The organism is Pseudomonas sp. B329, from assembly GCF_023127835.1.
Taxonomy (GTDB): Bacteria; Pseudomonadota; Gammaproteobacteria; order Pseudomonadales; family Pseudomonadaceae; genus Aquipseudomonas; species Aquipseudomonas synxantha_A.
In genome coordinates, this window is sequence record NZ_SPKP01000022.1 from 57,672 (window position 1) to 398,204 (window position 340,533).

Here is a 340,533-nt window from a genome sequence, read left to right on the forward strand (position 1 = left end):
CTCCTCCGAAATCGTGGGGGGGTTTGGGGGGGCTCTGGCCCTTGACTGTTGGTTAAACATGGAGAGATCGGGATGGTTTTCTCGTCCAATGTGTTCCTGTTTCTGTTCTTGCCGATCTTTCTCGGCTTGTACTACTTGAGCGGGCAACGCTATCGCAACCTGCTGCTGCTGATTGCCAGCTACGTGTTCTACGCCTGGTGGCGAGTGGACTTCCTGGCGCTGTTCGCCGCCGTCACGCTGTGGAATTACTGGATCGGCCTCAAGGTCGGTGCCGCCGGCGTGCGCACCAAGCCGGCGCAGCGCTGGCTGCTGCTCGGCGTGGCGGTCGACCTGTGCATCCTCGGCTACTTCAAGTACGCCAACTTCGGCGTCGACAGCATCAATGTAATGATGAAGTCAGCGGGCCTGGAGCCGTTCATTCTCACCCACGTGCTGTTGCCGATCGGGATCTCGTTCTACATCTTCGAGTCCATCAGCTACATCATCGACGTGTACCGTGGCGATACCCCGGCGACCCGCAACCTGATCGACTTCGCGGCGTTCGTGGCAATCTTCCCGCACCTGATCGCCGGCCCCGTGCTGCGTTTTCGCGACCTGGCCGACCAGTTCAACAACCGCACCCACACCCTCGACAAGTTCTCCGAGGGTTGCACGCGGTTCATGCAGGGTTTCATCAAGAAGGTATTTATTGCCGACACCCTGGCGGTGGTGGCCGACCATTGCTTCGCCCTGCAAAATCCCACCACCGGTGACGCCTGGCTCGGCGCGCTGGCCTACACCGCGCAGCTGTACTTCGATTTCTCCGGCTACAGCGACATGGCCATCGGCCTGGGCTTGATGATGGGTTTCCGCTTCATGGAAAACTTCAAGCAGCCATACATCAGCCAGTCGATCACCGAGTTCTGGCGGCGCTGGCACATCAGCCTCTCTACCTGGCTGCGTGATTACCTGTACATCACCCTGGGCGGCAACCGCAAAGGCACGCTGACCACCTACCGCAATCTGTTCCTGACCATGCTGCTCGGTGGCCTGTGGCACGGCGCCAACATCACCTACATCGTGTGGGGCGCCTGGCACGGCATGTGGCTGGCGATTGAAAAAGCCATCGGCCTCAATACTGCGCCGCGCAGCTTCAACGTGTTGCGCTGGGCCTTCACCTTCCTGCTGGTGGTGATGGGCTGGGTGATCTTCCGCGCCGAAAACCTGCACATCGCAGGCCGCATGTACGGTGCGATGTTCAGCTTCAGCGAATGGTCGCTGTCGGAACTCAACCGCGCCAACCTTACCGGCCTGCAAGTGGCAACGTTGGTCGTGGCCTACGCAACCCTGGCGTTCTTCGGCCTGCGCGATTTCTACACCAACCGCCCAGCCGACAAGACCAAGCCGGCCGATCCGAGCCTGATCAAGGCGGTACCGGGCGACAACCCAGGCAGCATTCACGAGCCCGGTTTCAGCGTGGGCCGTGACGCCGCTGTGCAACCGGCCTACTGGACCGCTGACTGGCCACGCTACGCCATGCGCGCTGCGGTGCTGCTGCTGTTCGTGGCGTCGATCCTGAAACTGTCGGCGCAGAGTTTCTCGCCGTTCCTTTACTTCCAATTCTGAGGGAGCCGACCATGACCCGTTCATTACGCGTCCTCTATATCGGCCTGTTCCTGGTGCTGCTGCTGGCACTGGGGGCGTGGTCACTGCGCAGCTTCTTTGGCTTCAGCACCAACGCTGATGCCACGGTGCTTAACGGTCGCTGGACCAAAGCCGTCGAGACTCACTATGACGAGGAGTTCCCGATCAAGCGCCTGGGCACCAACCTGTGGGCTGCGCTGGACTACAAGCTGTTCAATGAAGGTCGCCCTGGCGTAGTGCTGGGCCGCGACCACTGGCTGTACAGCGACGAGGAGTTCAATCCCGCCGTCAACGAAGACCAGAACCTTGAAGGCAATTACGCACTGGTCGAAGGCGTGCGCCAGAAACTCAAGGCCCAAGGCATCCAACTGGTGATGGCGATTGTGCCGGCCAAGGTGCGCCTGTACCCGGAACACCTGGGTGAGGTGAAGCCGGCGAGCATCCACGCCAACTTGTACCAGGACTTCCACGCCCGGGTCGCCGCCGACAACATCCCGGCTCCCGACCTGCTTGGGCCGCTGCAACAGGCCAAGCTGGGTGGCAAGCAGGTGTTCCTGCGTACCGACACTCACTGGACCCCGGACGGTGCGGAAATCGCCGCCAAGCAACTGGCCAAGGCGATTGCCGACAAGACCCCGCTGAGTGGCGAGCCGCAGCGTTTTGTCACCGAGGCCAAGAAAACCGAGCCGCATAAAGGCGACCTGCGTCTGTTCCTGCCCCTGGACCCGCTGTTCGAAAACCTGATGCCGCCTAAAGAGCCGCTGGAAAAACGCGTCACGCACCTGGCCGAAGAAAAAGGTGATGACGCGCTGTTCAGCGACAGCGAAACCCCGGTGGCCCTGGTCGGCACCAGCTACAGCGCCAACCCCAACTGGAACTTCGTGGGCGCGCTCAAGCAAGCCTTGCACAGCGACGTGGTCAGCTACGCCGAAGACGGCCACGGCCCGATCCTGCCGATGCTCAGCTACCTCAAAAGTGACGATTTCAAGAACAACCCGCCCCAGCTGCTGATCTGGGAATTCCCCGAACGCTATCTGCCCGTGAATAACGAAATCGGTGACGCCGACCCAGCGTGGGTTGCGCAGCTTAAACAAGCCGGTTCGCGCCAACAGAACATGGCAATCAATACATCTAAATCCGAGACGCCCGACCGGGCGCAAAACTGAAAGAGAGGTAACTCACATGACTTTCACTACTACTCCTCGTCGTCTCGCCAAGACCCTGGCTATCGCTGCCGGCTTGAGCTTCGTATCGATGTCCGCCTTCGCCGGTGGTGACGCCGCCCTCTACGGCCCAACCGCGCCGAAGGGCTCCAGCTTCGTGCGCATCTACAACGCCAGCAACCAGGAAGTCAGCGCCACCGTCGGCGCCACCAACCTCAGCGACGTTGCACCGTTGGCCAGCAGCGACTTCAGCTTCATGCCGGGCGGTGACTACAGCGCCAAGGTCGGCAGCCAGACCGTACCGGTCAAACTCGCCGCCGACCACTACTACACCCTGGTCAACAGCGGCAGCGGCCAACCGCAGTTGATCGAAGAACCGCCGTTCAAGAACAAGCAGAAATCCCTGGTACGCGTGCAGAACCTCAGCGACAAGGCCCTGACCCTGAAAACTGCTGACGGCAAGACCGACGTGGTCAAGTCGGTGGCCGCCAAGGGCCGTGGTGAGCGCGAGATCAACCCGGTGAAGGTGAGTCTGGCGTTGTATGACGGCGACAAGAAGGTCGGCGATGTGAAGCCGGTAGCGCTGGAGCGTGGTGAGGCAGCGGTGCTGTATGTCACCGGTTCCGGCTCGAGCCTGTCGCCAGTCTGGGTGAAACGCCCGGTGTCGACCCGCTGATTATTTCCCTGAGTTGACACGTCCCCTTGTGGGAGCTGGCTTTCCTGCGATGGCGGTCTTGTAGGCGCCATCGCGGGCAAGCCAGCTCCCACACTGACCGGTTTTCAACTCAGGACCGAGACAAAAACAAGAGTGAAACGACAAACCTTCGTAGCTCTGACCCAAACTGATTCAAGGAGAAACACCCATGATCCCAGTAATCCTTTCCGGTGGTAGCGGCTCACGTCTTTGGCCGCTTTCGCGTAAACAGTTCCCCAAGCAGTTCCTGGCCCTGACCTCCGAGCACACGCTGTTCCAGCAAACCCTGGAACGCCTGGTGTTCGAAGGCATGGACTCCCCTATCGTGGTCTGCAACAAGGACCACCGCTTCATCGTCAACGAGCAACTGAGCGCACGTAAGCTTGAATGCCAACGCATCCTGATGGAGCCCTTTGGCCGCAACACCGCACCGGCCGTGGCCCTGACCGCGATGATGCTGGTCAACGAAGGCCGTGACGAGCTGATGCTGGTGCTGCCCGCCGACCACGTGATCGACGACCAGAAAGCCCTGCAACGTGCGCTGGCACTGGCCACCGTGGCGGCCGAGCGTGGCGAGATGGTGCTGTTCGGCGTACCGGCAACCCGTCCGGAAACCGGCTATGGCTACATCAAGTCCACCAACGACTCGCTGTTGCCCGAAGGCGTGAGCCGCGTGCAGCAGTTCGTGGAAAAGCCCGATGAAAAGCGCGCCATCGAGTTCGTCAAAAGCGGTGGTTACTTCTGGAACAGCGGTATGTTCCTGTTCCGCGCCAGCCGCTTCCTCGAAGAGCTGAAAAAGCACGATCCGGACATCTACGACACCTGCGTGCTGACCCTGGAACGCAGTGAGCAGACCCATGACACCGTGACCTTCGACGATGCCACCTTCGCCTGCTGCCCGGACAATTCCATCGACTACGCCGTGATGGAAAAGACCCAACGCGCCTGCGTGGTGCCATTGAGCGCCGGCTGGAGCGACGTGGGTTGCTGGGCCTCGCTGTGGGCGGTCAATGATAAAGACGCCAACGGCAACGTGAGCAAAGGCGACGTGGTGATCCAGGACAGCCGCAACTGCATGGTGCATGGCAACGGCAAACTGGTATCGGTGATCGGCCTGGACAACATCGTGGTGGTGGAAACCAAGGACGCGATGATGATTGCCCACAAGGACAAGGTCCAGGGCGTCAAGCAGATGGTCAACACGCTCAACGAGCAAGGCCGCAGCGAAACCCAGAACCACTGCGAAGTCTACCGTCCGTGGGGCTCCTACGACTCGGTGGACATGGGCGGCCGCTTCCAGGTCAAGCATATCTCGGTCAAGCCGGGCGCGTGCCTGTCGCTGCAAATGCACCACCACCGCGCCGAACACTGGATTGTGGTCAGCGGCACCGCGGAAGTCACCTGTGACGACAACGTGTTCCTGCTCTGCGAGAACCAGTCCACCTACATCCCGATCGCCTCGGTGCACCGCCTGCGCAATCCGGGCAAGATCCCGTTGGAGATCATCGAAGTGCAATCGGGCAGCTACCTGGGCGAAGACGATATCGAGCGGTTCGAAGATATCTACGGGCGCTCGACACCGGTTGAACGAGGTGTTTCGGTGAAAACTATCGCGCAATAAAACAGTCGTACAAGAAGCCCTCGCCCAGCCCATTGCGTCCCCTATCCGCAGTGGGTTGGGAGGGGGCTTTTTGTTGGGGGCTTTGTAGTAAATAGGCCGAAAGCACAACAGCCATCATGGCCCTTACCCAATACCGGCCGACCCCATGGGCATATATTTAAATCGGCGTTTTCCCATGAGAAATAACGCGATCGACTAATTCACCGTTAGGCCCACCCCGGTACTTCAAAGGAATGGCAAACGGCACATCCACATAGAAAATATGCGGATTATCAGGGCTTTGGATAACATTTAACCCCGACGTATTGACTTCGTAGTAGCGCGACATTTTATCCATCGCATTGCCATATTTACGCTTCCCAAAGATGGTTTCGGAAATCTGTCGGGTAGGCATATTCCCTGGCGCCAAGTCCGTAAAGTAATGCCGGCCTCGCTTTCCGGGCAGAGGTCGACCGCTCAAATCTGAACTTGAAGGTGAAAGGCTCCTATCGGCCATGATTGCGGCATGCGGTTTATCCCCGGTGTAGTGATAAAAAACATTCTTACCTTTTACCGGTGGCTCCATCAGCGCTTTTTCTCCCGGAAAGCTTTCCGGCACCCTCGGTCGCTTATTGGCCGGTTGAGCACTTGTCGCGTTATTCGTGTCGACGTTGCCTGAAGAGCTACCTTGGTCCAACGGACGCTTGCTCGGCCGGGATGTCCCCAGAACATTGGGAGCCCCGCCCGGCAATCGGTTCAAACGCCACTCACCGTTACCGGCGGCCCCCAAAAATGCTTGAACTCTATAGAGTTTTGGCATCGTCAATGACGCCTGAGGATCGACGATGGCGACCCGTCCGTCACGTGCGTGGAAGGCCGAATCAATCTGATACACCTTGTTGACCCCGGTACTGTCGGTATAGCGCACGTAAAAATTATCGCCCACGTTATAGGTACCGTCCGGCCTCAAAATGCGGCCTTTGATGACATCTTCCGACACGGAGAAGGCGCTCAGATCAAGGTTTGGACTCGTGCCGGCCGTTGGTGCTCTGGCGATGACTGGAGGGGCTGGCGGCACCACCGGGCTTTTGAACACCGGCCGCAACGGCACGGCATTCACATTGGGAATACCAGAGGCGGCCATCGTGAAATCCGAGTAGACCGCACGCATCGCGCCCGGACTTTTGAGCAGCCGCGGCAAGATTCGAGCATTGGCGCGCAAGGCCGTCACGCCAGCCTTTCCTAAGCGAACCCCCATGGAGATGCCTTTTCCGAGCACTGGCAACAAGTCGAGGAAGATGGAGGCCACCTCAATGCCGAACTGAACCTTGTTGATTCTCGATTGATACGCAACCTCTGCGCTGCTGACGCTTTGGTGGTCCGCGTGATCGATGAGCAACTTCACTTTCTGCTTGTACAGCTCATCCTGAAAGTTGCCATCGAAGGGCTTGAGTGTCACGGGAGCGCTCGTCAATTTGAACGCAGCGATGAACACATCCAGCGTGCGCATTGGATCCTTCGTCACATCTAATGCCCGTGCCTTGCCTGCCTCGAAAGCTTTAGCCACGTCATTTTTATCGACCGGTGACGTTCTGCTCGCGGTGTAGAGCCTCCACTCCTTTTTTTCCATCAGCGCGTTCAGGGCATTCACATCCGCCAATTCGCGAAAACACACGCCGTCGGGCGCATTCGGCGTGCACAGTACAAGCGAGGCGTCTGTGTCATTGCCAATCACCATCGCGCCCTGAACCGGCAACCCACGCTGAATAAGGGCACTGGTGACAATTTTTTTCCCATCCACCAGAGGCCGGTCAGCCGGGTCCGGGTAGTCAAGAACCGCCGCGACCCACTGCGCCCCTCGTTTGGTACTGGTGTCTTGGGTAGCGTCTATGTTGTAGGTATTGGGGTTGAGTGCTGCGAGAAAAGCCTCGTTATCCAGCATGTCGCTCAGGTGGGTTTTCCACGCTTTGCGGACGTCGCCGGCAGCACCCGACTCGGCATCCGTGGCCAACTCCTTTTTAAGCAGCTCGGTATAGGCGCCTCCCACATCGGCAGTGTTGACCAACGCTTTGAGCTGCTCGGTATCCAGGACGACCTGCTTGCCATCGTCGCCCAGCAGAGGGTTGCCGTGAGTATCGGTCAGCGGCAGTTCGAAGGTGGACCGGCTGAAGTGGCCGTGCTGGACGGCTGGAAACTCACTGGGGTTTTTCAGCGCCAGATCAGTCAGCGATACGCGGTGGTGCTTGACGGTGAGCGTATGACTGCTGCTTTGCCCGCCAGTGTGAGGATTGGACCTGGTTTTCACCCGCACCATCAGCTTGTCCGCATCGACCTGCGCAGCGGGGAACTGCCGTTTGATCGCTTCGTTCATCCGATCGCGGGAAAAGCTACCCAGAGAAGGAAGGGTTGCCAGCGATGACGCCAGCGCATTTGCACTGCGGTCCTCGGAGTGTTCCAGGTAATCAAACAACGCTTCCTGGGCCGGGCTCAGGTTTTTCAGCCACTCGGGGGCCAGCTTGTCAGCCAGTTGTTCATCTCGCGCCGCCATGGCGTTTTCGCCACTGAGCAGGTACGACCAGTCAGCGGCATCATCCATGCGCTTGAGTGCTCCCGGCTCTGTCGATACCCGGGCGAGATTCGCAACGACTTCCTCCTGCTGACGCTTGAGCATCCAGGGGATGCCTTCGGCCAGCACATCCCCCGTCAAGGGTTCGGCGCTCAACATCACATCGTCGCCAGAAGGCGGTTCCGACTTGTTTTGTAACGACAACGGCAGTGTTTGCAACAGTAGGTCCGCGTCGGCGCCCCCCTCATCAAGGCGCGCTGCAATCGCGTGGCGCGCCAGGGCTGGCGTCGCAAACTGCTCGAACCCCTCACCCGGGGTGTACAGCACGACCGGCCCATTAGTCTCATCGAGTGCCAAGGTCCGGCCTTTGGTCCAGACGGGGGGCGTGGCCCCGGAACCGTCGGTGCTGGTGATTAGGAAGCAGCCCGCCATCAAGGCTCCCCGCTCGCTACCGTCATCAACGGTAAGCGGGTAGACACCAGGGCGTGCGCCATTGGGGAAGACAGCTTCCCGTTCAGCCAGCGTGGGGTATTGCAGTGCTGCGTCGATCAACCGCTTGCTCGCCGCGCTCAGTGTTCCATCGCTCACGCGCAATGCCGCCAGCGTCGACAGTTGTTGCTTGTGCAAGGTCAACAACTGGTCTTGAGGGGCCTGCAGAACCTGAGGGTCTTTCAACGTCGGGCGGGGGGTTGCCCAGAAGGTTTGAAGGGCCATCGGAAACTGCGTGACCATGCGCTGGGCAATCGTATCCAGTGTCAACTGTGGCGTGACGAGGGTGCCCGGGCTAGTGTCCGTGTCCGGGGTAAAAATGCCGGACTGTTCAACATCGTCAACGACGGGCTGCTGGCCAGGATTGGCCAGCAAGGTCGCAACCTTCCTGTTCAAGGCGTCCAGCACCGGCTCGGACGACAGTGTTTTGATAGAGCTATCGTCCTGCTCGACCCAGCGCTTGAAGACCAGGTCTTGTGGCTTCAGGGTCGACATGTACGGAAACATTTGGTCCACTTGCTGGCGCAGGAAGTCCTGGAAGCTCGGTTGCTCACCGTGCAAACGCTGCATGTCGCGGGACTGAAGGGCGTGTTGGGTGACAAACGCCTCCTGATTGGTAACCTTGAATTGCTGCATGAGCCGTGGGTATTCCACCCCGACCGGGGGTATGCCGGCCGAGGTGGGAAGAGGAATACCGTCCGGCGCGTAGGTCAATACCGGTGGCAGGTGAACAGGGGGTTGCGCAGATGTTTCAACGGCAATATCGGTTTGGGTGGCCAATGCGTTTGGGGCAACAACGCTTTGTGGGGGGGAAAGGTGGGTCGAGTTTTCGGTCGCTGCAAACATGAAATAAACCTTACATAGAAGAGTTGAACGTCGCCGCTACCTCCCTGTAGGTCGTCAGATAAGTGGACGTTCAATGCGCTCCGGTTCCTGTCCCGAATGTAAGCTCAAGTAGCAGAACGCTGTGAGCTCTGCTGAAAATGCAAGACCAAGTACCAGGGCACTGTACGGTCCTATTGATTGAAGTGAAAAACACCTGCCTGGCGTACAGCCCCCTCCCACATTTGAATGTGTTCACAAATCAAAGGTGGGAGGGGGCTTGCTCCCGATGAGGCCCGCACGGCCACCACAGCACTCAAGTTAACCAATCCCACCTACGCTTAAGTTAGGATGCTCGTTCCCCATTCGAGGTGGTCTCCATGTTCTTCGGCGTTCTCCTGATCATTACCTGGCTGATCCTGCTGCTGCGTTACCCGGCCAAGGCGCTGCCGGTTTCGCTGGCGGCTGCCGTCGGCCTGGGTTTCGTCGCCGTCTGGGTGGTGTGGCTGGACAACCGCGAAGCCGCGCAACTGGCACGCCTTGAGTTGCGCATCAGCTATGCCCCGCAGGACTGCCCGGCCGACCGCCCACTGAAATTGACCCTGAACAACGGCAACGACGTGCCGTTGACCGAACTGCGCTGGCGCGTGGCCGCCTACGCGCCGGGCGACACGGTCAACCTGGCCGACAATGTCTACGCCGCCCCACGCTATCGCGGCCCCGGCGAGTTGCAGGCCGGGGCCACCTGGGATGATTGCCTGCCCACACCGCCACTGCGCCCCGGCTATCGCCCGCAAACCCTGGAATTTCGCGCCGAGCACCTGCAAGGCAGTTTCTCGGACTGACAAAGGAATGATGCATGCCCAACGTACTGATCACCGGTTGCTCCAGCGGCATCGGCCGCGCCCTCGCCGACGCGTTCAAAGCCGCAGGCTTCAACGTGTGGGCCAGCGCCCGCCAGCCAGATGACGTCGCCGCCCTCGCTACCGCTGGCTTCAATGCCGTGCAGTTGGACGTCAATGACAGCGCCGCCTTGCAACGCTTGGCCGAACAAATGGGCGAACTGAATGTGCTGGTCAACAACGCGGGCTACGGCGCCATGGGCCCGTTGCTCGATGGCGGCACCGAGGCGATGCGACGCCAATTCGAAACCAATGTGTTTTCCATCGTTGGCGTCACCCAGGCACTGTTTCCCGCGTTGCGCCGCAGCAAAGGACTGGTGGTGAATATCGGCAGCGTTTCCGGGGTATTGGTGACGCCGTTCGCCGGCGCCTACTGCGCATCCAAAGCCGCTGTCCATGCCTTGAGCGATGCCCTGCGCATGGAACTGGCACCGTTTGGCGTGCGGGTGATGGAAGTGCAGCCCGGTGCGATCAATACCCATTTTGCGAAGAATGCCGGGGCCCAGGCCGAATTATTGATCAACGAAACATCGCCCTGGTGGCCGTTGCGCGAAGGCATTCGGGCGCGCAGCCAGGCCTCCCAGGACAAGCCAACCCCAGCCACTGAATTTGCGGCGGATGTGCTCAAGGCCGTGCAGCAAGCGCAGCCACCGCGTCTGCTAAGGTCGGGCAATGGCAGCCGGGCGTTGCCATTGATGGCGGCGCTGTTGCCCAAGGGGTTGCTGGAGAAGGTGTTGAAGAAGCGCTTTGGGTTGGGCGGTAAACTCTAACACTTCATAAAATCAATAAACGCCCGCACCTTAAGCGGTAAATGCCGGGTATCCGGATACATCGCGTAGACCCCTTGGGGCGCGAAGCGATAGTCCGCCAATACACGCACCAGCCGTCCCGCCTCCAAATCCTCCTGCACAAGCCACTGTGGCAAGATCGCCACACCGTGGCCACGCACCGCAAACGCCTGGAGCACCGCCGCACTGTCGGCCACCAAGGCGGCCGGACCTGCGCGGTATTGATGCCCATCGCCGGCAGGGTCGGTCACGCTCAACTCCGTCAAACGGCCATGGCCCAGCCTGGGCACCTGCTCCAACTCCTCCAGGGTCTGAACGCCCGCAAACGCTGGCGCCGCGACGGCGAACACTTCAAACGTCGACAACTGCACCGCCCGATGATTGGAGTCCAGCAAGCGCCCCAGGCGAATAGCCACGTCAAAACGCTCGGAGATCAAATCGGCGTGGGTGGAGGATGTGGATAAGTGGATATTCAGGTCCGGGTGCAGGCGGCGAAAGGTTTCCACCGCCGGGGCGACCACGGCCAGGGCATACTCGACGGTGGTGGTGATGCGCAGCGTGCCTTTGAGCTGCGCATGTTCGGAACGGGCCTCTTCCACCGCCAGGCGCGCCTCTTCGAGCATTCGTGTGCAGCGCAGGTAGAAACGTTCGCCGGCATCGGTGAGCGCCAGCTGGCGAGTGTTGCGGGTCAGCAGGGTGACGCCCAGCTCCGCCTCCAAGCGCTTGAGGTTGAAGCTGACCACGGCGCGGGTCTGGCCGAGCAGATCCGCGGCGGCCGTGAGCGAGCCGGCCTCGACCACGGCCTTGAAGGTGTCGAATCGATCCAGGCTGACCATGGCCACGCCCTCCGTTTGTCAAAATATTTTTGACAAACTAACAGGCAAACCGACGTATCCCAAACCCTGCTTGCCGCCTACCCTGCGCGCTTCATTCGCAGGATCGCGTTCATGACCTACCGCTCGAAAATTGCCTGGATCTTTCTACTGGGTTTTGCCCTGGACCTGGTGAACATGTTTGTCGCCACCGTCGCCTACCCGGACATCGCCCGCGAACTGCACGCCTCGGTCACGCAACTGGCGTGGATCAGCAATGCCTACATGCTCGGGCTGACGGTGATCATTCCCTTGAGTGTGTGGCTGGCGGCGCTCATGGGCGAGCGCACCCTGATCGCCACCAGCCTGCTGCTGTTTGCCGGGGCATCGGTGATGGTCGGCCAGGCCGGCTCCATCGACGCGTTGATTGGCTGGCGCGCTGTGCAGGGGCTCGGCGGCGGCTTGTTGATTCCGGTGGGGCAAGCCATGGCTTACCGACACTTTCCCGCAGCCGAGCGCAGCCAGTTGACGGCGCGGGTCATGTCGGTGGCATTGCTGGTACCGGCATTGTCTCCGGCGCTGGGTGGGGTAATTGTCGACAGCCTGTCCTGGCGCTGGATTTTCTACGCCAACCTGCCTCTGGCGCTGGTGACCCTGCTGCTGGCGCTGCTGTGGATAAAACCCGATGTGCCTTCCACCGTACGCCCGCCCCTGGACCTGGGCAGTATGTTCAAACAAGCCGCCAGCCCGATGCTGCGTGTGGCAATGCTGGTTTACCTGTGTATTCCGGGGATATTTATCGGCACCAGCCTGATCGCCATCCTCTACGTGCGTGACCTGGGGTATGACGCCACCCAGACCGGCGCACTCATGTTGCCGTGGGCACTGGCCTCGGCCGTGGCGATCTACCTGAGCAAGCGACTCTTCAACCGCTGCGGCCCCAAACCCTTGTTACTGGCCGGCATGGCGCTGCAATGCGGCGGCATCCTATTGCTCAACGAGCCGGCGCTGATCATTGCGGCCTACGTCTTGATGGGCCTGGGCGGCAGCTTGTGCAGCAGCACCGCGCAAACCCTGGCCTTTCTGGATATTCCCGCCGAGCGCATGGGCCACGCCAGCGCGTTGTGGAACATGAACCGGCAAGTGAGCTTCTGCGTCGGCGCCGCCTTGCTCAGTGCAGTACTGTCGACCTTGGATTCCTTCGCCATAACCTTCACGATAGCGGCAGCTCTGACCCTGTTGCCGCTTTTCGCAGTGTTGCGCCTGGATGCCTCCAGGATACGCACGCTGCTTCACCCTTGCAGCGAGCCCAAGCATGATTGACTACAGCGATTTTTTTGAGGAAGTGATCCAGACTCACGTCGAGATCGAACAATGGTTTGCCGGGGTTGCACCTGAGGGCACGCTGGAAAACCTGCTGGCACGCTTCTCACCGGAGTTCAGCATGGTCGCGCCGGCCACCGGTACGCGGGTCAACAGGGCCGGGGTCAATGCGTTGTTCACGCGCCTGGGTGGGATGCGGCCGGGGTTGAAAATCACCTTGAGCGAAATGACCGGGATTGATCGTCATGCGCGGGGAGCCACGGTGACGTATCGCGAGCATCAGGTGGATGACAGCGGTACGCAAACGGATCGCCGCGCCACGGTTGTGTTCGAGAAGCAGGCCAGTGGTGCGCTGTTGTGGCGTCACTTGCATGAAACTTATGTAGCACCATGAAATAACCATTCGGCCAGATCCTACAGAAAACAGCGAACGGCCTGACATCATTACGAGGAAGCTATCCTCAGGCTCTCTCACCTCTGTCCAATCACAGGTGAAAGGATGCCGAGCGCTTTCCTGCGAAGCGGGGTGCCGGATGTGCACACCACGACTCGCCAGCGGCTAATCAGTCTGCTGGACCTGCCCAAACTCTATAGAACCATTGACGCTGACCCGGCCATCGTTGGGGCCGGCGTAGTGCATATCGGCAGTGATTATCAGGTGACGGTGCTGCGTGAGTTTGTGCCGTTGTGCAGTATCAGGCCCAAGCGGGTGATTCTGCGAGAAGTGACAGGCCCAATGATGACTGCTGATGAGTACGCGCATTGGGTGGCAAACTCACCACGCGAGTCGCAGATATGGCGCGAAGCCGCGGGAATGGCCGTAGCATGCGGTGGGGCGGTGATTGGGATTATTGTTGCCAAGGCAGGCATCGCGTCAGCGCCCCTCAGCGCAGGTTCCAGCCTTGCAGTTACTTACATTGCTTATACAGCTGCAGCCTCCAGTGCTTTGCAATGTGGCAACGGCCTATGGCGAACCTACAAAGAACTAACCAATCCGTCTGACAACGATTATTACGACAGCCACAGTTGGTATCAGGCAATGACCGTAGCCTTGGACGGCATTTCGCTGGTGGGTGCGGGCAGCACGACGTTTGTTACGGTAAAGACCGTCATGACGATCAAAAATACGACAGGCCGCAACCTGACCGACATCTTGAGGCGCATGAGCCGCCAGGAACGTGCAAAGCTGACAAACGAAGTACTGCGCCTGCAGAACCCTCGTCATCCTCGCGAAATGATTCGGTTAAAGCAGCTGGCCGGAGCACTCCCCAAACGCTTCAGCAATACCCGGATACGCCAAGACCTTCTCACTCAACTCTCCGATCAGGTAGGTGCCGCTCTGGCGATTACTGGCAGCGGCCTGTCCGGGAATATCAACCCTATCCTTATCGGCATTTATGAAGAGTTCAACAGCCATGAACAATGACATCGATACCCTGCAGGCCCCCCGAGCGTTAAGTCGTTACACCCAACGTTTTGCATTCACGGTGGGTATGGGGGTATCAATGAACTTAGTCAGCATTTCAGGCAACCTGTCACATAGCCTGTCGTATTACGCCCGAATAAATTATCTCCCTGGCGAATATGCGGTCGTGGCGGGCATGGCTCTGCTACTGGCAATGTGTATTTGCCTGGCCTTAGTGGCGGCAGGGTTTCGTTCGGGGCCTCCATTGCTTGTAGGCGTCGCGGCCCTGAACGCCTTGCTTTCGGCAGACTACTTGGGAAACAACCCAGTGACTATGTTTGCAGTATTTCCATTGTTTCAATCGCTGTTCTGCCTGCTGATCCTCAATACAAGAAACCACCGCCGCTTCGTCGGCATGCTGCGGGTCAAGCGTCGACGGAAAATCAGAGCCAACACACAAACCTGAGCCGGTGCCCAATCCGCCCCTCCCACATTTCAGTTTTGTGTTGGGTTGACGATCACAGTGCAGGTAATCCCGGCCGCCAACAGCACGCCCTCCGGCACTTCATCAATGTGAATCCGCACCGGCACACGCTGCGCCAACCTCACCCAGTTGAACGTCGGGTTCACATCGGCAATCAGCTCACGGCTCTCGGGGTTGTCGCGGTCGTAGATGCCACGGGAGATGCTTTCCACGTGACCCTTGAGTGTCTCGCCACTCATCAATTGCATATCGGCTTTATCCCCGACGTTGACGTGGGGCAGCTTGGTTTCTTCAAAGAAGCCATAGACCCAGAACGAATTCATATCCACCACAGCCATCTTCGCTTCACCGATACGCGCATAGTCGCCGCGATGCACGTTGAGGTTGGTGACGTAGCCATCCACTGCCGCCAGCACACGGGTACGTTTCAAGTTGAGTTCAGCGGCCTCCAGTTGCGCCAGGGCGTGCTGATAATCGGCCAGGGCCGAGTCGGCGATATTACTGGCGTCGTCGCGGTTTTCCCTGGAGATCACCAGGGCGTCGAGGTCAGCGCGGCGGTGGGCGTTGAGCTTGCGCATCTCCCAGGTAGCCTTGCGTGAAGCCACCAGCGATTGCGCCTGCTTGACCGCGATGCGGTAGTGCTCGGGGTCGATCTGCATCAGCAGGTCGCCTTTTTTTACCAACTGGTTATCGCGTACCGGCACGTCCACCACCTCGCCGGTAACGTCCGCCGCGACGTTGATGATGTCGGCGCGCACGCGGCCGTCGCGGGTCCATGGCGTTTGCATGTAGTGCACCCACAACGTGCGGCCAATCCAGATCGCCAGGGCCAGCACCAGCAAGGTCGCGAGCAGGCTGAAAAACTTTTTCATCGGGGCATTCTCAACGGTAGACGCTCAGCGCCAGGGCGCCGAACAGGCAAGCGAACAGGCTCAGGCGCAGCAACGCCGGGTGCCAGAAAAACCGGTACAGGTCGAACCCGGCCAGGAAGCGATCAATCGCCCAGGCCAACACCGCGGCGATCAGGAACATCAGGGTCATGGTCGGCATATAGATGCCATGAAATGCGATTTCACGAGGCATTCGAGGCTCCTTTTAGGGCCGCCAGTGGGGATTGCGGGTCGAGCAGCGAAGTGCGGATAAAGTGCAGGTAGCTCTTCACCCGGCGCAGGGCTGAGGTATCGAAGTGCGGGGCGAAAGGTTCGTCGGTGGCCTGCACGCGGCTGATCGCATGGTCGACGGCGATCAAGCCGCGCTCCAGGTTGCTGGCGCTGGGTTGCAGGAACAAGCGCACCAGCGAACGGCCCATCACGCGGATTGCCTGGCGCCACGGCTGGGACTCGGCATAGGCCGGATGCACCGGCAGGATCGCCTGCTCCTTGCGCAACTCGATGATTGCGTGGCCGACCTCCAGCACCACGAACATCCAGCGCAGCAGGTCGCGTTGCACCTGCGGCTGGCCGGCCGCGAGGCCATAAGCCTGGTGCAGCAGGTCGCGGGTACGGCTTTCAAAACTCGACGCCAGGCCCTTGAGCTTGCCGCTGATCGCATACACCACTTGCTCACGCAGGTCCTGCTCCAGGCGGCGCCACAGCCAGCGGCTGTTGGGTGGCAGGATGATCGCCCCCGCCGCCGCGCACACCAACATGCCGATGACCATGGCGATGTAGTCGTTGATAAAGGTGTAGGGGTTGTAGACCGTGAGGTTGTCCGGCACCGAGCCGGTGCTGAAGAAAATCAACAGGCCCACGCCGACACCGGCGTACTGCGGGCGGGAGGAGAGGAAAGCACCGAAGATGATCACCGGTGCGAGCATCACGCACAGCAGCGGGAAGCCGTCGATCCAGGGGAACACGAAGAACATTTCGACAAAGCCGACCAAGGCGCCGATCAAGGTGCCGCAGGCCATCTGGAACGCCATGCGCTTGGGGTTGGGTGTGGCAGCGGAGAGGCCCACCGTGGCCGCCGCGATCAAGGTCATGGTCGCGCCGCTGGGCCAGGCGGTGGCTACCCAGTAACTGCCCAGCACGATCAGGATAAACGAGGCCCGCACCCCGGCGGCGGCGCAGGCCAGCCAGTTGGTTTTTGGCGTATAGGCTTCGTGCCAGTCTTCCCGCGCATGGCGGTGGTCAGCCAGGGACGCGTGGGTTTGCGCGTAGTTGTGCAGGTCGTCGACGAAGCGGTACAGCAGCTCGTAGGCGGTATGAAAGTCCAACTGCTCGGCTTCGGTCGGGTTACCGTCCTGGAAGCTCGCCCGCAGGCTGCGCACCTTGGCGGGCAGGTCGTCCTTGTAGGCGCTCAGTTGATTAACCAGGCGCGCGGCATCCGGACTGGTGAGGGCGCGGCCCGAGAAGCTGTCGAGCACTTCGGCCAGGTCTTGCAGGCCGGGTTTGATCGCTGCGACCACATGATCGGCCTCATCGGCACGCAAGCGTTCAAGCAACTGGTGCAAGGCGTTGAAGCGCGTGGTGATGCTCATGAATTCGCTGTTGAGTCGACTGAGCCGCCCGTTGCGTCGGCGCATGTGCGGGTCTTCGAACACGGTGACGCTGCGCAGCCCTTCCAGGCCCACGGCTTCGGCGATAAAGCGCACGTTACTGGCCTCGAACCCTTCGCGTTGGCTGCGCCCGCGCAGGCCGTCGGTGACGAACAGCGCGAACACGCCAAAGCGCTGGTACAGCGCGTTGCGCATGGCGGCGCTGGAGGTCTGCGGCAGGATGGCGGCGCTGACCACTGTCGAGCACAGAATCCCCAGAGAGATTTCCAGCACCCGCCACACCGCTGCCATAAAGGCGCCGTCCGGGTGAGCCAGCGCCGGCAGGCCGACCATCGCGGCGGTGTAGCCGGCAAGCACAAACCCATAGGCGCGGAAGTTGCGGTTGCGCGTAGCGCCAGCGGTACAAATGCCCACCCAGATCGCCAGCGCGCCGAGGAACGGTTCGGTGTTCTGCGCAAACAAGGCGATCAACAGCACCATCACCGCCGAGCCCGCCAAGGTACCGAGGAAACGGTAGAAACTCTTGGCGAACACCTGGCCGCTCTGGGGCTGCATCACGATAAACACGGTGATCATCGCGGTGCGCGGTTGCGGCAGTTCCAGGCGCATCGCCAGCCACAGCGTGAGGAACGCGGCGACCAGTACCTTGAAGATATACACCCAGGTCACGCCGTCGCTGCGTGCCCAGTCGAAAAAGCCACGGCGCCACTCAAGGGAATGCAACCAGCGCAGCGGTGCAGGCAAGGAAGTCATCGAATCCTACTCAGTGGTCGAACACGGCAAGTGCCGCCTGGGTCTTGCTTGGAAGGGTCTTGGCATCCTGGGGCACATCGTTGCCGGCACCAAGGCCGCCGCCCAATGCCGTTACCAGTTCGGCATGGGCACTCAGGCGCGCCGCCTGCACCTGTTGCTCGACCTGTTGCTGACGGAACAGCAGGGTCTGGGCGTTGAGCACATTGAGGTAGTCGGTGAGGCCACGCTGGTAGGCGATCATGGCGATGTCGTAGGTCTTCTGCGCCGAGGCCACCGACTGCGCGGCGAAAGCCGACTGCTTGTCCATGGACTCGCGGCGGATCAACTGGTCGCTGATGCCCTTGAGCGCATTGACCAGCGTCTGGTTGTACTGGGCGACCGCGATGTCATAGCCGGCACTGGCTTCGCCCAATTGAGCACGCAGGCGGCCGCCATCAAAGATCGGCAAGGTGATCGCCGGACCGACGTTGTAGTTGAATTTCTTGCCAGCCAGGAACTCCAGCATACCGCCGCCCGTGGCCATGTAGCCGAGGCTGCCGACCAGGTCGACGTTGGGGTAGAAACCGGCGTGGGCCACATCGATGCCACGGGCCTGGGCCGCCACCTGCCAGCGGCTGGCGACCACATCCGGGCGTTGGCCGAGCAGTTGCGCAGGCAGGCTTGAGGGCAACTTCAATGGCGCGGCGAGGGCCAGGGTCGGGCGTTGCAACTGCGCACCCTCGCCCGGGCCTTTACCGGCCAGCGCCGCCAACTGGTTGCGGCTCAGGGCGATTTCCTCGTCCAGGGCATCCAGTTGGCGATGGGTTTCCGGCAGCGGGGTTTCGGCCTGGCTGACGTCGAAGTGGGTGCCGATCCCGGCGTTAAGGCGTTTGTTGGCCAGGTCGAGAATCTGCTGTTGCTGGGCCAGGGTGGCCGCGGCGATATCGCGGTCGGCGTAATGCAACGACAACTGGATATAGGCGCGCACCACGTTGTTCTGCAGTTCGAGCTGGGCCTGACGTGCTTCGGCAGCGCTCATGTGCGCCAGGTCGACCGCACGTTCGGTGCTGTTGCTTTCCCGCCCCCACAGGTCGAGGGCATAACTCAAACCCAGGGACGAGTTGTTATCCCAGGTGTTGGCGCCGCTCAATTCGCCGGGGCCGTAGAACTGATCTTTCGGCCAGTTGTGGCGCTTGAGGGTGGTATCGCTATTGATCTGCAACGACTCGGCCGACTCCGCAATCCCGGCCAGCGCCCGCGCTTGCCGCACGCGTGCGGCGGCCACGGCCAGGCTGGGACTGTTCTGGGTGGCGAGTTCGACCCAACCGTTGAGCTGCGGGTCGCCGTAGGCTTGCCACCATTGGGCGGTGGGCCAATGGGCGTCCTGGGAGGCGTCTTGAATGGCTTCATCGGTGGCCAGGGTATTGGCGTTGAGGGCCTGGCCTTGGGGAGCAATTCCTCCGGTTCCGATGCAACCGCTGATGGCTAACGATAAGGCCCAAACACTGAGAGTCTTCAGCTCTCTGCTGATGCGACGCGGCACGGCAAGCGAATTCCTGAGAGGTGTTGCGCAAGAGGTGGCGCAATTCTAGGCGGCGGCATGGAGGACGATAAGCTGGCATTCCTGTGAATCTTTGTTACCGTTCAGGCGATAATCCGTTGGTAGGGATCACTGGTCGGCGTAACTTTCTGTCACAATTTGTCATCTCCCTTGAGAACACTCCATGGACACTTTGCAAAACATGCGCGCTTTCAGTTGCGTGGCCGAAGCCGGCAGCTTCACCGCCGCCGCCGTGCAACTGGACACCACCACGGCCAATGTCTCGCGCGCGGTCTCCAACCTTGAGGCCCACCTGCAAACCCGCTTGCTCAACCGCACCACCCGGCGTATCGCGCTGACCGAGGCCGGTAAACGTTATTTGCTGCGTTGCGAGCAGATCCTCGCCTACGTCGAAGAAGCCGAGGCCGAGGCCAGCGACGCCCACGCCCGCCCTGCCGGGCAGTTGAAAGTGCACACCATGACCGGGATCGGCCAGCATTTCGTCATCGACGCGATTGCCCGTTACCGCCGTACCCACCCCGACGTGACCTTCGACCTGACCCTGGCCAACCGCGTACCGGACCTGCTCGACGAGGGCTACGACGTGTCCATCGTGCTGGCCAGTGAACTGCCGGACTCGGGTTTCGTGTCCCAGCGCCTGGGCATCACCTACAGCATTGCCTGTGCTTCCCCGGAATACGTCAAGGCCAAGGGCTGTGCACAGCGGCCGCAGGATTTGCTCAACCATGCGTGCCTGCGCCTGGTCAGCCCGGTGATCCAACTGGACAAATGGACCTTCAACGGGCCTGAAGGTCAGGAAAGCGTGGCGATCAACAGCTCGCCGTTCCTGGTCAACTCGGCCGACGCGATGAAAACCGCAATTACCAGCGGCATGGGCGTAGGCCTGCTGCCGGTGTATGCCGCCATCGAAGGGCTGCGCAACGGCACACTGGTGCGGGTGATGCCGACCTACCGCTCCCAGGAACTGAACCTGTACGCCATCTACCCTTCGCGCCAATACCTGGATGCGAAGATCAAGACCTGGGTGGAGTACCTGCGTGGTTCGTTGCCGGAAATTCTGGCGGCGCACCAGGCGGAGCTGGTGGCGTATGAATTGAGCGGTGGTTTAGGTGGTGCTCGCTTGAGTAATTGAGCCAGGCATGCGGTGACTGGTTTTGAACAGGTCACCGTATGCCTTGATAGGACGCATCATCTGACGGTGAAGGTCGTCCACTCAGAGGTTTCTTTGCCATCGATGAAGTAAAGACAAAGACCAAGCTCGTTTTTATGCAACTTTTCAATCTTTTCCTTGGGCACGGTAACAACGTAAGGTTTCACCTCTATCACTGTAACGGCCTCGTTATAGTCGCCATCCGAAGGCGTATTGCTGAACAAAGATAAAACGAACTCCTGACCCTCCAGCATAGTGTCGTAATCCACCCCAACCTTCAGCCCCGTCCCAGGTACATGGTCGACGAACAACTCGCCATTGACGATCAATTCGATTGTGGGAGCCTGCGGCAAAGCCTCGTCAGGCTCGTTGCGTGTTTTACCAGCGGCTAAAAAATCCCTGATTCGCTTTATCTCATCGTCGATATTCATAAGAGTGATCTCCTGTTTAACAAAGGCATCAACCCAGCCTTGAAAAACGAGAATAGGCGCTCACGTATTGGCCGAACAGCTCGTAGTTTTCACAGTTGACAGGTATTAAAACCAATGGAAGAGAAGCAGGACCGATCAAAACCCTGCAAAATTCTTATCGGGAATGTTAGCGTGCTTGGCATTCTTCCGTAGTCGACGAGCCCGCCTGCCATGAAAAAGACTGTCCTGGCCTTCAGCCGCATCACCCCACCGATGATCGAACGCCTGCAACAGGATTTCGAGGTGATCGTGCCCAACCCCAAACTGGGTGATATCAACGCGCAGTTCAACGACGCCCTGCCCCATGCCCACGGCTTGATCGGCGTGAGCCGCAAGCTGGGCCGTGAACAGCTTGAAGGCGCGAGCAAGCTTGAAGTGGTGTCCAGTGTATCGGTGGGCTACGACAACTACGACGTGCCGTACTTCAACGAGCGCGGCATCATGCTGACCAACACCCCTGATGTACTCACCGAAAGCACTGCCGACCTGGCCTTTGCGTTGCTGATGAGCAGCGCACGCCGGGTGGCCGAGCTGGACGCCTGGACCAAGGCCGGTCAGTGGAAAGCCAGCGTCGGCGCGCCGTTGTTTGGCTGCGATGTACACGGCAAGACCCTGGGCATCGTCGGCCTGGGCAATATCGGCGCGGCCGTGGCCCGGCGTGGGCGCCTGGGTTTCAACATGCCGATCCTGTACAGCGGCAACAGCCGCAAGACCGCGCTGGAGCAAGAACTGGGCGCGCAGTTCCGTAGCCTGGACCAGTTGCTGGCCGAGGCGGATTTTGTCTGCCTGGTGGTGCCATTGAGCGACAAGACCCGTCACCTGATCAGCACGCGCGAATTAGGCCTGATGAAGTCCAGCGCGATCCTGATCAATATTTCCCGTGGGCCGGTGGTGGATGAACCGGCGCTGGTCGAAGCCCTGCAAACCCAGAAAATTCGCGGTGCCGGGCTGGATGTGTATGAAAAGGAACCGCTGGCCGAATCGCCGCTGTTCCAGTTGAGCAATGCCGTGACCCTGCCGCACGTCGGTTCGGCCACCGGTGAAACCCGCGAAGCCATGGCCAATCGTGCTTTGGATAACCTGCGCAGCGCACTGCTGGGCCAGCGCCCGCAGGACCTGGTGAATCCCCAGGCCTGGAAAGGCTGATACATAACCCAATGTGGGAGGGGGCTTGCTCCCGATGGCGGTGGATCAGTTGTACATCTGCTGACTGACACGCCGATATCGGGAGCAAGCCCCCTCCCACATTAGCAGTGCCCGACACAAAATCCGGTTAAAGCCCAGGCCAGCCGAGTCGATAACCTTCCATAGATGATCGTCATCCCTGATCCACAGAAGGTTTTTATGTCCACCACCAAAGCCCGCGCAGACTCACTTTCGCTTCTGCTCTTTACCCTGCGCAGCGGCAAGCTGATGGCCATCAACCTGTTGAAAGTCAGTGAAATCATTCCCTGCCCGCCGCTGACCAAGCTGCCGGAGTCCCACCCGCACGTCAAAGGCATTGCCACCTTGCGCGGCACCTCGCTGTCGGTGATCGACTTGAGCCGCGCCCTCGGTGAAATGCCCTTGCAAGACCCGGACGGCGGCTGCCTGATCGTCACCGACGTCAGCCGTTCCAAGCAGGGTTTGCATGTGCAGGCAGTGAGCAAGATCGTGCATTGCCTGACCACCGACATCCGCCCGCCACCCTACGGCTCCGGGGGCAACCGTGCATTTATCACTGGGGTAACCCAAGTGGAAGGTGGCCTGGTACAGGTGCTGGATATCGAGAAAGTCATCCACGGCATCGCCCCGGCACCGATTGAAACGGCGCCGACCGACCTGACCATGGAAGAAGCCGAAGTGCTCGGCAACGCCCGCATCCTGGTGGTGGACGACAGCCAAGTGGCCTTGCAGCAGTCGGTACACACCCTGCGTAACCTTGGCCTGACCTGCCACACCGCGCGCAGCGCCAAGGAAGCCATCGATGTGTTGCTGGAACTGCAAGGCACGGGCGAGCAGATCAATGTGGTGGTGTCGGATATCGAGATGTCCGAGATGGACGGCTACGCCCTTACCCGCACCCTGCGCGAAACCCCGGATTTCAAGGACCTATATGTGCTGTTGCACACTTCCCTGGACAGCGCGATGAACAGCGAGAAAGCCCGCCTGGCCGGTGCCGATGCGGTGCTCACCAAGTTCTCCTCCCCGGAGCTGACCAAGTACCTGGTCATCGCCGCGCAAACCGTGGCACAAAAGGGCCTGTAAGCAGTGGCCGAGTATTTCCAGCTGCTGCGTCGCGACCTCACGGGCAGCCTGCCCGCCCCGCAGTGGCCAGCGAATACGCGGCTGGATCATTACCGGGATGAATTGGCCCCGGCGATCCATGCCGTGTTGCGCATGACTCAAGACCAGGGCGGAGGCCGTGTCGCCAGCCTGGATGAATGGCGCCGACAGTTCGTGACCGATGCCGAGTGCGACCCGACGTTGTGCCTGGTCGCCATTAACGCCGACGGCATTCTCGGTGTCGCCCAGTGCTGGACCAGCGCCTTCATCAAGAACCTTGCGATACATCCTTGCGCCCAGGGCCAGGGGCTGGGGCGCGCCTTGTTGCTGCACAGCTTTCAGGTGTTCAAGCAACGCGGCGAACCTTATGTCGACCTCAAGGTGCTGGAAAGCAACCTGCGTGCCCGGCAACTGTATGAAAGTGCCGGCATGAGATTTGTCCTGCGCGACACTGTGCCCAAGGGCTGACAACCCCTGGCGCATAACTTGCTTCCAGAGTGCCGAGCGGTCGATAGAGGTAAAAAACCCGTCACCCCTCAAGCGTGCCCTCTGACCTAGCCTGGTGACAGATCCGCCATGAACACTCAGTTTTCTTGCGTAGGTTGCGGCAAATGCTGCAGCGACCATCACGTCCCCCTGACCCTCGCAGAAGCCCGTAGCTGGGCGGCGGACGGCGGTAACGTCATCGTCCTGGCCGAGGGTTTCCTCGGCAACGGCCTGGGCCTGCCCCTGCAACAACGTGAACACGCCGAGCGCCGATCGGTGATGGTGCCCAGCGGCACTACCGAGGCGTTTGTGGCAATCACCTTTGCCGCCTATAACGCCGGACGCTGCCGGAATCTTGACGAAGACAACCTTTGCCGCATCTATGAACGACGCCCACTGGTGTGCCGGATCTACCCGATGGAGATCAACCCGCATATCCCGCTGAACCCGAGTGCCAAGGATTGCCCGCCAGAATCCTGGGAACAGGGCCCGGCTTTGATCGTCGGTGGCGAGTTAATGGACAAGGAACTGGCTGAACTGATCGGCCGCTCGCGCCAGGCCGACCGTGATGATGTACAAACCAAGGAAGCGGTGTGTGCGTTGCTCGGCATTCGTACCACAGCGCTCAAGGGCGACGGCTTTACCGCCTACCTGCCGGATATGCAGGCGTTTGCCCAAGCTGTCGAGCAGGCAGTGGTCCAGCCGAGCATGGCCAATGAATGGGTGTTCCATGTATCCGGTATGGACATCGCCGAACAACTGCTGGACGCCGGGGCGCAGATTGCCACCGAAGTGCCGGCCAACTATGCGTTTATCTCGTTGCGGGCTGCCTGACCGCCGACGGGGATTTGACTGAGTCTGCTCCCGCATTGAGATCTATCTCGATCATGGAGTGGCAGGCGCTACATCCAGACCATAGGGCTGGAGGATGCGTTGGTATTCGCCGTTTTGCATCAGCTGTTCAAGCGCATGGTTCAGCTCATTGCGCAGCGCGGTATCAGGTTTGCGTACCGCGATAGCCACGCTGTTGCCCAACAGGCCCGATGACACCACAGGCCCCAGGAAACCGAAGTCCAGGCCGTCGGCGGTGTCGAGCAGCGCCTCACGGATCTCCACGGCACCTTGCAAGGTCGCATCGATATCACCCGACACCAGGCTCTGAATCAGTTGATCGTTGAGCCAGAAACTTCTGATGATCACCCCCGCCGGTGCCCACTGCGAGAGCGCAAAGGCTTCACGATTACTCCTGACCAACACCCCCACGCGCTTGCCCTTGAGCGAGCGCCGGCCAGGGATCAAGCCTGAGCCTTTACGACCCACCAGGCGGGTGGTGATCGGGTAGAGGTCATCGGTAAAACTCACCCGTTGTCGGCGCCGACATGTCGGCGCCATACCCATGATCGCGTCGAACTGCCGGGCTTCGAGGGCCGGGAAATTTTCCATGACGACTTGGTCAACCCAGATACAGCGCACGTTGAGTTGTTCGCACAAGGCATTGCCCAGTTCGATGTTCAGCCCCACCAATTGCCCTTGCGGGTTGCGGCTCTGAAAGGGGGGAAAATGAGCGGCCACGGCGAAACGAATCTCGCGCCGCGGTTGAACGTCGCCCGCAACGGCAGTCGTCGAGAGCAAGAAGGCAAGCACTGCACAGAGGTGTATCAGGGCCACGGGAACGTCCTTTTCCGGAAAGCTTACTCACTTCGTCCCGATGGAGCGTCATCGGGACGAAGCAAACGCTGTGCAAGCTTTCAAGAATCGACCGCGGACCTACAAGTAGAAATATCGACAGGCGACGTAGGCAACAGCCTATAACGCGAGCTTCGATTTAGCCTTAACGTTTACCCATCGAACGGCGCGTGCCTGGAGGTGCCATGCCTGGGGTCTTGGTATGGCCGTTCTTGGCGCCGCCTTTGTACCAGGGCTGGCTGGCGTTTTTGGCGCCTGCCAGCTCACCCGGCTTGAAGGGGAACTTGAACGCCGGGATCTCGGCTTTTTCAGCACTGTCGGCGGTGGCCGAATCAACGAGGTCGGCCGCTTCAACAGGGGGTTGGGTGGGGGAAGTCATAGGGGCTCCGGCACAGCTATAGGTGTAAAAACGCGAGTATACGGGGCCGAGGCTGCCAGCAGTAACTTCAAGCGACAGGCTCACACAGCCTAACTGTCACGGCTGTCAGTTTGCCGTCACCGTGCTGACGGTGAAACAGCGCTATAAAGCAGCTTTCCAAACTCCAACGTGCAGTTTGCGCCGGCGCCCTCCTATGCAGATCAAACGAAACATGGCCCTGATAGTGGTAGCCCTCCTGATACTGGCTGTCGCAGCCTGGGCATTGACCCGGCCGGTCAAAGCACGGCTGGCGGCGCCTACCGCCATTCCCGTGCGGGTGGTGAGCGTGACGCAACAGGATGTTCCGCGGTTTGTCAGCGGCATCGGCTCGGTGCTGTCGTTGCACAATGTGGTGATTCGTCCGCAGATCGACGGCATCCTCACCCGATTGCTGGTCAAAGAAGGTCAGTCGGTGAAGGCCGGTGACCTGCTGGCGACCCTCGATGACCGCTCGATCCGCGCCAGCCTCGACCAGGCCAAGGCGCAACTGGGTGAAAGCCAGGCGCAGTTGCAAGTGGCACTGGTCAACCTCAAGCGCTACAAGGCACTGAGCATTGACGACGGCGTATCAAAGCAGACCTATGACCAGCAGCAGGCATTGGTGAACCAGCTCAGGGCCACCGTGCAAGGCAATCAGGCTGCGATTGATGCTGCTCAGGTACAACTTTCCTACACCCAGATTCGCTCCCCCGTCAGTGGTCGCGTGGGCATTCGCAGTGTGGATGAAGGTAATTTCCTGCGCATGAGCGACACCCAGGGGTTGTTCTCCGTCACCCAGCTCGACCCGATCGCCGTTGAGTTCTCCCTGGCGCAGCAGATGCTGCCGACCCTGCAGGGTCTGATCGCGGCGCCAACCCCGGCCAGCGTCGACGCCTACCTGGGCGCCGATACCGACGGCGACACCGGCCACCTGCTCGGCGAAGGCCACCTGAGCCTGATCGACAACCAGATCAGCTCCACCACTGGCACCCTGCGGGCCAAGGCCGAGTTCAACAACCCTGCGCAAAAGCTGTGGCCGGGGCAACTGGTGACCATCAAGATCCAGACGGCCCTCGACAAGCATGTTCTAGTGGTACCACCGACCGTAGTACAGCGTGGGCTGGACTCGCACTTCGTGTACCGGGTCAACGGTGATAAAGCAGAAGTGGTGCCGGTACAGGTTGCCTATCAGGACAGCGAGATCAACATCATCACCGGCGTGCAGGCCGGGGACGTGCTGGTCAGCGACGGTCAGTCGCGGCTCAAGGCCGGCGCCCAGGTGGAAGTACTCAAGGAGCCACCACAGGTGATCCAGACCGCTGACGCCACGGTGCAACCATGAGCGGCAGCCGTTCGCCCTCGGCCTGGTGCGTTGATCACCCGGTCGCCACCCTTTTGTTGACGTTTGCCTTGGTACTGCTGGGGGTCATCGCCTTCCCACGCCTGTCCATCGCCCCGTTGCCGGAAGCGGAATTTCCGACGATCCAGGTCACCGCGCAACTGCCCGGTGCCAGCCCGGACACCATGGCCTCATCAGTGGCCACGCCCCTGGAAGTGCAATTCAGTGCCATCCCCGGCGTGACCCAGATGACCTCCAGCAGCGCCTTGGGCTCAAGCCTTTTGACGTTGCAGTTCACTCTGGAAAAAAGCATCGACACCGCCGCCCAGGAAGTCCAGGCCGCGATCAACACCGCCTCCGGCAAGCTGCCCAGCGATATGCCGAACTTGCCGACCTGGAGAAAGGTCAACCCGGCGGACAGCCCGGTACTGATCCTCAGCGTCAGTTCAGTCAGCATGCCCAGCACCGAGCTGAGTGATTATGTGGAAACCCTGCTGGCGCGCCAGATCAGCCAGATCGACGGCGTCGGCCAGATCAACATCACCGGCCAGCAACGCCCGGCGATTCGCGTGCAGGCCTCCCCCGACAAACTCGCGGCCATCGGGCTGACCCTCGCCGACATACGCCTGGCCATTCAGCAGTCGAGCCTCAACTTGGCCAAGGGCGCGATCTATGGCGAGAACAGCGTCTCGACTCTGTCGACCAACGACCAGCTGTTTCACCCCGAAGACTACGGCCAGTTGATCGTTTCCTACAAAGACGGCGCACCGGTTCAACTGCGCGATATCGCCAACGTCATCAATGGTTCGGAAAACGCCTACGTGCAAGCCTGGTCCGGCGATACGCCAGGGGTCAACCTGGTGATTTCGCGTCAGCCCGGCGCCAACATCGTCGAAACCGTCGACCGCATCCAGGCCGAACTGCCGCGCCTGCAAGGCATGTTGCCGGCCTCGGTGCAGGTCAGCGTATTGACCGACCGCACCAAGACCATCCGCGCCTCCCTGCATGAAGTGGAAATGACCCTGCTGATCGCCATCCTGCTAGTGGTGGCGGTGATGGCGCTGTTTTTGCGCCAGCTCTCGGCGACACTGATTGTGTCGGCCGTGCTGGGTGTATCGCTGGTGGCCAGTTTTGCCCTGATGTACGTGATGGGGTTCAGCCTGAACAACCTGACCCTGGTCGCTATCGTGATCGCCGTGGGCTTCGTGGTGGACGATGCGATTGTGGTGGTGGAGAACATCCATCGGCACCTGGAGGCCGGCCTGGGCCAGCGCGAAGCGGCGATCAAGGGGGCCGGCGAAATCGGCTTTACCGTGGTGTCCATCAGCTTCTCGCTGGTGGCGGCGTTTATTCCGCTGCTGTTCATGGGCGGCGTGGTCGGGCGGTTGTTCAAGGAATTCGCGCTGACGGCCACCTCCACCATCCTGATTTCGGTGGTGGTTTCGCTGACATTGGCGCCGACCCTGGCCGCGTTGTTCATGCGCGCACCGAGCCATCCTGCCCACGCCAAACCCACCTTCAGCGAGCGCCTGCTGGCCGGCTACGCGCGCAACCTGCGCCGGGCACTGGCGCACCAACGCAGCATGGCGGCGATCTTCGTGGTGACCCTGGCCCTGGCCGTGGTCGGTTATGTGTTTATCCCCAAGGGTTTCTTCCCGGTGCAGGACACCGGTTTCGTGCTCGGCACCAGCGAGGCGGCGGCCGATGTGTCCTACAAAGACATGGTCGCCAAGCACAAGGCCCTGGCGGACATCGTCAAGGCCGACCCGGCGGTGCAGGCGTTTTCCCACTCGGTGGGCGTCACCGGCAGCAACCAGACCATCGCCAACGGGCGCTTCTGGATTGCCTTGAAAGATCGCGGTGATCGCGACGTGCCCGCCAGCCAGTTCATCGACCGCCTGCGCCCGCAACTGGCGAAGGTGCCCGGTATCGTGCTGTACCTGCGCGCCGGCCAGGACATCAACTTGAGCTCCGGCCCCAGCCGCGCCCAGTACCAATACGTGCTCAAGAGCAACGACGGCCCGACGCTCAACACCTGGACCCAACGCCTCACCGAGAAACTGCGCAGCAACCCGGCGTTTCGTGACCTGTCCAACGACCTGCAACTGGGCGGCAGCATTACCCACATCAACATCGACCGCCAGGCCGCGGCCCGCTTCGGCCTGACCGCCACCGATGTCGACCAGGCGCTGTACGACGCCTTCGGCCAGCGCCAGATCAACGAGTTTCAGACCGAGATCAACCAGTACCAGGTGATACTCGAACTGGACAGCCAGCAACGCGGCAAGGCCGAAAGCCTCAACTACTTTTACCTGCGCTCGCCGCTGACCAACGAAATGGTGCCGCTGTCGGCACTGGCCAGGGTCGAGCCGCCCAGCGTGGGGCCGTTGTCCATCAGCCATGACGGCATGTTCCCCGCCGCCAACCTGTCGTTCAACCTGGCGCCCGGCGTGGCCCTGGGCGACGCGGTGATCATGCTCGACCAGGCCAAGAGCGACATCGGTATGCCGAGCACCCTCATCGGCAACTTCCAGGGCGCGGCCCAGGCGTTCCAGAGTTCGCTGGCCAGCCAACCGTGGCTGATCCTCGCGGCGCTGGTGGCGGTGTACATCATCCTGGGTGTGCTGTACGAGAGTTTCGTGCACCCACTGACGATCATTTCCACCTTGCCCTCGGCGGGCCTGGGGGCACTGATCATGCTGTGGCTGCTGGGCCAGGACTTTTCGATCATGGCCTTGATCGGCCTGGTGTTGCTGATCGGCATCGTCAAGAAAAACGGCATTTTGATGATCGACTTTGCACTGGAGGCCCAGCGCACGCGCGGGCTGACGCCGGAGGATGCAATTTATGAAGCCTGCGTCACGCGGTTCCGACCGATCATCATGACCACCCTCGCCGCCCTGCTCGGCGCGGTGCCCTTGATGCTGGGCTCGGGCCCGGGGGCGGAACTGCGTCAACCGCTGGGCATTGCGGTGGTGGGAGGCTTGCTGGTGAGCCAGGCGCTGACGCTGTTCACGACTCCGGTCATATACTTGTACCTTGAACGGACTTTCCACAGGCCCAAACCAGCGCTGGCGCTGGCGACCACACACTGAGGCGGTCATGCGCGTCCTGATTATTGAAGATGAAGAGAAAACCGCAGACTACCTGCACCGTGGCCTGACAGAGCAAGGCTACACCGTCGATGTGGCACGCGAAGGCGTCGAGGGCCTGCACCTGGCGCTGGAGAATGAGTACGCGGTGATCGTGCTCGACGTGATGCTCCCCGGCCTGGACGGCTTTGGCGTATTGCGGGCGTTGCGCGCCCGCAAGCAGACGCCGGTGATCATGCTCACCGCCCGCGAGCGCGTGGAGGACCGCATTCGCGGCCTGCGTGAGGGCGCCGATGATTACCTGGGCAAGCCGTTTTCGTTTCTTGAGCTGGTGGCGCGCCTGCAAGCCCTGACCCGCCGCAGCGGCGGCCATGAGCCGGTGCAGGTAACCGTCGCCGACCTGTGGATCGACTTGATCAGCCGCAAGGCCAGTCGCAACGGTGTACGCCTGGACCTGACCGCCAAGGAGTTCTCGCTGCTCAGCGTGTTGGCGCGTCGCCAGGGAGAAATCCTGTCCAAGACCGCGATTGCCGAGATGGTCTGGGACATCAATTTCGACAGCGATGCCAACGTGGTGGAAGTGGCGATCAAGCGCCTGCGCGCCAAGCTCGACGGGCCGTTCGAACACAAGCTGCTGCACACCATTCGCGGCATGGGCTATGTGCTGGAGAACCGCAGTGTCGGCTAACTCCATCGCCCTGCGCCTGAGCGGCATGTTCACCCTGGTGGCGCTGCTGATCTTCGTGTTGATCGGCGGCGCGCTGTACCAGCAGGTGGATCGCGGCCTGGGGTTGTTGCCGGGCGCCGAACTGGATGCGCGCTACAGCGTGCTGGAATCGTCGGTGAACCGCTTCGGCACGCCGGAGCATTGGGTCAAGATAAAGTCCAAGCTCAAGCTGCTGGGGGAAGAGGACAAGCGCATTCGATTCTGGGTGGTCAGCAACGACCCGAGCTATGAATATGGCGAGCCGGACGCGCAAATCCGCGCCTTTGCACAGGGCCCGACGGGCAAGCGCGACCTGCGCCTGCCCGGCCACGCTTATCCGTTCAAGGTGCTGGTCAGCCAGTTTGCGGCCAAGGACCAGCGCCCGGCGTTGCGCTTTATGATCGCCATCGACACCGAAAACTTCCGCGCCACCCAGCATCATTTGCTGGTGGCGTTGATCAGCCTGGCAATGGTGGGTGTGGTCATGGCCGCGCTGCTGGGTTTCTGGGTTGCGCGCATCGGCTTGAAGCCACTGGAAAAGCTCTCCGACGAAGCGCGCAAACTCGCCCCGCCCAAACTCTCGGGGCGCTTGAAATTGTCACCGCTGCCGCCGGAGTTGAGCCTGTTCGTCAATTCGTTCAATGCCACTCTCGACCGCGTGGAACAAGCCTACTCGCGCCTGGAATCGTTCAACGCCGACGTGGCCCATGAACTGCGCTCGCCGCTGACCAACCTGATCGGCCAGACCCAAGTCGCACTGACACGCGGGCGTTCGGCCGAGCACTATTTCGAGGTGTTGCAATCGAACCTGGAAGAGCTGGAACGGCTGCGCTCGATCATCAACGACATGCTGTTCCTCGCCAGCGCCGACCAGGGCAGCAAAGCCACCAAGCTGATCGAATGCTCACTGGCCGATGAAGTGGCCACCACCCTCGACTATCTGGACTTCATCCTCGAAGACGCTCAGGTGCGGGTGCGGGTGCACGGCGACGCCCGGGTGCATATCGAAAAGGCCCACCTGCGGCGTGCGCTGATCAACCTGCTGAGCAATGCCGTGCAACATACCGCGCCCGGACAGGTTATCAACGTGCACATCCAGGTGCAGGGGCAACAGGTAGCGATTGGCGTGACCAACCCGGGCGAGGCGATCGCCAGCGAACACTTGCCACGCCTGTTCGAACGTTTCTACCGGGTGGATGCATCACGCAGCAACAGCGGGGCCAATCACGGGCTGGGGCTGGCAATCGTCAAGGCGATTGCGTTGATGCATGGCGGGGATGTGTTTGTGCGCAGCGAAGGCGGTGGCAATACCTTTGGTATCACCCTTCCGGTCTAAACAACTCGGTCAAAAATGTGGGAGCTGGCTTGCCTGCGATAGCATCACCCCGGTGCGCCTGGCATACCGAGGTGTCTGCATCGCAGGCAAGCCAGCTCCCACAGAAGATCCTATCGCCCACACTGTTGCGATTTGGGCAATAGTTATTATCTTGTTACACTCTGTATCGCACCGCTCGCCTGCGTTACTTTGACGCATCGATGAGCGCGACGGCAAAGGCAGCTGACCCGCTTACCCGAATTTCCCTCGACTTATTTCCAGGGCTCTACACTGGGAATCTGTCTTAAAGCCGCTGATTTTCAGCGGCTTTTTTTTGCCGTGAAAAAAGGCCGGGCACACCCCACGACACTGGCCGTTCATGATTGACCAAAGGAGCTCCACCGGTGAAGAACTCGCTGACGTTCACCCCGTTATTCCTCGCAATCGCAGCAACGATCATCCCCCTTGCCCACGCGGCGGACGCCCCGCCCGACGAAGGCTTCGTCGAGGGTTCGCACCTCACGGTCAACACCCGCAACTACTACATGAACCGCGACCGTCGCGACATCCATACCGATGACAGCAAGGAATGGGGCCAGGGCTTTATCGGCACTTTCGAGTCCGGCTACACCCAGGGCACCGTCGGCTTTGGCCTGGACGTCAACGCCATGCTCGGCCTGAAGCTCGACGGCGGCGGCGGCACTGATGGCTCCAGCATCCTTCCCTACGGCAGCGGCAACGGCAAGGCACCGGGTTCGTTTTCCACCGCCGGCGGCACCTTGAAAATGCGTGCCTTCGATACCGAACTGAAAGCCGGCGACCTGTTCCTCAACAACCCGGTGATCGCCGGCGGCATGACGCGCATGTTGCCGCAGACGTTCCGGGGTGTAAGCCTGACCAACCACAGCTTTGACGGCTGGATGATCGAAGGCGGCCAGGCCAGCTTTACCAAGCTCTACAACCAGAGCGGCCATCGGCGCATCGGCACCAGCTACGGTGCATTGCCGGCCAATGCCGACAGCCAGCACCTGGACTGGGCCGGCGTGTCGTTCAGCGGCATTGCCGGGTTGACCAGCAACCTGTACGCCTCCGAACTCAAGGACGTATGGCACCAGTACTACTACGACCTCGAATATACCTACGCCCTCAATGATCTGGTCAGCCTGACCCCCGGCCTGCACTACTACCACACCCAGGACACCGGCCAATCGCTGCTGGGTGATATCGACAACAACACCTACAGCCTGCATTTCACTGTAGGCGTGGGCAACCACAGCGTCACGGCCACCTATCAGCGGGTCAACGGCAACACGCCGTTCGACTACATCACCCAGGGCGACAGCGTGTACCTGGACAACTCCCAGCAGTACTCGGACTTCAACGGCCCCAACGAGCGCTCCTGGAAGCTCAAGTACGCCTACGACTTCGCCGGCCTCGGCGTGCCGGGGCTGACGTCTGCCGTGTCCTACATCAGCGGCAAGACCGACCTGACCAAGGTCGACCCCAACAGTCGTGGCTACAGCAGTTGGTACAGCGCCGACGGCAAGGACGCCAAGCATTGGGAACGGGATATCGACCTCAAATATGTGGTGCAAGGCGGTAAAGCCAAGGACCTCGCGGTGCGCCTGCAATGGGCGACCAATCGCGGTGGCAATGGCTACTCGGCAGTGGATCGGGACGTGGATGAGTACCGCGTGATTGTGGATTACCCCATCAACGTCTTCTGACAGCGTTCCTAATGTGGGAGGGGGCTTGCTCCCGATGGCGTTGGGTCAGTCAACCTATTATTGACTGACACTCAGCTATCGGGAGCAAGCCCCCTCCCACATTTGGTTCTGCGACCTATTCCAGAGTTGCTACTAAGCTATTGGCATCCTCAAAGCAGAAGTGCGTCCGATGAGCCCAAGCCTTACCCGCCCTGAGCGCCTGCTTATTCTGGGCAGCACGCTGACAGTGTTGCTGATCGTGGGAGTCGTCACGGCGCTGCTGATTCGTGAACACGCCAATACCTTGCAGACGGCCAAGCGCACCGCCAATACCATCACCCAATTGATCGACGCCGACGTGTTGCGCAATGTCGAACTCTACGATGTGGGCCTCAAGGGTTTGATCACCGCTACCGAACGTACTGACCTGCAGGATGTATCCGCGAGTATCCGTCAGTTGGTGCTGTTCGACCGCTCCGCCGCCGCGCCATACAAGGGCGATGTCCTGTTGCTGGATCCCACCGGCGAGGTGATTGCCGACTCGTCACTGCTCACGATCAAGCCCGGCAACTTCGCTGATCGGGACTATTTTCAGGTTCACCGCCAGAATCCGGACGTGGGGTTGTACATCAGCCGTCCGTTCATGGCCCGCTGTGTGTGCGATGACCAATGGCGCATTGCTTTCAGCCGCCGCGTTTCGTCACCGGACGGGCGCTTCCTGGGAGTGGCCGTGGCTTCCATGCGCCTGTCGTACTTCCACCAGCTGTTCACCAGCCTGAATATCGGCAGCAACAGCACGATCAACCTGCTCAACCACCAAGGCATCCTGCTGGCGCAAGAGCCTTTGCTGGAAGCGGATATCATCAATAAGGACCTGAGCCAACGCCCCAACGTCGCACGTATGCTGCGTGAACGGGACGGCAGTTTCCAAAGCATCTCCAGTGTCGACCATCAGGCACGCCTTTACAGTTTCTCCAATGTGGGCAATTTGCCATTGATCGTTGCGGTGGCCCTTTCCAGTGATGAAGTGTTCGCGCCCTGGCGGCGTGCGGCGTGGCTGGTAAGTCTTGCGACGGGGGTGTTATGCGTGGGTCTGTTGTGGCTGACCTGGGCGCTGTGCATGGAATTGCGCCGTCGCCATCGTGCTGAGCAAGTGCTGTCAGAACTGGCAGCCACCGACGCCCTCACCGGCCTGGCCAACCGTCGTACTCTGGACGAGCGCTTGCGTATGGAATGGGACCGTGCGCAGCGCTCAACCGAGCCGCTGACTGTGCTGATGATCGACGTGGACCACTTCAAGGCCTTCAACGACCGCCACGGCCATCAGGGTGGGGATGATGCGTTGCGGGCAGTCGCGCAGGTAATCAACAGCACTATCCGTCGCCCGGCCGACCTGGCCGCGCGTTATGGCGGTGAAGAGTTCGCCGCGGGGCTGCCCCATACCGACGCCAAGGGCGCCTGGGTGATCGCCGAGCGTATCCGCCAGAGCGTTCAGCATTTGCCGCAGGTGGCCGGGGATGATCAGCCGATCACGGTGAGCATCGGCATGAGTACCTGGCACAAGCACAGCCGTATCACCCTTGAGGACTTGCTGCTCAAGGCTGACCAAGCGTTGTATGAGGCCAAGCACAGTGGGCGTAACCGCATTGTGGATGCGGCAACCCTTCCCATATAAAACGCCATAAAAAAGGCCACCCGAAGGCAGCCTTTAAAAACTAAAGAAAGAGAGTTGTTACTTACACCGCCGCAACGGGACGCATGTAAGAGATCGGTGCGGTGCTGGCATCTTCGAAGGTCACGACTTCCCAAGCGTCTGTCTGCTCAATCAACTTGCGCAGCAGCTGGTTGTTAAGGGCGTGGCCCGACTTGAAGCCTTTGAACTCGCCTATCAGGCTATTGCCCAGCAGGTAGAGGTCACCGATTGCATCGAGGATCTTGTGCTTCACGAATTCGTCTTCGTAGCGAAGGCCGTCTTCGTTCAGTACACCATCCGCGTCGACCACAATGGCGTTTTCAACGCTGCCGCCGAGTGCGAGGTTGTGCTTGCGCAGGTACTCGATGTCACTCATGAAACCAAAGGTACGGGCGCGGCTGACTTCTTTTACGAACGAAGTGCTGGAAAAATCCACGCTTGCACTTTGGGTGCGGTCACGGAATACCGGGTGATCGAAATCGATCTCAAAGCTCACTTTAAAGCCTTCGAACGGGACGAAGGTGGCGCGCTTGTCGCCGTCTTCTACTGTCACTTCCCGCAGAATGCGAATGAACTTCTTGGCTGCGTCCTGTTCTTCCAGGCCGGCAGATTGAATCAAGAATACGAAGGGTCCAGCGCTGCCATCCATGATCGGGACTTCGGACGCGGAGAGCTCGACGTAGGCGTTATCGATGCCCAGGCCAGCCATGGCCGAGAGCAAGTGCTCCACCGTGTCCACTTTGACGTCACCGTTGACCAGAGTGGTCGACATCGTGGTTTCGCCAACGTTTTCCGCGCGAGCAGGAATCTGCACCACAGGGTCCAGGTCGGCACGAACAAACACGATGCCGGTGTCGACAGGTGCGGGCTTGAGGGTCAGGTATACCTTCTCCCCGGAGTGCAGACCTACACCTGTGGCACGGATAATATTCTTCAGGGTGCGTTGTTTAATCATGGCTTGGACCGCTTCAGCGCAAATTGCGAACTGGTATCAACAAAGGCTGGCGATAATAACAGACCAGACCTTTGCTGAACACCAATCACCTTCATAGCCCTGATACATTCCATTAATCGGCCTGACGACGCAGGAATGCCGGGATGTCCAGGTAGTCCAGATCATCTTGCGGATTCAGGCTACGGGATGCAGCAGCACCGGCCTGGGCCTGGTTGCGCATCACGGTCGGACGGTCCAGATCACGGTAGTTCACCGACGGCAGTTCCTGGCGAGCAGGTGCTGCAGCGGCCGCTGCCTGATTAGCCTGGCTGACCTGGCTGTTGTGCAGGGTGTTGTCGATGACCTTTACAGGCTTCTCGATTTTCGCACCCAGGCCGGTCGCAACCACGGTTACATGCAGTTCATCACGCATGTCCGGATCGATAACGGTACCCACCTTGACCATGGCGTGCTCGGACGCGAAGGCTTCGATGATGCTACCCACGTCGGAGTACTCACCCAGGGACAGGTCGGGACCTGCGGTGATGTTCACCAGGATGCCGCGTGCACCTTGCAGGTTCACGTCTTCGAGCAACGGGTTGCGGATGGCCGCTTCGGTCGCTTCGCGTGCACGGTTAGGACCGCTGGCGCAGCCAGTGCCCATCATCGCCATGCCCATTTCGCTCATGACGGTACGAACGTCGGCAAAGTCGACGTTGATCATGCCCGGACGCTTGATGATGTCGGAGATACCGCGAACGGCACCGGCCAGTACATCGTCAGCCTTGGCGAACGCAGACAGCAGGCTTGCGTCCTTGCCCAGGATGGTCAGCAGTTTCTCGTTGGGGATGGTGATCAACGAGTCGACGCTTTCAGACAGCAGACGGATACCTTCGTCGGCGATCTGCATGCGCTTGCGGCCTTCGAACGGGAACGGACGCGTCACGACCGCAACGGTCAGAATCCCCATTTCCTTGGCTACTTCGGCAATGATCGGAGCAGCACCGGTACCGGTACCGCCGCCCATGCCGGTGGTGATGAACACCATGTTGGTGCCTTGCAGCACTTCGGCAATACGCTCGCGGTCTTCCAGAGCGGCTTGACGGCCGACTTCCGGATTGGCGCCAGCGCCGAGGCCCTTGGTCACCGCTGTGCCCAATTGCAGGATGGTCCGCGCGCCGATGCTTTTCAGCGCCTGGGCATCAGTGTTGGCGCAGATGAATTCAACGCCTTCAATGTTGCTCTTGACCATGTGGTTGACAGCGTTGCCGCCGCCACCGCCGACACCGATTACTTTGATAACCGGGCTAGCGGGGATGTTGTCTACGAGTTCAAACATGTTCCCTCTCCTTTCGTTTTCTCTAGTTTTTTCGCCTACTGCTTACTGCGGGTGCTGCGGTGTCGCGGTAAATCTTTAGAAATTGCCTTTGACCCAAGCCTGCAACCGCTCGAACAACGGCGCTTTGGCTTCGTCGTCACTGCGGTAGCTGTCGCGGATGCTCGGGCCCGACAAGGAAATGCCATCGGTCTGCTTTTGCAGCCCGTACAACAGCAAGCCCACACCGGTGGAATAAATCGGGTTGCGCACGACGTCGCCCAGGCCTTTCACGCCATGGGGCACGCCCAGGCGCACAGGCATGTGGAAGATCTCTTCGGCCAGTTCGACCGCGCCTTCCATTTTCGAGGTGCCACCGGTCAGCACGATGCCGGCCGGGATCAAATCTTCGTAGCCGCTGCGACGCAGTTCGGCCTGGATCAGGGTGAACAGTTCGTCGTAGCGCGGCTCGACCACTTCGGCCAGAGCCTGGCGCGACAGTTCGCGCGGTGGACGGTCGCCCACGCTTGGCACCTTGATGGTCTCGCCGGCACCGGCCAGTTTGGCCAGGGCGCAGGCGTAGCGGATCTTGATTTCTTCGGCGTACTGGGTCGGTGTGCGCAACGCCATGGCGATGTCGTTGGTGACCTGGTCGCCGGCAATCGGGATCACCGCGGTGTGACGGATCGCACCCTCGGTGAAGATCGCGATGTCGGTGGTGCCGCCGCCAATGTCCACCAGGCACACGCCCAGCTCTTTTTCGTCGTCGGTGAGTACCGAGTAGGCCGAAGCCAACTGCTCGAGAATGATGTCGTCGATTTCCAGGCCGCAACGGCGCACGCATTTTTCAATGTTCTGTGCGGCGTTGACGGCGCAGGTCACCACGTGGACCTTGGCTTCCAGACGTACGCCCGACATGCCCAGGGGCTCGCGCACGCCTTCCTGGTTATCGATCACGTAGTCCTGCGGCAGGGTGTGCAGCACGCGCTGGTCAGCCGGGATCGCCACAGCCTGGGCGGCGTCGAGGACGCGCTCAAGGTCGGCCGAGCTGACTTCACGGTCGCGGATCGCCACGATGCCATGGGAATTCAGGCTGCGGATATGGTTGCCGGCCACGCCGACGAACGCCGAGTGAATCCGGCAACCGGCCATCAGCTGCGCTTCTTCGATGGCGCGCTGGATCGATTGCACGGTGGACTCGATGTTCACCACCACGCCCTTCTTCAGGCCCCGGGACGGATGCGTGCCAATACCGACGATTTCGATCGCGCCGTCTTCCCCAACCTCGCCCACCAGCGCCACCACCTTGGAGGTGCCGATATCGAGACCGACGATCATTTTGCCGCTTTGCACGTTTGCCATGGGTCCTGCCTCTTCTTAATTCTTCGCGACAGCGGGTTGTGCTGCCGTGGGCGCGGCCGGTGCACGCCAGCCGACGGCCAGGCCGTTGGCGTAACGCAGGTCGACGCTCGCAATGTTCGTAATCTGTTCTTTCAAGGTTTTTTCATAGATGGCAATAAAGCGGCGCATCTTTTCCACCAAGCGGTCGCGTCCCAGCAACAACTCGATGCCCGGGCCGGAACTGCCTGCCCCGGTCGTCAAAAACCAGCTGCCCCGTTCACGCAGTTCCAGGCGTGCAATGGAGAAGCCCAGTGGCCGCAGCATCTGGCTCAAGGCCTGGTACTGCTGCATCACTTGCTGCTGCGCCCGCTGCGGCCCGAACAGCTGCGGCAGGTGCTCATAGTTGGCCAGCTCACGCGGGGTGAACGCCTGGCCCTGGTTGTTCAACAGCGCTTCATCACCCCAACGGGCCACGGGCAGTTGTTCTTCCAGGCGGATCGTCACCTGGTCGGGCCATACGCGGCGCACTTCGGCGTGTGCGATCCACGGCATCTGTTCCAGCTCCGAGCGCATACCGGCCAGGTCGATAGTAAAGAAGCTCGCGGCCAGGTACGGGCCGATGCGCTGCTGTACCGCCTGCTGGCTGATGTAGCTCAAGTCGCCCTGCACGCTGATCTTGGTGATCGGCCGGTCGGCATACGGCAGCAGGCGTTGCGCGCCTTCGTAGGTACCGAACCCCAGCACCACCAGCAATACCGGCCAGAACAGCGCCTTGATAAAACCAAAGTTGGCTTTGGGCAGGCGCGCCGACATCGGCTCTTTGGCCACCATGCGGCTGGCACCCCGTGGCACCGGCTTGCGGCTCGGTGCTTGTGGGGGCTGATGACGAAGCGATGCGCCTTTCATGTCTTAGCCTCGTGACTCGATACTTGCCGCCAGGATCGCCAGCACCAACTGCTGAAAATCCAGGCCAGCTGCGCGAGCGGCCATCGGCACCAGGCTGTGGTCGGTCATCCCCGGTGCGGTGTTGACTTCAAGGAACCAGAAATCCCCTTGGTCATCCTGCATCACGTCTGCCCGCGCCCAACCGGCGATACCCAACGCCTCACAGGCTTTCGCCGTGAGGTCCATCAATTGCTGTTCCTTGGTTGCTTCGAGGCCACATGGGATCCGGTACTGGGTATCGGAAGCCAGGTACTTGGCGTCGTAGTCATAAAAGGTGTGGGGCGTGCCCAAAGCGATGGGCGGCAATACCTGGCCACGCAGGGTGGCGATGGTGTACTCGGGACCGGAAATCCACTGTTCCACCAACACTTGCGAATCGTAGGTACTTGCCGCTTTCCATGCGTCGATCAATTCGGCGGCCGAGTTCACTTTAGCCATGCCGATACTGGAGCCTTCATGGGCTGGTTTGACGATCAAAGGCAGGCCCAGTTCCTTGGCCGCAGAAATACAATCGTCTTCGCTGCACAGCACGGCGTGACGCGGGGTCGGAATACCCAGGCTGTGCCACACCTGCTTGGTGCGCAATTTGTCCATCGCCAGCGCGGAAGCGAGGATACCGCTACCGGTGTAGGGGATGCCGGCACATTCGAGCAGGCCTTGCATGCTGCCGTCTTCACCGCCACGACCATGGAGGATGATGAAGGCGCGGTCGATCTTCTCGGCTTGCAGACGGGCGAGGAAGTCATCGCCGACGTCGATGCCAAAGGCGTTCACACCGGCACTTTGCAGCGCCTGGAGCACGGCATTGCCGGACTTGAGCGACACTTCGCGCTCAGCGCTCTTGCCGCCGAACAGCACAGCGACGCGACCGAAATCGGCAGGCGCGACAGTGGAAAACAGGGAGCCGTAGTCAGTGATCATTTCGACGCCCCCTTTGCCACGGCTGCAAACAGCGGGCTCGCCAGCAACTTGGGCGCAAGGCCACCGATATCACCGGCACCCTGGCACAGCAGGATGTCGCCGGCGCGCAGCAACGGCTTGACGATAGGGGCCAGGTCGACGCCACGCTCGATGTAGATCGGGTCCAGTTGGCCACGCTGGCGGATGCTGTTGCACAGCTTGCGGCTGTCAGCGCCCGGGATCGGTTCTTCACCGGCCGGGTAAACCTCCATCAGCAGCAGCACGTTGGCATCGGCCAGTACATTGACGAAATCGTCGTACAGGTCGCGGGTACGGCTGTAGCGGTGCGGCTGGTAAACCATCACCAGGCGGCGCTCCGGCCAGCCGCCGCGCACGGCCTTGATCACAGCGGCAACTTCGGTCGGGTGGTGACCGTAGTCGTCCACCAGCATCACGTCACCGCCTTCAACCGGCAACTGGCCGTAGACCTGGAAGCGACGGCCGACACCGGCAAAGCGCGACAGCCCTTCGACGATGGCTTCATCGCTGACGCCCTCATCGGTGGCGATGCAGATGGTCGCCAGGGAGTTCAGCACGTTGTGGTTGCCCGGCATGTTCACCGAGACATCCAGCGGTTCGCGGTCGGGACGCAGCACGGTGAAGAAGGTTTGCATGCCTTCCTGGCGTACATTGATTGCGCGCACATCGGCGTCTTCGCTGAAGCCGTAGGTCACGGTCGGACGCTTGACCTGCGGCAGGATTTCACGCACCACCGGATCGTCCAGGCACACCACCGCCAGACCGTAGAACGGCAGGTTGTGCAGGAAGTCGACAAAGGTTTTCTTCAGTTTGTTGAAGTCACCGTCGTAGGTCGCCATGTGGTCTTCGTCGATGTTGGTGACGACGGCGACCAGCGGTTGCAGGTGCAGGAAGCTCGCATCGCTCTCATCGGCTTCGGCGATCAGATAGCGGCTGGTGCCGAGCTGGGCATTGGTGCCGGCTGCATTCAGGCGGCCACCGATGACGAACGTCGGGTCCAGGCCACCGGCAGCGAATACCGAAGCGATCAGGCTGGTGGTGGTGGTCTTGCCATGGGTACCGGCGACGGCGATGCCGTGACGATAGCGCATCAGTTCGGCGAGCATCTCGGCACGCGGCACCACTGGGATACGGCGTTCAAGGGCAGTGGCCACTTCCGGGTTGGAGGTGTTCACGGCACTGGACACCACCAGCACGTCGGCCTCGGCAGCGTTCTCGGCACGGTGGCCGATAAAGATCTGCGCACCGAAGGACTTCAGGCGCTCGGTGACCGGCGACTCTTTCAAGTCCGAGCCGGACACCTGGTAGCCCAGGTTCAGCAGTACTTCGGCGATGCCGCACATGCCCACACCACCGATACCGACGAAGTGAATGCGACGGATGCGGCGCATCTCGGGTTGCGGCATGGCTTTCTGATTCTCAACCATGGGCCACCTCCAGGCAGATATCGACCACGGTGCGGGTTGCTTCAGGTTTGGCCAGGCGGCTTGCGGTGCTCGCCATGCTGTTGAGTCGTTCCGGTTGCATCAAAACCTCGGTCAGGCGTGCGGCCAAATCGGCGGCGCCAGTCGTTCTTTGCGGCAGCAGGAAGGCAGCGCCCTCCCCGGCCAAATATTCGGCGTTGCGGGTCTGGTGATCGTCGATCGCATGGGGCAAAGGCACCAGCAACGACGGCAGACCGGCAGCGGCCAGTTCACTGACGGTCAGCGCACCAGCGCGGCAGACCACCAGGTCGGCCCAGCCATAGGCTTGGGCCATGTCTTTGATGAAGGGCTGTACATTGGCCTCCACACCGGCCTCGCGATAACGCGTGGCGGTGACTTCATCATGGTTCTTGCCGGCCTGGTGGAAGATCTCCGGGCGCAGAGTCTCAGGAAGTTGCGCAACGGCTTCAGGCAGCAATTTGTTCAGTGGCTCGGCGCCCAGGCTTCCGCCCAGGATCAGCAGGTGCGCCTTGCGCCCGGCCAGAGCGTCACGCGCAATGGCCATGAACAGTTCGGTACGCACTGGGTTACCGGTGGTACGAAGCTTGTCCGAGGCAGCGAAGGTTTTCGGGAAGGCTTCACACACCCGCGATGCCAACGGCACCAGCAGACGGTTGGCAGTCCCGGCGACGGCGTTCTGTTCGTGCACGATCACCGGTACGCCAGCGAGCTTCGCCGCAACGCCACCAGGGCCGGTCACATAACCACCGAAACCGAGCACGCACACCGGCTTCAGTTCGCGGATGATCCTGCGTGCCTGCATGACCGCCTTGAGCAACACGAACGGCGCCTTGAGCAGGGACAACTTGCTCTTGCCACGCAGGCCGGTGACGTTGATCAAATGCAGGGGCAAACCGGCATTGGGCACCAATTCGTTTTCAATGCCACGGGGCGTACCCAACCAGTGCACGGTATAGCCCCGGTTCTGGAATTCACGGGCGCAAGCCAGGGCCGGGAACACATGCCCCCCGGTGCCGCCGGCCATGATCAGCACGTTAGCGCCCATGGGTCGGCTCCTCGGCGAAGTCGCTTTCGCTGAACTCCATCTCTTCGCTGCCCAAGTGGGTTCGACTCTCCCACTCGATACGCAGCAACAAGCCAAGACAGGCGCAGCAGATCACCAACGAACTGCCACCGTAACTGAGGAACGGCAAGGTCAGGCCCTTGGTCGGCAGCAGGCCGACGTTCACACCGATGTTGATCAGGAACTGGCCAATCCACAGGAACGCCAGCCCGTAGGCAACATAGGCGGCAAAGAACTGCTTGGCCTTCTCGGCCCACAGACCGATGTACATGGCGCGTACACATACGAATACGAACAGGCCGACAGTGCACAGCGAACCCACGACACCCAGCTCTTCGGCCAGTACCGAGAACACGAAGTCGGTGTGGGCTTCGGGCAGGTAGAACTGCTTCTGCACGCTGTTGCCCAGGCCCACGCCCAGCCACTCGCCGCGACCGAAGGCAATCAGCGCCTGGGTCAACTGGTAGCCGGAACCGAACTGATCGGACCAGGGGTCGGTAAAGGTAATCAGACGCGCCATCCGGTAAGGCTGCGCCTGTACCAGAATGGTCACCGCCGCGACTGCCAATACCACCATCAAGGTGAAGCGGAACAGGCCGACGCCGCCGAGGAACAGCATGGCCGCCGCAGCACCCATCATGACCACGGTGGCACCGAAGTCGGGTTCCATCAGCAATAGCCCGGCCATGGGCAGCAGCACGATGAAGGGCTTGAAGAAGCCCATCCAGCTTTCGCGCACTTCTTTCTGACGGCGTACCAGGTAACCGGCCAGGTAGATCACCACGAACACTTTGGCGATCTCCGAGGGCTGCACGTTGAATGCGCCGAAGCCGATCCAGCGCATCGAACCGTTCACCTCGCGGCCGATGCCGGGCACGATCACCATCACCAGCAAGCCGAACGCGCCGATCAGCATCAGCCAGCCCAGACGCTGCCAGGTGGCGATAGGAATCATCATGGTGACGATGCACGCGCCGAGGCCGATCACCAGGTACACCAGGTGACGGATCATCATGTAAAGGGTATTGCCCGACTGCACGGCAGCCACTTCGGAGGAAGCCGAAGTGATCATCACCAGGCCCAGGCCGAGCAGCGCCAGGCACCCGGCGAGCATCGGGAAATCGAGGTCGATGCCGCGCCCGGTAATGATCGGCGACGGGTACGGCTTGATGATGTTTTTCAGGTTGAGGCTCATGCCAAGGCCTCCACGGCGCGGGCGAACAGCTGACCGCGCTCTTCGTAATTCTTGAACATGTCGAAACTGGCGCAGGCCGGCGACAGCAGCACCGCGTCACCCGGCTGGGCCAGGGCTTTGCAGTGGGCAATGGCGTCATCCAGCGAAGTCGCGCGTACTTGCGGTACAGCGTCGCCGAGGGCGGCGGCGATCAGGTCCGAATCGCGGCCCATCAGCACCACGGCGCGGCAATGGGCGGCAACCGGATTTGCAAGGTCCTTGAAGTCGGCGCCCTTGCCATCACCACCCGCGATCAGCACCAGCTTGCCGTCGATATCGGCACCCAGGCCCTCGATGGCAGCCAGGGCGGCACCGACGTTGGTGGCCTTGGAGTCGTTGTAGTAGCTCACGCCATTGAGGTCGCGTACCCACTGGCAGCGATGCTCAAGGCCAGCGAACGTACGCAGGCTGGCGAGCATCGCGTCGAATGGCAGGCCAACCGCGTGACCGAGCGCCAGTGCAGCCAGGGCATTGGATTGGTTATGTGCGCCACGGATCTTCAGCTCGCGTACCGGCATCAGGTTCTGGAATTCGAAGGCCAGGTACTTCTCGCCGTTCTCTTCGCGAATGCCGAAGCCTTTGAAATCGGGTTTGCCCAGGCCGAAAGTCCAGCAAGGCATGCCCTCGCCCATCAGCGGACGGCTCAGGGCATCCTGGCGATTGACTACAAATTGCCTGGCGCCACGGAAGATCCGGTGCTTGGCCAGGTGATAAGCCGGCAGGCCGCTGTAGCGGTCCATATGGTCTTCGCTGACGTTCAGCACGGTGGCCACTTCAGCGCCGAGATCGTGGGTGGTTTCCAGCTGGAAGCTCGACAACTCCATCACGTACAACTCGACGTCGTCGCTGAGCAGGTCCAACGCCGGCACACCGAGATTGCCGCCCACAGCCACCCGCTTGCCGGCCGCAGCCGCCATTTCGCCGACCAGGGTGGTCACGGTGCTCTTCGCATTGGAACCGCTGATGGCCACGATCGGCGCCTTGGCGTTACGCGCAAACAGATCGATATCACCGGACAGCTTGACGCCACGCGCTGCAGCAGCTTGCAGGGCGGGTGTAGCCAGGGCCAGGCCGGGGCTCACGTAGAGCTCATCGGCACGGCACAGAAACTCGACATCCAACTCGCCACAACGCACTTCCACGTGCGGGTAGTCACGGCGCAGCGTGACCAGCTCCGGTGGATTTTCCCGCGTGTCGGCCACGGCAAACGACGTGCCCCGGTTCGCCAGGAAGCGAACCAGGGACATGCCGCTCTTGCCGAGGCCGACAACGATGCGGAAGTGGTCTGAAGCGATCAGGGACACTCGTTTCTACCTCAGTTTCAGGGTGGCAAGGCCGACCAGTACCAGAATCACGGTGATGATCCAGAAACGGACAATCACACGTGGCTCGGGCCAGCCCTTGAGTTCAAAGTGGTGGTGGATCGGCGCCATGCGGAACACACGACGCCCGGTCAATTTGAAGGAAGCCACCTGGATGACCACCGACAGGGTTTCCATCACGAATACACCGCCCATGATGAACAGCACGATTTCCTGGCGAACGATCACCGCTATGGTGCCAAGGGCAGCGCCCAGCGCCAGCGCGCCGACGTCGCCCATGAAGACTTGTGCCGGGTAGGTGTTGAACCACAGGAACCCCAGGCCGGCACCGATCAGCGCGCCGCAGAACACGATCAGCTCACCGGCGCCCGGTACGTAAGGGATCAGCAGGTATTCTGCGAATTTCACGTTGCCCGACAGGTAGCAGAAGATGCCGAGTGCACCGCCAACCATCACCGTCGGCATGATCGCCAGGCCATCAAGGCCGTCGGTCAGGTTCACCGCGTTGCTGGAGCCGACGATCACGAAATAGGTCAGCACCACGAAGCCGACACCCAGTGGAATGCTTACATCCTTGAGCATCGGGATGATCAAGGTGGTTTCCACGGCGCTTGGCGCAGTGGTGTACAGGAAGACTGCCGCAGCGAGGCCGAACACCGACTGCCAGAAATACTTCCAGCGGCTTGGCAGCCCCTTGGAGTTTTTCTCGATCACTTTGCGGTAGTCATCCACCCAGCCGATGGCACCGAACAGCAGGGTCACCAGCAGCACCACCCACACGTAGCGGTTATGCAGGTCGGCCCAGAGCAAGGTGCTGACGCCGATGGACGACAGGATCAGCGCACCGCCCATGGTCGGCGTGCCGGACTTGGACAGGTGCGACTGCGGGCCGTCATTGCGAACCGATTGACCAATTTGCAGGTTCTGCAGGGTGCGGATCATCCACGGCCCCAGAAACAGTGACAAAGACAGCGCGGTCAGCACACCCAGGATCCCGCGCAGGGTCAGGTACTGAAAGACCGCGAAGCCTTTGTGGAACTGTTGCAGATACTCAGCCAGCAGCAGCAGCATTAATGTTTCTCCGTACTTGAGCCACACAAGGCTGCGACGACGTTTTCCATCACCGCGCTGCGCGATCCCTTGATCAAAATGGTTGTGTGTTTGTCGTGTTCAGTCGCCGTCAGCGCCTGGATCAATTCAGCTTGCGTCGCAAAATGCCGCGCACCGGGACCGAAGGCGCTCACGGCGTGAGTCATGTTCGGGCCGACCGCGTAGAGCGCGTCGACCTTGCCGCTGGCGTAGGCACCCACTTCGCGATGGGACTGCTCGGCCCAGTCGCCCAGCTCGGCGATATCGCCCAGCACCAGTACTTTGCGTCCATCGAAACCCTTGAGCAGATCTATGGCGGCGCAGACCGAGGACTGGTTGGCGTTGTAGGTGTCATCAATCACGCGCATCCCGTTGGCAGCCAATTGCGCCACAGTGCGGCCCTTGACCGGCTGCACCGCGCCCAGGCCCGTAGCGATACCGAACAGCGACACGCCCAGGGCATGGGCGGCGGCGGCGGCGGCCAGGGCGTTGGCAACGTTATGGTTGCCCAGCAGGTTCAGTTGCACGTGTTCGCTGCCTTGCGGGGTATGCAAGGTGAAGGACGGGCAACCGCGGGCGTCGACGGTGATATTTGAAGCATGGAAGTCGGCCGCGGCATTGAGCACCGCAAACGTCATCACCTTGCGGCCGGCGGCGCGTACACGCCAGGTCGCGAAAGCCTTGTCGTCCAGGTTCAGCACAGCGGTGCCCGAGGCGTCGAGCCCTTCAAGGATTTCACCCTTGGCTTCGACGATTTTTTCCGGGCCGCCGAACTCGCCGACATGGGCGGTACCGGCATTGTTGATGATCGCCACGTGAGGCTTGGTCAGCGCCACGGTGTAGGCGATTTCGCCGATACGCGAAGCCCCCAGCTCGATCACGGCTGCCGTGTGCTCCGGGGCCAGTTCGAGCAGGGTCAGCGGTGCGCCGAAATCATTGTTGAGGTTGCCCCGGGTCGCAAGCACCGGCCCGCGCGTACGCAGGACACCGGCAAGCAGTTCCTTGACCGTGGTCTTGCCGCTGGAGCCGGTAATGGCCGCCACCGGCTTGTCAAAAGCAGCGCGGTTGAGCGCACCCAATTGACCCAAGGCCAAGCGAGTATCGGGCACCAGCAATTGCGGCAAGGTGGAGTCGGGCACTTCACGCTGTACCAAGGCACCGACGGCACCTTTGGCGGCGACTTCGTTCAGGTAGTCGTGACCATCGAAGCGCGGGCCTGCCAGGGCGACAAACAACTGCCCAGGCTGAATGTTGCGGCTGTCGATACTCACGCCGTTGAAGGTGCAATCGCTCGACACTACGCGGGCCGACAGGGCCTGGGTGAGTTGGCTGAACTGCATGACTTTAAGCATGGGCGACCTCCCAGGCAGCCAAGGCGTGATCAGCCTCGACCAGATCGGAGAAGGCATGGCGCTCGCCGTTGATTTCCTGGTAGTCCTCGTGCCCCTTGCCCGCCAGCACCACCACATCGTCAGCGCTGGCGCTGGCAATCAGTTGGGCAATGGCGGCACCACGACCAGCAACGAAGGTGGCCTTGGAGGCATCTTTGAAGCCGACACGGATGTCATCGAAAATCTGGCTTGGGTCTTCACTGCGCGGGTTGTCGTCGGTGACGAGTACGCCGTCGGCCAAACGCTCGACAATCTCAGCCATCAACGGACGCTTGCCGCGATCGCGATCACCGCCGCAGCCGAACAGGCAGAGCAATTTGCCCTTGGCATGTGGGCGCAGGGCTTCGAGAACTTTTTCCAGGGCATCCGGGGTATGGGCGTAATCGACCACCACCAGCGGCTGTTTGCCGCCACCCAGGCGCTGCATACGGCCAGCCGGGCCCTCAAGCTTGGGCAGTACGCGCAGGATTTCATCCAGGGCGTAATCCAGACCCAGCAGCGCGCCGATGGCAGCGAGTACGTTGCTCAGGTTGAAGCGGCCGAGCAAGGTACTGCGCAAGTGGTGTTCGCCCTGGGGCGTGACCAACGTGGCGCGTACGCCCTCGTCATTGAACTGGGCTTCGCGGCAATACAGGTAGGCACTGGAATCTTTCAGGCTATAACTGATCAGGCGTGCTTCGCTTTCTTCGCCAGCCAGTTGACGGCCAAATGCGTCGTCCAGGTTGATCACCCGGCACTTCAGGTCATTCCAGGCAAACAGCTTGGCCTTGGCGGCGGCGTACGCCTCCATGGTGCCGTGGTAGTCGAGGTGATCACGGGACAGGTTGGTCATCACCGCAACGTCAAAGGCCAGGGCAGCCACTCGCCCCTGATCCAGACCATGTGAGGAAACTTCCATGGCAACCGCCTTGGCGCCGGCCTTTTTCAGGTCGGCCAGGGTCGCTTGCACGGCAATCGGGTTCGGCGTGGTGTGCAGGCCGCTTTGCAGCGCACCATAAAAGCCAGTGCCCAGGGTGCCGACGATGCCGCAGTGCTGGCCCAACAGGTCAAGAGCCTGGGCGACCAACTGGGTCACGCTGGTCTTGCCATTGGTGCCGGTCACGCCGATCAGGTTGAGCTGGCGGCTCGGGTCGCCGTAAAAACGCCCGGCGATGTCAGAGAGCTGCGCAGCCAGGCCCTTGACTGGAATCAACGGCACGTCGGTGATCGGCAGCACAGTGGCGCCTTCCACTTCATAGGCCACAGCCGCCGCGCCGCGCTGCAGGGCGTCTGCGATATGCGCACGACCATCGAACTTGCCGCCAGGCACCGCCAGGAACAGGTCACCGGCGCGTACGTTGCGGCTGTCCAGGCTCAATTCGCGAATCAGCAGATCGCGGCCGGCATGGGCAAAAATCTTGTTGAGGCTCAGAGACATCAGCCGCGCCCTCCATTGGCTTTGACAGCGGCGGCCGGTGGTCCGGCGTTGGCTTGTTGGGTCGGCGGCAGATTGTCCGGCGTGATGTTCATCAGGCGCAGGGTGCCGGACATTACTTTGCTGAACACCGGCGCCGAGACCAGGCCACCGAAGTAGCCGGCTTTACTCGGTTCGTCGATGACCACGACGATGGCGTAGCGCGGGTCGCTCATCGGGCCGAAGCCAGCGAACAGCGAGCGGTAGGAATTTTCGGCGTAGCCTTTGGTGCCCACGGACGTCTTACGCGCAGTACCGGACTTACCTGCCACGTGATAAGCCGGCACCTGAGCCCGGAATACACCGCGTGGAGCTTCGATCACTTGTTGCAGCATGCCCTGGATGGTCTTGGCGACTTTTTCCGGAATGACCTGGTTGGCTTTCGGCGGTTCGTCCACATGGATCAGGCTCAGCGGCACCATGCGGCCGTTATTGGCCAACACCGAAAACGCGTGGGCCAGCTGGATCGCAGTGACCGACAGGCCGTAGCCGTAGGACAGCGTGGCAGTCTCGGCCTTTCTCCACTCGCGGTAGTTCGGCAGGTTGCCCACGCGCTCACCCGGAAAATCGAGACCGGTGGGTTGCCCCAGACCGATTTTCTGCGCCAGGTGATAGATCGTTTCGCCGCCAATGTCGAAGGCGACCTTACTCATGCCCACGTTACTGGAGTTGATCAGGATGCCTGTCAGATCCAGCACCGGACCTTCGCTGCGGGATACGTCACGAATGGTGTATTTGCCAAGTTGCAAGGTGCCTGGGTAAACCTCGACCTTGTCGGTAGGTTTCCAGCGCCCGGTTTCCAGGGCAGCGCTCATGGAGATGGCTTTCATGGTCGAACCGGGCTCGAACACGTCGATCATTGCGCGGTTACGCATCATCGCCGGCTGCAGGTTGCGACGGTTGTTGGGGTTGTAGGTCGGCTGGTTGACCATGGCGAGGATCTCGCCGGTCTTCACGTCCATGATCACCAGGCTACCGGCCTTGGCGCCGTTCTCGATGATCGCGTTACGCAGTTCGCGGTTGGCCAGGTATTGCAGGCGCAGGTCGATCGACAACGCCAGAGGCTTGCCGGCCTTGGCGTTTTTGGTGACCTGGACATCCTTGATCAGCCTGCCGCGCCGATCCTTGATGACCTGCCGCTTGCCCGGAACTCCGGCCAGCCATTCGTCGTAGGCCAGCTCAACGCCTTCGCGACCATGATCATCGATATCGGTAAAGCCGACCATGTGCGCAGTGGTTTCACCGGCCGGATAGAAACGACGAAACTCCTCGATGCCGTAGACACCGGGGATTTTAAGGTCGAGCACCTGCTGGCCTTGCTCGGGTGTGAGCCCGCGAACCAGATAGATGAATTCCTTGTTGGCCTGGGCTTCGAGGCGATCGGTCAGGGCCTTGCGGTCCTGGCCAAGGGCGGCGGCCAGCTCGGGCCACTTGTCCTTGGCAACTTGCAGCTCTTTAGCGTTGGCCCACAGCGTCGTCACCGGGGTACTGACGGCCAGGGGCTCGCCATTACGGTCGGTGATCAGGCCGCGGTGCGCAGGAATTGGAATATGCCGCAGGCTGCGGGCGTCACCCTGGCCGATCAGGAAGTCGCGGTCGACCACCTGCAGGTCGAAGATGCGCCAGACGATCGCACCCACCATCAATGCCAGCAAGCCGAGCATCAGGCGGAAACGCCACGGGTAGAGTGCGCCTTCGAGCTTCATCATGGCGCCACCATGCGAACTTCGGCCGCGCCCGGGATGTGCATCTTCAACTGCTCGGTGGCCAGCACTTCGATACGGCTGTGGGCTGTCCAGGTACTTTGTTCGAGGATCAACCGGCCCCACTCCGCCTGCGCCTTGTCACGCACGCTCAACTCCCCATACAAGGTATTGAGCAACTGACGGTTCCAGTGGGCGCTGTAGGACACCGCAATCGCGGACACCAGCACGCCGACAAACAGCAGCAACATAAAGAAGCTGCCGCCCGGCAGGGGTTTGGCGAAAAGCTTGCTCACCGCAGCTTCTCCGCGACGCGCATGACGGCGCTACGGGAACGTGGGTTGGCCTTGAGTTCAGCTTCGGAAGCGAACTGCGCTTTGCCATGGATTTTGATTTTCGGCACAAAGGCTTCGAAACGTACCGGCAGGTTGCGCGGCAGGTTGTCGGACTCGCCCTTGACCAGACGACGCATGAACAGTTTGACGATGCGGTCTTCCAGGGAGTGGAAACTGATCACCACCAGGCGGCCGCCCACTTCCAGAGCGTCCAGAGCGGCTTCAAGGCCGGCTTCCAGATCGCCCAATTCGTTGTTGACGTGAATGCGCAGGCCCTGGAACGCGCGAGTTGCCGGGTTCTTGCCCTTTTCCCACGCCGGGTTGGCGACCTTCAACACTTCGGCCAGGTCGGCGGTACGCTCGAAAGGCTGGATTTCCCGACGCTCGACCACGGCACGCGCCATCCGGCCGGCGAAGCGTTCTTCGCCGTATTCCTTGAATACGCGGGCGATTTCTTCCACCGGTGCGGTGGCGATGAACTGGGCAGCGCTGACCCCACGGGTGGGGTCCATGCGCATATCCAGGGGGCCGTCGTTCATGAAGCTGAAGCCGCGCTCAGGGTCGTCGAGCTGCGGCGAAGACACGCCCAGGTCGAGCAAAACCCCGGCCACCTTGCCTGCCATGCCGCGCTCGGCGACTTCGGCACCCAGCTCGGCAAAGCTGCGCTGCACAACGACAAAGCGGCCGTCTTCGGCCGCTAGCGCTTGCCCGGTGGCAATCGCTTGAGGGTCCTTGTCGAACCCGAGGAGCTTACCGTCGGGCCCGAGCTGGCTGAGTATCAAACGGCTGTGCCCGCCCCTGCCGAAGGTGCCATCCAAATAGCAGCCATCCGCGCGTACGGCGAGAGCCTCAACGGCTTCGTCAAGCAGTACGGTGATGTGGTTAAAGCCGCTATCAATAGTCACAGGATCAAATCACGCAGTTCATCAGGCATGGCGCCCGGTTGTTGAATAGCAGCCAGGTCAGCTGCAGACACAGCATCCCAGGCATCTTCGTCCCACAATTGGAACTTGTTCAGCTGACCCACCAGCATTGCGCGCTTGTCGAGCTTGGCGTACTCGCGCAGACGCGGAGGCACCAGGAAACGACCGCTGCCATCGAGTTCAAGGTCAACGGCATTGCCGATCAGCAAACGCTGGAGGCGGCGGTTTTCTTCACGCAATGAAGGCAGCGCGCGCAACTTGGTTTCAATCAACTCCCACTCATCGAGGGGGTAAACACACAAACAAGGGTCAACGGCGTCAATCGTGATGATTAACTGCCCTGAACTTCGCGAAATGAGCTCGTCACGATACCGGCTCGGCATGGCGAGACGGCCTTTTGCATCGAGACTGATAGCGTTAGCTCCGCGAAACACAGATGCGTTTCTCCAAATTTTAGCGTTTTACGTTCAAAAAACCCACTTTGTGCCACTTTCCGCCACTTGCGCACACTATAGGAATGCGCCTACCACACCGTCAAGGCGCGGATTCAAGGAAAAGCCTTACAGAACGGAGATTTAGGAGGGTAAGAGGAGGAGAAACCAGAGTTTGACGATGTTTTTGACTCAACAACGGCAAATAGCTCATGGAGCTACGACTTAAAGTTAAAGTAATTTATTAAGAGTAAGATTTTTTTGGTATTACGAAGACGCATCTGCCAATGATTTGGCAGGGAGGGATTCTTGCGTTACTACCGGGTTTGCGCACGAGATTCGAACGCAAGGAAAAAAGGTGGAGAGTCGATCTGTAAGCCGGGTTCTGTCTTGAACAGTCATTCGTCTACGATGGCCATCACTGGACATCTTTAGCAACCTACCCGGTCCCAGCGCGGGCCACGCCTTGGGACCCTATTTGGTCTTGCTCCAAGTGGGGTTTACCTAGCCACGAACTGTTGCCAGTCGTGCGGTGCGCTCTTACCGCACCTTTTCACCCTTACCGGCACCGAAGCGCTTAGGCGGTTATTTTCTGTGGCACTTTCCGTAGGCTCACGCCTCCCAGGCATTACCTGGCACTTCGCCCTATGGAGCCCGGACTTTCCTCCCCCCCCTAATTTTCATAGAGGGCAGCGACTGTCCAATCGACTCTCCGCCGCGCAGGTTAACGGCACGAAGGTCTGAGGACAAGTATTAAAGTGCAGCAGTGCCATCATGTTCAGACGAAATACAGATTCGACCCCGGAACTATTCAGCTTTCTGTTTATCGAGCGCCACTTGATACAACACGTTTTTACGCACCCCGGTAATTTCTGCGGCAAGGGCAGCGGCACGCTTGAGCGGCATCTCCTTGAGCAACAAGTCGAGGATGCGCATGGCTTCGCTGCCCACGGCGTCTTCATTCTCCGGCGCACTCCAGCCCGCCACCAGCACCACACATTCGCCTCGCTGCTGATTGCTGTCGCCCTCGACAAACGCCCGCAACGCCTCCAGCGGCAGCCCCTTGAGGGTTTCGAAGGTCTTGGTCAACTCCCGGGCCAGCAATGCCAGGCGCTCGCCGCCGAACACCAGTTCCATATCCTGCAGGCATTCAAGGATGCGGTGCGGAGCTTCGTAGAAGATCAGGGTGCGCGGCTCTTCCTTCAGGGCCTGAAGGCGCGCGCGACGGCCGACTGCCTTGGCCGGCAGGAAACCTTCGAAAATAAACCGATCCGACGGCAAGCCTGCGGCAGATAATGCGGCAATCAGCGCGCACGCTCCCGGAACAGGCACTACATTGATACCAGCGGCGCGTGCCTGGCGGACCAGGTGGTATCCCGGATCGGAAATCAACGGCGTACCCGCATCGGAGATCAATGCCACGTCATCACCGGCCAGCAAGCGGGTGATGAAACGGCTGCCTTCTTCACGCTCATTGTGCTCATGGCACGCCGCCAGTGGCGTGCTGATTCCAAAATGCTGCATCAACCGTTGGGAGTGTCGCGTGTCTTCCGCCGCGATCAATTTAACCTCGCGCAACACCTTCAGCGCCCGGGCACTGATGTCGTCCAGGTTGCCAATCGGCGTCGCCACCACAAAAAGCGAGCCAGCAGTGGAATTCAATGGACCTGGAGCAGTCAAAACGCACACCTCGATGGTTGGCAAAAGCCACATTGTAGCGCGTAGACGCCTTGAAAATATGCCATCACGGTGGATGCCGTTTCAGCCAGCCTTTGCCAATCGCAACATTTACACGACCTAAATCCACGGTTTCACGCCACTAACATCGCGCCTGGGCCAGTGCTTGGGTACACTTCCACGCTAATTTGATCGGTATCAGGAACACTTACATGATCGCTTGCCTGCGGCTGCTCTCCGCCCTCTGCCTCGCTGCCTTGCTGGCCGCGTGTGCCAGCTCGCCCTCGTCCAGCCTTGGCGACCTGCCACGGACTCCGGATGCCAGTATCGAGCAACTGCTCGAACAGGCAACGAACGCCAACACGCCAGAAAAGGCCGCCATGCTGCGCCTGAGTGCGGCAGACCTGGCCTATCAGCAGAACAATGCCGGCCGCTCGTCGCAGATCCTTGCGCAGGTGCCCCTGGACGTCCTCAAACCCGCCGCGCAGATATTTGCCAGCACCCTGGCCGCCGAACTGGCGATGACTCGCAACCAGCCCAAGGCGGCATTGGCGGCGCTGAACCATCCCAGCCTGCAAAGCCTGAAGGAGCTGCCGGCAGACCAGCAGATCCGCACCGGTACCGTGCACGCCCGCGCTTACGAAGCCGACGGCCAGACCCTGGCCGCCGCTCGCGAGCGGGTCGCCATGGCGCCGCTGCTGACCGGCGATGCCGCTGCAAGCAACCACGAAGCCATCTGGGTGCTGATTGCCGCGCTGCCGGCCGAACAGTTGCAAGCCACCGGCAACCCGACACTCGATGGCTGGGTGACCCTGGCCCAGGCGGTCAAGGGCGCCGGCACCCTGGAGCAACAACAGGCTGCTATCGATACCTGGCGCGCACAGAACCCGGGCCACCCGGCAGCGGTGCAACTGCCCACGCCGCTGACCAGGCTCAAGGAACTGGCCAGCCAGCCCCTGAACAAGATCGCCGTGCTGCTCCCGCAGGAAGGCCCATTGGCTTCGGTCGGCAAGGCATTGCGAGAGGGTTTCATGGCGGCTCACTACCAGGCCGAACAGGCCGGGCAGAAGGCGCCGGTCATCGAGTTCTACGACAGCTCGCGCCTGAGCTCCCTCGATGACTTCTACGCCAAGGCCCAGGCCGCCGGCGTGCAACTGGTGGTCGGCCCGCTGGAAAAACCACTGGTGAAACAACTCAGTGCACGCCCGCAATTGCCGATCACCACCCTGGCACTCAATTACAGCGAGACCGACCAAGGCCCGGCGCAACTGTTCCAGTTCGGCCTGGCCGCTGAAGACGAAGCCCGTGAAGTGTCGCGCCGCGCCCGTGCCGATGGCCTGCATCGCGCTGCAGCCATGGTGCCGCGTGGCGAATGGGGCGAGCGTGTCTACAAAGCCTTCCGCCAGGATTGGGAAGCCAATGGCGGCACTGTGATGGGCGTCGAGTATGTCGATCAGCCAGTGGCACTGGCCCAGCAGATCGCCGACCTGTTCCAGTTGCGTAAAAGTGAAGGTCGCGCCAAGAGCCTGCAAAGCACGGTCGGCACCGACGTTGCCGCCCAGCCTTCGCGTCGCCAGGACATCGAGTTCATCTTCCTGGCGGTCACCCCGCAACTGGCCCAGCAGATCAAGCCGACCCTGAACTTCCAGTACGCCGGCGATGTGCCGGTCTACGCCACGTCCCATGTCTTCAGTGCCAGCGGCGACCGCAACCAGTACCTGGACATGACCAACGTGATGTTCTGCGAAACCCCTTGGCTGCTTGACACCACCGACCCGCTGCGCAACCAGGTCGCCGCGCAATGGCCGCAAGCCAATGGCAGCCTGGGCCGCCTGTACGCGATGGGCGTCGACGCCTACCGCCTGGCACCGCGCCTTGGCCAACTCAAGGCGTTGCCGGACACCCGTGTCGACGGTCTCTCGGGCAACCTGGGCATCAGCGCCAACCAGCGCGTTGACCGCCAGATGCCATGGGCGAAGTTCGTCGGCGGCGCCATTCAGCGCCTGCCCGATACCCCACGCTGATGCCTGAGCGGTCCAACGCACAAAGCGGCAAGGATGCCGAACTTCAAGCGCTGAAATATCTGCAACAACAGGGTCTGCGCCTTCTGGCGCAGAACTGGTTATGTAAACGCGGCGAGCTTGATCTGGTCATGCTTGACGGCGATACAGTAGTATTCGTCGAAGTCCGCTACAGAAAACACGCACAATGGGGTGGCGCGCTCGCCAGTATCGACGGGCGCAAGCGTCAGAAACTGATACTCGCCGCGCAGTTTTTTCTGCTAAAAGAGCATCGCTGGGCTGACAGCCCCTGCCGTTTCGATGTGGTCGCCATAGAAAGCACACCGTCGGGTCCTGCTGATCTGAACTGGCTCAAAGATGCCTTCGACAGCTGACGCACCCGGCACCTTCACCACACACTTTTGCTCTTTGCATTGCGGGCTGCACATTACCTGTGCCAAACAGCCGCGCTACTTAAGGTCACACAGATGGACATGCAATCCCGAATTCGCCAGCTTTTCCAGGCCAGCATCGACACCAAGCAACAGGCGATGGACGTACTTGCACCGCACATCGAGCAAGCCAGTCAGGTCATGGTCAACGCCTTGCTCAACGAAGGCAAAATGCTTTCGTGCGGCAACGGTGGTTCGGCTGGCGATGCCCAGCATTTCTCTTCCGAGCTGCTCAACCGCTTCGAGCGCGAGCGCCCGAGCCTGCCGGCCATTGCCTTGACCACCGACTCGTCGACAATCACTTCGATTGCCAACGACTACAGCTACAACGAAATCTTCTCCAAGCAGATCCGCGCCCTCGGCCAGCCGGGCGATGTGTTGCTGGCGATTTCCACCAGCGGCAACTCGGCGAATATTATTCAAGCGATCCAGGCCGCACATGATCGTGAAATGATTGTCGTAGCCTTGACCGGTCGGGATGGTGGCGGCATGGCTTCGCTGCTGCTGCCTGAGGACGTGGAGATTCGCGTCCCGGCCAATGTCACTGCACGCATTCAGGAAGTCCACCTGCTGGCGATCCACTGCCTGTGCGATCTGATCGACAGCCAACTGTTCGGGAGTGAAGAATGACCGTTAACCGCCTCAGCCTTTTGGCCATTACGCTGTGCCTCGCCATCAGCGGCTGCAGCTCGGCAATCACCGCTACACGGGACACCCCCATCCAGGACGACCGTGGCACACGTACTTTCGGCAGCACCATCGATGATTCGCTGATCGAAACCAAGGTCAAGGTCAATGTCGCCAAGGCCGCCACAGACCTGGGCAACGGCGCCTCGCGCATCGTGGTGACCAGCTTCAACGGCGTCGTCCTGCTGGCAGGGCAAACCCCGCGCGCCGACCTCAAGGCCCAGGCTGAACAAGCCGCTGCGGGCGTGCAACGAGTCAAGAAGGTCCACAACGAATTGCAGGTCATGGACCCGATCACCCTGCTGGCCATCAGCAACGATGCGCTGCTGACCACCAAGATCAAGGCGCAGATGCTCACCGACAGCGCGGTGCCGGGCTCGCGCATCAAGATCGTTACCGATAATGGCATCGTCTACATGATGGGCCTGCTGACCCAGGCCGAAGCGACCCGCGCGGCGAACCTGGTGCAGGGCGTGTCGGGCGTACAGAAGATCGTGAAGGTGTTCGAATACATCGACTGATGTAGACACACAGCCACAAAAAAGGGCGCCGTGCATTGACTGCACGGCGCCCTTTTTAGTGCCTAGCGTTTACTGGTATTGCTGGTACGGATTGCCTTGGAACTGGTTGTTCTGCTGTGGCGCCTGCTGCTGACCAGGCTGGCCGTATTGCTGGCCAGGGATCGGGCCGAGGTTGACCTCGACACGACGGTTCTGGGCGCGGCCATTTACGTCGGCGTTGCTGGCAATCGGGTTATCCGGGCCGGCACCGCGTGCGCTCAGGTTGGCACCGTTGACACCTTGGGAGGTCAGGTAGTTGGCCACGCTCTGCGCACGGCGCTGGGACAGGTCCATGTTCAACTGGCGGCTGCCGGTGCTGTCGGTGTAGCCGACGATCTGAATGGTGTTCTGGTTGAACTGCTTGAGGGAGTTGGCCAGGTTGTTCAGCGGCTGGTAGAAGCTGCTGGAGATCGCATCGGAGTTGGTGGCGAAGGTGATGTTGCCCGGCATGATCAGCTTGATCTGGTCACCCTGGCGCTGCACTTCCACACCGGTGTTGGCCATGCTTTCACGCAGTTTTTTCTCCTGCTGGTCGGCGTAGTAGCCATAGCCGGCAGCACCGGCACCTGCAACGACGGCGCCAATCAGCGCGCCCTTGCCACGGTTGTTATGGTCGATGGCAGCACCGGCCAATGCACCGGCCAGCGCGCCGAGGCCGCCGTACTTGGCGGTCTTGCTCATACCGCTTTCAGAACCATTGCCGGCCTGTCCCTGGCTGCCGTCATAAGGATTAGGCGAGGCACAGCCAGACAACAGGGCTACGGCGGTAGCGACAACAAGCAGACGACGCGGAGTAAACATGAAGGGAGCTCCTACTTTTGCATTCTGTGATGCAGAGGACATTGGCAATGGACCTGTGCCGAGTTTGGAACGCGACAAGCGGCAAAAATTCCGTGGGTACGCAAAGCATAGCTGTCTTTGGCTCGAGCCTGTGCCTGCGTGTCTGTACCGACTTGTATCAGAGCCGACAACCCATCACGCACGCACGAAAGGGTTCTCTCGCATCTCATCGCCCAGCAACGTATCCGGCCCATGCCCTGTCACCACTGTCGCGCGCTCATCCAGCGTGTATAAGCGCTGCTTGATCGACCGCACGATCGTCGCCTGGTCGCCGCCCCACAAATCCGTGCGCCCAACGCCGCGCCGGAACAAGGTGTCACCGGCAATCAGCAGCTTGGCATCGGCAAACCAGAAGCTCATCGAACCCGGCGTATGCCCAGGGGTGTGCAAGGCAACACCGCATCCACAGGCCAATTCTTCATCGTGTTCCAGCCAGCGATCCGGCGACGGCACTGGCACATAGGGCACGCGAAACATCTGGCATTGCATTTCCAGGTTGTCCCATAGAAATTGATCATCTTTGTGCAGGTGCAGCGTGGCTCCGGTTTTTTCTTTCAATTGACCAGAGGCCAGGAAGTGATCCAGGTGAGCATGGGTGTGGATAATGCTCACCACCTTCAGACCCAACGCATCAAGACGCGCCAGGATCAATTCGTGATTGCCGCCGGGGTCGACTACGATGGCTTTTTTAGTGATCGGGTCGCCAATGATGGTGCAGTTGCACTGCAACGGGCCGACGGGGAAGGTTTCGCGAATCAGTGGTGGTTTTTCGGTAGTCATGAGTGTCCTGCAAGCTCTCTGGCGCGTTCCAAGTGCAGTATGGTGGAGGTTGCCCCCACTCTGGAAGGGATCGATTCGGCGGTGTATCCGCTGCTAAGCTACACAAGCGCCATCCCCCGCTGCAGTCAGTCGCATTTGGAGCAACACCCATGGCGAATCAACAGATCATCTGCGAGCACTGCGACTGCGTGTACGAAAAGGTCACGCTCGCCAAACATCAAAAAGCCCTGTGTGTGCGGTGCTCGGGTGTGCTGCAGCGCTATAACGGCCTGTCGGTGCAACAACGCCTCGCGCTGACGGTGACCGCAGCAGTGCTGTGGACCTTTGCCAACTTTTATCCGGTGATGAGCATCAGCCTGCAGGGCTTGAAAAACGGTGCGACGCTGTGGGATTCGGTGGTGGCGCTGAGCCTGGGGCCGATCACGTTCATTGCGTTGGTGGCGGCGATCTCCATCATCATCGCGCCGGTGTTTCAGCTGGTCTTGCTGATCTGGGTTTTGAGTTTTGCCTTGGCCGGCCAGCGTTCGCCGGCGTTCAAACTGTGCATGCGCTGGCTGGAAGCGCTCAGGCCCTGGAGTATGCTGGAAGTCTGCCTGCTGGGCGCCATGGTTGCCGTGTTCAAACTGGCGGGGATGCTGGATGTGATCCCCGGTACCGGCCTGTTTGCCCTGGCCGCCCTTAGCCTGTTGCTGATCCGCATTGCCGGGCGCGATGTCCGCGACCTGTGGGACACCGTATGAATTCACCGCCCACCGCCCGCGAGCTCAACCTGTGCCTGTGCCATACCTGCGGCCAGGCCTGCGACATGCGCCTGGAGCCCACTGAATGCGAGCGCTGCGGCGCGCCCTTGCACCGGCGCAAAACTCAATCGCTGACACGCACCTGGGCCTACATGCTCACCGCCCTCGCCTTTTACATACCGGCCAATTTGCTGCCGGTGATGAACACCACCATGCTCGGCTCCGGCGCAGACAGCACCATCATGAGCGGCGTGCTGGAGTTCTGGCAGCATGGCGCCTGGGACATTGCCCTGATCATTTTCATCGCCAGCATTGCCGTGCCGGGCATCAAGTTCTTGTCACTGGGGTTGCTGCTGATCACCGTGCAGCGCAACAGCCAGTGGGCGCGCAAGGAACGCTCAAAGCTGTTTCGGTTTATCGAGCTGATCGGCTATTGGTCGATGCTGGACGTCATCGTGGTCGCACTGGTGGCCGCGCTGGTTAAGTTTCAAGCCCTGGGCACGATCGAACCGCGCCTGGGCATTCTGTTTTTTGGCTTGGTGGTGGTATTTACCATGCTCGCGGCCATGAGTTTTGATCCCCGGCTAATCTGGGAAAACCCACATAACGAGGAGACCTCGGATGAGCGCATCCAAGGCTGACACCCCTGCGGGGCAACCCGCGATCAAGACGCGTCGCTTCAGTGTCTCGCTGGTCTGGATCGTGCCGATTGTCGCCGTGCTGGTGGGGATCTCGCTGGTGATTCACAGCGTCATGCAACAAGGGCCGACCATCGTCCTCAACTTCAAGACCGGCAGCGGGCTGGTCGCCAACAAGACCGAGGTCAAATACCGCAACGTGGTGATCGGCCAAGTGACCGCCGTGGCCTTGAGTGGTGACCAGAAAAGTGTCAACGCCACCATCGAGCTATCCAAACAGGCCGAAAGCTTCACCCGCGAGGACTCTAAATTCTGGGTGGTGCGCCCACGTATCGGCGCAGGCGGCGTATCCGGTATCGACACACTGCTGTCCGGCGACTACATCGGCGCGGATATCGGCCAGTCCGAAACCCGCGCCAAACATTTCACCGGCCTGGAAAACCCGCCCCCCATCACCTATGGCGAGCCTGGCAAGCGTTTCACCCTGCACACGCAGACGCTGGGCTCCCTGGACATCGGCTCGCCGGTCTATTACCGCAAAATCCCGGTAGGCCAGGTGGTGGCTTATGAGTTGGACAGCGAAGGCAAGGGCGTGGACGTCGAAGTCTTCATACACGCGCCCAATGATGGGTATGTCACCGAGAACACGCGGTTCTGGAATGCCAGCGGTGTCGATCTGAGCGTCGGTGCCAATGGCTTTGCGCTGAAGACCGAATCGGTGTCGTCCATGCTGATGGGCGGGATCTCCTTCCAGGCCCCACCCTACAACCCCAACGACAAGCCGGCCGAGGAAAATCGCGGCTTTGAATTGTTCGAAGACCAGCAAAGCGCCCTCGCCCCGCCCAATGGCAAGGGGCAATACATGGTCCTGCGCTTTGATCAGGCCCTGCGTGGGCTGAAAGTCGACGCACCGGTGGAGTTCCTCGGCGTCGAGTTCGGCAAGGTGGTGTCGATCAATCTGGATTTCGATGCGAAGAAACGCAGCTTCCCGGTCAATGTCGGCATCGTGATCTACCCGCAACTGCTCGGCGCGGCCCATACCAAGCTGCTCAAGGCCATGAACAACAACCCTGACGATGAAGCGGCCGGCGTGCGCCTGATCGGCAGCTTCATTGAAAACGGCCTGCGCGCCCAGGCCCGCAGCGGTAACCTGCTGACCGGCCAGTTGTACATCGCCCTGGACTTCTACCCCAAGGCCGAGAAAGTGGCGTTCGATCCGAACCAGCGCCCCGTGGGCATTCCCACCATCCCGGGCAACCTGGAACAACTGCAGGAGAAGTTCGAAGGTATCGTCAACAAGCTCAGCCAACTGCCGGTCGAGCGGATTGCCGGCAACCTCGACGCCAGCCTGGTCGAACTGCGCAAGGGCCTGGCGCAATTCAACGCCAAGACACTGCCGGGTGTGCAGACGACACTGGCCGACGTGAGCAAGACCCTGCAATCGGCCAGCTCAACCCTGGCAGAAGACTCACCCCAGCGTGAACAACTGACCCAGACCCTGGATGAACTGGCACGCATGTCGCGCTCCTTGCGCGAGCTGTCCGATTACCTGGGCCGGCATCCGGAGTCGCTGATTCGCGGTCGTCCTGATAACGCCGCGCCGAACGACCTGCAAGGGCCACCCCGCAAATGACCATTGGAGCCGCCATGACGTCGCCGTTGAAGATCACACTGCTGACCACGATGCTGTTGCTCGCGGCCTGTCGCAGTGACCCCATCGCCTTCCACACCCTGACCCCGGCACATGCGAGCAACAGCTCACGCGCAGATGCCGGTGGTGTACGGATTGAAAGCCTCAGCGTGCCGCCCCAGGTCGACCGCGCGCAGATAGTGGTGCGCCAGGGTGACAGTGGGTTGGCGATTCTTGAAACCCAGTGGTGGGCCGCCAGCCTCGCTGACGAACTCAGGAGCGCGTTGGTGGATCAATTGGCCAATAGCGATCCACGCCACGCTGTGGCCCTGCGCCTTGAAGTGCAACGCTTTGACTCGGTCCCCGGGCAGTACGCGCTGCTCGACGTGCGCTGGCGCCTGCGCCAGATCAATGGCGACCGCCCAGCCCTGACTTGTCGCAGCACCTTGCAGTCACCCGCGGGGCCAGGCATCGACGATCTGGTGGTGGCGCATCAGAACAACCTCAAGCGGTTCGCGGCACTGATCAATCAAACCATCGGCACGTCACTCAAAGGCTGCCCTGCCACGCCATAAACTGCGCTGGGCTCAGACCAGCAAGCCCATGGCCTTGGCTCGCGCCACTGCCTGGGTTCGGCGCTCCACGCCGAGCTTGCTGTTGATATGGCTGGCGTGGGTCTTGACGGTGTGCAAGGAAATAAACAGCTGGTTGCTGATTTCCTGGTTTGAACAGCCTTGGGCAATCAGTCGCAGCACCGCCAGCTCTCGCGTACTCAGGGTTTCTTGACGAGCTGGGGCCTGGACCACGCTGACTTGGGGCAGCAGCGCCAGCAAGCTCTGGTTCAGCAGACCATGGGGATCTTTGCCCAACTGCTCACGCATCCAGTCCGGGTAGCCCTCCAGCAACCGCTGGAACGGCTGCAACGCGCCGCCCGAGCCGGCTTCAAGTGCACGGGCCAATACCTGTCCGGCCTTGGCCTCCTGGCCGCCCGCCAACAGAAGCTGCACCTGCTGGGTCAGCGCCATCAAGGCAATCATCTGTCGCCCACTGTTCTGGGACTGTTGCGCCAATGCTTCCAGACATTGCAACGCGGTGTCGGGCTGATGGCGTATGGCATCGAGCGCGGCTTGTTGCAGTTCGATATGTTGTGGCAGGTGTGGGTGGAACTCCGGCGCGGCAGCGGCGTGCTCGCCGTTGTAGGTCTGCCCCAGCCTGGTCAGCCAGGCGTCCGCCAGCTCGGTACGACCCTGGGCCAGCCATAGCTCGCATTTGATCAACGTAATCATCGCCAGGTAATAGATCGGCGGTACGTCCCAGATGTGCATCAAGCGCTCGGCCTCGGCCAGCTCGGCAAAGGCATTGGAAAACTGGCCGCGCCGCCCTTCAAAGTTGGCGATCACGCAATGCCCGATCAGCACACTGATATCCCGGCAGGCACGGGCTTCGGCCAGGCCGGCGCGCAAACGCACAAGGCCGGCTTCGGGCTGGTAACGCGCCAGCAGCAGGTAACCTTCGTAGAGCGACAACCGCGCACGCACCGCATACAGGCGCTGGGGCGCCAGGCCGTGCAAGCGTTCCAGGCCCTGGCGCACTTCGTCCAGGGAGCGCAGGATTTCGCCGCGTGACTGCAACACCCGCGCCCGGTCGTAATGGGCCAAGGCTTCAAACAACGGATTACCGACGCGCTGCGCCAGCTCCAGGGATTCGCGGTTCAAACCGCGGGCGCGCCACAGGTCGGCATCGACAATTGCCAGGTTGGACAGGGTCGACAGGCACATCAGGCGCTGGCCGTAGCGCTTTTGCGGCAGGCTCTCCAGTGCCTCGTTGCAATAGCGCAGGGTCAATTCGCGATCCCCGCGCCCACGGGCGATGATCCCGCTCAACGCCAGCCATTGGGCCAACATGGACCTTTGCGCGGTCGCCGAGGGTGCCGGCAGGAAGCGACTGAGGTAGCTGGAAAGCTCCTGGGCCGCGTCCAATTGGCACGCCAGGCCCAATGCCCAGCTGTAGAGCACGATCAAGCGCGGCGTGCTGATCAGCAGGCTGTCGGGCAAGTCCATCTTCCAGCGCAACAACATGCCAACATTCTGCTCTGCCAACAGTTGCTCTTCGGACAGGTTCTGGACCAGGTTCGCCGCCACGTCCAGATGGCCGGCCCGCAGCGCCTGCTCTACTGCCTCGTCGATCAAACCCTGGGCGTTGAACCAGCGGCAGGCGCGCAAGTGCAAGCTGGCCGGCGGCAATGTGGTGCTCTTCTCGCGGCGGGGACGCAGCAGGTCGGAAAACAAATGGTGATAGCGGTACCAGTGGCCCTGTTCATCCAGCGGCACCAGGAAAACCTGATGGGCCTGCAAATAATTCAGGATTTCGGCGCTGTCATGGGCTTCGCGGACCGCGTCGCACAACTCGCTGCAAAAACGCTCCTGGGGAGCAGTGTCGTACAGGAACGCTTGCACGTCGACAGGCAGGCAGTCGATGACTTCTTCAAGCAGGTAATCACGAATCAGCCCTTCGCCACCGTGAAGGCTTTGGGGTAAGGCCCCCTCATTGCCACCGGCTTCGGACGCCGCCAACAGCCAGAAGCGCAGGCCGGCGACCCATCCCTCGCTGCGGCGGATCAGGTTTTCCAACGCTTCGCCGCCTAACGCGCCGCTGTGCCCATCCAGCACGGCCAGGGATTCGTCGTGAGTCAGGCGCAGGTCTTGTTCATGCAGCTCCAGCAGATGCCGCGACAAACGCAGGCGCGCCAGGTGCCAGTCCGGACGCTGCCGGCTGGTGACCAGTACCAACAGACCGTCGGGCAAATGATTGAGGAAAAATTGCAGGCAACGATCCAGCACCGGGCCCTGGGCCAGGTGGTAGTCATCCAGCACCAGCAATAGCGGCGAGCGCGTGGACAGATGCTCCGCCAGCTCATCGAGCAGGCCGTCCAGCCATTCTTCAAAGGCAAAGGGTTGATGACGCTGACGCATTTTCAGCAAACCCAGGGATTGGGCGCCCAACTGCGGAAAATAGTGCTGCAAGCCGTCGAGCAATCGCTCCAGGAAGCGGCCGGGGTCATTGTCCCGTGGGCTCAGGCCCAGCCACAGACTTTGCCAGTGGGCCGGCAGGCCCTGGCAGAACTCCACCGCCAACGAACTCTTGCCGAACCCCGCCGGTGCGCAGACCAGCAACAATCGCCCGTCCAGGCCCGCGTTCAACCGTTGGCACAGGCGCGGGCGCAGCACGTAGCCGTCAGGCAATGGGGGCCTGTAGAAGCGGCCTTCCAGGGTTGGCATCACCACACTGGCAGGCCCTTGGATTCGGGACAGATCAGTCATCGCCGGGCTCTTGTAGAAGGCTGTTGTCGGCATTGCAGATGTCCGCAGACTAGCGGTAAAAGCGGCGGGATTGTAGATCTTTGCAACAATTGGCTGAAAAAGAACTGCGACAAGAAATATCCCTACAAACAGCACACACAAAAAGTGGGAGGGGGCTTGCTCCCGATGGCAGTGGATCAGTCAGAATTTTAATCGACTGTCAGACCGCCATCGGGGCAAGCCCCCTCCCACAGGGGTGCATTAGTGTGGGTTAGCGAACACCGTCCTGGCGCAGGGCCGCTGGGGTGAAGTCGCTGGTGGTGGCGGTGAAGCCGAAGTCATAAGCCTGTTTCTCTTCGTTCTTCATGCCCAGGGCGAGGTAGCGGCCGGACTGCAGGTCGTACAGGGTTTCCAGGGCGTACCACGGCACTTGCTTGTCGTAGTAGTTCTCGGCATGGGCTTCGGCAACGCGCCACAGTTGGCCACGGCCGTCGTAGTGGTCGATCACCGCCGCTTGCCAGGTGTCTTCGTCGATGAAGAAGTCACGCTTGGCGTAGATGTGGCGCTGGCCTTCCTTCAAGGTGGCGACCACGTGCCAGACGCGGCGCAGCTCGTAGCGCGCCAGGTCCTGGTTGATGTGGCCGGCCTTGATGATGTCGGCGTACTTGAGCTTCGGATCGTCGATCTTGTAGCTGTTGGAGGCGATGTAGATTTCTTTCTTGCCTTCCAGCTTCCAGTCGTAGCGATCCGGCGCACCGTTGTACATGTCGAGGTTGTCGGAGGTGCGCAGGCCATCGGCAGCAGTACCCGGCCCGTCATAGGACACTTGCGGGGCCCGGCGCACACGGCGCTGGCCGGCGTTGTAGACCCACGCCGAACGCGGTTCCTTCACCTGGTCCAGGGTTTCGTGCACCAGCAGTACACCACCGGCCAGACGCGCTGGCGCGGTGACTTGCTGCTTGAAGTAGAACAGGATGTTGCCCGGGTTTTTCGGATCGAAATCCTTCATCTTGTCGCGGAACACAAACTGATCGCGGAAGTACACCAGGCTGTAGGAACCGTTGGTTTGCGGCGTGGCCTGGGTGACCAGACGGGTTACGCTGCCGCCGCGATAACGGGTGATGTGGTTCCAGATGACTTCAACGCCGGTTTTGGGAATCGGGAACGGCACGGCGGTCTCGAAGTTTTCCAGACCGTTGCCGCCGGACACCAGGTTGGTAGTGGTGGCGTTTTTCTTGATGGCAGCGAACACGTCAGCCGGCACCGTGGCACCGCGATGAGTCGGGTAGACCGGCATCTTGAAGCTGTCCGGGTAACGCTTGAACATCGCGTACTGCCCTGGAGCCAGTTTGTCTTTGTACTGCTCGACGTTCTGCGCGGTGATGGTGAATTGCGGTTGTTCGCTGGCATATGGGTTGGCCAGGAAGCCACGGGAATCCACGGCGCCGGCGTTGGTTGGCAAGGGTGACCATTTGGGGATGGTGCCGGCCGCGTTGCCCGCCATCTCGGCGCCCATCGGGGTCAGGGTAGTACCGAGCTTGGCAGCTTCATCCGCCGAGACCGCCGCCATGACGTTGCTCGCCAGGATCGACAGCCCAAGCACACCGACGTGCAACAGACTTTTAGTTATTTTCATACTCTGGTCTTCCTGAATACATGCCACTTGAAAAGAGTGTGCTTAGAAGTTGGCGCCGAAGCTCAAGGCGACAAAGTCGCGATCATCCACGGTGCTGAACTTGCCACCAAAGAAGTTGGTGTACGCCAGGCTCGCGGTGTAGGTGTTCTGGTATTCGGCATCCAGGCCAAGGCTGACCGCCTTGCGACCCTCTTCAAAGTTGCCGCCGGGACCTGGCGAGTAACCTTTGACGTCATGGGACCAGGCCACGTTGGGCTTGAGGTTCACGCCAGCGAACACGTCCGGGTATTCCCAGATGGCACGGGCACGGTAGCCCCAGGACGTTGCAGTGGTGTAGCCGTCGTTGTTGCAGTTGGTGTTCAGGCCGGCAGCGTTGGGCAGCCCGGCGCCGTTGGCGGTGGAGTTGTTCAGCGCGTTGCAGAACCCACCTGGCAGCGTGCCTGGGCCGAACACCGGATCGCGACCATAGCGAGCCTGGGACTTGCTTTCCAGGCCACCCACATGGGTCACACCGATTTCACCGACCGTGGTCAGGCGACTGGCGCCCATCACCTGGTCGAAGAAGTGTGTAAAGGTGGTCTGGAACTGGGTGACTTCCTTGCGGTTGTAGCCATGCAGGTCTTGGCCCGGCGAGCCCTTGAGCACCGAAGCATTGCCAAAGCCAGGGATCGGCGTGACACCGGCAAACAGAATGTCGGTGGTACTCAACTGCACCGGCGCATTCGGCCGATAGCTCAATTCACCACTCCAGGCGGTGCCGGTAGGCAGCGTGGTGGAGAAGCTCAAGCCGTAGAGACGAATATCCTCCGGGTACTCGACGAAGTAGTTCGAACTGCCCGCCACGATCAGTGGACGCAGTGCCCCCAGCGGGCCCAGTGGACGGGTGTAGGCCGCAGACGGTGCACCCTGCGCACTAAAGATCGGCGCACGGCTGTGGTAGTTCATGAAGTAGGCGCCGAACTCGGTGTCCAGCGGTTCGAAGTTGTAATGCATGGCCACACCGAACTGGCCGCTGTCACGCGCATCACGGTCCGGCCCACGGCGCACCAGCACGCCTTCGCTGTTCACGTCCACGCCCAGGGCACCCAGGGTCGGCAGTGCCGCAGCGGGAATGGTCGAGCGCTTGTTCAACACCCGCAGGTTATTGCTGCAACCATCGGAGATCACGTCTGGCTGGGAGAAGAAAGTGCCGCAGTTATCAGTGACAGTCTGGTCCCATTCCAGTTGATAGAACGCTTCGGCCGACAGATTGTCGGTGAGCGTCTGGGACACGTAGAACATGTTGACCGGAATCAGGCCTTCCTTGATCTCGGCCCCCGGGCGACGAAACGCCGACACGTCGATCGGGTTGATGGAGTTGATGCCGCCGCCGATGAAGGTACTTTCGCCCCAGCTCACGACCTGCTTACCAAAACGCACGGAACCCGGCGCATCGGCAATCGAGTAGTTGTGGTAGACGAACGCATCGAGAATCTGACCGCCAGAAGACTTGGCGCCTTCCTTGCGGTTGTTGTCGCTGATGTCCTTGAACTGACGGCTCTCGTCCTTGAGTTCAAAGTCGTACCAGTACTTGCCGCGCACAAAGACGCCGGTGTCGCCGTACTTCAGTTCCAGGTCATGAATACCCTTGAAGATCTTCGAGAACGTCTCGCCGCGCTTGAAGTTCAGGTGACCGTCATCGGAAGTCTGGGACAGGCCCTTGCCGCCATTGTTGGCGCCGATCAGATCACGATTGGGCTTGGCCGTAGACCAGCTCGCACCCACCGAAAGCGAGGAGTCAAAGCTCCCTTCGATTTCACCGATGTTGAAACTGACGCCGAATGCAGGCCCGGCGAGCGTAGAAGCGAGACTGACGGCCAGGGGCAGTCTTGCCCGGCGCCAGAACTGGTTTACTTGGGTCATCGACGCTACTCCATGTGCATATTTTATTGTTATGGCAGTGAGCCCTTTCTTCAGATGTAACGGCCGGGATACAACGATTCCAATGCCGAACCGCAACCGAGCCTCCCTGGCTCGACGCGCAACATCCGCGAAAAACTCTGAAAGGGACTATAGCCAGAGGGGGGGTAGTGCTTGATCCCTCTAAAGTGTGATTTGCATCACCAACCTGTCTGCCACAACCCTTTCGCCACGCCGACGAAGGTCGACGCGGGAAGGATGGCTGAAATTCGGCAAATCACAAGTAGAGGCTTGAGATAGAGCAGCGCCGCGCCCAAAAGGGCGCGGCGAGGGGCGTCAAAGCGTAGACAGGAAGGTGCTGTTGTTGGCCTGCCATTCGATGATGTCGATACGGATACGTTTTTTGTCGAGCTTACCTACGCTGGTCTTGGGAATTTCAGTAACAACGGCGATCTGGCTCGGAATCGCCCACTTGCTCAAATGCCCCAGTTCAACGTAAGGCTTGAGGTGCTCCTTGAGCTCCCGCGCCCCAATCACTTGGCCCTCATGCACCACCAGCAAGGCAAAGGGGCGCTCGCCCCATTGCGGATCGGCGATGCCCACCACCGCTACCTCGCGTACCGCCGGGTGGCGGCTGACCAGGTCTTCGAGGGCCAGGGACGAGATCCATTCCCCACCGGTCTTGATCACATCCTTGATGCGATCACGGATATCGATCACACCAAACGCGTCCAGTGTGGCAACGTCGCCGGTGTGCATCCAGCCGCCGGCCCACAGCTCGGCGCCCTTTTGCGGTTCGTTGTAATAACCCTCGGTCAGCCAGGGCGCGCGCAGCACCAGTTCGCCCTGGGTTTCGCCGTCGGCGGGGAGAAAATTGCCGTCGGTGTCCATGATTGCCGCCTCCACCAGCGGCCCAGGCACACCGGCCTTGATGCGATAGGTGGTGCGTTCGTCTTCGCTGCCGGCCATCAGCTCTTCATTGAGGTGCGCGCACGACACCAGCGGCCCGGTCTCGGACATGCCATACGCGGCGGTCAATTGAATGCCGCGGGCCTTGGCGGCTTCGTACAGCGAGCGGTTGAGCGCGCTGCCGCCAATGACGATTTTCCACCCACCAAAATCCACGCCCTGGGCAGCCTTGGCGTTGAGCACCATTTGCAGGATGGTCGGCACGCAATGGGAGAACGTGACCTTCTCCTTGCGCCACAGCTGCACCAGGTATTCGGGGTCATAACGCCCGGGGTAGACCTGCTTCAAGCCGAGCATGGTCGCCACATAGGGCAGGCCCCAGGCGTGTACGTGGAACATCGGAGTGATCGGCATGTACACATCGTTGGTGCCCAACAGACGCACGCTGTCGACGCTGCCCATGATGGTCGCCACGCCAATGGTGTGCAGCACCAATTGGCGATGGGTGAAATACACCCCTTTGGGGTTACCGGTGGTGCCGGTGGTGTAGAAGGTGGTGGCGACGGAGTTTTCGTCGAAGTCCTGGAAGTCGTACTGGGGGCTGGCGGCGGCCAGCAGGGTTTCGTACTCACCGACCAGGTTGGGTAGTTCGGCGGTGTGGGTGTCACCATCGGTAATCAACAGGGTCTTGTCGACGGTGGTGAGCTGCCCGGCAATCGCCTGATAGAGACTTACGAACTCACTGTTGACCAGCACGAAGCGGTCTTCGGCGTGGTTCATGGTGTAGAGAATCTGTTCCGGCGACAGGCGCACGTTGATGGTGTGGATCACCGCGCCGATCATAGGGATAGCAAACATGCACTCCAGGTAACGGTGGCTGTCCCAGTCCATTACGGCCACGGTGTCACCGGCCTTGACCCCGGCTTCGGTCAGCACATTGGCCAGGCGCGCAACGCGCTCGATCAGCGTCGGGTAGGTGTAGCGCAGCTTGTCGCGGTAGATGATTTCCCGGGTCTTCTCGTAGCGAGTCCCGGACATCAACAGGCGCTTGATCAGCAGCGGGTATTGGTACGCACCTTCGGCGGGCGGGATAACACGGGTCTGCAACATACGAATCCCTTTAATGACTGCACGGTCTTGACTTGAAGACCTGCACTGTAGAGGGCTTATGTTTCAACCAAATCAGCCAAAGGAATGATTTGCGGAACTCAGCAAATGCTAGCTTTGCGCCAGTATCTGCGGCTTATGGAAGACCAATGTGGGAGGGGGCTTGCTCCCGATAGCAGGGTGTCAGTCAGCTTATGTAGGGCTGACACACCGCTATCGGGAGCAAGCCCCCTCCCACATTTGAGCTGTGTACCCTTGAGAAAATTGATTACTTCATGCTGGTAAACGCCAACTTCACCCCAATGGCGATCAACACCGCGCCCATGGTCCGATCAAACCAATGCCCCATGCGCGCAAAGCCGGCGCGTACACGCTGCTGGCTGAACAACATGGCCACCAGACAAAACCACAAGGCAGTCGCCACCGCCAGGTACACGCCATAACCCGCTTGTACCGCCAGTGGCGTATGCGGGTTGATCACCACGGTGAACAGCGAGAGGAAGAACAGCGTCGCCTTGGGGTTCAGGCCATTGGTCACAAAGCCTGCGGTAAACGCACCGCGTGGAGTGCGCTCGCCCGCTTCGCGGTGCAACTCGCCCTCGGCGGCGGGCTTGGCCGGCTGCGCACGCAGGGCCTTGAAACCGATATACAGCAGGTACGCCGCTGCGGCCCATTTGAGCGCATTGAACAACACGATGGACTGGGACACGATCAAACCGATCCCCAGCAACGAGTAACCCACATGCACGAAAATCGCCGTGCCAACGCCCAGGGCCGTCCAGGTGCCGGCGCGGCGACCGTGGGTCACGCTCTCACGGACCACCACGGCGAAATCCGGGCCGGGGCTGGCCACCGCCAACAAGTGAATCAAGGCTACGGTCAAAAACTCGGCGACGTACATGCTCACTCCATTAAGTAACTGATTATTTCATCTGATAGGCTCGGAAGATTACGCCTTCGAACCTCGTCGCAAAAGGTACAGTTGATCATGAACAATCGCCGCGCCGTCTTCCTCGACCACCCTTCACTGGACTTGGGCGACCTCGACCTCAGCGGTTTGCGCGACTGCTTCAGCCAGTTGCAGCTGTTTGAGCAGACCACGCCACAGAATGTGGTGGAACGCTTGCAGGGCGCTCAAGTCGCGATCAGCAACAAAATCCCGCTCACGGCGCAAACCCTGGCGGCGTGCCCCGAGCTCAAGCTGATCCTGGTTTCAGCCACCGGCACCAACAATATCGACCTCGAAGCCGCCCGCGCCCACGGCATCACCGTGAGCAACTGCCAGGGTTACGGCACGCCGTCGGTGGCCCAGCACACGATCATGCTGCTGCTCAACCTCGCCACGCGCTTGAAGGACTACCAACAGGATGTGGCCGCCGGCAAATGGCAGCAGGCCAGGCAGTTCTGTCTGCTGGACCATCCAATTGTCGAGCTGGAAGGCAAAACCCTCGGCCTGCTCGGCCATGGCGAACTGGGCAGCGCGGTGGCGCGCCTGGCCGAAGCCTTCGGCATGCGCGTGGTACTCGGCGCGATTCCCGGGCGCCCTGCCCGCTCCGACCGCGTGCCACTGGATCAACTGCTGGCCCAGGTCGATGCGCTGACCTTGCATTGCCCGCTCAATGAACACACCCGCGACTTTATCGGCGCCCGTGAACTGGCGCTGCTCAAGCCCGGCGCGTTTATCGTCAACACCGCCCGTGGTGGCTTGATCAACGAACAGGCCTTGGCGGACGCGCTGCGCAGTGGTCATCTGGGCGGCGCGGCGACCGACGTGTTGAGTGTGGAGCCGCCGATCAATGGCAGCCCGCTGCTGGCCGGCGATATTCCTCGGTTGATTGTCACGCCCCACAATGCCTGGGGCAGTCGCGAAGCGCGGCAACGCATCGTCGGCCAATTGACGGAAAACGCCCGAGGCTTTTTCAGCGGTGCCCCGCTGCGCGTCGTCAGTTGATAAACTGCGCCCCTTTTCAAGGAGCAGACCATGGATCCGCGCAGTGAAGTACTGCTTCGCCAGGCCGAACTTTTTCAAGGCAACCTGCTGCTGGTAGGTTTGCCTGCCGACGACTTGCTCGGGCGCTTGCCCAACGCCCATGGCTGGTGCTGGCACGCCGGCGACCAGGCCGCGCTTGATGCACGGTTTCCCGAGCGCAGCCAGTTCGGGGTGAATGTGCCCGAGCGTGCCTTCGATGCCGCAGTGATCTTCCTGCCCAAGTCCAAGGACCTCACCGACTACCTGCTCAACGCCGTGGCCGCTCGCCTGCCTGGCGCCGAGCTGTTTCTGGTGGGTGAGAAAAAAGGCGGTATCGAAAGCGCTGCCAAGCAGATGACCCCCTTCGGCAAGCCGCGCAAGCTGGATAACGCGCGGCATTGCCAGCTATGGCAAGTCACCGTCGCCAACGCCCCGCAAGCGGTCGAACTGGAGAGCCTGGCACAGGTCTTCGATGTACTACTGGCCGAAGGCCCGCTGAAGGTGGTGAGCTTGCCGGGAGTGTTCAGCCATGGCCGCCTGGACCGCGGCACCGAGTTGCTGCTGGAGCACCTGGACAAGCTGCCCAGCGGGCATCTGCTCGATTTCGGTTGCGGCGCCGGGGTACTGGGGGCTGCGGTCAAGCGTCGCTACCCGCATAACACCGTGACAATGCTGGATGTGGATGCCTTCGCAGCTGCCAGCAGTCGGCTGACGTTGGCGGCGAACGGCCTGGAAGCCGAGGTACTGACCGGGGATGGAATCGATGCCGCGCCAATGGGGCTAAGCGCGATTTTGAGCAACCCGCCGTTCCATGTCGGGGTGCATACCGATTACTTCGCCACGGAAAACCTGCTGCGAAAAGCAGCCAAACATCTGGCAAAAGGTGGCGAACTGCGCTTGGTTGCCAACAGCTTCCTGAAGTATCAGCCGCTGATCGAAGAGCATCTGGGTATCTGCGCAATCAAGGCCGAAGGCAATGGTTTTCGCATCTACCGCGCCAAGCGCCCCTGACGGCCGTTTGAAAAAGAACGCTTGCCGAATGGATTTTGCCTAGGCAGAATCCGCAGCGTCCTAGGGGAGTAGTCTCCCACGAGCCCATGCTCGTCCGGCATACGTCAACATACTTGGTCAGCAGACCATGGCGTATGCGACCCAGGAGTCCGCACAGACGGGCCGGGGTTTGACAAGACCTATGACACGCACACCTTACCCGGGGCGGGAAGGCTGTACGTGTCATAGCCGTGTCGACCCGCCCCTGGAAACTACCTGATGCTGGATTCACTACTCGTTCCTACCGCAATCGTTGCCTTGGCCGAAATCGGCGACAAGACGCAGTTACTCGCGCTCATTCTTGCTGCCCGCTTTCGCAAACCCTGGCCGATCATTGCCGGCATTGTCGCCGCAACCCTGGCCAACCATGCGGCCGCCGGTGCCGTGGGCGCCTGGTTCGGGAGTTTCTTCTCGGATGCGGTGCTGCACTGGATCCTCGCGGCGAGCTTCTGTGCCACGGCACTCTGGACCCTGGTGCCAGACAAACTCGATGATGACGAAGCCAGTACCACCCGCAAGTTCGGGCCATTTCTGACCACGCTGATTGCGTTCTTCCTTGCGGAAATCGGTGACAAGACCCAGATCGCCACGGTGATGCTGGCAGCGCAGTATCCGGAGTTGTGGCTGGTGATTATCGGCACCACGCTGGGCATGTTGATTGCCAACGTACCGGTGGTTCTGGCGGGGAATTTCGCGGCGGAGAAACTGCCGCTGACCTTGATTCGTCGATTGGCGGCCACAGCGTTCTTTGTACTGGCGATTGTGGCGGTCTACAAAGCCATGCAAAGCAGCGGCTGGATCTAAGACTGCAACCCGATCTATTGTGGGAGGGGCGGTGCGCCCCTCCCACATTTGGATCGTCATCAAGCCTCAGGATTTCTTGGCCTGCTGGTACAGCGGCATTACCTTCGGAATCGCTGCCTGCAACGAAGCAATCCGGCTGTCGGAAGCTGGGTGAGTACTCATGAATTCCGGCGGCGCGCCTTCGGAAGCCTTGGCCATTTTGTTCCACAAGGTGATCGCGGCGTTCGGGTTGTAGCCGGCACGCGCCGAAAGCTCCAGGCCGATCAGGTCGGCTTCGTTTTCGTTGCTGCGGCTGTTGGGCAAGGTCATGCCATAGTTGGCCACGGTATCGGCCAGTGCCAGGCTGTCCTGGCCAAGACCGAATATTGCACCAGCGCCCTGCTTGGCCATTTCAATACCGTACGCCTTGGACATCGCTTCACGACCGTGCTCACGCAGGGCGTGGGCGATTTCATGGCCCATCACCGCAGCCAACTCGTCATCGGTGAGCTTGAGGTTGTCGATCAGCGCGCTGTACACCAGGATCTTGCCGCCAGGCCCGCAGTTGGCGTTCATCTCGTCGCTTTTGATCAGGTTCACTTCCCAGTTCCACTGGGCGGCATCTGCGCGAAAGGTCGGCGCCTGGGCGATCAGGCGCTTGGCGATGGCCTGCACACGCTTGGCGTTGGCGCTGGTCTTGTCCAGAACGCCTTTGCCACTGGCTTCACCCAGGGTCTGCTGGTAAGACTGGGCGTACATCTGGTCGACTTCCTGGCTCGACAACATGCTGAACATGTATTGCTTGCGCTCAACCCCAACAGCACCGCCGCTGGTCGTGTTGACCGACTGGCAACCCGCCAGCAACATCGCTGTAACCAAACCGCTTACCGCCAATGACTTCTTCATGAACACGCTCCCTGAAAACATGGCGCGTATCGTAGGCGGTCGTTTGTATTGGCGCCAGATACATCAGACATTTAACCGCTGAATTTCGGACACATCCCACAGTGCAGGCTCAAGCCGGGGTCAGACACTCCGGCCCATTGAGCTTGGGATCATTGACCATATTGGCCAACACGCGCTCACGTAAAGCGCTGGGCTCACCGGCCAGCAACCCTTGCAACACGTGCAGCGGCGTCTCGGGGTCGAGCCAGGCGGCTTGCCCCGCCGCATCAAGAATCAACGGCCGACGTTGGCTTTGCGCTGCCTGGGTGACCACGGCGGTGCTCAGCCACACCTGCTCCTGCACGGGATACGCTTCCCAGATCGCAGCAAAAAACAGGGTGGAGCCCTCCCCCGGCGTCAACCAATACGGGCGCTTGCGCTGGGTACCGCGCCATTCGTAGAAACCGTTGGCTGGCAACAGGCAGCGGCGCTGGCGGAATGCCTCGCGGAACATCGGTTGCTCGGCGAGCGTTTCGGCGCGGGCATGGGCCGGAGTACGGGAAAGATCCGTCAACCAAGGCGGCGTCAGCCCCCAACGGGCACGCGCCAGGGTGAGCTGGCCTTCGCTCAGGCGCTGGATCAGCACCGAATCATTGGGGGAAATGTTCCACTGGGCCTGCTGATCGGCGGGGAAGCCGGGCAAGGCAGCAAAGGCAGGGTTCCAGCGAAACAGGGCATAACGTCCACACATGGGGCAACACGACTCTTGGGGTAAACCGACCGACAGCCTAACAGACCAATACGTCGGGGAAGCTGTCGGGTTCGTCGCCGGGCAAGGGTTGCGCGCCGATATAGGCCGTGATCAGCTCGCGGGCGTACGCCGCCTGATCATTATCGACCTCCAGCCCCAGCAAACCGAAGATCGGCAACTCGCCGGTACCACCGAGCAAGTGGCGGCCCATCAAGTGCGCTTCGATGCCCTCACTGGCCAGCATCTGTTGCAACAGCTCGCCTTCCATCAGGTTTTCCGGCTCGTAGATTCGCTGCATGGGCGTACCTGTTATTCGTTTTCGCTACGCATCATTCATTTTCGCTGCGGGTTTCGAGCATCCACTCGTCACCATGCACTTGCAGGTTGAACGTGATCGGCCGGCAACACACCTGGCAGTCTTCTATATAGGTCTGGTCCCCGCCAGACAAATCCACTGTTGTCTCGACCACTTCGCCACAATAAGGACAATCGTACATCGCAGTTTCCAGCATCGCAGTCTCCAAGGTGACTTGTGCGTATAATCGCCGGTCTATTTACAGGGCTATTTCCGGCAGAGCCAGTTTACTCACGCCGCCCCTGCTATTTCCTTTACTTACCCTAGCCGTTTCTAACAAGAGAGCATGATGGGCGAATTCGATACCATCCGACCTTACAACGACAGCGAAGTCCCGGCAGTGCTGGCGCGTCTGTTCAGTGACAAGGCCTTTCTGGACATCCTGACCCACTTTCGCTTCCCGCGCTTTGCCGGCGCCCTGGGCTGGTTGCTCAAGCCGATGATCGCGCGCAAATTGCGCCGTGAGTTTGCCGGCGTCACCACCGTGGCGACGCTGCAAGACAAAGTCGAATACTACGTTGACCACACGATTGACCGGGCGACCGACGGCGTAACCTACACTGGCGTCGAGCAGCTCAAATCCGGCACCGCCTATCTGTTTCTGGCCAACCACCGCGACATCGTGATGGACCCGGCCTTCGTCAACTATGCCGTGTATCACGCCGGCCTGCCGACGCCACGCATCGCCATTGGTGACAACCTGCTGCAAAAGCCGTTTGTCAGCGACCTGATGCGCCTGAACAAGAGCTTCATCGTGCACCGTTCGATCACCGGGCGAAAGGAGAAGATGGCGGCCTACAACCTGCTGTCGGCCTATATCAACCATTCGATCCGCAACGACTGCCAGTCAATCTGGATCGCCCAGGCTGAAGGCCGGGCCAAGGATGGCGATGACCGTACCGAATCGGCGATTCTCAAGATGTTCCACGTCAGCCGCAAGGACGAGCCGTTTGCCGAGGTTATCCAGTCGTTGAACCTGACGCCGGTATCCATCAGCTACGAGTACGACCCTTGCGATGCCGCCAAGGCCCGCGAGCTGTATATCCGCGCCACCACCGGCACCTACACCAAGGCACCGGGCGAGGACGACGTGAGCATCGCCCTGGGTATCACCGGCTACAAGGGCCGCGTACATGTGAACTTTGCGCCGCCGATTACCGAGCGTTTCGAAGATACCAAGCTGCTGGCAGTGGAAATGGACCGGCAGATCCTCGGTGGCTACCGCTTGTTTCCGGTGCATTACCTGGCGTACGCACAGTGGGATGATGCCGATCCGCAGTTGCAAGTGCCTAAAGCGGCGGATGTATTCCCCGCCGATGAGCTGGCCAAGGCCAAGGCAGAATGGGAGCGACGCTTGAACGAATGCCCGGCCGAACACCGGCCTTATCTGGTGGTGCAGTATGCGACGCCGGTACGCAATCAATACCGAGTCAAGGCCGGGATCCCCCTGTAATATGTGACCCTACAGGGGATATGTGGCAGGCGCTGATTCTACGGGCAGTACATGGCCAGTGTGGGAGCTGGCTCGCCTGCGATAGCGGTGGTTCAGTTAAAGATTCAGTGGCTGATACACCGCCTTCGCGGGCAAGCCCGCTCCCACATTTGGTTTTGCAGTGGAATTAGAAATGGGTGCTGAGCCAGGAGGCGGCCAGAGCCAGGCTAAGGCAGCCGAACCCCACACGGTAAGCCTGACGATGCGCCCGTTCAGTGTGCGTTTCCAGAAAAAGCATCGGCTGATCAATCGCGCGCTCTTCGCTACGCATGGCGAGTTCGGCCATCGCACGTTGCGCGTGCAGGCGGGTGATGAACAGCACCAAGGCGCCCGAGCAGGCAACCAACAGGGCAACAGCATTGATGAGCAGCGCCATCGCAAACCTCGGCGAATCAGTATTCGGATATCAGTCCAGATACCAACCTGAACGATAGTCGCCTCCTGCGCCTTTAATGCTCCTTCTCCGTTGACGGCTAATGTATCCAGTAATTTACAGCGTCACCTGAACGTCACCTTAACAAGTCACTCTGTTGCCCTTCGATGCTTGAGGAGCTAGTCATGTTGCACGCGCAAAACCAGGATCGGCTGTATCTGATCGCCCCAAACGATGAGCAAGAGGCGCTGGTCGGCAGCCTTGCGTTCAACGTCCAGGATCGCCACTGGCTGGTGTATTGCGCCCTCGGCGGCCACCAACATGCGGACTTGCCGGAACTGGATTTGCTCACCGGCGTGAGTGTGCTGGACTTCTATGTCGATACGGCGGCATGACCAAACCACGGGCATAAAAAAACCGGGCTCATCACTGAGCCCGGTTTTTTGGGCACGGTTTATTGCGAACTGAGCAACTGGCCGATGCTTGGGTCCTTGAACAGGCGGGTCAGGGCATCGCTGAGCACATCGCTGACCAGCTTGGTGTTGGTTTCCTGGTTGGGCGACATGCCGAAGCGCTGGTTCAGCGATGCGGCGTAGCGGCCACTGTAGCGACGGGTACCGGCGCTGACATCAGACTTGAAGGTCGCACCGATGGAGGCTTCGGTCACATACAGCCCCTCTTTGGGCGACTGGTACTTCAGCTCGGCCAGGGTCACGGTCAGTTGCGGCACACCTGGCGAGTTGGTCGGTGTAAAGCCCAGCAAGCGCACAGCGGCTTCAGCCTGGGCCTGCAGCTTGGGCAGCACATCCTGGCCGGTCACCGAAATCAGCGCAGTCTCCGGATACAGGCCGCCACGCGAGCCCAGGGTTGGCGACGGACGACCGTCGACCACACGTACCGACACCGGCTGGCCATGACCTACCGCAGCCAACGGCGCGGTGACTTTAGGTTGCGGGCTGAGTTGTTGCGGGCTGTTGGCGCAGCCAACCAGGGTCAAACTGGTCACAGTGATCAAACCGAACAACAGGCGTTGCAACATACTCATTTCTCCAGGACTAGGTGCAGACAGGTCGCCAGTATAACGGTGCACGCACGCCACTCACCAGCAATCCTGAACGGTGGCTGAAGCCATGGGTAAATTACAAATTCGCATAAATTGGTCACCGCAGTGTCATGCCACACTGGCAATCTTCAAGCATGTAACACACCAGGTACACAGCCATGCGCCTTCTCAAGACACTGTTCATGTCACACGCCCGTCACCGCCACTTCGCCCTGCTCGACGCCCAGGGCCATTGCCAGGCATTCAAACAATGCAGCCTGCCGCCCGTCGGTGAAGGTTGGGTGGAAGTGACCGAGACTCATCTGGGCTGGATGCACCGCCCTCTGCCGGCCAGCGCCCGGGTCAAGCCGCAGGTTTTTCGCGCACAACACCGGCAAGCGTTGGCCTCCTGACCGGGACCCGAATAAAAGTCATAAAACACGCCCATTTCCCTGGCGTTCTTCGCTACAATCTCCCCCCGATTATAAGGACGTCTCCTGATCGGGCCCCGCAGCATCGTTAATGCCCAGGCATTAGCCCCAAAATCGCCCACAGAGAGCCGCCCACACAGATCAAGTGAAGCTGGCGTGCTTGCTGTTTCCTTTGCAAACCACCCCGCCTTTATCGGATCTGCCAGAGCTGCCATTGCGCTCGGCCACTTGTGTTGTTTGCCCGTTTTGCCGCATGTCGGCAGAGGTTTACGGGCCAGGTGCCAGGCTGGGGCAGCCCTTTTTTGAGGTTCACGTCTTCAAAAGAGCGTGAAAAAACGGGTTTTCACAACTTCACAAGAGTGTGGCGAGCAAATGAATAGTTTGGCGTTTGTACAAGCACCATCAGCGTCTGGGGCAGCCCAATTACACAGGATCGAGCCTTCCTCAAAAACCGGAGCTTGAGCCTGTCCGCTACGGATTGGTTGCACGAATCGCACGCTTTGACCATAAGTCGAATTGCCACAGGCGCCCATGAATGCGTTCATAGGCAGATTAGCCCGGCAGGAAGCGTGTGCTGAAGTTGCAAAGAATTGCGAAACGGACATGGCGATCCTGGCCATGGGTAACCTGGGGCAACACGTGAACCGCCCCGTCACTCCTGGCAGCCATGCCGTCAATTTGGTGCTGCAGATTTTGGAGACGCGTTAAATGGCGCATAACGAAGCAGTCGACGTAGTTCTGGTAGGGGCCGGCATCATGAGTGCCACCCTGGCCGTACTGCTCAAGGAGCTCGACCCCGGCCTCAAGCTGGAAGTCGTTGAGCTGATGGATTCGGGTGCCGCGGAGAGTTCCAACCCGTGGAACAACGCCGGTACCGGCCACGCCGGGCTGTGTGAGCTGAACTACACGCCACAGGCCGCCGATGGCTCCATCGACATCAAGAAAGCCGTGCACATCAACACCCAGTTCGAGGTGTCGAAACAGTTCTGGGCGTACCTGACCAAGAAGGGCACCTTCGGCTCGTCCAAGTCGTTCATCAGCCCGGTCCCGCACCTGAGCTTCGTGCAGGGCGACAAAGGCGTGTCCTTCCTCAAGAAACGCTTTGAGACCCTCAGCCAGCATCACGCGTTTTCGGACATGCACTACACCGAAGACCGCAGCGAAATGGCCGAGTGGATGCCGCTGATGATGCCGGGCCGCCCGCTTGACGAAAAAATCGCCGCGACCCGCGTGATGAACGGCACCGACGTCAACTTCGGCGCCCTGACCAATCAGTTGCTCAGCCACCTGACCAGTTCGCCTGATGCACAGGTCAAATACTGCAAGCGCGTCACCGGCCTCAAGCGTAACGGCGCCGGCTGGACCGTGAGCATCAAGGACGTCAACAGCGGCAACAGCCGCGAAGTGGACGCCAAGTTCGTGTTCCTCGGCGCCGGTGGTGCGGCCCTGCCGCTGCTGCAAGCCTCGGGCATCGAAGAAAGCAAAGGCTTCGGCGGTTTCCCGGTCAGTGGCCAGTGGCTGCGTTGCGACAACCCGGAAGTGGTCAAACAGCACCAGGCCAAGGTCTACAGCCAGGCTGCCGTGGGTTCACCGCCCATGTCCGTGCCGCACTTGGACACCCGCGTGGTGGATGGCAAGAAGTCCCTGTTGTTCGGGCCATACGCAGGCTTTACCACCAAGTTCCTCAAGCACGGCTCGTTCCTTGACCTGCCGATGTCGATTCGCGCCGGCAATATTGGCCCGATGCTGGCCGTGGCCCGTGACAACATGGACCTGACCAAGTACCTGGTCAGCGAAGTGCGCCAATCCATGGAGCAGCGCCTGGAATCCCTGCGTCGCTTCTACCCCGAGGCGAAAGCCGAAGACTGGCGCCTGGAAGTGGCCGGCCAGCGGGTGCAGATCATCAAGAAAGACCCGAAGAAAGGCGGCGTGCTGCAATTCGGCACCGAGCTGGTGGCGGCCAAGGACGGTTCGCTCGCGGCGCTGCTGGGCGCATCTCCGGGTGCCTCGGTGACCGTATCGATCATGCTGGAGCTGATTGAACGCTGCTTCCCGCAGAAGGCTGCCGGTGAATGGGCGAGCAAGCTGCACGAGATCTTCCCGGCGCGGGAAAAGGTCCTGGAGACGGATGCCGAGCTGTATCGCAAGATCAACACGCAGAACAACATCAGCCTTGAGCTGGTGGAGCCAAGCAACGAAGCCCAAAGCTACGCTTAAGGTTTGAATGCAAAAAAAAACGCCCCTCGGGGCGTTTTTTTGTGGCTCGGATAATCAGCCGCGGGCTTTTTCGATCAGCTCGATGTACTCGGCGGCGTTGCGCTGGTCCTTGATCAGGTCAACGAAGGTCTGGCCATGCTCGTCCTGGCCATCCAGGTCCAGGCCTGCTTCTTGGAAAAAGCCCAGGAAACGCTCGAAGTCGTCGATACGCAGGCCGCGATAGGCCTTGATCAGTTTGTGCAGGGACGGCGAAGTCGCATCAACCGGCTCGAAGTCCAGGAACAACTTGATTTGGTCGTCACCGATCTCGTCGCCAATCACCTGTTTCTTATCTTTACGCATTACCGACTCCAGCCTGCAGACATTTACACGGGGTTTGAAGTCTACCTGCGCGACGCAGGATGTGGGAGGGGCTCAATCGAACTGGGCAAGCATCCAGCGTTGGTAGTCAGCCACACCGGCATCACCTTCTCGCGGCGCCCAATCAGCCAGCTCCCCCTCACCCACCGGTCGATAAGGCCCGGCCTTGCATTCGAACATCACAGTGTCAGGCTCCAGCACCACCAGGCCATGGAATACGCCCGGCGGCAAGTCGACACCGGCGCACTTACCACCCGCCTGCATCACGCGCTTGGCAATCACTTCACCCGTTTCGGTGAATATCAGCAGACCCAGGGCCCCCTGAAGCACCAGCAAGGTCTCCGCCTTGTCGGCACTCAGGTGACGATGGGGCGGTACATATGTGCTCGGTTGCAGGGCCACAGCCAAGCGATGGCAAGGTTCTTCCATCTGATGGAAATTATGGTGATATCGGCCACGGGGGCTGGCGGCCGCTTTCTCGGCCAATTCGGCAAACAGGGTCTGATCAAGAAAGCGGGCCATCGATTACATTCCTTTAACGGCAAAGATGCCATTGGCGTTACGCCAGTAGCCTTTGTAGTCCATGCCATACCCGAAGATATAGCGGTCGACGCAAGGCAGCCCAACAAAATCGGCTTTCAATTCAGGGCGGGCCTTGCGGTCGTGGTCTTTATCGATCAACACAGCGGTATGCACTTTGCGCGCGCCGGCATGTTTGCAGAAATCGATGATCGCGCCCAGGGTATGACCTTCATCGAGGATGTCATCGATGATCAGCACATCGCGGTCAATGAACGAAACTTCCGGCTTGGCCTTCCAGAACAGATCGCCGCCGCTGGTTTCGTTGCGATAACGGGTGGCGTGCAGGTAAGAGGCTTCCAGTGGGAATTGCAGGTGGGTGAGCAATTTACCGGCGAAGATCAGGCCACCGTTCATCACACAAAAGACCACCGGGTTGGTGTCGGCCATTTCGCGGGTGATGTGCTCGCCGACCTTGGCGATTGCTGCTTCGACCTGCGCTTCGGTGTACAGGCAGTCAGCCTCGTGCATGATTTGACGGATATGCTCGAGATCAGCAGACATGGCGCTCTCCAAGGGGGTGCTGTGGCAAGAAAAGCGGGCGAAGGTACGCTTCTCGTGCGCTCCAATCAAGCCTTTATGGACTAACGTACTTGATGTCTATAGGACAACACTCTCGGATAGATTAATCTAGGCCGGTTTTTTTGCCCGCCGCCGGAGCCTTTCCCATGCCCACTCGCGAGATCCGCCACCCGCTGATCCGACACAAACTCGGCCTTATGCGCCGTGCCGACATTAGCACGAAGAATTTCCGTGAGCTTGCTCAGGAAGTCGGAGCGCTGCTGACTTACGAAGCCACCAAGGATTTACCCCTGGAAACCTACGAGATCCCCGGTTGGGCCGGTCCCGTACAAGTGGAAAAAATCGCCGGTAAGAAAATTACCGTCGTCCCTATCCTGCGCGCCGGTATCGGCATGCTCGAAGGTGTACTCAGCCTGATCCCGGGCGCCAAGGTCAGCGCCGTGGGCGTTGCCCGCAATGAAGAAACACTGCAGGCCCACACCTACCTGGAGAAGCTCGTTCCGGAAATCAACGAGCGCCTGGCCATGATCATCGACCCGATGCTCGCCACCGGTAGCTCCATGGTCGCGACCATCGACCTGCTGAAAAAAGCCGGCTGCCGGGACATCCGTGCCATGGTGCTGGTGGCCGCGCCCGAAGGCATCGCCGCCGTCGAGAAAGCCCATCCGGATGTGCAGATCTACACCGCATCCATTGATGAGCGCCTGAATGAACACGGCTACATCATCCCAGGCCTTGGCGATGCCGGTGACAAGATCTTCGGCACCAAGCAGAAGGACGCGTGAACATGCAGGATGAATTCAACGACCCGCTTTGGCGCCAGATCCTGTCTGGCGCACAGATGCTCTTCGTAGCATTTGGCGCGCTGGTGTTGATGCCGCTGATCACAGGTCTTGATCCAAACGTCGCACTGTTCACCGCCGGCCTGGGCACATTGCTGTTCCAGGTGGTGACAGGGCGGCAGGTGCCGGTATTTTTGGCATCGAGCTTCGCGTTTATCACCCCGATCATCCTCGCCAAAGGCCAATTCGGCCTGGCGGCGACCATGGGCGGGGTGATGGCGGCCGGTTTCGTCTATACGTTCCTGGGCCTGGCCGTGAAGGTCAAGGGCACCGGCTTTATCGATCGGCTGCTGCCACCGGTGGTCATCGGCCCGGTGATCATCTCGATCGGCCTGGCCATGGCGCCGATTGCCGCCAATATGGCCATGGGCAAGTCCGGCGACGGAGCCGAGTTGATCCATTACCAGACGGCGATGCTGATCTCGATGCCCGCGCTGCTGACCACCTTGATCGTGGCCGTGTTCGGCAAAGGTATTTTCCGCCTGGTGCCGATCATCTCCGGCGTGCTGGTGGGCTTTGCCATGTCGTTCTATTTTGGCGTGGTCGACACCGCAAAGATCGCGGCTGCGCCGTGGTTCGCCCTGCCCCACTTTACCGCGCCGGAGTTCAACTGGCAGGCGATCCTGTTTATCGTCCCGGTGGCCCTGGCCCCGGCGATCGAACATATCGGCGGTGTGATTGCGGTGGGCAGCGTGACCGGTCGCGACTACCTGAAAAAGCCCGGCCTGCACCGCACCTTGCTGGGTGACGGTATCGCCACTACGGCTGCCGGCATGTTTGGCGGCCCGCCGAACACCACCTACGCCGAGGTGACCGGCGCAGTGATGCTGACCAAGAACTACAACCCGAAAATCATGACCTGGGCGGCAGTGTTTGCCATCAGCCTGGCGTTTATCGGAAAGTTCGGCGCACTGCTGCAGAGCATCCCCGTGCCAGTGATGGGCGGGATTCTGTGCCTGCTGTTCGGCTCGATTGCCGCGGTGGGGATGAACACGCTGATTCGCCACAGGATCGACCTGGGTGAAGCACGCAACCTGGTGATTGTGTCGGTAACCCTGGTATTCGGGATTGGCGGTGTGCTGGTCGGCACCGGCACCGGCCCGGACGATTTCGGCCTCAAGGGCATCGCCCTGTGTGCCGTGGTGGCGATTGGTTTGAACCTGTTGCTGCCGGGCAATGATGGCTGGAAGAACAAGAAGCCGGATGAGCCGCTGATCTAACCATCGACACAAAACCAATGTGGGAGGGGGCTTGCTCCCGATGGCAGTGTCTCAGTCAATACAACTGTTGACTGACACTCCGCTATCGGGAGCAAGCCCCCTCCCACATTTTTTTGATTTTCAGTGTGGCTTAGAGCTCGCCGAGCCCATCAATCAGCGCCTGGTTCTGCTCAGGCGTACCGATACTGATCCGCAGGAACTGGGCAATCCGCTCCTGCTTGAAGTGCCGCACGATAACCCCCTGCTCACGCAACTTGGCTGCCAATCCAGCAGCGTCATGCCGTGGGTGGCGCGCAAAGATGAAGTTCGCCGCCGAGGGCAACACTTCAAACCCTTTGCCTTCCAGTTGCGCGACCACCTTGTTGCGGCTGTCGATCACCATCTGGCAGGTCTGCTCGAAGTATTCACGGTCTTCGAACGCCGCCGCCGCGCCAACAATCGCCAGGCGATCCAGCGGGTAGGAGTTGAAGCTGTTCTTGACCCGCTCCAGCGCCTCGATCAGGTCCGGATGACCCACGGCCAGGCCCACACGCAAACCGGCCAGTGAGCGCGATTTGGACAGGGTCTGGGTCACCAGCAGGTTCGGGTAACGGTCCACCAGGCTGATGGCGGTTTCGCCACCGAAGTCGATGTAGGCTTCGTCGACCACCACCACCGAATCCGGGCTGGCCTTGAGGATCTGCTCCACCGCATCCAGCGCCAGTACGCAGCCGGTGGGTGCGTTAGGGTTGGGGAAGATGATCCCGCCGTTGGGCCTGGCATAGTCAGATGCGCGAATCTGGAACTGCTCGTCCAACGCCAGCGCGTCGTACTTGATGCCGTAGAGGCCGCAATAGACGGGGTAAAAGCTGTAGCTGATATCCGGGAACAGCAGTGGCAGATCGTGCTGGAACAGGCCATGAAAGATGTGCGCCAGGACTTCATCGGAACCGTTGCCCAGGAATACCTTCCCGGCGTCGATTCCGTAATACCTGGCCACTGCCTGTTTAAGCAGGTCGCTGTTGGGGTCCGGGTACAGGCGCAAGTTGTCGTTCAACTCGGCCTGCATCGCTGCCAATGCCTTGGGCGATGGGCCGTATGGGTTTTCGTTGGTGTTGAGCTTGACCAGCTTGGTCAGCTTCGGTTGCTCACCGGGTACGTAAGGCACAAGGTCCTTGACGAAAGGGCTCCAGAATTTGCTCATGCCTTACTCTCCCTTGACGATGCGGTATTCAGCGCTGCGTGCGTGAGCGCTGAGGGATTCACCACGGGCCAGCACCGAGGCAGTCTTGCCCAGCTCGGAAGCACCTTGTGGCGAGCAGAAGATAATCGACGAACGCTTCTGGAAGTCGTACACCCCCAGCGGCGATGAAAAACGCGCAGTGCCGGAGGTCGGCAACACGTGGTTAGGCCCGGCGCAGTAGTCGCCCAGGGCTTCGCTGGTGTGACGCCCCATGAAGATCGCACCGGCGTGACGAATCGACGGCAACCAGGCTTGCGGGTCCGCTACGGACAGCTCCAGGTGTTCCGGCGCGATGCGGTTGGCCACTTCGATGGCTTGCTCCATATCACGCACCAGAATCAGTGCGCCGCGGCCATTGATCGACTTCTCGATGATTTCGGCACGCTCCATGGTCGGCAGCAGCTTATTGATGCTGGCGGCGACCTTGTCGAGGAACTCGGCATCGGGGCTGACCAGGATCGCCTGGGCATCTTCGTCGTGCTCAGCCTGGGAGAACAGGTCCATGGCGATCCAGTCCGGATCGGTCTGGCCGTCACACACCACCAGAATTTCCGAAGGGCCGGCGATCATGTCGATGCCGACCTGGCCGAACACATGGCGCTTGGCGGTGGCGACGTAGATGTTGCCTGGGCCAACAACCTTGTCGACCTTCGGCACGCTTTCGGTGCCATAGGCCAAGGCCGCGACGGCCTGGGCGCCACCGATGGTGAACACGCGGTCGACACCCGCGATGCAGGCGGCAGCCAGCACCAGCTCGTTGATTTCACCACGAGGGGTCGGCACCACCATGACCACTTCAGTGACGCCCGCCACTTTGGCCGGAATCGCGTTCATTAACACGGACGACGGATAAGAGGCTTTACCGCCCGGCACGTAAAGGCCGGCACGGTCCAACGGCGTGACCTTCTGGCCCAGTACGGTGCCATCGGCTTCGGTGTAGCTCCAGGAGTCCTGCTTCTGCTTTTCGTGGTAGCTGCGTACCCGCGCCGCTGCGACTTCCAGGGCTTCGCGCTGGGGCGCGGTGATACGCGTCAGGGCCAGCTCAAGGCGCTCGCGGGGCAGGATCAGGTCCGCCATCGACTTGACGTCCAGGCCGTCGAACTGACGGGTGAAGTCCACCAGCGCCGCATCACCGCGCTCGCGCACGGCCTTGATAATGTCGAGCACCCGCTGGTTGACCGAATCGTCGGACACGCTTTCCCAGCTCAGCAGATGATCCAGATGATGGGCGAAATCCGGGTCGGCAGCGTTGAGTCGGGCAATTGCAGTGGACGTGGTCATAGCGAGGGCCTCAATAGAATTGGCAAAAACTCAGGCGCCCTAAACTAGCAGTCGTTTCCGCTTGGGCACCTGAGAATTCTGGCTATGAGGCGGATAGACGGGCGCAGCCTTTGGGCTACGCGGGTGAGTCAACCGCGGTGTCGAGACTCCACTGCCTTGCGCAGGGTGTCGATCAACGCCTGGATACGGGCGTGTTGCATCTTCATCGAAGCTTTGTTGACGATCAGGCGAGAGCTGATGTCGGCGATGAAATCCTGTGGCTCCAAACCGTTGGCGCGCAGGGTGTTGCCGGTGTCGACCACGTCGATGATCTTGTCGGCCAGGCCGATCAGCGGTGCCAGCTCCATCGAGCCGTAGAGCTTGATGATATCGACCTGGCGGCCCTGTTCGGCGTAGTAGCGCTTGGCGACGTTGACGAACTTGGTCGCCACTCGCAGACGGCCCTTGGGCTCGACATCACCGACACGGCCAGCGGTCATCAACTTGCACAGCGCGATACGCAGGTCCAGTGGCTCATATAAGCCCTGGCCACCGTATTCCATCAGCACATCCTTACCCGCGACACCGAGGTCGGCGGCACCATGTTCAACGTAGGTCGGCACGTCGGTAGCCCGCACGATCAGCAGGCGAACATCGTCCTGGGTCGTGGGGATGATCAGCTTGCGGCTCTTGTCCGGATTCTCGGTCGGCACGATGCCCGCTTCAGCCAGAAGCGGCAACGTGTCGTCAAGGATGCGGCCCTTGGACAGTGCGATGGTCAACATGGGAACGTCAGTCCTTCATCAGGCTATTGCTGTCCGGTCACAAACAGTGCCAGACACAGATCAAGGCCATGACAGCCTCGATTTGAAACAAACCAGTGTGTAGGAGCGAGCTTGCTCACCCCTACAGGGCAGTGGGGGGGTTAGCCCGGTACGCGGCGGATTTTAGCGCCGAGCATCTGCAGTTTTTCTTCGATGCACTCGTAGCCACGGTCTATGTGGTAGATGCGGTCGATCAGGGTGTCGCCTTCGGCGCACAGTGCCGAGATTACCAGGCTGGCGGAAGCACGCAGGTCGGTAGCCATTACTGGCGCGCCCTTGAGCTTGTCGATGCCGGTGACGATGGCCGTGTTGCCTTCGACCTGGATCTTGGCGCCCATGCGGTGCAGTTCGTACACGTGCATGAAGCGGTTTTCGAAGATGGTCTCGATCACGGCACCGGTGCCTTCGGCAATGGCGTTCAGGGAGATGAACTGCGCTTGCATGTCGGTCGGGAACGCCGGGTATGGAGCGGTACGCACGTTGACGGCTTTTGGCCGCTTGCCGTGCATGTTCAGCTCGATCCAGTCTTCGCCGGTGGTGATCTCTGCGCCGGCTTCCTTGAGTTTTTCCAGGACGGCTTCAAGGATGGTCGGATCGGTGTCCTTGACCTTCACGCGGCCACCGGTCACGGCAGCGGCAACCAGGTAGGTACCGGTCTCGATGCGGTCAGGCATGACTTTGTAGGTGGCGGTGTGCAGACGCTTTACACCATCAATAGTGATGGTGTCAGTGCCAGCACCGGAAACCTTCGCGCCCATGGCGTTCAGGAAATTGGCCAGGTCGACCACTTCCGGCTCACGCGCAGCGTTTTGCAGCACGCTGCGGCCGTTGGCCAAAGCAGCGGCCATCATGATGTTTTCGGTACCGGTCACACTGACGGTATCAAAGAAGAAGTTCGCGCCACGCAGGCCGCCTTCCGGCGCCTTGGCCTTGATGTAGCCGCCTTCGACGTCGATGACTGCGCCCATGGCCTCAAGGCCACGGATGTGCAGGTCGACCGGACGCGAACCAATGGCGCAACCGCCAGGCAAGGCCACCTCGGCTTCGCCGAAACGAGCAACCATCGGGCCCAGCACCAGGATCGACGCGCGCATGGTTTTCACCAGTTCGTACGGGGCGATCAGGGTCTTGATGGTGCGCGGGTCGATTTCGACGGCCAGCTTCTCGTCGATCACCGGCTCAATGCCCATGCGGCCGAACAGCTCGATCATGGTGGTAATGTCGTGCAGGTGCGGCAGGTTGGCTACAGTCACCGGGCCATCGCACAGCAGGGTCGCTGCCAGGATCGGCAAGGCGGAGTTTTTCGCACCGGAAATGCGGATCTCGCCATCGAGGCGGGCACCGCCGGTAATAATCAATTTATCCATAAGAATCTCGACGCCTTGGGGGCTCAGGTGCGCTCGGCCCAGGCCGCGCGGCTGAAAAATTTCATAGTGACCGCATGGATGCTGCCATCGGTGATCCATGGGTTCAAATGGGCATAGATCTGCTGCTGACGCTTGACCGGGCTCAATGCCGCCAGTTCATCGCTAATCACGTTCAGCTGGAAATTGCAGCCTTCGCCTTCAACTTCAACAGTCGTTTCCGGCAGCTTTCCTTCAAGGAAGCTCTTAACTTCTAGGGCCTGCATGCTCAACCTCTATCGGCGCCCAGTGCGCACGGGTCGCACATCATACAAAAAAGCCCCGCGCCTGCGAACCCCGCATAGCAGGACTCTGACGGGGGGCTTTTCTGATAAATGTGTATTAAGGGTGTGCCAACAGCTCGGTCAGGCCGGAAACCTCGGCAATCTCGCGCATGTCCTCAGGCAAGGCACGGATACTGAGCGGCTTTTTTGCCGCTTCGGCATCGCGCATGAAGCACAGCAGCAACGACAGGCCGACACTGCTGGACTTGGTCACCGCCGAGCAATCGAGTACCACTTCGGGCGCCTTGCTGGCCTTGATCAGCGCCTGGCCCTGCTTGCGCAGGTCAGGCCCGGTACGGTAATCGAGCACGCCGCTGAGCAACAGCTCGCCGGCGTCGCCGATACGAACAGCCGCCTCGGTCATTGCGCAGGCTTCCCGGCAGCTTTGTCGGTCTCTTCCTTGGCCTTGGCCACTTCACCGGCCCAACCATTGATGGTCTTGTCCAGGTTATTGCCATTGCGCTGCATCGCATCGGCGAACTGGTCACGGAACAGCTTGCCGATGTTGATGCCGTTGATGACCACGTTGCGCAGCTTCCATTCACCGTTGATTTTCGTCAGGGTGTAGGACACCGGATAGATCGCGCCATTGCTGCCCGAGACTTTCATCCCGACCTCGGCACGGTCGCCCGACTCCTCCCTGGCAGGGTCAACGACGATACCCTGGTTGTTGTATTCCAGCAGCGCGTTGCCGTAAAACTGGAACAGACCACGCTTGAAGTTTTCCTGGAACGTCTGCATCTGCGCCGGGGTTGCCTTGCGCGAATACTTGACCGTCATGATGCTTTTGGAAATACCTTCGGCATCGACCACCGGGCCAACAATCGTGTTGAGTGCTTCGTAGAACCTGGAAGGGTCTTGCTTGTACTGCTCTTTGTTGGCCTTCAGGTCGGCCAGCATCCTGCTGGTCGTGTCCTGCACCAAATCGTGCGCAGAACCTGCCGCGTTGGCCATCAGCGGCAACGCTGCAAGCAGTACCAGCAGGCCACGTCGCAAGGTAGAGATCATGAACAGATTCCTCATTTAGCGTCTTTATTGACCGTATTGAGCAGGAATTTACCGATCAGGTCTTCAAGTACCAACGACGACTGTGTGTCGTGGATTGTAGAGCCATCCTTGAGCAAGGCTGTTTCCCCGCCCACGCTGACACCGATGTATTTCTCGCCCAGTAGCCCCGCAGTGAGGATAGATGCCGTGGAGTCGGTCGGCAGGTTATCTACCTTCTTGTCCACCTGCATGGTCACTCGCCCGGTGAAGCTGTCGCGGTCCAGATCGATTGCCGTGACCTTGCCGATGGTAACGCCGGCCATGGTCACTTTGGCTCTGACCGTCAAACCGGCGATATTGTCGAAATACGCGTAAAGTTTATAGGTATCGGCGGTGGGGCTGGCCGACAGGCCGCTGACTCGCAGGGCCAACAACAGTAAAGCCAGGATGCCAGCCAGCAAGAAAAGGCCGACACCGATCTCCACAGTGCGGTTTTGCATCAGAAATCTCCAAACATCAAGGCGGTCAAAATGAAGTCAAGGCCCAGTACCGCCAGCGAGGCGTACACAACGGTCTTGGTAGTGGCACGACTGATCCCTTCTGAGGTGGGCTCGCAGTCATAGCCTTGGAATACGGCAATCCACGTCACCACAAAGGCAAAGACAATGCTCTTTATGATGCCGTTGAGCACGTCACCGGTGAAGGTCACGCTGTTTTGCATGTTGGCCCAGTAGGAACCGTCATAGACGCCCAACCAGTCAACCGCCACCCACGAACCGCCCCAGATACCCACCACGCTGAAAATCATCGCCAGCAATGGCAGGGAAATAAAGCCGGCCCACAGGCGCGGGGCAACAATGTACTTGAGCGGGTCCACACCGATCATTTCCAGGCTGGACAGTTGCTCGGTGGACTTCATGTTGCCGATTTCGGCGGTCAGCGCCGAACCTGCACGCCCCGCGAACAGCAAGGCAGTGACCACCGGGCCGAGCTCACGCAGCAGGGTCAAGGCCACCATCTGGCCTACCGCCTGCTCCGAGCCGTAGCTGGACAGGATGTTGAAGCCCTGCAGCGCCAGCACCATGCCGATGAACACCCCGGAGACCACAATGATCACCAGGGACATCACACCCACTGCGTGCAGCTGCTTGAGCAGCAGGCCGAAGCCCCCGCCGATGCCACCGCGGCCCAGCAAGGCGTGGAACAGGAAAATGGTCGAACGCCCCAGGACTTCGATGATGTCGATGCCCGAGCGACCGAAAAGGCGAACCTTTTCGATAAGAGATGTCTTGCGCATCAGCGCTTCCCCAGAAGATCTGAGCGGTAGTCCGCTGCCGGAAAGTGAAAAGGCACCGGGCCATCGGGATCGCCGGTCATGAATTGGCGGATACGCGGGTTATCGGCGTTCATCAGCTCTTCAGGCGTACCCTGCCCCAGCACCTGGCCATCACCCACTACGTACAGGTAGTCGGCGATGCTCGCGGTTTCGGCCAGATCGTGGGAGACCACAATGCTGGTGATACCCAATGCATCATTGAGCAGGCGGATCAGACGCACCAGCACACCCATGGCGATCGGGTCCTGCCCCACGAATGGCTCGTCGTACATAAGGATCTGCGGGTCGAGGGCAATGGCCCGCGCCAGGGCGACACGGCGCTTCATACCGCCGGACAATTCGTCCGGCATCAGGTCGATGGCACCGCGAAGGCCAACGGCCTGCAGCTTCAGCAACACAATGTCACGAATCATTTCATCGGACAGCTGGGTATGCACCCGCAGCGGGAAGGCTACGTTTTCGAAAACATCGAGGTCGGTAAACAGCGCACCGCTCTGGAACAGCACGCCCATATGCTTGCGCGCATCGAACAGATCGCTGCGCGACAGCGTCGGCAGGTTCTGGCCGTTGACCCACACTTCGCCGGCACTGGGGCGCAATTGCATGCCCATCAGGCGTAACAGGGTGGTCTTGCCGCAACCGGAAGGCCCCATGATGCCCGTGACCTTGCCGCGAGGAATGCGAATATCGACGTTATTGAAGATGCTGCGCGAACCGCGCTTGAAGGTAAGGCCCTTCAGCTCGACCGCGTAGGCGTTATCGGCACTCATCTAATCTCCTTGGGATGCAGCCTTTCACTCAGACACCATGTGTGCGACTTTGGTTTGCAACGGATGCGCAATAATTAGGCACATGGGTTAGGCGGACCGAACTGGCGGCGAACTATATCACCGCTGGTGCGGCGCCCCCAAGGCCGGAACAGCGCTCGTTCAGATTTAGGACAGGGAATAACCGTTACCGAAGGTGATTGGCTGGAACTTCGCGCACAAAGCCTGACGAACTTACGTGAGGGAATTGATCATTACCGCTATAATCGCCGCCTTTTCGTCAGGCTATACGATTTCAGACATGAGCCAATCCAGCGAACTTGTTCAATCCGCACAACGCACCATCCGCCTAGAGCTTGAAGCCGTAGAAGGCTTGCTGGCCCATATCAACGCGGATTTCGTGCGCGCCTGCGAGATGATCCTGGCCAGCAAGGGCCGCGTTGTCGTGGTCGGCATGGGTAAATCCGGACACATCGGCAACAAGATCGCCGCCACCCTGGCAAGCACCGGGACCACCGCTTTTTTCGTGCATCCGGCCGAAGCCAGCCACGGCGACATGGGCATGATCACCAAGGATGACGTGATTCTGGCGCTGTCCAATTCCGGCACTACCAACGAAATCGTGACCCTGTTGCCGTTGATCAAGCGCCTGGGTATCCAGATGATCAGCCTCACGGGCAACCCGGAATCGACCCTGGCCAAGGCCGCCGACGTCAACCTCAACGTGCACGTGGCCCATGAGGCCTGCCCGTTGAACCTGGCACCGACTTCCTCCACCACCGCCGCACTGGTCATGGGCGATGCCCTGGCGGTGGCGCTGCTGGAGGCCCGCGGGTTTACCGCAGAAGACTTCGCATTTTCCCATCCAGGCGGTGCCCTCGGGCGTCGCTTGCTGCTGAAAGTGGAAAATGTCATGCATTCGGGCGCCGAACTGCCAAGCGTTCCACGCGGTACCCTGCTCAGGGATGCGCTGATGGAAATGACCCGCAAGGGCCTGGGCATGACGGCAATCCTGGAGACCGACGGACGCTTGGCCGGGATATTCACCGACGGTGATCTGCGCCGCACCCTGGACCGCACCATTGATATTCACACCGCCACCATCGACGCGGTGATGACCCCCCACGGCAAGACCGCCCGCGCTGAAATGCTCGCGGCTGAAGCGCTGAAAATCATGGAAGACCACCGGATCGGCGCGCTGATCGTCGTCGATAACGATGATCGACCGATCGGAGCCCTTAACCTTGGCGACTTGCTGCGCGCAGGAGTGATGTAAATGACCAGCGATCTTTTGCAACGCGGTAAAAACATCAAGCTGGCGATTTTCGACGTTGACGGCGTGCTGACCGACGGCCGCCTGTACTTTCTCGAAGACGGCAGCGAATTCAAGACATTCAATACGCTCGATGGCCAGGGCATCAAGATGTTGATGGCGGCGGGTGTGCAAACGGCGATTATCAGTGGTCGAAAGACGCCGGTTGTGGAACGCCGCGCACAAAACCTCGGAATTGCTCACCTGTATCAGGGCCGCGAGGATAAACTGGTGGTGCTGGACGAGCTTCTTGGCCAACTCAACCTAAGCTATGAACAAGTCGCCTATCTGGGTGACGACCTGCCCGACCTGCCGGTGATTCGCCGGGTGGGCCTGGGCATGGCGGTCGCGAATGCCGCGGCGTTTGTGCGCGAACACGCCCATGGCATCACCACCGCCCGTGGCGGCGAAGGTGCTGCCCGCGAGTTCTGCGAGTTGATCCTGCGTGCCCAGGGCAGCCTTGAAGCGGCCCACGCCGCCTACCTATAGAGCGTTATATGCTGAGCAAAAAGATTCGCAACTTCCTGCTATTCGGGGTCATTGCCGCGCTGTTCCTGGCGGTGGGCTACTGGAATATCAGCCCGGAGCGCTTTCTCGACAAGCCTGTTGCGCAGGTTGACGAAGGTGTTATCGACTATTACGCCACCAACGCCTACAGCATTCAGTTCCTGCCAGACGGCAAGGTGCAGTATGAAATGACGTCGGACAAGGTCGAGCACTTGAAGGCCTCTGAAGTCAGCCTGCTGACCAATCCGGACCTGAACCTGTATCGCGGCACCGAATTCCCGTGGCATGTCACCAGCAAGCGCGGCGAGGTCAACCCGGACGGCACCGAAGTTGAACTGATCGACTCGGTCCGCGTCGCACGTACAGACGCGCAGAACCGCGACACCATCATTACCAGCAGTCGCATGACGGTATTCCCACAGAAGCAATATGCGCAGACCGAGCAAGACGTTAGAATCGACGGCGCTGGCGGTGTATCGACTGGCAAGGGAATGAAAGCGTATTTGAAAGAAAGCAGGATACACCTGCTATCGAACGTAAGAGGACAGTATGAGGCTCGTTAAAACCCTCCCTATTTTGCTCGGTCTGGGCGCAGCACTGGGAAGCGTGAGCGCCTGGGCTCTGCCGAACGATAGCCAGCAACCGATCCACATCTCGGCTGACGATGCGCAGCTCGATGACAAGCAAGGTGTTGCCACCTACACCGGCGGCGTCATCATCACCCAGGGTTCGATGAAGATCACCGGTAATACGGTGACCTTGACGCGTACCCAGGCCGGCGATATCGATGTCGTGACCTCGGTGGGCAACCTGGCTTACTTCGAACAGAAGCAAAAGGCAGAAGACCCAGGCCCGATGAAAGGCTACGGCAAGACCATTCAATACCATGCCCAGCAAAATCGCATCGTACTGATCGATCAGGCCAAAGTGCTCAGCGCCGACGGTAACTCGACCGAAGGCGAGAAAATCGTCTACAACACCAAGACCCAGGTCGCTCAGGCCGGTCGCGCCAATGGCAACAAGGTCACCGCACCTCGTCCACGTATCGACATGGTTATCCAGCCGAAGAAGAAGGCCGAGTAATGGCAACCCTGAAAGCCCAGCATCTGGCCAAGGCCTATAAAAGCCGCCAGGTGGTACGTGATGTCAGCCTGTCGATCGACAGCGGCCAGATCGTCGGCTTGCTCGGCCCCAACGGTGCCGGCAAGACCACCTGCTTCTATATGATCGTCGGGCTGGTCCAGGCGGATCAGGGTCGCGTATTGATCGACGACCTGGACGTCAGCCACCAGCCCATGCACGGTCGTGCACGCGCCGGCATTGGTTATCTGCCCCAGGAAGCGTCGATCTTCCGCAAACTGTCGGTAGCCGACAACATCATGGCGATCCTCGAGACCCGCAAGGAACTCGACCGCGACGGCCGCCGCAAAGAGCTGGAAAGCCTGTTGCAGGAGTTCCACATCAACCATATTCGCGACAACCTCGGCATGAGCCTGTCCGGTGGTGAGCGCCGCCGCGTGGAAATCGCCCGCGCCCTGGCCACCGCACCGAAGTTCATCCTGCTGGATGAGCCGTTTGCCGGCGTTGACCCGATTTCGGTCGGCGATATCAAGCAGATCATTCACCACCTCAAGGCCAAGGGTATTGGCGTGCTGATCACCGACCACAACGTCCGTGAGACGCTGGATATCTGTGAAACCGCCTATATCGTCAACGATGGTCAGTTGATTGCTGAAGGCGACGCCGAGACCATCCTGGCCAATGAACTGGTCAAGGAAGTTTATCTGGGTCACGAGTTCCGCCTGTAGACGGAGTGGTATCGCGCCTTTCGCCGGAGCGCGCAGGAGTCAATAGAAACCTTGGTTTTTTTATTGTTACCGCGCTCTAGGCAAAGGCCCTGATATCAGGCATATAATTTGCTTATGTTGGCGCTCACGCGCCCTGTCGTGGATGGCGCATTGCGCCGGCGAATAAGGTGTTAAGCCCCTGCCATGAAACCATCGCTAGTCCTGAGAATGGGCCAGCAGCTGACGATGACACCGCAGCTGCAACAGGCCATCCGCCTGCTCCAATTGTCGACCCTGGACCTGCAGCAGGAAATCCAGGAGGCCCTGGAGTCCAATCCGATGCTCGAACGCCAGGAAGAAGGCGACGACTTCGACAATGCCGACCCACTGGCCGACAACATCGAGCAAAAACCCAATCCCGACGTGCAGGAACCCTCCTACCAGGAAACCGCCCCTACGGTGGACAACCTGGAAGAAGGCGAATGGAACGAACGCATTCCCAACGAGCTTCCCGTGGATACCGCATGGGAAGACGTTTACCAGACCAGCGCCAGCAGCCTGCCGAGCAATGATGATGACGAGTGGGACTTCACCACCCGCACCTCGGCCGGCGAGAGCCTGCAGAGCCACTTGCTGTGGCAACTCAACCTGGCGCCGATGTCGGACACTGATCGCCTGATCGCGGTTACGCTCATCGATTGCATCAATAACCAGGGTTACCTGGACGAAACCCTCGACGAGATCCTCGAAGCCTTCGACCCGGAACTGGACATCGAGCTGGACGAAATCGAAGCCGTCCTGCACCGCATCCAGCAATTCGAGCCCGCCGGCATCGGCGCCCGCACGCTCAGCGAGTGCCTGTTGCTGCAACTGCGCCAGTTGCCTGCCAAGACGCCATGGCTCGCCGAGGCCCAGCGCCTGGTCAGCGACTACATCGATCTGCTGGGTAGCCGCGACTATAGCCAGTTGATGCGCCGCATGAAGCTCAAGGAAGACGACTTGCGCCAGGTCATCGAGTTGGTGCAAAGCCTCAACCCGCGCCCCGGTTCGCAGATTGAATCCAGCGAAGCCGAATACGTGGTTCCCGACGTGATCGTGCGCAAGGACAACGAGCGCTGGCTGGTGGAGTTGAACCAGGAATCGGTGCCACGGCTGCGGGTCAACCCGCAATACGCAGGTTTTGTGCGCCGCGCCGATACCAGCGCCGACAATACCTTCATGCGCAACCAGTTGCAGGAAGCGCGATGGTTCATCAAGAGCCTGCAAAGCCGCAACGAAACCCTGATGAAAGTCGCCACCCAGATCGTCGAGCACCAGCGCGGGTTCCTGGAATACGGGGACGAAGCCATGAAGCCTCTGGTGCTGCACGATATCGCCGAAGCGGTAGGCATGCATGAATCGACAATTTCCCGGGTAACCACGCAAAAATTCATGCATACCCCGCGCGGTATTTATGAGCTGAAATACTTTTTCTCCAGCCACGTCAGCACCTCCGAAGGCGGCGAATGCTCGTCCACGGCGATCCGCGCGATCATCAAAAAACTGGTTGCCGCGGAAAATCAGAAAAAGCCGTTGAGTGACAGCAAGATCGCTGGTTTACTGGAGGCACAAGGTATTCAGGTCGCCCGTCGAACCGTCGCCAAGTACCGTGAGTCCCTTGGGATCGCGCCTTCCAGCGAGCGTAAGCGGTTGATGTGACGGGCGGGCCACAGCGTTCCAGTGGTGGGTATTCCTGCCCACCGCTTTATGCACTGGCAACGAAGGAGAAGCTGTATGCAAGTCAACATCAGTGGACACCAGCTGGAAGTCACCAAGCCCCTGCGTGAATACACCGAGAGCAAGCTGAACAAGCTTGCAGGGCATTTTGACAAGATCACCAACGTGCAGGTCATCATGGAGGTCGATAAGCTCAAGCAGAAAATCGAGGCCACCCTGCACGTACCGAATGCCAAGCTCGTCGCCAATGCGGAACACGAAGACATGTACGCGGCGATTGACTCGCTCTACGACAAGCTCGACCGCCAACTCATAAAGCATAAGGAAAAGAATCTGCACCTGATGCAAGGTACAGGTCGTTAACCCTCCCCCATGATCCAACTTCAAACCATCCTGACCCCCGGCCGTTCCCTTGTGAACGTGCCGGGCGGCAGTAAAAAGCGCGCCCTGGAACAAATTGCCAACCTGATCAGCAGCCAAGTGCCTGAGCTGGAGATGCAAGATGTTTTCGAGGCTCTGATTGCCCGTGAAAAACTCGGCTCCACCGGTTTTGGCAACGGCATCGCTATTCCTCACTGCCGCCTCGAAGGCTGCCAGACCCCGGTCAGCGCCTTGCTGCACCTGGAAAAACCCATCGACTTCGACGCCATCGACGGTGCTCCGGTTGACCTGCTGTTCGTGCTGCTGGTCCCGCAAGCCGCCACCGATGCGCACCTGGAACTGCTCCGGCAGATAGCCAGTATGCTCGACCGTAAGGAAGTACGTGACAAGTTGCGCAGTGCCAGCAGCAACGAGGCGCTGTATCAGGTCGTCCTGGATGAACAAAACGGGCAGTAATCATGCGTTTGATCATCGTCAGCGGCCGCTCCGGCTCAGGTAAAAGCACCGCCCTCAATGTGCTTGAGGACAACGGCTTCTATTGCATCGACAACCTGCCGGCCGGCCTGCTGCCGGAGTTGGCGGAGCGCGCCCTTATCCACACCGAGCTGGCGCAGCCGCTGGTCGCTGTGTCGATCGACGCCCGCAACCTGCCCAGCCACCTCTCGCGGTTCCCGGAACTGCTCGAAGAAGTGCGCGCCAAGCACATTCATTGCGATGTGCTGTACCTGGATGCCGATGAAGAAACCCTGCTCAAGCGCTTCTCCGAAACCCGTCGACGCCACCCGCTCAGCAGCGCCAACCGCTCCCTGGCCGAAGCCATTGAAGACGAGACCAAACTGCTGGGGCCGATCATTGATCTGGCCGACCTGAAGATCAACACCACCAGCCTGAACCTGTACCAGTTGCGTGACGCGATCAAGTTGCGCCTGCTGAATCAGCCCGAGCCGGGCACGGCGTTCCTGGTCGAGTCGTTTGGCTTCAAGCGTGGCATGCCGGTCGATGCCGACCTGGTGTTCGATGTGCGCTGCCTGCCCAACCCTTACTGGAAGCCGGAATTGCGCGATCAGTCGGGGCTGGATCAGCCCGTCGCCGACTACCTTGCCGCGCAGCCGGATGTGGAAGAGATGTTCCAGGACATCTCCAGCTACCTGCTTAAATGGTTGCCGCGTTTTGCCGCGAGCAATCGGGCGTATGTCACCATTGCCATTGGCTGCACGGGTGGCCATCACCGCTCGGTTTACCTGACTGAGCGGCTGGGCCAGGCGCTGCAACAAACCCTCAAGAATGTCCAGGTTCGCCACCGCGACCTAAGCTGAAAGGAACACCTGCGCGATGCCCGCTCTGGAAATTGAAATCATCAACAAGCTGGGCCTGCACGCCCGGGCTTCGGCAAAGTTCGTCGGCGTGGCCGGAAAGTTTCCCTGCCAGATCCGCGCCGGGCGCACACCGGAGTCCATGGTCGATGGCAAGAGCATCATGGCGATGATGATGCTGGCAGCCGGCAAGGGCACCACGATTCATCTGCACACTGCAGGCGAGCAAGAGCAGGAAGCGATGAAGGCGTTGGTTGAGCTGATCAACAACAAATTCGATGAAGGCGAATAACCGCCGATACGAGAGCTGGCTTCAGCCCAACGCCGTATCCATCACCATCATCAGGCAAAACCCGATACACAACCCCAGGCTGGCGAGCTTTTCGTGACCGTTGCGACGCGATTCGGGGATGACTTCATGGGTCACTACCAACAACATCGCACCGGCGGCCAGCGCCAGCCCCAACGGCAGCAACACCTCAGCCAGGCTCACCAGCCAGGCGCAGAGCACCGCAAATACCGGTTCAACCAATCCTGATGCGGCGCCGATCAGGAACGCCTTGATCCGCGACATCCCCGCCCCAGCCAATACCAGCGCGATCACCAAGCCCTCGGGTACATCCTGCAAGGCAATGCCCATGGCGAGACTGTCAGCATCCGCCATCCCTCCTCCCGCGGAGACGCCCACTGCCATGCCTTCGGGAATGTTGTGCGCAATGATGGCGAATACAAACAGCCAGATGCGCGGCGGGATCACCGGCTTATCCGGCGTCCCCACCAGCATCTCCGGGCTGGCGCCGGAGACCTTGCGATCCACCAGATACAACCCGAATGCGCCCAGCATGATGCCGAAGCTGATCAGCCCACCCGCACCCCACGGCGAAAGGCCCAGGCCTTCAGCCGCGGCGATACCCGGCACGACCAGGGAAAAAGCGGTCGCTGCGAGCATCACACCTGCACCGAAGCCCAGCAAGGTGTCGCTCAACGCTACCGGCATCCGCCGTATCACCAGGACCGGCACCGCGCCCAGCGCCGTGCCGAGCGCGCAAATCGCGCCGCCCTGCAACGCGCGCAGGATACGCGGCTCAAGGTCCAACCAGGCCAGCCCATGGGCCACCAGCAACGCAGTCCCTGCCAATAACAGCAGTGAACCGAACGCATAACGGAACATTCGCACGCTGCTGATCGCCAGTGTTTCAGTGCCCATAGTCGCCCTTAGATCTTGTTTTAGAGTGAATGTCAGGCCAAGGCGGCCTGGTAGCGGGCAGCAACTTCCGGCCAGTTAATTACGCTGTAGAACGCATTGATGTATTCAGGGCGACGGTTCTGGTAACGCAAATAGTAGGCATGTTCCCAGACGTCCAGACCGAGGATTGGCGTGTTGCCGCTCATCAGCGGGCTGTCCTGGTTGCCGCTGCTTTCCACGACCAGCGTGTTTTGCGGGGTGACGCTCAACCAGGCCCAGCCACTGCCGAAGCGGGTCAGCGCAGCCTTGGTGAATGCCTCCTTGAAACTGTCAAAACCGCCCAATTGCTCATCGATAGCCTTGCCCAGCGTGCCTTCGGGCTTACCGCCCCCTGTAGGTGACATGACCGCCCAGAACAACGAATGGTTTGCATGGCCGCCTCCTTGATTGACCACGGCAACGCGTAATTTCTCCGGTAATTTCTGCACGCTGGACACCAGCTTCTCCACCGGCCAACCGGCGAATTCCGTGCCCTCCACGGCAGCATTCAGATTATTGATGTAAGTCTGGTGATGCTTGGTGTAGTGAATCTCCATGGTTTGCGCGTCGATATGCGGCTCAAGGGCGTCATAGGCGTAAGGCAGGGCCGGCAGGGTGTAAGTCATATCAATGTGCTCCATAGTGAGACGAGGTCGACTGCGGCGCAGCATCGCCCAGCAACCGGTGGGTGCGGGGGTACTCGCCGTGATCGCTGATGAAATTCAACAGCTCGACGTAGGTCTTGCTGCTCTGGCGCAACGCCGCCTCGCGCAACTGCGGGTTAAGGCGCGGGTCCTGCATGGTCTGCAACAATCGCTGGTGAATGGCGCAGAGGTATTCCGCGCTTTCCTCAGGTTGATTCAGGCGCAAGTGCAGGTCCGCCAGGTTGTGATGAGAAATGACGCAGGCCGCCACTGCTTCGTCGGCATCCGCCCAGCGTTCGAACAACACTTGGGCCAGGGCCAGGGCTTGCAGATAGGCCTCGCGGGCATCCACCAGCTCGCCCGCCATAAAGCAGCGATTGGCCCGTTCGATCGTACGTTTCCAGTGCTCCATGGTGAGCCTCCAAAGCAGGGTGGTTAATTACACGCCGCCAGCCGTGAGCTTTTCCGGGTCCAGCAGGACTTCCAGTTGGCTGCGCGGCAGGTCGGTGTGCTCAAGGGCGACATCGATGACCGGGCGGCCTTGCTGGTAAGCCTTCTTGGCAATTTCAGCGGCCTTTTGATAACCAATGATTGGGTTTAGGGCGGTGACCAGAATCGGGTTGCGCGACAGTGCTTCTTTGAGCTTGGCTTCGTTGACCTTGAAGCTGGCAATGGCCTTGTCCGCCAGCAAACGACTGGAGTTGGCCAGCAACTCAAGGCTGCTGAGCAGGTTTTGGGCGACGATCGGCAACATCACGTTCAGCTCGAAGTTGCCCGATTGACCCGCAACCGTGATGACGGTGTCATTGCCGATGACCTGCGCAGCGACCATCGCCGTGGCTTCCGGGATCACAGGGTTGACTTTGCCGGGCATGATCGACGAGCCCGGCTGCAAGCCCTCCAGCTCGATTTCACCGAGGCCGGCCAAGGGGCCGGAGTTCATCCAGCGCAGGTCGTTGGCAATCTTCATCAGTGATACAGCTGTGGCCTTCAACTGGCCTGAGACTGCGACGGCAGTGTCCTGGGAGCCAATCAATGCAAAAAGGTCCTTGCCGGGCGTGAACTTCACCCCGGTCAAATGGCTCAGTTGCTGGCTGAAACGCCCGGCAAATTCAGGATGCGCGTTGATCCCGGTGCCCACCGCTGTGCCGCCCTGGGCCAGTGCCTGCAAGGCCGGAAGCAGGTCCTGCAAGTGCCCGATATTGGCCTTGAGCTGCTGCGCCCAGCCATGGAGCACCTGGCTCATGCGCACCGGCATGGCGTCCATCAAGTGGGTACGGCCGGTCTTGATGAACGGATGCACCTCTTCAGCCTTCTGCTCGATCACCTGCACCAGGTGCAGCAGGGCTGGCAGCGTTTGCTCATGCAGTACCAAGGCGGCGCTGACGTGAATGGTGGTGGGGATAATGTCGTTGCTGCTTTGGCCGCAGTTGACGTGATCGTTAGGGTTGACCACCTCGCCAAGCAAACGACTGGCAAGGGTCGCAATCACTTCATTGGCGTTCATGTTGGAGCTGGTGCCGGAACCGGTCTGGAAGATATCCACCGGGAAGTGCTGCATGTAGTCACCTTCGAGCAAGCCTTGGGCGGCATCGACAATGGCCTTGCCCTGCCCTTCGCTGATCTGCTTGAGGTCGACGTTGACCTTGGCCGCGGCTGTCTTGGCCAGGATCAGGGCGCGGATGAATTGCGCCGGCATACGCTGATGGCTGATCGGGAAGTTGTTCACCGCTCGCTGGGTTTGCGCGCCATACAACGCGTCTTGCGGCACATGCAGTTCGCCCATACTGTCGCGTTCGATACGGGTGTTACTCATCATTAGATCCTTGCACCAAGTCAGAAACGGAAATCGAAGGCAGTAATTCACAGGTCGCCAACTGCCAGGCAAAGGTCTGCCAGCGCTTGAGGCGGCAGGCACACTGGGAGAGTTTTTCCACGTCGCGCAGCGGGCGCCACGCTTGGTCCAGGCACATCGAACGCCAATGCCAGGGCAGCGCGATATCGCTGGCGGTGTCGATCAGCAGGCGGAATGAAGTTTCGGCGATCGTCCACGGATGGGTCGCGGTGCAACAGGCCAGGTATCGACCTTCATTGAGGTAATGTTCGATCAGGCGAGGTTCATTGGGATCGAGGCCACAGCGAATCTGGCGGCTCATCCAGCGCCAGCTTTCCAGATACGGATCCTCATGCAGGACAGAACTCATGATCCACACTCATTCGGTAATGATATTTATTATTAAATGATATTGAGAATCAAAACAAGAGTGCCCGATTAATACCTCTGTGACATGGGCAATAAAAAAGGCGCGCCATCCTTGGGATGGCGCGCCTTTCCTTGAGTACCGGAGAGGTTAGCTACCGGCGACCGTCATCCGCTCGATCAGCACAGACCCCGTGCGGATATTGCTGCGCAACTCCAGATCATTACCCACAGCGACAATTTGCTTGAACATATCGCGCATGTTGCCGGCGATCGTCACTTCCTGGACGGCGAATTGAATTTCGCCATTTTCCACCCAGAAACCTGCCGCGCCCCGGGAGTAATCACCGGTGACCATATTCAGGCCCTGGCCCATCAACTCAGTCACCAGCAAGCCACGCCCCATGCGTCGCAGCAATGCAGCCTGGTCTTCGTCACCATGGGTCACGAACAGGTTATGCACGCCACCGGAGTTGGCGGTACTCGGCAGGCCAAGCTTGCGACCGGCATAGGTACCCAACACATACGAGACCAGCTCACCATTTTCGACAAACGGCTTGGCATAGGTCGCCAGGCCATCACCGTCGAACGACGAACTGCCCATCGCACGCATCAAATGCGGGCGCTCATCGATGGTCAACCACTCAGGAAACAGCTTTTGGCCGATTGCGCCTTCAAGGAATGACGATTTTCGATAGAGGTTGCCACCGGAAATCGCCCCCAGGAAGCTACCGAACAAACCACCGGCCAGTTCCGCAGAAAACAGCACCGGCACTTCGCACGTCGGCACCGGGCGCGCGCCCAGGCGACTGGCGGCACGCTGTGCAGCCCGTTGGCCAATGCTGACGGGGTCTGCCAACAAATCACCCTGGCGGTTCACGTCGTACCAGTAGTCACGCTGCATCTGGCCGTTGGCTTCGGCGATCATCACGCAACTGAGGCTGTGACGTGTGGACGCATAACCGCCGATAAAACCATGGCTGTTGCCGTACACACGGCAGCCCTGGTGAGTGCTCAGCGTGGTGCCATCAGCATTCTTGATCCGAGGGTCGGTATCGAAAGCCGCCGCTTCGCAGATCAGCGCTTGTTCAATGGCTTGCTCCGGGGTGATGTCCCAGGCGTGGAACAGGTCGAAATCCTGCACATCCCTGGCCATCAGCGCCTTGTCGGCCAGCCCCGAGCTTTCATCCTCGGAGGTGTGCTTGGCAATCGCCAACGCAGCGGCGACGGTCTCGCGAATCGCTTCCGGGCCGCTGGCCGAGGTGCTGGCCGAGCCTTTGCGCTGGCCTGCGTACAAGGTGATGCCGAACCCCTGGTCGCGGTTGAACTCGACCGTTTCCACTTCCCGCTGGCGCACCGAAGTCGACAGCCCCTGCTCCAGCGACACCGCCACTTCACAGGCGCTGGCCCCCTGGCGCTTGGCCTCGGCGAGGATCTGCTCGACTTGTTCCTGCAGTGCCGGTAACGCTTGCGGACCGACGCTTTGGGCTGCACTCATGGTTTTCTCCACTCAAATTCTGCTTTCGGTTAAGGCCATCGAGCGACCGGGCCGGACAAGCGGCCCCCGACTGGTTATCATGGCGGCGTTTCTTTGCGGACTGCCACCATGGTTGATTCTTACGACGACTCCCTCGATGGGGAGAAAAGCAAAACCCAGGTCAAACGCGAGCTGCATGCTCTGGTTGACCTCGGCGAGCGCCTTACAACGCTCAAAAAAGATTTGATTGCCAAACTGCCATTGACCGACGAAATGCGCCGGGCCCTGGCTGATGCGCCCAAGCACACCGCGAATATCGCGCGCAAACGGCACATCTCGTTTATCGGCAAACTGATGCGCGATCAGGACATTGACGCCATTCTGACCTTGCTTGATCAAACCGATGCCTCCACTCGCCAGTACAACGAACGCTTCCATAACCTGGAACGTTGGCGTGACCGCCTGATCGCGGGCGATGACGCCGTGCTGGAGAAATTCGTGATGGACTACCCGGATGCGGACCGCCAGCAATTGCGCTCCCTGATCCGTCAGGCCCAGCACGAGCAGGCGCACAACAAAGCGCCGGCCACCAGCCGTAAAATCTTCAAGTACATCCGTGAGCTGGACGAGACTCAACGCGGCCTGCGCTGATCCTCTTCCACGGGTGGCGGCCTTCGCCACCCGAAGCTCCGTCCTTACGACCCCGTGCCACCCACGGTGATCGCATCAATTTTCAGGGTTGGCTGCCCCACGCCTACCGGCACTGACTGCCCATCCTTCCCGCATGTGCCCACGCCGCTGTCCAGCGACAGGTCGTTACCGACCATCGACACCTTGCTCATGGCCTCCGGCCCGTTACCAATCAAGGTGGCCCCTTTGACCGGCGCGGTAATCTTGCCGTCTTCGATCAGGTACGCCTCGCTGGTGGAGAACACGAACTTGCCGCTGGTGATGTCGACCTGGCCACCGCCCAGATTGGCGCAATAGATACCGCGTTTCACCGAGGCGATGATTTCCGCCGGATCGCTTTCGCCACCGAGCATGTAGGTATTGGTCATGCGTGGCATCGGCAAATGCGCGTAGGACTCACGACGGCCGTTACCGGTGCGCGCCACGCCCATCAGGCGAGCGTTGAGCTTGTCTTGCATATAGCCCTTGAGCACGCCGTTTTCGATCAGGGTGGTGCATTCGGTCGGCGTGCCTTCGTCATCGACGCTCAGCGAACCACGGCGCCCGGCCAGCGTGCCGTCGTCCACGATGGTGCACAGCTTGGACGCAACCATCTCACCCATTCGCCCGCTGTAGGCCGAACTGCCCTTGCGGTTGAAGTCGCCTTCCAGCCCGTGGCCGACGGCTTCGTGGAGCAACACGCCAGACCAACCCGAGCCCAGCACCACCGGCAAGGTGCCGGCCGGTGCAGGGATGGCTTCGAGGTTGACCAGCGCCTGGCGCAGCGCTTCACGGGCATAACCCATGGCACGGTCATCGGTGAGGAAATAGCGGTAGTCGGTACGCCCGCCGCCGCCATGGCCACCGCGTTCGCGACGACCGTTCTGCTCGACGATCACACTCACGTTGAAACGCACCAGCGGCCGCACATCCGCCGCCAGCCCGCCATCGGTGGAGGCAACGAGGATGCGCTCCCACACACCGGCCATGCTTACGGTAACCTGCTGGATACGGGGATCCAAGGCACGGGTAGCGGCGTCGATACGTTTCAGCAGCTCGACTTTTTCCGCACGGCTGATCACTTCCAGGGGGTTATCCGGCGCATACAACTGAGCCACGTCCTGGGTGCTGAACGCCTGCACCGTGCCATTTTGTCCGGCGCGGGAGATCGAGCGCGCAGCACGTGCTGCCAGGCCCAGCGCCTCCAGGGTGATCGCATTGCTGTAGGCAAAACCCGTTTTTTCACCAGACTGGGCACGCACGCCCACTCCCTGGTCGAGGTTGAAACTGCCTTCCTTGACGATGCCGTCTTCCAGGGCCCAGGACTCGGAAATCTGCCCCTGGAAATACAGGTCAGCCGCGTCAATGCCTGGCCCGGCGAGATCGCCCAGCACGGTTTGCAAACTTTCGATGGTCACGCCACCGGGTGCCAGGAGGTGTTCACTGACTGAGGACAACAACTCGCTCATAGGTTTGGCCTTAAATTCATCGTTCTGAAGCAGGCCGCTGCGCGCCCTGCGAGAAAAAGCGCCGGTGGTTCGCCACCGGCATGCGCGTCCGTATCGACGCTTGTTCACCGCTATCGCGTTCGGCCAGTAGCACCGCTTCGCCTTGATCCTGTTGCGCCAGCACCCGCCCCCAAGGGTCGATGATTGCCGCGTGGCCAAAGGTTTCCCGTGGGCCTGGGTGCACACCGCCTTGAGCCGCTGCCAGCAGGTAGCACTGGGTTTCAATGGCCCGCGCCCGAATCAGCACATCCCAATGGGCGGCCCCAGTCACCGCCGTAAAGGCCGAGGGCGCGGTAATCAATTCAGCCCCCGCAGCGCGTAATTCGCTGTACAGCTCGGGAAAGCGCAAGTCATAGCACACCGTCAGCCCCACGCGGCCCACTGGCGTATCCGCCACCACTACATTGCTTCCAAAAGCATAGTCGTCGGATTCGCGGTAGCGACCGCGAGCATCCGCTACGTCCACATCAAACAAGTGGAGCTTGTCATAGCGAGCGACGATTTCACCCTGATCATTGATCAGCAGCGAGCAAGCGTTGGCCTTGGCGTGGGGATGGTCCCTGGGCGGCAGCGGCAACGTGCCGGCCACTATCCATAAGGTGAGGTCGCGGGCAGCCTGTTTCAACCATGGCAGGATCGGGCCTTCACCGAATGCTTCGGCGCGGCCAATGTCGGCCACGTCACGGCGTCCCATGGCGGCGAAGTTCTCCGGCAAAACCGCGAGTTTCGCGCCGTTTGCCGCCGCCTGCTCCAGCAGGCGGCGTGCCTGGGCGAGGTTGGCCAGCACGTCGCTCTGGCTGACCATTTGGATTACTGCAAAGGACATGGGCCGACACTCCAGACAGGGCATGGGGCCATGCTACTCCACAGGCTCTCAGTTTGGCTTTTCAAATGGCTTGTCGAAGGTGATTTTCGGATCCTTCCAAGGGCCTTGCACCTTGTACTGCACACTGGCAAAGCGCGAAACCCGATCACCGATCAGCTTGTCGATCAGGAACAACGCACCACCAATGGCAGGCGCACCGACAATCAGCGCCGCGATGGGCAGGTTGTTGGTCACCGGCAACGTGACCAGCAGCTTGGCGTCGACGCGATCGGCGACCAGATCCAGGGTGCCGTTAAGCTCAAGATTGGTCGAGGGCCCGGTCATGGTGATGGGCTCACGGGTCACGAACACACCATTACTGGCAGCCAGCAAGCCCTTGACTCGGTCATAGCTCAAGCCTTTGCCAAACAGGTCGGAAAAGTCCAAACGCAAACGCCGGCCAATGGAGTTGAAGTTAAGCAGGCCAAACACCCGCAATGCCTGGGCGCCCCCTTCCACTTCAACGAACTGACCTTTACGGAATGCGGCATCCAGGCTGCCGGAAAAGCGCTTGGGCCCAACCCAGGCCGGCGAGCCCGGCCAACGGCCATCCACGTCCAGATGGAAATCCTCACTGGTCACCGTAGGCGCAAAACCCCAGCCCTTGAGCACATCGGCGATATTTCTGCCATCGAGGCGGCCCTTGTACCAACTGCTGCTGGCGCCCGGCGCGCCTTCCCAGCCACCGGCGCCCTTGAGCAGCATCCCCTTGAGGCCCAGGTCCAGGTTATTGAAGGCCAGGCCCTTGGCGGTCGGACGAATCCGCAGCGACCATGCCCCTATCAGATCGGGGCCCTGGAACAGCTGGTCAATGGCGATGTCCAGTGCCGGGATGCTTTTGGGGTCGATATCGGCCAGCGGGTCCGGTGCGTTTTCGTCGGCCTGGGCTGTCGGGTCCACTGCGGGCAATTTGACGTACTTGAGGTTGATCGCAATCGGCGCGCCCTTGGCATCGGGCAGGTTCACCGTGCCGTTGGCTTGCTGGCTGTCGAGCTGCAGGCCCCAGGCAGCCGGCTTGCGATCAAGCTGCAACTTGACCTGGTCAAACTGGGTACCAAATCCGGTCAGCTTGCCTACCCTGAAGTCGGCGCCACTGAGCAGTTGCTTGGCATTGCCACCTGGGTCGTTACCCGCGTAGCGGTCCACGAGCTTTTTCCAGGGATCGATATCCAGTTCCGACAGCACGCCACGAATGCGCAAGCCCTTGGCCCCGGGCAACAGCGCGTCACCGTCACCCAGGAACAATTCGCCACGGCCGTTATTGAAGTTGTCCGGCGGTGCCGCAAAGGTGAAATTCGCCAGCTCGCCGTAATCAAACCAGTAACGTCGCTCAGCGCCCTGCAACGTCATGCGAAAGGTGCTGTCACGTCCCTGGCTGGCCGGCATGCCGAACGGCGCCGGTAGATCCACCGCAACACCCTTGAGGTTGGAGTTGACCATCAACTGACTGTCCGCACCGTCCAGAATAACCTGCAACTGGTAAGGAATATCGCCGGATACCGGCAACGGCTGACTGACGTTCAGCCAATCCGTCAGGCGCTTGACCGCCACCTGGCCCTTGGCAGTCACGCGAGTGCTGATATTGCCCGGCTTGCCCTCGGCGAAGATCTGCGCAGTGATAGGTTGCTCGAATGCCTGGGCCGAGATGTTCTGACCGCTCAGGCCCTTGGCGCTATCGAAGCGAAAATCACCCTTGAGCTGGGTGAGGTCCAAGGGCGGTTCAGCCAATTGCAGGCGTGCCTTGTCGGTCTTGAAGTCCACCACGATCTTGGGCTCGGTGCCCTTGGCCAGGGGAACGTCAAGGTCCAGGCTACCTTGCAGGTCGCCCTCGCCTTTCCAGCCGGCGAACGTGGACGCGGTACCGATGGGCGCTTCCTGAAGAATTTTCAGACCATCACCCAAGCCACCGGAAAACCCGCCGGTGAGCAACAGATGACTGTCCTTGCCGGCCGGTGCGTGAGGAATATTGACGTACACATCCTTGACCCGGGTGTCGAGCAACTGCCCCTTGCTCGCCAGGATGCGCACGCCGCTTTCCTCGACGAACACTTCACCATTAACCTTGTTCACATGGGGCCAACCCGGCTGGAAGGCCAGTTCGGCGTCATGCACCTTGAAGAACAGGCTGATATTGCGCGACGCCGGCAGGGCGTTGTGGCTCAGCGACCCCTGGTACTGGAAAAAGCCTTCATCCACTGCCCCTTTGAGAATCGCGGTACGCAGCCACTCATCCAGCGCCGGGCTCAACACGGCCGGCAAGTATTTGGGGGTAAAACGGCCATCGCCATCGACCATGCCGACCCGCAGGTCCATGTAGTCTTCCTGGCTATGATCGAAATGCAGGCGAATCAGGAAGTCCGCCGCGACCTTGCCCTCTTCGCCCAGCACCTTGATGTACGGAGCGATCAGGGTGAAACCCTGTTTGTCGAGTTTCCAGGTCAGGCGTGCATTGGCCTGGATGTACTGCCAGGGCTTGGCGAAGATGGGGAACAGATGCAGGGAAAAATCCTTGCTGTCCATGCGCAGTTCGCCATGGCCCAGGTCGCCACTGATGCTGCCGGACACATTACGCGCGGCCGGCGCACCAAAATACGCGTCGAAACCGACACGCTCAAGGTTCGCGGCAAAGCTGACTTTCTGGTCGGTGGCGTCCTGAGGGCGGAAATCCACCAGCACATTACGCAACAGGCCAGTGGCCTTGAGATGCTCGACGGTCTTGGCGAAACCTTCGGGCAACGGCGCCAAGGCATTGAGCAGCGGCGTGATCGGCGTCAGGTCAAGACGATCGGCCTGCAACTTCCACACTTCCTGTTCTTTATCGGTCGCCAGGTTTTGCTGCAATTGAATGCGCGACTCCCAGCGGGTGTCGCCAATGTTCATTGCCAGCGAATCGAACAGCACTTCAAGGCCACTATCACTGCGTTGCAGGTAGGCCGTCAGCGCCAGATTCTCCAGATGCACGGGCTTGCGGTCGGCGTAGCTGCCCTTCACTTGCGGCGAGTTGAGGCGAACAGCAGCGCTTTGCACGGTGCCTTTGGCCCAACTGAGCCAAAACTCACCGCCGGCTTTGAACCGCGTGAGTTTCCATTGCTGGGTTAGCCGGGCGGGAATCCATTTGGCCCAGTCGCTTTGCGGCAGGCTCAGGTAGGCGTCGATCTCTGCGTCCTTCCACTGGCTGGCGCGAATACGGCTACGCAGGCTGATAGCAAGCGGCTGGCCATCAGGCAAGGTCAGCCGTGCATCCAGACGCTGATGGCTCATGCCGGTATGCAGGCTCAGGCCTACATAGGTCACGGTCACCGGCGCCTGATCGAAGGGCTGCAAGGTAACCTGACTGTCCAGCACCAACACGCGCTTGACCATTTGCATGCGCGTCAGCAACTGTTGCGGGTCCAGCGGCTGGTCGTCCTGAACCGGCAAGCCTTGCAGCGTCCAGCGGCCGTCCTTGTCTTCCTTGACGCTCAATTGCAGGCCGCTGACTTGAAGGTGGGCGATGCGCACTTCACGGGCCAACAGGCTGGCCCACATATCCGGTACCACTTCCACCTGGTCCAGGCGCAAGGCACTGCTGCCCTCGCCGACCATCACATCGTGAGCCAGCAATACCGGAGCAAACCCGCTCCAGCGGCCTTCAAGGCTGCCGATATGCAGCGGTGTATCCACTGCAGCCTGGGCCTTGGCTTCGATTTCGGCGCGATATTCGGCGACCAATGGGGTCAATTCACGCCCCAGGCTTACGTACACCGCCGCCAATACCAGCAGCAACGCACACAGGCCCAAGCCCCAGCGGGTCAAAGCGGCAAAAAAGCGTATCAGACGCTCCATGTCAGGCGACCCTCAAAAAACAGTTGGCGGACGGCAGATCAAGGTCCGCCGGTCTCGAATAAGGCAAGCAATTGGGGATCAGAGCAGCACCACGTCGTATTGTTCCTGGGAATACATGGTTTCGACCTGGAAGCGAATCGTGCGACCGATAAAGCTCTCCAGCTCCGCGACGTTCCCCGACTCTTCGTCCAGCAGGCGATCGACCACTTTCTGGTTGGCAAGCACTCTATAACCCTCGGCCTGATAGGCACGTGCCTCACGCAGGATTTCGCGGAAAATTTCGTAGCAAACGGTTTCCGGGGTTTTCAATTTACCCCGCCCCTGGCAACTGCTGCACGGCTCGCACAGCACCTGCTCAAGGCTTTCGCGGGTGCGCTTGCGGGTCATCTGCACCAGGCCCAGCTCGGTGATGCCGATGATGTTGGTCTTGGCGTGATCGCGCTCCAGCTGCTTTTCGAGGGTGCGCAATACCTGGCGCTGGTGTTCCTCATCTTCCATGTCGATGAAGTCGATGATGATGATGCCACCGAGGTTGCGCAGGCGCAGTTGGCGAGCGATCGCCGTGGCGGCTTCCAGGTTGGTCTTGAAGATGGTCTCTTCGAGGTTGCGATGGCCCACGAATGCGCCAGTGTTAACGTCAATGGTGGTCATGGCTTCGGCCGGGTCCACCACCAGGTAGCCGCCGGATTTGAGCGGCACCTTGCGCTCCAGGGCTTTCTGGATTTCGTCTTCAACGCCATACAGGTCGAAGATCGGCCGCTCGCCGGGGTAGTGCTCCAGGCGGTCGGCAATTTCCGGCATCAGCTCGGCAACAAATTGCGTGGTGCGCTGGAAGGTTTCCCGCGAGTCGATACGGATTTTCTCAATTTTCGGGCTGACCAGGTCACGCAGCGTACGCAGCGCCAGGCCCAGGTCTTCATAGATGACGCTGGGCGCGCCAATGGTCTTGATCTGTGCGTCGATCTGATCCCACAGGCGCCGCAGGTAGCGGATATCCATAAGGATCTCATCAGCGCCTGCGCCTTCGGCGGCGGTACGCAGGATAAACCCGCCCGCTTCCTTGATGCCCTCGGCAGCCACGCAGTCGCTGACCACCTTTTTCAGGCGTTCACGCTCGGCTTCGTCTTCGATCTTCAGGGAAATGCCGACATGGGCAGTGCGCGGCATGTACACCAGGTAGCGCGAGGGAATCGACAACTGGGTGGTCAAGCGTGCGCCCTTGGAGCCGATAGGGTCCTTGGTGACTTGCACCACCAGACTCTGCCCTTCGTGCACCAGGGCGCTGATGCTTTCCACCGCAGGGCCTTCGCGCAGGGAAATTTCCGAAGCGTGGATAAACGCAGCACGGTCCAGGCCGATATCGACAAATGCTGCCTGCATACCTGGCAGTACGCGCACCACCTTGCCTTTGTAGATATTGCCGACGATCCCACGCTTTTGGGTACGCTCGACATGCACTTCTTGCAGAACACCGTTCTCTACCACCGCCACGCGCGATTCCATCGGCGTGATATTGATCAGAATCTCTTCACTCATGGCTGGGTCTCGTTCAGGCGTTTTCACAATAGTGACCGATCGCTCAAGGCTTGGCGCTGGAATACGGCGTTCAGCGCACGGTAATGTTTTGCCAACAGGGTATGCCGAATTGGACGAGCAGTTGCGCGGTTTCGCACACGGGCAGACCAACCACCGCAGAATAACTGCCATTGAGGCCGGCAACGAACACCGAACCCAGGCCTTGGATAGCATAGCCGCCGGCCTTGTCCTGGGGTTCGCCACTGTGCCAGTAGGTTGTAGCCTCTTCGACAGAAAGCTGGCGAAAACGTACAAGACTGCTTACATATCGAGTTTCGCAGCGCTGGCCGTCGGTGAGGGCAATCGCGGTGAGCACTTCATGCTCGCGGCCCGAAAGGGCCATCAGCATTGCCAGCGCGTCGGCCTGGTCCACGGGTTTGCCCAGGATCTGGCCGTCAATAATCACCGCCGTATCGGCGCCCAATACGCAGGTGCCCGAGGTTTGGCCAAGCGCAACAAAACCCGCCGTTGCCTTGCCGCGCGCAAGGCGCTCGACATAGGCAACGGCGGGTTCGTTGGCATGAGGGGTTTCATCAATAGCGGCGCTGACTACGGTGAAGGGCACACCGATCTGGGTCAGCAGCTCACGTCGCCGCGGGGAGCCCGAGGCCAGATAAAGCGAAATCATTGCAGCCTCTCCCTGTTGGGTTCGATAACCAGGCAGAGCCTCGCAACCATTCAATTGATTTTATAGCGGCGACGCAGCCCACGCAGGCCAAAACTGATCCAGGGCCACAGCAGTGCACTGACCAGGGCCGGCAAGACCAGCGCCAGGGTGGGCTGACGGTTGCCGGTCAATGCGCTCAGCCACAATTGCACCAACTGCGCCAGACCGAAAATCACCAGGATCACCAGGCACTGCTGCCACATAGGGAACATGCGCAGGCGCTGTTGCAACGACAGCACCAGGAAAGTGATCAGGGTCAGGATCAACGCATTCTGGCCCAGCAAGGTGCCATAGAGCACATCCTCCGCCAAACCCAGGCACATCGCAGTGACCATGCCCACCTTGTGCGGCAGGTTCAAAGACCAGAACGCCAGCAGCAAGGCCAGCCAGAGCGGGCGCAGGATTTCCATGAATTGCGGCAGCGGCGAAACGCTGAGCAGCAAGCCAATAGCGAAAGTCAGCCAGACGATCCAGCCATTGCGCGAATGAGTACCGGCCATTATTCCTCCCTCTGCCGTGTGGTGGCCGGAGCGGTTGTCGCAGGCCTCGCAGGCGCGGTGGTCGCCGCCGGTTTAGCCGGGCGAGCACTCTGTGCAGCAGGCTTGGCTGGTGTGGCGACAGGCGCTGCGGTTGCCGGAACGGCCGGCGCAGCCGCAGGCGCTGGTGGCCCGACGAAGGCCGGTTTGGGCACAATGGCGGGGACGACCGGCGCGGTGCCGTTCTGCTTGTCTTCCGCTTCCTGGGCCTGGGCGGCGTCGTTGGCGCGCTCCTCCGGGGTGCGGTTATCGCTGAACACCAGCAGCAGGTAACGGCTACGGTTAAGGGCAGCCGTCGGCACGGCCCGAACGATCGCGAATGGTTGGCCAGAATCGTGGATCACTTCCTTGACCGTCGCCACCGGGTAGCCGGCCGGGAAGCGCTGGCCCAGGCCGGAGCTGACCAGCAGGTCGCCTTCCTTGATATCCGCAGTGTCGGCAACATGGCGCAGTTCGAGGCGTTCGGGGTTGCCAGTACCGCTGGCAATCGCGCGCAAGCCGTTGCGGTTGACCTGAACCGGAATGCTGTGGGTCGTGTCCGTCAGCAGCAGGACGCGCGAGGTGTAGGGCATCAACTCCACCACCTGGCCCATCAGGCCACGGGCATCGAGCACCGGCTGGCCGAGGACCACACCGTCGCGCTCACCCTTATTGATGATGATGCGATGAGTGAACGGGTTCGGATCCATGCCGATCAGCTCGGCGACTTCAACCTTTTCATTGACCAACGCGGAAGAATTGAGCAACTCGCGCAGACGAACGTTCTGCTCGGTGAGGGCCGCCAGCTTTTGCATGCGCCCCTGCAACAGCAGGTTTTCAGTCTTGAGTTTTTCGTTCTCGGCGATCAGCTCGGTGCGGCTGCCAAATTGGCTGGCCACGCCCTGGTAGAGACGTTGTGGCAGGTCGGTGATCCAGTAGGTCTGCATCAACACCAGCGACATCTGGCTACGCACGGGCTTGAGCAGTGCAAAGCGGGCATCGACCACCATCAGCGCGACCGAAAGCACGGTCAGCACCAATAAGCGCACGCCCAATGAGGGGCCTTTGGCGAAAAGCGGTTTAATAAGCCGCTCCTCCCAGGCAAATGTTCTCTTTATTCATACGGCATCAAACCGGCCTGGATGCAGATTGAAGAAGATAAACGCCAACAGGCAGCACTGCAAAGTGCTGCCTGCCGACCAAGCATGAACCATCCAGGCAATCTTATTCGCTGGAGAGCAGGTCCATGGTGTGTTTATCCATCATTTCCAGCGCACGACCACCACCACGAGCAACGCAGGTCAGCGGGTCTTCGGCAACGATCACCGGCAGACCGGTTTCCTGGGCCAGCAGCTTGTCGAGGTCGCGCAGCAAGGCGCCACCACCGGTCAGCACCAGGCCACGCTCGGCGATATCGGAAGCCAGCTCCGGCGGCGACTGCTCCAGGGCACTCTTCACGGCCTGAACGATGGTGGCCAGGGACTCTTGCAGAGCTTCCAGCACTTCATTGGAGTTCAGGGTGAAGGCACGTGGAACGCCTTCGGCCAGGTTGCGACCGCGAACATCGACTTCGCGAACTTCGCCGCCCGGGTATGCGGTGCCGATTTCCTGCTTGATGCGCTCGGCGGTGGATTCGCCGATCAGGCTGCCGTAGTTGCGACGCACATACGTGATGATCGCTTCGTCGAAACGGTCGCCACCCACACGCACGGATTCGGCATACACCACACCGTTCAGGGAAATCAGGGCGATTTCGGTCGTACCGCCACCGATATCCACCACCATCGAGCCGCGGGCTTCTTCAACCGGCAGGCCGGCACCGATCGCAGCCGCCATCGGCTCTTCGATCAGGAACACTTCGCGGGCACCGGCGCCAAGGGCCGATTCACGGATGGCACGACGCTCAACCTGGGTGGACTTGCACGGAACGCAGATCAGCACACGAGGGCTGGGCTGCAGAAAACTGTTTTCGTGAACCTTGTTGATGAAGTACTGCAGCATCTTCTCGCAGACGCTGAAATCGGCGATCACGCCATCCTTCATCGGACGAATGGCAGCAATGTTGCCTGGTGTACGGCCGAGCATACGCTTGGCCTCGGTGCCAACGGCAACGACACTTTTCTGATTACCATGGGTCCGAATGGCCACAACCGATGGCTCATTCAGAACGATACCGCGCTCGCGCACGTAAATAAGGGTGTTGGCAGTGCCCAGGTCAATGGAAAGATCGCTGGAAAACATGCCACGCAGTTTCTTGAACATGGGAAAGGGACCCTAGGCAACGCGTGGGTAAAAAAGTGCGGCAAACTCTAACAACGACAGGGATTTTGGGCAAGGCGCCAATGTGCTAAATTGGCCGACTTTCTGTGCACCAACCCCCACAATCGCGGCCATATGACCGTAGAAATGCGGTAGTGTTCCGACAATCTAACACACGGACGCCTTCCGTTCTGTTTTCCACTGGAGAATCCCATGGCGCTTGAACGCTCCGACGTGGAAAAAATCGCGCATCTGGCCTCGCTTGGCCTCAATGACGCCGATCTTCCACAGACCACCGCAGCCCTGAACAGCATTCTCGGGCTGGTTGACCAAATGCAGGCCGTCGATACCGACGGCATCGAGCCCCTGGCTCACCCGCTGGAAGCCAGTCAGCGCCTGCGCGCAGACGTCGTGACCGAGCGCAATAACCGCGAGGCTTACCAGTCCATCGCGCCAGCGGTCGAAAACGGCCTGTACCTGGTTCCGAAAGTCATCGACTAAAGGGAAAGAGCCTTTCATGCATCACATGACTCTGGCCGAGATCGCCCGCGGTCTCGCCGACAAAACGTTTTCCAGCGAAGAGCTGACCAAGACCCTGCTTGCGCGCATCGCCGAGCACGATCCCAAGGTCAACAGCTTCATCAGCCTCACCCAAGAGCTGGCCCTGAGCCAGGCCAAGGCGGCCGACGCACGTCGCGCCAACGGTGAAAACAACCCTCTGCTGGGCGCCCCCATCGCCCACAAGGACCTGTTCTGCACCCAGGGCATTCGCACCAGCTGCGGCTCGAAGATGCTCGACAACTTCAAGGCGCCCTACGACGCCACCGTGGTCTCCAAGCTGGCCGCCGCCGGGGCTGTGACCCTGGGCAAGACCAACATGGACGAATTCGCCATGGGTTCGGCCAACGAGTCGAGCTACTACGGCGCGGTGAAAAACCCGTGGAACCTTGAGCACGTGCCCGGCGGCTCGTCCGGTGGCTCGGCTGCGGCCGTGGCCGCACGCTTCCTGCCCGCCGCTACGGCTACCGACACCGGCGGTTCGATCCGCCAGCCCGCCGCGTTCACCAACCTCACCGGCCTGAAACCGACCTACGGTCGCGTTTCCCGCTGGGGCATGATCGCCTACGCCTCAAGTCTCGATCAGGGCGGCCCTCTGGCACGCACCGCTGAAGACTGTGCAATATTGTTACAAGGCATGGCAGGCTTCGATAAACAGGACTCCACCAGCATCGATGAGCCCGTGCCGGACTACAGCGCCAGCCTGAATACCTCGCTCAAGGGCCTGCGCATCGGCGTGCCGAAAGAGTACTTCAGCGCCGGCCTCGACCCGCGTATCGCCGATCTGGTGCAAAACAGCATCAAAGAGCTGGAAAAGCTCGGCGCGGTGATCAAGGAAATCAGCCTGCCGAACAACCAGCACGCGATTCCCGCCTACTACGTGATCGCGCCGGCAGAGGCGTCTTCCAACCTGTCGCGCTTCGATGGCGTGCGCTTCGGCTATCGCTGCGAAAACCCGAAAGACCTCACCGACCTGTACAAACGCTCCCGTGGCGAAGGCTTCGGCAGTGAAGTCCAGCGCCGGATCATGGTCGGTGCCTATGCCCTGTCCGCCGGCTACTACGACGCGTACTACCTCAAGGCGCAGAAAATCCGTCGCCTGATCAAGAACGACTTCATGGCCGCCTTCGAAGAAGTCGACGTGATCCTCGGCCCAACCACGCCGAACCCGGCCTGGAAGATCGGCGCCAAGACCGGCGACCCGATCGCCGAGTACCTGGAAGACCTCTACACCATTACCGCCAACCTCGCGGGCCTGCCGGGCTTGTCCATGCCTGCCGGTTTCGTCGACGGCTTGCCGGTTGGCGTGCAATTGCTCGCCCCGTATTTCCAGGAAGGCCGCCTGCTCAATGTGGCGCACCAGTACCAGTTGCACACCGACTGGCACACCCGCACCCCTACCGGCTTCTGAGGAGAACACTATGCAATGGGAAGTTGTGATCGGGCTGGAGATTCATACCCAGCTCGCCACCCAATCGAAGATTTTCTCCGGTAGCGCCACCACGTTCGGCTCTGAGCCCAACACCCAGGCCAGCCTGGTCGACCTGGGCATGCCCGGTGTGCTGCCAGTGCTGAACCAGGAAGCGGTGCGCATGGCGGTGATGTTCGGCCTGGCGATTGACGCCGAAATCGGCCAGCACAACGTGTTTGCACGCAAGAACTACTTCTATCCGGACCTGCCCAAGGGCTACCAGATCAGCCAGATGGAACTGCCGATCGTCGGCAAGGGCCACCTGGACATCCCGCTGGAAGACGGCACCATCAAGCGTGTCGGCGTAACCCGTGCGCACCTGGAAGAAGACGCCGGCAAGAGCCTGCACGAAGAATTCCCCGGCGCCACCGGTATCGACCTGAACCGTGCCGGCACGCCGCTGCTGGAAATCGTCTCCGAACCGGACATGCGCAGTGCCAAGGAAGCCGTGGCCTACGTCAAGACCATCCACGCGCTGGTGCGCTACCTGGGCATCTGCGACGGCAACATGGCCGAAGGCTCGCTGCGTTGCGACTGCAACGTGTCGATCCGGCCAAAGGGCCAGGTTGAGTTCGGCACCCGCTGCGAGATCAAGAACGTCAACTCGTTCCGCTTCATCGAGAAGGCGATCAACAGCGAAGTGCGTCGCCAGATCGAATTGATCGAGGACGGCGGCAAGGTGATCCAGCAAACGCGCCTGTACGACCCGAACAAAGACGAAACCCGCGCCATGCGCAGCAAAGAGGAAGCCAACGACTACCGTTACTTCCCCGACCCGGACCTGTTGCCGGTGGTGCTGGAGGATTCGTTCCTCAACGACATCCGCGCCACCCTGCCGGAACTGCCGCAGCAAAAACGCGAGCGCTTCCAGGAGCAGTTCGGCCTGTCGGTCTACGATGCCAGCGTGCTGGCCTCCAGCCGTGAACAAGCCAACTACTTCGAAAAAGTCGTGAGCATTGCCGGCGACGCCAAGCTGGCGGCCAACTGGGTGATGGTCGAACTGGGCAGCCTGCTGAACAAACAGGGCCTGGAAATCGACGAAGCGCCTGTAACTGCCGAACAATTGGGCGGGATGCTGCTGCGCATCAAGGACAACACCATCTCCGGCAAAATCGCCAAGACGGTGTTCGAAGCGATGGCCGCGGGTGAAGGCAACGCCGACGAGATCATCGAGAAGCGTGGTCTCAAGCAAGTCACCGACAGCGGCGCGATTTCGGCCGTACTCGATGAAATGCTCGCGGCGAATGCCGAACAGGTCGAGCAATACCGCGCCGCAGACGAAGCCAAGCGCGGCAAGATGTTCGGCTTCTTTGTCGGCCAGGCCATGAAAGCTTCCAAGGGCAAAGCCAACCCGCAACAGGTGAACGAGCTGCTTAAAAGCAAGCTCGAAGGCTGATTGCGGTGAATGGTTGGAGCAGACCTCAAGGTCTGGCTCCAACCTGTGTGGGAGGGGGCTTGCTCCCTCTCCACATTTTTTATTGGGGATGTCCTGACAATGAAGCGTCTACTCGGCCTCCTGGCCTTGTCCTCCCTGCTGGCCGGTTGCGCCAGCGGTCTCATCGACCCCAACGGTTACGACGAAACCGGCACCGCCTCCTATTACGGCGCCAAACACCATGGCAAAAGAACCGCCAGTGGTGAACCCTTCAACCAGAACGCCTTGACCGCTGCGCATCGGCGCCTGCCCTTCGGTACGCGGGTCAAAGTGACCAATCTGAACAACGACCGATCGGTCGTGGTGCGCATCAATGACCGCGGCCCGCACACCCGTGGGCGCCTGATCGACGTTTCCCGCAAGGCTGCCGAGCAACTGCGTATGCTGGGCAGCGGCACCGCACGGGTTCGCGTGCAAGCCCTGAACAACTGATTGAGGCTGCCTTGAGTATTTTCGGATTGAACGCCCTTTCGCCCTGGAGCCTGCTCGAACTGGTCGGCGGCTTGCTGCTGTTGATCGTCGGCGCCGAGATCCTGGTACGCGCCGCCGTGCGCCTGGCGGCCAGCCTCAAAGTGCGACCGCTGATCATCGGCCTGAGCGTTGTCGCCTTCGGCAGCAGCGCGCCGCAGATGGCCGTCAGCCTCCAGGCCACGCTGGCCGGCAATACCGATATCGCCGTGGGTAGCGTTATTGGCAGCAGCATTTTCAATATCCTCGTCACCCTGGGCCTGTCGGCGCTGATCATTCCACTGCGGGTCTCACGGCAACTGGTGCGTGTGGATATCCCGGTGATGATCTTCGCCGGTCTGCTGGTGTTTATCCTGGCCGCCAATGAAGTGCTGACACCGCTCGATGGTGTTTTGCTGCTGGTGGCGCTGGTAGCTTACCTTGGCGTGCTGCACCACCAGACGCGTCATTCACGCCGCCCGCGCACCCTGGACACCGTAGCCAAGGCACCCTGGTTGAGCAGCGCGTTACTGATGTTCGCCGGGCTATTGGTGCTGGTACTGGCCGGGCATTTGTTGCTGGGCGCCGCGGTGGAAGTGGCGGGCGACCTGGGCTTGTCGGAGCGCGTCATCGGCCTGACGCTCATCGGCGTGGGCACCTCGCTGCCCTGCCTTGCCACATCGCTGATCGCCGCCTTGCGCGGCGAGCGGGAAATTGCGGTGGGCAACGTGATCGGCAGCAACCTGTTCAACCTGCTGGGAGTGCTGGGCTTTACCGCGCTGGTGGCGCCGTCGCCGCTGTCGGTATCACCCAATGCCCTGGACTTCGATTTGCCGGTGATGCTCGGTGCCATCGTCCTGTGCCTGCCGGTGTTTTATACCGGCTACCGCGTGACGCGTATCGAAGGGCTGGTGCTGCTGGGGTTGTACCTGGCGTACGGGCTGCACGTAATGGCGTTCACCACCGGTATGCCCCTGGCCAACAAGCTTGAACAATTGATGCTGTATTACGTCCTGCCGGCGTTGGTGGCTTTGCTGTTGTTCACCTCTGTGCGCGCCTGGCACCGCCAACACAAGAGGGAATCGAAATGACCGATCAGAAAAAACCCGGAGTTGAGGTACGACGCCAAGTCATGGGCGATGCATTCGTCGACCGCGCCCTGGGTAATGCCACGGCGTTCACCCAGCCGCTGCAGGACTTCGTCAATGAACATGCGTGGGGCGCTGTCTGGAACCGCGAAGGCTTGCCGCTCAAGACCCGCAGCCTGATCACCCTCGCCGCCCTGACAGCCCTCAAATGCCCGCAGGAACTCAAGGGCCACGTGCGCGGTGCACTTAATAATGGCTGCACGGTAGACGAGATTCGCGAAGCGCTGCTGCATTGCGCGGTGTATGCCGGTGTGCCGGCGGCGATTGATGCCTTTCGGGCGGCGCAGGAAGTGATCGAAAGCTACCAGAAAGACGCCTAGATCCAGCCACCCGCCTGCAATACGAAAATCCCGATATTGGTGGTCACCGCCGCCATCAGCGTAGTGATCACGATAATCGCCGCCGCCAGCTCATGATTGCCTTGCGCCGCCCTGGCCATCACGAAGCTGGCCGCGGCTGTCGGCGCGCCGAAGTACAGGAACAGAATCCCCAGCTCCGGCCCGCGAAAGCCCAGCAACCAAGCGCCCAAGGTTGCGATCACCGGCAACCAGATCATCTTCATCAGGCTCGCACTCAACGCCATGTTGCCGCTCTTGCGCAGCGCGGCCATGGACAAGGTGCCGCCGATGCAAATCAACGCCAACGGCAGCGTGGTATCCGACAGGTACTGCAAGGACTTTTCGAACCAGCCGGGCAAGCTGATCTGAAAGTACGCGAACGGCGCCGCAACGATCACGCTGATGATCAGTGGGTTAGCCACCACACTCTTGAAAATGCTCCACGGGTCGGACTTGATCACCGGGCTGTACACCGCCAGCACAATGGTCGACAGCGTGTTGTAAAACAGGATCACCAGCGCCGCGAGGATTGCGCCCAGGGAGATCCCGTAGTCACCGTACATACTGGCGGCGAGCGCCAGGCCGATCACCCCGTTATTGCCGCGAAACGCACCCTGGGTGTAAATGCCCCGGTCTTCACGCTTGCAGCGAAAAATCGCCCAGCCCCAGGCCAAAGCAAAGCTCGCCAGGGTGGCGACGGCAAAATAGATCAGCAAACCCGGCTTGAGTGCCGCGTGCAGATCGGCATGCAGGATGCCCAGGAACAGTAGCGCCGGCATGGTGACGTTGAACACCAGCGACGACGCGGTGTGGATAAAGTTGTCGTTGATCCAGTTGATGCGCTTGAGCAGCACACCCAGAAACAGCATGGCAAACACCGGCGCGGTGATGGTGAGGGTGGTAAGGAAGATTGCCAGCATGCCGGGGAGAACCTTGGTGGGCGTCGTTAGTTGGCTAATGATAAGCCATGCAGCCCGTGTCGTCTGGTCTACCGCTATCGGGAGCAAGCCCCCTCCCACATTTGAACGCATTCATTCTGTTGAAATGCGGACCAATGTGGGAGGGGGCTTGCTCCCGATGCAGGCGACTCGGTCTCAGGTAATCGGCGCCGGGTTGAACAGCGTGATGTCGTTATGCAACTTGTGATGCTCCGCCCACGTCTGCTTCCTGCCACTGGCCACGTCCAGGTAGAAGTGAAACAACTCCCAGCCCAGCTCCTCGATGCTCGCGCGCCCGGTGGCAATGCGCCCGGCGTCGATATCGATCAGGTCCGGCCAGCGCTGGGCCAGCTCGGTGCGGGTCGACACCTTGACCACCGGCGCCATCGCCAGCCCGTACGGCGTGCCACGCCCGGTGGTGAATACATGCAGGTTCATCCCTGCCGCCAGTTGCAAGGTGCCGCACACAAAATCACTGGCCGGGGTGGCGCAAAAAATCAGGCCCTTGCCCTTCAAGCGCTCGCCGGGGCCGAGCACGCCGTTGATCGCGCTGCTGCCGGACTTGACGATGGAGCCCAATGACTTCTCGACAATATTCGACAGCCCGCCCTTCTTGTTTCCCGGCGTGGTATTGGCACTGCGGTCTGCTTCACCCTTGGCCAGGTAACGGTCATACCAGTCCATTTCCCTGACCAGTTCCCGGGCAACCTCCTGGTTCTGTGCGCGGGAAGTCAGCAGGTAAATGGCATCGCGCACTTCAGTCACTTCGGAAAACATCACCGTCGCGCCGGCCCGCAGTAACAAGTCCGAGGCATACCCCAGCGCCGGGTTGGCGGTGATACCGGAAAACGCATCACTACCACCGCACTGCATACCCAGGATCAGCTCGCTGGCCGGCACGGTTTCCCGACGGCGCTGGTCGAGTTTCTTCAAGCGCACCTCGGCCAGCGCCATGATCTGCTCAATCATTTCGGTAAAGCCATGGCTGGAATCCTGCAGGCGATACAACCACGGCTCGCTCAAGTCCACCGAGCTGTCGTTATCGTGCATCACCTGGCCGGCCTGCAATTTCTCGCAGCCCAGGCTGATCACCAGGGCTTCACCGCCCAGGTTCGGGTTGCGCGCCAGATTGCGCACGGTGCGGATCGGGATATAGGCATCCGTCGCCGTAATCGCCACGCCGCAGCCGTAGCTGTGAGTCAGCGCCACCACATCATCGACGTGGGGATACTTGGGCAGCAACTCATCCTTGATGCGCTTGACTGCGTGGTCCAGCACGCCGGTAACGCACTGCACGGTGGTGGTGATGCCGAGGATATTGCGCGTGCCCACGGTACCGTCGGCATTGCGATAGCCCTCGAAGGTGAACCCCTCCAGCGGTGCCTGGGTTTCAGGCACCTCGGTGGACAGCGGCAAGCTGTCAAGCGGTGGCGCGGTGGGCATGCGCAGCTGATCTTCCTGCACCCAACTGCCACGCGGAATCGGAGCCAGGGCGTAACCGATGGTCTGACCGTAGCGGATAATCCGGCCGCCCTCGGGGATATCTTCCAGTGTGACCTTGTGGCTCTGGGGTATGAACTCCACGGTGACCAGGCCGTCGGGGAATTCGGTCCCCGCCGGCACACCCTGGTCGTTTACCACGATCACCACATTGTCGCGCTCGTGCAAACGGATCGAGCGCGGCGAGTCGGCATGTTCAATCAACTGCATCACACGAACCTCAGGAATGCGCTTGGGAAAGGTTGGTCAACTCAGGGCCTTTGGCGGGCGGCTCTTTGAGCACCACGCGCTTGATCGGGCCGACAATCACCAGGTAGCTGAACACTGCGACCAGCGCGTTGGCGCCGACGAACACCAGGGCCCATTTGAACGAGCCGGTAGTGCTGATGATGTAGCCAATGACAATCGGCGTGGTGATCGACGCCAGGTTACCGAAGGTGTTGAACAGGCCGCCACTGAGGCCGGCGATCTGCTTCGGCGAGGTGTCGGACACCACCGCCCAACCCAGTGCGCCAACGCCTTTGCCGAAGAACGCCAGGGCCATGAAGCCCACCACCATCCATTCGATGTCCACGTAATTGCAGGCCACGATACTGCTGGAGATCAGCAGGCCACCAATGATCGGCGCCTTGCGGGCAAAGGTCAGCGAGTGGCCTTTACGCAGCAGGTAGTCAGAGATCACCCCGCCGAGCACACCGCCGATAAAGCCGCAGATCGCCGGCAACGAGGCGATAAAACCAGCCTTGAGGATGGTCATGCCGCGATCCTGCACCAGATACACCGGGAACCAGGTCAGAAAGAAGTAGGTGATGCCGTTGATGCAGTACTGGCCCAGGTACACGCCGAGCATCATGCGGTTGGTCAATAACTGGCGTATGTAATCCCACTTCGGCCCATCAGTTTTCTTACCCTTGCCCTTGTCCTGATCCATGTCGACCATCGCGCCGTTGGCAGCGATGTGGTTGAACTCGGCCTCGTTGATCATCGGATGCTGGCGCGGGCTGTGGATAACTTTCAGCCAGATCAGCGAGAACACGATGCCGATCACGCCCATCACGATAAACACATGCTGCCAGCCGAAGCGGTAGACGATCCAGCCCATCAATGGCGCAAACAACACCGTGGCGAAGTACTGCGCCGAATTGAAGATTGCCGATGCGGTGCCGCGCTCAGCCGTAGGAAACCACGCCGCAACAATACGGGCATTGCCCGGAAACGACGGCGCCTCGGCCAGGCCCACCATAAAGCGCAACATGAACAGCGCCACTACGGCGGTGGAGACGCCGAACTCACCGACATAGCCTTGCAGCACGGTGAATAGCGACCAGGTGAAGATGCTCAAGGCGTATATTTTTTTCGAGCCGAAGCGGTCGAGCAGCCAGCCGCCAGGAATTTGCCCGGCCACGTAAGCCCAACCGAATGCGGAGAAGATGTAACCGAGGGTGACCGCGTCGATGCCGAGGTCTTTTTGCAGGCTGGAGCCGGCGATGGCGATAGTTGCGCGGTCGGCATAGTTGATCGTGGTCACCAGAAACAGCATGAGCAGGATCAAATAGCGGACATGGGTCGGCTTGGTCGCTTGCATGAAGAGGTACTCCCACTAATTATTTTTTTTGCGGGTAATGATTTTTTGTTTTTCCTGTGGGAGCCGGGCTTGTCCGCAATGCAGACACCTCGGTGTGTCAGCAAGACCGAGGTGATGCTATCGCAGGCAAGCCAGCTCCCACATAAAGCCAGTGCCACAGGATGCTGCGTATTACGAGCCGATATAGCTGGTCTTCACCACGGTGTAGAACTCTTGCGCATAGCGACCTTGCTCACGCGAACCGTAGGATGAGCCCTTACGGCCACCGAATGGAACGTGGTAGTCCACACCCGCCGTCGGCAGGTTGACCATCACCATCCCGGCCTGGGAGTGGCGTTTGAAGTGGTTGGCGTACTTCAGCGACGTAGTGGCGATACCCGCCGACAGGCCGAATTCGGTGTCATTGGCCATGGCCAGCGCCGCCTCGTAGTCAGCCACACGCACCACGTTGGCCACCGGGCCGAAGATTTCTTCACGGCTGATGCGCATCGCCGCTTCGCTGTCGGCAAACAAGGTCGGCGCCAGGTAATAGCCTTCGGTGTCGCAGGTCACCAGGCCGCCACCGCTCACCAGCCGCGCACCTTCGCTTTGGCCGATGTCGATGTATTTCATGTCCTGGTCCAACTGGGCCTGGGACACCACTGGCCCGATGTCGGTGCCGGTGTGCAACGCGTGGCCGACCTTGATCGACTTCATGCGCTCAGCCATTGCCGCAACAAACCGGTCGTGAATACCGGCGGTGACAATCAAACGGCTCGACGCGGTGCAACGCTGGCCGGTGGAATAGAACGCGCTCTGCACCGACAACTCCACCGCCTGCTTGAGGTCGGCGTCATCGAGGATGATCTGCGGGTTCTTGCCGCCCATTTCCAACTGCACTTTGGCCTGGCGCGACACACAATTGACGGCGATCTGACGACCCACGCCAACGGAGCCGGTGAAGCTGATGCCATCGACTTTCGGGCTGTTGACCAACACGTCGCCGACGACACGACCGCTGCCCATCACCAGGTTGAACACACCAGCAGGGAAACCAGCGCGAGAAATGATCTCCGTCAGGGCCCAGGCGCAACCCGGCACCAGCTCCGCAGGTTTGATCACCACGCAGTTGCCGTAGGCCAGGGCCGGGGCGATTTTCCACGCGGGAATGGCAATCGGGAAATTCCATGGAGTAATCAGCCCCACCACGCCAAGGGCTTCGCGAGTCACTTCAACGCTGACGCCCGGACGAACCGAGGGCACGTAATCACCTGAAAGGCGCAGGCATTCACCGGCGAAGAACTTGAAAATATTACCGGCGCGGGTCACTTCGCCGATGGCTTCGGGCAGGGTCTTGCCCTCTTCCCGGGCCAACAAGGTGCCGAGCTCTTCGCGACGGGCAAGGATTTCACTGCCGACTTTATCCAGCGCGTCGTGGCGCGCCTGGATACCGGACGTGGACCAGGCCGGGAAAGCGGCGCGGGCCGCGTCAATGGCCGCGTTGACTTGGGCCACGTCCGCTTTGGCGTATTCGCCGATGACATCGGACAAATCAGACGGGTTGATATTGGTGCAATAGTCGGCGCCGGTTACCCATTCACCGTTGATGTAGTTTTCGAAACGCTTTGCTTGGGACACAAATCTTCTCCTGACGCAAAAGGCCGCTGATTGCTCAGCGGCCTTGTGGATAATTTATTGCGCGCCTTGCTTGTCGATCAGCGCTGCCAGGGCTTCGTATTCTTCCGGCAACAGATCGGTCAGCGGCGTACGCACCGGGCCGGCGTCATACCCGACAATTTTCGCGCCGGCCTTGACGATGCTCACTGCGTACCCGGCTTTGCGATTACGGATGTCCAGGTAAGGCAGGAAGAAGTCATCAATGATCTTGTCGACGGTGACGTGATCTTCGCGGGCAATGGCGTGGTAGAAATCCATGGCGGTTTTCGGGATGAAGTTGAACACCGCCGAGGAGTACACCGGCACTCCAAGGGCTTTGTAGGCCGCGGCGTAAACCTCTGCAGTCGGCAGACCGCCGAGGTAGCTGAATCGGTCACCCAGGCGGCGACGGATCGACACCATCAGCTCGATATCACCCAGGCCATCCTTGTAGCCGATCAGGTTCGGGCAACGTTCGGCCAGACGCTCCAACAGCGGCGCGGTCAGGCGGCAGACATTGCGGTTGTAAACCACCACGCCGATCTTGACCGACTTGCACACCGCTTCAACGTGGGCAGCAACCCCGTCCTGGCTGGCTTCGGTAAGGTAGTGCGGCAGCAGCAGCAAGCCTTTGGCACCGAGGCGTTCCGCCTCCTGGGCGTACTCGATGGCCTGGCGGGTCGAACCGCCCACACCGGCAAGAATCGGCACGCTGGACGCGCAAGTGTCCACGGCGGTTTTTACCACTTGGGAATATTCGCTGGCAGCGAGGGAAAAAAACTCACCCGTCCCACCGGCTGCGAACAACGCGGTGGCGCCGTAAGGGGCTAGCCATTCGAGGCGCTTGATGTAGCCCGCCTGGTGGAAGTCACCCTGGGCGTTGAAATCGGTCACCGGGAAAGACAGCAGACCGTGGGAGAGGATGGACTTCAGTTCTTGTGGATTCATTATTCGAACACCCTGGGCGAAGACTTTCTGAGGAAAGCGTTGTTGTTGGTTTTGATGATGTCGTACGTCATCGTACAACTATAAAAAGATTCGTCAACTGCAATTCGTTGAGCCTCCGCTCGCACCTGACGTGTGGATTGCAACTCTTGACGTAGGAAATTTCTCACCTATAGTAACTTTAGCTGTATATACATACAGTTAAAAAGGAAGATTCCCACGACATAGCAAGGAGCTAACATGTCAGGTCTTGAACTCGCAGTACCCGAGAAACTCCCGCCAACCCTGCGTTTTGAAGGGGGTGAACACACCGCCATCGGCGATGAAACCCTGCTGCGCTTCGCCAAGGACGCTGCGGCGATTCCTGCACACCAGGTGCAATTGCATTTGCCCAACGGGCTCGCGCTGACCTACGGCCAAGTGATCGCTTTAGGTGGCGATTTCTATGGCATCCCCGGCCAAGCCATCAGCGATGGCGCCTCTGCGGCCGAGCGCGTGCAACGTTTCACTGCAGCCTTCAACTCTCTCGCCGTATTGCCCGCCTCACGGGAAGAGGCGCAGAAGATCCTGGCGGTGATGCAAAAGGAAATCAACGCCGTCAAGCAGGCGATCAAGGATGGCAAACAACCCCATGAAGCCTACGACGCACTGGGTGATACGTTGTCAGAGGAGTGGAACCGCATCACGGGTGGCGGCAGCGCTGTTTCGGCCCTGATTCCCTTGGGGCGCTACCTCAAGCTGGCAGCGGACAATGCCGATCACTTCGGTGAGTGGGCCTTGTCCGCGTACCTGGCCGGTCACACGGCGGCGCTGCAACAAGCCGTTGTGGCCCACCAGACGGGTACCGACCAGGCCCTGGAACTGGCCTATGCGATGAACAGCTTCGCTGATCACTTCTTGACCGACCTGTTTTCTGCCGGGCACCTGCGAGTGCCGCGCAAACAGTTGGCAGCCGTTGTGACGCCAGGTGAACTGGGCTCGCTGATCAGCCGCTTCATGCACGACGAAGACAGCAAGTTCGGGCTCAAGGTGCGTAATGCCATGGGTGATCAGTGGCATGCCTACGGCGACAAGCGCTACTTCGACAGCATCGACGCCGATAATCGCGTGCAGGTAAAACGTGCGGTGCAGGCTTCGGCAGACGAAATCTTCGAAACCTTCATCAGCGGCGTCACGCCCTCCCCGGCCAGCTTCAAGGCACCGCTGTATGTGCCCGACCTGAACGCCGCGCAAAACCCGGCGAATAACTTCTCGCCGTTGTTCAAGATGGAGGGGGACAAGGTGCTGCGGCGCAAGGACGTCAATGACCTGAACGACAAACACTGGACCAATGATTGGTGGGGGTGGAGTACGTATCTGTTGCTCAAAGACTACAAGCCCAATCAACCCGCCAGCTAAACAGGCCCGGTACTCCAGATAATGGAGATCAAATGTGGGAGCTGGCTTGCCTGCGAATGCACTGGTTCAGTAACAAACTCAATGACTGACACACCGCTATTGCAGGCAAGCCAGCTCCCACACGGGATATGGCAAACCTCAGCCGCGCTGCGCTTCTGCCTCTTCATGGGCATGGCGCAGCCGCTCACGGCTGTTGGTCAAATGCAGACGCATGGCCGCCCGCGCCGCATCCGAATCCTGACGGGCAATTGCCTCATAGATTTCTTCGTGTTCGCGACTCAGGCGGCTCATGTAATGCTGTTGGTCATCATGGGCCAGGCGCGCCGAATTCAAGCGGGTACGCGGAATGATGCTGGTACCCAGGTGGGTCATGATGTCGGTGAAGTAGCGGTTGCCGGTAGACAGTGCAATTTCCAGGTGGAAGGCAAAGTCTGACGCCACCGCATCGCCAGCGTGGGCCGCACTTTCATTCAGCGCATCAAGGGCCGCACGCATGGCGGCCAGTTGTGCATCACTGCGACGCAAGGCGGCAAGGCCCGCCGACTCTACTTCCAGGCTGATACGCAGCTCCAGAATCGCCAGCACATCACGCAAGGTCACCACGGTGGCCGGGTCAATGCGGAAACCGCTAGGGCTGGGCGTGTCCAACACAAAGGTGCCGATACCATGGCGGGTCTCGACCTGGCCCGCCGCCTGCAAGCGCGAGATGGCCTCGCGCACCACGGTGCGGCTGACGCCGTGGGCGTCCATGATCGCCGACTCGGTAGGCAGTTTATCGCCGCGTTTGAGCTGGCCATCGCGGATCTGCTCGGACAACACCGTGACCAATTCCTGGGCAAGGCTGCGGCGCTTGCGGGGCAGACGTGGAGCGGCGCTGGCGTTTTCCATGATGAACCATCTTTCTCGGCGAACTGAAGACCGCATCATAGCCCATGGTGGTTGTACGATCACCGTTGTGGCGCGACTTTCATCCATATCCTTTGCGCAAAAAAATGCCCCGACAAACGTCGAGGCATTTTTCAGAGGGGTCTGAAGGCAAAATCTGCCTACTTCACCACTTTCAAGCTCGGCCGACCGCTAGGACGCGGCGGCTCGCTGTCCGGTGGCGGTAGATCATCACCGCCTTCACCGTCGATCGTTTCGTCGTCCTCGAAAGGCGACTCCAGATCGAACACCATGCCTTGGCCATTCTCCCGGGCATAGATCCCGAGGATGGCACCAATCGGCACGAACAGCGTATGTGGTACGCCACCGAAACGCCCTTCAAAGCTCACCGCTTCGTTGTCCATGTGCAGATGGCGCACGGCACTGGGCGATACGTTCAGCACAATTTGTCCGTCGCTGGCGAAACCCTGTGGCACATCCACCTTGGGAAACTCGGAATTGACCAGCATGTGCGGTGTGCAATCGTTGTCCACAATCCACTCATAGAGCGCGCGGACCAAATAAGGTCGACTGGAGTTCATCAACGGCTCCTTAAGCCTTAGCGCATATCGCGTTCGACACCAGACAGACTCGCCTGGAAAGCCTCACGCGCAAATTGGCGCTCCATGTAATCAAGCAGCGGCTTGGCCGGCCGTGGCAGTTCAATGCCCAGGATCGGCAAGCGCCAGAGTATGGGTAATAGGCAGCAATCCACCAGGCTTTGTTCCTCACTGAGGAAAAAAGGTTTATCAGCGAACAGCGGCGAAACACCGGTCAGGCTTTCGCGCAATTCCTTGCGCGCCTGCACCCGAGCGGCTTCCTTAGAACGCGAATCCAAAATGACATCCACCAGCCCGCACCAGTCACGCTGGATCCGATGGATCAGCAGGCGGCTGTTGGCACGCGCTACCGGGTACACCGGCAGCAAAGGCGGATGCGGGTAACGCTCATCCAAGTATTCCATCACCACGGTTGACTCCCACAACGCCAGGTCACGATCGACCAGGGTGGGCAAGCTGCCGTAAGGGTTCACTTCGATCAGTTTCGGCGGATGACGGCCCGCCTCCACACTGATGATCTCGGCGCTGACACCCTTCTCTGCGAGCACGATGCGTACTCGGTGGGAATAGTGGTCGGCGGGGTCGGAGTAACAGGCCAACCGATTGGTCACGCCCATGGCGGTCCTCCTCGCTTGTTGAAATTATCGAAAGCTCAAAAACGAGCGCGCCCAGAGAGCATCTCTGTAACGTCCGGTCAAACCAGGCGTTACGTGTTCAGAGATGCCGCTGGGCGCGCAAGATTAACAGCAATTGCTTACGGTTGGATCAATGCACATCCTTCCAGTATTCGCGCTTGAGCAGATAAGCGAATACGAAGAAGAAAGCCAGGTACAGCAAGACGTACGTACCGATGCGCTGGTGCTGCAGTTTGACCGGGTTGGCCGAGTAGGCCAGGAAGGTCACCAGGTTCTTGACCTTCTCGTCGAACTGCTCTTCGTTCAGCGTACCGGTCTTGGGCACGATGGTCAGTTGATCGCATGCTTCATGGGTCAGAGGCGTACCGGTCAACGGATCATATTGCTTCTTGCCGTCTTCAACGACCTGAACCTGCTTGCATCCTACCACTTGACGACCCTGCAGGCCGACCAGAACGTTCGGCATGCCGACATTCGGGAAGACTTTGTTGTTCACGCCATAGGGACGCGCCGGGTCTTCATAGAAGGACTTGAGGTAGCCGTAGAGCCAATCGGTACCGCGTACGCGGGCCACCAGGGTCAAGTCGGGGGGGGCAGCGCCGAACCAGGTCTTGGCGTCAGCCGGTTGCATGCCGATGTTCATATGGTCGCCAATCTTGGCGCCAGTGAACACCGCGTGACTGAGCATCACCTCATGGGGAATGCCCAGGTCATCGGCCACACGCTCGTAACGTTGGAACTTGGCGCTGTGGCAGCCCATGCAGTAGTTGGTGAAGGTACGCAGCCCATCCTGCATGGCGGCCTTGTCAGACACATCGATATCGACTTTTTCCAGCTGCGCGCCATGCTCGGCGGCGAAGGACAGTAGCGGCAGAGCCGCAAGCACGAATGCAACGAATAATTTTTTCATCAGCCAGTCACCCTTTCCGGAACCGGTTTGGTCTTCTCGAGCCGGGTATAGAACGGCATCAGAATGAAGTAGGCGAAGTACAGGAAGGTGCAGACCTGCGACAGCAACGTACGCTCGGGGGTCGGCGCCAGCACGCCCAGCACGCCCAGGATCACGAACGAAATGCAGAACACCCACAGCCAGATCTTGCTCAGCCAGCCTTTGTAGCGCATCGACTTGACCGGGCTCCGATCGAGCCACGGCAGCACGAACAGCACCGCGATGGCTGCGCCCATGGCGATCACGCCCATGAGTTTGTCGGGGATCGCACGCAAGATCGCGTAGAACGGCGTGAAGTACCAGACCGGGGCAATATGCTCGGGCGTCTTGAAGGCGTTGGCCTGTTCGAAGTTAGGTTTCTCCAGGAAATAACCACCCATCTCCGGGAAAAAGAACACGATCGAGCAGAACACAAACAGGAACACCACTACGCCGACAATGTCTTTCACGGTGTAGTAAGGGTGGAATGGAATGCCGTCGAGCGGGATGCCGTTCTCGTCCTTGTGCTTCTTGATGTCCACACCATCAGGGTTGTTGGAACCCACTTCGTGCAGTGCCAGGATGTGCAGTACCACAAGGCCCAGGATCACGATCGGCAGGGCCACCACGTGCAAGGCGAAGAAGCGGTTCAGGGTGATGCCGGAGATCAGGTAGTCGCCACGAATCCACTGGGTCAGGTCGTTGCCGATCACCGGGATTGCACCGAACAGCGAGATGATCACCTGGGCGCCCCAGTACGACATCTGGCCCCATGGCAGCAGGTAGCCCATGAAGGCTTCGGCCATCAGCGCCAGGTAGATCAACATGCCAAACACCCACACCAGCTCACGCGGCTTCTGGTACGAACCGTAGAGCAGGCCACGGAACATGTGCATGTAGACGACGATGAAGAACGCTGACGCGCCTGTGGAGTGCAGCAGGCGCAGGATCGAGCCGTACTCGACGTCGCGCATGATGTATTCGACGGAAGCAAAGGCCTCTTCCGCCGACGGGGTGTAGCTCATCGTCAACCACACGCCGGTGACGATCTGGTTGACCAGCACCAACAAGGCCAGGGAGCCAAAGAAGTAGAAGAAGTTGAAGTTTTTTGGCGCGTAATATTTGCTGAGATGGTCTTCCCACATTTTGGTGGCGGGGAAGCGCGCATCCACCCAATCCATGAACTTGCTCATCACGCGTTCTCCTTGTCGAGGCCAATGACTATGAGGTCGTCAGTTTCGTAGGTATGCGGAGGCACGGGCAGGTTCAATGGAGCAGGCTGGGATTTGTAGACACGGCCAGCGAGGTCGTAGTGCGAGCCGTGGCAGGGGCAGAAATAACCACCGACCCAATCCTTGCCCAGATCGACAGGGGCCACTTCCGGGCGGAAGGTAGGCGAGCAACCCAAGTGGGTACACAGACCAACCAGCAAGAGGATCTCTGGCTTGATCGAACGCATTTCGTTCTTGGCGTAGGCGGGCTGATCGGAATTTTCGGATTTCGGGTCAGACAACTGGCCTTCGATCTTTTTCAGATTCCCCAGGATTTCCTCGGTACGGCGAACAATGAAAACCGGCTGGCCGCGCCATTCAGCAATCATCTGCTGACCTGGCTCGATCTTGCTGACATTCACCTTCACCGGTGCACCTGCGGCTTTCGCCTTGGCACTGGGAAACCATGACCCCACGAACGGGACCGCAGCCCCCACCGCTCCTGCAGCACCCACCACGGATGTGGCTGCTACCAAGAAGCGACGCCGGCCTGCATTCACGCCGTCATTGCTCATTCAGTCCTCTCCCATCAGCTTTTTGGCCTGTTAAATCAGGCGTCTACTAAGTGTTGAATCTTTACTTATAAAAATTTTGACGGATGGTAATGAAAAGCCCCACGTATGACAAGGGAATTGCCCGGGCCTCCGCCCTCAGGCCTTGTAGTATAGGGGGTCTACGGATGTGGCAAGTTGTCACGGCGAAAAATGTGCATAAATCGCAGGCAATAAAAAACGCCCAGCTCCGTGAGGAGGCTGGGCGTTTTCTGGAACGTAAAGCGAATTAACGCTTCGAGTACTGCGGACGCTTACGCGCTTTACGCAGACCGACTTTCTTACGTTCAACTTCACGAGCATCGCGAGTAACGAAGCCAGCTTTGCGCAGAGCGCCACGCAGGGTTTCGTCGTACTGCATCAGAGCGCGAGTGATACCGTGGCGGATTGCGCCAGCTTGACCACTTACACCGCCACCGATAACGGTGACGTAGATGTCGAACTTTTCAACGGTCTCGGTCAATTCCAGCGGCTGACGAACTACCATGCGGGCAGTTTCGCGACCGAAGAAGTTGTCCAGGGAGCGGTTGTTGATCGAGATGTTACCAGTGCCCGGACGCAGGAAAACGCGTGCGGTTGCGGTTTTGCGACGGCCAGTGCCGTAATTTTGAGTCGCCGACATAATGAACTATTCCGTTAAAACTTCAGTTCTTGGGGCTGCTGAGCAGCATGAGGGTGTACAGCGCCCGCATAGACTTTCAGCTTGCGAAACATATCGCGACCCAGTGGGCCCTTCGGCAGCATGCCTTTGACCGCGATTTCGATCGGGGCTTCAGGCTTCTTGGAGATCAGGCCTTCAAAGTTGGAAGACTTGATACCGCCTGGGAAACCGGAGTGACGGTAGTACATTTTGTCTTGCGCTTTGTTGCCGGTAACACGTACCTGCTCAGCGTTGATGATCACGATGTAGTCACCGGTATCAACGTGCGGGGTGTATTCAGGCTTGTGCTTGCCACGCAGACGGCTGGCGACTTCAGTGGCCAGACGACCCAGGGTCTGACCAGCGGCGTCGACGACAAACCAGTCGCGCTGAACTGTTTCCGGTTTTGCAGTAAAAGTTGTCATTCTTTAATAGCCTCAGGGGCCGCCCTGTAAATTAGACGGCGGATCTTACTGAATAGTGCGTACTTTGACAAGTCAAAGGCAGCCGGATACAGACGCTATCGGGGGCTCGGGTCGGCGCGTCCGTTCAACGGCAAGATTCTTCGGCAGGCGGCGCATCACTTCCACTGCAGAAAGAGGTGGGCAATTATGCAGATTGCGAAAAAAAATTCAACCTGCTTTTATGATTGTTTTCCCCCGAAGGAGTACCCGATGGATTACCGACAGCTGGGCCGCACCGATCTGAACGTCAGCGCCATCGCGTTGGGCACCATGACCTGGGGCGAGCAGAACAGCGAGGCAGAGGCTTTCGCGCAGATCGAACGGGCCAAGGCCGCGGGGATCAACTTCCTCGATACCGCAGAAATGTACCCGGTACCGCCCAAAGCCGACACCTACGCCACCACCGAACGCTACATCGGTAATTATTTCAAAAGCCGTGGCGACCGCGCCGACTGGATCCTCGCCAGCAAGATCGCCGGCCCCGGCAACACCATCGACTACATCCGCGATGGCTACCTGCGTCACAACCGCAAGCACATCACCCAGGCGCTCGACGCCAGCCTCAAGCGCCTGCAGACCGACTGGATCGACCTCTACCAACTGCACTGGCCGGAACGCAGCACCAATTTCTTCGGCCAACTGAGCTACAAGCACAAGGACGAAGACGACCTCACCCCGCTGGAAGAAACCCTCGAAGCCCTGGATGAACAGGTCAAGGCCGGCAAGATCCGCCACATCGGCCTGTCCAACGAAACCCCATGGGGCACCATGAAGTTCCTCGCCCTGGCCGAAGCCCGTGGCTGGCCGCGCGCGGTGTCGATCCAGAACCCGTACAACCTGCTCAACCGCAGCTTTGAAGTGGGCCTGGCGGAAATCGCCATCCGTGAGCAGTGCGGCTTGCTGGCCTACTCACCACTGGCGTTCGGCATGCTCAGCGGCAAGTACGAAGGCGGCGCACGGCCGGCCAAGGCACGCCTGACCGAGTACAGCCGGTTCAGCCGTTACTTCAACCCGCAGTCGGAGGCGGCGTGCAGCCGCTATGTGGCATTGGCGCGGGAACATGGCCTGGACCCGGCGCAGATGGCCCTGGCGTTTGTGACGCAGCAGCCGTTTGTGACCAGCAATATCATTGGGGCTACGTCGCTGGAACAGTTGGATAGCAACATTGCCAGTGCCGAGTTGAAACTGTCGAAAGAGGTGTTGGAAGGGATTGAGGCGATTCAAAAGGATCATCCAAACCCCGCGCCTTGATTGACCTTCAGACCGCCATCGCAGGCAAGCCAGCTCCCACATGTTGATCTGTGAATACCGTCAAATGTGGGAGCTGGCTTGCCTGCGATGAGGCCATCAAGAGCACCAGACAATCAAAGTGCCCGCGCAATAATCTCCTTCATGATCTCATTGGTTCCCGCATAAATGCGCTGCACCCGCGCATCCGCCCAGGCCCGGGCAATCGGGTATTCCCACATGAAGCCGTAGCCGCCGTGCAACTGCACGCACTCATCGAGCACCTTGCATTGCAGGTCCGTGGCCCAGTACTTGGCCATCGCCGCTGTCGGCACGTCCAGCTTGCCTTCTAGGTGCAACGCCATGCATTTGTCGACAAACACACGGCCGATCTGAATCTCGGTGGCCATCTCGGCCAGCTTGAATCGGGTGTTCTGGAAGTCGGCAATCGCCTTGCCGAACGCCTTGCGCTCGCGGGTGTAATCCAGGGTCCATTGCAATGCCGCTTCGGCTGAAGACAGTGCGCCTATCGCTACGGTCAAACGCTCTTGAGGCAGCTCCTGCATCAGATATGCGAAGCCCATACCGGCCTGGCCCAGCAGGTTTTCCTTGGGCACCCGCACGTCCTGGAAAAACAACTCCGAGGTGTCCTGGGCCTTCATGCCGACTTTCTCAAGGCGCTTGCCCTTGTCGAAACCGGGCGTGCCAGCCTCCACCAGAAACAGGCTGGTGCCCTTGGCGCCGGCCTTGGGATCGGTCTTGGCGACTACGATCACCAGATCGGCCAGGTAACCGTTGGTGATAAAGGTCTTGGAGCCGTTGATGACGTACTCATCGCCGTCCAGCACTGCCGTGGTCTTGACCCCTTGCAGGTCGGAACCGGCGCCCGGCTCGGTCATGGCAATTGCCGTGACCATCTCCCCGCAGATCAACTTGGGCAGGTATTTGTGCTTAAGCGCTTCACTGCCGTAATGCAGGATGTAGGGCGCGACGATATCCGAGTGCAGAGAAAAGCCGATGCCGGTCAACCCCAGGCGGCTGACTTCTTCGATCACCACCGCGCTGTAGAGGAAATCTGCGCCCAGGCCGCCATATTCCTCCGGCAGGTGGGAACACAACATGCCCGCCTCCCCCGCCTGGTTCCACAGGCTCCGGTCGATATAGCCCTGCTTTTCCCATTGCCCATGAAAGGGCGCGGCGTGTTTTTCGAGGAAGGTGCGCACGCTCTCGCGGAAGAGTTCGTGCTCCGAGCTGAACAAGGTTCTGGGGATCATGGGTCACCTGCGTGGATTGTCGGACAAGGACGAGCCCACAGAGCCTATGCCCCGATGGCGTCACGGGACACTGGACACATGCGACAAAAAATAAGACGATCCAGCCGTCTGGTGACCACTTTCCCCTATAAGAATAAATGAAATTATGTCTAACCAAATCTCCACGCCCCTGCGGCGCGTCAGCATTTTGGCCATTGATCGGGTATTCGCTTCCACCCTCATGCAAGCCAAGGATTTCTTCCATCTGGCCAGCCTGCGTTACGGTAAACAGCAGGGCCTGGGCTTGACCCCAGGGTTCGATACGCGCCTGGTCAGCCCCGACGGGCAGTCGGTGCGCAGCTTCAGCGATGTGATCATGCCGGTGGACGGCGGCCTGGAGGATGCCGATATCATCGTGCTGCCGGCCTTCTGGGACGACTTCGACGCCCTGTGCACCCGCTACCCGCAAGTGTTGCCGTGGCTGCGCGAACAACATGCCCGCGGCGCCGTGCTGTGCGGTGAAGCCACCGGGGTGTTCTGGCTGGCCGAAGCCGGGCTGCTCGATGGCAAGGAGGCGACCACCTACTGGCGGTTCTTCAATGCTTTCAGCGAGCGCTTCCCCAAGGTGCAGCTCAACCAGGACAAGCACCTGACCGATGCCGATAACCTGTATTGCGCCGGCGGCACCACCTCGGCCTGTGACCTCTACATCTACCTGATCGAACGCTTCTGCGGCGCCAACATCGCCCAGGCCGTGGCCCGCGACATCCTCTATGAGGTGCAGCGCAGCTATTCGCCGGGGCGTATCGGTTTTGGCGGCCAGAAGCTGCACCAGGACGTGATCATCCTGCAGATCCAGCACTGGCTCGAAGAACACTTCGCCGACAAGTTCCGCTTCGAAGACGTCGCCCGGGAACACGGTATGAGCATCCGCAACTTCATGCGGCGCTTCCAGACCGCCACCGGTGACAAGCCGCTGCATTACCTGCAACGGTTGCGCATCGAGACGGCAAAGGGCCTGCTCTCAGGCAGCCGCAAGAGCATCAAGACCATCAGTTATGAGGTGGGTTACGACGATGCGAGTTTCTTTGCGCGGTTGTTCAGGCAGCACACGGAGTTGTCGCCGAATCAGTACAGACAGCAATTCCAACAGGCTGCCTGACCTCAGACCAACACAAACCACTGTGGGAGCTGGCTTGCCTGCGATGGCGGTGTATCAGCCAGCCTATAGTTGACTGATACACCGCCATCGCGGGCAAGCCCGGCTCCCACATTGGATCTCCATTGAGCTGGAGATTGATTAAGGTTTGTGGCCGCGCGAGAGGAATTCGTGGGACTGCATTTCAAGCAGGCGACTCAAGGTGCGCTGGAATTCGAAGTTCAAGCGGCCGCCGGTGTACAGGTCCTTGAGCTCGACTTCCGCCGAGATGATCAACTTGACGTTACGGTCGTAGAACTCGTCGACCATGTTGATAAACCGCCGCGCAATATCGTCGGTGGTCACGCCCATCTGCTCGACGCCGCTCAAGATCACCGCGTGGAAGATCTTGCCCAGCTCAATGTAGTCGTTCTGGCTGCGCGGGCCGTCGCACAGCTGGCGGAACTCGAACCAGGCCACGTCATCGCAGGTGCGCAACGCGATGATTTCGCGGTTCTCGATCATCAGCTTGTCGTTTTCCACCGCCTGGGTGCATTCCGGCGTCAGGGCGCGGAAGCTTTTTTTCAGGCTGTCGTGCGCCGCCTGGTTCAGCGGGAAGTGGAACAGCTCGGCTTGCTCCAGGTGGCGCAGGCGGTAATCGACGCCGCTGTCGACGTTGACGATATCGGTGTTCTGCTTGATCAGCGCAATGGCCGGCAGGAAGCGCGCACGCTGCAGGCCGTCCTTATACAGGCCGTCAGGCACGATGTTCGACGTGGCAACCAGGGTCACACCGTTCTTGAACAGCTCTTCCATCAGCGTGCCAAGGATCATGGCGTCGGTGATGTCGGAGACGAAGAACTCATCGAAGCAGATCACCCGCGCTTCTTGGGAGAAGCGCTTGGCGATGATGGTCAGCGGGTTTTTCTCGCCCGGCAGGGTTTTCATCTCTTCGTGCACGCGCTTCATGAAGCGGTGGAAGTGAGTACGGACCTTTTCCTTGAATGGCAGCGCTTCAAAGAAGGTGTCTACCAGATAAGTCTTGCCCCGGCCGACGCCACCCCAGAAGTACAGGCCCTTGACCGGCGTGTGATCTTTCTTGCCAAACAGCTTGCTGAACATCCCTGGTTTGCTTTGCGAGGCCGCGACCAGATCGTCGTACAGGCGCTGCAAATGACGCACAGCATTTTCCTGGGCTGCGTCATGGAAGAATTCAGGGCGTTTCAGATCAGCTTGATATCGTTCTAGGGGCGTCATAATTTCGTTAGCAAGGCAACAAAAACGGGCCGACACTGTAACGACGGCCCTGGAGAATGGCAATCAACCCTTGGTCGGGTTAATCCTCGATTGGGGCCAACGCAGCGCGCAAGGCTTCGATGGCCGCGTCACGCGATGCTTGATCGGCGTACTCGGCACTGTCAGCCACGGCGGCGCCGTCCAGCCATACGCTGAAGCTCAGAGCCTGCGCACGCACGTCCAGCGCATCACCACTTTGCAATTGTTTGGTCACAGCGCCAGCTGCTTTGCCATCGGCAAAGTTGCGCGACAGCAACAGTTGCTCACCATCAGCGGCCAGCAGGCGGAAGCGGAAGCTGCCATCGTCTTCACGAAAACTCACAAAACGCGCAGCCTTCGCCGCTTTTTTCTTGGTTGCGACCGGCGCCGCAGCCTGGTTGACGAACGAACGCAGGCCCACCGCCTCACGCAACTCGGCGAGGAATGGCGCGGCCACGGCACGGGCTTTCTTGGCGCCGACCAGCAGCAGGTCTTCCATATCGGAGGGGCGCGACATCAGTTGGTGGTAACGCTCGCGCGCTTCACCGAGTTGGCCATCGAGCAGTTGGAACAGACGATTCTTCGCCTCGCCCCAGCCCAGGCCTTGCAGCAGCTCGCCACGGAATTCTTCTTCCTGCGCCTTGGTCGCGAACGCCTGGTACAGGGTGAACAGGTGCGAATTGTCCGGGTCCTTGGCTTCGCCCGGCGCACGCGAGTCGGTCACGATCCGCGAGATCGCGTCTTTCATGTCCTTGGCGCTGGTGAACAACGGGATGGTGTTGTCGTAGCTCTTGGACATCTTGCGGCCATCCAGGCCCGGCAAGGTGGCGACGCTTTCTTCGATCAGCGCCTCGGGCATGGTGAAGAATTCTTTACCGTTGCCGAACAAGTGGTTGAAACGCTGGCCGATGTCGCGGGCCATTTCCACGTGCTGGATCTGGTCGCGGCCGACCGGCACTTTGTGTGCGTTGAACATCAGGATGTCCGCCGCCATCAGCACCGGGTAGCTGTACAGGCCCATGCTGATGCCCGCATCCGGGTCTTCGCCGTTTTCCACGTTCTTGTCCACCGACGCCTTGTACGCATGGGCGCGGTTGAGCAGGCCCTTGGCGGCAACACAGGTCAGCAGCCAGGTCAGCTCGGGAATCTCCGGGATGTCCGACTGGCGATAGAAGGTCACACGGTTCACATCCAGGCCACCGGCCAGCCAGGTCGCAGCGATTTCCATGCGCGAGCGCTGGATGCGCTGCGGGTCGTCGCACTTGATCAGCGCGTGGTAGTCGGCCAGGAAGTAGAAGGAGTCGGCATTCGCGTCTTCGCTGGCGAGGATCGCCGGGCGAATCGCACCGGCGTAGTTGCCCAGGTGCGGCGTGCCGGTGGTGGTAATGCCGGTGAGGATTCGGGTACGGGTCGTCATGGGTGATCGCTTGTCATCAATTCGAAAGGCGTGGCAGCACCAGATCCTTGAGATCGGTCAGCTTGCCATGAAAAAAGTGTCCGCATTCTGCCACTTTCAGCAACTCATGGGGGCGTTTCAGGGCGGCGGACCAGTCGTAGACCAATTGCGGGTCGACCACTTCATCGCTTTCCGGTTGGATCAGGGTCAACGGGCAGCCTTGGGGCAACACATCTGCATCGCCAAGGCGCATCACGGCGGCAGCCACCATAAACAGGTGCGCAAGCTTTTCACCCTTGGCTTCCAAACGGCCGCCGAGACTGGCCGCGACATAGCCACCGAAGGAAAAACCCAACAAGGTGATCGGCAGTTCGGGATGTTTTGCCCGCAGCCAGGTGACGGCCGCTTCGGCATCGTCGACCTCACCACTGGCCATATCGTGTGTACCGGCGCTGGCACCGACGCCACGATAATTGAAACGCAAAGTAATCAAACCGGCATCGCGCGCAGTGCGTTGCAGGGTCGACACCACTTTATTGAGCATGGTCCCACCCTGCACCGGGTTAGGGTGGCAGATCAGCGCCAGGCCACGTGGTTCGGGGTGATCCAGGTACAAGGCTTCCAATTGGCCCACCGGGCCATCGATCAAAACGGGGGTTTCACGCATGAGCAAGGATGAACTCCGTGACCTCTCAAGGGGTCGACTCGTCTAGCTAAAAGTCTGTGCATGGCATCATTGCGAGCTTAATCGCGGTATACAGCGCAGGTTTGAGCCGTTAACGTAAAGCAAAGCCGTTTATAGAGGAAGGACTCGTGGAACACTCGCTCTTAGTTTGGTTGTTGCCGACTCTTGCCCTGGTTGCCGGTGTCGCCATTGGATTCCTGGTTGCCCGCCTGCTGCCGAATGCCGCGCCTAACCGCACGCAGCGTCAGCTGGATGACATTCAGGAACGTTTTGACAGTTATCAGAACGAGGTTGTTACCCACTTCAACAGCACCGCGACCCTGGTCAAGAAGCTCACCCAGAGCTACCAGGAAGTACAGGATCACCTCGCCGAAGGCGCTAATCGCCTGGCCCTCGACGACATCACCCGCCAGCGCCTGCTGGCTGCGCTGCATTCCGATGCACCGCAAACCCCACGGGAACGCCTGACCCCGCCTCGGGAAAACCAGGAGCCACCACGGGACTACGCGCCAAAGACGCCGAACGCCCCAGGAATGCTGGATGAGCATTACGGCTTGAAGAAGTAAGTCATCTTCGAGCATTAAAAAAGCCCGGCTGATCAATGATCAGCCGGGCTTTTTTGTCTCATTCTCCAAGACAAAGCAGAACCTAATGTGGGAGGGGGCTTGCTCCCGATAGCAGTCTGTCAGCCCCAAAGTAGGTGGCTGACACACCGCTATCGGGAGCAAGCCCCCTCCCACACTCACCGAGGATGAGCTCAAGTGAGTTGTTGCTCCTGCAACCGCCCACCCTCGATGCGCACATGCCGCCCATGGAAACGCTTGAGGCTGCTGCGGTGGCCGACGCTGACGATGCTCAATCCCGGCAATTGATCGATCAACGCCTGGTACAACGTTGCCTCATCCTCTTCATCCATCGCCGAAGTGGCTTCATCCATATACAGCCACTGCGGTGCGAACAACAACGCACGGGCAAAGGCCAGGCGCTGTTGCTCACCCGGCGAAAGCATGCGTTGCCAGTGGTTGGCTTCATCCAGACGATTGAGCAGGTGCGGCAGGCGGCAGGTTTGCAGGACCTGTGCATAACGTTCTGCCGGATAGACGCTGTCGTCTTGTGGATAACTCAGCACCGCCTTGAGCGTACCAATCGGCAGGTAAGGCTTCTGCGGCAGGAACAGGTAGCGCGTCGCCGGCAACCGAATGCTGCCATGACCTGCGGGCCAAAGATGGCCCATCGCCCGCAACAAGGTGCTCTTGCCGCTACCGGAACGCCCGCTGAGCATCACGCGCTGGCCAGGCTCCACGGTCATGTCGGCGTCGGTGAGCAGGTGACGGCCGTCGGCCAGGTCCATGCCCAGATCCGTGATCACCAGGCGCTCGCCGTCAGGGCGCACATCGATGGCCGGGGCTCGCTGCTCGTTGTCGCTCATGGCTTGCTGGAAACTCAGCAGGCGATCACTGGTGGCGCGCCATGTCGCCAGTTCCGAGTAGGCGTTGATAAACCAGCTGAAGTTTTCCTGCACGTTGCCAAACGCCGAGTTGATTTGCATCAGCTCGCCCAGCTCGATTTTGCCGGTGAAGTAGCGCGGCGCGGCCACGATAAACGGGAAGATGATCGCAATCTGGCTGTAGCCGGCGGTGAAAAAGGTCAGGCGCTTGGACACTTTCATGATGTCCCAGAAGTTGTGCCAGACCTTGCCGAAGCGCGTACTCAGGCGTTGTCTTTCATTGGGCTCGCCGTTGTACAGGGCAATGCTCTCGGCATTCTCACGCACCCGCACCATGGAAAAACGCAGGTCTGCCTCGAAGCGTTGCTGTTGGTTGCTCAGGCCGATCAAGCGTCGGCCGATCAGGTGCGTCAGCCAACTGCCCACGGTGGCGTACAGCAGCGCGCACCAGAACATATAGCCGGGGATGGTGATGCCAAACACTTCGATGCTGCCCGATACGCCCCACAGGATGATCGAGAACGACACCAGGCTGACCACATTACGCAGCAACCCAAGGCCGAGGCTCAAGGTGCCGGAGGTGAAGTTGTTGAGATCTTCGGAAATCCGCTGGTCTGGGTTGTCGGTATAACCACCCTGTTCCAGCTGGTAGTAATTCTTGTGGGCCAGCCACCGGGTGAAGTGTTTTTCGGTGAGCCAGGCGCGCCAGCGGATCGTCAGCATCTGGGTCAGATAGAGACGGTAGACCGCGCCGAGAATCGCCACCGCCGCAATGCCGCCGAAATAACCTATCAGTTGCCAGAAGGCGGCGGTGTCCTTCTTCTCCAGGGCGTTGTAGAAATCCTTGTACCAGTGATTGATCCACACGGAAATCGCCACGCTGAACAGCGACAGGCCAATCACTGCAGCCAGCAACAGCCAGGCCCTGCCCTTCTCTTCGCTGCGCCAATAAGGCGTGATCATGGCCCAGGTTCGGCGGAAGAATTGCCCACGCACCGCATCGTTGACCGCGCAATATTCAGCGTTCTGATTCATTGTTCAGGCTCGGCAGGGAAAACATCACAGGCGTTTGAACCGATCATAGGTGATCGGTTCGTGCATCCGTGCAGCCTGAAGCAGGTTGTTCAGTCGCCGTTCAGCGTCGTACCGGGCGCTTCTGCAACTTGCGCTGCAAGGTACGGCGGTGCATGCCTAAAGCACGGGCAGTGGCGGAGATATTGCCTTCGTGCTCGGTCAGCACGCGCTGGATATGCTCCCATTGCAGGCGGTCCACCGACATCGGGTTTTCCGGTACCAGGGTGTCGAGGTCGGCGTGCTCGGAAAGCAGAGCGGCCAGCACGTCGTCGGCGTCCGCCGGCTTGCACAGGTAGTTGCAGGCGCCGCGCTTGATCGCCTCTACAGCCGTGGCGATGCTGGAATAACCGGTGAGGATCACCACGCGCATTTCCGGGTCGAGCTCCAGCAGCTTGGGCAGCAGCACCAGGCCGGAGTCGCCGTCCATTTTCAGGTCGAGGGCGGCGTAGTCGGGCAGGTCGGCCTGGGCGATGGTCAGGCCTTCTTCGGCAGACCCTGCGGTGCTGACGCGAAAACCGCGACGGCTCATGGCGCGCGCCATCACGCGGGTAAAGGTGGCATCGTCATCTACCAGCAACAGGTGCGGCAGTTCTTCGCCTTCGACTTGGATCTCGTCACTCATCGATATCTCCTCGTGCGACACGGGGCAGGCGCAGCTCGGTGAGCGTGCCACCTTCCTCATGACTATAGAGCTTCACTGAGCCGCCCGCGCGGGTCACGCTGGCCTTGCTCAAAAACAGGCCCAGGCCGAAGCCTTTGCCCTTGGTGGTAAAGAAGGGTTTGCCGATCTGCTCGGCAATGGCCAGCGGCACGCCCGCGCCGTGGTCACGAATGCTGATGGTGATGTTTTCGGCGTCCCAGTCCAACTGTACACCGAGCCCTTCAGGGCAGGCGTCAGCGGCGTTGTTCAGCAAGTTGAGCAGCGCCTGGGTCAGGTCCGGCGGTGGCGCCAGGCGCGGCACGTTGCCTTGGCCCAGCAGATTAAAGCGGTAACTGGCTTCGGGACGCATCAGGTGCCAACGGTTCAGGGCTTCATCGAGCCATTGGGTCACATCCTGCATTTCAACCGCGAGGCGGCGATTGGCTTCGGCGGCGCGTACCAGTTGCTGCAGCGTCAGCTTGCATTGCTTGACCTGCTCCTGCAGCACACTCAAGTCGTCCTGCAGCGCCGGGTCGTGATGGTCCTGGGTCATTTCCTTGAGCAGCACGCTCATGGTCGCCAACGGCGTGCCCAACTCATGGGCGGCACCGGCAGCCTGGGTGGCAACGGCCAGCAATTGCTGGTCACGCAGGCCCTCTTCACGGCGAATGGCGCGCAGCTCTTCCTGGCGACGCAGCTCTTCGGCCATACGTGCGGCGAAAAAGGTAATGACGGCGGCAGACAGGGCAAAACTCAACCACATCCCGTAGATTTGCAGGTTTTCCCGGGCGATAGGGAAGGTCTGCAATGGGTAGAACTGAGCCAGCAACAGGGTGTACAGCGTCAGCGCGATCCCCGAAAGCACCACCGAGTAGCGCCATGGCAACGTCACCGCAGCGATGGTCAGTGGCACCAGGTAATACGAAACGAACGGGTTGGTGGACCCACCGGAGAAGTACAGCAACACGCTGTGGATAAACAGGTCGCAAGCCAGTTGCAGGGCATATTCCAACTCGGTCACCGGCCAGGTGGTGCGCAGCCGTATGGCGGTAAATGCACACAACACGGTGGAAAAACCCAGGGTCACAGCCAGTTGCAGCCAGGGCAGCGGCAGCAGGTCGAACCAATAGGCAAGCCCGACGGAACCGGCCTGTGCGGCCAATACCAGGGTGCGAATGAACGTCAGGCGCCAGAGGTTCTGGCGAGTGGCGGAAGTCAGTTTTACGGCGGCGAGCATGAGCTCTCCCGATGAGCGCTGCAGGCGGATCGGCACGAGTATAAACGAAGCGGACCTGCTGGCACGGCGCGTGTGGCTCTTTGACGCAGGCCGGCTAAATGACCGTTCGTCGGCGCCCGCATAACTTGTTGGTAATGTGTAAACCCGAAGAACCCTATGCCAGCGTCTACAGTCATACCGAGCACGACTACCTCAAGGAGCTTCCATGTCTCGTTTCATTCGCAGTGCAGCCATCATCACTCTCAGCGCCAGCGCCATTGCCAGCCTGCCGGCCATGGCCGCCGATGCACTGAACTACAACCAGATCTCCCTGCGCGCCGAAGTCAGCCAGGAAGTAGCCCGCGACAAGATGATCGTCACCCTCTATACCGAGTCGCAAAACGCCGACCCGGCCAAGCTTGCCGCTGAAATCACCACCACCATGAACACAGCCTTAGGCCAGGCCCGCGAAGTCAAAGGCGTGACCCTGCGCCAGGGCAGCCGTAACAGCTACCCGATCTACGACAACAAGAACCAGAAGATCACCGGCTGGCGTGAGCGCGCCGAACTGCGCCTGGAAAGCGCGGACTTCCCGGCGCTGTCCAAGCTCACCGGCGAGCTGTTGAACACGCTGAAAATGGAAAACATGGACTTCGCCATCGCCGATGCCACGCGCAAGGCCAGCGAAGATGCGTTGCTCAAGGACGCGGTTACTGCGTTCAAGGCCCGTGCGCAACTGGCTACCGATGCACTGGGCGGCAAGGGTTACAAGATCGTCAATCTGAACTTCAACACCAATGGTTACCCGATGCCTTATGCCCGTGGCGGCATGATGATGAAGGCGGCCATGGCAGATTCTGCACCGACGCCTGACGTTGAAGCGGGCACCAGCCAAGTGAGCATGAGCGCCGATGGAGTGATCGAAGTTTTACCGTAAGTCTTCGCGAGACCAACACGGCGTAACCTTCACCGGTTACGCTGTGGTGTTGCCGCCCACGGAACACTCAGACCGCTACCACACACCAAGTAACTTGATACTACAGCCTTACTCTAATCTATCTAAACCTCGCCCTCACGACACCACTCGTCAAACATTACGAATGCAGGCCTGGAACTTACGACACTCAACTTCCCACCCAGGGTTGCCATGCACATCATCTTGAATCAGAACATCGAACAGGTTATTTGCCACACACGGACGTACTGACAACAGAACATCACACATATCGATTTCTTTGTTTCTCGATGAACGGCAGTTATTTATCCAATAATTAATGTGAGTCGATAATGAATATAACACCGTCTCTCGCTCCCACACCCGTCGTTCCCTCTTTCCCTCCCACACACGATCGCCAGCGTCGAGCGCTTGATGATTTGCCCGCAACGCAAACCCGGCAGCAGGCAGAAGAAACCTCTTCAAAACATCCAAAAAAGTTGCTCGACCAACCCCCGTTCCCCTTGCCTACACCCGCCCATGAGCTCGATGCTTCCAAAAGCATCATCTATGGGTCAGTCAACGTTATTCCGCCAAACGCGGGTTATACACAGCAAGAGCGAATGCATCGTATCGATGCCTATGCCGGTCGAGTCGTCGCGCACATTCAACACATCGAAAATGGCAGCGACGCAGAACGCAATATCAAGTTCCAGCAAACTCGCCTGTTTCTTGAACCCGCAGGTTACTTCAGCGGCGGGTTGCTAGCAGCCGGCTACGATCCCCATGAAAAAATCTCGGTGACCTTCCACTCCTATGTAGGAATGGGCAAGCCCCAGGAGGAAACCAACAAGGAGGTACGCACCTATTTTGCATGGGAGATTGCAGCCGGCGCTCTTGCGCACGACAAGGTGTCAAGGGGCGGCCCGTTGAACTTCCAGGGCATGCACATCAACCCGCAAGATAAAAACAAGCTTCACGAACTGGAATCCTTGGGTAGCCAACTCCAAGGCCATTGGGAAAATGAAATAGCGGCGCCCATGCGCGACGCCTCGGGGCAACTGGCGAAGCGATCGGGCAAAGCGGATGCCTATGTGTTGCGAGGAATATTACAAAGTCTGCATGACGACAATTCCAGTAACAAACACCTAACCCCCGCTGCGCGGGCCGCCATTGTCCGCACACTTGAAGAAGACGGAAACGCGGTAATCCCCAACATATATGGCTATCCCTTAGAGGGTTATGCATTTATTCCTTATATCAATTATCACGGTGATTATGACCACCGCCCGAATAAGGGACTGATGATTGACTTAAAGAATGGCTCCGCCCGTGAAATACACGGTGATGACGACTTTGCCAGTTGGGCTAAAAACAATCAGGCTCAATTGGTTAGCCGCTTCAACGCTCGTGACAGGCAAGGCGGTCATGATGCTCACTGGGTAGGGGCCGGGTATATACTCAATGCATTGATTCAGGATAACCGTTCTACGTTTCCAGGAAGAAAAGGCCCGTTCACAGATCAGGCCGTACCGGTCCGGGAGACATTCAATTACACACAATCGCGAGACAGCGATTACTACTTGAAATTTGGCGACCTTAAAAACGGTATTGCCCCCCACTACCAGGCGATAAATGCCAAGAATGCACGCTGGACCGATCAAACCGAGGTCTTTGGCGCCTCCCAACAAAGTTGGAAAGCAGCCAAAGAGTTTTGGGGTAACACGTTTGGTTACTTACCGATCGTAGGCAATGTGGGCAACATTGTCTTCGGCGTACACGATGGCCTCTACGGCAAGACGGCTGATGATCGTGTCGCAGGTAACGCCGCGGCGGTAATTTCCAGCCTGCAACTGGCGCACGAGATTGCCCCCATTGGAGTGGAAGCCGGACTTGGGGAGGCGGTTTTGACACCTGGCGCTCCCAGCGCAAAACCCTACAGCTGGCGATTCAGTCAGGACACTAGCGATCTTGAACTCGTGCGCACGCCAAACGCGTTGAGCGAGAGTGATACCAACCCGGTTGCAAATCACTCGACGCCCCAGGTGAACCCGTTGCGGCCCAGTCACGCGGGGATGATCAGCGAATATGCCATCCCTGACGGCGAGCAGTTGATTGAAAAGGCCACGCACAACCAGAAGGGCATCTATCAGCTCAAGAACACCGCCACCGACGAAGATCGCTGGTTTATCCGCTACACCGATGGGACAGGCGTCCCTGGCGTATATGAAATAAAAAGCAACTTCAAACCTAGCAATGACTACGTGCAGATTATTGATCCCTCCGGAAAGATTGTATTGACCGTGCATTCAGCCGGTGACGGAAACTGGGTTCGCAATGCAGCCAATGGGGGGGTGAGGTGGCCGTGGCAGCGCTCACCATCGCCAACACCTAGTGAAAATCTGACCCCCCATTTTTCGGACCTGTTCGCCGATGTCGATCAACAGGCCGTGGCACGAGCCGACAGATTCGACCAATTCATGAAAGTGGATGAGACCAGACCTTACGCCGTATCGACCCGCGGCTATGAAGAAAACGGCGTTGTTAAAAGAAAGCTGAATATTGGCTGGGAGGCCCCCAAGGAGAAGTTCGAAGTATTGCCCTCGGAGCGAGCGGCTCCTACGCCTCTGAGCGAGACCAATTATTCAGAGCACTTTCTTCCTGACCTGAATCGTAACAACTACACGGTCATCAAAAGCTCGAAAGGCGGCGATATCGAGGTGCCGTTGGACGCCAGTGCAGACACACCCGAAGCGACAAGACTGAGCCGTCTAAAGAAATTCGAGAAAGAGATTCCCGATGCACAACTGCGATCCCGTATCTCCGAGGTTGCCCATCAAGGATCAGTATTTCCCGCCAATTGGGAGTTGCTCCAAAGCTTGAAAGAAGGCTACGGCGTCACAGCAAGCAATACTTCTTACTTTATTGATTACGACCCGATAAACAGTGAAGCCCGAGTCAAAGTCGTCACCACGTGGTTTGTAAGCGATGTCAGCGATCACGTTCCAAAAGTGATTCCGGATTTAGAAGCAACCTCCGTCAGAACCTTCACCATTCGCGAGAACAATGACGTGTCCGGCGACCTTTACACGATTGACGATTACGCTCCAACTCAACTGGAAGTCTCGATCCCCGATGATCTCCCTCAGTAATCAAGGCCCCCTTTGATGCAGATGTCCCTACCTGAGTAACCAGAACGGCGGTAACCTCGGTGACCGCCGTTTTCGTTTAGGCAGCTTTGGTCTGCCTGCCATTTCAGGGGTCTCCATGGAAAGAATCGCCGTCAAGCCACTGCTCCTCGCCGCAAGCCTACTGGCTTTTATGCCGATGGCCCAGGCCGCAACCACCCTGGTCTACTGCTCCGAAGCCAGCCCCGCCGGGTTCGATCCCAGCCAGTACACCAGCGGCACCGATTTTGACGCGTCCGCCGAAACCGTGTTCAACCGTCTGACTCAGTTCAAGCGCGGTGGCACCGAGGTAGAACCGGGTCTGGCCACGAACTGGGATGTATCCAAGGACGGCCTGACGTACACCTTCCACCTGCGCGATGGCGTCAAGTTCCACACCACCGACTTCTTCACCCCGACCCGTGATTTCAACGCCGATGATGTGTTGTTCACCTTCAATCGCTTGCTCGATGCCGACAGCCCGTTTCGCAAGGCCTACCCCTCCGAATCGCCCTACTTCACTGACATGGGCTTGAACGCCACGATCAAGAGCGTCGACAAACTCGACGAACACACCGTGCGTTTCAACCTGAACAATGTCGATGCTTCATTCGTACAGAACCTGGCGATGAGTTTCGCCTCGGTGCAATCGGCCGAATACGCCGCCCATCTGTTGAAAGAGGGCAAGGCCGAGCAGATCAATCAAAAGCCCGTCGGCACCGGGCCGTTTGTGTTCAAGCGTTACCAGAAAGATGCGCAGATCCGGTATGTGGCCAACACACAATACTGGAAGCCCGAGGACGTAAAGCTCGATAACCTGGTATTTGCGATCACCCCGGACGCCGCTGCGCGCCTGCAAAAACTAAAGGCCGGTGAATGCCAGGTCAGCGGTTACCCACGTCCTGCCGACATCGACGTGATGAAGCAAGATCCCAATCTGCGCGTGCTGCAACAAGCGGGTTTCAATCTGGGCTTCCTGGCCTACAACGTAACGCACCCGCCGCTGGACCAACTCAAGGTGCGCCAGGCGCTGGACATGGCGATCGACAAACCAGCAATCATCAAGGCCGTTTACCAGAGCGCCGGACAATTGGCGCAGAACGCATTGCCGCCGGCGCAGTGGTCTTATGACCCAGGCATCAAGGATGCCCCCTACGATCCGACCAAAGCCCGGTTGCTACTAAAAGAAGCAGGGGTTGCACCAGGTACCACCATCAATCTGTGGGCGATGACCGTGCAACGCGCCTCCAACCCCAATGCGCGGATGTCCGCACAAATGATCCAACAGGATTGGGCCAAGGTCGGCATCAAAGCCAACATCGTCAGCTATGAGTGGGGCGAGTACATCAAACGCGCTAAAAATGGCGAACACGACGCAATGATTTACGGCTGGACCGGCGATAACGGCGACCCGGATAACTGGCTCGGCGTGCTCTACAGTTGTGCCGCGGTCAAGGGCAGCAACTATGCCAAATGGTGTAACCCGGCCTACGACAAACTGGTGCAGCAAGCCAAGGTCAGCAATGATCGCGAGCAGCGTATCAAGTGGTATCAACAGGCGCAGAAAATCCTTAAGGAACAGGTACCTATAACGCCTATTGCGAACTCGACGGTTTTCCAGCCCCTGCGCAAGGAAGTGCGCGACTTCAAGATCAGCCCGTTTGGACTGACGCCCTTCTACGGCGTGAGTCTAGATAAGTAACATCAACGCCCCAACCGAGTGCGCTAGACGCCTCGGCTGGGCTTTTTTGGTGCGCACATTGCACCGAAAAAAACCATCAAATCGACGCATTTATGGCAAAACTTTCATAATTGCGACATTCCTGTACGTTCGTACCACTGTTTACCGCTCGTAACCGTTCAGCATCTTGCATTGGGTATGGCGCCTGCATAAGTATCCGCAGGCCGACTCACGAGGTCGCCCTCACCACCAAAAATGACAACAAATCATGAGGCCAACATGCTTAAACACGCAGTCCTTCCGTTATTAGTGAGCGCTGGCCTTATGGCCGCAGCCCCCGTAGCCCTGGCGGCAACTAACCTGGTGTTCTGCTCCGAAGGGAGCCCGGCCGGTTTCGACCCAGGCCAGTACACCACCGGAACAGACTTCGATGCCTCGGCCGAAACCATGTTCAACCGTCTGAGCCAGTTCGAGCGTGGCGGCACCGCCGTCGTTCCTGGCCTGGCCACCAGCTGGGATGTGTCGCCGGACGGCCTGACGTATACCTTCCACCTGCGCGAAGGCGTCAAGTTCCACACCACCCCGTACTTCAAGCCTACTCGTGAATTCTCGGCTGACGACGTACTGTTCACCTTCAACCGGATGATCAACAAAGACGATCCGTTCCGTAAGGCCTACCCCACCGAGTTCCCGTACTTCACGGACATGGGGATGGACACCAACATCAAGAACATCGAGAAAGTCGATGATCACACCGTCAAGTTCACCCTTGGCACTGTGGACGCGGCTTTCATCCAGAACCTGGCCATGAGCTTCGCTTCGATCCAGTCCGCTGAATATGCCGCGCAATTGTTGAAGGAAGGCAAACCCGCCGACATCAACCAGAAGCCGGTCGGTACTGGCCCGTTCGTGTTCAAGAGCTACCAGAAAGATTCGAACATTCGTTACACCGGCAACAAGGACTACTGGAAACCTGAAGACGTGAAGATCGACAACCTGATCTTCGCTATCACCACCGACCCGTCGGTGCGTATCCAGAAGCTCAAGAAAAACGAATGCCAGATCACTCTGTTCCCACGTCCGGCCGACCTCAAGGCGCTGGGCGAAGACAAGACCCTGAAGCTGCCGCACCAGGCCGGTTTCAACTTGGGCTACGTAGCCTACAACGTCATGGACAAGGTCAAGGGCAGCGACCAGCCTAACCCGCTGGCTGACCTGCGCGTACGCCAGGCGCTGGACATGGCGGTGAACAAGCAGCAGATCATTGACTCCGTGTACCTGGGCGCCGGCCAACTGGCCGTCAACGCCATGCCGCCGACCCAATGGTCCTACGACACCAGCATCAAGGACGCTAAGTACGACCCAGAGAAAGCCAAGGCGCTGCTCAAGGAAGCCGGCGTCAAGGAAGGTACCGAAATCGTCCTGTGGGCCATGCCGGTTCAGCGTCCGTACAACCCGAACGCCAAGCTGATGGCTGAGATGCTGCAGAACGACTGGTCCAAGATCGGCCTGAAGGTCAAGATCACCAGCTACGAATGGGGCGAGTACATCAAGCGTTCCAAAGGCGGCGAGAACCAGGCCATGATCATTGGCTGGAGCGGCGACAATGGTGACCCGGACAACTGGCTGAACGTGCTGTTCGGCTGCGACTCGCTGTCGGGCAACAACTTCTCCAAGTGGTGCGACAAGAAATTCGACGGCATCGTGAAAGAAGCCAAGGCCACATCGGATGTCGCCAAACGCACCGAGCTGTACAAGCAGGCGCAACATATCCTCAAAGATGCAGTCCCGATGACACCTATCGCGCACTCGACGGTGTATCAACCCATGCGTAATACCGTACAGGACTTCAAGATCAGCCCATTTGGCTTGAACTCCTTCTACGGCGTTAGCGTAAGCGGCAAGTAAGGATCAATAACGGCGACGTTTCACAACGTCGCCGTTATTCCATCCGCCAGGGCCATAGGAAACAGACCACATTTGTAAGCGTTGCCGTCCTACAGCAACGAACTGCGCCTTGTGTCTCCGTTACCTACAAGTCCAGTCAGAATTGGCGCATTTACTGCAAGGTCCGCGTCCCATAACGTCGTAGGACAGCAGAGGCATCACTCTGGGAAATGGCACTTGCTGTGCGTGGGATCAGTGATGTCTTCCTGGCCATGGCCAGCGGGAGGGTTGCTGTTGATAACTACAAACAAGGATCGGGATCGTCATGCGCCATACCACTGTTCTATCCGCGATGTTTGCCACCAGCCTGCTGGCCGTGGCCACGATGGGCCAGGCCGCCGAAAAGAAGAGCCTGGTGTTCTGCTCCGAAGGCAGCCCGGCAGGGTTTGACACTGCGCAATACACCACGGCCACCGACAACGATGCGGCAGAGCCTTTGTACAATCGCCTGGTTGAATTCGAAAAAGGCGCGACCGACGTAGTACCTGGGCTGGCGACCAAATGGGATATTTCGCCAGATGGCCTGACCTACACCTTCCACCTGCGTGAGGGGGTGAAGTTCCACAGCAACAAGGAATTCAAGCCGACGCGCGACTTCAACGCCGACGACGTGCTGTTCACCTTCAACCGCATGCTTGACCCCGAGCATCCATTCCGCAAGGCCTACCCTACCGAGTTTCCGTACTTCAACGGGATGAGCCTGAACAAGAATATCGCCAAGGTCGAAAAAACCGACCCGCACACGGTGGTGATGACCTTGAACACGGTCGATGCCGCGTTCGTACAGAACATCGCCATGAGTTTCGCTGCAATCCTGTCCGCCGAATACGCCGAGCAGTTGCTCAAGCAAGGCAAGCCCAGCGACATCAACCAGAAGCCGATCGGCACTGGCCCATTTGTGTTCCAGCGTTACCAGAAAGACTCGCAGATACGTTACGTGGGCAACAAACAGTACTGGGACCCGAGCCGCGTCAAGCTGGACCAACTGATCTTCGCCATCAACACCGACGCCTCGGTACGGGTGCAGAAGCTCAAGGCCGGCGAATGCCAGGTCACCCTGCATCCGCGCCCCGCCGATGTAGACGCGCTGAAGGCCGACCCGAACCTGCAACTGCTGACCAAGCCTGGCTTCAACCTCGGCTACATCGCCTACAACGTGCGCCACAAGCCGTTCGACCAGCTTGAAGTGCGCCAGGCGCTGGACATGGCGGTGAACAAGCAGAGCATCCTCAACGCTGTGTACCAGGGCGCAGGGCAACTGGCGGTCAACGCCATGCCGCCGACACAGTGGTCCTACGACGACAGCATCAAGGACGCCGCCTACAACCCGGAAAAAGCCAAGGAGCTGCTCAAGGCCGCCGGCGTCAAGGAAGGCACCGAGATCACCCTGTGGGCGATGCCGGTACAACGTCCGTACAACCCCAACGCCAAGCTGATGGCCGAGATGCTGCAGAACGATTGGGCCAAGATCGGCCTGAAAGTCAAAATCGTCAGCTACGAATGGGGCGAGTACATCAAGCGCACCAAGAACGGTGAGCATGATGTCAGCCTGATTGGCTGGACCGGCGACAACGGTGATCCGGACAACTGGTTGGGCACCCTCTACAGCTGCGACGCCATCGGCGGGAACAACTACTCCATGTGGTGTGACCCGGCGTACGACAAGCTGATCAAGCAAGCCAAGGTCGTGACCGACCGCGAACAAAGGACTGTTCTTTACAAACAGGCGCAGCAACTGCTCAAGCAGCAGGTGCCGATCACGCCAGTCGCCCACTCGACGGTCAACCAGCCGTTAAGCGCCAAAGTCGAAGGTTTCAAGGTGAGCCCCTTCGGCCGCAACGTGTTCTCGGGCGTCAGCATTACCCCATAAGAAAATAACCGGATTGCGGGGAGCGAAGTTCGCTTCCCGGCAAACGCGCAGGCTTTTGTTGGGAAATTTCCTACGCCAAACGTTTGCACAGGCTTGAACGAGTTCCACACCCAATAGCCGGTTCACCTAAAAAGACCGGCATTAAAAAAGAGAACCAAAGGAGCTTCACCCATGAAACTGAGCAGCAAAGCGCTTCTGGCCCTGGCCATCAGCAGCATCACGGCGACCGCGTACGCTGAAACGCAAAGCCAGGACTTCGTTCCTACCACCCTGGCCGGCACCAGCGCCCAAAGCGAGGCTAAAGGCTTTATCGATGGTCAAAGCCTGGGCGGGACTACTCGTAACTGGTATGCGAACGAAATGAGATTTCGCAACGACCGTTTCTCGTACCGCAAAAATGACGTGAAACACGACACAAGCTTGCCTAAAACGCCGACTTCACGTCGTATCAACTGGGCCCAAGGCACAATCATCAACTATACCTCGGGCTTCACCCAAGGTACGGTTGGCGTCAGCACTGAAGTCGCCGCCTACAACTTCATTGCCCTTGACCGCGATCGCAAGGATATCGCTGGCGGCTCCAACCGCACGCTGGCCGACTCCGGTGGTGACGCAGTTGGTCAATGGAGCAAACTGGGTCTGGCCAACGTCAAGTTCCGTGTCTCGAACACCACTCTGACTGCCGGTCGCCAGAATTTCAGTAGCGGCATTGTCGATACCATCGGCAACCGTGCGCTGCCTTCGAGCTTCCAAGGTGTGAGCTTCAACAGCGAAGAATTCAGCAACCTGTCATTCCAGGGCGGTATCTTCGATCGAGTTTCTCCGCGTACCGAACAAAGCCTGTCCAAATTCCGTTCCGAATACGGCAATGGCCAGGAAACCGACAAAGTCAAAACCCTGGGCTTTAACTACCAGCCGTTCAAAAGCCTTAAAACCAGCGTGTTCGCAGCTAACGTTGAAGACTTCTGGAACCAGTACTACTTCGGCGCGACCCACGAATTGGGTGATGCGCAGACCTTGGCACTGACCACCGGCCTGAATTACTACAAGACTACCGATACCGGCAGCAAGAAGATGGGCGAGATCGACAACGATACCTACTCGCTGTCCCTGGGACTGACCCACCAAGCCCACAGCCTGACCTTCGCGTACCAAGCTGTTAATGGCGACGAATACTTCGACTACCTGCACGAAACCAACGGCATCTACCTGGCCAACTCCCTGACGTCTGACTTCAACAGCCCGAACGAGAAGTCCTTCCAGATCGCCTACGGCATCAACATGGCCGAGTACGGCATACCAGGCCTGAAGTTCAACATCTACTCGGCTCGCGGTTGGGGCATCGACGGTACTCATTACAAAGGCACTGCCTATGGTGTGGCCGGCGAATCACGCAGCGACCTGCGCCTGATGGACGGTGAGAAACACCAGGAATACGGCGTTGGCTCGACCTATGCGATCCAGAGCGGCCCCCTCAAGGCCACGACCATCCGTGCCACCTACGTCACTCACCGCGCCAGCTCCGAACAGGCTGACGGCAACATCAAAGAGTTCCGTCTGGTCACCACCATTCCATTCAACATCCTTTAACTAGCGCCAGGCAGGCGGCGGACTCAGGACGAGTTCGCCGTCTACGCTTTTCTGGTTCCATCGATTGCAGAGGGCTCTGAATGAAAATGCTCCCGCTACAAGCCGCCATGGCTGCCGCGCTGTTGAGCGTGGCGATCGGCGTTTCGGCCAAACCGCTGGTGGTGTGCACCGAAGCCAGCCCGGAAGGTTTCGACCCGGTCCTGTACACCACCGCCGTGACCGCCGATGCCGCCGCTGAAACCATGTTCAACCGTCTGGTGGACTTCAAGCCCGGTACTACCGAGGTGGTCCCTGCGCTGGCTAAAGACCTGCCGGAAATCAGCGCCGATGGCCTGACCTACACCTTCCACCTGCGTGACGACATCAAGTTTCACACCACCGACTATTTCAAACCCACGCGCAACCTGAACGCCGACGACGTGCTTTGGAGCTTCCAGCGCCAGCTGGACCCGAATCATCCATGGCATAAAAAGTCCCTCGTGGGTTACCCGTACTTCGAAAGCATGGGGTTCAAGGAACTGCTCAAGAGCGTAGAGAAGATCGACGATCATACTGTCGTCTTTACCCTGACCCGTCCTGAAGCTCCGTTCCTGGCTGACCTGGGCATGGCGTTCTCTTCAATCCATTCGAAGGAATACGCCGACCAGTTGCTCAAATCCGGCAAGACCGAAGACCTCAATGCCAAGCCCATCGGCACTGGTCCGTTCATCTTCACCCGTTATCAGAAAGACGCCCAGGCACGCTTCAAGGCCAACCCCGACTACTTCCGCGGCAAGCCGGCGGTCGATCCGCTGATTCTGGCAATCACCGTCGATAACAACGTGCGCCTGCAGAAGCTCAAGGCCAACGAATGTCAGATCGCGTTATTCCCCAAGCCGGATGACATCCCAAGCATCAAGAAAGACCCGAACCTGAAAGTCGATGAACTGGCGGCGATGACCACCAGCTACACCGCATTGAACACCACCCGCAAATACATGAGCGATGCGCGGGTACGCCACGCTATCAACATCGCGTTCGACAAGGCCGGCTATACCGAAGCGCTGTTCGGAAAAGGCAATGCAGTCGTGGGCACCGGCCCTTATCCACCGACATTGCTGGGTTTCAGTGAAAAGCTGAAAAACCCAGCACGCGACCTGGACAAGGCCCGTGCCCTGCTCAAGGAAGCCGGCGTGCCGGAAGGCACCGAATTCACCCTGTTCACCCGTAACGGCGGCGGCCCGACCAACCCCAACCCGATGCTTGGCGCCCAGCGTATGCAAGCAGACCTGGCCCAGATTGGCTTGAAGATCAATATCAAGGTCATGGAATGGGGCGAGATGCTCAAGCGTGCCAAAAACGGCGAGCACGACATGGTTTCGGCGGGCTGGGTAGGTGATAACGGCGACCCGGATAACTTCCTGACGCCAAACCTGAGTTGCGATGCAGCCAAAAACGGCGAAAACTACGCCCGCTGGTGTAACAAAGAGTTTCAGGACTTGATCGACAAAGCCCGTGCAGTCGCGGAACCGGCCGAACGGGCCGCGCTCTATGAACAAGCACAGGATGTGTTCGAGAAAGACCAACCCTGGCTTCCCATGGCTTACCCGAAACTGTTCACCGCCCTGCGCAAGAACGTAGAAGGCTTCACCCAAAGCCCTCTGGGTACAAATAACTTCGCCACCACCCAGGTGAAGTAATAAGAAAAACGCTCGGCACCGTCGACATTGACGGTGCCGAACCTGCCTAACCGGCTGATTGAGGTACACACCAAGATGTTTAGTTTTATTGCCCGCCGATTGGGGTTATTGATCCCCACGTTCTTCGGCATCACGTTGCTGACTTTTGCGTTGATTCGCATGATTCCAGGCGACCCCGTAGAAGTCATGATGGGCGAGCGGCGGGTTGACCCCGAAATGCACGCCCAGGCAATGGAGCGCCTTGGCCTTAACAAGCCGCTGTACGCGCAATACCTGGATTACGTCGGCAAGCTCGCCCAGGGCGATCTTGGCGAATCACTGCGCACCCGCACCAGCGTGTGGACCGAGTTCACCGCCCTTTTCCCGGCGACCCTGGAACTGTCCATGGCCGCCCTGTTGTTCGCCGGTATCCTGGGCCTGTTGGCCGGGGTGATCGCGGCACTCAAACGAGGATCCCTGTTCGACCATGGGGTGATGGGCATCTCCCTGGCGGGCTATTCGATGCCGATCTTCTGGTGGGGCCTGATCCTGATCATGTTCTTCTCGGTGAGCCTGGGCTGGACCCCGGTTTCCGGGCGTATCGACCTGCTCTACGACATCGAGCCGCGCACCGGTTTCATGTTGATCGACACCCTGCTGGCCGACGAGCCGGACGCGTTCTGGGACGCCCTGCACCACCTGATCCTGCCGGCTATCGTGCTGGGTACTATCCCGCTGGCGGTGATCGCACGGATGACCCGCTCATCGATGCTTGAAGTACTGCGCGAGGACTACATCCGCACCGCCAAGGCCAAGGGCCTGTCGCCGGCGCGCGTGGTATTCGTGCACGGCCTGCGCAACGCGCTGATCCCGGTACTGACCGTGGTCGGCCTGCAAGTCGGCACGCTGCTGGCCGGTGCGGTACTGACCGAAACCATCTTCTCGTGGCCCGGCATCGGCAAATGGCTGATCGAAGCCATTGGCGCGCGGGACTACCCGGTGGTGCAAAACGGCATTCTGCTGATCGCCTGCCTGGTGATCCTGGTGAACTTCGTGGTGGATATCCTCTACGGCTTCGCCAACCCACGCATCCGTCACCAGCGCTGAGATCATGACCATGACTACCTCTACTCCAGTGTCAGCAGTCGATCAGAGCCTGCTGTACCCGTCCCCGTACAAAGAATTCTGGCAAGCCTTCTCCAAGAACAAGGGCGCGGTTGCCGGCCTGCTGTTCATGTTGCTGATCGTGTTCTGCGCGATCTTCGCCCCCTGGGTTGCGCCGCATAACCCCAGCGAGCAATACCGCGACTTCCTGCTGACCCCACCGGCGTGGCTGGAGGGCGGGCAGATGCAGTTCCTGCTCGGCACCGACGAACTGGGGCGTGACTTGCTCTCGCGCCTGATCCAGGGTTCGCGCCTGTCGTTGCTGATCGGCTTGTCGTCGGTGGTGATGTCGCTGATCCCGGGCATCCTGCTGGGCCTGTTCGCCGGTTTTTTCCCGCGTTTGCTCGGCCCGACCATCATGCGTCTGATGGACATCATGCTGGCCCTGCCGTCGCTGCTGCTGGCCGTGGCGATTGTCGCCATCCTCGGCCCTGGCCTGATCAACACCGTGATCGCCATCGCTATCGTGTCGCTGCCGTCCTACGTGCGCCTGACCCGCGCCGCGGTGATGGGCGAACTGAACCGCGACTACGTGACCGCCGCCCGCCTCGCGGGTGCCGGCCTGCCACGCCTGATGTTCATCACCGTGCTGCCTAACTGCATGGCGCCGCTGATCGTACAAGCGACCTTGAGCTTTTCCTCGGCGATTCTCGATGCCGCGGCCCTGGGCTTCCTCGGCCTTGGCGTACAACCGCCAACCCCCGAGTGGGGCACCATGCTGGCTTCGGCCCGTGACTACATCGAACGCGCCTGGTGGGTCGTGAGCCTGCCTGGCTTGACCATTTTGCTCAGCGTGCTGGCAATCAACTTGATGGGTGACGGCCTGCGCGATGCGCTGGACCCGAAACTCAAGAACGCCGCCTGAGGAGATTCCCATGTCACTGTTAGAAATCAAGAATCTCAACGTCCGCTTCGGCGACAAGACCGCCGTACCAGTGGTCGATGGCCTCGACCTGTCGGTCGACAAAGGCGAAGTACTGGCGATCGTTGGCGAGTCGGGCTCGGGTAAATCCGTGACCATGATGGCGCTGATGGGCCTGATCGAGCATCCCGGCATCGTTACCGCCGATGCGCTGAACTTCGACGGCAAGGACATGCTCAAGCTGAGCAACCGCCAGCGCCGCCAGATCGTCGGCAAAGACCTGGCGATGGTGTTCCAGGACCCGATGACCGCGCTGAACCCCAGCTACACCGTGGGTTTCCAGATCGAAGAAGTGCTGCGCCTGCATTTGAAAATGTCCGGCAGGCAAGCGCGCAAGCGGGCTATCGAACTGCTGGAAAAAGTCGAGATCCCAGGCGCTGCCAGCCGTATGGATGCCTACCCGCACCAATTGTCCGGCGGTATGAGCCAACGTGTTGCGATCGCCATGGCGATTGCCGGCGAGCCCAAGTTGCTGATCGCCGATGAACCGACCACTGCGTTGGACGTGACCATCCAGGCGCAGATCATGGAACTGCTGCTGGCCCTGCAAAAAGAGCAGAACATGGGCCTGGTGCTGATCACTCACGACCTCGCGGTAGTGGCTGAAACCGCCCAGCGCGTATGCGTGATGTACGCAGGCCAAGCGGTGGAAGTCGGCCAGGTGCCGCAACTGTTCGACATTCCGGCGCACCCGTACAGCGAAGCGCTGCTCAAGGCGATCCCGGAGCACAGCCTCGGCGCCACGCGCCTGGCCACGCTGCCGGGCATCGTTCCCGGCCGCTATGACCGTCCGCAGGGCTGCTTGCTGTCACCGCGCTGCCCGTATGTCCAGGACTCCTGCCGCGCCCAGCGTCCAAGCCTTGATCCGAAAAGCAACAGCCTCGCCCGCTGCTTCTACCCGCTGAACCAGGAGGTGGCGTAATGGCCGTCGTACTTACCGCCCGCGACCTCACCCGTCACTATGAAGTGTCCCGTGGCCTGTTCAAGGGCCACGCCACCGTGCGTGCTCTCAATGGCGTGTCCTTTGAGCTGGAAGCCGGCAAGACCCTCGCGGTTGTGGGCGAGTCGGGTTGCGGCAAATCCACCCTGGCCCGTGCCCTCACGCTGATTGAAGAGCCGTCTTCGGGCTCCTTGAAAATTGCCGGCCAGGAAGTGGCCGGTGCCGACAAGGCCCAGCGCAAGCAATTGCGTAAAGACGTGCAGATGGTTTTCCAAAGCCCGTATGCGTCGTTGAACCCACGCCAGAAAGTCGGTGATCAACTGGCGGAGCCGTTGCTGATCAACACCAACCTGTCCGCCGCCGAGCGCCGCGAAAAAGTCCAGGCGATGATGAAGCAAGTGGGCCTGCGCCCTGAGCATTATCAGCGCTACCCGCACATGTTCTCCGGTGGTCAGCGCCAACGTATCGCACTGGCTCGGGCGATGATGCTGCAACCCAAAGTGTTGGTGGCAGACGAACCGACCTCGGCGCTGGACGTGTCGATCCAGGCCCAGGTGCTCAACCTGTTCATGGATTTGCAGCAGGAATTCAATACCGCCTACGTGTTCATCTCCCACAACCTGGCGGTGGTGCAACACGTCGCCGACGACGTGATGGTGATGTACCTCGGCCGCCCGGTGGAAGTAGGCCCCAAGGAAGACATCTACGCCCGCCCGCTGCACCCGTACACGCAGGCGCTGCTGTCGGCCACACCGACCATTCACCCGGACCCGAACAAGCCGAAGATCAAAATCGTCGGCGAACTGCCTAACCCGCTGAACCCGCCACCTGGCTGCGCGTTCCACAAGCGCTGCCCGTATGCGACCGAGCGCTGCAGCAGCGAGGAGCCGCTGTTGCGACCATTGGATAATCGGCAGGTGGCTTGCCACTACGCAGAGCAATTCGTGGCCTGACGCCTCCCTTGTAGGAACTGCAGCTTCAATGAGTTCCATCGCCCTTCCCGCCAGATTGCGCATCAGTCTGGCCGGAGGGGCTTTTTTTTGCGCGTTTGTAGCAAAGAAAATACAGATGGACCTGCGCCTTTCAATGCCTCCGGCCTTGAAAACATTGCGCCAGAGCCCTCTGGAAAGTGTATAGATTGTAAATGAAATTTACTTTTGTTTGAGAATCAATACCATCACGACGCAAAGAGGGCGCTGGATACTGGCTGCCAAGCCACGGTTGGCTACGCGAAAAATTCAGACGCCTCTCGTTCAATCGCCCCTCGTAAAGGACTTTGTGGACATGTCGTCTCAATTCAGGCTCAGCCATCTATCGCTGGCGTTTATCGCTACCCTCTCGTCTCCCGCGCTGCTGGCGGAGAGTGTGGAAAAAGAGCGCGATAAAGTGCCGATCCAGGCAACGGACCTGCCTGTAGATGGCACCTCCCAAGCCTTGGTGTTGGGCGAGACGCGTGTTTTGGGGACCGCTGCCGAAGAACTCAAGCAAGCACCCGGCGTGTCGATCATCACCGCCGAAGACATCAAGAAGCGCCCACCCAGCAACGACCTGTCGGAGATCATCCGCCGCGAGCCAGGCGTCAACCTGACCGGCAATAGTTCCAGCGGCAGCCGCGGCAATAACCGTCAGATCGACCTGCGCGGCATGGGCCCGGAAAACACCCTGATCCTGATCGATGGCAAGCCCTCCACCTCACGCAACGCCGTGCGTTATGGCTGGAGCGGTGACCGTGATACCCGTGGCGAAACCAACTGGGTGCCGGCCGAAGAAGTCGAGCGCATTGAAATCCTGCGCGGCCCGGCCGCCGCTCGTTATGGCTCCGGGGCCATGGGCGGGGTGATCAACATCATCACCAAACGCCCGACCGATCAATTGCACGGTTCGCTGACCGCCTACACCGCCTTCCCCGAAAACGATGCCGAAGGCGCGAGCAAGCGCACCAACTTCAACCTCAGCGGCCCGTTGACCGACACTCTGGCATTCCGCGTCTATGGCGGCCTGAACAAGACCGACGCCGATGACGCCGACATCAACCGCGCAGCTCAAGCGACGCCTGATTCTTTGGTCGCTGGCCGCGAGGGCGTGCGCAATAAAGACGTCAATGGCTTGCTGAGCTGGCAATTCACCCCAGAGCAAACCCTCGACCTGGAAGCCAGCTACAGCCGCCAGGGTAATATTTTTGCCGGCGACACCATGCTCAACGGCGGTGGCGCATTCGTTGAAAGCCTGGTGGGCAAGGAAACCAGTGTGATTCAACGCAGCAGCTTCTCTGCAACCCACCGTGGTGAATTTGACTGGGGCTCGACCCTGGCCTCGCTGACCCACGACCTGACCCGCAATGAGCGTCTCAACGAAGGCCTGGCCGGATCCGGCGAGGGCGCGCCTTCGGCCAGCGCCGGGCGTTTCGAATCACGCCTGCGTAACACCCGGGCCACCGCCGAGGTCAACCTGCCCCTGAGCTTCGGTGCCGAACAAGTCCTGACCCTGGGCAGCGAATACCTCTACGAGTCGATGAACGACCCAGGCTCGTTGCGCCCGCAAAGCTATGACCCGGGCACCGGCGGCGTACCCGCCATCCCGGGCGTCAGCCGCAACAGCACCAAGACCACCGCCTCGAGCTACGCCTTGTTTGCCGAGAACAACATCGAGTTGGGCAGCAAAACCGTGATCACGCCTGGCTTGCGCTTCGACGATCATGAGGAATACGGCGGCAACTGGAGCCCCAGCTTCAATGCCTCGCACCAGTTGACCGACGAACTGAGCATCAAGGGCGGCATTGCCCGCGCCTACAAAACCCCCAACCTGTACCAGTCCAACCCGAACTATTTGCTCTACAGCCGTGGTAATGGCTGCAACGCCAGCGAAGCCAACATGGGCGGTTGCTACCTGGTGGGCAACCGGGACCTGAAGCCGGAAATCAGCGTCAACAAGGAAATCGGCCTGGCTTTCGACAAGGGCACCTGGCGCACCAGTGCGACGTACTTCCGTAATGACTACAAGAACAAGATCAACGCCAGTAACGAGGCGGCTTTCCGTCTGGGCAACGGCCGACGTGTATTGGAGTGGGAAAACAGCGGCCCAGCCTTGGTCCAGGGCGTTGAAGGCAACCTGTTCGTCAGCCTGCGCGATGACTTGGACTTGAACACCAACCTGACTTATATGATCGACTCCAAGGACAAAGACACCGGCGAGCCCTTGAGCATCATCCCCAAGTACACCGTCAACACCACGCTGGACTGGCAAGCCACTGACAAGCTGTCATTCCAGGTCAGCGGCACCTATTACGGCAAACAAGAAGCACCGACGCTCAACTCACGCAGCGCCAGCAGTTACGATCGCAGCGCCCAGCAGGACGTCGACCCGTACGGGTTGATGGGCTTGAGCAGCGGCTATGAGTTCAGCAAAAACCTTAGCGTGCGGGTGGGCATCAACAACCTGCTGGACAAGCGCCTGTCGCGCAAAGGCAACGCCGAGGATGCGGGTGCGCAGACTTACAATGAGCCGGGCCGGGCTTACTTCGCGTCGGTGACCACTTCGTTCTGATCGGGCCGTTGTAAGTTCATAACGTACTCCGCCCGGCTAGCCGGGCGGGTTTGTATCTGGCCGGGACTAGGTCTGGCTATCGCCTTCATCATCCGGATCGTCGCTAGTGGTGGCGTCATTATCGTCCTTGCTGCCGCCCTGATACTGGTCACCGGGCGGGACTTCAACTTGGTGGTAGGGCAGAAGCACAACATCACTGTAGGTGGTGATAGGGAGCAGAGAATTCTGGGTGTGCGGACAAGTGTGGCGGTAGTGGCCCAGAGTCGAGTTCCTCCTAAGACTTGGATAGGATCTGAGGACGTGAATGTATTGGAATACACTATGCGATTTGCTTGACTTAGTCGGCTTGATGAATTTCAAACTTGCCATCCATACGCATGGATCAACACGACTGCCGAGCAATGAGGTTTTTCTCGCCAGTTCTACCGTTTCGTCCGAATTCAAAAAAAACAAAGTCTATACGTTTTTGAGGTTCGATTGCGATAGCCACGTTCAAGGGCTCCTTAAGTCGCTCTATGTGACAAGGAGACTGAGCGACATTATAAGTAACTCATAACAAAAGTAATCTCCGTATTTGCGGTTCCGGCTTTGATTTCTCCATCTCCCCCTGTCTTCTTAAAGTATCGTGCAAACATAGGGATTTCGAAACTCCCCCCGCCACTTGAGTAATCGTTGAATACATGTGTCAGGTTGAGATTTATTGGCTGCTCGCTACTGTCCATTATTTGCAATGCAATGCCTTTGGCAGTTGAGGTGGAGTTTAGGCTAATAATTCCTGAGGTTGGATCTATGGCAGGAGCTGTTGATGTTGCAATCAATTTGTAATTTACTTTTTTGATGCCAACTGGACAGTCGTTGAGTTTTATGTTGAAGCGCTTCGATGCAGTGTATGGAGCATTGTAAAAAAACTGACTCAAGTCTTGGCTTCCCATGTCCACAATTACATCGGGTGTTTCGCATGAAGGTACTACTATAGACATTCCGCTGGTTTCGATTATAAACGGAAAAATTGTTCCAACTTCGAACGCACCGATTGCTCCGGCAGGTATTAGAGCATTGCTTTTTATTGCTCCTATTTTTACAAATCTTAACGCGACAGCTGTGTCTTTGAACGAGTATCGGCTAGGATGGCCACTATTATTGTTTGCCACTCCATAATGTGGGTATCCATTATAAAGCCATTGCCAACCAATTCCTGTATCCCCAATAGGCTGTATTGTCCCGGCCACGTCCTGGCCCAAGTAATTCTTGATCCCCTCCAAATGAAAATCGCTGCAATTGAAAACGCCCACCTCAGCATTTGTAACTTGCACGCTCTCATATATAACTGTGCCGTTAGCTGCATCTCTAGGTATCGATACACTTGTGGGCAGCACGATGTTTCGCGTAACAGCAGAGTCGCCTGTTTCGTACTCGCATACTGCTGCAACTGCATTGGCCGTCGTGCAAAAGATAAAAAATAGCAATAATAGCCTAATGACTTTCATAGTGCCTAGCTTCTTGAAGGAAGACTGAGTTTAATTGTGGAACCTGACTTTGAAGTCGCTTCTATATGTTTCGAAATCGGACGCGGGCAGGTTGAGCTACGTCTGCGGCATAGAGATAGGTGAACACCCAGCGAGCGCCATTAAACATAGGGAGTGCAAAATATTAAACGCGTGCCTTTTCATGTGCTAACTTCGCTTTGACAGTTGGACCCCAATATTAACAGAGGGGAGTGGAATGGAATGAATTATAATTATATTGTGTTTTTGGTGGAGGGCAAAATAAGACGATTCTTAATGTGTTTCACTAGATACTGTCAGTTGGAGGGGGCACGCATTATTTTTTTTTGTAACTCGCGCCCTTCAGTGCTAGGTCAACTGTCATCATCATGCTGTGCTCTCGACTTCAACCAGAAGCCCATCGTCATGATGCGTCCCAATACCAGCGTTGAAAAAGTGTACCTCTATCCAAAACCGGTCGACTGTCGAAAACCCATCGACGGCTTGGCAGCCCTTGTCGAACTGGATATCAAGGTGGCGGTGTCTGACCCCGTGCTTTTCGTGCTTTTCGTTTTTCTAAATCGCCACCGCAATCGGGTCAAGGTGTTGTATTGGGAGCGCAACAGTTTCTGTCTTTGGCTAAAGCGCCTGGAGTCCGAACGTTTCAAAACCTCGCCCGACATTACTGACGAAGCTATTGTCCTGAGCGTCCAGGAACTGAACTGGCTCCACGAGCCGGAAAGCGAGCCACTGTCGGCTGATCTGGCGCATATCGAAGTCATCCACGACTTGCCAGAGCACGATCTGACCTGCGCTTGTGGTTGCTGCGAACATGTCATTGGCGAAGAAACCAGCGAGCAGTTGAACATCTTGCCGATGCAGATCCACGTGATCAAACATGTGCGCAAGGTCTACGGCTGCCGCGGTTGTGAAAGAGCCCCGATCACCGCAGACAAGCCTGCGCAGTCAATCGAAAAGAGCATGGCCAGCCCAAGCGTACTGGCATGCTGCTGACCACCAAGTATGTCGATGGCTTGCCGCTGCATCGTTTTGAAACGGTGCAGAGCCGACACGGTATCGAGATCCCCCGGCAAACGTTGGCACGCTGGATTATCCAGTGCAGCGAACACTTCCAGCCGTTGCTGAACCTGATTGCGCTCACGCCCAACGGGCCATACCAGCCCCCCAATAAAAAGGGCGAAGCCATCACAGCTTCGCCCTTGGGTGTACCGCTCTAGCTTTAATGATGCTCACGGGTCGCACGGAATTTCACATCCGGCCAACGCTCTTCCATCAGCGCCAGGTTCACCCGGGTCGGTGCCAGGTAGGTCAGGTGACCACCGCCGTCGATTGCCAGGTTTTCCACGGCCTTGTTGGAGAACTCTTCCAACTTCTTCTTATCGCTGCAATCAATCCAGCGCGCCGAATACACAGTGATCGGCTCGTAGGAGCACTCCACCTTGTATTCCTCTTTCAAGCGGCTGGCGACCACATCGAACTGCAGCACACCGACGGCGCCGAGGATGATGTCGTTGCTGCGCTCGGGGAAGAACACCTGGGTGGCACCTTCTTCGGCCAATTGCTGCAAGCCTTGGCGCAGTTGCTTGGACTTGAGCGGGTCGCGCAGGCGCACGCGGCGGAACAGTTCCGGGGCGAAGTGCGGGATACCGGTAAAGCCCAGCGCTTCGCCTTCGGTGAAGGTGTCACCGATCTGGATGGTGCCGTGGTTGTGCAGGCCGATGATGTCGCCGGCGTAGGCTTCTTCGAGCTGTTCACGCTCGGAGGAGAAGAACGTCAGCGCGTCGCCGATGCGCACGTCCTTGCCGGTACGCACGTGGCGCATCTTCATGCCTTTTTCGTATTTGCCGGAGCAGATGCGCATGAAGGCAATACGGTCACGGTGTTTCGGGTCCATGTTCGCCTGGATCTTGAACACGAAGCCGGTGAATTTCTCTTCCACCGGTTCCACGGTGCGCTCGTTGGCGACGCGGGCCAGCGGGCGCGGGGCCCAGTCCACGACAGCGTCCAGTACGTGGTCGACGCCGAAGTTGCCCAGGGCGGTACCGAAGAACACCGGGGTCAACTGGCCGTCGAGGAACTCCTGCTGGTTGAACTCATGGCAGGCGCCCTGCACCAGTTCCAGCTGGTCGACGAAACGGTCGTACTCGTCACCCAGATGGGCGCGGGCTTCGTCGGAGTCGAGCTTTTCGATGATCTTGGTTTCGGTACGTTCGTGACCATGGCCGGCGGTGTAGACAATGATGTAGTCGTCGGCCAGGTGGTACACGCCCTTGAAGTCGCGATAGCAACCAATCGGCCAGGTAATCGGCGCGGCCTTGATCTTCAGGACGGCTTCGATTTCATCCAGCAACTCGATCGGGTCGCGGATATCACGGTCGAGTTTGTTGATGAAGCTGACGATCGGCGTGTCACGCAGGCGGCAAACGTCCATCAGCGCAATGGTACGTGGCTCAACGCCCTTACCGCCGTCGAGGACCATCAATGCCGAGTCCACTGCCGTCAGGGTGCGGTAGGTATCTTCGGAGAAGTCTTCGTGGCCCGGGGTGTCGAGCAGGTTGACCATGTGGTCGCGATACGGGAACTGCATGACCGACGTGGTAATGGAAATACCCCGTTGTTTTTCCATTTCCATCCAGTCGGAGGTGGCATGGCGGTCGGATTTGCGCGATTTCACCGTGCCGGCTACCGCGATCGCCTTGCCCATCAGCAACAGCTTTTCGGTGATGGTGGTTTTACCGGCATCGGGGTGGGAAATAATGGCGAAAGTGCGGCGTTTCGCGACTTCGGCGGCCTGGTGGGTCATGGGAAATCGCCTGGCAGGTGAGTCAAAAAAGGGCGGCGAGTATAGCGCAAACGCGAGGGTACAGACCACCGTTGAGCCCATTGGGGGTGGCTAAATGCGCCCAAGTGTGGAACCTTTTAAAAGGTCGAGACGTCCACTCCCCTGCTACCGCACTCGGAACAGGGGCTGAAATATCAGCAAGTTAGCCTGACGAGGCTGCGCTCATGGCTTGATCGCATACTGCATTGCCAGTATCGGCGAGCTGCTTTTCGCGAACCTATTCGCCGACAGCCAGGAATGGCATTGCCGCCGGAGAATGTGTTCGCCGACAAAAGAAAAAAAGGAGTCCGCCTGTGGCTATTCGCTATGGCAAAGGGCTGATAGGAGGCGCGGTTGTCGTCGCGCTCCTGGCCCTGCTGGTCCACTGGATCGGCATCAACACGATCGAACTGTACCGCGACGATTTGTTGTTTTACCTGCAAGCTCACCTGATTCTTGTCCTAGTCTCCATGCTGGCAGCCCTGATTGTGGGCATCCCCGCTGGTATCCTGCTCAGCCGACCCAACATGGTCGGGCGTGCAGAACGTTTCATGCAGATCTTCAACATCGGCAACACCGTCCCTCCCCTGGCCGTACTGGCCATCGCCCTCGGCGTCCTCGGCATCGGCAGCGGCCCGGCCATCTTCGCGCTGTTTCTCGCCTCCCTCCTGCCCATCGTGCGTAACACCTACGAAGGCTTGAAAAACGTCCAGGGTTCCCTCAAGGAAGCCGCCACCGGCATCGGCATGACGCCGCGCCAGGTGCTGTTTCGCGTGGAACTGCCCAACGCCGTGCCGATCATCATCGGCGGTGTACGTGTGGCCCTGGCGATCAACGTCGGCACCGCGCCACTGGCGTTCCTGATTGGTGCCAACAGCCTGGGCAGCCTGATCTTCCCCGGCATTGCCCTGAACAACCAGCCGCAACTGCTGCTCGGCGCTGCATGCACCGCGCTGCTGGCATTGCTGCTTGACGGCCTGGTGACCATGGCCAGCCGCCTCTGGCTGGAACGCGGGTTGCGCCCGTCTTAACGCCAGGAAAGGAATCGACATGAAAAAACTAAGCTTGATATTAGGCTGCGTCCTGCTGTTTGCAGGTATTGCGCAAGCCGCTGAAAAACCGGTGATTCGCATTGGCGCCCGGGTGTTCACCGAGCAGACCCTGCTCGCCGAAATCACCTCCCAGTACCTGCGCACCAAGGGTTACGACGCCCGTGTGACGGGTGGCCTGGGCAGCAACCTGGCACGCAGTGCCCAGGAAAGCGGGCAACTGGATCTGATCTGGGAATACACCGGCGTATCGCTGGTGGCCTATAACCACATCGACGAGAAGCTCGACAGCGATCAGTCCTACGCCCGGGTGAAAGAACTCGACGCGAAAAAAGGCTTGGTCTGGCTCTCGCCGTCGAAATTCAGCAACACCTACGCGCTGGCACTGCCGGAAAACGTGGCCAAGGAATTTCCGCAGATCAACAGCATCAGCGACCTGACCAAAGCCCTGGCCGAGGACACCAAGGAAAACCGCCTGGTGGCCCTCGACACCGAGTTCGCCAACCGTTCCGACGGCATGGGCGGCATGGTCAAGTTGTATGACATGAACCTCACGCGCAAAAACACCCGGCAGATGGACGCTGGCCTGGTCTACACCGCCCTGCGTAATAGCCAGGTGTTTGCCGGTCTGGTCTACACCACCGATGGCCGCCTGAACGCGTTCAAATTGAAGCTGCTGGCCGACGACAAGCATTACTTCCCGGACTACACCGCAGCTCCGGTGATCCGTCAGGAATATCTCGACCAGCATCCTCAATTGGCCGCAGAGCTCAAGCCCTTGGCCGAGCTGTTCGACGACGCAACCATGCGCGAGCTGAATGCGCGGGTCGACGTCGACCACGAAAGCCCGTCCGCTGTCGCCGCCGATTTCCTGCGCCAACATCCGATCAACTAAGAAGGAGAAGACATGGAATTTTTGAACGCCTTTTCCCATCTTGATTGGGCCCAAGTCCTGCACCTGACCTGGCAGCACATCACCCTGGTCGGCATCGCCGTGATCCTCGCGATCTTTATCGGCGTGCCCCTGGGTATTCTGATGACGCGCTTCCCAACCCTCGCAGGTCCCTTGCAAGCCAGCGCCACGGTGTTGCTGACCGTGCCATCCATTGCGCTGTTCGGGCTGCTGTTGCCGTTCTACTCCAAGTTCGGCCAGGGCCTGGGGCCGATGCCGGCGATCACCGCCGTGTTCCTGTACTCCCTGCTGCCAATCATGCGTAACACCTACCTGGCCCTCACCGGCGTTGAGCCAGGCATTCGCGAGGCCGCCAAAGGCATCGGCATGACCTTCGGCCAGCGCCTGCGCATGGTCGAACTGCCGATTGCTGTGCCGGTGATCCTCGCTGGCGTGCGCACCGCTGTCGTGATGAATATCGGTGTGATGACCATCGCCGCCACCATCGGTGCCGGTGGCCTGGGTGTACTTATTCTGGCTTCCATCAGCCGCAGCGATATGTCGATGCTGATTGTCGGCGCCGTGCTGGTCAGTCTCCTGGCCATCTTCGCCGACCTGCTTCTGCAATGGCTGCAACGCTCGCTGACTCCAAAAGGATTGCTCAAATGATCGAACTTCAAAACCTGTCCAAGACTTTTCAAAGCAACGGCAAGACTGTCACCGCCGTCAACGATGTAAGCCTGACCGTCAACGAAGGCGAAATTTGCGTATTCCTGGGGCCCTCGGGCTGCGGCAAGAGCACCACGCTGAAGATGATCAACCGCCTGATCAAGCCCTCCTCGGGCAAGATCCTGATCAACGGTGAAGACACCACTGACCTGGACGAAGTGACCCTGCGGCGCAACATCGGCTACGTGATCCAGCAGATCGGCCTGTTTCCCAACATGACCATCGAGGAAAACATCGTGGTCGTGCCCAAGCTGCTCGGTTGGGACAAGCAAAAATGCCACGACCGCGCCCGCGAACTGATGAGCATGATCAAGCTGGAACCCAAGCAGTACCTGCATCGCTACCCACGTGAGCTGTCCGGTGGCCAGCAACAGCGTATCGGCGTGATCCGTGCGCTGGCGGCCGATGCGCCGCTGTTGCTGATGGATGAGCCGTTCGGCGCGGTCGACCCGATCAACCGCGAGATGATCCAGAACGAGTTCTTCGAGATGCAGCGCGCGCTGAACAAGACCGTGATCATGGTCAGCCACGACATCGACGAAGCCATCAAGCTGGGTGACAAGATCGCCATCTTCCGTGCCGGCAAGCTGCTGCAGATCGACCACCCGGACACGCTGCTGGCGCACCCGGCCGATGAGTTCGTGAGCAACTTCGTGGGTCAGGACAGCACGCTCAAGCGCCTGCTGCTGGTAAAAGCCGAAGACGCAGCGGACAACGCTCCGTCGGTGAGCCCGGAAACACCGGTGGCCGATGCGCTGGAGCTGATGGATGAGCACGACCGCCGCTACGTGGTGGTCACCTGTGCCGAGAACAAGGCACTGGGGTATGTGCGCCGTCGCGACTTACACCGTCAGACCGGTACCTGCGGCCAGTACCTGCGCGAGTTCAACGCCACCGCTGCCTACGACGAGCATTTGCGCATCCTGCTGTCGCGCATGTATGAGTTCAACCGCTCGTGGTTGCCGGTGATGGATGCCGAGCGGGTGTTCCTGGGTGAAGTGACTCAGGAGTCGATTGCCGAGTACCTGAGCTCTGGCAAGTCCCGTGGGGGCAAGACCAATATTGTCTCGCCGGCCGAGACCGCCCTGGCCTGACCTGATACAACAGGGATAAAAATGTGGGAGGGGGCTTGCTCCCGATAGCGGTGAATCAGTGACTGAGAAGTGACTGACACACCGCTATCGGGAGCAAGCCCCCTCCCACATTCGCCCCTCGGTGAGTCAGGGAAATGTCCTCAATTCCCACTCAGCGGGGAACATCAATCCGTCACACCGGTCGGTTACATAAGTAGCTGGACTGGGTCCCGCGACGAACGCGTGCAAAAACGCGACATTTTTAGTTGATCCCACGCCCATCAAGCCCTAAAGTTCGCGCCGAACGTCCATGCTGGAAACGATCCATCCGGCTCAAGTACTGACGACGAGACAGCAAGGCCAAGGGAAGCTTATCCCGTGGCCTTTTTGCTTTCGGCGACATGCCTTGGGAAGTAGGCGAACCAAAGTGGGGATACGGAGGACGTTCATTTGCACCCATTGCTAATTTCAGTTTGCCCCTAGGAGTCCCCAGCATGTCGATCAACGTCGAAGATTATTTCGCGCGCGCCACCTTTGACAAAATGAAGGCGTTCGCCGACAAGCAAGAAACCCCATTCGTGGTGATCGACACCGCGATGATCAGCCAGGCCTACGATGACCTGCGCGCCGGTTTCGAATTCGCCAAAGTGTATTACGCCGTCAAGGCCAACCCGGCCGTGGAGATCATCGACCTGTTGAAAGACAAGGGTTCGAGCTTCGACATCGCCTCGATCTACGAGCTGGACAAGGTCATGGACCGCGGCGTCAGCGCCGACCGTATCAGCTACGGCAACACCATCAAGAAATCCAAGGACATCCGCTACTTCTATGAGAAGGGCGTGCGCCTGTTCTCCACCGACTCCGAAGCCGACCTGCGCAACATCGCCAAGGCCGCGCCGGGCTCGAAAGTGTATGTGCGCATCCTCACCGAAGGCTCGACCACGGCCGACTGGCCTTTGTCGCGCAAATTCGGCTGCCAGACCGACATGGCCATGGACCTGCTGATCCTCGCCCGCGACCTGGGCCTGGTGCCTTACGGCATCTCGTTCCACGTCGGCTCGCAACAGCGCGACATCAGCGTGTGGGACGCGGCCATCGCCAAGGTCAAGGTGATCTTCGAGCGTTTGAAAGAAGAAGACGGCATCGAACTGAAGCTGATCAACATGGGCGGCGGCTTCCCGGCCAACTACATCACCCGCACCAACAGCCTGGAAACCTACGCCGAAGAAATCATCCGCTTCCTCAAGGAAGACTTCGGCGACGACCTGCCGGAAATCATCCTGGAGCCAGGCCGTTCGCTGATCGCCAACGCCGGTATCCTGGTGAGCGAAGTGGTGCTGGTGGCCCGTAAGTCGCGTACCGCCGTCGAGCGTTGGGTGTACACGGATGTGGGCAAGTTCTCCGGCCTGATCGAAACCATGGACGAAGCCATCAAGTTTCCGATCTGGACCGAGAAGAAAGGCGAGATGGAAGAAGTGGTCATTGCCGGCCCAACCTGCGACAGCGCCGACATCATGTACGAGAACTACAAGTACGGCCTACCGCTGAACCTGGCGATTGGTGATCGTTTGTACTGGCTGTCGACCGGTGCGTACACCACCAGCTACAGCGCGATTGAGTTCAATGGGTTCCCACCGTTGAAATCGTTCTACGTGTAAGAACGCCGCATATAAAAAACCCATGACAAGTCATGGGTTTTTTTTGGCTTCAGGAAAAGGTCGCGGCACGCTGTTGATAGGCATTGGCCATCGCGCGAATCTGCGGCTCATTGGCCAGCGCCAGCGCCTTGTGCGCCGTTCGCAGGAATTTGAGATTCCCATGCGCCAACGCCTTGCGCAGCCACTCCAGCGCAGCGTCGATTTGGCCTCTGTGCGCCAGCACCGCCGCATAACTGAACTGCCCCCGAAAATCCCCGGCTTCGGCGGAGCGCCGGTACCATTCAACGGCTGCCTCAAGATCCTTGGGGCAATACTGCCCATCTTCCAGATAACGCCCCAACAGATTCATCGACTTGGCGTGGCCCTGCTCTGCCGCCTGGCGATAAAGCGTCAGCGCCTGGGCCTGGTCTTGCACAACGCCACGGCCGGTCGCCAGCAGGTTGGCGTAGTTGTACTGGCCCCAATCCAGGCCGGTCTCTGCTGCCAGCCGGTATTGCCGCGCAGCTGCCGCTTCATCGACGGCGCAACCCCAACCATGCTCCAGGCAACGCCCGGCCATATTGCGCGCCATCACGTGCCCGCCCTGCGCCGCAATCTGGAACCAGCGCAGCGCCAGCGCTTCATCGCGTGCAATACCGCGCCCTTCCAGCAGGATCTGCCCGAGCAACGCCTGGGCATCGACCACGCCTTCCTTGGCTGCGATCAGGATCGCCTGGGCGACGCGCACCGGGGAATCATCAAGCATGGACTGCAATTGCTCGACGTTGAGCACTTCCTGGCGACGCAATAAAAAGCCCATCTCAGACCTCGACCCAGCGGCGCAGGAGGTTGTGATAGGTGCCGGTGAGCTGGATCAGCGCCGGGTGCTCGGGCACGTCGCGGCTCAGTTGCTGGATGGCGTCGTCCATTTCGAACAGCAAGGTGCGCTGGCTGTCTTCGCGCACCAGGCTTTGGGTCCAGAAGAACGAGGCATAGCGAGCACCACGGGTCACGGCGTTGACTTTATGCAGGCTGGAGCCGGGGTACAGCACCAGATCGCCGGCGGGGAGCTTGACCCGTTGCAGGCCGAAGGTGTCCTGGATCTCCAGTTCGCCGCCGTCGTACTCGTTGGGATCGCTGAAGAACAGCGTGGACGACAGGTCGGTGCGCACGCGCTCGTGGCTGCCTTTGGGCTGGCGCACCGCATTGTCGATATGGAAGTCAAAACTGCCACCTGCGGTATAGCAGTTGATCAGCGGCGGGAAGACTTTGTGCGGCAGCGCCGCCGACATGAACAGCGGGTTGCTCCACAACCGCTCCAGCATGGCTGCGCCGATCTCCTTGGCCAATGGGTGGCCTTCGGGCAATTGCAGGTTGTGCTTGGCTTTGGCGGACTGATGCCCGGCAGTGATTTTGCCATCGGCCCATTCAGCCTCTTCCAGGGCTTGGCGAATGCGCAGCACCTCCTCGCGAGAGAACAGGCCGGGAATGTGCAGCAACATGAGGCAATACCTGCGATCAGAGAGGCGCCAATGGTATTGATTCTTATCCGCCCTGTAAAACCCGGGGACGAACGAGAACGCAAAATCCGTAACGAAAAAGTGTAAAGAATGTAAATTCGATGCGAATAGCAATATCTCTCAATTGATACAAAGTCTTGTTGGCCCTATATTCCGCGGCCTCACATCCTTGGGGAAGGGACACGTCATGTCGCGCACTACGCTAATAACAACCGCCAGTTCACCACGTATGCTGGCCTCGGCCATCGGCGTTGCCCTCAGCGCCAGCTCTGCCGCCCACCTGGCGCAGGCAGCAGAAAACACCGAGCAAAAAGGCGAGCGCAACCCTATCTCCCTCGGCGCCACCAACATTACCGGCCAGGACCAGGACAACACCTCCTATCAGGTGGAAAAAGCCTCGTCGCAGAAATACACCGCGCCGCTGGTGGACACACCGCGTTCGGTCACCGTGGTGCCGCAACAAGTACTCAAGGACACTGCCGCCACGTCGTTGCAGGACGCCTTGCGCACCGTACCGGGCATTACCTTCGGCGCCGGTGAAGGCGGCAACCCCCAAGGCGATCGCCCGTTCATTCGTGGTTTTGATGCCCAAGGCGACACTTACCTGGACGGCGTGCGCGACACCGGCGGCCAGAGCCGCGAGATCTTCGATATCGAGTCCATCGAAGTCAGCAAGGGCCCGAACTCCTCGTTCGGCGGCCGTGGTTCGGCCGGTGGTAGCCTCAACCTGGTGAGCAAAACCCCACAAGCACGTGACTTCACCAACGGCGGCTTTACCTACGGCTCCGACCAGACCCGCCGCTACGTGCTCGACGTGAACCGCCAGTTCCTCGACGACAGCGCCGCCTTCCGCCTGAACCTGATGAGCCACGAACAAAACGTGGCAGGCCGCGATGCGGTGAACTACGACCGCTGGGGTGTAGCCCCGTCGCTGACGTTCGGCCTGGGCACGCCGACCCGCGTCAACCTCAGCTATTACCATATGGAAAGCGATGACCTGCCGGATTCGGGGATTCCGTATGGTTATGGCTCCTCGACCGCCACCGCCCACGCGCACGACAAACCCAACGACGGCGGCGACAGCAACAATTTCTACGGTTTGAAAAGCCGCGACTTCCGCAAGACCCGCGCCGACATCAGCACGTTCTCCATCGAGCACGACCTGAACGACAACATGACGCTGAAAAATACCCTGCGCCATGGCAGCACCGGCCAGGACTATGTGCTGACACAACCGGACGACAGCAAACTCAACGTCAACAAGTTCGGCACCGTATGGCGTCGTGCCAATAGCCGTGTTTCCACGACCACCACAACCACCAACCAGACCGACCTGTTTGGCAGCTTCCAGGCGCTGGGCTTCAAGCACAGCTACTCCACCGGCCTGGAATTCACCGGTGAAGAAACGCGTGTCAGCGGCTATACCGTCAGCCCCAACGCCAACCCGGTGTGCAACCCGGCCAAGGGCAGCCTGGGCGGCCAGTGCACCTCACTGAGCAACCCGAACCCGGACGACGCCTGGAACGGCAGTGTTGCGCGCAACTACATGGGCACCAACACCAAGGCCACCAGCCGCGCCGCCTATGTGTTCGACACCATCGAGCTGGATCCGAAATGGCTGCTGAACGTGGGCCTGCGTTACGACACCTTCGATACCGAGGCCAACAGCAACGCCGTGGCCGGACGCTCCAAGATCAAGGACGACAGCCAGTTCTTCAACTGGCAGGCCGGCCTGGTGTGGAAGCCGCTGGAGAACGGCAGCATCTACGCTTCCTACGCGACCTCGGCCACGCCTGCCGGCGGCCTGATCGGCGAAGGCTCCGACGGCAACCCACTGTCAGCCGGTGCCGCCACCAGCGACTTGCAGCCCGAAGAAACCGTCAACTATGAACTGGGCACCAAGTGGGACCTGTTCCACGATCGCCTGTCTCTGACCGCAGCTATCTTCCGCACCGAGAAGAAAAACACCCGCATCCTGGTGGACGCTCTCACCTACCAGAACGCCGGTGAATCTCAGGTCGACGGCATCGAGTTGTCCGCCAGCGGCAAGATCACAGATAAATGGCAGTTGTTTGCGGGCTACAGCTACCTGGACAGCGAGCTGGTCAAATCCGGCCTGAACGGGCGTAACGGTGTAGTGAGTGCCGGCTCCAACAAAGGCAACCAGATGCCCAACACGCCGAAGAACTCCTTCAGCCTGTGGACCACCTACGACATCACGCCCAAGCTGACCATCGGCGGCGGCGCCTTTTATGTCGATCAGGTTTACGGCGATGTCGGCAACACCGTGTACGTACCCTCCTACACTCGCTACGACGCCATGGCCAGCTACAAGCTGACCAAGAACGTCGACCTGCAACTTAACGTGCAGAACCTGACCGACAAGACCTACTACGACAAGGCCTTCTCCACTCACTTCGCCAACCAGGCGGCCGGTCGTACCGCCCTGTTGACCACCAGCTTCCACTTCTAAACGCAGTCAATGCTCCGACCCAAGGCCCCACGCATCGGATGCGTGGGGCTTTTGTGTGTAAAACAGAATTTTTCTCGATAACCCACGGCATAATGCGCGCCGTGACATCGATATCCAGATCAGCGAGGCGCTCCAACGTGTTGAAGAAAACCCTGTTTCAGTTGCACTGGTTCTTCGGCATCACTGCCGGGCTGGTGCTGGCCTTGATGGGGATCACCGGGGCTGCGTACTCGTTCCAGGATGAAATCCTGCGGGCCCTCAACCCCACGGTATTGAACGTACAGAAACGCGAAGCCGGCGTACTGCCGCCTGCCGAGCTGGTGCGCAAGCTGGAGGCCACCGAAGGCAAGAGCGTCGCGATGCTGTGGGTGGAAAGCGACAGCGGCAATGCCGGCCGGGTGTCCTTCACCCCGCCACCGGGGGAGCGTCGTGGCCAGATGCGCTACTTCGACCCGTACACCGGCGACTACCTGGGCGACGCCGTCGGCCAGGATGTATTCGGCTTTATCCTGCAACTGCACCGCTTCCTCGCCATCGGCGACACTGGGCGCAATATCACGGGCGCCTGCACCCTGATCCTGGTGTTTTTCTGCCTCTCTGGTTTGTACCTGCGCTGGCCGCGCCAGGTAAAAAGCTGGCGCGTGTGGCTGACCCTGGACTGGCGCAAAAAGGGCCGCAGCTTCAACTGGGACCTGCACTCGGTGTTCGGCACCTGGTGCCTGCTGTTCTATCTGCTGGCGGCACTGACCGGGCTGTATTGGTCCTACGACTGGTACAACCAGGGCGTGACCAAACTGCTCTCCGATGCGCCGCAGAACGAGCGGATGCGTAAACGCGGCCCGCCGCCCCCGGGCCCTGCCCCGGTGGCCAACTACGAGGCGATCTGGAGCAGCATCTACAGCAACGCCGGCCCCGACCTGAGTGCCTACAATATCCGTATGCCGGCCGTCGCCGGGCAACCGGCCACCGTGTACTACCTGCTCAAGGATTCACCCCATGACCGTGCGCTGAACCAGATCAACCTGGACCCGGCCACCGGTGAGGTCAAATCCCATGACCGCTATGCCAGCAAGAGCCTCAAGGCTCAACTGCTGACCAGCGTCTATGCGTTGCACACTGGGAGTTATTTCGGCCTGATCGGGCGCATCGTGCTCACCGTCAGCTCGCTGCTCATGCCCCTGTTTTTCATCACTGGCTGGCTGTTGTACCTCGACCGTCGTCGCAAGAAACGCCAGGTACGCGAAGCCCGCAAAGGTTTGAGTGCCCCTCACAGCGATGCGCCGGCCTGGCTGATCGGGTTTGCCAGCCAAAGCGGCTTTGCCGAACAGTTGGCCTGGCAGACTGCCGGGCAATTGCAGGCCGCCGGCGTTGCGGTCAAGGTGCAGCCCCTGGGCAGCGTCAGCCGCGACGACCTCAGCCAATCACAACATGCGCTGTTTGTGGTCAGCACCTTCGGCGACGGCGAAGCCCCCGACAGCGCCCGTGGTTTCGAGCGCAGCGTGCTCGGCCAGGACCTGCCCCTCAAAGGCTTGAACTACTCGGTACTGGCCCTGGGTGATCGGCAGTATGAACACTTCTGTGGCTTCGCCCGGCGCCTGCATTTCTGGCTGACCAACCAGGGCGGCAACCCGCTGTTTGCCCCGGTGGAAGTCGACAGCGGCGACGCAGTGGCCTTGCACACCTGGCAACAGCAACTGGGCCAGCTCACCGGTCACGCATCCGCGGCGGCCTGGCAGGCAGACCCGTACGAAAACTGGACGTTGAGCCAACGCCGCCTGCTCAACCCCGGCAGCGTGGGGGCCGATGTCTACCTGCTAGGTCTCACTCCACCTTCGCCTCAGAGCTGGCTCGCCGGTGACTTGGTGGAGGTCTTGCCGCGCAATTGTCCGTGGGCCGTGGAGCATTTCCTCGACGGCCTCGGCCTGGCCGGCAGTGACGGCGTGTTGATCGACGGCTTGGCACAAACGCTCGATCAAGCCCTGGCCAACCGTCAACTGCCGGACAACCGTGCACACCTGGTCGGCTTGCATGCCCAAGCCCTGGTGGACGCACTGGTGCCCCTGGGTATGCGCGAATATTCCATCGCCTCGATTGCCGGCGACGGCGTGCTGGAACTGATCGTGCGCCAGGAACGCCACCCCGACGGCAGCCTGGGCCTGGGCTCCGGCTGGCTGACCGAACACGCCGCCATCGGTTCGGGTATCAGCCTGCGCCTGCGCCGCAACAGTGCCTTCCACCTGCCGGACGCTCCCGTGCCGTTGATCCTGCTGGGCAACGGCACCGGCCTTGCGGGCCTGCGCAGCCTGCTCAAGGCGCGTATTGCCGATGGCCAGCAGCGTAACTGGTTGCTGTTTGGCGAGCGCCATATCGCCCACGATTATCTGTGCCAGGACGAACTGCAAGGCTGGCTGGCCAGTGGCGACCTGGCGCTGCTGGACCTGGCGTTTTCGCGGGACCAGGAAGAGAAGATCTACGTACAGGATCGCCTGCGCGAATCGGCAGATGTGTTGCGCAAATGGCTGGCGGACGGCGCGGCGATTTATGTGTGCGGCAGTTTGCAAGGGATGGCGACGGGGGTGGATCAGGCGTTGGTGGATATCCTGGGCAGTGAGGCGGTGGAGCGCTTGATTGAACAGGGCCGCTATCGCCGGGATGTCTACTGACCCGTCAGGCAATGAAGATCAATTGTGGGAGGGGGCTTGCTCCCTCCCACAGTTTTAACTGCATTCCAATCAGGCAGGTTGCAGTTTTTGCTCAAACACCGAAACGCCATCGAGATCGCGCAAAATGACGGTCAACTCCCCCGTCTGCCCATCAATCTGCACTTCACCAAAAAACTGAAAGCCAGCAAACGGCGAGGTGTTTTGCGCAGGCGGCGCTTTCTCGAACACCACTTGCGGGCCAAAGGTTTTATCCAACGGATTCGGCCCGAAGCTGCCGGCATTCAGCGGCCCTGCCACAAACTCCCAAAACGGCTCGAAATCCTGGAACGCCGCCCGGTCCGGGTGGTAGTGGTGCGCCGCGCAGTAGTGCACATCGGCCGTCAGCCACACATGGTTGCGCACCTTCTGCGCACGCAGAAAGCCAAGCAGTTCGGCAATCTCCAGCTCACGCCCTTGCGCCGGGCCGGGGTCGCCATTGGCGATGGCTTCCCAACGCGCCACGCCGGGGCTGACTTCACCGTCGGGCACGCCCAGGCCAATCGGCATGTCGGCGGCGATCACCTTCCATTGCGCCTGCGACGCCTTGAGTTCGCGCTTGAGCCAGTCCAGTTGCTGGCGACCGAGGAAGGGTTTTTCGCCGCCCAGGTTGTCATCATTCGGCCCACGATAGCTGCGCATATCCAGCACAAACACGTCCAGCAGCGGCCCGTAACTGAGCTTGCGATAAATACGCCCGCCGCCGTCGGCACTCTGGCGGCGCATCGGTGAATATTCCAGCCAGGCCTGCCGCGCACGGCCGACCAGGGTATTGATGTCGCGGGTCTGGTAACGCTCATCCAGTTGCTTGCTGGAGGACCAGTTATTGATCACCTCATGATCGTCCCACTGCCAGATCTGCGGCACTTGGGCATTGAAGCGGCGCACGTTTTCATCCAGCAGGTTGTAGCGGTAATTGCCGCGATACTCATCGAGGGTTTCCGCCACTTTGCTCTTGGCCTCGGTGGTGATGTTGCGCCAGATACGTCCGCCTTCGGTGGTCAACTGCGCGGGCACCGGGCCGTCGGCGTAGATGGTGTCGCCGCTGTGGATAAAAAAGTCTGGCAGGCGCAGGCGCATGGCTTCGTAGATACGCATACCGCCAATCTCCGGGTTGATGCCGAAGCCTTGGCCAACGGTGTCGCCGCTCCATACAAAGCGGATATCGCGACGCTGTTGCGGCTCGCTGCGCAAGTGACCGAACCAGGGCTCGCTGGCGACACCGGTCTGGGCGTCTTCGAAGTGAACACGGTAGAAGATCGACTGATCGACCGGCAAACCGGTGAGCTCGACACGGGCAGTAAAGTCGCTGCGGCTGTCGGCCAGCGGGGAAACCAATCGGCGGGGGTTGCTGAACACACTGCGCGTATCCCACTCCACCACCATCTTCGCGGGGCGGTCGCTGCGGCTCCAGATCATCGCACGGTCGCCGAGCAGGTCGCCCGATTGCACGCCATCCGTGAGTTGCGGCCGGTCCTTCACCGAAGCGATCACCGCCGGGGCCAGGCCCGGCAACAACAGGCCGGCGCCCACGGCTTGCATCACGCGGCGGCGGCCGAGATCGAAGTGGCTCATGCAGGTGCCCTCTTGAGTATCAAAAGGGCCACTAAAGCATGATGGGATGAAACGAAGATGACACCGGCCTTACAAACAATGGAGATCCAAATGTGGGAGGGGGCTTGCTCCCTCCCACATTCTGAATCCCATCAGCCCCTGGCAGCAGTGACCGTCAGCTCCACGGCTTCCGGTCGCTTGAGCAGCGCATACACCAACCCCGTCAACACACTGCCCGCCACAATCGCCAGCAAGTACAACAACGCGTGGTTCATCGCATTCGGAATCACCAGCACAAACAACCCGCCATGGGGCGCGGCCAACTTGCAGCCGAAGTACATCGACAGCGCACCGGTCAGCGCGCCACCGGCGATGCTGGCCGGGATCACGCGCAGCGGGTCTTTGGCCGCGAACGGGATCGCGCCTTCGGAGATAAAGCACAGGCCCAGGATCATCGCGGCCTTGCCGGCTTCGCGTTCAGTCTGGGCGAACTTGCGCCGAGCCAATAACGTAGCGATGCCCATGCCAATCGGCGGCACCATGCCGGCAGCCATGGTCGCGGCCATCGGTGCGCCGCTCGACGCCGCCAGCAGGCCGACAGAAAACGCATACGCCGCCTTGTTGATCGGCCCGCCCAAATCCACGCACATCATGCCGCCGAGCAAAATGCCCAGCAGCACTGCGTTGGTAGTGCCCATGGTGCTGAGAAAATCGGTGAGACCCGTCAGCAAACGTGCGACCGGCGGGCCCACCAGGGAGATCATCACCAGGCCGGTGAACAGGCTGGCCAGCAACGGGATGATCAGGATCGGCTTGAGCGCCTCCAGGCTCTGGGGCAATTGCACCGCACGGCTGATCAGCTTGACGCAGTAACCCGCGACGAAACCGGCCAGGATGCCGCCGATAAACCCAGCCCCCAGCGTCCCCGCCAGCAAGCCGCCGATCATGCCCGGCGCCAGGCCAGGACGGTCGGCGATCGAGTAGGCGATGTAGCCCGCCAGCAGCGGTACCATCAGCAGGAATGCCTGGTCACCGACGCTTTTCAGCGCCGCTGCCAAGGTGCCTGGCTGTTCGAAAGCATGGATGCCGAACACAAATGACAAGGCGATCAACAAGCCCCCCGCCACCACCATCGGCAACATGTACGACACGCCAGTGAGCAGGTGCTTGTAGACCCCGGTTTTCTCCGACTTGGCCGGCGCGCCACTGCCGGCGTTTTCCACCGCGCCTTCAGCCAGGGCTTTGTTAAGGATGGCTTCGGATTGCTTGAGGGCGATGCCGGTGCCACAGCGGTAAATTTTCTTGCCGGCAAAACGCTCGGTGGCGACTTCAATATCCGCCGCCAGCAACACCACGTCGGCCTCGGCGATGGCTTGCGGGCTCAGCGGTGTGCGGGCGCCGACCGAGCCTTGGGTCTCGACCTGCAAGTCGTAGCCCAAGCGCTTGGCGGTCTGCTGCAAGGCTTCGGCGGCCATGAAGGTGTGGGCTACCCCGGTCGGGCACGCAGTAATCGCGACGATACGCGGCGCATTCTTCGCCGATACCGGGGCGTCACTGGCGACATACACCTGGGCCTCTTCAGCGCCCCTGCGCAATACGCCTTCGACATCCGCCAGCGCCTGGGCCGGTGTGGTCTGGAACACGCGTTTGCCGACAAAACGCTGCATATCCACCGGCGTACTGCTGACCAGCAGTACCCACTCGGCATCATCGATCGTGGCTTGGGACAACTGACGTTCCGGGCGCTGCACATCAACGACCTCGACACTGGTGTGCAAGCCCATGCGCTGGGCGGCGGCGTCCAACAAGCGGGCGCACAGCACACTGGTGACCATGCCGTTGGGGCAGGCGGTAACAATGGCTAACTTCATCACAAACCCTCTTATTGTTCTGTCAGCGCGCGTACATCGACGCCGCTTTCCAGGCGCGCCAACTGCGCGTCATCGCTGATGCCAAAACCGATCTGAGTGACGGCCATCGCGGCAATCGCAGTGGCGCGGCGCAAAGTGTGCTCAGGCGTATCGCCACTGAGCAAACCGTGAAGCATCCCGGCCAGTAGCGAGTCGCCAGCGCCCACGGTACTGGCCACCGTCACCTTGGGCGGCGTGGCGTGTAGAGCCGCGCCTGGGCGGTACCAGGTCACGCCTGCGGCGCCGTCGGAGACCACCACATGCTCGACGCCTTGCTGATGCAGTCGGCTGATCGCATCGGTGGCATTATCCAGGGCCTCTGCCAGCTCTTCGGTATTGGGTTTGACCAGCCACGGGCCAGCCTGCAAACCAGCGCGCAACGCTTCACCACTGGTGTCCAGGGCGACTTTCAAACCGAGGTCTTTCAACTGACCCAACAGTGCTTGAAACCACTGCGGGCTGACGCCGCGCGGCAAGCTACCGGCCACCACCACCGCATCGAATTGCGCACCCTTCTTCGCGATCATCTCAAGCAGCGCTGTTTGCGCCGCTTCACTCACCAGCGGCCCCGGCGCATTGATATCGGTGACACGTCCGTCCTGTTCGGCAATCTTGATATTGCTGCGGGTTTCGCCCGGCACGCGGACGAACGCATCGCCAAACCCGCGGCTGGCGATCAGCGCGTCGAAAGCCTGAGGGTTCGCGTCACCGAGAAACCCTCCAACGCTGACGTGGTGGCCCAGGTCGGCCAGCACCTGCGCCACATTCACGCCCTTGCCGGCCGCGTGGGTCAACATCGCCTCACTGCGATTGACTGCACCGGGCTCCAGGCGCGCCAGGCGCACCGTCAGGTCCAACGCCGGGTTCAGCGTCAGGGTCAGAATCTTCGCCATCTACACGGCCTCCACTAGGGCACGCACTTGCGCGGGCGAACCCACCGCCAGTGCTTGTTGCGCCAGGCCCTGGGCCTCGCTCAGACTGAATTCGCGCACCCGCGCCTTCACTTCAGCAATGCTGCGGGCCGACACGCTCAACTCATCCACCCCCAGGCCGACCAGCACCGGCACCGCCAGCGGGTCCGCCGCCAACTCGCCGCATACGCCGACCCATTTGCCATGGGCATGGGCGGCGCGCACGGTGATGTCGATCAGTTGCAAGACCGCTGGGTGCAAGCCATCGGCCTGGGCCGACAGGGTCGGGTGGCCGCGGTCGATGGCCAGGGTGTACTGGGTCAGGTCGTTGGTGCCGACGCTGAAGAAGTCGACTTCCTTGGCCAGTACCGGCGCCAGCAAGGCGGCTGACGGCACTTCGATCATGATGCCCAGTTGCAAATCAGCGACCGGGATTTCCAGGCGCAGGCGCTCGGTCATGTCGCGGGCGGCGCGCCATTCATCCACGCTGCCGACCATGGGGAACATGATGCGCAGCGGCCGGTTATCCGCCGAGCGCAGCAGTGCCCGCAATTGCGCTTCCATGATCTGCGGGCGTTGCAAGGTCAGGCGAATGCCGCGCACGCCAAGGAAGGGGTTTTCTTCCTGGGCGATGGGCCAATAGGGCAAGGGCTTGTCGCCGCCCACATCGAGGGTGCGCACCACCAGCGGGCGACCGCCGAGTCCATCGAGGACGCGGCGGTACTCGGCTTCCTGGGTAGCCTCGTCCGGCGCCTGAGGGTGGGCCATGAAAATCAGTTCGGTGCGCAGCAGGCCAATGCCTTCGGCGCCCTGCTCCACCGCACTCGCCACACCGGCGCTTTCACCGATATTGGCGAACACTTCCACGGCGTGACCGTCACGGGTCAGCGCCGGCTCGTGGCGTTGAGCCGAGGCAGCTTGCAAGCGTTGTTCGCGGGTGTCGCGCTCCACGGTGGCGCGTTGCAGGGTGGCGGCGTCCGGGTCGACATGCAGGCGACCGCGCTGGCCGTCGAGCAGCAGTGGAGTACCGGCGCTCAGCAGCAGCACCGCAGCACCAGCACCGACCAAGGCGGGAATCCCCAGGGCGCGCGCGACGATGGCGCTGTGAGCGGTGGCACCACCGCGGGCAGTCAGAATGCCGGCTACGCGGGCCGGGTCCAGGCGCGCAACGTCCGAGGGGCCGACTTCATCCATCACCAGAATGTAGGGCTCGCTGGGTTCCTGGACGGTTTCGACGCCGCACAACTGCGCCAGCACGCGACGGCCGATGTCACGCAGGTCAGCGGCGCGCTCGGCCAGCAAGGCGTCCTGCAAGGCTTCCTGCTGCTTGGCGGCGGCTTCGATCACGCTCATCCACGCAGCTTCCGCGCTTTCGCCTTGCTTGAGGCGGGGATCGACTTCGTCGGTCAGCTCCGGGTCGTCGAGCATCTCCTGATGGGTAATGAAAATCTCGCGGATGGCCTTGGCCTGGCTGCGCTCGATCAGGCCCTGGATATCCTTACGCACATCGCCCAGGGCGGTGTGCAGGCGCTGGCGTTCGATAGCGGCAGACTCACCGCGCAGGGGGTAATCGAACAGCTGTGGAATCTGGATATGCGCCGGGCCGATGGCGATGCCCGGCGCGGCGGCGATGGCCTGGATCTGGCTGCCGCTCGATGGCGCGCTGAGCACCGGCTCGATATCCACAGGAGCAGGCTGGGCGCTCAGGGCCGGCAATGGTTCGACCTCTTCGCCAAGGCCCTCTTCGACCGCGGCCAACAGTGCAGGCAGTGCATCGCCGGCAATCGTCGGCTCGGCGACAAACTCCAGCACCTGGCCACGACGCGCACCGAGGCTGAGCAACTTGCTCAAACTTTTGACCGATACCGCGCCCACCGGTCCATCAACGATGCGCACGCGGATATCGCCATCAAAACTTTTCGCCAGTTGCGCAAGGATCTTGGCTGGGCGTGCGTGCAGGCCGTGGGCGTTGGCCAGGCTGATGCGGGCGCTGGGCCAGTCTGGCGGCAATTCGCCGCCCAGCACTTCCAGCACCGCACGGCTGCTGGTGGCACGCCCCAATTCCTGGCCGCGCCCTTCAATCAACAGGGCACACAAGCGTTCAAGCAAGGTTTGGTGGGCTTCGCCCAGGCTCGCCAGGCAGAACAGGCCGTGCAGCGGCTGGCCGAGGTAGCGCATGGGTTTGTCCGGCGTGACAAACGCCAGGCCCGGGCGCTTGACCGTCTGTTCGCTGTGCAACCACCACAGGCCATCGCCCAGGGGCAACGCGTCGACCTGTTGCAACACCGCAGCAAAACCATTGCTCACGCAGTCGGCCTGGCGCAGCAGGCGCGCCCCCCTCCATACCAACTCTTCAAAATCATCGGCAGACACGCCCAGGCTGATCATCTGCGCATCCAGCGCCAGTTCCTGGGGCGCACCTTGCAACAGCTTCAACAACGCTTCGGCGCTGCCGGCACGGCGCAACGCCTGGCCGAGGTCGGTTTCACCGAGGGCACGGGTCAGCAGTTGCAGCAAGCGCAGGTGTTCGTCGGATTTGGCGGCGATGCCAATCGCCAGGTAGACGATCTGGCCATCGCCCCAGTCCACCCCTTCGGGGAACTGCAGCAGGCGCACACCCGTGGTGAACACCTGGTCGCGGGTCTCTGGCGTACCGTGGGGAATGGCAATGCCCTGGCCGAGAAAGGTCGAACCCTGGGCTTCACGGGCTTGCAGGCCGCTCAGATACCCCTCGGCAACCAGGCCATCGGCCACCAGTTTGTCAGCGAGCAGGTGCAAGGCAGCAGATTTATCCACAGCCACCTGGCCCATGGATATCTGCTCTACAGTGAGCTCAAGCATGCCGTTCTCCTAGTTAGTGCGATGTGCGCACTAGGTATTGTTTTGAATAAATCAGCGCGGGACGTTCAAAAATAACTGACTGAGTGGTCAATTGGCAGTAGCCACTCAGCGGCGAACATCGTAAAAATACGCTTGCTGAAACGTTTAATCTAGAATTTATGGCAGATTACGCGTTAATTGCGCAAGCTTGAAGCACCACTCGGCACCTGTCGCGGGACATTGGTCGTATGCTGGAATCGGTTACGATTGGACAAAATGTCGGGGCACGCTCTAAAAAACAAGGAAATCCCGGTTTGAAACTCAGTGATATTGCACGTCTGGCCGGTGTGTCCGTGACCACCGCCAGCTATGTCATCAATGGCAAGGCCGAACAGCAGCGCATCAGCAACGCAACCGTTGAGCGTGTGCGTGCCGTGGTCCAGGCCCATGGTTTTACTCCCAACCCTCAAGCCGCCGGGCTGCGCAGCCGGCATACGCGCACCCTGGGGTTCATCCTGCCAGACCTGGAAAACCCCAGCTACGCACGCATTGCCAAGCTGTTGGAGCAAGGCGCCCGGGCACGGGGCTATCAGTTGCTGATTGCCAGCTCCGATGACGAAGCCGACAGCGAACGCCAACTGCTGCAACTGTTCCGTGCGCGGCGTTGCGATGCGTTGTTCGTCGCCAGTTGCCTGCCGGCCAGCGATGACAGCTATCGCGACTTGCAAGCCAAGGGGTTGCCGGTGATTGCCATCGACCGGGTGATGGAGCCTGACCAGTTCTGCTCAGTGGTCAGCGATGATCACCAGGCCTGTCAGCAACTCACCAGCAGCCTGCTGCAACCGCTGCCCAAGCAAATCGCGCTGATCGGCGCACGTCCCGAGCTGAGCATCAGCCAGGAACGTACTGCGGGTTTTCGTGAAGCGCTGCAAGACTTCACCGGCGAAGTGATCATCGAACAGGGCGAAGCCTTCAGCCGTGACTGTGGCCGACAGCTGATGGAGCAACTGCTGCAGCGCCTGGGGCATTTGCCTGACGCGCTGGTGACTACCTCCTACGTGCTGCTGCAAGGCGTGTTCGATGCGCTGCATGACTTCCCGCTCCGGTCGCGGCCGCTACGCCTGGGCACCTTTGGCGACACCCAACTGTTGGACTTCCTGCCGCTGCCAGTCAACGCCATGGCCCAGCAACATCAACTGATCGCCGAGACAGCTCTGCGCCTGGCCCTGGCGGCCATTGAAGAAGAACAGTACCAACCGGGTGTGCATGCGATTGGCCGCACGTTCAAGCAGCGCATTCACGAGGTCTGAACGTGGAGCTGATCGACACCCACACCCACCTGGACTTTGCGGACTTCGATCACGACCGCCCGCAAGTCCTCGCCCATAGCCGTGAACTCGGGGTACGGCGTCTGGTGGTACTGGGGGTGTATCAGAAAAACTGGCAGCGGCTGTGGGATCTGGTGCAGCAGGACGACGGTTTGTTCGCTGCCTTTGGTTTGCACCCGGTGTATCTCGATGAGCATCGCCCTGCCGACCTGCTGGAGCTGGGTGACTGGTTGACGCGCTTGCACGGCCATCGGCAACTCTGCGCCGTGGGCGAAATCGGTCTGGATTACTTCCTTGAGCACCTGGATCGCGAGCGCCAGCAAAGCCTGTTCGAAGCCCAGCTGAAACTCGCGGCGGATTTCCAACTCCCCGCCTTGCTGCATGTACGCCGCAGCCACGCCGTCGTGATTGCCACGCTCAAGCGCATCCGTCTACCGAGGGGCGGGATCATTCATGCGTTCGCCGGCAGCATTGAAGAGGCCCGCGAGTACATCAAACTGGGTTTCAAACTCGGTCTGGGCGGCGCCGCCACTTGGCCCCAGGCCCTGCGCATGCACAAGGTACTGGCACAATTGCCCCTTGAAGCCGTGGTACTGGAAACCGATTCGCCGGACATGGCCCCGGCCATGTATCCCAACCAGCGCAATAGCCCGCAGCACCTGCCGGATATCTGCACCGCCCTGGCTGAGCGTATGGGCATCAGCCCTTTATTGCTGGGTGAGACGAGCACACGCAATGCGTGCGAGCTGTTCAACTGGTAGCGGGCTGATGACCTGCAAGTTCAAGGTCATCCTTTGCCGATAACGGGCATAGCGCACGACCAGCAGATGAATCAACACCGCGACCAGCGAAATGTTCAACTGCCCGATCACGCTGAGCAGCCCCAACCACTCTGCGAACAACGCCATCAGCAAGGTCGCGCACGTCAGCATGATCATGCCGGGCCGCACCAGCGCCCACTGGTCCAGGGCGCGAAACTGACGCAACTGCTTGTGGCAGCACAACTGCAGGCCCGAGTGGCAGTACGCACAGTCAAACGGTACTTCCATGGCGATGGCGTTCAGTTGCCAAGGCTTGAGTTCAAACGTCATGTTGCACTGAGCACAATGCCCTTTGATGCCGATTGCAGCGGCCATCGTCGTATCCCCTCGTGACCGTGACTGATGAAACAAATTCTCACCCATTCACGTCGCGATAAAACACAGCCCGGCAAATCAGGACAAATGCCACGTGATTCATGGCCCAGTCCCACAGAAAGTTCTTACACCCGAAACGCGCCAATCAATTGCTTCAACTCAATGACCTGCGCCGACAACTGCCGGCTGGCCGCTTCGGTCTGTTGGGCGCCTTGCGCTGCATGTTCACCGGCGCGGTTGATTTGGACAATATTCTGGTCGATGTCGTGAGCGACCGCCGTTTGCTGCTCCACGGCAGCGGCGATCTGCTGGTTCTGGTCAACAATCATGCCTACGGCACCGAGGATATTTTCCAGGGCGTGCTGGACCTTTTCCGACTGCCCTACCGTGCCACTCGCCATTTCATGGCTACTGCCCATCGCCTTTACCGCTGCGCCGACGCCGCTGTGCAAGCGGCTGATCATTTGTTCGATTTCTCCGGTGGAATGCTGAGTACGCCGGGCCAGAGTGCGCACCTCATCGGCCACTACGGCAAAACCGCGTCCTTGCTCACCGGCACGCGCAGCTTCGATGGCCGCGTTGAGCGCCAGCAAATTGGTTTGCTCGGCGATGCTCTTGATCACCTCCAATACGCTGCTGATGGACTGGCTATCGGCCGCCAACTGATTGATCACCCGCACCGACTCATCGATCTCTAAAGCCAGGCGTGCGATGCCGCTTTGTTGAGATTGCACCAGCGCCCGCCCGCTGACGGTTTCATCATTGACGCTCTGTGCACTGTTGACCGCCGCCGCCGCGCTGCGCGCTACCTCCTGCGCGGTGGCGGACATCTGGTTCATCGCCGTTGCCACTTGTTCGATCTGGCTGCGCTGGCCGGATACCGCCTGGTTACTCTGTGCCGAAACCGTCTGTACCTGGCTGGCCTGCAACTCGACCTGGCTGACCGTATGCCCGACGCGCTCAATCAGATCGTGGATCTTGGCCACGGTGCCATTGAATACTTGGCCCAGGTCTCCCAGCTCGTCGCGGCTGTGGGCGACGAAAGTGACCGTCATGTCACCGGCCGCGACTTTGTCCATCATCGCCCCCAGGCTGCGCAAGGTAGTGCGGGTGGAGGCAAAGAAACCTGCATACAAGTAGAAGATCAGCGCAAATACCGCCACCAGGGCCGCGACCAGCAACACCATGTGCAGGCGGTTTTGCGTCAGACGCTGCTCCAGTTGCTGGCCGATGAACGCTAAGGTGGCGTCATCGAGTTGATAGGTCTTGGCCATCAGTTGACTGACGTCGCCGTAAAAACCTTGCCAAGGTGTATCCAGGGTCTCGGCCATCACCACCTGTTCTTCGAACAACTCACTGCCTTGCTTGAGGCTGGCCTGGCTGGCTTGCGCCAAGCTATCGAGTGCTGCATGCGCGGCGTTGCTGGCGCCCAGCGCGTCCTGCAGCTTCAAGCCGTATTCGCCCTGGAGCTTTTCCACCTGCTGCAGTAACTCGTCAAAGCGCGTACTGGAGGAGGAATTGATAAAGCCCTGGCCCAGAGAATACGCGCCCATCGCGCGGCCCTCACCGAGTAGTTGGGTGACCTGTGGGGTGACCGCAGTGACCAGGTCGCTGAGTTGGCGCAGGTCACTCTGCGCATCACCGCTCAAGCCGGCTTGGCTGGCGATGATTTGGCTGAGCATCTGGGCCTGGTTGAGTAACTTGCCGATCAACGCCGCTTTGTTGAGCAACGAGGTTTCCTGTTGCTGCGCCTTGAACGCAGCGATCAGCTCGTCGCGCTTGTTTTCAAAAACCTCGACTTGCTCGGGCTGCGTCGCCATGGCGTGGAACCCCTGCAACCGCTCCAGCACACGTTGCTCCAGGGCAGTAATCTGCGCTTCAAGATCAGCCGCCTTGCCGGACTGTCCGAGGATGACGTTGATCTGCACCTGGTTGTTGAGCGTTTCCAACTCACGGCGCAATGCCAGGCTGCTGCCAAGCAGGTCGAGACTTTGCAGTTCGATACGGGTGCCCTGAAATTCGCGCCACGAGTCACGCACCAGGTAATAGTTGGTCGCCAGCATCGGCAGCAGGAACAGCACGCTGATCAGGCTGAACTTCATGCCGAAGCTCAGGCGGTTCATCAGCGCAACGGCAGGATAGAGCAAGCTCATCACAGGTGATCTCCCCTTCTTTTATTGTTATTGAGGCGCAGGGCGGCGGCAGATAGCCACTATTTGGCGCTCTGTCTGTATAGCTCAATTCGAAGGGAAGTTTTGTAACGTAAGGTTAACGGCAGATCCGGAGAGCACATGTAGGAGGGCTTGCCCCCGTAACCACGATGCGAAGCGAGCCGCTCTTGATCTTGATCTGCTTTTGATCTTGATCTTAAGCGCCCCGTCAAACCACGCTGGCCGGAATTCGACAGGGATTTGGGGGGTAAACCGGCAGGGATGCCGGTTTAGCCGCCACGCACACCCGTCAACCATGTGTCCGGTCCGTACAGGCTCTTTCCAAAGTGACCCGCTGTAAAAGCGGAACCAATAGCAGCCGTTACCCAAACAACGGATATGTACTCGGTCTGATCCAGCACCCTGGTCGGCCCGGAGGCCGCCATCGGGAGCAAGCCCCCTCCCACACGATGTGTAAATCCCGGTGGTCATCGGGGACAAGCCCACCTCCCACAGTATTCAGGGCAATACAGTCCAGATGGCAAACCCGGCATACCACAACACCGCCGCACGCAGCAGCAGCTCCCACAACCGATCCAGGCTGTTGATGCCGTCGGCCCCCACCACTGGAGGAGGGATTTCAGCCGCGGCCAGCCCGACCTTTTCCATCAACTGCGCCGCGCTGATGTCCCAGCTCAGCAGTTCGTGGAGCATCACCCGACTGACCCCGACAAAGTTGCCCACCAAAGCAAAGCTCGCCGCCAACAGGCGTACCGGCAACCAGTCAAACGCGTGACGCAACTGCGCGGCACGTTCGGCCACCAAGGGGTTCTGGCTATGTTCGCTGGCCAGCGCCAACAGCCGGTAGGCCAAAGCCGCCACCGGGCCCAGCAGGAAATACCAGAAAATCACCGCAAAAAAGCTCTGGTACGCCTGCCACAACAGATAGCCCTGGACCCGCTCCAGCAATTGCTCGCCACTGTCGGCGCCAAGCTTCAAGTCGCGCTCGGCCACATGCTCGGCGGCTTGCAGGTCACCACGCCGCCAGGCATCACGGAATGGCCCCAGCCCTGCCAATAAATCACCACGGCCCAGGCTATAGATCACCACCAGCATGTGCACAGGTAACGCCAACAGGCCATAGACCACCGGCTCCAGTACCAACAACAACAGCGCCAGCAACGCTACCGGCAGCAGCACCAGCAGCGTCAGGATCAGCCAGGGTCGCTTGCCCATACGCGGGCTCGACTCCAGCTTGGCCAGCTCACGCAGCCATCCACCGTCACGCTGCAACCGCAGGCGCAAGGCCGAGAACTTCTCGATCCACACCGCCAGCACCAACACCAGGAAACTCATTGTTCGTGTCCTCCATCCTGCAGGGCGCCGAGAAAGCGCGCCCAATCAAAAGCGGGGCCCGGGTCAGTCTTGCGCCCCGGGGCGATATCGCTGTGACCACAAATACGTTGGCGAGTGATCTTTGGGTAAGCCTTGAGCAACTGGCGCGTCAGCTCGGTCAGCACCGCGTACTGGGCATCGGTGAACGGCAGTTCGTCTGTGCCTTCCAGTTCGATCCCCAGCGAGAAATCATTGCACACCTCGCGCCCCTCGAAGCTGGAAATACCGGCGTGCCAGGCCCGGTCCCGGCACGAGACAAATTGCGTCACAGTGCCGTCACGTTCAATCAGAAAATGCGCAGACACGCGTAGGTGGTCGATACCGGCAAAGTAGGGATGCTCTGAAACATCCAGACGATTCTGAAAAAACTCTTGCACCTTGCCCGTGGCGAACTGCGCTGGAGGCAAGCTGATGTTATGCACCACCAACAGCGAGATTTCGCCTTCAGGGCGCTCGTTGAAATTGGGCGACGGGCAATGACGGATGCCCTGGCACCAACCGCTGGCGGGGTCCAACTGCATACAGGCTCCTGAAATGAGACGAGGTGTTACCAGTATGCCGCGTTCCACCCTGCGGTTGCGATCACTTGCCGCGTTTGAGTTGACGCAGGTCGCCCATCACCGCAGCCAGCGCACGCTCGAACAAAGGGGCATCATCCAGCGTGCGCAGCACACCACGCTTGAACGCATGGGCTAATTGGTCGGTAGTTTTTTCCAGAACCTTGAGCCCGGTGCGGCTGACGAAAATACAGGTATTGGTAGGCGGCATGATTGCCGTCAACTTGCAGCGCAGGGTGTTTTCCTGATCGTGCTGAAACGCTACCCAGGCGCCGATCTGCAACTGCCTGGCCTTGAGCAGGTCGGGGTCATCATCGGGCAGCGGCGCAACGACGGACGGCGCACCGGTGCCAAGCGTGAAGGACTCACGGACTTCGACCAGCACTTCGCCGCCGTCGCCCCCGCGACACTGAACATGCATGGTCTGCAACCGCCGGAAAAATTCACGGGTGCTGAAAGAGTCGAACGCCGCAGCGGCCAAACCGTCACGCAACGCCTTGAGCAACGCGGGTAGTTGCTCAAGCAAATGCCGGCCCGCTTCGGTGTCTTCCCGCAGGCCGACGCTCCAGATCAACTCATCCAGGGTGCGCAGCGCTGCCTGCCATTGCAGCGACTGTCCGCCATGCTTGAGCATGGCCAATAGCAACACCTGGCTCCAGGCTTGCTGGAGGAATTGCACCACAAACTGCGGCAGAACCTTGCCCGCCAGCCTTCGATCAAGCACCTGCGCCACACGTTGGCGGGCAGCCTCGGTATGCAGGCGCTCCTGCTCGGCCTCTCGGGTATGGCGCTCAAGCAACTCGCTGCGCCTGGATTCATCAGCGGTAAACGCGCTGAATTGGGTCAGTAGCTGGGAGAAAATCGCCGGGTCTTCAACAAATTCATTCAATAAACGCTGCACGACCTGCTCGACACACAGGTACAGAGTATCGCGGGAGGCGTCTTCGGGCGGGTTCCAGCCCATGACGGCGCCCGCGATGTCATTGAGCAAGCGTCGCGCCGGATGGCGCGTGCAACTGAACAGGCTCTTGTCCAGCACGGCGACTTTCAACAAGGGGATCTGCAAACGGGCGATCAGGCCCTTGAACGCGTCCGGCACGCTGCTATCACCGAGTATGAACGCGAACAGCATAGCGAACAGATTGATTACATCTTCGTCAGCATCTTCCAGGACCCGCGACTTGCCACTCTTGACGCTGACTCGGGTGAGCAGCTGTTCAAGCTGGTTACGCAGGTCGAAATCGTCTTCAGCCTCGGGCTCGGGGACGTACTGCTGCAAATGCGACAGCAGGCGTAGCAGATCACGGGTGGCAATGGGTTGCGGCTCGGCACTGGCTTCGAGGGTCGGCGCCACGCTGCCACGCACGGCTTGCAGTAACTTCTGCAATGCGCTGAACGCTTGCTGGCCGCTTTGATCGAGCGGCGGGTCGACGATCGGCTGGCTGGCGCGTTGGTGTTCCCGGCTGGCGCGCCCGCCGGGACGACGGGATGGCACGGCCTTGAGTTCAGGCAGTACACCAACGGCGACCAGCAGTTGATTGGCTTCGCCATACAACAGGTCCGCGTCACTGAGCACGTATTTTTCAAAGAGCTTGAGCATGATCAGTTTGACGCGGATTTCCACCCCCAGACTGCGCCCTGCCTGCAGGAAAAACTCACAGAGCAGTGCCGGACCCAGTGGGTTGGTATGGTCATCCAGTCGCCGGCCCAGCAATCGGCTCATGCGCGCGCTTAACTGTCCCAGGGCCAAGCCATCACGATGTCGCACCCGACCGAGCATCGCCTCAAGGGCTACGGCTTTTTCCATATCGTCGGCACTGGTACCGGATACCGCTTCGTAGGACACCACCGGCACCAGGTGCAGATCGCCGCTTCCGGCCTGGCCCAGATTGGCGAAGGCGACAAACAGCTGCTCCATGAACACGCGTTCGAAGTTCTTGCGCTTGAGGCGCAGGTCGCGCATTGCTTCGAAAAAAATATGATGGTCGACGGTGCTTCGGGCCTTGTCAGCCATTTCGAACAGGGTGTCGTCGGCGTTATCGAACAGTTCCTGCAAACCCTGCTGCAATTGTTGCACGGCCTTGTCACGCACCTGCAGCAACACCACCGGCAGGCGCGCGAGCGGCGATGGCGTGGCCTGTGCCCTGTTGATAGGCACCACCTTTCCGTCATTGTGCATCCTGGCCTCCTGAAACGGCGGTGTTGAGAGGGGCAAAGAACGGGGCAGGCACGGCAGTGCGCTGCAAATAAACCGGCTACCACCTCGACGTCAAAGCTATGACGCCAATTGAAAGGCGCGAGATTATCTTGCAAATGAGGGGGGTTGCGCCAGCAAACTCTGCCTTTACGCTGTAAATGAGCGGCGCGCTGGGTTCGAACGCACGCAGCCCCTATAATCCAGGCACTTTGTTTGTGGAGCCTGTTATGCCGAACCTCCGTCTTGCCGACCTCACCGCCGAAATCGAAGCCAACGTGCGCCGCGCACTGCTGGAAGACATCGGCAGTGGCGATATCACCGCGCAGTTGATCCCCGCCGAACGGCTGGCCAAGGCCACGATCATTACCCGCGAAGCGGCTGTTATCGCCGGTACGGCCTGGGTGGATGCGGTATTTCGCCAACAGGACCCACGGGTCGCCGTGCATTGGCAGGTGGCCGACGGTGAACGTGTGAGCCCCAACCAGGCGCTGTTCCACCTTGAAGGCCCGGCACGCTCGCTGCTCACAGGTGAACGCAGTGCGCTGAATTTTTTGCAGATGCTGTCAGGTGTAGCCACCCGAGCGCAGTTCCTCGCGGACTTTGTCGCCAGCACCCAGGTCAAGCTGCTGGACACCCGCAAGACATTACCGGGCCTGCGCCTGGCGCAAAAATACGCGGTCACCTGTGGCGGTTGCCACAATCACCGCATCGGGCTGTATGACGCGTTCCTGATCAAGGAAAACCATATTGCCGCCTGCGGTGGCATTGCCCAGGCGATTACGGCCGCCCACAAGATCGCCCCAGGCAAGCCGGTGGAAATCGAAGTGGAAAACCTGGATGAGTTGCGCGAAGCCCTGGCGGCGGGAGCCGACATCATCATGCTCGATGAACTGAGCCTGGTAGACATGCGCGAGGCCGTGCGCTTGAACGCCGGCAAGGCCAAGCTGGAAGCCAGCGGCGGGGTCAATGAAAGCACCCTGCTGCCTATCGCTGAAACCGGTGTGGACTTCATCTCCATCGGCGCGATGACCAAGGATGTGAAGGCAGTGGATCTGTCGATGCGCCTCAGTATCTGAGTAGTTGCCAGCTGCAAGCTGCAAGAAGGCTGCGAGACAACTTGCCGCTTGCAGCTTGAAACTCGCGGCTGCTTTTAAACTACAAGATTATTCATCTCGCAGTACTCTTCCCATTCGACGCCCAGCACCTCGGCCGCCTCTTTATGCAAGGCCAACCGCGCAGCTTCGAATTCTTCCGGTGTCGAGGTGTACTTGAGGGTCAACTCCCAAGGCTGGAGGCTCTGGCTCTCTGCCTCATCCTCGAATGCCCACTGAATCTGATCGCGCTGGTCGTCAGCGCTCAGGTCCTTGATCTCTTCTTTAAGCTGCGGCGTCGCCTCAAGGTATTTCTCGAGAGCTGCTTGGTGCCGAACTTCCTGGGTCATCTCAGTCGTGGTCATGTCGTTCTCTTGGATCGAGGAATGGGGATGCATCTGGGTCATCTAGGTTGCGCAGATACAAAAGAGCGAGCACGAATGCCGACTCGTCTGGCCTTCAGAACCATTCTGGGATCATCTGAAAACATTGCCTTTGAAGCAGTGGTGCGCTTTTGCCCGAGACAGGAATCGAACCTGCGACCTTCGCGTTACGAGTGCGCTGCTCTACCGGCTGAGCTACACGGGCGGTGGGCTAAAGCTAGCACTGCATTGGTCATGCAGCAACTGACTCGCTCACCGCCCGGCGCCATCACGCGCCGTTGGCAGAGCAGCCCTTGGCAACGTACTGCGGATCCGCTGTGGTAGCACAGGTCCATCCGCTGGTTGCGTTGCGGGTCAAGGTGATGGTCTTGCCGAGCACGGGCGCTGGCGCATCGAGGATTTCACAGCTGATGGAGCCGGCGCCCGAGGCTACATCTCCTGTCACGTCGATCTTGCAATTGGCAGTGGGGCTGTTGCCACCGATCAACGACACAGTGGGCACAGTGCCCTGGTTGATGACGTCTTCATAACCGGCCTTCAACGCGCTGATTTCAGCCAGCCCCGCCGTAAACTTGGCCTTGGCCTGGTGCTTGGTGTACATGGGCAAACCGATCGTGGCCAAAATGCCGATGATTGCCACAACGATCAACAACTCGATCAAGGTAAAGCCTTTTTGACGCATCTCTTTCACTCTCCAGAATAAAACCATGACAAGGCGCGTCCTGCGCCCCGAAGTGTGCAACGGCGCCAGTGTACCCACCACCACGAAGCCCATCGCCTGCAAGACGCACATTCTGACACTTTATCCCATAACACCAGCCGCCCCGAATCCGCCACCTGACTACGCTATAAATTCTTCACTGCCGGGTGCGCAAACCGATATGAACGACACGTCAACAATCTATGCCTGGGAAGGCATCAACCGCAAAGGACGCAGGGTGACCGGGCAAACCGCTGGCGACAGCCTTGCGCTGATCAAGGCACAACTGCGCCAGCAAGGGATCTGCCCCGAGCGTGTGCGCAAGAGGCCTCGATCACGTTCGGCTTTCACCCCGCGAATCCTGCCAGCCGATATCGCCCTGTTTACCCGACAGTTGGCGACCTTGCTCAAAGCCGGGATCCCGCTGCTGCAAGCCTTCGACATCATCAGTGAGGGTTTTGAAAACCAGCAGGTGCGTGAACTGGTCAAGGCGTTGAAACAACAGATCGCCAGCGGCAATAACCTGGCCGCAGCGCTACGCCTGCACCCGCGTTATTTCGATGACCTGTACTGCAACCTGGTAGCTGCCGGAGAACAGGCCGGGGCTCTGGAAACCCTGCTGGAGCGCGTGGCGATTCATCTGGAAAAAAGCCAACAGCTCAAAGCCAGGATCAAAAAAGCCATGACTTACCCTGTCGCAGTCCTGGTAGTCGCGACACTGGTCAGCACAGTGCTGTTGATACACGTCGTGCCTCAGTTCCAGCATCTGTTTGCCGGGGTCGACAGCCAACTGCCCGGGTTTACCCTGGGGGTCATTGCCCTGTCCGAGTTCTTACAACAAGCGTGGTGGATACTCGTGCTGGGCCTGGCCGTGGGGGTGGGCGGGCTGCGCCACGCCTACCGCCGTTACCCTGGCTTTCGCCATTGGCTGCAAGCGAGTTTGTTGAAAGCGCCTCTGGCAGGCAAACTGCTGCAAAAAACCGCCGTCGCCCGCTACGCCCGCACGCTTTCGACCACGTTTGCAGCGGGTGTCCCGCTGGTCCAGGCACTGGGCTCGGTAGCCGGAGCCGTCGGCAATGACCCCTTCAAACAGGCAATCGAACGTATGCGCCACGATGTATCCACAGGCATGCAGTTGAATCAATCCATGCACAGCTGCGGTTTGTTTCCCGGCATGGCGATCCAGATGACCGCCATTGGAGAGGAGTCCGGCACCCTGGACCGGATGCTGGAAAAAGTCGCGAACCACTACGAGTCGGACGTAGACACCCTGGTCGATAACCTCACCAGCCTGATGGAGCCGCTGATCATGGTTGTCCTGGGGGCCATTGTCGGCGCGCTGGTGATTGCAATGTACCTGCCGGTCTTTCAATTGGGTACGGCCTTTTGAGCCTGCTGCTGAGCGAGCAGCACTGGGCGTTTGCCTGCATGGCACTGGTGCTCGGCCTGATCATCGGCAGTTTCATCAACGTGCTGGTCTGGCGCCTGCCCAGAATGCTCGAACGCGAATGGCGTGCCCAGGCCCATGAGGTCCTCGGCCTGCCAACCGAGCCCGCCGGGCCGGTGTACAACCTGATGCGCCCGAACTCCTGCTGTCCGCGCTGCAACCAGCCGATTCGGCCCTGGGAAAATATCCCGCTGCTCAGCTTCCTGATGCTCCGGGGTCGTTGCGCCCATTGCCGTGACCCCATCAGCGTCCGCTATCCCCTGACCGAAGTGACGTGCGCGCTGATCACTGCCGCTGTTGCCTGGCATTTCGGCTTCGGCTGGCAAGCCGCTGCGGTGATGTTGCTGAGCTGGGGCTTGCTGGCAATGAGCCTGATTGACCTGGACCACCAATTGCTGCCGGACGTGCTGGTCTTGCCGCTGCTCTGGCTGGGGCTGGTTATCAACAGCGCTGACCTGTTGGCGACACTGCCCGACGCATTGTGGGGCGCGGTCATTGGCTACATGAGCCTATGGAGCGTGTTCTGGTTGTTCAAGCTGGTCACCGGCAAGGATGGCATGGGCCATGGCGATTTCAAGTTATTGGCATTGCTGGGGGCCTGGGGTGGCTGGCAGATCCTGCCGATGACGTTGCTGATGGCCTCACTGATGGGCGTGTTTGCAGGGCTGATCCTGCTGCGCTTGCGCAAGGCCCAAACGTCGACGCCGATGCCCTTTGGGCCGTGCCTGGCAATTGCCGGCTGGATTGCATTGCTCTGGGGTGGTCAAATAACCGACTTCTATTTGCAGTCTGTCGGTTTCAGATGACCACTTCTGTCGCAACACCCTGGATTCTTGGCCTCACAGGCGGCATTGGCAGCGGCAAAAGCGCTGCGGCCGAGCACTTTATCGACCTGGGCATCGACCTGGTGGACGCCGATCATGCTGCCCGCTGGGTCGTCGAACCCGGGAGGCCGGCTCTGGCGCGCATTGCCGAGCATTTCGGCGACGGCGTGCTGCTACCCGACGGCCAGCTGGATCGCGCCGCGCTGCGCAAACTGATCTTTGAGGTACCGCAAGAACGTTTGTGGCTGGAAGCCTTGCTGCACCCGCTGATTGCCGAGGAAATTCGCAGCCACCTGGCACGCGCCCAGTCGCCTTACGCGATCCTGGTGTCACCGCTGCTGATCGAGTCCGGCCAATACAGCATGACCCAGCGCATCCTGGTGATCGACGTGCCGCAATCGCTGCAGATTCAGCGTACCCTGCAGCGCGATGGCATCAGCGAACAACAGGTGCAGGCGATTCTCAAGGCTCAATCGAGCCGCGAAGACCGCCTGAACCATGCCGATGACGTGCTGGTCAACGATAAGGACCTTGCCTGGCTGCACGGCGAGGTCGAGCGACTGCACCACTTTTACCTTACTTTGCGTGGAGGCCGATCATGAGCCAACCCTTGACCGTCGACTGCCCAACCTGCGGTGCACCCGTGGAATGGAAAGCGACCAACCTCAACCGGCCGTTCTGCTCGGACCGTTGCAAGCTTATCGACCTGGGTGCCTGGGCCGCTGAAGAACACAAGATTCCGGTGGCCCCGGATGCCGAAGACGAACTGTTTTCCGAAGACCTGCCGCCGCGCCACTAAGGCCGCATAAAGGCATATTCCTGCTGGTCGTCGAGGTTTTCTGCAAGGTATTGCAACTCGTCGGCCAGGTCTTCAAAACTGCGTACACCCTTGCTTTGCTGCACCACCGCACTGAGCATGGCGCGCAAGGTCAAGCCGGGGTCAAAACCGATTTCCTGCGCTGCGTCCTGGCTTCTGCGCAACTCCTGCCGTGCCCACTCGTACACACTCATGATCGGTGCTCCAGAAAAAATTTTGCAGAGCATGGACCTGCGCCGGTGCCCGGCATTTGACCTGGATCAACGCCGTGAATCGTCGTCCTTCCAGGGGGCCGAGAGATAGCGAGTTCGGTTGAAGGTCTCCAGCCATTCCGGGCAAAACACCACCAACGCGCTGACGACCATGCCGTTGATAAAGGCTTCGGGGAAGATGATCAGCCACAGGTAACCTACAAAGTCCTCCAACCATTCCGGCATCGCAAAGCGGCCGTCCAACCACAACAGGCCCAGGCCGACCGACAGGCACAACAATGCCGACAGCGCCGCCGCAAAAAAACCGGAACAGAAGATATACACAAAGGGGTTTCGCGGTTGCGCCCGTTCGACCAACAGCGCGCAGCTTTCGGTGACCAGCACCGGCAGCCCGACCAGAAGCAGGCCGTTGACGCCAAGGGCGGCCAGATCCTGGCGCCCCAGCAGCATCAAGCCGAACTGTGCAGCAAACCCACCGACGATTGCCAGCGGCCAATCCAGCAGCAAGGTCACGGCGGTCATGCCGATAAAGTGGTACGAGACCCCGGTATCGAAATCCCGGCGCACCAGCCACAGCATAAACAACGCGAACACCGTACCGAACAGCAAATGCTGGCGCCGTCGGTCGGCGAACAATTCGACCCAAGGCGAACGCAACATCGCCCACATCACCACCGGCGCATATAACAGCCAGCCAATGCCGAGGGTCATGGGCGCCAGAACAGCTGCACTGATCACAGATGCACTACCTTAATAAAAAGCCTCACCACACACCTCATCCTTGGGCCTGCTGCCAAGTGACCAGTCTACACCCGCGTTTTAAAGCAGGACTTCCTGTGGTCATCATTTGAACGCTAAGCTGGGAATATGGATGACTCAGATTATTTGCGCCTGCTCACCGTAGCAGCCGAACAAGCCAATGCGTTCCTGTCCAATGCCCGCAAATGGGAGCGTGAGCGTTGGGTCTGCCAGCGCCTGCTGCAGGGCTTGAATGTGCCCTACCGCGTCGAAGAGTTTCACGCTGCGGGCCAGGAGCCGCCGGATGTGTTGTTTCGCGACGCCAGTTTCGAGGTGTTTTTCGTGCTGGACGAGGGGCGCCGCCTGAACGACGAATGGCGCGATGAATTGCTGCGCAGGCGTAGCGCGTTCTCTTTGAGCCAACTGGTGCGGCGCGAAGCCAAGCCACGACGCATTCCCGCCCATGAGTTTTTGTTGCGCCTGGCACCGACACTGCGCAAAAAAGCACATAACTACAAAGAACGCGGCATGGATCTGGGGGAGTTGGACCTTATCGCTTTCACCAGCCTCAAACGCGAAGTGCTGGACCTCAACAGCCACTTTCCGCCGCCAACCGAATACCTGCGCCAGGGCTGGCGCTCACTGTCACTGGTGGGGCCAACCTTCGCGCGCGTACTGTTCGCACACCCGGACGCGCCGGACTTCTTGCGCAACAACCTGGGCCGCAGCATAGTGTTCGATGTGGGCATCAGCCTTTGAACCCTTGGCTGTAACGTGGCGCCCTTTTGCAACGTCTACCTGACGAGGCCTTTATGACCAGCCGCCTGAACCCCGATGACCAACAGCATGTCCAAGAGTACCTGCAACTCTCCCAGCACAGAGTCGAGCGCAAGCCTTTCCGGCCATGGCTGCTCCTTTGTGTGGTGCTGGTAGTGGTGATCGGGCTCGGCGTGCTGAGCCGCCTATTGAGTTACCTGACGCTATGAGCTGCCTGGCGCTCGCGGGGGTAACTGCTCCGATTTCTTTTAGCCTTGCGAGATATCCCCATGACCCATCGTATTATTATCGTCGGCGGCGGCGCCGGCGGCCTGGAGTTGGCTACCCGCCTGGGTAAGACTCTGGGCAAGCGCGGCAAGGCCAGCATCACGCTGGTGGACGCCAACCTGACTCACATCTGGAAGCCTCTGCTGCACGAAGTGGCTGCCGGCTCGCTGAATTCTTCGGAAGACGAACTCAATTATGTCGCCCAGGCAAAATGGAACCACTTCGAGTTCCAGCTTGGGCGCATGAGTGGGCTTGACCGTGAACAGAAGAAAATCCAGCTGGCCGCCACCCTCGATGAAGAAGGCCGCGAGCTGGTGCCCGCGCGCGTACTGGGCTATGACAGCCTGGTCATTGCCGTAGGCAGCACCACCAACGACTTCGGCACCGAGGGTGCGGCGCAGCATTGCCTGTTCCTCGATACCCGCAAGCAAGCCGAGCGCTTCCACCAACAACTGCTCAACCACTACCTGCGCGCCCATGCCGGGCAAACCGATGCCGTTGAACAAATCAGCGTGGCCATCGTCGGTGCCGGCGCCACCGGGGTGGAGCTGGCCGCCGAGCTGCATAACGCAGCCCATGAACTGGCTGCCTATGGCCTGGACCGCATCAAACCGGAAAACATGCATATCACCCTGATCGAAGCCGGCCCGCGGGTATTGCCTGCCCTGCCAGAGCGGATCGGCGGCCCAGTGCATAAAACCCTGGAAAAACTCGGGGTGACCGTGCTGACCAACTCGGCGGTCAGCGAAGTAACCGCCGACGCACTGATTACCAGTAGCGGCCAAGTGATTCCCGCCAGCCTCAAGGTATGGGCGGCCGGGATCCGCGCACCGGGTTTTCTCAAAGACATCGATGGCCTGGAAACCAACCGCATCAATCAGCTTCAGGTGCTGCAAACACTGCAAACCACTCGCGATGAAAACATCTTCGCCTTTGGCGATTGTGCCGCCTGCCCGCAACCGGGCACCGACCGCAATGTGCCCCCACGAGCCCAGGCCGCGCATCAGCAGGCTTCGTTGTTGGCCAAGTCGCTGAGATTGCGCATTGAAGGCAAGGATCTGCCGACCTACAAGTACACCGACTACGGCTCGCTGATCTCGCTGTCGCGGTTCTCGGCGGTAGGTAACCTGATGGGTAACCTGACTGGCAGCGTGATGCTGGAGGGCTGGTTGGCGCGGATGTTCTATGTGTCGCTGTACCGTATGCACCAGATGGCGCTGTACGGCTTCTTCCGCACGGCGATGCTGATGCTGGGCAGCAAGATTGGGCGAGGCACAGAACCGCGCCTCAAACTCCACTAACAACGCATAACACCTGTGGGAGGGGGCTTGCTCCCGATAGCGGTGTATCAGTTAATGAATACTTAGCTGACCCACCGCTATCGGGAGCAAGCCCCCTCCCACATTTGTTTTGCGGAGAATTCAAGATTCGCGCGCGCAAAAAAAATCCCCGTATCTTTCGATACGAGGATTTTTAATATGGTCGGGGTAAGGGGATTCGAACTCCTGACATCCTGCTCCCAAAGCAGGCGCGCTACCGGACTGCGCTATACCCCGGTAAAAAAAAGGCGACCTTTCAGTCGCCTTCTTCGATCAGCGCTTTTGGCCTCTGATCTTAAGATTCGATTCCAGCCTGAACTGGTCTCAAAAATGGTGGGTCGTGTGGGATTCGAACCTACGACCAATTGGTTAAAAGCCAACTGCTCTACCAACTGAGCTAACGACCCAAATATGGTCGGGGTAGGGGGATTCGAACTCCCGACATCCTGCTCCCAAAGCAGGCGCGCTACCGGACTGCGCTATACCCCGATTTGAAATTGGCTCCGTGACCAGGACTCGAACCTGGGACCCAATGATTAACAGTCATTTGCTCTACCGACTGAGCTATCACGGAACTACATATTTCAAATTTACTGCTGTGTAACCTTCTCTTCGACCTTGTCCGTATCGCTACGTTAGCGTCTCTGAGGCGCGCTATTCTACAATCTTAAAAACCCCTGTCAACCCTTTAAATTGCTTTTAAGACAATGATTTGCGCTTCTTTCTGATTTCTTCTTGGGGAGAAGAAACCCGTGGGCTGACGTTGCTGCGGGGCGCACTTTACAAGCCTTTGCCTTACAGTTCAACGCCCTATCGAAAAAAAAGGCCTCGCAATGCGAGGCCTCTCGTTATTACACCGGGTGCTGGCCTCAGTGGAAGACGATTTCGTCGTCTTTCACCGTTGCCGTGACGCGAGTGCCCGGCATAAAGCTGCCCGACAGGATCAACTGTGCCAGCGGGTTCTCGATCCAGCGCTGGATCGCACGCTTCAACGGCCGTGCGCCATACACCGGGTCGTAGCCCACTGCGATCAGCTTGTCCAACGCCTCGCCGCTCAGCTCAAGGTCGAGCTCACGCTCAGCCAGGCGACTGCGCAGGCGGCCCAACTGGATTTCGGTGATACCCGCAATCTGATCCCGTGCCAGAGGCTCGAAGATCACCACTTCATCCACCCGGTTGATGAATTCCGGGCGGAAGTGGGTGGTCAAGGCGTCCATCACCGCTGCGCGCTGGGCCTCGCGATCCCCCACCAGTTCCTGGATCTGTGCCGAGCCCAGATTGGAGGTCATCACGATCACCGTATTGCGAAAGTCCACCGTACGCCCGTGGCTGTCCGTCAAGCGACCATCTTCCAGCACCTGCAGCAAAATGTTGAACACATCCGGGTGCGCCTTCTCGACCTCATCCAGCAGGATCACCGAGTAAGGCTTGCGTCGAACGGCCTCGGTCAGGTAACCGCCCTCCTCGTAGCCCACATAGCCTGGTGGTGCGCCGATCAGGCGAGCCACCGAGTGTTTCTCCATGAACTCGGACATATCAATGCGTACCATGGCCTCTTCAGTATCAAAGAGGAACTCGGCCAGGGCCTTGCACAGCTCAGTCTTACCTACGCCGGTCGGGCCGAGAAACATGAACGAGCCGCTTGGACGGTTCGGGTCGGACAAGCCGGCACGGGAACGCCGTACCGCATTGGATACCGCCACCACCGCCTCTTCCTGACCGATGACGCGCTGGTGCAACAAACTTTCCATTTTCAGCAGTTTGTCGCGCTCGCCTTCGAGCATTTTCGAGACTGGAATGCCGGTCCACTTGGAGACCACTTCGGCGATCTCCTCCTCGGTCACCTTGCTGCGCAGCAACTGGTTCTCAGGCTTGCCGTGCTGGTCGACCATCTGCAGGCTGCGTTCCAGGTCCGGAATCACACCATATTGCAACTCAGCCATGCGGCTCAGATCGCCTTTACGACGCGCGGCTTCCAGTTCCTGACGGGACTGCTCGATTTTCTGCTGGATCTGCGCCGAACCCTGTACTTCGGCTTTTTCCGAGGTCCAGATTTCTTCGAGGTCCGAATACTCACGCTCCAGACGGACGATTTCTTCCTGAAGTTTTTCCAGGCGTTTCTTCGCTGCCTCGTCCTCTTCTTTCTTCAACGCCTGGGATTCGACTTTCAGTTGAATCAGGCGCCGATCCAGGCGGTCGAGCACTTCCGGCTTGGAGTCAATCTCCATGCGAATGCGGCTGGCCGCTTCGTCGATCAAGTCGATGGCCTTGTCCGGCAACTGACGATCGGTGATGTAGCGATGGCTCAGCTTGGCCGCCGCAATGATTGCGCCATCCGTGATCGCCACCTTATGGTGGACCTCATAGCGTTCTTTCAGGCCCCGCAGGATCGCGATGGTGTCTTCTTCGCTTGGCTCTTCCACCAGCACTTTCTGGAAACGCCGCTCAAGGGCCGCATCCTTTTCAATGTACTGACGGTATTCGTTGAGCGTGGTCGCACCGACGCAATGCAACTCGCCCCGCGCCAAGGCCGGCTTGAGCATGTTGCCAGCATCCATCGAGCCTTCGCCTTTACCGGCGCCGACCATGGTGTGCAGTTCGTCGATAAACAGAATGATCTGGCCTTCCTGCTTCGACAATTCATTAAGCAGGGATTTCAGTCGTTCTTCGAACTCACCACGGAACTTGGCACCGGCGATCAGGGCCCCCATGTCCAGGGACAACAGGCGTTTGCCTTTTAAGCCGTCCGGCACTTCACCATTAATGATGCGCTGGGCCAGGCCTTCGGCAATCGCGGTTTTACCCACGCCAGGCTCACCGATCAGCACCGGGTTGTTCTTGGTGCGACGCTGCAGGACCTGGATGGTGCGACGAATCTCATCGTCACGACCAATCACCGGGTCGAGCTTGCCTTCTTCGGCACGCTTGGTCAGGTCGACGGTGTATTTGTCCAGGGCCTGTCGCGACTCCTCATGGTTGGGGTCGTTCACGGCCTCACCGCCACGCAGGTTGTTGATAGCGTTTTCCAGGGCTTTCTTGCTCACGCCCTGCCCCAGCAACAATTTGCCGAGCTTGCTGTTGTCGTCCATGGCGGCGAGCAGCACCAGTTCGCTGGAGATGAACTGGTCACCCTTCTGCTGGGCCAGGCGGTCCGCCTGATTGAGCAGGCGCGCCAGGTCCTGGGACATATTCACGTCGCCGGTAGGGTTTTGAATTTTCGGCAGTTGGTCGAGCTCTTTGCTCAACTCCTTGCGCAGGCTGTTGATGTCAAAGCCCACCTGCATCAACAAGGGTTTGATAGAGCCACCTTGTTGCTCCAGGAGCGCCTGCATCAAGTGCGCCGGCTCAATCGCCGGATGGTCGAGGCCGACCGCCAGGGATTGGGAGTCCGATAAGGCCAACTGCAATTTGCTGGTTAAACGATCAATACGCATTAGTCACCTTCCTTTTGAGCAGGCCGGAGCTATGAACAAACACATCCTGAATGAAGAAACCTGCCAGATACCCTTATAGATGGGGTGGATTCTGGGGGTTTCAAGCGGCGGACTGTTGATACAGGTCAGGACAGTCTAGCGTTCAAGCCAGATAAGGGAGGCGAATCGGCCCGTACGCGGGCTGCGGCGATAAGAAAAGAAGCGTGTATCGGTCACGGTGCAAAAACCACCACCATATACAGCGGTGACACCGTTTGCTGCCAGACGCAGGCGCGCCAGCTGGTAGATGTCGGCCATGAACTTGCCGGGGTTGTGGCTGGGAACAAAGGCTTCAGCGGTGGCCGGCAGTTGCTGCATGAACGCTTCACGTACCTCCGGGCCGACCTCAAAGGCTTGCGGGCCAATGGCTGGGCCGAGCCAGACCAGGACGTCTTCAGGAGCAGTATCCAGGCTTTCGAATGCGGCCTCCAGCACGCCAGCCGCCAAGCCACGCCAACCGGCATGGGCTGCGGCAACCCGGGTACCCGCACGATTACAGAACAGCGCAGGCAGGCAATCGGCGGTCATGGATGTGCAGGCGATGCCGGGGGTGCTGGTCCAACTGCCATCTGCCTCGACGGTAAGGCCTGGATCGGCCTCAACCACGTGAGTACCGTGGACTTGGCGCAACCAGGCAGGCTGGATATCGAAGGCGCTGCTCAGACGACGGCGATTTTCAAGGACGGCCTCAAGGCTGTCCTCGACGTGATCGCCCAGGTTGAGGCTGTCGAACGGCGCCAGACTGACACCGCCCGCACGAGTCGTGACGCAGGCTTTGACCTGAGACGGCGCGGGCCAGTCAGGAATCAGCCAGTCACTCATCCGATAAACGCCTCACGATCCTGCTTGAGCAGCGACAACAACCAGACCAGGTCGTCTGGAAGTGGCGATTCCCAACTCATGCGCTTACCGCTCGTCGGATGATCCAGTTCCAGGAAGCGTGCGTGCAGTGCCTGGCGCGGGAAGGACTTCAGCGACTCGACCATTGTCTGGCTTGCCGCCGGCGGAATACGGAAGCGCCCACCGTAGGCAGGATCGCCGACCAACGGGAAGTTGATATGCGCCATGTGCACACGAATCTGGTGGGTGCGCCCGGTTTCCAGCTTGACCCGCACATGGGTGTGGGAGCGGAAACGCTCCAGCACACGGTAGTGGCTGACGGCTTGCTTGCCGCCTTCCATCACCGCCATACGCTGGCGCTGCTGGCCGTGGCGACCAATCGGGGCGTTGATCTTGCCCCCGGCCACCACCACACCGATCACGATGCACTCGTAGATCCGGCTGACGCTGCGACTCTGCAACTGAGTAACCAGTTGCGTCTGCGCCTGAATGGTCTTGGCCACCACCATCAAACCGGTGGTGTCCTTGTCCAGACGGTGCACGATGCCGCAGCGCGGGACATTGATGATGTCCGGGACGTGGTGCAACAAGGCATTGAGCAAAGTGCCGTCAGCGTGCCCGGCAGCCGGGTGAACCACCAGGCCAGCGGGTTTGTTGATGACCAGGATGTCGTCGTCTTCATAGACGATATCCAGCTCGATGTCCTGAGCGACCCATTCTCCCTGGGCTTCCTGCTCGGCAGTCAGCTCAAGAATCGCACCGCCATGAACTATGTCTCGCGGGCGGATAACCGCTCCATCCACAGTCAGGCGGCCGTCTTTGATCCAGGCGGAAAGGCGCGAGCGCGAGTGCTCAGCGAATAATTGTGCGGCGACTTGATCGAGGCGTTGGCCGCCCAATTCGGACGGCACCTCTGCGCGAAGTTCAATTTTATCGGACATGCTCAGACTAGGCGTGGCACAGCCTTTGGTTTCGGCTGCGCGCTTGTGGTTAAATACGGCGTCTTTTGCCCCGAGGCTTTCAACGGGGCGCTCATCATAACAGGACGGCCCCGCCCAAGACAGCGGCCGTCATAGGGACGCAAGCCGCCATGCAAGTGAAACACCTGCTGCTGATCGCCATCCTCGCCATGACTGCTGCTTGCTCGTCAACAAAGGACGTCGTCGACGAAAACCTGAGCGAAGTCGAGCTGTACCAGCAAGCTCAGACAGACCTGGACAATAATAGCTACACCAGCGCCACAGCGAAGCTGAAGGCATTGGAGTCGCGCTACCCATTCGGCCGCTATGCCGACCAGGCCCAGTTGGAGCTGATCTACGCCAACTACAAGAACGCCGAGCCGGAAGCTGCCAAGTCCGCTGCCGAGCGTTTTATCCGCCTGCACCCACAGCACCCGAACGTGGACTACGCCTACTACATGAAGGGCCTGACCTCGTTCGACCAGGACGTTGGCCTGCTGGCGCGCTTCCTGCCGCTGGACATGACCAAGCGTGACCCGGGCGCTGCACGCGACTCCTACAACGAGTTCGCCCAGCTGACCAGCCGCTACCCCAACAGCCGCTACGCGCCGGACGCCAAGCAGCGCATGATCTACCTGCGCAACCTGCTGGCCTCCTACGAAATCCACGTGGCCCACTACTACCTGACCCGTCAGGCCTACGTAGCTGCCGCCAACCGTGGCCGCTATGTTGTGGAGAACTTCCAGGAAACCCCATCCGTGGGCGACGGCCTGGCGGTGATGACCGAGGCTTACCAGCGTCTGCACCTGGACACCCTGGCGACCACCAGCCTGGAAACCCTGAAGCTCAACTACCCAGATCACCCAAGCCTGAAAGATGGCCAGTTCGTGCCTCAGGTTGCCGAAGCCGACAACCGTTCGTGGCTGAGCAAGTACACTTTGGGCCTGATCGAGTCTCGTCCGCCACTGCCGCCGGGTGAAACCCGCGCCAACCAGGACGTGATCAAGCAGTACCAGGACGCCAAGGATGCCATCCCTTCGGACCTCAAGCCTCACGACGAGAACGGCGACGTTATCGAAGAAGAGGAGCCGCAGGCCCTTGGCAACAACGAAGACCGTTCGTGGTTCAGCTACATGACCTTCGGTGTGTTCGACTGATTGTTCGACGCAACGCAAAAGGGAGCTCTGAAGGAGCTCCCTTTTTTATGAGCGAGTATTTATTGCGCTGTGCGCCTGTGGCCAGCTTGGCTAAACTGGCGCATTCCTTGTCGAGAAACTGCCCATCATGCTTCGTCTACTGTTCTGGATTGCCGTCATTGCTGCCGCGGTATGGTTCTGGCGCAAATTCAAAAACCCTGCAGCCCGCCAGCAACGACCTGCCGAGCCGAACGCAGCGCTGATGGTGCGATGCGCCCACTGCGGCGTGCACCTGCCGCAGGATCGCGCACTGAGTTCGCGCCAGGAGTGGTACTGCACCCAGGCGCACCTGGAACAAGGGCCGAAGTCTATCCAGCGTTGAGGCGACCTGCCGGGGCATAAGGCGCCGGATCAATGATCGGAGCCCGCCCCAACAGCAAGTCGGCGAACAACTGGCAGGAGGCCGGTGCGAGTACCAGGCCATTGCGGTAATGCCCGCAATTGAGCCACAAGCCCTGAAAGCCGGGAACCTCTCCGATATAGGGGATACCTTCCGGCGAACCGGGCCGCAACCCCGCCCAATGCCCGACCACCTCGGCGTCCGCCAAGGCGGGGATCAGTTCCACCGCAGACGCCTTGAGGCTCGCCAACGCAGTTTCGGTCGGCGTCTTGTCGAACCCCTCATGTTCCAATGTGCTTCCAATCAGAATGTGCCCATCGCGGCGGGGGATTGCATAGCGCCCCTTGGCCAAGACCATGCTGGATAAAAAGTCGGACGCGCACTTGTACAGGATCATTTGGCCTTTGACCGGCTCCACGGGAAGGGTCATGCCCAGTGTGCTCAGCAACTGCCCGCTCCAGGCCCCGGCGGCGAGCACCACCTGATCGGCAAAAACCGGTCCCGTAGCAGTGTTCACCCCCACCACGCGATTGTTGTTCTGCACAAAACCCGACACTTCGCAGTGCTCGTGAATCGTCACATCCGGCAACGCCAGCAGCGCCGCCTTCAAGGATTTGACCAGGCGAGGGTTGCGCACATTGGCCACATCGGCCATGTAGATCGCCCGGGAGTAGCCGCCTCCCAGCGCCGGCACGGCATCATGAGCCTGGGACACGTCCACCTTGCTCAATGGCCGCCCTTCACGCGCAGCCCAGGCCAATGCGTCAGCCTCATCATCCAGGTCAAGCCAGTACAAACCCGTGGTATGAACCTCGGGATCGACACCGGTTGCGGCAAACAAGCGCTGTGCCAACTGCGGATAGAAATCCTGGGACCAATGGGCCAAGGCAGTCACGGCCGGGCTATAACGCCATGGATACAACGGTGAGACAATTCCGCCACCCGCCCAGGAAGACTCCTGCCCAAGCCCCGCACGCTCCAGCAGCATGACTGCACGCCCTTCTCTGGCAAGGTTGTACGCCGTCAACAGCCCGATTACTCCGCCGCCGACAATCACCACTTGCTGTTGCTTTGCCATCATCTGATCCCGCCGATAAACAGGGAAAGGCGCGCCCGGCGCCCACTCTTCAAGCACTCTCATCACTGCCCCCAGCAGACTTTGCGCGACATTTCAGGCGCCGCTCCCGGGTTGCTTCGCATACCGGTGCTGCTCAAGCTGAAAGCTGCACACGCGTCGTCCGCCATGACTGAGTCCACGGCAGGCGTAGCGAGCAAGTCGAAATCCTGGGGGTTTAAAATCACACTGATTCTATAGTGATCGTTACCCGCAATGGCGCCGCCCGCATCAATAAAAGTGCCGTTTCTGGTATATGCGCGCTCCAGGTGCTGGGCTTGCTCGCTCAGCAACGCGACTATTTGCGCGCGATACACCTTTTTTACCTGGCCGATGTACCCGGGATACGCAATGCCGGCCAACAACGCAACGATCGCCACGGCGATCAATAACTCCATCAGGGTAAAGCCCTGGCTATCCATGCCCATCCCATTGCTCCTTATTGAAGTTGCCGCCATGAAATCCGTCGAAACCTGACGTTGCCGCCCTCCTCCACCCGTGCATAAACCGACTCCAGCACCGTGCGCGATTGGCCTGTAAGGCCCACGGCAGTGATGCGAAAGAGCGCTGCCCGTGTATCGGGCGGCAAATGAGCCAGCCCTGCTCCTTCCCCCAGGGATTGAACGCCATAAAACCCACCCCTCAAGGCCAACCAGGTGACCGCTGAGACAGGGTTTGCCCCTGCGCCAGTCAAGGAAAATGCTTCATTAGGCGGTACACACGTAATAACCGAGTTGCACACAGGCATCGCAGGGCCGCCCCTCTGCACAACCGACTCCCCCAGCCGCAAACCGCTTTCAGCAGACTGAAAGGATTGATTACGCTGCCACAGGCTACTTGCGACTTTTTGCTGGGCGACCGCCCCCTGTATCGACGACAGCCCCAGCTGCGATAACAACAGCAGGAATACCAGACTGATCAGCAGCACCATCCCGTTCTGCCGTACCCGAATACCGCCAAGCATCGACATCGCCCCTAACCCAACCGATTTCGCAGCGCCGCAACGACACTGTAGGTCTGATCCTTAACCCGCCCAGCTGGGTCTTGCAGAGTCATGGATATACGCACACTACGTACCAAAGAGCTGTCAGCCGAATGGCTGTCGTAACGCACCACAACCGTTGATGCAGGTTCAGCCGCCAAGCCAAAACTGATGTCGAATGCACGCACGTTATCAATCAGTACCGCCTTTGCCGGCGCTGCCGGAGTACTGACCTTCAACTGGCCCGATTCATAGGTGTAGGTAAGCTGGCGTATGCCAAAGCGGATCAGGCCAGGGGCGGCAGCAGGTGCTGCCCCCTCATACGCCTGGGCCGCCTCCTTGCAGTCGGACAACACCGTCCAATCGGGCTTGCCAGCGCCGTTACCGAGGTGCGCGGTGACCAACGTCAGCGACCTTGAACTTCCCGACGCGTCCCAGCTTATCGGTCGATCGAAGGCAGCCGGGGCGTTGTCGATAACGGTCGCGGCCAAACATCCCAACATGCCTGCCTGACGAATGTCCTGTGTGATCTTGCCCAGGGCAAGCCGCGCATCATCCTGCAGCACCATGGCGGCCTGCTGGCTGTCGTGAGTCAATCGTGAACTTATGAGCACCTGACTCACCCCCAACACCAGCACCAGCCCGACGGCGAGTGCCAGCAACAACTCCACCAGGCTGAAACCTCGGGCATGACGATTCATTGCAAGGCTCCCTGCTCACTGGTGACTCGGCTGGTCAGCGTGAAGGTTTCCCGTGCTCCTGGGGTGCCTGCTGAGCGGCGATCCTCCCAACTGATGCTGATGGTGACCTCATGCCCGCTTACCGCCACGGATCCCTTGGCATCCTTGCCAGCAAAACCAATGATATTGGCCTCGAAATCGTGCAGGTCCAGGTCGCGCACACTGGCGGCCGAAGTGTTGGGCGGCCCCGACTCGTCCCTCCCCCACGTGTAATCCGCACCAGCATTGGCGCGAATTCGGTCGAGCATGTCGTAGGCGATAAAGCTGGCTTGGCTGATCATCCTGGCGCTGTCGGTGTACTTGAGCGCGTTGAGCTGAAGCATTGCAGCGCCCATCAGGCCGACAGCCAGGATCAACAGCGCTATCAGCACCTCGATCAGCGTCATGCCGGATTGGTGCCGATGCGCGAAGCGCAGAAAAAATCGATTCGGGCGGGCAGGCATTACCGTCGTCATCCATGTCGAAGGCCGGAAAAAAGCAGGCAAACCCTGCTGTGCGATCCAAGACTAGCGGCGGATTTCGAGCAGCGCTGCTGCCGGAACAAAGGGAAATACTTTGGACATAAAGGCCATCACCCAGCATTCGCGGCCAGGCGCTATACCTAGGTCTGCAACTCGAAGATTCACTCGCGTCCACGGAGGGAACGCACATGACACAACGAGGGTTCACCCTGATTGAAATGCTGCTGGGGCTGATCGTCACCAGCTTCCTCGCGCAATTGGCCGTACCCGGTTTCAAAGGTTTGCTTGAATCGCAGCAACGACAAAGCGTGGCCCAATCACTTGCCGCCGGACTGCGTTACGCACGCATGGAGGCCATCACGCGCAATCAGGCGGTGGTCATTCATGCAAACGACAGGGACTGGAGCCTGGGGTGGCGGGTGATACTGGATGTCAGTGGACGCGGCCATCAGGACGACGACAACCCGGTGCTGCTGGAGCGCCAGGGTGATGGTCGCGTGCCAGTGGCAGGCAATGGCCCGGTCACGGACCAGGTGCGTTTCAGCGGCTTGGGAGAACCGGTTTTCGCCGGCGGAGGCTTCCGTGCCGGCACCGTGCATGTGTGCGACACGAGCCAGGCACAGAGCCTGTATCAGATCGTGCTGGCCCCCAGCGGACGCATCAGCCTGCGCAGTGACAAGACCGAGCAGGCATTATGCCGAGCCGATGCCGGCATTGTTGGCGTCAGAGCAGCGAGCGGACCCGCAGTTCCTTCGGCATCGAGAACGTGATGTTCTCTTCACGACCTGCCAGCTCATCGGCGCCAGTAGCGCCCCAGGCCTGCAACTGCTGGATCACGCCGCGTACCAGCACTTCCGGTGCGGAGGCGCCTGCCGTGATGCCGATACGCTCGACACCATCGAACCAACTGCGCTGCATGTCTTCGGCACCGTCGATCAGGTACGCCGGCGTAGCCATGCGCTCGGCCAGCTCACGCAGGCGGTTGGAGTTGGAGCTGTTAGGGCTGCCGACCACCAGCACTACGTCACACTCATTTGCCAGTTGCTTGACCGCATCCTGGCGGTTTTGCGTGGCGTAGCAGATGTCATCCTTGCGCGGGCCGCCAATGGCCGGGAACCGCGTGCGCAGGGCATCGATTACGCGGCTGGTGTCGTCCATGGACAAGGTGGTCTGGGTCACGAAGGCCAGGCGTTCCGGATTGTGCACCTGCAAGTTGGCGACGTCTTTCTCGTCCTCAACCAGGTAGATAGCACCGCCGTTGCTGGCGTCGTATTGGCCCATGGTGCCTTCTACCTCCGGGTGACCGGCGTGGCCGATCAGGATGCACTCACGACCGTCGCGGCTGTAGCGCGCCACTTCGATATGCACCTTGGTCACCAGTGGGCAGGTGGCATCGAACACCTTGAGGCCACGGCCCGCCGCTTCGGTACGTACAGCCTGGGAAACACCGTGGGCACTGAAGATGACGATCACGTCGTCGGGCACCTGATCGAGTTCTTCGACAAAGATCGCCCCGCGCGCGCGCAAGTCTTCGACCACAAATTTGTTATGGACGACTTCATGGCGCACATAAATCGGCGGCCCGAAGACTTCCAGGGCGCGATTGACGATTTCGATCGCCCGGTCCACGCCGGCGCAGAAGCCACGGGGGTTGGCGAGTTTGATTTGCATGCTGTGCCTCGTGTATTGCAGCCACATTGAGTCAATTTGACACTGACTCAACCGACAATGGAGATCAAAGGTGGGAGGGGGCTTGCTCCCGATATAGGTATATCAGTCTGCACATTTAGCTGATACACCGCTATCGGGAGCAAGCCCCCTCCCACATTTTAGACCGCGTACGGTCGGTTACAGCGCTTTGACGTCGATAATCTCGACGTCAAAGGTCAACGTCTTGCCGGCCAACGGGTGATTGAAGTCGATGGTCACTTGCGCGTCATCAAATGCTTTCACCACGCCAGGCAATTCAGTGTTCGCCGCATCATTGAAGATCACCAGCAAGCCTTCCGACAGGTCCATGTTCTGGAACTGCGAACGGGGGATGATCTGCACGTTTTGCGGGTTGGGCTGGCCAAAGGCGTTTTCCGGCAGGATTTGCAGGGTGCGCTTGTCACCGGCCTTGAAACCGAACAGTGCCGCTTCGAAACCCGGCAGCAGGTTGCCGTCGCCGACCTTGAAGGTCGCGGGGGCCTTGTCGAACGTGCTGTCGACCGTGTCGCCATTCTCCAGGCGCAGTGCGAAATGCAAAGTGACTTCCGTGTTCTGGCCGATGCGTTGCTCAGCCAATACCTGATCAGTCATTGACGGTTTCTCCGGTTTTCTTGCTCTTGAACATATCCAGCGCCAGCATGATTGCGCCGACGGTGATAGCACTGTCGGCAAAGTTGAACGCCGGGAAGTAGTGGCGGTTCTGCCAATGCACCAGGATAAAGTCGATCACATGGCCCAGGGCGATGCGGTCATACAGGTTGCCCAGCGCGCCACCCAACACTAGGGCCAGCGCGATGGCCAGCCAGGTGTCGTCGCGGCCCAGGCGCTTGAGCCACACCACCAGTACGGCACTTACCACCACGGCGATCACAGCAAACAGCCAGCGCTGCCAGCCACCGCCGTCAGCGAGGAAGCTGAAGGCGGCGCCAGTGTTGTAGGCCAGGGTCCAGCTGAAATAATCCGGGATCACCACGATTTGCTGGAACATTTCCAGGGAGCCCTCGAAGTGAGCCTTGCTGACCTGGTCAATGACCAGGACCAGCAGGCTCAGTACGAGCCAGCCCAGACGTCCGAAACGACTGTCTGCATTAGGCATAGTGGCGAACCTCGCCTTCACCGCTGATGTTGTCGACACAACGACCGCAGATTTCCGGGTGCTCAGGGTTCACGCCGACGTCTTCACGGCAGTGCCAGCAACGAGCGCACTTGGGGAAGGCCGACTTGACCACTTTGAGCTTAAGGCCAGGCACTTCGGTAGCCACCGCATCTGCCGGAGCCTGGGTAAACGGCGCCAGGCTCGCAGTAGAGGTGATCAGCACGAAGCGCAGCTCGTTGCTCAGCTTGGCCAGGTCGGCGGTCAGGCCGTCTTCGGCAAACAGGGTGACTTCGGCTTGCAGGTTGCCACCCACGGCCTTGGCCGCACGCTGGACTTCCAGTTCCTTGTTCACCGCAACCTTGACGGCCATCACGCCTTCCCAGTACTCGCGGCCCAGTTCGAAGTCAGCCGGCAGTTCGGTCAGGCCTTCGTACCAGGTGTTGAGCATGACGGACTCGTTACGCTCGCCCGGCAGGTACTCCCACAGTTCGTCAGCGGTGAATGCCAGAATCGGTGCGATCCAGCGCACCAGCGCTTCGCTGATGTGGTACAGCGCGGTCTGCGCCGAACGGCGCGCCTTGCTGTTGGCGCCAGTGGTGTACTGGCGGTCCTTGATGATGTCGAGGTAGAAACCACCCAGCTCCTGCACGCAGAAGTTGTGGATCTTGGAGTAGACGTTCCAGAAGCGGTATTCGCCGTAGTGTTCCTGCAACTCGCGCTGCAGCAACAAGGTACGGTCCACAGCCCAACGGTCGAGGGCGAGCATGTCTTCGGCCGGCAGCAGGTCGCTGGCCGGGTTGAAGCCGGTCAGGTTCGACAGCATGAATCGCGCGGTATTGCGGATACGGCGGTAGGCGTCGGCGCTGCGGGCCAGGATCTGGTCCGAGACGGCGATTTCACCCGAGTAATCGGTGGAAGCCACCCACAGGCGCATGATGTCGGCGCCCAAGGTGTCGTTGATCTTTTTCGGCTCGATCACGTTCTTCAGCGATTTGGACATCTTGCGGCCCGTCTCGTCGACGGTGAAGCCGTGGGTCAGCAGCTCGCGGTACGGCGCATGGTTGTCGATGGCGCAACCGGTGAGCAACGACGAGTGGAACCAGCCACGGTGTTGGTCCGAACCTTCCAGGTACAGGTCGGCACGCGGGCCGGTCTCGTGGCCCATCGGGTGCGAACCACGCAGCACATGCCAGTGAGTGGTGCCCGAATCGAACCACACGTCGAGGGTGTCGGTGATCTTGTCGTACAGCGGCGCTTCGTCGCCCAGCAGCTCGGCAGCGTCCAGCTTGAACCAGGCTTCGATGCCTTGCTGCTCGACACGCTGGGCCACGACTTCCATCAGCTCGACGGTGCGCGGGTGCAGCTCACCGCTTTCCTTGTTCAGGAAGAACGGGATCGGCACGCCCCAGTTGCGCTGGCGGGAGATGCACCAGTCCGGACGGTTGGCGATCATCGAGTGCAGGCGCGCCTGACCCCAGGACGGGACGAACTTGGTGTCTTCGATGGCCTTGAGCGAGCGTACACGCAAGGTGTCGCCGCTGGTCGGCTCTTTGTCCATGCCGATAAACCACTGCGCCGTAGCGCGGTAGATCAGCGGGGTCTTGTGACGCCAGCAATGCATATAGCTGTGCTGGATGGCGGCGGTTTGCATCAACGCACCGACTTCACGCAGTTTTTCGATGATCGGCTGGTCAGCCTTGAAGATGAACTGGCCACCAAAGAACTCGAGCGAAGGCACGTATACGCCGTTGCTCTGCACCGGGTTGATGATGTCGTCGTTGACCATGCCGTACTTCTTGCAGATCACGAAGTCGTCCACGCCATAGGCAGGCGAGCAGTGGACAATGCCGGTACCCGAACCCAGCTCGACGTAGTCAGCCAGGTACACTGGCGACAGACGGTCATAGAACGGGTGACGGAAGTTGATCAGTTCCAGCGCGGAGCCGGTGGCGGTGGCGATCACCGAGCCTTGCAACTCGTAGCGGGCAAGGCACGACTCGACCATTTCTTCGGCCAGCACCAACAGGCGATCACCGACATCCACCAGAGCGTAGGTGAATTCCGGGTGCACGTTCAGCGCCTGGTTGGCCGGGATGGTCCACGGGGTGGTGGTCCAGATCACGATGGCAGCCGGCTTGGCCAGGCTTGCCAGGCCGAATGCCTCGGCCAGCTTGGCGTCATCGGCAATCGGGAAGGCCACGTCGATGGTCGACGACTTTTTGTCTTCGTATTCGACTTCCGCTTCGGCCAGGGCCGAACCGCAGTCAAAGCACCAGTTCACGGGCTTGAGACCCTTGAACACGAAGCCGCCCTTGACGATTTCAGCCAAGGCACGGATTTCACCGGCCTCGTTCTTGAAGTTCATGGTCTTGTAGGGATTGTCCCACTCGCCCAGCACGCCCAGGCGAATGAATTCGGACTTCTGCCCTTCGATCTGCTCGGTGGCGTAGGCACGGCAGAGTTCGCGGGTCTTGTCCGCGCCCAGGTTCTTGCCGTAGGTCACTTCGACTTTGTGCTCGATCGGCAGGCCATGGCAGTCCCAGCCCGGAACGTACGGCGCGTCAAAGCCCGACAGGGTTTTGGAGCGCAGGATCATGTCCTTGAGAATCTTGTTCAGCGCATGACCGATATGAATCGTGCCGTTGGCATAAGGAGGGCCGTCGTGCAGGACGAATTTCGGACGATCCTTGCCAATTTCGCGCAACTTTCCGTACAGGCCAATACTGTTCCAGCGCTGCAGGATCTGCGGTTCGCGCTGTGGCAGGCCGGCCTTCATTGGGAAGGCGGTGTCCGGAAGGTTTAGCGTGGCTTTATAGTCGGTCATTTAAGGCTCTTCGGTTAGCGATGGGCGCTAGGTGCGGCTAGTGCACGGGCGGCGGCGACATCCGCATTGATCGCCGTTTTCAACGCCTCCAGGGAGGCGAAACGCTGCTCTTCACGCAGCTTCTGGTGGAAAACCACCGTCAAACGCCGGTCGTATAAATCACCGGCAAAATCCAAAAGGTGAACTTCCAGGTGGGCCTTGCCATCACCTGCAACCGTGGGCCTGACGCCTATATTGGCGACTCCCGGCCACGATTGGCCGTCGATGTCGACGCTCACCAGGTAAACCCCAGTCAGCGGCACTCGGCGGCGCTTGAGTTGCACGTTGGCAGTTGGCGTGCCCAATTGGCGCGCCAGCTTCTGGCCGTGCAGTACCCGCCCGGCAATGCGGAACGGGCGACCGAGCAAACGCTCGGCCAGGTCGAAGTCGGCGGCAGCCAAGGCGTTACGCACCTGGGTGCTGCTCACACGCAGGCCGTCCAGTTCGACGGTTTGGGCGGCTTCAACGGTAAAGCCCTGGTTGACGCCGGCATGTTGCAGGAAATCGAAATCCCCGACCCGATCGCAACCGAAATGGAAGTCGTCACCAACCTCCAGGTGTTGTACACCCAGGCCATCGACCAGGATGCGGTCGACGAACTCGGCGGCGCTGAGGCTGCGCAAACGCTGGTTGAAAGCCAGGCAGAGGACGCGGTCCACGCCCTCCTCCGCCAGCAGTTGCAGCTTGTCGCGCAAGCGCGCCAAACGGGCCGGCGCTGTTTCCGGGGTAAAGAACTCCCGCGGTTGTGGCTCGAAAATCACCACACAGCTGGGCACACCCAACTCGACCGCACGCTCGCGCAGCCTTGCCAGGATAGCCTGGTGGCCACGGTGAACACCGTCAAAGTTGCCAATAGTGGCGACGCAGCCCCGATGCTCGGGGCGCAGGTTGTGGAGACCTCGAACCAGCTGCATAACGCGCTTCTTGCTCATAAAGTGGTCGATTATAACCACACCCGGCCCCGGACGACAGGCAACAGCGCAGGCCAAATGGGTCGAATCGATAAAACAATCGTTTTATCGCGGCGAAGTCTCTATCCCAGCGACTTGCGATTGAAATCCCGCAGGCGGAAACCCTGCAACAGCAACATCCCGAAGTACACCGCTACGCCCGCGACCACCAATACACCCAGGCGCATAAAGCGCTCAAGCATATCCCCATCGCCCCAGGCCGGCATCACGTGCATCAAGCCCACCAGCACGGCGGACATCGCAGCCACCGCCACGAGCAACTTGAGGGTAAACATTCCCCAACCCGGCTGTGGTTGATACATCTGCTGTTTGCGCAGTTGATAAAACAGCAGGCCTGCATTGATACAAGCTCCGGCACTGATCGCCAGCGCCAGCCCGGCATGGGCCAAAGGACCGATAAATACCAGGTTGAGCAGTTGCGTGACAATCAGCGTGAAAATCGCGATTTTCACCGGCGTACGGATGTTCTGCTGTGCGTAGAAGCCCGGTGCCAGCACCTTGATCACAATAATGCCGAGCAGACCGACAGAGTAGGCAACCAGTGCGTGCTGGGTCATCAACGCGTCGTGCGCATCGAATTGCCCGTATTGAAACAGCGAGACCGTCAGCGGCTCGGCCAGGATTCCCAGGGCCAGTGCGCATGGCAACACCAACAGAAAGCACAGACGCAGGCCCCAATCGAGAATGCGCGAATACTCCTGACGATCCTTGCTGGCATAGGTGCGTGCCAGGGTAGGCAGCAGGATCGTGCCCAATGCCACACCAAGCACACCGGATGGCAACTCCATCAAGCGGTCGGCGTAGTACATCCACGATACCGAGCCGGATACCAGCAACGAGGCGAACGCGGTGTTGATGATCAGGGAAATCTGACTGACCGATACCCCGAGTATCGCCGGCAGCATATTGCGCATCACGCGCCAGACGCCGGTGTCCTTGAGGTTCAGGCGTGGCAGTACGAGCATGCCGATTTTTTTCAGGTGCGGCAGTTGGTACAGCAACTGCGCCAGGCCGCCGGCCAGGACCGCCCAGCCCAGGGCCATGACGGGCGGATCGAAATACGGCGTAAGGAACAGCGCAAAAATAATCATGCTGACGTTCAGCAAGGTCGGCACAAAGGCCGGTACCGAGAAACGATTCCAGGTATTGAGGATCGCCCCGGCGAGCGAAGACAGGGAAATCAGCAATATATAAGGAAAGGTCACCCGCAGCAGATCAGTGGTGAGCGCAAACTTTTCCGGCGTATTGGCAAAACCGGGCGCCGTGGCCCAGATCACCCAGGGCGCGGCGAGCATCCCGACGATGGTTACCAGCATCAGTACCAGCGTCAGCAAACCCGAGACGTAGGCGATGAACGTACGAGTCGCCTCCTCGCCATGCTGGGTCTTGTATTCGGCCAGAATCGGCACGAACGCCTGGGAGAACGCGCCTTCGGCAAAGATCCGTCGCAGCAGGTTGGGGAGTTTGAAGGCAATAAAGAAGGCATCCGTGGCCATACTGGCGCCAAAGATGCGCGCCAGCAGAGTGTCACGCACAAACCCCAAAACCCGGGAGATCATCGTGATAGAGCTGACCGCAGCCAACGATTTGAGCAGATTCATTGAAAGAGTTTGCGCCTATAGATAAAGAGCAGGCGAACAAAGCGCCCACTTATGCGATACTGCGCGCCTGCAACAGCACAGAGCCAAAGCTCGCGAGTTTACAGGTCAAGCGCCGGAAATAAATCACCCGCCTCTTCAGATCGACCACTCAGCAGTTCGCATCAGCCGCCCTTGACAACCCATCAAGTCATCGGCATGATTCGCGGCCTATTTTGTTTGCTATTTCCTAAAAAGTCTTTCGAGGAGCTCGACGGTGGCCAACACACCTTCCGCCAAAAAACGTGCAAAACAGGCTGAGAAGCGTCGCAGCCACAACGCCAGCCTGCGTTCCATGGTTCGTACCTACATCAAGAATGTAGTTAAAGCCATCGACACCAAAGACGCTGAAAAAGCTCAAGCTGCTTACGTTCTGGCCGTGCCAGTTATCGACCGTATGGCCGATAAAGGCATCATCCACAAGAACAAGGCCGCTCGCCATAAGAGCCGCCTGAATGGCCACATCAAGGCTCTGAGCGTTCCTGCTGCAGCCTAAGTGGTAACAACTGCCACGCAGCCCAGGCTGCGTAACAGTTAAGAAATGCCCCGTACCGAAAGGTCCGGGGCATTTTTGTTTGCCCAAAGATTCATCACAACTTCCCTTGTGGGAGGGGGCTTGCTCCCGATGGCGGTGTGTCAGTCAGAATATCTGGTACTGATACACCGCTATCGGGAGCAAGCCCCCTCCCACATTAAAACGCAAAAAAAAACGCCCCGAACCAGTCGGGGCGTTTTTGCTACCGATTGATCAAACCACAATCAATGGTGGTGACCGCCTTCACCGTGGACGTGGCCGTGAGCCACTTCTTCCTGGGAAGCATCGCGGATGGCAACGATTTTCACTTGGAAGTTCAGGCGCTGGCCAGCCAGAGGGTGGTTGCCGTCGACAGTCACATCATCGCCGTCCAAGTCACGGATGGTGACGATCTGCATTTGGCCGTCCGGCGCGGAAGCGTGGAACTGCATGCCCACTTCCAGCTCGTCAACGCCTTCGAACATGCTGCGGCTCAAAGTGCTGACCAGCTCGGCGGAGTATTCGCCGTAGGCATCTTCAGGTTCTACGGCTACGGTCAGTTCGTCACCGACTGCCTTGCCTTCCAGGGCCTTTTCCAGGCCTGGGATGATGTTACCTGCGCCTTGCAGGTAGACCAGCGGCGCGCCGCCGGCTGAGCTGTCGATGACCTCACCAGCGTCGTTGGTCAGGGTATAGTCGATGGAGACAGCCTTGTTAGCGGCGATCGTCATGGGGCGAGACCTTTTGCATAAGAATGAAGAACGGACAAGTCTAAACAAGGATTTGCCCGAAAGCGAACAGAACCCGGACAGACGGGGCCGACCAACGGTCTCGACGATCACCGGATTCCACCAGGATGACGACCGGCACTGGGTTGCCGAGCTGTCCTGCGGCCACACCCAGCACCTGCGCCACCAGCCGCCGTGGCAGTCGCGCGCCTGGGTCGTCGACCCCGCGCAACGCCTTGAAAAAATAGGCCAACCCTTTGCGTGCGGCTGGTGTGCGCAAGTGCGCGAATAACGATAACCTTGACGCCTGATTCGCGGTAGGCGCCCATGCATAGGGCGCCACCCAAGCCATGCACCTCCAGAGAATTCGCATGCAGACTTTTTTTATCGCGCCCACCGATTTTGGTGTGGGTCTGACCTCCATCAGCCTTGGGCTGGTGCGCACCCTGGAACGGGCCGGCCTTAAAGTCGGCTTCTTCAAACCGATTGCCCAGCCACACCCGGGCGATACCGGTCCGGAGCGCTCCACTGAGCTGGTGGCACGTACCCACGGCCTGAAGCCACCACAACCCCTGGGCCTGGCCCATGTGGAGCGAATGCTCGGCGACGGCCAACTCGATGAGCTGCTTGAAGAAATCATCACCCTGTATCAGCAGGCCGCCGTAGGCAAAGACGTGCTGATCGTCGAAGGCATGGTGCCGACCCGCAGCGCCAGCTACGCCGCGCGGGTCAACCTGCACCTGGCCAAGAGCCTGGATGCGGAAGTGATCCTGGTCTCGGCGCCGGAGAACGAAGTGCTCACCGAGCTCTCTGGCCGGGTGGAATTGCAGGCCCAACTGTTCGGCGGCCCCAAAGACCCGAAAGTATTGGGCGTGATCCTCAACAAAGTGCGCACCGACGAAAGCATGGAGGCATTCTCGGCGCGCCTTAAAGAGCACTCGCCGTTGTTGCGCAGCGGCGATTTCCGCCTGCTTGGCTGCATCCCCTACCAGCCCGAACTCAATGCCCCGCGCACCCGCGATGTGGCCGACCTGATGGGTGCGCAGGTCCTCAACGCCGGTGACTATGAAACCCGGCGCATGACCAAGATCATCATTTGCGCCCGTACCATGCGCAACACCGTAGAGCTGCTCAAGCCCGGCGTCCTGGTGGTTACCCCCGGCGATCGCGACGACATCATCCTCGCCGTCAGCCTGGCCGCGATCAACGGCGTGCCGCTGGCCGGCCTGCTGCTGACCAGCGACACCCTGCCCGACCCGCGCATCATGGATCTGTGCCGCGGCGCCTTCCAGGGCGGGTTACCAGTGCTGTCGGTGAGCACCGGCTCCTACGACACCGCCAACCAGCTCAATAGCCTCAACAAGGAAATCCCCATCGATGACCGTGAGCGCGCGGAGATCATCACCGACTTCGTCGCCAGCCACCTCGACGCACGCTGGCTGCACCAACGGTGTGGCACGCCCAGGGAGATGCGCCTGTCGCCGGCGGTGTTCCGCTACCAGTTGATCCAACGGGCCCAGGCCGCCAACAAGCGCATCGTGTTGCCCGAGGGCAGCGAGCCGCTGACGGTGCAGGCCGCCGCCATCTGCCAGGCCCGAGGCATTGCCCGCTGCGTGCTGTTGGCCAAACCGGCGGATGTCGAAGCGGTCGCCCGTGCCCAGGGTATCGAGCTACCCGAGGGCCTGGAGATTCTTGACCCGGACCTGATTCGCCAGCGCTATGTCGAGCCGATGGTTGCCTTGCGCAAGACCAAGAGCCTCAACGCACCAATGGCCGAGCAACAGCTGGAAGACACAGTGGTGATCGCCACCATGATGCTCGCCCTGGACGAAGTGGACGGCCTGGTCTCCGGCGTCATCCACTCCACCGCCAATACCATTCGCCCGGCCCTGCAACTGATCAAGACCGCGCCGGGCTGCACCCTGGTGTCGTCGGTGTTCTTCATGCTGTTCCCCGAGCAGGTGCTGGTGTACGGCGACTGTGTGATGAACCCACACCCAAGCGCCGCGGAACTGGCGGAAATCGCCTTGCAAAGCGCCGATTCCGCCGCCGCGTTCGGCATCACGCCACGCGTGGCGATGATCAGCTACTCCAGCGGTGATTCGGCCAGCGGCGAAGAAGTTGAAAAAGTCCGCGAAGCCACCCTGCTCGCCCACGAACAGCAAGGCTCGCTGCTGATCGACGGACCGCTGCAATACGACGCCGCCGCCAATGAAAGCGTGGCCCGGCAATTGGCGCCCAATAGCCAGGTGGCGGGCAAGGCCACGGTGTTCGTGTTCCCCGACCTGAACACCGGCAACACCACTTACAAAGCCGTGCAACGCAGCGCCGATTGCGTGAGCCTGGGGCCGATGCTCCAGGGCCTGCGCAAACCGGTCAACGACCTGCCGCGCGGCGCCCAGGTAGACGACATCGTGTACACCATCGCGCTGACTGCGATCCAAGCCGCCAACCGACCTATGGATATCTAAATGCTGGATTTTCTACCTGCCGCCGTACGCGGGGTGATCGCTTCGCTGTTGCTGGCGCTGAACACGATCCTGCTGTGCTCGTTCCTGTTTATTGTCGCGCTGTTCAAGGCACTGCCCTTCGCCAAGCGCTTCAGCGAATGGCTGATGAACCACACCCACGAAGCCTGGGTGACCAACAACAAAGGCTGGATGAACCTGGTGCGCCGCACACGCTGGCACCTAAGCGGCCTTGAAGGCCTGGACTATCAGCATTCGTATCTGGTGACCAGCAACCACCAGAGCTGGGTCGATATCATGGTGCTGCAATACGTGCTCAATCGGCGCATTCGCCCGCTGAAGTTTTTCCTCAAGCAAGAGCTGATCTGGGTGCCGGTGATTGGTCTGGCGTGGTGGGCACTGGGCTTTCCGTTCATGAAGCGCTACACCAAGGCTTATCTTGAGAAGCACCCGGAAAAGAAAGGCAAGGACCTGGAAACCACCCGCAAGACCTGTGCGAAGTTTCGCGACAACCCCGTGGGGATTTTCAACTTTGCCGAAGGCACACGCTTTACGCCGGGCAAGCATGCGCAGCAACAGTCACCGTTTCGCTACCTGCTTAAACCCAAGGCGGGCGGCATTGCGTTTGTGCTGGATGCCATGGGCGAGCAGCTCAAATCATTGGTGAATGTGACCATCCATTACCCTGCCGGGCGCCCAGGCTATTGGGATTTGCTGTGCGGCAATGTGAAGGAGGTGGTGGTGCATTTTGAAGAGGTGCAGATCCCGGCTGAATTCATTGGCAAGAATTATGAGCAGGATGGGGAGTACCGGTTAGCGTTCCAGGGCTGGATCAACCGGTTGTGGGAAGACAAGGATGCGTTGCTGGAGCAGTTGCACAAAGACTTTCCAGCCAGCCGCTGATCAGCATGTGGATGCAATTCAATGTGGGAGCTGGCTTGCCTGCGATAGCGGTGGATCAGCTAAGGATAAATAAACTGACAGTCCGCCATCGCAGGCAAGCCAGCTCCCACATTGACCGAGTCCACATTTGAGAATGTGTAAAAAGCCCGCCACCGATCACTCGGTGGCGGGCTTTTTTGTGCGGCAATAAAGCCTAGATCGCGCCGCGCTGACGCAACAACTCCAGCACTTGCTTGACGCTGTCTTCCAGCGACAAGGCCTGGGTATCGATCACCAGGTCGGCATTCAACGGCACGTCGTACGGGAAGGACTCGCCAGGGATGTTATCCCCACCGGCCGCGTACAAACCTTGCGGATCACGCTCGGCACATACCAGCGGCGACGCCTGCACATAGACGGTCAGCAGGCGATCACTGCCAATCAGCGCCTTGGCCTGTTCACGGCCTTCGGCATCCGGCGCGACAAAAGCCGCAAGGGTCAGCAAACCGGCTTCGTTGAACTGACGCGCCACGTGAGCCGCACGGCGCCAGTTCTCGGTACGCCCGGCACGGTCCTGAGGCAAGCCTTTGTTCAGGTCATGCCGCAGGTTCTGGCCGTCCAGCACGAACACCGCACGCCCCATGTCGAACAGCTTGCGCTCAACCGCATAGGCCAACGTGCTCTTGCCGGCACCCGACAAGCCGCTGAACAACACGGTGGCCGGTTGCTGGCCGAAACGCAGGGCACGTTCTTCAGTGGCCACGTGTGCCAATTTGTCGTGCTGCGCTGCACCGCCCTGGCTGGCCGGTGGCGCGATGATCATGCCCGCGGCCACGGTGCCATTGGTCAGGCGGTCGATGACGATAAAGGCACCGGTGGTGCGATTGCTGTCATAGCCATCCAACGCAATGGCGGCATCAAGGCTGACCTTGACCCGGCCAATTTCGTTGAGCTGCAGCGAACTCGCCGGGCCTTCGGCCAGGGTGTTCACGTCCACGCGATGCACGATGCTGGTGATAGAGCCCGGCACGTAGCTGGTAGCGCGCTTGATGTCGTATTTCTTGCCCGGCAGCATCGGCTCTTCAGCCATCCACACGAGCATGGCGTCGAACGCATCGGTCACTTGCGGCACATTGTCGGCATGCACCAACAGGTCGCCACGGGAGATATCGATCTCGTCTTCCATGGTCAGGGTCACGGCCTGGCCTGGGCCGGCGTGCTCCAGCTCACCTTCGAAGGTGACGATGGATTTGACCCGGCTGCGTTTGCGTGACGGCAGCACCACGACTTCGTCGCCTTTGTGCACGATGCCGCTGGCAAGAGTGCCGGCAAAACCACGGAAGTTCAGGTTCGGGCGGTTGACGTACTGCACCGGGAAACGCAGGTCGGTGTAGTTGCGGTCGTTGGCGATCTCGACGGTCTCGAGGATCTCCATCAGCGACTGGCCGGTGTACCAGGGCGAACGCTCGCTCTTGTTCACCACGTTGTCGCCCTTGAGCGCCGACATCGGCACGAAGGCCAGGGTACTTGGCTTGAACGCGATGCCTTCCGCGAACTTCAGGTAATCGGCCTTGATCGACTCGAATACGCTTTGGTCAAAGCCGTTGATGTCCATCTTGTTGACGGCCACCACGATGTGCTTGATTCCCAGCAACGAGGCGATAAAGCTGTGGCGACGGGTCTGGGTCTGCACGCCATAGCGGGCGTCGATCAGGATAATCGCCAGGTCACAGGTGGACGCACCGGTGGCCATGTTGCGGGTGTACTGCTCATGGCCGGGGGTGTCGGCGATGATGAACTTGCGCTTGGCGGTGGAGAAGTAGCGGTAGGCAACATCGATGGTGATGCCCTGCTCACGCTCGGCCTGCAGGCCGTCGACCAGCAAGGCCAGGTCGATGTCATCGCCGGTGGTGCCGGACTTCTTCGAATCGCGGGTGATGGCTTCCAGGTGATCTTCGTAGATCATCTTGGAGTCGTGCAGCAGGCGCCCGATCAGGGTGCTCTTGCCGTCGTCGACGTTGCCGCAGGTCAGGAAGCGCAACATCTCTTTGCGCTCGTGCTGGCCCAGGTAGGCGAGGATGTCCTCGCTGATCAAATCAGATTGATGCGACATGACAGCCCCTTAGAAATAGCCTTGACGTTTTTTATCTTCCATGGAGCCTGCGCCATCGTGGTCGATGACCCGGCCCTGGCGCTCGGAAGTTCGCGTCAGGAGCATTTCCTGAATGATGTCCGTCAGCGTCTCGGCTTCGGACTCCACCGCGCCCGTCAACGGGTAGCAGCCAAGGGTACGGAAACGGACTTTCTTTTTGACGATGCGGGCTTTGTCTTCGTCGGACAGGTGTTCGAGGATGCGGTCGTCGTCGATCATGATCAACGTGCCGTTCTTCTCGATCACTTCGCGCTCGGCGGCGAAGTACAACGGCACGATCGGGATACCTTCCAGGTAGATGTACTGCCAGATATCCAACTCGGTCCAGTTGGACAACGGGAACACGCGGATCGACTCGCCCTTGTTGACGTTGCCGTTGTAAACGTTCCACAGCTCCGGACGTTGGTTCTTCGGGTCCCAGCGGTGCTTGCTGTCGCGGAACGAGTACACGCGCTCTTTGGCACGAGACTTCTCTTCATCGCGACGGGCGCCGCCGAACGCTGCATCGAAACCATGCTTGTCCAGGGCTTGCTTGAGGCCCTCGGTCTTCATGATATCGGTGTGCTTGGCGCTGCCGTGGGTGAAGGGGTTGATACCCTGCGCCACACCATCCGGGTTGACGTGAGTGATCAGGTCCAGACCAAGCTCTTCGACCATTTTGTCGCGGAACTTGTACATTTCCTGGAATTTCCAGCGCGTGTCGACGTGCATCACTGGGAACGGCAGCTTGCCCGGGAAGAAAGCCTTGCGTGCCAGGTGCAACATCACGGCGGAGTCTTTACCGATCGAGTAGAGCATCACCGGGTTGTCGAACTCGGCGGCGACCTCGCGGATGATGTGGATGCTTTCCGCCTCCAGCTGTTTCAGATGCGTCAGTTTGTCGACCATGGTTACTCACGGAAAAACGATCTTATGGACGGCCAGGCGGGCCGTGTTCGAGCGGGGCATGCTAGCACAGCACCTTCTTCTATTCAGGGCGCCATCTAGATCGAAACGGTATATGAATATACCGACCAGTTTGGCCGCAAATAGACTCAAGTGTGGGAGGGGGCTTGCTCCCGATAGCAGTGTGTCAGTTAGTACATATTTCAATGATCCATCGCCATCGGGAGCAAGCCCCCTCCCACATTCAGTCGCGCTCTAAGGCTCAGATCGGGTTCGGGCAGTCGATAAATAAATGCTCCAGGGCAAAGCGTCGCGCCAGGTAATCGCCCAACGCCTGCACCCCATAGCGCTCGGTGGCGTGATGACCGGCAGCAATGAAGCTGACGTCGTTTTCACGGGCGCTGTGGAAGGTCTGCTCGGATGCCTCGCCGCTCAGGTACAGGTCGACCCCGGCGGCAATCGCCTGGTCGATATAGCCCTGGCCACCTCCGGTGCACCAGCCGACGCGGCGGATCATCTGGCTGCCTTCGACCAACAGCGGTTCGCGCCCCATTGCATCCTGCACACGGCGGGCGAAATCACGCGGTGACAAAGGTTCGGCCAGCGACCCCACCAAGCCGACCACCTTGGGGTTGCTCGGGTCCAACGGGCCTTCGACGGTGATGTCCAGTTGCTTGGCCAGTTGCACGTTATTGCCCACCTCAGGGTGAAGGTCCAATGGCAGGTGATAGGCCAATAGGCTGATGTCGTGCTTGAGCAGGGTTCTCAGGCGGCGCTGCTTCATGCCGGTGATACACGGGCTCTCGCCCTTCCAGAAATAACCATGATGCACCAGCACCAGGTCGGCCCCGGCTTCGACGGCGGCGTCCAGCAGCGCCTGGCTTGCGGTCACACCGCTGACGATGCGCATCACCTGCGGGCGGCCCTCGACCTGCAAGCCATTGGGGCAATAATCGGCAATTTTGGCACTGCCAAGGTAGCGGTCGGCTTCCTCAACGAGGGTGGTAAGAGGGACGGCCATAAAAGACTCCTAAATATCCGGTTCGCAGGCATCGCAGCCTCGTATAATGCGCGACATTATGGGCGCTCGCCCGCCCCCTGCAACCTGTCAGGACTTACTTGATGCTCAAGGCACTGCGTTTTTTTGGATGGCCATTGTTGGCTGGCGTGCTGATCGCGATGCTGATTATTCAGCGTTATCCCCAATGGGTGGGCCTGCCTACCCTGGATGTGAACCTGCAACAAGCACCGCAAACCAACACGGTGGTGCAGGGCCCGGTCACCTATGCCGACGCGGTCACCATTGCGGCCCCTGCGGTGGTCAACCTGTACACCACCAAGGTCATCAACAAACCGGCGCACCCGCTGTTCGAGGACCCGCAGTTTCGCCGCTATTTCGGTGACAACGGCCCCAAGCAGCGCCGCATGGAGTCGAGCCTGGGTTCCGGGGTAATCATGAGCCCCGAAGGCTACATCCTCACCAATAATCACGTGACTACCGGCGCCGACCAGATCGTGGTCGCCCTGCGTGATGGCCGCGAAACCCTGGCCCGTGTGGTGGGCAGCGACCCGGAAACCGACCTCGCAGTACTGAAAATCGATTTGAAGAACCTGCCATCGATCACCCTCGGTCGCTCCGACGGGTTGCGCGTGGGTGACGTAGCACTGGCTATCGGCAACCCGTTCGGCGTGGGCCAGACAGTCACCATGGGCATCATCAGCGCCACCGGGCGCAACCAGTTGGGCCTTAATAGCTACGAAGATTTCATCCAGACCGACGCAGCCATCAACCCGGGCAATTCCGGCGGTGCGCTGGTGGATGCCAATGGCAACCTGACCGGCATCAACACGGCGATTTTCTCCAAGTCCGGCGGCTCCCAAGGCATCGGTTTTGCGATCCCGGTGAAGCTGGCGATGGAAGTGATGAAGTCGATCATCGAACACGGCCAGGTCATTCGCGGCTGGCTGGGCATCGAAGTGCAACCCTTGACCAAGGAACTGGCCGAGTCGTTTGGCCTGACCGGACGCCCAGGCATCGTGGTCGCCGGGATCTTCCGCGATGGCCCGGCACAGAAAGCCGGCCTGGAGTTGGGCGATGTAATCCTCAGCATCGACGGTGCACCGGCCGGTGATGGCCGCAAGTCGATGAACCAGGTAGCGCGAATCAAACCGACCGACAAGGTGGCGATCCTGGTCATGCGTAACGGCAAGGAGATCAAGCTCTCGGCGGAAATCGGCCTGCGTCCGCCACCGGCGACCGCACCGATAAAAGAAGAGCAGTAGCCGATACGCCCAAGTGCCCGTCCGCGGGCACATGCAAGGCCACTTTTGCGGCGACTCATTCTCATTGGGCATGTTATATTGTTTCAATATCGCTATTGGAACGCTCTATCATGCCGTCTCGAAAGTTTGTGCCCTTGGCCGGCCTGGCCTTGGGTTTGCTGCTCGACCCTGCCTACGCCGAAGAAAACACCCTGGAACTGGACACCATCAGCGTAACCTCCGAGGCGTATGAGTCCGCCACAGGCCCGGTCCAAGGCTATCGCGCCACCCGCTCTGCCAGTGCCACCAAAACGGATACCGCCCTTCGCGACATACCGCAATCGATCAGCGTGATCCCCGCCACGGTGCTCAAGGACCTGGGCAGTACCAGCGTGGAGCGCGCCCTGGAATTTGCCGGCGGCGTATCCAAGCAAAACAACTTCGGTGGCCTGACCCTCTACGAATACAGCGTGCGCGGCTTCACCACGTCTGAGTTCTACCAGGACGGTTTCAGCGCCAACCGCGGTTACCCCAGTACGCCGGACGCGGCAAATATCGAACGTATTGAAGTTCTCAAAGGCCCCGCCGCCAGCTTGTATGGGCGTGGCGATCCTGGCGGCACGGTGAACATCATCACCAAGAAACCCCAGCCCGAAGCGTTCACCACCTTGCAAACCAGTGCTGGTAGTTGGGACCGCTACCGCACTGCGCTGGATGTGAATACGCCGCTGGACAGCGAGGGGCGCGTCTTGTCACGGGTGAATCTGGCGGTTGAAGACAAGCACAGTTTCCGCGATCACGTGGACGCTAAACGAGTGTTCGTCGCGCCGTCGTTCAGTTGGCAGTTGACCCCGGACACTCAGTTGCTGGTCGAAAGCGAATTCGTGCGCCACAGCTCCACCTTCGACCGGGGCATCGTCGCCGATACTGGCATGTCCCATTCCACCTTTCTCGGCGAGCCCAACGACGGCAATATCCGCAACCACAACAACCGCATCCAGGCCGCGCTGGAACACCACCTCAACGACGCCTGGAAGCTGCGCCTGGCCAGCCACTACAAGCAGGGCAGCCTGTGGGGCGATGCGTCGGAAAGCCGTGCATTGAAAGGGGATGGCCACACCCTCAGCCGTCGCTACCGTGAACGCTCCACCGGTTGGCATGACAGCATCACCCAGTTGGAACTGCGCGGGCTGTTCGATATCGGCAGCTGGCAGCATGAACTGCTGATCGGCACCGAATACGAGGATTACCGTAAAAAGGAACGCGTGACGGCGATTGGCGGTGACTACCCTATCGACATCTATAAACCGGTCTACGGCCAGGCCAAACCCAATGGCGCACGCTCCGGCACCGACTTCTTCGAACAGACCAAAAGCCACGCGCTGAACCTGCAAGACCAGATCATCTTCACCGACCGCCTGCGAGGCATGATCGGTGCGCGCTTCGAGCACTTCGAACAGAGCACCGAGAACTTCGCCCGCAACCACGCCAAAAGCCGCCAGACCCACGACGCCCTGACCCAACGCGCCGGCCTGCTCTATCAGCTCACACCACAAGTCGGGGTATTTGCCAACGCATCCACCTCGTTCAAGCCAAACAGCGGCCTGGATGCCGGCGGCAAATCCTTCAAGCCAGAAGAAGGCGTGGGCTATGAGGTGGGTATCAAGAGCGAGCTGTTTGACGAGCGCCTCAGCGCGACGCTCGCGGCCTTCCATATCGAAAAGGAAAACGTCCTCACCCTGGACCCGGCAACCAACACCGACCGCGCCATTGGCAAGGCGCGCAGCCAGGGGTTTGACCTGCAGGTGACCGGGCAAGTGACCGACGCCATACGCGTGATTGGCGCACTGGCCTATATCGACGCCGAAGTGACCAAGGGCGACAAAGCCATCCCCACGGGCAGTCGCATTCTCGGGGTCGCCAAGCGCAGCGGCAGTCTGTTGGGCGTTTATGAATTCCAGGATGGGGCGTTGCGCGGTTCAGACCTGGGGGCGGCGTTTACTTATGTGGGTGACCGTTCCGGCGAGGCGGGCACAGGCTTCGAACTGCCGGCCTACCACACCGTGGATTTACTGGCCCACTACAAGGCCACGAAGAATGTCACCGTGGGGCTGAACCTGAATAACCTGTTCGATGAGAAGTACTACGAGCGGTCCTACAGCCGCTATTGGACCAACCCCGGTGAACCGCGCAACCTCACCGTCAGCCTGACCCTCAATCTCTGACGAGCATAAAACTGAATGTGGGAGGGGGCTTGCTCCCGATAGCAGAGTATCAGGCAGTATATCTGTCACTGATCCACCGCCATCGGGAGCAAGCCCCCTCCCACATTTGAGTCACCGCAAGGCTTGACTACAAGGCAACGGGCGCTCGTTCGCACAGGGTATTGAGCGCCGCCGCCCATTGCGGGTCATCATTCAAGCACGGCACCAACACCAACTCCTCGCCCCCCGCCTCGCGGAACTGCTCCCGCCCGCGATCACCAATTTCTTCCAGGGTCTCGATGCAGTCGGCGACAAACGCCGGGCACATCACCAGCAGCTTCTTCACGCCCTGCCGGGCCAGCGCCTCCAGGCGGGCCTCGGTGTAGGGCTCGATCCACTTGGCCCGGCCCAGGCGCGATTGAAACGCCACCGACCACTTGCCATCGGGCAAACCGGCACGCGCGGCAAAATCCCGGGCGACGCTGAAGCATTGGGCGCGATAGCAGGTGGCGAGCACCTCTGGCGATGCGTTCTTGCAGCAGTCGGCACCCTTGAAGCAATGCCCGCCGGTAGGGTCGAGCTTTTTCAGATGGCGCTCGGGCAGGCCATGGAAACTGAGCAGCAAGTGATCGAAATCCTGCTCCAGGTAAGTGCGTGCGCTGGTTACCAGAGCATCGAGGTACTCGGGTTGGTCGTAAAAAGGCTGCAGGATCGAAAACTGGATAGCGAGTTTCTTGTCGCGCACCACGCGTCTGGCTTCTTCTATCACCGTGGTCACGGTGCTGTCGGCAAATTGCGGATACAGCGGCGCCAGTGTCACCTTGCCGATACCCTGGGCGGCCAACCGTGTCAGGGTGATTTCCAGCGACGGCTCGCCATAACGCATTGCCAGTTCCACAGGGCCCTGGGTCCACTGCGCAGTCATCTGCTGTTGCAGACGACGGCTCAAGACCACCAACGGCGAGCCCTCATCCCACCAGATCGACGCATAAGCATGGGCAGACTGCTCAGGGCGCTTGATCAGGATCAGCGACACCAGCAAACGCCGCACCGGCCATGGCAGGTCGATCACATAAGGGTCCATCAGGAACTGATTGAGGTAGCTGCGCACATCAGCCACCGAAGTGGACTTTGGCGAACCCAGGTTGACCAGTAACAACGCGTGATCGGTCATGCAACATCCTATCTTTAGAGGCGGCTGGACAGGTCGTCCAGAGCCGCACGCAACTCAGTGAACTGGAAAGTGAAACCCGCCGCCAGCAGCCGTTCAGGCAAGGCCTTCTGCCCGCCCAGCAACAAACCAGACAATTCGCCCAACCCAACCTTTAGTGCAAACGCCGGCATCGGCATGAACGCCGGGCGGTGCAACACCTGGCCGAGGGTCTTGGCAAACTCGCGATTACGCACCGGGTGTGGCGCGCAAGCATTATAAGGACCGCTGGCGTCAGTCTTGTGCAGAAGAAAATCAATCAGGGCGATTTGATCCTTGATATGCACCCATGGCATCCACTGCCGACCGTTACCGATCGGCCCGCCCAGCGCCAGTTTGAAGGGCAGCAACAGGCGCGACAAAAAGCCGCCCTGCGCCGACAGCACCAGGCCGGTGCGCACCAGCACCACGCGAACGCCCAGGGCTTCGGCACGTTGGGCGGTTTCTTCCCAGGCAATACACAACTGGCTGGGGAAATCGTCCAGCACCGGCCCGCTGGCTTCGGTCAATTCGCGCTCGCCGCCGTCGCCATACCAGCCCACTGCGGAGCCGGAGATCAGTACCGCCGGTTTATGCTCCAGGCTGTCGATCCAGGCCAGCAGGGTTTCGGTGAGGTTGATGCGGCTGCTCCACAGCAATGCCTTGCGCTTGTGGGTCCAGGGCCGGTCAGCGATGGGTGCACCCGCAAGGTTGACCACCGCGTCCACCGCGCCAATCACCTCTTGCAGGCGAGCCACCCCAAGCACCTGTGCGCCGCAGACCCTGGCGACCGTTTCCGGTTGCCGGCTCCACACCGTCAGGCGATGACCCTGGGCGAGCCAGTGTTGGCAAAGTTGACGGCCAATCAGGCCGGTACCGCCGGTCAGCAAAATATGCATGGGACTCTCCTCATGTAACGTTCGCCGCCGCTCACTGGTCTATTTTATAAGCAGGGATCAATTTGATAATCGAGCGTGACGCGCGTTCAAGCCTGAGCTTAACCATAGGTCACGCCACACAATCAGGCACGCCAAAACTTATACCAAAAAACAATATTGTACAGCTATTGGTGTCGGCGTAGTCTGTACCCAACGGTAAAACGAGGCCTCCCATGACTGTCCCCATCGCGATCATCGGCACCGGCATAGCCGGTCTCTCCGCCGCCCGAGCGTTAAAAGACGCGGGCCACACCGTACAACTCTTCGATAAAAGCCGCGGCAGCGGTGGCCGCATGTCCAGCAAGCGCAGCGATGCCGGCGCGCTGGACATGGGCGCGCAATACTTCACCGCCCGCGACCGGCGCTTCGTCAACGAAGTGCAGCGCTGGCAAAGCAATGGCTGGGCCGAACAGTGGAAGCCCCAGCTGTACAACTTCAAGTCCGGCCAACTGACGCCCTCCCCCGATGAACAGATCCGCTGGGTCGGTACACCGCGCATGAGCGCGATCACCCGCGCACTGCTCGATGACCTGCCGGTGGAGTTCGGTTGCCGCATCACCGAGGTGTTCCAGGGCACACAGCACTGGAACCTGCTCGACGCCGACGGTGAGAGTCACGGCCCCTTCAGCCATGTGATCATCGCCACACCGGCCCCTCAGGCCACTGCCCTGCTGGCCGCTGCCCCCAAGCTGGCAAGTGCCGCCGCCGGGGTGAAAATGGACCCGACCTGGGCCATTGCGCTGGCCTTCGACAAGCCCCTGGATACACCGATGGAGGGCTGCTTCGTGCAAGACAGCCCCCTTGACTGGCTGGCGCGCAACCGCAGCAAACCCGGGCGCGACACCACCCTCGACACCTGGGTGCTGCACGCCACCAGCGCCTGGAGCAAGGCGCACCTGGACCTGCCCAAGGAAGCGGTAATCGAGCACTTGCACGGCGCCTTCGCCGAACTGCTGCACAGCGCCATGCCCGCGCCGTCATTCAGCCTGGCACACCGCTGGCTCTACGCTCGTCCGTCGGGCAGCCATGAGTTCGGCGTACTGGCCGATGCCGACCTGGGCCTGTTCGTCTGCGGCGACTGGTGCCTTTCGGGCCGGGTGGAAGGCGCCTGGCTCAGTGGCCAGGAAGCGGCACGACGCTTGATCGCACACCTGCAATGAACCGCCTCAACCCCAGCAAGCTGCTGCTGTCGAAATGGACGGCAGCACAGCCACGCAACAAGGAAAAACACTTTTTGGTCACCGAGTTGTTTCGTGATGACGAAGGCACGGTGCTGGAAATCGAGCTGCAAGCGGTGCTGACCCACCGTGCCGAACGCCTGCCATGGCAGACCCTGCAAAACGCCGAGTGCTGGAAAATCGGCTGGAAGTAACGCTGCAAAAAACCTATACAAACTATTTGACTTGTACAACATCGAATCTATGATGAGACGTAGTTGTACAAACTTTATAAGTTGTACAGGATTATTGCAGAGGTTTTGGGTATGTCGAGTAGTACAAAACCGAAGATCGCCATCAGCGCCTGCCTCCTTGGCGAAAACGTGCGCTTTAACGGTGGGCATAAACAGTCGCTGCTGTGCACCCAGACACTCAGCGACTACTTCGACTTCGTGCCGTTGTGCCCGGAAGTTGCCATCGGCATGGGCATCCCCCGCGAGCCAATCCGGCTGGTAGGCGACCCTGCGCAGCCGCAAGCCGTTGGCACGGTAAACCGTGAACTCAACGTCACGCAGCCACTGCACGACTACGGCCAGCAAATGGCCCAGGCACACACCGACCTGTGCGGTTATATCTTCATGCAGAAGTCGCCATCGTGCGGCCTGGAGCGGGTCAAGGTGTACCGCGCCAACGGCACGCCCGTTGACGGTGGCGGCCGCGGCATTTACGCCCAGGCGTTTTGTGCGCGCCACCCTAACCTGCCGGTAGAAGAAGACGGCCGGCTGAACGACCCTGTGTTGCGGGAAAACTTCCTGACCCGCGTATTCGTGTATGCCAGCTGGCAACAACTGCTGGCCGAGGGGCTCACCCGCCACGGCTTGCTGACGTTTCACTCGCGCTACAAATACCTGCTGATGGCCCACAGCCCGGCGCATTACAAAAGCCTGGGCCATTTGCTCGGCAGCATGGGCAAGGACGTCGATCTCCAGGCTCTGGCCCACGGCTACTTCGGCGAGCTGATGACGGGCCTGAAGAAGTGCGCCACCCGCGGCACACACAGCAATGTGCTGCAACACATCAGCGGCTACCTCAAGCAAGTCATCAGCGCCGATGACAAACAGGAAATGCAAACCGTGATCAGCCAGTACCGTCAAGGCATCGTGCCGCTGGTAGTGCCACTCACCCTGCTCAAGCATCACTTTCGCCAACATCCGGACCGTTACATCGCGCAGCAGGCCTACCTGCAACCGCACCCGGAAAACCTCAGCCTGCGTAATGCGATATAACCCATGAAAGCTGCCCTGCTTGACGAACCCGGCGAAGACATTGCCCTGGCCATTGAAAACGGCTGGTTGCCAATCCGCGAAGTGGCGCGCCAGACCGGCGTCAACGCCGTGACCCTGCGCGCCTGGGAGCGCCGCTACGGCCTAATCGTGCCCCAGCGCACGCCCAAGGGGCACCGGCTGTTCAGTGCCGAACATGTACAACGCATCCACGCCATCCTCACCTGGCTCAATCGAGGCGTGCCGGTCAGTCAGGTCAAAGGCTTGATCGACTCAGCCCAGGCCAGCCCCGCGCCCATGGAAAACGAGTGGCACGCCCTGCGCCAGCATTTGGTGGATGCCATCAGCGAACTGGCCGAACGCCGGGTCGATGACGCCTTCAACCAGGCCATGGCGCTCTACCCGCCACGCACCTTGTGCGAGCAATTGATGCTGCCGCTGCTCAAGGAGCTGGAACAACGGTGGCAGGGCCAGTTCGGCGCGCAGATGGAGCGGGCGTTTTTCCTGTCGTGGCTGCGCAGCAAGTTCGGCGCGCGGATTTATCACAACAATCGCCAACTCCACGGCGCGCCGCTGCTGCTGGTCAACCATTCCGACTTACCGCTGGAACCGCACCTGTGGCTCAGCGCCTGGCTGGCGAGCAGCGCCGACTGCCCGGTGGAAGTATTCGATTGGCCGCTGCCTGCCGGCGAACTGGCCCTGGCGGTGGAACACCTGCAACCACGCGCCGTGCTGTTGTATTCGAGCAAGACCCTCCATTTGTCGACACTGACAAAACTATTGGGCGACGTCAGTTGCCCAATAGTGATTGCCGGCCCGACGGTGCGCATTCACAACGCCGAGTTGTCCGTACTCACCCGCGACATCCCTGAGTTGTTCATGGCGCAAGACCCGTTGTCGGCCCACCAATTATTGATCCAGCGTGGAATCGTCTAAATGCATCTGATCTGGCTGCGCACCGACTTGCGCCTGCACGACAACACGGCCCTTGCTGCTGCGTGCCAGCGTGGCCCCGTCGCGGCCATTTACCTGATCACTCCCCAGCAGTGGCTGGCCCACGATGACGCGCCGTGCAAAATAGATTTCTGGCTGCGCAACCTGCAGCACTTGAGCCAGGCGCTGGGCGAACTGAACATCCCTTTATTGATCCGCTACGCCGCGACCTGGGACCAGGCGCCCGCTGCACTGAGCGAACTGTGCCGGGAACTGTCGGTGGAGTCTGTGCACGTCAACGAGGAATACGGCATCCACGAGAGCCAGCGTGATGCTGGCGTGGGAGAGACGCTGCAAACGCAGGGAATCACGTTTCACAGCTACCTGGACCAACTGTTTTTCCAACCCGGTAGCGTACTGACCAAGACCGGCACCTATTTCCAAGTGTTCAGCCAGTTTCGCAAGGTTTGCTACAACCGCCTGCACAGCGCCCTGCCGCGCCAGGTGGCAACGCCGAAAGCTCAGGCCAGGCTCGACGTGAGAAGCGATCCGGTGCCGACCACGGTCGACGGTTTCGAGTCGCCCAGCGAAACCTTGCGCGCCCTGTGGCCAGCCGGTGAAGACGAGGCGCGCCGCCGCCTCGACGCCTTCACCGACGAGCAGATCAGCTATTACAAGGACGAGCGCGACTTCCCAGCCAAACCCGGTACCAGCCAGCTTTCGGCCTACCTCGCCGCCGGTGTGGTTTCGCCGCGCCAGTGCCTGCACGCTGCGCTGCAAACCAATCAGGGCGAGTTCGAAAGCGGCGACATCGGCGCCATCACCTGGATCAACGAGCTGCTATGGCGCGAGTTCTATAAACACATTCTGGTCGGCTACCCACGGGTGTCCCGCCACCGCGCCTTTCGCCCGGAAACCGAAGCGCTGGCCTGGCGCAATGCCCCCGAAGACCTCGCGGCCTGGCAACAGGCGCGCACGGGCTTGCCGATCATCGACGCGGCCATGCGCCAATTGCTGGAAACCGGCTGGATGCACAACCGCCTGCGCATGGTGGTGGCGATGTTCCTGACCAAGAACCTGCTGATCGACTGGCGCGAAGGCGAGCGCTTTTTTATGCGCCACCTGATCGACGGCGACCTGGCGGCCAATAATGGCGGTTGGCAGTGGAGCTCATCGACCGGTACCGACTCGGCACCGTATTTCCGGATTTTCAGCCCGTTGAGCCAATCGGAGAAATTCGACGGCGACGGCATTTTCATCAAGCGCTGGCTGCCGGAACTGGCCACGCTGAATAAAAAAGAAGTGCATAACCCGGCAGCGGCTGGCGGTTTGTTTGGCGTGGCGGATTACCCCTGCGCCATCGTCGACCTCAAAGCCTCTCGGGAACGCGCATTGGCTGCCTTTCGCCGCCTGCCTTCACGTCAGGAGATGGCCGATCATGAGTGACTTCCTGCGCCGCTTCGCCGAAGCCTTCACTACGCTGGACAAGCACAACCTGCACCTGCTTGGCAGTTTGTACAGTGATGACATTGTATTTGCCGACCCGCTGCATGAAGTCCATGGGCTGCCCGAACTGCAGCGTTATTTCGCTCAGCTATACAGCAACGTCAGCCAACTGGATTTCGAGTTTCAGGGTTTCGACCAGACGGCCGAAGGCGAAGGCTACCTGCGCTGGATCATGAGTTTTCGTCATCCGCGCCTGGCCGCAGGCAAGATGATCCGGGTAGAGGGCTGTTCCCACTTGATGTGGCGCGACAAGGTCTACCGGCATCGTGATTACTTCGATGCGGGCGCACTGCTTTATGAACATGTGCCGATTCTCGGCCGCGTCATCAGTTGGCTGAAAAGGAGAATGGGATGAGCCTTGCATCGCCCCGCCGTTATTGGCTGACCGGCGCCAGCAGTGGCATCGGCGCCGCATTGGCCGTAGAACTGCTCAACAGTGGCGCCCATGTGGCCCTCAGTTCCCGCACCAAAGGCCCGCTGGAAGCACTCGCCCATCGTTATCCAGGGCAAGTGCTGGTGGTGGCCGGCGACCTGACCGACAGCCAGACCGTGCGCGAGATCGGTGAACACATCGCCCATGTCTGGGGTGAGTTGGACACGGTGATCCTCAATGCCGGCACCTGTGAATATGTCGACGCCCGGCAATTTGACGCTTCGATCATCGAACATGTGGTGCGTACCAATCTGTTGGCCAGCAGTTATTGCATCGAGGCCGCGCTGCCGCTGTTGCGCGCGGGGCGTACCCCGCATCTGGTGGGCGTGGCCAGCGCGGTGACTTACCTGCCGATGCCACGCGCCGAAGCCTATGGCGCATCCAAGGCCGGCCTGCGTTACCTGTTCGAGTCCCTGCGCATCAGCCTGTCACCGGAAAACATCGACGTCACCGTGATCAGCCCAGGCTTTGTTGACACACCGCTGACCGAACGCAATGACTTCCCGATGCCCCTGAGCTGGTCCGCCGACAAGGCGGCGCGGCACATCTTTGCGAAACTGGAGAAACGCCCGCTGGAAATTGCCTTCCCGGCCATGTTCATTGCCACCCTGTGGCCGCTGTCGAAGTTGCCTAACCGCGCGCAATTGATCATCGGCAAGCGCATGTTGCGCAGCCCGCCACCGAAAAAGGACATTCCGTGAAGATCGCCATTGTCGGCAGCGGTATCGCCGGGCTGACCAGCGCCTACCTGCTCAGCCGCCGCCACGACATCACGGTGTTCGAAGCGGGCGACCGCATCGGCGGGCACACGCACACAGTCCACGTTACCGTAGAGGGCGAACGCTATGCCGTGGACACCGGCTTTATTGTGTTCAACGACTGGACCTACCCCAACTTCATCCAGTTGCTGGGCCAGATCGGCGTGACGTTCAAACCCACCGAAATGAGCTTTTCGGTGTGTGACCAAAGCAGCGGGTTCGAGTACAACGGCAACAACCTCAACAGCTTGTTTGCCCAACGCCGCAATATTCTGTCGCCCGGGTTCTGGGGCATGTTGCGCGATATCCTGCGCTTCAACCGCCAAGCGCCTTTGGACCTGCAAGAGCAGCGTATCAGTGCCGAGATGACCCTCGGTGACTACCTCGCAGCCGGCGGTTACGGCCAAAGGTTTATCCGCCACTACATCGTGCCAATGGGGGCTGCGATATGGTCAATGTCCCTTTCGGACATGCTCGGTTTCCCACTGCAATTCTTCGTGCGCTTCTTCAAGAACCACGGCTTGTTGTCGGTCAACAACCGGCCGCAATGGTGCGTGATCGAAGGCGGTTCAAGCAGCTACATCGAACCGCTGACCCGCAGTTTTCGCGAGCGTGTGCGCCTCGGTTGCCCTGTGCATAAAGTGCAACGCACCGACAATGGCGTGGTTATCCACAGCCCGTACGGCAGCGAAACCTTCGACCGGGTGGTATTGGCCTGCCACAGTGATCAGGCCCTGGCATTGCTTGACGACCCGAGCCAGGCCGAACAAGAGATCCTCGGCGCCCTACCCTACGCCGACAACGACGTAGTGCTGCACACCGACACGCGCTTGCTGCCTGACCGCGAGCTGGCCTGGGCCAGTTGGAATTACCGGCTGACCGGCCACTCGCAGAATCAGGCCGCCGTCACCTACGACATGAACATCCTGCAGGGCATCGACAGCGACACCACGTTTTGTGTCAGCCTCAACCAGACGCAAGTGATCAACCCGTTGAAGATCCTCGCGCGCTACACCTACGCCCATCCGCAGTACAGCCTGGCCGCCGTGGCCGCTCAAGCACGCTGGGAAGAATTGCACGGCACCCGCAACACCTTCTACTGCGGCGCGTACTGGGCCAACGGCTTCCACGAAGACGGCGTGGTCAGTGCCCTGCGCGTGGCCCAGGCGTTCGGGGAAAGCCTGTGAACAGCGCCCTGTACAGCGGCTGGATCGCCCATCGCCGGTTTACGCCCAGGGCCCACGCTTTTCGCTACCGCATCGGCCTGCTGTATCTGGACCTCAGCGAACAGGATGCAGTACTCGGGCTTTCACCCCTGGCCGGCACTGGTCGCCTGGCGCCTTTCGGCTTTCGCCAGCAGGATTACCTGCGTGAACTCACGCGCCACGGCATGAGTTTGAGCGATGCCGTGCGCCACGAAGTCGGCAAAGCTCTGGGGCGAACACCCCAGGGCGCTATCTGCCTGCTGACCCAGGCCCGCAGTTGGGGCCTGGCGTTTAACCCGGTGAGTTTCTTCTACTGCTTCGAGGCCGACGGGCAGTTGGCCGCGATTCTGTGTGAAGTGACCAACACGCCATGGCGCGAGCGCTATCACTACGTGCTGCCGGCCCAGCCCCTCGACGCCGATGAGCATCAGCACTTCGCCGTGGCCAAGGGGTTCCATGTGTCGCCCTTCTTACCGCGCGACCTGGAATATCGCATGAGTTTCAGCCCTCCATCTGCCCGGCTCGGCGTGCACATGGCCGACTGGCAGGGCACGCAAAAGGTTTTCGACGCCACCTTGAGCCTGGAAAAACACTCACTCAGCCGCGCAAGCCTGCATCAATATTTGTGGCGTTTCCCCTGGATGACCGCCAAGACCTGCCTGGCAATCTACTGGCAAGCCTTGCGCCTGCTGCTCAAGCGCACACCGATTTTTTCCCACCGGGCCGCCGATGGCGCCTCTCGCACCGCAGTCGGGTACACCAAGGATCGCCGCCATGAAACACCCTAGTTTATCGGTCAAGGCTAACCGCCTGAACGTCAATGGCATGACCGCTGCGCTGTTGCGCAAGGCGGTGCTGCGCCAGCTCAGCCAACTGCGTCACGGCCAGTTGGTGGTGATCGAAGACGGCGAGCGACAAGTGTTCGGCGCGCGGGAAGCGCACCTGTTAGGCGAAATTCAGATTCTCGACTCGGCGGTATGGGGCCTGGTGGCCGCCAATGGTTCGATCGGCGCCGGCGAGGCGTTTATCCATGGTTACTGGACCAGTCCCGACCTCACCGCCGTGGTCCGGGTGATGGTCAGCAACCTGGAAGTGCTCGACGCCATGGAAGGTGGCCTGGCACGCATGGCCCGCCCGTTCACCCAAGGCCTGCACTGGCTCAACCGCAACACACGCAAGGGCTCGCAGAAAAACATCGCCGCCCATTACGACCTGGGCAACGACCTGTTCGAAGAGTTTCTCGACCCGACCATGATGTACTCGGCGGGGCAGTTTTTGACACCCGATGACAGCCTGGAACAAGCGCAACTGAACAAGCTGGAGCGCATCTGCCAGAAACTGGCGCTCAAGCCCAGCGACCATCTGCTGGAAATCGGCACCGGCTGGGGCAGCATGGCGTTGTATGCGGCGCAGCATTACGGCTGCAAGGTCACCACCACGACCCTGTCCAAGGAGCAATTCGCCTACACCGAAAAACGCATCCAGACGCAGGGCCTGCAAGATCAAGTGACCTTGCTGCTCAGCGATTACCGCGACCTCACCGGCGAGTATGACAAGCTGGTGTCGATCGAGATGATCGAAGCGGTGGGCCATCGGTTCCTGCCGACCTATTTCAAACAATGTGCGCACTTGCTCAAGCCCAACGGCCTGATGCTGCTGCAAGCCATCACCATTCGCGAACAGCGCTTTGAGCAGGCCAAGCGCAGCGTCGACTTCATCCAGCGCTACATTTTCCCCGGTGGCGCCCTGCCCTGTGTCCAGAACATGCTGCACATCGTCAGCCGCGACACCGACATGAACCTGCTGCACATGGAGGACTTCGGCCTGCACTACGCCCGTACCCTGCGCCTGTGGCATGAAAACTTCCGCCGCGCCCATGGCCGTCTCATGGAATTGGGCTACGACGAATATTTCCTGCGTTTGTGGGAGTTCTACCTGTGCTATTGCGAAGGCGGGTTTATGGAACGCACCATTGGTACCGCACAACTGCTGCTGGCCAAACCCGCGGCGATCAACCCGCCATTGCTTGGGCGCTTCAGTGCTTAAAACCCTGGCCAATGCCGCGCTGTTCCAATGCGGCTGGTTTGCCTGCGTACTCGGCGGCGACAGCCCATGGCTGCTGGTGGGTTTGGCGGCACTGGGCGTGCATCTGCTGTGGATAAGTTCGCCGGCGGATGACGGCATGCTCGTGCTCAACGTGACACTGGCGGGCACACTGCTGGACACGCTGTTGCGCACCCTGGGCGTTTTCCACTTCAGCGAGCCTGGGCCGTTGATTCCATTCTGGTTGATCGTACTGTGGGCGCTGCTGGCCACGACCCTGCGCCATTGCCTGGCCTGGAGTGCACGGCCCTGGTGGCTGGCCGGCCTGTTGGGCGCAGTGGGTGGGCCTTTGTCTTATTACGCCGGCAGCCAATTGGCCGGTGTGGGTTTTGGCTACGGCACGGCAGCCACTCTGACCGGTCTGGCGTTGTTATGGGCCATGCTGTTCCCCTTGCTGCACGGGCTCGCGCGCAAGCTAGAACACTGACGCTTGTCCGAGCATTCATACACGTTTAACGCACTTGCCTTACACTGCGCGGCTATGACCAACATCCCCCATATCCAAATCACTGAACCGGCCGTCACCTGCTCGACGTGCGCGGCCTGCTGCTGTCAGCTGGAAGTCATGCTGATCACCGACACCGGCGTGCCGCAGCGCTTTATCGATACCGATGAGTGGGGCGGCGAAGTGATGCTGCGCCTGGACGACGGCTGGTGCGCGGCACTGGATCGAGACACGATGATGTGCACGATCTATGCGCTTCGACCGCTGATTTGCCGGGAGTTCGAGATGGGAGCGCCGGAGTGTCTTGAAGAGCGAGAAGGCATCGCGACGGTCTACCGCTGATCCTGCAATGAGCAAAGATCTAAATGTGGAAGCGGGCTTGCTCGCGAAGGCGGTGGGTCAGTCTATGCATGTGCTAGCTGATACACCGCTTTCGCGAGCAAGCCCGCTCCCACAGGGGGGGCTTCGTTGTTGTTGAATTACAACGGCATGGTGTAGTGCAACGAGTAGCTCTCTACCCCATCGTTATTGCTGCTGATGCCGGCGTTGGAATAGTGCGTGGCGCGAATACCCACTTCATGCCCACCGGTAAACCGCAGGCCGAAACCCAGGCGGTCTTCGAACTGAAAGGCTTGGCCGATGTTGTTGTCTTCCAGCCGAGTGCGGGAGAACACCGCCACGCCGATACCGGCTTCGATGTAGGGCTTGACTGACTGGCCGGCAAACTCATACACAAACACCGGCGAGAACGACAGGCTGCTGGCACCTGCACGGTCATCACCTTCCCAATACGTGTAGGCGCCGCTCCAGTAGCCGGTCAGACGGCCAACATCGCTTTGCATCCAGCTTTTATCCCAATCCGAAGTCAGGCCCAGTCGATAGGTCAACGTCGAATCACTGGTACTCCCCAACCCGAACTCCAGGCCGGCGGCCTGGGCTGAAACAGAGTGTCCCAACACAGCGGCCGCAATCGCAGCCAAACAGAACAAGCGCTTCATAAGAAACATCCTTCCAAACGAAGTTATATAGTTTTAAACAGGCTAACTGGCTATAGAAGCTGACGTAGAGCCGGAAGTTCAGCTTTTATCAGCACCATTTCACGAAATTTTCACGAGCCAAAGCTTCGCACAACTCCGGGATGTTTCCAAAGTGTCGGTAGGATATTTCTTAGGTGGGTCAGATCGCCGCTGGTCCAGAACTGTGCAGTGTCGGGATTGCCAGCTGCCAGCAGGTCGCGCCCATCCAGCAAGCGCTTGAGCTGGCGCGCCACGGCGGCGCCGGTGTCGATCAGGATAATGCTGGGGGGCAGCATCTGCGCCAGGAGCGGCTTGAGGAAGGGATAGTGGGTGCAACCCAGGATGATGGTGTCGCAACCGGCGCTGAGCAGTGGCTCGATATAGCCCTGCAACAGTATGTGCAAAGCCGGGCTGTTCAGGTCGCCGGCTTCAATCAGCTCCACCAGGCCCGGACAGGGTTGGGTCACCACTCGTACATCAGTGGCGAAGCGGTCGAGCAAGGCCGCGAATTTGGCGCTTTGCAGCGTGCCGGTGGTGGCGAGCACACCCACCACGCCGCTGCGGGTAGCGGCAGCAGCGGGCTTGACCGCAGGCTCCATGCCGACCAAGAGCCAATCTGGGTAGTCCTGGCGCAAATCGGCAACGGCGGCGACCGTTGCGGTGTTACACGCGATCACAAATGCCTTGGCACCGCGCTCGCGGAAAAACTCGGCGACGGTTCGAGAACGCTCAAGGATGAAAGTGGGCGTTTTCTCTCCATAGGGGATATGCCCGCAGTCGGCCACATACAGCAGCGATTCATGGGGCAATAACTGCTGGATTTCCTCCAGCACCGTCAGGCCGCCGACGCCGGAGTCGAACACACCGATGGGCGCGCCCTTAACCATGCCGGGTTCCACACACGCTGCAACCCGGGTCGCGCTTGACGCGCAATTCGCGAAAACGCGTGGTCAAGGCGTCGATCAGCAACAGGCGACCCACCAGCGGCTCACCGAAACCTGCCAGCAGCTTCAAGGCTTCCAGCGCTTGCAGGCTACCGACCAGCCCCACCAACGGCCCGACCACACCGGCTTCGCTGCAGGTCAGTTCGGTGTCGCTGCCGTGCCCGTATAAACAGTGGTAGCACGGGCTGTCGGCGCGACGCGGGTCGAACACCGACAATTGCCCCTCAAGGCGAATGGCCGCGCCACTGATCAATGGCTTGCCCACCACGACGCAGGCCGCATTCACCGCTTCGCGGGTAGAGAAGTTGTCGCTGCAATCGAGCACCACATCCACCGCGCCGATTGCAGAGACCAGCGAGTCAGCATCCAGCGCCACGCGATGGGCGGTCAGGGTGATTTCAGGGTTGAGCGCGTTCAGGCGACGCATGGCCGAATCAACCTTGGTCTGCCCTACGCTGTGGGTGTCATGGATGATCTGGCGTTGCAGGTTGGTCAAATCGACCGTGTCAAAATCCGCCAGGTGCAGCTCACCTACACCGGCAGCGGCGAGGTAGAGTGCAACCGGAGCGCCCAGGCCACCGAGGCCGACGATCAACGCGCGGCTCTGTTTCAGGCGCAACTGCCCTTCGATGTCGACATGCTGCAACAGAATCTGCCGGCTATAACGCAACAGCTCCTGATCGGTCAGCACGGTCGGTGCCCCAGGGTGATACGTTCGTGACCGCCAAGATCGATACGACTGTGTACGCCTTCAAAACCCTGGCTCAACAACAAGTCACGCACAGCCAAGGCCTGGTCGTAGCCGTGCTCAAGCAACAGCCAGCCGCCAGCATTCAGATAGGCAGGTGATTCATTGATGATCAGGCGCAAATCGTCCAGGCCATCAGGCCCGGCCACCAGGGCGCTCGCCGGCTCAAACCGTACATCCCCCGCCACCAGATGCGGATCGTTGTCGGCAATGTAGGGCGGGTTGCTGATGATCAAGTCAAAGCGATCGCCTTGCAGGGCGCTGAACCAATGGCTGTTCAGCACCGTCGCGTTATTGAGGTGCAGACGCTGGCGGTTGCGCTCGGCCAGGGCCACCGCTTCGAGCACGCGATCAACGGCGGTGACTTGCCAGGCCGGGCGTTCGCTGGCCAACGCCAAGGCAATGGCGCCACTGCCGGTGCCCAGGTCCAGGACTTTGGCCGGGGTAGCAGGCAGCAGTTCCAGAGCGGCTTCCACCAGCAATTCGGTTTCCGGGCGCGGAATCAGCGTGTGCGGCGCGACTTCCAGATCCAGCTTCCAGAAGCCTTGCTGGCCGAGGATATAGGCCACCGGCTCGCCGCTGCGGCGGCGCTGCAGGTAGTCGCCAAAGGTCAGGGCGTCTTCGCTGCTGACGATCTTTTCCGGCCAGGTGTGCAGGTAGCTGCGGGACTTGCCCAGGGCGGCGGCCAGCAGCAGTTCCACATCCAGGCGCGCGGTGGGCGAATCGGGCAAGTCGGCCGCGCGCAGCAGGCTGGCTATGATGGTCATTTATTCACCTATCGCGGCCAGTTGATCCGCCTGATATTCGGCGAGCAACGGCTCGATCACCGCATCCACGCCGCCCGCGAGAATCTCGTCCAGGGAATAAAGGGTGAGATTGACACGATGGTCGGTCACCCGGCCTTGGGCAAAGTTGTAGGTTCGGATGCGCTCGGAGCGATCGCCCGAGCCCACCAGCAGCTTACGCTCGCTGGCAATCGCGTTGGCGGCGGCGCTGGTTTGCTGGTCGTTCAACTTGGCCGACAGCCAGGACATGGCCCGCGCCCGGTTCTTGTGCTGGGAACGCTCTTCCTGGCATTCCACCACGATGCCCGACGGCAAGTGGGTAATCCGAATCGCCGAGTCGGTCTTGTTGACGTGCTGGCCACCGGCGCCCGACGAGCGGTAGGTGTCGACACGCAAGTCCGCGGGGTTGATCTCGATGGCTTCCTGCTCGTCCGGCTCAGGCAACACCGCCACGGTGCACGCCGAGGTATGGATACGGCCCTGGGACTCAGTCGCAGGGACACGCTGCACACGGTGGGCGCCGGATTCGAACTTCAGCTTGCCGTAGACGTTGTCACCTTCGACCCGAGCAATGACTTCTTTATAGCCACCGTGTTCACCTTCGTTCTCGGACAGGATCTCGACCCGCCAGCCGCGTCGTTCGGCGTAGCGCGAATACATGCGGAACAGGTCGCCGGAGAAAATCGCCGCCTCGTCGCCACCGGTACCGGCGCGGATTTCGAGGAACACGTTGCGCCCGTCGTTAGGGTCCTTGGGCAGCAACATGCGTTGCAGGTCGCCTTCCAGTTCGGCGAGTTTTTCCTTGGCCTCGCGGACTTCTTCCACGGCCATTTCACGCATGTCCGGGTCATTGTCCTTGAGCAGCGCCTGGGCGCCTTCGAGGTCAGCCTGCACTTTGGTGAGATGTTTGTAGGTGGCTACAATCGGCTCAACTTCGGCGTACTCCTTGGAATAAGCGCGAAACTTGGCCTGATCAGAAATGACCTCGCCGTCGCCGAGCAAGGCGGTCAGTTCTTCGAAACGGTCCTGGAGCACGTCCAGTTTATTGAGCAGTGACGCTTTCATTGCGGTTTTTTATCCGAAGAGCTGTCTGACGCGCCCTCACCGAGGGCAAAGAGTTCCTGAGCCATGGCCAGCGCATCGAGGCGGCCTTCGGCGGTAAGCTTTTTCAACTGAACGCTGGGTGCATGGAGCAGTTTGTTGGTCAGGCCACGGGCCAATTGCATCAGCACCTCTTCGGCGCTGCTGCCGTTGGCGAGCAGACGCTGGGCCTTGAGCAACTCTTCATCACGCAGGCGCTCGCCCTGCTGACGATACGCCTTGAGCACATCCACCGCCGCCAATTCACGCAGGCGCACCATGAAATCTTCAGCACCGGTGCTGACCATCTCCTCAGCGGCTTGGGCGGCACCCTGGCGGCTTTTGAGGTTCTCGGCGACCACTTCATGCAGATCGTCGACGCTATAGAGGTAAACGTCGTCCAACTCGCCGACTTCGGGTTCGATATCCCGGGGAACGGCGATATCCACCATGAAGATCGGCTTGTGCTTGCGCAGTTTCAACGCGCTCTCGACCGCACCTTTGCCGAGGATCGGCAACTGACTGGCGGTGGAGCTGATAACGATATCACTGCGTACCAGTTCAGCCGGAATGTCTGACAACAGCACGGCATGGGCACCGAACTGTTCGGCGAGGATACTCGCCCGTTCGAGCGTGCGGTTGGCGACAACGATGCGCTTCACGCCTAAATCGTGCAGGTGCCGGGCTACCAGGGTAATGGTTTCACCGGCACCTATCAGCAGCGCCTGGCTGCGCTGCAAGTCGCTGAAAATCTGCTTGGCCAGGCTGACAGCGGCAAAGGCCACCGACACCGGGTTTTCGCCGATCGCCGTGTCGGTACGCACCTGCTTGGCCGAATTGAAGGTGGCCTGGAACAGGCGCCCCAGCAGCGGGCCGACCGTGCCGGCCTCACGCGCTACGGCATAGGCAGACTTCATCTGGCCAAGAATTTGCGGTTCGCCCAACACCAGCGAGTCGAGACCGGCCGCCACACGCATCATGTGACGAACTGCCGCATCCTCTTCATGCACATAGGCACTGGCGCGCAGGTCATCGAGGCTCAAATGGTGATAATCGGCCAGCCAGCGCAGTACCACATCCGCTGAAAGATGTTCCTGCTCTATATAGAGCTCGCTGCGATTGCAGGTCGAAAGGATCGCAGCTTCGCGGCTGTCGGTGAGCCGGCAGAGCTGCTGCAAGGCCTCAACCAACTGCTCTGGCGTAAACGCCACGCGCTCGCGCACGTCTACGGAGGCAGTCTTGTGGTTAATACCGAGTGCGAGGAAGGCCATTCAATATCGCTGATGATGTCGGGAAGCCGACAATTGTCCTACTTCGAAAGATCCAGAACAACCACCGTCGTCTATTGTCCTAATGAGTTATGCCTATAAAGGCCTCCACTGAGACTCGGTTATGTTTGGCCGAAGGCTTGTGTCATGATGATCCGACCGCAGGTTAGTCGTCCTCTTCCTATATGAATAGATCTTCCGCGTTGCTCCTTGCTTTTGTCTTTCTCAGCGGCTGCCAGGCCATGGCACCCGTGTCGCCGGAGGCTACGCCGCCGGTAGAAGACACCTCCCCCGCCCCTGAAAAGCCCAAGGTTTATTCCTCGTTCAGTGAAGAAACGATCTACAGCCTGCTGACCGCGGAACTGGCCGGCCAGCGTAATCGTTTCGATATTGCGCTGGATAATTACGTGACCCAGGCCATCAACACCCAGGATCCGGGCATTTCCGAGCGTGCGTTTCGCATCGCCGAATACCTGGGCGCCGACCAGGCTGCGCTGGATACGTCGCTGATCTGGGCAAAAAATGCCCCCGATGATCTGGAAGCCCAGCGCGCCGCCGCCGTGCAACTGGCGCGCGCGGGCCGCTATGACGACTCTATGGTCTATATGGAGAAAGTCCTGCAGGGCAAGGGCGACACGCATTTCGACTTCCTGGCACTGTCGGCCGCCGACACCGATCAGGACACCCGCAATGGCCTGATGAAGAGCTTCGACCGCCTGCTGCAAAAGCATCCGAAGAACAGCCAGTTGATTTTCGGCAAAGCCTTGCTGTTGCAACAGGATGACGAAGCCGACGCCGCACTCAAATTGCTTGAGCAGAACCCGCCGGAAGACGGCGAGATCGCGCCGATCCTGCTGCGAGCACGCCTGCTGCAGAACCTCAACCGCGGCAAGGAAGCGATTCCTCTGCTGGAAAAAAGCATCAAGAAATACCCGGACGACAAGCGCCTGCGCCTGACTTATGCGCGAATGCTGGTTGAGCAGGACCGCATGGAAGACGCCAAAGTGCAGTTCGCCAACCTGGTCCAGCAATACCCCGACGACGACGAACTGCGCTATTCGCTGGCCCTGGTGTGCCTGGAAGCCAAAGCCTGGGATGAGGCCAAGGGCTACCTGGAACAGTTGATTGAACGTGACAGCCATGTCGACTCGGCGCACCTGAACCTGGGCCGCATCGCTGAAGAACGCAACGACCCGCAGGCCGCCCTGCTCGAGTACGCCCAGGTCGGCCCCGGCAATGACTACCTGCCCGCCCAGTTGCGCCAGGCCGACATCCTGATGAGCAATGGCCGTACCGACGAAGCGGAAAAACGCCTGGCGGCGGCCCGCGATGCCGAGCCGGACTACGCCATCCAACTGTACTTGATCCAGGCCGAGACCTTATCGGCCAACAAGCAGGGCGAACGCGCCTGGAAGCTGCTGCAACAAGCTTTGTTGCAATATCCCGACGATTTGAACCTGCTGTACACCCGCGCCATGCAGGCAGAAAAACGCGATGACCTGGCCCAACTGGAAAAGGACCTGCGCCTGATCATCAAGCGCGACCCGGATAACGCCATGGCACTCAACGCCCTGGGTTACACCTTGTCCGACCGCACCACGCGTTACGCCGAAGCCAAGGTACTGATCGAACAGGCCCATGCGCTCAACCCTGAAGACCCGGCTGTACTCGACAGCCTGGGTTGGGTGAATTACCGCCTGGGCAACCTCGACGAGGCCGAGCGCTTGCTGCGCCAGGCACTGGAGCGCTTTCCCGATCAAGAAGTTGCCGCGCACCTGGGCGAAGTGCTCTGGGCCAAGGGCAAGCAACGCGAAGCACGACAAATCTGGGAAAAATTCCTCAAGGAACAACCCGAAAGCCCAATCCTGCGCGGCACCATCAAGCGCCTGACCGGATCCGAGACCCTTTAAGCTTATGTTCTTGCGCCACATTATCGTTTTCAGTTTTATCGCCCTGCTCGCCGGTTGCGCGGGCGTAGGCACCCGTGAATCCGTTGAAGGCCAGGGCAACCCGGCGCAATGGCAACAACACAAGGATCAGCTCAGCAGCATCGACGGCTGGCAGATCGAGGGCAAGGTCGGGGTTCGCGCGCCGAAAGATTCCGGCAGCGGCACCCTGTTCTGGCTGCAACGCCAGGATTATTACGACATTCGCCTCTCGGGCCCGCTGGGCCGGGGGGCGGCTCGCCTGACGGGCCGGCCGGGGCAGGTGAGCCTGGAAGTGGCCAACCAGGGCCGCTATGAAGCGACCTCCCCGGAGGAACTGCTGGAGCAGCAGATCGGCTGGAAGCTGCCTGTCTCGCATTTGGTCTGGTGGGTGCGCGGTCTTCCGGCGCCCGAGAGCAAAAGTCGCCTGAGCCTCAATGGCGACAGTCGCCTTGCCTCCCTGGAGCAGGACGGCTGGCAGGTGGAGTACCTGAGCTACGTGCAACAGAACGGCTATTGGCTGCCCGAGCGCATCAAGCTGCACGGCACCGACCTTGATGTCACGCTGGTGATCAAGGACTGGCAACCGCGCAAGTTGGGGCAATAACGTGACAGAACGCCTGACCCTGCCCTCGCCTGCGAAACTCAATCTGATGCTGCATATTCTTGGTCGCCGTGAAGATGGCTATCACGAGCTGCAGACCCTCTTTCAGTTCCTCGAGTATGGCGATGAGCTGACCTTCGCCGTACGCGACGATGGCGTGATCCAGCTGCACACCGAATTCGAAGGCGTGCCCCACGACAGCAATCTGATCGTGAAGGCGGCGAAAAAACTTCAGCAACAATCCGGCTGCCCGCTCGGGATAGATATCTGGATCGACAAAATCCTGCCCATGGGCGGAGGTATCGGGGGCGGGAGCTCGAATGCTGCAACGACGTTGCTGGGGCTGAACCACTTGTGGCAACTGGGCTGGGACCACGATCGCCTGGCTGTGCTGGGCCTGACGCTGGGCGCGGACGTCCCGGTTTTCGTGCGCGGCCACGCCGCGTTTGCTGAGGGCGTAGGGGAGAAACTTACCCCTGTAGAGCCCGAAGAACCTTGGTATGTCGTGCTTGTGCCGCAAGTATCTGTAAGTACAGCAGAAATTTTTTCAGATCCGTTGTTGACACGTAACTCTTCTCCCATTAAAGTGCGCCCCGTTCCCAAGGGAAACAGTCGAAATGACTGCTTACCGGTTGTAGCAAGGCGTTATCCAGAGGTACGTAACGCTTTGAATTTGTTAGGTAAATTTACCGAAGCAAAATTAACCGGAACTGGAAGTTGTGTGTTTGGGGGCTTCCCAAGCAAAGCTGAAGCTGATAAAGTCTCGGCCCTTCTTACAGAGACCCTTACAGGGTTTGTAGCAAAGGGAAGCAACGTTTCGATGTTGCATCGCAAGCTGCAAAGTCTGCTCTAAAAGGAATCGAGTGTTAGGCACTCGTTGCAACAGATACAGGGGCGTCGCCAAGCGGTAAGGCAGCAGGTTTTGATCCTGCCATGCGTTGGTTCGAATCCAGCCGCCCCTGCCATTTTCTAATACTCATCCAGGTTACCCTCAGCCTCTAGGTACTGCGCGTGTCCAAGATGATGGTCTTTACGGGGAATGCCAACCCCGATCTGGCTCGACGTGTCGTACGTCAGCTGCATATCCCTCTCGGTGACATCTCTGTCGGTAAGTTTTCCGACGGCGAAATTACAGCCGAGATCAATGAAAATGTCCGCGGTAAAGACGTCTTCATTATTCAGCCGACCTGCGCTCCGACCAACGATAACCTGATGGAACTCGTCGTGATGGCTGATGCCTTCCGCCGCTCCTCAGCGACTCGAATCACAGCTGTAATCCCTTACTTTGGTTATGCCCGTCAGGATCGCCGTCCGCGTTCCGCACGTGTGGCTATCAGCGCGAAAGTCGTTGCTGACATGCTGACCGTGGTAGGCATCGACCGTGTTCTCACGGTTGACCTGCACGCTGACCAAATCCAGGGTTTCTTCGATATTCCGGTAGATAACATCTACGGCTCCCCCGTTCTGGTGGATGACATCGAAGACCAGCGCTTTGAAAACCTGATGATCGTGTCCCCGGACATTGGTGGCGTCGTGCGTGCACGGGCCGTTGCCAAATCCCTGGGCGTGGACCTCGGGATCATCGATAAACGCCGTGAAAAAGCCAATCACTCTGAAGTGATGCATATCATCGGTGATGTCGAAGGGCGTACCTGTATTCTGGTTGATGACATGGTCGACACCGCCGGCACCCTGTGCCACGCGGCGAAAGCCCTGAAAGAGCACGGTGCTGCAAAAGTCTTCGCCTACTGCACACACCCTGTGCTGTCGGGCCGAGCGATCGAGAACATCGAGAACTCCATGCTGGACGAACTGGTGGTGACTAACACCATCCCGTTGTCCGCTGCTGCTCAAGCCTGTTCGCGTATCCGTCAACTGGATATCGCACCGGTAGTTGCCGAAGCGGTTCGCCGCATCAGCAATGAAGAATCGATCAGCGCGATGTTCCGTTAAGGGTCAAACCTTCGGAGCACCTCACTGACGAAAAGCGCCCCGCCCCAACATACTGTTGGGGCGGGGCTTTTTTGCCCATATCGCCTTTAGCGCTGGTCGCAAACGCTGGGGCGAATGTGGTTATTTTGGAGATACAACATGAACGATTTTACTCTGAATGCTGAAGTGCGTTCCGACCTGGGGAAAGGTGCGAGCCGCCGCCTGCGTCGTCTCGCAAGCCTGGTTCCAGCTGTAGTTTACGGTGGCGACAAAGCCCCTGAATCCATCAGCATGCTGGCCAAAGAAGTTGCCAAACTGCTCGAAAACGACGCTGCCTACAGCCACGTTATCGAACTGAACGTTGGCGGCAAAAAGCAGAACGTTATCATCAAGGCCCTGCAGCGCCACCCTTCCAAGGGCCACGTACTGCACGCTGACTTCGTACGCGTCGTAGCCGGTCAGAAACTGACCGCTATCGTGCCTGTGCACTTTGTTGGCGAAGAAGCTCCAGTCAAGAAAGGTGGCGTTGTTTCTCACACCACTACCGAGCTGGAAGTAAGCTGCCTGCCGAAAGACCTGCCTGAGTTCATCGAAGTCGACCTGTCGGCTGCTGAAATCGGCACCATCATCCACCTGTCCGACCTCAAGGCCCCTAAAGGCGTTGAGTTCGTTGCACTGGCTCACAACGACGACAAGGCTGTTGCCAACGTCCACGCGCCACGTGTTGTAGCAGAAGATGAAGCCGGCGAAACCGCTGCCGAGTAATACACTCTGCAACGAAGGAGCTTGAGGGAACATCGCGGACCGAAACGTAGCGAGAAAGCGGGCAACAACGCGAAGTTTATCTCTGGATAAGTGAGCTCCTGTCGTCCACTTTCGCCGCACACTTGTGTAGCGATGTTATCCACAACTCCAAAGGAAGGGCCCCTGTCGTGACTGCCATTAAACTGATCGTTGGCCTGGGAAATCCAGGCGCCGAATACGAACAGACCCGGCATAACGCGGGGGCCCTTTTTGTTGAGCGCATCGCCCACGCCCAAGGCATCAACCTTGTGGCCGATCGCAAATATTTCGGCCTGACCGGGCGCTTTTCGCACCAGGGTCAGGATATTCGTCTACTGATTCCCACCACCTACATGAACCGCAGCGGCCAGGCTGTCGCGGCGCTTGCGGGCTTCTTCCGGATCAAACCCGAAGAAATCCTGGTGGCCCATGACGAACTGGACCTGCCACCCGGCGTTGCCAAGCTCAAGCAAGGCGGCGGACACGGCGGGCACAATGGCCTGCGCGACATCATCGCGCAGCTGGGCAATCAGAATACCTTTTACCGTCTGCGGCTCGGCATTGGCCACCCAGGCGTTGCCAGTATGGTTTCAAATTTCGTCCTGGGTCGTGCGCCACGCGCCGAACAGGAAAAACTCGATGCCAGCATCGATTTTGCCCTCGGCGTGCTGCCGGATATCTTCGCCGGTGAATGGAACCGCGCGATGAAAAACCTGCACAGCCAGAAGGCCTGACTTTTACCCGAGGGGAAACACCATGGGATTCAATTGCGGCATCGTCGGCCTGCCCAACGTCGGCAAATCCACCCTGTTCAACGCCCTGACCAAGTCCGGTATTGCGGCGGAGAACTTCCCCTTCTGCACCATCGAACCCAACAGCGGCATCGTGCCGATGCCGGACCCACGCCTGGAGGCACTGGCAGCGATCGTCAACCCCAAGCGCATCCTGCCGACCACCATGGAATTCGTCGACATCGCGGGCCTGGTCGCTGGCGCATCAAAAGGCGAAGGCCTGGGCAACAAGTTCCTGGCCAACATCCGTGAAACCGATGCCATTGCCCATGTGGTCCGCTGCTTTGAAGACGAGAACGTGATCCACGTCTCCAACAGCGTCGACCCCAAGCGCGACATCGAAATCATCGACCTGGAACTGATCTTCGCCGACCTCGACAGCTGCGAAAAGCAACTGCAGAAAGTCGCGCGTAACGCCAAAGGCGGAGACAAGGACGCAGTGGTCCAGAAAGGCCTGCTGGAGCAGTTGATCGCGCACTTCACTGAAGGCAAGCCGGCACGCAGCCTGATGAAGAACATGGGCACCGATGAGAAGGTTGTGATCAAGGGCTTCCACCTGCTGACCACCAAGCCTGTGATGTACATCGCCAACGTCGCCGAAGACGGCTTCGAGAACAACCCGCTGCTCGACGTGGTCAAGGCCATTGCCGAGGAAGAAGGCGCCATTGTTGTTCCGGTATGCAACAAGATCGAAGCTGAAATCGCCGAGCTCGATGACGGCGAAGAAAAAGATATGTTTCTTGAGGCCCTGGGCCTTGAAGAGCCTGGCCTGAACCGTGTGATCCGCGCCGGCTACGAGATGCTCAACCTGCAGACCTACTTCACCGCCGGTGTCGAAGAAGTTCGCGCCTGGACCGTCAAGGTTGGCGCTACCGCGCCACAAGCTGCCGGCGTGATCCACACCGACTTCGAAAAGGGCTTCATCCGCGCCGAAGTGATCGCCTACAACGACTTCATTCAGTACAAGGGTGAAGCCGGCACCAAGGAAGCCGGTAAATGGCGCCTGGAAGGCAAGGAATACGTCGTCAAGGATGGCGATGTAATGCACTTCCGTTTTAACGTGTAAGTACAACCCGCGGTATTGACTGCGGGACCAGAAAAGCCGATGCATTGCATCGGCTTTTTTGTGGGCGAGCGCTTATGAAAAAAGACTTATATCCAAAAAAAATAGATTCTCAGAATATTCCTACTTACCAAACAACCGATTAACCCCGCACTTATTCCTGCAACCAACAAGCCTTAACTTACCATCATTTTCCTACATCACTCCTCCGCTTAAACCTCTCTACACCGAGTGACAACTTTTATAATCTACGTTCTACTGAAATGGCGCTTGCACACCGTATTTGCAACAGTGAAGTAATAGCGAACAGGGAGTATCAATTCATGTCGACCTACGTCCAGAAGGATAATAAAACAGACGTTTCACTCATCGAAGGTCCGGAAATTGAAACCACGCTTAACAACACTGCCGCGCTCAACGTTGACATTCTGTTGCTGGGAGAAACCGGCACCGGAAAAGACACTCTTGCACAGCGGATTCATCGTTTATCGGGGCGACGCGGTAATTTTGTTGCCGTGAACTGTGCGGCAATCCCAGAAAGCCTCGCGGAAAGCCAGTTGTTCGGTGTCAACAGCGGGGCTTATACCGGGGCAATACAATCAAGGGCTGGATTCGTCGAAGCAGCCCACCTGGGTACCCTGTACCTGGATGAGATCGACAGCATGCCCCTGAACCTGCAAGCCAAGCTCCTGCGCGTGCTGGAGTGCCGTGGGGTGGAACGCCTGGGCTCGACTCGGTTGATCTCCGTGGACATGCGCGTCATCGCATCAGCCCAGCAGTCGCTGCAAATCATGGTCGAACAAGGCGCCTTCAGGCGTGACCTCTACTTTCGTTTGAATGTGGTCAACATCGAGCTCCCCGCCCTGCGATATCGGCGCGAACGCATCATCCCGTTGTTTCTGGAAATGGTTCAGGAAGAAGCGGAGCAGTTCAAATGCAGTGCCCCATCGCCTCCTGACAGCCTGCTGCATCAACTGCTCTGTCACTCCTGGCTGGGTAATGTGCGCGAACTACGTTCGACGGCGAAACGGTTCGTCTTGGGCCTCCCGCCGCTCTCAACTCCCGCCTGCAGACAGCAACCACTTCAGACGGACCTGAAGACACGCCTCCAACAAATTGAAAAAGCATTGATTGAAGAATCCATGTACCGCCACCACCACTGTGTAGATACCGTAGCAATTGAACTGGGGGTCGCTAAGCGCACGCTGTATTACAGGATGAAACACTTGAATATATCACTGGCATAAGCTCAATCATTCCTCTCACAGCTAATAAGTAGGCCATAAAAACCCTGTATCGCCAAAGACCTGATCAAACAACCACTCAAGAAAACAATTAGTTACATCGCGACCTGGAAACATCTGGAACGCATTACTAATACGGGCCACACAGTTGTTGCCAGAAGCAAATCTCTGTAACACGTAGATGTTCCGTGATTTGACCGATGGAAAAATAAAGACCCCAAAAACCCATAGTAGGATTTCTATATGATTGTTGGCGCAGGAAGTGGTACAGGCTCTATACCGCAGACATCTTCAGGGAATATGGTTGGAGCTGGAGGCGCGAACGAGGGCTCAGCCGAAGCTATCTTCGAGAAAATGAAGGCTGATGCAATAAAAAATGGCTGGAAGAGTGCTGAAGTAAAAAATATTCAAGCATTGATCCGGTCGGGCTCAGGCCAATAATCGCGAGGTGATCGATTACCTTTCAGGCTTTGCAGCCCGAAAGGTAATCATCCAACCGGCCCGACAGAGCATTTTAGTGCTCTAGAGCCGCTATCCACCCTGAATGAGTAGACACTCCATGCAAATAGTAAACGACCGCTTTTCACAGAAAAGCAGCAATACCGAACACGACCGTAAGCCACCGGAACAATCGGCAGGCGGTACGGACGTCAGTTTTTTCACGTCACTGTTCGAAGGCTCCCATCCCACAAGCACAATCTCTGCCAAGCCTGAAGGCTCACTCCTTTTGACAGAAGCATCAAAGCACCTGAGCAACTCAAGAGATGGCTTCGCAAAAATAATCCGCTCAACCAAAAAGGGGATTGATGTTGAGGCAATAGGAAATTACCCACGCGAGTTACATAACGCACAACTTACAACACAACTGATGGTGAAATGTCTTGCCAAGACAACGCAGTGCATTGACAAGATCAGCAACATGCAGTCTTGAGCATGAATAACTCTCTGCTTGTCGCTTTAGTTTTGAGTATGACTTTTATATTGAGCGGATGTGGTGACCGGGTAGAACTGCATCGCCAACTGTCCGAACAAGAAGCCAATGAGGTTGTAGCCGAATTGGCTGATAAACATATTCGCGCGCAAAAGGTACCGGCCAAAGACGGGGTCGTCGTAACGGTTAATACAAGCGACATCGGGCGCGCCGTACGTACCTTGGAAGCCGCCGGCCTTCCCCGGCTCGCCCGGACCACTATGGGGGATACCTTTCGCAAGGAAGGGGTAATTTCCACCCCTCTGGAAGAGCGTGCCCGCTACATTTATGCCTTATCTCAAGAGCTTGAAACCACGTTATCCAAGATCGACGGCGTGATCGTCGCACGTGTGCATGTGGTATTGCCTGAACGCATAGCGCCAGGAGAGCCGGTCCAACCCGCATCCGCTTCCGTATTCATCAAGCATGATCCACGCCTGGACCCCGACAACATTCGCGCCCGGGTCCGCAGAATGGTGGCGAGCAGTATCCCGGGGATGACCACCGCAGTGGATAACCCGCAAAAACTCACGGTGGTGTTTGTACCGGCCTCCACTTATCAGGAACAACAACGCCTGGTGTATTTCGGCCCCTTCCTGGTGCCCGGCGACGATCTCGGATTCTGGCGATCCAGCATCATGATCTTGCTGCTCGGTCTGGCTTCGGCCGTGGCAGCCATGATCTTCCTGCAAGCGCGGCGCAAGCGTCCTCATCTGGAGCCCGCGCTTACAGGAAACTCAACGGGGCCAACGCATGGCACCTAGACCCGATCATCTGATGCGTGAACAACTGGCCTGGGCTCAATGGTGGGCTTTTCCCTGGAAACAGGCCCACGAAGACTGGAGAGGCGACAAGTATCGTGCGATTGAAAGGCTTTTTTATAGCGGTCGGTCAGCGCCAGAAGACCTTACGGGTTTTGTCGCCTGCTTGCCGGCTGCACCTCATGCCACTGTGCTTCGGTTGGCCCTGGCCTCCACGGACCAACTCAACCTGGCGCTGGCATTGGCCAACCACACGTTCAATCCCCAGGCAGCATCACCCTTGAGTGAAGATCATCATGAGTGGTGCATGCGCCTCTCCATGGCGCTGCACCCTTCCATGCTGCCCCCACATTCCGATCCGCTGCGACTACTTCATAGCTGGGTTGAGCCCGCTACCTGGCAGCGCCTTCGATTGCGTTTCCCCCGTACACGTGTGAGCGAGGCTGAAACAGCAGACGCCCCACTCGAAAGTGCGAGCAGCCGATTGAACACCCTCTGGCAGGCCGTCGTCTGGCGCGTCGCAAGCATGGCGAGCGACAACATGCCCCTGTCTCGCAAGGATGAGGAAAGCAGCGATGTTATGCCGACATACTATTGAGTTACGCAAGGACGCATCCGGCACGCGAGCCAACCTTATCCCGCGCGAAGAGCTAGCCAATTGGGAACAGGCCAACCATCTCTTGAGCCACGCCAATGCCCAGGCCGACGAATTGATACGTATGACCGAAAAAAAATGCGAGGCCATGCTTGAACAAGCCTCACTGGAAATCTGGCAACGCGCCGACGCTCAACTCAAACAATGGGAACGTGACCGTCAATCGATGTGCGACAACCTTGAACACTACGCGACCGCCATCACCAACCAAGCCATTCGCTGTCTGCTCGACGAGACAACTGCCCCGCAACGGCTCGCAGCGCTGTTGAAACAATTGCTGGATAGCCAAGTTCAGGAAGTCAGTGCGACGTTGCTCTGTCATCCCCATGATCTTGAGGAGATAAGGCAGGGCCTTGCCCGTCACAAGAGCAGATTCTGGAAGTTAAACGCCGACGACACGGTTCATCCTCAAACACTCGTATTGAAAACAGATGAGGGGGACTTCCGTATCAGCTGGAATGCCATGCTCGACACTTTTTTCAATCAGGGCAAAGAGTACTCGATCGAGATCTAATCCTACGAGCACAGAGACTTTATTTATATTCTCCGCTCAGAACTAACTGTTTAAATTCACCCATCAACATAGCTATCAGAGGGAAATCATGGATTTTTTCAAAGAGCTGACTCATTCGATTGCCAGAAATAAAACTTCTACATACAAAGAGTTCAAGTCCGGTTTTGAAGAAAGCCTGGCGGCAGAAGACAGCGAGCGGTTTCACAATTTAGTAACGCGCAGAGAGGTCACCTTTGCGCTTTATAGTGAGCACGGTAAAACAGTCAATCAGATGCTCAAAACAACCATTGAAAGTTTTCAGTAAATGAAAGCGCTCGTGGGTGACTGGTTGAGCGGCAGGGAGGAAAAAATCGCCATATTTGAAGGTGACGACGAAGTCACCTTGCGACGTCAGGGCGACGCCGTTTTATTGGGTGTTCAACTGACCTCAGCGGTGACAGATAACTCAGCCTTGCAAGGCTGGCTGCGCCTGGGTGCTGCCAGCTTGAACCATTTTCAGGGTGCATTGGCTCAAAAAGCTGACACAGGTGCGCTATGGCTGATTCAAAGTCTGCGCACCGACCGTGGTGAAGCCCACGTACTGAATTGCCTCGAGACCCTGCTGAACCAACGTGACACATGGCGCGCCATCGTTGCGCGTCTTGCTCGTCCAGCCCAAAACCTCAAACCCACCCCGCTACGTTCACGCGCGTACTAATCAGAGAACTGTCTATGCCTAACAAGACCCATAAGGGCGGCCGCTTGTGCCTTGACTCGCCTGATGCTTCATTCAAAAGAGCCCATTGGCGGAATGTGTTCCTGTTTTCCTGGCTGCTGGTTTCAACTCAAAGCGCGGTGGCGGCGATCCCCGCCGAATGGAAGAACACCGCCTACGCTTATGAAGCCGAGCATAAGCCAGTTCGGGACGTGCTCGACGACTTCGCCCAAACCTTCGGTACGCAACTGCAAATAGAGGGCCTGCTGGAGGGCACCGTCAACGGCAAGATACGCGCCAATACCCCACAATCCTTGCTCGACCGGCTGGGAGTAGAACATCGCTTCCAATGGTATCTGTACAACAACACACTCTACATCAGCACCCTGGACCAGCAAGAGTCCGCGCGCCTGGAGGTTTCCTCTGAGACCATTGCCGACCTCAAGCAGGCGCTCACTGATATTGGCCTGCTCGATAGTCGCTTCGGCTGGGGTGAGTTGCCCGAGGATGGCGTCGTGCTCGTCTCCGGACCTCGGCGCTATATCGAACAAATCAAGCAGTTCAGCAGCCAACGCCGCACCGTGGATGAAAAACAGACGGTGCTGAGCTTCCCGCTGAAGTTCGCCAATGCCGCTGATCGTCAAGTGGATTACCGCGGCCAGAAGCTGACCATTGCCGGTGTTTCCAGCATTGTGCAAGGGCTGCTGGAGCCCCGTTCAAATCCGATCTCCTCGGTGCTGAGCCAGCGCCCTTCCTCACAGCCCTCGCCTATTGCGCCGAATGTTCCCCGCTTGAGCAATCCCATGCTGGGGCAGATACTCGGTACAAACAGCAACACCATGCCATTGGATATTGGCGCCACACTCCCCCCGCGTGCACCGATACCCAGCAGCCGGATTCGCGTCGAAGCCGACATTCGCAATAACGCAGTCCTGATCTATGACCTGCCAGAGCGCCAGGCCATGTACCGCGAGTTGATCGCTCAACTCGATGTGGCGCGCAAACTGGTGGAGATCGACACGATCATTCTGGATATCGAGCGTACGCAGTTGGATGAGTTCGGCGTGAACTGGGGGTTTCAGAACAGCCGGTTCCGTGCAGGTTCGTCATCCCAACAGTTGTCGCTTGAGAATCGCGAACGTTTCTATGCCGACATACGCGCCCTGGAAGCCAAGGGGCTGGCGACGATGGTTTCCAACCCGTCCGTGCTCACCCTGGAAAACCAGCCGGCGGTGATCGACTTCAACCGCACTCAATACCTGACACCTGGTCGGCAGAACGCAACCATCTTGCCGGTCACCGTGGGGACCAGCGTTCAGGTCATACCCCGCGTCATCACCAGCCGCGGCAGCCATCAGATTCACTTGGTCGTGGATATCGAGGACGGCACGTTCGACGAATCCAACCCCAACCGTAACCTCAGGGACCTGGATGTTCGCCGCGGTAACGTCAGCACCCAGGCCGTCATGGCGGAAAAGCGCTCTATGGTTGTAGGCGGCTTCCACGTCACGGAAAGCACCGACAGGCAAAGCAAGGTGCCACTGCTGGGTGATATCCCGTTGCTGGGCAAGGCGCTGTTCTCTTCCAGCGAAAGGCAGAACAATCGGCGTGAACGCCTTTTTATCATCACGCCGCGCGTCATCGGCGACCAGGCCGATCCGTCTCGCTATTTACCCCAGGCAGATCAGGCCCAATTGCAGGCGGCGCTGGCACCGCTGGCCAGGCGTAACGCCCCTCACCAGCCGGTGATCAAGCGTAGCGACGTGATCAGTACCCTGGCGCACCTGGTGACTGGGCAAGTGCCCAAGGCCTTCAAGTTGGCGCCAATGCCTCTGGGGTTGAACACGCTGTGCAGCACCCGCGACCTGCTCGCACTGAGTACCGAGCGCAGCCAATGGTATGCAGGCCCTGAGTACAACGTTGCAGTCGTAGTACTACGCAACCAGTTCAACCGCAATGTGCGCATCGATGAAAAAGAATGCAGCAACTCGCAAACGCTTGCCGTCACCGTGTGGCCACACGCCTGGTTGAAACCGGGAGAGGAAGCCGAGGTATTTATTGCCATGCGTCCGGTGGTGAAGGATGAACACCTCAGCGTACCGCGCCCCACCTTGATTACGCCATCTCAAAAGGTTCGCCCATGAAACATCAATTGTTGTGCGTCACTCTGATCGGTACGGCGCTGCTTGTCAGCGCTTGCACCCCCACGTGCAAAGGCGACTCCTGCTCACGCCCCCAATCGACCGCACAAAAGATGGTGATCTGGTGGCCATCTCACATGCGCGTCGAGCCCGGCCCTTCCGGGGAGCGAGCGGATTACCAGACGATATCGCTGGAACGATGAGCATCAAGGAAATACCCGACGAACCACGCCAGGTATTTCTGGAGAACCTGGTGAGCGGCGCTGCCACTCACCAGGTTCTCACTCGGGGCATCGAGGTGCGCGCGCTCAACGCGGGTAATCACCCTGGACTGGCCTTGCACATCATTCGCGAAGCGTTGCAAGCCGGGCAACTACAACGCGTATTGCAGCGCCGCTTTGAGCAGGCACAGGTGTTTGATGGCTGTTTTATCTATCTCGATACCCAGGGCGCCTTGGTGATCTGGCACGCATTGCCCACCTCCCACTGCAATCCGGGCAGGATCCTCAGCAGGATGCTCTCGCTGGCCAATCTCAGCGCTCTGGACCCAGGCTCCAGTCGCTGATCAGCGCTGATCAAGCTCAGGCAATTCCAGCGTTTCGCGCTTGGCTTCGTCATCCAGCTCGCGCAAGGTGCGGTAGATCAACGCTACGGCCTGCAAGGTCTCGCGAGGAATGCTTGCACCCAGCTGCTTGGTATAGATCGTGCGGGCCAGCCACACACATTGAATCACCGGGACCTCGGCGACCTTTGCGCGCGCGATCAGTTTTCGCGCTTCGTCGTCCGTGCCCTTGCTGATCAGCAGGGGCAAAGGCGTCTCGCCTGGGCGGTAGTACAGCGCGACTGCAAAGTGCGTCGGGTTGACCACCAACATGTCGGCTTCTTCCAGCTTGGGCAGCTTGACCTTCGGCTCCTCTTGCGCCAATTCCTGCGCCAACTGACGGCGCTGGCCTTTCACATGCGGGTCGCCCTCCATGTCCTTGTACTCTTTGACGACCTCAACCTGTGTCATGCGCATACGCTTGGCGAAGAAGTGCTTTTGCAAAGTCAGATCGATCAGCGCCAACACCAGCAACAGCCCCAGGCAGGCATGCAGCAGGTGACGGAACAACGCGATCAGCGCCAGCAGATAGCTCTGCAGGTCGCTGTTGGCAAGGTTAATCAACGCCCCCAACGCGGGCCAGACCACCACGTACACAATCAGGCCCAGTAGGAACGCCTTGGCGATGCTCATCAGCAGATTCATTAACGACTGGGCAGAGAACATCTGCTTGATCTGGCTGATAGGGTTGAGGCGATTGAAATCCATCTTCAGCGTGTCCGGCGCGAACAGCAGGCCGAACTGCATCCAACTGGCAATCAGCTTCGCGGCAATCGCAAGCCCGGCCATCAACAGAGAGAACGAGAAAAACATCACCAGGCCCTCCACCAGCACTTCTTCCAGCACCCGCGCAAACGGCTGGCCCAAGCGTGATATCGGCAACACCAGCAGTTGCTGAAAGCGTTGCAAGCTGGTTTCGGCAGTGAACAAAGCGACCTCACTGATAGCCGTCAGCGCCAGCAGCTTGCTCACATCCTGGCTCTGCGCAACCTGACCTTTCTTACGTTGGTCACGCAGCTTCTTGGCGGACGCCGGATGCTTTTTTTCCCCCGAATCACTCACGGCGCCGAGACCTTGAACAAAAGCCCCAGGTAGTGCTTAAGGTCACCCAGCTGGCTCATACGCCCGACAATAAGATCCTGTAACAGTGCGAAGTACAGCAACAAAATACCGATTCCCGCCAGGCACTTGACCGGCGGAGCCAAGGTACTCACTTGCAATTGCTGGCTGTAGACCCCCAGTAACGCGATACCGAACTCCAACAGCAACAGCACGGCAATAAAGGGCGCGGCATAAAGCATCATGTGCATGAATGTGTCACTGAGCAGCCCAACAAATACGCTCATGCCATTAGCTGCTGGAAGCGGAAACCACACGGTGGGTGGCCAGATCAGGTAACTGTCCCAGATCACCTGGGTGAGTGCGCCCAACCCCAGGATGGCCATCAGCAAGTAAATCGCCAGTTGCTTGAACATGTGCCCGATCGGCGTCGCGTCCGGCCCCAGTGACGGGTTAAGTTGGCCACCGGCCAAGGCTCCACGCTGGTTGTCCAGCAGCGCTCCCACCGACTCGAACATCCAGAACGGCATCGCCAACAACACCCCCAGCAGCAACCCCAACGCTACCTCCTTGAGCATCAGCGCACCGAGCATCAATGCTGAATAGTCCTGCCCTGCCAAAGCAGCATGAATACCTGGAGCGGGCAACAACGCCATGACCATCACGATGGTGTGCCGGGGCAGGCCGCGCACATGTTGAAAACAAAACGCCGCTACCAGGATGCCACAGGGGTAGATACGCGCCATGCCGATCAACAGGCTGGGGAGATACTCAAGATAAAGCAGCACAGGCAACGCCTTAGTTCAGGGCCGAACGGCCGATCATTTCAAACGTCAGGTTGATCAGCTGGATCAACTCCACGCCAATCCATCGGCCCGTGAGGATCAATGTGACACCCACCGCCACTAGTTTGATACCAAAGGGTAATGTCTGGTCCTGGATCTGCATCAGCGCTTGTACCAAAGAGGTCAGCACCCCCACCACCACCGCCACGATCAGCGGCGGTGCAGACAGTACAACCACCAGCAACATGCCCTGCTTGAACAGCACGATAGGTTCCATACGCCACTCAGAGATAGGAAAGGAACAGACTGTCGAGCAACCGCGACCAGCCAGACACCAGCACAAACAGCAGCAGCTTGAGCGGCAGGGAAATGGTCATCGGCGAGACCATCTGCATACCCAACGCCAGCAACAGGTTGGAAACAATAAGGTCGATCACAATGAAGGGAATGTAGATCAGGAAACCGATCTCGAACCCCGCCTGCAATTGCGAAAGCACAAAGGCCGGGATCAGCAGGATAAGATCCTCACGCTGTACCTCCTGAGCCATTTTCGCAGGCCACAGACGTGCGGTATTGTCCAGCAGATGGGTCAGCACATCCGGGTCCACATTACGCAACATGAATGCACGCAAGGGGTTGATGGCCTCATTGCCGGTATGCAGAAACGTTTGCACGTTGCTCATGTCCAGAGGCGACGCCTTGATATTCTCGGCGATTTCGTACCCCACCGGCGCCATGATGAACAAGGTAGCCGCCAGAGCGATTCCGTTGATGGCCATGCTCGGAGGTACTTGCTGTACGCCGATGGCATTGCGGGTAATCATCAGCACAATCACGATTTTCAAGAAGGCTGTGCAGACCACCAACAGCATGGGCATCAACGACAGCGCGCCCAGAAATATCGCCAGGACGATCGGGTCCAGCCCTTGAAGTATCATCGACCGAACACCACTCGGGACAACTGCAACCCAAGGCGCCCGTCAACTTCCACCAACTGCCCCTGGCCGATGGGCCGATCGCCATAAAACAGACCCGCCATGCCTGGGGCAAAGCCGGTAATGCCCAGTACCGAGCCGGGCACGAGGTTACGCAACTCCCCCAGGGTCAGGTTCAGTGTTCCGCAGCGTACGCTCAGCGTCATGCTCAATTCATCGAACGGCTCGGGGCCGAATACGTCCATTACGGGTTCATCGTCTTCATGCCCCGAGTGATGAGGTACATCTAAATCTTCGTCCACAGACACGTCCTCGATAGAAGTAAGAGTGAAACGTAACCACCCGGTGTCATCGTCAATGCCGCCATGCAGGCGCTCTCTGCCGACCGACACATAGCCGCTGCCCCGGGCCTGAAAAAAGGTCTGTTCAAGCACCAGCACATCGCCAGCTCGCAGACTGCCGGCCTGTACAATCGGTAACCGCAACCGCCCAAGGGTCACGGCAATTGCCAGTTGAAACGACAACGGCAGCGGCGCAGCCGTGGCCCGCCAGGCCCCCGCCTCGTACAACGCCAAAAAGCTTTCGGGGCTCAACCACACATAACCCTCAACCCACGATGCCCCCAGGGTCACGGTGAGGCGACAGCCAAAGCCTTTTGGTCGCCCGGTGTGTAGCAATCGCACATAACCCAACAGCGCTCGCACTTCGGGGCTCAGGTAATACTGAAACAACGTCCAGAACCAGGAATCCGGTTCGTTGTCGGCCCCTGCAAGGGTCACCGGACATTCACCCAGCAGGCTAAGCAACGGCCCCGCCTTAGCGAGCGCCAGCACACCGCACTGCGTGTCGAAGCACACCACGTCACCGCCAACAGGCGCACGTCCAGGCTCAAGCCGCAATTCACCGGCCTGACCCGCAACATGGAACGGCAGGTACAGGCCGCGGCCCAGCTGGCGGCGCGCGGCAACCCCGTCGCTCTTGATCGAAGGTAATGTCAGTAGCGGTACGATCATGGGTTGCCGACGCTTGGCAGAAGCAGGCTGACCGGCAGACCCAGCGCTTGCGTAAAACGGTCCTCACACTGTTGCCGTACGCCGCTGAGCCAGCGGGCCGTGGCGTCGTGTTCCGCTTCCAATTCAATGGCCCAGCCGCTCTGCTCTCGGCGCACGCTGGCGTTGATCCGTCCCAGGCGTGGCAAGTACAACACTGCCTGCAACGGCCACTGCGAACCGGCCAACACACGAGGCGTCAGTTGTTCGGCCAGCGCCTCGATCATGGCAATACCGGCCGCAGATTTTTTTCGCGACAAGGAGGCGCTCGTCCCTGCGCCCTCCCCATCACCCGCAAACAACCGCGTAAACAGTCGCCCTTGTTCCCACGCAACCATGCCCGCTGCTCCCGAGTCACGCTCTTCGCGGGGCTCACGCAGGGGGGGTCGTTCGGTGGGTTTATTCGCAACCTGGGTCATGTCGGCTCCTGTGCAAGCAAAAGTGATAGCTCCTGTAACTTTTCCACCTGCCGCAGGCATTCGGTGGCTTGCCTCTGGGCACTGCCAACGTGGTGTTCCTTTTCTTGCCGTTGGTTGCGCAGCGCCTCAAGCTGCCCCTCTTCGCGCTGGGTACTGGCGGATAAGGAGCGCTCCTGTGCGTTCCAGGATTTCAGGCCCGCCAAGGTCAAGAGCTGGCCCTGGTGCTGACTGAGCAACTCAGCACTTTGCCGGGCTTGCTCCTGCCGAGTGTGTTCAAGTGCATCCTGGGCCTGCTGGATATGCGCGAGCAGGGCCTGCTGCGCACGCTTGGCCTCACGCAGGGCACGTTCGGCACGATCAGCCCTGTGCCTGCGCAGGCAACGCAGCATCTGCACTTCACCGTGCAGCACATCAGAAGGGGACATAGGTCGTCAGCTCCTTGAGTTGCTCCAGCGTGACGGCCATCGGTGTCGGCTCACGCAAATCCTGGCGCAGGAAACCGTCCACCGCCTGGCGACTGTTCACGGCCAGGTCCGTCAACGCATCGCTGCCAGGCTGGTACTCGCCCAGCTTGAGCATCAACTCGATCTGCTGGTACGCCGATAACAACCGTCGCAACGCCGTGCCCGCCTGAATATCCTCTGGCGCCGCAACGTTGCTCAATATTCGTGAAAGGCTCGCCAACACATCCACCGCCGGATAGTGCCCACGCTCAGCCAATTTGCGCGACAGCACGATATGGCCGTCGAGCAATGAACGTACTTCATCGGCCACCGGATCGTTCATGGAGTCCTGCTCAATCAGCACTGTGTAGATCGCTGTGATCACGCCGTCACGGGTCAACCCGGCGCGCTCCACCAAGCGCGGCAGCAAGCTGTACACCGAAGGCGGCAGGCCTCCGCGCCCCAGGGGTTCGCCGGCAGCCAGGCCGATTTCACGCTGGGCCCTGGCGAAACGGGTCAGGGAATCGATCAGCAGCAACACCCGCTGGCCCTTGCGCCGAAAACCTTCAGCCAGTGCCGTGGCGGTAAAAGCGGCGCGGGCACGCTCCATGCTGGAGCGATCAGACGTGGCACACACCAGTACCGCTTTAGAGCGCAGTTGCTCATCGAGTTCATGGTCGAGAAACTCACGCAGCTCGCGCCCCCGCTCGCCGATCAAGCCGAACACGATGACATCGCATTCGACGTTACGGGCGATCTCGGCCAACAAGGTGGTTTTGCCACAACCGGCCCCGGCGAACAGACCGACACGCTGGCCTTCACCGAGCGTCATCAATCCATCGATGGACCGCACCCCGGTGGCCAGCGCACGGTTGATACGCGGCCGCTCGGTGGGCAAGGGCGCTTCACATAACACCGGGCTGGTATCCGGCAGTTCGGATTCGACAAATGCGCTGGCACCCTGGCCCGTAATCGGCCTTCCGAAACCGTCCAGAACCTGGCCCAGGAGCGCCTCGCTGACTTGCACTCTATGCGACACGCCCAGGCGCTCGACAGGCGCCCCCACGCGCACGCCTTCCAGGTTCCCAAGGGCACTGAGCACCGCATCCTGCTGATCAAAACCAATGATTTCAGCGAGCATGCAGTCACCCGGACCTTTTTCCACCTGGCACAAATCACCGATACGCGCCTGAGGCAGCCGGCACTGCAGCAGCATGCCGTTGACGCGCTGGATTCGCCCGCGCATGGACACCGGCGCAAAGCTGCCGAGCGCCTGGGCCTGGCGTTGCTGCCAGGCGTCCAGACGCGCTTGCTCGGAGGTACTCACCAGTGCACCTCGTAACGCTGTGCGCCATCAAAAACCACTTTGCTGTTGTCGATCAGCACCAGGCGCAAGCCGTCCACCTGATCCCCCAAAAAGAGCCGGCTACCCTCTTCCAGAACCACATGACCGTTAGGTCCGCCGACAATTTGCACGATCCTGAACGGCAAGGCGTCATCTCGCACACGTACACGACTGATCACCGGCACCATACTGTCGAATTGCTCACCAAAGCGGCTGAGCATCCGCGACACCAGCTCCACATCGTCCTGGGAAACATCGCCGTTGAGCACGACTTGACCGTTGATGACTTGCAGGTCGATCCGTTGGCTCAGCTCACGCTCGCCGAGCATTTTCAACAACTGCTGACGCACATCAAACGGTGAGCCCAATTCGTGTTTGCCAATCACCGATGGCATCAGGGAAGCCTGCGCGTCATGCTCCCCTGTCGAAACCATGCCCACCACTGCGATGACTACCGCCACCACCAGCATCAGGCTGATCAACCGCTTTTGCTGCGAGGGTGATATCGACGATAACGGCAGTGTCTGCACAGGTTGTTCCGGTGATGGCAATGCCGCAGATACCGGGGCCTCAGGCACAGGCTCAGGCCATGGATGATCTGCCAAGGCGACGCACAATCTCACGCTACCCACCAGAAAGGGCACGTTCAACGCCAGGCTCGGGATCTGCGCCAGGGCCTGGCCATCAGTCCCGTACACCAACTGCGCCTGGGCCTGCACCGACCAGTTAACGTCGCAAAACTGCAGCAGGGCATGATGCTCGGCGACCCCTGGATCGCTCAGCACCAGGTCAGCGTCCGGCTGGGCACCGATGCTCCATCGCTCGCCGAACAACGGCAACGCAGCGCCCTGGCGCAGCCCATCAAGCACGCGTAACTCATACATCATCGAGCCCTCCTTCGTACTGTCCATGGCTGCGAAATCATGCCGCTGCGCCACGCATCAATGCTTCCTGACCGAGGTCAATGCGCCCCAACACCTTGACCTTGGATGCGCTCCCCAACTCAGCGAAAGACAGCACCGGTACATGGTTGAACTCTTCGAGCAATAGAGTCCGCAAGGGGCTGCGCAAGTCCTGCGCCACCAACATCACGCTTTTGCTCTTGGCCCTCAAGGTAAAGGCCTGATTGAGCAGGTTGATAAACGCCGCGCTGTGATCCTGGTCCAACGCAAAGAACACCCCGGTCTGGGTTTGGCGCAGGGCTTCGCGCAGGATGTTTTCGCTTTGCGCAGACAACAGCCAGGCGTGCAGGCCGTCGGCCTCGCTGTACTGGTGATAGATCTGCGCCTTGAGAGCAATGCGTGCATAGTCGGCCAGGGCTTCCGGCTCACGCTCATGCTGTCCGTACTCGATCAGCGATTCGACAATCAGGCGCACCGCCCGCAGGGGGACACCTTCACTGGCCAGGCGCTGCAACACCGCAGAAAAACGCGACAGCGGCATGATGCGCTGCAGTTCCTGCACCAGTTCCGGCTGATTATGCTCAAGCCAACTCAGGATCGACTTGCTCTCCTGAATCCCCAGGAACTGTGGCCCGCTGAGCATCATCGCCTTGCGCATACGCTCCAGGATCAGGCTCGTGGCGGTGAAGCGCTCCAGTTGCGGATCATCAAGCAGCGGATCGTCAGGGGCCAACCAGAGCCAATCCTGCTCATCGCGCTCAGCCAACCCGGCGATGGCGTGCTCTGGCTCAACCTCAAGTGCCATGCGCTCAACGGCCATATGATTGACCACTGACGCCCTGACCATGGGGACTTCATGCACACAAAAGCGCATCTCATCGGGGGCCAGGGAGTCATCGAGCTCGACTTCGAACGGCGGCAATGTCAGGCCAATATTGGCGACCAGCGAATTTCGCGCCTGGCGAATCCCGTGAATCAGATTCGTCACTTCAGGCGTGCCACGCAGAACAGGGGAAAACTGCAACAGGTAAGGGCGCGACGGGTCAAAGCCGCGCAAGTCCTCTTTACCGTTCTCTTCAGGGCGAACGACTTCGGCGGCCTCGTTGGAAGGCCCTGCCTGGTGTTGACGCTGGCGCACCAGGTAGTAACCCACGCTGCCGGTGATCAGCGCGATCAGGATAAATACCAGGGTAGGCATGCCAGGGACCGCGGCAAACGCAAGCATTCCCACCGAGGCTATCACCCAACTCTTGGGCTCGCTGGTCATTTGCCGGGCAATTTCGACGCCCATGTTACTGACGCCTTTGCGTCCATCCGGCGCAACACGGGTGATGATCATGCCCGCAGTCAAAGAGATCAGCAGCGCCGGAATCTGTGCAATCAGGCCATCGCCGATCGTCAGTACCGAATACAACGCCATCGAATCGCCTGCGCTCAAGCCGTGCTGGAACATTCCTGTGGAGAAGCCGCCCAACAGGTTGACCACGACGATGATCAAGCCGGCGATGGCGTCGCCCTTGACGAACTTCATGGCCCCATCCATGGCCCCGAACAGTTGGCTCTCACGCGACAACTGCTCACGCTTGTCCCTCGCTTGCATGCCGTCAATCAGCCCTGCACGCAGATCGCTATCGATAGACATCTGTTTGCCCGGCATCGCATCCAGGCTGAACCGCGCCGCCACCTCGGCGACCCGCTCCGAGCCCTTGGTGATCACCAGGAAGTTGACCAGGGTCAGGATCAGAAAGATCACCATCCCTACCGCCAGGTTTCCCCCCACCACGAAATTGCCGAAGGCCTCGACGATGTCACCGGCGTCCTGTTCCAGCAGGATCAAGCGCGTGGTCGCAATCGACAGCGCCAAACGAAACATGGTGGTCAGCAACAGGATCGATGGGAACGATGAGAACGCCAGAGGGCCTGGTAGATAAAGCGCCAGTACGATCAACAGGCAAGATATGCAGATATTGAGCGCAATCAGAATATCTACCAGCCAGGTCGGCAGTGGCACGATAAAGATAAAGACAATGGCCATGACCACCACGGCGCCCAGCACTTCTGCGCGCTGTGCCACTTTGAGCAGCAAGCCGTTGATGGTCGACAGCAGGGTCACGTCATAACCCCGGCCAACTCAGGAAAACGCTGGGTACCACCGTCGATCCGGTTCAGCTCGTCCATCACCGCTACAAACCTGAACAAGGTTTCCTCGCGGACTCTACTGTCAGACCATAAGGCCAACGGTAACTGCCGGATAAGAGGGTAAAGCGCGTTGAGAGCTGCCAGTTGCCTGGAGGGCGAACCACTCCCCATCTCATTCCCCAACCGCAGGATTTCATCGGCGGCGATGCCGCTATCGGCGTATCCAAGCAGGCGCTGCAGCAGGGAAACGGCGTCATGATCGATGCCCAGTCGCAGGTTGAACGCCAGGCAATCGGCCAATACGGTGCCCAACTGCCCGCAACTTCGCAGGCCCAGCAGCACAGAACGCAACAGTGGGGTGGGCATCGATGACACCCGGGCCGCGATATCGTCTGCCAAGGCTTTACGCATCACATTGAGCCCTTCATAGAAGCGCTCGCCGCCGTATACGCCCAGCAGGGCTTGCATCATGGTCGCCAGCGATTGGCGCGTGACCACGCTGGCATAGTAGAGCGCGCGGAGCGCCTGGCGTTCCTGCGGGTCCGCGCCGGCTGCTTGCAATGCTACGGCAATGTTCAGGCCAGCCTGGATTTCTCCCTTGAAACGCGCCTCGAATTTGGCAATGGCTGCGCGGGCCAAGGCAGCCTCGGATTTACGCAGTTCAGCGTCCGCCTGGCCTGCCACGTGCTTGAGGACCACGAACGCACGCGCCGGGTCGCCGCCTGTGAGGTCGAGCAATTTGTCGACGCTGGCGTTTTGCAGTAACTGCATCCTGATGCGGCGAGAAACCGAGGCCATGCTCGCCTGGGCCGGATGCCCCAACTGGTCATAAAGCTGCACCAGTTGTTCCGCAGCAGGCACGCGCTGGGCCATCTGCCGCTGGGCCAGCGGAAGTTTATTGAGCTCTACTTCCTGATTGAACAGTTGGGCCAGTTCATCAACACCCTTCGCAGGCGCAGGCACGGCAGTATTGCTGATAACAGGTTGATCCAGGCGTTGGACCGTTGGCACATCGTTGCGCGATTCGACTTTCATGGACAGGCCAGTTCAGGAAGAGTGTGTCTCTGTGTGGCAAAGCCTCCCCATACGGTTCCATTGAAATTCGAGACGACGGCACGTTTGAAAATACTTGCACGGACCTCTAATCCTCACGTGCAAAAGCCTGCGTAAAAAAGCATCAATTCAAGATATTTATATATATAAATTAAGTAGTTACGTGATTTTTTCTGTTTGGCACAAGCAGTGCAATCGGGTTCCTGTCGATACGTTTCGACTGCGTCTACCTTAAGGAAAAAATCATGAATATTCCTATTGAAGCCTTAGTTCACCTTGGTGGCAATTCGCCTCAATTCATGCTTCATCTGACAGACGATCAACAGAAAAAGCTTCGCCGCTTTATTCATAAACGCGTGCTTAACCCGGAAGATGCGGATGATCTTTTGCAATTGACCTACCTGGAAGCCTGGCGTAATCGCGAACGTTTCAGCGGCACCGCAACGCTCAGCACCTGGATGTGTGGCATCGCGCAGAACCTGATCCGCAATCACTTTCGGCGCCTGTATGCCAAACCCGCACATTGCGAATTCGATGAGTCGCTATGGCATGGCCAGGAAGACACCCACAGTCTGGATTGGGAGTTTGAGATCAACCGGCGCCTGGAAAATACCCTGAGCGCTATCGATCACTTGCCGACCGAGATGCGCAAGACGCTGTACGCTTCACTGGAAACCGACGGTAGCTATCAGGACACCGCCGACGTACTGGATATCCCTATCGGCACCGTGCGCTCGCGCCTGTCACGGGCACGCGAACAGCTCAAGCGCGTGACCCACACCCCCCTGCATCGCTAAGCTGAATTAGCCGGGCAAGCGTTGGGCGACAGGGATATCTGCCCAACACTGTCAGACTTGGCCTGATAGACGCCAATGCTCTGCATCTGCCCACCGCTACAGAGCGCATCGGCCAGCGCCCCTCCCTGCCGCCTGTCACCCAAAGCAGTGTTTTCGGTTAAACGGTTGAAAGCGTAGAAAAAAATTCAACAAAAAGACTTGACGCATTGCCGTTCCGAGCGAATAATGCGCGCCACTTGGCTACATAGCTCAGTTGGTTAGAGCATAGCATTCATAATGCTGGGGTCCGGGGTTCAAGTCCCTGTGTAGCCACCAAGTACCTGTTTACAGATGTCTCCATGAGTCTCTAAACAACCTCAAGAAGCCCGCCTAGTGCGGGCTTTCTTGTTTCTGGCTATCTCTCCTTGTATCCCCCTATACCTTCCCTCCGTGTATCCCCCTGTGTATCCTCGACAAATAATTGAACCGAGGGGATACAAGCCAAAATGAAGCGATCCGAGATAAAACGCCGCCCCCTTTCCGATACCGCATTGGCCGGCCTGGAGCCTGATGCCAACGAGTATCGCGAGCTGGACGGGAGCGGCCTTTATTTCCGCGTGAAGCCTGATGGCCAAAAGTCCTGGCAGCTTCGCTACAAGAAGCCCGACGGCAAATGGTCATGGCTTGGGCTTGGCGGTTACCCCGAGGTGAGCGGATCAGTCGCCAGACAGAAAGCTGCCGAATTGCGCACCGACGCCGCCGACGGCAAAAACCCGATCGTTACCAAGCAAGCCCGCAAGAAAGCAGAAAGGGATGTCGCCGGCGAGACATTCGAGCCACTGGCGCGAGAGTGGTACGCCTCTCGCCTCACCAACTGGGACGCGGGCACCGCCAAGCGAATCATCGGCGCCCTGGAGCGTCACGTCTTCCCGGTGTTCGGCAAGCGCCCATACGCCGACATCACACCGCTTGAGTGGATGGAGTTTCTGCGCGGTATGGAGCAGCAGGGAATCCTTGAGCAAATGAGCCGGGTGCGCTCGTACTGCCGAGACGCCTACGACCTGGCCCGGGTAACTGGCCGGGCGACCCATAACCCGCTTGAGGGGCTGCAAAAATACCTCCAGTCAGGCAAGGCCGAGAACTACGCCCACGTCTCACCCGATGAGCTTCCCGGCCTGATCCGCGCCATCGCTGCCTATCCTCACGCTCACGATGTGCGCCTCGGTCTGCGCCTGCTGAGTCTGTTCGCCGTGCGCCCCAGCGAGCTGCGCGAGGCGCAGTGGTCGGAGTTCGATTTCGCCAAGAAGGTCTGGACGATCCCCGTCGAGCGCAAAGGCCGCAAAAAGGGACTTGAGCACCTGGTGCCGCTTTCGTCTCAGGCGATCGAGGCGCTGGAGGAGCTGCGCCAGTACACCGGCAGCTATCCCCTACTGTTCCCCGGCCGTAGCGACCACACCAAACCACGCAGTGACACCGTATTTCTGATGGCGTTGCGCCGTATGGGATATGAAGGCCGACAAACCGGCCACGGCTTCCGGCATATCGCGTCGACGGTGCTCAATGAAAACGGGTTCGACGAGAACCACGTCGAGGCCCAGCTATCGCACAAGAAGCCTGGTGTTGCTGGCGTCTACAACAAGGCCCAGTATCTGCCGCAGCGCACGAAGATGATGCAATGGTATGCGAACTACCTCGACGGCCTGGCTGGCGGCGTGGTTGTTCAAGGGGACTTCGGCAAACGGGCATGACATTCGCTAATGGAATTGCAAAAGGCAGGAATCAATGACCAGTAAACTCACCAGATTCAAATCAGGTTTGCCGCTGGCGCGTGCTGCGCAATGGCTCGAAAGTTTAATAGGTGAGGCCGCAAGCGCTGACGACTTGTTCGATCTCTACCTCGACGGGCATCTAAATATCAGCATCGGCGGCCCATTTACCGGCATGCCAATGGAAGAACCGTACCCAGGAAAAAAAGTATGGACATTGATTCAAGAGCCCGTAGTAGACGGACCACAAAGAATATTCACATTCAATCTGAATGACGCCCTGCAAATGATCGACACAGAACTGGGTGCCGCGCCCGCGCACTGCCTCAACGGTGTCACCTATGCATGGTTTGTGGATCGCAGCGATCATGGCGAAGTCCTAACGTTCGATGAAGCAACCGAGCGGCTGACGCCGATTGAGCCATTCGAGCTAGTACAGGTACACCCCGAAGAGATCCTGCGAATTGCTGAACTGGCAAACTCGTCTCTGCCGTCAACCACCCTGACGCCGCCGCCCAGAGAAAATAGAATCTGGAGCCTCAATGAAAACGACGAGACTGTTTTTCACAAGGTCTCGACAATCAACGGATCACATATCCGCGGCATCAAAGCAAATAACAACAGAGGGGCGGATACCTTATCTAGCTACCCCGTCATCGCGGCCTTGATCGCTCTAATCGGAAAGCCCAGCCGTACCGGCCTCAATCAGTCGGCGATTATTTCCGAGATGCTGGAGACATATCCCCATATGAGAGGTTTCAGCAAAAGGAACCTAGAGAAAATCTTTTCCATTGCCAACAAGGCCATGAAGGACCGTGATTAATCTCGTCGGAATCCGTGATTGCGGTACTAAATTCCGCAATTGCGGTGACCGATAATGAGCTAAAAGCGAACCTGTTTCCCGTCTAAATCAGTATCGGGAAACGCACAATGCACACCATTCACGCACCGCATCAACCTTCTGCTGCCGCCGCGCATAACTTCGACCCGGCGATCACCCTGATTCGCATGCCGGATCTCGAAGCCATCACCGGCCTCGCCCGTCCCACCGTCTACAAGCGCCTAAAAGACGATCCGACCTTCCCCCGCCCTGTGCCACTGAGCAACAGCAAGTCGCGTGGTTCGCCAGTTGGCTTTGTGCTGGCCGAGGTCCATGCCTGGGTGCGCCAGCGCATCGCCTTGCGAGGGGAGGCGGCATAAATGACCGACCAAAAAAAAGGCCAACCCATAAAGGCCAGCCCAGAAAAATCTCACGCCGATAGTACCACCAGCACAGGAAAAGCGCCGACGAAGATCAGCCGCGTCCTGGCGTATCTGCTCCAGGACCGCAGCCTCAATCGCTTCGAGGCCGAACGCCTGGGCGATCACTGCCTCCACAGCACAATCAGCAGCTTGACCCACGGCTACGGCCTGAAGTTCGCCCGCAAGTCCGAGCGCGTGCCGAACCACTGGGGACTGCCTTGCCTTGTGACTCGCTACAGCTTGCCGCCCACCGAATACAAGCGCGCCAAGAGCGTGCTGGCTATGCTCAAAGGCACAAATGCTCCTCGTCGCCCGGTGGCAGCATGAACGCCTCGCTCATGATCGGCGATGAGCGGTCGATAACTTTTGTTGCAAGCAATCGTGCTCGTCGGTATGGTTCGCCCGTCACTGCAAATTCAGTGACCGGGTTTGGTCGCCCGAGTAGATACAGGCGCAACAGCGCCCCTATTACGATTGCAGGCGCTTTTTTTACGCCCGCAGTTTCGTTTTATGGCGGCTGTGCGCAGGACGCCTTCGGGCGTGCCGGATTTCTGTATCTCCGGTCGACCAACCTGCGCACGGCTGCCACCCATTCGTTTGGTCGCGAACGTGGCAGCTCTCAAATTGATACGGGAGCTCCACATATGCACGCCCTCATTCCGCCCGCAATTCGCGCATTTGCTCACCGCCGCATGGCCCTGAGCGCCCTCCGCGCAAACTCCAGCCTCGCAACCCGCCTCAAGCGTTACTCGCACCACATGAGCATTGCCCGCTCCCTAGAGTCTGCCGAGGGTGTGCAATGAATACTCCCGCCCGCACCATCCAAGAGATCGCCCACGACACGCTTGAGGATCTCGAAAGCGCCCAGATCGCCCTGCGCAAGGTTGAGGCCGTTCTCTATGCCGCATTGGCAGACAAGGGCACGAGTCAGCACGTCCGCAATCTGGTAGATGTCGCGTGGAACCTAGCCGCTGACGGCGCCAACACCGCCGACTGCAACCGCGAGGCAATTTCCGCCGCTCTGTCCGGGTGCGCTGGCCTGAACGCCGGGGGTGAGCTATGAGCCGCTCCTACAAGGAAATAGCCGAGACCGGCGTCCAGGATCTGTACGAAGTGACCAGTGCGCTCGAGAGCGTGCGCGCAATCTTCACGCTGATGCTTGAGACCTTCCCCGAAGACAGCACGCCTCACGCCTTCGCGCAGTTGGGCACTATCGAGATAACCGACTGGAACACCAAGGTTTACCAGTGGTGTGAGTGCATGGAAAACGAGCTGGATGATGCGAACGCCGAGGCGCGGAACGCAGCGCCGTTGCCGCACTACCTGCTGGACCAGCGCAGTAACGAGGTGGCCGAGGCGATTTCTGCCGAGCGCACACACGCTACCCGCTGGTGGACGCACTTGAACGAGATGCGGCGCCGCAAGGAACTGCCTGACTGGGTGGCGGCGGGCGTCGGCACGCATGATGAACACGATCTGATGCTGGAAAGCCGGAAGGCCGTCAATCAAGCCCTATTCGGATCGGACGACCTGGGCGGCGCTCAGCAATACCGCGAGGTCGCCCTATGAGCCAGCACATACGTTCACATTCGATCCCTTTTTCAGCCACGCATTTTGTCCAAAGCCGCCGCGTACTCATGCGAAGCGCCGACGCCCTGACCTAAGAGGTTAAGCATGAAAATTCAAAACGGCGCATCTGCGTCGACGGGATCGGCTTGCCTGAAAAAAGCCACCGAGCTGTTTTACGTCACGCACCCGAAGGTGCCCAAGGCATTGCTGGGACTGTTCTTGACCGAGGCCGACGCTGAGTGCGGGCGCGTTGTTATGCGCAGTGCTGACGCCCAGGTGACGGCCTGCCTGGGTGATTCTATCGACGACATTACCCGCTGGCACGGTGTGAACAACGGTCAAGTTTGCCGGGCCTTTGCTGGCGCTGATCGCCGGGAGGTCGGCCATGGGTAACGTGACCCCAATCAAACGCAAGGGCAGTGGCGGCCCACCCGCTGCTGGCGCTCATATCGACAGCGCCAGCTATGTGCTGCTGGTGGAAACCCTGGTCGGCTTCCTGGAGCTGCGTATCTCGGAAGGCGACCAAGGCGGCCATTGTGATGAGCTGGAGCGCCTGACTCAGAAACTGGAGAGCTTGGCCAAGCGGTTTACCCCGCCGAAGGGGGCCGCATGACTGACGCAACGATCCTATTCCGTGATGCGCTCCAGGCCGTCTATGGCCCTCTCGACTGGCTACCAGAGCCCGACGGTGCAATCCACCGGTTCCGTGTGCCGGAGGATAAGCCTGGCTCGCTCAACGGCTGGTATGTGCTGTACCTGGACGGCATTGCATCCGGCGCTTTCGGCAGTTGGAAAGCCGGTGGCGCCAGCACCTGGTGTAGTCGCGAACCGGTGGACGCCCGCGAAGCGGCCCAAATCCGCGTGCGGGTAGACCAGGCCCGGCGCCAGCGCGAAGCCGAGCAACACCGGCGCCAGCAGCAGGCCGCCGAGAAGGCTAATCACTGGTGGCGCAATGCGCGCCGGGCCGCGCCCGACCATCCGTATTTGGTCGCCAAGGCGGTTCGCTCTTACGGCCTGCGCCAGCGTGGCAATGACCTGTTGATTCCGCTGTACCTGGATGGGCGCTTGGTCAACCTGCAACGAATTGCTCCCGACGGCGACAAGCGCTTCCTGTTCGGCGGCCGGATCAAGGGCACCTATTCACCGCTTGGCATCATCGAGCCAGGTTCTGTGCTTTGCATCTGCGAAGGGTGGGCGACGGCCGCCAGCCTCCACCAGCACGGCGGCTACGTCGTTGCCGCCGCCATGAACGCGGGCAACTTGATCCCGGCGGCGATGAGCCTGCGCGCTCGCTACCCGGGCCAGCCAATCGTCATCGCCGGCGACGACGACCGGCTCACCGATGGCAACCCGGGGCGCGCAGCGGCAAACGCAGCGGCCGCGGCAGTGGGCGGCCAGGTGGCTTTCCCTGAGTGGCCGGAAGACGCCCCCAATGAACTGACCGACTTCAATGACCTCGCCAACTGGAAACTCGCCCATGTCCAAGCCTGACACCAACGTGATCAACCTTCGGCCGGACGCCGCGACGATTGCGCCAGATCGCCCCTGCTGGGCGGTGTATGAGCATTGGGTGATCAATGAAAAGGGCCGCAAGCTGCGACCGGGCGTTTACTGGCATAGCTTCAAGCGCGCCGCCGCTGACCAGGACGACGCCGAGGGCGATACCGGCGACCGGCCAATCACCGATGAGTGGATCTCCAGCCCTGTCACAGTCGTCGCCCGCACCACCAACAGCGACGATGGCAGCGAGGGCCGGTTGTTGCGCCTGGTCACAGAGGGCGGCATCAAAGAATGGATCATCGCCATGGAGGTGTTCGGCGGCAGTGGCGAGGACGCCAGGCGCGCCTTGTTCGGGATGGGCGTCATTATCGCCCTCAAGAAACGCGGCACGTTCATGGAGTACCTGCTCGACCAGCATCCTGCAGAAGTGTTTGCCACCACCAGCCGGCCGGGCTGGCATGAGTCGGGCGCGTTCGTGCTGCCTGGGCGAACCATCGGCAGCGCCAATGTGCGATACCAGGCCAGCAGTAAGGCTCAGGTACTTTTCAGCCGGCGCGGCGAGCTGGCGCTCTGGCAATCGGAGGTGGCCGCCAAGTGCGCGGGCAATCCGGTACTGACTCTGGCGATCGGCTGCTCGCTGGCGGGCCCATTGCTGAGTTTGGTGGGCGTGCTGGGCGGTGGTGTTCACCTTGTGGGCGATAGCTCGAGCGGTAAGTCGCTGGCGCAACTGATCGGATCGTCGGTATGGGGCGACCCGGGCGTGTTCGCCGCCAGTTGGGACATGACCAAGGGCGGCCTGGAGATCGAGGCATCGAGCCGCAATGACACCATCCTGCCCTTGGATGAGATCAAGCGCGCCGACCCCAAGCGCGTACAGGAAATGGCGTATTCCCTCGCCAACGGCCAGGGCAAAGGCACCATGACCCGCGAGCGCGAAGGCCGCGCCAAATTGAGCTGGCGCCTGCTGACACTCTCGAGCGGAGAGCGCTCACTCTCTGAACACGCGGCCATATCCGGCAATGCCGCCCACGCTGGCGCCGAGTTGCGCATGGTCGACGTGAACGCCGGTACCCGCACACACCGGGCCTTCGACGAATTGCACGGGCTTGAGGGAGCGGACTTTCACCGGCAGCTCACCGTAGCGGTCGGCGCCCACCACGGCCACCTTGGACCAGCGTTTGTGGAGCACCTGGTCGCCGCCGACGATAAGCCCGGGCTGCTCAGTGACTTTGACGGCATCCGCGCCCAATTCGTCGAGGACAACGCCCAGGCCGGCCGCGTGGCTGACCGGTTCGCCGTGATCGCGCTGGCGGGCGAGATGGCCATCGCCTACGGCCTGTTGCCATGGGAGCCGGGCACCGCCCTCTCCGACTGCCGCTTGCTCTACGGGGAATGGCTCTCCCGTGTCGGCGGGGGGAACGCAGAAGACCGCCAGATCCTGGCCGGCATCATCGATTTTATCGACAAGCACGGCAGCAGCCGATTCTCCGATGTCGACGCAGCGGAGGTGGACGCCAAGGTATTCAACCGCGCCGGATACTGGGAGCTGGTGGCCGGCAAGCGGCTCTATCTGTTCAACAAGTCCGCGCTGATCGAGGCCGCCCATGGGTTCGGCCTCACCCGCGTGGTCAAGGCACTGGAGGTTGGCGGGGCCCTGGCCAAACGCGACACCGACCGCGATAGCCGCAAAACCAAAAAGTACCGCATCCCCGCCGGCGGATCGGCGCGGCTGTACGTGATCGATCCAGAAGCCATGGACAGCGAAGGGGCCGGCGCATGACCACCAAATCCACCAAGTACGAATGCCCGAGTTCACAGGAACCTATAAACGTGGGGAACAGGGGGAACGGGGGAACAGCCAGTAAAACCGTGGGCTGCGGCCGTTCCCCCTTATTGAATGTATGGGGAACAGGGGGAACACAAACATGTTTTTGAATATAAGCGTGTCTGCGTTTTCCAGAATTTGGTTATCACCGTTCCCCACAAAAAAACGTGGGGAACAGAAACCCCCTCTGAAAGCCCCGGAAACATTGGCTGTTCCCACTGTTCCCCCGTTCCCCCGATTTTCTTCTAGAGACACATATGGGCAATGGAGCAATCAGGCCGAGGTGACGCCATGAGTCTCCTTTCCGGCTTGCTCGATCACATGCCGCCAGCCATTGCAGGTATCGACTCACCAATTTTGGGGAGTCAGCCTCGCCCACGCCTGGTGCTGGCCAACCCTGTCGAGCGCGCTCCCCGACTCATTACAAGCCCACACGCAAGCGCCGCCACTGCCACGCCCGAATGGCGACAAGCCCGTGACCACTACCTCAACCACATCATGGTTTGTCGGAGCTGCTACGCGCCCACCGGCCGCTATTGCACGGCTGGCGCCCACTTGCGCGCCAGCTACGACAACACGCCTATGGAGGCGCACCAATGACGCCCAGCCTTATCACCCGCTTGTGCAACATCGGTATGAAACCCGGCATCAGCGCCGCTACGCAGCTCATCACCACCCGGCGAATATGTCGCGCCATTGCTGTCCAGCTCGACGTTATCCGCGGTGAACGGCGAGCCCTACGCCGGCAAGCGGGAAAGCTGAAAGCGTTTCTCCCATTCACCCGGCAGACCATTGCGGAACTGGAGGAGCAGGCCAACGAACACCAGGAGGCTACCCGCAGCGGAGCGTGGAGCGCACTCGCTGGGTTTGGCAAATCACTAATGTTCGACCGCGAGGGGCTGGCGCAGGCTCTGGGGTTCGACCAGATGTGCGACCTGCTGGGCGTCAACCCAGTACATCGCCATCGGGCCAGCGCAGACGGTGACACCAGCCTTCGCGGAGTGGCCTACCTATCCCAACTGGAGGACAGCGCCGACCGCAAGAGCGACGAATGGGGCGCCGGTGGCCCGCTGTATCAAGCCTGCCACGCCGCCATGATCCGGTTCATCAGGGAATGCCCAGAAGATCAGTTGCCCGACCCATTCGCCCCTGGTGCGCCGTTCGGCCCAAAGCTGCCGCCAGCCCTGAGCATCGTCGGCAACTGACCATTTTCCGCGCCACGTTTTGCGAATCAAGAAAACGTGGCGCGACACCGAGTAACACCACCGGGCAACTGCCCATGACAGGCGCCAGCGGCGCATAGAGGAAACATGACAGACCAAAACAGCAATACAACGGGCCAGGTGCCCACGTACCTGGAGCGCTTCGCGGAGGCGTGCAAAATCATGGATTTTGCCGTTGCCCCAAACATGAATGGCGGCTACCTCGTCTGGGAAGTGCAACACGTCCGCGACGGGCAGAAGGTGACCATCGACGGGCCATTTTTCACAGAGGATGAGGGAAGGATCTCAGCCGACCTATTGCGCGGAACATTCCGTGGGGCTCGCGCCTACCAGGCGATCCATTGCTGGGCGTGGAACCCTGAACCACGCCGCGAAAAGGCTATCCGTGACGACGCCATGGCATCCCGAATGATGCTCGCCATGCAGATCGGCGCCGAAGTACCAACCCACACCACCAATGCAAAGTAGGAGAAAAACCCATGGCCGCATCAGTGATCGAATACACCCCTGTCATCAACTTCAAGCTTCGCGGTGCCCTTCGCCAGTTCGGCAAGTCCTATCCATTGGCCGTGCGCACCCCAGCGGAAGCCGTCAAAGCCTTGTGCGTTCAGATCCCCGGATTTGAGCGCTATATATCGAACGCCAAATCCAGGGGCTTAGAGTTCGCCGTGTTCCGCGAAAAACGGAATATTGGCGAGAAGGAGTTGAACTACAACGGAACCGGCGACATCACCATTGCACCAGTGATTACAGGTAGTAAACGCGCGGGTTCGCTTCAGACAATCGTCGGCGGGATATTGATTGCAGCAGCATACGTGCTGTCTTTCACGCCGTTCGCTGCTGCGTCACCTTTTCTGTATTCGGCAGGCGCTGCAATGTCCATCGGCGGCATTATCCAAATGCTCAGCCCACAGGCTGGTGGTCTCAAGACCAGCGCGGCACCGGAAAACGTGCCCGGGTACGCATTCGGATCAGCGAAAAACACCACTGCCTCGGGCAACCCGGTACCGCTTTGCATTGGCCACCGACGGTGGGGTGGCGCGATCATCAGCGCCGCGATTTATGCCGAGGATAAAGTCTAACGTTAGACGGTGCTATTGTTGCTTCTCATGAAAAGGAGCTCTCATGCTGAAGATCGCTGCAACGACAGCACTATTTGCCGCCCTTCTGGCAGGCTGTGCCACTTCCCCGGTGCCAATCAAAAACGCTGTCGCGGTACCGCCTGAAAGGGTTCTTGCATACCAGAAAGACGTGCCAGGCACAGGCACGTTGTCGGTGACCCGCGACTCGGGCCATACGGGAAGCCTTTGCTCGGTTGGCCTTTTCGTAGACGGAAAAGTGGCGGCATTACTCAACCCTGGAGAGAGGGTTTCCCTCCACGTCCCAGCAGGGTCTGTTGTTGTCGGTGCGGCATACCAAGGAAGCGGCATCTGCGGGATGGGCGCGGACAGACAAGAGCGAGAGGCAATCGTCAGTGGCGGAAAGGTGAAAAACTACCGAATATCAACAAGCGGTGACGGTGTTTTAGACATTCTCCCCACCACGCTGTAGCGAAAAGATAGGGCCGCCTTCGGGCGGCTTTGTCACGCTTTGAGACAGACGATATGGTCTCACTCAGACCAAATCGTCTGTTTCGCCGACCGCATCGCTGAACCGCTGGTAACCACGGCGGTAACCACCAAAAGTAACCACCGCGCCGCCCGCTCTTAAAATCTAGAGCCGTCGCGCTATCCCTCCCCGGGCCGGCTATGCTCGCTAATCAATCAGGTCAAACCTCCACCAAAACGAGCTAACCGATAGAGAGATTCACCATGGATAAAAGCCGAGACGATTTTTACAGGTTCGATGTCGAGCTATCTGACCGCGAGACTTTCTTCGTTGGCAAAATCGTCGCTCTGTGGGGTGCGCTTGAACATGAGGTATTTACCCAGACACTGCTGAAATTTTGCCCACCAGATGAAGAGAACGCAGCCTTACCAAAAAAAATGAATAACGCGCAGTTTTCCGAAGTATTGAAACTTTGGAAAACGCATGTTCTCGACAACGCGCCAGAGGAGCATGCTGAAATTTTGAAAGAACAATATGAGGAAATAAATCGCCTCGGCGAGTACAGAAACGCTCTGGTCCACGGCATGTGGGACTGGCAAAAAACTAACCCAGCGATTATCTCAACCATTCGCGTACACAAGAATGCGGTGGTAGAAGCACACTTCACGGTAGATGACTTGCAAAGCTTCTACGATCGCCTAGGACGACTGAATTTTATGATCAGGTACCCAGGCGGAGTGGGGGATATGATGCGCGCGCGAATGCAGGACGGTGGCTTTTACATCAGTAGAAGAGCAGCTAGCATTTTTATGGACAGCTCAGTCGCTGACGACCTGACTCCTAAAGCTGACAATACGAAGTAAACCGCTCATATGCGATTCTCGACATTCTCTAGATGCACCTCTCAACGTACGACCGCCTACCTTGACAATTGTTAACAGGGTGGCGGGTTGGCCAACCTCCCCCAAGGGCTAACTTTTACTAACAGGCGGCGAACGTGGCCACCGGCTCCAGGTCGATCTGATCTCAACATTTCTCAACATCGCGCCAGGCCCCGCACTCGATTCAATGTCAGGTTTTGTAAGGTTCTGGTGCGCGCTTGATGTCAAGTTTTGACAAGTTCTTGCCCTGAAAAAAGGTTAAGTTTTGTTAAGTCGCTGGCGCTGACCAAAGGGCAGAAATCGGCCAAAAGCAGCCAGATGACTGCCTGTATTTAGGCCGCATCAAGCGGTAGGTAGTTCGAACCCAGTGGTATCAAATCGCTCTGCATGTAGATCCCAGGTACGGCGATCTTGATAGCAAAGGTAGATCTCATATTTTGGGTGTTTTAAATGAACTCGTGGTAACAGGCCGTCATGATCATCTATTAGGGCAGGAAAATATTTGGCTCCTAGGTAGACAGCTTTAATGGCGGAGCTAGGTATCTCGAAGTCTTGATGTCGCACTTGTGGCGTGTAGTCAACGCGGCGTGCCACCCTGATTTCCTCTTCGTATGACCAATGCAAGGATTTGTGAAGGAACAGTTTTTCAAGCATCCGTCTGTCGTGCTGTGCCGTGATTTCGTCGTGGTAAGGGAGATGCTCACCATCCACGATAGGTCTGACGGTCGTGTAGATCACGTTGCCGGAGTTGGCAGAGATGATGTTAGCCTCTGTGCTTTCAAGGCCCGCCTCTTCGGTATCTATAGCTATCACGCCTCCCCTGTGGTTCTCGCCATAGTGCGCCCACATCAGAGGGTTGAGCGGATTTCGAGTTAGGGAAAGGATGCCTATTCCATTTCTGATCATGAAAAGTTTGTCGGCATTGGTCGAGCCAACGGGGCGAATGTTCAACCCTTCCTTCGTCAGCTCTGCGGCGGCTGCGCAGTCGAAGGGATCGTTAAAGTTGGCCGGCTTCGTGAACCTGATCGTTCGTAGGTTCAGGCATGCGTCCAGCCCTTGTAGGGTCATGTATTTGTAAACAAGCATCGCAGCTCCTTTATGGCTGATTCGGCTACAGGATCTAGGAGTGTAGGAAATAGAACGTTCGTCAATATTCGCTTCCGACGAAGAGCAGTTCGCCAAGAGTATGTAGGAAATCAGGGACAACTCAGACGGCAGGCTAAGAGTGACCAGGCGCGGTGACCACCATCAGTGACCAATTTGCAGAACAACCCCACGGAAGGCTGGCTCCCAGTTCCCGCGGCGTGTTTCACGCAGTTCGTCGCGCACGTTCGTCGCGCACCTGGTCGATGCGCGAAGCCCTCCCCGGCAAGGTTTCACGCACCCTTCACGCAGCATATTCACGCACTGGGCCGCGTGATGCCCTGGAGGCCCGCAGATGCTCAAGCCTCAGCGACGGCCTCTGGACTGCGCAGTAACTGCGCAAATTGCGCACAGGAAGTACGCAGCTCAGTACGCACGTTTGGTACGCATTCTGGTGCGTACTGGAAGTAGGTTCGCACTGAGGTTCGCACCCACCAACGCGCGAACCTAGCACCTTCGTAATGACTGCCAGCTTAAGGGCGTGTCCGCATCCGGCTCGTGACCTTTTTTAAGTCGAAACTCCTCATTCGGCACTCCTCGAGAAACTCCGCGAACTGATCCATGTACGACATCGCTACTGCTTCTGACGGCTTGGGGCCAGCCTTCAAAACGATCGACATCATCCGGCTCATGACTTCACAACCGTACTTTATAAACTCCTCCTCCGGCAGCACTTCAAGGTACCGGTTCAGCCGATACCGATGCTCAATGTGCTCTTGCCTAGTTTTCGGGGGAGGCGCTGACGGCTGGTCAGGCTCGAACTTTAGGGAATGAATATTTTGCGCTGTGGTGTACCGGTGCCCCTGCGACTGAGCCCACGATTCAAGAAACTCGTGTATGTCCTTTTCTACTAGATGATGGCGATGGGGATTGCACTCATTGTAAATAATGAACGCGGGAACCATTCGGTCTTTGAGATTCTTGACTCGATAAGTCGTCTGGATGAGCACAACGAAATCGATGTGTGAAAACCGGTCCGATCGTTTCTCGCTACCCCCTTCGAGCCAGAAGTTAAAGCGATCTACTAGCTGGGAGACCGGAATGCTTTCAACGGTGTCGTTCAGCACGAGTAAAATGCCTGGCGTCTCTGGGTTCAGACCAAGATGTTTCTTTGTCGACTCGATCTGATCTCGCGCTTTGCGACAAACGCCTTCAACTACCGTTGTGGCCTTCGCGAAAATCCGATTTATGGTCGCCTGGCCGTCTGGCATTGCCTTGATGGCAGCTTCCAGATCGTAGTCGCCAAAGATAAGCGGAAAGTCGTCTGAATCCATCGCTGCTTTAGCCTGGCTGAAAATCTTATCTTTTGGGTCAATCTTGAGTGTCTTCAGCTCAGTTACAGCTCTACCGTGAAAGAACAGGTAATCAGCCATTTTCACATTTATCGGCTGGTCGACGTGCCCATCCAATGGACGTACATGATCCTGAGTCTCTAGGAAACTGATCATGCGAGCCTCAATGTCTATCGTCTGATCCATGTTTCGTCCTCTTTCAATGTAGCCAGACTCTAGTTCATGCGAGATGCGTTGGTGCGCATCCATTTCATGCCCAGGGCGCACTTTCGGTTCTTAATACCGCTTGCAGTAGCCATCTGGCGGTAGTTACGCCCTGAGAATTCTTATGCTGCAATCAGATGGTTTCCACTTAGGTTTCCAGGCTTTTGCAGTGCTTTCCACTGGCAACCTAGCTAGACCCAGAACAAAACCCTAGAAAGGGAGCGGGTGGTCCGTTGCGCACGATTCGACCCTCGCCAGCGGGGAGTGTTGAATTCAACACACCGTGTAGATCGCAACACGCTGGCGCCGACTATTACTTTGACCACACTTTGACGGAATGCGAGACAGGCATCAGACCAAAACCACGCTGGGTGGGCGGCTGAGGCTTATCGCGTGACCAGCCCGTCAAACAAGCGCACCTTGGCCGCTGATACCCCTGACAGCCCCCAAACGGATACAGCGCTTTCGGCCCGTCTACTTTTACCTGGCCTTTACCGAATCGCTGGCGAATGTGAGACAGGCATGAGACGGATTCGGCGAGCGTGGCCGCCTGAGAACCCGCAGCGGCCAATGCGGGCGGGGCTCAGGCATTAGATGCGGGGAAATCCCGTATCACATCGCCAGGCCACTTTGCCGCCGGCAGACGCAAACCACGTAAAGGTGATTCCGGGCATTCACAGCACCGGTGCTACGCTCTCCCGAAACACGGAGAGCCACCATGACGGAAACCAAACTGATCGCCAGCCTGTTCGACCGCCTCAATCAAAACCAGCTCGCCCTGGGCGCCGCAGTGGAGGAGCTTTCCAATTGGGTCGAACAGCGCGGATCGGCAGACATTGCCAACAACGTGCGCGGCGCGCTAGAAACGCTCGACGAGAACCTGGTGTTCATTCGCCAGGGCATTGCAGAGCTAACCGTCGTGGGCAGTCTGGGGCAGTCGTGACGCAGGCTAGGATTCTGGACAGACTCTGGACGGCTGGAGAGGCCGCAGTTCTTCCGGCCCGGCCCGCAGGCCAAAGCCAGCTAGGGCTGATGGCAGATCGGGCGTGCGGCCGGATAGCTACCTCGTCCAGAAACAGGGGCGAGCCGCGACATTCACTGACAGGAAATCCTTGACCAGCCTTGACGAAATTCTTGACAGGTCTTGACGAAATTCTTGACAGGTCTTGACGGATTTATCTGGCGCCACCAGTGGTTGGAACGCTGAAAGCCACGCAGGTCAAGGCTTTGCGAGCATTCGTGCTGCCTGACCAGCACCAGCCCCGTCTAAAATTCGGGAGGCGGCCGTCAAGGTGGGGGCTCGATCAATATCCTGGCGCGATGGGGTGTTGAAATACCGGGCCAGAAAAATGCTTAGCGCGCCAGGCAATACTAGACAGGCTCTTGACGGATTTCCGACGACAGAACACGGGCCAGTTGCCCGCAGCCCAAGCAATGCGCCGCTTCCAGCGTTAAAGGTGGCGTGCTATTGCTTGATGCTCGTCAAGTATTTTCCGAGGCTTCCAGCGACCTGACAGCAGGTCGGAGCAGGTGGTGAATGAGCTGCTCACCCTGGAGCGGAAACCGGTCGGCTCGCCAGCTTGGCCATCCCCCGGATTCCAGGTAGCTGCTCACGCTCCGCTGGTAATATCTGCAGGTCATCTGCTGGCCCCGCCTCATTCCGGCGCCAGCATCAACCGCGCACCGAGGATAGAGCCGTGTCCGTTATTGACTGTGATTATCTACCCGCCGACAAGGTGGTGTTTCCGCCGGAGCTGGCGCTGCTGATTGTCAGGAAGGCCAGCGCATTGGCGGCGGCATTCGAGGAGCAAGCCCTCGATCAGCTCACCAAGGACGCCCGACGCGCACTTTCGCGGGGAACTGAGCCAAGACGAGTCATCAGGGAAATGCGCTTGTAGGCGGAAAGTGGAACTGTCGTGGCCTCGGTAGTTTTTCAAGTACCTGCCATACCGGAATGGGAGGTCAGCCATTGCTGGCTGACTTGAAGGCTGACGCCGATCACTACGCTCAGAGGCGTCATCATCCCGACGTGCTGAAAGCGTGTCCTAGCCGTAGAAACCCCGCTAACTACCGAGGTTTCTCACTTAATCATTACTCATTTTTGAGTTAGCTTAAGGCTGAATTCCAGATAATGTTTAGCGTATGCTAAGCGCATACCGTTAATTACGGTGGTCTCCCTGGTTTTTTTCAAGATAATTTTTCGGCCGGTTTGAGATAATTTTCTATATGCCTACGTTTACCCACCACGACCTTGAGCTTCTCAATCCCTCCTTCGACTCGGACCTAGTCGATGTACTGAGCGAGCTGGAGCATCTGCGTCGTCTAAGGCTTGAAGGCGATACGCCGCCGCAGGTGTTCTACCAGCTCAAGTCGCTTTTCCATGCGCTGGAAAGCCTCGGCTCTGCGCGGATAGAAGGCAACCACACTACTTTGGCGGACTACATAGATAGCAAGGTAGAAGGTAAGGCCCAGGACACTGATCAATTGCGCGAGGTTGCCAATATTGAAAAGGCAATGGATTACATTGAGCAGATCATGACGCCAGGCGCTGCGCTTACCGAGCAGACGATTCGCGAGCTACACGCGATGACCGTAGACGATCTGGTTCGTGAAGGCGACAAGACGCCAGGAGCCTATCGCAGCGGGGGTGTCAGAATATCCCAGTCTGATCACCTACCACCCGATTTCATCCAGGTTCAGGCTTATATGCAGGAACTTGTCGAATTCGTGAATCACGAAGACTCCCCGAAATATGACCTCATGAAGGTCGCACTCGCTCACCATAGATTTGGATGGATACATCCATTCGGCAATGGCAATGGTCGCGTGGTCAGGCTGCTGACCTACGCACTCCTGATGAAATATGGTTTCAACGTCAGCACAGGAGGCCGCGTCCTAAATCCTACGGCCGTATTCTGTAATGATCGTGAGCGCTATTACGCAATGCTGGCCACCGCCGACAAAGGAACAAAGGAAGGACTAGAGGAGTGGTGTACATATGTGCTGGAAGGCATTCGTACTGAGCTGGAGAAAGTCGATCGCCTCACGGACTACGCATATCTGACCAAATGCATACTCGTCCCTGCTGTGGCCTTCGCACGGGAGCGAGAATGGATCACTGAGACGGAAGAGGCAGTGCTGTCGGCCGCAATAAAATTGAAGGTCGTAAAATCTGCTGATGTAGCAGCCGTACTCCCTCAGCAGACGAGCAATCAACGGACTTACCTGATCAAAAAACTGGTAGACCAAGGGATGCTTTTACCGCTAAGCGCAGGCGCGAGGCAGTACACAATCGGATTTTCTAACAATTATCTAATTCGAGGTGTGATCAAGTCACTCAGGGAGCAAGGGTTCATACCTGAACCGCTGGAAAAACCATAAGCATCGATATAAAGAAACTGTGAGCGGAAATAGCCCCTCCCTATGCCACTTGAGGCTGGCGCAACTTGATGACCACTACCCTGATCCGGGGTGGTGCTGGCGCGGGGAAATGGCAAGAACGCCTCTGTGTGGTGGAGCTGCCACACGGCGCCAGCACCATCGCCGCAAGAGTGTGGCGATGGCTCCTCAAAAGTGAGGAACGAGATAATCGGGCCACTTATGGACTGATCCATCAAAGGAGTGGTGGTGACGACCACACCTCTGCACTTGAGCGGGTTTGCCACGATGACGCTACCGTTCGTCGGGGATGGAGCGACGAACCTAGATGGCCTTTTCAGCCAGCGTGAAATGGGCCAAAAACACCACAGCAGACAGCGCCGTGTATCCCAAGGTGTATCCCTTTAAAATACGAAAAAGAAAATAACCAACTAAAGCAGCAGCTTACGTTACCAGTTCAAATGTCTGTGTACCACCAAGTACTAAAAACGGCTTACCGAAAGGTAGGCCGTTTTTTTGTGCGCGTAAAAAACTCCCCAACTGTATTTTGACGCCCCCCACCCCCACTGTTAGTGTCCAGCCTCCCTAAAATGCGGAGTGCCCCGATGAAACTGGACATCTACCAAGTCGACGCTTTCAGCCAACACCCCTTCGGCGGCAACCCGGCGGCGGTGTGCCCGCTCACCGAATGGTTGCCCGACGAGCAACTGCAGAGTATCGCGGCTGAAAACAACCTCTCGGAAACCGCGTTTTTTGTACCCCGTGGCGAGTTCTACGAGCTGCGCTGGCTCACCCCCGAAGTCGAGGTAGACCTGTGCGGCCATGCCACCTTGGCGGCGGCCTGGGTATTGATTCATATGCTGGCCGATGCGCCGCAAGTGCTGCGCTTTGCAACGCGTAGCGGCGAGTTGCGGGTGACGCGCAATGGCGATGAACTGGCGATGGATTTCCCGGCCAAACAGCCGCAACGCTGCGAGCCACCGGCCGGAATGTTGAGCGCACTGGGCATTGAAACTGCTGAGGTGTTTGGCACCGATGACTACATCGTGCTGGTGGAAAATGAAGCGCAGGTGGCGGCACTGACACCGGATTTCGCACGGCTCAAGGGCCTGCCCAAACGTGGGATTGCAGTCACCGCCAAAAGCACACAGTTTGATTTTGTCTCACGCTGGTTCGGCCCGAATGTGGGGGTCAATGAAGACCCGGTCACCGGCTCGGCGCACACCTCGCTGGCAACGTTCTGGGCCGAGCGCCTGGGCAAGTTGCAGATGACCGCCGAGCAAGGCGGCCAGCGCAAGGGCCAGTTGCGCTGTGAACTCAAGGGCGACCGCGTGATTATCTCCGGCAAGGCGGTGCTGTATATGCAAGGCACGATTTATCTGTAAAACGCAATTCCCGAAGGACAACAGATCATTCTCAAAATGAACGGAGTTCAGCGCGTGCTTTTGACTTCCCGCCGTCAGTTGACGGTCATCGCAGCAGCCCTGGCCCTTGCGGCCTGCCACACGTCTGTCACCGAACAACCACCGGCACCGGAGTTGGGTTCGGGCTATCGCACTGACCTGAGTACCCGCCACGCCGAGCACCATATGGCCGCCGCTGCCAACCCGTTGGCTGCCGAAGCCGGACGCGAGATGTTGCGCCAAGGCGGTTCGGCCATCGACGCGGCGATTGCGATGCAAGCGGTGCTGACCCTGGTAGAGCCACAGTCTTCCGGCATTGGTGGCGGTGCGTTCATCATGCTATGGGATGGCAAAAACGTGCAGGCCTACGATGGCCGCGAGACCGCACCGGCGGGGGCGACCGAGCGCTTGTTCCTGAAGGCCGACGGCACGCCGATGGCGTTCACCGATGCGCAAATTGGCGGGCGCTCTGTCGGCACGCCGGGTGTATTACGCGCACTGGAAATGGCGCACAAGAAGAGCGGCCATCTGCAATGGGCCAAGCTGTTCGAGCCGGCGATCCGCCTGTCGGAGCAGGGCTTTGCCATTTCACCGCGCTTGCATAGCTTGATCGCGGCGGATCGCTTTATTGTGCAATCGCCCGAGATGGCGGCGTACTTCCTGAATGCCGATGGCTCGCCCAAAGCCACCGGCACGCTGTTGAAAAACCCGGCGCTGGCCGCGGTATTCAAGCGCATCGCCAAGGAAGGGCCGGATGCGCTGTACCACGGGGCGATTGCCGATGAGATCGCACGCAAGGTGCAGGGCAATCACAATGCCGGCAGCTTGTCCGTAGCCGACCTCAAGGGCTACAGCGCCAAGGAGCGCGCCCCACTGTGCACCGACTACAAACAATGGAAAATCTGCGGGATGCCGCCGCCCTCCTCTGGCGGGATTGCCGTGGCGCAGATCCTTGGCACCTTGCAGGCGCTGCAGACCCGCGACCCGCGCCTGGCGATCGCGCCGATGACCCCGAACAAGAGTACTTCGCCGGCCGGGCTTGAACCGACACCCGAGGCCGTGCACCTGATCGCCGAAGCCGGGCGCCTGGCCTTTGCCGATCGCGCCCTGTATGTGGCCGATGCAGACTTCACCCCCGTGCCGGTTGCCGGCCTTGTTGCACCCAACTACCTGGCCCGGCGCGCCGCGCTGATCGGCGAGCGCAGCATGGGGGTCGCCAAGCCTGGCCAACCGGAGGGCGTTCAAGTGGCGTATGCACCGGATCGCTCGCCGCTGCGCATCTCCACCTCGCAAGTGGTGGCGGTGGACGACCAGGGTGGCGCGGTGTCGATGACCACCACCGTGGAAGCGGCGTTCGGCTCCCACGTGATGGTCCAGGGCTTTTTGCTCAACAACCAGATGACCGATTTCTCGTTCATCCCCGAAGAAAACGGCCAGCCTGTGGCCAACCGCGTGCAACCCGGCAAGCGCCCGCGCTCGGCCATGGCTCCAACCCTGGTGTTCGATCGCAACAGTGGTGAGTTGCTGGCCACCGTGGGCTCCCCGGGCGGTTCGCAGATCATCGAGTACGTGAGCAAATCCCTGGTGGCCATGCTCGACTGGAAGCTCGACCCGCAAGCGGCCATCAGCCTGCCGAATTTCGGCAGCCGCAATGGCGCAACTGAGTTGGAAACCGGCCTGTTCAGCCCTGCGCTCAAACAAGCGCTCAAGGACAAGGGCCATGCCCTGAGCGAGATCGATATGACCAGCGGCGTACAGGCCATCGTGCGCACGCGGGATGCCCAGGGCAAGGTGTCGCTGAGCGGCGGCGCCGACCCTCGGCGTGAAGGCGAGGCGTTGGGCGACTAGGGTGTTTTGATCAAAGGAGAATGCACGGTGAACAAAGCCCGTAACCTCAATGCCCTCCCCGGCGTGGATCACGGTTTTTGCTCGATTGACGATCCGCTGCGCCCTGATGACGTGTTTATTTGCAAACAGGTGCACAGCGCGTCAGTGATCGAGTGGCAGCCGGGTCAGCCGGCCAACACGATTGAGGCTGACGGGGTGTTCACCCGGAGCCGGCAGCCAATTGCGGTCATTACGGCCGACTGTTTGCCCATCCTGATCGCAGGCGGTGATTTAGTGGCCGCCATTCATGGCGGCTGGAAGGGCCTGCAACGCGGGATTATCGGCAATGCCGTGCAGCGTTTTATCGATGAAGGCATTAGCGCGGCCCAGTTGCGGGTGGCAATTGGGCCGTCGATCAAGCCTTGCTGCTATGAGGTGAGTGAAACGTTCATTGCCCAGTTCCAAGCGGATCAAGGCCACCTATGGGAGGACAGCCAGGCGCCCTGGAGCATTGAGCAACCGACACCGCTACAAGCTCCGCACATTACACCGCCCCACGCCAGGCAAGCGGGAAGTGCCTGGTTTGACTTGAGCGGGTATGGGCTGCTGTTGCTGCAAGCGGCGGGGGTCAAGCGCGAGCAGATCGAGGTGAGTGACGTGTGCACTTATTGCACGTCACCGACGTTTGCCAGCTATCGCAGGAGGACGCATCACTTGGAGGAGCCGAAGACATTGATCTATTCGTGGATTGCTCGTACGACCTGACGGACATACCGTACCTTGTGGAGAGGGAGGTTGCTCCCGCTGGGCTGCGAAGCAGCCCTTGAACCGCGAGCCACCAGCAATCAGCGGCTGATCTTCAACCCCTTGCGTCCCGCGTGCCGCTCCAACGCCAACTCAATCAACCGGCTCACCAACTCGCTGTAGCTCATGCCCGCCGCCTGCCACAGCTTGGGGTACATGCTGATGCGGGTAAAACCAGGCAGTGAGTTGATCTCGTTGATCAGGACTTCGCCCTCATTCGTCAGGAACACATCCACCCGCGCCAGCCCTGCGCAACCCAACACCTCAAAGGCTTCAATGGCCAAGCTGCGAATTCGTTCGCTGGCTTCACGGCTGATAGCCGCAGGCACCACCACTTGGGCGGCCTGATCGTCGATGTATTTGCTGTCGTAGGAATAAAAACCGTCGCTCACCACGATCTCACCACAACCGCTGGCGATTGGGTGGTCATTGCCCAACACGGCGCATTCGATTTCACGGCCTAGAACGGCGGACTCCACCAGCACTTTTTCATCAAAACCCAACGCCAGCTCAACTGCGGCGAGGTACTCGGCTTCGTTGCCGACTTTGCTCACGCCCACAGAGGAACCCTGGTTAGCGGGTTTGACGAACATCGGTAAACCGAGCTTGTTCACCGCCGTTTCAAAGGAGGTACGCGCCGCGTTGCGACGTGTAAGGGTAATGAACGGTGTGACGGCAATACCCGCGTCACGCAGCAGGCGCTTGCTGATGTCTTTGTCCATGCACACGGCCGAGCCGAGCACGTCGGAGCCGACGAAGGGCAAGTCGGCCATACGCAGCAAACCTTGCAGGCAACCGTCTTCGCCGAGGGTGCCATGGACAATGGGGAAGATCACATCGATGTGTTCCAGCAAGCCCTGGCCGGAGGTTTCCACCACTTGCTGGCTGACCTTGCCGGGCACCACCGCCAATTCACGGTTGGATTGGTTGAGGGCGATCAGCGCCGGGTTTTCCTGGTTGATCAGGAAGTTCGACGTGTCGTTGAGGTGCCAGTGGCCGGCCTTGTCGATACCGATCAGGATGGGCTCGTAGCGCGAACGGTCGAGGGCATCGACGATGTTGCGCGCCGATTGCAGCGAGACCTCATGCTCAGCCGAACGGCCACCAAAAATAATACCTACCCGCACCTTGCTCATGACCCGGCCTCACTGTTGAAAGTAAGGCTTCTTAACACGGGCGGTCAGCGATCCGCTAGCAATCTGCACCACCCGACGCCTGCACAATCGTACAAGACCCCAGGCAGACAACCGCGGCAGACTCGGTTAACGTGTTCCCACCTCCTTCTGTGACAAGTCACCATGGGCAAACCCACCCACTCCCTCGACTGGCTGCACCGCGCGCCGCACGCCAGTGGCCTGGACCGTATCGAGGCGTACTTTGCCGGTTTCGCATTCGACCCCCATCGCCATGACACCTACGCCATCGGGCGCACGTTGTTCGGCGTGCAGAGTTTTCATTATCGCGGTGGCATGACCCACAGCATGCCCGGCACCACCATGGTGATTCACCCGGACGAAACCCACGACGGCCGTGCCGGCAGCGATGAAGGCTTCAAGTACCGGATGATTTATGTGGAGCCGGCGCTAATCCAGCAGATCCTCGGCGGCAAACCCTTGCCTTTCATTCCCGGCGGCCTGTCCACCGACCCTCGGCTGCACCGCGCCAGCGAAGTGCTGCTGCAAAGCTTGGATTGCCCGATTGACCCGATGCAAGAGCAAGACGCCATGTTCGACCTGGCCCAGGCCCTGAGCGAGGCATCCGGTGCCGTCGTCAGCCGTAAATCCTTCGACTACGTGGCCGCCGAACGCGCCCGTGAATTTATCCACAGCGCCCTGGGCCGCAGCATCACCCTGGATGAAATAGCCGACCATGCCGACCGCGACCGCTGGGCGTTATCGCGGGATTTTCGCTTGTTGTTCGGCACCAGCCCCTACCGCTACCTGACCATGCGCAGGCTGGACCTGGTGCGTCACTTGTTGGCCCAGGGCCAATCTCTGGTGGATGCCGCAATGACCGCCGGCTTCACCGACCAAAGCCACATGACCCGGCAATTTCGCAGCACCTACGGCATGCCGCCGTCGCGTTGGGTAAAGATGCTCGGACGCTGATCCAAGACTTGGAATGCATTCAATGTGGGAGGGGGCTTGCTCCCGATAGCGGTGTATCAGCGACAAATATATTGACTGACACACCATTATCGGGAGCAAGCCCCCTCCCACATTTTGAATGTAGTGGTGTTGCTGGCATTTGGTCATGGTTTGTAAAGGGCCAGCAAGCTGTGTCCCTTTAAATTGCAGGACGTTTCCGAGACAATCCCTGCCGCCTTGTGCCTGTTGGAATCGATGGCTAGTCTTCGGTCCGTCGCTGGATTTCAGTGATCGGGTTTAGCAGCCCGAACTCAATAGGCACAGGTTCACCTATACGTTTATGGTGGCTGTGCGCGGGGCACTTTCGGGTGCGCCGGTTTTCCTATTGACCGGTCTGCTAACCCGCGTACAGCTGCCACCTTACGTTTAGCAGCGTTGGTGGTCGCTCCCATGCCCAATAGGAGTTACACCATGACCAAAGCACTTCCCGATCCACCCATGGACTGCCTCGTCGTCAACGAAGACCTCAGCTTCGAAGACGCTCAACTCTATATTTCCCATCTGATCAACAGCGCATCGGCCACGGTGTGGGACTGTTGCGATCACCTGCAACCCCACGACCGCGCCAGAATCCATGCCGCGTGGCATTTGCTGGAGATGGCCAAGACCGTGCTAAACCGCACCATCGAGTGCATGCCGCGCACCTGAAAACACGACAAAACTCATGTGGGAGCTGGCTTGCCTGCGATGCAGACACCTCGGTACATCAGATACACCGAGGCGATGCTATCGCAGGCAAGCCAGCTCCCACATTTGGGTTCTGTTGTCGCCAAAATCGAGTTTGGTGTCCGAACGTGCTCTTTAGCTCGACAACTGATTGGCAAACTGCCCGACCGCGCTCACCACTTTTTGCGCACCGTCCTGAATTTCCACAATCACCGTACCCGCCTCGGCCGCCAGGGCCAGGCCTTGCTCGGCTTGCAGGCGACCGTCGGCCATCAGCGCAACCGCATCGCGGGCCATGTCCTGGTTCTGGCGCACTACGCCGACGATTTCCTCGGTGGCTTTGCTGGTGCGTGAAGCCAGTTGCCGCACTTCATCGGCCACCACCGCAAAGCCACGCCCCTGCTCACCGGCACGCGCGGCTTCGATGGCGGCGTTGAGCGCCAGCAGGTTGGTCTGCTCGGCAATGCCACTGATGGTCTTGACGATGCTGCCGATCACCTGGGACTGAGCGTTCAGCGCCTCGATACCTTCGCCGGCCTGTTGCATGTGTTGGGCCAGGTCGCGCATCACGTCCACCGCCTGGGTGACCACGGTGGTGCCGCGCTGGGCGCTGTCGTCAGTTTGCAAGGAGGTGCTGTAGGCAATGTTGGCGGCCTCGGCCACCGCTTGCTCGCGGTTAACCTGGTCGGTGATCACCGTGGCGAACTTGACCACTTTGTACAGCCGTTCGTTGGCGTCCAGCACAGGGTTATAGGTGGCTTCCAACCACACCAGGCGACCGTGGCTGTCCACGCGCTTGAAGCGCGCCGCCACGAACTCACCGGCGTTCAAGCGCTTCCAGAACTGCTGGTACTCGGCGCTGTTGTATTCCTGCGGTTCGCAGAACATACGGTGATGTTTACCCTGGATCTGCGCCAGGCTGTACCCCATGCTGCTGAGGAAGCGGTCATTGGCGGTGAGCACGTTTCCGTCCAGGTCGAACTCGATCAACGCGGTGGAACGCATCAGCGCGGTGATCAGGTTTTCATGCTCACGCGAACTCTCGATGGTGCGGGTGAGGTCGCTGGAGAACATCGAAAAATGCTTGATATGCCCCTGTGAACTGCGCACCGGCTGCACGATCGAGCGCAACCACGCTTCCTTGCCATTGCCACGCATAAGGCGCACGGCGCCGGCGAAGTGTTCGCCGCGGGCCAGGGCGTGCTTGAAGCGCAACTGAAACTCATCCTGGCGCACATGGGCCGGTACCAGGTCTTCGATTGCACGCCCCACAATCTCACTCAATGAATAAGCCAGTTCCTGCAGGAAGTTGGCATTCGCCCACTCCACCCGGCCCTCGGCGTCCAGCGTCAGGACGAGCATTTCGCTTTCCAGGCTCTCTTTCACCTGTAGCAAGCTCGACAATTCTTCGCGCAGAGCGGTCAGCTCCTGCTTCAGGCGGGTATTGAACATGGGGCACCGTTAGGCAAGTGAGGTGGGTGTTCTCACTTGCATCGGCGCTGCCGGGGTTTTCTGAAGAGCGCTTGAGCCCTGAGCCGAACTATATTTTCAACTGCCATTGTTACGGCATACGCCCATGACCTGATATTCCAGGGTATTGAGCTTGCCGCTGGAGTCTTCATAGGTCATGCGCGACGGCACGACGTTGCATGAGCGGATCGGCGGCGTCACGTTGACGACCTTGGCGATGTCCAAGTCCATGCCGTAGCGGTAAGCCTGGACCTCGGGCACCGGCTTGCCTTTTTTTATGGCGTAGGCGGCCATGGCTTTCTCATTGCGCTCCATCATCAGGGCAAAGGTGCGATCCCCGCCACCTTCGGCCAGTGCGCCAAATGACAACACAGCCGTTAATACCCCTAAACCTACTTTATAAAAGTTCATCGCAGTTTCCTCGACTGAAAAGTTCAGTGTCGAGATTAACCAACCCACCCTGACGCCAGGTTCACCAGAACATTACTTATTTGTTAGATGGCCATTAGTTTCCAGAATCGTAATCTTCATGCAATGCGCCTGTTATACGCCGTTTGCAACTATCAGCCAGGGCCAGATCAATAAGAACGCCTGCCTCTATAAGAAGCCGATAACTGCCATCACCGAGGAGCGCATCATGAATATTCGTCACTACACCCTTCCCTTTTCACTGATGGCCGCGTTGCCCCTGGCCGTGGCGGCAGGGCAAGAAAAGCCCGACGGTTTTATCGAAGGCAGCAGCCTGAACGTACTGGCGCGCAATTTTTACTTCAATCGCGACGATCGCAAGGGCCAATCCAGCCCCACCGGTAACGGCTATTCCGAAGCCTGGGCGCAGGGGCTGATCAGCCGGTTCGAATCCGGCTTTACCCAAGGCACCGTGGGGTTTGGCCTGGACGCGTTTGCCATGCTGGGGCTCAAGCTCGACTCCGGTGCAGGCCGTAGTGGCGGCAAGGGCTCGTTCGGTGTGTTGCCGGTGGACAGCGCCAATCAGCCCGAAAACCGCTACAGCAAACTTGGCGGTGCGGCGAAACTGCGGGTATTGGATACGGTAGTCAAGGCCGGCGACGTATTCCCGCTGACGCCCGTAGTGGCGTACGGCGATTCACGGGTATTGCCCCAAAGCTTTCGCGGTTTCACCGTACAAAACACCAGCCTGGATGGCCTGAGCTTGCAAGGCGGACGCTTGAGCGGCATGAGCCAGCCCAATGAAAGCGGGATGAACAAAGGCTTTGCGACGTTCTATGCGGGCAAGGTCGACTCGCCTTGGATCGCCTACTTCGGCGGAGACTACCAACTCAACAGCCACCTTGGCTTGAGCCTCTACAGCAGCCGCTTGAAGGACGCCTGGGATCAGTACTACCTGGGCAGCAACGCCAACTATGCGCTGACCGACGACGTGTCACTGTTCGGCGATTTCAACTACTACAAGGCCGTGGACGAAGGCCGCAAACGGCTCGGCGAATTCGACAACAACATCTGGAGCGCCAGGCTTGGGGTCAAGGTCGGCGCCCATAGCGTGGCCGTGTCGCACCAGCGCAACAATGGCGACGATGACTTCGACTACCTGCGCCAGTCTGATTCGATCTTCCTCAACAACTCGATCCAGTACAGCGACTTCAATTCGCCCAAGGAGCGCTCATGGATGGTGCGCTACGACCTGGACATGCAGGCGTTCGGCATCCCGGGCCTGTCGTTCATGACCCGCTACGGCAAGGGCACCGGCGCCGACTACAGCAACGCCAACGCCGTGTACATGCGTCGCGATGCGGCGGGTAACCCGCTGACCGATCAACGCCGTTGGGAACGGGATATCGAGGCCAAGTACGTGGTGCAAAGTGGGCGTTTCAAGGATTTGTCCCTGCGCTTGCGCCAGGCCACCGTGCGCTCCAGTGCCTTTGAGTCCGATCTGGAAGAAGTTCGCTTGATCGCCGAATATCCACTGGCCGTTTTGTGACACTTACATTCGCTCGCGATTAACTAACATCTGTTCACAAATAGCCGGTTATCAAAATTGTAATATTGGCCTCAGCTTCTCGTTAAGTTCAACTTTCTATACTCGCGCCAACTTATTTACCGAGCACGTTCATCTCTGAAGCTTTTGTGTAGCTCCTTTGGAAAGAGATGAATTTTTAACGCCCCGCTTGGGGCGTTTTTTTTGTGCGCCGGGCTATGCGACCGATGGTCGCAGTTGACCCTAAAGCTACTTTAGCCTTCAGACTTTTCCCACTTTGATAACAGCCGCCATAAGGACATGGGCGCCTTCTCTCCATCATTCAAGAGGTAACCCCCATGCGTATCCTTGTGATTGAGGACGAGCAAAAAACCGCTGACTATTTGCGACAGGGTTTGAACGAAAGCGGCTACGTGGCCGACTGCGCCGCCAATGGCATTGATGGCCTGCACCTGGCCGAGCAGCATGCCTACGAGTTGGTGATTCTGGACGTCAACCTGCCGGGCAAGGATGGCTGGCAAGTGCTGGAACAACTGCGCCGCAACGGCAACCAGCGGGTGATGATGCTCACGGCCCGCGGCAGGCTGGCGGACAAGATCAAGGGCCTGGACATGGGCGCCGACGATTACCTGGTCAAGCCGTTCGAGTTCCCCGAGCTGCTGGCGCGGGTGCGCACCCTGTTGCGGCGCAGCGAACACATCCCCCAGCCGGAAGTGTTCCGCGTCTCGGACCTGGAACTGGACCCGCGTCGCCACCGCGCCTATCGCGGCACTCGGCGCATCGACCTGACCACCAAGGAGTTCGCGCTGCTGCAGGTGCTGATGCGCCAGAGCGGTGAAGTGCTGACCCGCACGCAGATTATTTCGCTGGTGTGGGATATGAATTTCGACTGCGACACCAACGTGGTGGAAGTCTCCATCAGCCGCCTGCGCGCCAAGGTCGACGACCAGAGCGAGGTCAAGCTGATCCACACCATTCGCGGCGTCGGCTACGTGCTGGAGGCGCGCCCATGAAAACCGGCAGCCTGTCGATGCGCCTGGGCTTGACCGTCAGCCTGATGGGCGCGGGCCTGGTCTTGCTGCTGGCCACCCTGGCCTACCTGGCCCTCACCCATGAACTGGAAAAACTGGCGCGCAAGGGCCTGGAAAGCAAGATGGAACAGCTCCAGCACAGCCTGTCCCTGGGGCTCGACGCCCAGGCCATTCGCGCTCGTCCCCATGCGCTGCTGGACCTGGTCATCGGCCACGACAATTTCTACCTGACTATCGTCGGCACCGCGCCCGACACCCGCGTGTTACTGAACATCGGCGCCAAGCCCCAATCGCCGTTGCTCACCGACTTCAAACCGCGGGAAACCCTCGGCTACCTGAACTGGACCGACAGCGACGGCAACCAGGTGCTCAGCGCCTCCAGCCTGATGCGCCTGGCCAGCGGTGAACGCGTGCGGGTGCTGCTGTCCCTGGATCGCAGAGACGACCAGGCACTGCTCAGCGCCTATCTGCGCGCCACGCTGATTGCGCTGCCGCTGCTGTTGATACTGATCGGCATGGGTGCCTGGTGGTTGGTACAACGCGGCTTGGCGCCGTTGAAGCAATTCAGCCAGGTGGCGGCGAAGGTCACCACCCAGGACCTGACACACCGTTTGTCCGTCGACAATTTGCCCCACGAACTGGGGGAACTGGCCCAAGGCTTCAACGTGATGCTCGACCGCCTGGATGCGGGCGTACAGCAACTCTCGCAATTCTCCGATGACCTGGCCCACGAACTGCGCGCCCCGCTGACCAACCTGATGGGCAAGGCTCAACTGACCCTGTCGCGCCAGCGCCCGCCGGAGGAATACAAGGCGGTGCTGGAATCCAGCACCGAAGAGCTTGAACGCCTGGGGCGTATTGTCAGCGACATGCTGTTCCTTGCCCAGGTCAGCCATCCGGCGGCGCGGGCGTCATTCACCGACGTATCCCTGGGGCAAGAGGCCGAGCGAGTGATGGAGCTGTTTGCCCTGAGTGCCGAAGACAAGCAAGTCACCCTGAGCCTGCGCGGCGAGGCCTGGGTGACGGGGGATCGTCTGATGATCCAGCGGGCGATTTCCAATTTGCTCTCCAATGCCATACGCCATACGCCAGAAGGTTCGAGCATCCTGCTGTTGGTGGAAACCTATGGCCAGAGCGTGTCGCTGTCGGTGGGCAACCCCGGCCGAGGCATCGACGCGCACCACCTGCCGCACCTGTTCGAACGTTTCTACCGCGCCGACAGCAGTCGAACCCGCGCCGAGGGTGGCACCGGGTTGGGGCTGGCTATCGTCAAGTCGATCATGCACCTGCACCAGGGGCACGCTCATGTGACCAGCCAGCTCGGGCGTTTCACGCGGTTCAGCCTGGCCTTTCCCCTGAAGCCAACACCGGTCCAATGTGGGAGGGGGCTTGCTCCCGATGGCAGTGTGTCAGCCAATACATGTATCAACTGACCCACCGTTATCGGGAGCAAGTCGAATCGTCGCACCGCCCCTCCCACATTGGTTTTGTGGTGCATTCAAGGTTGTCAGGCGGTCTCTTCCTCGCGGCGATGAGCCCACTGATACAACGCCGGCAACACCAGCAGCGTCAGCAATGTCGATGAAATAATCCCGCCAATCACCACCGTCGCCAACGGGCGTTGTACTTCGGCGCCGGTGCCGGTGGCGAGTGCCATGGGGATAAACCCGAGGGACGCCACCAGCGCAGTCATCAACACCGGGCGCAAGCGGGTCAGCGCGCCTTCGTGGATCGCCACCGCTAACGAGCGCCCTTCTTCGCGCAGGTTGCGGATAAAGGCGATCATCACCAGGCCGTTCAGCACCGCCACACCGGACAAGGCGATAAAGCCCACCCCTGCCGAAATCGATAGCGGAATATCCCGCAGCCACAGCGCCATGATTCCACCAGTCAACGCGAACGGAATCCCGGTGAACACCAGCAAGCCATCCTTGAGGTTGTTGAACATCATGAACAGCAGGCCGAACACCAGCAGCAACGCCACCGGCACCACGATACGCAGGCGCTCGGAGGCTTCTTTCAACTGCTCGAATTGCCCGCCCCAGGTGGTCCAGTAACCGGCGGGCACTTTCACCTGAGTGGCAATGGCCGCTTCGGCTTCCTCGACAAACGAGCCGATATCACGCCCACGCACGTTGGCGCTGACGATCACCAGGCGCTTGCCATTCTCGCGACTGATCTGGTTGGGGCCCAGCACCAGGTCGAGGCTGGCGACCTGGGACAAGGCGATAAAGCCCAGTTGTCCCGAGGTACTACCGGCCAGCGCCGGCACCGGAATCAATAACCGTGACAAGCCTTCGATGTCTGTGCGCAGTGCGTCGGACAAGCGCACGACCATGTCGAAACGCCGATCACCTTCGTACAACGTACCGGCCTGACGCCCACCGACGGCGACAGCGATGGTGTCCTGCACATCGCCCACATTCAGGCCAAAGCGAGCGGCCTTATCGCGGTCGATATTGATGGTCAGCACCGGCAGGCCGGAGGTCTGTTCCACCTTCACTTCCGAGGCGCCGTTGAGCTTTTGCAAGGTCTCGGCGATTTCCCCGGCAGTGGTGTTGAGCACGGCCATATCATCGCCAAACACCTTCACCGCCACATCGCTGCGCACCCCGGAAATCAGCTCGTTGAAACGCAGCTGGATCGGTTGCGACAGCTCATACACGCTGCCCGGCACAATCGCGCTGGCGCGTTGGATGTCGGCAATGATCGCCTCGCGTGACTTGCTCGGGTCCGGCCATTGGTCCTTGGGTTTGAGCATCACGTAGCTGTCGGAGATGTTCGGCGGCATCGGGTCGGAGGCGATTTCCGCCGTACCGGTGCGCGCAAATACCCGCTCGATTTCCGGCACTTCGGCCAGCAAGGTTTTTTCCAATTGCTGCTGCATCTGCACCGATTGCGTCAGGCTGGTGCCAGGTACGCGCAGCGCCTGCTGGGCGAAGTCGCCCTCGCTGAGGCTGGGGATAAATTCGCTGCCCATACGGCTGGCGACCAGGCCCGATACGACGATGGTCAGCAGCGCCAGGCCAAATACCAAGGGGCGGCGCGTCATCACCCAATTGAGCACTGGGTCATACACCCGGCGTGCGCTGCGCATGACGAAGTTTTCTTCTTCCTTGACCTTGCCGGTGACGAACAACGCAATCGCCGCCGGTACGAAGGTCACCGACAGAATCATCGCGCCGAGCAAGGCAATCACCACCGTGAACGCCATCGGGTGGAACATCTTCCCGGCCACCCCGGTAAGAGCGAAGATCGGCAGGTACACCACCATGATGATCAGTTGCCCGAAGATCAGCGCCCGTCGCGCCTCTTTGGCAGCAGCGAACACTTCGTGCAGGCGCTCACTGCGGGTCAGCAGGCGGCCGTGACGCTGCTGCGCATGGGCCAGACGACGGATGGCGTTCTCGACTATCACCACCGCACCGTCGACGATAATGCCGAAGTCCAGCGCACCGAGACTCATCAGGTTGGCGCTGACTTTGTTGGTGAACATGCCGGTGAAGGTGAACAGCATCGCCAGCGGAATCACCATCGCCGTGATCAGCGCCGCACGGATATTGCCCAGGAACAGGAACAACACCGCCACCACCAGCAACGCACCTTCGAAGAGGTTCTTCTTCACGGTGGCGATGGCTTTTTCCACCAGGTTGGTGCGGTCGTAGACGGTGACCGCCACCACGCCTTCGGGCAGTGAACGGTTGATCTCCTCGAGCTTTTTCGCCACTGCCTGGGACACGCTGCGGCTGTTCTCACCGATCAACATGAACACGGTGCCCAGTACTACTTCGCGGCCGTTTTCGGTGGCGGCGCCGGTGCGCAGCTCGCGGCCAATGTCGACCTGGGCCACGTTACGCACACGAATCGGGGTGCCGTCCGAGGTGGTGATGACAATGTTGGCGATGTCATCGATAGACGCCACTTGCCCCGGCGCGCGGATCAACAACTGTTCGCCGCTGCGCTCGATATAACCGGCGCCGACATTGGCGTTGTTGCGCTCCAGAGCGGTCACCAGATCGTTGAGCGTCAGGTTGTAGGCGGCCAGGCGCTTGGGGTCCGGCGCAATCTGATACTCCTTGGCGAAGCCCCCGATGGTATTGATCTCGGCCACGCCCGGCACATTGCGCAGCTGCGGTTTGATGATCCAGTCCTGGATCACCCGCAGGTCGGTGGGGGTGTAAGGCGTACCGTCCTCTTTGCGCGCACCGTCCTCAGCTTCCACGGTCCACAGGAAAATTTCCCCAAGCCCGGTGGAAATCGGCCCCATCGCGGTTTCGATGCCATCGGGCAATTGTCCTCGGGCCACTTGCAGACGCTCGTTGACCAGTTGGCGGGCAAAAAACAGGTCGGTGCCGTCCTTGAAAATCACCGTGACCTGGGACAAACCGGAACGCGACAGCGAACGCGTCTGCTGCAAGCCCGGCAGGCCGGCCATGGCGGTTTCGATGGGAAAGGTGATGCGCTGCTCGGTTTCCAGCGGCGAAAAACCGGCGGCCGCCGAGTTGATCTGCACCTGCACGTTGGTGATATCGGGCACCGCGTCGATGGGCAGTTTCTGATAGCTGGCGATGCCGACACCGGCCATCAACAGCACCGCCAGCAACACGATAATGCGCTGCTCGATGGCGAATTGGATAAGGCGCTCAAACATGGGGAATCACTCGCAGATCAATGGGCGTGTTCGGCCGAGCCTTTGCCCAGTTCGGACTTGAGGATGAAGCTGCCAGCCGTCGCCACTTGCGCACCGGCCTCCAGGCCCTGACGCACTTCGACGTAGCCGTTTTCACTGACGCCCAGTTCAAGATGGCGGGTGATAAAGCCTTCTGCAGTGCGCACGAACACCGAGGGCTTGTCCTCGACGGTCTGGATGGCGGCTTGCGGTACGGTGACCTTGGCCTGGTAGGTATCGGTGGCGACTTGCACGGCCACGAATAAACCAGGACGCCAGGCGTCGTCGGGGTTGGGCACCGTCACACGCACGGTGGCGGTACGCGTTTGCTCGCCGAGCAAGTTGCCGACATACGCCACGGTGCCCAGCACTTCGGTGCCCATTTCCGTCGAGCTGACTTTTACTGGTTTGCCTACACGGACCTTGTTCAAGTCCTTGGGAAAGACACCGAAGGTGACCCACACCTGAGACAGGTCCGAGAGCGTGAATGCGTTGCTGGTTTCACTGACCACCTCGCCCACGCCCAGGTGTTTTTCCACCACCACCCCGGCGAACGGCGCCCGCAGTTCATAGCGATTGCCACCGGCCAGAACTGCGCTGCCGCTGAGGGCGGTCATCTTCTGCCGCGCATTGTTCAGGGCGATTTCGGCCTCTTGCAGGGTTTGCCGCGCCAGCAGGTAATCCTGCTCGGCGGAGATTTTGTCCTGCCACAACTGGCGCTCGCGCTCAAAGGTGGTACGCGCCAGTTCGACCCGGCGCTGGCTGGCCGCCAACTCACTGCGCTGGTCGGAAATCTGCTGGCTGGCGATCACCGCCAACAGTTCGCCTTTTTTTACCGACTGGCCCAGATTGACGTTCACCGCTTCCACCACGCCCGCAGCACGGGGCACGATGTGGGAGGTACGGTCTTCATCAAAACGCACCTCGCCGGGCAGCGTCAGCACCGTGCTGATCGAGCGCGGTTGCGCTTGGGCCAGTTGAATACCGGCGGCCTGGATCTGCTGCTCGGTGAGTTCAAGTTTGCCTTCTTCTTCCTCGGCGTGGGCCAAGCCCGATAGCAGCAGGCCCAAGGCGACGGCGAGCGCCATGCCATGTTTTTTGTTCATCAGGGGACTCCAGGAAAAATCAAAACCGGGCGAGGTCGCCGTAAATTCGTTCGATACGCACCCAGGCGTCGGTGGCCTGGGCCGTCGCCGCGAGGTACTGGGTGCGGGCCGCGATCAAGGTACGCTGGGCGTCGAGCACGTCGAGAAAGTTGAACTTGCCCATCTCGAAACCACGGGTGGCGCTGTCTACCGCGCTCTGTGCGGCAGGCAGGATCTGTTGGTTGAACGCACGCACTTCGGTGTTCGCCGTTTGCCACAGGTCCAGGGCCTGGCGGGTTTCGGTGCGCAGGCGCAGCTCGGCGGCGTTGCGCAGGTCGCGGGCCTGGTCGGCGCGTCGAGTGGCCGCGAGGATGTTGCCCTGGTTGCGGTTGAACAGCGGGATCGGCATCGACACGCCCACCAGGTTGACCCGCTCGCGCACGCTGGCGTCGTACTGGCTGCCAATGGACACATCCAGGTCCGGAATGCGCTGGGCTTTTTCCAGGCCCACGCTGGCTTCGTTCTGCACAATGTTCAGTTCGGCCAGGCGCAGTTCGGCGGTTTGCTCAAGACGTGCCAGCAATGGCGCGGCGGCGGGTAACGCCGGCGCGGAGGTGTTTGGCGTGGCGACGGCCTGGAAGTCGGTGGCCGCACTGCCGGTGCTGGTGGCCAGGCGACGGTAGGCATCAGTGAGGCCAATCTGTGCGCGGTTCAATTCCAGGCGGATTTCCGACACCTGCACCTGGGCGCGGGTAGCTTCCACCGGTGACGACTTGCCGGCGGTGACACGCCCGTTGGCGACCACCAGGCCGCGCTCGGCAAGCGTCATGGAGCGTTGCGCCAGGTCGAGGCGCTCCTGGGCGCGCAGGGCGCCGTAGTAGCTGTCGATGACCTCGGCGCGCAACAGGTTACGGCGCTGCTCCAGGGTCAGCGCGGCGGCGTCCTGGGCGCGGGTGGCCACCTCGATGCGCGCACCGCGCTTGCCGCCCAGTTCCAGGGTCTGGCTGAGTTTGATACTGGTGGTGCGGCTGTTGCGGCGGGTGTCTTCGGCATCCCAGGAGGCCACAGGGTTGGGGATCAAGCCGGCCTGCTGGCGGCCGCCCTGGGCGATGTCGATTTCCCATTGTGCGGCCGCCAGGTCCGGGTTGTTGGCGAAGGCGGTTTGCAGCGCTGCATCGAGGGTGAGGGGTTGTGCCTGGGCGGCGTTTGCGGATATCCACAATGCCAATGCTGCCGCCCCCAACAGTGTTCTAACGGAAATTGCCATAACGAGAGTTCCACGCCCATGAAGTCGCTGAGGTGTCCCAGCGGGGGCAATGTAGCTGTCGGTACTTATCAGGGCCGTGGGTGAAAGATTACAAATCCGTTAGCCAGGCTCAGGCATGCACGTCGTCGTGATCGTCATGCTGAAAACCCTCGCCCTCGACCTGGATCGTGGCATGGGAAATATCGAATTGCTCGTGCAGTAACTCCGTCACTCGGCTGAGGATCTGTTGCTCAGTGCCCTGGGACGCATCCGCGACCAAATGCGTACTCAGCACATTCTTGCCACTGGTGAGGGCCCAGATGTGCAGGTCGTGCACGTCCCTGACCCCAGGCACGCTGCGGATGCCCTGCTCCACCTGCTCGATATCGACGCCCTCCGGCACACCTTGCAGCAGGATGTTCATGCTCGCCTTGAGCAGGGTCCAGGTGCGCGGCAATACCCAAAAGCCGATGGCGGCCGCGACCACGGAATCGACCCACCCCCAGCCGGTGAACATGATCACCAGCGCGGCAATGATCACGCCGACGGAACCGAGCATGTCGCTCCAGACTTCCAGATAGGCACCCTTGACGTTAAGGCTCTCGCCGCTGGCCGCGCTGAGCAGGCGCATGGAGATCAGGTTGACGACCAGCCCCAGCAGCGCAATCACCAACATGCCGGTGGACTGGATCTCGGCGGGCGTCTGCAGCCGCAGGTAAGCCTCGTACAAGATGTAGAACGCCACGGCGAACAGCAGCAATGCATTGAACGCAGCCGCCAGAATCTCGAACCGCGCATACCCGAAGGTGCGCTTGCGATCTGCCGGGCGCTTGGCGACCTGGATCGCCACCAGGGAAATCGCCAGGGCCAGGGCGTCGGTCATCATGTGCGCCGCGTCCGACAACAGTGCCAGGCTGCCGGTGATAAAGGCGCCGATGACTTCGGCCAGCATGAAGCTGCCGGTCAGCCCCAGGGCGATCCATAACTTGCGTTCGTGGCCGGCGCGTACTTGGGCGTGGCTGTGTCCTGCGCTCATGGGATGTCCTTGTGGGTTGGGAGGAAGCGGATCATAGAGCTATAGGCCAGATCCACGGGCATGGTTTGCAAAATTGTCATCTGCACGCCAGAACGTCGTTAGCTGCGGGCGCTCTCCTGAACCGATTTTCAGGCAGCCAATGTGTGGCGTTTGCCAAACAACGCCACACTTCCCACCCCCACCGCCCCCATCACCACGCAATACCCCACGCAGACCCACGGGCTGGTCGGCATCAGCGCGATCAATAGCAGCGGCGTAGTACTCGCCCACAGCGCATAGGCAATGTTGTAGGTGAAGGAAATCCCCGACACCCGCACCTGCGCCGGGAACAGGCCGACCATCACTGACGGCACCGCGCCCACCACCCCGCAGCTCAAGCCTGCCACGGCGTACGCCGCGCCCAGCCACACACCGCCGCTGATCAGGCTGGCATACAGGATAAAAATCCCTACCGGCAGCAACAGGCTGTAGACCAGCACCGCGCGCCAGGCGCCGATGCGGTCCACGAGCAAGCCGGCGAGGACGCAGCCGATATTCAGGAAAACGATGCCCAACGCGCTCAGGGCGAAGGTGTGGCTGGGGCTCATGCCGAAGGTTTTCTGCATCATGGTCGGGGTGATGACCACCAGCACCACCACGGCTGAGGTGAGTACGCAGGTTAGGATCATGGCCGGCAACAGCACGGCGCGATGCTCGCGCAGCACGGTGCGCAATGGCATTTCGGCGGCGGCCTGGCGACGCGCCTGCATTTCTAGGAACACCGGGGTTTCGCTGAGCCAGCGACGCAGCCATACGCCGATTACGCCGAATACGCCGCCGAGCAGGAAGGGCAAGCGCCAGGCATAGTCGAGGATTTCGGCCGGGGTGAAGACTTGCGCCAGCAAGGTGGCAGTCAATGCGCCCAGCAGGTAACCGAAGGTCAGGCCGGCTTGCAGGAAGCCCAAGGCGTAGCCACGGTGCTGGCGCGGCGCGTGCTCGGCGACGAAGGTCCAGGCGCTGGGCACTTCGCCGCCCACTGCAGCACCTTGCAGCACGCGCAGCGCCAGCAGGATCAAGGGTGCGAAATAGCCGATCTGCGCGTAGGTCGGCATGATGCCGATCAGCAGGCAGGGCAAGGCCATCATCAGGATGCTCAAGCTGAATACGCGCTTGCGCCCCAGGTGGTCGGCAAAGTGCGCCATCAGGATGCCGCCCAGCGGACGGGCGAGGTAGCCAGTCACGAAGATGCCGAAGCTTTGCAACAGGCGCAGCCACTCAGGCATTTCCGGGGGGAAAAATAATTGGCTGAGGGTCAGCGCGAAAAACACAAAAATAATGAAGTCGTAGATTTCCAGGGCTCCACCGAGGGCGGCCAGGCCCAGGGTTTTGTAGTCGGAGCGGGAAAAACGCTGCGCCCGTGGGGAAAAGGTGGCAGTCATGTGCAGGCTCGGCAGACAAACAAAATGGCGTGCAGGTTATGAGCTGAACCCATTGAAGGCAATCACGACGGATATATTTGTTTTACTCATTGATCGTTGAAGATAACTACATTCCCAAATCAATGGGGGTAGAGGAACATGCCGTAAAACTGCCAAACCCCATAATAAATACAAGAGGAAAGCTTCATGGCCGATGCTATCGAAGAAAGCCGTTACGCTCGATTTGCTCTGCGTTGTTCCAATTTTGCCGAGCGCTGGTTTCCCGACTCCTGGGTGTTTGCCGCCCTCGCGGTGATTATCGTCGCCGTGGCGACCCTGGGCATGGGCGCAGCGCCCGCCGAAGCGGCCAAAGCATTTGGCGACGGGTTCTGGAGCCTGATCCCGTTCACCATGCAGATGGCGTTTGTGGTGATCGGCGGTTATGTAGTCGCCAGCTCGCCGCCCGCGGTGAAGTTGATCGACCGCTTGGCGCGCATCCCCAAGAACGGTCGTTCGGCGGTAGCCTGGGTGGCGTTGATTTCCATGGTGGCCTCGTTGCTCAACTGGGGCTTGTCCCTGGTGTTCGGCGGTTTGCTGGTGCGGGCGTTGGCCCGTCGTACCGATTTGCGCATGGACTACCGCGCCGCTGGCGCTGCGGCATACCTGGGCCTCGGTGCCGTGTGGGCGTTGGGGCTGTCGTCGTCAGCCGCGCAGTTGCAGGCCAACCCGGCCAGCTTGCCGCCGTCGATCCTGTCGATCACCGGGATGATCCCGTTCACCGAAACGATCTTCCTGTGGCAATCCGGTGTGCTGCTTCTGGCGCTGATCGTGGTGTCGCTGATCATCGCCTACGCCACCGCGCCAGGCCCCAACAGTGCCCGCGATGCCAAGGCCTGCGGCGTCGACCCGGCCTTTAACCTGCCCAAGCCACAACCGCCGACGCGTCCGGGCGAATGGCTGGAGCACAGCCCGTTGCTGACGATATTGCTGGCATTGCTGGCGGCCGGCTGGCTGTTCCATGAGTTCTCGACCAAACCGGCAATCAGCGCCATCTCGGGGCTCAATACCTATAATTTCCTGTTCATCATGGTCGGCGCCCTGCTGCACTGGCGCCCGCGCAGCTTCCTCGATGCCGTGGCCCGTGCGGTGCCAACCACCACCGGCGTGCTGATCCAGTTCCCGCTGTACGGCTCGATTGCCGCACTGATGACGGTGGTCAAGGGCGGTGACGGCCAGACCCTGGCGCACCATATCTCGACGTTCTTCACCTCCATCGCCTCCCACGACACCTACGCGCTGCTGATGGGCGTGTATTCGGCGGTGCTGGGCTTCTTCATCCCATCGGGTGGCGGCAAGTGGATTATCGAGGCGCCCTATGTGATGCAAGTGGCCAATGACCTGCAATACCACCTGGGCTGGGCGGTGCAGATCTACAACGCCGCCGAGGCACTGCCGAACTTGATCAACCCGTTCTATATGCTGCCGCTGCTGGGGGTGTTGGGGCTGAAGGCGCGGGACTTGATCGGGTTTTCGTTTGTGCAGTTGTTGGTGCACACGCCGCTGGTGTTGTTCTTGTTGTGGGCGCTGGGGACGACGTTGAAGTATTTGCCGCCTGTGATGCCCTGAATAACGGGTGACCGCAACTGTTGGTAGAACAGCTGCGGTCAAGGATTTACAGGAAGGCGTGCCAATAGATCAGGTAATGCACTCTGTATCGTGTCCCAAACAACATCCAAGTTGATATCGAAGTAACCATGAGCGATTCGGTTGCGCATCGCTCGCATATTGCGCCAAGGAATATGTGAATGGCGTGCCGCGAAGTCCGGATGCTGATCCATGATTTTCGTCGACGCTTCACCAACGATGATCAGGCTCATGACCACAGCTTGTTGTGTTCGCCGGTCCTCCAAAAACTCTTCTTTGCTCAAGCCCTCTACAAAAGTGATAGCGTCAGTGGCAGCTTGCCTTATGTGCTCCAGATAATCCCCTAAGCGATTTTCTGTCATACAGGACGGGCCTCAGCCAACACCTTGGCGCGAAATTTCAAAGGCAAGTCGCCAGGCGTCAACAGGTCGACATTGACGCCTAACAAGTCCTCAAGCTCGACCTGCAACCCGCCAAGATCAAAAAGAGTTGTCCCCGGTGGCACATCAACCAACAAATCAAGATCACTGCCTTCTTGGTCGGTACCCGTTAATACAGACCCAAATACTCTCGGGTTTGATATTTGGAAACGTCCTATCACTTCTCTGACAGCTGCTCGTTGTAGATCAAGTGCAGTTGAAGGTTTCACGACTCACCTCGATGGTGTGCATTAGAAGCCCAGTCTAGCAGCGCTTACTCTGTGTAGACACGCCCCGCACATCACATGTGTGTCTTCGTTCCGTCACATTCCATTGCTACCGTCCTGCGAAATATCTTGCAACATCTCGCCAAGGACTCCCCCCGCAATGAGTGACGAGCACAACAACCGCCCTACCCACGACTGCGCCCCCAAAACGCCGGTCGACACCAGCCGTCGGCGCTTCCTCGGCGGTGCGGCGGTGTTGGGGGTAGGCGCGACTTTGAGTGCCTGCGGCCATACCAGCGAAGCGCCGAGCACACCGGTAGCCAGGCCGCTCACGCCCCAGGAACTGGACAAGGCCTTGAGCGACCAGGTTAAAACCGTGGTGGTGATCTACGCCGAGAACCGCAGCTTCAACAACCTGTTTGCCGATTTCCCCGGGCTTGAAAAACCACTGTCGGCGTTATCCGCCACTGACACCCGGCAGCGCGACCGCGACGGTAGTGTGCTGGCCAGCCTGCCGCCCACATGGGGCGGTGTGTTGCAAGTAGGCCCGCAAACGGTCGACGGGGTGACCTACCCCAGCGGTGTGCAATTCCAGGAAAACCTTTCCAACGCACCGTTTGCCCTCAAGGGCCCGAACGCCGAAGACCTGCCATTGAGCTTGGTAACCCGCGACCTGTGGCATGTGTTCTATCAAAACCAGATGCAGATCAACGGCGGCAAGAACGACGGTTTTGTCGCCTGGGGCGATGCCGGGGGCCTGGTGATGGGCCATTACGCCCAAAGTCGTTATTCTCTGCGCCTGTGGGACGTTGCCAGGGAGTTTGTGCTCTGCGATAACTTTTTCCAGGGCGCATTTGGCGGCTCGTTTCTTAACCACCACTACCTGATCAGCGCCACGGCGCCGGTTTATCCCAATGCCGCGCAATCGGTGGCCAAGGCGCAGATCGCCACGCTGCAAAGTGATGACCCCACCGACACGCGCCTCAAGCCGCTGGACGCGTCCCCGGCCAGCGCCATGACCGGCCCGCCGCAGTTCGGCCCCAGCGCGCTGACCCCGGACGGTTACGCCGTAAACACCCTGGCCCCGCCGTATTGGCCCACCTGGATTCGCGACCCGCAAAACCCGGATTACTCAAAGCCTGACCTGCCCAATGTGCTGGTGCCGCAAACCCACGAGCACATTGGCGACAAGCTGTCGAAAAAGAACGTTGACTGGGCCTGGTATGCCGGCGCGTGGCAGGCCACTCTGGAGCAGTTCAAGGATTCGGGCGGGATCCCCAAGATCCCGAACTTCCAGTACCACCACCAGCCGTTCAACTACTTCAAGCAGCAAGGTCCGCAAAACCGTGCGGAACGTGATAAACGCCTGCGCGACGGCGGCTTGGGGGATGAATCAAGCACGAACAAGTTCTTCGCAGATGCCCAGGCCGGCAAGCTGCCGGCCGTGAGTTTCTACAAACCCCAGGGCAACCTGAACATGCACGCCGGTTATGCCGATGTCGCCTCGGGCGACCGCCATATCGCCCGCGCCCTGAAAGTGCTGCAAGAGAGCCCGCAGTGGAAAAACATGGTGGTGGTGGTCACCGTCGATGAAAACGGCGGCTGGTGGGATCACGTCGCGCCGCCCAAGGGTGACCGCTGGGGCCCGGGCACGCGGGTGCCGGCCCTGGTGGTGTCGCCGTTTGCGCGCAAAGGCACGGTTGACCACACGGTGTACGACACTGCATCGATCCTGCGTTTGATCACCCGAGTGTTCCAATTGGAGACTCTGGACGGCCTCAAGCAGCGTGACGACGCGATGATCGCCCGCGGCCAGAAGCCCATGGGCGACCTGACCAACGCTTTGCAATTTCACCCGTAGAGGCTTATCCAATAACGACATGCCTGGCGATTTAACACGCGATTTTCCCGGTCAGCCGCTACTGTGTGCAGGTGGGCTTTTATCCCGCGCAGACGGGCGTCGCTGACAAGGAACCAACTATGTTTAAAACGACCAGGCTGTCCTTCACCCTCGCCGCACTGCTGGTGAGTGCGGTCGTACAGGCCGACATCGAGGTGCCTCTGGGCAGTACGCAGCGCGTCACCCAGTTATTCGCATTTCCCAATAACTGCAACGTGATCTGCTTTCGGCCATGGACGCTGGAGCAGACCGCTGAGCACTACTTGAACCAGAGCCTGCAGCGTGACGGCTACAGCCGCGCCAGGGTCAGTGTGAAAACCCACGATGGCCAGGTCTGGGCGAATTTCAGCGGCGTACCGGACACCTACGGCCAGTCCCTGACCACCTTGCTCAATACCGCCGACCTCGCTTATCAGGGTGCCAGCCGGCTCAACAGCGATGGCAAGTGGGCTTATAACTGGTACCTGTTCCTGCCGCTGGGCATGGCCCTGGAGAACCGCAAGAGCATCGAACTGCTGCACTTTCCTCCGGACTACTCGCTCACCCAGGCCCAGGACTACCTGGAGTCGGCCACCACTGACCGCTGGGCGGCCTTGCTTACCGACAACGGCATCCCGGCCAGCGAGACACCGGCTTACCAGACCATCATCGATATCGCGCCCATCGCCGCACCGTCCAACGCAGGCAAGGATCTCGAGAGCGTCTACAGCTACTTCACCGACTACCAGACCCTCATGGTCAAGGAACTGAGCCTGCACGCCAACGGCTCGCTGCCGATGGTGGCGTTCGGCGCGCCGGTGCGCAGTTGGCTCAAGCAACAATACGGTCAGAACGTCGGCGTGCTGGAGCTGACCCAGATCAGCCCGACACCAGGCACGAGCGTGTCAGTGCTGGGCGCCAACCACCCCAGCTACATCTGGTACGCGGCGGACCCGGCAAGCTATGACGGCGATGAACAAAAGGCCGACGAGGCCGGATTGAAAGTAATGGGGCAGGATTTAAGCGCGGCCTGCTGGCAAGCGGGCATGGGCCAGAAACCCGCCAGCGATGCGAATGTGTTGCTCAAAGCCTGCTTGAATACCTGGCAGGTCACACGCAAGGAGCAGACCTGTGAGCTGTTCTTCACCTCGGTGCGCAACCTGACCCCGGAGCAGGCCAATACCAAGTGCGCCACACCGCCTATCAAGGCGCAATTGAAGCAGCTGAAAAACGCCGCGCCGCCCCCCACTGTTACCTCTCCCGCGCTTTAACGCGAACCCGCGGTTTCTACTGTCAGATCTGACAGTAGAAACCGGCTTCAACTTCGGCGAGTCTTGGCTTGCGCCCACTTGCTGCAAGACTGGCAGTCAGAACACCCCAGATCCATGCAGCCCAATTCAGGAGAGTGATGAAGACTCAAGCCATGGATAAGGCTAAAACGGCAGTGAATGACTGCCTCTACCCCTTTGAGACGCTGCAGGTGGAACAGGGTTACCCCTCGACCGCACAATTCAAGGTCGTGCGATACCCTAATGGCAAGCGGGGTGGCATCAAGGCTCGCATCGACTTTGACAGTCGAGTACGCATCGCTCTGGTTTCAGGCTACGCAGTCAGCGAGCGCCGGGCGCATACGCTGCAACTGTCGCCGCGTATTCACTTGTACGATAGATGGTTCTGCGGCCTGATACGGCACTCCTGCAAGCCGAACGTGCTCCTGGACACCACGTACATGGAACTATGGACCCTGAACACCATTACCGCAGGCAGCCTGCTGACCCTGGATTACGCCATTACTGAAGACGCGCTTTACCGGCAGTTCGCTTGCCATTGCGGCGAGCTGAACTGCCGGGGCTGGATCACCGGCAGCAAAGAGCCGTTGAACGCCCAAGGCCTGGCCTGGTGGCGCGAAAACAAAAGGTCCTAGGCTTCGCCCAACGGACGCAGGCGGTACTGCGGCGGCAGTTGCTCGAAGCCACTGATGGTGGTGTTCAAGCTCTTCCAGCGACCGTCCTTGATGCCGTAGATGCAGCCATGGATCGACAGGCTCTGCCCACGATGCCAGGCATTTTGCACAATGCTGGTGTGACCGACATTGGCCACCTGCTGGATCACATTGAGTTCACACATGCGGTCAACGCGTTCTTCTTCAGTTGGCAGTTGAGCCAGCAGTTCGCGGTTCTCGTAGTAGAGATCACGAATAGTGCGCAGCCAGCCGTCGATCAGGCCGAACTGGCGGTCCTGCATCGACGCACGCACGCCGCCGCAGCCATAGTGGCCGGTGACGAGGATGTGTTTGACCTTGAGCACGTCCACCGCGTACTGGATCACTGACAGGCAATTAAGGTCGGTGTGCAGCACCACGTTAGCCACGTTGCGGTGCACGAACAGATCACCGGGCAACATGCCGACGATCTCATTGGCCGGCACCCGCGCGTCGGAGCAACCGATCCACAGGTATTCCGGGGTTTGCTGGCGGGCGAGCTTGGCGAAGAATTCGGGATCTTCCTGTTTGATCGCATCCGCCCAGCGTTCGTTGTTATCAAGCAGGTCTTGTAGTTCGTTCATCAGGGAAAGCCTCAGGAATGATGCGCAGTTTTGTGACTGACAACCCCTCGTCCGGGTCACGCCTGGCGCAAATTAGCTTGAATCTTTGGGGCTCAGCGCCTGTCCACACACTATAAGCCCCACAGTATGAGGATTGGCCATGACTGAATCACGACGTCCCTACGGCGCAACCCAGCCGGAACCGATCGACGACAACGAAGACCGCATGGGTTCGATGCGCGAGCTGGATTTTGACGAAGAGGACCAGACAGCGGAAATCGGCGATGAAATCCCGCGTGGCGAGCGCGAGCAGCTGATGCCCGACGAACGGGCACGAGAGGCCGGGATGACCGGGGCCTCGACCGCTGATCATGAATCAACCGATGATGATATGAGCCCGGAAACGCTGATTCACGAGGACGGTGCCAGAGATGCTCGGGAGGAAGGAGAAGACAGCCCGGCGGACTACGATCTGAGTGTTGTTGGTGAAGAGGATATTGGTGGCGGAAATGGCCTGGATGAGGCCGAACTGGCCGATCTGGACCCGCTCAACGGCAAACGCTGACACAACGCAGCTCAAAATGTGGGAGGGGGCTTGCTCCCTCCCACATTGGTTCCGGTATTTAGTCGACGAGGGTGCAAGCCATGACGACCGCGTCTTCGCGACCACCCACAGCAGGGTAGTAATCCCGGCGTCGGCCAATCTCATTGAAGCCATAGCGCTCATATAACCGAAAAGCCCCGGTATTGCTGTCCCGCACTTCCAGGAAGCATTCCCGCGCGTTGGCCGCGTAGGCACGGGACATCAGGTGTTCCAGCAGCGCCAAACCCAATCCGCGCCCCTGGTTTTCCGGTTTAACGGTGATGTTCAGCAAGTGCGCTTCATCGAGAATGATCTGCACCACCCCATGGCCCACCTGCTGCTCACCTTCGAACATCAGCCAGATTTGATACTTGCCCAGCCCGTCGAGAAAGATCCCTCGCGTCCAGGGATGGCTGAACGCCGCGTATTCGATTTTCAGCACCGCGTCGAGGTCGGCCTCGGTCATCGGGCGGAAGGATAAAGCCTCACTCATCAGTTGTTTTCCAGCGCGCCATCAGCCGGCGCATGGCTTGCCAGACATCAGCCTTACGCTGTGGCTCTTCCATTAATAATTCCAGACCCGGCAGGGCCCATACCGAACCCAGGCTGTCGACCTGCAGTTCGCGGTACCAGGCCTCGGCATTGGCTTCACCGGCAAACCGCACGGCAGGCAAGCCGATCAGCCACAGGCACACGCAGGGTTCGTCTTCCAGACGCGCCGAGACAAAGCCCTGGACAAAATCCCGCGCAGCTTCCGGGCCCTGGTCCATGGTGCCGCGTACCAGCAGCGGCCAGCGCACAGGCTCACCGATGATTTGCGGGCTGTCGGGCAGGCCGGCGGCGCGCAGCATGTCCTTGAGCAGCAGGTAGGCCGGGTCGCGCGACTGGAAGCGCTCGCCGGTGGGCAGTTCCACCAGCAACAGGCAACGCCCGGCCCGCAGCAACTGCAGGGCAAAGCGGGGCGGCGGCACTACCGGTGCCTTGACCACCGGCGCAGCCTCTTCCACCACCTTGGCAGCCTTGGTCACCGGCGCAGGGCGTGGCACTTCGATCTTTGCCCGTTCGACCGCCGGGCGTGTTTCGACTGGGGGCTTGACCACCGCCACGGGCGCGGCAGCCTCTTCCCCCGACGACTCGAACGCCTCATAGGGCTCAAGCGCCTGCAACAACTCGGGCCGCGACGGCGCGGCAAACGGCAGTTCGGTGCGGGGCAGCCAGTTGACCACCTGCATGGCGGTCAAGTAAGCGCGACGTCGGGACTCGATAAGCACAGCTCGGCCACTTGTGGATAAGTAAAGAGCGGGGATTCTACCGCTGTTCGGCAACAATCGCCCACTGCGCACTGACCGGCTGTGGATAAATCCCGCGCCTGATGCAGTACAATCGCGACTTTTAATCGCCAACCAGCCGGCCATTCCCATGATCGAACCCAAGCGCGTCCTGCGCGCCCTCGCCGAACACTGGGCCTTACTTGAGCCTCTGTGCGAACACTTCGACCAAGGCACCCTGAGCCTGAGCGAGCTGCGCGCACAATTGGCCGCCCAACAACTGGACAGCACGCCCCAGGACATTACCAGCCTGCTGGACGTGTGGATTCGCCTGGATATCCTGGTACCTGTCGCCAAGAGCCCGAACCGTTTCGAGCTCAACGCGCAGATCCACGACTTCCTCGCTTATCTTCGCAAGGAGCACCGGCTTGGCCTGTGCCTGGAAATCGAAGCCTACCTGCGCCACCTCGAGCGTCTGGCCGGTTATATCCAGGACGCCTTCGATATCCGCGACGGCCATGACCTGGCCCGGCAACTGCGCTTGCTGGATATGCGCGTGCGCGACGTGCTGAAAAAACTTGCCAACGACGAACAGGCCCTCGCCGCCGTGGCCGATCGCGCCAAGACCAGCGACCGCCAGATCCCGTTGCGCCAGCGCTACGCCGAGGTGTTGGCAACCTGGGACGAATACGTCGAGCCGATGATTCAGCTGGTGAACGCTGACGGCGCCTTCGAGCAAGGCGTGCGCAAGGTGGAAAACGTGCTGCTGCGCATGCTCACCGAGCAACAGCGTCTTGGCCACCTGGTGGACGACGACATGCTGCTGCGCACCCACGCGCGCATCCTCGAAATGCAGACCAGCGCCCAGTTGACCTTGCGCCATGCGCGCGAGCTGCTGTTGCCGCTGCGCGAAGAAGCACGCCGGCATAACGCAGTGACTCGCGGCGCTGCGCTAGCCTTGTCGGCGATTCGCCGTAAAGGCCTGGACGCGGTGCCGCAAGCGGCGATGCCGATGTTCACCCGACCGCAAAGCACCTTCCTGGGCAGCGCCAGCCAGGTCGAGGCGTATGTGTATGCCCTGGCCAATTTCGAGCCGAAACCGGCGCGATTCCCCAAGGCGCACAAATCCCACAAGGGCGAAGCCCCGCGCGCGCCGCGTACGGTCAAGGAAATGCTCGAGCGCTGCGAAGACGCCCTGCCGATGCCGGACCTGATGACCTGGCTGCTGGAACAGGAGCCCGACGGCGCCACCGACGAATTGCTGTACTGGTTTTCACGCCTATCCCGGGAAAAACGCTTCAAGCGCGAGCGCCTGGAACGTCGCGATTACCACACCCACGAGCATCAGGTCAGCCTGCGCTCCTTCGCCCTGCTCCCGGCCGGCGTTGACGCCACCAAGAATTCTGCGAGCACCCCTTATGCATCTTGATCTATCCGAACTGTCCCAGCTGGCGCCGATTTTTCGCGAGCTGTTCAAGGGTTACCACGTCAGCCGCCGCGACCCGGAGCTGTACGCGCAGCTGTCGAACTTCCAGGACCAGTACCGCACGCTGTTCAAGGCCTTGGGCTTTGAGCTGGTATGCGATACCCGCGGTTTCTACTACTTCGTCCCGGACACCGCCGTGGCTGCCGCGCAGGTCAACAAGACCGCCCAGCGCCTGGCCTTGTTTACCTTCATTCTCGTCGAGCACCTGGCCGACCAGGGCCGCGACCCGGTTGCCGTGCTCGACGGCGGCAGCCTGGGGCGCGACGAATTGCCTTCGTTGCTGGAGAAGTACCGCGACCTGTTTATCCAGGCCGAAGTGCAGACCCAGGAAGAGCTCGAAGAAAAAATCATGCGTCGCATGACCCAACTCGGTTTTGCCAGCGAAGACAACGGTATCTACCGCTTCCTGCCACCAATGCATCGTTTCCTCGACGTGTGCCTGTCGGTGCAGCAGGACCGCGACCTCGCCGCCAGCGTGCACAGCGTATTGCCGCTGCCGGTGCCAGTGATCATCGACGAAGACAGCGATGAAAAACTGCTGAAGACCGATGACCCGCTGGACCTTAGCGCCTTCGATGAGGAAAGCGAAGAAGACGCCCTGGCCCGAGCCATTGCCGAAGAACAGGAAACCGACGTATGAGTAAGGAACGTTACGGCATCCGCCGCTTCGCCCTATTGAACACCGCCGGTTACAGCCTGGGCTTGTTCCCGCTGGAAGAGCCGCTGTCGGTGTACGGCGCGAACAACCTGGGTAAATCCGCATCCATCAACGCCTTGCAGTTCCCGATCCTGGCGCGCATGTCGGACATGAGTTTCGGCAAGTACACGCTGGAACAATCGCGGCGCTTCTACTTTGCCACCGATACCAGCTACATCCTGGTAGAAGTCTCCCTGCCCCACGGCCCGCACGTCATCGGCGTGGTCGGACGCGGGCCGGGCGGCGGTTTCGGTCACCAGTTCTTTGCCTATGCGGGCAAGCTGGACCTGGCTCATTACCAGAAAAACGACACCTGTCTGCGTCAGAAAGAGCTGTTTACCAACCTTGAGCGCGAGGGCCTCAAAGCCTACGAACTCAAGCCTGATGAACTGCGGCGCTTGCTGGTGGGCGGCCATACGTCGATCCCGCTGGACCTGACCCTGATCCCGCTGCGCTCCACCAGCGAACAGAGCTTGAAGACGTTCCGTGCGTTGTTTATCAACCTGCTGCACATGCGCGAAATCACCGCGGCCAAGCTCAAGCAACTGTTCCTCGACGCGTTCGAACACAGCTTGCGTTCAGGCAGTGTCGACTACATCGCTGCGTGCGAAGAAGCCTTCCGTGATGTGCGACGCATGGAGCAGGACTACAACTCGCTGGTGGCTGCCGGGCCGTTGGTCGAGGCGTTGGCCAATGGCGTGAAACAACGCGACGCCTTGCGCGGCAAACTGCATCGCCTGTCACCGCTGCTGGATTCGTTGCTGGGCACCTGGTCGGACTACGCCAGTGCGCGCAAGGAAGAGCTGACCATCCAGGCCGAGCACTACCGCAACGAGCAGGACGCGCTGCAGAACGACCAGCGTGGCGGTACTCAGGAACTGATGCGTCTGGAGCGGGAGATCAGCGGTATCCAGCGTTGGCTGGGCGAGCTGTCGGTACTCAAGCATCGCTTTGCCCTGGTGGATGACGTCAAGGTGCTGGAGCAACAGTTGCTCGCCGCCAAGGACGCCCACGATGAACTGGCGGGCGCATTGGCGCAGTCGCGACAGTTCAGCGCCGAGGACCTGGACGAGCGTCTGCGCGACCTGGAAAAGCGCTTGAAGTCGGTCAGGCAGCAACTCGATCACGCCGACAACAACAGCTATGCCAAGCTGCGCGAGGAGTTCTCGCAACAGGATGTCGAACGTCTGATGCGCCTGTTCAACAGCTCGTTGTTCAGCCTGCCTCTGGGTGAGCACGGCATCACGCTGGATGAGGACGGCCAGTGGGTCAAATCCCTGGAGCAGATTCTCGATGGCTTCAAAGGCGAGCGCTTTGAAGTGCCGGGGCTGTCCATCGACATCTCGCACATCGAGCCGCCTGCGTTGCAGGCCCTGGCCGACCGCGCCGCATTGCGCGACCAGAAGGAGCGCCTGGAAAAAGAACTCAAGCAACTCAAAACCCAGCAGGCCGTAGCTTCCGACCGCGCGGCGAGCAAGACCCAGACCGAAGCGCTGTATCAGCAGGTGCTGGATGCTCAGAAGGCATTGGAAGATTTCCGCCGCACCCAGACCCTAAGTGCAGAAGAAGGCGAGAAGCTGGAAAACCTGGCGCAAATGGAAGCCGCCCAGGATGAGCTGAAGCGCTCCAGCGATGCCTTTACCGAGCGCGTCCAGCAATTATCGGCCAAGCTGCAACTGGTCGGCCGCCAGATCGGCGATATGGAAGCCAAGCAACGCACGCTGGATGATGCGTTGCGTCGTCGTCAGCTGTTGCCGGCGGACCTGCCGTTCGGCACGCCGTTCATGGACCCGGTCGACGACTCCATGGACAACTTGCTGCCACTGCTCAATGACTACCAGGATAGCTGGCAGGGCTTGCTGCGCGCCGACGGCCAGATCGAAGCCCTGTACGCTCAGGTGCGCCTCAAGGGTGTGGCCAAGTTCGACAGCGAAGATGACATGGAGCGTCGCCTGCAGCTGCTGATCAACGCTTACGCGCACCGCACCGATGAGGCGTTGACGCTGGGGAAGGCACGCCGAGCAGCGGTGACCGATATTGCCCGTACCCTGCGCAATATCCGTAGCGACTACGACAGCCTTGAACACCAGTTGGCGTTATTCAACCGCGAGATCAACAAACGCCAGGTCTCCAACCTACAGAGTTTTCGCATCGTGCTGGCGCCGAACAAGGAAGCCCTCAAGCATATCGACCAGATCATCCACAGTGCTGGCCAGTATGAAGAAGGCGAAACGCTGTCGGTGTTCGACCTCAGCCAGAGCGCCGAGCAGGACAACAAGAACGAAGAGGCCAAGGAATACCTGGCGCGCCTCGTTGCGGCCAACCATAACCAGCTGGGCCTCAAGGACTTGTTCGAACTGGCGTTCGAGATCACCAAGGTGCACGGTCAGCCGGTGATTCATACCGACATCGATGGCGCCGCGTCCAACGGCACCACCATGACCATCAAGGCGCTGACCAACATGTACTTGTTGTTGCACTTGATGGACCGTGACCAGGCCGGCCGTGTGCGTTTGCCGTATTACCTCGATGAGGCTGCAGACATTGATGAGAAGAACCAGGCTGCCTTGCTGGAAACCAGCTTGCAACTGGGCTTCGTGCCGATCCTGGCCAGTGTGAAGCCGCAGGTCTCCGCCCAGGTGGCGATCGACCTGGAAGGCGGCAGCGGGCCGAACGGAATCTACATTGATGAGGCGGACTGGAAATACATCCGTCGCCATGATGTGGTGAAGGCGACGATGAATGTGCAAGCCGATGAGCCGGAGCTGGATGAGGTCTGACGCGTTGCGCTGACATGCAAAAAGGCCGCGATCTTTTGGATCGCGGCCTTTTTTTCGGCTTGGGATTTGCGGTGTGTTTGTGGGCCTCATCGCGGGCAAGCCCGGCTCCCACAGTTGGAATGCATACTTGCTGAAAATGCATATCCCTGTGGGAGCCGGGCTTGCTCGCGAAGGCCGCGCATCGGTTTATTTACCGAGTGGAATCTTGGGCGCCCAGGTCAGCCACTCATCTTCAAACTTATCGAACAACGGGAAGGTCTGCTGTGGCCGTGCCGGGTTGCCCATGCGTTCGCCATCCGGCGTGGCAAAGGCGATACCGCCGGCCACCAAGGTCTCCAGGGACTCGGTGCGCACCGTCGCGCCCTTGAACAGGCCGAAGTCGAGACCGAAGCCGCTGGTGTTCCAGAAGCGACTGCCACTGCGTACCAGGGGTGCGTACTTGGGCTCGATCAGGATATGCACCAACACACGGTCGGCGGTCTGGCCCAGTTCATAGCCGGTGACCTTGCCCACGGTGACTTCACGGTAAGTGACCGGCACGCCTTCTTTGAGCGAACCACGGCGAGCGGCGCTGAGTGTCAGGCTCAGACCTTGCTCCTGATGGACAGCCTCCGGCGGCTGATCCAGTGCAACAAAGTTTTTTTGCGGCCCGGCATTTTTCACCGCAGGCTGCACCTCGATGTATTGCCCGGTGACCAGGGTTTCAAGATTGGAGGTCTTCATCAGGCCCAGCTCCGGCTTGACCACCCAGAACTGGCTGCCTGCGCGGGCGATACGATCAGCCACCTGAGTAATACGGGCGCGCAGCAATACGGACTGCATGTCGGCGCTGAGGTCGACGCTCTCGACCTTGCCAACATCGAGGCCTTTGAAGCGTACGGCTGTACCGGGGCGCAGGCCGTCGGCACGATCGACCTTGATCGTCACCAGGGTGCCATGCTGATTCGCGGCGTCACGGTCGGTGAACAAACGGAAGCGCGGGATACGGTGCTTCAGGGGAACGTTGGGCTCCGGTGTTTCGAAGGCGATACCACCGGCCATCAGGCTGGCCAGGGATTCGCTTTTGACCTGGATGCCACCGGTGAGCCCACCAGTGAGAGTGACACCGCTGGCGTTCCAGAAACGTGTCGAGCCGTTGACCAGGCCTTCATACTCTTTCTCGATATGAACGCCGATCACGAGTTGCTTCTTCTTGCGTGAAAACTGGTAGCTCTGCACCGAACCCACCTTGACCTGTTTGTACAGAATCGGGCTGCCGACATCCAGCGAGCCCAGGTTGTCGGTGAGCAGCACCATGTGCAGGCCGGGGGAGCGCAGGTCTAACGGCGGCGCCTTGGCGCGGGCCACATACTCACGTTGTGGCGGGGTGCCTTTATCACCCGGGCGGATCGCGATGTAGTTACCTTTGACCAGTGCTTCCAGGCCGGTGATGCCTGCCAGGGAGATGGACGGCTTGACCACCCAGAATTGCGTGTCCTGGACCAGGTAGTCTTCGGCCAAAGGATCAAGGGTCAACTCGGCGCTGGCGCTGGACAGGTCCGGGTCGATCTTCAAGGTTTTCAGGCTACCAACCTGGATGCCTTTGTACATGACCGGGGTACGCCCGGCCTGGAGGCCTTCGAAATCGGTGAGTTTGACCTTGACCTTGATGCCGGCTGCGGCGGCATCGAAGTCCTCGTACAGGCGAAAAGGCAGGCTCGGGTCGGTGGGTGGGCTGTCTTGGCGATTCTCAGGCGTGGCGAAGGCGATACCACCGGCCACAATGCTGGAAAGCGATTCGCTGCGCACCTTCACCCCGGAGAGGTTGGCGTCGATACTGATGCCGCTGGCGTTCCAGAAACGCGTGTGCTTGCGCACCAGGCTGGCGTAGGTCGGCTCGATATAAACCTTGATCTCAACGATGCTCTGGTCTTCGGACAACAGATAGCTTTTGACCTGGCCGACCTGAATCTGCTTGTAGAACACCGGACTGCCACGGTTCAGCGAGCCCAGGCGGTCGGCCTTGAGCGTCAGGTGCAGGCCCGGCTTGGCGTCGGATAACGGTGGTTCTTCAGAGAGCGCCTTGAACTTGCGCGTGGGCTCACCATCGCCCGGGCTGGCGGCGATGTAGTTACCCGAAACCAGGGTCTCCAGGCCAGTGATGCCGGCGAGGCTGACGCTGGGCTTGACCAACCAGAAGCGGGTGTTGGTCTTGAGATATTGTTCGACGTCCTTGTTCATCTCGATGGTGGCGATCACCCCGCGATTGCTGCCTTCGTCATCCAGGGCCAGGGTCTTGACCTTGCCGACGGTCATGCCTTTGTAGACCACTTCAGTCTTGTTGACTTGAATACCCTCGCCGCTCTCAAAGCGGACCTGAATCTCAAGACCTTGCTGGGAGTAGGCGCGCCACCCCAGCCAGCCACCGATGATCAGGGCAATCAGGGGCAACACCCAAATAGCCGACCAATTGGAGGCCGGGCGGGTTTTAGCTTTAGGCAAATCACTCATGGTCGTCGTCCGACTCCGTGTTATCCCAAATCAGTCGGGGATCGAAAGTTACTGCGGCAAGCATCGTCAAGATCACCACACTGGCGAACGCTGCAGCGCCGAGATTGGCCTCGACACTGGCAAGTCGCCCAAAGTTAACGACCGCCACCAGGATAGCGATCACGAAGATATCCAGCATGGACCAACGGCCAATGAATTCGATAAAGCGGTACATCACAATGCGTTGTTGCGCGGACAGCGGTTGGTGACGCTGCACCGAGAACAGCAACAGGCCGATGCCTACCAACTTGAATGTCGGCACCAGAATACTGGCGATGAACACCACGGCGGCGATAGGAAACATGCCGTGCTGCACCAGCTGGATCACACCCGCCATGATGGTACTCGGGTCGCCTTGGCCGAGGGAGTTGACGGTCATGATGGGCAACAGGTTGGCGGGGATATACAAGATTGCTGCGGTGATCAGCAATGCCCAGGTACGGGTGAGGCTATTGGGGCGACGCGCATGGATCAACGCGCCGCAACGGGTACAGAGTTGCTCGTCGGTATCCGCTTCTTGCTTGTTCAATTCATGGCATTCGGTACAAATCAGAATGCCTGCATCAATCGCCCGCATGGTCATCCTCTCCTGACAGTGCTTGCCAGATCTGATGGGGTGACATCACCACCTCAAGCAGAACTTGAACCATTAATAAACTGACGAAGCAGACCAGACCCAGGCCGATCGTGATGGAGGCCATGTCGGCGAGCTTTACGATTGCCACCAGTACGCCCATCAAGTAGACCTCCAGCATCCCCCAATCCTTCATATGGTGGTAGATGCGGTACAACAACAGCCCGTAACTGCGACCGATGTTCCAGCGGATGCTGAGCAACACTGCCAATTGGCAGAGCAGCTTTAGCAAGGGGATCCCCATGCTGCACAAGAACACAACGGCAGCAACGCCTTGCATACCGGTATCGAATAAGCCAACAACGCCGCTCCATACGGTGTCCTCCGAGGACTGCCCGAGTAGATTGAGCTGCATGATGGGCAAAAAGTTCGCCGGGATGTAAAGCAGCAGTGCCGCAAGTACTAAAGCAAGGCTTCGCTCGACCACATTGTGGCGGTGAGCGTACAACTCGTAGCCACAGCGTGGGCACTGGGCCTTTTCGCCAAGGGCGAGCGCTGGCTTGCGCATCAGCAAATCGCACTCATGGCATGCCACCAGGTCGTCCAGTGGTAAATCCGACACCTCAACGGCATCAACCGGATCGGGCATAGATAGGGCTCTGACTCTAAAAATAGTTAGGTGGCTATTCTAGTGCTCTGGCTCGGAAATAACTGTGCAATTTTGTCGGGCGATTGAGGGATGCCAGCCGTGCGCGGATAGAGTGGACACTTTTCGACCGCCCAAAACAAAACCCC

Annotated in this window: 322 protein-coding genes, 7 tRNA genes, 1 other RNA gene, 2 pseudogenes and 1 riboswitch; of the genes and pseudogenes, 168 read left to right on the forward strand and 164 right to left on the reverse strand. The window is 59.7% G+C overall.

Annotated features, from left to right (window positions below; translation table 11 throughout):
* Window positions 1–72: 72 nt before the first annotated feature.
* From E4P00_RS13680 to E4P00_RS13695, 4 genes are all read left to right on the forward strand, one after another.
* Entirely contained in the window at window positions 73–1,605 is a 1,533-nt protein-coding gene (locus E4P00_RS13680) for an MBOAT family protein (protein ID WP_248131752.1), read from the forward strand.
* Window positions 1,606–1,616: 11 nt separating this feature from the next.
* On the forward strand, window positions 1,617–2,789 hold the full coding sequence (locus tag E4P00_RS13685; protein WP_216090769.1) for an alginate O-acetyltransferase: 1,173 nt from the start codon (window positions 1,617–1,619) through the stop codon (window positions 2,787–2,789).
* A 16-nt stretch (window positions 2,790–2,805) separates the two neighbouring features.
* Window positions 2,806–3,462, forward strand: coding sequence for an alginate O-acetyltransferase AlgF (locus E4P00_RS13690; RefSeq protein WP_016978194.1), 657 nt, complete (start codon window positions 2,806–2,808; stop codon window positions 3,460–3,462).
* 187 nt (window positions 3,463–3,649) lie between these two features.
* Window positions 3,650–5,101 carry a mannose-1-phosphate guanylyltransferase/mannose-6-phosphate isomerase gene (locus tag E4P00_RS13695; protein ID WP_248131754.1) on the forward strand — a complete coding sequence of 484 codons (1,452 nt, stop codon included), beginning with the start codon at window positions 3,650–3,652 and terminating at the stop codon, window positions 5,099–5,101.
* Between the two features lie 157 nt (window positions 5,102–5,258).
* On the opposite strand, the gene E4P00_RS13700 is transcribed toward E4P00_RS13695, so the two are convergent.
* Window positions 5,259–8,981 (reverse strand): DUF6543 domain-containing protein, encoded by a 3,723-nt coding sequence (locus tag E4P00_RS13700; RefSeq protein WP_248131756.1) that lies wholly within the window; start codon window positions 8,979–8,981, stop codon window positions 5,259–5,261.
* A 356-nt stretch (window positions 8,982–9,337) separates the two neighbouring features.
* Here E4P00_RS13700 and E4P00_RS13705 point away from each other — a divergent pair, with 356 nt between their 5' ends.
* Together E4P00_RS13705 and E4P00_RS13710 are read left to right on the forward strand one after the other, a co-directional pair.
* Window positions 9,338–9,802, forward strand: coding sequence for a hypothetical protein (locus E4P00_RS13705; RefSeq protein WP_005784995.1), 465 nt, complete (start codon window positions 9,338–9,340; stop codon window positions 9,800–9,802).
* 14 nt (window positions 9,803–9,816) lie between these two features.
* The gene (locus tag E4P00_RS13710) at window positions 9,817–10,629 is read left to right on the forward strand and encodes an SDR family oxidoreductase (RefSeq protein WP_032877698.1); all 813 of its coding nucleotides are present in this window, start codon (window positions 9,817–9,819) and stop codon (window positions 10,627–10,629) included.
* On the opposite strand, the gene E4P00_RS13715 is transcribed toward E4P00_RS13710, so the two are convergent.
* On the reverse strand, window positions 10,626–11,483 hold the full coding sequence (locus E4P00_RS13715) for a LysR family transcriptional regulator (protein WP_248131758.1): 858 nt from the start codon (window positions 11,481–11,483) through the stop codon (window positions 10,626–10,628). The two genes, E4P00_RS13710 and E4P00_RS13715, sit on opposite strands and share 4 nt — an antisense overlap.
* 111 nt (window positions 11,484–11,594) lie before the next feature.
* Between E4P00_RS13715 and E4P00_RS13720 the strand changes: the two genes are divergently transcribed.
* The 4 genes from E4P00_RS13720 (at window position 11,595) to E4P00_RS13735 (ending at window position 14,653) form a co-directional block, all read left to right on the forward strand.
* Window positions 11,595–12,782 carry an MFS transporter gene (locus E4P00_RS13720; protein WP_248131760.1) on the forward strand — a complete coding sequence of 396 codons (1,188 nt, stop codon included), beginning with the start codon at window positions 11,595–11,597 and terminating at the stop codon, window positions 12,780–12,782.
* On the forward strand, window positions 12,775–13,176 hold the full coding sequence (locus E4P00_RS13725) for a nuclear transport factor 2 family protein (RefSeq protein ID WP_078820323.1): 402 nt from the start codon (window positions 12,775–12,777) through the stop codon (window positions 13,174–13,176). Before E4P00_RS13720 ends, E4P00_RS13725 begins: the two co-directional genes overlap by 8 nt.
* 141 nt (window positions 13,177–13,317) lie before the next feature.
* Window positions 13,318–14,208, forward strand: a complete 891-nt coding sequence (locus tag E4P00_RS13730) for an NAD synthetase (RefSeq protein WP_348984610.1) — start codon at window positions 13,318–13,320, stop codon at window positions 14,206–14,208.
* A complete protein-coding gene (locus E4P00_RS13735) occupies window positions 14,198–14,653 on the forward strand; it encodes a hypothetical protein (protein ID WP_248131762.1) in 456 nt (151 codons plus the stop codon). The genes E4P00_RS13730 and E4P00_RS13735 overlap by 11 nt, the downstream gene beginning before the upstream one ends.
* Window positions 14,654–14,682: 29 nt before the next feature.
* Here E4P00_RS13735 and E4P00_RS13740 read toward each other — a convergent pair whose 3' ends face one another.
* From E4P00_RS13740 to E4P00_RS13755, 4 genes are read right to left on the reverse strand one after another with little or no spacing between them, the layout of a single operon-like run.
* Window positions 14,683–15,543, reverse strand: coding sequence for an HlyD family secretion protein (locus tag E4P00_RS13740; RefSeq protein ID WP_032877703.1), 861 nt, complete (start codon window positions 15,541–15,543; stop codon window positions 14,683–14,685).
* A gap of 10 nt (window positions 15,544–15,553) precedes the next feature.
* A complete protein-coding gene (locus E4P00_RS13745; RefSeq protein WP_046070983.1) occupies window positions 15,554–15,754 on the reverse strand; it encodes a DUF1656 domain-containing protein in 201 nt (66 codons plus the stop codon).
* On the reverse strand, window positions 15,744–17,921 hold the full coding sequence (locus tag E4P00_RS13750) for an FUSC family protein (protein ID WP_248131764.1): 2,178 nt from the start codon (window positions 17,919–17,921) through the stop codon (window positions 15,744–15,746). The genes E4P00_RS13745 and E4P00_RS13750 overlap by 11 nt, the downstream gene beginning before the upstream one ends.
* A 10-nt stretch (window positions 17,922–17,931) precedes the next feature.
* The gene (locus tag E4P00_RS13755; RefSeq protein ID WP_248131765.1) at window positions 17,932–19,443 is read right to left on the reverse strand and encodes an efflux transporter outer membrane subunit; all 1,512 of its coding nucleotides are present in this window, start codon (window positions 19,441–19,443) and stop codon (window positions 17,932–17,934) included.
* Window positions 19,444–19,624: 181 nt separating this feature from the next.
* Here E4P00_RS13755 and E4P00_RS13760 point away from each other — a divergent pair, with 181 nt between their 5' ends.
* Window positions 19,625–20,593 (forward strand): LysR family transcriptional regulator, encoded by a 969-nt coding sequence (locus E4P00_RS13760; RefSeq protein WP_032877708.1) that lies wholly within the window; start codon window positions 19,625–19,627, stop codon window positions 20,591–20,593.
* A gap of 56 nt (window positions 20,594–20,649) precedes the next feature.
* Here the strand turns inward: E4P00_RS13760 and E4P00_RS13765 are convergent, their stop codons facing one another.
* A complete protein-coding gene (locus tag E4P00_RS13765) occupies window positions 20,650–21,042 on the reverse strand; it encodes a hypothetical protein (RefSeq protein WP_248131768.1) in 393 nt (130 codons plus the stop codon).
* A 210-nt stretch (window positions 21,043–21,252) separates the two neighbouring features.
* Here E4P00_RS13765 and E4P00_RS13770 point away from each other — a divergent pair, with 210 nt between their 5' ends.
* From E4P00_RS13770 to E4P00_RS13785, 4 genes are all read left to right on the forward strand, one after another.
* Complete coding sequence (locus E4P00_RS13770; protein WP_248131769.1) at window positions 21,253–22,227, forward strand: D-glycerate dehydrogenase; 975 nt, start codon at window positions 21,253–21,255, stop codon at window positions 22,225–22,227.
* Between the two features lie 198 nt (window positions 22,228–22,425).
* Window positions 22,426–23,328, forward strand: coding sequence for a chemotaxis protein (locus tag E4P00_RS13775; RefSeq protein WP_005784972.1), 903 nt, complete (start codon window positions 22,426–22,428; stop codon window positions 23,326–23,328).
* 3 nt (window positions 23,329–23,331) lie between these two features.
* Window positions 23,332–23,814 carry a GNAT family N-acetyltransferase gene (locus E4P00_RS13780; RefSeq protein WP_248131771.1) on the forward strand — a complete coding sequence of 161 codons (483 nt, stop codon included), beginning with the start codon at window positions 23,332–23,334 and terminating at the stop codon, window positions 23,812–23,814.
* Between the two features lie 108 nt (window positions 23,815–23,922).
* Complete coding sequence (locus E4P00_RS13785; protein ID WP_078820317.1) at window positions 23,923–24,666, forward strand: YkgJ family cysteine cluster protein; 744 nt, start codon at window positions 23,923–23,925, stop codon at window positions 24,664–24,666.
* Window positions 24,667–24,717: 51 nt separating this feature from the next.
* On the opposite strand, the gene E4P00_RS13790 is transcribed toward E4P00_RS13785, so the two are convergent.
* Together E4P00_RS13790 and E4P00_RS13795 are read right to left on the reverse strand one after the other, a co-directional pair.
* The gene (locus E4P00_RS13790) at window positions 24,718–25,500 is read right to left on the reverse strand and encodes a transporter substrate-binding domain-containing protein (protein ID WP_078820316.1); all 783 of its coding nucleotides are present in this window, start codon (window positions 25,498–25,500) and stop codon (window positions 24,718–24,720) included.
* A 163-nt stretch (window positions 25,501–25,663) separates the two neighbouring features.
* Window positions 25,664–25,897: a hypothetical protein gene (locus E4P00_RS13795; RefSeq protein WP_005784964.1), complete on the reverse strand. Its 234-nt coding sequence runs from the start codon at window positions 25,895–25,897 to the stop codon at window positions 25,664–25,666.
* 193 nt (window positions 25,898–26,090) lie between these two features.
* On the opposite strand from E4P00_RS13795, the gene E4P00_RS13800 reads away from it, so the two are divergent.
* The 6 genes from E4P00_RS13800 (at window position 26,091) to E4P00_RS13825 (ending at window position 35,748) form a co-directional block, all read left to right on the forward strand.
* Window positions 26,091–27,257, forward strand: coding sequence for an efflux RND transporter periplasmic adaptor subunit (locus E4P00_RS13800; protein ID WP_248131773.1), 1,167 nt, complete (start codon window positions 26,091–26,093; stop codon window positions 27,255–27,257).
* Window positions 27,254–30,349 carry a multidrug efflux RND transporter permease subunit gene (locus E4P00_RS13805; protein WP_248131775.1) on the forward strand — a complete coding sequence of 1,032 codons (3,096 nt, stop codon included), beginning with the start codon at window positions 27,254–27,256 and terminating at the stop codon, window positions 30,347–30,349. The genes E4P00_RS13800 and E4P00_RS13805 overlap by 4 nt, the downstream gene beginning before the upstream one ends.
* A 7-nt stretch (window positions 30,350–30,356) precedes the next feature.
* Complete coding sequence (locus E4P00_RS13810; RefSeq protein ID WP_005784958.1) at window positions 30,357–31,034, forward strand: heavy metal response regulator transcription factor; 678 nt, start codon at window positions 30,357–30,359, stop codon at window positions 31,032–31,034.
* Window positions 31,024–32,388, forward strand: a complete 1,365-nt coding sequence (locus E4P00_RS13815; protein WP_248131778.1) for a heavy metal sensor histidine kinase — start codon at window positions 31,024–31,026, stop codon at window positions 32,386–32,388. Before E4P00_RS13810 ends, E4P00_RS13815 begins: the two co-directional genes overlap by 11 nt.
* 383 nt (window positions 32,389–32,771) lie before the next feature.
* The gene (locus tag E4P00_RS13820) at window positions 32,772–34,094 is read left to right on the forward strand and encodes an OprD family porin (protein WP_248131779.1); all 1,323 of its coding nucleotides are present in this window, start codon (window positions 32,772–32,774) and stop codon (window positions 34,092–34,094) included.
* Window positions 34,095–34,263: 169 nt separating this feature from the next.
* The gene (locus tag E4P00_RS13825; protein ID WP_248131781.1) at window positions 34,264–35,748 is read left to right on the forward strand and encodes a diguanylate cyclase; all 1,485 of its coding nucleotides are present in this window, start codon (window positions 34,264–34,266) and stop codon (window positions 35,746–35,748) included.
* A gap of 61 nt (window positions 35,749–35,809) precedes the next feature.
* Here the strand turns inward: E4P00_RS13825 and lpxC are convergent, their stop codons facing one another.
* From lpxC to rsmI, 18 genes are all read right to left on the reverse strand, one after another.
* Window positions 35,810–36,721: a UDP-3-O-acyl-N-acetylglucosamine deacetylase gene (lpxC, locus tag E4P00_RS13830; RefSeq protein WP_003171886.1), complete on the reverse strand. Its 912-nt coding sequence runs from the start codon at window positions 36,719–36,721 to the stop codon at window positions 35,810–35,812.
* A gap of 112 nt (window positions 36,722–36,833) precedes the next feature.
* Window positions 36,834–38,039: a cell division protein FtsZ gene (ftsZ, locus tag E4P00_RS13835; RefSeq protein ID WP_005784951.1), complete on the reverse strand. Its 1,206-nt coding sequence runs from the start codon at window positions 38,037–38,039 to the stop codon at window positions 36,834–36,836.
* Window positions 38,040–38,114: 75 nt separating this feature from the next.
* Complete coding sequence (ftsA, locus tag E4P00_RS13840) at window positions 38,115–39,377, reverse strand: cell division protein FtsA (protein ID WP_003188682.1); 1,263 nt, start codon at window positions 39,375–39,377, stop codon at window positions 38,115–38,117.
* 15 nt (window positions 39,378–39,392) lie between these two features.
* Window positions 39,393–40,262 (reverse strand): cell division protein FtsQ/DivIB, encoded by an 870-nt coding sequence (locus tag E4P00_RS13845; RefSeq protein WP_032803262.1) that lies wholly within the window; start codon window positions 40,260–40,262, stop codon window positions 39,393–39,395.
* 3 nt (window positions 40,263–40,265) lie between these two features.
* Entirely contained in the window at window positions 40,266–41,222 is a 957-nt protein-coding gene (locus tag E4P00_RS13850) for a D-alanine--D-alanine ligase (RefSeq protein WP_005784946.1), read from the reverse strand.
* On the reverse strand, window positions 41,219–42,667 hold the full coding sequence (murC, locus tag E4P00_RS13855; protein WP_005784945.1) for a UDP-N-acetylmuramate--L-alanine ligase: 1,449 nt from the start codon (window positions 42,665–42,667) through the stop codon (window positions 41,219–41,221). The genes E4P00_RS13850 and murC overlap by 4 nt, the downstream gene beginning before the upstream one ends.
* Window positions 42,660–43,730, reverse strand: a complete 1,071-nt coding sequence (murG, locus tag E4P00_RS13860; protein ID WP_248131783.1) for an undecaprenyldiphospho-muramoylpentapeptide beta-N-acetylglucosaminyltransferase — start codon at window positions 43,728–43,730, stop codon at window positions 42,660–42,662. The genes murC and murG overlap by 8 nt, the downstream gene beginning before the upstream one ends.
* On the reverse strand, window positions 43,720–44,931 hold the full coding sequence (ftsW, locus tag E4P00_RS13865) for a putative lipid II flippase FtsW (protein WP_164365925.1): 1,212 nt from the start codon (window positions 44,929–44,931) through the stop codon (window positions 43,720–43,722). Before ftsW ends, murG begins: the two co-directional genes overlap by 11 nt.
* Before the next feature lie 8 nt (window positions 44,932–44,939).
* Entirely contained in the window at window positions 44,940–46,286 is a 1,347-nt protein-coding gene (murD, locus tag E4P00_RS13870; RefSeq protein WP_005784940.1) for a UDP-N-acetylmuramoyl-L-alanine--D-glutamate ligase, read from the reverse strand.
* A gap of 6 nt (window positions 46,287–46,292) precedes the next feature.
* Window positions 46,293–47,375, reverse strand: coding sequence for a phospho-N-acetylmuramoyl-pentapeptide-transferase (mraY, locus tag E4P00_RS13875; RefSeq protein WP_005784939.1), 1,083 nt, complete (start codon window positions 47,373–47,375; stop codon window positions 46,293–46,295).
* Entirely contained in the window at window positions 47,375–48,745 is a 1,371-nt protein-coding gene (gene murF / locus E4P00_RS13880) for a UDP-N-acetylmuramoyl-tripeptide--D-alanyl-D-alanine ligase (protein WP_248131785.1), read from the reverse strand. The genes mraY and murF overlap by 1 nt, the downstream gene beginning before the upstream one ends.
* Window positions 48,738–50,201, reverse strand: a complete 1,464-nt coding sequence (locus E4P00_RS13885; protein WP_248131787.1) for a UDP-N-acetylmuramoyl-L-alanyl-D-glutamate--2,6-diaminopimelate ligase — start codon at window positions 50,199–50,201, stop codon at window positions 48,738–48,740. The genes murF and E4P00_RS13885 overlap by 8 nt, the downstream gene beginning before the upstream one ends.
* Window positions 50,201–51,943 (reverse strand): penicillin-binding protein 2, encoded by a 1,743-nt coding sequence (locus E4P00_RS13890; protein WP_164699553.1) that lies wholly within the window; start codon window positions 51,941–51,943, stop codon window positions 50,201–50,203. The genes E4P00_RS13885 and E4P00_RS13890 overlap by 1 nt, the downstream gene beginning before the upstream one ends.
* The gene (gene ftsL / locus E4P00_RS13895; RefSeq protein WP_003188663.1) at window positions 51,943–52,236 is read right to left on the reverse strand and encodes a cell division protein FtsL; all 294 of its coding nucleotides are present in this window, start codon (window positions 52,234–52,236) and stop codon (window positions 51,943–51,945) included. Before ftsL ends, E4P00_RS13890 begins: the two co-directional genes overlap by 1 nt.
* The gene (gene rsmH / locus E4P00_RS13900) at window positions 52,233–53,174 is read right to left on the reverse strand and encodes a 16S rRNA (cytosine(1402)-N(4))-methyltransferase RsmH (protein WP_087945273.1); all 942 of its coding nucleotides are present in this window, start codon (window positions 53,172–53,174) and stop codon (window positions 52,233–52,235) included. Before rsmH ends, ftsL begins: the two co-directional genes overlap by 4 nt.
* A 2-nt stretch (window positions 53,175–53,176) precedes the next feature.
* A complete protein-coding gene (gene mraZ / locus E4P00_RS13905; RefSeq protein WP_003171868.1) occupies window positions 53,177–53,632 on the reverse strand; it encodes a division/cell wall cluster transcriptional repressor MraZ in 456 nt (151 codons plus the stop codon).
* A gap of 355 nt (window positions 53,633–53,987) precedes the next feature.
* Window positions 53,988–54,341, reverse strand: an RNA gene (rnpB, locus tag E4P00_RS13910) — RNase P RNA component class A.
* A 95-nt stretch (window positions 54,342–54,436) separates the two neighbouring features.
* Window positions 54,437–55,342 (reverse strand): 16S rRNA (cytidine(1402)-2'-O)-methyltransferase, encoded by a 906-nt coding sequence (rsmI, locus tag E4P00_RS13915; RefSeq protein WP_164699512.1) that lies wholly within the window; start codon window positions 55,340–55,342, stop codon window positions 54,437–54,439.
* 176 nt (window positions 55,343–55,518) lie between these two features.
* Here rsmI and E4P00_RS13920 point away from each other — a divergent pair, with 176 nt between their 5' ends.
* The 4 genes from E4P00_RS13920 (at window position 55,519) to E4P00_RS13935 (ending at window position 58,966) form a co-directional block, all read left to right on the forward strand.
* Window positions 55,519–57,330: a penicillin-binding protein activator gene (locus E4P00_RS13920; protein ID WP_078820309.1), complete on the forward strand. Its 1,812-nt coding sequence runs from the start codon at window positions 55,519–55,521 to the stop codon at window positions 57,328–57,330.
* Window positions 57,330–57,701, forward strand: coding sequence for a YraN family protein (locus E4P00_RS13925; RefSeq protein ID WP_078820308.1), 372 nt, complete (start codon window positions 57,330–57,332; stop codon window positions 57,699–57,701). The genes E4P00_RS13920 and E4P00_RS13925 overlap by 1 nt, the downstream gene beginning before the upstream one ends.
* A 93-nt stretch (window positions 57,702–57,794) precedes the next feature.
* Window positions 57,795–58,388 (forward strand): phosphoheptose isomerase, encoded by a 594-nt coding sequence (locus E4P00_RS13930; RefSeq protein WP_007904374.1) that lies wholly within the window; start codon window positions 57,795–57,797, stop codon window positions 58,386–58,388.
* Entirely contained in the window at window positions 58,385–58,966 is a 582-nt protein-coding gene (locus tag E4P00_RS13935; RefSeq protein WP_005784922.1) for a BON domain-containing protein, read from the forward strand. The genes E4P00_RS13930 and E4P00_RS13935 overlap by 4 nt, the downstream gene beginning before the upstream one ends.
* A gap of 69 nt (window positions 58,967–59,035) precedes the next feature.
* Here the strand turns inward: E4P00_RS13935 and E4P00_RS13940 are convergent, their stop codons facing one another.
* Both E4P00_RS13940 and E4P00_RS13945 read right to left on the reverse strand, forming a co-directional pair.
* Window positions 59,036–59,806 carry an OmpA family protein gene (locus E4P00_RS13940; RefSeq protein WP_005784920.1) on the reverse strand — a complete coding sequence of 257 codons (771 nt, stop codon included), beginning with the start codon at window positions 59,804–59,806 and terminating at the stop codon, window positions 59,036–59,038.
* A 174-nt stretch (window positions 59,807–59,980) separates the two neighbouring features.
* The gene (locus tag E4P00_RS13945) at window positions 59,981–60,625 is read right to left on the reverse strand and encodes an MBL fold metallo-hydrolase (protein ID WP_148853467.1); all 645 of its coding nucleotides are present in this window, start codon (window positions 60,623–60,625) and stop codon (window positions 59,981–59,983) included.
* Window positions 60,626–60,774: 149 nt separating this feature from the next.
* Here E4P00_RS13945 and E4P00_RS13950 point away from each other — a divergent pair, with 149 nt between their 5' ends.
* The 4 genes from E4P00_RS13950 to E4P00_RS13965 are packed head-to-tail and all read left to right on the forward strand — an operon-like array spanning window position 60,775 to window position 64,208.
* Complete coding sequence (locus tag E4P00_RS13950; RefSeq protein ID WP_248131790.1) at window positions 60,775–61,365, forward strand: paraquat-inducible protein A; 591 nt, start codon at window positions 60,775–60,777, stop codon at window positions 61,363–61,365.
* Entirely contained in the window at window positions 61,362–62,006 is a 645-nt protein-coding gene (locus tag E4P00_RS13955; RefSeq protein ID WP_032877734.1) for a paraquat-inducible protein A, read from the forward strand. The genes E4P00_RS13950 and E4P00_RS13955 overlap by 4 nt, the downstream gene beginning before the upstream one ends.
* The gene (locus E4P00_RS13960; protein ID WP_248131792.1) at window positions 61,987–63,636 is read left to right on the forward strand and encodes an MlaD family protein; all 1,650 of its coding nucleotides are present in this window, start codon (window positions 61,987–61,989) and stop codon (window positions 63,634–63,636) included. Before E4P00_RS13955 ends, E4P00_RS13960 begins: the two co-directional genes overlap by 20 nt.
* Before the next feature lie 14 nt (window positions 63,637–63,650).
* The gene (locus tag E4P00_RS13965) at window positions 63,651–64,208 is read left to right on the forward strand and encodes a PqiC family protein (RefSeq protein WP_078820305.1); all 558 of its coding nucleotides are present in this window, start codon (window positions 63,651–63,653) and stop codon (window positions 64,206–64,208) included.
* Between the two features lie 12 nt (window positions 64,209–64,220).
* Here the strand turns inward: E4P00_RS13965 and E4P00_RS13970 are convergent, their stop codons facing one another.
* The 5 genes from E4P00_RS13970 to E4P00_RS13990 all read right to left on the reverse strand — a co-directional run bounded on the left by E4P00_RS13970 (window position 64,221) and on the right by E4P00_RS13990 (window position 73,384).
* The gene (locus E4P00_RS13970; RefSeq protein ID WP_248131795.1) at window positions 64,221–66,953 is read right to left on the reverse strand and encodes a LuxR C-terminal-related transcriptional regulator; all 2,733 of its coding nucleotides are present in this window, start codon (window positions 66,951–66,953) and stop codon (window positions 64,221–64,223) included.
* A gap of 250 nt (window positions 66,954–67,203) precedes the next feature.
* The gene (locus tag E4P00_RS13975; RefSeq protein ID WP_032877742.1) at window positions 67,204–68,568 is read right to left on the reverse strand and encodes a DUF1329 domain-containing protein; all 1,365 of its coding nucleotides are present in this window, start codon (window positions 68,566–68,568) and stop codon (window positions 67,204–67,206) included.
* A gap of 42 nt (window positions 68,569–68,610) precedes the next feature.
* Complete coding sequence (locus tag E4P00_RS13980) at window positions 68,611–70,470, reverse strand: DUF1302 domain-containing protein (protein ID WP_032877744.1); 1,860 nt, start codon at window positions 70,468–70,470, stop codon at window positions 68,611–68,613.
* Between the two features lie 333 nt (window positions 70,471–70,803).
* Window positions 70,804–72,486, reverse strand: coding sequence for a fatty acid--CoA ligase (locus tag E4P00_RS13985; RefSeq protein ID WP_248131798.1), 1,683 nt, complete (start codon window positions 72,484–72,486; stop codon window positions 70,804–70,806).
* 265 nt (window positions 72,487–72,751) lie between these two features.
* Window positions 72,752–73,384, reverse strand: a complete 633-nt coding sequence (locus E4P00_RS13990; RefSeq protein WP_005784901.1) for a LysE family transporter — start codon at window positions 73,382–73,384, stop codon at window positions 72,752–72,754.
* Window positions 73,385–73,468: 84 nt separating this feature from the next.
* Between E4P00_RS13990 and E4P00_RS13995 the strand changes: the two genes are divergently transcribed.
* From E4P00_RS13995 to E4P00_RS14005, 3 genes are all read left to right on the forward strand, one after another.
* Entirely contained in the window at window positions 73,469–74,434 is a 966-nt protein-coding gene (locus E4P00_RS13995; RefSeq protein ID WP_078820395.1) for a 2-hydroxyacid dehydrogenase, read from the forward strand.
* 30 nt (window positions 74,435–74,464) lie between these two features.
* Window positions 74,465–75,463 carry a class I SAM-dependent methyltransferase gene (locus E4P00_RS14000; RefSeq protein WP_248131800.1) on the forward strand — a complete coding sequence of 333 codons (999 nt, stop codon included), beginning with the start codon at window positions 74,465–74,467 and terminating at the stop codon, window positions 75,461–75,463.
* A gap of 51 nt (window positions 75,464–75,514) precedes the next feature.
* Window positions 75,515–75,633, forward strand: a riboswitch (yybP-ykoY riboswitch).
* A gap of 88 nt (window positions 75,634–75,721) precedes the next feature.
* Window positions 75,722–76,306: a TMEM165/GDT1 family protein gene (locus E4P00_RS14005; protein ID WP_005784895.1), complete on the forward strand. Its 585-nt coding sequence runs from the start codon at window positions 75,722–75,724 to the stop codon at window positions 76,304–76,306.
* 66 nt (window positions 76,307–76,372) lie between these two features.
* On the opposite strand, the gene E4P00_RS14010 is transcribed toward E4P00_RS14005, so the two are convergent.
* The 4 genes from E4P00_RS14010 to E4P00_RS14025 form a co-directional block, all read right to left on the reverse strand.
* Window positions 76,373–77,191 carry a M48 family metallopeptidase gene (locus tag E4P00_RS14010; RefSeq protein WP_078820301.1) on the reverse strand — a complete coding sequence of 273 codons (819 nt, stop codon included), beginning with the start codon at window positions 77,189–77,191 and terminating at the stop codon, window positions 76,373–76,375.
* Window positions 77,192–77,300: 109 nt separating this feature from the next.
* Entirely contained in the window at window positions 77,301–77,921 is a 621-nt protein-coding gene (locus E4P00_RS14015; RefSeq protein WP_005784892.1) for an SOS response-associated peptidase, read from the reverse strand.
* A gap of 37 nt (window positions 77,922–77,958) precedes the next feature.
* Window positions 77,959–78,219, reverse strand: coding sequence for a DUF2007 domain-containing protein (locus E4P00_RS14020; RefSeq protein WP_032877751.1), 261 nt, complete (start codon window positions 78,217–78,219; stop codon window positions 77,959–77,961).
* Window positions 78,220–78,250: 31 nt separating this feature from the next.
* Complete coding sequence (locus E4P00_RS14025; RefSeq protein ID WP_032877753.1) at window positions 78,251–78,433, reverse strand: CPXCG motif-containing cysteine-rich protein; 183 nt, start codon at window positions 78,431–78,433, stop codon at window positions 78,251–78,253.
* A 132-nt stretch (window positions 78,434–78,565) separates the two neighbouring features.
* Between E4P00_RS14025 and E4P00_RS14030 the strand changes: the two genes are divergently transcribed.
* Entirely contained in the window at window positions 78,566–79,729 is a 1,164-nt protein-coding gene (locus E4P00_RS14030; protein ID WP_177464492.1) for a 1-acyl-sn-glycerol-3-phosphate acyltransferase, read from the forward strand.
* 166 nt (window positions 79,730–79,895) lie between these two features.
* Here the strand turns inward: E4P00_RS14030 and E4P00_RS14035 are convergent, their stop codons facing one another.
* Window positions 79,896–80,144: a hypothetical protein gene (locus E4P00_RS14035; RefSeq protein ID WP_248131802.1), complete on the reverse strand. Its 249-nt coding sequence runs from the start codon at window positions 80,142–80,144 to the stop codon at window positions 79,896–79,898.
* 182 nt (window positions 80,145–80,326) lie between these two features.
* On the opposite strand from E4P00_RS14035, the gene E4P00_RS14040 reads away from it, so the two are divergent.
* On the forward strand, window positions 80,327–80,536 hold the full coding sequence (locus E4P00_RS14040) for a hypothetical protein (protein WP_005784881.1): 210 nt from the start codon (window positions 80,327–80,329) through the stop codon (window positions 80,534–80,536).
* 59 nt (window positions 80,537–80,595) lie between these two features.
* On the opposite strand, the gene E4P00_RS14045 is transcribed toward E4P00_RS14040, so the two are convergent.
* Entirely contained in the window at window positions 80,596–81,180 is a 585-nt protein-coding gene (locus tag E4P00_RS14045; RefSeq protein WP_078820298.1) for a YajG family lipoprotein, read from the reverse strand.
* Window positions 81,181–81,362: 182 nt separating this feature from the next.
* Between E4P00_RS14045 and E4P00_RS14050 the strand changes: the two genes are divergently transcribed.
* Both E4P00_RS14050 and mqo read left to right on the forward strand, forming a co-directional pair.
* Window positions 81,363–81,596: a hypothetical protein gene (locus tag E4P00_RS14050; RefSeq protein WP_032877761.1), complete on the forward strand. Its 234-nt coding sequence runs from the start codon at window positions 81,363–81,365 to the stop codon at window positions 81,594–81,596.
* A gap of 726 nt (window positions 81,597–82,322) precedes the next feature.
* On the forward strand, window positions 82,323–83,831 hold the full coding sequence (mqo, locus tag E4P00_RS14055) for a malate dehydrogenase (quinone) (protein ID WP_078820297.1): 1,509 nt from the start codon (window positions 82,323–82,325) through the stop codon (window positions 83,829–83,831).
* A gap of 54 nt (window positions 83,832–83,885) precedes the next feature.
* Here the strand turns inward: mqo and E4P00_RS14060 are convergent, their stop codons facing one another.
* From E4P00_RS14060 to E4P00_RS14070, 3 genes are all read right to left on the reverse strand, one after another.
* Window positions 83,886–84,173, reverse strand: a complete 288-nt coding sequence (locus tag E4P00_RS14060) for a PA4642 family protein (RefSeq protein ID WP_078820296.1) — start codon at window positions 84,171–84,173, stop codon at window positions 83,886–83,888.
* A 72-nt stretch (window positions 84,174–84,245) separates the two neighbouring features.
* Complete coding sequence (locus E4P00_RS14065) at window positions 84,246–84,713, reverse strand: WbuC family cupin fold metalloprotein (RefSeq protein ID WP_032877765.1); 468 nt, start codon at window positions 84,711–84,713, stop codon at window positions 84,246–84,248.
* A gap of 3 nt (window positions 84,714–84,716) precedes the next feature.
* Complete coding sequence (locus E4P00_RS14070) at window positions 84,717–85,274, reverse strand: hypoxanthine-guanine phosphoribosyltransferase (RefSeq protein WP_005784869.1); 558 nt, start codon at window positions 85,272–85,274, stop codon at window positions 84,717–84,719.
* Between the two features lie 164 nt (window positions 85,275–85,438).
* Here E4P00_RS14070 and upp point away from each other — a divergent pair, with 164 nt between their 5' ends.
* Together upp and E4P00_RS14080 are read left to right on the forward strand one after the other, a co-directional pair.
* Window positions 85,439–86,077 (forward strand): uracil phosphoribosyltransferase, encoded by a 639-nt coding sequence (gene upp, locus E4P00_RS14075; protein ID WP_003188608.1) that lies wholly within the window; start codon window positions 85,439–85,441, stop codon window positions 86,075–86,077.
* Window positions 86,078–86,079: 2 nt separating this feature from the next.
* Window positions 86,080–87,354 (forward strand): uracil-xanthine permease family protein, encoded by a 1,275-nt coding sequence (locus E4P00_RS14080; RefSeq protein WP_005784866.1) that lies wholly within the window; start codon window positions 86,080–86,082, stop codon window positions 87,352–87,354.
* A 130-nt stretch (window positions 87,355–87,484) separates the two neighbouring features.
* Here the strand turns inward: E4P00_RS14080 and hisC are convergent, their stop codons facing one another.
* From hisC to E4P00_RS14130, 10 genes are all read right to left on the reverse strand, one after another.
* Window positions 87,485–88,537: a histidinol-phosphate transaminase gene (gene hisC / locus E4P00_RS14085; RefSeq protein WP_078820295.1), complete on the reverse strand. Its 1,053-nt coding sequence runs from the start codon at window positions 88,535–88,537 to the stop codon at window positions 87,485–87,487.
* A gap of 3 nt (window positions 88,538–88,540) precedes the next feature.
* Window positions 88,541–89,857 (reverse strand): histidinol dehydrogenase, encoded by a 1,317-nt coding sequence (hisD, locus tag E4P00_RS14090; RefSeq protein WP_003188601.1) that lies wholly within the window; start codon window positions 89,855–89,857, stop codon window positions 88,541–88,543.
* A gap of 128 nt (window positions 89,858–89,985) precedes the next feature.
* Window positions 89,986–90,621: an ATP phosphoribosyltransferase gene (gene hisG / locus E4P00_RS14095; RefSeq protein ID WP_003188599.1), complete on the reverse strand. Its 636-nt coding sequence runs from the start codon at window positions 90,619–90,621 to the stop codon at window positions 89,986–89,988.
* A gap of 140 nt (window positions 90,622–90,761) precedes the next feature.
* Window positions 90,762–92,027: a UDP-N-acetylglucosamine 1-carboxyvinyltransferase gene (murA, locus tag E4P00_RS14100; RefSeq protein ID WP_032877771.1), complete on the reverse strand. Its 1,266-nt coding sequence runs from the start codon at window positions 92,025–92,027 to the stop codon at window positions 90,762–90,764.
* A gap of 23 nt (window positions 92,028–92,050) precedes the next feature.
* Window positions 92,051–92,290: a BolA family protein gene (locus E4P00_RS14105; protein ID WP_003188597.1), complete on the reverse strand. Its 240-nt coding sequence runs from the start codon at window positions 92,288–92,290 to the stop codon at window positions 92,051–92,053.
* Window positions 92,291–92,405: 115 nt separating this feature from the next.
* Window positions 92,406–92,711, reverse strand: a complete 306-nt coding sequence (locus E4P00_RS14110) for an STAS domain-containing protein (protein WP_216090751.1) — start codon at window positions 92,709–92,711, stop codon at window positions 92,406–92,408.
* Window positions 92,708–93,355 (reverse strand): ABC transporter substrate-binding protein, encoded by a 648-nt coding sequence (locus E4P00_RS14115; RefSeq protein ID WP_032877773.1) that lies wholly within the window; start codon window positions 93,353–93,355, stop codon window positions 92,708–92,710. Before E4P00_RS14115 ends, E4P00_RS14110 begins: the two co-directional genes overlap by 4 nt.
* A gap of 11 nt (window positions 93,356–93,366) precedes the next feature.
* Entirely contained in the window at window positions 93,367–93,834 is a 468-nt protein-coding gene (gene mlaD, locus E4P00_RS14120) for an outer membrane lipid asymmetry maintenance protein MlaD (protein WP_005784855.1), read from the reverse strand.
* Complete coding sequence (gene mlaE, locus E4P00_RS14125) at window positions 93,834–94,631, reverse strand: lipid asymmetry maintenance ABC transporter permease subunit MlaE (RefSeq protein ID WP_005784853.1); 798 nt, start codon at window positions 94,629–94,631, stop codon at window positions 93,834–93,836. The genes mlaD and mlaE overlap by 1 nt, the downstream gene beginning before the upstream one ends.
* A complete protein-coding gene (locus E4P00_RS14130) occupies window positions 94,631–95,440 on the reverse strand; it encodes an ATP-binding cassette domain-containing protein (protein WP_005784851.1) in 810 nt (269 codons plus the stop codon). The genes mlaE and E4P00_RS14130 overlap by 1 nt, the downstream gene beginning before the upstream one ends.
* Window positions 95,441–95,738: 298 nt before the next feature.
* Between E4P00_RS14130 and E4P00_RS14135 the strand changes: the two genes are divergently transcribed.
* From E4P00_RS14135 to E4P00_RS14180, 10 genes are all read left to right on the forward strand, one after another.
* Entirely contained in the window at window positions 95,739–96,713 is a 975-nt protein-coding gene (locus E4P00_RS14135; protein ID WP_032877777.1) for a KpsF/GutQ family sugar-phosphate isomerase, read from the forward strand.
* Window positions 96,714–97,238, forward strand: coding sequence for an HAD family hydrolase (locus tag E4P00_RS14140; protein WP_005784847.1), 525 nt, complete (start codon window positions 96,714–96,716; stop codon window positions 97,236–97,238). It abuts the gene before it with no gap.
* 8 nt (window positions 97,239–97,246) lie between these two features.
* Window positions 97,247–97,819 carry an LPS export ABC transporter periplasmic protein LptC gene (gene lptC / locus E4P00_RS14145; RefSeq protein WP_057701586.1) on the forward strand — a complete coding sequence of 191 codons (573 nt, stop codon included), beginning with the start codon at window positions 97,247–97,249 and terminating at the stop codon, window positions 97,817–97,819.
* A complete protein-coding gene (gene lptA / locus E4P00_RS14150; protein ID WP_057701587.1) occupies window positions 97,806–98,339 on the forward strand; it encodes a lipopolysaccharide transport periplasmic protein LptA in 534 nt (177 codons plus the stop codon). Before lptC ends, lptA begins: the two co-directional genes overlap by 14 nt.
* Complete coding sequence (gene lptB / locus E4P00_RS14155) at window positions 98,339–99,064, forward strand: LPS export ABC transporter ATP-binding protein (RefSeq protein WP_005784841.1); 726 nt, start codon at window positions 98,339–98,341, stop codon at window positions 99,062–99,064. Before lptA ends, lptB begins: the two co-directional genes overlap by 1 nt.
* 183 nt (window positions 99,065–99,247) lie before the next feature.
* A complete protein-coding gene (locus tag E4P00_RS14160; RefSeq protein WP_005784839.1) occupies window positions 99,248–100,741 on the forward strand; it encodes an RNA polymerase factor sigma-54 in 1,494 nt (497 codons plus the stop codon).
* 75 nt (window positions 100,742–100,816) lie between these two features.
* A complete protein-coding gene (gene raiA, locus E4P00_RS14165; RefSeq protein WP_003171804.1) occupies window positions 100,817–101,122 on the forward strand; it encodes a ribosome-associated translation inhibitor RaiA in 306 nt (101 codons plus the stop codon).
* A 9-nt stretch (window positions 101,123–101,131) separates the two neighbouring features.
* Window positions 101,132–101,596 (forward strand): PTS IIA-like nitrogen regulatory protein PtsN, encoded by a 465-nt coding sequence (gene ptsN / locus E4P00_RS14170; RefSeq protein WP_032877784.1) that lies wholly within the window; start codon window positions 101,132–101,134, stop codon window positions 101,594–101,596.
* Between the two features lie 2 nt (window positions 101,597–101,598).
* Window positions 101,599–102,456 (forward strand): RNase adapter RapZ, encoded by an 858-nt coding sequence (gene rapZ, locus E4P00_RS14175; protein WP_248131804.1) that lies wholly within the window; start codon window positions 101,599–101,601, stop codon window positions 102,454–102,456.
* Window positions 102,457–102,472: 16 nt separating this feature from the next.
* Window positions 102,473–102,745: an HPr family phosphocarrier protein gene (locus E4P00_RS14180; protein WP_216090750.1), complete on the forward strand. Its 273-nt coding sequence runs from the start codon at window positions 102,473–102,475 to the stop codon at window positions 102,743–102,745.
* 21 nt (window positions 102,746–102,766) lie between these two features.
* Here E4P00_RS14180 and E4P00_RS14185 read toward each other — a convergent pair whose 3' ends face one another.
* From E4P00_RS14185 to pmbA, 6 genes are all read right to left on the reverse strand, one after another.
* Window positions 102,767–103,660 (reverse strand): ZIP family metal transporter, encoded by an 894-nt coding sequence (locus E4P00_RS14185; RefSeq protein WP_005784830.1) that lies wholly within the window; start codon window positions 103,658–103,660, stop codon window positions 102,767–102,769.
* Between the two features lie 32 nt (window positions 103,661–103,692).
* Window positions 103,693–104,304 carry a superoxide dismutase gene (locus E4P00_RS14190; RefSeq protein WP_032877788.1) on the reverse strand — a complete coding sequence of 204 codons (612 nt, stop codon included), beginning with the start codon at window positions 104,302–104,304 and terminating at the stop codon, window positions 103,693–103,695.
* Window position 104,305: 1 nt separating this feature from the next.
* Window positions 104,306–104,734, reverse strand: coding sequence for a hypothetical protein (locus E4P00_RS14195; protein ID WP_005784824.1), 429 nt, complete (start codon window positions 104,732–104,734; stop codon window positions 104,306–104,308).
* Between the two features lie 27 nt (window positions 104,735–104,761).
* The gene (locus tag E4P00_RS14200) at window positions 104,762–106,138 is read right to left on the reverse strand and encodes a class II fumarate hydratase (protein ID WP_032877789.1); all 1,377 of its coding nucleotides are present in this window, start codon (window positions 106,136–106,138) and stop codon (window positions 104,762–104,764) included.
* Window positions 106,131–106,526, reverse strand: coding sequence for a FagA protein (locus tag E4P00_RS14205; protein ID WP_248131807.1), 396 nt, complete (start codon window positions 106,524–106,526; stop codon window positions 106,131–106,133). The genes E4P00_RS14200 and E4P00_RS14205 overlap by 8 nt, the downstream gene beginning before the upstream one ends.
* A gap of 147 nt (window positions 106,527–106,673) precedes the next feature.
* Window positions 106,674–108,020 (reverse strand): metalloprotease PmbA, encoded by a 1,347-nt coding sequence (pmbA, locus tag E4P00_RS14210; protein WP_005784818.1) that lies wholly within the window; start codon window positions 108,018–108,020, stop codon window positions 106,674–106,676.
* A 108-nt stretch (window positions 108,021–108,128) separates the two neighbouring features.
* Here pmbA and yjgA point away from each other — a divergent pair, with 108 nt between their 5' ends.
* The gene (yjgA, locus tag E4P00_RS14215) at window positions 108,129–108,650 is read left to right on the forward strand and encodes a ribosome biogenesis factor YjgA (RefSeq protein ID WP_005784816.1); all 522 of its coding nucleotides are present in this window, start codon (window positions 108,129–108,131) and stop codon (window positions 108,648–108,650) included.
* Window positions 108,651–108,694: 44 nt separating this feature from the next.
* Here the strand turns inward: yjgA and tldD are convergent, their stop codons facing one another.
* From tldD to mreB, 8 genes are all read right to left on the reverse strand, one after another.
* Entirely contained in the window at window positions 108,695–110,137 is a 1,443-nt protein-coding gene (tldD, locus tag E4P00_RS14220) for a metalloprotease TldD (RefSeq protein WP_012722229.1), read from the reverse strand.
* Between the two features lie 16 nt (window positions 110,138–110,153).
* Window positions 110,154–111,002 (reverse strand): carbon-nitrogen hydrolase family protein, encoded by an 849-nt coding sequence (locus tag E4P00_RS14225; protein WP_032877791.1) that lies wholly within the window; start codon window positions 111,000–111,002, stop codon window positions 110,154–110,156.
* 48 nt (window positions 111,003–111,050) lie between these two features.
* Entirely contained in the window at window positions 111,051–114,866 is a 3,816-nt protein-coding gene (locus E4P00_RS14230; RefSeq protein ID WP_248131809.1) for a YhdP family protein, read from the reverse strand.
* Between the two features lie 78 nt (window positions 114,867–114,944).
* Complete coding sequence (rng, locus tag E4P00_RS14235) at window positions 114,945–116,402, reverse strand: ribonuclease G (RefSeq protein ID WP_003188562.1); 1,458 nt, start codon at window positions 116,400–116,402, stop codon at window positions 114,945–114,947.
* 70 nt (window positions 116,403–116,472) lie between these two features.
* On the reverse strand, window positions 116,473–117,069 hold the full coding sequence (locus E4P00_RS14240) for a Maf family protein (protein WP_078820291.1): 597 nt from the start codon (window positions 117,067–117,069) through the stop codon (window positions 116,473–116,475).
* A 50-nt stretch (window positions 117,070–117,119) separates the two neighbouring features.
* Entirely contained in the window at window positions 117,120–117,608 is a 489-nt protein-coding gene (gene mreD, locus E4P00_RS14245) for a rod shape-determining protein MreD (protein WP_003188558.1), read from the reverse strand.
* The gene (gene mreC / locus E4P00_RS14250) at window positions 117,608–118,708 is read right to left on the reverse strand and encodes a rod shape-determining protein MreC (protein ID WP_078820290.1); all 1,101 of its coding nucleotides are present in this window, start codon (window positions 118,706–118,708) and stop codon (window positions 117,608–117,610) included. Before mreC ends, mreD begins: the two co-directional genes overlap by 1 nt.
* A gap of 139 nt (window positions 118,709–118,847) precedes the next feature.
* On the reverse strand, window positions 118,848–119,885 hold the full coding sequence (gene mreB / locus E4P00_RS14255; RefSeq protein WP_002555108.1) for a rod shape-determining protein MreB: 1,038 nt from the start codon (window positions 119,883–119,885) through the stop codon (window positions 118,848–118,850).
* A 210-nt stretch (window positions 119,886–120,095) separates the two neighbouring features.
* Here mreB and gatC point away from each other — a divergent pair, with 210 nt between their 5' ends.
* The 6 genes from gatC (at window position 120,096) to E4P00_RS14285 (ending at window position 125,261) form a co-directional block, all read left to right on the forward strand.
* On the forward strand, window positions 120,096–120,383 hold the full coding sequence (gene gatC / locus E4P00_RS14260) for an Asp-tRNA(Asn)/Glu-tRNA(Gln) amidotransferase subunit GatC (RefSeq protein ID WP_005784804.1): 288 nt from the start codon (window positions 120,096–120,098) through the stop codon (window positions 120,381–120,383).
* A gap of 16 nt (window positions 120,384–120,399) precedes the next feature.
* Complete coding sequence (gatA, locus tag E4P00_RS14265; RefSeq protein WP_032877795.1) at window positions 120,400–121,851, forward strand: Asp-tRNA(Asn)/Glu-tRNA(Gln) amidotransferase subunit GatA; 1,452 nt, start codon at window positions 120,400–120,402, stop codon at window positions 121,849–121,851.
* Window positions 121,852–121,861: 10 nt separating this feature from the next.
* Window positions 121,862–123,307, forward strand: a complete 1,446-nt coding sequence (gene gatB, locus E4P00_RS14270) for an Asp-tRNA(Asn)/Glu-tRNA(Gln) amidotransferase subunit GatB (protein WP_005784800.1) — start codon at window positions 121,862–121,864, stop codon at window positions 123,305–123,307.
* Between the two features lie 99 nt (window positions 123,308–123,406).
* A complete protein-coding gene (locus E4P00_RS14275) occupies window positions 123,407–123,778 on the forward strand; it encodes a septal ring lytic transglycosylase RlpA family protein (protein WP_005784798.1) in 372 nt (123 codons plus the stop codon).
* A gap of 59 nt (window positions 123,779–123,837) precedes the next feature.
* Window positions 123,838–124,884 carry a calcium/sodium antiporter gene (locus E4P00_RS14280; RefSeq protein WP_177327422.1) on the forward strand — a complete coding sequence of 349 codons (1,047 nt, stop codon included), beginning with the start codon at window positions 123,838–123,840 and terminating at the stop codon, window positions 124,882–124,884.
* Window positions 124,881–125,261, forward strand: a complete 381-nt coding sequence (locus E4P00_RS14285) for a carboxymuconolactone decarboxylase family protein (RefSeq protein ID WP_032877796.1) — start codon at window positions 124,881–124,883, stop codon at window positions 125,259–125,261. The genes E4P00_RS14280 and E4P00_RS14285 overlap by 4 nt, the downstream gene beginning before the upstream one ends.
* Here the strand turns inward: E4P00_RS14285 and E4P00_RS14290 are convergent.
* From E4P00_RS14290 to kdgD, 5 genes are all read right to left on the reverse strand, one after another.
* Window positions 125,258–126,199 carry an AEC family transporter gene (locus tag E4P00_RS14290; protein ID WP_005784792.1) on the reverse strand — a complete coding sequence of 314 codons (942 nt, stop codon included), beginning with the start codon at window positions 126,197–126,199 and terminating at the stop codon, window positions 125,258–125,260. The two genes, E4P00_RS14285 and E4P00_RS14290, sit on opposite strands and share 4 nt — an antisense overlap.
* A 174-nt stretch (window positions 126,200–126,373) precedes the next feature.
* Window positions 126,374–127,927: a galactarate dehydratase gene (garD, locus tag E4P00_RS14295; RefSeq protein WP_005784791.1), complete on the reverse strand. Its 1,554-nt coding sequence runs from the start codon at window positions 127,925–127,927 to the stop codon at window positions 126,374–126,376.
* 10 nt (window positions 127,928–127,937) lie between these two features.
* Entirely contained in the window at window positions 127,938–129,302 is a 1,365-nt protein-coding gene (locus tag E4P00_RS14300) for an MFS transporter (RefSeq protein ID WP_005784790.1), read from the reverse strand.
* A gap of 171 nt (window positions 129,303–129,473) precedes the next feature.
* Window positions 129,474–130,919, reverse strand: a complete 1,446-nt coding sequence (locus E4P00_RS14305) for an aldehyde dehydrogenase family protein (RefSeq protein ID WP_248131811.1) — start codon at window positions 130,917–130,919, stop codon at window positions 129,474–129,476.
* A gap of 54 nt (window positions 130,920–130,973) precedes the next feature.
* On the reverse strand, window positions 130,974–131,885 hold the full coding sequence (gene kdgD / locus E4P00_RS14310) for a 5-dehydro-4-deoxyglucarate dehydratase (protein WP_005784786.1): 912 nt from the start codon (window positions 131,883–131,885) through the stop codon (window positions 130,974–130,976).
* Between the two features lie 237 nt (window positions 131,886–132,122).
* On the opposite strand from kdgD, the gene E4P00_RS14315 reads away from it, so the two are divergent.
* The gene (locus tag E4P00_RS14315; RefSeq protein WP_103734634.1) at window positions 132,123–133,280 is read left to right on the forward strand and encodes a phospholipase; all 1,158 of its coding nucleotides are present in this window, start codon (window positions 132,123–132,125) and stop codon (window positions 133,278–133,280) included.
* A gap of 138 nt (window positions 133,281–133,418) precedes the next feature.
* Here the strand turns inward: E4P00_RS14315 and E4P00_RS14320 are convergent, their stop codons facing one another.
* The 8 genes from E4P00_RS14320 to rplM form a co-directional block, all read right to left on the reverse strand.
* Window positions 133,419–134,168 carry a FadR/GntR family transcriptional regulator gene (locus E4P00_RS14320; protein ID WP_032877801.1) on the reverse strand — a complete coding sequence of 250 codons (750 nt, stop codon included), beginning with the start codon at window positions 134,166–134,168 and terminating at the stop codon, window positions 133,419–133,421.
* 158 nt (window positions 134,169–134,326) lie between these two features.
* A complete protein-coding gene (locus E4P00_RS14325) occupies window positions 134,327–134,746 on the reverse strand; it encodes a ClpXP protease specificity-enhancing factor (RefSeq protein WP_005784780.1) in 420 nt (139 codons plus the stop codon).
* Window positions 134,747–134,763: 17 nt separating this feature from the next.
* Entirely contained in the window at window positions 134,764–135,381 is a 618-nt protein-coding gene (locus E4P00_RS14330) for a glutathione S-transferase N-terminal domain-containing protein (protein WP_005784778.1), read from the reverse strand.
* A 148-nt stretch (window positions 135,382–135,529) separates the two neighbouring features.
* A complete protein-coding gene (locus E4P00_RS14335; RefSeq protein WP_005784777.1) occupies window positions 135,530–136,309 on the reverse strand; it encodes a cytochrome c1 in 780 nt (259 codons plus the stop codon).
* A complete protein-coding gene (locus tag E4P00_RS14340) occupies window positions 136,309–137,520 on the reverse strand; it encodes a cytochrome bc complex cytochrome b subunit (RefSeq protein ID WP_032877803.1) in 1,212 nt (403 codons plus the stop codon). Before E4P00_RS14340 ends, E4P00_RS14335 begins: the two co-directional genes overlap by 1 nt.
* A complete protein-coding gene (petA, locus tag E4P00_RS14345; protein ID WP_032877804.1) occupies window positions 137,520–138,113 on the reverse strand; it encodes a ubiquinol-cytochrome c reductase iron-sulfur subunit in 594 nt (197 codons plus the stop codon). Before petA ends, E4P00_RS14340 begins: the two co-directional genes overlap by 1 nt.
* A gap of 265 nt (window positions 138,114–138,378) precedes the next feature.
* On the reverse strand, window positions 138,379–138,771 hold the full coding sequence (gene rpsI, locus E4P00_RS14350) for a 30S ribosomal protein S9 (protein ID WP_002555064.1): 393 nt from the start codon (window positions 138,769–138,771) through the stop codon (window positions 138,379–138,381).
* Between the two features lie 14 nt (window positions 138,772–138,785).
* Window positions 138,786–139,214: a 50S ribosomal protein L13 gene (gene rplM, locus E4P00_RS14355; protein WP_003171742.1), complete on the reverse strand. Its 429-nt coding sequence runs from the start codon at window positions 139,212–139,214 to the stop codon at window positions 138,786–138,788.
* A 249-nt stretch (window positions 139,215–139,463) separates the two neighbouring features.
* Here rplM and E4P00_RS14360 point away from each other — a divergent pair, with 249 nt between their 5' ends.
* On the forward strand, window positions 139,464–140,504 hold the full coding sequence (locus E4P00_RS14360; protein ID WP_248131814.1) for an NADP(H)-dependent aldo-keto reductase: 1,041 nt from the start codon (window positions 139,464–139,466) through the stop codon (window positions 140,502–140,504).
* Between the two features lie 113 nt (window positions 140,505–140,617).
* On the opposite strand, the gene E4P00_RS14365 is transcribed toward E4P00_RS14360, so the two are convergent.
* Entirely contained in the window at window positions 140,618–141,754 is a 1,137-nt protein-coding gene (locus E4P00_RS14365) for an acyl-CoA dehydrogenase family protein (protein WP_032877806.1), read from the reverse strand.
* A 244-nt stretch (window positions 141,755–141,998) separates the two neighbouring features.
* Here E4P00_RS14365 and E4P00_RS14370 point away from each other — a divergent pair, with 244 nt between their 5' ends.
* Window positions 141,999–142,895: a GlxA family transcriptional regulator gene (locus tag E4P00_RS14370; protein ID WP_177327423.1), complete on the forward strand. Its 897-nt coding sequence runs from the start codon at window positions 141,999–142,001 to the stop codon at window positions 142,893–142,895.
* A 138-nt stretch (window positions 142,896–143,033) separates the two neighbouring features.
* Here E4P00_RS14370 and zapE read toward each other — a convergent pair whose 3' ends face one another.
* From zapE to E4P00_RS14385, 3 genes are all read right to left on the reverse strand, one after another.
* Window positions 143,034–144,128 carry a cell division protein ZapE gene (zapE, locus tag E4P00_RS14375; RefSeq protein ID WP_005784768.1) on the reverse strand — a complete coding sequence of 365 codons (1,095 nt, stop codon included), beginning with the start codon at window positions 144,126–144,128 and terminating at the stop codon, window positions 143,034–143,036.
* A 79-nt stretch (window positions 144,129–144,207) separates the two neighbouring features.
* The gene (locus E4P00_RS14380) at window positions 144,208–145,563 is read right to left on the reverse strand and encodes a tryptophan--tRNA ligase (RefSeq protein WP_248131816.1); all 1,356 of its coding nucleotides are present in this window, start codon (window positions 145,561–145,563) and stop codon (window positions 144,208–144,210) included.
* A 16-nt stretch (window positions 145,564–145,579) separates the two neighbouring features.
* Window positions 145,580–146,209, reverse strand: coding sequence for an alpha/beta fold hydrolase (locus E4P00_RS14385; RefSeq protein WP_005784765.1), 630 nt, complete (start codon window positions 146,207–146,209; stop codon window positions 145,580–145,582).
* Between the two features lie 146 nt (window positions 146,210–146,355).
* Here E4P00_RS14385 and E4P00_RS14390 point away from each other — a divergent pair, with 146 nt between their 5' ends.
* Entirely contained in the window at window positions 146,356–146,793 is a 438-nt protein-coding gene (locus E4P00_RS14390) for a DUF1043 family protein (RefSeq protein ID WP_005784763.1), read from the forward strand.
* Window positions 146,794–146,984: 191 nt separating this feature from the next.
* Here the strand turns inward: E4P00_RS14390 and E4P00_RS14395 are convergent, their stop codons facing one another.
* The 3 genes from E4P00_RS14395 to E4P00_RS14405 all read right to left on the reverse strand — a co-directional run bounded on the left by E4P00_RS14395 (window position 146,985) and on the right by E4P00_RS14405 (window position 150,625).
* A complete protein-coding gene (locus E4P00_RS14395; protein ID WP_248131818.1) occupies window positions 146,985–148,709 on the reverse strand; it encodes an ABC transporter ATP-binding protein/permease in 1,725 nt (574 codons plus the stop codon).
* Between the two features lie 100 nt (window positions 148,710–148,809).
* Window positions 148,810–149,370: a response regulator transcription factor gene (locus E4P00_RS14400; protein ID WP_003171731.1), complete on the reverse strand. Its 561-nt coding sequence runs from the start codon at window positions 149,368–149,370 to the stop codon at window positions 148,810–148,812.
* Complete coding sequence (locus E4P00_RS14405) at window positions 149,363–150,625, reverse strand: ATP-binding protein (RefSeq protein ID WP_005784756.1); 1,263 nt, start codon at window positions 150,623–150,625, stop codon at window positions 149,363–149,365. Before E4P00_RS14405 ends, E4P00_RS14400 begins: the two co-directional genes overlap by 8 nt.
* Before the next feature lie 205 nt (window positions 150,626–150,830).
* Between E4P00_RS14405 and E4P00_RS14410 the strand changes: the two genes are divergently transcribed.
* From E4P00_RS14410 to E4P00_RS14465, 12 genes are all read left to right on the forward strand, one after another.
* Window positions 150,831–151,541 carry an SIMPL domain-containing protein gene (locus E4P00_RS14410; RefSeq protein WP_032877810.1) on the forward strand — a complete coding sequence of 237 codons (711 nt, stop codon included), beginning with the start codon at window positions 150,831–150,833 and terminating at the stop codon, window positions 151,539–151,541.
* 350 nt (window positions 151,542–151,891) lie between these two features.
* Window positions 151,892–154,690, forward strand: a complete 2,799-nt coding sequence (locus E4P00_RS14415) for a hypothetical protein (RefSeq protein ID WP_248131821.1) — start codon at window positions 151,892–151,894, stop codon at window positions 154,688–154,690.
* A 115-nt stretch (window positions 154,691–154,805) separates the two neighbouring features.
* A complete protein-coding gene (locus E4P00_RS14420; protein ID WP_248131823.1) occupies window positions 154,806–156,407 on the forward strand; it encodes an ABC transporter substrate-binding protein in 1,602 nt (533 codons plus the stop codon).
* Between the two features lie 258 nt (window positions 156,408–156,665).
* Window positions 156,666–158,294, forward strand: coding sequence for an ABC transporter substrate-binding protein (locus tag E4P00_RS14425; RefSeq protein WP_248131825.1), 1,629 nt, complete (start codon window positions 156,666–156,668; stop codon window positions 158,292–158,294).
* Between the two features lie 304 nt (window positions 158,295–158,598).
* Window positions 158,599–160,203 (forward strand): ABC transporter substrate-binding protein, encoded by a 1,605-nt coding sequence (locus tag E4P00_RS14430; protein WP_032877813.1) that lies wholly within the window; start codon window positions 158,599–158,601, stop codon window positions 160,201–160,203.
* Window positions 160,204–160,374: 171 nt separating this feature from the next.
* Window positions 160,375–161,793 carry an OprD family outer membrane porin gene (locus tag E4P00_RS14435; protein WP_248131827.1) on the forward strand — a complete coding sequence of 473 codons (1,419 nt, stop codon included), beginning with the start codon at window positions 160,375–160,377 and terminating at the stop codon, window positions 161,791–161,793.
* Between the two features lie 80 nt (window positions 161,794–161,873).
* Window positions 161,874–163,472, forward strand: coding sequence for an ABC transporter substrate-binding protein (locus E4P00_RS14440; protein ID WP_248131829.1), 1,599 nt, complete (start codon window positions 161,874–161,876; stop codon window positions 163,470–163,472).
* 75 nt (window positions 163,473–163,547) lie between these two features.
* Window positions 163,548–164,558 carry an ABC transporter permease subunit gene (locus E4P00_RS14445; RefSeq protein ID WP_003171721.1) on the forward strand — a complete coding sequence of 337 codons (1,011 nt, stop codon included), beginning with the start codon at window positions 163,548–163,550 and terminating at the stop codon, window positions 164,556–164,558.
* Window positions 164,559–164,568: 10 nt separating this feature from the next.
* Window positions 164,569–165,480, forward strand: coding sequence for an ABC transporter permease subunit (locus E4P00_RS14450; RefSeq protein WP_005784738.1), 912 nt, complete (start codon window positions 164,569–164,571; stop codon window positions 165,478–165,480).
* A 10-nt stretch (window positions 165,481–165,490) separates the two neighbouring features.
* On the forward strand, window positions 165,491–166,459 hold the full coding sequence (locus tag E4P00_RS14455) for an ABC transporter ATP-binding protein (RefSeq protein ID WP_057701629.1): 969 nt from the start codon (window positions 165,491–165,493) through the stop codon (window positions 166,457–166,459).
* Window positions 166,459–167,430 carry a peptide ABC transporter ATP-binding protein gene (locus tag E4P00_RS14460; RefSeq protein ID WP_005784734.1) on the forward strand — a complete coding sequence of 324 codons (972 nt, stop codon included), beginning with the start codon at window positions 166,459–166,461 and terminating at the stop codon, window positions 167,428–167,430. Before E4P00_RS14455 ends, E4P00_RS14460 begins: the two co-directional genes overlap by 1 nt.
* 331 nt (window positions 167,431–167,761) lie before the next feature.
* Complete coding sequence (locus E4P00_RS14465; RefSeq protein ID WP_216090737.1) at window positions 167,762–170,020, forward strand: TonB-dependent siderophore receptor; 2,259 nt, start codon at window positions 167,762–167,764, stop codon at window positions 170,018–170,020.
* A gap of 539 nt (window positions 170,021–170,559) precedes the next feature.
* On the opposite strand, the gene E4P00_RS14470 is transcribed toward E4P00_RS14465, so the two are convergent.
* A complete protein-coding gene (locus tag E4P00_RS14470; protein WP_248129984.1) occupies window positions 170,560–171,507 on the reverse strand; it encodes a fimbrial protein in 948 nt (315 codons plus the stop codon).
* Between the two features lie 426 nt (window positions 171,508–171,933).
* Here E4P00_RS14470 and tnpB point away from each other — a divergent pair.
* Together tnpB and E4P00_RS14480 are read left to right on the forward strand one after the other, a co-directional pair.
* Window positions 171,934–172,227: pseudogene (gene tnpB, locus E4P00_RS14475) on the forward strand (IS66 family insertion sequence element accessory protein TnpB); the annotation flags it as partial.
* A 21-nt stretch (window positions 172,228–172,248) separates the two neighbouring features.
* Window positions 172,249–172,658, forward strand: a pseudogene (locus E4P00_RS14480) (transposase); the annotation flags it as partial.
* Between the two features lie 86 nt (window positions 172,659–172,744).
* Here the strand turns inward: E4P00_RS14480 and E4P00_RS14485 are convergent.
* Window positions 172,745–174,328, reverse strand: coding sequence for a peptide chain release factor 3 (locus E4P00_RS14485; RefSeq protein WP_078820278.1), 1,584 nt, complete (start codon window positions 174,326–174,328; stop codon window positions 172,745–172,747).
* A gap of 332 nt (window positions 174,329–174,660) precedes the next feature.
* On the opposite strand from E4P00_RS14485, the gene E4P00_RS14490 reads away from it, so the two are divergent.
* From E4P00_RS14490 to E4P00_RS14510, 5 genes are all read left to right on the forward strand, one after another.
* Window positions 174,661–175,377 (forward strand): ABC transporter permease, encoded by a 717-nt coding sequence (locus E4P00_RS14490; RefSeq protein WP_004372306.1) that lies wholly within the window; start codon window positions 174,661–174,663, stop codon window positions 175,375–175,377.
* Window positions 175,378–175,396: 19 nt separating this feature from the next.
* Entirely contained in the window at window positions 175,397–176,290 is an 894-nt protein-coding gene (locus E4P00_RS14495) for a glycine betaine ABC transporter substrate-binding protein (protein ID WP_248131831.1), read from the forward strand.
* Window positions 176,291–176,302: 12 nt separating this feature from the next.
* On the forward strand, window positions 176,303–176,956 hold the full coding sequence (locus tag E4P00_RS14500) for an ABC transporter permease (protein WP_005784720.1): 654 nt from the start codon (window positions 176,303–176,305) through the stop codon (window positions 176,954–176,956).
* Window positions 176,953–178,110, forward strand: coding sequence for an ABC transporter ATP-binding protein (locus E4P00_RS14505; protein WP_248131833.1), 1,158 nt, complete (start codon window positions 176,953–176,955; stop codon window positions 178,108–178,110). The genes E4P00_RS14500 and E4P00_RS14505 overlap by 4 nt, the downstream gene beginning before the upstream one ends.
* 473 nt (window positions 178,111–178,583) lie before the next feature.
* Window positions 178,584–179,747, forward strand: a complete 1,164-nt coding sequence (locus E4P00_RS14510) for a type III PLP-dependent enzyme (protein WP_005784717.1) — start codon at window positions 178,584–178,586, stop codon at window positions 179,745–179,747.
* Window positions 179,748–179,796: 49 nt separating this feature from the next.
* On the opposite strand, the gene E4P00_RS14515 is transcribed toward E4P00_RS14510, so the two are convergent.
* Both E4P00_RS14515 and E4P00_RS14520 read right to left on the reverse strand, forming a co-directional pair.
* Window positions 179,797–180,546, reverse strand: coding sequence for a tetratricopeptide repeat protein (locus tag E4P00_RS14515; protein WP_248131835.1), 750 nt, complete (start codon window positions 180,544–180,546; stop codon window positions 179,797–179,799).
* Window position 180,547: 1 nt separating this feature from the next.
* A complete protein-coding gene (locus tag E4P00_RS14520; RefSeq protein ID WP_248131837.1) occupies window positions 180,548–181,228 on the reverse strand; it encodes a Fe2+-dependent dioxygenase in 681 nt (226 codons plus the stop codon).
* 205 nt (window positions 181,229–181,433) lie between these two features.
* Here E4P00_RS14520 and E4P00_RS14525 point away from each other — a divergent pair, with 205 nt between their 5' ends.
* Window positions 181,434–183,719: a TonB-dependent siderophore receptor gene (locus E4P00_RS14525; RefSeq protein WP_148853454.1), complete on the forward strand. Its 2,286-nt coding sequence runs from the start codon at window positions 181,434–181,436 to the stop codon at window positions 183,717–183,719.
* 137 nt (window positions 183,720–183,856) lie between these two features.
* Window positions 183,857–186,382, forward strand: a complete 2,526-nt coding sequence (locus E4P00_RS14530; RefSeq protein WP_248131839.1) for a sulfite reductase flavoprotein subunit alpha — start codon at window positions 183,857–183,859, stop codon at window positions 186,380–186,382.
* 69 nt (window positions 186,383–186,451) lie between these two features.
* Here the strand turns inward: E4P00_RS14530 and E4P00_RS14535 are convergent, their stop codons facing one another.
* The 4 genes from E4P00_RS14535 to ptsP form a co-directional block, all read right to left on the reverse strand.
* Window positions 186,452–187,993: an alkaline phosphatase D family protein gene (locus tag E4P00_RS14535; RefSeq protein ID WP_032877824.1), complete on the reverse strand. Its 1,542-nt coding sequence runs from the start codon at window positions 187,991–187,993 to the stop codon at window positions 186,452–186,454.
* Window positions 187,994–188,124: 131 nt separating this feature from the next.
* Window positions 188,125–189,843, reverse strand: a complete 1,719-nt coding sequence (locus E4P00_RS14540) for a PTS fructose-like transporter subunit IIB (protein WP_248131841.1) — start codon at window positions 189,841–189,843, stop codon at window positions 188,125–188,127.
* 11 nt (window positions 189,844–189,854) lie between these two features.
* The gene (gene pfkB / locus E4P00_RS14545; RefSeq protein ID WP_032877826.1) at window positions 189,855–190,775 is read right to left on the reverse strand and encodes a 1-phosphofructokinase; all 921 of its coding nucleotides are present in this window, start codon (window positions 190,773–190,775) and stop codon (window positions 189,855–189,857) included.
* A complete protein-coding gene (gene ptsP, locus E4P00_RS14550) occupies window positions 190,776–193,634 on the reverse strand; it encodes a phosphoenolpyruvate--protein phosphotransferase (protein ID WP_248131843.1) in 2,859 nt (952 codons plus the stop codon).
* Window positions 193,635–193,927: 293 nt separating this feature from the next.
* Between ptsP and cra the strand changes: the two genes are divergently transcribed.
* Window positions 193,928–194,923, forward strand: a complete 996-nt coding sequence (gene cra, locus E4P00_RS14555; protein ID WP_032877829.1) for a catabolite repressor/activator — start codon at window positions 193,928–193,930, stop codon at window positions 194,921–194,923.
* A 2-nt stretch (window positions 194,924–194,925) separates the two neighbouring features.
* Window positions 194,926–195,702, forward strand: a complete 777-nt coding sequence (locus E4P00_RS14560; RefSeq protein WP_248131845.1) for a TatD family hydrolase — start codon at window positions 194,926–194,928, stop codon at window positions 195,700–195,702.
* Here the strand turns inward: E4P00_RS14560 and E4P00_RS14565 are convergent.
* The 5 genes from E4P00_RS14565 to E4P00_RS14585 form a co-directional block, all read right to left on the reverse strand.
* Window positions 195,649–196,077 carry a hypothetical protein gene (locus tag E4P00_RS14565; RefSeq protein ID WP_078820269.1) on the reverse strand — a complete coding sequence of 143 codons (429 nt, stop codon included), beginning with the start codon at window positions 196,075–196,077 and terminating at the stop codon, window positions 195,649–195,651. The two genes, E4P00_RS14560 and E4P00_RS14565, sit on opposite strands and share 54 nt — an antisense overlap.
* Before the next feature lie 125 nt (window positions 196,078–196,202).
* Window positions 196,203–198,233, reverse strand: a complete 2,031-nt coding sequence (locus tag E4P00_RS14570) for a methyl-accepting chemotaxis protein (protein WP_248131847.1) — start codon at window positions 198,231–198,233, stop codon at window positions 196,203–196,205.
* Window positions 198,234–198,746: 513 nt separating this feature from the next.
* Window positions 198,747–199,583 (reverse strand): regulatory signaling modulator protein AmpE, encoded by an 837-nt coding sequence (ampE, locus tag E4P00_RS14575; protein ID WP_248131849.1) that lies wholly within the window; start codon window positions 199,581–199,583, stop codon window positions 198,747–198,749.
* Window positions 199,580–200,143, reverse strand: coding sequence for a 1,6-anhydro-N-acetylmuramyl-L-alanine amidase AmpD (ampD, locus tag E4P00_RS14580; RefSeq protein ID WP_078820266.1), 564 nt, complete (start codon window positions 200,141–200,143; stop codon window positions 199,580–199,582). Before ampD ends, ampE begins: the two co-directional genes overlap by 4 nt.
* A 61-nt stretch (window positions 200,144–200,204) precedes the next feature.
* Window positions 200,205–202,358, reverse strand: coding sequence for a DUF1631 domain-containing protein (locus tag E4P00_RS14585; protein WP_248131852.1), 2,154 nt, complete (start codon window positions 202,356–202,358; stop codon window positions 200,205–200,207).
* Between the two features lie 245 nt (window positions 202,359–202,603).
* Here E4P00_RS14585 and nadC point away from each other — a divergent pair, with 245 nt between their 5' ends.
* Entirely contained in the window at window positions 202,604–203,452 is an 849-nt protein-coding gene (gene nadC, locus E4P00_RS14590; RefSeq protein WP_248131854.1) for a carboxylating nicotinate-nucleotide diphosphorylase, read from the forward strand.
* Between the two features lie 74 nt (window positions 203,453–203,526).
* Here nadC and E4P00_RS14595 read toward each other — a convergent pair whose 3' ends face one another.
* From E4P00_RS14595 to E4P00_RS14605, 3 genes are all read right to left on the reverse strand, one after another.
* Complete coding sequence (locus E4P00_RS14595; protein ID WP_216090728.1) at window positions 203,527–203,832, reverse strand: DUF6388 family protein; 306 nt, start codon at window positions 203,830–203,832, stop codon at window positions 203,527–203,529.
* A 150-nt stretch (window positions 203,833–203,982) separates the two neighbouring features.
* A tRNA-Thr gene (locus E4P00_RS14600) sits at window positions 203,983–204,055 on the reverse strand.
* A gap of 63 nt (window positions 204,056–204,118) precedes the next feature.
* Entirely contained in the window at window positions 204,119–204,532 is a 414-nt protein-coding gene (locus tag E4P00_RS14605; RefSeq protein WP_005784685.1) for a pilin, read from the reverse strand.
* Between the two features lie 199 nt (window positions 204,533–204,731).
* On the opposite strand from E4P00_RS14605, the gene E4P00_RS14610 reads away from it, so the two are divergent.
* The 4 genes from E4P00_RS14610 to yacG are packed head-to-tail and all read left to right on the forward strand — an operon-like array spanning window position 204,732 to window position 207,620.
* Window positions 204,732–205,940 carry a type II secretion system F family protein gene (locus E4P00_RS14610; RefSeq protein ID WP_223017573.1) on the forward strand — a complete coding sequence of 403 codons (1,209 nt, stop codon included), beginning with the start codon at window positions 204,732–204,734 and terminating at the stop codon, window positions 205,938–205,940.
* Entirely contained in the window at window positions 205,937–206,803 is an 867-nt protein-coding gene (locus E4P00_RS14615) for an A24 family peptidase (RefSeq protein WP_282442910.1), read from the forward strand. The genes E4P00_RS14610 and E4P00_RS14615 overlap by 4 nt, the downstream gene beginning before the upstream one ends.
* Window positions 206,800–207,423 (forward strand): dephospho-CoA kinase, encoded by a 624-nt coding sequence (coaE, locus tag E4P00_RS14620; protein ID WP_032877844.1) that lies wholly within the window; start codon window positions 206,800–206,802, stop codon window positions 207,421–207,423. Before E4P00_RS14615 ends, coaE begins: the two co-directional genes overlap by 4 nt.
* Window positions 207,420–207,620, forward strand: coding sequence for a DNA gyrase inhibitor YacG (gene yacG, locus E4P00_RS14625; protein ID WP_003188437.1), 201 nt, complete (start codon window positions 207,420–207,422; stop codon window positions 207,618–207,620). The genes coaE and yacG overlap by 4 nt, the downstream gene beginning before the upstream one ends.
* Here yacG and E4P00_RS14630 read toward each other — a convergent pair.
* A complete protein-coding gene (locus E4P00_RS14630; protein ID WP_003171680.1) occupies window positions 207,617–207,832 on the reverse strand; it encodes a hypothetical protein in 216 nt (71 codons plus the stop codon). The genes yacG and E4P00_RS14630 overlap by 4 nt on opposite strands.
* 66 nt (window positions 207,833–207,898) lie before the next feature.
* Entirely contained in the window at window positions 207,899–208,588 is a 690-nt protein-coding gene (locus E4P00_RS14635; RefSeq protein WP_248131857.1) for an energy-coupling factor ABC transporter permease, read from the reverse strand.
* A gap of 129 nt (window positions 208,589–208,717) precedes the next feature.
* Between E4P00_RS14635 and E4P00_RS14640 the strand changes: the two genes are divergently transcribed.
* Genes E4P00_RS14640 through E4P00_RS14650 form a run of 3 tightly spaced genes read left to right on the forward strand, consistent with a single transcriptional unit; the run spans window position 208,718 to window position 210,933 of the window.
* Entirely contained in the window at window positions 208,718–209,347 is a 630-nt protein-coding gene (locus E4P00_RS14640) for a DUF1780 domain-containing protein (RefSeq protein WP_003188431.1), read from the forward strand.
* A 53-nt stretch (window positions 209,348–209,400) separates the two neighbouring features.
* Window positions 209,401–209,574 (forward strand): DUF3094 family protein, encoded by a 174-nt coding sequence (locus tag E4P00_RS14645; RefSeq protein ID WP_005784671.1) that lies wholly within the window; start codon window positions 209,401–209,403, stop codon window positions 209,572–209,574.
* 60 nt (window positions 209,575–209,634) lie between these two features.
* Window positions 209,635–210,933 carry an NAD(P)/FAD-dependent oxidoreductase gene (locus E4P00_RS14650; protein ID WP_078820261.1) on the forward strand — a complete coding sequence of 433 codons (1,299 nt, stop codon included), beginning with the start codon at window positions 209,635–209,637 and terminating at the stop codon, window positions 210,931–210,933.
* Window positions 210,934–211,111: 178 nt separating this feature from the next.
* Here E4P00_RS14650 and E4P00_RS14655 read toward each other — a convergent pair.
* From E4P00_RS14655 to rluD, 7 genes are all read right to left on the reverse strand, one after another.
* Window positions 211,112–211,188: transfer RNA gene (locus E4P00_RS14655), tRNA-Pro, on the reverse strand.
* Between the two features lie 94 nt (window positions 211,189–211,282).
* Window positions 211,283–211,358, reverse strand: a tRNA-Lys gene (locus E4P00_RS14660).
* A gap of 5 nt (window positions 211,359–211,363) precedes the next feature.
* Window positions 211,364–211,440: transfer RNA gene (locus E4P00_RS14665), tRNA-Pro, on the reverse strand.
* A 9-nt stretch (window positions 211,441–211,449) separates the two neighbouring features.
* Window positions 211,450–211,525 (reverse strand) — tRNA-Asn (locus E4P00_RS14670).
* 295 nt (window positions 211,526–211,820) lie between these two features.
* Window positions 211,821–214,385, reverse strand: coding sequence for an ATP-dependent chaperone ClpB (clpB, locus tag E4P00_RS14675; protein WP_005784667.1), 2,565 nt, complete (start codon window positions 214,383–214,385; stop codon window positions 211,821–211,823).
* Window positions 214,386–214,520: 135 nt separating this feature from the next.
* On the reverse strand, window positions 214,521–215,246 hold the full coding sequence (gene pgeF / locus E4P00_RS14680; protein WP_103734655.1) for a peptidoglycan editing factor PgeF: 726 nt from the start codon (window positions 215,244–215,246) through the stop codon (window positions 214,521–214,523).
* Window positions 215,243–216,205 carry a 23S rRNA pseudouridine(1911/1915/1917) synthase RluD gene (gene rluD / locus E4P00_RS14685; RefSeq protein WP_005784662.1) on the reverse strand — a complete coding sequence of 321 codons (963 nt, stop codon included), beginning with the start codon at window positions 216,203–216,205 and terminating at the stop codon, window positions 215,243–215,245. Before rluD ends, pgeF begins: the two co-directional genes overlap by 4 nt.
* A 149-nt stretch (window positions 216,206–216,354) precedes the next feature.
* Here rluD and E4P00_RS14690 point away from each other — a divergent pair, with 149 nt between their 5' ends.
* Together E4P00_RS14690 and E4P00_RS14695 are read left to right on the forward strand one after the other, a co-directional pair.
* Entirely contained in the window at window positions 216,355–217,380 is a 1,026-nt protein-coding gene (locus E4P00_RS14690; RefSeq protein WP_005784660.1) for an outer membrane protein assembly factor BamD, read from the forward strand.
* 127 nt (window positions 217,381–217,507) lie between these two features.
* Window positions 217,508–217,741, forward strand: coding sequence for a PP0621 family protein (locus E4P00_RS14695; protein ID WP_005784659.1), 234 nt, complete (start codon window positions 217,508–217,510; stop codon window positions 217,739–217,741).
* Here the strand turns inward: E4P00_RS14695 and thiO are convergent.
* From thiO to pilV, 5 genes are all read right to left on the reverse strand, one after another.
* Window positions 217,728–218,837 (reverse strand): glycine oxidase ThiO, encoded by a 1,110-nt coding sequence (thiO, locus tag E4P00_RS14700; RefSeq protein WP_005784658.1) that lies wholly within the window; start codon window positions 218,835–218,837, stop codon window positions 217,728–217,730. The two genes, E4P00_RS14695 and thiO, sit on opposite strands and share 14 nt — an antisense overlap.
* A gap of 62 nt (window positions 218,838–218,899) precedes the next feature.
* Complete coding sequence (locus E4P00_RS14705; protein ID WP_032877965.1) at window positions 218,900–219,301, reverse strand: type IV pilin protein; 402 nt, start codon at window positions 219,299–219,301, stop codon at window positions 218,900–218,902.
* 11 nt (window positions 219,302–219,312) lie between these two features.
* On the reverse strand, window positions 219,313–219,843 hold the full coding sequence (locus tag E4P00_RS14710; RefSeq protein ID WP_032877967.1) for a PilX N-terminal domain-containing pilus assembly protein: 531 nt from the start codon (window positions 219,841–219,843) through the stop codon (window positions 219,313–219,315).
* A 5-nt stretch (window positions 219,844–219,848) separates the two neighbouring features.
* The gene (locus E4P00_RS14715) at window positions 219,849–220,556 is read right to left on the reverse strand and encodes a prepilin-type N-terminal cleavage/methylation domain-containing protein (protein ID WP_248131859.1); all 708 of its coding nucleotides are present in this window, start codon (window positions 220,554–220,556) and stop codon (window positions 219,849–219,851) included.
* Window positions 220,553–221,038 (reverse strand): type IV pilus modification protein PilV, encoded by a 486-nt coding sequence (gene pilV / locus E4P00_RS14720; protein ID WP_248131861.1) that lies wholly within the window; start codon window positions 221,036–221,038, stop codon window positions 220,553–220,555. Before pilV ends, E4P00_RS14715 begins: the two co-directional genes overlap by 4 nt.
* A 206-nt stretch (window positions 221,039–221,244) precedes the next feature.
* Here pilV and E4P00_RS14725 point away from each other — a divergent pair, with 206 nt between their 5' ends.
* Window positions 221,245–221,826: a GspH/FimT family pseudopilin gene (locus tag E4P00_RS14725; protein ID WP_078820257.1), complete on the forward strand. Its 582-nt coding sequence runs from the start codon at window positions 221,245–221,247 to the stop codon at window positions 221,824–221,826.
* Here E4P00_RS14725 and ispH read toward each other — a convergent pair.
* The 6 genes from ispH to murJ all read right to left on the reverse strand — a co-directional run bounded on the left by ispH (window position 221,780) and on the right by murJ (window position 229,297).
* Window positions 221,780–222,727 (reverse strand): 4-hydroxy-3-methylbut-2-enyl diphosphate reductase, encoded by a 948-nt coding sequence (gene ispH, locus E4P00_RS14730; protein ID WP_005784653.1) that lies wholly within the window; start codon window positions 222,725–222,727, stop codon window positions 221,780–221,782. The genes E4P00_RS14725 and ispH overlap by 47 nt on opposite strands.
* A gap of 177 nt (window positions 222,728–222,904) precedes the next feature.
* Window positions 222,905–223,342, reverse strand: coding sequence for an FKBP-type peptidyl-prolyl cis-trans isomerase (gene fkpB, locus E4P00_RS14735; protein ID WP_177327426.1), 438 nt, complete (start codon window positions 223,340–223,342; stop codon window positions 222,905–222,907).
* A gap of 7 nt (window positions 223,343–223,349) precedes the next feature.
* Window positions 223,350–223,862, reverse strand: coding sequence for a signal peptidase II (gene lspA, locus E4P00_RS14740; RefSeq protein ID WP_032877979.1), 513 nt, complete (start codon window positions 223,860–223,862; stop codon window positions 223,350–223,352).
* Window positions 223,855–226,686, reverse strand: coding sequence for an isoleucine--tRNA ligase (ileS, locus tag E4P00_RS14745; RefSeq protein ID WP_248131863.1), 2,832 nt, complete (start codon window positions 226,684–226,686; stop codon window positions 223,855–223,857). Before ileS ends, lspA begins: the two co-directional genes overlap by 8 nt.
* Before the next feature lie 14 nt (window positions 226,687–226,700).
* Window positions 226,701–227,639, reverse strand: a complete 939-nt coding sequence (ribF, locus tag E4P00_RS14750) for a bifunctional riboflavin kinase/FAD synthetase (RefSeq protein ID WP_003188404.1) — start codon at window positions 227,637–227,639, stop codon at window positions 226,701–226,703.
* Between the two features lie 119 nt (window positions 227,640–227,758).
* Window positions 227,759–229,297 carry a murein biosynthesis integral membrane protein MurJ gene (gene murJ / locus E4P00_RS14755; protein WP_078820255.1) on the reverse strand — a complete coding sequence of 513 codons (1,539 nt, stop codon included), beginning with the start codon at window positions 229,295–229,297 and terminating at the stop codon, window positions 227,759–227,761.
* A gap of 253 nt (window positions 229,298–229,550) precedes the next feature.
* On the opposite strand from murJ, the gene rpsT reads away from it, so the two are divergent.
* Window positions 229,551–229,829 carry a 30S ribosomal protein S20 gene (gene rpsT / locus E4P00_RS14760; RefSeq protein ID WP_003188401.1) on the forward strand — a complete coding sequence of 93 codons (279 nt, stop codon included), beginning with the start codon at window positions 229,551–229,553 and terminating at the stop codon, window positions 229,827–229,829.
* 263 nt (window positions 229,830–230,092) lie between these two features.
* Here the strand turns inward: rpsT and E4P00_RS14765 are convergent, their stop codons facing one another.
* A complete protein-coding gene (locus E4P00_RS14765; RefSeq protein ID WP_003171645.1) occupies window positions 230,093–230,578 on the reverse strand; it encodes a peptidylprolyl isomerase in 486 nt (161 codons plus the stop codon).
* On the opposite strand from E4P00_RS14765, the gene E4P00_RS14770 reads away from it, so the two are divergent.
* The 3 genes from E4P00_RS14770 to E4P00_RS14780 all read left to right on the forward strand — a co-directional run bounded on the left by E4P00_RS14770 (window position 230,577) and on the right by E4P00_RS14780 (window position 233,946).
* Window positions 230,577–230,867 carry a DUF3565 domain-containing protein gene (locus E4P00_RS14770; RefSeq protein WP_078820254.1) on the forward strand — a complete coding sequence of 97 codons (291 nt, stop codon included), beginning with the start codon at window positions 230,577–230,579 and terminating at the stop codon, window positions 230,865–230,867. The genes E4P00_RS14765 and E4P00_RS14770 overlap by 2 nt on opposite strands.
* Window positions 230,868–230,946: 79 nt before the next feature.
* Window positions 230,947–233,046 (forward strand): phosphate acetyltransferase, encoded by a 2,100-nt coding sequence (gene pta / locus E4P00_RS14775; RefSeq protein WP_248131865.1) that lies wholly within the window; start codon window positions 230,947–230,949, stop codon window positions 233,044–233,046.
* Entirely contained in the window at window positions 233,047–233,946 is a 900-nt protein-coding gene (locus E4P00_RS14780; RefSeq protein ID WP_078820252.1) for an acyltransferase, read from the forward strand.
* A 193-nt stretch (window positions 233,947–234,139) separates the two neighbouring features.
* Here E4P00_RS14780 and cysN read toward each other — a convergent pair whose 3' ends face one another.
* The 3 genes from cysN to E4P00_RS14795 form a co-directional block, all read right to left on the reverse strand.
* A complete protein-coding gene (gene cysN / locus E4P00_RS14785; RefSeq protein WP_005784642.1) occupies window positions 234,140–236,038 on the reverse strand; it encodes a sulfate adenylyltransferase subunit CysN in 1,899 nt (632 codons plus the stop codon).
* Window positions 236,039–236,047: 9 nt separating this feature from the next.
* Entirely contained in the window at window positions 236,048–236,965 is a 918-nt protein-coding gene (gene cysD / locus E4P00_RS14790) for a sulfate adenylyltransferase subunit CysD (RefSeq protein ID WP_005784641.1), read from the reverse strand.
* Between the two features lie 259 nt (window positions 236,966–237,224).
* Window positions 237,225–237,983 carry a Nif3-like dinuclear metal center hexameric protein gene (locus E4P00_RS14795; RefSeq protein ID WP_032877985.1) on the reverse strand — a complete coding sequence of 253 codons (759 nt, stop codon included), beginning with the start codon at window positions 237,981–237,983 and terminating at the stop codon, window positions 237,225–237,227.
* A 101-nt stretch (window positions 237,984–238,084) separates the two neighbouring features.
* Between E4P00_RS14795 and algW the strand changes: the two genes are divergently transcribed.
* Window positions 238,085–239,245, forward strand: a complete 1,161-nt coding sequence (algW, locus tag E4P00_RS14800; protein ID WP_005784639.1) for a Do family serine endopeptidase AlgW — start codon at window positions 238,085–238,087, stop codon at window positions 239,243–239,245.
* A gap of 110 nt (window positions 239,246–239,355) precedes the next feature.
* The gene (locus E4P00_RS14805) at window positions 239,356–241,449 is read left to right on the forward strand and encodes a TonB-dependent siderophore receptor (RefSeq protein ID WP_248131867.1); all 2,094 of its coding nucleotides are present in this window, start codon (window positions 239,356–239,358) and stop codon (window positions 241,447–241,449) included.
* A 127-nt stretch (window positions 241,450–241,576) separates the two neighbouring features.
* Here the strand turns inward: E4P00_RS14805 and hemH are convergent, their stop codons facing one another.
* Both hemH and E4P00_RS14815 read right to left on the reverse strand, forming a co-directional pair.
* Complete coding sequence (gene hemH, locus E4P00_RS14810; protein ID WP_248131869.1) at window positions 241,577–242,602, reverse strand: ferrochelatase; 1,026 nt, start codon at window positions 242,600–242,602, stop codon at window positions 241,577–241,579.
* A 14-nt stretch (window positions 242,603–242,616) separates the two neighbouring features.
* Window positions 242,617–243,516 (reverse strand): TIGR01777 family oxidoreductase, encoded by a 900-nt coding sequence (locus E4P00_RS14815; protein WP_248131870.1) that lies wholly within the window; start codon window positions 243,514–243,516, stop codon window positions 242,617–242,619.
* Window positions 243,517–243,728: 212 nt separating this feature from the next.
* Between E4P00_RS14815 and E4P00_RS14820 the strand changes: the two genes are divergently transcribed.
* From E4P00_RS14820 to E4P00_RS14875, 12 genes are all read left to right on the forward strand, one after another.
* Complete coding sequence (locus E4P00_RS14820) at window positions 243,729–244,715, forward strand: FAD-dependent oxidoreductase (RefSeq protein WP_032877989.1); 987 nt, start codon at window positions 243,729–243,731, stop codon at window positions 244,713–244,715.
* Complete coding sequence (locus E4P00_RS14825) at window positions 244,712–244,927, forward strand: TIGR02450 family Trp-rich protein (protein WP_005784634.1); 216 nt, start codon at window positions 244,712–244,714, stop codon at window positions 244,925–244,927. The genes E4P00_RS14820 and E4P00_RS14825 overlap by 4 nt, the downstream gene beginning before the upstream one ends.
* 111 nt (window positions 244,928–245,038) lie before the next feature.
* Entirely contained in the window at window positions 245,039–245,998 is a 960-nt protein-coding gene (locus E4P00_RS14830; RefSeq protein ID WP_248131871.1) for a DUF523 and DUF1722 domain-containing protein, read from the forward strand.
* 3 nt (window positions 245,999–246,001) lie between these two features.
* Window positions 246,002–246,931, forward strand: a complete 930-nt coding sequence (locus E4P00_RS14835; protein WP_032877991.1) for a MerR family transcriptional regulator — start codon at window positions 246,002–246,004, stop codon at window positions 246,929–246,931.
* Window positions 246,932–248,374, forward strand: a complete 1,443-nt coding sequence (gene phrB / locus E4P00_RS14840; RefSeq protein ID WP_248131872.1) for a deoxyribodipyrimidine photo-lyase — start codon at window positions 246,932–246,934, stop codon at window positions 248,372–248,374.
* Entirely contained in the window at window positions 248,367–248,789 is a 423-nt protein-coding gene (locus E4P00_RS14845) for a nuclear transport factor 2 family protein (RefSeq protein WP_248131873.1), read from the forward strand. Before phrB ends, E4P00_RS14845 begins: the two co-directional genes overlap by 8 nt.
* Window positions 248,786–249,568 carry an SDR family NAD(P)-dependent oxidoreductase gene (locus E4P00_RS14850; RefSeq protein WP_248131875.1) on the forward strand — a complete coding sequence of 261 codons (783 nt, stop codon included), beginning with the start codon at window positions 248,786–248,788 and terminating at the stop codon, window positions 249,566–249,568. Before E4P00_RS14845 ends, E4P00_RS14850 begins: the two co-directional genes overlap by 4 nt.
* Window positions 249,565–250,812, forward strand: coding sequence for an FAD-dependent oxidoreductase (locus tag E4P00_RS14855; RefSeq protein WP_032877995.1), 1,248 nt, complete (start codon window positions 249,565–249,567; stop codon window positions 250,810–250,812). Before E4P00_RS14850 ends, E4P00_RS14855 begins: the two co-directional genes overlap by 4 nt.
* Window positions 250,809–251,618: a DUF1365 domain-containing protein gene (locus E4P00_RS14860; protein WP_032877996.1), complete on the forward strand. Its 810-nt coding sequence runs from the start codon at window positions 250,809–250,811 to the stop codon at window positions 251,616–251,618. Before E4P00_RS14855 ends, E4P00_RS14860 begins: the two co-directional genes overlap by 4 nt.
* Window positions 251,605–252,876: a cyclopropane-fatty-acyl-phospholipid synthase family protein gene (locus tag E4P00_RS14865; RefSeq protein ID WP_078820241.1), complete on the forward strand. Its 1,272-nt coding sequence runs from the start codon at window positions 251,605–251,607 to the stop codon at window positions 252,874–252,876. The genes E4P00_RS14860 and E4P00_RS14865 overlap by 14 nt, the downstream gene beginning before the upstream one ends.
* A complete protein-coding gene (locus E4P00_RS14870) occupies window positions 252,869–253,360 on the forward strand; it encodes a DUF2878 domain-containing protein (protein WP_078820240.1) in 492 nt (163 codons plus the stop codon). The genes E4P00_RS14865 and E4P00_RS14870 overlap by 8 nt, the downstream gene beginning before the upstream one ends.
* Window positions 253,361–253,414: 54 nt before the next feature.
* A complete protein-coding gene (locus tag E4P00_RS14875) occupies window positions 253,415–253,720 on the forward strand; it encodes a YkgJ family cysteine cluster protein (RefSeq protein WP_032803249.1) in 306 nt (101 codons plus the stop codon).
* A gap of 137 nt (window positions 253,721–253,857) precedes the next feature.
* On the opposite strand, the gene E4P00_RS14880 is transcribed toward E4P00_RS14875, so the two are convergent.
* The 6 genes from E4P00_RS14880 to hemA form a co-directional block, all read right to left on the reverse strand.
* Window positions 253,858–254,376: an acyloxyacyl hydrolase gene (locus E4P00_RS14880; RefSeq protein WP_005784623.1), complete on the reverse strand. Its 519-nt coding sequence runs from the start codon at window positions 254,374–254,376 to the stop codon at window positions 253,858–253,860.
* A 110-nt stretch (window positions 254,377–254,486) separates the two neighbouring features.
* Window positions 254,487–255,281: a glutamate racemase gene (gene murI, locus E4P00_RS14885; protein WP_078820239.1), complete on the reverse strand. Its 795-nt coding sequence runs from the start codon at window positions 255,279–255,281 to the stop codon at window positions 254,487–254,489.
* Window positions 255,274–256,029 carry a molybdopterin-synthase adenylyltransferase MoeB gene (locus tag E4P00_RS14890; RefSeq protein WP_216090717.1) on the reverse strand — a complete coding sequence of 252 codons (756 nt, stop codon included), beginning with the start codon at window positions 256,027–256,029 and terminating at the stop codon, window positions 255,274–255,276. Before E4P00_RS14890 ends, murI begins: the two co-directional genes overlap by 8 nt.
* Window positions 256,023–256,853, reverse strand: coding sequence for a peptide chain release factor N(5)-glutamine methyltransferase (prmC, locus tag E4P00_RS14895; RefSeq protein WP_248131877.1), 831 nt, complete (start codon window positions 256,851–256,853; stop codon window positions 256,023–256,025). The genes E4P00_RS14890 and prmC overlap by 7 nt, the downstream gene beginning before the upstream one ends.
* On the reverse strand, window positions 256,854–257,936 hold the full coding sequence (prfA, locus tag E4P00_RS14900) for a peptide chain release factor 1 (RefSeq protein ID WP_032878002.1): 1,083 nt from the start codon (window positions 257,934–257,936) through the stop codon (window positions 256,854–256,856).
* Entirely contained in the window at window positions 257,933–259,222 is a 1,290-nt protein-coding gene (gene hemA, locus E4P00_RS14905; RefSeq protein WP_032878003.1) for a glutamyl-tRNA reductase, read from the reverse strand. Before hemA ends, prfA begins: the two co-directional genes overlap by 4 nt.
* A 182-nt stretch (window positions 259,223–259,404) precedes the next feature.
* Here hemA and E4P00_RS14910 point away from each other — a divergent pair, with 182 nt between their 5' ends.
* From E4P00_RS14910 to E4P00_RS15000, 19 genes are all read left to right on the forward strand, one after another.
* Complete coding sequence (locus tag E4P00_RS14910) at window positions 259,405–261,129, forward strand: tetratricopeptide repeat protein (protein WP_032878004.1); 1,725 nt, start codon at window positions 259,405–259,407, stop codon at window positions 261,127–261,129.
* A 4-nt stretch (window positions 261,130–261,133) separates the two neighbouring features.
* A complete protein-coding gene (gene lolB / locus E4P00_RS14915; RefSeq protein ID WP_032878005.1) occupies window positions 261,134–261,751 on the forward strand; it encodes a lipoprotein insertase outer membrane protein LolB in 618 nt (205 codons plus the stop codon).
* Between the two features lies 1 nt (window position 261,752).
* Window positions 261,753–262,601, forward strand: a complete 849-nt coding sequence (gene ispE, locus E4P00_RS14920) for a 4-(cytidine 5'-diphospho)-2-C-methyl-D-erythritol kinase (protein WP_248131879.1) — start codon at window positions 261,753–261,755, stop codon at window positions 262,599–262,601.
* 37 nt (window positions 262,602–262,638) lie between these two features.
* A tRNA-Gln gene (locus E4P00_RS14925) sits at window positions 262,639–262,713 on the forward strand.
* 46 nt (window positions 262,714–262,759) lie between these two features.
* Window positions 262,760–263,701 (forward strand): ribose-phosphate pyrophosphokinase, encoded by a 942-nt coding sequence (locus E4P00_RS14930; protein ID WP_003208392.1) that lies wholly within the window; start codon window positions 262,760–262,762, stop codon window positions 263,699–263,701.
* Between the two features lie 138 nt (window positions 263,702–263,839).
* Window positions 263,840–264,445, forward strand: a complete 606-nt coding sequence (locus tag E4P00_RS14935) for a 50S ribosomal protein L25/general stress protein Ctc (RefSeq protein ID WP_005784612.1) — start codon at window positions 263,840–263,842, stop codon at window positions 264,443–264,445.
* Between the two features lie 167 nt (window positions 264,446–264,612).
* Complete coding sequence (pth, locus tag E4P00_RS14940; protein ID WP_005784610.1) at window positions 264,613–265,197, forward strand: aminoacyl-tRNA hydrolase; 585 nt, start codon at window positions 264,613–264,615, stop codon at window positions 265,195–265,197.
* A 22-nt stretch (window positions 265,198–265,219) separates the two neighbouring features.
* A complete protein-coding gene (ychF, locus tag E4P00_RS14945) occupies window positions 265,220–266,320 on the forward strand; it encodes a redox-regulated ATPase YchF (RefSeq protein ID WP_216090715.1) in 1,101 nt (366 codons plus the stop codon).
* 320 nt (window positions 266,321–266,640) lie between these two features.
* Window positions 266,641–267,564 carry a sigma 54-interacting transcriptional regulator gene (locus tag E4P00_RS14950; RefSeq protein WP_078820235.1) on the forward strand — a complete coding sequence of 308 codons (924 nt, stop codon included), beginning with the start codon at window positions 266,641–266,643 and terminating at the stop codon, window positions 267,562–267,564.
* A 240-nt stretch (window positions 267,565–267,804) separates the two neighbouring features.
* Window positions 267,805–268,002: a type III secretion protein gene (locus E4P00_RS14955; RefSeq protein ID WP_143508404.1), complete on the forward strand. Its 198-nt coding sequence runs from the start codon at window positions 267,805–267,807 to the stop codon at window positions 268,000–268,002.
* 118 nt (window positions 268,003–268,120) lie between these two features.
* Window positions 268,121–268,492 carry a type III secretion protein gene (locus E4P00_RS14960; RefSeq protein ID WP_078820234.1) on the forward strand — a complete coding sequence of 124 codons (372 nt, stop codon included), beginning with the start codon at window positions 268,121–268,123 and terminating at the stop codon, window positions 268,490–268,492.
* A 2-nt stretch (window positions 268,493–268,494) separates the two neighbouring features.
* The gene (gene sctJ, locus E4P00_RS14965) at window positions 268,495–269,295 is read left to right on the forward strand and encodes a type III secretion inner membrane ring lipoprotein SctJ (RefSeq protein ID WP_032878009.1); all 801 of its coding nucleotides are present in this window, start codon (window positions 268,495–268,497) and stop codon (window positions 269,293–269,295) included.
* 13 nt (window positions 269,296–269,308) lie between these two features.
* On the forward strand, window positions 269,309–269,890 hold the full coding sequence (locus tag E4P00_RS14970) for a type III secretion protein (RefSeq protein ID WP_228309320.1): 582 nt from the start codon (window positions 269,309–269,311) through the stop codon (window positions 269,888–269,890).
* The gene (gene sctL, locus E4P00_RS14975) at window positions 269,868–270,461 is read left to right on the forward strand and encodes a type III secretion system stator protein SctL (protein ID WP_032878011.1); all 594 of its coding nucleotides are present in this window, start codon (window positions 269,868–269,870) and stop codon (window positions 270,459–270,461) included. Before E4P00_RS14970 ends, sctL begins: the two co-directional genes overlap by 23 nt.
* Before the next feature lie 88 nt (window positions 270,462–270,549).
* Window positions 270,550–270,765: a hypothetical protein gene (locus E4P00_RS14980; protein WP_032878012.1), complete on the forward strand. Its 216-nt coding sequence runs from the start codon at window positions 270,550–270,552 to the stop codon at window positions 270,763–270,765.
* Window positions 270,766–271,158 carry a type III secretion protein gene (locus E4P00_RS14985; protein WP_078820233.1) on the forward strand — a complete coding sequence of 131 codons (393 nt, stop codon included), beginning with the start codon at window positions 270,766–270,768 and terminating at the stop codon, window positions 271,156–271,158. It begins immediately after the preceding gene.
* A 14-nt stretch (window positions 271,159–271,172) separates the two neighbouring features.
* Complete coding sequence (gene sctC / locus E4P00_RS14990) at window positions 271,173–273,299, forward strand: type III secretion system outer membrane ring subunit SctC (RefSeq protein WP_216090714.1); 2,127 nt, start codon at window positions 271,173–271,175, stop codon at window positions 273,297–273,299.
* A complete protein-coding gene (gene hrpT / locus E4P00_RS14995; RefSeq protein ID WP_081883307.1) occupies window positions 273,296–273,499 on the forward strand; it encodes an HrpT family type III secretion system protein in 204 nt (67 codons plus the stop codon). Before sctC ends, hrpT begins: the two co-directional genes overlap by 4 nt.
* A complete protein-coding gene (locus tag E4P00_RS15000; RefSeq protein WP_078820231.1) occupies window positions 273,496–273,861 on the forward strand; it encodes a transcriptional regulator in 366 nt (121 codons plus the stop codon). Before hrpT ends, E4P00_RS15000 begins: the two co-directional genes overlap by 4 nt.
* On the opposite strand, the gene sctU is transcribed toward E4P00_RS15000, so the two are convergent.
* The 11 genes from sctU to E4P00_RS15055 are packed head-to-tail and all read right to left on the reverse strand — an operon-like array spanning window position 273,862 to window position 284,008.
* Entirely contained in the window at window positions 273,862–274,959 is a 1,098-nt protein-coding gene (sctU, locus tag E4P00_RS15005; RefSeq protein WP_032878016.1) for a type III secretion system export apparatus subunit SctU, read from the reverse strand.
* Window positions 274,956–275,744, reverse strand: a complete 789-nt coding sequence (gene sctT / locus E4P00_RS15010) for a type III secretion system export apparatus subunit SctT (protein ID WP_078820230.1) — start codon at window positions 275,742–275,744, stop codon at window positions 274,956–274,958. Before sctT ends, sctU begins: the two co-directional genes overlap by 4 nt.
* A gap of 10 nt (window positions 275,745–275,754) precedes the next feature.
* Window positions 275,755–276,018 carry a type III secretion system export apparatus subunit SctS gene (gene sctS / locus E4P00_RS15015; RefSeq protein ID WP_014716816.1) on the reverse strand — a complete coding sequence of 88 codons (264 nt, stop codon included), beginning with the start codon at window positions 276,016–276,018 and terminating at the stop codon, window positions 275,755–275,757.
* Between the two features lie 7 nt (window positions 276,019–276,025).
* On the reverse strand, window positions 276,026–276,679 hold the full coding sequence (sctR, locus tag E4P00_RS15020; RefSeq protein WP_078820229.1) for a type III secretion system export apparatus subunit SctR: 654 nt from the start codon (window positions 276,677–276,679) through the stop codon (window positions 276,026–276,028).
* Window positions 276,676–277,689 carry a FliM/FliN family flagellar motor switch protein gene (locus tag E4P00_RS15025; protein ID WP_032878020.1) on the reverse strand — a complete coding sequence of 338 codons (1,014 nt, stop codon included), beginning with the start codon at window positions 277,687–277,689 and terminating at the stop codon, window positions 276,676–276,678. The genes sctR and E4P00_RS15025 overlap by 4 nt, the downstream gene beginning before the upstream one ends.
* Window positions 277,686–278,144, reverse strand: a complete 459-nt coding sequence (locus E4P00_RS15030; RefSeq protein WP_078820228.1) for a type III secretion system HrpP C-terminal domain-containing protein — start codon at window positions 278,142–278,144, stop codon at window positions 277,686–277,688. Before E4P00_RS15030 ends, E4P00_RS15025 begins: the two co-directional genes overlap by 4 nt.
* On the reverse strand, window positions 278,141–278,569 hold the full coding sequence (locus E4P00_RS15035; protein WP_032878023.1) for a YscO family type III secretion system apparatus protein: 429 nt from the start codon (window positions 278,567–278,569) through the stop codon (window positions 278,141–278,143). Before E4P00_RS15035 ends, E4P00_RS15030 begins: the two co-directional genes overlap by 4 nt.
* The gene (locus E4P00_RS15040; RefSeq protein ID WP_005784571.1) at window positions 278,556–279,914 is read right to left on the reverse strand and encodes a FliI/YscN family ATPase; all 1,359 of its coding nucleotides are present in this window, start codon (window positions 279,912–279,914) and stop codon (window positions 278,556–278,558) included. The genes E4P00_RS15035 and E4P00_RS15040 overlap by 14 nt, the downstream gene beginning before the upstream one ends.
* Window positions 279,911–280,816 (reverse strand): FHA domain-containing protein, encoded by a 906-nt coding sequence (locus E4P00_RS15045; RefSeq protein WP_216092218.1) that lies wholly within the window; start codon window positions 280,814–280,816, stop codon window positions 279,911–279,913. Before E4P00_RS15045 ends, E4P00_RS15040 begins: the two co-directional genes overlap by 4 nt.
* Before the next feature lie 37 nt (window positions 280,817–280,853).
* Window positions 280,854–282,947: a type III secretion system export apparatus subunit SctV gene (sctV, locus tag E4P00_RS15050; protein WP_032878025.1), complete on the reverse strand. Its 2,094-nt coding sequence runs from the start codon at window positions 282,945–282,947 to the stop codon at window positions 280,854–280,856.
* Complete coding sequence (locus tag E4P00_RS15055) at window positions 282,944–284,008, reverse strand: TyeA family type III secretion system gatekeeper subunit (RefSeq protein WP_078820226.1); 1,065 nt, start codon at window positions 284,006–284,008, stop codon at window positions 282,944–282,946. The genes sctV and E4P00_RS15055 overlap by 4 nt, the downstream gene beginning before the upstream one ends.
* A 263-nt stretch (window positions 284,009–284,271) precedes the next feature.
* Between E4P00_RS15055 and E4P00_RS15060 the strand changes: the two genes are divergently transcribed.
* The 19 genes from E4P00_RS15060 to E4P00_RS15150 all read left to right on the forward strand — a co-directional run bounded on the left by E4P00_RS15060 (window position 284,272) and on the right by E4P00_RS15150 (window position 296,338).
* The gene (locus E4P00_RS15060) at window positions 284,272–284,823 is read left to right on the forward strand and encodes an RNA polymerase sigma factor (protein WP_078820225.1); all 552 of its coding nucleotides are present in this window, start codon (window positions 284,272–284,274) and stop codon (window positions 284,821–284,823) included.
* Between the two features lie 238 nt (window positions 284,824–285,061).
* Window positions 285,062–285,138: transfer RNA gene (locus E4P00_RS15065), tRNA-Met, on the forward strand.
* A gap of 170 nt (window positions 285,139–285,308) precedes the next feature.
* Window positions 285,309–286,550 carry a tyrosine-type recombinase/integrase gene (locus E4P00_RS15070; RefSeq protein WP_248131882.1) on the forward strand — a complete coding sequence of 414 codons (1,242 nt, stop codon included), beginning with the start codon at window positions 285,309–285,311 and terminating at the stop codon, window positions 286,548–286,550.
* Window positions 286,551–286,584: 34 nt separating this feature from the next.
* Window positions 286,585–287,391 (forward strand): hypothetical protein, encoded by an 807-nt coding sequence (locus E4P00_RS15075; protein ID WP_186761707.1) that lies wholly within the window; start codon window positions 286,585–286,587, stop codon window positions 287,389–287,391.
* A gap of 107 nt (window positions 287,392–287,498) precedes the next feature.
* On the forward strand, window positions 287,499–287,768 hold the full coding sequence (locus tag E4P00_RS15080; RefSeq protein WP_248131884.1) for an AlpA family phage regulatory protein: 270 nt from the start codon (window positions 287,499–287,501) through the stop codon (window positions 287,766–287,768).
* On the forward strand, window positions 287,769–288,137 hold the full coding sequence (locus E4P00_RS15085; RefSeq protein ID WP_248131886.1) for a hypothetical protein: 369 nt from the start codon (window positions 287,769–287,771) through the stop codon (window positions 288,135–288,137).
* Window positions 288,134–288,613, forward strand: a complete 480-nt coding sequence (locus tag E4P00_RS15090) for a hypothetical protein (protein ID WP_248131932.1) — start codon at window positions 288,134–288,136, stop codon at window positions 288,611–288,613. The genes E4P00_RS15085 and E4P00_RS15090 overlap by 4 nt, the downstream gene beginning before the upstream one ends.
* The gene (locus E4P00_RS15095) at window positions 288,610–288,873 is read left to right on the forward strand and encodes a hypothetical protein (protein WP_170039428.1); all 264 of its coding nucleotides are present in this window, start codon (window positions 288,610–288,612) and stop codon (window positions 288,871–288,873) included. Before E4P00_RS15090 ends, E4P00_RS15095 begins: the two co-directional genes overlap by 4 nt.
* Window positions 288,870–289,379, forward strand: coding sequence for a hypothetical protein (locus E4P00_RS15100; RefSeq protein ID WP_248131888.1), 510 nt, complete (start codon window positions 288,870–288,872; stop codon window positions 289,377–289,379). Before E4P00_RS15095 ends, E4P00_RS15100 begins: the two co-directional genes overlap by 4 nt.
* 105 nt (window positions 289,380–289,484) lie before the next feature.
* Window positions 289,485–289,772: a hypothetical protein gene (locus E4P00_RS15105; protein WP_248131890.1), complete on the forward strand. Its 288-nt coding sequence runs from the start codon at window positions 289,485–289,487 to the stop codon at window positions 289,770–289,772.
* Window positions 289,765–289,992 carry a hypothetical protein gene (locus E4P00_RS15110; RefSeq protein ID WP_248131892.1) on the forward strand — a complete coding sequence of 76 codons (228 nt, stop codon included), beginning with the start codon at window positions 289,765–289,767 and terminating at the stop codon, window positions 289,990–289,992. The genes E4P00_RS15105 and E4P00_RS15110 overlap by 8 nt, the downstream gene beginning before the upstream one ends.
* Window positions 289,989–290,870 carry a toprim domain-containing protein gene (locus tag E4P00_RS15115; protein ID WP_248131894.1) on the forward strand — a complete coding sequence of 294 codons (882 nt, stop codon included), beginning with the start codon at window positions 289,989–289,991 and terminating at the stop codon, window positions 290,868–290,870. Before E4P00_RS15110 ends, E4P00_RS15115 begins: the two co-directional genes overlap by 4 nt.
* Window positions 290,857–292,659, forward strand: coding sequence for a DUF927 domain-containing protein (locus E4P00_RS15120; RefSeq protein ID WP_248131930.1), 1,803 nt, complete (start codon window positions 290,857–290,859; stop codon window positions 292,657–292,659). Before E4P00_RS15115 ends, E4P00_RS15120 begins: the two co-directional genes overlap by 14 nt.
* 336 nt (window positions 292,660–292,995) lie before the next feature.
* Window positions 292,996–293,304 (forward strand): hypothetical protein, encoded by a 309-nt coding sequence (locus E4P00_RS15125; RefSeq protein ID WP_248131896.1) that lies wholly within the window; start codon window positions 292,996–292,998, stop codon window positions 293,302–293,304.
* Window positions 293,301–293,909, forward strand: coding sequence for a hypothetical protein (locus tag E4P00_RS15130; protein WP_248131898.1), 609 nt, complete (start codon window positions 293,301–293,303; stop codon window positions 293,907–293,909). The genes E4P00_RS15125 and E4P00_RS15130 overlap by 4 nt, the downstream gene beginning before the upstream one ends.
* A gap of 105 nt (window positions 293,910–294,014) precedes the next feature.
* Complete coding sequence (locus E4P00_RS15135; protein WP_248131900.1) at window positions 294,015–294,395, forward strand: hypothetical protein; 381 nt, start codon at window positions 294,015–294,017, stop codon at window positions 294,393–294,395.
* An 11-nt stretch (window positions 294,396–294,406) separates the two neighbouring features.
* Window positions 294,407–295,009 carry a tail assembly protein gene (locus E4P00_RS15140; RefSeq protein WP_248131902.1) on the forward strand — a complete coding sequence of 201 codons (603 nt, stop codon included), beginning with the start codon at window positions 294,407–294,409 and terminating at the stop codon, window positions 295,007–295,009.
* A 43-nt stretch (window positions 295,010–295,052) separates the two neighbouring features.
* The gene (locus E4P00_RS15145) at window positions 295,053–295,478 is read left to right on the forward strand and encodes a hypothetical protein (RefSeq protein ID WP_191947012.1); all 426 of its coding nucleotides are present in this window, start codon (window positions 295,053–295,055) and stop codon (window positions 295,476–295,478) included.
* Window positions 295,479–295,738: 260 nt separating this feature from the next.
* Window positions 295,739–296,338 carry a hypothetical protein gene (locus tag E4P00_RS15150; protein WP_248131904.1) on the forward strand — a complete coding sequence of 200 codons (600 nt, stop codon included), beginning with the start codon at window positions 295,739–295,741 and terminating at the stop codon, window positions 296,336–296,338.
* A 360-nt stretch (window positions 296,339–296,698) separates the two neighbouring features.
* On the opposite strand, the gene E4P00_RS15155 is transcribed toward E4P00_RS15150, so the two are convergent.
* Window positions 296,699–297,442 carry a DUF2971 domain-containing protein gene (locus E4P00_RS15155; RefSeq protein WP_248131906.1) on the reverse strand — a complete coding sequence of 248 codons (744 nt, stop codon included), beginning with the start codon at window positions 297,440–297,442 and terminating at the stop codon, window positions 296,699–296,701.
* 530 nt (window positions 297,443–297,972) lie between these two features.
* Window positions 297,973–298,977, reverse strand: coding sequence for a hypothetical protein (locus E4P00_RS15160; RefSeq protein ID WP_248131908.1), 1,005 nt, complete (start codon window positions 298,975–298,977; stop codon window positions 297,973–297,975).
* 736 nt (window positions 298,978–299,713) lie between these two features.
* Here E4P00_RS15160 and E4P00_RS15165 point away from each other — a divergent pair.
* From E4P00_RS15165 to E4P00_RS15190, 6 genes are all read left to right on the forward strand, one after another.
* Window positions 299,714–299,938 (forward strand): hypothetical protein, encoded by a 225-nt coding sequence (locus tag E4P00_RS15165; RefSeq protein WP_248131910.1) that lies wholly within the window; start codon window positions 299,714–299,716, stop codon window positions 299,936–299,938.
* A gap of 754 nt (window positions 299,939–300,692) precedes the next feature.
* The gene (locus tag E4P00_RS15170; protein WP_198831416.1) at window positions 300,693–300,893 is read left to right on the forward strand and encodes a hypothetical protein; all 201 of its coding nucleotides are present in this window, start codon (window positions 300,693–300,695) and stop codon (window positions 300,891–300,893) included.
* A 328-nt stretch (window positions 300,894–301,221) separates the two neighbouring features.
* On the forward strand, window positions 301,222–302,376 hold the full coding sequence (locus tag E4P00_RS15175) for a Fic family protein (protein WP_248131912.1): 1,155 nt from the start codon (window positions 301,222–301,224) through the stop codon (window positions 302,374–302,376).
* 602 nt (window positions 302,377–302,978) lie between these two features.
* A complete protein-coding gene (locus E4P00_RS15180) occupies window positions 302,979–303,758 on the forward strand; it encodes a PhzF family phenazine biosynthesis protein (protein ID WP_032878029.1) in 780 nt (259 codons plus the stop codon).
* 36 nt (window positions 303,759–303,794) lie between these two features.
* Window positions 303,795–305,624, forward strand: coding sequence for a gamma-glutamyltransferase (gene ggt, locus E4P00_RS15185; protein ID WP_216090711.1), 1,830 nt, complete (start codon window positions 303,795–303,797; stop codon window positions 305,622–305,624).
* A gap of 27 nt (window positions 305,625–305,651) precedes the next feature.
* Window positions 305,652–306,368 (forward strand): polyphenol oxidase family protein, encoded by a 717-nt coding sequence (locus E4P00_RS15190; RefSeq protein ID WP_216090710.1) that lies wholly within the window; start codon window positions 305,652–305,654, stop codon window positions 306,366–306,368.
* Between the two features lie 80 nt (window positions 306,369–306,448).
* Here the strand turns inward: E4P00_RS15190 and ddlA are convergent, their stop codons facing one another.
* Window positions 306,449–307,543, reverse strand: a complete 1,095-nt coding sequence (gene ddlA, locus E4P00_RS15195) for a D-alanine--D-alanine ligase (RefSeq protein WP_248131913.1) — start codon at window positions 307,541–307,543, stop codon at window positions 306,449–306,451.
* Between the two features lie 162 nt (window positions 307,544–307,705).
* Between ddlA and E4P00_RS15200 the strand changes: the two genes are divergently transcribed.
* Both E4P00_RS15200 and E4P00_RS15205 read left to right on the forward strand, forming a co-directional pair.
* On the forward strand, window positions 307,706–308,515 hold the full coding sequence (locus tag E4P00_RS15200; RefSeq protein ID WP_032878033.1) for an AraC family transcriptional regulator: 810 nt from the start codon (window positions 307,706–307,708) through the stop codon (window positions 308,513–308,515).
* Window positions 308,516–308,965: 450 nt separating this feature from the next.
* On the forward strand, window positions 308,966–309,202 hold the full coding sequence (locus tag E4P00_RS15205; RefSeq protein ID WP_005784550.1) for a hypothetical protein: 237 nt from the start codon (window positions 308,966–308,968) through the stop codon (window positions 309,200–309,202).
* Window positions 309,203–309,355: 153 nt separating this feature from the next.
* Here the strand turns inward: E4P00_RS15205 and E4P00_RS15210 are convergent, their stop codons facing one another.
* Both E4P00_RS15210 and E4P00_RS15215 read right to left on the reverse strand, forming a co-directional pair.
* The gene (locus E4P00_RS15210; protein WP_032878035.1) at window positions 309,356–310,672 is read right to left on the reverse strand and encodes a PAS domain-containing methyl-accepting chemotaxis protein; all 1,317 of its coding nucleotides are present in this window, start codon (window positions 310,670–310,672) and stop codon (window positions 309,356–309,358) included.
* A 96-nt stretch (window positions 310,673–310,768) separates the two neighbouring features.
* Entirely contained in the window at window positions 310,769–311,101 is a 333-nt protein-coding gene (locus E4P00_RS15215; protein ID WP_078820222.1) for a DUF2790 domain-containing protein, read from the reverse strand.
* Window positions 311,102–311,327: 226 nt separating this feature from the next.
* On the opposite strand from E4P00_RS15215, the gene E4P00_RS15220 reads away from it, so the two are divergent.
* The 3 genes from E4P00_RS15220 to E4P00_RS15230 all read left to right on the forward strand — a co-directional run bounded on the left by E4P00_RS15220 (window position 311,328) and on the right by E4P00_RS15230 (window position 315,108).
* Window positions 311,328–312,647 carry an OprD family porin gene (locus E4P00_RS15220; protein WP_248131915.1) on the forward strand — a complete coding sequence of 440 codons (1,320 nt, stop codon included), beginning with the start codon at window positions 311,328–311,330 and terminating at the stop codon, window positions 312,645–312,647.
* 335 nt (window positions 312,648–312,982) lie between these two features.
* Window positions 312,983–313,657, forward strand: a complete 675-nt coding sequence (locus tag E4P00_RS15225; RefSeq protein ID WP_005784544.1) for a heavy metal response regulator transcription factor — start codon at window positions 312,983–312,985, stop codon at window positions 313,655–313,657.
* Window positions 313,654–315,108: a heavy metal sensor histidine kinase gene (locus E4P00_RS15230; protein WP_078820221.1), complete on the forward strand. Its 1,455-nt coding sequence runs from the start codon at window positions 313,654–313,656 to the stop codon at window positions 315,106–315,108. The genes E4P00_RS15225 and E4P00_RS15230 overlap by 4 nt, the downstream gene beginning before the upstream one ends.
* A 74-nt stretch (window positions 315,109–315,182) precedes the next feature.
* On the opposite strand, the gene E4P00_RS15235 is transcribed toward E4P00_RS15230, so the two are convergent.
* The 5 genes from E4P00_RS15235 to E4P00_RS15255 all read right to left on the reverse strand — a co-directional run bounded on the left by E4P00_RS15235 (window position 315,183) and on the right by E4P00_RS15255 (window position 323,129).
* Window positions 315,183–318,326, reverse strand: coding sequence for a CusA/CzcA family heavy metal efflux RND transporter (locus E4P00_RS15235; RefSeq protein WP_078820220.1), 3,144 nt, complete (start codon window positions 318,324–318,326; stop codon window positions 315,183–315,185).
* Between the two features lie 17 nt (window positions 318,327–318,343).
* On the reverse strand, window positions 318,344–319,450 hold the full coding sequence (locus E4P00_RS15240) for an efflux RND transporter periplasmic adaptor subunit (protein ID WP_078820219.1): 1,107 nt from the start codon (window positions 319,448–319,450) through the stop codon (window positions 318,344–318,346).
* Between the two features lie 19 nt (window positions 319,451–319,469).
* Window positions 319,470–320,696 carry a TolC family protein gene (locus E4P00_RS15245; RefSeq protein ID WP_078820218.1) on the reverse strand — a complete coding sequence of 409 codons (1,227 nt, stop codon included), beginning with the start codon at window positions 320,694–320,696 and terminating at the stop codon, window positions 319,470–319,472.
* A 109-nt stretch (window positions 320,697–320,805) separates the two neighbouring features.
* Window positions 320,806–321,711, reverse strand: a complete 906-nt coding sequence (locus E4P00_RS15250) for a cation diffusion facilitator family transporter (RefSeq protein WP_248131917.1) — start codon at window positions 321,709–321,711, stop codon at window positions 320,806–320,808.
* A 128-nt stretch (window positions 321,712–321,839) separates the two neighbouring features.
* Window positions 321,840–323,129 carry an MFS transporter gene (locus E4P00_RS15255; protein WP_248131919.1) on the reverse strand — a complete coding sequence of 430 codons (1,290 nt, stop codon included), beginning with the start codon at window positions 323,127–323,129 and terminating at the stop codon, window positions 321,840–321,842.
* 186 nt (window positions 323,130–323,315) lie between these two features.
* Between E4P00_RS15255 and E4P00_RS15260 the strand changes: the two genes are divergently transcribed.
* The gene (locus E4P00_RS15260; RefSeq protein ID WP_032878044.1) at window positions 323,316–324,734 is read left to right on the forward strand and encodes a TIGR00366 family protein; all 1,419 of its coding nucleotides are present in this window, start codon (window positions 323,316–323,318) and stop codon (window positions 324,732–324,734) included.
* Window positions 324,735–324,772: 38 nt separating this feature from the next.
* On the opposite strand, the gene E4P00_RS15265 is transcribed toward E4P00_RS15260, so the two are convergent.
* Together E4P00_RS15265 and E4P00_RS15270 are read right to left on the reverse strand one after the other, a co-directional pair.
* A complete protein-coding gene (locus E4P00_RS15265) occupies window positions 324,773–325,114 on the reverse strand; it encodes a DUF86 domain-containing protein (protein ID WP_103734685.1) in 342 nt (113 codons plus the stop codon).
* Window positions 325,111–325,401: a nucleotidyltransferase family protein gene (locus E4P00_RS15270; protein WP_078820214.1), complete on the reverse strand. Its 291-nt coding sequence runs from the start codon at window positions 325,399–325,401 to the stop codon at window positions 325,111–325,113. Before E4P00_RS15270 ends, E4P00_RS15265 begins: the two co-directional genes overlap by 4 nt.
* A gap of 157 nt (window positions 325,402–325,558) precedes the next feature.
* Here E4P00_RS15270 and acpA point away from each other — a divergent pair, with 157 nt between their 5' ends.
* The 3 genes from acpA to E4P00_RS15285 all read left to right on the forward strand — a co-directional run bounded on the left by acpA (window position 325,559) and on the right by E4P00_RS15285 (window position 329,201).
* Entirely contained in the window at window positions 325,559–327,259 is a 1,701-nt protein-coding gene (acpA, locus tag E4P00_RS15275; RefSeq protein ID WP_078820213.1) for an acid phosphatase, read from the forward strand.
* A 119-nt stretch (window positions 327,260–327,378) separates the two neighbouring features.
* Window positions 327,379–328,548: a hypothetical protein gene (locus tag E4P00_RS15280; RefSeq protein ID WP_248131921.1), complete on the forward strand. Its 1,170-nt coding sequence runs from the start codon at window positions 327,379–327,381 to the stop codon at window positions 328,546–328,548.
* A 137-nt stretch (window positions 328,549–328,685) separates the two neighbouring features.
* Window positions 328,686–329,201: a hypothetical protein gene (locus tag E4P00_RS15285; RefSeq protein ID WP_032878050.1), complete on the forward strand. Its 516-nt coding sequence runs from the start codon at window positions 328,686–328,688 to the stop codon at window positions 329,199–329,201.
* On the opposite strand, the gene can is transcribed toward E4P00_RS15285, so the two are convergent.
* The gene (gene can, locus E4P00_RS15290; RefSeq protein WP_005784518.1) at window positions 329,198–329,842 is read right to left on the reverse strand and encodes a carbonate dehydratase; all 645 of its coding nucleotides are present in this window, start codon (window positions 329,840–329,842) and stop codon (window positions 329,198–329,200) included. The genes E4P00_RS15285 and can overlap by 4 nt on opposite strands.
* Before the next feature lie 139 nt (window positions 329,843–329,981).
* Between can and E4P00_RS15295 the strand changes: the two genes are divergently transcribed.
* A complete protein-coding gene (locus E4P00_RS15295) occupies window positions 329,982–330,386 on the forward strand; it encodes a serine kinase/phosphatase (protein ID WP_248131923.1) in 405 nt (134 codons plus the stop codon).
* Window positions 330,387–330,444: 58 nt separating this feature from the next.
* Here E4P00_RS15295 and rimI read toward each other — a convergent pair whose 3' ends face one another.
* Both rimI and E4P00_RS15305 read right to left on the reverse strand, forming a co-directional pair.
* A complete protein-coding gene (rimI, locus tag E4P00_RS15300; protein WP_003188286.1) occupies window positions 330,445–330,897 on the reverse strand; it encodes a ribosomal protein S18-alanine N-acetyltransferase in 453 nt (150 codons plus the stop codon).
* Window positions 330,890–331,636: a hypothetical protein gene (locus E4P00_RS15305; protein ID WP_056845582.1), complete on the reverse strand. Its 747-nt coding sequence runs from the start codon at window positions 331,634–331,636 to the stop codon at window positions 330,890–330,892. The genes rimI and E4P00_RS15305 overlap by 8 nt, the downstream gene beginning before the upstream one ends.
* Before the next feature lie 187 nt (window positions 331,637–331,823).
* On the opposite strand from E4P00_RS15305, the gene mksB reads away from it, so the two are divergent.
* From mksB to mksF, 3 genes are read left to right on the forward strand one after another with little or no spacing between them, the layout of a single operon-like run.
* Window positions 331,824–333,101, forward strand: a complete 1,278-nt coding sequence (gene mksB / locus E4P00_RS15310) for an Mks condensin complex protein MksB (protein ID WP_248131925.1) — start codon at window positions 331,824–331,826, stop codon at window positions 333,099–333,101.
* Window positions 333,091–333,798: an Mks condensin complex protein MksE gene (mksE, locus tag E4P00_RS15315; protein WP_032878054.1), complete on the forward strand. Its 708-nt coding sequence runs from the start codon at window positions 333,091–333,093 to the stop codon at window positions 333,796–333,798. The genes mksB and mksE overlap by 11 nt, the downstream gene beginning before the upstream one ends.
* A complete protein-coding gene (mksF, locus tag E4P00_RS15320; protein WP_005784503.1) occupies window positions 333,795–336,635 on the forward strand; it encodes an Mks condensin complex protein MksF in 2,841 nt (946 codons plus the stop codon). The genes mksE and mksF overlap by 4 nt, the downstream gene beginning before the upstream one ends.
* A 186-nt stretch (window positions 336,636–336,821) precedes the next feature.
* Here mksF and E4P00_RS15325 read toward each other — a convergent pair whose 3' ends face one another.
* From E4P00_RS15325 to E4P00_RS15335, 3 genes are read right to left on the reverse strand one after another with little or no spacing between them, the layout of a single operon-like run.
* Complete coding sequence (locus E4P00_RS15325) at window positions 336,822–339,125, reverse strand: MlaD family protein (protein ID WP_078820210.1); 2,304 nt, start codon at window positions 339,123–339,125, stop codon at window positions 336,822–336,824.
* Window positions 339,118–339,741: a paraquat-inducible protein A gene (locus tag E4P00_RS15330; RefSeq protein ID WP_032878056.1), complete on the reverse strand. Its 624-nt coding sequence runs from the start codon at window positions 339,739–339,741 to the stop codon at window positions 339,118–339,120. Before E4P00_RS15330 ends, E4P00_RS15325 begins: the two co-directional genes overlap by 8 nt.
* Window positions 339,728–340,387: a paraquat-inducible protein A gene (locus E4P00_RS15335; protein WP_248131927.1), complete on the reverse strand. Its 660-nt coding sequence runs from the start codon at window positions 340,385–340,387 to the stop codon at window positions 339,728–339,730. The genes E4P00_RS15330 and E4P00_RS15335 overlap by 14 nt, the downstream gene beginning before the upstream one ends.
* Window positions 340,388–340,533: the final 146 nt, after the last annotated feature.

Coding starts and splice junctions, on each gene's coding strand:
- E4P00_RS13680 (WP_248131752.1), top strand. CDS start 73: ATGGTTTTCTCGTCCAATGTGTTCCTGTTTCTGTTCTTGCCGATCTTT.
- E4P00_RS13685 (WP_216090769.1), top strand. CDS start 1,617: ATGACCCGTTCATTACGCGTCCTCTATATCGGCCTGTTCCTGGTGCTG.
- E4P00_RS13690 (WP_016978194.1), top strand. CDS start 2,806: ATGACTTTCACTACTACTCCTCGTCGTCTCGCCAAGACCCTGGCTATC.
- E4P00_RS13695 (WP_248131754.1), top strand. CDS start 3,650: ATGATCCCAGTAATCCTTTCCGGTGGTAGCGGCTCACGTCTTTGGCCG.
- E4P00_RS13700 (WP_248131756.1), bottom strand. CDS start 8,981: ATGTTTGCAGCGACCGAAAACTCGACCCACCTTTCCCCCCCACAAAGC.
- E4P00_RS13705 (WP_005784995.1), top strand. CDS start 9,338: ATGTTCTTCGGCGTTCTCCTGATCATTACCTGGCTGATCCTGCTGCTG.
- E4P00_RS13710 (WP_032877698.1), top strand. CDS start 9,817: ATGCCCAACGTACTGATCACCGGTTGCTCCAGCGGCATCGGCCGCGCC.
- E4P00_RS13715 (WP_248131758.1), bottom strand. CDS start 11,483: ATGGTCAGCCTGGATCGATTCGACACCTTCAAGGCCGTGGTCGAGGCC.
- E4P00_RS13720 (WP_248131760.1), top strand. CDS start 11,595: ATGACCTACCGCTCGAAAATTGCCTGGATCTTTCTACTGGGTTTTGCC.
- E4P00_RS13725 (WP_078820323.1), top strand. CDS start 12,775: ATGATTGACTACAGCGATTTTTTTGAGGAAGTGATCCAGACTCACGTC.
- E4P00_RS13735 (WP_248131762.1), top strand. CDS start 14,198: ATGAACAATGACATCGATACCCTGCAGGCCCCCCGAGCGTTAAGTCGT.
- E4P00_RS13740 (WP_032877703.1), bottom strand. CDS start 15,543: ATGAAAAAGTTTTTCAGCCTGCTCGCGACCTTGCTGGTGCTGGCCCTG.
- E4P00_RS13745 (WP_046070983.1), bottom strand. CDS start 15,754: ATGCCTCGTGAAATCGCATTTCATGGCATCTATATGCCGACCATGACC.
- E4P00_RS13750 (WP_248131764.1), bottom strand. CDS start 17,921: ATGACTTCCTTGCCTGCACCGCTGCGCTGGTTGCATTCCCTTGAGTGG.
- E4P00_RS13760 (WP_032877708.1), top strand. CDS start 19,625: ATGGACACTTTGCAAAACATGCGCGCTTTCAGTTGCGTGGCCGAAGCC.
- E4P00_RS13765 (WP_248131768.1), bottom strand. CDS start 21,042: ATGAATATCGACGATGAGATAAAGCGAATCAGGGATTTTTTAGCCGCT.
- E4P00_RS13770 (WP_248131769.1), top strand. CDS start 21,253: ATGAAAAAGACTGTCCTGGCCTTCAGCCGCATCACCCCACCGATGATC.
- E4P00_RS13775 (WP_005784972.1), top strand. CDS start 22,426: ATGTCCACCACCAAAGCCCGCGCAGACTCACTTTCGCTTCTGCTCTTT.
- E4P00_RS13785 (WP_078820317.1), top strand. CDS start 23,923: ATGAACACTCAGTTTTCTTGCGTAGGTTGCGGCAAATGCTGCAGCGAC.
- E4P00_RS13795 (WP_005784964.1), bottom strand. CDS start 25,897: ATGACTTCCCCCACCCAACCCCCTGTTGAAGCGGCCGACCTCGTTGAT.
- E4P00_RS13800 (WP_248131773.1), top strand. CDS start 26,091: ATGCAGATCAAACGAAACATGGCCCTGATAGTGGTAGCCCTCCTGATA.
- E4P00_RS13805 (WP_248131775.1), top strand. CDS start 27,254: ATGAGCGGCAGCCGTTCGCCCTCGGCCTGGTGCGTTGATCACCCGGTC.
- E4P00_RS13810 (WP_005784958.1), top strand. CDS start 30,357: ATGCGCGTCCTGATTATTGAAGATGAAGAGAAAACCGCAGACTACCTG.
- E4P00_RS13825 (WP_248131781.1), top strand. CDS start 34,264: ATGAGCCCAAGCCTTACCCGCCCTGAGCGCCTGCTTATTCTGGGCAGC.
- lpxC (WP_003171886.1), bottom strand. CDS start 36,721: ATGATTAAACAACGCACCCTGAAGAATATTATCCGTGCCACAGGTGTA.
- ftsZ (WP_005784951.1), bottom strand. CDS start 38,039: ATGTTTGAACTCGTAGACAACATCCCCGCTAGCCCGGTTATCAAAGTA.
- ftsA (WP_003188682.1), bottom strand. CDS start 39,377: ATGGCAAACGTGCAAAGCGGCAAAATGATCGTCGGTCTCGATATCGGC.
- E4P00_RS13845 (WP_032803262.1), bottom strand. CDS start 40,262: ATGAAAGGCGCATCGCTTCGTCATCAGCCCCCACAAGCACCGAGCCGC.
- E4P00_RS13850 (WP_005784946.1), bottom strand. CDS start 41,222: ATGATCACTGACTACGGCTCCCTGTTTTCCACTGTCGCGCCTGCCGAT.
- murC (WP_005784945.1), bottom strand. CDS start 42,667: ATGGTTGAGAATCAGAAAGCCATGCCGCAACCCGAGATGCGCCGCATC.
- murG (WP_248131783.1), bottom strand. CDS start 43,730: ATGGGCGCTAACGTGCTGATCATGGCCGGCGGCACCGGGGGGCATGTG.
- mraY (WP_005784939.1), bottom strand. CDS start 47,375: ATGCTGCTGCTGCTGGCTGAGTATCTGCAACAGTTCCACAAAGGCTTC.
- murF (WP_248131785.1), bottom strand. CDS start 48,745: ATGCTTAAAGTCATGCAGTTCAGCCAACTCACCCAGGCCCTGTCGGCC.
- E4P00_RS13885 (WP_248131787.1), bottom strand. CDS start 50,201: ATGTCTCTGAGCCTCAACAAGATTTTTGCCCATGCCGGCCGCGATCTG.
- E4P00_RS13890 (WP_164699553.1), bottom strand. CDS start 51,943: ATGAAGCTCGAAGGCGCACTCTACCCGTGGCGTTTCCGCCTGATGCTC.
- rsmI (WP_164699512.1), bottom strand. CDS start 55,342: ATGTGGCTTTTGCCAACCATCGAGGTGTGCGTTTTGACTGCTCCAGGT.
- E4P00_RS13920 (WP_078820309.1), top strand. CDS start 55,519: ATGATCGCTTGCCTGCGGCTGCTCTCCGCCCTCTGCCTCGCTGCCTTG.
- E4P00_RS13925 (WP_078820308.1), top strand. CDS start 57,330: ATGCCTGAGCGGTCCAACGCACAAAGCGGCAAGGATGCCGAACTTCAA.
- E4P00_RS13930 (WP_007904374.1), top strand. CDS start 57,795: ATGGACATGCAATCCCGAATTCGCCAGCTTTTCCAGGCCAGCATCGAC.
- E4P00_RS13935 (WP_005784922.1), top strand. CDS start 58,385: ATGACCGTTAACCGCCTCAGCCTTTTGGCCATTACGCTGTGCCTCGCC.
- E4P00_RS13940 (WP_005784920.1), bottom strand. CDS start 59,806: ATGTTTACTCCGCGTCGTCTGCTTGTTGTCGCTACCGCCGTAGCCCTG.
- E4P00_RS13945 (WP_148853467.1), bottom strand. CDS start 60,625: ATGACTACCGAAAAACCACCACTGATTCGCGAAACCTTCCCCGTCGGC.
- E4P00_RS13950 (WP_248131790.1), top strand. CDS start 60,775: ATGGCGAATCAACAGATCATCTGCGAGCACTGCGACTGCGTGTACGAA.
- E4P00_RS13955 (WP_032877734.1), top strand. CDS start 61,362: ATGAATTCACCGCCCACCGCCCGCGAGCTCAACCTGTGCCTGTGCCAT.
- E4P00_RS13960 (WP_248131792.1), top strand. CDS start 61,987: ATGAGCGCATCCAAGGCTGACACCCCTGCGGGGCAACCCGCGATCAAG.
- E4P00_RS13965 (WP_078820305.1), top strand. CDS start 63,651: ATGACGTCGCCGTTGAAGATCACACTGCTGACCACGATGCTGTTGCTC.
- E4P00_RS13970 (WP_248131795.1), bottom strand. CDS start 66,953: ATGACTGATCTGTCCCGAATCCAAGGGCCTGCCAGTGTGGTGATGCCA.
- E4P00_RS13975 (WP_032877742.1), bottom strand. CDS start 68,568: ATGAAAATAACTAAAAGTCTGTTGCACGTCGGTGTGCTTGGGCTGTCG.
- E4P00_RS13980 (WP_032877744.1), bottom strand. CDS start 70,470: ATGACCCAAGTAAACCAGTTCTGGCGCCGGGCAAGACTGCCCCTGGCC.
- E4P00_RS13985 (WP_248131798.1), bottom strand. CDS start 72,486: ATGTTGCAGACCCGTGTTATCCCGCCCGCCGAAGGTGCGTACCAATAC.
- E4P00_RS13990 (WP_005784901.1), bottom strand. CDS start 73,384: ATGTACGTCGCCGAGTTTTTGACCGTAGCCTTGATTCACTTGTTGGCG.
- E4P00_RS14000 (WP_248131800.1), top strand. CDS start 74,465: ATGGATCCGCGCAGTGAAGTACTGCTTCGCCAGGCCGAACTTTTTCAA.
- E4P00_RS14005 (WP_005784895.1), top strand. CDS start 75,722: ATGCTGGATTCACTACTCGTTCCTACCGCAATCGTTGCCTTGGCCGAA.
- E4P00_RS14010 (WP_078820301.1), bottom strand. CDS start 77,191: ATGAAGAAGTCATTGGCGGTAAGCGGTTTGGTTACAGCGATGTTGCTG.
- E4P00_RS14015 (WP_005784892.1), bottom strand. CDS start 77,921: ATGTGTGGACGTTATGCCCTGTTTCGCTGGAACCCTGCCTTTGCTGCC.
- E4P00_RS14020 (WP_032877751.1), bottom strand. CDS start 78,219: ATGCAGCGAATCTACGAGCCGGAAAACCTGATGGAAGGCGAGCTGTTG.
- E4P00_RS14025 (WP_032877753.1), bottom strand. CDS start 78,433: ATGCTGGAAACTGCGATGTACGATTGTCCTTATTGTGGCGAAGTGGTC.
- E4P00_RS14030 (WP_177464492.1), top strand. CDS start 78,566: ATGGGCGAATTCGATACCATCCGACCTTACAACGACAGCGAAGTCCCG.
- E4P00_RS14035 (WP_248131802.1), bottom strand. CDS start 80,144: ATGGCGCTGCTCATCAATGCTGTTGCCCTGTTGGTTGCCTGCTCGGGC.
- E4P00_RS14040 (WP_005784881.1), top strand. CDS start 80,327: ATGTTGCACGCGCAAAACCAGGATCGGCTGTATCTGATCGCCCCAAAC.
- E4P00_RS14045 (WP_078820298.1), bottom strand. CDS start 81,180: ATGTTGCAACGCCTGTTGTTCGGTTTGATCACTGTGACCAGTTTGACC.
- E4P00_RS14050 (WP_032877761.1), top strand. CDS start 81,363: ATGCGCCTTCTCAAGACACTGTTCATGTCACACGCCCGTCACCGCCAC.
- mqo (WP_078820297.1), top strand. CDS start 82,323: ATGGCGCATAACGAAGCAGTCGACGTAGTTCTGGTAGGGGCCGGCATC.
- E4P00_RS14060 (WP_078820296.1), bottom strand. CDS start 84,173: ATGCGTAAAGATAAGAAACAGGTGATTGGCGACGAGATCGGTGACGAC.
- E4P00_RS14065 (WP_032877765.1), bottom strand. CDS start 84,713: ATGGCCCGCTTTCTTGATCAGACCCTGTTTGCCGAATTGGCCGAGAAA.
- E4P00_RS14070 (WP_005784869.1), bottom strand. CDS start 85,274: ATGTCTGCTGATCTCGAGCATATCCGTCAAATCATGCACGAGGCTGAC.
- upp (WP_003188608.1), top strand. CDS start 85,439: ATGCCCACTCGCGAGATCCGCCACCCGCTGATCCGACACAAACTCGGC.
- E4P00_RS14080 (WP_005784866.1), top strand. CDS start 86,080: ATGCAGGATGAATTCAACGACCCGCTTTGGCGCCAGATCCTGTCTGGC.
- hisC (WP_078820295.1), bottom strand. CDS start 88,537: ATGAGCAAATTCTGGAGCCCTTTCGTCAAGGACCTTGTGCCTTACGTA.
- hisD (WP_003188601.1), bottom strand. CDS start 89,857: ATGACCACGTCCACTGCAATTGCCCGACTCAACGCTGCCGACCCGGAT.
- hisG (WP_003188599.1), bottom strand. CDS start 90,621: ATGTTGACCATCGCACTGTCCAAGGGCCGCATCCTTGACGACACGTTG.
- murA (WP_032877771.1), bottom strand. CDS start 92,027: ATGGATAAATTGATTATTACCGGCGGTGCCCGCCTCGATGGCGAGATC.
- E4P00_RS14105 (WP_003188597.1), bottom strand. CDS start 92,290: ATGCAGGCCCTAGAAGTTAAGAGCTTCCTTGAAGGAAAGCTGCCGGAA.
- E4P00_RS14110 (WP_216090751.1), bottom strand. CDS start 92,711: ATGACCGAGGCGGCTGTTCGTATCGGCGACGCCGGCGAGCTGTTGCTC.
- E4P00_RS14115 (WP_032877773.1), bottom strand. CDS start 93,355: ATGATCTCTACCTTGCGACGTGGCCTGCTGGTACTGCTTGCAGCGTTG.
- mlaD (WP_005784855.1), bottom strand. CDS start 93,834: ATGCAAAACCGCACTGTGGAGATCGGTGTCGGCCTTTTCTTGCTGGCT.
- mlaE (WP_005784853.1), bottom strand. CDS start 94,631: ATGCGCAAGACATCTCTTATCGAAAAGGTTCGCCTTTTCGGTCGCTCG.
- E4P00_RS14130 (WP_005784851.1), bottom strand. CDS start 95,440: ATGAGTGCCGATAACGCCTACGCGGTCGAGCTGAAGGGCCTTACCTTC.
- E4P00_RS14135 (WP_032877777.1), top strand. CDS start 95,739: ATGAGCCAATCCAGCGAACTTGTTCAATCCGCACAACGCACCATCCGC.
- E4P00_RS14140 (WP_005784847.1), top strand. CDS start 96,714: ATGACCAGCGATCTTTTGCAACGCGGTAAAAACATCAAGCTGGCGATT.
- lptC (WP_057701586.1), top strand. CDS start 97,247: ATGCTGAGCAAAAAGATTCGCAACTTCCTGCTATTCGGGGTCATTGCC.
- lptA (WP_057701587.1), top strand. CDS start 97,806: ATGAGGCTCGTTAAAACCCTCCCTATTTTGCTCGGTCTGGGCGCAGCA.
- lptB (WP_005784841.1), top strand. CDS start 98,339: ATGGCAACCCTGAAAGCCCAGCATCTGGCCAAGGCCTATAAAAGCCGC.
- E4P00_RS14160 (WP_005784839.1), top strand. CDS start 99,248: ATGAAACCATCGCTAGTCCTGAGAATGGGCCAGCAGCTGACGATGACA.
- raiA (WP_003171804.1), top strand. CDS start 100,817: ATGCAAGTCAACATCAGTGGACACCAGCTGGAAGTCACCAAGCCCCTG.
- ptsN (WP_032877784.1), top strand. CDS start 101,132: ATGATCCAACTTCAAACCATCCTGACCCCCGGCCGTTCCCTTGTGAAC.
- rapZ (WP_248131804.1), top strand. CDS start 101,599: ATGCGTTTGATCATCGTCAGCGGCCGCTCCGGCTCAGGTAAAAGCACC.
- E4P00_RS14180 (WP_216090750.1), top strand. CDS start 102,473: ATGCCCGCTCTGGAAATTGAAATCATCAACAAGCTGGGCCTGCACGCC.
- E4P00_RS14185 (WP_005784830.1), bottom strand. CDS start 103,660: ATGGGCACTGAAACACTGGCGATCAGCAGCGTGCGAATGTTCCGTTAT.
- E4P00_RS14190 (WP_032877788.1), bottom strand. CDS start 104,304: ATGACTTACACCCTGCCGGCCCTGCCTTACGCCTATGACGCCCTTGAG.
- E4P00_RS14195 (WP_005784824.1), bottom strand. CDS start 104,734: ATGGAGCACTGGAAACGTACGATCGAACGGGCCAATCGCTGCTTTATG.
- E4P00_RS14200 (WP_032877789.1), bottom strand. CDS start 106,138: ATGAGTAACACCCGTATCGAACGCGACAGTATGGGCGAACTGCATGTG.
- E4P00_RS14205 (WP_248131807.1), bottom strand. CDS start 106,526: ATGAGTTCTGTCCTGCATGAGGATCCGTATCTGGAAAGCTGGCGCTGG.
- pmbA (WP_005784818.1), bottom strand. CDS start 108,020: ATGAGTGCAGCCCAAAGCGTCGGTCCGCAAGCGTTACCGGCACTGCAG.
- yjgA (WP_005784816.1), top strand. CDS start 108,129: ATGGTTGATTCTTACGACGACTCCCTCGATGGGGAGAAAAGCAAAACC.
- tldD (WP_012722229.1), bottom strand. CDS start 110,137: ATGAGCGAGTTGTTGTCCTCAGTCAGTGAACACCTCCTGGCACCCGGT.
- E4P00_RS14225 (WP_032877791.1), bottom strand. CDS start 111,002: ATGTCCTTTGCAGTAATCCAAATGGTCAGCCAGAGCGACGTGCTGGCC.
- E4P00_RS14230 (WP_248131809.1), bottom strand. CDS start 114,866: ATGGAGCGTCTGATACGCTTTTTTGCCGCTTTGACCCGCTGGGGCTTG.
- rng (WP_003188562.1), bottom strand. CDS start 116,402: ATGAGTGAAGAGATTCTGATCAATATCACGCCGATGGAATCGCGCGTG.
- E4P00_RS14240 (WP_078820291.1), bottom strand. CDS start 117,069: ATGATTTCGCTTTATCTGGCCTCGGGCTCCCCGCGGCGACGTGAGCTG.
- mreD (WP_003188558.1), bottom strand. CDS start 117,608: ATGGCCGGTACTCATTCGCGCAATGGCTGGATCGTCTGGCTGACTTTC.
- mreB (WP_002555108.1), bottom strand. CDS start 119,885: ATGTTCAAGAAACTGCGTGGCATGTTTTCCAGCGATCTTTCCATTGAC.
- gatC (WP_005784804.1), top strand. CDS start 120,096: ATGGCGCTTGAACGCTCCGACGTGGAAAAAATCGCGCATCTGGCCTCG.
- gatA (WP_032877795.1), top strand. CDS start 120,400: ATGCATCACATGACTCTGGCCGAGATCGCCCGCGGTCTCGCCGACAAA.
- gatB (WP_005784800.1), top strand. CDS start 121,862: ATGCAATGGGAAGTTGTGATCGGGCTGGAGATTCATACCCAGCTCGCC.
- E4P00_RS14275 (WP_005784798.1), top strand. CDS start 123,407: ATGAAGCGTCTACTCGGCCTCCTGGCCTTGTCCTCCCTGCTGGCCGGT.
- E4P00_RS14285 (WP_032877796.1), top strand. CDS start 124,881: ATGACCGATCAGAAAAAACCCGGAGTTGAGGTACGACGCCAAGTCATG.
- E4P00_RS14290 (WP_005784792.1), bottom strand. CDS start 126,199: ATGCTGGCAATCTTCCTTACCACCCTCACCATCACCGCGCCGGTGTTT.
- garD (WP_005784791.1), bottom strand. CDS start 127,927: ATGCAGTTGATTGAACATGCCGACTCGCCGCGCTCGATCCGTTTGCAC.
- E4P00_RS14300 (WP_005784790.1), bottom strand. CDS start 129,302: ATGCAAGCGACCAAGCCGACCCATGTCCGCTATTTGATCCTGCTCATG.
- kdgD (WP_005784786.1), bottom strand. CDS start 131,885: ATGAATCCACAAGAACTGAAGTCCATCCTCTCCCACGGTCTGCTGTCT.
- E4P00_RS14315 (WP_103734634.1), top strand. CDS start 132,123: ATGTCAGGTCTTGAACTCGCAGTACCCGAGAAACTCCCGCCAACCCTG.
- E4P00_RS14320 (WP_032877801.1), bottom strand. CDS start 134,168: ATGGAAAACGCCAGCGCCGCTCCACGTCTGCCCCGCAAGCGCCGCAGC.
- E4P00_RS14325 (WP_005784780.1), bottom strand. CDS start 134,746: ATGAACTCCAGTCGACCTTATTTGGTCCGCGCGCTCTATGAGTGGATT.
- E4P00_RS14330 (WP_005784778.1), bottom strand. CDS start 135,381: ATGGGCGTGACCAATCGGTTGGCCTGTTACTCCGACCCCGCCGACCAC.
- E4P00_RS14335 (WP_005784777.1), bottom strand. CDS start 136,309: ATGAAAAAATTATTCGTTGCATTCGTGCTTGCGGCTCTGCCGCTACTG.
- E4P00_RS14340 (WP_032877803.1), bottom strand. CDS start 137,520: ATGAGCAAGTTCATGGATTGGGTGGATGCGCGCTTCCCCGCCACCAAA.
- petA (WP_032877804.1), bottom strand. CDS start 138,113: ATGAGCAATGACGGCGTGAATGCAGGCCGGCGTCGCTTCTTGGTAGCA.
- rpsI (WP_002555064.1), bottom strand. CDS start 138,771: ATGTCGGCGACTCAAAATTACGGCACTGGCCGTCGCAAAACCGCAACC.
- rplM (WP_003171742.1), bottom strand. CDS start 139,214: ATGACAACTTTTACTGCAAAACCGGAAACAGTTCAGCGCGACTGGTTT.
- E4P00_RS14360 (WP_248131814.1), top strand. CDS start 139,464: ATGGATTACCGACAGCTGGGCCGCACCGATCTGAACGTCAGCGCCATC.
- E4P00_RS14365 (WP_032877806.1), bottom strand. CDS start 141,754: ATGATCCCCAGAACCTTGTTCAGCTCGGAGCACGAACTCTTCCGCGAG.
- zapE (WP_005784768.1), bottom strand. CDS start 144,128: ATGACGCCCCTAGAACGATATCAAGCTGATCTGAAACGCCCTGAATTC.
- E4P00_RS14380 (WP_248131816.1), bottom strand. CDS start 145,563: ATGACGACCCGTACCCGAATCCTCACCGGCATTACCACCACCGGCACG.
- E4P00_RS14385 (WP_005784765.1), bottom strand. CDS start 146,209: ATGCGTGAAACCCCCGTTTTGATCGATGGCCCGGTGGGCCAATTGGAA.
- E4P00_RS14395 (WP_248131818.1), bottom strand. CDS start 148,709: ATGAATCAGAACGCTGAATATTGCGCGGTCAACGATGCGGTGCGTGGG.
- E4P00_RS14400 (WP_003171731.1), bottom strand. CDS start 149,370: ATGAGTGACGAGATCCAAGTCGAAGGCGAAGAACTGCCGCACCTGTTG.
- E4P00_RS14405 (WP_005784756.1), bottom strand. CDS start 150,625: ATGCTCGCCGCCGTAAAACTGACTTCCGCCACTCGCCAGAACCTCTGG.
- E4P00_RS14410 (WP_032877810.1), top strand. CDS start 150,831: ATGTCTCGTTTCATTCGCAGTGCAGCCATCATCACTCTCAGCGCCAGC.
- E4P00_RS14415 (WP_248131821.1), top strand. CDS start 151,892: ATGAATATAACACCGTCTCTCGCTCCCACACCCGTCGTTCCCTCTTTC.
- E4P00_RS14420 (WP_248131823.1), top strand. CDS start 154,806: ATGGAAAGAATCGCCGTCAAGCCACTGCTCCTCGCCGCAAGCCTACTG.
- E4P00_RS14425 (WP_248131825.1), top strand. CDS start 156,666: ATGCTTAAACACGCAGTCCTTCCGTTATTAGTGAGCGCTGGCCTTATG.
- E4P00_RS14430 (WP_032877813.1), top strand. CDS start 158,599: ATGCGCCATACCACTGTTCTATCCGCGATGTTTGCCACCAGCCTGCTG.
- E4P00_RS14435 (WP_248131827.1), top strand. CDS start 160,375: ATGAAACTGAGCAGCAAAGCGCTTCTGGCCCTGGCCATCAGCAGCATC.
- E4P00_RS14440 (WP_248131829.1), top strand. CDS start 161,874: ATGAAAATGCTCCCGCTACAAGCCGCCATGGCTGCCGCGCTGTTGAGC.
- E4P00_RS14445 (WP_003171721.1), top strand. CDS start 163,548: ATGTTTAGTTTTATTGCCCGCCGATTGGGGTTATTGATCCCCACGTTC.
- E4P00_RS14450 (WP_005784738.1), top strand. CDS start 164,569: ATGACTACCTCTACTCCAGTGTCAGCAGTCGATCAGAGCCTGCTGTAC.
- E4P00_RS14455 (WP_057701629.1), top strand. CDS start 165,491: ATGTCACTGTTAGAAATCAAGAATCTCAACGTCCGCTTCGGCGACAAG.
- E4P00_RS14460 (WP_005784734.1), top strand. CDS start 166,459: ATGGCCGTCGTACTTACCGCCCGCGACCTCACCCGTCACTATGAAGTG.
- E4P00_RS14465 (WP_216090737.1), top strand. CDS start 167,762: ATGTCGTCTCAATTCAGGCTCAGCCATCTATCGCTGGCGTTTATCGCT.
- E4P00_RS14470 (WP_248129984.1), bottom strand. CDS start 171,507: ATGAAAGTCATTAGGCTATTATTGCTATTTTTTATCTTTTGCACGACG.
- E4P00_RS14485 (WP_078820278.1), bottom strand. CDS start 174,328: ATGACCCACCAGGCCGCCGAAGTCGCGAAACGCCGCACTTTCGCCATT.
- E4P00_RS14495 (WP_248131831.1), top strand. CDS start 175,397: ATGAAAAAACTAAGCTTGATATTAGGCTGCGTCCTGCTGTTTGCAGGT.
- E4P00_RS14500 (WP_005784720.1), top strand. CDS start 176,303: ATGGAATTTTTGAACGCCTTTTCCCATCTTGATTGGGCCCAAGTCCTG.
- E4P00_RS14505 (WP_248131833.1), top strand. CDS start 176,953: ATGATCGAACTTCAAAACCTGTCCAAGACTTTTCAAAGCAACGGCAAG.
- E4P00_RS14510 (WP_005784717.1), top strand. CDS start 178,584: ATGTCGATCAACGTCGAAGATTATTTCGCGCGCGCCACCTTTGACAAA.
- E4P00_RS14515 (WP_248131835.1), bottom strand. CDS start 180,546: ATGGGCTTTTTATTGCGTCGCCAGGAAGTGCTCAACGTCGAGCAATTG.
- E4P00_RS14520 (WP_248131837.1), bottom strand. CDS start 181,228: ATGTTGCTGCACATTCCCGGCCTGTTCTCTCGCGAGGAGGTGCTGCGC.
- E4P00_RS14525 (WP_148853454.1), top strand. CDS start 181,434: ATGTCGCGCACTACGCTAATAACAACCGCCAGTTCACCACGTATGCTG.
- E4P00_RS14535 (WP_032877824.1), bottom strand. CDS start 187,993: ATGAGCCACTTCGATCTCGGCCGCCGCCGCGTGATGCAAGCCGTGGGC.
- E4P00_RS14540 (WP_248131841.1), bottom strand. CDS start 189,843: ATGAAGTTAGCCATTGTTACCGCCTGCCCCAACGGCATGGTCACCAGT.
- pfkB (WP_032877826.1), bottom strand. CDS start 190,775: ATGGCGAAGATTCTGACCCTGACGCTGAACCCGGCGTTGGACCTGACG.
- ptsP (WP_248131843.1), bottom strand. CDS start 193,634: ATGCTTGAGCTCACTGTAGAGCAGATATCCATGGGCCAGGTGGCTGTG.
- E4P00_RS14565 (WP_078820269.1), bottom strand. CDS start 196,077: ATGGCCGCTGCAATCGGCATCAAAGGGCATTGTGCTCAGTGCAACATG.
- ampE (WP_248131849.1), bottom strand. CDS start 199,583: ATGAGTTTCCTGGTGTTGGTGCTGGCGGTGTGGATCGAGAAGTTCTCG.
- ampD (WP_078820266.1), bottom strand. CDS start 200,143: ATGCAGTTGGACCCCGCCAGCGGTTGGTGCCAGGGCATCCGTCATTGC.
- E4P00_RS14585 (WP_248131852.1), bottom strand. CDS start 202,358: ATGCACAATGACGGAAAGGTGGTGCCTATCAACAGGGCACAGGCCACG.
- nadC (WP_248131854.1), top strand. CDS start 202,604: ATGCCGAACCTCCGTCTTGCCGACCTCACCGCCGAAATCGAAGCCAAC.
- E4P00_RS14595 (WP_216090728.1), bottom strand. CDS start 203,832: ATGACCACGACTGAGATGACCCAGGAAGTTCGGCACCAAGCAGCTCTC.
- E4P00_RS14605 (WP_005784685.1), bottom strand. CDS start 204,532: ATGCGTCAAAAAGGCTTTACCTTGATCGAGTTGTTGATCGTTGTGGCA.
- E4P00_RS14610 (WP_223017573.1), top strand. CDS start 204,732: ATGAACGACACGTCAACAATCTATGCCTGGGAAGGCATCAACCGCAAA.
- coaE (WP_032877844.1), top strand. CDS start 206,800: ATGACCACTTCTGTCGCAACACCCTGGATTCTTGGCCTCACAGGCGGC.
- yacG (WP_003188437.1), top strand. CDS start 207,420: ATGAGCCAACCCTTGACCGTCGACTGCCCAACCTGCGGTGCACCCGTG.
- E4P00_RS14630 (WP_003171680.1), bottom strand. CDS start 207,832: ATGAGTGTGTACGAGTGGGCACGGCAGGAGTTGCGCAGAAGCCAGGAC.
- E4P00_RS14640 (WP_003188431.1), top strand. CDS start 208,718: ATGGATGACTCAGATTATTTGCGCCTGCTCACCGTAGCAGCCGAACAA.
- E4P00_RS14645 (WP_005784671.1), top strand. CDS start 209,401: ATGACCAGCCGCCTGAACCCCGATGACCAACAGCATGTCCAAGAGTAC.
- E4P00_RS14650 (WP_078820261.1), top strand. CDS start 209,635: ATGACCCATCGTATTATTATCGTCGGCGGCGGCGCCGGCGGCCTGGAG.
- clpB (WP_005784667.1), bottom strand. CDS start 214,385: ATGCGTATTGATCGTTTAACCAGCAAATTGCAGTTGGCCTTATCGGAC.
- pgeF (WP_103734655.1), bottom strand. CDS start 215,246: ATGAGTGACTGGCTGATTCCTGACTGGCCCGCGCCGTCTCAGGTCAAA.
- rluD (WP_005784662.1), bottom strand. CDS start 216,205: ATGTCCGATAAAATTGAACTTCGCGCAGAGGTGCCGTCCGAATTGGGC.
- E4P00_RS14690 (WP_005784660.1), top strand. CDS start 216,355: ATGCAAGTGAAACACCTGCTGCTGATCGCCATCCTCGCCATGACTGCT.
- E4P00_RS14695 (WP_005784659.1), top strand. CDS start 217,508: ATGCTTCGTCTACTGTTCTGGATTGCCGTCATTGCTGCCGCGGTATGG.
- thiO (WP_005784658.1), bottom strand. CDS start 218,837: ATGGCAAAGCAACAGCAAGTGGTGATTGTCGGCGGCGGAGTAATCGGG.
- E4P00_RS14705 (WP_032877965.1), bottom strand. CDS start 219,301: ATGGGCATGGATAGCCAGGGCTTTACCCTGATGGAGTTATTGATCGCC.
- E4P00_RS14710 (WP_032877967.1), bottom strand. CDS start 219,843: ATGTCGATGCTTGGCGGTATTCGGGTACGGCAGAACGGGATGGTGCTG.
- E4P00_RS14715 (WP_248131859.1), bottom strand. CDS start 220,556: ATGAATCGTCATGCCCGAGGTTTCAGCCTGGTGGAGTTGTTGCTGGCA.
- pilV (WP_248131861.1), bottom strand. CDS start 221,038: ATGCCTGCCCGCCCGAATCGATTTTTTCTGCGCTTCGCGCATCGGCAC.
- E4P00_RS14725 (WP_078820257.1), top strand. CDS start 221,245: ATGACACAACGAGGGTTCACCCTGATTGAAATGCTGCTGGGGCTGATC.
- ispH (WP_005784653.1), bottom strand. CDS start 222,727: ATGCAAATCAAACTCGCCAACCCCCGTGGCTTCTGCGCCGGCGTGGAC.
- lspA (WP_032877979.1), bottom strand. CDS start 223,862: ATGCCTAATGCAGACAGTCGTTTCGGACGTCTGGGCTGGCTCGTACTG.
- ileS (WP_248131863.1), bottom strand. CDS start 226,686: ATGACCGACTATAAAGCCACGCTAAACCTTCCGGACACCGCCTTCCCA.
- ribF (WP_003188404.1), bottom strand. CDS start 227,639: ATGCAGCTGGTTCGAGGTCTCCACAACCTGCGCCCCGAGCATCGGGGC.
- murJ (WP_078820255.1), bottom strand. CDS start 229,297: ATGAATCTGCTCAAATCGTTGGCTGCGGTCAGCTCTATCACGATGATC.
- E4P00_RS14770 (WP_078820254.1), top strand. CDS start 230,577: ATGGGGCGAGACCTTTTGCATAAGAATGAAGAACGGACAAGTCTAAAC.
- E4P00_RS14765 (WP_003171645.1), bottom strand. CDS start 230,578: ATGACGATCGCCGCTAACAAGGCTGTCTCCATCGACTATACCCTGACC.
- pta (WP_248131865.1), top strand. CDS start 230,947: ATGCAGACTTTTTTTATCGCGCCCACCGATTTTGGTGTGGGTCTGACC.
- E4P00_RS14780 (WP_078820252.1), top strand. CDS start 233,047: ATGCTGGATTTTCTACCTGCCGCCGTACGCGGGGTGATCGCTTCGCTG.
- cysN (WP_005784642.1), bottom strand. CDS start 236,038: ATGTCGCATCAATCTGATTTGATCAGCGAGGACATCCTCGCCTACCTG.
- cysD (WP_005784641.1), bottom strand. CDS start 236,965: ATGGTCGACAAACTGACGCATCTGAAACAGCTGGAGGCGGAAAGCATC.
- E4P00_RS14795 (WP_032877985.1), bottom strand. CDS start 237,983: ATGGCCGTCCCTCTTACCACCCTCGTTGAGGAAGCCGACCGCTACCTT.
- algW (WP_005784639.1), top strand. CDS start 238,085: ATGCTCAAGGCACTGCGTTTTTTTGGATGGCCATTGTTGGCTGGCGTG.
- E4P00_RS14805 (WP_248131867.1), top strand. CDS start 239,356: ATGCCGTCTCGAAAGTTTGTGCCCTTGGCCGGCCTGGCCTTGGGTTTG.
- hemH (WP_248131869.1), bottom strand. CDS start 242,602: ATGACCGATCACGCGTTGTTACTGGTCAACCTGGGTTCGCCAAAGTCC.
- E4P00_RS14815 (WP_248131870.1), bottom strand. CDS start 243,516: ATGCATATTTTGCTGACCGGCGGTACCGGCCTGATTGGCCGTCAACTT.
- E4P00_RS14820 (WP_032877989.1), top strand. CDS start 243,729: ATGACTGTCCCCATCGCGATCATCGGCACCGGCATAGCCGGTCTCTCC.
- E4P00_RS14825 (WP_005784634.1), top strand. CDS start 244,712: ATGAACCGCCTCAACCCCAGCAAGCTGCTGCTGTCGAAATGGACGGCA.
- E4P00_RS14830 (WP_248131871.1), top strand. CDS start 245,039: ATGTCGAGTAGTACAAAACCGAAGATCGCCATCAGCGCCTGCCTCCTT.
- E4P00_RS14835 (WP_032877991.1), top strand. CDS start 246,002: ATGAAAGCTGCCCTGCTTGACGAACCCGGCGAAGACATTGCCCTGGCC.
- phrB (WP_248131872.1), top strand. CDS start 246,932: ATGCATCTGATCTGGCTGCGCACCGACTTGCGCCTGCACGACAACACG.
- E4P00_RS14845 (WP_248131873.1), top strand. CDS start 248,367: ATGAGTGACTTCCTGCGCCGCTTCGCCGAAGCCTTCACTACGCTGGAC.
- E4P00_RS14850 (WP_248131875.1), top strand. CDS start 248,786: ATGAGCCTTGCATCGCCCCGCCGTTATTGGCTGACCGGCGCCAGCAGT.
- E4P00_RS14865 (WP_078820241.1), top strand. CDS start 251,605: ATGAAACACCCTAGTTTATCGGTCAAGGCTAACCGCCTGAACGTCAAT.
- E4P00_RS14875 (WP_032803249.1), top strand. CDS start 253,415: ATGACCAACATCCCCCATATCCAAATCACTGAACCGGCCGTCACCTGC.
- E4P00_RS14880 (WP_005784623.1), bottom strand. CDS start 254,376: ATGAAGCGCTTGTTCTGTTTGGCTGCGATTGCGGCCGCTGTGTTGGGA.
- murI (WP_078820239.1), bottom strand. CDS start 255,281: ATGGTTAAGGGCGCGCCCATCGGTGTGTTCGACTCCGGCGTCGGCGGC.
- prmC (WP_248131877.1), bottom strand. CDS start 256,853: ATGACCATCATAGCCAGCCTGCTGCGCGCGGCCGACTTGCCCGATTCG.
- prfA (WP_032878002.1), bottom strand. CDS start 257,936: ATGAAAGCGTCACTGCTCAATAAACTGGACGTGCTCCAGGACCGTTTC.
- hemA (WP_032878003.1), bottom strand. CDS start 259,222: ATGGCCTTCCTCGCACTCGGTATTAACCACAAGACTGCCTCCGTAGAC.
- E4P00_RS14910 (WP_032878004.1), top strand. CDS start 259,405: ATGAATAGATCTTCCGCGTTGCTCCTTGCTTTTGTCTTTCTCAGCGGC.
- lolB (WP_032878005.1), top strand. CDS start 261,134: ATGTTCTTGCGCCACATTATCGTTTTCAGTTTTATCGCCCTGCTCGCC.
- E4P00_RS14935 (WP_005784612.1), top strand. CDS start 263,840: ATGAACGATTTTACTCTGAATGCTGAAGTGCGTTCCGACCTGGGGAAA.
- ychF (WP_216090715.1), top strand. CDS start 265,220: ATGGGATTCAATTGCGGCATCGTCGGCCTGCCCAACGTCGGCAAATCC.
- E4P00_RS14950 (WP_078820235.1), top strand. CDS start 266,641: ATGTCGACCTACGTCCAGAAGGATAATAAAACAGACGTTTCACTCATC.
- E4P00_RS14955 (WP_143508404.1), top strand. CDS start 267,805: ATGATTGTTGGCGCAGGAAGTGGTACAGGCTCTATACCGCAGACATCT.
- E4P00_RS14960 (WP_078820234.1), top strand. CDS start 268,121: ATGCAAATAGTAAACGACCGCTTTTCACAGAAAAGCAGCAATACCGAA.
- sctJ (WP_032878009.1), top strand. CDS start 268,495: ATGAATAACTCTCTGCTTGTCGCTTTAGTTTTGAGTATGACTTTTATA.
- E4P00_RS14970 (WP_228309320.1), top strand. CDS start 269,309: ATGCGTGAACAACTGGCCTGGGCTCAATGGTGGGCTTTTCCCTGGAAA.
- sctL (WP_032878011.1), top strand. CDS start 269,868: ATGTTATGCCGACATACTATTGAGTTACGCAAGGACGCATCCGGCACG.
- E4P00_RS14980 (WP_032878012.1), top strand. CDS start 270,550: ATGGATTTTTTCAAAGAGCTGACTCATTCGATTGCCAGAAATAAAACT.
- E4P00_RS14985 (WP_078820233.1), top strand. CDS start 270,766: ATGAAAGCGCTCGTGGGTGACTGGTTGAGCGGCAGGGAGGAAAAAATC.
- sctC (WP_216090714.1), top strand. CDS start 271,173: ATGCCTAACAAGACCCATAAGGGCGGCCGCTTGTGCCTTGACTCGCCT.
- hrpT (WP_081883307.1), top strand. CDS start 273,296: ATGAAACATCAATTGTTGTGCGTCACTCTGATCGGTACGGCGCTGCTT.
- E4P00_RS15000 (WP_078820231.1), top strand. CDS start 273,496: ATGAGCATCAAGGAAATACCCGACGAACCACGCCAGGTATTTCTGGAG.
- sctS (WP_014716816.1), bottom strand. CDS start 276,018: ATGGAACCTATCGTGCTGTTCAAGCAGGGCATGTTGCTGGTGGTTGTA.
- sctR (WP_078820229.1), bottom strand. CDS start 276,679: ATGATACTTCAAGGGCTGGACCCGATCGTCCTGGCGATATTTCTGGGC.
- E4P00_RS15025 (WP_032878020.1), bottom strand. CDS start 277,689: ATGATCGTACCGCTACTGACATTACCTTCGATCAAGAGCGACGGGGTT.
- E4P00_RS15030 (WP_078820228.1), bottom strand. CDS start 278,144: ATGACCCAGGTTGCGAATAAACCCACCGAACGACCCCCCCTGCGTGAG.
- E4P00_RS15035 (WP_032878023.1), bottom strand. CDS start 278,569: ATGTCCCCTTCTGATGTGCTGCACGGTGAAGTGCAGATGCTGCGTTGC.
- E4P00_RS15045 (WP_216092218.1), bottom strand. CDS start 280,816: ATGTATGAGTTACGCGTGCTTGATGGGCTGCGCCAGGGCGCTGCGTTG.
- E4P00_RS15055 (WP_078820226.1), bottom strand. CDS start 284,008: ATGAAAGTCGAATCGCGCAACGATGTGCCAACGGTCCAACGCCTGGAT.
- E4P00_RS15060 (WP_078820225.1), top strand. CDS start 284,272: ATGAATATTCCTATTGAAGCCTTAGTTCACCTTGGTGGCAATTCGCCT.
- E4P00_RS15070 (WP_248131882.1), top strand. CDS start 285,309: ATGAAGCGATCCGAGATAAAACGCCGCCCCCTTTCCGATACCGCATTG.
- E4P00_RS15075 (WP_186761707.1), top strand. CDS start 286,585: ATGACCAGTAAACTCACCAGATTCAAATCAGGTTTGCCGCTGGCGCGT.
- E4P00_RS15080 (WP_248131884.1), top strand. CDS start 287,499: ATGCACACCATTCACGCACCGCATCAACCTTCTGCTGCCGCCGCGCAT.
- E4P00_RS15085 (WP_248131886.1), top strand. CDS start 287,769: ATGACCGACCAAAAAAAAGGCCAACCCATAAAGGCCAGCCCAGAAAAA.
- E4P00_RS15090 (WP_248131932.1), top strand. CDS start 288,134: ATGAACGCCTCGCTCATGATCGGCGATGAGCGGTCGATAACTTTTGTT.
- E4P00_RS15095 (WP_170039428.1), top strand. CDS start 288,610: ATGAATACTCCCGCCCGCACCATCCAAGAGATCGCCCACGACACGCTT.
- E4P00_RS15100 (WP_248131888.1), top strand. CDS start 288,870: ATGAGCCGCTCCTACAAGGAAATAGCCGAGACCGGCGTCCAGGATCTG.
- E4P00_RS15105 (WP_248131890.1), top strand. CDS start 289,485: ATGAAAATTCAAAACGGCGCATCTGCGTCGACGGGATCGGCTTGCCTG.
- E4P00_RS15110 (WP_248131892.1), top strand. CDS start 289,765: ATGGGTAACGTGACCCCAATCAAACGCAAGGGCAGTGGCGGCCCACCC.
- E4P00_RS15115 (WP_248131894.1), top strand. CDS start 289,989: ATGACTGACGCAACGATCCTATTCCGTGATGCGCTCCAGGCCGTCTAT.
- E4P00_RS15120 (WP_248131930.1), top strand. CDS start 290,857: ATGTCCAAGCCTGACACCAACGTGATCAACCTTCGGCCGGACGCCGCG.
- E4P00_RS15125 (WP_248131896.1), top strand. CDS start 292,996: ATGAGTCTCCTTTCCGGCTTGCTCGATCACATGCCGCCAGCCATTGCA.
- E4P00_RS15130 (WP_248131898.1), top strand. CDS start 293,301: ATGACGCCCAGCCTTATCACCCGCTTGTGCAACATCGGTATGAAACCC.
- E4P00_RS15135 (WP_248131900.1), top strand. CDS start 294,015: ATGACAGACCAAAACAGCAATACAACGGGCCAGGTGCCCACGTACCTG.
- E4P00_RS15140 (WP_248131902.1), top strand. CDS start 294,407: ATGGCCGCATCAGTGATCGAATACACCCCTGTCATCAACTTCAAGCTT.
- E4P00_RS15145 (WP_191947012.1), top strand. CDS start 295,053: ATGCTGAAGATCGCTGCAACGACAGCACTATTTGCCGCCCTTCTGGCA.
- E4P00_RS15150 (WP_248131904.1), top strand. CDS start 295,739: ATGGATAAAAGCCGAGACGATTTTTACAGGTTCGATGTCGAGCTATCT.
- E4P00_RS15155 (WP_248131906.1), bottom strand. CDS start 297,442: ATGCTTGTTTACAAATACATGACCCTACAAGGGCTGGACGCATGCCTG.
- E4P00_RS15160 (WP_248131908.1), bottom strand. CDS start 298,977: ATGGATCAGACGATAGACATTGAGGCTCGCATGATCAGTTTCCTAGAG.
- E4P00_RS15165 (WP_248131910.1), top strand. CDS start 299,714: ATGACGGAAACCAAACTGATCGCCAGCCTGTTCGACCGCCTCAATCAA.
- E4P00_RS15175 (WP_248131912.1), top strand. CDS start 301,222: ATGCCTACGTTTACCCACCACGACCTTGAGCTTCTCAATCCCTCCTTC.
- E4P00_RS15180 (WP_032878029.1), top strand. CDS start 302,979: ATGAAACTGGACATCTACCAAGTCGACGCTTTCAGCCAACACCCCTTC.
- ggt (WP_216090711.1), top strand. CDS start 303,795: ATGAACGGAGTTCAGCGCGTGCTTTTGACTTCCCGCCGTCAGTTGACG.
- ddlA (WP_248131913.1), bottom strand. CDS start 307,543: ATGAGCAAGGTGCGGGTAGGTATTATTTTTGGTGGCCGTTCGGCTGAG.
- E4P00_RS15200 (WP_032878033.1), top strand. CDS start 307,706: ATGGGCAAACCCACCCACTCCCTCGACTGGCTGCACCGCGCGCCGCAC.
- E4P00_RS15205 (WP_005784550.1), top strand. CDS start 308,966: ATGACCAAAGCACTTCCCGATCCACCCATGGACTGCCTCGTCGTCAAC.
- E4P00_RS15210 (WP_032878035.1), bottom strand. CDS start 310,672: ATGTTCAATACCCGCCTGAAGCAGGAGCTGACCGCTCTGCGCGAAGAA.
- E4P00_RS15215 (WP_078820222.1), bottom strand. CDS start 311,101: ATGAACTTTTATAAAGTAGGTTTAGGGGTATTAACGGCTGTGTTGTCA.
- E4P00_RS15220 (WP_248131915.1), top strand. CDS start 311,328: ATGAATATTCGTCACTACACCCTTCCCTTTTCACTGATGGCCGCGTTG.
- E4P00_RS15225 (WP_005784544.1), top strand. CDS start 312,983: ATGCGTATCCTTGTGATTGAGGACGAGCAAAAAACCGCTGACTATTTG.
- E4P00_RS15230 (WP_078820221.1), top strand. CDS start 313,654: ATGAAAACCGGCAGCCTGTCGATGCGCCTGGGCTTGACCGTCAGCCTG.
- E4P00_RS15235 (WP_078820220.1), bottom strand. CDS start 318,326: ATGTTTGAGCGCCTTATCCAATTCGCCATCGAGCAGCGCATTATCGTG.
- E4P00_RS15240 (WP_078820219.1), bottom strand. CDS start 319,450: ATGAACAAAAAACATGGCATGGCGCTCGCCGTCGCCTTGGGCCTGCTG.
- E4P00_RS15245 (WP_078820218.1), bottom strand. CDS start 320,696: ATGGCAATTTCCGTTAGAACACTGTTGGGGGCGGCAGCATTGGCATTG.
- E4P00_RS15250 (WP_248131917.1), bottom strand. CDS start 321,711: ATGAGCGCAGGACACAGCCACGCCCAAGTACGCGCCGGCCACGAACGC.
- E4P00_RS15255 (WP_248131919.1), bottom strand. CDS start 323,129: ATGACTGCCACCTTTTCCCCACGGGCGCAGCGTTTTTCCCGCTCCGAC.
- E4P00_RS15260 (WP_032878044.1), top strand. CDS start 323,316: ATGGCCGATGCTATCGAAGAAAGCCGTTACGCTCGATTTGCTCTGCGT.
- E4P00_RS15265 (WP_103734685.1), bottom strand. CDS start 325,114: ATGACAGAAAATCGCTTAGGGGATTATCTGGAGCACATAAGGCAAGCT.
- acpA (WP_078820213.1), top strand. CDS start 325,559: ATGAGTGACGAGCACAACAACCGCCCTACCCACGACTGCGCCCCCAAA.
- E4P00_RS15280 (WP_248131921.1), top strand. CDS start 327,379: ATGTTTAAAACGACCAGGCTGTCCTTCACCCTCGCCGCACTGCTGGTG.
- E4P00_RS15285 (WP_032878050.1), top strand. CDS start 328,686: ATGAAGACTCAAGCCATGGATAAGGCTAAAACGGCAGTGAATGACTGC.
- can (WP_005784518.1), bottom strand. CDS start 329,842: ATGAACGAACTACAAGACCTGCTTGATAACAACGAACGCTGGGCGGAT.
- E4P00_RS15295 (WP_248131923.1), top strand. CDS start 329,982: ATGACTGAATCACGACGTCCCTACGGCGCAACCCAGCCGGAACCGATC.
- rimI (WP_003188286.1), bottom strand. CDS start 330,897: ATGAGTGAGGCTTTATCCTTCCGCCCGATGACCGAGGCCGACCTCGAC.
- E4P00_RS15305 (WP_056845582.1), bottom strand. CDS start 331,636: ATGCAGGTGGTCAACTGGCTGCCCCGCACCGAACTGCCGTTTGCCGCG.
- mksB (WP_248131925.1), top strand. CDS start 331,824: ATGATCGAACCCAAGCGCGTCCTGCGCGCCCTCGCCGAACACTGGGCC.
- mksE (WP_032878054.1), top strand. CDS start 333,091: ATGCATCTTGATCTATCCGAACTGTCCCAGCTGGCGCCGATTTTTCGC.
- mksF (WP_005784503.1), top strand. CDS start 333,795: ATGAGTAAGGAACGTTACGGCATCCGCCGCTTCGCCCTATTGAACACC.
- E4P00_RS15325 (WP_078820210.1), bottom strand. CDS start 339,125: ATGAGTGATTTGCCTAAAGCTAAAACCCGCCCGGCCTCCAATTGGTCG.
- E4P00_RS15330 (WP_032878056.1), bottom strand. CDS start 339,741: ATGCGGGCGATTGATGCAGGCATTCTGATTTGTACCGAATGCCATGAA.
- E4P00_RS15335 (WP_248131927.1), bottom strand. CDS start 340,387: ATGCCCGATCCGGTTGATGCCGTTGAGGTGTCGGATTTACCACTGGAC.